The 461,373-nt window shown below is 49.7% G+C and carries 376 protein-coding genes, 2 other RNA genes and 2 riboswitches (2 of these 380 cut by a window edge); of the genes, 169 read left to right on the forward strand and 209 right to left on the reverse strand.

Going from position 1 to position 461,373, the window contains the following annotated elements:
• The 3 genes from AAHB90_RS02045 to argS all read right to left on the reverse strand — a co-directional run.
• On the reverse strand, positions 1-555 hold the 5' portion of the coding sequence (locus AAHB90_RS02045; protein ID WP_342083237.1) for a 1,4-dihydroxy-2-naphthoate polyprenyltransferase. 339 nt of this gene lie to the left of the window's left edge; 555 of the gene's 894 nt are visible here — the first part of the coding sequence; it begins with the start codon at positions 553-555; the stop codon falls past the left edge of the window.
• A gap of 71 nt (positions 556-626) precedes the next feature.
• A complete protein-coding gene (locus tag AAHB90_RS02050) occupies positions 627-1,184 on the reverse strand; it encodes a glutathione peroxidase (protein WP_342083238.1) in 558 nt (185 codons plus the stop codon).
• A gap of 138 nt (positions 1,185-1,322) precedes the next feature.
• On the reverse strand, positions 1,323-3,101 hold the full coding sequence (gene argS, locus AAHB90_RS02055; RefSeq protein ID WP_342083239.1) for an arginine--tRNA ligase: 1,779 nt from the start codon (positions 3,099-3,101) through the stop codon (positions 1,323-1,325).
• A gap of 203 nt (positions 3,102-3,304) precedes the next feature.
• Here argS and AAHB90_RS02060 point away from each other — a divergent pair, with 203 nt between their 5' ends.
• Positions 3,305-4,825 (forward strand): hypothetical protein, encoded by a 1,521-nt coding sequence (locus AAHB90_RS02060; RefSeq protein WP_342083240.1) that lies wholly within the window; start codon positions 3,305-3,307, stop codon positions 4,823-4,825.
• Between the two features lie 20 nt (positions 4,826-4,845).
• On the opposite strand, the gene pyrR is transcribed toward AAHB90_RS02060, so the two are convergent.
• On the reverse strand, positions 4,846-5,388 hold the full coding sequence (pyrR, locus tag AAHB90_RS02065; protein ID WP_342083241.1) for a bifunctional pyr operon transcriptional regulator/uracil phosphoribosyltransferase PyrR: 543 nt from the start codon (positions 5,386-5,388) through the stop codon (positions 4,846-4,848).
• Between the two features lie 63 nt (positions 5,389-5,451).
• Here pyrR and pth point away from each other — a divergent pair, with 63 nt between their 5' ends.
• A complete protein-coding gene (pth, locus tag AAHB90_RS02070; RefSeq protein ID WP_342083242.1) occupies positions 5,452-6,012 on the forward strand; it encodes an aminoacyl-tRNA hydrolase in 561 nt (186 codons plus the stop codon).
• Positions 6,013-6,602: 590 nt separating this feature from the next.
• Here pth and AAHB90_RS02075 read toward each other — a convergent pair.
• The gene (locus tag AAHB90_RS02075; RefSeq protein WP_342083243.1) at positions 6,603-8,000 is read right to left on the reverse strand and encodes an OmpA family protein; all 1,398 of its coding nucleotides are present in this window, start codon (positions 7,998-8,000) and stop codon (positions 6,603-6,605) included.
• Between the two features lie 73 nt (positions 8,001-8,073).
• Here AAHB90_RS02075 and AAHB90_RS02080 point away from each other — a divergent pair, with 73 nt between their 5' ends.
• Positions 8,074-8,958 carry a DMT family transporter gene (locus AAHB90_RS02080; protein WP_342083244.1) on the forward strand — a complete coding sequence of 295 codons (885 nt, stop codon included), beginning with the start codon at positions 8,074-8,076 and terminating at the stop codon, positions 8,956-8,958.
• 22 nt (positions 8,959-8,980) lie between these two features.
• Here the strand turns inward: AAHB90_RS02080 and AAHB90_RS02085 are convergent, their stop codons facing one another.
• The 3 genes from AAHB90_RS02085 to AAHB90_RS02095 form a co-directional block, all read right to left on the reverse strand.
• Complete coding sequence (locus AAHB90_RS02085) at positions 8,981-9,769, reverse strand: PhzF family phenazine biosynthesis protein (protein ID WP_342083245.1); 789 nt, start codon at positions 9,767-9,769, stop codon at positions 8,981-8,983.
• 128 nt (positions 9,770-9,897) lie between these two features.
• A complete protein-coding gene (gene treF, locus AAHB90_RS02090; protein ID WP_342083246.1) occupies positions 9,898-11,448 on the reverse strand; it encodes an alpha,alpha-trehalase TreF in 1,551 nt (516 codons plus the stop codon).
• Between the two features lie 39 nt (positions 11,449-11,487).
• Complete coding sequence (locus AAHB90_RS02095) at positions 11,488-12,429, reverse strand: M20/M25/M40 family metallo-hydrolase (RefSeq protein ID WP_342083247.1); 942 nt, start codon at positions 12,427-12,429, stop codon at positions 11,488-11,490.
• Positions 12,430-12,576: 147 nt separating this feature from the next.
• A riboswitch (SAM riboswitch) is annotated at positions 12,577-12,684 on the forward strand.
• A 131-nt stretch (positions 12,685-12,815) separates the two neighbouring features.
• Between AAHB90_RS02095 and AAHB90_RS02100 the strand changes: the two genes are divergently transcribed.
• Positions 12,816-13,868 (forward strand): homoserine O-acetyltransferase family protein, encoded by a 1,053-nt coding sequence (locus AAHB90_RS02100; protein ID WP_342083974.1) that lies wholly within the window; start codon positions 12,816-12,818, stop codon positions 13,866-13,868.
• A 92-nt stretch (positions 13,869-13,960) separates the two neighbouring features.
• On the opposite strand, the gene AAHB90_RS02105 is transcribed toward AAHB90_RS02100, so the two are convergent.
• The 5 genes from AAHB90_RS02105 to mobA form a co-directional block, all read right to left on the reverse strand.
• A complete protein-coding gene (locus AAHB90_RS02105) occupies positions 13,961-14,731 on the reverse strand; it encodes a glycerophosphodiester phosphodiesterase (protein ID WP_342083248.1) in 771 nt (256 codons plus the stop codon).
• A gap of 120 nt (positions 14,732-14,851) precedes the next feature.
• The gene (locus AAHB90_RS02110; RefSeq protein ID WP_342083249.1) at positions 14,852-17,164 is read right to left on the reverse strand and encodes an FdhF/YdeP family oxidoreductase; all 2,313 of its coding nucleotides are present in this window, start codon (positions 17,162-17,164) and stop codon (positions 14,852-14,854) included.
• Positions 17,165-17,167: 3 nt separating this feature from the next.
• Positions 17,168-17,530, reverse strand: coding sequence for a DUF7009 family protein (locus tag AAHB90_RS02115; RefSeq protein ID WP_342083250.1), 363 nt, complete (start codon positions 17,528-17,530; stop codon positions 17,168-17,170).
• A gap of 2 nt (positions 17,531-17,532) precedes the next feature.
• Positions 17,533-18,360, reverse strand: coding sequence for a formate dehydrogenase accessory sulfurtransferase FdhD (gene fdhD / locus AAHB90_RS02120; protein ID WP_342083251.1), 828 nt, complete (start codon positions 18,358-18,360; stop codon positions 17,533-17,535).
• On the reverse strand, positions 18,332-18,955 hold the full coding sequence (mobA, locus tag AAHB90_RS02125; protein WP_342083252.1) for a molybdenum cofactor guanylyltransferase: 624 nt from the start codon (positions 18,953-18,955) through the stop codon (positions 18,332-18,334). The genes fdhD and mobA overlap by 29 nt, the downstream gene beginning before the upstream one ends.
• Positions 18,956-19,004: 49 nt before the next feature.
• Here mobA and AAHB90_RS02130 point away from each other — a divergent pair, with 49 nt between their 5' ends.
• Positions 19,005-20,048 carry a hypothetical protein gene (locus AAHB90_RS02130; RefSeq protein ID WP_342083253.1) on the forward strand — a complete coding sequence of 348 codons (1,044 nt, stop codon included), beginning with the start codon at positions 19,005-19,007 and terminating at the stop codon, positions 20,046-20,048.
• A 187-nt stretch (positions 20,049-20,235) separates the two neighbouring features.
• Entirely contained in the window at positions 20,236-21,345 is a 1,110-nt protein-coding gene (gene mnmA, locus AAHB90_RS02135; protein ID WP_342083254.1) for a tRNA 2-thiouridine(34) synthase MnmA, read from the forward strand.
• Positions 21,346-21,445: 100 nt separating this feature from the next.
• Here mnmA and rlmB read toward each other — a convergent pair whose 3' ends face one another.
• The 3 genes from rlmB to AAHB90_RS02150 all read right to left on the reverse strand — a co-directional run bounded on the left by rlmB (position 21,446) and on the right by AAHB90_RS02150 (position 24,453).
• Positions 21,446-22,216, reverse strand: coding sequence for a 23S rRNA (guanosine(2251)-2'-O)-methyltransferase RlmB (gene rlmB, locus AAHB90_RS02140; protein WP_342083255.1), 771 nt, complete (start codon positions 22,214-22,216; stop codon positions 21,446-21,448).
• Positions 22,192-23,412, reverse strand: a complete 1,221-nt coding sequence (locus AAHB90_RS02145; RefSeq protein WP_342083256.1) for a GWxTD domain-containing protein — start codon at positions 23,410-23,412, stop codon at positions 22,192-22,194. Before AAHB90_RS02145 ends, rlmB begins: the two co-directional genes overlap by 25 nt.
• A 150-nt stretch (positions 23,413-23,562) precedes the next feature.
• Positions 23,563-24,453 carry an SDR family oxidoreductase gene (locus AAHB90_RS02150; RefSeq protein ID WP_342083257.1) on the reverse strand — a complete coding sequence of 297 codons (891 nt, stop codon included), beginning with the start codon at positions 24,451-24,453 and terminating at the stop codon, positions 23,563-23,565.
• 84 nt (positions 24,454-24,537) lie between these two features.
• Here AAHB90_RS02150 and AAHB90_RS02155 point away from each other — a divergent pair, with 84 nt between their 5' ends.
• On the forward strand, positions 24,538-25,248 hold the full coding sequence (locus tag AAHB90_RS02155) for a DNA alkylation repair protein (RefSeq protein ID WP_342083258.1): 711 nt from the start codon (positions 24,538-24,540) through the stop codon (positions 25,246-25,248).
• 8 nt (positions 25,249-25,256) lie between these two features.
• On the opposite strand, the gene AAHB90_RS02160 is transcribed toward AAHB90_RS02155, so the two are convergent.
• Positions 25,257-26,177, reverse strand: a complete 921-nt coding sequence (locus AAHB90_RS02160; RefSeq protein WP_019940609.1) for an aspartate carbamoyltransferase catalytic subunit — start codon at positions 26,175-26,177, stop codon at positions 25,257-25,259.
• A gap of 128 nt (positions 26,178-26,305) precedes the next feature.
• Positions 26,306-29,920, reverse strand: a complete 3,615-nt coding sequence (locus tag AAHB90_RS02165; RefSeq protein WP_342083259.1) for a CotH kinase family protein — start codon at positions 29,918-29,920, stop codon at positions 26,306-26,308.
• Positions 29,921-30,246: 326 nt separating this feature from the next.
• Between AAHB90_RS02165 and AAHB90_RS02170 the strand changes: the two genes are divergently transcribed.
• A complete protein-coding gene (locus AAHB90_RS02170; protein WP_342083260.1) occupies positions 30,247-30,708 on the forward strand; it encodes a transcription elongation factor in 462 nt (153 codons plus the stop codon).
• Here AAHB90_RS02170 and AAHB90_RS02175 read toward each other — a convergent pair.
• Positions 30,705-31,418 carry a YebC/PmpR family DNA-binding transcriptional regulator gene (locus tag AAHB90_RS02175; protein WP_342083261.1) on the reverse strand — a complete coding sequence of 238 codons (714 nt, stop codon included), beginning with the start codon at positions 31,416-31,418 and terminating at the stop codon, positions 30,705-30,707. The genes AAHB90_RS02170 and AAHB90_RS02175 overlap by 4 nt on opposite strands.
• Before the next feature lie 118 nt (positions 31,419-31,536).
• On the opposite strand from AAHB90_RS02175, the gene AAHB90_RS02180 reads away from it, so the two are divergent.
• Positions 31,537-31,995, forward strand: coding sequence for a GNAT family N-acetyltransferase (locus tag AAHB90_RS02180; protein ID WP_342083262.1), 459 nt, complete (start codon positions 31,537-31,539; stop codon positions 31,993-31,995).
• A gap of 388 nt (positions 31,996-32,383) precedes the next feature.
• A complete protein-coding gene (gene metF, locus AAHB90_RS02185) occupies positions 32,384-33,340 on the forward strand; it encodes a methylenetetrahydrofolate reductase [NAD(P)H] (protein ID WP_342083263.1) in 957 nt (318 codons plus the stop codon).
• A gap of 27 nt (positions 33,341-33,367) precedes the next feature.
• Here metF and AAHB90_RS02190 read toward each other — a convergent pair whose 3' ends face one another.
• Complete coding sequence (locus tag AAHB90_RS02190; RefSeq protein ID WP_090377922.1) at positions 33,368-33,688, reverse strand: heavy metal-binding domain-containing protein; 321 nt, start codon at positions 33,686-33,688, stop codon at positions 33,368-33,370.
• Positions 33,689-33,863: 175 nt separating this feature from the next.
• On the opposite strand from AAHB90_RS02190, the gene AAHB90_RS02195 reads away from it, so the two are divergent.
• Together AAHB90_RS02195 and AAHB90_RS02200 are read left to right on the forward strand one after the other, a co-directional pair.
• Positions 33,864-34,442 carry a nitroreductase family protein gene (locus AAHB90_RS02195; protein WP_342083264.1) on the forward strand — a complete coding sequence of 193 codons (579 nt, stop codon included), beginning with the start codon at positions 33,864-33,866 and terminating at the stop codon, positions 34,440-34,442.
• A 2-nt stretch (positions 34,443-34,444) separates the two neighbouring features.
• On the forward strand, positions 34,445-35,422 hold the full coding sequence (locus AAHB90_RS02200; RefSeq protein ID WP_342083265.1) for an ABC transporter ATP-binding protein: 978 nt from the start codon (positions 34,445-34,447) through the stop codon (positions 35,420-35,422).
• A 6-nt stretch (positions 35,423-35,428) separates the two neighbouring features.
• Here the strand turns inward: AAHB90_RS02200 and AAHB90_RS02205 are convergent, their stop codons facing one another.
• The 6 genes from AAHB90_RS02205 to AAHB90_RS02230 all read right to left on the reverse strand — a co-directional run bounded on the left by AAHB90_RS02205 (position 35,429) and on the right by AAHB90_RS02230 (position 44,372).
• Positions 35,429-37,948, reverse strand: a complete 2,520-nt coding sequence (locus AAHB90_RS02205) for a DUF5686 and carboxypeptidase-like regulatory domain-containing protein (protein WP_342083266.1) — start codon at positions 37,946-37,948, stop codon at positions 35,429-35,431.
• Complete coding sequence (locus tag AAHB90_RS02210) at positions 37,945-38,595, reverse strand: SanA/YdcF family protein (protein ID WP_342083975.1); 651 nt, start codon at positions 38,593-38,595, stop codon at positions 37,945-37,947. Before AAHB90_RS02210 ends, AAHB90_RS02205 begins: the two co-directional genes overlap by 4 nt.
• Positions 38,596-38,724: 129 nt before the next feature.
• The gene (locus AAHB90_RS02215; RefSeq protein ID WP_342083267.1) at positions 38,725-41,514 is read right to left on the reverse strand and encodes a DNA gyrase/topoisomerase IV subunit A; all 2,790 of its coding nucleotides are present in this window, start codon (positions 41,512-41,514) and stop codon (positions 38,725-38,727) included.
• A 165-nt stretch (positions 41,515-41,679) separates the two neighbouring features.
• The gene (locus AAHB90_RS02220; protein ID WP_342083268.1) at positions 41,680-42,333 is read right to left on the reverse strand and encodes an NUDIX hydrolase; all 654 of its coding nucleotides are present in this window, start codon (positions 42,331-42,333) and stop codon (positions 41,680-41,682) included.
• A 57-nt stretch (positions 42,334-42,390) separates the two neighbouring features.
• Complete coding sequence (locus AAHB90_RS02225) at positions 42,391-42,630, reverse strand: DUF2442 domain-containing protein (RefSeq protein WP_342083269.1); 240 nt, start codon at positions 42,628-42,630, stop codon at positions 42,391-42,393.
• Between the two features lie 158 nt (positions 42,631-42,788).
• Positions 42,789-44,372, reverse strand: coding sequence for an NAD(P)/FAD-dependent oxidoreductase (locus AAHB90_RS02230; RefSeq protein WP_342083270.1), 1,584 nt, complete (start codon positions 44,370-44,372; stop codon positions 42,789-42,791).
• A 291-nt stretch (positions 44,373-44,663) separates the two neighbouring features.
• On the opposite strand from AAHB90_RS02230, the gene AAHB90_RS02235 reads away from it, so the two are divergent.
• The 3 genes from AAHB90_RS02235 to AAHB90_RS02245 all read left to right on the forward strand — a co-directional run bounded on the left by AAHB90_RS02235 (position 44,664) and on the right by AAHB90_RS02245 (position 47,261).
• Positions 44,664-45,587, forward strand: coding sequence for a sugar phosphate isomerase/epimerase family protein (locus AAHB90_RS02235; RefSeq protein WP_342083271.1), 924 nt, complete (start codon positions 44,664-44,666; stop codon positions 45,585-45,587).
• A 287-nt stretch (positions 45,588-45,874) separates the two neighbouring features.
• Entirely contained in the window at positions 45,875-46,087 is a 213-nt protein-coding gene (locus AAHB90_RS02240; RefSeq protein WP_342083272.1) for a type II toxin-antitoxin system HicB family antitoxin, read from the forward strand.
• Between the two features lie 10 nt (positions 46,088-46,097).
• Positions 46,098-47,261 carry an acyl-CoA dehydrogenase family protein gene (locus AAHB90_RS02245; protein WP_342083273.1) on the forward strand — a complete coding sequence of 388 codons (1,164 nt, stop codon included), beginning with the start codon at positions 46,098-46,100 and terminating at the stop codon, positions 47,259-47,261.
• Here AAHB90_RS02245 and AAHB90_RS02250 read toward each other — a convergent pair.
• Positions 47,254-48,249 carry a sterol desaturase family protein gene (locus AAHB90_RS02250; protein WP_342083274.1) on the reverse strand — a complete coding sequence of 332 codons (996 nt, stop codon included), beginning with the start codon at positions 48,247-48,249 and terminating at the stop codon, positions 47,254-47,256. The genes AAHB90_RS02245 and AAHB90_RS02250 overlap by 8 nt on opposite strands.
• A gap of 192 nt (positions 48,250-48,441) precedes the next feature.
• A complete protein-coding gene (locus tag AAHB90_RS02255) occupies positions 48,442-49,932 on the reverse strand; it encodes a helix-turn-helix domain-containing protein (protein ID WP_342083275.1) in 1,491 nt (496 codons plus the stop codon).
• Between the two features lie 657 nt (positions 49,933-50,589).
• Between AAHB90_RS02255 and leuS the strand changes: the two genes are divergently transcribed.
• Complete coding sequence (gene leuS / locus AAHB90_RS02260) at positions 50,590-53,478, forward strand: leucine--tRNA ligase (RefSeq protein ID WP_342083276.1); 2,889 nt, start codon at positions 50,590-50,592, stop codon at positions 53,476-53,478.
• Between the two features lie 76 nt (positions 53,479-53,554).
• Here leuS and AAHB90_RS02265 read toward each other — a convergent pair whose 3' ends face one another.
• Positions 53,555-53,935 (reverse strand): hypothetical protein, encoded by a 381-nt coding sequence (locus AAHB90_RS02265; protein ID WP_342083277.1) that lies wholly within the window; start codon positions 53,933-53,935, stop codon positions 53,555-53,557.
• 156 nt (positions 53,936-54,091) lie between these two features.
• Between AAHB90_RS02265 and AAHB90_RS02270 the strand changes: the two genes are divergently transcribed.
• The 3 genes from AAHB90_RS02270 (at position 54,092) to AAHB90_RS02280 (ending at position 56,216) form a co-directional block, all read left to right on the forward strand.
• Entirely contained in the window at positions 54,092-54,898 is an 807-nt protein-coding gene (locus AAHB90_RS02270) for a glycoside hydrolase family 25 protein (RefSeq protein WP_342083278.1), read from the forward strand.
• Positions 54,899-54,952: 54 nt separating this feature from the next.
• On the forward strand, positions 54,953-55,372 hold the full coding sequence (locus AAHB90_RS02275) for a hypothetical protein (protein ID WP_342083279.1): 420 nt from the start codon (positions 54,953-54,955) through the stop codon (positions 55,370-55,372).
• A 127-nt stretch (positions 55,373-55,499) separates the two neighbouring features.
• Positions 55,500-56,216 carry a hypothetical protein gene (locus AAHB90_RS02280; protein ID WP_342083280.1) on the forward strand — a complete coding sequence of 239 codons (717 nt, stop codon included), beginning with the start codon at positions 55,500-55,502 and terminating at the stop codon, positions 56,214-56,216.
• Between the two features lie 64 nt (positions 56,217-56,280).
• Here the strand turns inward: AAHB90_RS02280 and AAHB90_RS02285 are convergent, their stop codons facing one another.
• From AAHB90_RS02285 to AAHB90_RS02330, 10 genes are all read right to left on the reverse strand, one after another.
• On the reverse strand, positions 56,281-57,342 hold the full coding sequence (locus AAHB90_RS02285) for an agmatine deiminase family protein (protein ID WP_342083281.1): 1,062 nt from the start codon (positions 57,340-57,342) through the stop codon (positions 56,281-56,283).
• A 125-nt stretch (positions 57,343-57,467) separates the two neighbouring features.
• Complete coding sequence (locus AAHB90_RS02290; RefSeq protein ID WP_342083282.1) at positions 57,468-58,055, reverse strand: Hint domain-containing protein; 588 nt, start codon at positions 58,053-58,055, stop codon at positions 57,468-57,470.
• Positions 58,056-58,066: 11 nt separating this feature from the next.
• A complete protein-coding gene (locus AAHB90_RS02295) occupies positions 58,067-59,167 on the reverse strand; it encodes a hypothetical protein (protein WP_342083283.1) in 1,101 nt (366 codons plus the stop codon).
• Between the two features lie 205 nt (positions 59,168-59,372).
• Entirely contained in the window at positions 59,373-60,560 is a 1,188-nt protein-coding gene (locus tag AAHB90_RS02300; protein ID WP_342083284.1) for a pyridoxal phosphate-dependent aminotransferase, read from the reverse strand.
• 106 nt (positions 60,561-60,666) lie between these two features.
• The gene (locus tag AAHB90_RS02305; RefSeq protein WP_342083285.1) at positions 60,667-61,149 is read right to left on the reverse strand and encodes a hypothetical protein; all 483 of its coding nucleotides are present in this window, start codon (positions 61,147-61,149) and stop codon (positions 60,667-60,669) included.
• Between the two features lie 33 nt (positions 61,150-61,182).
• Positions 61,183-62,661, reverse strand: coding sequence for a SusD/RagB family nutrient-binding outer membrane lipoprotein (locus tag AAHB90_RS02310; RefSeq protein ID WP_342083286.1), 1,479 nt, complete (start codon positions 62,659-62,661; stop codon positions 61,183-61,185).
• A 39-nt stretch (positions 62,662-62,700) separates the two neighbouring features.
• Complete coding sequence (locus AAHB90_RS02315; protein WP_342083287.1) at positions 62,701-65,856, reverse strand: SusC/RagA family TonB-linked outer membrane protein; 3,156 nt, start codon at positions 65,854-65,856, stop codon at positions 62,701-62,703.
• Between the two features lie 772 nt (positions 65,857-66,628).
• Positions 66,629-67,540, reverse strand: a complete 912-nt coding sequence (locus tag AAHB90_RS02320; RefSeq protein WP_342083288.1) for a carbon-nitrogen hydrolase — start codon at positions 67,538-67,540, stop codon at positions 66,629-66,631.
• Positions 67,541-67,582: 42 nt separating this feature from the next.
• A complete protein-coding gene (locus tag AAHB90_RS02325; RefSeq protein ID WP_342083289.1) occupies positions 67,583-68,569 on the reverse strand; it encodes a glycosyltransferase family 9 protein in 987 nt (328 codons plus the stop codon).
• Positions 68,562-69,476 carry a lysophospholipid acyltransferase family protein gene (locus AAHB90_RS02330; RefSeq protein WP_342083290.1) on the reverse strand — a complete coding sequence of 305 codons (915 nt, stop codon included), beginning with the start codon at positions 69,474-69,476 and terminating at the stop codon, positions 68,562-68,564. The genes AAHB90_RS02325 and AAHB90_RS02330 overlap by 8 nt, the downstream gene beginning before the upstream one ends.
• 103 nt (positions 69,477-69,579) lie before the next feature.
• Here AAHB90_RS02330 and AAHB90_RS02335 point away from each other — a divergent pair, with 103 nt between their 5' ends.
• Complete coding sequence (locus AAHB90_RS02335; protein WP_342083291.1) at positions 69,580-69,921, forward strand: hypothetical protein; 342 nt, start codon at positions 69,580-69,582, stop codon at positions 69,919-69,921.
• Here AAHB90_RS02335 and cobA read toward each other — a convergent pair.
• From cobA to AAHB90_RS02390, 11 genes are all read right to left on the reverse strand, one after another.
• Positions 69,918-70,691, reverse strand: a complete 774-nt coding sequence (gene cobA, locus AAHB90_RS02340; protein WP_342083292.1) for a uroporphyrinogen-III C-methyltransferase — start codon at positions 70,689-70,691, stop codon at positions 69,918-69,920. The two genes, AAHB90_RS02335 and cobA, sit on opposite strands and share 4 nt — an antisense overlap.
• 113 nt (positions 70,692-70,804) lie before the next feature.
• Positions 70,805-73,033: a nitrite/sulfite reductase gene (locus AAHB90_RS02345; protein WP_342083293.1), complete on the reverse strand. Its 2,229-nt coding sequence runs from the start codon at positions 73,031-73,033 to the stop codon at positions 70,805-70,807.
• 131 nt (positions 73,034-73,164) lie between these two features.
• A complete protein-coding gene (locus AAHB90_RS02350) occupies positions 73,165-74,409 on the reverse strand; it encodes a sulfate adenylyltransferase subunit 1 (RefSeq protein ID WP_342083294.1) in 1,245 nt (414 codons plus the stop codon).
• 95 nt (positions 74,410-74,504) lie between these two features.
• On the reverse strand, positions 74,505-75,458 hold the full coding sequence (gene cysD / locus AAHB90_RS02355; protein ID WP_342083295.1) for a sulfate adenylyltransferase subunit CysD: 954 nt from the start codon (positions 75,456-75,458) through the stop codon (positions 74,505-74,507).
• A gap of 108 nt (positions 75,459-75,566) precedes the next feature.
• A complete protein-coding gene (locus tag AAHB90_RS02360) occupies positions 75,567-76,268 on the reverse strand; it encodes a phosphoadenylyl-sulfate reductase (RefSeq protein WP_342083296.1) in 702 nt (233 codons plus the stop codon).
• A complete protein-coding gene (locus AAHB90_RS02365; RefSeq protein ID WP_342083297.1) occupies positions 76,265-76,528 on the reverse strand; it encodes a DUF3368 domain-containing protein in 264 nt (87 codons plus the stop codon). Before AAHB90_RS02365 ends, AAHB90_RS02360 begins: the two co-directional genes overlap by 4 nt.
• Before the next feature lie 192 nt (positions 76,529-76,720).
• Positions 76,721-76,948: a UPF0175 family protein gene (locus tag AAHB90_RS02370; protein WP_342083298.1), complete on the reverse strand. Its 228-nt coding sequence runs from the start codon at positions 76,946-76,948 to the stop codon at positions 76,721-76,723.
• Between the two features lie 26 nt (positions 76,949-76,974).
• Complete coding sequence (locus tag AAHB90_RS02375) at positions 76,975-78,162, reverse strand: trans-sulfuration enzyme family protein (protein ID WP_342083299.1); 1,188 nt, start codon at positions 78,160-78,162, stop codon at positions 76,975-76,977.
• 198 nt (positions 78,163-78,360) lie between these two features.
• Positions 78,361-79,539, reverse strand: coding sequence for a sulfite exporter TauE/SafE family protein (locus AAHB90_RS02380; protein WP_342083300.1), 1,179 nt, complete (start codon positions 79,537-79,539; stop codon positions 78,361-78,363).
• A gap of 127 nt (positions 79,540-79,666) precedes the next feature.
• Positions 79,667-81,940, reverse strand: coding sequence for an FAD-dependent oxidoreductase (locus AAHB90_RS02385; RefSeq protein WP_342083301.1), 2,274 nt, complete (start codon positions 81,938-81,940; stop codon positions 79,667-79,669).
• Between the two features lie 48 nt (positions 81,941-81,988).
• Positions 81,989-84,079 carry a glycoside hydrolase family 2 protein gene (locus AAHB90_RS02390; RefSeq protein WP_342083302.1) on the reverse strand — a complete coding sequence of 697 codons (2,091 nt, stop codon included), beginning with the start codon at positions 84,077-84,079 and terminating at the stop codon, positions 81,989-81,991.
• Between the two features lie 78 nt (positions 84,080-84,157).
• Between AAHB90_RS02390 and AAHB90_RS02395 the strand changes: the two genes are divergently transcribed.
• A complete protein-coding gene (locus AAHB90_RS02395) occupies positions 84,158-84,412 on the forward strand; it encodes a hypothetical protein (protein ID WP_342083303.1) in 255 nt (84 codons plus the stop codon).
• A gap of 217 nt (positions 84,413-84,629) precedes the next feature.
• Here the strand turns inward: AAHB90_RS02395 and AAHB90_RS02400 are convergent, their stop codons facing one another.
• The 7 genes from AAHB90_RS02400 to AAHB90_RS02430 form a co-directional block, all read right to left on the reverse strand.
• Entirely contained in the window at positions 84,630-86,345 is a 1,716-nt protein-coding gene (locus tag AAHB90_RS02400) for a sodium:solute symporter family protein (protein ID WP_342083304.1), read from the reverse strand.
• 95 nt (positions 86,346-86,440) lie between these two features.
• Positions 86,441-89,023, reverse strand: coding sequence for a glycerophosphoryl diester phosphodiesterase (locus tag AAHB90_RS02405; RefSeq protein ID WP_342083305.1), 2,583 nt, complete (start codon positions 89,021-89,023; stop codon positions 86,441-86,443).
• On the reverse strand, positions 89,020-90,003 hold the full coding sequence (locus AAHB90_RS02410) for an FAD:protein FMN transferase (protein WP_342083306.1): 984 nt from the start codon (positions 90,001-90,003) through the stop codon (positions 89,020-89,022). Before AAHB90_RS02410 ends, AAHB90_RS02405 begins: the two co-directional genes overlap by 4 nt.
• A gap of 39 nt (positions 90,004-90,042) precedes the next feature.
• On the reverse strand, positions 90,043-91,845 hold the full coding sequence (locus tag AAHB90_RS02415; protein ID WP_342083307.1) for an FAD-dependent oxidoreductase: 1,803 nt from the start codon (positions 91,843-91,845) through the stop codon (positions 90,043-90,045).
• A gap of 2 nt (positions 91,846-91,847) precedes the next feature.
• Complete coding sequence (locus AAHB90_RS02420) at positions 91,848-92,774, reverse strand: hypothetical protein (RefSeq protein WP_342083308.1); 927 nt, start codon at positions 92,772-92,774, stop codon at positions 91,848-91,850.
• Between the two features lie 318 nt (positions 92,775-93,092).
• Complete coding sequence (locus tag AAHB90_RS02425; protein WP_342083309.1) at positions 93,093-94,586, reverse strand: RagB/SusD family nutrient uptake outer membrane protein; 1,494 nt, start codon at positions 94,584-94,586, stop codon at positions 93,093-93,095.
• Positions 94,587-94,627: 41 nt separating this feature from the next.
• Entirely contained in the window at positions 94,628-97,654 is a 3,027-nt protein-coding gene (locus AAHB90_RS02430) for a SusC/RagA family TonB-linked outer membrane protein (RefSeq protein ID WP_342083310.1), read from the reverse strand.
• Positions 97,655-97,994: 340 nt separating this feature from the next.
• Here AAHB90_RS02430 and AAHB90_RS02435 point away from each other — a divergent pair, with 340 nt between their 5' ends.
• The 3 genes from AAHB90_RS02435 (at position 97,995) to AAHB90_RS02445 (ending at position 99,708) form a co-directional block, all read left to right on the forward strand.
• Entirely contained in the window at positions 97,995-99,161 is a 1,167-nt protein-coding gene (locus AAHB90_RS02435; RefSeq protein ID WP_342083311.1) for a substrate-binding domain-containing protein, read from the forward strand.
• A gap of 83 nt (positions 99,162-99,244) precedes the next feature.
• Complete coding sequence (locus tag AAHB90_RS02440; protein WP_342083312.1) at positions 99,245-99,457, forward strand: hypothetical protein; 213 nt, start codon at positions 99,245-99,247, stop codon at positions 99,455-99,457.
• Positions 99,457-99,708 carry a Txe/YoeB family addiction module toxin gene (locus AAHB90_RS02445; RefSeq protein ID WP_342083313.1) on the forward strand — a complete coding sequence of 84 codons (252 nt, stop codon included), beginning with the start codon at positions 99,457-99,459 and terminating at the stop codon, positions 99,706-99,708. Before AAHB90_RS02440 ends, AAHB90_RS02445 begins: the two co-directional genes overlap by 1 nt.
• A gap of 74 nt (positions 99,709-99,782) precedes the next feature.
• On the opposite strand, the gene AAHB90_RS02450 is transcribed toward AAHB90_RS02445, so the two are convergent.
• From AAHB90_RS02450 to AAHB90_RS02470, 5 genes are all read right to left on the reverse strand, one after another.
• On the reverse strand, positions 99,783-100,736 hold the full coding sequence (locus tag AAHB90_RS02450) for a sugar phosphate isomerase/epimerase family protein (RefSeq protein WP_342083314.1): 954 nt from the start codon (positions 100,734-100,736) through the stop codon (positions 99,783-99,785).
• A 41-nt stretch (positions 100,737-100,777) separates the two neighbouring features.
• Positions 100,778-102,442 (reverse strand): RagB/SusD family nutrient uptake outer membrane protein, encoded by a 1,665-nt coding sequence (locus AAHB90_RS02455; protein ID WP_342083315.1) that lies wholly within the window; start codon positions 102,440-102,442, stop codon positions 100,778-100,780.
• 44 nt (positions 102,443-102,486) lie between these two features.
• Positions 102,487-106,065, reverse strand: coding sequence for a TonB-dependent receptor (locus AAHB90_RS02460; protein ID WP_342083316.1), 3,579 nt, complete (start codon positions 106,063-106,065; stop codon positions 102,487-102,489).
• Positions 106,066-106,265: 200 nt separating this feature from the next.
• Complete coding sequence (locus AAHB90_RS02465; protein ID WP_342083317.1) at positions 106,266-107,348, reverse strand: FecR family protein; 1,083 nt, start codon at positions 107,346-107,348, stop codon at positions 106,266-106,268.
• A 78-nt stretch (positions 107,349-107,426) separates the two neighbouring features.
• Positions 107,427-108,038 (reverse strand): RNA polymerase sigma factor, encoded by a 612-nt coding sequence (locus tag AAHB90_RS02470; RefSeq protein WP_342083318.1) that lies wholly within the window; start codon positions 108,036-108,038, stop codon positions 107,427-107,429.
• A gap of 218 nt (positions 108,039-108,256) precedes the next feature.
• On the opposite strand from AAHB90_RS02470, the gene AAHB90_RS02475 reads away from it, so the two are divergent.
• The 3 genes from AAHB90_RS02475 to AAHB90_RS02485 all read left to right on the forward strand — a co-directional run bounded on the left by AAHB90_RS02475 (position 108,257) and on the right by AAHB90_RS02485 (position 110,027).
• Positions 108,257-109,333: a glycoside hydrolase family 76 protein gene (locus tag AAHB90_RS02475; RefSeq protein ID WP_342083319.1), complete on the forward strand. Its 1,077-nt coding sequence runs from the start codon at positions 108,257-108,259 to the stop codon at positions 109,331-109,333.
• Positions 109,334-109,406: 73 nt separating this feature from the next.
• Positions 109,407-109,619, forward strand: a complete 213-nt coding sequence (locus AAHB90_RS02480; RefSeq protein WP_342083320.1) for a hypothetical protein — start codon at positions 109,407-109,409, stop codon at positions 109,617-109,619.
• A 3-nt stretch (positions 109,620-109,622) separates the two neighbouring features.
• Entirely contained in the window at positions 109,623-110,027 is a 405-nt protein-coding gene (locus tag AAHB90_RS02485; protein ID WP_342083321.1) for a type II toxin-antitoxin system VapC family toxin, read from the forward strand.
• Between the two features lie 61 nt (positions 110,028-110,088).
• Here the strand turns inward: AAHB90_RS02485 and AAHB90_RS02490 are convergent, their stop codons facing one another.
• The 3 genes from AAHB90_RS02490 to AAHB90_RS02500 all read right to left on the reverse strand — a co-directional run bounded on the left by AAHB90_RS02490 (position 110,089) and on the right by AAHB90_RS02500 (position 114,179).
• Entirely contained in the window at positions 110,089-111,552 is a 1,464-nt protein-coding gene (locus AAHB90_RS02490; RefSeq protein ID WP_342083322.1) for an alpha-L-fucosidase, read from the reverse strand.
• Between the two features lie 106 nt (positions 111,553-111,658).
• Positions 111,659-113,080 (reverse strand): alpha-L-fucosidase, encoded by a 1,422-nt coding sequence (locus tag AAHB90_RS02495; RefSeq protein WP_342083323.1) that lies wholly within the window; start codon positions 113,078-113,080, stop codon positions 111,659-111,661.
• Between the two features lie 40 nt (positions 113,081-113,120).
• On the reverse strand, positions 113,121-114,179 hold the full coding sequence (locus tag AAHB90_RS02500) for an isoaspartyl peptidase/L-asparaginase family protein (protein ID WP_342083324.1): 1,059 nt from the start codon (positions 114,177-114,179) through the stop codon (positions 113,121-113,123).
• Between the two features lie 299 nt (positions 114,180-114,478).
• Between AAHB90_RS02500 and AAHB90_RS02505 the strand changes: the two genes are divergently transcribed.
• The 3 genes from AAHB90_RS02505 to AAHB90_RS02515 are packed head-to-tail and all read left to right on the forward strand — an operon-like array spanning position 114,479 to position 117,094.
• Complete coding sequence (locus AAHB90_RS02505) at positions 114,479-115,369, forward strand: hypothetical protein (RefSeq protein WP_342083325.1); 891 nt, start codon at positions 114,479-114,481, stop codon at positions 115,367-115,369.
• Between the two features lie 19 nt (positions 115,370-115,388).
• Positions 115,389-116,027, forward strand: a complete 639-nt coding sequence (locus AAHB90_RS02510) for an ABC transporter ATP-binding protein (RefSeq protein ID WP_342083326.1) — start codon at positions 115,389-115,391, stop codon at positions 116,025-116,027.
• Positions 116,024-117,094, forward strand: a complete 1,071-nt coding sequence (locus tag AAHB90_RS02515) for a hypothetical protein (RefSeq protein ID WP_342083327.1) — start codon at positions 116,024-116,026, stop codon at positions 117,092-117,094. The genes AAHB90_RS02510 and AAHB90_RS02515 overlap by 4 nt, the downstream gene beginning before the upstream one ends.
• Before the next feature lie 31 nt (positions 117,095-117,125).
• On the opposite strand, the gene AAHB90_RS02520 is transcribed toward AAHB90_RS02515, so the two are convergent.
• Both AAHB90_RS02520 and yiaA read right to left on the reverse strand, forming a co-directional pair.
• The gene (locus AAHB90_RS02520; RefSeq protein ID WP_342083328.1) at positions 117,126-117,836 is read right to left on the reverse strand and encodes an SDR family oxidoreductase; all 711 of its coding nucleotides are present in this window, start codon (positions 117,834-117,836) and stop codon (positions 117,126-117,128) included.
• 47 nt (positions 117,837-117,883) lie between these two features.
• Positions 117,884-118,318 carry an inner membrane protein YiaA gene (gene yiaA / locus AAHB90_RS02525; RefSeq protein WP_342083329.1) on the reverse strand — a complete coding sequence of 145 codons (435 nt, stop codon included), beginning with the start codon at positions 118,316-118,318 and terminating at the stop codon, positions 117,884-117,886.
• Positions 118,319-118,467: 149 nt separating this feature from the next.
• Here yiaA and fabG point away from each other — a divergent pair, with 149 nt between their 5' ends.
• The 10 genes from fabG to trmD all read left to right on the forward strand — a co-directional run bounded on the left by fabG (position 118,468) and on the right by trmD (position 128,947).
• Positions 118,468-119,214, forward strand: a complete 747-nt coding sequence (fabG, locus tag AAHB90_RS02530) for a 3-oxoacyl-[acyl-carrier-protein] reductase (protein WP_342083330.1) — start codon at positions 118,468-118,470, stop codon at positions 119,212-119,214.
• A 74-nt stretch (positions 119,215-119,288) separates the two neighbouring features.
• A complete protein-coding gene (locus AAHB90_RS02535; protein WP_342083331.1) occupies positions 119,289-121,361 on the forward strand; it encodes a VWA domain-containing protein in 2,073 nt (690 codons plus the stop codon).
• A 22-nt stretch (positions 121,362-121,383) separates the two neighbouring features.
• Entirely contained in the window at positions 121,384-122,328 is a 945-nt protein-coding gene (locus tag AAHB90_RS02540) for a DUF2279 domain-containing protein (RefSeq protein ID WP_342083332.1), read from the forward strand.
• A gap of 52 nt (positions 122,329-122,380) precedes the next feature.
• Positions 122,381-123,364 (forward strand): Smr/MutS family protein, encoded by a 984-nt coding sequence (locus tag AAHB90_RS02545; protein ID WP_342083333.1) that lies wholly within the window; start codon positions 122,381-122,383, stop codon positions 123,362-123,364.
• A 94-nt stretch (positions 123,365-123,458) separates the two neighbouring features.
• A complete protein-coding gene (locus AAHB90_RS02550) occupies positions 123,459-124,799 on the forward strand; it encodes a DUF4403 family protein (protein WP_342083334.1) in 1,341 nt (446 codons plus the stop codon).
• A 108-nt stretch (positions 124,800-124,907) separates the two neighbouring features.
• An RNA gene (gene rnpB, locus AAHB90_RS02555) (RNase P RNA component class A) lies at positions 124,908-125,315 on the forward strand.
• A gap of 158 nt (positions 125,316-125,473) precedes the next feature.
• Positions 125,474-126,886 (forward strand): OmpA family protein, encoded by a 1,413-nt coding sequence (locus AAHB90_RS02560; protein WP_342083335.1) that lies wholly within the window; start codon positions 125,474-125,476, stop codon positions 126,884-126,886.
• Between the two features lie 139 nt (positions 126,887-127,025).
• Entirely contained in the window at positions 127,026-127,631 is a 606-nt protein-coding gene (locus AAHB90_RS02565; RefSeq protein ID WP_342083336.1) for a 30S ribosomal protein S16, read from the forward strand.
• 91 nt (positions 127,632-127,722) lie between these two features.
• Positions 127,723-128,283 carry a ribosome maturation factor RimM gene (gene rimM, locus AAHB90_RS02570; protein WP_342083337.1) on the forward strand — a complete coding sequence of 187 codons (561 nt, stop codon included), beginning with the start codon at positions 127,723-127,725 and terminating at the stop codon, positions 128,281-128,283.
• On the forward strand, positions 128,273-128,947 hold the full coding sequence (gene trmD / locus AAHB90_RS02575) for a tRNA (guanosine(37)-N1)-methyltransferase TrmD (protein ID WP_342083976.1): 675 nt from the start codon (positions 128,273-128,275) through the stop codon (positions 128,945-128,947). The genes rimM and trmD overlap by 11 nt, the downstream gene beginning before the upstream one ends.
• A 34-nt stretch (positions 128,948-128,981) precedes the next feature.
• On the opposite strand, the gene AAHB90_RS02580 is transcribed toward trmD, so the two are convergent.
• A complete protein-coding gene (locus tag AAHB90_RS02580; RefSeq protein ID WP_342083338.1) occupies positions 128,982-129,425 on the reverse strand; it encodes a GNAT family N-acetyltransferase in 444 nt (147 codons plus the stop codon).
• 51 nt (positions 129,426-129,476) lie between these two features.
• Positions 129,477-130,508 (reverse strand): RluA family pseudouridine synthase, encoded by a 1,032-nt coding sequence (locus AAHB90_RS02585; RefSeq protein WP_342083339.1) that lies wholly within the window; start codon positions 130,506-130,508, stop codon positions 129,477-129,479.
• Positions 130,509-130,546: 38 nt separating this feature from the next.
• Here AAHB90_RS02585 and AAHB90_RS02590 point away from each other — a divergent pair, with 38 nt between their 5' ends.
• Positions 130,547-131,443 (forward strand): 1-aminocyclopropane-1-carboxylate deaminase/D-cysteine desulfhydrase, encoded by an 897-nt coding sequence (locus AAHB90_RS02590; RefSeq protein ID WP_342083340.1) that lies wholly within the window; start codon positions 130,547-130,549, stop codon positions 131,441-131,443.
• Here the strand turns inward: AAHB90_RS02590 and AAHB90_RS02595 are convergent.
• From AAHB90_RS02595 to rfaD, 3 genes are all read right to left on the reverse strand, one after another.
• On the reverse strand, positions 131,433-133,706 hold the full coding sequence (locus AAHB90_RS02595) for a cation:proton antiporter domain-containing protein (RefSeq protein ID WP_342083341.1): 2,274 nt from the start codon (positions 133,704-133,706) through the stop codon (positions 131,433-131,435). The genes AAHB90_RS02590 and AAHB90_RS02595 overlap by 11 nt on opposite strands.
• 99 nt (positions 133,707-133,805) lie before the next feature.
• On the reverse strand, positions 133,806-135,251 hold the full coding sequence (gene sufB / locus AAHB90_RS02600) for a Fe-S cluster assembly protein SufB (protein WP_342083342.1): 1,446 nt from the start codon (positions 135,249-135,251) through the stop codon (positions 133,806-133,808).
• A gap of 203 nt (positions 135,252-135,454) precedes the next feature.
• Positions 135,455-136,420 (reverse strand): ADP-glyceromanno-heptose 6-epimerase, encoded by a 966-nt coding sequence (gene rfaD / locus AAHB90_RS02605; protein ID WP_342083343.1) that lies wholly within the window; start codon positions 136,418-136,420, stop codon positions 135,455-135,457.
• A 177-nt stretch (positions 136,421-136,597) separates the two neighbouring features.
• Here rfaD and AAHB90_RS02610 point away from each other — a divergent pair, with 177 nt between their 5' ends.
• Together AAHB90_RS02610 and lpxB are read left to right on the forward strand one after the other, a co-directional pair.
• Complete coding sequence (locus tag AAHB90_RS02610) at positions 136,598-137,017, forward strand: 6-pyruvoyl trahydropterin synthase family protein (RefSeq protein WP_342083344.1); 420 nt, start codon at positions 136,598-136,600, stop codon at positions 137,015-137,017.
• A gap of 39 nt (positions 137,018-137,056) precedes the next feature.
• On the forward strand, positions 137,057-138,163 hold the full coding sequence (gene lpxB, locus AAHB90_RS02615; RefSeq protein ID WP_342083345.1) for a lipid-A-disaccharide synthase: 1,107 nt from the start codon (positions 137,057-137,059) through the stop codon (positions 138,161-138,163).
• A 1-nt stretch (position 138,164) separates the two neighbouring features.
• Here the strand turns inward: lpxB and AAHB90_RS02620 are convergent, their stop codons facing one another.
• Positions 138,165-138,560 carry a type II toxin-antitoxin system VapC family toxin gene (locus tag AAHB90_RS02620; RefSeq protein ID WP_342083346.1) on the reverse strand — a complete coding sequence of 132 codons (396 nt, stop codon included), beginning with the start codon at positions 138,558-138,560 and terminating at the stop codon, positions 138,165-138,167.
• Complete coding sequence (vapB, locus tag AAHB90_RS02625) at positions 138,561-138,776, reverse strand: type II toxin-antitoxin system VapB family antitoxin (protein ID WP_342083347.1); 216 nt, start codon at positions 138,774-138,776, stop codon at positions 138,561-138,563. It abuts the gene before it with no gap.
• A gap of 116 nt (positions 138,777-138,892) precedes the next feature.
• Here vapB and AAHB90_RS02630 point away from each other — a divergent pair, with 116 nt between their 5' ends.
• Positions 138,893-139,837 carry a bifunctional helix-turn-helix transcriptional regulator/GNAT family N-acetyltransferase gene (locus AAHB90_RS02630; protein WP_342083348.1) on the forward strand — a complete coding sequence of 315 codons (945 nt, stop codon included), beginning with the start codon at positions 138,893-138,895 and terminating at the stop codon, positions 139,835-139,837.
• Between the two features lies 1 nt (position 139,838).
• Here AAHB90_RS02630 and AAHB90_RS02635 read toward each other — a convergent pair whose 3' ends face one another.
• Both AAHB90_RS02635 and AAHB90_RS02640 read right to left on the reverse strand, forming a co-directional pair.
• Positions 139,839-140,432, reverse strand: a complete 594-nt coding sequence (locus AAHB90_RS02635; protein ID WP_342083349.1) for a Uma2 family endonuclease — start codon at positions 140,430-140,432, stop codon at positions 139,839-139,841.
• A 78-nt stretch (positions 140,433-140,510) separates the two neighbouring features.
• A complete protein-coding gene (locus tag AAHB90_RS02640; protein ID WP_342083350.1) occupies positions 140,511-141,764 on the reverse strand; it encodes an asparagine synthetase B in 1,254 nt (417 codons plus the stop codon).
• A 147-nt stretch (positions 141,765-141,911) separates the two neighbouring features.
• On the opposite strand from AAHB90_RS02640, the gene AAHB90_RS02645 reads away from it, so the two are divergent.
• Both AAHB90_RS02645 and AAHB90_RS02650 read left to right on the forward strand, forming a co-directional pair.
• The gene (locus tag AAHB90_RS02645; protein WP_342083351.1) at positions 141,912-142,499 is read left to right on the forward strand and encodes a Crp/Fnr family transcriptional regulator; all 588 of its coding nucleotides are present in this window, start codon (positions 141,912-141,914) and stop codon (positions 142,497-142,499) included.
• Between the two features lie 102 nt (positions 142,500-142,601).
• Positions 142,602-143,387, forward strand: coding sequence for an alpha/beta hydrolase (locus tag AAHB90_RS02650; protein ID WP_342083352.1), 786 nt, complete (start codon positions 142,602-142,604; stop codon positions 143,385-143,387).
• Here the strand turns inward: AAHB90_RS02650 and AAHB90_RS02655 are convergent.
• Positions 143,384-145,111, reverse strand: coding sequence for a hypothetical protein (locus tag AAHB90_RS02655; RefSeq protein ID WP_342083353.1), 1,728 nt, complete (start codon positions 145,109-145,111; stop codon positions 143,384-143,386). The two genes, AAHB90_RS02650 and AAHB90_RS02655, sit on opposite strands and share 4 nt — an antisense overlap.
• A 274-nt stretch (positions 145,112-145,385) precedes the next feature.
• On the opposite strand from AAHB90_RS02655, the gene AAHB90_RS02660 reads away from it, so the two are divergent.
• The gene (locus AAHB90_RS02660) at positions 145,386-146,843 is read left to right on the forward strand and encodes a hypothetical protein (protein WP_342083354.1); all 1,458 of its coding nucleotides are present in this window, start codon (positions 145,386-145,388) and stop codon (positions 146,841-146,843) included.
• Positions 146,844-146,849: 6 nt separating this feature from the next.
• Here AAHB90_RS02660 and AAHB90_RS02665 read toward each other — a convergent pair whose 3' ends face one another.
• On the reverse strand, positions 146,850-148,433 hold the full coding sequence (locus AAHB90_RS02665; RefSeq protein WP_342083355.1) for an amidase: 1,584 nt from the start codon (positions 148,431-148,433) through the stop codon (positions 146,850-146,852).
• Positions 148,434-149,192: 759 nt separating this feature from the next.
• On the opposite strand from AAHB90_RS02665, the gene AAHB90_RS02670 reads away from it, so the two are divergent.
• The 26 genes from AAHB90_RS02670 (at position 149,193) to AAHB90_RS02795 (ending at position 183,924) form a co-directional block, all read left to right on the forward strand.
• Complete coding sequence (locus AAHB90_RS02670; protein ID WP_342083356.1) at positions 149,193-150,182, forward strand: FAD:protein FMN transferase; 990 nt, start codon at positions 149,193-149,195, stop codon at positions 150,180-150,182.
• A 64-nt stretch (positions 150,183-150,246) separates the two neighbouring features.
• A complete protein-coding gene (locus AAHB90_RS02675) occupies positions 150,247-150,741 on the forward strand; it encodes a DUF421 domain-containing protein (protein ID WP_342083357.1) in 495 nt (164 codons plus the stop codon).
• Between the two features lie 157 nt (positions 150,742-150,898).
• Positions 150,899-151,510, forward strand: coding sequence for a TetR/AcrR family transcriptional regulator (locus tag AAHB90_RS02680; protein WP_342083358.1), 612 nt, complete (start codon positions 150,899-150,901; stop codon positions 151,508-151,510).
• Between the two features lie 56 nt (positions 151,511-151,566).
• Complete coding sequence (locus tag AAHB90_RS02685; RefSeq protein ID WP_342083359.1) at positions 151,567-152,883, forward strand: TolC family protein; 1,317 nt, start codon at positions 151,567-151,569, stop codon at positions 152,881-152,883.
• A gap of 197 nt (positions 152,884-153,080) precedes the next feature.
• A complete protein-coding gene (locus AAHB90_RS02690; RefSeq protein ID WP_342083360.1) occupies positions 153,081-154,130 on the forward strand; it encodes an efflux RND transporter periplasmic adaptor subunit in 1,050 nt (349 codons plus the stop codon).
• 21 nt (positions 154,131-154,151) lie between these two features.
• The gene (locus tag AAHB90_RS02695; RefSeq protein ID WP_342083361.1) at positions 154,152-157,298 is read left to right on the forward strand and encodes an efflux RND transporter permease subunit; all 3,147 of its coding nucleotides are present in this window, start codon (positions 154,152-154,154) and stop codon (positions 157,296-157,298) included.
• A 449-nt stretch (positions 157,299-157,747) separates the two neighbouring features.
• On the forward strand, positions 157,748-158,959 hold the full coding sequence (gene spt, locus AAHB90_RS02700) for a serine palmitoyltransferase (RefSeq protein WP_342083362.1): 1,212 nt from the start codon (positions 157,748-157,750) through the stop codon (positions 158,957-158,959).
• The gene (locus AAHB90_RS02705; protein ID WP_342083363.1) at positions 158,956-160,077 is read left to right on the forward strand and encodes a hypothetical protein; all 1,122 of its coding nucleotides are present in this window, start codon (positions 158,956-158,958) and stop codon (positions 160,075-160,077) included. The genes spt and AAHB90_RS02705 overlap by 4 nt, the downstream gene beginning before the upstream one ends.
• Positions 160,074-161,084, forward strand: coding sequence for an NAD-dependent epimerase/dehydratase family protein (locus tag AAHB90_RS02710; RefSeq protein WP_342083364.1), 1,011 nt, complete (start codon positions 160,074-160,076; stop codon positions 161,082-161,084). Before AAHB90_RS02705 ends, AAHB90_RS02710 begins: the two co-directional genes overlap by 4 nt.
• A 129-nt stretch (positions 161,085-161,213) precedes the next feature.
• On the forward strand, positions 161,214-163,784 hold the full coding sequence (locus tag AAHB90_RS02715) for a DUF5686 and carboxypeptidase-like regulatory domain-containing protein (protein ID WP_342083365.1): 2,571 nt from the start codon (positions 161,214-161,216) through the stop codon (positions 163,782-163,784).
• A 27-nt stretch (positions 163,785-163,811) separates the two neighbouring features.
• Positions 163,812-164,525 carry a nucleotidyltransferase family protein gene (locus tag AAHB90_RS02720; RefSeq protein ID WP_342083366.1) on the forward strand — a complete coding sequence of 238 codons (714 nt, stop codon included), beginning with the start codon at positions 163,812-163,814 and terminating at the stop codon, positions 164,523-164,525.
• Between the two features lie 50 nt (positions 164,526-164,575).
• Positions 164,576-165,445, forward strand: a complete 870-nt coding sequence (locus AAHB90_RS02725) for a hypothetical protein (protein ID WP_342083367.1) — start codon at positions 164,576-164,578, stop codon at positions 165,443-165,445.
• Positions 165,445-166,404 carry a CDP-alcohol phosphatidyltransferase family protein gene (locus AAHB90_RS02730; protein ID WP_342083368.1) on the forward strand — a complete coding sequence of 320 codons (960 nt, stop codon included), beginning with the start codon at positions 165,445-165,447 and terminating at the stop codon, positions 166,402-166,404. The genes AAHB90_RS02725 and AAHB90_RS02730 overlap by 1 nt, the downstream gene beginning before the upstream one ends.
• A complete protein-coding gene (locus AAHB90_RS02735; protein WP_342083369.1) occupies positions 166,397-167,467 on the forward strand; it encodes a lysylphosphatidylglycerol synthase transmembrane domain-containing protein in 1,071 nt (356 codons plus the stop codon). Before AAHB90_RS02730 ends, AAHB90_RS02735 begins: the two co-directional genes overlap by 8 nt.
• 120 nt (positions 167,468-167,587) lie before the next feature.
• Positions 167,588-168,295 carry an HAD family hydrolase gene (locus AAHB90_RS02740; RefSeq protein ID WP_342083370.1) on the forward strand — a complete coding sequence of 236 codons (708 nt, stop codon included), beginning with the start codon at positions 167,588-167,590 and terminating at the stop codon, positions 168,293-168,295.
• Between the two features lie 70 nt (positions 168,296-168,365).
• Positions 168,366-169,271: a PfkB family carbohydrate kinase gene (locus AAHB90_RS02745; protein WP_342083371.1), complete on the forward strand. Its 906-nt coding sequence runs from the start codon at positions 168,366-168,368 to the stop codon at positions 169,269-169,271.
• Between the two features lie 21 nt (positions 169,272-169,292).
• Complete coding sequence (locus tag AAHB90_RS02750) at positions 169,293-169,862, forward strand: DUF4833 domain-containing protein (RefSeq protein ID WP_342083372.1); 570 nt, start codon at positions 169,293-169,295, stop codon at positions 169,860-169,862.
• A gap of 1 nt (position 169,863) precedes the next feature.
• Positions 169,864-170,502 (forward strand): sterol desaturase family protein, encoded by a 639-nt coding sequence (locus tag AAHB90_RS02755; RefSeq protein ID WP_342083373.1) that lies wholly within the window; start codon positions 169,864-169,866, stop codon positions 170,500-170,502.
• 15 nt (positions 170,503-170,517) lie between these two features.
• Positions 170,518-171,267 (forward strand): carboxy-S-adenosyl-L-methionine synthase CmoA, encoded by a 750-nt coding sequence (gene cmoA, locus AAHB90_RS02760; RefSeq protein ID WP_342083374.1) that lies wholly within the window; start codon positions 170,518-170,520, stop codon positions 171,265-171,267.
• Positions 171,264-171,992 (forward strand): methyltransferase family protein, encoded by a 729-nt coding sequence (locus AAHB90_RS02765; protein ID WP_342083375.1) that lies wholly within the window; start codon positions 171,264-171,266, stop codon positions 171,990-171,992. The genes cmoA and AAHB90_RS02765 overlap by 4 nt, the downstream gene beginning before the upstream one ends.
• A gap of 118 nt (positions 171,993-172,110) precedes the next feature.
• Positions 172,111-173,388 carry an NAD(P)/FAD-dependent oxidoreductase gene (locus AAHB90_RS02770; RefSeq protein ID WP_342083376.1) on the forward strand — a complete coding sequence of 426 codons (1,278 nt, stop codon included), beginning with the start codon at positions 172,111-172,113 and terminating at the stop codon, positions 173,386-173,388.
• Between the two features lie 105 nt (positions 173,389-173,493).
• Positions 173,494-175,890, forward strand: coding sequence for a GAF domain-containing protein (locus tag AAHB90_RS02775; protein WP_342083377.1), 2,397 nt, complete (start codon positions 173,494-173,496; stop codon positions 175,888-175,890).
• Positions 175,891-175,920: 30 nt separating this feature from the next.
• Positions 175,921-177,201, forward strand: a complete 1,281-nt coding sequence (locus AAHB90_RS02780; RefSeq protein WP_342083378.1) for a Pycsar system effector family protein — start codon at positions 175,921-175,923, stop codon at positions 177,199-177,201.
• A 12-nt stretch (positions 177,202-177,213) separates the two neighbouring features.
• On the forward strand, positions 177,214-179,265 hold the full coding sequence (gene ppk1 / locus AAHB90_RS02785) for a polyphosphate kinase 1 (RefSeq protein ID WP_342083379.1): 2,052 nt from the start codon (positions 177,214-177,216) through the stop codon (positions 179,263-179,265).
• The gene (locus tag AAHB90_RS02790) at positions 179,249-180,115 is read left to right on the forward strand and encodes an SdiA-regulated domain-containing protein (protein ID WP_342083380.1); all 867 of its coding nucleotides are present in this window, start codon (positions 179,249-179,251) and stop codon (positions 180,113-180,115) included. Before ppk1 ends, AAHB90_RS02790 begins: the two co-directional genes overlap by 17 nt.
• 17 nt (positions 180,116-180,132) lie before the next feature.
• On the forward strand, positions 180,133-183,924 hold the full coding sequence (locus tag AAHB90_RS02795; protein WP_342083381.1) for a metallophosphoesterase: 3,792 nt from the start codon (positions 180,133-180,135) through the stop codon (positions 183,922-183,924).
• Here AAHB90_RS02795 and AAHB90_RS02800 read toward each other — a convergent pair.
• Positions 183,921-184,442: a DUF4142 domain-containing protein gene (locus AAHB90_RS02800; RefSeq protein ID WP_342083382.1), complete on the reverse strand. Its 522-nt coding sequence runs from the start codon at positions 184,440-184,442 to the stop codon at positions 183,921-183,923. The two genes, AAHB90_RS02795 and AAHB90_RS02800, sit on opposite strands and share 4 nt — an antisense overlap.
• A gap of 108 nt (positions 184,443-184,550) precedes the next feature.
• On the opposite strand from AAHB90_RS02800, the gene AAHB90_RS02805 reads away from it, so the two are divergent.
• The 9 genes from AAHB90_RS02805 to AAHB90_RS02845 all read left to right on the forward strand — a co-directional run bounded on the left by AAHB90_RS02805 (position 184,551) and on the right by AAHB90_RS02845 (position 197,712).
• Positions 184,551-185,579 carry a PAS domain-containing sensor histidine kinase gene (locus AAHB90_RS02805; protein WP_342083383.1) on the forward strand — a complete coding sequence of 343 codons (1,029 nt, stop codon included), beginning with the start codon at positions 184,551-184,553 and terminating at the stop codon, positions 185,577-185,579.
• On the forward strand, positions 185,569-185,994 hold the full coding sequence (locus tag AAHB90_RS02810; protein WP_342083385.1) for a response regulator: 426 nt from the start codon (positions 185,569-185,571) through the stop codon (positions 185,992-185,994). The genes AAHB90_RS02805 and AAHB90_RS02810 overlap by 11 nt, the downstream gene beginning before the upstream one ends.
• A gap of 109 nt (positions 185,995-186,103) precedes the next feature.
• Positions 186,104-187,861, forward strand: a complete 1,758-nt coding sequence (locus AAHB90_RS02815) for a response regulator (RefSeq protein ID WP_342083386.1) — start codon at positions 186,104-186,106, stop codon at positions 187,859-187,861.
• Positions 187,862-187,971: 110 nt separating this feature from the next.
• Positions 187,972-188,580, forward strand: a complete 609-nt coding sequence (locus AAHB90_RS02820) for an RNA polymerase sigma factor (protein ID WP_342083387.1) — start codon at positions 187,972-187,974, stop codon at positions 188,578-188,580.
• Positions 188,581-188,688: 108 nt separating this feature from the next.
• Positions 188,689-189,786, forward strand: coding sequence for a FecR family protein (locus AAHB90_RS02825; RefSeq protein ID WP_342083388.1), 1,098 nt, complete (start codon positions 188,689-188,691; stop codon positions 189,784-189,786).
• 140 nt (positions 189,787-189,926) lie between these two features.
• Complete coding sequence (locus tag AAHB90_RS02830) at positions 189,927-193,391, forward strand: TonB-dependent receptor (RefSeq protein WP_342083389.1); 3,465 nt, start codon at positions 189,927-189,929, stop codon at positions 193,389-193,391.
• Between the two features lie 12 nt (positions 193,392-193,403).
• Positions 193,404-195,086 (forward strand): RagB/SusD family nutrient uptake outer membrane protein, encoded by a 1,683-nt coding sequence (locus tag AAHB90_RS02835; protein WP_342083390.1) that lies wholly within the window; start codon positions 193,404-193,406, stop codon positions 195,084-195,086.
• A 15-nt stretch (positions 195,087-195,101) separates the two neighbouring features.
• The gene (locus tag AAHB90_RS02840) at positions 195,102-196,268 is read left to right on the forward strand and encodes a glycan-binding surface protein (protein ID WP_342083391.1); all 1,167 of its coding nucleotides are present in this window, start codon (positions 195,102-195,104) and stop codon (positions 196,266-196,268) included.
• A gap of 160 nt (positions 196,269-196,428) precedes the next feature.
• Entirely contained in the window at positions 196,429-197,712 is a 1,284-nt protein-coding gene (locus tag AAHB90_RS02845) for an aminotransferase class V-fold PLP-dependent enzyme (protein WP_342083392.1), read from the forward strand.
• 12 nt (positions 197,713-197,724) lie between these two features.
• Here the strand turns inward: AAHB90_RS02845 and AAHB90_RS02850 are convergent, their stop codons facing one another.
• Positions 197,725-198,357 (reverse strand): response regulator transcription factor, encoded by a 633-nt coding sequence (locus tag AAHB90_RS02850; protein ID WP_342083393.1) that lies wholly within the window; start codon positions 198,355-198,357, stop codon positions 197,725-197,727.
• 481 nt (positions 198,358-198,838) lie between these two features.
• Here AAHB90_RS02850 and AAHB90_RS02855 point away from each other — a divergent pair, with 481 nt between their 5' ends.
• A complete protein-coding gene (locus AAHB90_RS02855; RefSeq protein ID WP_342083394.1) occupies positions 198,839-201,880 on the forward strand; it encodes a sensor histidine kinase in 3,042 nt (1,013 codons plus the stop codon).
• Here the strand turns inward: AAHB90_RS02855 and AAHB90_RS02860 are convergent.
• The gene (locus AAHB90_RS02860) at positions 201,867-202,502 is read right to left on the reverse strand and encodes a response regulator transcription factor (protein ID WP_342083395.1); all 636 of its coding nucleotides are present in this window, start codon (positions 202,500-202,502) and stop codon (positions 201,867-201,869) included. The genes AAHB90_RS02855 and AAHB90_RS02860 overlap by 14 nt on opposite strands.
• A 217-nt stretch (positions 202,503-202,719) precedes the next feature.
• Here AAHB90_RS02860 and AAHB90_RS02865 point away from each other — a divergent pair, with 217 nt between their 5' ends.
• Positions 202,720-203,733 carry an AraC family transcriptional regulator gene (locus tag AAHB90_RS02865; RefSeq protein ID WP_342083396.1) on the forward strand — a complete coding sequence of 338 codons (1,014 nt, stop codon included), beginning with the start codon at positions 202,720-202,722 and terminating at the stop codon, positions 203,731-203,733.
• A 5-nt stretch (positions 203,734-203,738) separates the two neighbouring features.
• Here AAHB90_RS02865 and AAHB90_RS02870 read toward each other — a convergent pair whose 3' ends face one another.
• Positions 203,739-205,907 (reverse strand): GH92 family glycosyl hydrolase, encoded by a 2,169-nt coding sequence (locus tag AAHB90_RS02870; RefSeq protein WP_342083397.1) that lies wholly within the window; start codon positions 205,905-205,907, stop codon positions 203,739-203,741.
• Between the two features lie 351 nt (positions 205,908-206,258).
• On the opposite strand from AAHB90_RS02870, the gene AAHB90_RS02875 reads away from it, so the two are divergent.
• The 3 genes from AAHB90_RS02875 (at position 206,259) to AAHB90_RS02885 (ending at position 210,268) form a co-directional block, all read left to right on the forward strand.
• Entirely contained in the window at positions 206,259-208,832 is a 2,574-nt protein-coding gene (locus tag AAHB90_RS02875) for a galactose oxidase (RefSeq protein WP_342083398.1), read from the forward strand.
• Positions 208,833-208,939: 107 nt separating this feature from the next.
• Complete coding sequence (locus AAHB90_RS02880) at positions 208,940-209,524, forward strand: Crp/Fnr family transcriptional regulator (protein ID WP_342083399.1); 585 nt, start codon at positions 208,940-208,942, stop codon at positions 209,522-209,524.
• A gap of 102 nt (positions 209,525-209,626) precedes the next feature.
• Positions 209,627-210,268, forward strand: coding sequence for a hypothetical protein (locus AAHB90_RS02885; RefSeq protein WP_342083400.1), 642 nt, complete (start codon positions 209,627-209,629; stop codon positions 210,266-210,268).
• 67 nt (positions 210,269-210,335) lie between these two features.
• Here AAHB90_RS02885 and AAHB90_RS02890 read toward each other — a convergent pair whose 3' ends face one another.
• The 4 genes from AAHB90_RS02890 to AAHB90_RS02905 form a co-directional block, all read right to left on the reverse strand.
• On the reverse strand, positions 210,336-211,886 hold the full coding sequence (locus AAHB90_RS02890; RefSeq protein WP_342083401.1) for a tail fiber domain-containing protein: 1,551 nt from the start codon (positions 211,884-211,886) through the stop codon (positions 210,336-210,338).
• Positions 211,887-212,039: 153 nt separating this feature from the next.
• Positions 212,040-212,735, reverse strand: a complete 696-nt coding sequence (locus tag AAHB90_RS02895; RefSeq protein ID WP_342083402.1) for a T9SS type A sorting domain-containing protein — start codon at positions 212,733-212,735, stop codon at positions 212,040-212,042.
• Positions 212,732-214,363, reverse strand: a complete 1,632-nt coding sequence (locus AAHB90_RS02900) for a tail fiber domain-containing protein (protein WP_342083403.1) — start codon at positions 214,361-214,363, stop codon at positions 212,732-212,734. The genes AAHB90_RS02895 and AAHB90_RS02900 overlap by 4 nt, the downstream gene beginning before the upstream one ends.
• 497 nt (positions 214,364-214,860) lie before the next feature.
• Positions 214,861-217,218: a PAS domain-containing protein gene (locus AAHB90_RS02905; protein WP_342083404.1), complete on the reverse strand. Its 2,358-nt coding sequence runs from the start codon at positions 217,216-217,218 to the stop codon at positions 214,861-214,863.
• Positions 217,219-217,526: 308 nt separating this feature from the next.
• Here AAHB90_RS02905 and AAHB90_RS02910 point away from each other — a divergent pair, with 308 nt between their 5' ends.
• The 8 genes from AAHB90_RS02910 to AAHB90_RS02945 all read left to right on the forward strand — a co-directional run bounded on the left by AAHB90_RS02910 (position 217,527) and on the right by AAHB90_RS02945 (position 232,112).
• Positions 217,527-217,988, forward strand: coding sequence for a response regulator (locus tag AAHB90_RS02910; protein WP_342083405.1), 462 nt, complete (start codon positions 217,527-217,529; stop codon positions 217,986-217,988).
• 94 nt (positions 217,989-218,082) lie between these two features.
• Complete coding sequence (locus tag AAHB90_RS02915; protein ID WP_342083406.1) at positions 218,083-220,116, forward strand: PAS domain-containing sensor histidine kinase; 2,034 nt, start codon at positions 218,083-218,085, stop codon at positions 220,114-220,116.
• A gap of 500 nt (positions 220,117-220,616) precedes the next feature.
• Positions 220,617-223,676: a SusC/RagA family TonB-linked outer membrane protein gene (locus tag AAHB90_RS02920; RefSeq protein WP_342083407.1), complete on the forward strand. Its 3,060-nt coding sequence runs from the start codon at positions 220,617-220,619 to the stop codon at positions 223,674-223,676.
• 26 nt (positions 223,677-223,702) lie between these two features.
• Complete coding sequence (locus tag AAHB90_RS02925) at positions 223,703-225,268, forward strand: RagB/SusD family nutrient uptake outer membrane protein (protein WP_342083408.1); 1,566 nt, start codon at positions 223,703-223,705, stop codon at positions 225,266-225,268.
• 38 nt (positions 225,269-225,306) lie between these two features.
• Positions 225,307-226,896: an arylsulfatase gene (locus AAHB90_RS02930; RefSeq protein WP_342083409.1), complete on the forward strand. Its 1,590-nt coding sequence runs from the start codon at positions 225,307-225,309 to the stop codon at positions 226,894-226,896.
• A 42-nt stretch (positions 226,897-226,938) separates the two neighbouring features.
• The gene (locus tag AAHB90_RS02935) at positions 226,939-229,248 is read left to right on the forward strand and encodes an arylsulfatase (RefSeq protein WP_342083410.1); all 2,310 of its coding nucleotides are present in this window, start codon (positions 226,939-226,941) and stop codon (positions 229,246-229,248) included.
• 117 nt (positions 229,249-229,365) lie between these two features.
• Positions 229,366-231,312, forward strand: coding sequence for a sulfatase-like hydrolase/transferase (locus AAHB90_RS02940; protein WP_342083411.1), 1,947 nt, complete (start codon positions 229,366-229,368; stop codon positions 231,310-231,312).
• Positions 231,313-231,371: 59 nt separating this feature from the next.
• Positions 231,372-232,112 (forward strand): thioredoxin domain-containing protein, encoded by a 741-nt coding sequence (locus tag AAHB90_RS02945; RefSeq protein WP_342083412.1) that lies wholly within the window; start codon positions 231,372-231,374, stop codon positions 232,110-232,112.
• Between the two features lie 85 nt (positions 232,113-232,197).
• On the opposite strand, the gene AAHB90_RS02950 is transcribed toward AAHB90_RS02945, so the two are convergent.
• The 4 genes from AAHB90_RS02950 to AAHB90_RS02960 all read right to left on the reverse strand — a co-directional run bounded on the left by AAHB90_RS02950 (position 232,198) and on the right by AAHB90_RS02960 (position 236,120).
• Positions 232,198-232,383 carry a hypothetical protein gene (locus tag AAHB90_RS02950; RefSeq protein ID WP_342083413.1) on the reverse strand — a complete coding sequence of 62 codons (186 nt, stop codon included), beginning with the start codon at positions 232,381-232,383 and terminating at the stop codon, positions 232,198-232,200.
• Positions 232,384-232,416: 33 nt separating this feature from the next.
• Positions 232,417-232,917 carry a DUF6934 family protein gene (locus AAHB90_RS32725; RefSeq protein ID WP_446717868.1) on the reverse strand — a complete coding sequence of 167 codons (501 nt, stop codon included), beginning with the start codon at positions 232,915-232,917 and terminating at the stop codon, positions 232,417-232,419.
• A 138-nt stretch (positions 232,918-233,055) separates the two neighbouring features.
• Positions 233,056-234,681, reverse strand: a complete 1,626-nt coding sequence (locus tag AAHB90_RS02955; protein ID WP_342083414.1) for an NADP-dependent glyceraldehyde-3-phosphate dehydrogenase — start codon at positions 234,679-234,681, stop codon at positions 233,056-233,058.
• Between the two features lie 110 nt (positions 234,682-234,791).
• Positions 234,792-236,120, reverse strand: coding sequence for an MATE family efflux transporter (locus tag AAHB90_RS02960; RefSeq protein WP_342083415.1), 1,329 nt, complete (start codon positions 236,118-236,120; stop codon positions 234,792-234,794).
• Positions 236,121-236,364: 244 nt separating this feature from the next.
• Between AAHB90_RS02960 and AAHB90_RS02965 the strand changes: the two genes are divergently transcribed.
• From AAHB90_RS02965 to AAHB90_RS02975, 3 genes are all read left to right on the forward strand, one after another.
• On the forward strand, positions 236,365-238,749 hold the full coding sequence (locus AAHB90_RS02965; protein WP_446717877.1) for a TonB-dependent receptor domain-containing protein: 2,385 nt from the start codon (positions 236,365-236,367) through the stop codon (positions 238,747-238,749).
• Between the two features lie 138 nt (positions 238,750-238,887).
• A complete protein-coding gene (locus tag AAHB90_RS02970) occupies positions 238,888-239,337 on the forward strand; it encodes a response regulator (protein ID WP_342083417.1) in 450 nt (149 codons plus the stop codon).
• Positions 239,338-239,388: 51 nt separating this feature from the next.
• A complete protein-coding gene (locus AAHB90_RS02975; protein WP_342083977.1) occupies positions 239,389-241,857 on the forward strand; it encodes a PAS domain-containing sensor histidine kinase in 2,469 nt (822 codons plus the stop codon).
• Here AAHB90_RS02975 and AAHB90_RS02980 read toward each other — a convergent pair.
• Positions 241,854-242,726 (reverse strand): DMT family transporter, encoded by an 873-nt coding sequence (locus AAHB90_RS02980; protein WP_342083418.1) that lies wholly within the window; start codon positions 242,724-242,726, stop codon positions 241,854-241,856. The genes AAHB90_RS02975 and AAHB90_RS02980 overlap by 4 nt on opposite strands.
• Positions 242,727-242,802: 76 nt before the next feature.
• On the opposite strand from AAHB90_RS02980, the gene AAHB90_RS02985 reads away from it, so the two are divergent.
• Positions 242,803-243,129, forward strand: coding sequence for a DUF1801 domain-containing protein (locus AAHB90_RS02985; RefSeq protein WP_342083420.1), 327 nt, complete (start codon positions 242,803-242,805; stop codon positions 243,127-243,129).
• On the opposite strand, the gene AAHB90_RS02990 is transcribed toward AAHB90_RS02985, so the two are convergent.
• Entirely contained in the window at positions 243,110-243,319 is a 210-nt protein-coding gene (locus tag AAHB90_RS02990) for a YwbE family protein (protein ID WP_342083421.1), read from the reverse strand. The genes AAHB90_RS02985 and AAHB90_RS02990 overlap by 20 nt on opposite strands.
• 2 nt (positions 243,320-243,321) lie before the next feature.
• Positions 243,322-245,562, reverse strand: coding sequence for an FUSC family protein (locus AAHB90_RS02995; protein ID WP_342083422.1), 2,241 nt, complete (start codon positions 245,560-245,562; stop codon positions 243,322-243,324).
• A gap of 245 nt (positions 245,563-245,807) precedes the next feature.
• Between AAHB90_RS02995 and AAHB90_RS03000 the strand changes: the two genes are divergently transcribed.
• The gene (locus AAHB90_RS03000) at positions 245,808-246,401 is read left to right on the forward strand and encodes an HPP family protein (RefSeq protein WP_342083978.1); all 594 of its coding nucleotides are present in this window, start codon (positions 245,808-245,810) and stop codon (positions 246,399-246,401) included.
• A 55-nt stretch (positions 246,402-246,456) separates the two neighbouring features.
• Here AAHB90_RS03000 and AAHB90_RS03005 read toward each other — a convergent pair whose 3' ends face one another.
• The 3 genes from AAHB90_RS03005 to AAHB90_RS03015 form a co-directional block, all read right to left on the reverse strand.
• A complete protein-coding gene (locus AAHB90_RS03005) occupies positions 246,457-246,981 on the reverse strand; it encodes a ferritin (protein WP_342083423.1) in 525 nt (174 codons plus the stop codon).
• 111 nt (positions 246,982-247,092) lie between these two features.
• On the reverse strand, positions 247,093-247,440 hold the full coding sequence (locus AAHB90_RS03010; protein WP_342083424.1) for a hypothetical protein: 348 nt from the start codon (positions 247,438-247,440) through the stop codon (positions 247,093-247,095).
• 129 nt (positions 247,441-247,569) lie between these two features.
• On the reverse strand, positions 247,570-249,240 hold the full coding sequence (locus AAHB90_RS03015; RefSeq protein ID WP_342083425.1) for a glutamine--tRNA ligase/YqeY domain fusion protein: 1,671 nt from the start codon (positions 249,238-249,240) through the stop codon (positions 247,570-247,572).
• Between the two features lie 104 nt (positions 249,241-249,344).
• On the opposite strand from AAHB90_RS03015, the gene truA reads away from it, so the two are divergent.
• Positions 249,345-250,094 (forward strand): tRNA pseudouridine(38-40) synthase TruA, encoded by a 750-nt coding sequence (truA, locus tag AAHB90_RS03020; RefSeq protein WP_342083426.1) that lies wholly within the window; start codon positions 249,345-249,347, stop codon positions 250,092-250,094.
• Here truA and AAHB90_RS03025 read toward each other — a convergent pair.
• The 4 genes from AAHB90_RS03025 to AAHB90_RS03040 form a co-directional block, all read right to left on the reverse strand.
• Positions 250,084-251,679, reverse strand: a complete 1,596-nt coding sequence (locus AAHB90_RS03025; protein ID WP_342083427.1) for an aldehyde dehydrogenase (NADP(+)) — start codon at positions 251,677-251,679, stop codon at positions 250,084-250,086. The genes truA and AAHB90_RS03025 overlap by 11 nt on opposite strands.
• Positions 251,680-251,790: 111 nt before the next feature.
• Positions 251,791-252,753, reverse strand: a complete 963-nt coding sequence (locus tag AAHB90_RS03030; RefSeq protein WP_342083428.1) for an AAA family ATPase — start codon at positions 252,751-252,753, stop codon at positions 251,791-251,793.
• A 56-nt stretch (positions 252,754-252,809) separates the two neighbouring features.
• A complete protein-coding gene (locus AAHB90_RS03035) occupies positions 252,810-254,183 on the reverse strand; it encodes a peptidylprolyl isomerase (protein WP_342083429.1) in 1,374 nt (457 codons plus the stop codon).
• Between the two features lie 94 nt (positions 254,184-254,277).
• The gene (locus AAHB90_RS03040) at positions 254,278-256,569 is read right to left on the reverse strand and encodes a peptidylprolyl isomerase (RefSeq protein WP_342083430.1); all 2,292 of its coding nucleotides are present in this window, start codon (positions 256,567-256,569) and stop codon (positions 254,278-254,280) included.
• Between the two features lie 336 nt (positions 256,570-256,905).
• Between AAHB90_RS03040 and AAHB90_RS03045 the strand changes: the two genes are divergently transcribed.
• The gene (locus tag AAHB90_RS03045; protein WP_342083431.1) at positions 256,906-257,388 is read left to right on the forward strand and encodes a hypothetical protein; all 483 of its coding nucleotides are present in this window, start codon (positions 256,906-256,908) and stop codon (positions 257,386-257,388) included.
• Positions 257,389-257,403: 15 nt separating this feature from the next.
• Here AAHB90_RS03045 and gloA2 read toward each other — a convergent pair whose 3' ends face one another.
• The 5 genes from gloA2 to AAHB90_RS03070 form a co-directional block, all read right to left on the reverse strand.
• Positions 257,404-257,793 carry an SMU1112c/YaeR family gloxylase I-like metalloprotein gene (gloA2, locus tag AAHB90_RS03050; RefSeq protein WP_342083432.1) on the reverse strand — a complete coding sequence of 130 codons (390 nt, stop codon included), beginning with the start codon at positions 257,791-257,793 and terminating at the stop codon, positions 257,404-257,406.
• Between the two features lie 41 nt (positions 257,794-257,834).
• Positions 257,835-259,040 (reverse strand): acyltransferase family protein, encoded by a 1,206-nt coding sequence (locus AAHB90_RS03055; RefSeq protein WP_446717869.1) that lies wholly within the window; start codon positions 259,038-259,040, stop codon positions 257,835-257,837.
• A 124-nt stretch (positions 259,041-259,164) separates the two neighbouring features.
• On the reverse strand, positions 259,165-260,883 hold the full coding sequence (locus AAHB90_RS03060) for a GMC family oxidoreductase (protein ID WP_342083433.1): 1,719 nt from the start codon (positions 260,881-260,883) through the stop codon (positions 259,165-259,167).
• Between the two features lie 65 nt (positions 260,884-260,948).
• Complete coding sequence (locus AAHB90_RS03065; protein WP_342083434.1) at positions 260,949-261,548, reverse strand: gluconate 2-dehydrogenase subunit 3 family protein; 600 nt, start codon at positions 261,546-261,548, stop codon at positions 260,949-260,951.
• Positions 261,549-261,775: 227 nt separating this feature from the next.
• Positions 261,776-262,831: an acyl transferase gene (locus AAHB90_RS03070; protein ID WP_342083980.1), complete on the reverse strand. Its 1,056-nt coding sequence runs from the start codon at positions 262,829-262,831 to the stop codon at positions 261,776-261,778.
• Between the two features lie 51 nt (positions 262,832-262,882).
• On the opposite strand from AAHB90_RS03070, the gene AAHB90_RS03075 reads away from it, so the two are divergent.
• On the forward strand, positions 262,883-263,437 hold the full coding sequence (locus AAHB90_RS03075; RefSeq protein ID WP_342083435.1) for a hypothetical protein: 555 nt from the start codon (positions 262,883-262,885) through the stop codon (positions 263,435-263,437).
• 4 nt (positions 263,438-263,441) lie between these two features.
• Here the strand turns inward: AAHB90_RS03075 and AAHB90_RS03080 are convergent, their stop codons facing one another.
• A complete protein-coding gene (locus AAHB90_RS03080) occupies positions 263,442-264,725 on the reverse strand; it encodes a sensor histidine kinase (RefSeq protein ID WP_342083436.1) in 1,284 nt (427 codons plus the stop codon).
• Between the two features lie 274 nt (positions 264,726-264,999).
• Here AAHB90_RS03080 and hemA point away from each other — a divergent pair, with 274 nt between their 5' ends.
• Positions 265,000-266,259, forward strand: coding sequence for a glutamyl-tRNA reductase (gene hemA / locus AAHB90_RS03085; protein WP_342083437.1), 1,260 nt, complete (start codon positions 265,000-265,002; stop codon positions 266,257-266,259).
• Between the two features lie 248 nt (positions 266,260-266,507).
• Here hemA and AAHB90_RS03090 read toward each other — a convergent pair whose 3' ends face one another.
• The 9 genes from AAHB90_RS03090 to AAHB90_RS03130 all read right to left on the reverse strand — a co-directional run bounded on the left by AAHB90_RS03090 (position 266,508) and on the right by AAHB90_RS03130 (position 276,581).
• Positions 266,508-268,298: an ABC transporter ATP-binding protein gene (locus AAHB90_RS03090; RefSeq protein ID WP_342083438.1), complete on the reverse strand. Its 1,791-nt coding sequence runs from the start codon at positions 268,296-268,298 to the stop codon at positions 266,508-266,510.
• A gap of 53 nt (positions 268,299-268,351) precedes the next feature.
• Positions 268,352-269,686 carry a DEAD/DEAH box helicase gene (locus AAHB90_RS03095; RefSeq protein ID WP_342083439.1) on the reverse strand — a complete coding sequence of 445 codons (1,335 nt, stop codon included), beginning with the start codon at positions 269,684-269,686 and terminating at the stop codon, positions 268,352-268,354.
• 183 nt (positions 269,687-269,869) lie between these two features.
• On the reverse strand, positions 269,870-271,267 hold the full coding sequence (locus AAHB90_RS03100; protein ID WP_342083440.1) for an ArnT family glycosyltransferase: 1,398 nt from the start codon (positions 271,265-271,267) through the stop codon (positions 269,870-269,872).
• A gap of 87 nt (positions 271,268-271,354) precedes the next feature.
• Positions 271,355-271,996, reverse strand: coding sequence for a porin family protein (locus tag AAHB90_RS03105; RefSeq protein WP_342083441.1), 642 nt, complete (start codon positions 271,994-271,996; stop codon positions 271,355-271,357).
• A 203-nt stretch (positions 271,997-272,199) separates the two neighbouring features.
• Entirely contained in the window at positions 272,200-273,255 is a 1,056-nt protein-coding gene (locus tag AAHB90_RS03110) for a hypothetical protein (protein ID WP_342083442.1), read from the reverse strand.
• A gap of 24 nt (positions 273,256-273,279) precedes the next feature.
• Entirely contained in the window at positions 273,280-274,203 is a 924-nt protein-coding gene (locus AAHB90_RS03115) for a hypothetical protein (protein ID WP_342083443.1), read from the reverse strand.
• Between the two features lie 9 nt (positions 274,204-274,212).
• A complete protein-coding gene (gene purN / locus AAHB90_RS03120) occupies positions 274,213-274,782 on the reverse strand; it encodes a phosphoribosylglycinamide formyltransferase (RefSeq protein ID WP_342083444.1) in 570 nt (189 codons plus the stop codon).
• 131 nt (positions 274,783-274,913) lie between these two features.
• On the reverse strand, positions 274,914-275,609 hold the full coding sequence (locus AAHB90_RS03125) for a TapB family protein (protein WP_342083445.1): 696 nt from the start codon (positions 275,607-275,609) through the stop codon (positions 274,914-274,916).
• Between the two features lie 90 nt (positions 275,610-275,699).
• Positions 275,700-276,581: a geranylgeranylglycerol-phosphate geranylgeranyltransferase gene (locus tag AAHB90_RS03130; protein ID WP_342083446.1), complete on the reverse strand. Its 882-nt coding sequence runs from the start codon at positions 276,579-276,581 to the stop codon at positions 275,700-275,702.
• 181 nt (positions 276,582-276,762) lie between these two features.
• Between AAHB90_RS03130 and bshA the strand changes: the two genes are divergently transcribed.
• Positions 276,763-277,905: an N-acetyl-alpha-D-glucosaminyl L-malate synthase BshA gene (gene bshA / locus AAHB90_RS03135; RefSeq protein ID WP_090378394.1), complete on the forward strand. Its 1,143-nt coding sequence runs from the start codon at positions 276,763-276,765 to the stop codon at positions 277,903-277,905.
• 125 nt (positions 277,906-278,030) lie between these two features.
• Positions 278,031-278,288 (forward strand): DUF4834 family protein, encoded by a 258-nt coding sequence (locus AAHB90_RS03140; protein ID WP_342083447.1) that lies wholly within the window; start codon positions 278,031-278,033, stop codon positions 278,286-278,288.
• Positions 278,289-278,358: 70 nt separating this feature from the next.
• Here the strand turns inward: AAHB90_RS03140 and AAHB90_RS03145 are convergent, their stop codons facing one another.
• From AAHB90_RS03145 to nuoB, 6 genes are all read right to left on the reverse strand, one after another.
• A complete protein-coding gene (locus AAHB90_RS03145) occupies positions 278,359-282,609 on the reverse strand; it encodes a T9SS type A sorting domain-containing protein (RefSeq protein ID WP_342083448.1) in 4,251 nt (1,416 codons plus the stop codon).
• Between the two features lie 154 nt (positions 282,610-282,763).
• Entirely contained in the window at positions 282,764-285,607 is a 2,844-nt protein-coding gene (gene carB, locus AAHB90_RS03150; protein ID WP_342083449.1) for a carbamoyl-phosphate synthase large subunit, read from the reverse strand.
• 209 nt (positions 285,608-285,816) lie between these two features.
• Entirely contained in the window at positions 285,817-287,637 is a 1,821-nt protein-coding gene (locus AAHB90_RS03155; RefSeq protein ID WP_342083450.1) for a hypothetical protein, read from the reverse strand.
• 61 nt (positions 287,638-287,698) lie between these two features.
• Positions 287,699-289,378, reverse strand: coding sequence for a hypothetical protein (locus tag AAHB90_RS03160; RefSeq protein WP_342083451.1), 1,680 nt, complete (start codon positions 289,376-289,378; stop codon positions 287,699-287,701).
• 97 nt (positions 289,379-289,475) lie between these two features.
• Positions 289,476-290,018 (reverse strand): NADH-quinone oxidoreductase subunit C, encoded by a 543-nt coding sequence (locus AAHB90_RS03165; RefSeq protein WP_342083452.1) that lies wholly within the window; start codon positions 290,016-290,018, stop codon positions 289,476-289,478.
• Positions 290,019-290,026: 8 nt separating this feature from the next.
• The gene (nuoB, locus tag AAHB90_RS03170) at positions 290,027-290,557 is read right to left on the reverse strand and encodes an NADH-quinone oxidoreductase subunit NuoB (protein ID WP_342083453.1); all 531 of its coding nucleotides are present in this window, start codon (positions 290,555-290,557) and stop codon (positions 290,027-290,029) included.
• 131 nt (positions 290,558-290,688) lie between these two features.
• Here nuoB and AAHB90_RS03175 point away from each other — a divergent pair, with 131 nt between their 5' ends.
• Entirely contained in the window at positions 290,689-291,432 is a 744-nt protein-coding gene (locus AAHB90_RS03175) for a hypothetical protein (protein ID WP_342083454.1), read from the forward strand.
• 23 nt (positions 291,433-291,455) lie between these two features.
• Here AAHB90_RS03175 and AAHB90_RS03180 read toward each other — a convergent pair whose 3' ends face one another.
• The 11 genes from AAHB90_RS03180 to thiS all read right to left on the reverse strand — a co-directional run bounded on the left by AAHB90_RS03180 (position 291,456) and on the right by thiS (position 302,492).
• Complete coding sequence (locus AAHB90_RS03180) at positions 291,456-291,923, reverse strand: NADH-quinone oxidoreductase subunit A (protein ID WP_342083455.1); 468 nt, start codon at positions 291,921-291,923, stop codon at positions 291,456-291,458.
• Positions 291,924-291,986: 63 nt separating this feature from the next.
• Positions 291,987-292,868 (reverse strand): sulfite exporter TauE/SafE family protein, encoded by an 882-nt coding sequence (locus AAHB90_RS03185; protein WP_342083456.1) that lies wholly within the window; start codon positions 292,866-292,868, stop codon positions 291,987-291,989.
• Between the two features lie 115 nt (positions 292,869-292,983).
• On the reverse strand, positions 292,984-294,123 hold the full coding sequence (locus AAHB90_RS03190) for an ATP-binding protein (protein ID WP_342083457.1): 1,140 nt from the start codon (positions 294,121-294,123) through the stop codon (positions 292,984-292,986).
• Positions 294,124-294,227: 104 nt separating this feature from the next.
• Positions 294,228-295,169 (reverse strand): nitrilase family protein, encoded by a 942-nt coding sequence (locus AAHB90_RS03195; RefSeq protein WP_342083458.1) that lies wholly within the window; start codon positions 295,167-295,169, stop codon positions 294,228-294,230.
• A gap of 74 nt (positions 295,170-295,243) precedes the next feature.
• Positions 295,244-296,050 carry a helix-turn-helix transcriptional regulator gene (locus AAHB90_RS03200; protein WP_342083459.1) on the reverse strand — a complete coding sequence of 269 codons (807 nt, stop codon included), beginning with the start codon at positions 296,048-296,050 and terminating at the stop codon, positions 295,244-295,246.
• A gap of 8 nt (positions 296,051-296,058) precedes the next feature.
• Complete coding sequence (locus tag AAHB90_RS03205) at positions 296,059-297,108, reverse strand: HesA/MoeB/ThiF family protein (protein ID WP_342083460.1); 1,050 nt, start codon at positions 297,106-297,108, stop codon at positions 296,059-296,061.
• Positions 297,109-297,197: 89 nt separating this feature from the next.
• Positions 297,198-298,316, reverse strand: coding sequence for a 2-iminoacetate synthase ThiH (gene thiH / locus AAHB90_RS03210; protein WP_342083461.1), 1,119 nt, complete (start codon positions 298,314-298,316; stop codon positions 297,198-297,200).
• Positions 298,306-299,073, reverse strand: a complete 768-nt coding sequence (locus AAHB90_RS03215; RefSeq protein ID WP_342083462.1) for a thiazole synthase — start codon at positions 299,071-299,073, stop codon at positions 298,306-298,308. The genes thiH and AAHB90_RS03215 overlap by 11 nt, the downstream gene beginning before the upstream one ends.
• On the reverse strand, positions 299,067-300,356 hold the full coding sequence (locus AAHB90_RS03220; RefSeq protein WP_342083463.1) for a thiamine phosphate synthase: 1,290 nt from the start codon (positions 300,354-300,356) through the stop codon (positions 299,067-299,069). Before AAHB90_RS03220 ends, AAHB90_RS03215 begins: the two co-directional genes overlap by 7 nt.
• A complete protein-coding gene (gene thiC / locus AAHB90_RS03225; protein WP_342083464.1) occupies positions 300,356-302,248 on the reverse strand; it encodes a phosphomethylpyrimidine synthase ThiC in 1,893 nt (630 codons plus the stop codon). The genes AAHB90_RS03220 and thiC overlap by 1 nt, the downstream gene beginning before the upstream one ends.
• Positions 302,249-302,291: 43 nt before the next feature.
• Positions 302,292-302,492, reverse strand: a complete 201-nt coding sequence (gene thiS / locus AAHB90_RS03230) for a sulfur carrier protein ThiS (protein ID WP_342083465.1) — start codon at positions 302,490-302,492, stop codon at positions 302,292-302,294.
• 70 nt (positions 302,493-302,562) lie between these two features.
• A riboswitch (TPP riboswitch) is annotated at positions 302,563-302,658 on the reverse strand.
• 141 nt (positions 302,659-302,799) lie between these two features.
• Between thiS and AAHB90_RS03235 the strand changes: the two genes are divergently transcribed.
• Positions 302,800-303,303: a GNAT family N-acetyltransferase gene (locus tag AAHB90_RS03235; protein ID WP_342083466.1), complete on the forward strand. Its 504-nt coding sequence runs from the start codon at positions 302,800-302,802 to the stop codon at positions 303,301-303,303.
• Between the two features lie 176 nt (positions 303,304-303,479).
• Here AAHB90_RS03235 and AAHB90_RS03240 read toward each other — a convergent pair whose 3' ends face one another.
• The 6 genes from AAHB90_RS03240 to AAHB90_RS03265 all read right to left on the reverse strand — a co-directional run bounded on the left by AAHB90_RS03240 (position 303,480) and on the right by AAHB90_RS03265 (position 313,448).
• Positions 303,480-304,586 (reverse strand): bile acid:sodium symporter family protein, encoded by a 1,107-nt coding sequence (locus AAHB90_RS03240; protein WP_342083467.1) that lies wholly within the window; start codon positions 304,584-304,586, stop codon positions 303,480-303,482.
• Between the two features lie 96 nt (positions 304,587-304,682).
• Entirely contained in the window at positions 304,683-305,615 is a 933-nt protein-coding gene (locus AAHB90_RS03245; protein ID WP_342083468.1) for an RraA family protein, read from the reverse strand.
• A 53-nt stretch (positions 305,616-305,668) separates the two neighbouring features.
• Positions 305,669-306,940, reverse strand: coding sequence for an amidohydrolase/deacetylase family metallohydrolase (locus AAHB90_RS03250; protein ID WP_342083469.1), 1,272 nt, complete (start codon positions 306,938-306,940; stop codon positions 305,669-305,671).
• 168 nt (positions 306,941-307,108) lie between these two features.
• Positions 307,109-308,686: a SusD/RagB family nutrient-binding outer membrane lipoprotein gene (locus AAHB90_RS03255; protein WP_342083470.1), complete on the reverse strand. Its 1,578-nt coding sequence runs from the start codon at positions 308,684-308,686 to the stop codon at positions 307,109-307,111.
• A 21-nt stretch (positions 308,687-308,707) separates the two neighbouring features.
• Positions 308,708-312,100 carry a SusC/RagA family TonB-linked outer membrane protein gene (locus tag AAHB90_RS03260; protein ID WP_342083471.1) on the reverse strand — a complete coding sequence of 1,131 codons (3,393 nt, stop codon included), beginning with the start codon at positions 312,098-312,100 and terminating at the stop codon, positions 308,708-308,710.
• A gap of 250 nt (positions 312,101-312,350) precedes the next feature.
• Positions 312,351-313,448 (reverse strand): FecR family protein, encoded by a 1,098-nt coding sequence (locus AAHB90_RS03265; protein ID WP_342083472.1) that lies wholly within the window; start codon positions 313,446-313,448, stop codon positions 312,351-312,353.
• A gap of 407 nt (positions 313,449-313,855) precedes the next feature.
• Between AAHB90_RS03265 and AAHB90_RS03270 the strand changes: the two genes are divergently transcribed.
• Together AAHB90_RS03270 and AAHB90_RS03275 are read left to right on the forward strand one after the other, a co-directional pair.
• Positions 313,856-314,080, forward strand: coding sequence for a type II toxin-antitoxin system HicB family antitoxin (locus AAHB90_RS03270; protein WP_342083473.1), 225 nt, complete (start codon positions 313,856-313,858; stop codon positions 314,078-314,080).
• Positions 314,080-314,271 carry a type II toxin-antitoxin system HicA family toxin gene (locus AAHB90_RS03275; protein ID WP_342083474.1) on the forward strand — a complete coding sequence of 64 codons (192 nt, stop codon included), beginning with the start codon at positions 314,080-314,082 and terminating at the stop codon, positions 314,269-314,271. The genes AAHB90_RS03270 and AAHB90_RS03275 overlap by 1 nt, the downstream gene beginning before the upstream one ends.
• A 19-nt stretch (positions 314,272-314,290) precedes the next feature.
• Here AAHB90_RS03275 and AAHB90_RS03280 read toward each other — a convergent pair whose 3' ends face one another.
• The 14 genes from AAHB90_RS03280 to AAHB90_RS03345 form a co-directional block, all read right to left on the reverse strand.
• Complete coding sequence (locus AAHB90_RS03280) at positions 314,291-315,487, reverse strand: acyltransferase (protein ID WP_342083475.1); 1,197 nt, start codon at positions 315,485-315,487, stop codon at positions 314,291-314,293.
• A gap of 109 nt (positions 315,488-315,596) precedes the next feature.
• Complete coding sequence (locus AAHB90_RS03285) at positions 315,597-316,208, reverse strand: RNA polymerase sigma factor (protein ID WP_342083476.1); 612 nt, start codon at positions 316,206-316,208, stop codon at positions 315,597-315,599.
• A gap of 384 nt (positions 316,209-316,592) precedes the next feature.
• A complete protein-coding gene (locus tag AAHB90_RS03290; RefSeq protein ID WP_342083477.1) occupies positions 316,593-317,060 on the reverse strand; it encodes a RidA family protein in 468 nt (155 codons plus the stop codon).
• A 39-nt stretch (positions 317,061-317,099) separates the two neighbouring features.
• Positions 317,100-318,596 carry a PQQ-dependent sugar dehydrogenase gene (locus tag AAHB90_RS03295; protein ID WP_342083478.1) on the reverse strand — a complete coding sequence of 499 codons (1,497 nt, stop codon included), beginning with the start codon at positions 318,594-318,596 and terminating at the stop codon, positions 317,100-317,102.
• A 127-nt stretch (positions 318,597-318,723) separates the two neighbouring features.
• Positions 318,724-319,155, reverse strand: a complete 432-nt coding sequence (locus AAHB90_RS03300) for a c-type cytochrome (RefSeq protein ID WP_342083479.1) — start codon at positions 319,153-319,155, stop codon at positions 318,724-318,726.
• Positions 319,156-319,282: 127 nt separating this feature from the next.
• The gene (locus AAHB90_RS03305) at positions 319,283-321,016 is read right to left on the reverse strand and encodes a PQQ-dependent sugar dehydrogenase (protein WP_342083480.1); all 1,734 of its coding nucleotides are present in this window, start codon (positions 321,014-321,016) and stop codon (positions 319,283-319,285) included.
• A gap of 97 nt (positions 321,017-321,113) precedes the next feature.
• Positions 321,114-322,364, reverse strand: a complete 1,251-nt coding sequence (locus tag AAHB90_RS03310) for an amidohydrolase/deacetylase family metallohydrolase (RefSeq protein ID WP_342083481.1) — start codon at positions 322,362-322,364, stop codon at positions 321,114-321,116.
• A gap of 53 nt (positions 322,365-322,417) precedes the next feature.
• Positions 322,418-323,638 carry an aminotransferase class V-fold PLP-dependent enzyme gene (locus AAHB90_RS03315; RefSeq protein WP_342083482.1) on the reverse strand — a complete coding sequence of 407 codons (1,221 nt, stop codon included), beginning with the start codon at positions 323,636-323,638 and terminating at the stop codon, positions 322,418-322,420.
• A 245-nt stretch (positions 323,639-323,883) separates the two neighbouring features.
• A complete protein-coding gene (locus AAHB90_RS03320) occupies positions 323,884-325,458 on the reverse strand; it encodes a SusD/RagB family nutrient-binding outer membrane lipoprotein (protein WP_342083483.1) in 1,575 nt (524 codons plus the stop codon).
• Between the two features lie 12 nt (positions 325,459-325,470).
• The gene (locus AAHB90_RS03325; RefSeq protein ID WP_342083484.1) at positions 325,471-328,929 is read right to left on the reverse strand and encodes a SusC/RagA family TonB-linked outer membrane protein; all 3,459 of its coding nucleotides are present in this window, start codon (positions 328,927-328,929) and stop codon (positions 325,471-325,473) included.
• A gap of 131 nt (positions 328,930-329,060) precedes the next feature.
• Entirely contained in the window at positions 329,061-330,098 is a 1,038-nt protein-coding gene (locus tag AAHB90_RS03330; RefSeq protein WP_342083485.1) for a FecR family protein, read from the reverse strand.
• A 69-nt stretch (positions 330,099-330,167) separates the two neighbouring features.
• A complete protein-coding gene (locus tag AAHB90_RS03335) occupies positions 330,168-330,710 on the reverse strand; it encodes an RNA polymerase sigma factor (protein ID WP_342083486.1) in 543 nt (180 codons plus the stop codon).
• A 299-nt stretch (positions 330,711-331,009) separates the two neighbouring features.
• Complete coding sequence (locus AAHB90_RS03340; protein WP_342083487.1) at positions 331,010-332,113, reverse strand: lactonase family protein; 1,104 nt, start codon at positions 332,111-332,113, stop codon at positions 331,010-331,012.
• A gap of 212 nt (positions 332,114-332,325) precedes the next feature.
• The gene (locus AAHB90_RS03345; RefSeq protein ID WP_342083488.1) at positions 332,326-333,063 is read right to left on the reverse strand and encodes a carbohydrate-binding family 9-like protein; all 738 of its coding nucleotides are present in this window, start codon (positions 333,061-333,063) and stop codon (positions 332,326-332,328) included.
• A 289-nt stretch (positions 333,064-333,352) separates the two neighbouring features.
• Between AAHB90_RS03345 and AAHB90_RS03350 the strand changes: the two genes are divergently transcribed.
• The 4 genes from AAHB90_RS03350 to AAHB90_RS03365 all read left to right on the forward strand — a co-directional run bounded on the left by AAHB90_RS03350 (position 333,353) and on the right by AAHB90_RS03365 (position 336,875).
• The gene (locus AAHB90_RS03350; RefSeq protein ID WP_342083489.1) at positions 333,353-333,640 is read left to right on the forward strand and encodes a hypothetical protein; all 288 of its coding nucleotides are present in this window, start codon (positions 333,353-333,355) and stop codon (positions 333,638-333,640) included.
• Positions 333,641-333,770: 130 nt separating this feature from the next.
• Positions 333,771-335,306 carry an MFS transporter gene (locus AAHB90_RS03355; RefSeq protein WP_342083490.1) on the forward strand — a complete coding sequence of 512 codons (1,536 nt, stop codon included), beginning with the start codon at positions 333,771-333,773 and terminating at the stop codon, positions 335,304-335,306.
• A gap of 40 nt (positions 335,307-335,346) precedes the next feature.
• A complete protein-coding gene (locus tag AAHB90_RS03360; RefSeq protein ID WP_342083491.1) occupies positions 335,347-335,598 on the forward strand; it encodes a DUF6814 family protein in 252 nt (83 codons plus the stop codon).
• 95 nt (positions 335,599-335,693) lie between these two features.
• On the forward strand, positions 335,694-336,875 hold the full coding sequence (locus tag AAHB90_RS03365; protein ID WP_342083492.1) for an acetyl-CoA C-acyltransferase: 1,182 nt from the start codon (positions 335,694-335,696) through the stop codon (positions 336,873-336,875).
• A gap of 3 nt (positions 336,876-336,878) precedes the next feature.
• On the opposite strand, the gene AAHB90_RS03370 is transcribed toward AAHB90_RS03365, so the two are convergent.
• Positions 336,879-337,382 (reverse strand): GtrA family protein, encoded by a 504-nt coding sequence (locus AAHB90_RS03370; protein WP_342083493.1) that lies wholly within the window; start codon positions 337,380-337,382, stop codon positions 336,879-336,881.
• Positions 337,383-337,698: 316 nt separating this feature from the next.
• Between AAHB90_RS03370 and AAHB90_RS03375 the strand changes: the two genes are divergently transcribed.
• On the forward strand, positions 337,699-338,241 hold the full coding sequence (locus AAHB90_RS03375; RefSeq protein WP_342083494.1) for a hypothetical protein: 543 nt from the start codon (positions 337,699-337,701) through the stop codon (positions 338,239-338,241).
• On the opposite strand, the gene AAHB90_RS03380 is transcribed toward AAHB90_RS03375, so the two are convergent.
• From AAHB90_RS03380 to AAHB90_RS03390, 3 genes are read right to left on the reverse strand one after another with little or no spacing between them, the layout of a single operon-like run.
• The gene (locus AAHB90_RS03380; RefSeq protein WP_446717870.1) at positions 338,242-339,252 is read right to left on the reverse strand and encodes an SMP-30/gluconolactonase/LRE family protein; all 1,011 of its coding nucleotides are present in this window, start codon (positions 339,250-339,252) and stop codon (positions 338,242-338,244) included.
• Positions 339,253-339,312: 60 nt separating this feature from the next.
• A complete protein-coding gene (locus AAHB90_RS03385) occupies positions 339,313-340,842 on the reverse strand; it encodes an alpha-amylase family glycosyl hydrolase (protein WP_342083495.1) in 1,530 nt (509 codons plus the stop codon).
• 9 nt (positions 340,843-340,851) lie between these two features.
• The gene (locus tag AAHB90_RS03390; protein WP_342083496.1) at positions 340,852-341,427 is read right to left on the reverse strand and encodes a Maf family nucleotide pyrophosphatase; all 576 of its coding nucleotides are present in this window, start codon (positions 341,425-341,427) and stop codon (positions 340,852-340,854) included.
• 247 nt (positions 341,428-341,674) lie between these two features.
• On the opposite strand from AAHB90_RS03390, the gene AAHB90_RS03395 reads away from it, so the two are divergent.
• A complete protein-coding gene (locus AAHB90_RS03395; protein WP_342083497.1) occupies positions 341,675-342,139 on the forward strand; it encodes a MarR family winged helix-turn-helix transcriptional regulator in 465 nt (154 codons plus the stop codon).
• 52 nt (positions 342,140-342,191) lie between these two features.
• Positions 342,192-342,800, forward strand: a complete 609-nt coding sequence (locus tag AAHB90_RS03400) for a YceI family protein (RefSeq protein ID WP_342083498.1) — start codon at positions 342,192-342,194, stop codon at positions 342,798-342,800.
• Between the two features lie 91 nt (positions 342,801-342,891).
• Here AAHB90_RS03400 and AAHB90_RS03405 read toward each other — a convergent pair whose 3' ends face one another.
• A complete protein-coding gene (locus AAHB90_RS03405; protein WP_342083499.1) occupies positions 342,892-343,341 on the reverse strand; it encodes a type I restriction enzyme HsdR N-terminal domain-containing protein in 450 nt (149 codons plus the stop codon).
• Positions 343,342-343,391: 50 nt separating this feature from the next.
• Between AAHB90_RS03405 and AAHB90_RS03410 the strand changes: the two genes are divergently transcribed.
• Together AAHB90_RS03410 and AAHB90_RS03415 are read left to right on the forward strand one after the other, a co-directional pair.
• Positions 343,392-344,165 carry an AMP nucleosidase gene (locus AAHB90_RS03410; RefSeq protein ID WP_342083500.1) on the forward strand — a complete coding sequence of 258 codons (774 nt, stop codon included), beginning with the start codon at positions 343,392-343,394 and terminating at the stop codon, positions 344,163-344,165.
• A gap of 84 nt (positions 344,166-344,249) precedes the next feature.
• Positions 344,250-344,630 (forward strand): globin domain-containing protein, encoded by a 381-nt coding sequence (locus AAHB90_RS03415; protein ID WP_342083501.1) that lies wholly within the window; start codon positions 344,250-344,252, stop codon positions 344,628-344,630.
• Here AAHB90_RS03415 and AAHB90_RS03420 read toward each other — a convergent pair.
• The gene (locus AAHB90_RS03420) at positions 344,624-344,968 is read right to left on the reverse strand and encodes a toxin-antitoxin system TumE family protein (RefSeq protein WP_342083502.1); all 345 of its coding nucleotides are present in this window, start codon (positions 344,966-344,968) and stop codon (positions 344,624-344,626) included. The genes AAHB90_RS03415 and AAHB90_RS03420 overlap by 7 nt on opposite strands.
• Positions 344,943-345,203 (reverse strand): hypothetical protein, encoded by a 261-nt coding sequence (locus AAHB90_RS03425; protein ID WP_342083503.1) that lies wholly within the window; start codon positions 345,201-345,203, stop codon positions 344,943-344,945. The genes AAHB90_RS03420 and AAHB90_RS03425 overlap by 26 nt, the downstream gene beginning before the upstream one ends.
• Before the next feature lie 154 nt (positions 345,204-345,357).
• Here AAHB90_RS03425 and AAHB90_RS03430 point away from each other — a divergent pair, with 154 nt between their 5' ends.
• The 4 genes from AAHB90_RS03430 to AAHB90_RS03445 all read left to right on the forward strand — a co-directional run bounded on the left by AAHB90_RS03430 (position 345,358) and on the right by AAHB90_RS03445 (position 347,766).
• Complete coding sequence (locus tag AAHB90_RS03430) at positions 345,358-345,654, forward strand: type II toxin-antitoxin system HigB family toxin (protein ID WP_342083504.1); 297 nt, start codon at positions 345,358-345,360, stop codon at positions 345,652-345,654.
• A gap of 2 nt (positions 345,655-345,656) precedes the next feature.
• A complete protein-coding gene (locus AAHB90_RS03435; RefSeq protein WP_342083505.1) occupies positions 345,657-346,022 on the forward strand; it encodes a helix-turn-helix domain-containing protein in 366 nt (121 codons plus the stop codon).
• A gap of 45 nt (positions 346,023-346,067) precedes the next feature.
• Complete coding sequence (locus tag AAHB90_RS03440) at positions 346,068-347,483, forward strand: CCA tRNA nucleotidyltransferase (RefSeq protein ID WP_342083506.1); 1,416 nt, start codon at positions 346,068-346,070, stop codon at positions 347,481-347,483.
• Between the two features lie 85 nt (positions 347,484-347,568).
• Positions 347,569-347,766, forward strand: coding sequence for a hypothetical protein (locus tag AAHB90_RS03445; RefSeq protein WP_015811882.1), 198 nt, complete (start codon positions 347,569-347,571; stop codon positions 347,764-347,766).
• Positions 347,767-347,790: 24 nt separating this feature from the next.
• Here AAHB90_RS03445 and AAHB90_RS03450 read toward each other — a convergent pair whose 3' ends face one another.
• Positions 347,791-349,071: a DUF2851 family protein gene (locus AAHB90_RS03450; RefSeq protein WP_342083507.1), complete on the reverse strand. Its 1,281-nt coding sequence runs from the start codon at positions 349,069-349,071 to the stop codon at positions 347,791-347,793.
• Positions 349,072-349,194: 123 nt separating this feature from the next.
• Here AAHB90_RS03450 and mtgA point away from each other — a divergent pair, with 123 nt between their 5' ends.
• Complete coding sequence (gene mtgA / locus AAHB90_RS03455) at positions 349,195-349,881, forward strand: monofunctional biosynthetic peptidoglycan transglycosylase (protein ID WP_342083508.1); 687 nt, start codon at positions 349,195-349,197, stop codon at positions 349,879-349,881.
• 20 nt (positions 349,882-349,901) lie between these two features.
• On the opposite strand, the gene AAHB90_RS03460 is transcribed toward mtgA, so the two are convergent.
• From AAHB90_RS03460 to AAHB90_RS03470, 3 genes are read right to left on the reverse strand one after another with little or no spacing between them, the layout of a single operon-like run.
• Positions 349,902-351,356, reverse strand: coding sequence for a hypothetical protein (locus AAHB90_RS03460; RefSeq protein WP_342083509.1), 1,455 nt, complete (start codon positions 351,354-351,356; stop codon positions 349,902-349,904).
• Positions 351,357-351,392: 36 nt separating this feature from the next.
• The gene (locus AAHB90_RS03465; protein ID WP_342083510.1) at positions 351,393-352,709 is read right to left on the reverse strand and encodes an amidohydrolase family protein; all 1,317 of its coding nucleotides are present in this window, start codon (positions 352,707-352,709) and stop codon (positions 351,393-351,395) included.
• Positions 352,710-352,713: 4 nt separating this feature from the next.
• Complete coding sequence (locus AAHB90_RS03470) at positions 352,714-353,124, reverse strand: OsmC family protein (RefSeq protein ID WP_342083511.1); 411 nt, start codon at positions 353,122-353,124, stop codon at positions 352,714-352,716.
• Positions 353,125-353,209: 85 nt separating this feature from the next.
• On the opposite strand from AAHB90_RS03470, the gene AAHB90_RS03475 reads away from it, so the two are divergent.
• Positions 353,210-353,449, forward strand: coding sequence for a hypothetical protein (locus tag AAHB90_RS03475; RefSeq protein ID WP_342083512.1), 240 nt, complete (start codon positions 353,210-353,212; stop codon positions 353,447-353,449).
• 111 nt (positions 353,450-353,560) lie between these two features.
• Here the strand turns inward: AAHB90_RS03475 and AAHB90_RS03480 are convergent, their stop codons facing one another.
• A complete protein-coding gene (locus AAHB90_RS03480; RefSeq protein WP_342083513.1) occupies positions 353,561-354,259 on the reverse strand; it encodes a hypothetical protein in 699 nt (232 codons plus the stop codon).
• Positions 354,260-354,381: 122 nt separating this feature from the next.
• Between AAHB90_RS03480 and AAHB90_RS03485 the strand changes: the two genes are divergently transcribed.
• On the forward strand, positions 354,382-354,768 hold the full coding sequence (locus AAHB90_RS03485; RefSeq protein WP_446717878.1) for a DUF6934 family protein: 387 nt from the start codon (positions 354,382-354,384) through the stop codon (positions 354,766-354,768).
• Positions 354,765-354,923, forward strand: a complete 159-nt coding sequence (locus tag AAHB90_RS03490) for a hypothetical protein (protein ID WP_342083515.1) — start codon at positions 354,765-354,767, stop codon at positions 354,921-354,923. Before AAHB90_RS03485 ends, AAHB90_RS03490 begins: the two co-directional genes overlap by 4 nt.
• A gap of 70 nt (positions 354,924-354,993) precedes the next feature.
• On the opposite strand, the gene AAHB90_RS03495 is transcribed toward AAHB90_RS03490, so the two are convergent.
• From AAHB90_RS03495 to AAHB90_RS03545, 11 genes are all read right to left on the reverse strand, one after another.
• On the reverse strand, positions 354,994-355,836 hold the full coding sequence (locus AAHB90_RS03495; protein ID WP_342083516.1) for an endonuclease/exonuclease/phosphatase family protein: 843 nt from the start codon (positions 355,834-355,836) through the stop codon (positions 354,994-354,996).
• Between the two features lie 107 nt (positions 355,837-355,943).
• Positions 355,944-357,542: a RagB/SusD family nutrient uptake outer membrane protein gene (locus AAHB90_RS03500; RefSeq protein ID WP_342083517.1), complete on the reverse strand. Its 1,599-nt coding sequence runs from the start codon at positions 357,540-357,542 to the stop codon at positions 355,944-355,946.
• A gap of 33 nt (positions 357,543-357,575) precedes the next feature.
• On the reverse strand, positions 357,576-361,016 hold the full coding sequence (locus AAHB90_RS03505; RefSeq protein ID WP_342083518.1) for a TonB-dependent receptor: 3,441 nt from the start codon (positions 361,014-361,016) through the stop codon (positions 357,576-357,578).
• A gap of 192 nt (positions 361,017-361,208) precedes the next feature.
• A complete protein-coding gene (locus tag AAHB90_RS03510; RefSeq protein WP_342083519.1) occupies positions 361,209-362,288 on the reverse strand; it encodes a FecR family protein in 1,080 nt (359 codons plus the stop codon).
• Between the two features lie 89 nt (positions 362,289-362,377).
• The gene (locus AAHB90_RS03515) at positions 362,378-362,971 is read right to left on the reverse strand and encodes an RNA polymerase sigma factor (RefSeq protein ID WP_342083520.1); all 594 of its coding nucleotides are present in this window, start codon (positions 362,969-362,971) and stop codon (positions 362,378-362,380) included.
• A gap of 162 nt (positions 362,972-363,133) precedes the next feature.
• Entirely contained in the window at positions 363,134-364,045 is a 912-nt protein-coding gene (locus AAHB90_RS03520; RefSeq protein WP_342083521.1) for a metallophosphoesterase family protein, read from the reverse strand.
• A gap of 8 nt (positions 364,046-364,053) precedes the next feature.
• A complete protein-coding gene (locus AAHB90_RS03525) occupies positions 364,054-364,377 on the reverse strand; it encodes a hypothetical protein (RefSeq protein WP_342083522.1) in 324 nt (107 codons plus the stop codon).
• Between the two features lie 33 nt (positions 364,378-364,410).
• Entirely contained in the window at positions 364,411-366,141 is a 1,731-nt protein-coding gene (locus tag AAHB90_RS03530) for a RagB/SusD family nutrient uptake outer membrane protein (RefSeq protein ID WP_342083523.1), read from the reverse strand.
• A gap of 15 nt (positions 366,142-366,156) precedes the next feature.
• Positions 366,157-369,768, reverse strand: coding sequence for a TonB-dependent receptor (locus AAHB90_RS03535; RefSeq protein ID WP_342083524.1), 3,612 nt, complete (start codon positions 369,766-369,768; stop codon positions 366,157-366,159).
• A gap of 162 nt (positions 369,769-369,930) precedes the next feature.
• Complete coding sequence (locus AAHB90_RS03540) at positions 369,931-370,956, reverse strand: FecR family protein (protein ID WP_342083525.1); 1,026 nt, start codon at positions 370,954-370,956, stop codon at positions 369,931-369,933.
• Positions 370,957-371,027: 71 nt separating this feature from the next.
• A complete protein-coding gene (locus AAHB90_RS03545; RefSeq protein ID WP_342083526.1) occupies positions 371,028-371,615 on the reverse strand; it encodes an RNA polymerase sigma factor in 588 nt (195 codons plus the stop codon).
• Positions 371,616-371,835: 220 nt separating this feature from the next.
• On the opposite strand from AAHB90_RS03545, the gene AAHB90_RS03550 reads away from it, so the two are divergent.
• The 4 genes from AAHB90_RS03550 to AAHB90_RS03565 all read left to right on the forward strand — a co-directional run bounded on the left by AAHB90_RS03550 (position 371,836) and on the right by AAHB90_RS03565 (position 376,845).
• Positions 371,836-372,540 (forward strand): NUDIX hydrolase, encoded by a 705-nt coding sequence (locus AAHB90_RS03550; protein WP_342083527.1) that lies wholly within the window; start codon positions 371,836-371,838, stop codon positions 372,538-372,540.
• A gap of 439 nt (positions 372,541-372,979) precedes the next feature.
• Complete coding sequence (locus AAHB90_RS03555; protein WP_342083528.1) at positions 372,980-374,644, forward strand: ribulokinase; 1,665 nt, start codon at positions 372,980-372,982, stop codon at positions 374,642-374,644.
• Entirely contained in the window at positions 374,644-376,134 is a 1,491-nt protein-coding gene (araA, locus tag AAHB90_RS03560; protein WP_342083529.1) for an L-arabinose isomerase, read from the forward strand. Before AAHB90_RS03555 ends, araA begins: the two co-directional genes overlap by 1 nt.
• Positions 376,135-376,140: 6 nt before the next feature.
• Positions 376,141-376,845, forward strand: coding sequence for an L-ribulose-5-phosphate 4-epimerase (locus AAHB90_RS03565; RefSeq protein WP_342083530.1), 705 nt, complete (start codon positions 376,141-376,143; stop codon positions 376,843-376,845).
• A gap of 16 nt (positions 376,846-376,861) precedes the next feature.
• Here AAHB90_RS03565 and AAHB90_RS03570 read toward each other — a convergent pair whose 3' ends face one another.
• The 7 genes from AAHB90_RS03570 to AAHB90_RS03600 form a co-directional block, all read right to left on the reverse strand.
• Positions 376,862-377,023: a hypothetical protein gene (locus tag AAHB90_RS03570; RefSeq protein WP_342083531.1), complete on the reverse strand. Its 162-nt coding sequence runs from the start codon at positions 377,021-377,023 to the stop codon at positions 376,862-376,864.
• 143 nt (positions 377,024-377,166) lie between these two features.
• A complete protein-coding gene (locus AAHB90_RS03575) occupies positions 377,167-377,355 on the reverse strand; it encodes a hypothetical protein (RefSeq protein WP_342083532.1) in 189 nt (62 codons plus the stop codon).
• 391 nt (positions 377,356-377,746) lie between these two features.
• The gene (locus tag AAHB90_RS03580; protein WP_342083533.1) at positions 377,747-378,136 is read right to left on the reverse strand and encodes a response regulator; all 390 of its coding nucleotides are present in this window, start codon (positions 378,134-378,136) and stop codon (positions 377,747-377,749) included.
• Between the two features lie 6 nt (positions 378,137-378,142).
• Complete coding sequence (locus AAHB90_RS03585; RefSeq protein ID WP_342083534.1) at positions 378,143-379,234, reverse strand: sensor histidine kinase; 1,092 nt, start codon at positions 379,232-379,234, stop codon at positions 378,143-378,145.
• Positions 379,231-381,384: a sensor histidine kinase gene (locus AAHB90_RS03590; protein WP_342083535.1), complete on the reverse strand. Its 2,154-nt coding sequence runs from the start codon at positions 381,382-381,384 to the stop codon at positions 379,231-379,233. Before AAHB90_RS03590 ends, AAHB90_RS03585 begins: the two co-directional genes overlap by 4 nt.
• A gap of 14 nt (positions 381,385-381,398) precedes the next feature.
• Positions 381,399-382,091, reverse strand: a complete 693-nt coding sequence (locus AAHB90_RS03595) for a hypothetical protein (RefSeq protein WP_342083536.1) — start codon at positions 382,089-382,091, stop codon at positions 381,399-381,401.
• A 3-nt stretch (positions 382,092-382,094) separates the two neighbouring features.
• Positions 382,095-384,389, reverse strand: coding sequence for an Rv1355c family protein (locus AAHB90_RS03600; protein WP_342083537.1), 2,295 nt, complete (start codon positions 384,387-384,389; stop codon positions 382,095-382,097).
• A 390-nt stretch (positions 384,390-384,779) separates the two neighbouring features.
• On the opposite strand from AAHB90_RS03600, the gene AAHB90_RS03605 reads away from it, so the two are divergent.
• Entirely contained in the window at positions 384,780-385,244 is a 465-nt protein-coding gene (locus tag AAHB90_RS03605; protein WP_019940883.1) for a response regulator, read from the forward strand.
• Between the two features lie 2 nt (positions 385,245-385,246).
• Here the strand turns inward: AAHB90_RS03605 and AAHB90_RS03610 are convergent, their stop codons facing one another.
• Positions 385,247-385,420, reverse strand: coding sequence for a hypothetical protein (locus AAHB90_RS03610; RefSeq protein WP_342083538.1), 174 nt, complete (start codon positions 385,418-385,420; stop codon positions 385,247-385,249).
• 142 nt (positions 385,421-385,562) lie between these two features.
• Between AAHB90_RS03610 and AAHB90_RS03615 the strand changes: the two genes are divergently transcribed.
• Complete coding sequence (locus AAHB90_RS03615; protein ID WP_342083539.1) at positions 385,563-385,772, forward strand: hypothetical protein; 210 nt, start codon at positions 385,563-385,565, stop codon at positions 385,770-385,772.
• Between the two features lie 156 nt (positions 385,773-385,928).
• A complete protein-coding gene (locus AAHB90_RS03620; RefSeq protein ID WP_342083540.1) occupies positions 385,929-387,047 on the forward strand; it encodes an alpha/beta hydrolase in 1,119 nt (372 codons plus the stop codon).
• Here AAHB90_RS03620 and AAHB90_RS03625 read toward each other — a convergent pair.
• Positions 387,040-388,200 (reverse strand): acyltransferase family protein, encoded by a 1,161-nt coding sequence (locus AAHB90_RS03625; RefSeq protein WP_342083541.1) that lies wholly within the window; start codon positions 388,198-388,200, stop codon positions 387,040-387,042. The genes AAHB90_RS03620 and AAHB90_RS03625 overlap by 8 nt on opposite strands.
• Positions 388,201-388,375: 175 nt before the next feature.
• On the opposite strand from AAHB90_RS03625, the gene AAHB90_RS03630 reads away from it, so the two are divergent.
• Genes AAHB90_RS03630 through AAHB90_RS03640 form a run of 3 tightly spaced genes read left to right on the forward strand, consistent with a single transcriptional unit; the run spans position 388,376 to position 390,379 of the window.
• The gene (locus AAHB90_RS03630; protein ID WP_342083542.1) at positions 388,376-388,804 is read left to right on the forward strand and encodes an SRPBCC family protein; all 429 of its coding nucleotides are present in this window, start codon (positions 388,376-388,378) and stop codon (positions 388,802-388,804) included.
• A gap of 40 nt (positions 388,805-388,844) precedes the next feature.
• Positions 388,845-389,156, forward strand: a complete 312-nt coding sequence (locus tag AAHB90_RS03635) for a MerR family transcriptional regulator (protein ID WP_188935454.1) — start codon at positions 388,845-388,847, stop codon at positions 389,154-389,156.
• Positions 389,156-390,379 carry a M20/M25/M40 family metallo-hydrolase gene (locus AAHB90_RS03640; RefSeq protein ID WP_342083543.1) on the forward strand — a complete coding sequence of 408 codons (1,224 nt, stop codon included), beginning with the start codon at positions 389,156-389,158 and terminating at the stop codon, positions 390,377-390,379. The genes AAHB90_RS03635 and AAHB90_RS03640 overlap by 1 nt, the downstream gene beginning before the upstream one ends.
• A 168-nt stretch (positions 390,380-390,547) precedes the next feature.
• Here the strand turns inward: AAHB90_RS03640 and AAHB90_RS03645 are convergent, their stop codons facing one another.
• Entirely contained in the window at positions 390,548-391,063 is a 516-nt protein-coding gene (locus AAHB90_RS03645; RefSeq protein ID WP_342083544.1) for a metallophosphoesterase family protein, read from the reverse strand.
• A 282-nt stretch (positions 391,064-391,345) separates the two neighbouring features.
• Between AAHB90_RS03645 and AAHB90_RS03650 the strand changes: the two genes are divergently transcribed.
• From AAHB90_RS03650 to AAHB90_RS03670, 5 genes are all read left to right on the forward strand, one after another.
• On the forward strand, positions 391,346-394,150 hold the full coding sequence (locus tag AAHB90_RS03650) for an outer membrane beta-barrel family protein (RefSeq protein WP_342083545.1): 2,805 nt from the start codon (positions 391,346-391,348) through the stop codon (positions 394,148-394,150).
• An 18-nt stretch (positions 394,151-394,168) separates the two neighbouring features.
• Positions 394,169-394,918, forward strand: coding sequence for a GLPGLI family protein (locus AAHB90_RS03655; RefSeq protein WP_342083546.1), 750 nt, complete (start codon positions 394,169-394,171; stop codon positions 394,916-394,918).
• 196 nt (positions 394,919-395,114) lie between these two features.
• Entirely contained in the window at positions 395,115-396,002 is an 888-nt protein-coding gene (locus AAHB90_RS03660) for an OmpA family protein (RefSeq protein WP_342083547.1), read from the forward strand.
• Positions 396,003-396,097: 95 nt separating this feature from the next.
• Positions 396,098-397,051 carry a threonine ammonia-lyase gene (locus tag AAHB90_RS03665; protein ID WP_342083548.1) on the forward strand — a complete coding sequence of 318 codons (954 nt, stop codon included), beginning with the start codon at positions 396,098-396,100 and terminating at the stop codon, positions 397,049-397,051.
• A 119-nt stretch (positions 397,052-397,170) separates the two neighbouring features.
• On the forward strand, positions 397,171-397,650 hold the full coding sequence (locus AAHB90_RS03670; protein ID WP_342083549.1) for a hypothetical protein: 480 nt from the start codon (positions 397,171-397,173) through the stop codon (positions 397,648-397,650).
• A gap of 76 nt (positions 397,651-397,726) precedes the next feature.
• On the opposite strand, the gene AAHB90_RS03675 is transcribed toward AAHB90_RS03670, so the two are convergent.
• From AAHB90_RS03675 to lpxK, 5 genes are all read right to left on the reverse strand, one after another.
• Entirely contained in the window at positions 397,727-397,867 is a 141-nt protein-coding gene (locus tag AAHB90_RS03675) for a hypothetical protein (RefSeq protein WP_342083551.1), read from the reverse strand.
• A gap of 80 nt (positions 397,868-397,947) precedes the next feature.
• Positions 397,948-400,854 (reverse strand): PD-(D/E)XK nuclease family protein, encoded by a 2,907-nt coding sequence (locus AAHB90_RS03680; protein ID WP_342083552.1) that lies wholly within the window; start codon positions 400,852-400,854, stop codon positions 397,948-397,950.
• Between the two features lie 27 nt (positions 400,855-400,881).
• A complete protein-coding gene (gene miaE, locus AAHB90_RS03685; protein WP_342083553.1) occupies positions 400,882-401,478 on the reverse strand; it encodes a tRNA-(ms[2]io[6]A)-hydroxylase in 597 nt (198 codons plus the stop codon).
• A gap of 21 nt (positions 401,479-401,499) precedes the next feature.
• The gene (locus AAHB90_RS03690; protein WP_342083554.1) at positions 401,500-403,488 is read right to left on the reverse strand and encodes a putative porin; all 1,989 of its coding nucleotides are present in this window, start codon (positions 403,486-403,488) and stop codon (positions 401,500-401,502) included.
• Between the two features lie 23 nt (positions 403,489-403,511).
• A complete protein-coding gene (gene lpxK / locus AAHB90_RS03695) occupies positions 403,512-404,552 on the reverse strand; it encodes a tetraacyldisaccharide 4'-kinase (protein WP_342083555.1) in 1,041 nt (346 codons plus the stop codon).
• Between the two features lie 67 nt (positions 404,553-404,619).
• On the opposite strand from lpxK, the gene AAHB90_RS03700 reads away from it, so the two are divergent.
• Positions 404,620-405,720, forward strand: a complete 1,101-nt coding sequence (locus AAHB90_RS03700; protein ID WP_342083556.1) for an o-succinylbenzoate synthase — start codon at positions 404,620-404,622, stop codon at positions 405,718-405,720.
• Here the strand turns inward: AAHB90_RS03700 and hemF are convergent.
• Together hemF and AAHB90_RS03710 are read right to left on the reverse strand one after the other, a co-directional pair.
• A complete protein-coding gene (hemF, locus tag AAHB90_RS03705) occupies positions 405,688-406,599 on the reverse strand; it encodes an oxygen-dependent coproporphyrinogen oxidase (RefSeq protein WP_342083557.1) in 912 nt (303 codons plus the stop codon). The two genes, AAHB90_RS03700 and hemF, sit on opposite strands and share 33 nt — an antisense overlap.
• Before the next feature lie 106 nt (positions 406,600-406,705).
• On the reverse strand, positions 406,706-407,143 hold the full coding sequence (locus tag AAHB90_RS03710; RefSeq protein WP_342083558.1) for a PepSY-like domain-containing protein: 438 nt from the start codon (positions 407,141-407,143) through the stop codon (positions 406,706-406,708).
• Between the two features lie 334 nt (positions 407,144-407,477).
• On the opposite strand from AAHB90_RS03710, the gene AAHB90_RS03715 reads away from it, so the two are divergent.
• The 3 genes from AAHB90_RS03715 to AAHB90_RS03725 all read left to right on the forward strand — a co-directional run bounded on the left by AAHB90_RS03715 (position 407,478) and on the right by AAHB90_RS03725 (position 411,951).
• A complete protein-coding gene (locus AAHB90_RS03715; RefSeq protein WP_342083559.1) occupies positions 407,478-409,772 on the forward strand; it encodes a TonB-dependent receptor in 2,295 nt (764 codons plus the stop codon).
• A 321-nt stretch (positions 409,773-410,093) separates the two neighbouring features.
• Positions 410,094-410,465, forward strand: a transfer-messenger RNA (tmRNA) gene (ssrA, locus tag AAHB90_RS03720).
• A gap of 247 nt (positions 410,466-410,712) precedes the next feature.
• A complete protein-coding gene (locus AAHB90_RS03725) occupies positions 410,713-411,951 on the forward strand; it encodes a site-specific integrase (RefSeq protein WP_342083560.1) in 1,239 nt (412 codons plus the stop codon).
• 400 nt (positions 411,952-412,351) lie between these two features.
• On the opposite strand, the gene AAHB90_RS03730 is transcribed toward AAHB90_RS03725, so the two are convergent.
• Together AAHB90_RS03730 and AAHB90_RS03735 are read right to left on the reverse strand one after the other, a co-directional pair.
• Positions 412,352-414,346 (reverse strand): M1 family metallopeptidase, encoded by a 1,995-nt coding sequence (locus tag AAHB90_RS03730; protein ID WP_342083561.1) that lies wholly within the window; start codon positions 414,344-414,346, stop codon positions 412,352-412,354.
• A 509-nt stretch (positions 414,347-414,855) separates the two neighbouring features.
• Positions 414,856-415,413, reverse strand: coding sequence for an antirestriction protein ArdA (locus AAHB90_RS03735; protein ID WP_342083562.1), 558 nt, complete (start codon positions 415,411-415,413; stop codon positions 414,856-414,858).
• An 855-nt stretch (positions 415,414-416,268) separates the two neighbouring features.
• Here AAHB90_RS03735 and AAHB90_RS03740 point away from each other — a divergent pair.
• Positions 416,269-416,646, forward strand: a complete 378-nt coding sequence (locus AAHB90_RS03740; protein WP_342083563.1) for a hypothetical protein — start codon at positions 416,269-416,271, stop codon at positions 416,644-416,646.
• A 14-nt stretch (positions 416,647-416,660) separates the two neighbouring features.
• The gene (locus AAHB90_RS03745; RefSeq protein ID WP_342083564.1) at positions 416,661-419,159 is read left to right on the forward strand and encodes a M4 family metallopeptidase; all 2,499 of its coding nucleotides are present in this window, start codon (positions 416,661-416,663) and stop codon (positions 419,157-419,159) included.
• Between the two features lie 159 nt (positions 419,160-419,318).
• Here AAHB90_RS03745 and AAHB90_RS32730 read toward each other — a convergent pair whose 3' ends face one another.
• Positions 419,319-419,660, reverse strand: coding sequence for a helix-turn-helix domain-containing protein (locus AAHB90_RS32730; protein ID WP_446717871.1), 342 nt, complete (start codon positions 419,658-419,660; stop codon positions 419,319-419,321).
• 82 nt (positions 419,661-419,742) lie between these two features.
• Between AAHB90_RS32730 and AAHB90_RS03750 the strand changes: the two genes are divergently transcribed.
• On the forward strand, positions 419,743-420,534 hold the full coding sequence (locus AAHB90_RS03750) for an RNA polymerase sigma factor (protein WP_342083565.1): 792 nt from the start codon (positions 419,743-419,745) through the stop codon (positions 420,532-420,534).
• A 3-nt stretch (positions 420,535-420,537) separates the two neighbouring features.
• A complete protein-coding gene (locus tag AAHB90_RS03755) occupies positions 420,538-421,629 on the forward strand; it encodes a hypothetical protein (protein WP_342083566.1) in 1,092 nt (363 codons plus the stop codon).
• Between the two features lie 163 nt (positions 421,630-421,792).
• Here AAHB90_RS03755 and AAHB90_RS03760 read toward each other — a convergent pair whose 3' ends face one another.
• Both AAHB90_RS03760 and AAHB90_RS03765 read right to left on the reverse strand, forming a co-directional pair.
• Positions 421,793-422,263 (reverse strand): hypothetical protein, encoded by a 471-nt coding sequence (locus AAHB90_RS03760; RefSeq protein WP_342083567.1) that lies wholly within the window; start codon positions 422,261-422,263, stop codon positions 421,793-421,795.
• Between the two features lie 56 nt (positions 422,264-422,319).
• Complete coding sequence (locus AAHB90_RS03765) at positions 422,320-423,165, reverse strand: relaxase/mobilization nuclease domain-containing protein (protein ID WP_342083568.1); 846 nt, start codon at positions 423,163-423,165, stop codon at positions 422,320-422,322.
• Between the two features lie 168 nt (positions 423,166-423,333).
• Here AAHB90_RS03765 and AAHB90_RS03770 point away from each other — a divergent pair, with 168 nt between their 5' ends.
• Genes AAHB90_RS03770 through AAHB90_RS03780 form a run of 3 tightly spaced genes read left to right on the forward strand, consistent with a single transcriptional unit; the run spans position 423,334 to position 426,788 of the window.
• Positions 423,334-423,531, forward strand: coding sequence for a hypothetical protein (locus AAHB90_RS03770; RefSeq protein WP_342083569.1), 198 nt, complete (start codon positions 423,334-423,336; stop codon positions 423,529-423,531).
• Between the two features lie 22 nt (positions 423,532-423,553).
• Positions 423,554-425,032, forward strand: coding sequence for a hypothetical protein (locus AAHB90_RS03775; protein ID WP_342083570.1), 1,479 nt, complete (start codon positions 423,554-423,556; stop codon positions 425,030-425,032).
• Between the two features lie 25 nt (positions 425,033-425,057).
• Positions 425,058-426,788, forward strand: coding sequence for a tetratricopeptide repeat protein (locus AAHB90_RS03780; protein ID WP_342083571.1), 1,731 nt, complete (start codon positions 425,058-425,060; stop codon positions 426,786-426,788).
• Here the strand turns inward: AAHB90_RS03780 and AAHB90_RS03785 are convergent.
• Positions 426,776-427,186: a TonB-dependent receptor plug domain-containing protein gene (locus AAHB90_RS03785; protein WP_342083572.1), complete on the reverse strand. Its 411-nt coding sequence runs from the start codon at positions 427,184-427,186 to the stop codon at positions 426,776-426,778. The two genes, AAHB90_RS03780 and AAHB90_RS03785, sit on opposite strands and share 13 nt — an antisense overlap.
• Positions 427,187-427,305: 119 nt before the next feature.
• Positions 427,306-427,596 carry a carboxypeptidase-like regulatory domain-containing protein gene (locus tag AAHB90_RS03790; RefSeq protein ID WP_342083573.1) on the reverse strand — a complete coding sequence of 97 codons (291 nt, stop codon included), beginning with the start codon at positions 427,594-427,596 and terminating at the stop codon, positions 427,306-427,308.
• Between the two features lie 712 nt (positions 427,597-428,308).
• On the opposite strand from AAHB90_RS03790, the gene AAHB90_RS03795 reads away from it, so the two are divergent.
• The 6 genes from AAHB90_RS03795 (at position 428,309) to AAHB90_RS03820 (ending at position 437,914) form a co-directional block, all read left to right on the forward strand.
• Positions 428,309-428,890: an RNA polymerase sigma factor gene (locus AAHB90_RS03795; protein ID WP_342083574.1), complete on the forward strand. Its 582-nt coding sequence runs from the start codon at positions 428,309-428,311 to the stop codon at positions 428,888-428,890.
• 87 nt (positions 428,891-428,977) lie between these two features.
• A complete protein-coding gene (locus AAHB90_RS03800) occupies positions 428,978-429,931 on the forward strand; it encodes a FecR family protein (RefSeq protein WP_342083575.1) in 954 nt (317 codons plus the stop codon).
• 192 nt (positions 429,932-430,123) lie between these two features.
• Positions 430,124-433,519, forward strand: a complete 3,396-nt coding sequence (locus AAHB90_RS03805) for a TonB-dependent receptor (protein WP_342083576.1) — start codon at positions 430,124-430,126, stop codon at positions 433,517-433,519.
• 23 nt (positions 433,520-433,542) lie between these two features.
• Positions 433,543-435,021, forward strand: a complete 1,479-nt coding sequence (locus AAHB90_RS03810) for a RagB/SusD family nutrient uptake outer membrane protein (protein WP_342083577.1) — start codon at positions 433,543-433,545, stop codon at positions 435,019-435,021.
• Positions 435,022-435,033: 12 nt separating this feature from the next.
• A complete protein-coding gene (locus AAHB90_RS03815; RefSeq protein ID WP_342083578.1) occupies positions 435,034-436,500 on the forward strand; it encodes a sulfatase family protein in 1,467 nt (488 codons plus the stop codon).
• A gap of 1 nt (position 436,501) precedes the next feature.
• On the forward strand, positions 436,502-437,914 hold the full coding sequence (locus AAHB90_RS03820; protein ID WP_342083579.1) for a sulfatase family protein: 1,413 nt from the start codon (positions 436,502-436,504) through the stop codon (positions 437,912-437,914).
• A 780-nt stretch (positions 437,915-438,694) separates the two neighbouring features.
• On the opposite strand, the gene AAHB90_RS03825 is transcribed toward AAHB90_RS03820, so the two are convergent.
• Positions 438,695-439,099: a nuclear transport factor 2 family protein gene (locus AAHB90_RS03825; protein WP_342083580.1), complete on the reverse strand. Its 405-nt coding sequence runs from the start codon at positions 439,097-439,099 to the stop codon at positions 438,695-438,697.
• A gap of 501 nt (positions 439,100-439,600) precedes the next feature.
• On the opposite strand from AAHB90_RS03825, the gene AAHB90_RS03830 reads away from it, so the two are divergent.
• From AAHB90_RS03830 to AAHB90_RS03840, 3 genes are all read left to right on the forward strand, one after another.
• Positions 439,601-440,179: a Crp/Fnr family transcriptional regulator gene (locus AAHB90_RS03830; protein ID WP_342083581.1), complete on the forward strand. Its 579-nt coding sequence runs from the start codon at positions 439,601-439,603 to the stop codon at positions 440,177-440,179.
• A gap of 165 nt (positions 440,180-440,344) precedes the next feature.
• Positions 440,345-440,743 (forward strand): hypothetical protein, encoded by a 399-nt coding sequence (locus AAHB90_RS03835; RefSeq protein WP_342083582.1) that lies wholly within the window; start codon positions 440,345-440,347, stop codon positions 440,741-440,743.
• A 99-nt stretch (positions 440,744-440,842) separates the two neighbouring features.
• Positions 440,843-442,015 (forward strand): SphA family protein, encoded by a 1,173-nt coding sequence (locus AAHB90_RS03840; protein WP_342083583.1) that lies wholly within the window; start codon positions 440,843-440,845, stop codon positions 442,013-442,015.
• A 14-nt stretch (positions 442,016-442,029) separates the two neighbouring features.
• Here the strand turns inward: AAHB90_RS03840 and AAHB90_RS03845 are convergent, their stop codons facing one another.
• Positions 442,030-442,776: a helix-turn-helix domain-containing protein gene (locus AAHB90_RS03845; RefSeq protein ID WP_342083584.1), complete on the reverse strand. Its 747-nt coding sequence runs from the start codon at positions 442,774-442,776 to the stop codon at positions 442,030-442,032.
• 106 nt (positions 442,777-442,882) lie between these two features.
• Positions 442,883-443,965 (reverse strand): SDR family oxidoreductase, encoded by a 1,083-nt coding sequence (locus AAHB90_RS03850; RefSeq protein ID WP_342083585.1) that lies wholly within the window; start codon positions 443,963-443,965, stop codon positions 442,883-442,885.
• Between the two features lie 203 nt (positions 443,966-444,168).
• Here AAHB90_RS03850 and AAHB90_RS03855 point away from each other — a divergent pair, with 203 nt between their 5' ends.
• Positions 444,169-445,026 (forward strand): SDR family oxidoreductase, encoded by an 858-nt coding sequence (locus tag AAHB90_RS03855; protein ID WP_342083586.1) that lies wholly within the window; start codon positions 444,169-444,171, stop codon positions 445,024-445,026.
• Between the two features lie 67 nt (positions 445,027-445,093).
• Positions 445,094-446,353: an epoxide hydrolase family protein gene (locus AAHB90_RS03860; protein ID WP_342083587.1), complete on the forward strand. Its 1,260-nt coding sequence runs from the start codon at positions 445,094-445,096 to the stop codon at positions 446,351-446,353.
• Positions 446,354-446,393: 40 nt separating this feature from the next.
• Here AAHB90_RS03860 and AAHB90_RS03865 read toward each other — a convergent pair whose 3' ends face one another.
• Positions 446,394-446,849 carry a hypothetical protein gene (locus tag AAHB90_RS03865; RefSeq protein WP_342083588.1) on the reverse strand — a complete coding sequence of 152 codons (456 nt, stop codon included), beginning with the start codon at positions 446,847-446,849 and terminating at the stop codon, positions 446,394-446,396.
• Between the two features lie 1,329 nt (positions 446,850-448,178).
• Complete coding sequence (locus tag AAHB90_RS03870; protein ID WP_342083589.1) at positions 448,179-449,378, reverse strand: site-specific integrase; 1,200 nt, start codon at positions 449,376-449,378, stop codon at positions 448,179-448,181.
• Positions 449,379-449,878: 500 nt separating this feature from the next.
• Here AAHB90_RS03870 and AAHB90_RS03875 point away from each other — a divergent pair, with 500 nt between their 5' ends.
• From AAHB90_RS03875 to AAHB90_RS03890, 4 genes are all read left to right on the forward strand, one after another.
• Positions 449,879-450,979: an NAD(P)-binding domain-containing protein gene (locus AAHB90_RS03875; protein WP_342083590.1), complete on the forward strand. Its 1,101-nt coding sequence runs from the start codon at positions 449,879-449,881 to the stop codon at positions 450,977-450,979.
• Between the two features lie 98 nt (positions 450,980-451,077).
• Complete coding sequence (locus AAHB90_RS03880) at positions 451,078-451,626, forward strand: RNA polymerase sigma factor (RefSeq protein ID WP_342083591.1); 549 nt, start codon at positions 451,078-451,080, stop codon at positions 451,624-451,626.
• A 138-nt stretch (positions 451,627-451,764) separates the two neighbouring features.
• The gene (locus AAHB90_RS03885) at positions 451,765-452,757 is read left to right on the forward strand and encodes a FecR family protein (protein ID WP_342083592.1); all 993 of its coding nucleotides are present in this window, start codon (positions 451,765-451,767) and stop codon (positions 452,755-452,757) included.
• A gap of 63 nt (positions 452,758-452,820) precedes the next feature.
• A complete protein-coding gene (locus AAHB90_RS03890) occupies positions 452,821-455,442 on the forward strand; it encodes an outer membrane beta-barrel family protein (RefSeq protein ID WP_342083593.1) in 2,622 nt (873 codons plus the stop codon).
• Positions 455,443-456,144: 702 nt separating this feature from the next.
• Here the strand turns inward: AAHB90_RS03890 and AAHB90_RS03895 are convergent.
• The gene (locus AAHB90_RS03895) at positions 456,145-456,891 is read right to left on the reverse strand and encodes an SDR family NAD(P)-dependent oxidoreductase (RefSeq protein ID WP_342083594.1); all 747 of its coding nucleotides are present in this window, start codon (positions 456,889-456,891) and stop codon (positions 456,145-456,147) included.
• A 31-nt stretch (positions 456,892-456,922) separates the two neighbouring features.
• The gene (locus tag AAHB90_RS03900) at positions 456,923-457,906 is read right to left on the reverse strand and encodes a quinone oxidoreductase family protein (RefSeq protein WP_342083595.1); all 984 of its coding nucleotides are present in this window, start codon (positions 457,904-457,906) and stop codon (positions 456,923-456,925) included.
• 270 nt (positions 457,907-458,176) lie between these two features.
• Between AAHB90_RS03900 and AAHB90_RS03905 the strand changes: the two genes are divergently transcribed.
• Complete coding sequence (locus AAHB90_RS03905) at positions 458,177-458,764, forward strand: Crp/Fnr family transcriptional regulator (RefSeq protein WP_342083596.1); 588 nt, start codon at positions 458,177-458,179, stop codon at positions 458,762-458,764.
• A gap of 13 nt (positions 458,765-458,777) precedes the next feature.
• Here AAHB90_RS03905 and AAHB90_RS03910 read toward each other — a convergent pair whose 3' ends face one another.
• The 3 genes from AAHB90_RS03910 to AAHB90_RS03920 all read right to left on the reverse strand — a co-directional run.
• A complete protein-coding gene (locus tag AAHB90_RS03910; protein ID WP_342083597.1) occupies positions 458,778-459,149 on the reverse strand; it encodes a nuclear transport factor 2 family protein in 372 nt (123 codons plus the stop codon).
• Positions 459,150-459,463: 314 nt separating this feature from the next.
• Positions 459,464-460,000 carry a class I SAM-dependent methyltransferase gene (locus AAHB90_RS03915; RefSeq protein WP_342083598.1) on the reverse strand — a complete coding sequence of 179 codons (537 nt, stop codon included), beginning with the start codon at positions 459,998-460,000 and terminating at the stop codon, positions 459,464-459,466.
• A 1,048-nt stretch (positions 460,001-461,048) separates the two neighbouring features.
• Positions 461,049-461,373: the end of a RagB/SusD family nutrient uptake outer membrane protein gene (locus AAHB90_RS03920; protein ID WP_342083599.1), read on the reverse strand. It continues 1,670 nt past the right edge of the window; 325 of the gene's 1,995 nt are visible here — the last part of the coding sequence; its start codon lies beyond the right edge, outside the window; its stop codon occupies positions 461,049-461,051.

The raw sequence follows: 461,373 nt of genomic DNA on the forward strand, positions 1-461,373 counted from the left end.
TAGGCCACAGCTTGTTGCGGGAAGGAGCAAGCCCCAGTTCCAGACGTGGGTATGCAAAAAGTTACTCCCGAGTACGCCCACCCAACCGAAAAAGATCAGTACGGAGAGGTCGCCTAGACCTACATACCCATAAGGCCGTTTGCCGGCAGTATAGGTAATGGCGGCTATAATACACGCAATACCGATTCCGAGAAATACCCAGAAGGTATTGGCAGGTGCGCCTTTTAGTGCAATCGTCAGCAATGTGATGCCGGAGATTAATGCGAGTACCGAAAAAATAATGATCGCGCGAAGCATTTTCGCAGCAGTAATGTGCCCTGAATGCACGGCTCTGCGCGGCCCCTCGCGCAGCTCGGTGTCCTTACCATTCACCGCATCGCCATAATCGTTGGCAAAATTGGAAAGCACTTGCAGAAGAATGGTCGTCAATACGCTCAAACCTGCTACCGGCCAGCTGAATTGCCCCGAGGCAGCAGCCAGGAAACAACCCATTAAAATACATGAAAGTGCAAGAGGTAATGTGCGGGGACGTGCGGCTTCAATCCAGGGATTCATCGGACGTAATGATGTGTTGGTAGAAAAAGCCGGAGGCCGCATTCAGCATGCGGCCTCCGGCTGTGGTATGCTTAAATTCCTACTGCCTGTGTAAACTCAGCATCGGTAGGTAGTACTTTCGAGGCGAAGAAGTTGGTCAGTTCGCCTTTTTCGTTGATGACATATTTGCAAAAGTTCCAGGTAGGTACTTTGTCGTTCCAGCCATTCAGGTCTTTGTTGCTCAGCCATTTGTAGATGGGAGCCTGGTCATCGCCGAGTACCGATACTTTTTCAAACATCGGGAATGTCACCCCGTAAGTCGCAGAGCAGAAAGTAGCGATCTCATCGCTGGTACCCGGCTCCTGGCCGCCGAAGTTGTTGGCAGGGAAGCCCAGCACCACCACTTTGTCGCCGTGCTCTTTGTAGAATTTCTCCCAGTCGGCATACTGCTTCGTATACCCGCATTTGGAAGCCACATTCAGGATCACCACTTTTTTGCCTTTGTATTTGCTGAGACCAACGGTTTTGCCACCTACGAGCGATTTTACCTTGAAATCATAAAGCGTTTGTTTTGCAACAGGAGCATTCTCCGGACGGCTCGCTATTTCGGATTTGTCGACGAAAAGGCCGGTAATCAATGAAGTAATCATAATGAAAAGTGTCTTAATAAGGCTCATCGTAGTTTTGGTTATGGTTAGTACATATATGAATAAAACGGAAGGCACACGTTTGAGTTGTTGTTACCATATCCAAAACGCACCGATCAGCAGATTTTGGTAACTATTTTCCTACATTCTCTCGGGAACATCTATGCCCAATAACCCCAAAGCCTTGCGAATCGTTTCCGCAACAGCGCCTGATAATGCAACGCGCAATTTTACCGCTTCCGGATTCGGATCGGAGAAGATCGAAACCTCCGCGTAGAACTGATTATAAACCTTCGCAAGGTCGAATGCATATTGGGAAATGAGGGAGGGGGCAAACTCATTGGCGGCTGCCAGGACCTTCACAGGATATTGCGACAATGCGAATACCAGCTCGCGCTCTGCCTGGTGCATAATATAGCTATCGCCCGGAATTTCCGCAGGTATACCCGCCTGCTCGCCCTTGCGCATGATCGAGCGGATACGTGCGTAGGTGTACTGGATGAATGGGCCTGTATGTCCCTGGAAATCAATTGATTCTTCGGGATTGAACAGCATTCGTTTCTTCGGATCTACTTTCAAAAGGAAGTACTTTAATGCGCCCAATGCCAGCTGGTTGTAAAGCTGTTTGGCTTCTTCGCTGTTGAAATCGTCAATTTTGCCCAACTCCTGTGTGCGTGCGGCGGCAGTTTGCACCATCTGGCCCACGAGGTCGTCGGCATCGACAACGGTACCTTCGCGCGACTTCATTTTACCGGACGGCAAATCCACCATTCCGTAGCTGATGTGGTAGCAGCCGTCGGCATAAGTGCGGCCGAGGCGTTTCAGGATCGCGAAAAGGACTTTGAAATGGTAGTCCTGCTCATTACCCACTACCCACAGATAACGGTCGTTGCCGAAATCGCTGTTTTTCAGTTCGGTTGTACCGAGGTCCTGCGTGATGTAAACGGATGTGCCGTCGCCGCGGAGTACGAGCTTTTCGTCGAGGCCCTCTTCAGTGAGGTCGATCCAGACGGAGTTGTCCGCTTTCTTGAAGAATACGCCTTTCCGGAGTCCTTCTTCGATAATATCTTTACCCAGCAGGTAAGTATTTGATTCATAATAGGTTTTGTCGAAACTCACGCCGATTTTGTTGTAAGTTTGCGCAAAGCCTTCGTAAACCCAATTGTTCATTTTCTGCCAGAGCGCTACCGTTTCGGGGTCGTTATTTTCCCAAAGCAGCAGCAATCTCTGCGCTTCCAGTATCCACGGCGCCTTTTTAGCCGCTTCTTCCTCGCTCAATCCTTCGTCGACAAGCGCCTTGATCTGCTTTTTGTATTCTACATCAAACAAAACATAATACTTGCCTGCCAGGTGATCGCCTTTGATGCCGCTGGATTCGGGGGTTTCGCCATTGCCCAACTCACGGTAGGCCAGCATCGACTTACAAATGTGGATGCCGCGGTCGTTGACGAGGCATGTTTTCTCCACATCATAACCACTCGCTTTCAGGATTTTTGATAGCGAGTCGCCCAGGAAATTGTTACGTAAGTGGCCGAGGTGAAGGGGTTTGTTCGTGTTAGGGGAAGAAAATTCCACCATTACCGACTTCCCGTTCGAGGGGAATGTACCAAATTTTTCGTCGGTAAAAATCTTGTTGAACAGGTCGAGCCAGGTGCTGTCTTTGAGACTGATATTCAGGAAGCCCTGCACGACATTGAAGCCCGCAACGACCGATGATGAGGCAATGAGCTCGTCTCCGATGATCTGGCCGATTTCGGCTGGTGCCTTTCGAGCCGCTTTCGTCAAGGGAAAAGTGACAAATGTGTAAAATCCCTCAAATTCTTTCTTGGTAGGTTGCAGAAGGATTTCCTGGGTGTCCAGCTGGAAATGTTTTTGGACCGCTTTTTGAATATCTTCCTTGAGTATTGCTTCAATTGTCATGAAAAATAGGGTATTCCGGAAACGCTTTCTCGTTTTAAAAGATACATTCCCGCAAGTTTTTATTTAAGTGAAATTATTTCTAATATTAATAGCAATGTAAAGCCTGGCAGGATGCAAAATTAGGCTAATTATTGATCTGTGTCACACCCCAGAAGGAAGAAGTTATGCATAACCGTTCCATAAATTATTTCGGGTTGAAATTAATGCTCTTACTGCTCTTTGCGCCGATATGGGGTGCCTGGGCGCAGTTGCAGCAATCCGACCGCCTCGAAATCCCCACCAGCTCATCTTCTTCCGAGCAATTCGAGGTTTTCAGTCTGGGCGATCGGGGCATTTTATCGGTGATCAGGGGCAATGAGTTTTCTAACCGTAACGAGCAATGGGAGTTTGTAAAATATGATACGACGCTGAAAGCACTTTGGCGGACTTCCTACAAGCTCGACTTCCGCTACATTCCGGTAATGGCTTACAAGGGCGATGAAAGCGGTTACTGGTTGTTTGCCGAACCGGATACCGACAAGTTTCTGTTTCTGCAGCTGAATTTCAACGACGGCTCGATCGATACCTATAAAGGCAACCTGCTTTCAGGGGTCGATGTGCAGCATTTCAAGGTGATCGGCAGCAAAGCGCTGGTTTCCGGTTATTACCGCTCTCGGCCGATCGTGATCGTACACTCGTTTTTCGACCACACCACCCGCGTATTGCCAGGGCTATTTGAAAAGAATACCGAACTGAACAATGTCGATATTAATGAGATCGACGGATACATCAATGTGATTACTTATGCTTACCGTAAAAAAAATTGCGTTTTTGAAATAAAAACTTACAATTACGACGGTAAGCTCCTGAAAAAGACGACACTGAGCGACCCGCGTTACAGTTTCATCTCGGGGCAGATCGTCCCGCTCAATGCCGACGATTCTTACCTGATCGGCAACTATTCGGTGGGTTGCACGCAATACTCGCAGGGACTTTATGTTACCCACATTTCGGACGACACGCCCGAGGAGCCGCAGTTTATCGAGTTTTCCGAGTTGCAGAATTTCTTCAATTATATGAAACCCAAGCGACGTGCACGGGTGCTCGAAAAAATTGGGAAGCGGAAAAGCCTGGGTAAGGAAAACCGGTTCCGATACCGGTTACTGGTGCATCAGCTGATCCAGACGGAGAAAGAGATTGTGCTGGTCGCAGAGGTGTATTATCCCAATCAGCGATCCACCAGTCCGATCATTTCAGGCGGGATCTCCCGCCCGTATGTAGCGCGCGCACTCGAAGGCTACCGTTACACACATGCCATTGTATGCGGGTTCGACCGCAGCGGCAAACTTATGTGGGATAACACCATTACCATTAAAGATCTTACGAGCTTCGACTTGCAGGAAATGGTGCAGGTAACTCCTGTCGATGACTATTTTGTTCTGGCTTATCCTCAGGAAGGCGAGATCCACACCGAGGTGATCAGCCGCAATAAAGTCGTGGTTGAAACGGAGAAGTTTAAAATCAACCCGAAATCCGAGAAGGAAAAGGTGCTGAACAATGAAGATGGCTACTTGTCGCCCTGGTACGGCCAATATTTCCTTGCCTACGGCATGCAGCGGATCGGCACCTCGTCGATCGCGCAGGGGCGAGAGGTGTTCTATGTCAATAAGCTGACTTACAAAACGGACGAAATCGGGAAGATAGAGGCCAAAGAAGCAGCTTCCAGGCCCGGGCAGCAACCATAAACCTGGCTAGTCGCGGACGGCTAGTCGACGAGCCAGATATGGTCGGCGTCGAAACCCTGCTCTTTCCATTCCACCTGAACACGTTGTGTTTCCACCGTGCTGACCTGCATTCCCACGTAATCCGGGTCAATGGGCAGCTCGCGGTTATAGCGTCGGTCGATGAGTACAAGCAATTCCACTACTTTCGGGCGGCCGAATGCCGTCATAGCGTCGAGCGCGGCCCGCACCATGCGTCCGCTGGCCAGCACGTCGTCAATCAGGATCACCTTTTTGCCTTCGATCAGGAAAGGTACATTGGTTTTGTTCGGCACGAGCGGGGACTCGCGGCGACGGAAATCGTCACGATAGAACGTAGCATCCAGGTGCCCCAGCAGAATGTTCTGTCCGGTTTTTTCGCGGAGCTCCTTCACAATGCGTTCGGCAAAGTGGATCCCCCTGGGCTGCAAACCCATGACGACCGTGTTCGAAAAATCCTGGTGATTCTCAATCAGTTGCTGGCATAGCCGGCTGATCATTATTTCCAGAAGGGGGCTGCTAAGTACTAATCGTTTTTGGGGTATCATGAAATTTCCCTGAATTTTAGCCTAAATTAAAGTGCTCTTAGACGAAATTAAAACTTTTATTCAATGAAATATCTGATTGCCGGGCTGGGAAATATCGGTCCGGAGTATGCTTTTACCAGACACAACGCCGGTTTTATGGTGCTCGATCGCCTTGCTGCCCAGCACGGCTTCACGTTTTCTTTTGAAAAACTAGCCTTTGTGGCCGAGTGGAAGTATAAGGGCAGGCACATTTATTTTATAAAGCCTACCACCTATATGAACCTGAGCGGAAAGTCGATCCGGTATTACATGGACCAGTACAAAGTGGCGACCGAAAACACGTTAACCATTGTGGATGAGCTGCAATTGCCGTTCGGTACGTTGCGGATCAAGCCCAAAGGTAGTCATGGCGGGCACAATGGCCTGAAGAATATTGAGGAATTACTGGGCACCACGGAGTACCCCAAACTACGTTTCGGAATCGGAAATAATTTTCCGCGTGGCAGGCAAGTAGATTACGTACTTAAACCATTTTCCAATGAGGAAATGGCGGAGCTGCCCATCATTTTGGATAAAGCCGGCGATATGGTTACATCGTTTTGTACTTTGGGAATACAATCGACAATGAACAATTATAACCAATGATTGTACTTTTTAAAGAAAATATAAATATTTCAAGAATTGTATTTATTTGGTTTTTGGCTTAAATTTTGAAATTAAATAAAAGTCAATCGCTGATCGTTAGTATAAAATAAGTTTTAAAGTGTTGAAATTGCCATAAAATTCCAAATAAAATTTTGATAAGCGATTTTATGTCAATTTGTAATTTCAAAATTAATGTGGACATTTGTAGTGCAATAGGGCGCCAGTGAAATTGAATAAATCCATGACGCTGAATTGAAATACTGTTATCTTTGTATTATAATGGAATTTCAGGGTTGCAAGGCGGCAAATTAAGTGTGCCGGAAGCGTTTAAAAAAGACGAAACAGCAAGATTTCGTCAGATCTGGAGAATAATTGACAGCGTATATTGGTTAAGTTCTCCGAATTTTGTAAAGAAGAAAAATTGGAGTATTATTGGTACTATTCTTACTTTACAAATACAATGAAACGATCAGGCGTTCTGATGCGTTAAATGCATAGGAAAGACAGCTTTAAAGCTAGAAAATATATAAGATAAGAAAAGGTTAAGGGTTTAGGAATAGTCAGTATAAAGCCATCTCCATGAGATGGCTTTATCTTTTTATCTGCTCAGCCCATACTTCCACGCGCCTGTTCGATCTTTTCGTCGTCTCTGTCTGATTGACTATTTTCGGTTGTGCCGATCCATAGCCCGATCCCTCAATGCGATCCGCGATAATGCCTTTGCCGATCAGGTATGCCTTTACCGTCTCTACCCGTTTGTTGGAAAGTTCCAGGTTTTTCTCAAAGCTTCCGGTATTGTCGGTATGGCCTTTCAATACCAGCCGCAAATCCTGCCGTTTCTGAAAATAGGTCACGATCGAGTCCAGATCGGCGAGGGCGCTGTCTTCCAGCACCTCGGTACCCTGATTGAAATACAGCGTTGAAAGCGGCGTTGAATGCGTTTCAGGGACCATGTTCATCAATGCTTTGATTTCTTCGAAGCGATTATTGGTGCGGACCACCACGTTCTTCATCTGAAATCCATCTGCCTGAGCTGTAATGCGGTAAGTTTCGTGCGGCGGTAGTTCCACATTATAAACGCCGTCCACGGTTTTGGTATGGGCAACGAGGGAATCATTGGCCGTTTTGCGCACATGCACCTCCGCGTCATTTACCGGTTGCAGGTTGCGTCCGTCGTAAACCCTCCCTGTAACCAACGCGAGATTTTTATTCCGGGCCGGTTCGGGTTTGTGTTCTATCGGTTTCGGTTCTTCCCTGGGCTCCTCCTTTTTGGCGACGGGTTCTTTAAACGTCTTAGCGATCGTCTGATAGCTCCGGCGCACAAAAACTGGCGTCATCACGCGGTCGTAAATGCGTATCAAAGCGACGGTGCCCGAGCTCGATTCGTTGCCTGCAATGAGGTCGTCCTGGAACAAATTCAGCACCTGGTCGGCGTCGAGAACGCCTTCGGTGCCAGGGTCTTTAAACTCCACTTTGGAAAGCCCGTTGATGTACATTTTAATGGTTTTCGTCTCATGGTCGCGCGAATACACATAATGCACATACTGTTTTGCCCGTACGGGGGCTTTTTCACTCACGGCGAAATCATAGAAATTGAGCTTGCCATTGTAAATGTAGGTGCCGTAGTCGCTTTTGCGGTTCTTGAAATCGATCACACGCTTCCAGCTATCGAGCTCATCGAGTTTGAAATAGATCTCGACAGTAAATGACTTGTTCAGAAAACCCTTCGTTTCGGCGTTGTTGAATTGCAGTCCGCTGTTTTTCTCAAAAACATAGATCGAGCGGGAGAGGTAATCGGAACCGGGAATTTGTTCCTTGATGATCTGCCCGGATTGCCCGAGGGGTTTCAGTGCCGGCCCGCCGCTTTCAATAGGCAGGAAGCCGTTATTGAAATCATAAGTCCACTGGTTCTGGGCATGAACTCGCAGCGCCGCGGCACAAAGCAGGACAATCAGCACGGCCCGCAGCGCATTTATTTTATTAATCATACCCAAAAATATAAAAAGTGGGGGCGGAAGCAGTAGTACAACTTGTAATTTTGGGCTGTTATTATTTTTGCTTGTGAAAAACATCGGTATCGGTCTTCTCTTTTCCATTCTATGGTCGTCGGCATCCGTAGCAACGAAGTTCGGCGTGCAATCGACGGCCCCCTTGATACTGGCAAACGTTCGGTTCTTTATAGCTGGTATTTTGTTGCTGTCTTTTTCGTACGTATTCGTCAAAGATAAAGCCTATCGGCTACCAACGAAAAAGGAATGGCAGCAACTGGCGCTGTTCGGTTTCCTGAATACAACGCTCTACCTGGGCCTGTACGTGTACGCGATGAAGTATACCGCAGCCGGCATCGGGAGTCTGGCGGTGTCCACCAACCCGTTGATCATCGTACTGCTGTCGTCCTGGTGGTTGAAAAGAAAGCCCAAAGCGGAAGAATGGACTGGGATAATCCTCGGAATGGGGGGCGTGGCCGTCGCAACTTATCCGCTGCTCGCCGATAGTTACACAACAATCGGAGGTATTACACTGTTGATTGTCAGTATGGTAACCGTTTCCGCGGCCAGTGTCTATTATGCGACAGTCAAATGGGAGCTGCCGAATCTGCTTATCAATGGTTGGCAGGTTTGTCTGGGCGGTGTTTTCCTGCTGCCGGCAACATGGCTGTTTGCGGATTACAGCACGACCAAACTAGACCTTGTTTTCTGGGGTTCGGTGCTGTGGCTAAGCCTTGCCGTTTCGATTGTAGGATTGATCTGTTGGTTTTACCTGCTCCGGATTGATACCGTAAAGGCGTCATTGTGGCTCTTTCTCTGTCCGCTGTTCGGATTTTTCTTTGCCTGGTGGCTCATGGGTGAGCCCGTGACGATTTATACCGTTTTCGGGACGGTACTGGTGGTGGCAGGCCTCTATGCCGGGCAGCGTGCAAAATTAGCTGGCAAAAAGGGCACCTGACCGGGACCCGCCTCTACAATGCCTAGTCTACCAGGATTTCACCTTTGAGGTACAACTTCGCCTGCCCGCCGATGTAAACGCGGTCGCCATCCAGTTCGCATTTCAGGAATCCGCCACGCCGTGAGAGCTGGCGCGCATTCAATTGCGTCTTGGAGAGTTTCCCGGCCCAGTAGGGAATGAGTGTCGTGTGCGCGGAGCCCGTCACCGGATCTTCATCGATGCCGGATTGCGGCGCGAAAAAGCGGGAGACAAAATCCACATCGTTGCCCGCCGCTGTGACGATCACGCCACGGGCAGGTATGGTAGAGAGAATGATAATGTCAAGATCGAGATTTTGCACTTCCTCTTCCGATTCCAGTACAACCAGGTAGTCGGTCTTACCCTTGTAAACTTCCAGAAGCGTCGTGTTTTTCAGGCTTTCAACGAGTCCCGGAGGTGGTACGGCGATGTGGTATTGGTCGACGGGAAAGTTCAGCGTAAGCCAATCTTCCTTGCAGTCGACATTGAGTACACCGCTTCTGGATTCGAAGCTGATCGACTGCCCTTCATAATTCTGAATATTGAAGATCACATAAGCCGCTGCGAGCGTTGCGTGGCCGCAGAGATCCACTTCCACCATCGGTGTAAACCAGCGGATATGGAAACCATTTTCTGTCGGGACGTAGAAAGCGGTTTCAGCGAGGTTGTTTTCGGCGGCGATGGCGAGCATCGTTTCCTCGGGCAGCCATTGTTCCAAAGGAACTACCGCCGCAGGGTTTCCACCAAACAACTTGTCGGTAAAAGCATCGATTTGGTATATAGGAAGTTTCATGAAGTCAAATGGGCTTGGTAACGGCAAGGTATTAAAAATATCTGCTATGGGGTGCTTTTCTTATCAATTTTTAATATAATATATTGGAAACAGATAAAAAATCAAAACATATTGGATTCTTAGTTTTACTATCGTTTTCTGTTTTTCATGCGAAGATACACGCCGTTCGTCCATCCGAAGCCTTCCTGGATTTCGTATTCGCCTCCTCCGGCGATCAGGTTCGTATCGGACACGTTGTACTTTTCGAGCATCTTTCCCGAATGCCTGAACTCTTTCTCGATCAAGCCCAGCCATTCGTCGCTCAGCTCATTCGCGGTCCTGTGGAAATTGTAATTTCTTAACCCTTTGTAAACGATCCATTGCAGCGGGGCCCAGCCATTGGGTGCGTCCCATTGCTGACCGGTGCGTACCATAGTGGTTAGCAGCCCGCCTGATTTCAGAAAGTTCAGGCGGATGTACGCCCGCATATAATGCGAGTGGGGTTTGGGGGCGAGCCTGAAAAAGAGGGGAAATGCGCCCGCAATGGTGATGGCTTTCGTAAAATCCCTTTTCCTGAAATCATAATCCATATAATAATGTTTCGATTCGTCCCAGAAATAGGTTTGAATGGCGATATTCCGTTGCCTGGCCTTTTCCTCGTAAAGCAAATGCAACCGCCGGTTATCAGATAACAAATAGGCTTCCGCAATGGCTTTTTCCAGATGGTACAGCAGGCAATTCAGATCTACCGGCAAGATGTCGGTGGTGTGGATGGAGGTAAAATCGGTTTCGTCGGCAAACCAGCGGCTGCTGAAATCCCAGCCCGATTCGGCGGCGGCGCGGATGTGGCGGAAAAGTTCATCGGGTGCGGTGCCGTGTTTTTCGCTGGCCTCATGAGCCAACTCCATGTCTTCGCTGTACGATTCGGGGCGTGGCGTGGCCTTGTCGTCCCAGTAGCGATTCAACAGCGCGCCGCCGGGCAAATACACCAGGCGGCGGTGCGCTGTAAAAGGTTCGCAAGGCTCCTGGCAGCCATCCATCCAGTAATCATATTCCCTTTGCATTTGAGGCAGGTATTTTTTCAAAACCTTTTTGCCTTCCATTTCGCTGAACAGTCTCACCATCAATGAAAAAAACGGCGGCTGTGACCGGCTGAGATAGTAAGTCCTGTTGGCAGTAGGTATGAAACCCAGCGTATCGACCAGATAGGCGAAATTATTGAGCATGTTTTCTATCAGCTCCGCGCGCCCCGACTCTTTGAGTCCCAGCATCGTAAAATAGCTATCCCAGTAATAAATCTCCCGGAAACGCCCGCCGGGTACCACATAGGGATGGGGCAGAGGTATGAGCGATCCTCCCCGTTCCTGGTTCTCGGGCTGGCGCGTGAGCACCGACCATAGCCTGCCTATGTGCTCGGAAACAGCCTCATTTTTGTCGGAAATGAATTCTGAAGCAATATGCCCTGGCATTCTGAAATACTCCCGGATAAAAGTTTCTATGTTGAAGTCGGGGGCGTCTTTCTCCTGGTGGTACCGTTCGATGATCAGCACCGGATCTTCCAGTGGGATGGCGTCGGCGAATGTTTTGGAATCGGAGAAAATGCGGCTGCACTGCACATCACGGAATAGTGTTCCGTACAACTCTTCGGGAGAGATGTGAGGTTGGCCGTAAGTGAATGAAGGAGCAACAAAACCGTACAAAACGAACTGATTTAAAGGGTTTACTAACTGGAATGTGACTTATTTGACTTCCGTAAATTTAAGTTTTGGTAATAACATGGCATTTTCAATGAGCCTGATCTGAATGCCCAGAATACCTGCTTCCGCATTCGCATCAATTTTCTCCGTATCGTCGGTCGGCTTGTGATAGTCATCATGTCCGCCCGTATGGAAAAACAGCACAGGTATTTGCTTGGCGTAAAATGAACCATGGTCCGAACCGCCACTTCCTGCATTGTCTGTAAAAAACTTCGTATCGCTTTTCACGTCCTTGAAAATGATCGGCCATTCGGGGCTGGTGCCGTACCCGCCGATGCCCACGCCCCGGTTGGGGTCGTAGCGACCGATCATGTCCATGTTCGACATGAAGTTGATATCGGCCAACGGCAAAGTAGGATTGTTGACGAAATAGCGTGAGCCGACCAATCCCAATTCTTCCGCTCCGAATGCGATAAAAAGGAAGTTGTAAGGCTCCTTTTTATCATTTCCCGAAAAATACCGCGCCAGTTCGAGCAAACCGGCCACGCCTGAGGCATTGTCGTCGGCGCCGTTGTGTATCTGCCCCTCGGGCTTTTCGGCTTTGGAACTTCCCTGCCGGCCTATACCAAGGTGGTCAAAATGAGCGCCTATGACGATGGTATACTGCGCGCCGTTGTCGAGAAAGCCGATCACATTCCGCGTCTCGCGAATGCTGTCGGGGACAACTATCCGTCTGATCTTCGCGGTGAAAGGCTGATAGTAACCCTCGGTTCCTTTGGGTAGAAGATGGTACTTTTTGAATTGTTTCGCCACATACTTCGCCGCCTTTTCATTCTCTTTGCTTCCTGTGCCCCGACCTTTCATTTTGTCGGAAGCCAGGTAGGAAATGTGTTTGCGGATGTTTTCCGGGGAGGGTGAAACGGATTGCCCAAATGCCTGTATGGTGGCTAAAACGAGCAATAAACTGTGAAAAAAGATTCTCATTCGATATAAAATGGTTGACGGGCAAAGATAAGCTACCGCAGTGCGAGCGGACTCGGGCAACCGACAGAATTTTTGCATTTATTTGTATTTTCAGGCATCCGCACTTAATATTGCACCATCAATCAATTGCTTCCCTGTACGGCGGTTGATTTATAAAGAAGAGGCGAGAGAATGGGCTCTATGAACCTCTGGCAACCTGCTACCGCTACGGAGAAAGGTGCTAATTCCCACCTAAGTTATTAGGAGATATAAAATCAATTCGTGTGCTCTTACAGTTAGAAATTTCCGTAAGCCGATTGGCTTTAGTCTCGCAGCTGCAACCGAAAATCTGTATTTCGGCTGTCGATTTTAACATGTGTTGAATTTAACCACGTGCTGTGGCTCTTATGCAAGCGGAACAGAAGACATTTAAATACCCATATCCCTACGCACTCGAAATGGGTGGCGAATTGCCAGGGTTTGAGCTGGCATACACTACCTACGGAGAAAGGAACGCCAGTGACACCAATATCGTCTGGATCTGCCATGCACTCACCGGCAGCTCCAATGCAGCCGACTGGTGGGACGGCCTGGTAGGGGATGACAAATATTTCAACCCTGCGCAGCATTTCATCATTTGCGTGAACGTGCTTGGCTCCGCCTACGGGTCCACGGGGCCGCTATCGGTCAATCCGAGGACAAACCGGCCTTATTACCGCAACTTTCCGACGCTTACCGTTCGGGATGTCGTCGGGACGTTGGATCTTTTGCGGCAGGAACTGGCGATCAACAAGATCAAAATCTGCATTGGCGGGTCGCTGGGCGGGCAACAGGCGCTGGAATGGGCAGTGGAAAAGCCCGATTTGTTTGAAGAATTGATCCTGATTGCCTCCAATGCATTGCATTCACCCTGGGGGATTGCATTCAACGAGTCGCAGCGGATGGCGATAGAGGCGGATCCTACGTTTACCGAAGAGAGTCCTGATGCCGGCGCAATGGGTATGCGCGCGGCGCGGTCGATCGCTTTGCTGTCTTACCGTAACTACGATACCTACAACTTTACACAAGCGCGTGACAACCCTGATCAGATCGATGAATTCCGTGCATCGTCGTATCAGCAGTACCAGGGCGATAAGTTTGTGAAACGTTTCAACGCGTTCTCTTACTGGGCACTTTCCAAAATCATGGACTCGCATAATGTGGGCCGTAACCGCGGAGGTATTGTGCATGCGCTGGGACTTGTGAAGGCCAAAACGCTCGTGCTCGGTATCAAATCCGACCTGCTTTTCCCGCTATCCGAGCAGCAGTTCCTGGCCCGCCACATTCCGGATGCCGCATTCCAGGAGATCGATTCGCTATATGGTCACGACGGCTTCCTGATTGAGTACAAGCAGCTTACGCAGGTGATCAGAGCGTGGCAGGAAACGAACGGCCAGTTACAGATGGCGCGTATCCGGTGATGGACCAGAGTCTTAAAGCATTATTTGGTATAAAAAGTAAAACTCCCGACCGGCAACCGATCGGGAGTTCTTGCTTTGATGTATTTCAAAAATTACTTCGAAAGGCTCAGCAACAGCTCAGGCTCGTTGGTGGTAATGTAATCCACATCCTTTTCGAGGAAATATTTCAAATCTGATTCATCATTGACTGTCCACACGTTGGTAGTCAGTTTTTTCTGGCGCATGGCAGGAATGTAATCCTCATGTTTCTTCAAAACGCTCAAATGATAATCGATGCCGTCGAGACCGGCTGCCTGGATTTCGTCAGGCGTTTTATCGCCATTCAGGTATTCCACGTGTGCTTTCGGGGCTAGTTCTTTCACTTTCAAGCAAACATCCCAGCTAAATGCGATGTAGTCGGTGATTTTCTCCACCTTCATTTTCTTCACCAATTCCACACATTTGGTAGCCAATGCCAGCGAGCGCTCCTTGCCGATTTTAGAAGTTTTGATTTCCAAAATCAAACGGGTCTTTTTCTGCTTTGCACCCGCTTTCAGATAAGCTTCCAAAGTCGGCAGCGACTCGCCGTTGGCCAGTTTGATCTTTGAAAGTTCGGCTGAATTAGTCGTTTCGATATTCGTTCCCTGAATGGAATGGTCGTGCAAAACATACAAAACCGAGTCGGCCGACATATGCACGTCGAATTCGCTGCCATAGCAGCCGAGCTTGATCGCGTGTTCCAGGGCGCCGATCGAGTTTTCGGTTGCGCCGGTATTTTTCCAGGCACCGCGGTGTGCAATCACCTTGTTTTTCTTTTGAGACATACCATCCATCGACACCAGGCTCATCAGCCCGATTGCAAGCATTAGAAATCCTTTTTTCATTGTATTCAATTTAAACTTCCTTTTAAAAGACATTTTTCGGCGCATTTTACCCCATCAGGGCACCCGCGGCGAAATTACGGCAACTTGGGTGCGTGTCTGTTAGGCTAATATTAAGTTATCCTAAAATCCCTGATGCGGCGTAATGGTCAGGATGACCATTTTAGAAGTGGGTGTGTTACTCTTTTCGGCGACGCTCGTTATGGGCACCAGTACATTGGTTTCGGGGAAATAGGTGGCCGTGCATTGCTCCGGAATGGGATACTCCACCACCACGAATTTGTGAGCCACGCGTTCTATGCCGCCGTAATGGTTATGCAAATCCACGAGATCGCCGTTTTTCAGGTTGCGGTCGTTCATGTCTTTTGCATTCATTAAAATAACCCGTCGCTCGTTGTAAATACCGCGGTAACGATCATTCAGGCCATAAACGGTGGTATTAAACTGGTCGTGGCTGCGGATGGTCATCATCATCAGTTCGCCTTCTTTCAAATGCTGTATCTGCGGCGCCTCAATGTGGAAATGCGCCTTGCGTGTCGGGGTATCAAAGGTGCCTGCGCGGTTGCAGTTGGGCAGGTAGAACCCGCCGGGCTGCCTTACCCGTTCATTATAGTCCGCAAAACCGGGGATCGTACGTTCAATATCGGTGCGGATGAGGTCGTAATCTTCAATGTATTGGTCCCAATTCACCTTACTACGCGCACCCAATGTAGCTTTTGCAAGCCTGCATACAATTTCCGGTTCGCTCGAAAGCTGGTCCGAAATGGGTTCCAACACGCCGCGCGATAGTTGGACCACCCCCATTGAGTTTTCACACGACACAAACCGGTTTTCATTGTTGCGCATATCCTTGTCGCTGCGGCCCAGGCAAGGCAATATCAATGCCTCCTCGCCGTGCACGAGGTGGCTGCGGTTCAGTTTGGTGGAAACATGGACGGTGAGTTTGCATTTTTGCAGTGCTTCCGCCGTAAAACGGGTATCGGGCGTAGCGGAAAGGAAGTTGCCGCCCATAGCAAAAAATACCTTCGCTTTGCCTTCATGCATGGCTTTAATGCATTCCACCACATCATAACCATGCTCCCGGGGCGGAGCGAAATGGAAGTTTTTTTCGATGGAGTCGAGGAACCTTTCGGACGGGCGCTCGAATATGCCCATTGTGCGGTCGCCCTGGACGTTGCTGTGCCCGCGCACCGGACAAGTACCAGCGCCAGGCTTGCCGATACTCCCTTTAAGCAGTAGCAAATTCACGACTTCCTTAATGGTCGCCACGGCATTCCTATGCTGTGTGAGGCCCATTGCCCAGCAGGCAATGATTTTGCTTTTCCCCGCAAGCACATGTGCAACCTCCTGCACCTGCGCGTAAGGTACACCCGCCTGCGCAGCGAGTTGTTCGGCATTATATTGTTTCAGGTCTTGCAGGAATTCGCCGCATCCTTGTGTGTTTTGGTTGATAAAATGCTGGTCAAAAACGCTGCCGGGCCGTTTTTCCTCCTCTTCCAGCAAAAGCAGCTCGATGGCTTTGATCAATGCCATATCGCCATTGATCTTCACTTGAAGGAAAATGTCGGTCAACGACGGGTTAATGCCCAGCACGCCCGAGATAGTTTGCGGGTTGTTGAAGCCCATCAGACCCGTTTCCGGTAAGGGATTAATGGAAATGATGGTCGCGCCGTTGGCTTTCGCTTTCCGTAATGCGGTGAGCATGCGGGGGTGGTTGGTACCCGGGTTTTGTCCGAGGATCATGATTACCTCGGCCTGGTAAAAGTCGTTCAAAGTAACGGAGCCTTTTCCGATGCCGAGCGACTCGCCTAATGCCGTTCCGCTGCTTTCGTGACACATATTGCTGCAATCAGGCAGGTTATTTGTGCCAAATTCTCTCACAAAAAGCTGGTAGAGGAATGCCGCCTCATTGCTGGTCCGGCCGGAAGTGTAAAACACGGCTTCGTCAGGTGATGCAAGGCGGTTCAGTTCGTTCCCTATTTTTTCAAATGCCGCATCCCAGGTAATGGGCTGGTAATGCGTGCCGCCCGCGGGCAGGAACATCGGCTGGGCGATGCGGCCCTTGCTGCCGATCTCGTAGTCCGAAAGCTTCCCCAACTCCTGCACGGAATGCTCCGAGAAAAATTCGGTGGTCAGTTTCTTTGCCGTAGCTTCTTCCGCGACGGCTCTTGCGCCATTCTCGCAATATTCCGCGATGCCCGAGCGCTCGTCGTCCGGGTCGGGCCAGGCGCAGCTGGGGCAATCGAAGCCGCCTTTTTTGTTAAGGTTAAAAAGCGCTTTCATCCCACGCTGTAAACCTGCCTCACTGACGGTCATTTCTAATGCGGAAACGACGGCAGGGATGCCTGCCGCCACTTTTTTGATGGTGCCCTGTTTCAAACCGGTCAGTTTTTCCGGGTTTTCAGCGCCCGGGACGGGGAGTAGGTTTTCGGACATGGTTCAACAGCTTTTGGGATTGTCGTAATTGTCGGACTGGTCTTCGTTGACGTTATCCAGGCATTTGAAATCTTTTTCAATCAACATAAACAACGAACTGCCGTTACTCAGCGACATATTTCCCTCAAACCCGACGGTCGTGTTCGAGGCCCAACCGGCAAGAAGCTTTTCGGGGACTTCCAGGATGATTTTATTATGCTCAAAGCGCGCTTGTAGCTCATGAACCGCCGACTTTTGAACTGCATAATGTAACTGCGCCGGGCCAAAATCGGTTGTTTCTTCCAGGTACCCTTCATTTTCCAGCCTGCCGACTTCGGTTTTCGAAAGTCTGAAACGGACGGAATTCCGGTGAATGCGGATTTTCATAGTTATAAGATCCGGTGGTGGCCGGTGTAAATGTTGAATTTGTCTTTTTTCAAAAAACCTATCAGCGTAATACCGCTTTCGTCCGCCATCTGCACGGCCAGGCTCGATGGGGCTCCAATCGCCGCTACAATCCTGATCCCCGCCATCGCGGCCTTTTGAATGAGTTCGAAACTGGCGCGGCCGCTGAGGAGGAGCACGTGATTATCGAGTGGAAGTTGATCCGTCAGCAATGCGGCACCAATCAGCTTATCCAGTGCATTATGTCTCCCAACATCCTCCCGCAGCATGATGAACTGCCCGGAAATATTGAAAAGGGCCGAGGCGTGCAGCCCGCCCGTGGTTTCAAAAGTATGCTGGTGATCGGCGATCTGCCCGGTGAGTCGGTACAACAATTTTTTTTTCAAAACCAAACCTTCCTGTACATCGGCATAGACCGACCTGGTTTTGATCGCGTCGATACTGGCTTTCCCGCACACGCCGCAGCTGGACGTCGTGTAGAAGTTGCGTTCCAGGCTGCCCAATAGCGGCTCGAAGTCGCCTGAGAACGTCACTATCACGCGGTTTTCATCGAATGCGGCATGCGCAATGCCGTCGATCTGGCTTTTGGAATGGATAATACCCTCGGTGAACAGGAATCCTGCGGCGAGCTCGTAATCGTTACCCGGTGTCCGCATGGTTACCGAAATGCTTTTACGCTCCCTTTGGCCCGCAGATTGGTAAGCCACCTGAATTTCCAGCGGTTCCTCTACGGCCAGTAGATCGTCGAGTTCCTCGGTGTCGTATCCGCTGATGCGGGTGATTTTATGGTTGGTTATCGAACTGGTTTCCATTTTGAAAGTCATTATCGGCTTCAAGCGCCTGTTTTACAGCCCGGAAATCTTCCATGGTATCTACGCTCCGCATCGTTCGTTCCGACATGGGCCGGTATTTTCCTGCGTTCTCCGCCTGAAGAAAACGCTGCAATGAGCGTGTGCCGTTTTCAAAAGCATTAAATAATGCACTACTTGCCGACCGCGAATACCATCCGAGCAGCGGTTCGTAGAATGCATTCCGGTTATAAAAGGCGGCGGCCGGTAAATCCTTATCGGTATGATGCAGAAAATTAGCCAGCTCGTCGGTCGTCAGGAAGGGATAGTCGCATCCAGCCACCAGGAAATCGTTTCCCGGAAACGTTTCAAAAGCCGTGAGTAGTCCGCTCATGGGGCCCGCCCCGGCGAATTGAGGAAGGTCGGTCAGTTTCGGATAGCTGGTCCGGAACGTCTTGTATTGTTCCGCATTGCAGCTGAGGATCACGCGCTCGCACAGGGGCGCAAGGAGGTCGGCAATGTGTTCGTGCTGAGGTTTTTGGTAATACACCAGCAAACTTTTGTCGGTACCCATTCGCGTGCTTTCGCCGCCGCATATCACCAGTCCGTATAAGCTCATAGTGGCAGGTCGATGGTTTTAATCGGTCAAATATGCGTAACTTCCTTTTATGGAAATGGGTGATGTTAAAATATTAAGAAAAAAACCGATCTATCCGGTGAGCCCCGAGCTGCGCAAATACTTGCGTTTTTACCAGCGCGATGCCCGGCTGCCTGTTGCTTACCACGATTTGCTAAACTTTTACGAATCGTTCCCCGTGACTGACAAGAATGGCCGGGATACGTTATGGGAAAGTCCGCTTTACCCGCCGCATGAGCTGGAAAGATTGCATGCGGGACTGAAAAAGGTTTATGCCATGCTCAAAGCATCTGGAAACCTGCGCATTGTGGAACACAAATACATCGATCGGATCGACTATTGCAAGTTTGGGAATTCCAACCCGTTCCGCATCAAGATCGTGAACCGGCTGAATGATATTTACGATTATTTCTACGTCAAAAAGGCCGATTCTTCCCGCATTTACGGACTGGAACTCGAAGAGATCTTTTCGCCCAACCAGGTCAATTATCTGGTCGATGGCGAAACGCTGATCGAGGAGCACATTGCAGGAATTCCGGGCGACGAGTTTGCGCGTACACGTATGCGCGACCCCGATTATAACCCCATCCGTATCGCGAAAGAGTTTGTGAAGTTCAATGAGCGCTGCAAAATCACATTACTGGGCGACATGCGTTCCTATAACTTCGTCATGCAGATCACCCCCGATTTCGACGATTTTCAATTCCGCCTCCGCGCGATCGACTTCGACCAGCAGTTCTACGAAGGCAATCTTAAAGTATATATGCCGCAGTTTTTCAAGGAAAACCGGCCTTATGTGCAGCTGGCTATGGAGCATCTTACCGACAGGACGGTGGTGCAATACCAGCAGGAAGAGCAGTCGTCGATCATGTACCAGGCCAAGGCCGAGCGTTACCGCCTCCGCGACCTGCGTGATGTGTGCATCAAAGACAAAATATCTACTTCTGAAAACATTCACCAGCTACGCGAAGCTCTTGCTACGCATTATTCGGACGAGCATTATCATAAATGCGAGACGATGACCGAGATCATAGAATTGAATATCAAGAATGTGATACGGATGGTAATTGCGTGAAAATGGGTTGGAAAACGTGAAGACATTAGAGGCAATCGGCACGGGAGTCTTGGTGAATAACAATTAATGCCGGCCGGTAAAAGTTTAAAGCGTACCTTTGCAGCCGGGAACAACGCGACTCGTATTGCTGTTGTCCCTTTTCAAATCTAACCAAAATCGGAAGGCATTCAACCTTCGGCAGATTACAATGAGTAAACACGGACGTATTCTTGTCGCCATGAGCGGCGGCATCGACAGCTCGCTCGCAGCTGTCCTTCTCCACGAACAAGGGTATGAGGTCATCGGAATGACCATGAAAACCTGGGACTACGCCAGCAGCGGCGGTACCAAGAAAGAAACGGGCTGTTGCTCCCTGGATTCCATCAACGACGCACGTAATATCGCGGTCGAGCTGGGCTTCCCGCATTATATTCTCGATATCCGGGCCGAGTTCGGCGATTATGTGATCGACCATTTCACAGGTGAATACCTGGAAGGCCGCACGCCTAACCCTTGCGTACTTTGTAATACCCACATCAAATGGGATGCATTGCTCCGCCGTGCTGACCGCCTCGATTGCGAGTTCATCGCTACCGGGCATTATGCCAATATGCAGTTTAATAATGGCCGTCATTACGTTTCCAAAGGGATCGATGCCTGGAAAGACCAAAGTTATGTGCTTTGGGGGGTATCACAGGAAAGCCTGGCCCGTACCAAACTGCCGTTAGGCTTTTTACATAAAACCGAAATCCGCGAAATGGCGCGCGAGAGGGGTTTTATTGATTTGGTAAACAAGTCGGAGAGCTACGAAATCTGCTTCGTGCCCGATAACGACTATCGCGGCTTCCTGAAAAGGCGCATTCCCGGACTGGAAGCGGAAGTGGCAGGTGGTAATTTTGTTTACGCCGACGGGACGGTAGTAGGAAAACACGAGGGCTATCCATTCTACACTGTTGGCCAGCGCAAAGGGCTTGGCATTGCATTAGGCCGACCTGTTTTCGTGACCGAAATCCGGAAAGAAACCAATGAAGTGGTACTCGGCGATATGCCCGATCTTTTCCGCGATGGTATGAATGTGAGCAAATTGAATCTTCAAAAATACGAATCGCTCGAAAAGCCGCTTGAAACGGTTACCAAAGTACGCTACAAACACGACGGAACGCCGGCGATCATCGAACAAACCGGCCCGGATCAGATCGTAGCTCGTTTCCACGACGGCGTCAACGGCATCGCACCGGGTCAGGCCGCTGTTTTTTATGAAGGGGATGATGTTGTGGGTGGCGGCTGGATCATGAAGAGTTTCAGGCAGGAGGCATAAAAAAACACCTGACGTGCTTAGAGGAGATGCAATCCAATGCCGGTTCAGGTGTTCTGGAAGTAATAGGAGATTTTTCGAATCTCCTATTTTATTTTCCATATTATTTTATCCTCTGCCTCACGGCTTCATACAATACGATCGAACTTGCTACGGACACATTCAGAGATTCCACGTGGCCTGCGAGCGGGATACGTGCGCCACTGTCGGCGAGGTCGATGAATTCTTTGGAAATACCGTCTTCTTCCGATCCCATGATGATGACCGTTGGGATGGTGAAATCAATGTCGTAGAGCGATTTATCTGTTTTTTCTGTACAGGCAATGATTTGCAGTCCGCTGTTTCTGAGGTACATGAGTGTCTCCCAGAGATTAGGCTCGCGGCAAATAGGCAGGAAGTTCAATGCGCCGGATGAGGTTTTCATAGCATCGGCGTTGATCTGAGCGCCGCCCTTGGTAGGAACGATGATCGCTTGTACGCCTGCGCATTCGGCCGTACGTGCGATGGCGCCGAAGTTCCGTACATCGGTAACGCGGTCGAGCAGCAGGAGCAGCGGTGTTTTGCCATCTTCGTACACCTGCGTAAGCACATTGTGCAACGGCATGTACTGGATCGGCGAGACGAATGCAATGACGCCCTGGTGGTTTTTGCGGGTTACCCGGTTCAGTTTTTCGACCGGTACACGCTGATAGGGGACGCCAAGTTCTTTGGCGAGCTTTTCAATTTCCGCGAGCCCGAACTCGCGCTGAATAAATAACCGTTCGATTTCTTTGCCCGAACGAAGGGTTTCTAATACCGACTGCGTACCAAAAACCATGTCGGCCTGGGACTGTCTGGGGGCTGGTTTTCTTACCGTATACTTCCGTTTCTCCATGCTTCTACTACTGGATACCAAATCGGCTGGTATTCGGCATAGCGAACCAGTTCATAATGATCATCCACAAATTGATTGTTTCTTCTGTTAAATGTAAAATTGACGTTTTGGGCGTTGCCTCTGTGATCGTAGGTCCAAACCTCGCGGTCTTTGCTGCGCTGCACCTTATCAGGCGGGCCTAAAATAATGTAAATCATTCCTTTGTCGGTCTTCCAGCCTTCTTTATAGGTAGTGAAAAGCTGGTTGGCTTCTTCAACCCTTCCGTAGAACGACCGGATAGATTGCTGGGCCAGCGGCGCATTGCCGTTCATGAGCGTCAGCCAGTATTTATCCAATGCTTTTTTATAATCTTCTGCCTTCTTGATCTCGTTGATTTCGTTGTTGGTACTCATGTAAAGTAACGGGCCCAGCAACAATTGGGGACGCGTCACTTTCGGGAAGCGCTCGTTTACAACCAAGAGACCCAGTCCTTCCGATTGGGTGGTGTCTGCGAAAATATTGTAAAGACCTTCTTTTGAAAACTGCAAAGGCTGGTTGGCGCTGATCGTAAATGTGCTGTCCACTTCCAGTGATTTGTTCCCGGTCTTAGGCGCGATGTTCATAGGCGAGCCCGCCGGTTCGAAGTCGTGGTTGTAGTAATAAACGTGCAGTTGACCGGCATTTTCACCCGCTTTTTTGATGGTGAACTGCTCATTCGAACTGACATAATGCCGCTGCAATGGCTGAGTCGAATTGCCTACGTAAACGCCGTACATCTGGTTCACGGCCAGTTTTTTGAATCGTATCGTGAGGTCGTTCAGTACCTTTTTGAGTGTTCCGGTCTGGCTGATTTCACTTAGCAATACGCCGTAATCGCGGTTCGGACTTTTCAATTCGTAGGAAATCACGATTTTATCGCCCATGCGGGACACATTCGTCGAATCGAGCTTCACATTACCGTAACCGAGGCGTTCGCGTGTGCCGTAATCGGAGTAAATGACGTAGTTGAGATTGTAGAGCCTCACAAAATCGGACACGCTGATCGGATTTTTGCCTTTAAGGGCATCCACATACAGAAATACCGACGTTTGCGTCGTGTCTTTCAATAAATATTTGCTTTGAATTGCTACGAGCGAAAGCTCCTCATTGACTGGCGCCGATGCCTGCTGTTGCTGCTGTTCCGTCGAGCGCACCTGCGCCTCCGGGATCTGCTTCATAGGCTTATTCGATGATGCGCATCCGGCCATCACCAAAACAGACATTATATAGATACAAAAGCGAAAATTTGTTCTCATGTACGTGTATTCATCGTTTGTCAAATAACGAAGGAACCGGTAAAATTACCCAATAAAACGGTAATAAAATTTTTATTCCGGGCTCTTGCTCCCGCGGGTTGCCGATTTGATCTGATCTTCGATGGCATCCCATTGATCGTCAGTGATTTCTTTCAGGAAATTGAATTGTCCTCCACCCAATACTTCTCCTCCATCAAGCGTGATTACCTCACCCGTCATGTAGGCCGAAAAGTCGGAAATCAGATAAGCGGAAAGATTGGCCAATTCCTGGTGATCGCCCGTGCGTGCGAGGGGAATGCGGTTTTCGAATGCGAATTTGGTAGCGAGTTCCTCCGGAAACAACCGGTCCCAGGCACCCTTGGTCGGAAACGGGCCGGGAGCGATCGCATTAAGCCGGATACCATGCCGCGCCCATTCAAATGCGAGCGATTTGGTCATGGTGAGCACGCCTGCCTTGGCCATCGCAGACGGTACTACCCAGCCCGAGCCCGTAGTGGCATATGTAGTGACGATATTGAGTACAGTGCCCTTGATATGGTTTTCAATCCAGTATTTGCCCAAAGCCAGTGTGAAATAATAGGTTCCGCGCAGCACAATGTCGACCACCGTATCGACGGCCTTATAGGAAAGCCGCTCTGTGGGACTGATGAAGTTCCCGGCGGAGTTATTCACCAGTCCATCGACCTGACCGAATGCTTCAATGGCTTTTGCAATGACATTTTCGATCTGCTCGGTCTTTCTGACATCGCATTCTGCAAAAATGATATTGCCGCCCGTTTGCTCCCTCAGCTCGGACACGGTTTTTTCCAATACTTCCCCTTTTCTGCTGCATATGACCACATTCGCGCCAAGACGCAGAAAGTAGGTAGCCATCGACTTTCCAAGACCGGTACCACCTCCTGTGACGATAATCGTCCTGTTGTTGAGCGCGCCGTCGCGGAGCATTCCTTCGGTATATGCCATGATTAATGTATTTTTAGGATGGGATGAAAAGTAAATTTTTCTTTAAAAACATTATATTTTGAATGAAAACCAAATCGTCCGGAAATGGATCAGGTAAAGGAAATAGTGAATGAGCTCGCTCTGCTCGGAACTGAGCAGACGCTCAAAACCATGAGGAACCACGGGGCCGTAGAGCCCATCTATGGCGTGAAGATCGGGGATATGAAACCGATTCTTAAAAGATATAAAAACGATCATAAACTGGCGCTCGAATTATTCAAAACGGGAAATTCGGATGCGATGTACCTGGCCGGACTGATTTCAAAACCCGCATTGATGACGCCCGAAGTTTTGGACGAATGGATCGAAAGGGCTTCCTGGCATATGATCAGCGAGTACACCGTAGCCTGGAACGCCGCCGAAAGCCCCTACAAGTTTGAAATGGCCCGAAAATGGATCGAGTCCGACGACGAGTTGATAGCCGATGCAGGATGGGCGACCTGGGGATGCATTCTGGCATTGACACCGGACGACCAGCTTGACAAGCGGGAGATTGACCAGCTGCTCGATCGCGTAGAACGTGAAATCGATTCGGCACCGAACCGGGTCCGGTATGTGATGAATGGGTTCGTGATCGCGGTAGGCTCCTATTATCCTCCGCTGTCAGCGAAAGCGATGGAAGTGGGCAAGAGGATCGGGAAAGTGAAGGTTAATATGGGCAATACCGAATGTAAAGTACCATACCCGCCCGACTATATTCAGAAAGTGTGGGACAAGGGCCTTCTCGGAAGAAAAAGAAAGGAAGTAAGATGTTGATTAACCGATTATTGCTGCGCCAGCAGATACAATACGGCCATTCTCACAGCTACCCCGTTTTCTACCTGGTTCAGAATGATGGAATGCTGTGAATCCGCCGCATCCGACGAAAGTTCAACGCCGCGGTTGATAGGGCCAGGGTGCATCAGCACGATCTCCTTGTCCAGCTCATCGAGCATAGCTTTGTTGATACCATAATATAATGAATACTCACGCAGCGAAGGGAAGTACTTGATCTGTTGCCGTTCCAGCTGTATACGCAGCACGTTTGCCACGTCGCACCATTGCAATGCCTCTTTTACATTATGCCCGATCTTCACGCCAAGTTCTCCCAGGTGTTTGGGGATCAGGGTGGATGGGCCGCATACCATTACTTCCGCTCCAAGTTTTTGCAAACAGAATATATTTGATAATGCCACACGGGAATGGGTAATGTCGCCGATGATCGCGATTTTTTTCCCGGCGAGGTCGCCCAGCTTTTCACGCATCGAAAATGCGTCGAGCAGTGCCTGGGTAGGGTGCTCATGCGTGCCGTCGCCTGCATTCACGACGTTCGCCGGGATGCGTGTGGACAGGTAGTGGGGAGCACCCGGGCTGCTATGCCGCATCACGATCATATCCACCTTCATGGCGAGGATATTGTTGACCGTGTCGAGCAAGGTTTCTCCCTTCTTGACGGAACTGCCCGAGGCCGAAAAATTCACCACATCGGCAGAAAGCCGTTTTTCCGCAAGCTCAAAAGATAGCCTGGTGCGGGTAGAATTTTCGAAAAATACATTGGCAATGGTAATGTCGCGAAGGGAAGGGACTTTCTTGATGGGCCGGTTAATGACTTCTTTGAACTGAGTCGCTGTATCTAAGATAGTTTGAATGTCGTTCTCGTTCAGGTTTTTGATTCCAAGTAAGTGCCGGACCGAAAGTTGTGTCATTGTTTGTATTCAAGAAAGTTTGGCAAAGATAATAAGGAAGCGGTCAATGAGAAAATCCCGGGGGATTTTTCGGACAACAAAACTCCGGCCCCACCATCGGAAGGCGGGGCCGGAGTATGAGCGGGCATTTATTTCTTGATGAATTTCAGAGAAGTCGCCGTCCCGTCATTGTTCTGTATGCGTATCAGGTACAGCCCCGGGGAAAGACTTCCGACAGGTATGGACGACCGGCCCTGCGGGGCATAGCTACGCAATCGGACCTGCCCAGAGACGTCGGATATAATGTAGCTGAACCGGTCTTTCTGATTAGCCAGTTTGATATACAACATATGGTCCGCCGGATTGGGGAAAAGGCTCACTTCAAAACCGGGACGTTGCACCGATACCATATGCGAATAGGTATACGAATGGTCAGTATCTACCTGTTTGAGCCTGTAATAGCTGGTACCGGGTAGCGGCGAAGGATCTTCAAGGCGGTATTTATTGAGTGCCATAACAGTTCCTTTCCCGGTTATGCGGCCGATAGTAGCCCACGAGCGAGCGTCGGGGGAACGTTGAACATCGAAATAGTCACTGTTTTTCTCTTCGGTGGTAGTCCATGTCAGCAATACTTTCTCTTCCGCCACACTTGCATTGAAACTTACCAGCGTTACAGGCAGTGGGTTGGAGCAGGTTTGTACTGTGATGTCATCCAGGCGGAGTTCATCCCTGGCACCGGTGGCGGTAGCGTCAGTACAGTAATACCGCCAGAGCAACTGTACATATGGTTTGTCCAAGACATCCGCCGGAAGCGCCACCCAATTGACTACCTGCTCATGGCCCGCTGTCGCCGACCGCACATATTCCACCGGTTGGTTACTGGTATTCAGCACGTCGGTGAACGGCCCGCTCTCCGAAAGGCGGTATTGGAGCCGGATCGCGTACGGCCTGGTGTTGGGCGTTATGGTGCCTCCCGTCCATTTGACGCTGACCTGCGTTTTTCCCGTCGTGTTCAATGCAAGAATAGCCCCGCCGAGCTTCATACCCGGGTAGCCGGGGTTACCGGCTGCATTACCCGTGTTGATGAATGAAATACCGGCGGCGTCCAGCCCGTTGATCCGTGTCCGGCTGGTGAGATTGTAAACACCGCTGGTAAAGCCGACGATGTTCGAAGTAAGGCCCGGATCGTCGTTTTCCATGTATACGAAACGCATGTTGTCGGGAAATGTGCCTCCGGCAGTTGTGGCAGGCCAGGCGTTGAAGTTATACACGCATGCGCCCGCGTCCAGCGGCGCCGGTACCTGCACGGGCGCAACGTCCACGGCAAACACAGCACGGAATAAGGGCGTCGTGGAGGAAGGTGCAAACGTGATGACGGCAACGTTGGAAACAACCTGATTCGAAGCGTTTTCCCACTGAAGGAATTTGTAGCCTGGCTTGGGAAAGGCAGTCAATGTAATATTTACGTTTTTGAAATAGGTACCACTCCAGGGATAGGGGTTGGCCGCAACGCCCAGCGTGCTCGGCAGAATATCGATCGTGTTGACCCGCACATAACCGTGATCCGGGTTGGAGACGTTGACGGTTAACGACCGTGTACCGTCGACGAGGTTGAATTGGCTTTGAATATGGCTCCGCGCCACACCAGGCCGGTTTGTAGCGAAGTTCACCATCAGGTTCACATTCGACTCCCAGGTAGCATAGCTGGAAGGGCGGTTCCAGCGTTCGATATTCCTCGGTATTTCATTCGCTATGAGGTTTTTGCAAACATCAATCTGGGCAAGAAGCCGCGATGGCTGAAAATGGGAGTTGATCAGGTCGGCGTAGCGGTTGATAAACTTATTCCTGAAAGTAAGGTTCGGCAGGAGATATTGAAGTAAAAAATCGGGAGCGCTCAATGCTTTCGCAAACTGGTCGGCACTCAAATCTTCAAAACTCAGGTCCACGTCGAAGAGCGCCCAGCGCCAGCGCCCGTCCTTTCCCTTGCCGGCGGAAGGATTGTAGGACACCTTATGGCGCCAGTAGGTGACGTTGCCATACGGCCAGTCCCAGTTGGCACAATAAAGTTCAAGAATGCAGTAATCGATGAAGTTGTCCATATCCATCCGGGCCAAAGCGTAGTTGTAATTGTTGGCATCGGCCATATTGTTGGTTTTGATAAAATTGGACAGGTCGGCGTAGTGCCCTGAATTATTTTCAATGTCGGGATCTGCAAAAAACTCGATGTTTTCGGGTTCCAGTGCGTAATGGCTCGCGAAATAGTATTCATCCTGTCGCTCCCGGAGGTCGTGGATGCCCCAGTATTCACCGTTCAGGTAGGTGGTAACGGGCCGGTATTCCTGCAATTCCATATCCAGCCCCTTGGCGATCTGGTGAATGTAGGAGTCTTTCATGAGCGTTCTCTCATAGTCATTGCCCGAGTTCCGGAGAATGAGCCTTTTGAATGTGTGAAATGGCAATGCAGGAAAAAGGGGATAGTCGACATCGCTTTGTGAGGCATTAGGGCCGGTGGAATACAGCCGGAAACTTTTCTTATCGTGCGTTCTCGATCCCTGTCCGTGAATACGCAGGCCAAGGTCCTGGTTGACAACCACACTTCCGTTGACCAGCACCTCCACGTTCGACGGAATTTCTGAGCCGCGGTAGTAGTTGCCGACAGGCATGCCAAAAGACCCTGCGCCGGGGTTGTTATTACGCCAATCCACAAAATCCTTTCCCGCGACACCAATGCCATCCTCATAGTCGAACATGTCGTCCGGGTCGGTTTTGATGGAGAACACGGCTAATTGCGACTTCGGCTGGCCATCGGGCGTAAACAGGTAGGTCCGCGACTCCGTTTCGCTGGGCAGTTTTCCGGCTTCATAAGTCCTGGCGCGGATAACTGTGCCCTTGTATACCGGTTTTACGGGAACTGAATTGTAGGTAGGTGTGAAATCGTTCGTGGCGGAAATAGCCGCGTATACATCGGGTTGAGATGACTTGTCGGTAATCTGAATATTAACCGGCGAATTCTGTTTCAGTGTCAGGAAATTGGAGGTAAAGGTGGGGCCGGCGGATTGACCCGGGTCTTTCGGATACTGGTTTTTGAACTGATAGGCTTTACCCGGCGGTGTGATATTGTCCTTGTCGGGTTGAGAGCCATCGGTCGTGTAGTACACCTCCGCTCCCGGTACTGCCGTGGAAATAGTCAGATTAAAACTATTCTGAAAAAAGCCGCTTTCTACGCTCATAACCGGCGCGGAGGCGAACCCCGTGTAGGAATTGGCCGCTACGTTGCTTGCATTAGGCGAGGAAGGCGAAAAGTACACGATTTCGGCAGAGCCATTGGTTTTGCGGCCATAGGATACGTCCGTACGCTGCTTGGGGAAATCGATCTGATCGATGATTGTCTCATCGGGCGCCACGAGCAGAAACTGTTCTCCGTCGCCGCTCAGGCCAAACCCGAGATGTTTTGGCCCCCGCGACGGCAGGCCGCTTGCCCAGAGAATGAGGAATGAGCCCGGTTGGATGATCAGGTTTCCCGTACCGGTGGGTAACTGGAATTTTTTCAGCTCGCCCGCATCGTCGGTAACATAGTAGCCACCCAGGTCTACCGCCGCCGCGCCGGCATTGTAAAGCTCGATCCAGTCCTCGTCGGAGCCGGTTTCATCCAGGTAGGAAGCAGAGTTGGAAGCCATCAACTCATTGATTTTGACAGACTGACCCAGGCTGATAGTGCACGAGGCCCACATTGCCAGTGATAATGTGTAGTATAAATATTTCATGATGACAGAGGGGGGATTTTTCCGTTAGAAATTAAGCCTATTACAGCTTAAATACTAATAAACAGGCAGTTATTTTGATGTATAATGCTTGTTATTTATCTAATTTTCAATCGGTTGTATTCCTGTCGAATGTATCTCTCGGTACCCATGCAAATAATTTCAGATCCGTTGTACTATTTCGCATCCGGGCGTAGTTGTTTGGTGAAATACTTCGCAATCTAGTCGCGAGATTTTTTTTCAGACTTTATAGAAGGGCGGCTAGCATTTGACGCGGGCGGGATATTGGCGAGTACCTCATTATATTTGCGCAGAATACAATTTGGAAAATGGATAAAGTAACGGTGATCGCCCATTTGAAATCGCTCCTGGATGAGCGAATGCAGGTAGCCTGGAACGCTATGGAAGCGGCACAGGAATCGGCGAACGATCAGGGGAAAAGTTCGATGGGAGATAAGTATGAAACGTCGCGGTCGATGGGCCAGCTCGACCGCAATATGCATGCGCGCCAGTATGAGCAGGCGCGACAGGAACGGCTGATCCTCGAAAAGATCGGTGAAAGTGATGCTCCGGCCCGTAGTGCGACTGCACGCAGCTCGGTAGGCTCGCTGCTGGAAACGACGGCCGGCTGGTTCTTTATCGCCGTGAGCCTGGGGGCAGTTAAAATAGAAAATGAGACCGTTTTGGCAGTCTCATCTTCGTCGCCCGTGGGTGCTTCGCTGTTAGGAAAAGAACCCGGGACTTTTTTTGAGTTTATGAAAAAACAACACCGGGTAGTGGCGTTGCATTAAGCCATATTGTGGTAAACGCGCTGCACATCGTCGTCCTCTTCGATTTTCTCGATCAGTTTTTCGACTTCCGCAACCTGTTCTTCGCTCAATGTTTTGGTATCGTTCGGAATGCGGTCGAAATCCGCTTCAACGATTTCATAGCCATTCTCTTCAAAATAATGCTGTAATGCACCAAATGCAGAGAATTCGCCGTAAATGTTGATCAGGTTGGTCTCTTCATCGAGGAACACCTCTTCACCGCCCACGTCGATCAGTTCAAATTCCAGCTCTTCGATATCCTTGCCGGTGTTTTTGATCTTGAAAATGCATTTGCGGTCGAAGATGAAGTCGAGCATACCCATGGTACCGAGGCTTCCTCCCAGTTTGTTGAAGTAGCTTCTTACATTAGCTACCGTTCGGGTTGGGTTATCCGTCGTACTTTCTACGAGGATGGCAATGCCGTGAGGGCCGTAGCCTTCGTACACCATTTCCTTATAGTCGTCCTGATCCTTGGAAGTAGCGCGCTTGATCGCCCTTTCAACCGTTTCCTTGGGCATGTTCACTGCCTTTGCATTTTGCAGGAGAACCCGGAGTTTCGAGTTGGTGGCCGGGTCGGCGGTCCCGTTTTTCACTGCCAGAACGATGTCCTTACCAATCCTGGTAAAAGTTTTGGCCATCTTGTCCCACCGCTTGAACATCCGCGCCTTTCTGTATTCAAAAGCCCTTCCCATACTTAGAATGTATAATTAGTTATTTTTAATGTTGGTACCTTGGTATTGTCAATTGTGCCGCAAATTTATAAAAACGGTCAATATCAGGTAAAATAAAATTCTTTTGCTCAATACTTTCATGAATTATCGGCTCGACTGGCGTTTTCAAACTTTCGACGAACTTACTACAACAGAGCTTTACGGCATTCTACGCCTGCGGAGCGAAGTCTTCGTGCTCGAACAGCGGTGCTGTTTTCTCGATATGGATAATAAGGATCAATATAGCTATCATCTTTCCGGTTACCGAGATGGTGAGCTTATGGCATTTGCCCGCATTGTCCCGCCGGGTTTGTCCTACGAATTTCCGGCAATCGGGCGGATCGTCGTGTCGCCGCAGGGGCGCGGGGAAGGGTACGGGATCGAACTGCTCCATGAGTCGATCCGGAGATTGGAAGAATTGTACGGCAAAGTTCCCATCCGCATCGGTGCGCAACTGTATCTCAAAAGGTTCTATGAGTCGTTCGGTTTCAGGCAATCCGGCGAGGTTTACCTTGAAGACGACATCGAACATATCGAGATGACACGGCCAAATCAGTAGAAATTACAAAATGTGTTACGTTTTGGGGAATGGTTTCCCAAAAGTGTTGAAATAGTAAACACTGCATGTAACCGGAGAATGTGTTAAAACCGTGGAGAAACAGCATATTTTGGAAAAATTGTAGTAACTAATCTACATTTCGATAAAAAAAGTTTGATATAAATTGCTCATAAACGGTTTCTTTCCTAATTTGGCACAGAATTTTAGTTATTAGTATTCAGTCAAGCAAATTGTTGCTTTGGACCTGACGCCCTGTCAGGAACCCAATTAACATTTTTGACGAACACTGATAGAGGAGGGTTTACGTGGAATGGCCTACTGTAATGCGGTAGGCCATTTTTTTTGTGCTTTCTTTGTAGTCTTTTAGAACACACCACATCATTCCTAGATGACCAAAGTTACCGAGTACATTCGCCAGGCGGAAGGAAAGACCTTATTCTCCATCGAGATCATTCCCCCGCTGAAAGGGCAGAATATCAACGAACTGCTGAATTCCATTGAACCCCTGATGGAGTTCAATCCCCCTTTTGTAGATGTGACGTACCATCGCGAAGAGCTGATAGACAGGGTTGGCCCGGACGGGACCATCGAGCGTATCCCCATTCGCAAACGCCCCGGCACTGTCGGCATTTGCGCCCGCCTCATGGAACGCTTTAAAGTGGATGCGGTGCCGCATGTGATCTGCGGAGGCTTTACCAAAGACGAAACCGAAGATGTGCTGATCGACCTGCATTACTTGGGCATTGATAATGTGCTGGTGCTGCGCGGAGACCCTGAGAAATCGGCCGGTGTTTTCAGGCCGAAACCGGGCGGGCATACATACGCCTCGGAACTTGTGACGCAGGTAGATAATATGAACCGGGGGATCCTGCTCAATGCGGAAACCGAAATGTCTCCCACCAACTTCTGTATCGGCGTAGCCGGCTATCCTGAAAAGCATTTGGACGCGGCGTCATTTGATTCGGATTACGCGGCTTTAAAAAAGAAGATCGAGCTGGGGGCCAATTACATTGTGACCCAGATGTTTTTCGATAATCAGAAGTATTTCAGTTTCGTGGAACGCTGCCGTGCGGAGGGCATTACAGTGCCTATTATTCCCGGGTTAAAGCCATTATCAACGAGGAAGCAACTGACGGTGCTCGCCGACATATTCCACCTGGAATTCCCTCAGGACCTGGTAAAAGAAGTTGAAAAATGTGCTACTGATAAAGAAGTACGCCAGGTTGGCATCGAATGGGGCATTCAGCAATGCAAGGAGCTGATGGCTTATGGCGTACCCGTCCTGCATTTTTATACGATGGGTAAATCCGACAACGTTTCGCAGATCGCGCGCGGCGTATTTTAATGAAGGCTTAGCGTGCACTGCGGCGTGTCATTCGTAACATACCGCCGTGCCGTTGGCGCTCACCATCAGCATCGAGCTCCCGTTTCCGATCGTTTCGAGGTCGATATCCACGCCGATCACCGCATTGGCACCCAGGCGCTGTGCCTGCTCCATCATTTCGCGGATTGCAATGCTTTTGGCCTCGCGCAGCCCCTGCTCGTAGGAGCCCGAGCGCCCGCCCACGACGTCGCGTATGCCCGCGAGGAAGTCTTTGACAAAGTTGGCCCCGATAATGGCTTCACCATTCACCAGTCCGATATACTTAGTGATTCTTTTACCTTCGATATTCGGGGTAGTAGTAACAAGCATGCGATTTCAGGTTTTGATTGGTGTTGAGTTTTGACGGGCCAAATTACGGGTTTTGCCAAAGAAGAGGCTGAAAATAATGGTTTAGCGGCAAAGTAGAACGAGTTCGGGGTAAATTTTGAGTATAATCGTTAGTTTTGCCCCCTTGACCGAATTTTGAGTAGTAAAACAATTAATAATGGAACAGACAGTAGAAACCATAAACCATATCATCCGCACACGCCGGAGCATTTTCCCACCGAACTATATCCCGAAAGAGATCCCGCAGGAAGTCCTGGAAAATATCCTCGAAAACGCCAACTACGCGCCTACCCACAAGCGCACCGAGCCTTGGCGCTTCACCGTGTTCAGGGGCGAGGAAAAATTGCAGCACCTGGCCAGCTTTTTCATGGAACGCTACCGCAACAACACGCCGGCCGAGTCGTTTTCGCAGGCGCGCTATGAAGCTGCCGGAGAAAAGATCCTTAAATCGGCCTGTGTGATCGCTATCAACGCAGAGCTCCACCCGAACGACCTGCCCGAATGGGAAGAGACGGCCGCAGTGGCTTGCGCAGTTCAAAATATGTGGCTGACTGCCACCGCTTATGGCGTAGGCTCCTATTGGAGCAGCCCCGCAGTGTTGAAAGAGCTGGGCGAATTCCTTGGCCTGCCCGAAGGCCAGAAATGCCTGGGCCTCTACTACCTTGGCTACCACAATGCGCCTGAAACACCCGTACGCCGCAATAGCAGCATTGAGGAAAAAATCACCTGGGCCTGAGCATGAAACAGTCCCGCCCGACCCTGCGCGCGCAGCAGATCTCCAAGACGTTTGGTACAGATACCGTCCTTGCTGGCATCGACCTGGAACTCGCCCCTGGCGAGTGGCTGGGTATCCTGGGCGAAAGCGGGTCGGGGAAAAGCACCTTGCTACGCATTCTGGGCCGTTTCCTGGATGCGGAGCAGGGTGATGTTTTTTTCAAAGGACAATTACTGAAACCCGTGGCGAGCGAGCTCATGCCCGGGCACGAGGCCATCCGGCTCATTCACCAGGAGTTCGAATTGTTTCCTAATCAGACGGTCGAGGAGAATATCGCCTATTCGCTGCGCTTTTACGAACCGGATTACCGTCTCGAAAAAGTGGCGGAGCTATTGGAAACGACGGCATTGAAAAACGTCAAAGACCGCAAGGCCAAACTGCTTTCCGGTGGGGAGAAACAACGGACGGCCATTGCCAAAGCGATTGCCGAACTTCCGGATGTGCTGCTGCTCGATGAGCCTTTCGCGCATTTGGACAATCATAACCGCCGCGTACTTGCGGATGCGATCGAGCGCCTGCGCAAACAACAGAAAATGAGCTGCATTTTCGTGACACACGAAGCAGCCGATGCGCTCGCCTGGTCGGACAGGATCGCCGTGCTGCGCGATGGCAGGATCATTCAGATCGGGACGCCGCAGCAGGTTTACAACAACCCCGCAAACAGCTATGTAGCCGAACTGACGGGCGATATCAACTGGATCGCCGGCGATCAGGGCAAAAAGCAGTTTTACATTCGGCCCGAAAAAATCAAGCCGACGCGTAACCCGGAAAAAAGCCGATGGATAGGCAAGGTTGAAGCAATGCGCTTTCACGGCAACCATTGGGAAATCCGCTGTTCGAAAGGAAAAGAGCAGTTATCTTTTTACAGGAACAAGCCTGACCTCGAAATAGGGCAGGAAGTGCATTTGACATACGCCTCCAAAGACCTCAAAAGCATTTGAGCTTCCCTATAATTTAAACCAAAAGGAAATCTTCACGGCAAATGGTGTCACATTCGGGTTATCGAGATAGGTAAGCCGGTGGATAAAGTCGACGCGACCGGTCCGGAAAATATTATCGATCCCGTAGCCAAGTTCAATATAAGGTTTTGAATTTAACCTGTTGAATGCCATTATCTGCTTGCCCGATTCGTCGGTAGTGGTAGTAAGCGTCTCGTTGGCCTGGCTGATGCTTCCATAGAACAGCCTTCCGGTAGCCAGCATTCTCAGTTTTAGCCGCCTTATCGCCGGGATGCGGTTTAATATAAATCCTTCGAAATTATGCTCCATGCGCACAGCGAAGTAACGGTCGCTGATAAACTCGAAATAGCGCATCAGGTTATAGGCATTCTCGACATAAAAGAAGGACTCGTTGCCGAGCGGTGTATAAAGCAGCGGATAGGGCAGGGTGGACGGAATATAGCCGAACGTGACATTATAATAGGTCCGGCCGATCACCCCGGCGCGAAAGCTCTGCCGGATATTAAAGGAAAATTTGTTGTAATTGAAATCCCCACCCAGCAAATGCCTGAATCCGTGGGTGTAGCGTAAAGTAAAGGCGGGCGAATTGCCATTACCCATGCTAATGCGCTCGTTGTCGTTTAAAAGAAAGGTCTCTTTCTGCGCCAGTCTCGCTTCAAAATTAACTTCGGTAATGTCAAAAGCACTTTTGAGGGGTGAGTCGTCGCCCGCGGCCGGATCCGTACGGTAAGTGAAAGGAAAAAGCGGGTCGAAGGTGCGATGGCGAAGTTGAACGCTACCGGTAAGGCCTTTTACGACTTCCCTTTTGAAATAGGCTGAAATATCCTGCTGCCAGTAAGGCCTGCGGAATGCCCCGAACCGGGAGAATGCCCCGAAAATAGTGCTCGGCCCGATGGTTTCGGCTGAAAGTCCCAGCCTTTCGAGGTCTTTCGAATAAGAAATACCCGCCATTGTCCAGGGTTTGCGGCTCACAATGTAATCGAGCCCGCCGCCGTATTTGAAGTCGTGGTCGCGTGTGCCATATGCGCCATAGCCGCTGAAAATCCACTTTTTACTGAAACCAGGATCCGTTCGGAAACCGAGGCGAAAACGGTGACCTTCCACTTTATTGTTGGCATACAAATACAAATAGGGACCTACGTCGATGTTCCATTTGTCGATCCGCTTGTAGCCGTTTACAAAAATATTAAGAAGCTCGGTGTAGGTTTTAACCACCGGCAATGCTTTTAGCGAATCGACCAGTTCGAAGGTCAGTTTTTCGGTAGGGCTGAGGTCTTCCGGGCGGCTTTTAGCCCAGAATGTAGAATCATGCTCGCGGTAATCTTCTGCGAGTTCAATGGCCGTGTCATAAAAGCGGCTGTCTCTCGGTGCATTGATCTTGTATTGGGACTGAGCAGAGTAAAATTTTAAAAGCATGCCCGCGGCCTGCGGGGTAGGCTCGTCGACATCGATTAACACGCGTGTTTTGTGCGGCAGCCAGTTCTTTTCATCATCGGATAACTCGTACGATTGCTGGATCTTAATGCGGTCGATGTAGTTAAGGTTGGCCCGCTTGTCGACACTGACGTCTATCTGGGTCAGCGCGAATGTCTGCCCGTCAACCCATAGAGAACCTGTAAATGCGAGGTCCTGCTTCTGCCGGGGTTCGAACTCGATGTGGTAGTCGTAGCCGGAGCCATTATCGACGCTGTCGGCCAGGTAATATTCGTAATAGAGTTTCCAGTTGTCCGAAATCGGCGAAACAAAGTCTTTTTGAAGGATATTGAGCCAATTGTTGTAAAAGTTGTATTGCTGGAAGGTGGAACCGATTAGCTGCGAAACCACACTCCCGTCTGTGAGCCCCACGCCCGAAACCTTTGTTTTGTTAATGACCTCCTTCTTTTTCTGCGGATCACGACGGTAGAAAACCTCCGAAACCGATTCGGAAATAAAGATCGGGATAATCGTTTCCCCGTTTTCGCCCTTCACTTCGTCGAATTTTTCGAGGACATGGGTCATTTTTTTGACCGGCTTCCGGTTTCTGAAGCCTTTCGAAAGATTGTCAATATCGATCTGGATCTTATTGTAAGCCTGATACTCGTATGCCGTCAGCTCATCGGCATTGTTCGCTTTCTTACGTGCGACGATTTTACGCATTACCGCATAGGCCGGGTTTTCGCCCGCCAGAATTTTGACCTCGCGTAACTGCATGGTTCCGGGCGAAAGCTGAATATCGATCACCTGCTGGGACAGATTGGGTACAATAGCCTTACTCCGGCTCGTGTATCCGACGTTCGTAACCGTGATGGAATCGGCCGGAGGAGTGAATTTTAACTCATAAATACCGTCGAAATTGGTGATTGTGCCGCCTAGCTTCGCGCGGATGCCGATGTTGGCAAAGGGAATGGGATCACCCGTGGAGGCGTCGGTAACCCGGCCCTTGATGGTATAGGTAGCTTGTGAAAAGGCCTTCGTACAAAAAAGGCCAAGAAGAAGGATCAGAGCGGCTATGTTCCGGCGCGGCCTCATTCCTCATTTTCATTTTTGCCTATTTGGATATTGGAAGTAACGTCCGCTGCCGGGCGCAGAATATGAACGTCGAGGACCGCTTTCGGGCGTGCCAGGTACTCGCGTACGAGCGTACGGAAAGAATAGCCGTTGGGTACATCCTGCGCAGCAAAGGAAATGGCATTGATGCCTTCATTATGAGCAATATACAATGCCCTGGCGTTGTGGAAGTTCTGGGAAATGATGGTGAAATTGTCCTGGTTGAAAACCTTTTTGCAACGGACGATCGAATCGAAAGTCCGGAAGCCGGCGTAATCCAGCGTCATGACATTCTCGGGAATGCCCAGGTTCAGGAGCGCGCGCTGCATGTCCAGCGGCTCATTGTAGTATTGTGAATCGTTGTTTCCGCTAAGGATAATGTATTTGATTTTCCCCTCTTTAAATAGCCGTGCGGTAGCCTCCATGCGGTATTTGAAGAAAAGGTTTTCACCTCCTTTTTCCGACTTTTTGCTGGTTCCGAGCACCAATGCCACATCGTTCGGCGGCAAGTTTTCGAGCGAGAAATAGGAGTATTGCCGTGTACAATAGACTACCCAGAAATTACAAAGCAGGATGAAAACCATGCAGGCAAATAATAAGGCTAATATGATTTTGATCAATTTTTTCACCTGTGCACGCGTTGCCTTTTTTGAATTTTCAGTTCCTGGAAATTCGCCCGGATTGCGTACGTCGGCGTCCAGATATGACGTACGCAATCGGCGGGTATTTTTGTTGCCTGAAGCGCTCTGTTTCGTTCGCTATTCGAACAACCCAAGCTGACTTTTAGGATCGGAGCCTTTTTTGCCCTCTTTTTTGGGTTTTGACTCGCTTTGGGGGGCGTCGGAGCTGTTGTCCTCTTCTGCGCTGCCGGCGGCCTCTCCGTTGTCTTCGTCCTCTTGAGGATTAACAGTATTTTCCATTAAAGCATTCGCCGGATCGCCGGTCGCCGGATCGCCGGCCGCCGTGTCATCCGGAGTTTCGTCGCTGTCATCGTCGTCCATCGTCGGGCCGTCGGCTTCCGGGGCGCCGGCAGCTTCCTCTACCGGCACAGCCAGGGGTTCGAGCCAGCGGATTTCCTTGAACTTGTCGTTCGGTATGCGGTTCCCCTGCGCCCGCCAGCCGCGGATATCGACCATTTCCTCTACCAGGTATTCCTCGGCGCTCTGTTCTTTTTGGGCCGTTTTAGGATAAACGATTTCCAGGCGCGGGCGAACATCCGTGCTGGCGAGGATCAGCTTGCTGTTTTTGGCATCGCTGATAAAAAGAAATTTCTTGTCGAGCGAAGAGGTCTCGATATTGAACCTTTTGATAAAATGCTGTTTTTGTCCTCCATCAAAGTAAATGGCGGTAATCGGCAGCTTGGTATCGAATTTCTTGACCAGCAACACTTCGTGCGGCTCGTAGTGGTTTGTTAAATCGAAGTTGGTCAGCTCGTAGGAGCCGTCCTTGTAGATGACTACAATGTTGTCCGTCGGGCCGAAATTGCCGAGATATTCTCCACGCTCGTCGCGGTTCAGGCGGCCGATAATCGGGTCGAACCACATATCTACGCCACCCAATGTCGAGCGGCCGGCTTGTTTCAGGGTAATTTTCCGGACCGGATATTTCGTCAGAATGTTCCCCATCGCACTGCGGTTTTTGATCAGCAGTTCGGCAAAGTTGTAGTCAAACTGCTTGACTTTCGCTTTGCTTTGGGCCTGGAGATTAACCGTGACGATTTCGGCCTCGCCGTTATCGTTCGCTGTAAAATAAGTGATCTTCGACTTGGGCGTTCCCTGTGTGAGGTCGTACTCGCGGTCGCGCGTGACGGCGGTTACCTGGAAGCGTTTGGCATAGGACACGCCGGTTTTGCCATCGACATACACCAGATTGTACACCTTCCTTTCATCGTTTTTGAGGAAAACGGCGCAGTGGATAATGTCTTTGCCGACAAAAACCTTTTCCTGTACTTTTGTCACCACGCACCGGCCATCGGCCCGGAACACGATAACATCGTCGATGTCCGAGCAGTCCATCACATATTCGTCCTTTTTCAGGCCGTAACCGATAAAACCTTCCGCCCGGTTGACGTACAGTTTCTGGTTGTTAGCTGCTACGATATTGGCCGATATCTGGTTGAATGCACGAATTTCAGTCTTTCTGCCTCGTCCTTTGCCGTATTTCTTCAACAAATCCCTGAAATACTCGATCGCGAAACGGGTAATGTGTGCCAGGTTATCCTCGGTTTCGGCGAGGTCTTCCTGCCATTTGCGCATGAGCTCGTCGGCCTTGAAACCGTCGTATTTCGAGATCCGTTTAATGCGGATTTCGGTCAGCTCTACAATATCGTCGTCGGTGATTTCGCGGTAAAACTGTGGTTTGTAAGGTTCCAGGCCTTTGTCGATCGTCCGGATGACGGCCTCGAAAGTTTCGCATTCCTCGATATCACGGTAAATGCGGTTTTCGATGAAGATCTTTTCGAGCGAGCCATAAAGGATCTTTTCCAGCAATGCCAGCCGCTTGATTTCCAGCTCGCGCTGCAGCAGGTGGACGGTTTGCTGGGTATTGTATTTCAAAATGTCGGTAACACCGACGAAATGCGGCTTTTCTGCAATAATGATACACGCATTCGGCGAAATGGAGACCTCGCATTCCGTGAACGCGTACAAGGCGTCCATGGTAATGTCGGGCGAAACGCCTGGCGCCAGATGCACCTGGATTTCCACATCCGCCGCCGTATTATCCACTACCTTTTTGATCTTGATCTTACCCGCATCATTCGCTTTAATGATCGATTCGATAAGCGAAGTCGTGGTAACACCGAAAGGAATGTCGCGGATGACGAGCATCTTCTTATCCTCTTCCTCGATTTTGGCACGTACCCGCACTTTCCCCCCGCGCTGGCCGTCGTTGTAGTTGGAAACATCTACCAAACCGCCTGTAAGGAAGTCGGGAAAAATTGCTACTTCCTTGCCCTGGAGAATGCTGATGGACGCCTCGATGAGTTCGCAGAAGTTGTGCGGGAGTATTTTGGTGGATAATCCTACGGCGATACCTTCCACGCCCAGCGAAAGCAGCAACGGGAATTTTACCGGCAATGTGATCGGCTCACGCTTACGGCCGTCGTAGGAAAGCTGCCATTCGGTAGTGTCGTCGTTGAAAACGATCTCCTTCCCAAAGCGCGACAGCCGGACTTCGATATAACGTGCCGCCGCCGCGCCATCGCCGGTACGGATATCGCCCCAGTTACCCTGCGTATCGAACAGGAGCTCTTTTTGCCCGATATTGACGATCGCATCATAAATGGATGCGTCGCCATGCGGGTGGTACTGCATGGAAGAACCGACCACGTTGGCCACCTTGTTGAAGCGGCCGTCGTCCATCTCGTTCAGTGCGTGCATAATGCGGCGCTGAACGGGTTTCAGACCGTCTTCGATCGCCGGAACGGCACGCTCCAGAATTACATAAGAAGCATAATCAAGAAACCAGTTTTCGTATAAGCCCGAAATGGGCAGTTTATCATGCAATCCGCTATCTTCTGCGCCGGGCGCAGCTCCGTTTTCGTCCATAAATGTAGGAGGAACCAGGTTTTAAGTATTCAGAAAAAATTGGTCAGCCATGCGCTTCCCGGTCTTCATAGGGGGCTGGCTCATTCAAAAAGAAAGAAACAGGGTGAAGTTTACCGGAAGATCAGGTTGAATTAACTGCTAATATAGCAATTTAAGCGATAAAACTTAGCTTTCAGAAGCCGGGTCTGATGCATTAAGTACCGCTAGCAGCTCGCTGACCATCATCGCGGTAGCGCCCCATATTTTGTAACCCTGTACCATATAATGAGGTGCATATACCTGTTCCCCACGTACTTGAATGTCGCTCGAACCGATAATATTAACATCAGAAATTTCTTCGAGTTTGATCTCAAAAATATCTTCCACCTCGCGGGGGTCGGGATAGAAGCCGGGGCGGTAGGGCATCGCCGCCACTACCGGCAGCACGTAGAAGTTGCTTGCGGGAATAAACAGCTCAGTTAATGCCCCCAGAATTTTAACATCCGTGAGTCGCAGACCGATCTCTTCCTGCGCTTCACGCAATGCCGTGCGGATCAGGTTCTCATCGCTCAATTCATAGCGTCCGCCGGGAAATGCTACCTGGCCGCTGTGCACACCATCGTACGCGGGTCGCAGGATCAGCGGGAAATATATTTCGCCCTGGTGAGGATAAAAAAGAATGAGCACGGCACTTCTGCGGGTCCGGGCATTGGGCTTGAAAGTAAGGCGAAGTCGGGAAGAGGCCTGCATTACGCGGTGGGCCGTCTCACCGGGTAACGGAAATGTCAGTTTATGTGTCAGCTGTTCGGTAAAAGCGTAAAATGATTCCAATGCGGCCATGTCAGGCGGTTAATTTGATAGTCGTGTTGGCATCAGTTTAAATAGTGGCCTTGTATGCTAAATCTTTGCGTAGTTAAGTTCCCGTTTAAAATCAAAGAAACTTTCAAGGCTTAGGTCTTCGTCCAGTTCTTCCCAATGAACACTATCGCCTAATGGACCGATCTCAAAGCGTAACCGCTGATCAGCAGGGGCATTTTCCAATCTTTTGAACCAGGCAAGCGGATTCCCGATTGTGTGACCGCTGTCCAGAACCAGATATATATTGGTCTCGTCGAACCAAACCTTCGTGATTTTCATAGTTATACGTTTTTGATAACGACAATTCATTCTCCATGAAAGTCGTGCCACTTTTTAACAATCAACTCAGCATTCCTCGACTAGTGCAGATCCTTCGGTAATATTGTAAAAAAGCAATATAAGCAAATATAACAATTACCAGTCAGGATTGTGAAGGCTTACACGGGGAGGTGCGTGTACAACCGCGCCAGCTGCTCGGCGCATCTTTCTCCGTCCATAGCTGCCGACATAATGCCCCCGGCGTACCCGGCGCCTTCGCCGCAGGGGAACAAACCTTTGATTTCCGGATGTTCGCAGCTTTCGCGCTCACGGGGAATGCGGACGGGCGACGAAGTACGGCTTTCGACGCCGATCAACTGGGCGTCGCCGGAGAGGTAACCCCGCATTTTCCGGCCGAAATCCGATAATGCGTCGCGGAGCGGGAATGCAATGTGTCCCGGCAGAACGTCGTATAGGTCGACGGATTGCAGGCCCGGCTGGTAAGATGTATCGCGCAGGTGGGGGGAAGTTTTGCCTTTTACAAAATCCACGGCAAGCTGAGCCGGCGCTGTTTGAGTGGCTCCTGCAAGTTTACAAGCGGCTTGTTCCAGTTCGCGTTGCAGTTGCAGACCGGCCATTGGCCCGAATGCTTTATACGGGGCAAGGTCAGCTTCCTCGATCGTCACCACCATGCCCGAATTGGCATAGGGCGAGTCACGGCGGGAGGGCGACATGCCATTGACGACCACCTCGCCGGAAGCAGTAGCGGCCGGAACGATGAAGCCGCCCGGGCACATACAAAAAGAGAAAACACCCCGCTGGACGCCTTTGTAGCGGGTTTGCGTCACCAGACTGTAAGATGCCGCAGGCAAATACGGCCCGCGATCGACGTCGCAATGATATTGTATTTTATCGATCGTGTTCTGAGGATGTTCGATCCGCACGCCCATTGCGAAGGATTTGCTTTCGATCAGGATATTCTTGGTGTGAAGCAGCTCGTAAATGTCTCTGGCTGAATGGCCTGTGGCCAGTATAACGCCAATTCCCGTGTGCTCATCTTTGTCGTTCGTCACTACGCCCGTAATGCGGTTGTTGCGGACGATCAAATCTGTCACTTTGGTATCGAAATGAATTTCCCCGCCTGCTTTCAAAATGCTTTCGCGCATTTCGGCAACGACGACGGGCAATTTGTTGGTACCGATATGCGGATGCGTGTCGATCAATATCTGCTCGCTGGCGCTGTGCGCGACGAATATTTCCAGTACCCTGCGAATGTCGCCGCGTTTGTTGGACCGGGTATAGAGCTTACCGTCCGAGTAAGTCCCCGCGCCGCCTTCCCCGAAGCAGTAATTGGACTCGGGATTGACATAATGTTCCTTATTGATAGCCGCCAGATCGCGTCGTCGGGTGCGCACGTCCTTTCCTCTTTCAAATAAAACCGGCTTGATACCCAATTCGATCAATCGTAATGCGGCAAACATTCCGGCCGGCCCGCAACCGACGATCAACGCCTGCGGGCGCTTGCTCACATCCGGGTATACCATGCGTGTGCCTGCCAATACAGGTGGGGTCTCCCCGACGTAGACTTCGGCTTGTATATTAATTTTTACCTGTCTGCTGCGTGCGTCTATCGACTGGCGCGTTTTGCGAATGAAGGGATTGTCGCTTTCTCGCAGACGGAGTTTTTGAATTACAAATCGACGGAAATTGTCGTCATCCAGCGCGATTTCCGGCGCCAGGGTCAGTTGAAGCGTATGTTGCATTATCAGAAAGGGATTTATCCTTTAACAACACAAAGGTAACCAGACTTTCCCAGCCAACAAATCCCCATCCAGCCGACACCACCGTACCTGACCAATCCTGACCACTCTTGACGATACCTGACCATCCCTGACAATGCCTGACCACCTCACGACAATGCCTGACTACCTCTTGACAATCCCTGACCACCTCTTGACAATGCCTGACCATCCCAATGACCACCCGCGGGTAACAAACCGCCCCAATTTCCTTTTCCCATTACCGACGATCAAGCAAACTTTAAAACACTAAAAATGTCGCAAAACCGCCGCCAATTCCTGAACACGCTGGCTGTTTCCGCCGGGGCCGCAGTGCTTTCCAAGACGGCCCGCGCCGGGCACAATGCTGGTACATTGCCGCTTTCCTGCAATCAATATTCATGGATCACCTTTTATGCCCGTGATGGAAAGGATTGGGGGAAAGATCCGGATGCGTCGCTGGCTGAATTTGCCTCGACAGGCCTGAAAGCCTATGAGCCGGCGTTCAACAATGCCGACGAGGTGCCCAAGCTATTGCCTTTACTCAGAAAATACCAGCTATCGATGCCCTCGGTGTATGTGAATACGTCCTTACACGAGGCGGAAGAAGCGTCGAAATCCATCGGATCGGTACTGGCGATTGCGGATGCACTCAAACCGGCGGATACGAAGATCATTGTTACCAATCCCAATCCGATCCAATGGGGAAGCGATAAAAACAAATCGGACGGGCAACTGACCGAACAGGCCCGGAACCTTGACAAGCTGGGCGCGGAGTTGAAAAAACGTGGTATGACCCTCGCATATCATACGCACGACGTGGAGCTGCGCGCAGCAGCACGGGAGTTTCACCATATGCTGCTTGCTACCGATCCTAAAAACGTATCACTGTGCCTCGACGTGCATTGGGTTTACCGTGGGTCGGGCAATTCGCAGGTGGCGTTGTTCGACATCGTTAAATTGTATGGCAAGCGGATAGCCGAGCTGCATTTGCGGCAATCGAAAGGGGGTATCTGGCAGGAGACGTTCACGGAAGGGGATATTGATTATCCAAAACTGGTACAAATGCTCGACGGACTGGGCGTGAAGCCGCATCTGGTTTTGGAGCAATGTCTCGAAAAAACTTCGCCGAAAACGATGGACGGCGTGCAGGCGCACAAGGAGGATTTGGTTTATGTGAAGAAGGTTTTTGGAAATTGAAGTTATATTTATTCTCTAAGTCAACACACTATTTGTATGAGTAAATTTGAAAAGCTGATTTTGAAATTGCTGTCGGAGGAGTCTGATAACAATTTTAGTTTTGAAGAATTGAGGCTACTCCTGCTCAATCTTGGCTTCACAGGAAAAAATGGGCTCTGGCAGCCACAGAATTTTTTATAAGAGGAATATTTCGGAAATTGTAAACATTCAGCCTCGGGGCAATAAAGCAAAACCGTATCAGGTTAAGCAAGTCAGAACAATAGTTTTAAAATACAACCTTTTCAGCTATGAACAATAAATATGAATTGATCATGTATTGGAGCAAAGAGGATCAATGCTTTATTGTTGAAGTCCCCGAGCTTCCAGGATGTATGGCTGATGGTGCGACACAAAGCGAGGCATTGGCCAATGTGCAGCGCGTGGTCAAAGAATGGATCGAAACGGCGAAAGAACTCGGTCGCGAGATTCCAGAAGCGAAGGGCAAGCTTATTCATGCCTGATTCTTTCTAAATGGCCCAAACCGACTTTTTCAATATCTCCGACCTGCTTACCGAAGAGCAACGCCTCATCCGGCAGGCAGTCCGCGATTTTTCAGACCGAGAAATCAAACCTGTTATCGAGGATCTTGCCCAACGCGCGGAATTTCCACTGCATTTAATACCAAAATTTGGCGAGCTGGGCGTATTTGGCCCCACAATTCCGGCCGAATATGGCGGGGGCGGCTTGGATTATACGAGTTATGGTTTGATGTGCCAGGAGATTGAAAAGGGCGATTCGGGGATGCGATCGACCGTTTCCGTACAGAGTTCGCTGGTGATGTGGCCCATCTACGCTTTCGGCTCGGTGGAGCAAAAAAGGAAATATTTGCCGAAACTGGCGACCGGCGAGTGGCTAGGGTGTTTTGGGTTGACCGAGCCTGATCATGGCTCCAATCCGGGCGGTATGCAGACACATTTAACCAAAACCGAAGGCGGCTATGTGCTCAATGGCTCCAAAATGTGGATTTCCAATGCCCCTTTTGCACATATAGGCGTGGTATGGGCACGAAATGAAGAGGGCAGGGTGCAGGGTGTGATCGTTGAACGCGGGATGGAAGGTTTTTCAACTCCGGAAATCCATAACAAATGGTCGTTACGCGCAAGTGCGACGGGCGAACTGGTTTTTGACCACGTATTTATTCCCGAAGCAAACTTATTGCCCCGTGCCGTCGGTTTGAAAGCCGCATTGCAATGTCTCGACAAAGCGCGGTACGGTATCGCCTGGGGCGCTATCGGCGCGGCGATCGATTGTTATGAAACGGCTGTGAAGTATGCAGCGGAACGCATTCAGTTTGATAAACCCATTGCTGCATTCCAGCTGACACAGAAAAAACTGGCCGAAATGCTGACCGAAATTACCAAAGCACAACTGCTTGCATGGCGATTGGGCCAGCTCATGGACGCAGGTAATGCCACTACCGAACAAATTTCATTGGCCAAAAGAAATAACGTAGCCATGGCACTGGACCTCGCACGGGAAGCCCGCCAGATCCTTGGCGCCATGGGCATAACCGGCGAATATCCTATTATGCGCCACATGATGAACCTCGAATCGGTGATTACCTACGAGGGAACACACGATATCCATTTGCTGATTTTGGGCGCGGAGATTACGGGGATCGGGGCGTTTAAATAGTACTTTGGCTTTCGGCCGTCGGCTGTCGGCTGTTGAGTTTCATGTCGTTCGAGGGCTGATTGTTGACAGCCGAAGTCGAATTCATATCCGCTAGTTTTCGCTGCAAATCCTTACTAGTTTCCCTCGATCCGTCGGGCGACCATCCTGGCGCTTTTAAAAGATATTTCAGTTTCGTCTTAAAATCCACGGGCTGCATGAAATCTTCCCCGATGGCCTTCCATTCGTGGAAAACGGTCTGGGCCAGGCCGCGTTGCTCCATGGCTTTGGTAAGGCCGTACCGTGGCGGTTCGTTGGGGAGTTCTTCCTGAAAAGTACCAAAAATACGGTCCCAAATGATCAGGCACATGCCCATGTTTTTGTCGAGGTACTGAATGTTACTCGCGTGGTGTACGCGGTGGTGTGAGGGCGTTACCAAAATGTATTCCAGCCAGCCGAGTTTGCCCACGTATTCGGTGTGAACGATAATGCCGTAAATCTGCGTGATGGAATACATTACAATAATATCAGCGGGGTTGAAACCGACCAATGCCAGCGGAATGAAGTAAATGAAACGGTAAAGTGGCTGAAATACCGACGACCGGAAGCCCGTAGTAAGGTTGAAATGCTCCGACGAATGGTGCGTTACATGCACGGCCCAAAACAAACGGCAATGGTGGTCCACATAATGCAGGGTGTAAAAAGCAAGGTCCTCTGCCAGAAACAATGCCAGCCAGTACATAGCAGGATTTGCGATCGGTTCTACGAAAGAAAAATTGTAAAACCAGATCAGTACACCTACATAGGCGGCTCGGAAAAGCAAATCGATCCCGCCGTTCAGCAGCATGAGCGCTGCATTCATAAGTGTATCCCTGAACGAATAGGCGGGGCGTTCGGCCAGTTCGTCGTGTGGTGCTTTGTGTGTTAAAAAGATCTCAAGGCCGATCAGACATATATAAAACGGTGTCGACAGTTTTAATAAGAGATCCTCAAAATCATAAGTGCCGGGCATAGCAATTTCTTCAAATAGTAAACAAAGATAGTTGAGAAGGGAACCGTAAAATTGACCCCGTCGATTTCTAAGATTTTTTTAATAGAAACCGGCGGATTACTTAAACAGACATTCATTTGACAGGAAACCCCCATCGAAGGTTCAAATTTTCCCGGGTTTACGTTTTTAAATATGATAAATTGTTGAAAATGACTAATTAATCATTCGTTTCAGCGCTTTTCTGAGTTCTTCGTTCTTATGTCGTTTTTGAAGGATCACCGGCGCGGCAATGCGTTCCCGGCAATCGAATAGTGAACAGCGTTCGCAAGTCTGGTTTACCTCCCTGGATGTCAGGGCCGGATCGTCGAGAAATGCCAGCTTCTCCCGCGTCTGCTCATCGAGATAAATACCCATCGACACGCTCACGTTCAGGTTGGGGGCGGGCGACATCGGTTGGGCGAAACTCACTACGAGGTACTGGTCCTGCGTGTCGATGTAAGTCGATTTTTGCGCTTTGCACAAGATACGGGGCGGCTGTTTGGCCAAAATGATATCTCCCAGGTCGTTCAGGATTGTGAGCGCGACCCAGCGGCGGCAGTAATGCTCATCGCGAACGGTGTGGGGATAATGCTTTCTGGAGATGTGCATTTCCTTCGTCATATGGAAGATATTCTGCCCTACGAAGTTGTTGAAACGCGAAAAGAAGATCTGGTTAATGCCAAAATAGCGCGGCAGGATATTACTGAGCCGGTAGCAGAACGACTCCGGCGTGGTATTGAAATCGTGGATGAGCTGGATCAGTTGTTCGGGCTGCCAGGTTTTTTGTGCAAAAAAATCGGCGATGGCCGGTACCAGCAGGCTTCTTTTGATAATGATGGCACTACCGAAATAGGAAGCCTTGAAATTATTCAAAAGCTGCTCAAACGACTCCGCTTCCACGAGCGCCGTCGTATGCAGCCGGTTTTTCAGGTTGAGATACAGGTACCCGATTTCCCGTCCGTAGATAAACGCCCGCTGAACGGAGGATAGATGCGCATTGATCAAAAGGCGGGTGCCGTTTGCATTGGTAATCGTAAGTGATCGCACGGTGGCGAATTCGGGGTTCGCTCGCTCGTTGATCGGCTCGATCGTGTAATGGTACTGGTCCTTCAGGATGCTTTCAAGCTGTTGCTCGTCGAGCATCCGTGCCGCTTCTACATTGTGCTCCGTGAGAAAACGCTCTGCTTCCAGTTCGATGTCTTCGAAATAGTTGTCGTGCATTTCCTGATAGGTCCGCAAGGCCGAGAAATAAAACTTCTCGATCGACATATTGTAGTTCCGGGCGATCTCGATCAGTGTGCCGACGAATGCGCTGATCTTGGTGGGCGCGTCGGAAAGGATTTCGAGCAAATTGGCAGGATCTATACCGAAAAGTTCCAGTGGTAGTTCTGTGAGGACATTCGAGCTGAGCAGATCGGAAATCGGTTCCAGCCGTTTGCTCAGTTTTAAAGAAACAAGCGTGTCATAGTCTACGTCAATGGCGCTCGCTAATGCAAGGATCTTGTCGGATTTTGGATACTTCTTCCCTTTTTCAATTTCATTGATATAGGAAATCGACAACCCCGATTTCTGGGAAAGGTCGCTTAGCGACATCCCTTTGTCGAGCCGGAGCTGTTTGAGTTTGAGTCCGAAAACCAGTCTTACATTATCTTGATTGATAGCCACTGTGCTGATATATGAGCCTGATTTTGTGCGATTTTGCTTACAGGCAATTTAACGAATGAAACACAAAAGTAGAAATAGCCCAGCATTCGCCATTCATGCCGAACAAAAAAAGGGAGGCCGTTCACAAAGATTCCACAATGCGATAAGGAGGCACCTACGGAGCCGCGGCGAAACATGCGATATCCGATTGCTACAAACAGGAAGCTCCTCCGGAGCGACGTTTATGTTGTACGCGGAAGTCCGGTCTAAAAAGCTCCGGAGGGGCAACCAGTTTACCGGTCCTCCGGAGCAGCATTGAAGTTGTACGCGGAAGCCGGTCTAAAAAGCTCCGGAGGAGCAACCAGTTTACCGGTCCTCCGGAGCGGCATTGAAGTTGTACGCGGAAGCCGATATAAAATGCCCCGGAGGGGCAACCTGTTTGTAGCAAATGCAGGCAGGGAAAATTAGGGCTCGGGAGGGGCCTCCTATCTTCCCATACCGTCATCGGACCTGATGTGATCTATTAATGGGACAGACAATCCAAATCCGACCAAAAAACGCTATTTTTGCGGTTTATTTTGGAAAATAGAAAATAAACAAAGCTTTACCTTCTGATAATCAGGATACTGGGCGGATTTACACACGGTTGCCCGGTAGAAGCATAACAACCAACAGGATATGAGTGAGTACAGTCATCGGGAAATAGAAAAAAAATGGCAGGATTACTGGCAGCAGAACGGCACATTCAGCGTGTCAAACGAGTCGGAATTGCCTAAGTATTATGTGTTGGACATGTTTCCCTACCCCTCGGGCGCGGGCTTGCATGTGGGCCATCCGCTGGGGTATATTGCCTCGGACATCTATTCCCGCTACAAAAGGCTGAAAGGCTTCAACGTGCTGCATCCGATGGGCTTCGACAGCTTCGGCTTGCCTGCCGAGCAATATGCGATCCAAACGGGCCAGCACCCGGCCATCACCACGGAGCAGAATATTACCCGGTACATCGAGCAGTTGAAAAACCTGGGATTGAGCTACGACTGGAACCGCGAAGTGCGGACTTCCGACCCGAGCTATTATAAATGGACGCAATGGATATTCTCCGAACTGTTCAACAGCTGGTATAATAACGACACCGACAAGGCAGAGCCGATCGAAACGCTGACAGCCAGGTTCAGCCAGGAGGGTAATGCCAAAATCAATGCACCCACCGACGAGGATACTCCTGCATTTACGGCAGAAGAGTGGAATTCGTGGTCGGAGGAGGCGCAATATAAAATGACATTGAAATACCGGCTTACCTACGTCGCGGATGCAACCGTAAACTGGTGCCCGGGATTGGGTTCGGTATTGTCCAACGACGAGGTAAAAGACGGTGTTTCCGAACGCGGCGGTTTCCCCGTAATCCAGAAACTGATGCGCCAATGGATGATGCGCATTACCGCCTACGCGCAGCGCCTGATCGACGGCCTGGATACGGTAGACTGGACGGAATCATTGAAAGAACAGCAACGGAATTGGATCGGAAGGTCTGTTGGGGCACTGGTCAAATTTCCGGTGTGGGAAGAAAGGGAGGATGGAGGAAAGGGAGAAGGGAATATTCCTTCCTCCCCTTCATCCCTTTCCTCCCCTTCTTCCCTTTCCTCCCCTTCCTCCTACATTGAGGTATTCACAACCCGTGTTGACACGATTTACGGTGTGACGTTCATGGTGATCGCACCGGAGCATGAGCTGGTGGACGTGATCACGACGGCGGAGCAGCGGGAGGAGATCGATGCGTACATTGCCATGACGCAGAAGAAATCGGAGCGCGACCGGATGTCGGACGTGAAAACCGTTTCGGGTGCATTCACGGGTGCATACGTGCTCAATCCGTTCAGTGGCGAGAAGGTGCCGGTTTACATTGCTGATTATGTTTTGGCCGGTTACGGAACCGGTGCGGTAATGGCCGTACCATCCGGCGACCAGCGCGACTGGAACTTTGCGAAGCATTTCGACCTGCCCATTATCCCGATCCTGGACGCGCAAAAGGAAATTGAAACCCAGGCCGACGCGACCAAGGAGGGAAAATATATCAATTCAGGCATCATCAACGGTTTGACTTACAATGAGGCAACGCAAAAGTTGATCAACTGGCTGGAAGAAAAAGGAATAGGTAAAGGCAAGATCAACTATCGCCTGCGCGACGCGGTGTTCAGCCGCCAGCGCTACTGGGGCGAGCCCGTACCTGTTTATTACAAAAACGACAGCGAAGGCCAGCCGGTACCCTACTTGCTGGATTTGAATGAACTGCCGTTGAACCTGCCGGAAGTAGACAAATACCTGCCGACCGAAAACGGCGAGCCGCCGCTGGGCCGTGCGCAAGGTTGGGAACATGGGTCGGGCAATGGCTACGAACTGAGCACCATGCCGGGCTGGGCGGGCAGCAGCTGGTACTGGTACCGTTACATGGACCCGAAAAATAACGAGGAATTCGCGTCGAAAGAGGCGATTGCGTACTGGAAGGACGTGGATTTGTACATCGGCGGAACCGAGCATGCTACAGGTCACCTGTTGTACAGCCGTTTCTGGAATAAATTCATGAAGGACCGGGGCTTTGTGCAGGAGGAAGAACCTTTCAAAAAGCTGATCAACCAGGGAATGATCCAGGGACGCAGCAATTTTGTGTACCGGGTGAAGGGAGAGGATTACAGCAAGCCTGTATTTGTGAGTGCAGGTTTGAAATCGCAATATGAAGTTTCGGCATTGCATGTGGATGTGAATATCGTCGAAAATGATGTGCTGGACGTCGAGAAATTCAAAGCTACGCGTCCGGATATTGCAGGTGAGAATGCGGAATTCATTTTGGAAGACGGCAAATATATCTGCGGTGTGGAAGTGGAAAAAATGTCTAAATCAAAGTTCAACGTCGTGAATCCGGACGACATCGTGGAGCGATATGGAGCTGACACCCTGCGTTTGTACGAAATGTTCCTGGGCCCGTTGGATCAGGCGAAACCCTGGAATACCAATGGGATCGACGGCACTTACCGTTTCATTCGTAAGCTGTGGCGCCTGTTTTATACCGAAACCGGCCAGTGGCAGGTAAAAGATGTTCCCGCGAAACCGGAGGAATTGAAAACTTTGCACAAAACGATCAAAAAGATCGGCGAGGATATTGAAAACTTCTCGTTCAATACCGCCGTAAGTGCATTTATGGTGTGTGTAAATGAATTGGGAAGCCAGAAATGCCAGAGTAAAGAGGTTTTGCAACAACTGGTGATCTTGCTGTCGCCATACGCACCGCATATTTCAGAAGAATTGTGGGCCGCATTGGGTAACGAGGCTGGAATGGTGTCCAAAGCTGCATTTCCTGTATTTGAGGCAAAATATGTGCAGGAATCGGTATTCGAATATCCGGTGCAGATCAATGGAAAGGTTCGCGCTTCGCTGACGTTCCCGTTGGATACCCCGCCAGCAGAAATCGAAAAAGAAGTTTTGGCGGACGCCACTGTTCAGAAATGGATGGAAGGTAAGCCGGCCAAGAAGGTAGTGGTAGTTCCGAAACGGATCGTGAACGTGGTGATCTGATCCCGAGATTGAAATACCAAACAAAATGGCCAGCCCGGTTTCGGAGCTGGCCATTTTGCTTGCAGGTTAAGGCTGGCTACTTAATGGAAATCTGACGTTCGGTGCGGACTTCGGCTACCTCGAAGTTCTTTTCAGTTTTCTGACCATTCGCAGAAACTTCGATGGTGTAAGTGCCGGCAGGCAACTCTTTCACATTGAAAGTTTTTCTGAATTTGTCGGTATTGCGGTCGATAACTTCGCGGTAGAAGGTTGCGCCACTGCGGTTGGTGATCAGTACAACAGCCTTGTCGCTGGTGTATTTATCGATGGCGACCTGGATCTTACCACTGTTCGAGGCGAAAATGCCGGTTCCGAATGCGGCTGCTTTTTTGCTTTCCTTGTCGTCTGCGAAAGAGTTGAAAGCGAAGGTAGCAGCGATTACCATTGTCATTGCGATTGTTTTGATTGAAGATTTCATGGCTATGTTCATTTAAAGATGGCTAATAATTCCGTTTTGTTGATTCAAATATATGGGCAATACTAGGTACTATGTAATACAAAGTACATGAGTGGTAGCTATGGAAAATGAATGGCGGTATGCCGGGAATAACGATCTTTCGTAATTTTGCAGGGTATGACAAAAAAGAAAACCCGCTCCTCGGGAAGTAAAGTAAATTATTTGAAACCACTCCCAGCGAAAGGCTGGGCTATCATCGGGGCCATTGTGGTCGTGATCGGCGGGCTTATCTGGTGGAACGACAAGACAGACGAAAACCAGTGGGAGTTCATCAGTAAGTTCGGTATCAAGCTGCCATTACGCTATGCCGTGCATGGGATCGACGTTTCGCACCATAATGCGAAGATCAATTGGGATAAACTTAAAAACGCCCGGTCCGAAAACGTGGGCATCGATTTTGTCTACATTAAAGCTACCGAAGGCGCAACGCATCTCGACAGGCAGTTTAAGCGAAACTGGGCCGAAGCGAAAAGGGTAGGGATGAAACGCGGCGCTTACCATTTCTATAACCCACGCGTAATGTCCGACCGCCAGGTGGATAACTTTATAGGCCAGGTAAGAATGGAGGCCGGCGATCTGCCGCCTGTGCTTGATCTGGAAGTGAATGGCGGCAAGCCCGACGACATTATTATCAAGGGTGTTCGCAACTGGCTAACCCTTATCGAAGCGCATTATGGTGTCAAGCCTATTATTTATGTGAACGAGCATTACTATAACAAATACATTTCCGGGAATTTCGACGAATACCCGCTCTGGCTCGCGGGCTACTCGCGCACGCACCTGAACGACCTCGCGTCCGACGCGCACGTATTATTCTGGCAGCACAGCGAAAAAGGCTGGGTAGATGGCATCCGCGGTTTTGTGGATTATAATGTATACCTCCACGAGCGCACCGATTGGGAAAATTTGGCCAACGCTGAATAATTTAGTTTGAGTTACTTACGTATTAGTATCAGTTACATCTAAATGGCTGGTGCTATGAAAATCGTTATCCTCGTCCTGACTGTGTTGTTCTTCACCGGGTGTGCCCAACGCGATCCGGTCCGCGGAGATTCCACCGCCAACTTTACTGGAACCTTTAAATATGCCATCGCTTCACCTGGCGGCTTTGTTTCCAAATACACTTGGGTTGTAACCCCGCATTCACCGAATATGCTGAATTTCGATATGACGAAAGTGATCGTCCGGGGGGACGGACCAGAGATAGTCAGTCGCGATCAGGCGATGGAAGTGGAAATTACGGACGAAAAACGGCTCAAATTCTCTTACACTACTGCCCATGGTCAGCTGGTGCAGGTCACGGTGTTGGCGGCACCCAAAAAGCTTATCGTGAATGGCATGGCATTGCAGGGCGAAGATCTTACGAATGTGCCATGGTATGAGTTTGAGAAGCAATGAAGCGGGAGAAGGGGTTTTCCCATTCCTGACTGCGTAACAAAAACCGGATAATCAGGCAGGTATAATTACGCTGAAACGAAGGTAACCAGGGTGCTACTTTTGGTGAAACACCAAACTCGATGCACTTATGAAAACTTTTCGATTCTTTCTGTATTCCTTATTGTCTGTGACGTTGTTCACTTCCTGCAAGACAACTGCAATCCTTACGTCCAAATTTGAAAGCGAAACCGTAGGCTCGCTGCCTGCCAAAAACATTCCCGGAGACCCGGCGGGCGATGAAATCACGTACAGTACCGAACTACAACCGAGGATTAAGGTGACGGCGTCCGCGAATGCCGGCCAGAAAGCGGTTGCTTTCTCGGAAATCAACACGCCGGGGTTAACGGCCCATAATCAGTTCCTGGGCTTCAAAGGGATTTCGACGGATTTTACGCAGCCGTTGTGGTTCTTCTTCAATGCGACCCACTCGGGAAGCGGAGAGCGGCTTCTGATTGAGATTGCCGATGGTTCGGCAGGAATCATTACCCGGATGTATATCGATCAGAGCGGCCAGCTCAGTCTGGTGAATGCGCTGCCGGGCACAGAAGAGGTGGTAGGTAACATTCCTCCCGGCGTTTCGCACACGATTATAGTGAGCCTCAATTTGAGCACCAAAAAGTTTAACCTTACAGTCCTTAAAACGGGCGGGAATATTACATTGACGGACCGTCCGGTGTTGATAGGTGACATCCTGGCCTACGCCAATCCTGCGCGCCCGTCGATCTATTTCCGTTGGGAAAATGGTGCTTCGGAAAGCAGGAAATACGTCATCGAAGAGGTATTCATCAGCCGGAAAAAGCCCTGATATGTAAATCGTGCAGTGGGAGCCATCAATCGAATGGCTCCATTTTTTAGCCAATCGCATTATTTTAGCCAATGGCAGGCTCCTGCTGGCTCAGGCAATGGAAGCTGCCCTGTCCCCAGATGATCTCCGTGGCTTCCAGCGGAATGATTTTTCTTCCGCTAAATGCCTTTTCCAAAATATCGATGGCAACCTGGTCATGCGGGTTGTTGAATACCGGTACGATGACGCCCGCATTACAGATCAGAAAGTTGGCGTAGGAGCCCGGCGTACGGAAACCGTCGATAATGACCGCTTTCGGCATGGGTAGCTCGATGATATTCGGCTGCTTGCCATTCAGCAGCCGCATTTCTTTCAACATTTGCAGGTTGGTATTCAAAATGTCGAAGTTCGCATCGTTACGGTCAGTCTCGACGCAGGCAACGATCGTATCCTCATTCACAAAACGCGTTGTATCGTCGATATGACCGTCCGTATCATCGCCAACAATGCCGTCTTCCACCCACAAAACCTGCTCGATGCCGTAATAGTCACACAATATCTGCTCGATCTGGCCCTGGTTTAAATGGGGGTTACGGTTCGGGTTTAGCAAGCATGATTTACTCGTCAGAAGACTGCCCGCTCCATTAAACTCCACCGAGCCACCTTCCATAATGATTCCCGGATGGACAACCGGGAGCTTCAGATATTCGGCTACCGCGCCGGGCGTCCGGTTATCGTCGTCGTAAGGCGGGTATTTGCCGCCCCAGGCATTGTGGCCCCAGTCGACGATCATTTTTTCACCGGTTTTCGGATTTATGACAAATGAAGGACCGTGATCGCGGCACCAGGCGTCGTTGGTAGGTTTTACTATAAATTCGATTTTAGCAAGATCAACACCCGTTTTCACGAGTTCGCTGATGATAAATTGCTTCAATGCTTCGTCATTGGCTATGATCCCGACATTTTCTCCCTGACTGATCGCCTTGATGAACGCCAGGTATTGCGGCCGCATTCCGGCGAGCTTTTCGCCTTGCCATGAGGCGTCGTTATGCGGGAAAGTGAGCCAGGTAGCGCGGTGGGGAGCCCATTCGGCGGGGAAGGTAAAACCCAATTCGCGGGGTGTCGATGAAGCGGTATTTGCTGCCACTGGATATTTAAACTATTCGTTTTGCTCAAAAATGAAGTGCAAAGGTCGTAAAAGGTTTTGAAGCTGACCAAAAAAATAAAGCCCCGCGAACGAGGCTTTACCGGATTGCTGAGTAAATAAGAAAGTCAGTTGTTGGCGACCATCACATTGTCGACCAAATAAGTACCGTCCACTGTTTCAAGATTGTAAGCCTTGCTCACGCGTCTCGCATTTTCCTGCACCGCGCCCACTTTCCACGATGATACAATGCCGGTAGAAGGTTCATAATGATAAAGAATATCCTTCTTCGAGAGCTTTTTCATCCGTTTTCTTCCATGATTTGTCTGCACAAAGTGGTTTGGCGTGGCTTCGAGCAGCAATGCAGGGACGATCGGTGATCCGGAAGTAGCATTATCTTCCGCGGGCCGCAAATAGACCGCAGTTAAGGGCGAGGTAGGCTGATTGAAGACATCGATCTGCTTTACCTGAGTGGTCGTCGTTTTGCCGTCTTTGCAAGTCTTCACATGCTCGCCTACGCGTACGTCCGCGATGGATTTGAGGCTGCCGTCGGCCATTGTCACCGGCGCATTGGCCGAGAAATACTTGCACCGTTTGGTGCTTTTCGCCATCCGGATCGTCGCCTGCGACTGGATACTGCTGATGGCCGTAACTTCGGTTTGGGCAAAAACGGTAAGCGACAGGAGTGAAAAAATACTGGTGGTCAGAACCTTCATGTGGTGTTGGATTATGACGATGCCTTGGACATTTTCACGAATACCTTGCTGAGCACATTGGGTACCGCGCCGAGGGAAATCAGCACCAGGCCGGCGGTAATGAGCGTTGAGGTATGCGCGAAGAACGAACCCGAAGACAAAATTGCTAAAATTAATATCGTTGAGAATGGTAATGAGAATGCAAGTAACAACACGGCCAGTTCCAGATCAAATGTTCTTTTCTCCTTGGGCATCGCCTTGGCTTCTTCCCGCAGGTTGAATGCAGAAATATGCGCGAGGGGCCAGAAACTAGCAGCACTTAGGGGGATCACAATCGACAGCAGTACCATATTCTGATCGCTGATGTTCAGGACATAGATCATCCCCGCGCTGATGAGCATCGTGATGCCGGCGCGAAAGAACAGTATACTTGCAACGATACGCTTCTTGCCCTCTTTTAGTTGCACGGCCAAACCGATAAAGAGCAGGACAAGCGGCGTCATCATCGCGCTGGTTTTGTCAAAAATATCCACAATGACCGGCGGCAGCGTGCTATAATTGATTCCCAGGCTAAGCAAGATGATAGCGATGAAAATGAGCAGGTTAATAGGTTCCTGGAACATGCTTGCAAAGAGGCTTTTCAGCTTGCCGCCCATTTTGGTCTCCTTATCGTCGCTGTTTTTGAGAAACATATTCATTGCCAGAATGTACAGCGAAATGAGTACGAAAAACTTGTTGCCCACATCGGCTAATGCCGCGATAGCCAGACTTTTCTCTCCCAAAAACTCGGCGATGAACGGGAAACAGGACAAGCCCGGGGCCAATGAAGGGATAAGCATCATCAGGGTGCGGCCGGTAGGACTGTTTTTTTCAATACCAAACAATGCGAATGCGAGCGGCGCCGAAAAGAACATCAAAAAGTTGAAAACAAGCGTGACGAGCGGGATCACGAACATCGACGAGTCGATGTCGATTTTCATTAATGAGATAAATATCGTTGAGGGCAGCGCCACGGAGAGGATGATCTCCTTGATGCCGTTAGTCTGGTCCTTGTTTTTGAACTTGCTTTTGAGCAACAGTCCCAAGGCAATTAATAATAATAGCGTGATGGTTTTTTGTAAGGCGTCACTCATAGTCCGGAATATTTAATGGGTAATAGGAGTTTCAAGGATTAAAGAGGAGTGTTGCTTTCGCGGTGGTGTTGTAACGAGGTAATGGTAACGGGAGTGAAAATCGAGTATGATGTTTGTCACACTGAGCGAAGTCGAAGTGCGAGGCGATGACGCCACTATCCTTCGACTTCGCTCAGGATGACATGAACGTTATGCATTCAAAGGCTTAGCTCAAAGCGCTCAACGCGCCCACAAACGCCTTCATCTCGTCCATGGTACCGATACTAACGCGGCACCACGGTTTGTTCAGGACATCGAACGAGCGGACGGCGATGCCTTTGGCGGTCATTTTACCGAGCAGCTCCTTGCCGGGAATGCTGATCGGGAAGAGCACGAAGTTGGTGTATGACGGGATGTATTTGTAACCCATCTTGTCGAGATTTTCGTAGAGGTAAGTTTTTGCCTCGTGGTTCAGCTTGCGGGTATTGCCCTGGAAATCCTTGTCGTCGAGGCTGGCGGATGCCGCGAAGATGGACGTATAGGAAATGCCCATTCCGCCCCGGGTGATCTTGTTGATCCCTTCGAGGAACTCAGGCTGAGCGGCGATGTAACCTACGCGGATACCGGCCATTCCCATGATTTTGGAGAAAGTACGTGCGATGATCACGTTTTTCTTCTGTGCCAGAAGCGAAACCATGCTTTGGGTATCGGCGCCTACTGCAAGCTCGATGTAAGCCTCGTCCACAAATACCGGTACTTTTTCGGAAACGCGCGAGCAGAAGTCGAGCAGGTCCTGGCCCTTGGTGATAGCACCGGTCGGGTTGTTGGGGTTACAGATATAAACGAGTTTGGTATCCTTGTCAATGGCCGCTTCCATCGCTTTCAGGTCGTGCGACCAGTCTGCCGTACATGGAACTGGTTTCCAGGTTGCGCCCACCGATTTTGCCACGCTCACGAGCGACATATAGCAAGGGTCGGCTGACACAATGTTTCCGCCTTTCATGAAGGTTACCAATGCCACTTTCTCAAGCAGGTCGGAAGAGCCTGGGCCCATCATGATATGGTCGGCAGTTACGCCTTCTTTTTTGGCGATCTTGTCGATCAGGTCATACATTTCTTTCCATGCATAACGATTACCGTTTTTCACGGATTCTGCAACCGCTTTCTGTGCGGACATCGGTGGTCCGTATGGGTTTTCGTTGGCACTTAGTTTGGCAACGATTTTTGGCGCTTTGAAATCAGCCGGCAAGAAATGCTCTCTTACCATTGGGCTGCGGTAAATACGGCTTTCGGGATCCAGTGATAACGGGGTGTTTTCGAATGCGCCAGCAGTAAGGTGTGGGGCGACGGCGATGCCGCCTAGTGCCATTAAACCGGATTTTAACAGGTTCCGACGGTCGATTTTTTGATTCATTGGTCAAATGTTTAAGTACGTGACGATTAATATTCAGGAGTAAAAATCTTAATTCAATTTACAAATAAACAAGTCAATTTGGGCGTTTATGTTTCTTGTTTTTCAGTTAGTTAGCCTGTATTTGCGAGAATCGGGTAAATGCAATCCCCTTGTGGCTGCCCGACCAGGATATTTTAATAATGCTGCCAGCTTTTGGTGCTGTAACGCCCAGGTCCGCCCAGGTTTTGTCGAGTTTGACTACTCCCTGTGCATCGGAAGTAACCTCGCCGAGAACGGCGCCTGTGCGCAGGGTAACTTTGATGGCCAAATTGGGGACAGGGATGGAGTCGATGCCCTTGGTATGATCTAAAATATTGGTCTTGTCCAGTTCCAGTAACCTTGCCGAAAGCGTCAGTTTTTCGGCGGTAGCGGCGTAGGCAACGGTTGGCTCGCTGGCAAGGGGTGCCCCGAATGGTGCGCCGACGATATCTACCAGCACCGGAGCCACGTCGCGGTCAAGGAACGGATCTTCCTCCTTGCAGGAAACAAACCCGAGTGACAATGCGAGCAGCAGACAGGCGGAAGGGAAAAGCGATTTGATATTTTTCATAATCTTCAAAGTCTTTGAATTAGGAATAAACCATTATTTCTCGGCCCACCACAGTTTGGTCTTCATGTCGTCGGCACCTCCGTTGAGTTTGACACCGTCGCCCACCGAGGTAGCGTTCAGCGAATACTCGGAAGCAGGATAGTTGAACCGGGTAGGGAGGACGCCGCCATTGTTCAGCACCGCGCGGGGGTCGGGCGCTGGGAATACCGGGAAACCCGTTCTCCTCCATTCGATCCATGCTTCCACGCCTTGTCCAAAGAGCGAGATCCATTTCTGTTCAAGTACCTTTTCCTTGCTCACCGGACCTGCTTTCGCCATGTAGCCAGCTGGTGGTGTGAGGCCATATTGTGCAAATGAAGCCGTGATTCCTTCTTCAAAATACTTTTTGGCATCGCCGGTGATGTCGCCGTCGATGGCTGCTTCCGCGAGGATGAAATTCAGGTCCGCGTAGGTCATGATCACTTCCGGGGCAGCCGCATCGGTGAATGCTTTGCCGATGGTGGAGCTGGTAGAAAGGTAACCTGTTGCGATCGCGTCGGGGAGGCCATTGGCGTGGCCCTGGTACAACCCGTCCTTGTTCGGGTTGGCATAAATGGTAATGCGGGTGTCGCCCAATGCATTCATTTTGTCGGCCAGCGTTTTGCTTATATTCCAGTCGGTACGGCCGCCCTGGATCAGGATCTGGTTCCATTCGTTGTTGCTGGGCAGCACGGTGGTGCATTTCAGCGAAGCATTATCGGCATTGCTGGTGAAAATCGGGAATTTCGCTGCGTCACCAAGAATTTCGGTAAATATCGCTTTCGATTCAGCCGGTTTCTTAGCAGCCTGGCGGTTAGCGAGGCGCAGGCGAAGCGAGTTGGCGAATTTTTTCCATTTCAAAATGTCGCCCGCATACAAAATGTCACCCGAAATAGCGGGGCCGCTTACCGATAGCTTTTCGTTCGCGGTTTTCAAATCTTTCAGCAAGCCGGCATAAATGGTTTCCATCGAATCGTACTTCGGCGTGTAAAGCGGCTCGCTGGCTGTGCCCTGGATGGCGTCGGTGTACGGAATAGATCCATACATGTCTGTGAGCAGGGAGAATACCCAGGTGCGCATCACGAGCGCAACTCCCTCATAATTAGCGTTAGGTGAAGCAGATTCTGCGTTGGTTTGGTTAATGATCCGCTGAAAGTTGAGCAGGCCATCGTTGAAAAAACCTTTCCAGTTATTGGACAGAAGCGCGGGGGAGACGGTGTAATCGTCGCCTTCGTTGCTGTAAATGTTGCGGGTAAGATGTTGCACGTAGAGTTCGGCGGCGTCGATATTAATGCGCTCGAAGCGGTCGCGGTGGCCCCAGTAGCGGTCAATGGAAGATTCGATGCCGGTCGGCAGCAGGTATTGTGGGCCGATTGCCGTTGGGCTGTTCGGGTTCACGTTCATGCTGTCGAAATCCTTAGTGCAGCTGGTGATGCTCAATGCACCTGCCAGGGCTGTCATCCAGATGTTTTTATGGGTCAATATGCTTTTCATCTCAAAATGCTTTTAGGTCTTCAAATAATTTTGACAGGATCAGAATGACAGCGACAGGTTAGCGCCGATGCTGCGGGAGCTAGGAAGCTCGCCATAACCGAATCCTTGCTGGTTTCCACCTTTCGCATCGATCTCCGGATCAATATGCGGGGTGTTTTTGAAGATCATCCAGACGTTCCGGCCCACGAGCGAAATCTTGGCCGACTGGATTTTTACCCTTTTCAATAATGAAGGGCTGAAAGTATAGCCGAGCGACAGTTCGCGCAGTTTCACATAGCTGGCATCGAAAATCGCCGACTCGTGGTAGTTACGCGGGTTGGAATAGCCATAGAGCTGGTTGGCAGTCACGATAATGTCGTTTGGAACAAAGGATTTCGAACCATCCGCAGCCGTAACTTCACGTACACCCTGGCCAATTACACCTTCTTCGCGACCCAATGCAGTTTCAGCATATTGGCCTGTCCAGCGGGCGGTTCCGGTACCTTCGTCGTAAATGTCGCCGCCCATACGAACGTCCACCAATGCGCTCAGCGACCAGCCTTTATAGTTCAGGGTATTGAGCATACCTCCGATCCAGTCGGGTTGGATGTTACCCAGTTTTTGTCCGGCGGCTGTCAATGGCAGACCATTGGCCCCATAAATTACCTGTCCGTTATGTTTTTGAAAACCGACGCCGTAGAATGTGCCGTATGGCTGCCCCACGCGTGCTTCCGATGACATACCGCGTTGGGTCGCAAGCGTGTAGGTTGTGAGACCTTCCGCGAGTTCAACTACTTTGTTGCGGTTACGGGCCCAGTTGAGCGACACATCCCAGCTGAAACCGCCCGGCAGTTTCACAGGAGTTCCGCTGATCGCTATTTCGACCCCTTTGTTGGTGATCTTACCGGCATTCAGGATGCGGGTATTATAGCCGCTCGCTTTGGAAATTTCCACGCCGAGGATCTGGTCTTTGGTAGTCTGGCTGTAATAGGTTACATCCAAACCGATTTTGCCTTTCAAGAAACGCAGGTCGGCACCGAGCTCAAGGCCGGTTGTGATTTCAGGTTTCAGGCCGCTGTTAGCGATCTCGATGTTTTCAGAGAACTTCGGCACAGAGCCGTTCCACGAGCCTTTTGCGAGAAATGTTTGTGCCAATTGGTAAGGTGTAGCGTCGTTACCTACTTGCGCATAGCTCGCGCGAACTTTACCGAATGTGAACACATTGCTTTTGACATCAAACAACTCTGTCAGGACTGCGCTCAAAGATGCCGAAGGGTAGAAGTAGGAGCGCGCATTCGCAGGCAGCGTGCTCGACCAGTCGTTACGGGCTGTCAGGTCGAGGAACAATGCGTCTTTCCACGAAAGGTTAGCCGTTCCGAACAAGCTTTGCGTTTCCGATTTTCTGATCTCCGACTCGATCGTATTCTGGCTTGGTACTGAGTTTCCGGCATTATAGAGGCCATCCACTACCATTTCACCTACATAGAAATAGTTTCTTTTGTAGTAGTTGGTGCGCTTGATGCCGCCGACCTGCACATTCAATCCGAAATCCGCATTGATATTCTTATTGTAGGTCAGCATGAAATCCGAGTTCGTTTCCTGGCTGCGGAGGACTTCTTCCGAGTAGCGTCCGGGCGTGCGCACGCCGTTGCGGACACGCAGGAAGTTGGATACGTTAATCCGCGTATCCGACCAGTAATCGGTCCCGCTGCGGATCATCAGGCTTAGCGAAGGCAATATCTTGTAGTTCAATGCGATGTTACCCAGCAACCTGTCCTTCTCGTTACTTTGTGGGAGCCTCTTTTGTGAGAAATAGGGGTTAGTAAAGAACGTATGTTGCCAGTTAGGCGGGTCGGTGTCGTTGCCGCGCTGGTTGTGCACATCCATATAGCTCTCATAATCACGCAACTGCTCCCAGGAAACATGGCGGTGCGACCAGATGAACTCCTGTCCGCTGCCGTAGCTCTTATTGTCCGAACCCGATTTAATGTACTCGCCCGACAATGTAACGCTCAGGTTTTTAGTCAAGTTATAGCCCGAGTTGATACGGAAGTTGTTCCGGTGGAAATCATTGTAGTACATAATGCCCGTCTGGTCCACACGGCTCAGCCCGAGGCGGAAATAGCCTTTGTCGTTACCGCCATTCAATGCGATGCTGTTGGTGGTCGTGCGACCGGTATTCCAGTACTCTTCCCAGTTGTTGGGCTGGGGAGTCAGTGGTGCAACATCGTCACCAGTCCACCACTGTCTCACCAGACGCCCGTCCATCGGAGCTCCCCAGCTTTCATCGGTCCCCTCTGATCCTGCGAGAGGATATCTTGCGTCGTAAACGGCGCGGTATTGCGCAATTTCTGCCGGATCGGTGATGTTGCCGCTCCATCCGTCGGTATACCAGGTGCGATAGCCATTACCGCCACCATAAGTGTTCTGAAAGTTCGGTTTAATCCACGGACGTTCGAAAGTGATGTTGGAGTTGATGTCCACACCGAGTCCTTTCGTGCCCTGGCCGTTTTTAGTAGTAATCAAAATAACGCCGTTGGCAGCGCGCGAGCCGTACAATGCAGCCGCGTTCGGTCCTTTGAGGACGGACATTTCCTTGATATTGTCGGGGTTGATCTCCGAAATACCGCCGCCCCACGTTTTGCTCGCTGTCTGTTCCATAGGTACACCGTCGATAACGATCAGCGGCTGGTTGTTGCCCGATACGGACGACGCCCCGCGGATCTGAATGGTAGAACCACTGCCCGGGCCGCCATTGGATTGAACGCGTACCCCGGCTATTTTACCCGAAAGTGCATTGGCGACGTTCGTTGAACGCGATTCGGTCAATGCGCTTCCTTTTACTTCCTGTACTGTATATCCTAATGCCTTCTTTTCGCGCTCGATACCGAATGCGGTTACAACCACCTCGGCAAGCTGTCGCGTGTCGGCGTCCAGTTTGATGTCGAATTTAGTTTGGTTCCCGATCGGCATTTCTTTGATCAGGAAGCCCACGTATGAGATGACGAGCACGCCGTCACCCGGAACCGAAAAGCTGAAATTGCCGTCAGCATCAGCATTTGTACCTACATTGGTGCCTTTATAAATGATTGACGCGCCTGCAAGTCCGAGACCATCTTCGGCTGCTGTTACCTTACCGGACAGTTGCCGCACTTGTGCGAAAACGACCGGAGAACACAGACAAGCCCATATAAATAAGAGTAGAACTTTACGCATGGGGAATCAGAGTTAAATTGTTAGGTGGTAGTAGGAGGAGAAAAAGTTATGGCTGTGTGGCGTCCACACTTCCGTGCGCCGCACACACTTTCGCGTGGACAGAACAACACAGCCATAAGCTTGCAACACTGCTTTTCCGGAAAGCAATACCCTCTTTAATCGAGGACAAACAGTTCGAACAGTTTCGGTAAGGCCCATAGAAAAGCCAGACGTCGACAAGCGGTGTTTGTCCACGGTGTTAAGAAACATGTATTAAAAAAATTATATTGTGTTGGAGCGTAAGCTACCAGGTGGCCACGATTTGGCCTGCCTCGTTTTCAGTAAGCCCCTCTCAACACGGTAAGATATATTCATGTGCGGCTGGAATATATCCTCGGTTTAGAAGTTCTGTCATTCGTTTAATGACTTTTCAAATATACTGACAATGTCAAATAATGCAAGAGATTAGATTTAAAAATTGAAGTTTTTTGCAATAAAAATTGGTCATTTAAAATCAATACAGACTATTATTGTAATAATTCGATAAATAGTTTTACTAATCCGATTTTTATCGTTTCCTACTGAATTTGTAGATTAATGCCTTCATTTTGCCTCTCTAATTGTCTTAAATATAGGTGTTTATCGAATTGTGATTCTTATAAAATTGTAACATTCGGTGACCAGCCCACTTCTCCCATGCATGGATACGCAAACGTATGAATCAATAAAAAAGAGCGCCCGGTTGCCGGAGCGCTCTTTTGAGGAGTATTGAAATAATTATATTTCTATCGTACTACTGATCGATGAACCGCTTCAAAATCGGGCGGTAAGAATCTACACGGCGGTCGCGGAGGAACGGCCAGGTAGTGCGGTAAAAGTCCAGTTTTTCGAGATCCAACGTTTCAACGTGTGTCACTTCGCCTTCGTGGGGCGCGAGGTAAAGCAGCCTTCCCTGCGGATTGGCAACGAACGAACCTCCCCAGAACTGCTGGTCGGCTTCGCGGCCCACCCGGTTGACAGATACCACATACACGCCATTCGCAACGGCATGTCCGCGCTGTACGGTTTGCCAAGCGCCATATTGCTCTTCGTTGATAATCGGATCCTTCTCGTTTACATCCCAGCCGATGGCCGTAGGGTAGAAGAGAATTTCCGCGCCCATGAGGCTCGTAATGCGGGCCGCTTCCGGGTACCACTGGTCCCAGCAGATCAGAACGCCTATTTTGGCAAATTTTGTATTGAAAATCCGGTAGCCGTCGGTGTCGTGTCCGGTAACCGGCGCGTCGCCGGACGAAGCGTCGCCCGGAGTGAAATAGAACTTTTCGTAGTAACCAGGGTCGTCCGGGATGTGCATTTTGCGGTATTTGCCCAGGTAAGCACCGTCTGCATCGAGCACAGCGGTTGTGTTATGGTACAGTCCGTGCGCACGTTTTTCAAACAGCGAGGCGATGATTACCACGCCAAGTTCCTTCGCCAACGCCCCCAGCGACTCGGTAGACGGGCCGGGGATTGCCTCGGCGAGGCTGAAATTACTATGATCTTCAACATCGCAGAAATAGAGCGATTTGAACAGTTCTTGCAGGCAGATGATATTCGCGCCCTTTTGCGCAGCTTCGCGGATTTTTTCGGTAGCCTTCTGAAAGTTAGCATCAACGTCCGAAGTGCAGCTCATTTGCACCAGACCAATGTTTACTTTTTTTGCCATTTTGGATGTTTGTGTGGATGAACGGTGATCGAAAATGCAACACTAATTTGCCTTCGGTAGTTCTGGGATCGGGAAATCGAACGAAATATCGTTCATGCATTTGAAATGCTTTTTGGGGCATCCCTTGTAGCCGATCTTGGAGCATGGGCGGCAATCGAGGCCTTTGACTTCCAGTTTTTCAAATGCCGTGCGGTAGGGATACATCCCGAACTCCGGAATGGTATTTCCCCAGATCGAGTACACTTTCTTGCGGAATGCTGCCGCGACGTGCATCAGTCCGGTGTCGTGCGAAAAGACGATCAATGCCTTCTGTACCAATGAAGCGGACTGATTGAAGTTATATTTGCCACAGGCATTCAAAATCAATGCGTCGCCCAGCGCCATGCGGATCGCCTCGCCAGCCTCGAAATCCTCCGGTCCACCGAGCAAAATCACCGGGTGATTGATCTTGCGGCACAGCTCGATCATTCTCGGGACAGGCATCTTCTTTGTAAAATGCTGCCCGCCGATTGCGTAGGCTACGTAGCTGCCCCGGTGTGTTTCCGGCAGCCATTCGAGCTCTACCTGGTCTTTGTATGGAATGAAATAGTCGAGTCCTTCGCCGTCGTTGCCGATGTTAAATGTCTTCAAGGTATCCAGACACCTGTCCACAATATGCGTAGCGGGCAGGTAGTTGATCTTGAATTGCGTCATGAGCCATTTCTGGGCATTCAGCTTCTCGAAACTGAACGCCGGTACGCCGAGCGTCCACTTAATGCGGAGTGTGCGGATGTTCCGGTGGAGGTCGATGATGTAGTCGAATTTCTCCTTTTTAAGTTGAGATAAAATCCCGCCGGTGTCCTTATCGAGCAGCCATACCTTATCAATGTAAGGATTATCGCGGAGCAGGAATTCGAATTTGGCTTTGGTAAAATAATGGATTTCGGCCTCCGGCATCTGCTTTTTCAGGCAGCGCACGACGGGCGTCGTGAGCACGATGTCGCCAATGGAGGAAAAGCGCAGGACGAGGAATTTGACCGGTTTATTCACTTTGAATCTCCTGAAGTAACTGTGATTGCGGAAGGTTTTCCGGCTTTTTATGTTTCCAGCGCTTGTGCGACCAGAGCCAGTTTTCGGGTTGTTGAATGATGTCTTGTTCGAGAAAGCCGATTTGCGCCTGCAAAATGCTGTTGTTGGGTGCCTGCTTCGGTGATTCCGTGATCAGTTTGAAATAGCCTTTATAAAATCCCCTTTTGGCCTCATTCTTTAAAATAGCCATATACAGGACGGGAGAATTGAGTCGTCGTGCAATCAGTTCTACACCACGGAACACTCCGGTGTCCTGGTTCAGGAATCTCGTCCAGAACGCCTTCTCCGGCACGGGCGACTGGTCGTTGATCAGGATGAATATGAACGGCCTGTCCCGCGGTTGCATGGCTTTGGAAATAGCTTCCTTCATGGTCACCATTTCAGTCCCAAACCGCGTCCGCACATTTTTGAACCAATCTTCGAATGTATCATTTTGAAGTTCATGATACACCACAACCATCTGGTGTGACAGCCGTGCCGAACCAAAAAGATTCAGCATTTCCCAGTTTCCCAGGTGTCCCGCAACCACGACCAGATTTTGGTTCTGCTCATAATAATGGTCCAGGATAGACACATCGAGATCAATCCGGTCTAACAGATCCTCCCTGGAAATGGATTTGAGTTTGATCGTTTCGAAAATGATGTCAGTGAAATTGCGGTAGAATTTGGTTGCAATCGCCTGGATAGCCTGCTCGTCGTAGGTAGGGAAGCTATTCCGGAGGTTACTCAGTACGACTTTTTTCCTGTATTGACCGATATCGAAAATGAGGAACCGGAAGATGTCGGAGAGCCTGTAAAGGTTTACCCAGGATAGCCTTGAAATCGCATTGAGGATTTTCAGGAACAAGTGGGTAAAAAACGCTTTCATTTGAGATTACTTCTTTTGCAAACCAATAACCGGTTGGCAAAGGTAGCACATCCGATCAATTTTTTTTCTTATATTCACTGGTTCAAACAGTAGAATTAATGCTATGCTGGAAGGATTATTTGACATTAAGAATGATCGCAGACTAAGCGTTTATCTGTACCGTGCCGGTTTCGGCATGTGGCTGATGTACCTTGTCCTGGGCGCGCCTGCACTGCATTTGTACAAGCATTACCGGCAGGATTGCGGTATGCTCTGTTTTGTACTGATGATCTTCGGTTTCACCGCTTCGATGGTGTATGACTATTTCCACCATCGCGACCAATACGAGGTGAAGAAGAAATGGCTGTTTATCAGTTACGTAATTTTGGCGGGAATTATCTATTTCGTCGAATTCAGAGGTCACGAAAACAGCATCAATCTCGACTGGCTGCTAGGCCTGCTTTAATCCGCCAGGCCGGTCACCGATTGGGAACGCTGCATCATTTCCCGCACTTTTCCGTAACTAAGATCCGGTAATGCCGCCACTTTTCCGATGACGATAATCGCCGGAGAAGCCATTTCGCTCACACGCGACAGCGGTATGATGTTCCCGATCTTGCCCGTAACTACCTTCTGGTTTTCAAGCGTGCCATTCTGGATAATAGAGATGGATTCGTCGAATTTACCCAGTTCGGAATAAATGGAAACGATTTCCTGCAATTTGTGAAGACCCATTAAAATGACGACTGTCGCAGTCGACTGTGCGGCCAGCCGCACATCTTTGGAAAGCTCGTGCTGCCTGGTGGTACCGGTGATCACCCAGAAACTCTCACTCAAACCGCGGGAAGTCAGTGGGATACCTGCCAATGCAGGCGCTGCATAACTGCTTGAAATACCGGGAATGACCTCCGATTCAATGCCATGCCCGGCTGCGAAAAGGATTTCCTCGTAGCCGCGACCGAAGATGAACGAGTCGCCGCCTTTCAGCCGTACTACTTCGCCATACTGACGCGCCTTTTCAACGATCAGGTCATTAATCTCGTCCTGGCCGCAGCTGGTTTTGCCGAAGCGTTTGCCGACAAGGATTTTGACGCAATCTTCGGGACAGTAATCCAGTAAAGAGGGATGTGCAAGCGAATCGTACAGGACAACCCGCGCCTTTTGCAACGCCTTGATCCCTTTGAGGGTGATCAGGTCGGGGTCGCCCGGACCCGCACCGATAAGTGTCAGTTTCATGGTGTGAGTGACTTCGGACTTCGGCCGTCGGCAATCGGCTTGAATGCTATTGGTACTGAAAACATTAGCCAAAGCAAAAAGCCGACTGCCGATGGCCGAAAGCCGACAGCCATTTAACTATCCTTCCCGAAAGAAAGCTCTTGCAATGCAGGCTCTCCGGTTTCTATCAATTGGGATTCGCGGGTTTCGCGTACGAAATTCAGGAAGCTTTCGGCAGTATTGATGAAATAGCTTGCGAAAGCTTCGCTTGGTTCGAATTTATTAATGCTGAAAACCAATGCTTTGAATGGTGTCTCAGCTTGGTTTTCCACTGCGAACCCGGCTGGGACGTCGTATTTGAAATCTTGCCCGAAATGCGTTTCGAAATCGTTCACAATGCCGTATTGCGTGTTGGTAGTCACATCTTTTGACATTAACAAGCCTTTCGCTCCCGTGATGAATACATTGTAAGCATGGTAAATCGCATCCGCCCAGACACCCGATCCGAAAGATTCTTTCGCAAGGTTCAACTTTTCCTGGCCCTCAATGATGGTCGTAGCGACGAGGTCAACCAGTACGGAGGCACATTCGCCAACTCCGATTTCAGTTTTGAACAATTCATCGTGATCCCAGTCGCGGTAATCGTCGTCTTGTACAGTTGTAAGGTCGGCCAGCGGTTTCAGGAGCTGGAAGAAGTAATTTTTGGTCTGGCGCAGGTAATACTGGTTAAAATACTCGCCTTCCAGGGCATTTGTTTCGTAGTCGTTAAACAGCAGGCGCAATACTTCCGGCCCGCGTTTGGTAGGGACTTTAATGACTTTGTCACCTATTAGCCCGATACCATCTCTGGAGAAACCGCCGCCGAGCAATACCTGCAATGCAGGCAATACGAGTTTCCCATTCTTGATCGAGCTGCCGTGGAAACCGATATTGGCCGCATTGTGCTGGCCGCAACCGTTCATACAGCCGCTGATCTTTATTTTAATGTCCTGATTATAAATCATTTCAGGGAACTCGTCGCGCATTACATCTTCCAGCACGCGGGTAATGCCGTAGCTGCTGGAAATGGCCAGGTTACACGTATCGGTTCCCGGGCAGGTAGTAATGTCCATGGTGCTATCAAAACCTGGGGCGGCTAGTCCAAGTTTCGCGAGTTCGTGGTAAATGACTACGAGGTCTTCGCCTTTTACAAAACGAAGAATATAACCCTGATTTACCGTTACGCGGATGTCGTCGGCAGCATATTGGCGCACCACGTCAGCGAGGCTACGTGCGGTATCAGAGCTCATATCACCTAGCAACACACGCAGTTGCACAGCGTACCAACCTTTTTGTTTTTGTTCAAATGTATTGGTACGCAGCCATTTGGTGAAAATATCGAGCTTGTCGGCGTCGATGCTTTCCGCTGCGATTTTCAGTATATCCGCTTCGGACAAAGAGGGGCGTGGTGCGTGGTTGATCGCCTCGTATTCGTTGGTACCGAAAAGGTCTTCCGGAATCTGGAAAATCTTGTTTTTAACTGCTTTGCGTTCTTCTTCCACTTTCTCCATCATGGCTTCGAGGCCGAGGTCGTTCAAAAGGAACTTCATACGCGCCTTGTGCCGACGTACGCGCTCGCCATAGCGGTCGAACACGCGAAGCATTGCTTCGATGAATGGAATCACTTTATCCTCTTCCAGGAATTCGAATGCGGTCTGCGCCGAGAATGGCTGAGCGCCAAGACCACCGCCGATCAGCACTTTGAAGCCACGAACGGTTTCACCCGCTTCATTTTGGCCCATTTTTGCGATCAGGCCCACGTCGTGGATAAACGCCAGCGCGCTGTCTTTTTCAGAAGAGGAAACGGCAATTTTAAACTTCCGGCCCATATCCTGATTGATCGGGTTGCGGAGGAAATAAGAGAAAATCGAATGGGTGATCGGCGTCACGTCAAACGGCTCATCCGGATCGATACCCGCGACAGACGATGCCGTTACGTTACGGATCGTGTTACCACAAGCTTCTTTCAGCGTAATGCCCGCATCTTCCAGGTCGGCCCACAATTGCGGCGAATCTGAAAGTTTTACAAAGTGCAACTGGATATCCTGACGTGTCGTCGCATGCAGGTTACCGGTTGCATATTTGTCGGAAGTGTCTGCTATACGGACCAGCTGATCGGCTGTAATGCGGCCGTAAGGCAGCTTGATACGAATCATCTGCACGCCGGGCTGGCGCTGACCATACACACCGCGTGTCAGACGGAATTTACGGAACGCCTCTTCCGGGGTTTCACCGGAGTTGAATGCACCGATTTTTTGTTGCAGGTCAATGATATCGCGCTTCGCGACGGCGGATACTTTGTCAGAAATGATTAAATCGCTCATGATGATATTCTAATCGTCTATCGGGATAGTATATTTTTATTCAATAGTGCGGTAGTGTTAGCCCTTCGACTTCGCTCAGGGTGACGGTCGTTGTGTCAGGCTGAGCGGAGTCGAAGCCCTATGCGAGGACACTACTCGATCATACAAGCCCCAACCGTCACATTGGACGTTTCGTCGATCAGGATCGCTGCGCCGTTTGCGCGGTTTTTCTGATAGGGGTCGTATGCGATGGGCTGGGCTGTCCTGAGCACGATTCTTGCTACGTCGTTCAGTTTCAGGGCCTCTACCTCATCCAGTTTTTCGTAAGAGTTGATGTCTATCTGATATTCAATGCCACGGATCGAGCAGCGTGAACGTGCGGTACCGTGTTGCAGAACATATTTGTTACCTGGTTTCAATGTCTTCTTGTCATCCATCCAGCACACCAGCGCTTCGATATCCTGGCTCACGATCGGTGAATTGTTAACTGAGACTATGGTATCACCGCGACTGATATCGATATCGTCTTCCAGTAATATCGTTACAGACTCAAGAACAGACGCCTCGGGTATTTCGTTTCCGCCAAATTCGATTTTAGCGATTTTAGACTCTCTTTCAGAAGGTAGTACCTTGATCGCGTCCCCTTTTTTGAAGGTACCACTCTGGACGCGCCCTGCGTAGCCGCGATAGTCGTGCAGCTCGTCCGTCTGAGGGCGGATCACATATTGTACCGCGAAACGGCCGTCTTCCTGGTTCTGATCTTTCAGTACATTCACATTTTCGAGCACCGAAAGCAGTGTTTCGCCGGTATACCACGACATGCTTTCCGAACGATCTACGATGTTATCTCCGTTCAATGCGCTCACCGGAATGATCGTCAGGTCTTTAATGGAGAGTTTTTCCGCGAGTTCAGTGTAGGATTTCGCTATTTCAAGAAAAGCGTCTTCCGAGTTACCTACCAAATCCATTTTGTTCACCGCCACGATCACGTGCGGAATACCCAGCATGGAAGCGATCAGCGAATGGCGGCGGGTTTGTTCGACAACACCATGACGCGCATCCACCAAAATAATGGCGAGATCCGCATTGGAAGCGCCGGTCACCATGTTACGCGTGTACTGAATATGTCCGGGCGCATCGATGCTGATAAACTTGCGGTTAGGCGTCTGGAAATATTTGTAAGCCACGTCGATGGTGATGCCCTGCTCACGCTCCGAACGAAGGCCGTCGGTCAGCAATGCAAGGTCAATTTCCCCGGCATTACGGGTTTTGCTGGCGCGTTCGATGGCTTCCATCTGATCGGCCAGGATATTTTTTGTATCGTAAAGCAAGCGTCCGATCAATGTGCTTTTGCCATCGTCAACCGAGCCTGCTGTTATAAATCTTAGTAAATCCACTGGTAATAGTTTAAAGTCTATGAGTTAAGAGTTTATGAGTTGAGAGTTCATGAGACTTATACTTTGGACTCATAAACTCCTGAACTTTGAACTCCTTAAAAATAGCCGCCCTTCTTCCGATCTTCCATCGCTGCTTCCGTCTGCTGGTCGTCGATGCGGGTTTCGCCGCGTTCGCTGATGCGTGAAATCGCGATTTCGGCAATTACTTCGTCCAGGGTAGCTGCGGCAGATTCTACTGCTGCGGTACAGGTCATGTCGCCCACGGTACGGAAACGTACCTGGCGGGTTACGATCTGGTCTTCCGGATCCGGTTCGATGACCGGTGTATTGTTCAGCAGTTTGCCGTCGCGGAGAATCAACTCGCGTTCGTGTGCGAAATAGATCGAAGGCAATGCGATATTTTCTCTTTTCAGGTAAGCCCAGACATCCAGTTCTGTCCAGTTCGAGATGGGGAATACGCGTACGTTTTCACCTTTCTGAATGCGGCCGTTGAACAAGTTCCAAAGCTCGGGGCGCTGGCGTTTCGGGTCCCACTGACCAAACTCGTCGCGGAACGAAAAAATACGCTCTTTCGCGCGGGCTTTCTCTTCGTCGCGGCGTGCGCCGCCTATGCATGCGTCAAATTCAAATTCTTCGATGGTATCCAATAGCGTGAAAGTCTGCAACCAGTTACGGCTTGCATTCTTGCCGGTCTGCTCTTTCAGGCCTTTCGCTTTGATGGTATCCTCCACATAGCGAACGATCAGTTTCGCATTGATCTGCTCGGCCAGCTGGTCGCGGTACTCGATCGCCTCGATAAAGTTGTGGCCGGTATCGACGTGCACGAGCGGAAAAGGGATTTTGCCGGGGGCGAATGCTTTTCTCGCCAGATGAACCAATGTGATCGAATCCTTACCTCCTGAAAACAACAGGGCAGGGCGCTCAAACTGGCCGGCTACTTCACGCATAATGTAAATGGCCTCTGCTTCCAGCTGATCCAGGTAATCCGGAGCGCTGCGTTCACTAATCTCCCGTTGGATGTCGGAGGCCTCGTTCACTGAAATTGACATATTTTTGGTTATTGATTTAAATGTTAAAGGGCTTTATGCGATAGGCTATAAGCTTTAAGCTATGCGCCGTAAGCGTAAAGCCTATCGCCTAAAGCATATAGCTTACGGCTATTTCGCATGCAACCCGCATTCCTTCTTCGACTCGTCCTCCCACCACCAGCGGCCGGCGCGGAAATCTTCGCCTTCCTGGATCGCGCGGGTACAGGGTGCGCAACCTATGCTTACAAAACCTTTGTCGTGCAACGGGTTGTAGGGAATGCCGTTTGATTTCACATATTGCTTCACCTGATCGAAAGTCCAGTTCAGGATCGGGTGGAACTTGAAAAGCTGGTGCGCTTCGTCCCATTCCAGTCTCGGCATATCATGACGGTTCCCCGACTGTTCTGCCCGGATACCGGTCACCCAGATTTTCGCACCTTTCAACGCACGGTTCAGCGGCTCTACCTTACGGATAAAGCAGCATTCCTTGCGGTTTTCAATGGATTCGTAGAAACTTAGCGGTCCTTTCGTGCTGACCATGTTCTCTACTGCCTCCGTTTGCGGGTAATACACCTTTATTTTGGTGTCGTAGCGGTTATTGGTCTTTTGCAAAGTCATGTAAGTCTCCGCGAAAAGCCTTCCCGTATCGAGCGTGAAGATGCCGATATTGATGTTATTCTTTAAAATGAGGTCGGAAATTACCTGGTCTTCATAACCCAGACTGGTTGAAAAAACGACTTCACCGGGAAAAAGATCCGCCAGTATCGCCAGCGATTCAATTTCACTTTTGCCTTCAATGGCAGCGTTTAAAGATGCTAATGTTTCGTTCATGGTTGTTCTCCGGCTTCTTTAATAGCCTCTGTTAAAATCCGGTCGCTGATCCTGAAATCAGTCGCCAGTATCTTTTCAAATACCGACTTCGCCGATGGTATTTTATTTTCTTTTCTGGCCTTCACAATGACTCCGATCGTGCCAGTTACTTTAATATTCATTTTTGCCGCCGTCTTCCGCGCTTTCAGATCGTCGAGGATCACTGTACAGTCCTGCGTTTCAAACGCAAGTGTCAATGCCGAAGCTTCACCGAGATCCAATGTGTCTTCAAACAGCGCTTGCAGGTTTTGTTCTGGACGTCTTTGATTTCAATCCAGTCCGGTAGGTCGGTACCATACTCGCCTGCAATTTCTTTCGTAATAAAAATTCGCTTGTAAATGTTTTTGAGGATTTCTAATTCTTCGATTTTGGACAACAAAATCAGACAACTCGAATCCGCGATAACAAGCGCATCACGCATTGGCAATGTCATTTTTTAAATCTTCTACCGAATCGCCGAAAAGAGAAAAGCCGAATCTCCCCATGATCTCGATAAAAGCCCTCTTACTGATACCAACAATTCCCGCGGCCTGGCCAATACTCACCTTACCACGCTCATAAAGCTGACCAGCCAGAAGCATTTTTATTTCAAATTCTTCCGAATCCAGTGACTCCGGTAGGTTAATGGTCAATGCCTTCATATTGGTATCGATTTGAACTGAATATACTACTCCAATATATCACTTTTCACCGACACTTCCACGGCGTTGGTGAAGTCCCCGATAAGGTCTTCAATGTCCTCCAAACCAACCGAAATGCGGATCAAACCTTCGGTAATACCCAGCGCTGCTTTCTCTTCAGGCTTCAATTTCGCGTGGGTGGTCGTATTCGGGTTGGTAACGATCGTGCGCGTGTCGCCCAGGTTGGATGACAGCGATGCGATCTCCAATGCATCCATAAATGCGGCTACACGTTCGAAACCACCTTCGAGGTCGATCGTGACGATCGATCCGCCGGCGCTCATTTGCTGCTTCGCGAGCGCGTATTGCGGGTGCGATTCCAGGAATGGGTATTTCACCGATTTTACATCGGGGTGCTTTTCCAGAGCCGTGGCCAGTGCCAGCGCATTGGAAGCATGCTTCTCCATCCTCAGGTGCAGCGTTTCAAGGCTTTTACTCAGCACCCAGGCGTTGAATGGCGACATCGACGGCCCCGTCTGGCGACAGAAAAAGCGCAACTCCTTGATATATTCTTTTTTACCTACAACTACACCACCCAAAACGCGGCCTTGTCCGTCCATGAACTTCGTAGCGGAATGCAGCACGAGGTCGGCACCGAAATCGGCCGGGGTTTGCAATGCAGGCGAGGCAAAGCAGTTGTCTACGTTGAAAATGATATTGTGTTTCTTGGTAATGCGACCGATCATCGCGAGATCTACCAGGTCGAGCCCCGGGTTGGAGGGGGTTTCGAGGTAAATCATGCGGGTGTTGGGCTGTACCGCAGCTTCCCATTCCGCTTCGCTCGCGTCCGCGTCCAGATACGTATGGGTAATGCCCCATTTGGGCAGTATCTGCGTAATGATCTGATGTGCAGAGCCGAACAATGCCCGGCAAGCCACGATGTGGTCGCCGCTTTTCAGTAATGCAGCCATACTCGCGAACACGGCCGCCATACCGGTTGCCGTTGCCACACCGTCCTCAAGACCTTCCAGCATACAAACTTTATCCACAAACTCCTGAACACTCGGGTTCGAGAAGCGGCTGTAAATGTTGCCCTCTTCGGTTTCCTCAAAAAGTGCTTTCCCCTGCTCCGCGCTCTCGAATGTGAAGCTGCTGGTCAGGAAAAGGGGAGTCGAATGCTCGCGATACTTGGTTTTACTGGTCTGAGTGCGTATCGCTTTGGTTTGTTTTTTCATAAAAGAGCTCTAGGCTATATGCTTTAGGCTTTAAGCCTTATTTGTAATGTATTGAATTTCAAAGGTATAAAATCGAATTTTCATTAAGTTCGCCACAATCTCAAAGCTTACAGCCTACTGCTTATAGCCTACAGCCCATTCCTTATAGCTTACAGCCTACTGCTTATAGCCTACTGCCTATAGCTTACAGCCCATTGCTTACAGCTTACTCAAAACCATATAAATAATCCTCACGCTGACGATGATGACGATTGTTCCTACCATGATCATCATGGTCTTGATCGGCAGGCGGCGGGATAGTGTGGCGGCGATCGGTGCGGAAACCATACCACCAAGGATAAGCCCCAGTACCACTTGCCAGTGTGAAAATCCGATGATGCTGATGAAGGTGACCGAGCTTGCCAGCGACACGAAGAACTCTGCCAGGTTCACCGATCCGATGGTGTACTTGGGGTGCCTTCCACGCGCAATGAGCGTAGAAGTTACAATAGGCCCCCAGCCGCCACCGCCGATGGAATCGAGCGTTCCGCCTGCCATCGCCAGCCAGCCTATCTTTTTGATCGGCCGTTTTTCAACTCGTTTCTTTAACGCTTTCTGTATAATAAGGATTCCCAGGATCAGCGTATAAATTGCCACCAAAGGCTTAATAATGTAAATGTATTGTTCGAGGGACGACAGGGCGTATGCCCCTACAATCGCGCCGAGAACGCCAGGGAAGAGTATCTTTTTGAACAACTTGCTGTTCACATTCCCGAATTTCAGGTGCATATAACCTGACACGCCGCTCGTAAAGATCTCCGAGGTGTGCACGCTGGCGCTCACGGCCGACGGAGGAACGCCCAGTGTCAGCAGAAATGTGGATGCCGTCACGCCATAGGCCATGCCCAGTGCGCCGTCGATCATCTGGGCAACAAAACCGCCGAGGATATAGTAAAAAAAGCTTTCGCTCACTTCGAGCTCGTTCCACAGGAGCGTGAGCCGGTCGTAAGAGAAAAAGGTGAAAAGCAAATGTCCGACAATCATCAATGCGATCGCGGAGAAGATGTTAACTGCGATTTCGGTCCGGCTCCTTTTGCGGACAGTCGCTGCCCAAAGCTTTTGCTGGATGGTTTCCCAGGTAAGGGGGATTTTTGTATTATTTTTAGAAGCAGGAAAAGCCTGAGCAGCATTTACAGCGACACCGCTGGCTATTTGGAAGATTTCGTCCGATTCTTCGGGTAAATCGCGTAGAAAAACGACCTTTCCCTGCTCGCGCGCAAGCGCAGCCAAACGCCGATCTTCCTCAGGATCACCACTTGCGATATAGGCAACGTGTAACGAATCCCAGTTCTCTTCGTTGTTTTCAGTTGAGGGTGTAAAATCCGCCGCTTCCTTCAAAGTCTATGTAGTATACTATAATTGTAGAGTAAACTTTCAAGAAAATAGCAAACAAACGTTTGCTATTTCAGGACGGCAAATTTAAGATCAATTTATTAGTTTTCAAAGAATAAAAACGGAAGCCGCGCTAATAAACACGGACTTCCATGAGCGATACCGGCAGGTTTGTGTGGCTGTTTTGCAGCCTGATTTTCAGCGAACGCGTCGTTATGGGGTTGGTGAACGTCAGTGTTCTTTTGGTGAGGTGGTTGCCGTGTATTGTTCCAATGACGTTACCTGTATCATCCAGTACTTCAATATCCTGCGCGCAGAAGGGCATTACGGTTTCCGGATGCACGTAAATCACATTCTCCATGGGATGGTCGAAATCGGTGTCGAATACGAAGTCGATTTTCGAAATATGTTGAAGGTCATTCCACTGAACGGCAAGCTCGGGCTGACGGTCGTTCTGCGCGGCTACCCATGCATTCGGTCCGGCGATAGGGCGGTGCCAACCGTTCCGCAGGTTTTCGGTGCCGAAGAGCGAAATGGGTTTACTCAATTTAAATGCGATGTTCAGACCGGCCGGGCGACGCTGCGGGCACCAGAACTCGAACGTATCCACACCGAGGTCTTCGGTCGGCTCCTGTTTGCCGTAGTTGGATACCGCAGGGTTCGTTGCATTGAAAACCGTTACCAGCCCGGTTACACGCTGCTCGCTGTACTGGATTTTGATATGCTCATTTTTCAGGAAACATACGAACGCGTAGCATTCTTCGGGAAAATTGCTGGTCCAATCGAGAACCAGTTCATGCTTACCGGCGATCAAAGCGTAGCTTTTCGTCTCCAAGGTGACATCAGGCGTGTGGTTGAACGCTTTGCTGCTCTTGCGAAGGTCGACAGACAGTTCGGTATCCTGCGAAGCTTCTATCCATACGGTTACCGCGGGCATATCGCCTTTTACAGGCAGCATTTGTGCAACAGAATGCTCGATCGGTTTCCAGGTAGACGAACCGGTCAACTCCTTCAATTCCAATGTGGAAGAAGCTGTGATACGCGCGCTATTCAACAGGTTATCAGGATCTGAAATCGATGTTTGCGGCAAATACTGGCCGGAGCGCCAGAGTTCCAGTTGCAGTTCTTTCAAATGCCTTTCACCGACTTCCCGGGGAGAGCAACCGTATTTTTTAGCGACCGCCGCAGCGATGGCTACCGCCTGTCCGCCCGTCGCGCTCGTCGCCATCACCCGTGTGGACGCGAACGCGACGTGTGTGGCACTGATGATGCGGCCCGCGATGAAGAGGTTTTCAATGTTTTTGCTATAAAAACAACGGTAGGGAATGCTGTAAACGCCTTTGCTATGCCACTGGTTGCAACCCGCCTGATCGGAATAGACGCCGTCGGCAGGGTGGAGATCGAGGCTCCAACCGCCGAACGCCACGGTGTCGTGAAAGACTTTTTGTTCCACTATATCCTGCTGTTTCAGCAGGTAATCGCCCTCGAAACGACGGCTTTCGCGCTTGCCTGGAATGGCACCTACCCATTCGAGCGTCATATTCTCAGCTTCCGGAAACTCGCCCGAGTTTTTAATGTAATTCCAGGCACCATACACGACTTTCCAAAGCTCCCACTTGATCTTTTCGGTATCATGCACAGTATCCAGCCGACCGCCATATTCCAGCCACCACAACCGGCAGCCAAAATCCTTGGGATTGAAGGTTTTATAGCGTGGAATTTCGGTAATGTCCTGCAATGCGAAAGAAGGTGGCACAAACTTCACCGGGCGCCCTATATCTTTGGAATAGAAATACATAGAATGCCCTAAAAGCTCGCCATATGCCTTGTCCGGTGCGAATTTTTCACCAAATTCCTCCATCGATTCTGCGCCCATCCTGAATGCGGCCCCCGCCAGAAATCCGACGATGCCATCGCCCGAAGAATCGCAGAAGAGTGGTGCCGTCAGTAAATATTTGGTACTATTCTGGCTGCAAAATGCGTGTACGGCGGCTATTTTGTCTTCATTTTGTGTTTTATCGAGATCATAAACGGCCGTGTTTAGCAGCAGTATGATATTGGCTTCCTGGGTTACTTTTTCGAGCAAAACCGTATCGAATATCAATGGGTTGCCGTCGGGATTGCGATAGGCATTTTCCAGCATGATCTCGTCAATCACGCCACCCTCACGCGCCCAGCGGTTGTTATTGCCCATATGCGAAGTGGCCCCTAGGATCCATAATCTTACTTCACTCGAACAGTTGCCGCCGAGCACGGGCCGGTCTTGCACAAGCACTACTCTCAATCCGGCCCTTGCCGCGGTAATCGCCCCGCAGGTGCCCGTCAATCCGCCTCCTACTACCACCAGATCCGCGGTAAGCGCGACAGTTTTTGGTTCTCTTTTGTGTGTCGGTTCTGAAATTATCATCTTGTCAGGTCTTTTATGTCATAGTCTGCCAGCCGTTTGAGGCGGCATTTATTTAAGGTCGATGTCAGTTTGGGTGGTTATGAAACCGGTCGGTTTGATCACCGTAATGTGGATTTGCTTTTCAAAACCGCGGATCGGTATCGCGATCTCCCTGCTCTCGCCGGGGTTCAGGTCTGGTAACGCAATGCTCGCTTCACCTGCCTTTAAGATATAGCCGCGGAGCGTTTTGGAAGGGAAATCGCCCCGCGAAGTGATTTTTACAATCAATTGATGAACCCCCTGATCGCCGGTTTTAAAACTCACCTTGTCGATCAGAACGGGAGAGAATTCTTTCTGGTGAGCCGGATATGCCAGCCTCAGTGAGCGGTCGGGACCAACAATGCCCCACGGGCGGAAACCATTTACATTCGTGCCGAAAAGCTTGCTGCGGTAGTCGTTGTAAGTCCACCACGAAGCGCCGGCTATAAATGGGCGCTTGCGGATTTCTGCCATTACATCACTCAAATGCTGCGGCTGGCCGGCTTCACCGCCTTTACCGTCAGCGCGCGTACCCCATTCGCTGATGAAGACGGGTTTACCGGGGTACAGTTTGTGAATATGGTCCAGCGCCTTGGCGTGGCCGCCGTAAGTATTAGTGGAAACAAAATCGACGTACTGGCTGGCCTCGTCTTCCGGCTTCGCAGGCAGCGTGTTCAGGAGCATGCTCGCGAACGTGTACAGGCGCGTGGGATCGAGCTCGCGTGCGTAGGCGATCATATCCTTGGTCCAGCGCTGGCCGGCGGCTGTGGTAGACCCATATTCATTACCGACGCTATATGCGATCACGCTCGGGTGGTTCCAGTCGCGTTCGGCCATTTCGCGGAATTGCGACCGGAATTTCGTTCGCATCGAATCATTGTCCATTTGTTTCGGGGTAAGCTGCCAGTTACCGGCTTCGGTGATGATCAGCATTCCGTAGCGGTCGGCCATGTAGTAGAAATATTCCGAAGGTGTGTAGTGCGTCAGCCGCTGAAACTCCATACCGGCCTCTTTCATCAGACGGAAATCCTTTTCGACCAGCCAATCCGGTTCCAGCGAGCCCAGGCCCGGGTAATCGATCACGCGGTTGCCGCCACCGACTTTGACCGGCTTTCCATTCAGAAGAATCTGCGCATTACTCACCTCGATTTTCCTGATCCCGAAATTCGAAGCGAGCGTGTCGGTGCCGATCACGGTTTTCAGTTCGTACAGATTAGGCTGGTCGAGGTCCCAGAGCTTCACCTGCGCAGTCGCCAACGTTGCTTCTGCTTCCAGTAATGCCGTTTGTCCGGCCGGGATGCTTGTGGTTTTGGTTTTCCATTTTAAGGTCAATAGTTTGTTATCCTGCCAAACGGTCAAATCGATCTTGGGCGAGGAAGCACTGGAAGAAGCATTTCGCACCCTCACTTTGGCTTTCACGACAGCTGTACCTTTTATCAGATCGGGCATTGTTTCGATCTTCACATTCTCGGTATAAACTTCGGGCTCGATCGTCAGGTAAACGGGCCGGATAATGCCGCCATAGTTCACCCAGCCCACAAATCCGTCGTTGATATCGCCATTATCCTTAATGCCCGGAATCGTATTTGTTTTCCAGGTGTCATTATTCACCGCCACTACCAGCAGGTTGTCGCCATCTTTCAGCTGCTCCGTCACATCGAAGCTGAACGGCGTGTAGCCGCCCTCATGCTCGCCGATTTTCTGACCGTTCAGCCACACATTGGTTTTATAGTAGGCGCCGTCGAAATGCAGGATCACGCGCTTTCCGGCCGTTTGTTTCCAGGCAAAAGTCTTGCGGTACCAGGCCGTTCCCGTATAAAACTCATAGCGCGGGTCGGTCGAAAAGCAATGCGGCACCGTCACTTTATCCTGGCGGCTTTCCTGCGCAATGCCGTCGCGGTACCATTGGTTCGCAATACCCAGCCCAGCCGGGTCGAGCAGGAACCACCACTCACCATGCAGCGGAATCGCATCGGGCTGCCGGATATGGTATCGGGCCGCAGTCGGCTGGGCGGCACTCCGCTGGGCGGCATCCCGCTGGGCCGCACTCCGCTGGGCGGTGACCTGCGTGTAATGGAGTGTTAGTAATATTGAAAAAATAAAAAGGGCTAAGCGTTTCATTATGTGGATGTCGTTCGGTTATGGTTTTGTTTTATTAGCGGTTGAATTTTGTTTAATTTGTAAAAAGCGATTTTAGATATGGCCACTTCACACACCATCCCCACCCGTTTGAGCAACTTGCAAAGTGAATTGCTGAAACTATATTCCTACAATGTCTCCGATGAACAGTTAAGGGATATTCAGAAAATGTTGGCTGATTATTTTGCCCGGAAAATTGATTCAGAAATGGATCGCCTGTGGGAAGCGAATGATTGGAGCGAACAAACCGTTGAGTCCTGGAAATCGGAACATATGCGACATCGCCGCCGAGCGGCTTTGGAGCGATACTTTTAGTTTTTCGTTTGCTCGGTTGTTTCATGCCTGACGGCATTTCCACTTCGCAATCCGGCGCCATGGCTACCAAGGTTGTGTCCCTAGCGGGACTTACCACTGCTTTAATAGTGCTTTTGAGCTTCATGTTTTTATCGCCAAATCCCGTCAGGGATGTAATATTGGTAGAATCAAATAGGTGATATCTCTTTCGTAAATGCCGTCAGGCATGTAACAACCATTACTGCGCTGGAATACGCGTCCTTTCCCTTCCCGTTAACACCACCTTCCGGGCCGCCGAAAACGGTATCAACGCCGAAATCAGCACCACCACCGCCACACCCGCCGTCACCAACGTTCCTTCGGTAGTCAAAAAGCTCAGAATGAACAGCATTACCGCCGTGAACAGCAGCGCCGCGGCGATGACCTGCAAGCCGAAACGGTTTTGTTTTTTGATTTCCAATGCCTCTTCCGCGTCCATTTCCACGGCGTCCCGCTTACGCTGGTCACGGGATAGCGTGTAAATGGTGTATTCCTCGGCGATCATGTCTTTCGAGCGTGCCCATAGCTCGTAGGCCGCCAATAGCAGCAGCGGCAGGCCGACGCCCACGATCGTTTCCATTCCGCGCGAGAGTTTGAAATCCAGTAGAATCGGGGCGAGTGTTTTGAAAAACAAATTCACACATAATCCAATGCCCGTGACCCAGAGCGTGGCGCGGCCATTGAGCCTCCTGGAAAACAATGCCCAGAGCGGAGGAGCAAGCAACGGCCCGCCGGAAATCGCGGAAATGCTGAGTACCACTTCCACAATGCCGCCCGCAGATGGTACCAGCAATGCAATGCCGATCATACCCAGCCCGAAAAACCAGGAAGAGCCGCGTGCAACGCGGATCAGCTGCCGGTCGGAAGCGGCGGGGTTGATCATCCCTTTGTAAATATCATTGGTGAAAACCGCCGAAACCACGTTCAAAGCCGTATTGGCACTGGCAGAGGTGGAGAAGTACATGCCGGTGAGCATCAGGCCGAGCAAACCGGGGGGCAGCACGAGTTTGCAGATCATCAGATAGGCATTTTCGGTGTCCAGGCCCGTCAGTGAAGGATTAATGGCCTTGTAAATCATCGGCGGGAACATCCAGATCACGGGGCTGATCAGGTACAGTCCCGCGAACAGGAATGCTACTTTCTTCGCGGATTTTTCGCTGTCGACGCTCGTGTAGCGTTGCACCATAGTCCAGTTGCCGCCGATGTAGCAAATGTGGTAAATCACGAATGCGGCCACAAAGCCCAGCGTGTACTCGCCATTGAGCAGGTTGAAAAAGTCATCGGGTATATGGTTCGTGAACCCTTCCCAGCCGCCAACCTTGTCGAACGAAAGCGGCAGCAAAATGAACACCGCCGCGGACAGCACCACAAATTGCAGAATATCCGTCACCATCACCGCCCAAAGGCCACCCACGGCTGTGTAGGCAATCATAAAAAGTCCCAAACCGATCGTACACGGCACTAGCGGCAGGTCCAGCGAAGCACTCACGAGCTTCGCCACCGGGTACAGCACCGAGCCTTTGATAAACACCGAAACCAGCGTGAAAATGAAGATGTAAGTTTTTTGAACGGGCAATCCCAGCCGTTCCCGAATGAATTCGGCGGCGGTGAGCGCGCCGGTGCGTTTCCAGCGCGGGGCGAGGTAAATGGCAGTGATCAGTGCGCCGATGCACATCGTCCATTGAATGGTAATGGCCACCCAGCCGTGTTTGTAGGCAATGGAACCCCAGGCCACAAAGGTACCGGCTGAGAAAAAGCTCATAAACAGCGACAGTCCGCCGATAAACCACGGCACCGCCTCGCCGCCGGCGAAAAACGACTTTAAATTGCGCCCCGTCCGGGCAAAAAGCATCCCAATGCCCATCACGAATGCGGAGAATACGAGAATGACAATGGTATCGGTGGAGTTGTTCATAAAAATGGCTTTAGGCTGTAAGCTATATGCTATAAGCTGTAAGCAATAGGCTATAAGCTTGATGGTTGTTGTTTATGGTTCTCTAATGCGTAGACCTATGGCTTATAGCTTAAAGCCAACGTTCTGCTTCCGAATGCCGGGAGCTTGATGTTTGTGATTGCGGCTTTTTGGTTCGTTTCGGACCATTTTAGGGTTACTGGCGCATTGCTTTCCGACACTTTGCTGTTGTCGATTTTCAGATTGAAGCTAGTCGGTTGCGGGCTGTTGTTGAGCAGGGTGATGTAATAGGTGTTTTTAGTTTCGGATTTTGAAACAATGGGATCAATGGACGGGCTGTCGGCGGTGACGAAGCCTTCCCGGATGATCAGATTGGCCTTATCGCCGAAAACGGTGCCGGGTGCGAAGCCGTACGTCTGGTGCGGGCCGACCTTGGGCGTTATGAAACCACGGGGGAACAATACTTTGCCATTCGAGCGCAATGCGGCTTCCGAGAGCAGGTAATCGGTGATCCAGCCCACCTGCCACCACGCGTGGTGCGGGTAGGGGCCTGCGCCGCGGTTCATAGCGTTCCAGTAATAGGAGGCTACGCTGGTTTTACTATCCACAAATGCATCCCGGCCAATGGCCGACGCACGGGCCATATCCGCGAAAAGCTGCTCGCCCGTAAGCTGGTAAATGCGGATGAACAAGCCTGCGTGGCTCGCCAGTTGAATAGGTCCGTGGCGCGTTGCAGATCCGAAAATGCCGCCATGCTCAAAGCTGAGGCCGGTTTGGCTGATCTCCCAGTCTTCACGGGCCATGCCATTCACCATCTTGGGTTTGTGATCCGCGATGGGGTGCGTGTAAATGGAAGAAGTATAAATTTTCGCGCAGGTAATGGCAGCTTCCTGGTACTTTTTGTTTTGGGTTAAATCAAACAAATCCAGCAATGCCTGCGCCGACTGGCCGGTTGCAAAGTCGGGGGCGTAACGCGCGTCCCCGCACACACCCAGGAAGGCGCCTGTTTCGACGGCGTTTTTGAGGAACCAATCGGCTCCTTTTTCGGCCGCTTTCAGGTACTTTTCGTCTTTGAGCATGCGGTGCGCGACGATCAGGCCGTAAAAAGTCGGTCGTAGATCTTTAATATCCTTAAAAATCTCCTCCTCGGTCTTGCGGTCGTAGGCTACGGCAAAGCTGCCGTCTTCGCGCTGCCAGCTCAGCAGCTTTTCCGCACCAATGCGCAGCCGTTCCTTCAATTCTGTATTGCCAGGTTCGAAAAGCAGCATATTGCCCACGTCGAGCATTACATAGTAGGTCAATGCAATAGGCTCCACTACCTCGCCCCATTCTTCGACGAACTTTTTCTTTTTGGCTAAATAATACTGGCCCTCGACGGCGCCTTTGAAGAAACCTTCGTCGGTTTGCTGCTGCACGAGTTTGAAGTTTTCGGCAGGCGGAAGCACTTTTTGGGTCAGTTCTGGGTCTTTTGTCGCGTTGGCGAGCATCCACATCGCACCATAATCCGAGTTTTTCATCGCATCCTTATCCGAGCCCACCACGCCGCCCAGGTACGATTGCGCGCCGATCTGCTTGCCTTTGAACTCCTCGATATTCCAGAGCGATGTCTTGGGGTCGGTCAGGTAATGGTGCATTTTTTCAATGCGGTCGGTCAGCGCCTGCTTGCTTTGCCGGAGCGCCAGGGTCTCACGGAATTTGTAAATATCCACGGCCGCATGTTTGGTAGCCTCGAACCAGTCACCGGCGATGAGGCTGTAACGGAAAGTGTACGAAACCGATTGCCCGGCTTCCATTTCCGACTTTTCTTCTCCCAAAACAGGATAATATAAGGTAGGCGAAAGCTGCGCCTTCCGGTTCATATGCGAGAGGCCCAGATGCCAGTCGATCTGCGTGATCTGGTCCTTCGCCCACGGGTCGCGGGCGAGACCGGGCTCGGGAACCACCGACAGCGTAATGCCGTCCTTACTGCTCACGAGCGGGCTCAGCGTGGAGGCACAACGCTCGCGGTACACCACCGGGCGGTCGGGAATGCCGTGGCCGTAGGCATAGGCCAGCGCAAAGTTTTTTTGCATAAAATTCCCCTGAAAATACCCCGGTACCGACACCCAGCTCATCTGCTCCAGCGGCAAAGCGGCAAGGGTAGGGGAAGCGACGGAGAAAAAGCCCTTTTTCTTGGCATTTAGCGTCATTTTTACCTGAATATCATTCGGGAAACGCGGGTCGATCTGCCAATGCGCCGTGACGGTAGCGACATCTGTTTCGGATTGGAATTCCAGCCCATTATCTTTCGCAACACCCGTTTTCGGGAAAAAATGAATGGCCCGGCCGGCGGTGTTCAAGGCTACGCCGGTGGTGCTTTCTTTCCATTGGGTTTGCTGGTAATGGTAGGAATCTTCCGGAAATTTGCCCCCGGTAATCTTTTCGAAAGTCTCCGCGGACTCGGTGGACGGCTTGGTTTCGGAATACAACAAAGTATACTCACCGGATGGCGCCACTACCTTGGCCCACCGGCCTTTTTGGTTCACGGAAACTTCCTCGATTTTCAATGCACCATCGGTTTCCCGCCACTGGACGCGAATGGAGTTGTTGGTCAATGCTTTCACAGACGTTCGCTGAGCTACGGCCCGTGAGAAGATCAGAATGCTGAGTAAAATTGGCAGTAACAGGGTTATTCGTTTCATTTTTCCTGGATAAGGTCTTTGATACCGTCGGTTGCGAAGGACATTAACCGGCCTTCTTCATTGGTGAAAAGCAGGTACGCGTCGATATCTTTCCGGTTTTTTAAAAAGGTTTTGGCCGCTTCCAGCCCCATCACGAAGAATGCGGTATCGTAGCCGTCGGCGGTGATCGCGTCTTTGGCAAACACCGTTACGCTCAGCAGCGGCGTTTGTTCCATCCCGCCTGTGCGGGGGTCGATGATGTGGTTGTAGGTAATGCCGTTGCGGGTAATGTGGTTGTGGTAATTGCCCGCGGTGGTCATGGCGCGGTCGGTAAGCGCTACTGTGGCAGCCAATGCCGCGGGTTTAAGCGGGTTTTCAATGCCGGTTATCCATGGAGCATTGCCCGTTTTCCTGCCGGAGCAAAGCACTTCTCCACCGATTTCGACCATAAAGCGATCTACATTCCGGCTTTTCAAAAATCCTCCCACAATATCCACCGAGTAACCCTGCGCGATGCCGTTGAAATCCAGCTTCACGCCGGGACGTGTTTTAACTTCCTTGTCGTTAAATTCAATTTGTTTAAACCCAACCCATTGCAGCAGTGAATCCACATTCACACTTTCCGGATCGACATTCTTTTTATTACCAAAACCATAAGCCTCAGAAAGCGGCATGATCGTAGGGTCGAATGCACCGCCCGTCGCTTCATGGATTTCTTTTGATTTAACCAAAACCTCATAAAACCACGGCGAGCGGAAAGAATGCCGTTCATTTGCATTGAAAGCTGAAAGCTCCGAATCGGGCCGGTAGAGTGACAGGCATTGGTCGAAATCGGTCAGGATGGAGTCGATAGCATGCTTGAAATTGCGGTTTTGCGAGTCGAAATAGCGGATATGGTAGGTGGTACCCTGCGCCTCGCCTTCGATCGAAATCATATCCGGATCCCCCACGCGAGCTGCCATTGTCGCCAACGGCAGCATCATCGTAAGGAGGGTGGACATTACTCCGGCAATATGTATCGCAATGTTGTTCAATGCAGGTCAGGGTTGCGGCGCTAGTGTTTCGCCTTTCAAAATCCCCGTGAGTTCGGGCAAATAGTCTTTGTACACACCGCGTGGGGTGGTTTTGTACTTGTTGGCAATGTAGGAAGCGAATCCCACGACCTCGCCCATCATCCCGCAGGTACGCATGACGCGCGTGCTCCCGAACGCCACATGCGTGGTGCTGATGTTGCGACCGGCCATGAAGAGGTTCTGGATGTTTTTGGAATAAAGACAGCGGTAAGGAATCGTGTAGGGCGCCACTTTAATATGCTTCGTGCCTGCAAAAAACTCCTGACCTTCGAAATACTGGCTGTTTTTGGCATCCGGGAAATGCAGGTCGATCGTCCAGGTGGCGGTTACCGAGCCGTCGGGATAGAACTTGCCTTCCTGAATGTCCATCTGGTTCAGGATGTGGTCGCCGATAATCCTCCGCGACTCGCGTTTGCCGCCGATGTAGGCCACCCAGGCAAGTTCTTTTTTACCATATTTGGCAGGTTTATTCTTTTTTAAATACGACCAGTTCCCGTAAATGGCGCGTAGGTTATGGTCACGGATCTGCTCGGCCTGGGTAATGGTGTTGAAATTTCCAAAACCGGTTTCCCACTGCCAGTCCGACTTCGGTTCGTCGATGTGGTACTCGTCTGAAAACTGCATGGCCCAGGGCGTTTCCGGAAAGGACGACACGGTATCCCGGTCCACGGAAGCCCAGAGATTGGATGTACCCAATGTAAAATCATCCGCTTTTTCGGCAGCCAACGATTCGCCGGTTTCCGCCTTGCTTTCACGCCCCATTCTGAACTCCGCCCCGGCCAGAAAGCCTACGGTGCCGTCGCCCGTACAATCCGAGAAGAACGAACCGGTAAAGCGGCGCTCCTGGTTGGTAGCAATGTCCCGGCCGACCACCGCGGTAATAATGTCATTCTCTTTTTCAACCTTAAAAACATGGGTGTTGAGAAAGAGCGAAAGGTTTTTCTCTGCCTTTACAATAGAAATTTTGCGTGCGTCACCATATTCTTTGGCGTCGGGATTCCCATTGCCGGGGTCGCCGTTATCCATTTCACGTACAATGCGACCGAGTTTGGGATAGTGATTTTTATCCACGTCGCCCATCAAATGCACGCGCACTTCCGAGCTGTTGTTGCCTCCGAGTACCGGCCGGTCCTGGATCAATGCTACGGTAAGGCCCATCCGCGCCGCCGAAATGGCTGCGCAAGTTCCGGCAATGCCTCCGCCTACAACTACCAAATCGTAGCGGCCTGCCTCCTGCGGCTTGTCGGTCAGGTTCAAGAGCTTTCTGCGGAATGCAGTGAGCGCTTCCAGGTCGTTCGGCGGGGTGAATTTCAGGTCGTCCGTGAAAAGCAATGCATCGCAGCGGCCGTTTAAACCGGTGAGGTCTTTTAAGGCGAGTTTGATATCCGCGTTCTTAATATCGATGACGCCGCCGTCGTACCATTTCCAGGCGTCCGAGCCGCTTTCACCGAAAGTTTGTCCGGTTGATTTGCCATCCAGCAGCACCTGGAATTTGCCTGGTCCTTTCGGGAACGGCGCCCAGTCTTTGGTACGCACCCACAAATGGTATTTGCCGGTTTTAGGAAATTTCACGTTCGTAGACGCATCCTTCACCGGCCGGCCCATGCCGTGCGCCATGATGTAGGAAGAGTTCATGACCACAAACGATTGCTGGTCGATCACCCAGCCACCTTTGTCCTCAAAGGATTCTGTTTCCACAAAGACATGATTTTGGGCCATTGCGGGCAGCAGTGCCAAGGTCAGCAACAATGCCAGGAGTGATTTCTTCATTGTTATTTTTTCTTTAAAATGCTGTTAATCAATTTTGTCTGTTCGTCGTTTGCGGTGGAGAGGCTTTCTTTCAGCCGGGCGGCTACCGGCTCCTGTAATTTCAGGCCATCCATTTTTTTCAGGATAGCGATTTGCATGGCGTAACCAGTTTTCAGGTAAGTATCCCAAAGCCAGTTCTGCCGTTCTGTGGTTTGGAAAAAATCATTTCCCACATGCTGCAAGGCGTATTTGGCAATGAAACCGTTTTTTCCGGCGATGATCGCTTCGATGTCTTTCTGGAACGGTCGTTTTACTTCGCCGTTCGCATGCATCACTTTGGCCATTGCCCAGTACTGGTAATGGTGGTTTTTGCTTTCCAGAAACCGGTGCAGCAATGCGTCGTTGGAGTATTTTTCGGTGATCTTCTGCATTTCGGGCACTGCTTTTCCGTAGGCAATATGCCAAAGCGTGTAGCATGTATAGACCGCCCCGTCAATCACCTGGTTTTTAATGGTTTTTAACGTAGCGCCTGCTTTTGCATCGACGGAGTCTGTCAGGTTATCCGTGCCTTTGCTAATCAGATCTTCCATTTTAAGATCCGCGAAAATGGAATTGGTTTGCGTCAGGATGTCCTGCAACTTCTGGTAATCGGCTTCCTTGAACTCGTCGTGGTCGACCTTGGTAAGCACCTTGCCTTCGGGCAAATCGTAGCGCTCGTAATGGCCCAGCAGATCCCAATAGAAATTGATATACACCGGTTTGCATTCATTGGTATAGCAAACCGGTGTAAAAATGTTCCTGAAAAAGTATTGCGGCTCACCCTTTTCGTCGAGCGCGAGTTTCAGGGTGTAGGTCAATGTGTCGTTCTCTGTGATCCTGTACTCGCGCACGCGCACCTCCCGGTTAGGGCAAGTGCAGCATAGCGAGTACAAAAGCAGTAATTGAATCATCGTGTTACATTGTTGTTTTGGCATTTCAGGAAGCCCCTCCGGGGCTCACAATGGGTCCGTCGATCCGGTTTCTACAAACAGGGGGCTTCTCCGAAGCCTGCAATGGCTCCCTGGATCCGTTTCTACAAACAGGGAGCTTCTCCGAAGCCTGCAATGGTTGCCCAGGTCCCAATGATCCGTTTACCCAAACATGGCTTCAACAAGCCGAATGTCCTTTCGGAAGCATTGCAAAGCCTCGGAGAGGCTCCCTGTTTGTAAATGTATTGGGGCCAATGACGATCGGGCTCCGGTAGGAGCCTCCTAATATCCCCCGGTCCGTTATTTCCAGTCCGGATTCTGTTCCAGCTTGGTATTCGCGTTGATCTCGTCCAGCGGGATCGGGAAATATTTGTTTTTGGCTGTTACGTTGCGGACTGGATATACTTCGTTGACAGCTTTTGGGATCACAGTCAGGAACTTGCCGGTGCGGGTAAGGTCGTACCAGCGGTCGCCTTCTGCGAAAAACTCCCAGGCACGTTCCTGCAAAACGGCTTCGATGAATGCGTCTTTCGTCAGGCCTGTCTTCAAATCGGGCAGACCGGCACGTTTCCTGATGGGATTAATGAAATCGTAAGCAGCAGCCGTAGCGCCATTCAAACGTGCCTCGGCTTCGGCGGCGATCAGGTATACGTCGGGCAGGCGGAAAATCGGGATGTTCGGGATCATGCCCACGGTCGATACCGGATCCTGGTATTTTTTGATCAGCACGCCTTTGGTAGTAATGGGCGTAATGCTTTTTTGCGGTACCACCTTGCCATTTTTATCGATATAATTCGTGTCCAGCAATGTGCGGCGCTTGTCGGCGGGGCTGAAAGAATCGAAGAATGCCTGGTACGCAAACATTGATCCGTAGGAAGTACGGGCGTATTCCGGGCCGGCGCTTCCCGGAGGGCCGCAGAGGCCGGTCAACTGGTGACCCAGGCCGGGCGAGACCGGATCTACCTCAAACGCCCACATGTTTTCGACGCGGGCCGCATCTTCCTTGTCATATTTATACACATCCTGCACATCGGCCATCAGGGCGTATTTACCCGAATTGATCACGATTTTGGCCTGTTCCAAAGCCTTCGCCCAGTCTTCGTTGTACAATGCGGCTTTGGCATACAATGCATTCACCACTTCTTTCGCCACACGGCCCTTGTCGACCGCCGGGTAGGAAGCCAATCCTGCATTCAACGCCTGGTCGAGGTCGGCGTAAATCTGTTTGTAAACATCCGCTTTCGGGCTTTTCGCCGTCATCGCATCCGCTTCCGAATAGCTGGGCGAGATTTTTACAGGAATATCTCCGAAATTTTTACTCAAAAACCAATGGTAAAACGCCCGCAGGAAGTAAGCCTCGCCGATGATCTGCTTTTTACGCGTTTCATCCATCGTCGCTTCCGGCACTTTGACAATCACCCAGTTGGCCTTCTCAATGCCGTTGTAGCACGACGACCAGATCTGCTGCGGCGATTCGTTAATCCGCGAGTTGCTCTTCTGCGTGGTGTAGTTGACGTCGTAGGTAAATTGTGTGAGCGTGTTCCGGCCTACCACTCCCCGCGGATAAGTCTGGTCGTCGCTGAAATCTGCGATGAGTGTCATGGCAGGTCCGCCGGCCAGGCTACCCAAAGCACCATAAACCGAAATGAGCCCTTTTTCGGCATCCGCAGCGGTTTTGTAGAATGCTTCGGTGTAAATGGATGAGTAAATAGTCTCGTCGAGCTGGCAGGAGGGGGCAATGAGCGCCGTTGCGGCCATGCCGAGGTATGTGGTCAGTTTCAGTAGCTTTTTCATATCATTTTGAGCCCTGTTCAGGCAAGAGGATTCAGGAATAGTTAGAATGTAACCTGGATTCCGCCCAGGAACGATTTCGATTGCGGATACACGAAATTGTCGATACCGATCGCCGTGTTGGAGCCTGCATAGGTGTTCACCTCGGGATCAAATCCGCTGTAATTGGTGATCGTAAACAGATTGTTTGCGCTCACATACAGGCGGATACCCTGCACGCCCTTGAAGCGCGGGAGCGTATAGCCGAGCGTCACATTCTTGCAGCGCAGGTAGGAGCCATCTTCCACCACGTAGTTCGTAATAGGTAGCCGCCCTCCCTGGAATGCGCTCACATACTGGTTGTTAGGGTTGGTAGGCGACCACCGGTCCACAACGCCTGCCAGCAGGTTACGTTGCCCGAGCGGATTTTCGAAGGACAAACGGCTGGCATTGTAGATGTCGTTTCCTTGCGATCCCGAGAGGAATGCGGCCAGGTCGAAACCTTTGTACGATAGGTTGGTAGAGAAACCGTAAATGAATTTCGGATTCGGGTTGCCGGTGATCACCTGGTCGGCTGAGGTGATTTGCCCGTCGCCGTTGACGTCCTTCACCTTATGGCCGCCCAGGCGCCCGTCATATCCCGGCAGAATGGTCTCGCCGGTCTGATTGATGCCGTCGAAGACATAGGTTTTGAACACACCCAATGGCTCGCCCACTTTCAGGAGTGTATAGGTAGTGATAAAACGTTCGTTGGTCACACCACCGTCGAGGCCGAGCACTTTATTGCGGTTGATCGTCGTGTTGGCCGACACATCCCATTTCAATGCGCCATTGAGAATGCGGGCATTCACGGCGAGTTCCAGTCCCTTGTTCTGAAGCCCGGCGTAATTACCGGTAATGGTGCCGTAACCCGAGCTCAGGGGCAACGTTTTCACGTACAGCAGGTCGTCGGTTTTTTTGTGGTAAACATCGGCAATTATGCTGACGCGGTTATTGAGCAGGCTCAGGTCAATCCCGAAGTTGGTCTGCTGCGAACGTTCCCACCGCAGATCGGGGTTGGAAATGCGCGTCGGGTCGATGCCGGTCACATAGCCGTGGTTGATCATATAATTGCTCCCATTCGCAGCCACCGTCGCCAGCGACTGGTAAGGGTCAATACCGCCCGCATTACCCGTGATACCGAAACTACCACGGATTTTGAGGTCCGAAATCCAGGTAATATCTTTCATAAAAGGCTCCTCGATGAGGCGGTAGGCCGCCGACACTGCCGGGAACATCCCGTATTTGTGATTGGCGCCGAACTTGCTCGACCCGTCGACGCGGGCTGTTAGGTCGAGGAAGAATTTATCTTTGAAGCCGTAGTTAACGCGGGCCAGGTAAGAATCGAGGCGCTGGCTGCTCCGGAAACTGCTCACGTTGCGGGTGAGGGCAAGTTGCATGGCCTCGTTGCGGGTGGCGTCGTTCGGGAAGCCGGCGGCGCTCAGGACGTTTTCGTTGTATTGGTTCAACTGCGTCCCGAATACCGCCGTCGCTTTAAAAGTATGGTTTTTGCCAAAGTTGGTGCCGTATGTGAGGATGCTTTCGTGGAGCAATGCAAGACCGTTGATATTTTGCTTCGAGCCGTTTCCGGAGTTATCCGTCAAATCGCTTTTGTTGACAATCGAGCGGGGCGAATAGAAATCATATAACTCGCCGTTCATATCTATATTGAAAGACGCCCGATAAGTGAGTCCTTTGAACAAGCCGAAATCGCCGTAAATGTTAGCCAGCGTGCGTTTAATCGCTCTTTTATTGAGTATTTCGATGAAGTTGAGCGGGTTCACCACCTCTCGGTACTGGCCGCCTGCCTGCTCACCGAAGGGGAACAACGAGCCGTCGGCGCGATAGGGTTGCAGGGTAGGAGGGGCACCAATGGCCGCGCCGAGGACCGTGGCCGTCACCACACCCGCATTACCGATGTCGGTGCTGCCCGTCTGAATGCCGTCAGCAGCCGAATAACTGCTCAGAATGCTTGTTCCAATTTTGATTTTTTTGCTGATCTGGTGGTCGAGATTCAGCCGGAACGAATACCGCGTGAATGCCGAACCGCGCAAGGTACCATCCTGGTCGAAATAGTTGAGCGACAGCGCCAGCTGCGTTTTTTCATTACCACCATTGATTGACAACTGATGGTTTTGAATAGGCGCCTTGCGGAAGATCACCTTTTGCCAGTTCACACCCTCTCCAAGCGAAGCGGGATTAGGGTAATAGTTATTTTTAAAAACTTCATTTTCAAGTTGCGCAAATTCGGCGGCATTGAGCACATCGAGCGTTTTATTGACTTTCTGAGTTCCATAATAGCCGTCGTAAGTCACACGCGTCGCACCGCTTTTCCCGCGTTTGGTGGTGATGAGGATCACGCCGTTGGCTGCACGGGCACCATAAATGGCTGATGCCGAGGCGTCTTTCAGCACTTCTACGGATTCTATGTCATTCGGGTTGATAGTCGAAAGCGGGCTCACATCGTTAATGCCGCCGCCATTGGAAATCTGGATGCCGTCGACGACGTAAAGCGGCTCCGAGGAGCCGTTGATGGAGTTCGTACCGCGTATCCGCACGCTCACATTACCACCCGGCGAGCCGGTATTCTGGTTGATCTGCACCCCCGCAATCCGCGATTGAAGCCCTTGTGCAACGTTTGCAACGGGTGTCTGCACAAGGTCAGCTGCTTTTACGGAAGCAATGGAGCCGGTCGTTTCAATCTTGCGCTGCGTTCCATAACCTACTACCACTACTTCTTCCAGTGCTTTTGTATCGGTTTTCAGTGACACGTTGACCGTCGAACGGTTCGAAACGGCCACTTCTTCTTTCAGATATCCGAGGAATGAGAACACCAGCGTTGCGCTGCCGGGAACTTCAATGGAATACGCTCCTTCGGCATCGGTGAGCGTTCCTTGTTGCGTGCCCTGCACTGTCACGCTTACGCCCGGTATCATCTCGCCTTTATCGTCGGTCACCTTGCCTTTCACTGTTCCGCTTTGAGCGAGCAGCGACTGCGTAATGCCAAGGCAAAGGAGGCTGAGCAGGAACAAGTCACGTATTTTTTTCTTCATGTAGGTAAAAATTAGGGTTTGATCTAAAAAGATTTAAATTGAAATAGTACAATTTTATGGCATTGAATGGGAGCTACCCGTTGCTGCCGGAACAGTTGAGGAATCGGGCTAAATGACGGTTTTTACTTAAATATAAGGGCGTAGGGAAGTGCTGGCAATACCGTTTTTAGGCAGAAATTTCCGGGAATTGAACAAAAAGTATCGGTAACGTTTGCGGAGACGTTGCCGATATATGGTTTTGCTGATGTTTAATTGGAGATTTTTATATTTTTGTATGACAAAGGTAAATGTGGGCCGGTTTGCAGGGTTAACTACCTGTTTATTTAAAAAGTACAACATTATGATTCATTGTGTGAAATGCACGCAGGTGGATGGCATCATGAAAGCGGGCTACGTTCGGGGTAAGCAGCGGTACCTATGCAAATGGTGTAATTACTATTTCACACATACTGAGAAGGACGATTCGATTGAATCGCTCGTGAAGCGCAAACGACACCAGACCACCATTATCGACATTGCGAAATCACTCGGCGTGTCGAATTCCACCGTCTCGCGGGCATTGCACGGGCATGCCGACATCAGCCCGGAAACGCGCCAGGCCGTGCTGGACAAAGCCGCCCAGCTCGATTACCAGCCTAACCAGCTGGCTTACAGTTTGGTAAAAAGCAAAACGAATACAATTGGAATGATCGTTCCGGAATTCCAGAACCAGTTCTTTCCCAATGTGATCATCGGTGCGCATGAGGTACTCACGCAGGCCGGCTACAACCTCACGATCATGCAGAGTAACGAGTCCTACCAGGTCGAAATCTCGAATACGAAGGCGATGCTCGCCAACCGGATCGACGGGCTGCTCATATCCCTCACGCAGGAAACCAACAACTTCGACCACCTGAGTGTATTCGCGAAGCGCGGCATTCCGCTGATCCAGTTCAACCGGGTATGCGATCAGATCGACGTGCCGAAAGTAGTTGTGAACGACTTTGAAGCGTCATTTAAGGCTGTGGAGCACCTCATTTTGAATGGTTACGAACGCATTGCGCACCTCGGTGGGCCGCTCACACTGCAGGTAAGCCAGGAGCGGCTTCGGGGCTACCGGGCGGCAATGGAAAAATACGGCAAGCCGATCCAGGACCATATGATCATCCAGGGAATGCTCACCCAGCAAAAAGCCCGCATTTACGGCCAGTACCTCCTCGACCTTGCCGAGCGGCCCGATGCCATTTTCGCCGTAAACGACTCGTCGGCGATCGAGATCATGCTTATGGCGCAGGAAAAAGGTATTTCTATACCCAACGAACTCGGCGTCGTCGGTTTCAGCGACAATGCCGAATCGGCCTACATCGGCCCCGGCCTCACCACCGTCCGCCAGCCGACCCTGCAAATCGGGCACACCACCGCGGAATGGGTGCTCCAACTCGTAGACGCCGACGAAATCATCGTAAATGAGAAGCGCGTGCTAAGCACCGAACTCATTGTAAGGGGATCTTCCAGGCGGTGTAGTTAGTGACAAGAAAACAGTTTGCACAAGCACTTTTTTAAGTATAATTTTAAAGATAATTTTCATAACACACTTAAATCCGGATACACATGAAACTCGCTCTCCCATTGAAAAAGCGGCAGTCCATTCTCAGCATTTTCAGGTTCTTGAACCGTCACCACCACGCTTCGAAAGCGGATCATGACATGGACACTACTGCCTATCTCATGAAAAGTCCAGCAAACAAGGCCCGTTTGCTGGAAGCTATCAAAGACATCGAATCAGGTAACCGTATTTTCCCCCGCGATCTTACTGAGCTGTGATGCTTTCCTGGCATCTTAACGCGTGGGAGGATTACGTCGAATGGCAACGGGTCGACCGGAACATCGCAAAACGAATCAACGAATTGCTCAAAGAATGTTTACGAACCCCGTTCGAAGGAAAGGGTAAACCGGAAATGCTACGCTCGAATTATTCCGGTTATTGGTCCCGGAGGATTACTGATGAACACCGGCTGGTTTATAAAGTTGCGGACGGTTGCATAGTAATCGCTCAATGCAAGTATCACTACTAAAAAACAAAAAGTGCGGCCCCAGAGAGGACGCACTTTATTAACTACAGAATATAATTATGAAAATCTTCGGGGCGCTAGCTGAGCGCTTCCCTTAATACTTTCAGGCTTTTGGGTACCGCGGTGGCCGGATCTTCTTTCCCTTCCATTTCCAGCGATACGTAACCTTTGAAATTCGCTTTTCTCAAAATACCCGCGATCCGTTTGTAGTCCAGGTCGAGGTCGTAATAATGCCCGCCGCCGTAGTAAGTTTTGGCCTGAACGATCGTCGCGTAGGGCGCCAGACGTTCGAACTGCGGGTAGGGATCGCCTACGAAGTTGCCCGTGTCGACATTCATGCCCATCGCCGGAGAGGAAGCCAGCGGCTTGTAAATTTCAAGCAGGTAATCGATGTTCGACGACAGTCCCCAGTGGTTTTCGATCGCCAGAACAACCCCCGCTTTTTCAGCAGCTACCAGGCATTCCTGCATGGATTCGATACACCATTTAATGGCATCCTGATCCGTGAAACCCTGGATCGGCGGCTCTTTTCCATCCTTATAATAGTTAGCGTCGCGCTTCACGGTCCGCCAGCTTCCGGTGTTCATCCGGATCGCCGGAATGCCCATTTGGGTCGCAAGGTTAATACATTTCAGGGTATGTTCAATGTCCTTTTTGCGATCTTCCGGCTTGGGCTGCACAAAGCTCTGATGGATAGAAAGTAACGGAAGTGCCAGCCCATTGTCGAATGCAAGCCTTTTAAGCTTGTTCATATAAGGGATGGTTTCGTTGTCCATCTGCCGGTGCAGGATCTCCACGCCGTCGAAGCCCAGCCGCGCGGCGTCTTCGATCACTTTATCGATCGGGTATTTCTGTTCCTGGAAGTGCCAGTAGGAATAGGTTGAAACGGCAATGGGTATCCTGCGCGCCTGTGAGGCTTCGGAAGTCGTTTCTGCCTGTGCAACATGGCCGGTCATAGCTGCCGCGCCGCCTAATGCAATGGTTTTAAGCCAGTCGCGACGGGAGGTGGTGTCCTGGTCGTGGTGTTCCATTTGTGAGAATTTTGGATAATAATATTAAAAATTTGTCACATTTATGGATTTTGCTTCAAAACGTTTGCGCCCATGATATCTATCTGCGCCTGAGGGATGGGGAAATACTCGCTTTTACCCTTCACAAAAGAAGCACCGGAGAGGTAAGTACGTTTCTTGCTCTCCTTGGCAAGGTAAGCATTGAGCACTACGTCCGCATTGCCCCAGCGCACAAGGTCGAAGTGACGGTGGCCTTCCATCGCCAGTTCCAGTCGGCGTTCGAAGCGGACTGCCTTGCGGGCATATTCCTGGTTCGCGAATGCAGGATAGGGTTTCACCAGGTAGTTGGCTGCCGGCTTGTTCGCGGCGTCGAGTACCACTACATTGGCTGCCCGGGTGCGCACCTGGTTCACCAGTTTCAATGCGGTAGCAAGGTCGTTACCTTCCACGGCTACTTCCGCGCGCATGAGCAGGACGTCGGCCAGCCGGATCGCGCGATAGTTGTTCGCATTGGCGCGCGGGGATTCGGCGCCGGCATTTTCACCGCTGTAAGCAAAGAATTTCTTGAAAGTATAAGGCCCGCCGAAGCTCTGGTCGCGGATCCAGTTTTTGCCCGGGTGAACGCCCCAGTTCAGGAACGGCAGGCCACGGCGACCGACTGTCCAGTCGAGGCGCGGGTCCAATGTGCCTTCGTAAGGGGTAAATGCGTCGGTGGAAGAAAGCCCTTCATCATTTTTAACATCCGCATCATTGAAAGTATCGAGCAACGGAAGCCCGCTTGCATCGGTTTTGAATGCATTCACCAGGTTTTGGGAAGGCTGGAAGAAACCGCAGCAACCGCCCGGTGCAGAGCCGTAAGGGAAGTTGTAATTATCGCCCCAGCTACCATTCTGGCCGGCACCGCCGTCGGCCACCGACATTTGTACTTCAAAAATCGACTCCGAATTGTTTTCAGTCGTAATGCGGAAATTGTCGTGGAAGCTGTTCACGAGCGAAAAGGGCCCGTTACTGATCACATCGTCGAGCAGTGGCTTGGCGGCCAGGTAATCCTGCTGGTACATATGCACTTTGGCGAGAAATGCCTTGGCTGTCCATTTGCTCGCGCGGCCAACCTGCGCTTTTGTCGCCGAAATGTTGTCGATCGCGAACTGAATGTCGGCTTCGATGTTCGGCCAGATATCCTTGTCGTTGGGCAGATTGATGTAGTCGGTCACCGTTTCGTCTACATAAGGGACCATATTCCAGAGCTTTTTGGCTTCGAAATGGTACCAGGCGCGCAGGAAACGGGCTTCGCCGAGCGCCTGTGCTTTTTCGGCGTCGGTCATGTCGGTAGCCTTTCCGATGAGTTTGATCACGTCGTTGGAGCGCGAAACGCCGTCGTAAACCGCCACCCATTTATCATTGTAGGCACCAATATCGGCTTGCGGAATGTAGCGTTCGATCGTCGTGATCTGGGCCTGATCGCCCACGTCGCTGCCTTTGTAGGCGTCGTCGGAAGCGATGGAACCGTAAATCCAGTTACTGACCGACGATGTGTTCACCGGGCCTGCGCCGACGCCGTCGAGCAAGCTGTATGCGCCGATCAACACCGCATTGATCCCGGTTTTATTGGCAAGCATACCTTCATTACCAACACCCAGCGGCGTGGTTTCCAGAAAACTGTCCCCGCAGGAAGTGAGTACACCCACGCAGACCATTGCTGTTAATGCTAATATTTTCTTTTTCATATCGACTGATAATAGCTATTTGAAAAAACTGACTTAAACACCGATCAGAATCCGAAATTGATACCGATCTGGTACATTTTCGAATTGGGATAATTACCCTGATCCACACCCAGCACTGTGCTTCCCGGCGTAGAGCCGACAGACGTTACCTCCGGATCGATACCGCTGTATTTGGTGATCGTGAAAAGGTTTTGCGCCTGCAAATACACGCGTGCGCTCTCAAAACCGATTTTCGTCAATACACCCGCAGGCAATGTGTAGCCGAGCGTGAGGTTTTTCATCCGGAAATACGACCCGTCTTCGATGAAATAGCTCGATGGCTGCTGGCTGCGGCTGTCGTTGGCATCCAGGATCGGAAGGACCGCGTCGGGGTTTTGAGGTGTCCAGGAATCGTTGAGCATACGAAGGCTGCGGTTACCGGCCTGGTTGTTGAAGTCCACCCAGCGTTTTACCATGTTGATGATCTGGTTGCCTTTCACACCCTGAAAGAATGCCGAGAGGTCGAAATTCTTGTAACCAACATTCAGGTTGATGCCGTAGGTAAAGTCCGGGTGCGGGTTGCCCAGGAACTTGCGGTCGTTGTCGGAAATGGTGCCGTTGCCGTCAGTATCGTGGTATTTGTATTTACCAATAGCTGCGTAACCCGGGTATTTCGGCCCTGCATCCACGTCGCCCTGATCCTGGTAAATACCGTCGATCTGCAATCCGTAGAACGAGTAAAGCGGCATGCCTGCTACCGAGCGCGTCCAGGTATAACTGCGGATAGCCGGGCCGAGGAGTACGGCGGTTGGGCTGCTGTTCAGCTTCTTAACTTCGTTTTTGTAGGTAGAGAAATTGACGCCTACGGAATAAGTAAGATCGCCGTTCAATGCCTTGTTATTGAAGTCGATAGCAAGGTCGATACCCTTGTTGTTCATTTCACCAACATTCACGAACGGAATGGTGGCCACGCCTTGGGTAGCAGGCAATGCAACCTGGTACAGCATGTCGGAAGTGGTACGGTTATACAAATCGAGGTTCAACCCGAACATCCCTTTGAGGAAAGTTGCATCGATACCCACGTTCGTCTGCGTCGTAGTTTCCCATTTCGCATTCTGGTTCCCGAATGCCTCTGTGTCGAAGCCCGGCTGTACGGCATTGTTGGAGCCGTCGATCGGGTAGGACGATTGGCTCAGGCTCGAACGGTAGGTGCTGAAACCGTTGTAGTTACCGATTTCCTGGTTACCCGTCTGTCCCCAGCCCGCGCGCAGTTTCAGATCGTCCAGCCAGGGAATGCTTTTCATGAAACTTTCCTCCGACAACCGCCATCCCGCGCTGAATGCAGGGAACGTACCGTAGCGGTTGTTCTGTCCGAAGCGCGAAGAACCGTCGCGGCGCACCGTCGCTTCCAGCAGGTAGCGGTCTTTGAATGCGTAATTGATTTTGCCGAAAATCGAGAACAATGCCCATTCATAGCCGACACCGGTATTGGCGATACCCGATGTACCGGAGTTGAGGTACATATATAATGGGTCTTCCGAGAAGAAGGTCGTGCGCGTCGCGGAGAAGTCGCGGCCCGTGCCTTTGATCGCCTCGGTACCAGCCAGCACGCTCAGCTTATGGGAAGTGCCGAGGGTTTTGGTGTAATTCAATGTATTCGACCAAGTCCAGTTAATGTCGTAGGCATTTCCATTGGTCATCGCATTAGCTGCTTCGATCTCCGCTTCTTCGAGGTCAAGCAGGGTATAGCCTACGCGGTTGGCGTTGATAAAGTCGATACCGATGCTCGATTTGGCCGTCAGGTCTTTGAGGATATCCACTTCGAGGTAGGCATTACCGAATGCGCGCAATGTGTTGGTCTGGTTGTTACGCGTTCTCCACAGCTGCGCCACCGGGTTGGTAGCGGGGCCCAGGCCTGCCGCGCGGGTAGCCGCGAAGTTGCCCATGATATCGTACACGGGGATGATCGACGGAATGCGGTAGCCATTACCGATCGGGTTGCCATCCTGGTTGTTAGTAGTGCTGGCGGTACCGTTCGAATTGTAATAGCCTTTGTTTTCGGTGTAGCTCAATTCCAGGTTTTCACCCAGACGAATGCGTTTTTTGAATGAAAATTCGGTATTCGAGCGGATCGAGTAGCGGTCGAACGAGGTGTGGATCAGCACGCCATCCTGCTTGTAATAGTTGAGCGCGATCGCGTAGCGGCCGTTTTCGGTTCCGCCATTGGCACCAATGTTGTATTCCTGGATCGCCGCCGGACGAAGGATTTCCTTATGCCAGTCGGTACCCTCCTTGTTGGCTTTTACGATCTGGTAAAAGCCTGCTTTGTTATAGTTGTACAACGACGGATTGGTCTTTGGGTCACCTTCAAAAAGCCCGTAGCTTGATCCCGCCAGAATGTAGTCTGGTACCACAGCGGTAGGGCCATTGCCATATTGCTGGTGCGACGGGTTACCATTTGTGAGCACGCCCGCATTCTTGCGCTGCGTCCACAAAAGATCGCCGAATTGCTGCGGGTCTTTGATCAGGTCGAGGTCGACTTTGCCGGTCTGGAAGCCTGCGCGGGAGTTGAATGTGAATCGTGGAGCGCCTACTTTTCCTTTTTTGGTGGTAATGATAATCACCCCGTTCGCGGCGCGAGAGCCGTAAATGGAGGCTGAGGAAGCATCTTTCAATACCTGCATCGACTCGATATTATTCGGGTTAATGCTGTTCAGCCCGCCTTTTGTGGGCACACCGTCGATCACATACAATGGATCGTTGTTGTTGATCGTACCAAAACCGCGGATGCGCACTGTCGCTTCACCGCCGGGCGTGTTGTTGGAAGTAACGGTTACACCCGCCACGCGTCCCTGCAACTGCTGGGCCACGTTGGGAGCGGCCACTTTGGTGAGCTCGGTAGCGTCAACGGTCGAAACCGCGCCGGTAATGTCGCGCTTGGATTGGGACGAATAACCCGTTACTACCACTTCGCTCAGCGACTTGATATCGGATTGAAGCGTAACCTCCACCATGGTTTTGTTGGCAATGTCGATCTCCTGCGTGAGGAAACCGATGGAAGAAACGACGAGCGTGGTGCTGCCGTCGGGCACATTCAATGCAAATCCGCCGTCGGCATCAGTGGTAGTCCCTATGGACGAGCTGCCTTTGAGGACGATCGTCGCGCCGGGAATGGTGCCGCCTGTTGCATCTTTCACCTTTCCTTTGATCTGAAAATCAATGGACTGGATCGTTTTAATGGATGTGCCGGTCCCTTCCGGAAGGCCGGTAGCGGGCCTGGAAGTAGCTCTTTTCAGCAAAATCTGTTTGCCAGAAACTTCATAGGAAACCTGCAAGGGCGTCAGGAAGTTGTCCAGGATCGCTTCCAGCCTTTCCTCTCTCGCGCTGAAAGTGACCTTGCGCTGCGAGCGGATGAGCTCGGGGCTATACATAAAATGCACGCCGGAGATCTTGCCGATCTGTTCCAGTGCCGCACCGATCTTCTGCTCGCGAATATTGATCGTCAGGCGGCGGTTGAGCACCTCCTGTCCGAAACCGTCGAATGCCACGGCGAGGCCAGAGAACTGAATGATGATAAGCAATTGTATGAGGCTGATTCTCATAATTTTGAGCAGGTAACGCTGCCGGTAAAAGGTTTTTTTCATACTTTTGTCTGTTTTGTAGGTTCAAAAAAAATCGGCAAAATAATTCCCTTGTCCCATTCGGACTTCCCGTCCAGGACTTCCAGTCCGGGGATCTTCTTAGCGCCAGCACAGAAAGAGGGGGATTTCATACGGGTGAATGATGTTGGTAGCATCGTTCACCTTTTGTTTTTATTCAAATAATCGGGTTTTAAAGTGAATAATCAGTTGCATGGATTTCCGGCAATGGTTATGCTGTCTCCGGTAATGGTGTAATGAGCTTCAAGTATGGTGCAAAGCCATTTCAGCTTGTTTTCCAATGGCTCGTCGCCCAGCGTTGCCGTTATGCTGCAACGGGCCAGGCTGTTCCGGTCAAATGCGATGCTGACGCCGTAAGCCTTGCCAAGCGCGTCGAAAACTTGCGCGGCTGGTGTTTCTGAATAGGTAAATTCCTGGTTTTCAATGGGAATATTGAGCAAAACAGGGCTTTTGAGTGACGAGCGGACTAGCCTCGCGTGGGTACGCTCGAAAGTGGCTTGTTGGTTACGGGTAAGGACGAGGGAGGGAGAATCGCGCTCGGTGAAAACGGACACTTTCCCGGTTTTGACGGCAACGGTAATCTCCTTTTCGTCGGCAATGGCCTTGATACTGAAACTGGTACCATGCACTTTGGCGACCAGCTCACCGGCGTAGACGAAGAACGGCTGCGCCGGATTTTTGGTGACTTCAAAAAATGCCTCACCAGTAAGATAAACCTCCCGTTTAGCACTTTCGAATGTCTCAGGGTATTTCAATGTACTGTTGCGATGCAATACCACCGAGCTGCCGTCCGGAAGCTGCACATATTTGAACGGGCGTTCCATATTGGCAACTTCCCTCAAAGCGGAGGTTGGCAGCGAGCCCTCAGTGGCCTTTGCAACCGGCCGGGCATTGTGGTAAATACGGAATAACGCGAAGCAAAGTCCTGCGACGATCAGCAGGCTCGCCGCGACGTTCCACCCGGAAATAAACACCGGGAAGAACGGCTCTTTTTTTCCACCGGCCTCCTGCTGTTCCTGTCTTTTGGCAGCTTGCAGCGCTTCATTGACTTTATGATGGATGTATTCGTCTGTTAAATGCGCATCGCGCACCGGTACGGTACGTGCGATCTCTACCGCCTGCCGGAGTATTTCCTGCCCGTTCTCGTGTTCCGCTGCCCATTTGTTCCAAATTCCGTCATCTTCGGGACATTTTCCTTCCGCCCAGCTTCTGAATGCCGGGTTTCCGAGCAACGATTGCAATAAATGGCCGGATGGATCGAATGACATAGAATAATGCGCTTTTTATACATTATCCGTTTATTCTGCCGGAATACTCGGTTGGGTGTAAAAATTTTTCAGTTTGAGTTAAAACTGGGTGAAAATTTGGCAAAAGGAGCAAAGGATAACCGAGATGGAAGGAGGTGTATGCCAGAACCCACGCAGATTGGACAACGCCCGCTGGATGATATTGCTTACCGATTGTGAATTGATCGCAAGCAATCCCGCGATTTCCTCGGGCATCAGATTTTGAAAAAAACGGAGGTAAATCACTTCCTGCTGCCGGACCGGAAGTTGGTCGATCGCCGTCCGGACCTGTTTTTTCAAGGCCAGGTCATTTTCCCGCCCGATCCAGTTTTCTTCAGACGAAAAATCGGACATCAGATTCTCGCATTCGTCGGGCAGCCCGATCTCTTCGGAGAGTGGCCTGATCGTTTTCAGCATCCGGTGCCGGAATGCCTTGATAAGGTAAAACTTCACCGAAGGAGTCTCATTGATAGTCGCGCGATGGAGCCAGAGATGCACCAGCAGGTCCTGGATCACATCTTCTATCAGCTGCATATTATGCGTGAACCGCTGGCCGTATTGGAAAAGCGTCCGGTAATAGCGTCGGGCGAGTTCCGTATATGCGTGCTCGTCCCCACCACGGAACGAATTCCAAAGCACGGCATCGTCGGTATGTTTGCCAAATGCAGTCAAAAAGGTTGGTCGGGTTAATGGGGGATTTAATCAAAAATAGGTGATGAGATCTGGATATGAAATAGTGTTTTGTAGATTATTAGAATAACCAAATTTTATTGTTCTATTTTACCAGAAAGCCGTTTGTGGAAAATCAGGGAACGGCAATTTTGAAGAGGATCTTTCAAGTAGAGAACCTCGCAGGGGTTCCTTCTATTCAAAAAAACCGAAACAATTTTATGAAAAGTATGTACACAACGGCGCTGGTTTTGCTCGGAATGGCCCGCTTCGATCTCGCCGTATCGCAGAACGCACCCGACTACAAATCACGCCGGGGCCAGATCCTGCACAACATCGAAGGCGTATTCTATGAGTCGTCTACGGGCCTTTTCATAGAAACAAACGGCAAAAACGAAAAGCCGCATTCGTACCTGTGGCCGCTCTGCGCATTGCTTCAGGCCGCTACCGAATCGGAGGCGGTGAGCCCGGGGAAGCAATACATGAAGCCGGTACTCGGCGCGATCAGGCAGTATTACAGTACGAGCGCGCCCGCTCCGGGTTATCAGGCGTACGTAACGAGTGAACAAAAGGATTCGCGGTTTTACGACGACAACCAGTGGATCGCGATCGCGTGCCTGGATGCATACAATCGCACGGGCGAGAAGGATTACCTCGTTGTCGCGGAGGAAATCTACCGGTTTATGATGACGGGCTACGACGACCAGGCTGGTGGCGGACTGTATTGGAAAGAGGACGAAAAGAATACGAAAAACACCTGCTCGAACGGCCCCGGAATATTGGTAGCGCTACAACTTTACCAGATCAAAAAGGAGCCGGAATACCTGAAAACGGCGATCAGCCTTTACGACTGGACTAAAAAAAACCTGCGTGCCGATGATGGCACTTATTACGACGCGATTAAGGTGCCATCCCTGAAAATCGACTCGACCAAATACTCGTATAACACCGGTACCATGCTGCAATCGGCTGTGCTGCTGCATAATATCACTGGAAAAAAGGAATATCTCGACGAAGCAAGGGTATTGGCAGAAGGCTCGAAAAAGTATTTTTACAGGAACAACCGGCTGCCCGATAACTATTGGTTCAACGTGGTGCTGCTCCGCGGTTTTGAAGAACTCCACAAAGTCGACCCGCAGGCTGGCGACTACCAGATCTTCATCGCCGACGCCGAGCGGATCTGGAAAGACGAACGCGACGCCAAAGGCCTTTTAGGCCGCAAACCCATCAAAACGCTCATCGACCAGGGCGCTATGCTGGAAATGTACGCACGGTTGGAGCGGCTTACTGCGGAATAAGATATAATGTTATTTTTGTAGAGTAAAAATCCTGACAGGTTATGCAGACTACATTTGAAATACGGCCAGAGGAGTGGACGGAAGGATTCTGGAAGAGGATTATGCCCTTGTTTGGTCAAAAGAAGGTGCGGGTTACCGTGGAAGAGATAGAGGGTTTGTCCCGGAAAATCAATATGAGGTGTATCTCCGGATGAAAGGCCTGGAAGAAAAATATCCGCCCGTCAAAATTGACGACAGCATAGATTTATCAAGATTGGCCGACGATTCTAACAACGCAGCCATCTAAGATATGATCTATCTCGACACAGACGTGCTTGTCAACTTTCTCGTTGTACAAAACCCGGACAAGCATGATCTTGCGGATAGTATATATCAGAAAACAGCACAAGAACAGTCCCTTTTTATGTCGTTCCTTGTGTTACAGGAGATTTCATTTGTCCTGGGGAAGTTAAACTTGCCTGTGGTTAAGATCAAAGCAAAAGTGAATGCATTGGCATTGCTGCGTCCTTATGCATATCAATTAGACGAATACCGTCGCGCTGTCAATCTTGCGGAGCGGATTGGTTTTCAGCATTTCAATGACTGTCTTCACACTGCGATTGCGAAAAAGAATTGCACCGAGCTTTTCACGTTTAATAAGTCTGATTTCGCCAAAATAAGATCCTATACCGATCTGAAAATCATATTACTGTAAAATTGAAAGCGCCGGTTGAATTTTCAAACCGGCGCTTTCAATTTTATCCGTTAATACCCGTCTATTCCGAATCTTTATAAACCCCGAATTCACTGATCGCGATACTTACCGGCGATTTGGTGATGCGCAGGCGTACTTTATTGGAAGTGATCGGTACGTCGAGTTTTGCGAGACGTTTCGCGCCCACGCTTGTCCCTTTGTAAACTTCCTTCCATTCGTTTCCGATCCATGCATCCACGGCGAATTCCTCAATGCGCTGGCCGAGTTTGATGTATTCCTGCAAAGAGATGACGTCGAACACGACCGGCTGCGCCAATTCGATCACCACTTCCGGCGTCTTGAAATCGTCGTCAGTAGCCCAGTAGGTGTCCGTTTTGCCGTCGAGCAGGTTTTTGGCGCTGTAAACGGAGTTATAGCCGCGAACATTCACGGCTTTGGAAGACCCGCGCCCGATGAGGTTGGTTGCGAACGTGTTTTTAACGTGGTCACCGAATGTTTTAAGCGCCACGACGTCGTCGTTATGCAATTGGCCGCGCGTGTCGGGTGCCAGCCCCAAATCGAGCGCAGCGCCTCGTCCTACGCTTTTCAAATAGAGATCAAAAAGTTTTTCGGGTGTTTTGGGCTTTTCGTTGGCATGGTAGAACCAGCCTTTACGCAATGGAACATCGCATTCAGCAGGAATCCAGAATTTCCCGCCACGGGTTCCGCCGGGGTTTTCGGTCGCATTGGCCTGGCCTGGAACTGCTACATTCTGGCCTTCCGAAGGCTTCGGCGTCAATGTCGCCCAGGAGGTCGGGTTTACGCTGCCGTCTTCATTGCCAGCCCAGCGGACGTCCCAGCCGATGTCGCTGAAAATGTTGGCACCGGGTTGCAATTTACGGGTGTAATTGGTCCAGGTCGAATCCCACTGGTAGTAAGTTGTGTTATCAATAGAGCGTTTTTCGCGGGCGCCGCCGTAGTAACCGTCGCCGCCATTAGCGCCATCGTGCCACGACATAAACAGGTCGCCATAGTTGGTATACAGCTCGCGAAGCTGCTCGCGGTAAATGTTAATGTATTCCGGTGTTCCGTATTTCGCGTTGTTACGGTCCCAAGGCGAGCAATACACGCCGAATTTCAGGCCGTGCTTGCGTGCAGCGTCCGCTACCTCGCGCACGAGATCGCCTTTTCCTTCACGGAACGGACTTTTGCTGATGTTATAATCGGTTGTTTTGGTCGGCCAGAGGCAAAATCCGTCGTGGTGCTTCGCTACGAGTACTATGCCGCGTAACCCGCCTGCTTTGGCGGCCTGTACGATCTGGTCGGCATTAAAATCCGATGGATTGAAAGTCTTGGGATCTGCATCACCATAGCCCCATTCTTTGTTCTCGAATGTGGTAGGAGTAAAGTGCATGATGCCGTAAACTTCGGTTTCATGCCAGGCGACCTGGCGGGGTGCCGGTAATGCGCCGTAGGGCTTTGGAGGTGTTTGTGCAAAAGCGATCGACGCCGTCAGGCAGAGGAGACCGGTTATTTGTTTGATCATTTTGAAAAGTGTTTCTGATGATACAGATAGGGGTGATGCAAATCAGGAGTGAAGATCGTTTTTTTAAAAGAGTTCACCAATTCTATCACCGTTTTCCTATCGGATCTTAATTAATCACGAACAGATAGGCAGGCTGCGCACCTACTTCCGCGACGGTTTTCGCTGGCAATTCAATTGCGCCGTTCTTCACTTTCAATGCCTTTTTGTTACCCGCAAATGTGATTTTTGTTTTCGCAGGAATATCTAATCCTTCTGGTTTCAGGGTCGCCGGGAGCTTTTCGCCCGTTTCTGCAAGGTAGAATGCGTAGGTGGTGGCGCCTTTTTTAGTATAGGCCCATTTGCCGGCGCGGTAAGGGGCAAGCGGTTTGGTTTCGTAGATACCTATGCCGTTTACATTCATCCATTTACCTATTTCTTCCAGCCGGGTATATGCCTCTTCGTGCCATTCTCCGTCAGGGCCGGGGGCCACGTTCAGAAGCAGGTTACCGCCTTTGGCGACGATATCAACCAATGTATGAACCAGTTTTTGTGTCGATTTGAAATTCTCTTTTGGAATGTAAGACCATGAGTCGCCCATCGTCATGCAAGATTCCCAGGGTATAGACATATAATGGTCGGGGATCGATTGCTCGGGAGTCACGTAGTTTTCGAACTCTCCGGTTACAGTACGGTCCACCACGAGCAGGCCGGGCTGGTGTGAACGGGCCATTTTGGCGATGCGTGCCATGTCGATATCCTGGTCGTACGGAATGGTTTTCTGCCAGCTGATGGTCGTGTCGATGCTGCTGAATGGACGTACCCATCCGCCATCGAGCCAGAGAATATCAACAGAGCCGTAATCCGACATTAGCTCTTCAATCTGGTTGTAAGTAAAATCTTTGAATTTGTTCCAGATCTCAGGACGCTTTTTGGGATCGTAGGAAACATTGCGGTCCTTCGGCGGGAAATAAGGCCACCAGTAGGAGTCGGTATGCCAGTCGGGTTTGGAAAAATAGGTACCCGTCATGAAGCCCTCGTTCCGGAACGCGGCGAGTACTTCCTTGGTTACGTTGGCCTTCGGGTTGCTCTTGAATGGCGTGTTGGTGATCTTGTAGTCGGTGTATTTCGAATCGAACATCGAGAAACCGTCGTGGTGTTTCGTTGTGAAAACCACATATTTCATTCCCGCGCCTTTGGCAGCTTTCGCCCAGCGATCGGGGTTGAATTTGACAGGATTAAAGGTTTTGGCAATGTCTTCATAGGCCTTTTTGTATTCAAACCAGTCGTGCGAATGCGGCCCGCGGCGCTCGCACCAGCCTTCGTCCTCCGGGCATAGCGACCACGATTCAACGATGCCCCATTGGCTATACGTTCCCCAGTGCATCAGCAAGCCGAATTTCACGTCCTGCCATTTGGAGAGTTTCTGCTGCACAAGCGGGTCGGTAGGCGCAACATATTTGGAGTGATTTTGCTCCGAATGCTGCTGTGCGTACGATCCGGAAGCAAATAGCAGCCCTGCGAGGAGAACCGCGGTCGATTTAAGGTTCATTGGAATGGTTAGGTGTTTGGTAAATACTGCTGAATGGCTGTTACGCAAAATGACTTTTGGAAGAAACGACCTTGCCTTTGCCATCGCCGGTAGTAATGGTATAGGCAAATCCGGGCTGTACGGACCAGGCTCCCACTTCTCCCCGTTTGTTGACAGCCAGAAAGCCTACCTGGAAGGTTTTAGCACGCTCAGGATCACGGTTTACGATCCTTTCGACCGCTTTTTTGCAGGCCTCCTCGGGTGAAGAACCGTTGCGCATGAATTCGACAACTAAATGCGTCCCGGCCACACGGATCACTTCTTCGCCCTGTCCTGACGAGGTAGCTGCACCGATCTCATTGTCGACGAAAAGGCCAGCGCCGATGATAGGGGAGTCGCCCACACGGCCGCGCATCTTAAAGCCCATGCCGCTCGTAGTACACATGCCCGAAAGGTTGCCCTGCGCATCCAACGCGAGTGTACCCATCGTGTCATGGTTGAAATCGCCATTGTCGAGCCGGGCGGGTGCGAATGGACCGTGGCCTTTCGATTGTTTATGTTCTATATTGATAACCGGCTTGTATTCAGCTTTTTTGAGCCATTTTTTATATTCTTCGGCCGCATCCGGGGACAGTTTGCCCGATTCCAGTTTGAAGCCGTTGGCCAATGCGAACTGTTGTGCGCCTGCGCCTACGAGAAATACGTGCGGGGTTGTTTCCATCAGCTTGCGGGCTACCGAAACAGGGTGTTTGATCCTTTCCAGAAATGCTACCGCCCCGCAGTTCGATTTTTCATCCATAATACACGCGTCGAGTGTTACGTGACCGTCGCGATCGGGATTGCCTCCCAGGCCTACACAGCAGTTGATATCGTTTTCGATCGCGATAGCGGCTTGTTCCACGGCGTCGAGCGCGCGGCCTCCCTTTTCCAGCACCGGCCATGCGGCGGCGTTGGATATCTGCCCGCTGTCCCAGGTTGAGATTACTACCGGAGCGCCGGGCGCCGGTACGCCGGGCGCCGGAGCGCCGGCCAGCGGCGTTTTGGCAAACAACTGATTTACCCTTGTAAAAGGCAGTGCAAAGGCCGACAGGCGGAGGAAGGATCGACGGTTGGTGTTCATGGTGTCCGGATTATAGGGTTTAAGGTGAGTTTTGTAAAATTTTACAAATATATGCCAGGCATAATTAAAATTTTTTCAAATATACGCCTCACGAAATTTGTGATCAATTAAAATATGAAATTTCATATGATCTGTTGGCCGAAGTATCTTATTTTGAAATATTTGTAAGGGAACGGGTCCAAAGCAACATTTATTGAGGCTTTTGAACACTTACTAATTTTTTCAACCGAACAACAGATGGTTTCTGATTTAATGGCAACCTTTGGCTACTTGTTTCAGAAAAACGAACGGAACACACGATGACGAACACTCCGAAGGCATGCGTAGATGTGGCAATCAATGCGTACGGCAAGCCGTACCAGACGGCGATCACCCTGCTGACCCTCATGAAGCATTCGCACCAATGGATCAATAAAATCTATTTCGTAGAAGAAGCCAAACAGCCTGAGCCGCCGAATTTTAAATTTATCTTCGATCATTTCGGGGACAAAATAGTCTATTATAAGCCTAACGTCTGGCTTTGGACGAAAAATGTGAAATTTGATTTTCTGCTGAACTTCAAGCGGTACCGTCATGCGATCCGTTACCAGTATGCCTGGGAGCATTCGGACCAGAAATATCTACTGGTTATCCATAATGATGTGTATTTCAAAGGTGACCTGGTAGGGGAGTATGTCAATGGCATCGGTTCCGCGTCCGGTATCGGTAGTATCGGGCAGTGCTGGGTATGCCCGGCGAGGGAAGCGGGACTCTGCGATTCTGAAAAATATATGGAATACAAGCCAGGTTATGGGGAGCTGATGCAGCTGGCTGCCACCTACCCGCAAGCACGCACGCATGAGTACAAGCTGGTGGTCGACCGCGCGGCGCCGTGGCCGTTGCCCGAATGCCGGTTAAATGAATATGTGGCCATGATCGACCTGGAAAAGACCCGGAACGATACCATGCCTATTGGCAAAGGTGCTGCATTTGGTGCTTACGACCGCCTCGATGTGGGCGTCAAATGGTTTGCCGATATGAATAATATGGGGCACAGCTTCAAACATTTCGATTACGATCCTTACGCAACGCATAGCTGGATCAGCTTGCAGAATGCCGGCCACAATGCCCTTTTCAACAAGGACCTCTACCGTTACGAAGAGTCCGTGGCGTTGCAGGCACTGAAGGACGAGTTTAATATTCATCCATAAACAGCCGCTATACCTGGACATGGTACTGGAAATCAATCAACTGAGGCAGCGGTACGGTGAGCGGGAAATTCTATCGATTCCGTCTTTTGGAATTGAAAAAGGTATTTACTGGGTACAGGGAGAAAACGGCGCGGGTAAGTCGACGCTTTTCAGGACACTTGCCGGAATGCTGCCGTTTGAAGGAGTTGTGAAGCTCGATGGACGTTATGACCTCAAAAAAGATCCCGTCGAATATCGTTTGCGCCTGAATCTCGGCGAAGCCGAGCCGCTCTATCCATCTTTTCTAACCCCTGCCGACCTGATTGCTTTCGTAGCAGAAGCACAAAGAGCGCCCCGCGAGCAGAGCGAAAAGCTTATCGACGCATTCGGGGTTAACTACCTTTCCAACCCGTTCGGTACCTGTTCGAGCGGAATGGTGAAGAAAGTGTCGCTGCTGCTCGCATTTCTGGGTAACCCTTCGATCATTATTCTCGACGAGCCACTCATTACTATCGACCGCGAGGCGCGCGAAGTTCTTTTCGGATTGATCAAAGAATACCATCATAACGGTGTCACATTTCTGCTGTCGTCGCACCAGCTTTTCGAGCAGGAGGGGTTGCATGTTTCGCAAAGTTTCCGGTTGAAAAACAAAACGCTTATCGCAACCGATGCGCTATGAAAATGCTGCTGATCTCTACCGTTTCAGCTTTTTTCAAGCAGCGGACAGGTACCTTTCTCGTATTGCTCGGCATTCTTTTCGGATTTTTGAGCGCCAATGAGCACCATGCTTTCGCTGTATTTTTCCTGACCGGTGGTTATGGTATGATCGCACTCTTCGGTATCTGGCTGGTTTATACCTTATTCTGTGCCCAGTTTCTGGCAACAACGTGGAAGTTGCCCGAATACACCTTCGTCTTTCACGCCCGCACATGGCCCGCGTTCATACGTGCGCGACGGTTTTCCGTGCAGGCGCTGGGCTTTCTTCAGCCGATCCTCTACTACGGCGTTTACCTGCTCATCATCGGCATTCAGGACAAGCTGCTCGACAGGCTGTGGCCGATCATTCCATTTTACATGATACTCATCTTACTGCTCACCATAACGGCCGAATGTCGTATCAGGAACCCGGTTTTATATGTGCCTGTCAAGGGTAAGAGCATTATCAAATGGCCGGTACGCAGGCCGGCGTCGTGGCTTTACTGGTCGCTGGAATGGCTTGTGCGGGAGCGTGGGATTACTTTGCTGGTCGGAAAACTGGGAGCAATGCTGGTAGCGGCAGGCACCATGCTTTATTACAGCACAGGCGAATACGATATCAGAATGCCAGCTGTCGGTATGTCGCTGGCCTATCTGCTCAATCTGGGACTTTCGTTCGAATTGTATCGATGGGAAGGAGAAATATGGCTTTGGGGAAGGTCGTTACCGGTGCCGGTTTGGGTCCGTTGGGGAAGAATTGTGATGGTACATTTCCTGCTGATCCTGCCCGAGACACTTGTTATCCTGCGCAGTGGCGCCTTGCATTTTACAGAGGTGGCACAGCTGTTCTTTCTTGGTATAACCATCCTGATCATCTCGCATCTTTACCTCTATAAAAGATCGGGACTGCCGGAAAATGCCATACAGGTGTTTCTGTTTGGGTTTATAGGCCTTACTTTACTCATTTTATACAAAATTCCGCTGCTGCTGATAGCGGCCTTGGGAATGCTGTTTTCACTGTATGCATTCCCCAAATGGTGTAAAATATAAAAGCCGGAACTGGGTCCGGCTTTATGGTCATTTATTTCGGTGTCGTCGGGCGAACCTCGATTTTACTTGGTAGCGTCCGGGCCGGTATTTTGATCAGGTCCGAGACGATCTGGCCGATATCTTCCGGCTGGATTTTCCACGCATCTTTGTCCGACGGTTCGTGGTTGTTGAACTCCGTCGCCACCGAGCCTGGCATAATGGTCGTCACTTTCACGCCCGCATTGCGCACATCGAGCATCATCGCCTGCGAGAAACCGACGAGACCGAACTTGCTTGCATTGTAAGCCGTTCCGTTGGCAAAGAAATTGGTGCCGGCGAGGCTGGCAATGTTGATAAAATAGCCTTTCGACTCGGTTAGCGCCGCAATGGAAGCCTTCGCGCTGAAAAACACGCCGGTGAGGTTGATGTCGATGGTTTCCTGCCACAATTCCGCGCTAAGCTCCTGAATGGGCGCGAAGTGGCCGACGCCGGCATTAGCGACAAAGTAATCGAGCCGGCCCCATTGAGCGAGCACGGTTTGCACTGCATTTTCCTGTGAAGCCAGATTTCTCACATCCGACTCGATGGCCAACGCGTAACCTTCACGGATTTTGTTCAAAGCATTTGCGGCCTGGTCAGCATTTTGCTGCGACCGGCTGGTGATCGCCACGCGGATCCCGTCGCGGATAAGCGCTTCGGCAATACCATATCCTATTCCTTTGGAACCGCCTGTGATTAAGGCTGTTTTGATTGTTTCTGCCATTACCTGAGTTTTTATTTCAAAAATTTACACGTAACGGCTTAACAGTATCAATGATCAGAAGGTTTGGAAAATGAGCTGCCGGTTTCGAAAATTGCCATGTCGCGGGTGTTTTTCTGAACGGCAATTGCACCGAAAATGCCAAGCAGGTAGGCAAATGCGTAAAAACCTTTCTCACTAGGCAGCAGTGTCGCATTCCACAGGCCTACAACGAGGAGCACAATAGCGAGGATCGTCGAAAACCAGCTGATGCCGTAGTAAATGGCCGTCACGGGAATGCCTTCCAGCCGGTCGCGGACGCTCTTCTGGACTGATACCGCCGCGAAAAGCCCGTACATCAATACCGTAAAATAATATCCTTTTTCACTCAGCAGCATTTCCGACCGCCAGAGACCAATGATGAACCCGGCCATTCCTACGCCCAATGCGATCCATGACGCGGCAATGAAGGCTCCGGAGGTTTTCTGGGCATTTGTAGTGTTCATGTTAGTGTAAGTTAAATGTTGGAGAAGGTATTTTGCCTGAATATTACATCATTTTGTGATAAAGTACCATAGGCCGTTTATTTGCCGGTCTCTGGGCAATGTTCTATTTTTGCCGGCAGTATATAATTTGACAGATTCTAATCCTATTTATGAAGTTAGTAGCAAATAAAGTTGCATTGGTAACAGGTGCTTCGCGGGGTATCGGACGTTCGATCGCGTTGCGCCTGGCTCAGGAAGGTGCTGATGTCGCATTTACATATCTGTCCAGCGTCGAAAAAGGCGAGGCTTTGGCCAAGGAATTGGAATCTTACGGTGTGAAAGCAAAAGGCTACCGCTCCGATGCGTCCGATTTCCAGGCGGCAGATCAGCTAGTTACCGACGTCATTGCTGATTTCGGCAAGCTCGATGTGCTCATCAACAACGCCGGCGTCACCCGTGACGGGCTACTCATGCGCATGAGCGAAGAGCAGTGGGACACGGTGGTGAACATCAACCTGAAATCGGTTTTTAACCTAACCAAAGCTGCTACGAAATCCATGATCCGTGCGAAAAGCGGGTCGATCATCAATATCACGTCGGTAGTCGGTATACGTGGCAATGCGGGGCAGTCGAACTACGCTGCTTCGAAGGCCGGTATCATTGGTTTTACCAAATCGATCGCATTGGAATTGGGTTCAAGAAATATCCGCTCGAATGCCGTTGCCCCCGGCTTTATCGAAACTGAAATGACCGACGCGGTAGACGCCAAGGCAGTGGAAGACTGGAAGCAGTCGATCCCGATGAAGCGCGGAGGCCAGCCCGAAGAAGTGGCGGATGCCTGCGTGTTCCTTGCTTCGGACATGTCGCGCTACATCACCGGCCAGGTAATCCAGGTCGATGGTGGTATGTTAACATAGACTCTTTCTTCGTTAGTAAATAGCTGGCGGTTTCCTCGTATATTGTAACATCGCCAGCTATTGAATCCCAATCCATGCGGTCAGAGCTCATATTCCAAACCCCTTACTGGTTCATCATTTTCTGCGTGCTTGCTGGCCTGGCATATGCCTGGCTGCTGTATCAGCCGCAGCCGGCCTGGGGTAAGAGACTGAACTATGCGCTGGCGGCCGTGCGTGGATTGGTAGTGGCGCTGATTTGTTTCCTTTTGCTAAGCCCGCTGGTACGGCGTACACAAACGTCGGTAGATAAAGCCAAGATCGTTTTCGCAGTCGATAACTCCGAATCGGTTGGTAAATATGGTGAGGCTGCGATGGAGCAGGTCAGGGCGGCCGCGCGTGAGTTGAGCGAATCAGGCTTTGAAGTAAACGTTGAATCGCTGCGTGGCACGGAGAACAACGCGGATTCCATAACATTCAATCAGAATAGCACCAATCTGGCAGGACTGCTGCAAACGGTCCGTACCAACTTCGAAGGCAGAAACCTGACAGATGTCGTGTTGCTTTCGGACGGGATTGTGAACCAGGGCGTGTCGCCAGCCTATAACCGTTACCCGTTCAGGGTCAATGCACTGGCGGTCGGTGATTCGGTGCCAAAGCTGGATATCCGGGTGAAAGATGTGGTGAGCAACCGCATCGCATACCTGGGCAACGAGTTTCCGATCCGAGCGGAGGTTGCAGCGAACGGATTGCAGGGCAAAAGCACGACGGTCAGCTTGAAACAGAACGGCCGTGTGATCCAGAGCCAGCCCGTCGTGATCGATCGCGGGGAATATTTCAAAGCATTTGATTTCAAAACATCTTCTGCGCAGAAAGGTGTACAGCATTTCACGATAGAGCTGGGTGCCGTTTCCGGTGAAACTTCGGGCCGGAACAACCGGCAGGATGTTTATATCGACGTTATCGACGGTCGTCAGAAGATTCTGCTCATGGCCCTGGCGCCACATCCCGATATAAAAAGTATCCGGAGTGTGATCGAGGCAAACGATAATTATGAGCTCGATATTAATATTTTATCTATTGCCAATAACCCGCCCGCGAGTACAAAGCCTTACGACCTCGTGATACTGCACCAGATTCCGAACGTGCTTGGGCTGGGGAATGCACAGGTACGCAAGTTTCTGGACGCCAAAATGCCGCTGTTTTTTATCCTGGGAAATCAATCGGCAGTTCCGCTGGCGAGCTCGTTGAACCGGTCGCTGTTTATCAATGCGGCGGCGAACAATCAGGTGGATAAGGTGACGGCTCGCTTCAACCCTGCATTTTCGCAGTTGAACCTCGATGCCGAGAGCCTGAAATTGCTTGAACGGCTCCCCCCACTTTCCGTGCCTTTCGGAGAATACAACATTTCTTCGGGAACGGAAACAATCCTTTTTCAGAAGGTGGGGACGCTTAATACGAACAAGCCATTGCTGGTTTTGAATACCAATGGCGATCAGAAAACGGCGGTGCTGGCAGGAGAGGGGATCTGGCAATGGAGACAGGAAGAATTTGCCCAAACCAGCAAGCAGGAAGTCGTGGATAACCTGTTCCAGAAGCTGATCCAGGTGCTTTCGGTGAAGGAAGACCGCCGGAAGTTCCGGGTTTACCCGATCAGCAACGAATTTGAGGCCGGTGAGCAGGTTGCATTTCAGACCGAGGTTTATAACGATATTTATGAGCCGATTTTTGGTCAGGAAGTCAGATTGGAGCTGGTGGATGAAAAGGGTAAAAGCAAGCAATTTACCTACACACACACGAAAGAAACGCCTCGTTTTAACGTGAGCGGGCTAGCCGACGGGGTTTATCGCTACACAGCGTCCACGATCATGAAAGGCAAGGAGGAACGGGTTTCGGGACAGTTTGTGATCCGAAATGCCGATCTTGAACTGAGCAACACCACGGCGGATTTCGGAATGCTCCGCGATCTGGCCAGGCGGTCAGGTGGATCGTTTATGACGCCTGCGTCGCTTCAACAATTTATTCAAAAACTTAAAAATGACCGCCCGGCCGACAGGCTGGACAGTACCGAGGATATGGTCGAGCTGATCTATCTGAAATGGCTGTTCTTCCTGATCGTAGTATTGCTGGGAGCGGAATGGGGACTGAGAAAATACCATGGCGGTTATTAAGCTCCGGTCCCGGTATGATCGAATGCGTTTTACTCTTCATTGCTTACTGATTTGCCTCCTGGCGGGAACGATGTCTCCCGTGCGTGCGCAGGTGTCACCTGATACAGTCGTCCGGGACACACCTGTCCGGGACGCGTCCGTCCGCGATTCGGTGTTCGAGGTTAGGCCCAACTACAAATTGCTTCGCGGTATTTTTGCCGCTCAGTCGGCCATTTACCTGGGTACCATTTATGGATTGAGTAAATCGTGGTACAAAAATCCATTGACGAGGTTCACCATAGAAGACGACAGCCGCGAGTGGTTACAAATGGACAAAATGGGGCACCTTTACACATCCTACCAGATCGCCCGCCATACGGCCGCATTGTATAAAAAAACGGGCATTTCGAAGCGGCAGATGTTGGTTTATGGAGCCATTTCGGGCGTCATATTTCAAACGCCGATCGAAATACTCGACGGCTTCTCGCCCGACTACGGTTTTTCTCCCGGCGATATGATCGCGAACATTACGGGCTCGGTACTGTATCTTGGACAGGTGGCACTGTGGGATGAGGTTCGTATACAGCCCAAGTTTTCATTCCATTATACTTCACTGGCGCGCGTACGTCCGGAACTGCTCGGGAGCAGCTGGTCGGAGCGGTGGCTGAAAGATTACAACGGGCAGACGTACTGGTTATCAGCCAGTCCGAAGTCATTTTTCAAAGGTTCGGCCTGGCCGGCCTGGCTCTGCTTCTCGGTAGGTTACGGTATTCAAAATATGGTGTCTGCTGAGAGCAGCACGAGCATCGAAAAGGGTTATAAGCCGTACCGGCAATATTATTTGTCGCTGGATATAGACCTCACGAAGATCAAAACCCGGAGCAAGTTTGTTAAGACCCTGGGTTTTCTGGCCAATTCCCTGAAAATCCCTGCCCCTGCATTGCAGATCAGCAAAAAGGGAATTGATTTCAAGCCGTTTTATTTTTAAAAATATTGTTTGAACTGATGTTGGTTCAAATGAGCAGAAAGCAAAGTTTACTATGAATATTGGAGATAAAGTACGGCTGGTACATGGGAAGGAAGAGGGCGTTATTTACGCATTTTTGCCTGGTAACGTGGTCGAAGTCGAGATCGAGGACGGGTTTCGCATTCCTGTCCTGAGAAAAGAAATTGTGACGATTTCGCCTGTGGAATCACAAAGGATGGTCAAACCCGAAGAGGCGAAGACGGTGGCTGCCCGCGCGGATGTGATCGTTCCGCGCAATGCGCCATTTGCGGAAAAGGGCATTTACCTGGCATTTATTCCCGTGAACGACCGTGCGTTGACTGTTCATATGATTAATAATACCGATTGGATATTGCCTTTCACAACCGCAGCAGCTTTGGAATCGGTCAGTACCGGGCTGGTTGCCGGCGTGCTGCAACCGCGCACGACGCAAAAGCTGACCGAAGTGCAGATGAAGGATTTCGAGTCATGGCCCGTGTTCGATATTCATGTGCTGTATTTCCGCGAGGGTAATCACCAGTTGCCGACCGCATTGAACAAGCGAATTCGCTGTCGGGCCCAGTCGTTTTACAAAAACAAAGGCAAAGTGCCCGTGCTGGCGAAGGATGGCTTTGTGTATCAGCTGGATGAGGAAAGTCTGAAACGTGGGGCCCCCGGCATTTCGGATGACATGGCGGGCGAAATCAAAGCCAGTATGCTCGGACAGGCGGCAGCTCAGGAAAATAGTCTTCCCAGGCCGGAGCAGGTAGTCGATCTGCACATTGAAAAGCTGGTCGACAACCATAAGAGCCTATCGAATGACGCGATCCTGAAAACGCAGCTGGATGTTTTCGAGAGCAACCTGGAATCGGCTATTGCCAATGGAATGGACGAAATTACGTTTATACATGGCGCTGGCAGCGGTGTTTTGAAAAATGAGCTGCACCGCAGGCTGGGAAAGAACCAGCATGTACAATTTTTTAAAGATGCATTAAAAGAGAAATTCGGATACGGTGCAACCCTCGTCAAAATCAAGTAATGTATACGTCAGGCGCGGTTATTTTCTGATAATCGCTTTGGTAGCCGTTGTTCTTTGGAGTTGCGGTTCTAAAAAAACCTCCCCTAAGGCCCCTATGGAAGAATACAAATATTCGGATAAGGAGATCCAGAACGAGAAACATTTGTCGGTGCTGAATGTGCCGGTCGAGATTCCGGTTGCGGAAATCGAAAAGCAGATCAACAACCAGATCAAAGGGCTGATCTACGACGACAACAGTTATGAGGACGATAATAACGACAACCTGAAAGCGAAGGTCTGGAAGATCAGCCCGATTAAGGTGGTCGCGATCGATTCTTCGTTCCTTTTTGAGGTGCCGCTGAAAATCTGGGTTAGTGCGGGGTACAAGGTCAGTCCGTTGGGGATGACTATGTCGGGTTACAAAGACACCGAGTTTTCGATCCGGATCCGGCTGATCTCCAAAATAGGCATTACGCCGTCATGGCAGATTAAATCGGAAACCTACGTGGACAGCTATGACTGGCTCAGCGAGCCTAACATCCGCGTGGCGGGCATCAATATTCCGATCAAGGGAATGGTGAGCCGTATGCTGAACAAGAATTTCGATAAGATCACCGGGGCAATCGACGAGCAGGTGGCTTCAAACCTCGAACTTAAAAAGAATGCAGAGCTGGCCTGGAACATTGCGCGGCAGCCTGTTATGCTTGCGAAGGAATACGATACCTGGCTGGTGATCGTGCCTACGGGCGTGGAAATGACGCCGTTACTTGCGAAAAATAATATCCTCCGTTCGGTCATTGGTATCAAAGGCTACACGCAAACTGTTACGTCGGCAGTGAAACCAGCCGTGGCTCCGTTGCAGAAGCTGCCCGACTTGCGGATCGTTGACAAAGTGCAAGACGACTTCAAGATCGGCCTGATCAGCCTGGTGTCGTACGAGGACGCGGCGAAACTTGCTACCAAACAGTTTGCGGGAGAAAAATTCTCGTTTTTGAGCGGGAAATATAATGTAGAGGTTACTTCGGTTGAAATGTATGGACAGAACGATCGGCTGGTGATCAAGGCCGGGTTGAAAGGCAGCATTAGTGGTGATATTTATTTAAAGGGAATCCCTTACTATGATCCCGTTACACAGCAACTGTCGCTTAAAGGCCTTGATTACGACCTCGATACCAAAAATACGATCGTCCGTACGGCCGGCTGGCTCTTGCAGGGTCAGTTTAGCAGGATGATGGAAAAGCGGATGGTGTTTCCCGTTGGGGACCAGATTGCCGACGCAAAAAATACCATTCAGAAAGCGCTTGCTAACTATAAAGTCACCGAAGGTGTAGTTGTAAAGGGAATACTTTCCGATATTGTACCCGATAAGGTTTACCTCACTCCGAAACATCTTTATTCTGTTGTATTTGCGACTGGAAGAGTGAATTTGAAAGTCGACGGATTGAAAGGAATCTGATTAGAAATTTGTACAATTATCAGCGTAAGTGCCATAATTTTTTACTTTTTATGGTATATTGACTGCTGATCGAAAGAAAGTATTTCTTAGCTTTGTGGTCAGAGGAAAGGTCTAAGCTGTCCTGCCGCTGCGGTTTTTAGCCGGAGAGGAAAGTCCGGGCAGCACAGAGTGCCGTACTTCCTAACGGGAAGGCAACGTACTGGTGACGGTCCGTTGACAGCAAGTGCCACAGAGAAAATACCGCCCTGGCATATTTTTTGTATGCCTCGGTAAGGGTGAAAAGGTGGAGTAAGAGCCCACCGGTTGCCTGGTGACAGGGAATGCATGGTAAACCTTACGGGCTGAAAGATCAAATAGGTGTCGGTTAATGGGGCTACTCGTCCCTGTTCCTTCGGGACGTCGGCACGGGTAGATCGTTAGAGGTTCCGGGTGACCGGAATCCTGGATAAATGGCAGGAGCGGAGATCGGGCAACCGGTTGAAGTCACAGAACCCGGCTTACAGGCTTGGCTTTTTTTCTGATTTTTGAATTTATTTACAATGCTATATTTGAATTGAATCACATAACGCGTGTTTCCCATGAAGAAAAAGAATCTTTACGTTGCTTTACTTTGTTCTACCCTCCTGAGTTACAATACGCACGCTCAAAATCGTACGTATGAAGGACCAAACAAAATGAATACGTGGTCCATCACCGGTTACGGAGGTATTACAAAATTCTTCGGAGATTTGACCCAGTACAATGGCTTCAAGCGTGGAGACCGGGAAGAATTAACAGGTGCATGGGGGCTTTCATTGAACAAGCAGCTGACGCCGCTATTCGGTATCCAGCTGACAGGCTACAATGGCCGTCTTCAGGGAGCGAAAGACAATCACTACAGCTCGCTGACAGGTGATACTTACAGCGCCACTTTCAACAGCCCATCGTTTGTTCAGCTGACATTGGACGGAACACTTAACGTGAACCGTTTGCTGCTCGGTTACAACAAATTGCGCCGCTGGAAAGTAGATGCACATTTGGGAGGGGGTATTATCTACTATCATACCGATGTTGACTATACTAACATCACCAAAGGTATTACCGACAAATTCTCCACAAACACCGACGCCAGCTCGAAAACGGCTGGTAAATGGGAACGCAACGGGTCCACTTACACACGCGAATGGGTAGTTCCGGTAGGACTTTCAGTTCATTACGAGCTGAGCTCACGTTTCGACCTTGGCTTCGACTATACGCACAACTTTGTGAATACAGAAAAGCTGGATGCAACGGTTGGAGATATGAGCGACTATGTAACCCAGCAGGGAATCTGGACGTTTGCAAAAGGCGATTCTAGGAACGATGCTTACGGTATGCTCTCATTGGCGCTTACTTACAAACTTGGAAAGAATGCAGTAAGAGCAAAAGACGGTAAATACGATGCCGCTGCCGGTCGTTACCACCTGCGTTGGGCTAACCCACAACAGTTGATCCCGGTGCCTTACAACCCGACCATGAACGATGCGGATTCAATCGCGAAAGCTAATATGCCTAAGCCGGTTGACCCACGTCTTTACACTGACTCCGATGGTGACGGCGTAGCCGACCTTTTCGATAAAGAAGCGAACACTCCTGCGGGTAGCATTGTTTCAGGTGGTGGTGTAGCGTTGGATATCGACAAGATCATCCGCGACGCTATCAAAAACAACCTGCCGAAAGACGAATGCGAAGCCTTGTTCAGCAACATCGAGTTCGATACCGACAAGGCTATTATCCGCAATCCATCGAAAGAAACACTCAGCAAAGTGGTTGAGCTCCTGAACATGCGCACCAACTGCCGCATCGTACTCGTAGGTCACACGGATGCCCGTGCTTCCGACAGCTACAACGTGTCACTATCACGTCGCCGTGTGGATGCAGCGAAACGCTTCCTGGTTCGCGCCGGTCTTACAGATCCTAGCCGTATCATCACAGAATATTACGGTGAATATCGCCCGATCGCAGAAAACACAACTGTGGAAGGACTTCAATCCAACCGTCGCGTTGAGATCAAGATCCTGCCTAACAATACAATCCGCTCTACTTACCCGGCTGGTTTCCGCCGCTAGTAGTATTGAGATACAGTAAAAAGGGAGACGAGAAATTGTCTCCCTTTTTTGTTGCCCATATCTGAAAACAGGAAAGTTTTGCGTACCTTTGCACCCTGTTTAATTACGGGACGAGTTCCCAACCATAACAAATTCACAAATGGCAGTTAAAATCAGATTAGCGCGTCGGGGACGCAAAAAGAAAGCGATCTATGATATCGTAGTCGCAGATGCCAGAGCACCACGTGATGGTCGCTTCATCGAAAAATTGGGTATCTACAATCCAGGTACCAACCCTGCTTCCATCGTTTTGGAATCAGACAAAGCAGTTGACTGGCTTTTGAAAGGTGCTCAGCCAACTGACACAGCCCGTTCAATCCTGCAACATGAAGGTGTATTGCTTCGCAAGCACTTGCAAGTAGGTGTTTTGAAAGGCGCTATCACGCAAGAAGTTGCTGATTCACGTTTCGAAGAGTGGAAAGGTTCTAAAACTGACCGCAAAGCTACTGCTGCCGATACTTTGGCACAGCAGAAAGACGCTGACAAAAAAGCGAAACTGGACGCTGAACGTAAAGTTAACGACGCTCGTGCTGAGGCGATCGCGAAGAAAAATGCTCCTCCTGTGGAAGAAGCACCAGCTGCCGAAGAAGTGGTTGAAGAAACTGCTACCGACGAAACTGTTGCGGACGCTACGGATGCAGCAGCAGAAGCTCCGGAAGCCGCAGCTCCGGGAGCCGCAGCTCCTGCGGAAGAGTCGGCAGAATAATTTCAATGTTACATACATGCATTATGGGTCTGTCGGTATTCCGCACAGACTCATATTGTTTTATACAGAACCAAAATATTAATTCCCGCAAATGACACAGGACAACTGTTATTTATTGGGCTATATCGTGCGGACCCACGGCACCGCCGGCAATGTGGTGATTTACCTGGATGTGGATTACCCGGACGATTATGAAGACCTGGAAACGGTTTATGTCGAGATCAAAGGCGAGCTCGTACCTTATTTCATCGACGATATTAATTTGCAGAAGCAAAGCAACGCGATCGTCACTTTCGAGGATGTCGACACGATTGTAAAAGCGCAGGCGTTGGTAGGAAGCTCGCTTTATTTGCCTCTGGAGGAACTGAACGAACTTGGCGATGACGAGTTTTATTACCACGAGATCAAAGGTTTCAGGGTAGTGGACGAAACGAAAGGGGAGCTCGGTATTGTGCGCGAAGTGTATTCCTTGAATGGCCAGGACCTGATTGCGATGGATTACGAAGGCTCCGAAGTGTTGATCCCGACTGCCAACGACATTGTGATCAAAGCAGATAAGACAGCTAAAACGCTGCTGGTAAACCTGCCGGAAGGCCTATTGGAAGTTTATCTCGATAATTCATCAGAAAGCATTCCCGATGATGCGGATTGATATTTTGACCTGTGTCCCTAACCTGCTCGATAGCTTTTTTGCGCATTCGATACTGAAACGGGCGCAGCAGGCAAACCACGTAGAGGTCATTATCCATGACATTCGCGATTATTCGACCAATAAGCACCGAACGATCGACGATTACGCATTCGGTGGCGGGGCAGGGATGGTGTTGCAGATCGAGCCGATCGCGCGCTGTATCCGTGCGTTGCAAAGCGAGCGGGAATACGACGAAATCATTTACCTCACGCCGGATGGCGAGCAAATGCAGCAGCGAATGGTGAATCAGCTTTCGCTAAAGGGCAATCTCATGATGCTCTGCGGGCATTACAAGGGTGTGGATCAGCGCGTCCGCGATTTGTTTGTAACAAAAGAAATCAGCATTGGCGACTATGTGCTCTCGGGTGGAGAGTTGGCGGCTGCCGTGCTTTCGGACGCTATTATCCGCCTTATCCCAGGTGTGCTGAACGATGAAACTTCTGCATTAACGGACTCATTTCAGGACAATCTCCTGGCACCGCCGGTATATTCCCGCCCGGCCGATTTTGAAGGCCATAAAGTACCGGAAATCCTAATGTCGGGGCACGAAGCGAATATCGACGAATGGCGCTACGAGCAGTCGCTCAAAAGAACCAAAGAAAGAAGGCCGGACCTGTTGCAATGACAACGGGCCGGCCTTTATATCATACCTGAAATGCTTAAAAATCCAGGTTACAGTTGATCCATTCGTTATCGAAATTGGTACCATATTTGCGGTAAAAATTCACGGCTGACGTATTCCAGTCGAGCACCTGCCACATCATTCCCGTACAACCCACATTTTTCGCAGCGACGACCGTTGCGTCAAAAAGGATCTTGCCGATCCCGTTACCGCGCATCGATTCCGTCACGATAATATCCTCCATATAAAGCCGCTTTCCCTTCCAGGTAGAATAGCGGTAGTAGTATAAACAAAGCCCGATGATCTTCGAATCCACTTCGGCGACGAAAAAGTCATAAAGCTTGTCGTGGTAATCACGGGTCATTTTATCGACATTATTGGTCACCTGGTTCAATGCTCTTTCGTAGATCGCAAGCTCTTTCACCAATTCAAAAATTGCGGGTATATCCTCCGCTGTCCCCTGCCTGGTCGAGATATTCATGATAAGCGTTTTATTGATTACAAAGGTTAAGAATCGAGAATATACTATTTCCTACTGAGAGTTCACATAGTTTTCCCACTTTTCGAGGATAGCCTGGAAGTTTTCGGGCAGATCGGTGTCGAATTGGATCCATTGGCGGGTTGTGGGGTGGATAAAACCAAGGGATTTAGCATGCAACGCCTGGCCGGGAATGAGACCGAACCCGTTTTCGACCATTGCCTTGTAACTGCCGCTCGAACTGCCGCGGAGGATTTTGTCGCCTCCGTACATCGTGTCATTGAAAATCGGGTGGCCGATATGCTTCATGTGCGCCCGTATCTGGTGCGTGCGACCGGTTTCAAGGTTGCATTTGATGAGCGAAACATATCGAAACCGTTTGATCACTTCGTAATGCGTCACGGCGCGCTTGCCCTGGCTCCCGTCCACGAATACGTCCATCACACGCCTGTCGCGCACGCTACGTCCGACGTGGCCTGTAATGGTGCCTTTTTCGACTTTGGGTTCCCCCCAAATCAATGCATGATAAGTTCGTTCGATAGAGTGATCGGCGAATTGGCTTGCCAGGAAAGTCATTGCAAATTCAGTTTTCGCGATGACAAGCAGGCCCGAGGTGTCCTTATCGATCCGGTGAACGAGTCCCGGGCGGCCTTCACCGTTCCGGCCGGTGGGAAGCTGCTGGAAATGGTACACCAAGCCATTGATCAATGTTCCGGTCCAGTTGCCGTAGGCCGGATGTACTACCATCCCCGCCGGTTTATTGATGATCATCAGCACATCGTCCTCGTACACGATATTCAGCGGAATATTTTCAGGCACAATCTCGGTGTCGCGCGGTGGCTCCGGGAGCGAAAGCGTGATAACGTCAAATGGCTTGACCTTGTAACTGGCCTTCGTCGGCTGGCCGTTTACCTTTACCGCCTCAGCTTCAATGCCGTTTTGTATTTTTGTCCTGGAAGCGTTGGCTACGTGAAGATTCAGGAATTTATCGAGCCGCATCAGGCTTTGGCCTTTGTCGGCGACAATGCGGTAATGTTCAAATAAATCATCCTCTTCCGAGGCAATTTCAACGGTATCTTCGGACATTATTTTTAGAGTTACTATCAACAAAATTATCAAAATAAGTGGATTTACTAAGGCCGTCGATACCTACGCCCCTGCAACAGCTTTCAAATGCGGTCATTGAGCGCGCAGGTGTTCAGTTGTATATCAAACGCGATGACTTAATCCACCCGACCGTTTCTGGTAACAAATGGCGGAAACTGAAATACGATTTACTCGAAGCAAAGACCAACGGTGAAAAGGCGGTACTAACCTTTGGCGGGGCCTATTCCAACCATTTGTATGCAACAGCCGCAGCCGGAAAAGCCCTGGGCCTGAAAACGATAGGCATTGTCAGAGGCCTGGAACTGGAAACCAGGAAAAATGCGACCCTGCAATTCTGTCGTGAGCAGGAAATGACGCTTCATTTCGTAACCAGGGAAGAGTACCGGCTGCGTTATTCGGAAGATTATCTCAAACGGGTTTCTGAGCAATTTGGAAATCCGTATTTGATTCCCGAGGGAGGTACCACCAGGCTTGCACTGAAAGGCGTGGCCGAAATGGTGGATGAAGTTCGGAATCAGTTGGACATGACACCGGACTTCTTCGCCACCGCCGCTGGGACTGGCGGTACCGCGGCAGGGATTCTTTCCACCGGAGCGGATGTGTTGGCCTTTTCCGCATTAAAAGGCGGCGATTTCCTTGCTGGCGACATTCGTCAGCTTCTGAATGAGTGCCAACAGCCTGGAAGCCTGACCTTGCTAACAGACTACCATTTCGGCGGTTATGCCAAATGGAACAATGAGTTGCTGGCATTCATACAGAATTTTCAGGCCGAATTTGATATCCCGTTGGAGCAGGTGTACACCGCCAAGATGTTTTACGGCCTTTTTGACCTCATTAAAAAAGGCTATTTCAAAGCAGGAACAACGATAGTCGCCGTGCACACCGGTGGGTTACAGGGCTTGATCAAGATGTAGTGACCTCGATTTCTTCCTCGCTGTTAGCGGGTTTGTTCGCCATAAACTCCTTGATAAGCTCCCTGTCGCCGGCGATCCAGAGCACGTCCTGGTTTTCAATCACCATCGAAGAGTCCGGGTTCAGAATGCGCTCGCCGTTCCTTTCCAGGCCGACGATCATGCCGTGCGTCATTTCCCGGATCTGACTGTCCCGGATCGTTTTGCCACGGATATTGTGCTGCGTCCTCACCTCTACGCGTTCGAGTACGATGCTGTCCTCATGGGCCATATACACGTCGCCATTCGTACTCACTTCGATATGGCTTCTGAACACATCCAGCTGATCGTCCGTGCCGATTACCTCGATGCGGTCGCAGGGATACAGCACTTCTGTGGGACGTGGCAAATGGATCGTCTTACTACCGCGCTCGATGAGTACGACATTGATACCAAAAGCTTCCCGAATTTTGAGCTCCTGCAAGCTCTTTCCGATCATATTGGAATCGGCGCTCACTTCGAGGAATGCAAAATGCGCATCCCAGGGTAGTAAAATCTTTTTGGATTTACCACTTCCTTCCAGTTGGCGTGCATTGAGGTTTTGCAGGAACCGGTCTTCGATTTTGTGATAAAACTGTTGAAGCCTTTGGTAAAAAACCGCGAAGCCCAGTACCATAATGCCGCCCGCTACGATGAATGCGGTTTGGGTCGAGAAGAAAGAATTGAGCAGGAAGGCCATCAGCAGGATCGCGATGACGACCCGCGAAAGTTCAAGCAGCAGCAATGGCCCGCGGCTGTATTTGCGACTCAGCCAAAGGGCCGAATAGGCCTTCCGGTTGCCCCGTTTAAATACCAGCGCCCACAGGAACGGGGATATCAACAGGAAGGTAATCGCAAAAAGTGCCGAATTGGTGATAAATGTTTCGGGTACGCGTGTGTGAAGTTGCTCAGCCAGCTGGCGGGACGAGGCAAGTATAATCCCGACTACTACCACCGAGTTCAAAATCACCGTTTGAGCGTAGGATTTGAGGATTTGGTTCCATTGCGTGGTGTGCACGATGGTTTCAGTACTGGTGCTGTACCGGTTCAGGTATAGCCGCCATTTTTCAGGAAGACGCTTATCAAGCCATTCGTAAAGGGGCTCGGAAGCCTTCATCATGTAAGGTGTGGCAAATGTCGTGATAACTGAAACTCCGACTGCGACCGGGTATAGGAACCCGCTGGTAACTTTCAGGGAAAGGCCCAGGTTGGCAATAATGAAGGAGAATTCGCCGATTTGCGACAAACTCATGCCCGATTGCAGTGACTTTTTCAGCGGTTGGCCGGAAATAACCGCACCCAGCGTGACAAATGTGGTTTTGCCCACTATAACGACCAGCACCAGTATTGCCGTCGGAGCTGCATAGTCGAGCAGGAGCCCGGGGTTAATCAACATACCTACCGAGATGAAGAAGACCGCCCCGAAAAGGTCCTTGACCGGTTTGAGTAAATGCTCGATTTTCTCTGCGTGCGTGGTTTCGGCAAGAATGGAGCCCATGATAAATGCGCCCAATGCGGCGGAAAAACCTGCTTGTGTTACCAGAAATACCATTCCAAAGCATAATGCAACGGAGGTGATCAATACACTTTCGTCGTTCATCAGGTGCCGGTAACGCCGCAGCAGGGTAGGGAACACGAAAATGCCGCCGAGGAACCAGATTGTGAGGAAGAAGAAAAGCTTTAAGCTCGATTGTATCAATTCAAATCCCGCAAACTGCTGGCTGAGCGAGAGCGTCGAAAGCAAGACCATCAGCAAAACGGCGGTAAGGTCCTCGATGACCAGAATCCCCATTACGACACGGGTGAATTTTTGTGTTTTCAGGCCAAGCTCATCAAATGCACGGAAAATAATGGTTGTGGATGAAATAGCGATAATACCGCCTAAGAAGAGGCTGTCTGTCTTGCTCCAACCGAGTAGCTGGCCCGTCAGGAAACCGGTTCCTAACATCATAAAGACCTCAAACAGCCCGGTAATAGCAGCCGTGTTACCGACCTTGACCAGTTTTTTGAAACTAAATTCCAAACCCAGATTGAACAGCAGGAATATCACGCCGATTTCCGCCCAGATTTCAATGGTTTTGATGTCGGTAATGGTGGGAAACAAATGGAAATTAGGACCTACAAGCAATCCGGCCAAAATGTAACCCAACACAATGGGCTGCTTCAATTTCTTGAAGATGAGGGTAATGATACCCGCCATTGTGAGTATTAAAGAAAGGTCGATGATTAGCTGTGGAACGTGAGTCATGAAGGGTGGCGTTGATGGAACAAAATTTACCTGGATCAATAAAATACAAAAAGCCTTCGACGAATCAAAGGCTTTCTGCGTTTTATCTTATCGGAAATTCTAACCCACGCTTCCTTCCAGACTGATTTCCAGTAGCTTTTGCGCTTCAACGGCAAATTCCATCGGAAGTTGGTTTAATACTTCTTTAGCATAACCATTCACGATCAACGCTACTGCTTGTTCGGTAGGAATACCGCGCTGGTTGCAATAGAAAAGAATGTCCTCACCGATTTTTGAAGTAGTCGCTTCGTGCTCTACGGTCGCTGACGGGTTGTTCACTTCGATGTAAGGGAAAGTATGCGCGCCGCATTTGTCGCCCAGCAACAGAGAGTCGCATTGCGAGAAGTTACGGGCTTTTTCCGCCTTTTTGAATACCTGAACCAATCCGCGGTAGGAATTCTGACTTTTTCCGGCCGAGATGCCTTTCGACACGATCCGGCTTTTAGTGTTTTTGCCGATATGGATCATTTTCGTTCCGGTATCCGCCTGCTGCATGTTATTGGTAACAGCCACGGAATAGAACTCACCGATCGAGTTGTCGCCTTTCAGGATTACTGAAGGGTATTTCCAGGTAATCGCCGAACCGGTTTCAACCTGTGTCCAGGAGATTTTGGAATTGGGTCCGTCGCAAAGACCGCGTTTTGTTACAAAGTTATAAATACCTCCTTTTCCGTCCTTATCGCCTGGGTACCAATTCTGTACGGTGGAGTATTTTACATTCGCATTGTCGTGGGCGAAGATTTCAACTACCGCTGCGTGCAGCTGGTTTTCATCACGCATCGGGGCTGTACAGCCTTCGAGGTAGCTAACATGGCTGTCTACGTCACCGATGATCAGCGTTCTTTCGAACTGGCCTGTCCCCGCCGCATTGATACGGAAATATGTCGAAAGCTCCATCGGGCAACGAACGCCTTTCGGGATGTATACAAAAGATCCGTCTGAGAAAACCGCTGAGTTCAATGCAGCATAGTAGTTATCCTTCGGCGGAACTACCGATCCCAGGTATTTTTTAACGAGCTCGGGATGCTCACGAATCGCCTCGCTGATCGAGCAGAAAATGATGCCCTTTTCCCGAAGTGTATCCTTGAAAGTAGTGAAAACCGATTCAGAGTCCATTACCGCGTCGACCGCGATGCCGGAAATCCTTTTCTGCTCATTCAAAGAAATCCCCAGCCTTTCGAAAGTATTACGCAATTCGGGATCGATATCATCTATGCTTTCTATCGCCTTCTTCTTCTTTGGGGCGGAGTAATATTTGATAGACTGGAATTCGATGGGCGGATAATGCACGTTCGGCCATTTAGGCTCTTCCATGGTCAACCACAAGTGGTACGCTTTCAGGCGCCATTGCAGCATCCATTCCGGTTCATTCTTTTTGGCAGAGATAAACCTGACGATATCATCATTAAGGCCCGCGGGAGCTTCATCTGCTTCAATATCAGTCACAAAGCCGTATTTGTATTCCGAACTGGTGATTTCCTCCAACAATTCTTCTTCTTTGCTCATAGTCGTAATAATGTCACACTCTGGTTGGTATTATGCTAACACAGAGAAGTGGGATTGAGTTTAATCAGAGGGTCAAAAATACGGAAAATTGTGGAGATTAGGTAGCTGGCGGTGGAAATAGGTTTTCTACCGATCAAAACAAAAGAGACCCACCGGGAATGTGGCCTGGCAGGTCTCTCTGGTAATCTGAATGGCGAAAAGCCTTATAAATAGGCTTGGGACGACAGGTAATTCTTTACATAGTCGTCAATGCCCTCTTCCAGGCTGCTGAACGGACGGGTATATCCGATGGAGCGCAACTTGCTCATATTGGCCTGCGTGAAATATTGGTATTTGTCGCGAATGTCTGCCGGGGTATCTATAAACGAGATGTCCGGTGTTTTGCCCATCGCCAGGAAAGTATTCGTTACCAGGTCCTTGAATGTCCTTGCGCGACCGCTACCCAGGTTATAGATTCCCGAATTTTTTCGGTGGTGCATGAAGAATATGCAGACATCGATCAGGTCTTTTACATAAATGAAGTCGCGCATTTGTTCACCATCCTTGAAATCCGGGTTATGAGAGCGGAAAAGCTTCATTTTATCCGTTGCCTTGATCTGATTATAAGCATGGAAAATCACCGATGCCATTCGGCCTTTATGGTATTCGTTGGGTCCGTAAACATTGAAGAATTTGAGACCAGCCCAGAAAAACGGTTTTTTCTCCTGTACCAATGCCCATTTATCGAACTCGTTTTTGGAGTCGCCGTATGGATTTAGCGGTTTCAGTTGTCCGATCGTCGACTCATTATCGTCGTACCCGTGCTCACCCAATCCGTATGTGGCCGCAGACGACGCGTATACGAGCGGGATCTGATATGCTACGCATTTCTCCCAAATGCCTTTGGAATAATTTACATTCAGTTCATCAAAAATTTCCTTGTCGAATTCTGTGGTGTCGGTTCGTGCGCCGATGTGGAAAATAAATTCGACGTCGCGGTGGTTGGCATCCAGCCATTCGAAAAGTGCATTCCTTTCTACTTTTTCCTTGATAATCTTTCCTTCGAGGTTTTCAGCCTTCTCGATTTTGGAAAAATCATCCACTGCAATAATGTTTTTGAAGCCGTCTTGATTGAGGCGGCTGATAAGCCCGCTGCCAATAAAGCCGGCTGCTCCTGTTACGATAATCATCGAGATTATTTGTTTAACGGTAAAAAGAATGCCAGATAAGAGCAGCGGAGCGCGCCGATCTACTCTTAAATTTTAAGTGTGAAATAGGATTTTTTTTAGTTATCCTCTTGTTAACAAACAAAACTACGGATACAAGGTGTAATTTTGCACCAGAATTATCAAGTGGCAGGAAGTTTTATGATTTACGTAACAAGAAAAGAGCATTTCAATGCGGCACACCGACTCTACAATCCGGCGTGGACTGACGAGAAAAACCAGGAAGTGTTTGGCCCCTGTGCCAACAACAACTGGCATGGACATAATTTTGAGCTGATTGTTACAGTAAAAGGCAAGCCCGATCCGGATACGGGGTTCGTGATCGACCTGAAAGTGCTGGGTGACGTTATGAAAGAGCAGGTCGTCGACAAGGTGGATCATAAAAACCTGAACCTCGACGTCGACTTTATGCAGGGGAAAATGGCGTCCTGCGAAATATTCGTCATGGAAATCTGGAATATCCTCGAACCGGCTATCGCGCAGGCGGCGCCCGGTGCGAAACTGCACTATATCAAGCTGATTGAGACGCCTAAGAACTTTGTAGAGTATTATGGTGAGTAAACCAATCGCCGACCGTCGGCCCCCGTACGCTGATTGCCTATGAAGTATTATCTCATCGCGGGCGAACGTTCGGGAGACCTCCATGGCTCTAATCTGATCAAAGGCATTCGGGCGAATGATCCAGATGCGGCGTTCAGGGGTTGGGGCGGCGACATGATGGAGGCGGAGGGTATGCAGCTCGTTACGCATTACAAGGATACCGCGTTTATGGGTTTCCTGGAAGTAGTGATGAACCTGCGGACGATCACCGGTTTTCTCAAAAAGTGCAAGGCCGACGTTCTCGAATACCAGCCCGATGCGCTGATACTGATCGATTACCCCGGTTTTAACCTTCGCATTGCTTCGTTTGCGAAGTCGAAAGGGCTGAAAGTATTCTACTACATTTCACCTAAGGTGTGGGCGTGGAACCAGAAGAGAGCCTGGAAGATCAAGGCCAATGTAGACCACATGTTTGTGATCTTCCCTTTCGAAGTAGATTTTTACAAAAAATACGATTACAATGTCGACTACGTTGGCAACCCGCTCATGGATGCCATCGCGGCATTCCGGCCCGATCCGGATTTTCGCCGAAGGCATCACCTCGACGATCGTCCGATCATCGCATTACTTCCCGGCAGCCGGAAACAGGAAGTCATCGGCATGCTTGATACGATGCTCACCACGCAAAAGCATTTCCCCGGCTACCAATACGTGATCGCAGGCGTAAAGAATTTGCCTTCTACGTTGTATGATCAGTATTTATCCAGCGGCAAAGCTATCATCGTCTATGAAAGCACCTATGATTTACTTTCAATTGCCGACGCTGCGCTCGTGACTTCGGGCACCGCTACATTGGAAACGGCACTCTTCAAAGTGCCGGAAGTGGTATGTTACCGCACCAGTGCTATTTCCTACGCATTAGCCAAGCGCCTGATCCGAATTCCGTTTATTTCACTGGTAAATCTGATCCTGGAAAAAGAGGCAGTCAGGGAGTTGATCCAGGACGAATTGAATGAAGAAAATCTCGTCTCTGAACTGAAACGGATCATGTCCGGCGGCGGCAAGCACGCGCAGCAAATGAGGGATTACGAGCGTTTAGGGGAGTTAGTTGGCGGAGCAGGGGCTTCTGAACGGACGGGGGCCTTGATTGTGAAGTATTTAAATTAAGCTACCAAAGCCGTTTTTGATGGCTGTGGGAAAAATATTTATCTAGTTTATCGTCGCAACTAAGCAAATCAAGATTTTCGCAAACTGCTTGCGCTACGATCATCCGATCGAATGGGTCTCTATGGTAGAACGGAAGCCTGTTCACCAATGCGGTGTGCTCGAATTTAATGGGCAGCAATTCTATGCGAAGTCTCACTAGATCGTCGCATACAGACTCATAAGGCATTGACATCGAAAGCTTTCGCAGCGACGTCTTGATTGCGATCTCCCAAAGACTTGCCACACTGATATAAACGTGATTGTCACTATTTTCAATGAGGGACCGAATTTTACTACCCACCAAAGAATTACCTTCGGTGAACCAGATAAAAGTGTGCGTGTCTATTAAATAATTCATCTACATATAATCCTTGAAGTCTTCTAACGGTTCGTCGAAGTCGGGGGCCATGATGTACTTTCCCTTGTGAAGCCCGAATTGGCGTGGCGGTAGGTTTTCCGCAGGCTTCGGCTGCTCAGCATAAAGTTGTTTTAGCGAGGAAATGTAACGGGCAGCTTCTTGTTGCCATTTTTCTGGAAGCTGCTCGATGTTGGAGATAATTGCCTGTGTGTCCATAGCCTTTTGTTTTTGTCAAATTTACCAAAAACAAAAAATGGGACAAAACGGCTCTACCGTTTGCTAATTACGTAGTCATCTACGTATATTTAAACCTAAATTAGAACACGACCCAAATGAACATCTTCGATGAGGTAGGGGCCCTTGCCATTTCAACCCGTTTACAGCGCCTGAGCGATCAGTTTAGAAAGGATGGCGTGCTCATTTATCAGCATAATGGCATAACCTTCGAGCCGAAGTGGTTTCCGATTATTTATGCGCTGCACGTAAAGGGAGCGCTTGGGATCATGGAGCTTTCAGAGGAAATCGGTTATGCGCATCCTTCGACGATTAGTCTGTTGAAAGAACTCGAAAACGAGGGATTGATAGAGTCATCTAAAGATGAACGTGATACACGGAAGCGGACGGTGCGACTTTCTGAAAAGGCGAAAGTACTCGTAGAGCAAATGCAGCCCGTTTGGGAGAAGATCCGGAAAACCGCGGAAGACATCATCGATAATGCCAATAACCTTCTGCACGCCATGAACGAAGCCGAATATCAATTGAAAAAAGAAGGATTTTTTGAACGTTATAAACGAATGGAACAACAGGAAACCACTGCGGCAGTGCGCATTGTAGATTATCGACCGGAGTATGCGCAGGCTTTTTACGATCTGAACTACGCCTGGATATCTGATACTTACGAGGTAGAGCCGGAGGATGAGAAGACACTTTCCGATCCCGAAACTTACTACCTCAAAGATGGCGGCGCGATCCTCATCGCTTTATATGGCGATGAACCGGTCGGTACCTGTGCATTGAAGCGGAACGGTGACACGGTTGAAATGAGCAAAATGACCGTTTCAAAAAGCATGCGGGGCAAAAAGCTTGGAGAATTGCTCGGTAATGCGGTCTTGGGAAAGGCGAGGGAGTTGGGTGCGAAGAAAGTGATCCTCTATTCCAACCGAAAAGGTTCGGCGGCAGGCATTAACCTTTATAAAAAGCTGGGATTCGTCGAAGTGCCGCTTACAGGCCACAATTTCAAACGGGCCGATATTAAGATGGAGTTGGAACTGGTTTGAATCAACTGAATATCTGTTTCAGATCAATTTCCAGTTCAGGGAAAATGGTCGATTTCAACACGTTGACCGCAGGTGGGAGGCCAATGTATTTGCCATGGTCGGCCAGCACGTAAACTAAAACTGCATTCTGCGACGGTTCTACGAGCCAATATTCGCGGACGCCCGATTCCTGGTACAGCTCGAATTTATTAGACATTTCAACCTTAGAATTCCCTGGTGAGAGGATTTCCACAATCAAATCCGGCGCTCCCAGGCAGCCGCGATCGTCGAGCTTGGATTCGTCACAAATGATACATAAGTCTGGCTGAACGACCGTGTATATCTTCTGATCGGTTACACTTTGGCCCTTTTTAGGTAAACGAACGTCAAATGGAGCAAAGAAGACCTGACAATAGTGATTTTTGAAAAGCGCCCGTATTTCAACGTACAAGTTTCCCGAAATTTTTTGATGCCGCGTACTCGGCGCAGGCGACATTTCAAAAATTTTCCCTTTAATCAACTCCACACGCTCCTGGAATTGCCAAAGCAAGTAATCGGCATAAGTATAAGTGCCGTTCAGGTCGAGTTGGGTGATGTCGGTTACGATTCCGGTCATAGTATGTTGTTTTGAGTAAAAATACCCAAAATCTTTGCGGAAGTCAATGACAAATTACCCGGGGCCAATTATGGGTTATCAAGTCTTCCGTTTCTTCTTCCGTGCGGAAGGAAATAGTACATTATTCAGTATCAGCCGGTAACCGGGGGAATTGGGGTATAGATTGAGGTCGGTAGGCATACGGCGACCGCCGCCGCCGCGGCCTTCGGGGTCGTGACCACCGTAGAAGGTCCATTGGCCGCGTCCGAGCTCGCCGTAAATGTAACGATCGGATGTGCTGCTGGTGCCCATGACGAGCGAACTGGGTTTAACGGTGTATTTGGAGAATGCAGTAGTTTGCCCAAAAAACTCGCGGATCAAATGCTCATGGTTCTGTACGAGCATGGCAGGTATCACGTCCCATTTGGCCGAAAAATCGAAAAGGGAGAAATAAGCGTCGTTTTCACCCCAACCGCGGTAACGGCCTGCGGCGGAGTTGATATCCGAGAAATTCATCCCGTCGTATTCGTCGAGTTGCAGCTTGAAATTGTAAAAGGCAAATGTTTTGTCGAAATCCAGCTTGGATTGGGCATCGGGATCGATGCCGTCGCCGTCGAGGTTATCAACAATGTCGACGCCTTCCGCCGCCAGGGCAATATCGAACGTTTCTGCTCCGGAGCACATGGCAAACAGGAAACCACCACCCGCGCAGAACTCTTTAATGGCTTTGGCGACAGCCAGTTTCATTTTAGGTACTTTCGAAAAACCATATCGATTGGCAATTGCTTCCTGTGCTTTGATATCGGCCTCGCTGGTACGGCGCAGGTTTTTGCCAAACTGCCCGGTGAAATCTTCATGATGTAAATGCAGCCAGTCGTATTTCGGAAGGTCTCCGCGGAGGATTTCTTCGTCGTAAATGACTTCAAAAGGGATTTCGGCGTATTTCAGAACGAGCAATACCGCGTCGGTGTTTTCAAATTCGGCCGGGCTGATTTTAATAGGTGAATAAACCGCGATCTTCGCCGCTTTGAACAGTTTCACAACATCCATATTCACATTCGGATTGCTGATATCGTTCACGATCTGGGCACTCGCCGCTTCCGACAGTACTTCGTAGGAAACCGCCCTCAGTTTGCATTCATTTTCAATGGATTTACTGTATTGAACCTTAAAACTGCCACCGCGGTAATTGAGCAGCCAGTCCACTTCAATATCCCCTTTCAGCAGAATGTAGGCCAGTCCGTACGCCTTCAAATGATTGGTTTGCGTATTGTCCATCGGGATCAGTATCTGGTTTGCGAGGCAGACTTGCGACAGGAAAACCAGCATGAGCGGTAGAATCTTTCTAGGCATAGTAAGAAACGTTTGAAGTCCGAAGCTGCATCGTCAGGGGAGGTAAATCAAATTTAACGAATAATCGGTATTTTAGGTAGCTGGTAATGAGGTTTTTGTGGAGCCGCTGCCTATTTTTGGAATATACCTCTACTCACCAGCAAAATCATGACCGAAACACAAATCCTCAACTACGCACTTAATCAATTTGCGGGAATCGATGCCGAAGCGTTTGAACTGTCGGCCCCTTACTGGCAAAGAAAGACCTACGGCAAAGGAGAGTTTTATAATGAATACAAGAATGTCTGCAAATACCTGGGTTTCATCCTCGATGGCGTGTTCCGGACTTACTATATTGATGATGAATCCGCGGATGAAAAGAATGTCTTTTTTTTCTCAAAAAACCAGGTGGTGGTAGCGTACAAAAGTTTTGTAACCCAGACGCCATGTAGCTACTACACCGAATCGATGACGGAATCGACGATTTTATATATCCATATCAACCACCTAACCGAATTGTATGGTAAATCGCACCACTGGGAGCGTTTTGGGCGGCTGGTAGCGGAAACTGCATTTAACCTGGCCATGAACCGCGCCGAGGAGTTCATGTTCCGTACCCCCGAGCAGCGCTATCTCGAACTGATCCAGAACCATCCCGACATTTTTAACAATGTCCCCTTGTACCATATTGCCTCATATCTGGGCATTCAGGCGCCTTCGCTGAGCAGAATAAGAAAAAGAATGGTGGGTAAATGACGATCTTAACCTGGGTTAAGAATATAGTCGGCCAACGTGCTGAATTTTGTCATGTTCAAAGAGGAACACGAAAACAAAATCAACTTTTAACCGATAGAAATCATGAAAGCCAATAACACCAAAACCGTCGTATTTGTAACAGGTGCATTTGTAAGCCACAATGGCTGGGACCAATGGAAAACTTATTTTGAAAATCAGGGCTACACCACTTACGCACCAGCCTGGCCTTACAAAGATGCTCCCGCCGCTGAACTCAGGGACAGACAACCCAACGACACCGACCTGGCCGGTTTGACATTTAAAGAGCTGGTCGACCATTATGCCAATTTTGTAAAATCATTACCCGAAAAACCGATCATCATCGGTCACTCACTCGGTGGGTTGATTACACAAATTCTGATTAACCGCGACCTGGGTGTGGCCGGTATCGCCATTCACCCCGTACCACCACAAGGCGTTATCCCTTATGAATTTTCCTTCCTGAAAGCAGGTTACAAAGTATTCGGATTATTTACTTCCCTGAAAAAAACTTACCTGATGTCGCTCGCCGACTGGCAATACGCCTTCACCAATGGCATGACGCTCGAAGAACAGATGAAAACCTGGGAAGAAAACGTAATTCCCGAATCTAAAACCGTAGCGCGTGGCGGTATTACTTCCGCTGCAAGGGTGGATTTCAAAAAAGCACATGCTCCGTTGCTGATCACTTCCGGGGAGTTCGACAATATCATCCCTGCTTCGCTGAATCTTCGCAATTTCAAAGCCTACAAAAACAATGGCTCGGTAGTGGATTACAAAGAATTTCCTGGTCGTAACCACTACGTACTTGGCCAGCCTACCTGGAAAGAGGATGCCGATTACATCCTCGATTGGATCAGCAAACATTAAGAAAAGCGGATCACATGCCTGAAAGGCGTGAAACCCGTTAGAAAAACCGTAGGTGCTTCCATTGCCGGCAAGGCTCCCCGTAATGCAATGTTCTTATGCAGCGCAAGCCCCGGACCAAATGAAATGGTATCACCGTCGAGTTCATAGGAGCCGGTTGCCTCTTTCAGCAGCCACGCATCTTTGGTGTTTTCAATTTTGGAAACACCATTGAGCGTTCCGCCCGGTCTGAAAATCAGTTCCAATGCAGCCGGTACCCGCTCGGTACCATTCGTTATCACCTCGATTTCCATCCCACCAGAGGTTTCCCGGACAGTGATCTTCGTTTCCAGGATTTGCACCTCGCTTTGCGGACGGAAATTCCGGGGCATTTTCTCCCAATCGCCGTCCGGTGCAATGGATTCCTTCGGGTAAGGTTGAAAGTAAGGCCCGTCGAGCTTCTGCATAAGCACCCATTCCTTGCCGTTTTCAAGGATTTTCTCCGATTGAAACTGGCCCTTGCCGAAAAAAGAAGAAGCGAATCGCACACCTTGCAGCACTGCATTTCCTTTCATGAATGTAAACCAGACCGGATTATTGGCGATCAGCGTGCTGTCCCAACGGTCGCGACGTATGCGCACAAGGCCGGAATTCGGGAAGGTTTTTACATAATTGACCGGCACCGGTTTCTCGGCCGGTAATTCCACCCAAAGCGAAGGATCGGTCAGAAAGTAATCCAGGAAACCGACCGTTTTCGCACTGGCGGTCTTCTTAATTAGCCGGCACATCGCCGCGTACTGTCCGTTCCCGTCCTTGATCGCGAAGTAGCGATAGGGATAGTAGTAGTTTTCAAGCGTACCCACGATGGCTTTGTCCTGCCTTCCCGAGGCATCGGTGACGATCTCGGCATTAGGATGTACGTAATACATTGTCATGTCGAGGTTTTTGCGGACGGCATCAAAAAGCTCCGGTTTTTTAAGGCCTTTGCCGACAGTGATGAGCAGGCGGTCGGTGAGGGAGGAGTAAATAAATGTACTCTTCTCATTATACTGTCCGTCGCGGTCGATATCGATGTGCTCGGCCAGCCATTGTTCCGCTCTCGCAACATATTTGGGATTGGGCCAGAGCTCGTTGAGTTTGGTTAATGCAGCCGATACCACCCATCGGTGGTTAGGCGTGTGGATACCTCCCACGCTCAGCGCGTCGCCCCCGCGCAGGAGGAAGGTTTTGAGATTAGGCAGCATTCGATCGGCGCCGTCGGTGCCCGATTGTTCGATGAGTTTATAAGCCATCGCCAGTCGCTTCACGAGAAAACCGGTGTCGGGCGTCGAATGGAAATTGGTGGAAAGAAGATCGATCGTACCATCGCTATGCTGGATCTTGATCAGATACAAAGCAGCCAGGTTCATATCCGCGAGCAATTCTTTCGACCGGTAGAATTTGGAAGCAGGGGAGAATAAACCGTTGGCGCCATATTGGATCAACGCGGAGGTACTGTGCGGGTTAAGCAGGTCGAAACCATCGCGCAGGCCCCCGAGGTCCGGGCTTTGGGGATCTTTCACCTGGTAAGTAAGCAGGGATTCGATGCTTTTGTCGGCCTGTTTCACCAGCGCCCGGAGCCACTCGGGCATAGTATCCGCTTGAATGCGGGCTTCTGCGCGACGTGGCACGATGCCTCCCGCCGCGGGTATTACGGGCAATGCGCAAAATGCCAGCGCACTGTTTGTTACGAATTGTCTTCTGTCCATGAAAGTCGGGTTAGGGATTTCCGCAGAAAAGGCTTAAAACACGACAGGTTACTTGCGATTCATGTTCATGTGGAAGGATAAATGATGGTCCGTTTGCAAAGTAGATTGCTTTCCGGCTGCCGATTTTTGGTATATTTAATATAAAAATGAAATGGGCGTTGCAACGGTTACAATCGAAGGGTTGTCACTATTTGATGACAAGATATTCTATTAGCTTTGTCCGATTTCTTTGAAAAACGCTTTTTGGAACTACCTGTTGGATATAGGGTGCTGAATGAAAACAACTGTACTTCGCAATTTAAGTCTGGGTTATTTGCTGCTTCCGAACCTGATTTTTTCAATCAGCTGGTTCAGGATGCCTATTTCGATTTGTCTGGTGGTGGGGCTCGTATTCATGTACGTGATCAGCTATCAGCGCCAAAAGACATTGAAAACCGACCTGGCAACCCGTCATATGGTCGAGATCGGATTCGTTTCGCTCGCGATCATCGCTTTTTCGGGGATAGGGGGCTTCTGCTTCCAGGCGTTTGATTTCTGGGCCCATAATTCGAAATACTATACCCTTTATAATCAGTCGTGGCCCGTCACTTTCAAGGAGAATGGCCGCTATGCCTGCCATTACTTCGGCTTTTTCCTCGTTCCCGCTTTGATTTCGAAAGGTTTGGGAGAGCTTTCGGGCATTGCCTTATACCTGTGGGCGTCGGTCGGGCTTTTTATTGGTATTTGCTGGATCTTTATTTTTACGAGAAAAAGTTACCTTTCGCTGGTGTTTTTTCTATCTCTGGGCGGAATCGGGCATGTTACAAAAGTACTTTTCCTGCGCGCAATCGGTCTCAATTACCACGTTCCGCCATTTTTTACCGAGATATGGCCGGTTCTTTACCAGACTCAGTGGGCGCCCAATCAGCTCATTCCGATCATCATTGTCTCGTGCATTCTCTTCAATGATTATGTATATGTCAAAAAGCCTGAAAAGAGCTTTTTAGCCGTTATTTCGATATTTATCTGGGGGATCTTCCCTTCGATTGTATTCGTGATCATTTTCGGGATGCTGATCATCCTTCGCTACTACAAAGAGCCCCGGTATTTTCTCCAGCCCCGGACTATGCTTGATCTCTTCCTGCCTGGTTTGCTCTTTATACCTACCTTCTTTTTCTTTTTACAGGGAAAAAACTCCGTAGTCTCCGGCTTTATCTGGCAGTTTAATCCGCTGAATGAGATCGCATTCCATTACTTCTTCGGCGTCGTGATCGATCTCGCGGTACTTTATGGCATTGTGCTGATATTGAAGCTGCATAAAAGTGAATATGCCCATGTCATTCACAGCCTTTTCCTGCTACTGATCGCGATATCGCTCTTCCGGATGGGTAAATGGAACGACTGGTTCCTGCGCGGAAGCACGCCCGTACTCACGCTGCTGTCGCTATTCATATTGCACCGTTTTGCGGAATGGGTACAGGAGCACCCCGGCTGGTACAAAATGCGCGTCGCTTACCCGATTTTCATTTTCCTTGTTCTAGGCTTGGTGGTCCCATTATCCCATATCAAGCGTGCGCTTACGGAAAATGTTGTGATGCACTCGCTGTTTCCTGATAAGGTAAAATTCAAACCCTATCCGTATAACCAATACGAAGATTTCTACCAGCTGGGTAAAGCGGTTTATTCGGAACAGGAAGCCAATCAGTTTCTTGGCCAGAAAGGTTCTTTTTACGAGATGTATCTGGCACGTTAGGAGGCGTCAGGACCGCACGCTCTTCAAAAAACCTGGCGCCACGCGATGCCGTCCCACCTGCTCGTACGCATAGGCGATGCGAATGAGCTCGGGTTCCTGGTATGCCCTCGCTAGGAATGAAATGCCGACCGGCAGTCCGTTGAGCATACCCATTGGTAACGTAATGGACGGGAAGCCTGACAAAGCCGCCGGGCCGTAGGAGCCGTAGCCGGTCCAGAAATCACCATTGACAACGTCGATACACCATGCCGCACCTGTGGATGGACCACATAATGCATCGAGCCGGTGTTTGTCGAAGAGGCTGTTCAAAGCATCTGCCACGCCATTAATTTTTTCCAGGGCCTCTTTGTATTCTTTGGTGTTCAAATCGCCTTTCGCCTGCGACAGTTCAAAAAGCTCCTGCCCAAAATGCGGCATTACCTTCGCCTTGTTTGCATTGTTGAAAGCGATAAGGCTTTCCAGCGATTTGATCTTCGCATTAGAGGCGGATAAATAGCGGTTAATACCATCTTTGAACTCATATTGCAGCACCATCGACTCCGCTCCCGGTAGCTGCTGTACCTTCATATACTCCACTTCCACAATTTCGGCACCGGCCGCTTTCATTTGTTCGAGGGCCCTTGCGAGTAACGAATCTATTCCCTCGTGCTTTTTAAGCATCGTTTTTTCTACGCCAATGCGCTTTCCTTTTAGTCCCCCGGCATCCAGGAACGTGGTATAATCGGCGGGGAGTGGCTGCGGGGCCTTATGCTGGGTTGGATCAGCGGGATCCTGGCCGGCCATAGCGCTCAGCAATGCGGCCGCATCGGCCACGGTCCGTCCGAATGGGCCCGCTGTGTCCTGGGTTTTCGAAATGGGTATCACGCCGCTCCGGCTCACCAACCCGACGGTCGGTTTAATGCCGACGACTCCGTTCATCGATGCAGGGCAGGCGATCGAGCCGTTTGTCTCCGTGCCGACCGCGACGGCACAAAGATTGGCTGCGACCGCAACCGCCGAGCCGGAACTCGATCCGCACGGGGACCGGTCGAGCACGTAAGGATTTCTGGTCTGCCCGCCCCGGCTGCTCCATCCGCTCGACGACCGTGTCGATCTGAAATTGGCCCATTCGCTGAGATTGGTTTTGCCAAGAATCACCGCTCCGGCCTCCCTCAGTCGGGCTACGAGAAATGCGTCTTTCGAAGCCACATTGTCAAGCAGTGCCAACGAGCCGGCGGTTGTTTTCATGTGGTCGGCCGTATCGATGTTGTCCTTGATGAGGACCGGTATACCGTGCAGTGGGCCCCGGATTCTGCCCGATTTACGTTCCTTGTCAAGCAAAGCCGCAATGCGGAGTGCATCCGGATTGATTTCGATCACCGATGCCAGCTTTGGTCCGGCCTGATCGGTACGGGCAATTTCACCGAGGTAGTATCGTGTCAATGCCAAAGAGGTCAATCGGCCGGACTGCATGCGTTTTTGCATTTCGGCTACGGTCATTTCCGCATATTCTCCAGGAGCAGTAGCGCGGCCTGGCTGCCAGGCAAAAGCGGGCATCAAGGCAAATAGCCCCGCTGCCGGGCCGAGCCGGATAAAACTTCTTCTTTTCATGAGCGTAAATGGACAGGTTGTGTTCACCTGCAATATAGGAACTCCTGTTTTAACGACGTGGCGGTGTCCCCATGAGTATTTTCCAGATCCAGATGACCAGAAGGAAGGGCGATAAAATGATGCCGGTAAGCAGCGCGGCAGTGCCGAGGATAGCAGCAAAAAAAATTCTAAAAAAAGCCTCAAAAAAATTACTCATGAATCGGGAAGGGCAAGTCTTTGTAAAATTAATTTCACGGTTGGTTACATATAGTGGAAAATGATTCCTGGCTTTGTAGAACCCGTGCTACTAATCCTCTCCGGACTGTCATAAAAGCTCTATAAATCATTAAATTATATCCTAAAATAGCTATATTTTATTGAATTGGCACGGTTATTTTTTTAACTTTGACTATAATTTTTAGCACAAATAATTGCAATAGCATGAACTTCTTATCAAACGTAATTGGGTATTCCGGGAAGTTATTTTTTGCAACTATTATGTTTTTCGCGATGATTATTTCGACTGTTGTTTCCCTGCCATTCATCGGAGCGGGACTGATTAAAGATGCAATAAATGCACATCATCAACCTGAGGAAAGCAATTGGATTGACGAGTATAGCGAATACTGATATATAAGTACCGGAAGCGAAAGGGGGTATGGACGGGAGGTTCATACCCCCTTTCGTCGTTACAGGCCAACCGGAATTATCACCGGGATGCGGTCGTCTAATTGCACGAAATGAAGTAATTTGCCGAGCGATTACCTGTGACTATCTACAATGCATTCATTTTCAAAATTTTATAATTCTTTCTTTCTGGCGTGCCTGGCCACTTTTGCATTCCCGCTCCACGCACAGCAAATGCGTTACACTTTTGAAAAGGGCTTGATGGGATCGCCTTTCAAGCTTGTTTTTTATGCACCCAATGATTCGATCGCGAACGTCGCGGCCGGTAATGCATTTAAAAGAGTGGAAGAACTGAACGAGATCATGAGCGATTACCGCGATGGCAGTGAGATTAACAGGCTGTCGGCGTCGTCGGGAAGCGGAAAATGGGTGCCGGTAAGCAAAGACCTCTTCGATATACTGGCGGTTTCGCAGGGTATCAGCGCCAAAACAGGCGGCGTTTTCGACGCGACGCTCGGGCCCGTGGTGCAAATGTGGCGTCACGCGACGCGCAAGGGTATATTCCCGTCTGAGGAGGAAATACGTGATGCGCTGGGACGTACGGGGTACTTAAAACTGAAAATGGACGCGAACTCGCGGAGCATTATGCTGACGCAAAAGGGCATGAGACTCGATATCGGCGGCCTTGGAAAGGGCTACGCTGCCGAGGAAGCCATCAAGGAGCTCAAAAAGCTGGGCATAACTTCGGCCATGATGGACGCGGGCGGGAAAATTGTCCTGACCAATCCCCCTCCCGGTACCAAAGGTTGGAATATCAATGTTTCCAACGGCAGCGATTCGCTGAAAGCCATGCAACTGTCCAATGTGGCGCTCGCCACCTCCGGCCCTACGTACCGCTTTATGGAATACAAGGGAGTCCGCTACTCGCATATTGTCGATCCTAAAACGGGTATCGGCCTGTTATTCCATGTCCGCACGACGGTCATTTCCCCAGATGGCACCGTGGCCGACGCACTGGCAACGGCATTCAGTGTGGCCGGAATCAAAAAGAGCAAAAAATACCTCAAACATTTCAGGGGCAGTAGGGTATGGCTCGTCGAAAAGCAGGGCGACCGTATTGCCGAATGGAATATGCTCAACTAGGGCTACCCGCACGGGATAGCTGGTTTGTTTTTTGCAGATCATGCAGAAAACGAACTGACACCCTATGGAAACCATTACCCAACTGTTCGGAGAAGGTGAAAACCAGACCGTTCTCCAGATGTCCCTCCGGGCGGTGGTGATTTTTATCATCACGCTCATCCTTCTTCGCATCGCCGGAAGGCGCTCTTTCGGCATGAAATCCCCTTTCGACAACATCATTGTAATCCTGCTTGGCGCGATACTCAGCCGGGCATTGGTGGGCGCTTCTGAATTTTTGCCTACCGTCGCATCCGCTACGGTGATCGCCGTATTGCACCGTCTTGGGGCCTGGGTTGGGACTTTAAACTTTCGCTTCGGAGTTTTGATCAAAGGACAGAAGATCGTGCTTTTTGATCAGGGAAAGCTAGATTATGAGAATATGCGCCGTGCACTAATCAGTGAATCAGATCTTTATGCCAGCTTGCGTAATACGATGAATGTTGAAACCTTCGATAGCATTGAGCGTGCATACATGGAGAATAACGGGCAGATCAGTTTCGTACGGAAGGGAAAAGAATAGGACAAAATTGACAAATACTAGTTTCAAATATATATTTTAAATGATTGTTTAAATTTATCATTTAAAACATTTGGCGTTTTGATTTCTATTGCACAACTTTGAACCGTTGATTCAATAAGCAGCTGCGATCATTAACAAAACCTAATCGACAAGTATCGTGAAGTGCGTTACAGAAAAAAGTGAAGACAAGATAAGGGAGGCGGCAAAACGGGTTTTTCTGAAAAAAGGTTTTGACGGCACTACCTCGCGTGACATTGCGAAGGAGGCTGACATGAATATTGCGTTGACGAACTATTATTTCAGAAGCAAGGAAAAACTGTTTCTTGAAATTTTTAAAGACGTGCTGGAAGACTACTTTCAGAACATGCTCACGATCCTGAACAAGGACATTGATATAAAAGCCAAAATCTCGGAGATCATCGACAATGACTTCGAAATGATGAAAAAGGAACCTGATCTGATCATTTTCATCATGAACGAAATCCATAAAGCGCCGCAGAGGCTTTTTCCGGACATGTCGATTTTCAGGCAAGTGCGGGAGACATACCTAAAAAAGCAGTTGGAGGAAGGTGCGGCGAACGGGACATTGCGGCCCATGCAGCTCGAGAATATCCTTCCGCTGATCAAATGCGGCGTCGAATTCATTTTCATGGGAAAGGAAATCCATAAGGAGCTTTTTATGATGAACGATGAGGATTTCGCTAAATACGCGGAAGAACAAAAGGAGCACATTAAGGCAATGGTGTGCAACTATCTCGTGATCGGATAGCCATTTTTTTTGCCGCTTCATTAAACAAACATTTAAAATAAACATTTGTTCTAGCCATGAAACACCTGTTCCATGTCACGGGGATGCTGTGCCTGATGCTTTTTCAGCGGACGCAGGCGCAGCAGTACGACCTCAACCAATTATTGGACCTGGCCATGAAAAACGATTTCAGCGTTCAGGCCGCGCGGCTCGATGAAGCCAAAACGAGTGCGAAGATCGACGAGGTACGATCGGCGCTGTTACCCAGCCTGAACGTGTCCGGAGATTATAAGAGGTATTTCAAGATTCCGGGGCAAGTCGTGCCTGCAAGCGCCTTCGGTGGGCCGGAAGGGGAGTTTAGTACGCTCGCATTCGGGCTACCTTATAACCTTTCGACTACCGCACAAGTGACTCAGGCACTGTATAATCCGTCGGTGAAATATGCATTGAAAGCTGCCAACCTGAACCGTGAACTGACGTCTCTTAGTACCACGAAGACGAAAGAAGATGTGGCCTACAACGTGACGGACGCTTATTACAACCTGGTCACCGTGGCCCAGCAAATGGCCTTTCTGGACAGCAACCTTATATCGCTGGACAGACTTTACAGGGTTTCTGATTTGCTCTATCAAAACAAACTCGGCCAGCGTGTGGATGTGGACAGGATATTAATCAACAAAACGGCCACGGAAACCCAGCAGGCGACACTGAAAGACAATTACAATCAGCTGGTTAACCTTTTGAAATACTACACGGGAATTCCACAAAGCGATTCTATACGTATAATAGTTAACGTTCGGGATGTAGCCTTGCCGGTTTACGCAGATTGGGACAAAACGAGGCGCACCGACGTGGCCCTTCTTCAAAAGCAAAAGGACCTTAACGAGTTGCAGGACAAGAATATACGCTCCGGGCTGATTCCGACGGTGAATGCCTATGGTGTAGCGAACATGGCGTTCTATGCTCAGGGAGGCGAAAACTCGACTTTCCAGGACGTGCCTGGTTACTGGGCCGGTTTACAGCTCAACTGGAATGTATTCGACGGTCTGGCAAGACGGGCGAAACGCAGCCAGAACCAGATAGACAGGGAAAAGCTCGATGTTCAGCTGAGGCAAGTACGCGAGGCTATTCAAATGGAGGAAAACAACGCACGGAACAAGTTCGGTGTGGAGCAAAAGAATATCGATGCGAAGAAAGGGCAGGTGGCACTTGCGGAGAAGGTTTACAAACAGATCCAACTTCAGTTCAAGGAAGGAACCGTGTCGCTCACCGACGTGATTCAGGCCGAAAACAGCCTGCTCGATGCCCAGAGCAACTACCTGACCTCGCTCGTGCAAATCCTGAAAGCCGAGCTGGAATGGAAAAAAGCCACCGGCCAGCTGGTTCAGAAATAACATTATACTTCATCAACGACACGGTATTCATTAACAACTAAAGATTAATGATTGAATGATTGAATGAATTTGCTATTCTTCTTACTTGACTTGCCTGATCGAATTCTATTCAATCATCGCTCATTCAAAATTGATCATTCAATCATTCAGTCATTCAATCATTCAAAATTGAACATTCAATCATTCAACATTCTACAATGAAACGTCTATTCATCTTCCTGGGAATTATTGCCGTGCTGGGGCTTACGGCAGCTAAGTTGCTGAGCAACAAGGAAAAAACAGAGCAGAAAGTATATGTCCCCGATCCTGATCCAAAGGTGGGGGTGAAAGTAGCGGTTGCGGAGTTACGCGATCTTTCGCAGGAATCTGGTTTTCTGGGGTCGTTTAACCCAAATCGAAAAACTGAGATCCGTCCGCAGGCTGGCGGCGAAATTGTGAAACTGAATATCGAGGTTGGTCAGCACGTGGCAGCCGGGCAATTGATCGCGAAAATCGACGACGAGCAGCTGCATTACCAGGTCGAGGCTTTGCAGGTGACATTGGAAGGCTACCAAAATGACTTGAAGCGTTATGAGGCACTCGTAAAAGGAGATGCGACTCCGGCAGTGAATGTGGAAAGGACGCAGCTGAGCATCAGAAGCACCGAAGCGCAGATCAAACAGCTGAAAAAGCAGATTAAGAATACCAGCATTATCGCACCTTTCAGCGGTATTATCACTGCCAAAATGGTGGAAAAAGGTTCGGTAGTAAGTCAGGGAACACCTATTGCCGAGATTACGGATATTTCCTCGCTTAAACTGGTGGTAAATATTCCGGAAAAATCGGTGAATGAATTCAGGACCGGAAAAAGCATCCCCGTGCATACGGATGTGTACCCGCACGCGAACTTCAATGGCCGGGTGACGATGGTTGCCGCGCAAGGTGACGAAGCGCATAACTATCCGGTAGAGATCACCGTAGCGAATTCATCGGTAAATCCTTTGAAAGCGGGCATGTATGGCTCGATAGCAAGCGCGTCACGCGTGAAGGGCGAGGCGTTGGCCGTACCGCGGCAGGCCATTATGGGCTCCGCAAAGCAGCCGCAACTGTATGTGATCGAAAATGGCAAGGCTGCATTGCGCGATGTGTCCGTAGGCGCGACGACGAACGAGTACTATGAAATTACCAAAGGTCTGAAAGCTGGCGACCGTGTTGTGACCAGCGGGCAGATTAACCTGCAAAACGGAACATCGGTTGTCGCTCAATAGTAACACTTCATCAATAAGCTCATGAAATTCATTGAAACCATATTGAAGCGCCCGTCGATGATCATCGTGCTTTTCGCGATCCTGTTCATTGGCGGTCTGGCTTCCTACAATCAGCTTAGCTATGTGCTGCTGCCGGAATTTTCCGTTCCGACCATCACCATAACCACATTATATCCAGGCGCGGCGCCGACGGAGGTAGAGGCCGAGGTCAGCAAGAAGATAGAGGATGCGGTGTCCGGCCTGGATAATATTGAAGATGTTACTTCCAAATCGATGGAGAGTGCATCGCTTGTGATCGTGCAGTTTAAGGCTGGTACAGACATCGATAAGGCATTGGAAGACGCCCAACGCGATGTGAATAACATGCTCAGCGACTTGCCCGATGACGCAGAGACACCGTCATTATCCAAAATCTCGCCGAGCGACCAGCCTATCATGCAGCTGCTGGCGACATCGAGCTTGCCCAACGAAGTCTTTTATCAACAGGTAGAAGACAAATACCTGCCGATGTTGCAGCAGATCGAAGGGGTGGCCGAAATTACTATGACCGGGGGAGACCAGCGCGAGATCCGCATTAATGTGAATAACGATAAACTGCGTTTTTACGGATTGTCTCTTTTACAGGTAACGCAGGCCATTAACCAGGCGAACCTGGACTTCCCGACCGGAAAGGTGAAGAGCACGTCGGAGAATATGACATTGCGCCTGGCGGGTAAATTTGCCTCGCTCGATGATATTCGCAGCCTCGTAATCACTTCGCCTGTGAGCGGCAGCCCGATCCGCGTTGGTGATGTGGCCGAGATCACCGACGGCCTTACCGACGCAGAAAGCATCAGCCGCTACAACGGCGTGAATGGTATTGGTTTGTTTATCAAGAAGCAGTCCGATGCGAATGCGGTCGAGATCAGCAAGTCGGTGCAGGCGAAACTGGCATCCATTGAAAAAGCTAATGCGAAGGATAATATCAAATTTGCGATCGCTTACGACAGTTCGATATTTACGCTGGAGTCTGTCGAGGCCGTGACGCACGATTTGGTTATCGCCGTGATCCTGGTGGCAGTGGTAATGCTGCTGTTCCTGCACAGTTTCCGGAATGCATTCATTGTCATGGTTTCCGTGCCGGCGTCACTTATTTCCGCATTCCTTTTTATGTACGTCATGGGCTATTCGCTCAACCTGATGACGCTCCTGGCGCTCTCGCTGGTAATCGGTATCCTGGTCGACGACTCCATTGTGATCCTGGAAAACATCCAGCGCCACCTGGAAATGGGTAAAAACCGCTGGGACGCGACAGTGGAAGGTGTGACTGAAATCGGCTTTGCCGCATTGGCTATTACGCTCGTGATTGTGGTCGTTTTTGTGCCGATTACTTTCGTTAATTCGGTGATTGCAGACCTTTTGAGACAGTTTTCACTGACAGTTGCATTCGCGACAATGGTTAGTTTGCTGGTAAGTTTCACATTAACTCCGTGGATGACGTCCAAAATGGCGAAGGTCGAACGTCTTAACCCAAAAAATCCGGCGCAGGCATTTCTGATCTGGTTTGAAAAAGGTTTGACGGCGATAACAAAATGGTACCACGGTAGTCTGGAATGGGTACTGGGGCACAAACTGGCTTTCTCGGGCATATTGGTGGCGATCGTGGTCATGACGGGCTGGGTAATGGGCCTGGGCATTATCGGTTCGGAATTCGTGGCGGAAGGTGATCAGGGTAAATTCCTGCTCACGATGAAGCTCGATAAAAGTGCCTCATTGCAACAGAACAACCTGACGGCGCGCAGCATTGAAGACTATCTGCGCAAAAAGCCGGAAGTAAAAACGATTTTCGCGAATGTAGGTGGCGCTAGCACCGGCCTGAACAGCTCGGGCAGGGGCGAAACCAACCGCACAGAGCTCACAGTGGAGCTTATACCTGTGAAGGAACGCAAGAATGCCCAGCCGACAGAGGATTATATGCTGTCCGTTCGGAAAGAACTGGAACGGAAATTCGCAGGAGTCGAATTCAACTCGGCCGCCATTGGGATGGTGAATTCAGGGACGGCACCTATTGAAGTTTTCCTAAGCGGCGAAGACCTGGACAAAATCCTGACAGCCGCCAACGACCTGGCCAACCGCTTGCGGAAAACGCCTGGTGCTAACGATGTGAACGTGTCGGTAGAAGCGGGTAACCCGGAGGTACGCGTGGATATCGACCGCGAAAAGATGGCGAAACTGGGGCTGGACATCCAGACCGTGGGCGCTACGATGCAGAATGCATTCGCCGGTAATGACGATTCCAAATTCCGTGACGGAGGTGAGGATTACGATATCCGCATTATGCTCGACGCATTCGACCGCAAAAACCCGGAAGATGTGAAGGCGATCACATTTTATAGTCCGGTTGCTAAGCAATCCGTGCAACTTGCACAGTTTGCAGATGTGACGCTGAGTACTGGCCCAAGTATTGTTGAGCGAAAAAATCGTCGCTCATCCGTTACAGTAACCGCCAATACATTAGGGATTGGATCGGGAACGCTGGTGAGTAATATTCAGGCCGGTTTAAAGGAAAATCCGCTCCCGGACGACATTATACTTACCTGGGGCGGTGACGCGAAGAACCAGAGCGAAGGTTTCGGTTCACTTGGGCTGGCCATGCTGGCGGGGCTGTTGCTGGTGTATTTCATCATGGTGCTGCTCTACGACAGTTTTGTGTACCCGTTCGTCGTGTTGTTTTCGATCCCGGTAGCGGTGATCGGAGCGCTGCTGGCGCTGGCGTTGTCGTCATCCAACATTGGCATATTCGCCATGCTCGGTATGCTGATGCTGATCGGTCTTGTCGTGAAAAACGCGATCCTGATCGTCGATTTCGCCAACCAGCAAAAGGCATTGGGCATGCCCTTCCGGAAAGCGATCCTCATTGCCGGCGAAGAACGTCTCCGTCCGATCCTGATGACGACGATCGCGATGGTGATTGGAATGGTGCCGATAGCCACGGCCACAGGTGCCGGGGCAGAGTGGAAAAACTCGTTGGCTTGGGTGCTCATCGGCGGTTTGACGAGTTCGATGTTGCTCACGATCTACCTGGTGCCGATGGCATATTACTTAGTGGACCGGCTCGGAGAAAAGTGGAATGCTTGGCGTACGAGGTCGGGTAGGGTACAGGAAAGCGTTGTAGTGGAAGAAATTTAGAGAAACTGAGTCTGGTAACATGAAAAAATTAATGTTTTGTCCGGCCTCCTTTAAATCCTCCTGCAAACGCAAAGTCGGTCAGAGCTTGGCGGTTACAGGTCCGGGCACGGAAACGGGGCAAAACATTTTTTTTCTTTTTACCGGGAAAATACAAAATGAACGGGTATTTTAATGAACTAGTCCGCCCGGTATTGGGTTTATCACTTAACCCGAAAAGTTGCCGAATGAAAATATGAGTTAGCCAACGGCGAAAATTATGTTTTGAAAGGCAATCGATGACGGGTCAACAAGCGAAAAAATCAATAACCAGACTCACGATCTAATTGTACTTAACATGGGAAATAATTGCTACAATACCAACTGACTTGCCTGATGTCTTTATCAGGCCGCAGCCTGATGCCGGTAGGCACCCCACTAAAACAAGCTGTTGATTCTGACACAAATTTACTATGGGTAAAATCTTAAATAATCGCATTGCCGAATTCAAAGATCCGGCTATTGCAAGAGCAAAAGGTGTATATCCTTTTTTCAGACCGATCGAGTCCGGACAGGACACAGAGGTTATTATTAACGGGAAGCCGGTCCTGATGTTCGGGTCCAACTCCTACCTGGGATTAACATCCCACCCCTACATTATCGAAGCCTCGCAGAAAGCGGCCCAGAAGTACGGAACAGGTTGCGCAGGTTCGCGCTTCCTTAATGGAACCCTCGATATCCACGAGGAACTGGAGCGCCGCCTGGCCAAATATGTAGGAAAAGAAGGTGCAGTGCTTTTCAGTACAGGTTACCAGGCCAATTTGGGCGCATTGTCGTGCCTCACCGGCCGTAACGACTACCTGATCCTCGACGAAAGCGACCACGCATCCATTATCGATGGAAGCCGCCTCTCGTTTTCGAAAGTGATCAAGTATGCGCACAACGATATGAACGACCTGCGCAAAAAGCTGAGCCTGTTGCCAGAGGAAGCAGTAAAGCTGATCGCGACGGACGGTATTTTCAGTATGGAAGGCGATATCGTAAAACTGCCCGAACTGAATGCGATCGCCCAGGAATTCGATGCGACGGTGCTTGTCGACGATGCACACAGCCTTGGGGTGATTGGGGACAAAGGTGCAGGAACGGCTTCTTATTTCGGCCTTACCGAAACGACCGACCTCATTATGGGAACGTTCAGCAAGTCGCTGGCTTCTCTCGGTGGATTCATAGCTGGTGATGCCGCTACAATCGATTACCTGAAACACCGCGCACGCTCACTGATGTTCAGCGCGAGCATGACGCCCGCATCTGTGGGAAGCACATTGGCTGCGTTGGACATTATCGAAACAGAGCCGCACCACATGGAGCGCCTTTGGGCCAATACAAGATACGCGAAAGAGTTGCTGCTCGTGAATGGTTTCGACCTGGGCGCAACCGAAAGCCCGATCCTGCCGCTGTATATCCGCGACAACGAGAAGACTTTCATCATGACACGCAGATTGCAGGACGAGGGGGTTTTCGTGAACCCGGTGGTTTCACCAGGGGTACGCCCGGAACAGTCGCTGATCCGTTTCTCGCTGATGGCTACACATACATTCAGCCAGATCGAAGAGGCAGTTGACAAAATGTCCCGCATTTACCGTGAGGTTTGTCCTGACGCAATTATCGAAAGACAAAGACTATGACCCGCATAGCCCCCGTAAGCACTCCGAAGGAATTAGGCAAGTTCATTGATTTTCCCCATGATCTGTATCAGCATGATCCGAATTATGTACCGGAACTGTTCATTGCTCAAAAAGACATGCTCACACCGGGTAAGCACCCGTTCCATGAGCATTCGGAGGTGAAACTATTCCTCTCCTACGACGGAGACAAAGTGAACGGAAGGATAGCGGCGATTTATAATACGAACCACAATGAGTTTACGAATCGGAAGGACGGCTTTTTCGGCTTTTTCGATACGGTGAACGACCAGAAGGTGGTGGATGCGCTTTTGAAGGAAGCCACCGCCTGGGTTAAGCAAAAAGGGGCTGATACGCTCGTAGGACCGGTCAATTTGTCAACCAACGAAACCTGCGGTCTGCTGATCGAAGGGTATGACCGGCCGCCGATGGCGATGATGCCTTACAATGCGCCATATTATTTGCCATTGCTGGAAAATGCAGGTTTGACGAAGAAAACCGATTTGCTGGCCTACGAAATCAATGTGGCGGATTCCAATGACAGGTCGGTGAGGATGATCGACGCGTTGGAGGAAAGGCTCAAACGAAGCGGTATCACGATCCGGCAAGTGAATCTGAAAGACTTCAAAAACGAGGTCGTGAAGATCCGGGAAGTGTACAATAAGGCCTGGGACAAGAACCTGGGTTTCGTGCCGACGACCGAGGCGGAATTCGACTACCTGGCCAAGGACCTGAAAATGATCCTTGATCCGAGGTACTGCCTGGTGGCTGAAAAAGACAACGAACTGGTTGGATTTATACTCGGTATTCCGGATATCAACCAGATTCTGATCAAAATCAAGCGTGGACGTTTGTTGCCTACCGGAATTTTCAAATTACTGTTTGGCAAGAAAAACATCACACGTATCCGCGTACTCACGCTGGGGGTGATCGACGGCTACCGGAAAATGGGTATTGAAGCCTGTTTGTACGGCCGCATTATCAAAAACACCTACGGCACCAAAGTGACGGGCGGGGAATGCTCATGGATGCTGGAAGATAATTATCTGATGAACCACGCCATTGAGCAGATCAACGGAAAGCTGTACAAACGGTACAGATTGTTTGAGAAACCGATATGAAAGAAAAGCTATTCATAACAGGGGCCAGCGGATTTATAGGTTACCATCTGGTAGCGGCGGCACTCGAAGCAGGCATGGAAGTACATGCAGCAGTGAGGCCGAGCAGCGACCTGAGTTTCCTCAAAAAGCTGAATGCAGATCCGGCGGACCTCGTGTATGTGAATGCTGATTTCAGTTCCAAAGATAAATTGACAAAGCTGCTGGATGATGGGGGTTATACCTATATCATCCACGCGGCGGGAGTCACAAAAGCCAAAACCGCTGCTGCCTATAATAAGGTCAATGCGGAGTATTCGCTGAACCTGGCGCAGGCTGCCGTGTCTGCGGATATTCCATTGAAGCGGTTTGTGTTTTTGAGCAGCCTCGCGGCATTAGGCCCCGCGGCGTACAACGCAGCCCAGCCGATCACAGAAGAAACCTTGCCTGCTCCGGTGACGGATTACGGAAAAAGCAAGCTTTTGGCTGAGCAATACCTGAGAACAGTAAATGGCCTGCCGCTGAGCATTATCCGCCCGACAGCAGTGTATGGCCCCGGCGAAAAGGACCTGTTTGTCCTTTTTAAAACACTCAGCAAGGGTCTGGATGCCTACATCGGCAAAGGACCACAAAGGTTGAGTTTCGTGTATGTAACAGACCTCGTGACGGCTACCATGGCCGCATTGAGGGAAACGGAAAAGGAAATTACGGTTTACAATATCTCGGACGGACAGGCATATGACCGTTACGCATTGGCAGACCAGTTCAGGGCTATCAGCGGAAAGCAGATTTTTCGCACGCACCTGCCGCTGATGCTCGTCGAAACGATCGCCCGGTTCCTGGATCTTGTTTATGCAAATTCATCAACAACACCGGTTTTAAACCAAGAAAAACTAAAAGAACTCACAGCCCCTAACTGGATCTGTAGTATAGATGCGGCCCGAAATCATCTGCATTACCAACCGCAATACAATCTGCACAGAGGCCTGGCAGAGACATTGACCTGGTATAAGGAGAATAAGTGGCTTTAACCTATCGTACCCGCTTGATCATGAGCTGCGGCCGGTAAATCTACCGGCAGGTGTGCCGGGCAGGAAGCCTAGCGTACATGATTTTCAAACAAGCAGAGGGCAGCCAAAACACGTGACGAACGTTCCAACATGAAAGCAATCAGTAAGTCGATATGGCTATATATACTCGTGGTGATCAGCATTTTGCAGATCGGCGCGGGAGTGGCCGACGCACAATCGACAACAACTATAAAAGGTACCGTTACAGATGCGAAGACAGGTGAGACCCTGCCGTTCGTGTCGATCCTGATCCCGGGGACAACCATGGGAACCGCATCCGATGCCGACGGTCGTTACGCGCTCACATTGCGTGAAGACCATCCGACGATCAAATTCACCTATGTGGGTTATGTGGCCGTTGAAAAGCCGATCAAGCCTGGTGTGAGCCAGACGATCGACGTGAAAATGACTGTGGATGCCTCCATGCTGAAAGAAGTGACCGTTAAAACCAAGGCGCGTTACCGGAACAAAGACAATCCGGCCGTACAGCTCATCCGCGAGGTGATCGCACACAAGGATGAGAATAAACCGACTAGCAACAATTTCCTGGAATACGAACAGTACGAAAAGATTTCGCTGGCGTTGAGCAACCTTTCCGACGAATTCAAGGACAAACGTATATTTAGGAATTACCAGTTTTTGTTCAAAAGCCAGGATTCCACGGCTATGGGCGGCAAGAACATGCTGCCGGCCTACATTCAGGAAAAGCTTTCCAAAATCTATTTCCGCAAAAGTCCCTACAACAGGAAACAATACGTGCTGGCGAACCGCCGGGCCGAATTTGATGCGAAGTTTGTGGATAACGACGGTTTGAGCGCCTATTTCAACCGGTTGTATGAAGATATCAACATTTACGACAACGATGTTTCGATTGCCACCAATCTGCTGCTGAGCCCGATCGCCAACTCCGCACCGACATTCTATAAATTCTTTATCCGGGACACCATCAAAACCGCCGATCCGCAGCTGATCGAGCTGGGCTTTGTTCCGCGGAACAAGACGGATATGCTTTTTGAAGGTAAATTATTCATTACCCTCGATGGCAAATACGGAGTGCAGAATGCGTACCTGACCGTCAACAAGGACATTAACCTCAACTTCATGCGCGACCTCGAAGCGCGCCTGGAATTTGAGAAAGGAGACGACGGCCGTTACTTTATGAACAAATCGACGCTCGCGATGGAATTTGCATTGGGCGAGAAAAACGGTGGTTTGTACGGTCAGCGGACGGTGAACTTCAAGGATTACACCATCAATAAGCCACAGCCCGACAGCATTTACCGCGGGCCGGGTGAGGAAATCGTGTATGATCCCGAAGCGAAAACGAACGAATCGTTCTGGGCCAGCAAGCGGCATATTCCGCTGGAACGGACCGAGTTGGATATTTATAAGAATATAGATACCCTGCAAACGATCCCGTCCTTCAAGCGGACGATGGACATCGCGACGCTGTTCCTTTCGGGCTACAAATCTTTCGGTGCCGTGGAAATAGGGCCTGTGAACACATTTTACAGCTTTAACCCCGTGGAAGGTTTCCGCCTCCGTTTCGGTGGCCGCACTACCACCGACATGAGCAAGCGGGTCTATTTCGAAACTTACGCGGCGTATGGTTTCAAGGACCAGAAATGGAAGTACTTTTTGAGTGGTACTTATTCTTTCAACAACAAATCTGTTTATCACTTCCCGCTGCATTACCTGCGGGCGAGCTACCAGCGCGATACCAAGATCCCGGGCCAGGAATTGCAGTTTGTGCAGGAGGATAACTTCCTCTTGTCGTTCAAACGGGGTGATAATAACCGCTGGTTGTACAATGATATTTATAAACTGGAATACGTACGTGAGTTCGAAAGCCGCTTTTCTTACAAGATTGGATTCACCCAATGGAGACAGACGCCAGCAGGTATTTTACGCTATGAACGGCTGGATGAAGAAGGCCAGTTGAAAAATGCGGAAACGCTGAACAACACCGAGGCAAATATCGAATTCCGCTATGCGCCGCACGAGCAGTACTACCAGGGCAAATTGTACCGCACTCCGATCATCAACAAATACCCGATTTTCACACTGCGCTATAATGCGGGTTTGAAAGGCGTATTTGAAGGAGAAAATAACTACCATAACGTGGCTTTGAATATCCAGAAGCGGTTTTACCTCTCGCAGTTCGGTTTTGCGGATATCACGGCGGAAGGCGGTTATATTTTTGGCAAACAAATTCAATTCCCCTTGCTGACGATCCACCGCGCCAACCAGACTTACGCTTACCAGTTGAATTCATATAACCTGATGAACTTCCTGGAATTCGCGAGCGACCATTACGCGAGCCTGGACGTGCAATACTACCTGAATGGCTTTTTGTTCAACAAGATACCATTGCTGAAAAGGTTGAAACTGCGTGAAGTAGTGAGTTTCAAAGGATTGATGGGCGGCCTGCGGGACGAGAACAACCCGGCATTCAACCCGTCGCTTTACCGCTTCGCTACTGACCAGGACGGTAAACCCGTTACTTACACATTGTCGCGCGAGCCTTACATCGAGGGTAGCGTAGGTATTGCCAACATTTTCAAGCTCTTGCGCGTAGACCTGGTAAAACGTTTTACCTACCTCGACAACCCGAATGTATCGGAGTGGGGTATCCGGGCGAGGTTCAGGCTTGATTTTTAAGGCATTGATTAAAAAAGGGATATTAACATGAATTACGCAATCATAGCAGCAGGAGAAGGGTCACGCCTGGCGCAGGAAGGGTTTACACTTCCTAAACCGATGGTGAGCCTCCATGGCGAAATGCTGATCGACCGGCTAATCGGAATTTTCATGCGGAATAATGCGGAGAAGATTATGGTGATCATCAACGAAGAATCGCCGCTGCTGGAAATGCATCTGATGGGCCTGGCCGAAAACCTGCCTATTCAGCTGGTAAAGAAATCGACGCCAAGCTCGCTGCATAGTGTTTACGAGTTGTTCAAAAGCGACCCGGAACTGAGCGAAGTTTGCCTGACAACGACCGATACTGTTTTCAGAGAAGAAGAATTCAGTGCATTCATTTCAGAGTTTGCCGAACAGAAGGTGTTGGAAGGCCAAATGGCGGTGACTGCATTCATCGATGACGAAAGTCCTCTCTATGTGGCAGTTGACGACGACGATCGCATTACTGCGTTCACCGATGACAATAGTACCGATACCCCGTTTGTTTCAGGCGGGATTTATTGTCTCAGGAGGAAAGCGATCGGGACGGTGAATGTGGCCGTGGAAAACGGTGTGAGCCGGATGCGGAACTTTCAGCGGCAGCTCGTGGCTGATGGGCTGCATTTGAAGGCCTATCCATTTACCAAAATCGTCGACGTAGACCATGTGAGCGACATTCAGACTGCTGAGTTGTTCCTGAGCGGAGAGATGGCTTTTTAGATTGAATTTATTACTAACAGACCGGGGCGTTTTGCCGGTCAACACCATAGATGAACGAATTAGAAATTCTGGGCGTGCACCGAAACAAAAAGTTCTCGCCCAACCATATCGGGAACGACGATGCGATTTTCAGCCAGACGGCCAAGGAGCTTGAAAAACTGGGATGCCGCATTACCATCTGTTGCGAAGATGAGTTCCTGGCCATGGAAACAGTGAATTACAGTAAGATTTTCACCATGGCGCGCCAAAAGCAGGTTGTGGCGAAGTTACAGGAGCTGGAAAAAAACGGGACGCAGATTCTCAACTCGGCATTCGGCATTGAAAACTGCTTCCGCACCAACCTGACCAATGCATTGAATAATGCCAACATCCCGGTTGCGGATAGCTACATCGTACCGACCAGCTATCAGGGTGACGAAGTTTTTGATCAGATCAAAGGGAAAGGTTACTGGATCAAAAGGGGCGATTTCCACGCTATCCACAAGGAAGATGTGTCGTTTGCCGCATCGCGTGAGGAAGCCAAGGAGATATTGCGGGAATACGCATTGCGTGAAATTCCTGACGCGGTAATCTCCCAGCATTTGATTGGTGACCTGGTGAAGTTTTACGGGGTGAGGGGAACAGACTTTTTCTTCTGGTTCTATCCGTACGACAATAACCATCATAAGTATGCTGAATACCAGCAGATCAATGGCAATTCGGTGTATTATCCGTTCAGCGCCGAAGGGTTGCAGAACACAGCGAATGAAGCGGCAGAGGTAGTGGGGATCGATATTTACGGGGGCGATGCCATTATCGGGAAGGACGGCGATTACCGGATCATCGACCTGAACGACTGGCCCAGTTTTGCACCATGCCGCGATCAGGCCGCCGGGCATATTGCCGGCCGGCTTTACCAAAGATTTTTGAATAACAATTAATGGAGACAACTACCACACCCCGCCCGCTGGCAGAAGAACCTGAAAAGACCTCGGCATTTGAAAATTCGCTCAAATCGAACGATACCGAGGAGCAGATCGACATCTGGTTTTACCGGCCGATAGGTTACCAAATCGCATTGTTTTGTGCGAAAGTAGGCCTGCGCCCGAACCCGGTGACGATCATCAGCATTTTCTTCGGCGTGGCGGCAGGGATATTGTTCTATCCGCAGCAGTTGTGGATCAATGTGATCGGCATGCTTTCGCTTATGTTCGCCAACTCGCTCGACAGCGCCGACGGTCAGCTCGCGCGGATGACGAACGACAAAAGCCGGTTCGGCCGCATTCTCGATGGGGTAGCGGGTGATTTCTGGTTCATCGCCATTCACATCGCGATCTGCCTGAGGAGCATGGAAGAGGGATGGAGCGCCTGGATCTGGGTACCCGGTGTAGTGGCTGGCGCGTCGCATATGATCCAGTCGGCGATGGCGGATTACTACCGCAATGTGCATTTGTTCTTCATCAAAGGCACCAACGGCAGCGAGCTCGATAACAGCCGCGACCTGCAAAAAGAGTATGACGAAATGAGCTGGACGCGGCAATTCGGAATGAAAATAGTGGCCAGGTTGTATTTGAACTACACCAAAGAGCAGGAGTTTTTCTCGCCTAAGCTGCAAAAGCTGCTGGCGGTAGTGAAGCAAAAGTATCAGAATGGCCTGCCTGCGAAGCTCATTACCGATTTCCGCGCGCAGAACAAGCCGCTGATGAAGTATACCAATATCGTCCAGTTCAACACCCGGGTGATATTCCTGTTCATCTGGCTGTTTCTCGACCAATCGTGGATCTATTTCTTTTTTGACATATTCATTCTGAACCCCATTCTGATCTACATGATCGTAAAGCAGGAGCAGGTGAGCAATCATTTTTACAAGAAGATAACCGCTGGCGAATACAATGGGTAGCAAGGCGTACAAAGCCCTTTTCATGGCAATCGGCATTTTCTCACTGGGCTATATGATCTATGGAACAGGGTTGCTCGTGATTTGGGAAAATATCAACAGGACGGGCATCTGGTTTCTGCCGGTAATCGGTAGCTGGCTGGTGATCTACATCCTGAACGCCCTCGCATTCCGCGCCATCATCCGCGAGCCGCAACTGCCCGAAACGAATATGTCGTTCTGGTCGGTGCTGCGGCTGACGATCTCCGGGTATGCGATCAACTACATTACGCCGTTCGTCGCATTGGGCGGGGAGCCTTACCGGATTCTGGAACTGAAACCGACGCTGGGCATTCAGAAAGCCACTTCCTCGGTGCTGCTGTACAGCCTGATGCACATGTTTTCGCACGTGCTGTTTTGGCTGGCTTCCATTGTACTTATCGTGGCAGTGGTCCCGTTGAGCGATGTAATGCTGGCCGGTTGTGGCATTCTGCTGGTGGTAGGCCTGGTTTTAGGGTATTGGTTTATTAATGTATACAAAAAAGGTTTCACGGTAAGCACCTTCCGCCTGCTTGAAAAAGTGCCTTTTATCAAACATAAAGCACGTGAATTTGCATTGAAGAATGCAGAAAACCTGTACGAAGTCGATGAGCAGATCCGGGTACTTTATTCCGACCGACGGAACGCATTTTACACTTCATTGTTTTATGAGTTCGCAGGAAGGGTAATAGGCTGTCTGGAAATCTATTTCACAGCCCACGCGATCGGAATGGAAATGACATTAGCCCAATCTCTGATAGTGAGCTCAGGATCATCGCTTTTCGCGAATCTGATCTTCTTCTTCCCGATGCAGCTCGGTACCCGCGAAGGCGGCCTGGCGCTGGCATTGAGAAGTGTAGGATTGCCGGCGGCGCAAGGGATTTTTATTGGAGTTGTTTTGAGAATCAGAGAGATAGTCTGGATTATCATTGGCTTAGCTTTGATAGGCAAGAAAACAAAAAATAACGAAATGAACGATAGCGAAGAACATGGCAACGGCTTAAAACCGGTACCCGTCCATGTGAAGAGTTCTTATCGAAATAATTGATTGAAAAATAAATGAGGCTGCGTTACTGTCAGCCTGAGCGGAGTCGAAGGCGATTTGCATGCCGCAACGACATTTCGACTGCGCTCAATGTGACAAATTGATTCGGCACGCTTAATTATTATGATTAAAGGAATTTTATTTGATTATGGCGGTACAATTGACACGAATGGCTTGCATTGGGCCAATGTGTTATGGGATGCGTATCAACATAATCACGTAAAGGTTGACAAAGACGCATTTGCGAATGCATACAAGTTTGGCGAGAGGGCATTGGCAATCCATCCGATCATCCAGCCGCATCATGTGTTTTATGATGTGCTGTTTCTCAAAGTAGAGCAGCAGTTTGGCTATCTGAAAGAAAACGGATACGAATTGGAAAGCCAGGCCATCGAGGCCATCGCCCGCGAATGCGACCGCGTCGCACGCACTAGTGTTGAAAAAGCCGCGCCGGTCCTCGAACAGCTGGCCGGTGAATACCCCCTCGTGATGGTTTCCAACTTTTACGGAAACCTGAATAGCGTTTTAAAGGAATTTGGCATTGCGCATTATTTCCAGTCTGTCGTCGAATCGGCAGTGGTCGGCGTCCGGAAGCCCGACCCCACCATATGGCAGTTGGGCGTGGAGGCGCAGGGCTTTCTTCCGCATGAATGCGTGGCAGTAGGCGATTCGTATTCCAAAGACATTCTGCCTGCGAAGGCAACGGGCGCGAAGGCGATCTGGTTGAATGTAGCGGGATTCGAAGAAGCTGCTGAAACGCAGGTATCGGTTGCCGATGCCGAAATAACAGATTTTGCCCAGGTGGCTGACACCATTAAAAGCCTGGGCTAGTTATCACAACCACACCCATAACCCAGGCCTTCACGCTTGGGGTACCGGTGCCGGACCAAACAAGAGTACCATGTACGATATATGTACCATCGGGCATATCACTTTGGATAAAGTAGTTACTGCCCAGTCTGTCAAGTATATGCCCGGGGGCACTTCGTTCTATTTTTCGAAGGCGCTCCGGCAGTTCGACGTCCGTTATATGCTGGTAACCGCCCTGGCTGAGAAAGAAAGCCATATCGTTGCCGGCCTGCGGGAGGAGAATATCGAAGTTTTTTCCCAGAACAGTCCTTACACCGTTTATTTCGAAAACATTTACAGCGCCAACCAGGACCACCGCGAGCAGAATGTGCTGCACAAGGCAGCGCCGTTCACCGTGTCGCAAATGCCGGCCATCGAAGCCAAGTACTTCCATTTGGGACCCTTGCTTTCCGACGACATTACTGTGGACCTCATTAAAATGCTGGCCGCCAAAGGCAAGGTTTCGCTCGACATTCAGGGCTACCTGCGTTATGTGAAAGACCAGAAGGTTTTGTACAAAGATTGGGAAGATAAAAAAGAAGCATTGCCTTACATCCACGTGCTCAAAGCCAACGAGTTCGAAATGGAGGTGGTAGCAGGCACCAGCGATGTGATCGAAGGTGCGAAATATCTCGCCAATCTGGGGGTAAAAGAAGTGATCATTACGTTGGGCAGTAAAGGATCGCTGATTTACAAAGACAATCATTTTTTTCAGATCCCTGCCTACAAGCCGACTGACGTCGTAGATGCGACGGGCTGTGGCGACACCTACATGGCAGGCTACCTGAGCCAGCGCGTGAAGGGCGCAGGCGTGCAGGAAGCGGGTGAGTTCGGGGCGGCGATGGCGACGCTGAAAATCCAGTCGTCGGGACCGTTTTCGGGCGATGCGGAAATGGTACAGGAAGTATTGCAATACGGCGAATGCGACCGTGAGATGATCGCGCAAGCCATTTTTTGAAAGTAGTTTTTGAATAAAGTCATGAAATACGTACTCAACATTCTGATGGCGCTGAGCCTGACGCTTGTTTCGTATGCGGGAGGAGTACCAGAGAAAAAAGCCGGCACGACGGCCGCGGACCCGGACGAATTTCCGGTTCCGAACAACGTTCCCGGATTACTTTTTTACATTCAGCGCGATCCGAATACGAATACAATCTGTTACCAGCTTAACGTCGACAAACAGGGGAAAATCAGCGAAAAGAACCCAGTTAACACATTCTGGATCCGTTATCCGGAAGGCGGGATACGAAAGGAGCTCAATTATTTGCAACGTAAATTTGCATACGGTATCAATTCGAAAGCGATCGGTAATGCTACCTATGAACTTCGTTCGGTAGCTTATTCCAAATTACCGCTCTACCTTCGGAGGGATACCCGGAACGAATACCATGTTTATACCAGCATCGATAAGAAGGAATGCATTCTCAGCAGGGTATTCATCCGGATCGACGGCGGTACCTTCTGGTCGCCTAACGTGCTCTACATCGAGCTGAAAGGAACCGAGATCGCCACAGGTAAAACTATTGTTCAGCGAATAAAACCATCCTGACATGCCTAAGAACTATGTCTCCAATGCAACGGAATCTTCAAGGATGTTTAAAAGCAACTTTCTTGAGGCATTCTCCAAGGTACATTACTCAGTGCCCCTTTTCATTTTCGTACCGGTGATCACCTACTTCTCCTGGAAGGCATTGGGCCCGGGGGAAATGGCCTGGTACACTTTTGTAGGCGTAATATTCGGGGGACTGTTCTTCTGGACTTTCACCGAATACTTTATGCACCGGTTTGTGTTTCATTTTACACCCCGCGGCAAGTTTATGGAGCGTATCCATTTTATCTTCCACGGTGTGCATCATGACTACCCCAACGATGCCAAAAGACTGGTAATGCCGCCGTCGGTGAGCATTCCGCTGGCAACAGGTTTCTACTTTCTGTTCACCGTTTTTTTGAGTGAATATTATGTGGCAGCCTTCTATTCGGGGTTCATGGCAGGGTATCTTTTTTATGATATGAGCCATTATGCGTTGCATCATGCCAATTTCAAATCCGCGTTCTGGAAGAGATTAAAAAAGCATCATATGCAACATCATTATTCAGATGCAAGTAAAGGTTACGGTGTAAGTTCAGATATTTGGGACAAGGTTTTCGATTCGAACGAAAAGCGCTCCCCGAAATCTAACTCAATCTAACTGTAACTTTAACTTATGAAGAACCTTGGAAATGAGAATTTAGACCAGGTCTTCAAAGATGAAATCACGAAAGTATCGGACTTCAAGTTCGGAACGACGGTGGTCAATGTCTTTGACGACATGGTGAGCAGGTCAGTACCTTATTACAACGAGATGCAGCGGATGCTCGCCGAGATCGCTGCCGACCATGTGAAGGAAGGGACATTTGTGTACGATCTGGGCTGTTCTACCGGCACCACGCTGATAGGACTGGACCAACTCATTCCCTCGGACATCCGGTTCATCGGGATCGACGAGTCGCAGGAAATGCTGGACAAATGCGATGTGAAGCTGAAAGAAGCGGGTTTTGTAAGGCCTTACGACCTCGTTTCGGGCGATTTGCACCAGCACCTTCCCATTGCCAATGGCTCTGTCGTGATCCTTTGCCTTACGCTGCAATTCGTAAGGCCGTTGTACCGCGAAAGGCTTCTGAAAAACATTTACGACGGATTGAACCCCGGCGGCGTGCTGCTGCTGGTGGAAAAAGTGCTGGCGGAAAGCAGCATTTTCAATCGTGATTTTATCAAATACTATTACAACTATAAGCGACGGAACCATTACAGCGAGCTTGAAATTTCGCAGAAACGCGAAGCGCTCGAAAATGTGCTGATCCCGTACAAGTTGTCTGAAAACATGCTTCTGCTGAAAGAGGCCGGTTTCGCCGACTGCGAAATTTTCTTCAAGTGGTACAATTTTTCAGGAATGATAGCTCACAAAAAATCATGATCGCGATCGGTAGCTTCTTTTTCAAGTACAGAAATAACCTGTTTATCATCCTGTATTTGCTGCTGTTTGTGCCGTCGCCACCGATCTTTTCGCGTGAGCAATTCGGCCCGGACTATTATCTCTACCCCGTGATCCTTGGATTGCTGGTGACGTTTTCAGGGGAAATCATCCGGGGCATTACCATCGGCCTCGCGTACATTATCCGCGGGGGGCGCGACAAAAAGGTGTATGCGGAAACGCTGGTGACCGAAGGTATTTTCCGGCATTGCCGTAACCCGTTGTATGTGGGTAATATACTGATGTTGCTCGGCGTGGGTATTCTGGCGAATTCCTTGATCTACGTCGGAATCGTAATGCCGCTGTTTTTGTTCATATATCAGGCGATAGTGCTGGCCGAAGAGAACTTTCTGAGGAATAAATTCGGGGCGCAGTTCGATGCCTATTGCAGTCGGGTTAATCGCTGGCTGATCAATTTCAGTGGTATCGCGAATACATTTAAAGACATGCGGTTCAATTATAAACGCTGGCTTTTGAAGGAATACAATACATTGCTGGTATGGCTGATAGGCATCGTGGCCATACTGATTTTCAAATACCCGGAGATCGTGCCGGAAGCGGATAACCGGATTTTAATTTTTGGCGTGATCGTGTTGGTACTCGGCGCATTGTATGCCTACGTGAGGCATCTGAAGAAGTCAGGAAAGATGACCGACAGTATCGCATAAACCATAACGGGTGGCGCTTGAAAAACGCCACCCTGAAATACGCCTTCTGGCACACTATTGGTTGAGCCCTCCTAAGCCCGAATTACACTTATTGACAATCCCCTAATAAATAAGCACCATGAATATTGTAATCGTAGGAGGAGGATTTGCCGGAGTGAACCTGGCGCTGGACCTTGCAAAGAGCGGTAAATTTGACGTAACGCTGGTTGATAAGAACAATTACAACTTCTTTCCACCGCTGATATACCAGGTTGCTACGGCCTTCCTGGAACCGTCCAGCATCAGTTACCCGTTCAGAAAGCTTTTTTCGGGGAAGGAAAATCTCCATTTCAGGTTAGGGGAACTGCAAAGGGTGGTGCCGGGAGAGAACAAGATCATCCTGCATAACGGCGAGCTGTCATACGATTTCCTCGTGTTCGCTACGGGCGCCGAAACCAATTTCTTCGGTATGGAGAATGTGAAGCGCAATGCGACGCCGATGAAAACGCTCGAAGATGCGATCAGTATGCGGAACAAGCTGCTGATGCAGATGGAGCAGGCTACGCTCAGCGAGGACCCGGCGGAAGTCAAAAAGCTGCTTACGGTCGTGATCGCGGGCGGCGGGCCTACGGGCGTAGAAATCTCCGGGATGTTTGCCGAAATGCGCAACGGCATTCTCCGAAAGGAATATCCTGAACTCGCCGGAAAAGGCAGCGAAATATACCTGGTCGATGGGAGCGAGGCGTTGCTTTCGCCCATGAGCAAGGCGTCGCAGGAAGATACCTATAAAGACCTGAGCAAGCTCGGCGTGAAAATCCGCCTCAATACCCACGTATCCGACTTTGTCGACGACAAGGTTTACTTCTCCGAGGGCGATAGTATCGATGCTAAAACACTCATCTGGGCGGCGGGGGTTACAGGCAGGGTATTCGAAGGTATTCCGGCGGAAGCTTACGGACGCGGCCGCAGGTTGCTGGTGGACGCGTACAATAAAGTCAATAGCACCTACAATATATATGCGATCGGCGACTGCTGCCTGCAAACCACGGATGAAGGCTTCCCGAACGGCCACCCTCAGGTAGCACAGGTGGCGATCCAGCAGGGTAAAAACCTTGCGCGAAACTTCGGACTGATCGCCGAGCATCAGCCGCTGCATGCATTTAAATATAACGACAAAGGCTCAATGGCCATCATTGGCCGCGCCAAAGCCGTAGTAGACCTGCCGTCGCCGAAAGTGCATTTCAAGGGCGTCATCGCGTGGCTGGCGTGGCTTTTCATACACCTTATTTCGCTTATCAACCATCGTAACCGTATGAAAACGCTTTACAACTGGATGGTTGCTTATTTCACCAAAGATCAGTCCCTGCGAATGATCATTAAGCCTTCGGTAACGCAGGAAAAGGTCGAATCGGTTTAATGGAACCGTAATTCAACGTTTATCGTTGGCAGTTTGACAAAAAACACTGAATTTTAGTAACCGAAAGCCATCAGAGCATTCATTCAGTGTGCAAAAAACCAAATAATGGAACCGATCACTATTGATGTAACTCAAAACACACCATACGGTCTCCAAAAACTTGACTCATCTATTTCTTTCCGGAGCTTTATCAGCTTTCTGGAAAGCAAAATCGATCAGGAAGAAACGGTCAAAAAGACATTTTTCTCGATGGTTCTCGACAAGTTGAAAGCCGACCCGGCTTTCAGCCAGGATATTCCGCTGTCGGAAATCAACAATTACAAGGAAGAACTGAGTTTGATCTATGGCATGCTCATGCCACCTATCGCCAACGAAAAGGAAGTTTTCTGGGCGTTGAGTGTCCCCGTCAGTCCCGTGGTTTTCTACGGCACGTCGGGCTTTTACAGTCTGCTTTTCCAGCAGGATGGCAATATCAGGTGCGATCTCATCGAAGACAGGGGCGTTAATTACAAGCAAAAGTTGCAGATGCTTTATGCCTTCATTCTGGAAAAGCTCTACCATTTCCCCCCGATGCACCACCCGGATATGATCATTACGCTGAAGGACGATCGTTCGGGCCTGCAGAAGTATTACCGGGTGCATATCGACAACCGTTTTTGTGAGGTATATGCCAAAGGCAGTCTTCCCGAGCTTGACCTCGATACACTGCGCTCCGATTTACAGGATAATTTCGATATCAATGTGTTTGCCAGCCTGCTGCCGCACAGCCTCTTTCATTTTGAAGGCTTTTCGGTAATCACGCTGAACGACGTTACGGCCGAGCATGCTGTCGAAAATATCAAGAACACCATTCTCGATCGCGCCTCCTATGATCCCAAAACGTATTTCAACTATGTAGCGGGCGCATTGAAGATGCTGGTCGAAAACCCTGCTATCGACTTCGGACTGATGGCCGTTCTGCGGGTCAACAACAAACTGGTTTTTGACCGGAGTTCTGTCCTTTTCAGCAAGCTCATGAGCGCTGCTACCGAGAACGATATGGCCGAGCAGACCTACCTCGATATGGCCACACAGTATTTCGAGGCCCCAAAAACGCTGCTGCTGCGTAACCTGGGCTCGGAGGACCAGCAAAAGCAGGACTTCATCCGCATTCTCCGGAACGACGGCGTCGAAGCCTATGCGCTGCTGCCCGTTTACCATGACAACAGGGTGGTAGGCGTTCTGGAAGTGTATTCCAAAGAGCAGAAATCGATCGATGAACGCCTGCTCGCCAAGCTGGACATTGCCTTGCCGTGGATCGCGCAGATGATGACCAACTACATCGATGAGTTCAATCTGCAGATCGACAACGTAATCCGCGACAAGTTCACGTCCTTGCAGCCTGCCGTTCAATGGCGTTTTCGTGAAACTGCCTGGCATTACCTTCGTGATAAGGCAATTAACCCACAAAATGCGGAAATAGAAGAAATCCAGTTCAGGAATGTATTTCCGCTTTACGGCGCGATCGACATCCGGAACTCCACACTTGAAAGAAATGCAGCCCTCAGGGAAGACCTCCGTCTCCAATTCAATGTATTGATAGAAACCTTTACTGTTCTTAAACAAAAACTCGGGTTCGGACTGGCCGACGAGATGATCTTCAAATGCAAGAAATGGATTGCTGACATCACCGACGAAAGTACTGATAACGACGAAATGAAAATCCGCGATTTCCTCGAAAACGAGGCGCACCCGTTCTTGCAGCATTTCAAGGAAGAAAGCCTGAAAATGTTTGGTTCGGGCGTAATGGATCCCGGCGAACTGGTACTGCGTAACCGCATCGATCAATATTTTGAAATGATTGACGAGGACCACGGCTCGGCATTTGCCAACCGCCGTGAGCTGGAAGCATCAATGCAGGCGATCAACTCCTCGGTTAATCTTTACCTTGATCTTTTCAGGAACGAAATCCAGGAGTCGTACCCATGCTATTTCGAAAAATTCCGTACGGACGGCATTGAATACGATATTTACATCGGTCAGTCCATTGAACCGGAGAAACGTTTCAGCGAACTTTACCTGAAAAATATCCGTCTGTGGCAACTGACGACCATGGCGGCCATTGCCAGGATTACGCATTCACTGATCCCGCAGCTGGAAAAGCCGCTGGAAACGACGCAGCTGATCTTCATTAATTCCGGCAGCATCGATATCAGTTTCCGGGACGACGAGCGGCGTTTCGATGTGGAGGGGGCATATAACATCCGGTACCAGGTGATTAAGAAGCGGATCGACAAGGTGCATGTGAAAGGCACCGGCGAGCGCCTTACTCAGCCGGGTAAGATTGCACTGGTGTATTTCAACAGCAAATCCGCCGAAGAATATATTGGCTATGTCCGGTATTTACAGGAAAAAAATACTTTACTGGATGATCTTGAATTCTTCGATCTGGAAGATTTACAGGGCGTTACGGGCCTGAAAGCGCTCCGCGTGGGCGTCAACCTGGAATCGGAATGGAATTAACGAAGCGCTTTATTTTTAACAGAACGTTTTATGAACTATAACCACCGGCTCGACAAGATTAAGCATCATGTCCACCATTTTTTCGGCACGAAGGCACTGGCGCAGCTCAGTTACCATAACCTCATCCACACCGAGTCGGTAGTGGCCAATGCCGTCAAGATCGCCAACCATTACCGGTTGGAGGACAAGGAAACTTTCATCGTTGTTACGGCCGCGTGGTTTCACGATACGGGTTACAGCACCGGCGCGGCCGAAGGGCACGAAAAGCGGGGCGCGGAAATGGCCGCGGAATTCCTGCGTTCGGAAGAAGTGGATCAGGATGTGATTGCGGAAGTAGAAGGGTGCATTCTGGCGACGGTATGGCCACAAAACCCGACCAATTTCCTCCAACAGATCGTTTGCGACGCGGATTTGTTTCATTTGGGCACGCCGGAATTCAGTGATTGGAACAAGCTGGTCAGAAAAGAAGCCGAACAGCGTCTTGGCAGAAAAATAGACAAGACCGAATGGCGGAAAAGCACGATTAAACTGCTTGAAAATCACAAGTACCAGACCGACTACTGCCGTGACCTGCTGGATAAACAGAAGAAAAAGAACCTCGAAAAGTTGAAGCAAAAGTTGCTCGAAGAATCACTCGAAGCGTCCGGCGAGCCGGATTCGTCGGTCGCGGCAATTCCTGCGGAAACGGTTTCGCTGGAAACGGCGGAGGTTCCGGTGGTGAAGCATCATAAAGAAGCATTCATTCCCGAAATAGCCGAAGGCAAAAAGAAAAAGGACGACCGGCCGGACAAAGGCATCGAAACGATGTTCCGGATCAGCTCCAACAACCACCAGCGCCTGAGCGATATGGCCGACAACAAGGCCCATATCATGATCACAACCACCTCGATCATCATATCGGTGCTCCTGAGCGTGCTCGTGCGCAAGCTCGAAGACAATGCATACCTTATTTTGCCAACCATGATGTTGCTCACGGTATGCATGGTTACAATGGTATTTTCGATCCTTTCCACCCGTCCGACTATCCCCGCCGGCACATTTACACAGCACGATATCGATGCTAAAAGTGTGAACCTGCTCTTTTTTGGAAATTTCTACCGGATGTCGTTCAACGAATACTCCCAAGGCATGCAGACGATGATGAACGACCGCGACTTTCTGTACGGAAGTCTTACGAAGGACGTTTATTCCCAGGGAGTTGTGCTGGGTAGGAAGTACCGCTTGCTTCGCGTGGCTTATAATGTATTCATGTTTGGAATCGTCATTTCGGTGGTCGCGTTTGTGATCGCCTCTATTTTCTTCGAACACTGATCCGCCGTCTTTATGGGAGCGTTCCGCTATTTTAATCGGGATATCAGTTGGCTTTCTTTCAACGAAAGGGTATTGATGGAAGCCGCGAACGAAGCCGTCCCGCTCATGGAACGGATCCGGTTTTTGTCGATCTATTCATCCAACCTCGACGAATTTTACCGGGTACGGATGCCTTACCTTCAAAAAAATGCTGCGAAGGATGCCGAGAACAGTGCATTTCTGGAAGCGGAGGCCATTGTGAACAGGCAGCAGGACGAATTCGGTCGCATTCTCACAAAGTCGGTTATTCCGGCATTGGCGCGGCTGAACATTCATTTTTCCTACAAAGAAGATATTTCAGCGGAAATAGCGGCTTTCGCCAAAAACTATTTTTATACACAAATCGCCGGTTTTTTGCAGCCGGTATACCTGACCGACAAGACCTCCTTTTTTCCGGAAAACAACCAGATTTACATTGTCGTAGTGCTGGAACTGCCGGGCGACAAGGAGAAGATCGCACTCGTGAATATCCCTGTGCCGCAACTCGACCGGTTTGTGAAAATCAGGCAGCCAGATGCCGAATACATCATTTTTCTCGAAGATCTGATCCGCTGCAATCTCGCGGTGCTTTTTCCGGATGCCGTCGAAATCCGGGCATTCAACATCAAGGTAACCCGCGACGCCGAACTGGATTTGCTCGATGAAAACGGCGACGACATGGCCGAGCAGGTGGAAAAGCAGCTGGGTAAACGCGACCTGGGTTTCGCCAGCCGGCTGCTGTACGAGCCGGGCTTGTCATTGAGGCATTTGCAGTACATCGTCAATGTCTTTGATCTCAAAATGGCCTCGCTCGTCGAAGGTGGGCGGTACCATAATCTCAAAGACCTGTCGTCGCTGCCCGTCGCTTCGCCGGCAATTTCCTACCCGGCGTGGCCCGCTGCACAGCATCTGGACGGTTTCGAGAAGACCGAAACCTTGTTTGAAGCATTGACCCGCCGTGATCTGATGGTCCATGCGCCCTACCAGACCTACGATACGATTCTCCGCTTTTTCAACGAAGCGGCCATTGACCGTTCTGTGCAGGAAATTTACACGACGATGTACCGTGTCGCCCACGACTCCAAGATCGCGCACGCCCTCATCACGGCCGCGAAAAACGGGAAGAAAGTGACAGTACTGGTCGAGTTGAAAGCGCGGTTCGATGAAGCGAACAATATCCGCTGGGCGAAGAAGATGAAAGCGGCCGGGGTGAAGATCATCCACAGCGTCAATGCATTGAAAGTCCATGCGAAGCTCGCTTTGGTGAAGCGGAAACACGAAACGCATACCCATCTCGGCCTGCTCGCGACGGGTAACCTCAACGAAGGTACCGCCCGCTTTTACACAGACCACATTCTGCTCACCGCTCATCCGGCAATGCTGAGGGAAGCTGAGCAGCTGTTCGGTTTTTTGAGTAAAAAGAAAAAGCCGGAGAAGATCGACGTGATGCGTTTCGAGCATCTGCTGGTAGCGCAGTTTAATCTTCAAAACCGCTTTATTGAGCTGATAGACAGGGAAATTGATAATGCTAAAAACGGTTTACCGGCGGGTATTACCATTAAACTCAATAACCTGGAAGAGGAAGTCCTGATCAACAAACTGTATGAGGCTTCGAATGCCGGCATTACGGTGAACCTGATCGTGCGCAGCATATGCAGGCTGGTGCCCGGCGTTGCGGGACAGAGTGAAAACATTCGCATCAAGCGCATTGTAGACCGCTACCTGGAACATGGGCGTGTATTTATTTTCCATAATAGCGGCTGGCCCGAGGTGTTCATGGGTTCCGCCGACTGGATGAACCGCAACATTTACCGCCGGATCGAGGTCTGTTTCCCGATTTATCACGAAGATTTGAAAAAACAGCTCATCGACATCCTCGGACTGCAATGGGAGGACACCGTGCAGGCTGTATGGATCGACGACAAACTCCGTAATGCGCCCGTTACCACGCTCCCTGGGGGAGTGCGCTCGCAGGAAGCGATTTACCAATATCTGACGGGAACCGTCGAAAATTATAAAAAGACATCTGATGAAAAACCAATATAGCACAATGCTGGCGGCTGTTGCACTGCTGGGCTTGCTGATAGCCGGTTGCAACTCGACGCAGAAAGAGACGGAGATTTTCCGCGGATATGACTTCAACAAACCTGAGAAGTTCAACATGCCCGAAAGCCTTTTCGAGGTATCGGGCATTGCTTTCGACAAAGGGCAAAGCGATACGGTTTATGCTATCCAGGACGAAGACGGCAAGTTGTTCCGGCTTGCTTGGGATGTGCCGAAGCAGAAGCATTCAAAATTTGGCAAAAAAGGAGATTATGAAGATGTTTCGATCATCAACGACCGCGCCTACATTTTAAAAAGCAACGGTACAATATATACATTCCCAATGGCCGAAGCGGTTTACCAGGAGCCGGAAGGGGTTTCAGAAGTGAAAGGTACGCTACCCAAAGGCGAATATGAAGGAATGTACGGGGATGAAGGTACCGGCGAGCTCTTCGTCATTTGCAAGAACTGCGCAGGCGATGATTCCAAGAACAGCGTTTCGGGCTACATCCTGAGAACCGGACCAGATTCGGTCATCGCGGAATCGGGCAAGTTTGCAATCAATGTGGACGAGATCAAAGCAATTACCGGCAAAGTAGCACGCGGTTTCAGGCCGTCGGGCATCGCACGGAACCCGGTTACGAAGGAGTGGTACATTATTTCGGCCGTGAACCAGATGGTCGTGGTAGCTGACCGGCAATGGAAAGTGAAGGACGCCCACCACCTGAACAGCAACATGTTTATCCAGCCGGAAGGCATCGCATTCGACAATGCGGGTAACCTTTACATTTCCAATGAAGGCGACGACCTTTTCAGCGGAAATGTGCTCAAATTCAGAAAATCGGGCCAATAGGGCCATACTGACATCCTATGAACAGACATTTACTCCGTTTACTCGCTTTCGGGACGATTTTGGCAGGCATATCGTCCTGCGCCAGTTATAAAACACGTTTCTCCCGGGAAGGCGCTCAGTGGCAGTCGGCCTCGCCGGATCCGGCGCTGGAACTGAAACATACGATGTACCTGATCGGCGATGCAGGTAACGATTCGCCCGAAAACCGCGCGCCGGTTTTGGAATACCTCAAAACAAAGTTGGGTACAGAATCGAAAAATAGCTCCGTATTGTTTTTGGGAGATAATATCTATGAATCGGGCATGCCGCCGTCGGAGGACTCTGCGGCGCGTAAAGTGGCCGAGTTTCGCATTAACTCTCAGCTCGAAACACTGGAAAATTTCAAGGGCCATCCGATTTTCCTGCCCGGTAACCACGATTGGCGTGGCTGGGGCGTGAAAGGATTGAAGCGCCAGGAAAAATACATCCAGAAATACATCAATGAGCGCCGCGGGAAAAAGGATAAGGACGAGTATGAAGACTATTTTCTGCCATTGAACGGCTGCTCAGGCCCGGAAGTGGTGGAACTGAACGACAATGTGGTGATCATCATCGCCGATTCGCAATGGTGGCTTACGGACTGGGACCGCGACCAGAAGATCAACGACGGCTGTGAAATCAGGAACCGTGAGCAGTTCCGGTTTGTATGGGAGAACGTGGTGCGCAAATACCGCAGCAAGCACGTCGTGATTGCCATGCACCACCCGCCTTATACCTACGGCCCGCACGGGGGAAGGTTTACGATTAAGCAGCACATTTTCCCGCTTACGGAACTGAATCCGAAGCTTTACATTCCGTTACCTGTGCTCGGCAGCCTCAGCGCATTGTTCCGTGCAACGATCGGTTCGCGACAGGATGTGGCCAACAAGCATTATAAGGAGCTCCGCACGGCGGTGCTCGCGGGCGCGAAAAAGAACGGTAAATTCATATTCGCCAGCGGCCACGAACACACATTGCAGTTTATCGAAAATGACGGCCAGGAGTTTATCGTGAGCGGTAGCGGCTCTAAAAACAGTCCGGTTGGTCTCGGAAAAGGGTCCATGTTTTCTTCCTCCAAACTTGGTTTCTCGACATTGAGCTTCTACGCCGGCGGCGAAACCTGGACCAAATTCTGGGAAGTTACCCCGGACGGTAAGGAGGCCAAATTGGTCTTTCAGCACAAAGTGAAGGATAAGCAGCAGATCGAAATGCCGGATTCGACCATCGCATTTACAGAATATAACCAGCATGCCGATTCGACAACGAAATTCATCGTTAGCAACGAGGTCAAGCCGATCGGCAAAGTGCATAAGGCCATGCTCGGCGAGCATTACCGGCCATTGTACCTGCAACAATACCGCTTTCCCGTACTGGACCTTGCTACTTACAAAGGCGGCGTGACGCCCATCAAGCAGGGCGGGGGTAACCAAACCAACTCGCTGCGCCTCCGCGACGGCGAAGGCAAGGAATATGCAATGCGGGGGCTTACCAAGGACGTAAGCCGCTTTCTGCCGTTCCCGTTCAACCAGATGATTGCCGCCCAGTACCTTGTTGAAGATAACTTTTTGTCGACCAACCCGTTTGCACCGTTGAACCTTCCTGCGCTGGCCGGCGCGATAAATGTGTATCATACGAACCCGAAAATGTATTATGTGCCGGCCCAACCCGGTTTGGGTACGTTCAACAGCCTTTTTGGCGGCACGATGAACCTTGTCGAGGAACGCGCCGACGGAAAAAAATGGAAGGATGCCGATTTCTTCGGTAATCCCGACAAGATCGTGAGCACGCCTGAACTCGTGGAGGAGTTGCTGGAAAGCAGTAAAGCCAGAGTCGATGAGCAATGGGCTATTCGCACCCGTTTGCTGGACTTCATCATCGGCGACTGGGACCGCCACGACGACCAATGGGCATGGGCCTCCACAAAACAGAAGGACGGGACGACATTATATCGCCCTATTCCCCGCGACCGTGACCAGGCATTTTCGCGTTACGACGGCTTCCTGACCAATATCGCGCGGCAGACGCTGCCATTTCTGCGGCAATTGCAGACCTATGGCCCGAAGATCCAGAGCATGAAATGGACGACCTGGAGTGCCCGCCTTTTCGACCGGACCTTTTTGAATGAGTTGAGCTGGGAGCAATGGGAGGAGCAGGTAAAATACATTCAGAAAAACCTTACCGACGAGGCTATTGAAGCGTCTTTCAAAGACTGGCCGGCAAAAGCGCGCGAAATGGCTTCCGGCAAAATGATCGAAGGGCTGAAAGCACGTCGCGCACATCTGATGGAGATCGCACGCACGCATTATGAGTTTGTCAGCAAAGAAGTAAATGTAATCGGTACGGAAGAGGAAGAACGGTTTGTGATCGAGCGGGTGGATGATGCGCATACGCGTGTAACCGTGTATGAGACCGGTAAAGAAGGCCGTATCAAGCACCAGAACTACCAGCGTGTTTTCGAAAATGCCGTAACGCATGCCATTAATATCTATGGAAATGGCGACGACGACGAATTTATCGTTAAAGGTGATGTACACAAAGGCATAAAGCTGCGGCTGATCGGCGGGCTGGGTAAGGACGTTTTCGCGGACAGTGCGCGGGTGAGCGGTGGCGGGAAGAAGACGCTCGTTTATGACGATTTGAAAAACAATACCATTATTCCCGGCCCGGATACGAAGGACAAACGCACGAGCCTTTACCGCTTCAACGTGTACGACCGCCGTAGTGCAGATAGTAACTACGACATTACATTACCGCTCCCGCTGCTCGGCGCCAACCCCGACGATGGTTTTTTCCTCGGTGGGGCCGTGAATATCACCAAATACGGATTCAAGAAAGAACCCTATGCATCGGTGCAGAGCATCGGAGGAAGTTTTGCAGTCAGGACACAAGGTTTTAAGGTGAATTACACCGGCGATTTTATCAATGCGTTCAAAAAATTTGATTTCTACCTCGATAGTTACTACCGCGGACCCAGATATGCGTTCAATTACGCGGGCTTGGGCAACGAAACGGAGCGACCTGTGGACGACGCCAATTTTTATCGGGTACGCCAGAGTGCATTCTATGTCAATCCCGCGCTTAAAAAACGTTTCGCAGGACATAATGGCTTCGTTACATTAGGGCCTGTATTTGAGGTAAACGACATTCAGGCCACTGCGAACAGGTACATTACCAGCAGCGAGAATGGTCTGCCGGATGATATTTTCAAGACAAAATATTATAGCGGAGCTAAGTTTACCTTTAATTTCAGCAGTATCGACAACCTGTTTTCACCCCATACAGGCATCCGTTTCAATGCGGCGCTGAACTGGACGGCCGATCTGAAAAGCGACCGGAGCTTCACCGGCCTCCGCGCGCAATTTGCTTGGTATACCGCACTCGACCAGAAGGAAAACCTGATCCTGGCGACACAGGTGGGTACGGGTGTTAATTTCGGAAGCGGGTTCCAGTTTTTCCAAATGCCGAACATCGGCGGTAAACTCGGGCTCAGAGGATATCGTACGGAGCGCTTCTATGGAAAAAGCTCGTTCTGGCACGATACGGACCTGCGCCTGCGCCTCGGCAGTAGCTATAACCCGACGTTGCCGCTTACCTACGGTATTTTCGGAGGCTTCGACTATGGCCGCGTATGGCTCGACGGTGAATCCTCGGACAAATGGCACTACAATTATGGCGGAGGCGTCTGGCTTTCCCCTGTCGATGCACTGACGATAGCCGTCGGCGCATTTATACCGAAGGAGAAAAACGAAGAGAAGCCCCGGATCGCCTTGCAGCTCGGGTTTTGGTTCTAATTCAACGAATCGCGCATGGCTTTGGCGCGTTCTTCGAACTGGCGTACGGTCGGCAGCCGATCGGATGCCCATTGTTTCAGTTCAAAGTCATTTCCGGAGGTGCCTTCAATCTCCATCATATGCACCACGCGCTCCTGTATCTCTACCATCTGGTTGAGATACAGTGTGTCGAGACCAACACCCGTTTGCATGGCCAGGCTGTCTAGTTGCTGCTGCCGTTCGTCGGAAAGGGTGGTAGGGATCTGTACTTGCCTGGCCGCAGCGAACTTTTGCAATTCCTGCCCGACCTTCGTGTTGTCCGTCGTCATTTGTTCGCCGTAATCCCGGATACTCTTCTGGGTAGCGCCCGAAGCGGCAAGCTGGCCTGCATTTACCTGGAACAGGGCGTCGTCGGCCGCCTCCTGAATAAACTGCTTGTCGAGCTCGCCGATTAAAGACGGATCGGTTTTGTCGTCGTTTTCGCAAGCCGCTACGGCGAAGCAAAGGGGAATCAGTAATAGGAGTATGTAACTGCGCATAAACATCTGGATTGTTTCGGGACAACGGATAATTATTATGCCAGCGAAAAATATAAATTTGTAATATTAGATCTACACAGCACCTATTCCCGCGAGAGGCGGAATTGAATGAGCACAGAGAAGCAGGAAGGATTCGAAGACGGGAGGCCGCCGGCACCTGAGGTAATGTACCGCGCGATTTTTGACAATACCACGGATGCCATTGTGCTATGCGACGATGACGGCTGCTGCACGGACATTAACGATGCGACTTACCGGATGCTCGGATGTGAACTTGGCGATCTCAGAGGGGTTTGCATTGCCGACATTATTGTACTCCCGGAAAAAATACCTTTTAATGTGGTATGGAAGAACTTCCTCAATGGTGAAATTCTCAACGGTTTGATGAAAATCCGGAGGAAGGATGGCACCCTGATAACCGGTAGTTTCAATTCAAAAGCTCATATTCTGCCGGGCCTGCACATGTGCGTGATCACGGATGTGACCGAGCGGCTGGAAAAAAAGCAGGAGCTTATGGAAAGCGAGCGGCGGTTCAAAGCATTGGTCCAGGAGGGTGCAGACCTTATTGCGATCCTGGATGAACAGGGTAATTACAAATTTGTAAGCGAAAGCAGTTATCCTATTCTCGGTATCCATCCCCAGGATTTTATCGGCAAAAATGCATTCGACTGGATTCATCCCGACGACCGGGAGGCTGTTCTGGCACTGTTTTTAAAAATCGGGGAGTACAGGCAGATCAAAACGGAGCCTTTCCGCTTTATGGATAGCCTCGGAGCATACCGGTGGATTGTGACGACAGCCACCAACATGAGCGACGATCCGGCAGTCGGGGGTGTCGTGACAAACTCCCGGGACATTACCGAAGCGGTGGTTAAGGCCAAAGACCTCGAGATCAGCAACGAGCGGTACCGCCAGCAGAACGAACGGCTGCGGGAAATAGCCTGGACGCAGTCGCATGTGGTGCGGGCCCCGCTCACACGCCTGATGGGCCTGGTCGATCTGCTTCAAACGGGTGACGCCGGGAATATGCCGGTCGAAACCGTGCTGGACCTGATAAGGATGTCGGCCGTTGAACTGGACGAGGTGATCCGGGAAGTTGTACGCAAAGCAGATAAAGTTCAGAACGATGACGAATGACGGGCTTAAAATCCTTTTGGTAGACGACGACAAGATCATGTTGTTTCTTCATGACACCTTTCTCAAAAGAAGCGGGGTGTTGTGCGATACCGTGCTTTGCTACAACGGGCAGGAAGCATTGGAATACCTGGATACGAATCAGGCAATGGAAACTACTTTTCTCGTGTTGCTGGATATCAACATGCCCATCATGAATGGTTGGGAATTTTTACGGGCGATCCGCGACCGGCCGTATTTGCCGAAAGTGCTTATCGTGATGGTGAGCTCGGCTACCGAGGAAACGGAAAAAGCCCGCGCACTCAATTTTGGCCAGGTGATTGATTATCAGCAAAAACCACTCACCATTGAAACCTGTCGGCGGATCATCGGTTCTGACAAATTGCGGGGATTCTTTGATCACGTGATTCCGGAATAAAGTATCCCCATTTTCAACAGTAATAAAACCGGGTATTTGTGTCCAAAATGCACTGTCTTTACTATTTTTAAGGGTAATTTCAGATTTCAACGTTCTAAAAAGCTCCTATTTGAAAGACATTTACAATTCCGGATCTTTTGAGCAGCTTTGGCAAGAGGAGGCAGAAATAAAGACCCGGGTACAAAACCGGCTGTTCTGTATTACGTTCCTGGTTTGTAACCCGTTGTCATCGATCGCCTTTTTCCTCTCGGGCGATCCGTTTTTCTACACACTGCTGTCCACGCATCTTTTATCGGGCGCCATTATTCTGGGATATATGTTCCTGAATTACAGGAAAGTAATATCAGGTCAGCAGATGAGTTTCTATACCTTTTCGACGCTGATCTTATTTTACACATTTTTGTTGTCGAAGCCACACCTTTCGTATGTACAATCCTGCCTGAACCTCACGCTCGCGGTCATTTTCGCGGGTCTCGTATTGCGTTGGCCGTTGCGGTATGGGGTGATCGTTTCGGCTATGGGCCTGTTGCTCTACCCGGCATCGATCCATTTTTTGAGCGACACTTCTTTATCAGAATTTTTCGAACAAGGCGGGGTTTTTGTGATGGCGGCGCATGTCCTGTTCCCCTTTATCGTGAAAATGAATTACAACAAGGACAAACGAGAATTCTATTTCCGGTACACGCTGCAACAGCAGAACGACGCATTAGAAAGACAAAAAACCATTGCCGAGCAGGCAACAAAGGCTAAAACCGACTTCCTTTCGATGATGAGCCATGAGATCCGCACACCGCTGAACGGCATTGTGGGAATGGTGCATTTAATGATGCAGGAAGAAGAACACAGCGAAAAGCCCAACGACCTGCTCAAAACTTTGAAGTTTTCGGCCGATCATCTGATGGCGGTCGTCAACGACGTGCTGGATTTCAATAAGATCAACTCCAACCATGTAGTGCTCGACCCTCAGCCGTTCAATCCGTTCGAATTCTTTGATATACTCAAAAAAACGTTCGACCCGAAAGCCAACGAGAAGGGCATTGCGCTTGCATTTTCGATTGATACCGGCTTGCCGGCTCAACTGGTCGCCGACCGCCTCCGGCTGAGTCAGGTGCTCACCAATCTGATCCATAATGCGATCAAATTTACGGCGAATGGCTCCGTCACGCTGGATGTGAGAGAAGTTGCCCGTACCCCCGAGGCGACGGCGCTTGATTTTGTCGTTGCCGACACCGGTATAGGTATTCCGAAGTCGGAGCAGGCAGGTATTTTCGAGATTTTTACACAGGTAAGAACAAGGACCCATTCCGACAGCGTGAGTGGGACCGGGCTTGGTCTTGCCATATCCAGGGAACTGATGCGCCTGTTCGGCACCGAAATCCATTTGGAAAGCGAGGAAAATAAGGGATCGCGTTTCTCGTTCCGGCTATCGCTACCTTATTCGGAGCAACCACTGGCACCGCGCCGGCCGGTGACGCCCGTGGTTGCCGAGGAAATACCGGAGGTAAGGGTGCTCGTGGCCGACGATAATAAAACGAACCTGGTCCTGGCTACGCAGCTTCTGAAACGCCGGAACATCCTCCACGACACGGCTTCCAATGGCCGGGAAGCCTACGAAATGTTCAGCCGGAACCGGTACGACCTTGTGCTGATGGATCTCCGGATGCCGGTCATGGATGGTTTCGAAAGCACCGCGCTCATCCGTGAGCTGAATCCCCATGTACCCATTATCGCGCTTACAGCCTCCGCGTTCGAAAACGAGAAAGAGCGGGCCATGGCCAACGGTTTCTCCGGCTATTTTATCAAGCCTTTCATCCCTCAGGATTTCTACGATTATATCTTTCCTTTTCTGGGAATCGCTGTAAAATAATATTTATTAGGTTTATAGTGATATAGGCATATCTTTGAGGCCCGGCAGTTGTGGCTCCGGCCTGTGCGCCCAACCTGTGCGGTCCAACTAAGAAAAACTTCCGACTGTGCATGACTAGTGGTGGAAAGTCCTTTCAAAACAGGGATATCCGGCTCTGGAAGGAGCTGGTGCAAGGTAGTGATCAGGCTTTGGGGCAGCTTAGGCATTGCTATTTCAAAGCGCTGCTGAATTACGGGTTCAAATTTGTCAAAGACGATGCGCTTGTGAAAGATTGTATCCAGGAGGTATTTATCGATCTCTGGAACAGCCGCGAAAGGGTCGCCGAGCCGACGCACGTCAAAGCCTATCTGTTGGTGTCGCTTCGCCGTAAGATAATCCGTAACCGACGCACGGTACATCCCTGGGACGATCAGGCCCATGCGATCAGCGACGATTATGACTTTTCCATCGAATTTTCTCCCGAGTGGCGGATGATCCGGGAAGAAACGCTGGCCCATAAAGCGCAGAAGATTTCGGAGATGCTCGACGCGCTGCCTGCACGCCAGCGGGAGGTAATCTATCTCAAATATTACCAGGAACTAAGTCGCGAAGAGATTTCCGCCATGCTCAATATAACTCCTCAGACAGTTTCCAACCTTCTTCAAATGGCTTACGGCCAGCTTCGTAAGCGGTTCAGCCCTACGGCTATCAGTACACTTCTTTCGATATTATTTGTTTGATTTTTAATAGGTTAATAATATTTAACTAAAAATATTTTAAAAAAATCTGAAAATTATGGTATCCCGGGGCCGCCACTTGTATCTCCCTGTTATAAGCGTTCCCCGATCATGGATTATCGACATTACACGGCTACCGATTTCGTTACCGATCCCTTTTTCAGATCCTGGGTATTGGATGAGGATCCCGAAGCGGCGGCTTTTTGGGAAAAATGGATGCTTGAAAATGCCGGCCACCGGGAAGAGCTGGACGAGGCGCGGGCATGGTTGTATGTGTTGGCCGGCAGAGCGTTGCATGTTGGAGCGGAAGAGCTGGATGCGCGTGTGCAGGATATGCTGGCACAGGCGGGCGGGCAGGTAATGCGTAGGGAAGCGCGTACGAGACCTGTATTTTACCGGTATTTCAGTGTTGCCGCGTCGGTATGCCTTGTGGCCGGGTTGGGCTGGCTGGGTTATCGTTCAATGGAAGGAAAGGCGGACCACAATGGCGGAATCGCCGGGATCAATTACAACGCGAAAGGCAATATTGTACGTTTCAATGGGACTGCGAAGCCAGTTGCTATTTTACTTGAAGACAGTAGCATAGTAACCCTGGCGCCGGAGAGCGAGCTCACATTTCCGGAAAAGTTCGCGCCGGAAAAGCGGGAAGTACATTTGAAGGGAGAGGCCTTTTTTCAGATCAGCCACAACCCTGACCGTCCGTTTCTCGTGAAAACGAGGGAATTGGTCACTCGGGTGCTCGGGACCAGTTTTACAGTCAGGTCGTTTGAAAAGGATTCGCAGGCCTCCGTATCGGTCAAAACAGGCCGGGTATCGGTGTATTCCATGAAGGAAGAGCAAGGTGCCGTCGCGCCCGAGAAAGTAGTGGGCGTGGTGCTGAAACCCAATCAGCGGGTATTGTTTGATAAAGAGGAATCCAGGTTGGTAAAAGTGATTGTGGACACGCCCATGAAAATAAGCGAAATACCTCCGGTATCATTGGTTTTTGATGAAGCACCGGTTGGTAATGTATTTAAAACACTTGAAAGAACGTACGGGATCGAACTGTCTTTCGATGAAGAAGTGCTGTCCGACTGCCAGTTAACGGCGAACCTTTCGGGACTGCCGATGTACCAGCAGCTTGACCTGATTTGCCGGATCATCCATGCAACATATGAGGTAGCCGATGGGCGGGTGATTATACATGGCCAGGGCTGCAAGGCCGATTGAAGTGGCATTCCTATCGTTTGAACGCCCACCGCAGACGCGGATGGGAATGGAGAATATTGTCTTTGTTTTTTGAGAATCGAACCAAAGTGAAACTGAATATGCCCGGAAATCTACCTTTTAAGACCAACGTGTGGGATATCATGAAATTATCCTTCTTACAGTTATGCATAATCGTCGCATCTTCGGGTGTAACGTTTAGTCATTACCGTTTATCGGCCCAAGATTTACTGGAAAGAAAGATCACACTCAAAGTAGAGGAAAAAAGCCTAAAAAGCGTGCTTTTTTCCATTGAACGAAGCTCGGAGATCAAGTTTATTTACAATCCGACTGAGGTGAAATCTTCAACGCGGATCAGCTTTCAGGCATCGAATGAACCATTGGCAGACGTGCTGGTGAGGTTGTTGAAACCGCTTTCAATCCGGTATGAATTGGTTGGTAGGCAGGTTATGCTTTTCAGGACCGACAAAAGCTCTTCGGTATCGGACGAAACAATGCCCGAGTCAGGTGAGCTGGATGAAATTCGCGACATGCTGGCCTCCATTAAAGGAAGGGTAACCGATGAAAAAGGGGACGGCCTGCCGGGAGTAAGCGTCGTAGTAAAGGGTACTTCTCGCGGTACGACCACGAATTCGGCAGGACAATATGAGCTCGAATCAGGCGAGGGAGAAACTACCCTGATATTTTCTTTCGTGGGTTATCTCTCGCAGGAAATCCGCATCGGCACGCGTTCGGAGTTGAATGTAGCTATGAAGATAGATACGAAGGCATTGGACGAAGTGGTAGTGGTAGGTTACGGGGAAATGAAAAGGGCGGACCTTACGACGGCCCAGACTTCGGTTTCGGCCAAAGACATTGCGCGTACGACCAATACCACCCTGGAACAGGCGATCCAGGGGCGTGCCGCTGGCGTGTACATTACGCAGAACTCCGGCCAGCCGGGCGGCGGTATTTCGGTGAATATCCGCGGGATCAATTCGATCAGCGGCAGCAACGAGCCTTTGTATGTCGTGGACGGTGTGCAGATCCAGGGGCAATCGGTGTCTTTCGGCGCGCAAAGTTCCTCGAATCCCCTGGCGGGTCTCAACCCGGCCGATATCGAATCCGTAGAGGTGCTGCAAGGTCCGTCGGCGACAGCTATTTACGGCTCCCGCGCAACTAACGGCGTTCTCCTGATCACGACCAAGCGGGGAAAGTCAGGCGATACCAAGATTGCTTATGGTTATCAGTTCAGTCTGCAAGCACCTCCCAGGCCGCTGAAGGTGATGGATTTGCGTCAGTATGCACAAATGGTGGGAGAATATCACCAGCTGGCAGGAGGCGAAACACCCGAGGAGTTTCTCGATCCTTCATTGCTTGGGAAAGGCACCGATTGGCAGAAGGAGCTTTTTAAAAATGCGCCGATGCATAAGCACCAGCTTAGTCTCAGCGGCGGAAACGACAGAACGACTTATTATTTGTCGGGCGAATACCTGAAACAGGACGGCGTCGCGCTGGGGTCGGGGTTCAACCGGTATGCATTCCGGCTCAATATGGACAACAAACCGCGCGAGTGGGCGAGCATCGGGGCAAATCTCAGTTTTAACCAAACGAACGATAACCTCACAACCAGCCAGGAGAACATTATCTCGAATGCTTTGCAACTAACGCCACAGGTGCCTGTCCGCAATATAGACGGCAGCTGGGGCGGAGGCGACGAAAATAACGGCGCGAATATCTTCGCACCCGTAAATCCGATCGCGATCGCGAACCTGACGACCAACAAGCTGGTGAGGAGGCAATTACTCGGTGGGTTCAATGTCGGCGTGCGGATTGCCAAAGGGCTGCAATTCAGGACATCTTTCAATACAAACCTGGGCTTTTCAAATTCTTCCTATTATATCCCGACCTACAAAATCGGCTGGGCGCAGAATGTGACAGCGTCCTATACGAACGGCTCCGGCGTGAATACCTACTGGAACTGGAACCAGCTGTTGGAATACAACACGCAGCTGGGCAAACATAGTATCAATGCCATGCTCAGCCACGAGTCGCAGGAATCGACCTGGAAAAACCTGTCCGGAGGCCGGACCGGTTTCCTGACGAACGACATTCTCGATCTGGCAGCTGGGGATGCGCTCACGGCCAGTAACTCGGGCGGGTCGGGGGAATGGGCCATGGAATCGTACCTGGGAAGATTGAACTATAACTTTGCGGATCGTTATATTGTCATGGCTACCATCCGGCGCGATGGTTCGGCCAATTTCGGTGCCGATAACAAATGGGGTTTCTTTCCATCCGTGTCGGCTGCGTGGCGCGTCTCGCAGGAGCCATTCTTCCACGTGCCGGCTATCAGCGAGTTGAAATTGCGTTTCGAAACCGGTGTTACCGGGAATCAGGGCAGCGGTGGTATTTATTCGCCGATGGGCACCGGCGCGACACCTACCACCACGGGCTTTTTGCCTACCAAATACGCAAACGACGGGCTGAAATGGGAGGAAACAAAAACGAACAACTTCGGGATCAACCTCGCGGTGTTCCAAAACCGCATTCAGTTTGAATTTGATTTTTATATCAAGAATACCGACAACCTGTTGATGGAAAAGCCGTTGCCCTGGTATATGGGCACCAACGGAACGGGCGCGGTGGGCTCTCCGACGGTCAATATCGGCGCATTACAGAATAAGGGGTGGGGATTTACGCTTAATACGGTCAATGTCAACCGCGGCGGGTTTAAATGGGAGTCCAACCTGAATATTTCGAGCTTTAAAACGAAGATCAAGTCGTTCTATTCCGATGCGGCGTTTGTGGACCGTACATCGTGGTGGCTCGCCGACTGGACACAGCGTTCGGAGGTAGGAAAGGCGCCTTGGCTGTTCCGCGGATATATTGAGGAAGGGTTGTTCCAATCGGTGGAAGAAATCGAAAAGAGCCCGTTGCCTGTGGACAATAATGGCGTAAAACTGCCGATCAATGAGAATAACATCTGGGTGGGCGACGTGAAATTCAAGGATGTCAATGGCGACGGGATTATCAACGAAAAAGACCAGACGGTGATCGGCAACCCCTGGCCGAAGATGTTTGCGGGTTTTACCAACACATTTTCCTATAAAGGATTCGACCTGAGTATTTTGCTGACCAGTACTTATGGAAACGATGTGTATAATTTTCTGGGCAAGCTGAATACCAATGCGAGCAATATCAACCTGAGCCGTAACCTGCTCGTGCATGCGATGGATTATGCCAAACCGGTGAAAAACGATGACGGCACAGTTACCCTGGCGAATCCTGGCACGGACGTAGCGCGCATTTCGAATGGCCCGAACGGCAACTTCGCCCGCCACACCGACAAATGGGTGGAGGACGGTTCGTTTATCCGTCTGAAAAATATTTCACTGACTTACAATCTGCCGGTTTCGCTGGTCTCGCGCCAGAAAGTCATCAGAGGAGCGCGGCTGTCTGTGGGCGCTCAGAACGTAGCCACACTCACCGGCTACACAGGTTTTGATCCGGAAGTGGGGGCATATGTTTCGAGAGATGCCAGTCCGGCGAACCAGGCGATCGGCCTCGATTACGGGCGCTATCCGCTGACACCGGTTTACACATTCAGTTTAGGATTGGATTTCTAAAACAGCCGAAAAATGAAATATTTGGAAAACATTTACATCAAGCTGATTGCCATCCTTCCGCTCGCACTCCTTGGCGCCTGTTCGGAAGATTTTCTGGAACGGCCACCGAAAGACTCCATTGTAGATGCCGGTTTTTACCAGACCGACGACCAGGTACTGGCCAGCACGGCATTGCTGTACAGCAAGGTTTGGTTCGACTATAACGACAAAGCCTCTTATAATTTGGGTGATTTTCGTGCGGGAACTGCTTTTTCTGCCTGGAACGACAGGGGGAATGTGCTTTTCAATACAACCGGGAACACCCCTGAGAACGGTTCGGCATGGCGGTCGTTCTTTATCGTGGTAGGGCAATCGAACCTGGCCATCCAGAATATTCAGAAATATGCGGGGCCGTCGGTATCTCCGGCCATCAAAAGGCACGCTATGGCCGAAGCGCGGTTCATGCGGGCATTGGCCTACCGCTTCCTGGTCATGAACTGGGGTGCAGTGCCCGTGATCGAGAACAACCTGACCTTGCTTTCGGATACGACCGTGCAGCGCAACACGCCCAAAAGCGTATGGAAATTTATTACTGGCGAAATGCGCCAGATTGCCGAGGATTTGCCGGAGAAACCGGTACGGGTCGGAAGGCTTACCAGATGGTCGGCGGAGGGTATGCTGGCCCGTTTTTATCTCATACGTGCGGGCGTGGAAGCGGGCGCGTCAGGCCAGCGCAACCAGGTATTTCTGGACAGTGCGAAATACTATGCCGAACGCGTGATAACCCTCAGCGGAGCATCGCTGCTGAAAAATTATGCCAATCTTTTCCTGTATCCTTATGATAACAATGCGGAATCTTTGTTCTCGCTGCAATGGGTGTACTCGCCCGGCGCCTGGGGTACGCAAAATTCCACCCCGGCGTACCTGGCCTATGGTCCGGACATTGCCAATGGCGACGGCTGGGGCGGCGACAAGGGGGCAACCTGGTGGGTCATGCAGCAGTACGAGGGTATTAAAACCGTTTCGGAAACGGTACTGCAGGGCCGGACGGTCGATCAGCGATTGAAAGCGACATTTATGTTGCCCGGGGCAAGCTATCCCGAGATTACGCAGACAATCCCCGGCGGAAGCCAGAAACTGGTTTTTCCCTTTGTTGGAACCGACAACAATTTTATCGCCATCAAAAAATACATCACAGGTAAAGCCGCCGATGTGGGCGGGCAGGCTGCGCAGCAAAACTATGGCCACGACACTTATATGATGCGCCTTGCCGAAATGTACCTGACGTACGCAGAGGCAGTTTTGGGTAATAATGCTTCTACCAATGACACGAAGGCGCTGCAATATTTTAATCAGGTGCATACCCGGGCAGGCCTTTCGCCGGTTACCGGGCCGCTTACTTTCGATCAGATTTTTAAAGAGCGCATCGTAGAATTCGCCATGGAAGGAATGGCATGGTACGACCTTGTGAGCCTGCATTACTATAATCCAACCAAGGCTTACGCGATCCTCAATGCGCAGGACCGGGGATTCTTCTTTACAAAACCGGACCGCGTCCCTGATCCGACGTCATGGACGTTCACGAAAACAGCCTGGGCAACCGCCGAACGAAAAATAGACGCGAATAGTGGGAATTTCCTGTTGCCTATTCCATCGGCGGAGCTTAGCCAGGCGCCTAATCTTCAAAAACCGGCGGTCGATTATCAATCCAAATAGTTTTACTGGCATTTTATGAATAAGCTATTCATTTTCAGATATCTGGCGCTGATCACCGCATTGGGGCTGATCGCGGTAATCAATATTTCCTGCGAGAAGGACGATCTGCCGAGCAACGGAGAGCCTGTCATCAGTTTTATCCGTGTAACCGATCCGGAGGACGCCGATTCGCTGCTTACCGGAGCGGGACAGGGAAACCTGATCGCTATTGTCGGTCAAAACTTGCAGGACGCGAAGGAAATCTGGTTCAATGACCAGCGGGCAAGCCTGACGCCGACGTACATTACGAGCACGACGATCCTGGTAACAGTTCCGGCACAGATTCCCGACGAGATCAGCAACAAAATGCGGATCATCTTCACCAATGGCAAAATACTCGAACACGACTTTGAGGTCAAGATCAGCGAACCGTTCATATCGGCGATGCTGAGTGAATATGTGCCGACCGGAGGCGTGGCGACGATCCGCGGTGATTTCTTTTACCAACCGCTCACCGTGACATTTGCAGGTGGAAAGGAAGGGACGCTGGTCAATGTGAAGGACAAGGAAATACAGGTAACCGTACCGGAAGGTGCGCAACCGGGGCCTGTTACGATTAAAACCAAATTTGGTGAAATGAAGTCCGATCTCTGGTTTCGTGATAACCGAAACATTTTTCTGAGCAGCGATCCGTTTACAGGCTGGTGGAACGCGGCGTTTGTTGTATCGAAGCCCGGTGCCGGTGATCCGCCGGCCATCAATGGCAATTATATTCGGGTTAAAAAGGCTATCGGCGGCTGGCAATGGACAGAAGTGGCAGGTGGCCCACCCGATGCAATGGGTGCTATCAGCAAGAATATCCCCGATTCGGCGATCCTGAAACCTGCCGATTATTTCCTGAAATTTGAAGTCAATACGGTTAAACCCTACAACAATAATGTATTGAAGATTACTGCGGGGGTGGCGAGTGGCTTCAACGATAGCCAGTATACCTGGCTGCCGCCTTACGATACCAAAGGCCAATGGCAAACGGTGGTCATACCTTTCGACGAAATCGCGGCAAGCTATGAAAGTGCCGGTTCAAAACTCACTGTCAGCGAAAAGGGCTACTACACGCGCTTGCTGTTCCACGGCGGCGGGGATCTGGACTGCGATATGGCATTCGATAATTTCAGGATCGTGCGGAAGGGAGCAGATGATTGAATGATTGAATGATTGAATGATTGAATGAGCCGCCGTGGAACGGGGAATGATTGAATTGTTACGCCTGACTATTCATGACTACGCCTGACCTTTTCATTCGATCATTCACGTATTCAAAATTCAATCATTCGTATCTTGCGTTTCTACTAATCCTGAACCCATGAAACGCAGAAAAGTTATTCAAGGTCTTTCTACATTGCCATTACTCAGCTCGTTATCCGCCGCCGGAATGCGGAGCGAGCATGTTTCCCGGAAGAAAAGGCGGGACCTTATTGCAGAGCTGGGAATCCGCTCATTCATCAATGCAGCCGGAACGCTCACCTATATGTCCGGGTGCATTATGCACGAAGAGGTCGTGCAGACAATTGAAAATACATCCCGGCATTTTTGCATGATCGATGAAGTACAGGATAAGGTAGGGGAGAAGATTGCGAAACTTGTGCATTCGGAGGCGGCTATGGTTACCTGCGGCGCTTTCTCGGCCATGACGCTCGGCCTTGCGGGTGTGCTCACGGGCCTGGATGTACGTAAGGTGGAACAATTGCCGCATCTCGAAGGAACCGGCATGAAGTCGGAGGTGATTTGTCAGAAATCCCACAATGAGCGATACAACCATGCTTTTTTGAATACGGGTTGTACCGTGGTGGAAGTCGAAACCATTGCAGATGTCGAGAAAGCAATCAATGAAAAAACAGCGCTGCTACATTTCCTGAATATTACGGCCAATGCAGGGCAGATCAAGCAAGAGGAGTGGGTCGCATTAGGCAAAAAATACAATATCCCGACATCGATCGACATCGCGGCCGATGTGCCGCCGGTATCCAATCTCTGGAAATTCAACGATATGGGCTTCGACCTGGTTTTTATATCGGGCGGCAAAGCGATGCGTGGCCCGCAAAGCGCGGGGATATTAATGGGTCGCAAAGATATTGTCGCGGCCGCACGCCTGAACGCACCCCCACGCGGGTATACGGTCGCACGCGGGCACAAGGTTAATAAAGAAGAAATACTGGGCATGTATGTGGCGCTCGAAAAGTTTGTTTCCGGTGATCATGACCGGGAATGGAAGGAGTGGGAAGCCCAGATCGCGCGCATTGAAGGAGCCGTGAAGGATTTACCCGGTGTCACTACCAAAGTGACGGTTCCCGAATTGGGAAATATCACACCGACCCTGACAATCAGCTGGGACGACAGCATCGTAAAACTGAACGGCCGCGAGCTGCGCGACAAGCTACGGTTCGGTAACCCGTCGATAGAGGCAGGCTTTTCGGGATTGCCGTTGTACTACTACCAGGCCGGCTCCGATTCGGTGGATCCCGCCATGGAAGAAACGCTTAAAGGCGCCAATCTCATCCGCGTAACAGCCTGGATGTTGCAGCCAGGAGAAGATAAGGTCGTGGGACGTAGGATACGGGAAGAATTACTTGCAGGAATGCGCGTTTGATCTTCGAAAGCCTTAGTCCCTCAGCAAAGAAACCCTCTGATAAAGCTCGATAACTGTGGTAACACCGAATTTTTCGAAAATCCGGGCTTTATAGGTGCTCACAGAGCTGCCGGTTATATTCAGGAATGTGGCTATTTCTTTGGTCCATTTACCTTGCAGGAGCAGGTCCATTACTTCCAGTTCGCGCTGTGAGAGCGCGGCGAGCGGGTTGTCCTGGCGCAGTTTCGGCACGATATTGCCGCCCAGGAGCGAGTGTTGTACCAAGTCACTCACATACCGGCCATGCATTAGAACGGCCGTTATCGCTGTCCGGATTTCCCGCGTAGACGAACTTTTGGAAAGAAAACCGTTGGCGCCCGCTTTGAGATAATGCATCGCATATACTTCTTCGTCCATCCCCGAAAACATCATAATAGGCACATCCGGTTGAAGCCGCCGTAATTTTCCGATCATTTGAAAACCTTCGCCGTCGGGAATGTTAATGTCAAGAATGATGAGATCCAGTTTCTGGACTGACACAATATGAAGGGCGTCGGAAAAGTTGTCGGCTTCCCAGGGGGTAAACGCCGGCACCACATCGCGTATAATGAAGAGGGTTGCCAACCTTACGATGGAGTGATCTTCAACGAGTAGTATGTGTTTCATTAACGAAAAGGGTCAGAATGTGTTTCCCAAACGAGAACAGGAGATCGTTCCTGGCGGTAAATTTAAGTTACCGACTCATGTATTTTTGTAGCGCTGGAACAAAAAGTGACTAGAATCATTTCTATCGCTATTTAAGAAAATCTACATATAATAGGCTGTTAATCAAGTAATTGTATACAAAAATAGAACTAATTTCAATTCAAATAAAAACTCCTTAATTACTTGGAGGTGACTTGTGTAGTAGTTTTAACGCCACGTTTGTTTACAAAATTTCTACTTCTATATTTGTTCAATATATTTTTGCGAAATAGTTCGGGAGTTAAATTCCTAAGAGCCGCCGGCTATCCAGGCAAGGTTCCTTTTTTCTTTTTTTGTGAATAGGCTAGTTGTTTCTCTGACGTTCATCTGCATATGTCTCCTTTGGGGAAAGACCTTTTCCCAGAAAGGATATACCGTAAAGCACTTTACGGATGATAATGGTATGCCTCAAAACAGCGTCAAAAGTCTCGCCGCAGACGCCGAGGGTTTTATCTGGATCGCTACTGAAAACGGCCTGGCCCGTTTCGACGGTCATCGGTTCAATGTTTTTGATAAATCGTTCGTAGGTACAACGAGTAATCGTTTTTATATGCTATCGCCCTCGATGAACCAGACGGGCGCCGGCCGGCCAGGACAGGAGAAGTCTGGACGGGAGATTTATGCGGCTGCCGACTATAACCAGTTTGTGAAGATCGAGAATGGCGGCGCGAAGGTCGATTCGCTTTACTATCGAAGCAAAATCATGACGCTTCCGCATTTCGATAACGGAAACCCACAAACGCTTATCTCGGTCGGTATTCCCACCTACCTGAGAGATGTTGCGGCCCCGGCCCACTATATCATTCCCGACAGCTACGGAGAAGGGAAATTCTATTTGATTGACAGCGGCTCGGTGCAACTGTACCATGGAAATCGGAAACTGTCACACACGCCGTTTGCGCCCGACAAGTTGTTGTTGTGGTGGAATTACTTCATGCTGGGCGACAAACTGTATTATGGCAAGGAAAATGGGCAGGTCCTTGGTATTTCCGCCACGGGTGTAAGTCAGGTCGGTATTTATGGCGATATGCTTCGCGATAACGGTTATGACGGACGGTTTGAAGGCATGAAGGTATTCTGGAACATCACATCCGACCAGCTGTTTTTCTACCATCGCAAGAAATTGTATATGGTAACCGAGCTACCTCGCCGCGGGCTGACTACCCAGCTGGTGGCCGACGGATACGACCTCGACGAGCAGGTGATCCAGTCGGTGTACCGCGATCCTGTTACGGAAACGCTATTCCTCGGAAGCCCGTCGAAAGGCCTGTTTGTGCTCACGCCGCAGACTTTTGAGGCATTGACTTCGCCGGAAGCCGATATCGCGAACGTCTATTACGCTACCGTCCCCAAAGGCGATAGCAGCGTATTGACACCGACCGGCGTTGTGTTCAGTAAGGACCCTGTCACCGGCGAAGTTGTGACCCAAAAGGTACCGATTCTCGAAGAACTGAACACTGGCGACAAGCGCAGTCTTTTTTATGATAAGGATGGATTGTTATGGTTCAAAACGGGGGACTTCCTGTATCAGGTGGATATACAGGCCAACAGGATGTTGCGCAAACTGGCCTTCTATACCGAAATCAAGCACATTTATGCGGACAAGGATGGAAAGGTTTGGATCGCAACGGGTACGAAAGGAATTTACTGTTTAGATCCCTCGGAAAAAGAAGCGCGGCCGAAATTGATCAGGGGTGCCATTAAGGGCACCTATTTCCAAATGTTCGGCGATCAGATGCTTGTGGCCTCGACTGCCGGGCTGTATGCGTTCGACCGGCATTCGAGAGAAGCGAACCTGGTTAAAGGTACGGACGGGATTTACATCAAAAGTTTGTATGTCGACAAGGCCAAACGAATCTGGATGACTGCAAACGGCGAAGGTTTGTTAATGTACGAAAAGAACAAACTGACCCGTTTCCCGCTCGACCGGGCGGGATATCTGGGTAGTCCGCATTGTATCGTAGATGATGGCCGGGGATATTTCTGGATCCCTACGGATAAGGGGCTGTTCCAGATGGCCGTCAAAGATCTGCTCGACTATGCAGAGACACCATTTGATATTTTTTACCTCTATCATGCCAAGGAAGAAGGTTTTCTGACGAACGAATTCAATGGCGGATGCCAACCCTGCGCCTCAACCTTGAAAAACGGTACCATTTCGCTGCCCTCGCTCAACGGGCTGATCTGGTTCCGGCCCGAGAGGGTGATCAAAAAAGTGCCGTCGGCGCGCATTATTCTTGACAGGATCCTAGTGAACAGGCAATGGCTGACGGGACTGGGCGACACGCTGGTCTTGCCGGCAAACCCGGTGCAGTCGAGATTCTTCTTTTCGACACCTTATTATGGTGATGCCTACAATCTGAACCTTTCCTATGCGCTGGTTGATGCCGGTGAGCGCGTACAGGCTTCGGACTGGATACCGATCCAGAGTAACGATTTCAGCATTGTATTTTCCAACCTTAGCCATGGCATGCATACGCTCCTGGTACGAAAAGTGAATGGTTTTGGCAAGGGAAACCACACGATCCGGAAGATCTGCGTAATCGTGCCGCCACTTTGGTATCAGACCTGGTGGGCGAAAATATTGCTTGTTCTGGCAATCATAGGAGGCTTTTTTCTCTACAACGGCTTCCGATTGCGCAACATATCACGAGAGAAGGAGCGGCTGGAAGAGATTGTGGCCAAACGTACGGAAAGCCTCAACCTCGCGCTGCGGGATGTAGAGGAATCGAAAAACGAGATGGAGCGGCAGCTGCACATGTTGTCGAGATTGCTGGCCTCGATGACCCATGATATACAGTCTCCGCTGAACTACATTATGCTCACGTCCGGTGCGATCCCGGCAATGATCGATAAGGGTGAACTGGCTGTGGTTTCGGAGATAGGGCAGGTGATTTCTAATTCGTCGCGCCGGATGAGCGACCTGTTGCGCGGACTGCTCGATTACATCAAAGTACATGTGTACGGTAATAGCATTCAGTTCGAGAATGTCGCGCTGAGCCAGCTTGTTGAGAGCAAATACGAGCTATTTAAAACGGCCAGCGAAGAAAAGGGCAACATTTTCAAAAACGAAGTGCCCGATAACCTGACGGCTCCTTCCGACGCCCAGATGCTCGCGATCATGGTCCATAACCTGCTCGATAACGCGGTCAAATTTACGCATAACGGCACTATCAGCGTCACCGCCTCCGAAGATACAGGCTCCGGCGTGGTGATGCGCATTTCCAACTCAGGGGCAGGCATTCCGCTCCATGTCATCGAAATCATCAACACTCCGGATCAGGAAGGAGCCGATGATGTGGTGACGCCATTCGGCCGTAAAACAGGCCTGGGGCTGTTGATCGTCAAAGAGGTAGCCGTGCTGATCGACGTCCGGTTGCATGTCAGTAGTGAAGCAGAGCAAACGTGTTTTACCCTGCAATTCAATCCGGCTAAAACTGTTTAAGGAGCGAAACCTTTTTGGAAAGTTCGATAGAATCCACAACATCGAGCTTGTTGAAAATCCGGCGTTTATAGGTACTGACCGTATTTTCTTTCACATTCATAATCGCGGCGATCTCTTTGGTCCATTTACCCTCCGTCAGCAGCTGCATTACGCGCATTTCGTTGGGGGAAAGGCTGGTAATGGGGTTCATTGCCTTACCAAAATTATTGTCCTTGATTGTATTGAGCAGGATTTGCTGAACCTGGTAACTTACATATTTACCTTTGCTCATAACCGCTTTCAAGGCGGTTTTGAACTCATCGTGCGAAGCCTGTTTGGAAAGAAAGCCGTTTGCACCTGCCTTGATGTAGGGCAATGCGTACACTTGCTCGTCGTACCCGGAATGAATAAGAATGATGATATCGGGCTGTTTGCTCCGGATCATATTCATCATTTTGATGTTCTCTCCACCGGGAATGTCTATGTCGAGGATCAGGAGATCGAACCTTTCCTGGTCGAGCAAAATCAGGCCCTCCGGAAATGTATCGCATTGGGTAACAGTAGCCCTGGACTCGGATTCGGAAATCAGGAGTTTCAGTCCCATCCGTATAAGCGGGTGATCTTCGACGATCAATATTTTCATAAACTGTCGATCAAGAGGTGTCTGTGGGTAACACACAAATCTAAAAATTTCTTAAAGCCTCTACTTGTAGAAATGTATCTACGATCGAAACGTTTTAACTCTATAAATGCACGCTTGCATAGTTGTTAAATTTGTGCATTAATTAACGTTGAGTATCATAAATATCCTTCCGGCGCCTGTTGGAGGGATATTTTTTTTAAATTACTAAATTTACGCTGTGAACGATCAGCAAAAACAATTCATTCTTGCTTTCATGGCATATGCGGCCCAGCGTGACATTTCGCTGGAAAAGCTTTGTCGTCTTTCGGGTATCAACCTGCAAGCGCTGACTTCCGGCGGGCCGGTCGACATCAGTCGGAAGCAGTTCAACGACCTCTGGCTGAATGCCTGCCACCTGAGCGGTGACCCGCTGTTTGGGTTGCACCTGGGAGAGTCGTTACAACTGGCTGCGTTGGGGATTGTCGGAGAGATCGTCAAGAGCAGTACGACGGTTGGTCAGGGAATAGAACATGCAGTTGCGCTCACGCCGCTGATCACCGACCTGTTTGGCATGACCATCGAGCGAGATGCAGGTACATTTACGCTCCGCCTGATTCCCGACGAAGTGAATCAGGCCGCCTCGCCTTTCGCATTCAGCCAAATGGCCGATTTCTTCCTCGTTTTCGCCGTTCACGAGCTCGACGGCCTCATTCTTGCCCGCATAAGGCCCGAGCGTGTAACCATGCCCTTCGCCGACAAGGCCGCCGTAGAACTGGAACGCGTCCTGCGTTGTACCCCGACCCGCTCCGGGGGCGATTATTCGATTACGTTCGATCTCAAATATTGGGATATGCCTATCCTTACAGCCGACTATGCGTTGCAGGAAAGCCTTTTGCAAAAAATCAATGCGGTAGCACCCGGCAGGTTGACGAGTGATTCGTGGCAGGATAAAGTGCAGCAATATTTACTGAAAAACGCATATCTCGGCATTGTCCCGCTTGAAGAAATAGCAGCCAATTTCAATGTAAGCCCTCGTAGTCTGCAACGAAAGTTGAAGGACGAGCAGGTCACCTATCAGGAACTGGCCGATGACGTACGTAAATCGCTCGCCCTTCATTACCTCGAAACCGGCGGATATTATGCCAAAGAGATTTCTTATATGTTGGGATACAATGAATTGAGCGCATTCTCGCGCGCATTCAAACGCTGGACGGGAAAGGCTCCGGGAGGTTATCGGAGGAATTTTGAGTGAATGGGTCATTCATTTCCCGTTCCCCATCTCTTGTTCGGCATCGGGCCCATTTCGAGTTCCAGTGTTCCGCCATTTACCAGTTCTTCATGCGAGAATGTCGGTACATTCAATGCTTTGCCATTCATTTTGGCGCTTTGAATGTATTTGTTTACCACCGAGCAATTTTTTGCAACAACCCTAAACTCCTTACCTCCGGGCAGGTCGATCGTCACTTTCTCGAAAACAGGGCTACCGATGGTGTAAACCGGCAGACCCGGCGTGATAGGGTAAAAGCCCATGGACGAGAATACGACAAATGCCGTCATACCGCCGCCGTCCTCGTCACCCGGTATCCCGAAAATGTTGTCCTTGAACCATACATCAAGCAGAAAGCGCACGCGTTTTTGTGTTTTCCAGGGCGCATCTGTGAAGTTGTAGAGGTATGGAATATGAAAACTCGGCTCGTTACCCATCGAATATTGTCCTACCAGGCCCGTCGCATCCGGGAATTTACCCCAGAATTCGTATTTGCTGTGGCCTAGCCCTTCCCGGTAAAGCTGATCGAGGCCGTTTTCGAAATTCTTTTTGCCGCCCATCAGGCCTACGAGTCCGTTTATGTCGTGCTGTACCTGCCACTTATAGGTCCAGCCATTGTTTTCGTCATAAAAATCGCGGCCGCCCATTCCACCATCGAACTTCGGGTCGATGGCAATCCATTTTCCCTGGCTGTCTTTGGGAATGAACATCTGCTTTTCGTCGTTCCAGAGGTTTTGGTAATTCTTCGCCCGGATATTGAATTTTTGGTAATCAGCGTTTTTGCCGAGGTCTTTGGCAAGTTGGCCCACTGCCCAATCGTCATAGGCACCGCCTAAGGTAACCGCAACCGCCTGACGTTTTTCAAAGCCGTCTACCAGTTTCACTGTCTCCTTTTCACCAGGGCGTAGGGCGGGGAAAAAGCCTTTGGAATGATAGATGTCATCGAGCTCGCATTTCGCGCCGTTCCGCCAGGGGAGCATGGTGGCCTGTTCGGCGTTCTTTTTCATGGCTTCGTATGCCTTCGCAATATCAAAGTTTTTGAGGCCTTTGCGATAGCCGTCGAGGAGGGTTATCGACGAATGGAAGCCGTTCATACACGCGTGGTCGCCGAAAAGTACCGGAAAAGTGGGCAACCAGCCGCTCTGCTCATACATATTCACAAACGATTGCAACATGTCCTCTTCCTGCGCCGGATTGAGAATTACGCGCAGCGGATGGTGGGCCAGGTAAGTGTCCCAGGTCCAGTCGTCTACATAAAATGGCCGGTTGCTGGTGTGGACCTTTTTGTCATAACCACTGTAATATTGGTTGTCTTCCGAAATATCCACCATCCGCTCATAAGTGCGGTAGAGCGATGAATAAAAGCTGCGTTTTTGCGCTTCGGTACCTCCTTCGACATGGATCTGGCCTATTGTTTTCGACCAGGTCTGTTCACCAGCCTTTTTGAGATCATCAAATCCCGTGTTTTTTACTTCATTCTCAAAATTCTTTTTCGCTTGTCCGGCGCTTACAAACGAAATGGCATAACGAAATTCGATGGAAGAAGCACTGTCAGGAAAAGTAATGTAGGCTTTGGCTACATTATCTTCACCATTCAGCGAACCGGTTTTACCCGCCTGACTGAATGTTCCATAGAGGTAAACAGGTATGTCGTCGTGGTAAATTTCACGTGCAATGATTTCTTTCCCTCCCTCGAATTTCCAGCTGGCTTCGCCGCTATTATACTGGTCGAAAAGAATGCTTTTATGACCGTTTTTACGAAATTCGAAACGGTAAATGCCCGCTTTTTTACCCGGAACAAACTCGACTTTTACTTCATCTTCAATCAGATAAGTAGCATAATAATAGGGCCGAAGTACTTCCAGGTCGTGGTCGTAGGTCATTTTGTGTTTCCACGAGGCGGCACTGACGGGCAGGATACTCGGGTGCAATGCGAACGCCTGACCGAGCCTGTGGGATACGATAATGGCGGGGAAACTGGAAATCTGGTCGTCGAGATAGTCCTGGCGGACGGGGAACATCCGCATCATCTGATTGGGCAGCTGCACGGTGGGTCGGGTTGGTTCCAGGAGTTGGCCGACGTTCCCAACGCGGAGATCTACATATTGGAGGTTATCTTTTTCAGGATTTTTTTGTGCTGGGCTGGTTAGTGAATGCAAACAAAAAGCAAGTATGAACGAGGAGGTTGTTAGGTTTTTAAAAGGTAGGATCATGCTAAATCAAATTTTAATTACGGTTTCGGCGCTTATATTTTCAATGATTGATGTTTTACAAAGTATAGATAATGGTTTGTTCCGGGCTTTCCTGAAAAAATAGGCAGGTGTTAGCCGGGTTATTAAAAACCCTGGTTATTGTTTAACTTTAAATTGATATCGTGCAAGTGTAGCTTTGGGAAGCGAAAAGCGAATTAAATACGCCTTACTTAAGAAAAGCTTAACAATCGATTAACAGGACCCTTAAATGCATTGCCAGGAGGAAACTTTTCGCGGTTTTCTTGCCAACCCGCTCTTATGAAATTCAGGTTTATTCTTTTTTGTATTTGGTCAATGCTGTTGTCGTGCATCATTTCTGAGGTGTGGGGCCAGTCCTACGGGCTTGGTTTCGAGAGCTTCGAAGCGGTGCAGGACAAACGGACGGGCCTTGACCTGAGCCCGGAAGGCCCGATTTGTCTGGATGGTGATTTCGAACTATCATTCGAACTGTCCTTTCTTAGGAATAAGAAGACCTATTTCGGCTATATCGTCCGTGTTATCGGTGGCGACGAACAAAATATTGACCTGATTTACGACAACAGCTCCACCCATCACGACCATTTTAAGCTGATCATCGGTGAACAGTTTTCGCCGGTTGCCTTCGATTTTCAGGGAGACGATCTTTTTGCCAAATGGAACCGCATCACCCTGCGCTTTCAGAAGCAAAAACAGCAGATCACCGTCGTTTACGGTAACCTCAGTTTCTCACATCCGGTCAAATATGATACGAAAGGGTGCTACAAGATTCTTTTTGGCGCCAACCAGTACAAGGAGTTCCGTACCACAGACCTGCCGCCCATGAAGATCCGGCACGTGGAACTACGTTCGGGTGGACGCGTCGCCTACAAATGGCCATTGAATGAAACCGATGGTTTGAAGGCCAACGAGGAAATCGGGCAAAAGTCGGCGGTAACGGCCAATCCGATCTGGATTAAAAAGTTGCATTATGAATGGAAGCTGCTGCAAACTGTGACGCTGAAAGGCTATGTAAGGGTAGGATTTGACGAGAAAAGCAGCAATGTATTTGTGGTAGGGCAGGATTCGCTGGTGCGGTTCAGTCTGGCTGGCAATCGGGTAGTAACAATGCCTTACCGAAGCGGCAAACAGCCCGTGTATGTCGATAACCAGGTCTTGTTTGATGCTGAAAGGAACCGTTTGTACAACATTTTCCTGAACGAGAAGCTGATAACGGCATTTGACACGCTCAGCCGGAACTGGGATAAGAGCGATATATCTCCCCAAGCCAAGACCTATTACCTGCATGCGAACAAATTCCTTTCCCCGGCCGATTCTTCCATTTATATGTTGGGCGGCTACGGGCATCTGGCTTATAAAAAGGAAGTTCAGCGCTACCATCTGCCGTCGGGAATATGGCAGCAAATCCCATTGAACGACTCGGTTTTCACGCCCCGGTACCTGGCTGCGGTGGGTGCCACGCAAGGGGGCGCGTACGTAATGGGCGGGTATGGAAGCTCAACCGGCCAGCAAATGCTCAATCCGCGTAACTGGTACGACCTGCTGTATTTCGACCGGGCGCAACGCAAATTCAGGAAGATCTATGAACTGAAAGTGCCGAAGGAAGATTTTGTTTTCGGTAACTCGATGATTATCAATGAGCAGGATAGCTCGTACTATGCATTGATATTTCCTAAACATCAATTCAGCTCCGAACTGCAACTGATCAAAGGGTCGCTCACCCGGCCGGAATTCAAACCCGTTGGCTCGAAAGTGCCTTACCAGTTTATTGATATCGAATCTTTTGCCGACCTGTTTTATGATAAGGCAAACGGCCGTTTTGTTGCTGTGACCCTTTACCGGGACGCCAATTTGCGGACGAAAGTGGCTATCTATTCGCTTTACGCCCCGCCGCTTGAAACCTTGGCACCGCAAACGGCTTCAACCGGTCCGGCAGGACGTAGTTTGTGGATAGTGGGCGCACTGTTGGTTGCCGCGTCGCTGGTGTACTGGTTGTACCGTTATATGCCCGGGCAATTGGGACGGCAGAAGGCCACCAAAGCACCGGAGATCGGGCCGGTTCAGGGACTGAAAGAAGTGCATGATACTGGGCAACCGGTGGCCGATGATAATGTCGTGGAGAAGGCGGCACCTTACAAAAGCTGTATTTTGTTATTTGGGAATTTGCAGTTGTATGATGAGGATGGCAACGATATTACGAAGCAATTCAGTCCGCTGGTGAAGGAGCTGTTCCTGGTGATATTGCTCTATTCCATCCGCTGGGACGGGATCAGTTCCGAGAAACTGAAAGAGCTATTGTGGTTCGACAAACCCTCGGAAAGTGCGCGAAACAACCGGTCGGTGAATATCGCAAAGCTGAAAGCGATCCTCGATAGAATGAAGTATTGCCAGGTATCGAAAGAGACCGGTTACTGGAAGATCAAAATCGATTTTGAGAAGATCGAGGTCGATTATATGCATTACCTCACATTGGTCGGGAACCGTAAGTTACTTACCAAGGAAAGTATTGTTGAACTTGCCAGTATTACAAAGCGGGGTAATTTTCTGTCGAATGTCGAATACGAATGGCTGGATAATTTCAAGTCGGAAATCTCGAATGAGATCGTCGATGCCTACCTGCGCTATGCTGCTTCGGTTAAAATCACGAATGACGCCGAATTCGTCGTGAAGCTTGCCAACTATGTGTTCTATTTCGATCCGGTGAACGAAGAAGCGATGATCCTGAAATGCAAGGCATTGGCGCATTTGGGCAAGCATTCCCTGGCGAAAACCACTTTCGAAAACTTCGCGAGGGAGTACAACCGCATTTACGGGGAGGATTTCAGGAAGGACATGCCGGAGGTACTGCATTCATAAAAAGCGAAGTTAGTGAACGGCATTACCGAGTAGCCGGTTTTGGGGTATTTTTGCATTGAAGTTATTGTGTTGATTATTAGTATGATAACTCTTTCTCGAATATCCTTATGACAGAACCACTGATAAAGCTATGCCGCGAAATGGCCGGAATCTCGGACAGCGAGCTAGCCTTGATCGAACGTTATTTTAAACCGGTCAGATTGAAGCGGAAGCAATTCCTGATCACGGAGGGCAAGCAATATGATTTCATTGGTTTTGTGAGCAAGGGAGCCATCCGTCATTTTACATTCCGAGACGGTGTGGAGAAGACTTGCAACGTCAATTTTGAAAACCAGTTCTTTACCGACTTCGAAAGCTTCTATCACAGCACTCCCACAACGAATAATTCCGTGGCATTGGAAGACTCTGTCGTATTGGTCCTTTCCAAAACAAACCGTGACTTGCTATTGGCCGAGTGTCCGGCTTTTGAGCGCTTTGCCAGGATCATGAGCGAGTGGGCAGCGCAGCAGGCAGCGGAGCGTGCAGCAAGACTTACCTGGGATCGTCCGGAGGATCGTTATTTACATTTACTGGAACACGAGCCGGATTTTGTAAGGCGTGTCCCATTGAAATACCTGGCCAACATCCTCGGTATTAGTGCTGAAAGTTTGAGCCGTATACGAAAACGGCTTGCAAGCCCCGTGTTTTCTTGACGATCGTCAAGCATTTGTCGGTAACACCAGGAATACCTTTGTGCCATCGCACGTGAGGCCTGCGATGTTTACAACTATTCAGCCATTCAAATGAAAAATGAAATGATTCTTCCCGCAGAGGGCCAGGTTATTCCCGGCCGTCAAACTTCGTTGTTGTTGAAAACGTGGGTTCGCAACCACATTTGGGCCAATGTTCTGGGGCTGGCCATTTTGCACCCGTTTCTGGCGCACTACTTTACGGGTCCGCACGAGCAGGCACTGACGATTCCGCAACTCGTAATGCATAACGTCTCCCTTGCGGCATTTATGGTAATACTGGTCATGTTACAAAACCAGGCGCTTCGCTCACACTTTACCCTCGGCATATTTAAGGGATTAGGTTACTTTTTGCTGTTGGTGCCTGTCGCTTTCTGGCTTGGATATTACACATTGTATATTCCGTTCGACATCATTTTTATGTACCTGGCAATCGGCATAATCAATGCTTTTCTGATAGGTTCATTGCTACCCAGGCCGCGACCATGGATCTGGAAATGTATACTATCCTTCTTGTTGGCAGGAATAGCCGGCGCTGCCTGTGGTATCGCGGCATACTTTGCAGGTCTGAAAGATGCGGGCGGAATGGTGCGGGACTATGGCATGTGGTCGTTGATCAGCGTTACCGCGGCCCTCACTTACACTTCCTTGACCAGGCGGATTTTACAGCAGCAGTTGTGCGAAACACGCGGGAGCAACTTTGCATGAAAAACAAAACAGAGACCGCCGAGTCGGCGGCCTCTGTTTGAATCACCCTTAACCCTCATAAAAAATGTTACTTTGCTTTTGAACTGTTCTGCGGAGCGACATTTTTGTAGATGCTGTTGCCGGTCAGCATTTTGAGTTCATTTATTTCCCTTCTCAATTCGGCAATCTCTGCCGTTTGATTTTTCAGTTCACGCGCCGACTCGATCAGGTGTGGTATAAGGCCCGTGTAATTGACCGTTTTTAATCCTTTTTCGTTTTGCTGGACGAGTTCGGGGAAATACTCCTCTATTTCCTGAGCAATTACGCCGGTTTGTAGTTCCGTTCCTCTTCCTGCATCGATCCAGTGATAATGGTAGCCGCGTATCCGGCTGATGGCATTGAGACTGCCTTTTAGTGGTGTAATGTCCTGCTTTAATCGCTTGTCGGAAGCCTGTGCTTGAAGCGCACCACCGGGTATCCATGCTACTCCCATGTCATCCACCCAAAATCGCCATGCACCATTTAGATAAAATCCCACCTGTTTATCAGTTTTCATTCCAATAAAGCCCTCTGGTTTATTTTGTGAATTATTCAGGTAGAGCCCGGCAGTGTTGCCGTCGTTCCGGATCCTCATTCTCGATGCTACGTCCAGGACAAATTCTGGAAGAACCGCTTTCCCTCCGATGCCGATATTCCCATTCCGTAAGACGGTCATAGCATTGTTCCGGTTGTTGATACCAACTCCGTTGCCAATTTGAAATATTCTGTCCGCAGGTCCTCCGTTTGGTTGGTCGAATGAGTTGTTGTAGAGCCCGACCGCCAGGCTGTGAGGTGCCTTGGCGACCGTATGGTAACCTAGCGAAACGCTGTAATCACCCATCGCCGCTGACCAGTTGCCGATGGCAAATGAATGGTGGTTATAAGCAAAGCTGCCATTTCCGATGGCGAATGAATATTCCTGTTGAGCATTTGAAGAGTATCCTATTGACACAGCGCTATGTTCCGATGCGGTGGGGCCATTCCCAATTGCGACTGAACCATAGCCATTTGCTACTGCGTCTAGTCCTACCGCAAACGACCCCTGACCGATGTTGTTATCTTCCCAACCGCCATTGGTCAAACCTGCCCGGAAGGCGGCTTTTTTCGGGTGCCAGATGAGTCTTGCGCCGTTTCCGATAGTCGGAATATCCGCACTTGCTTGCATTTGATCTTTCTGGACAATCGGGAAATTAGTCCGTAATTTTCCGGCCTCATTGGCATACAGCGAATAAGGAACGCTCAAAAGCTGGGTCATTCCAATAAAATGAAACCTGTCGTCATTTTGATCGTCGACTTCTGCTTTGAGGAAGAAAACATCGTTTGGCCAATCGATCTTGGACAAGTCACCGCCTGCGGAACCCACGATGACGGTAAACAGGCCATTGAAATCGGTCTGAGTGAAGTGAATTTCTTGAAATACCACCGGTCCGAGTATTTGGGTTTGAATAAGCGAGATCCTGACGGTAACGGTTGCGTTTTGTAACGGTTGGAAATTGTTATCGATTGCGATACCCTGAAAACTGAAACGGTAGGGTGCCTGTGCGTAGGTGGGGGCCAGGCCGAAACAAAATAGCAGCAGGAGGAGAATTCTGTTTCGCATTGTAAGGCAGATTAATAGTTAGCAATTCTCAAAAATTGCAGCATACGGATTATGGAGAGAATGCGATGAGCTATCGGCTAGGTTTATATTTTTAGCGGAAAACAAAACAGAGACCACCAAAACGGCGGCCTCTGTAAAAACCCAAGTTAACCCTCAGTGAAAAATCAGCTTTGTTGTTCTGCTTCCGACGGGCGTATCGATTTGTAACAGGTACGAACCGGTATGCGGCAATGTGATCGTACGTTCGGTGCCCGGAGTCTCGAATTGACCAAGCTTGTTACCAAGCTGATCGAACAGGAACAAGCTTTGCGTCTGCTCGGGCATTTGCACCCGCACTTTGTGCTCGCGTGACGGATTAGGATACACGTAGAACCTGTCGAGGCTTTCTTTTTCGGGGATGATGCAGATGATCTTGCTGTATGTATAAGAATCGTCGGTGTCTACCTGCCTTAGTCGATAATAGCTTGTCGTCACAAATTCCTGATCTACGTAATGGTAATCGTGCACCGTTTTGGAGTCGCCCGCGCCGTCGACCCATCCGAGGAGCTCCCATTGTTTGCCGTCTGGCGATTTTTGTATTTCAAATCCCAGGTTGTGAACCTCTTCGGCAGTTTTCCAATGCAGCTCGGCAAGGCCGGCAGCGTTGAGCCGTCCCTCGAAACTGATCAGCTTCACCGGCAGTACGGATAAATCTGAAAACGTATTGAGGCTGCCCAACACCCAGTTCACGCTCACGCCATTGGTGGAACCAGAAGCGCTGGCGGCGTAAATGGCGCCCGGGGAAATACTTTGGGCGAATAAAGGGCATGATATAGCGCCGGTTAGAATGGTTAACAACAGCTTTTTCATTTGGCTTGCAATTTACCGGTGGCCGATTTATTCTCCGTCAAAAGGCTTTTCAACCCCGCCTCCAATGCCATTACACGGTGATTGATCTCCTTCACCTCTGCCAGTTCTTTTTTTAAGGCTGCGACTTCTTCGGTTCTTTTATCAAGTTCTTTGACGGCTTCGATGAGATGTGGGATGAGGCCGATGTAGTTGACGGCTTTGTAGCCGTCTTTGTTTGTTGTGACTAATTCCGGAAATCGTTTTTCAACTTCTTGAGCGATTAGCCCAGTTTGCAGATCCCTACCTTGCTTAATGTCGTTCCAGTAATAGTTGTACCCTTGGAGTGAGTGCAGTGAAGAGAGGCTGCGAGAAACCGGAGTTATCTGTTTCTTTAAACGCCGGTCCGATGTATTCACGATATTGCCGTTGACGTAAGCGTTGGAACTAGTTACCCAGAAGCGCCAGCCGTTGTTAATATATAGTCCAATTTCATCATCTGTCTTCATACCAACAAACCCATCTTCGTTATTGGCGGAATTGTTAAAATGTATACCGGCGGTTTGGCCATTGTGCCGGATGCGCATTCTACCACCTAGGTCTAGCAGATATTGTGGAGAAAGGACGTTATTGCCGATGCCAAAATTTCCATTTCTTAAAACAGTTATCGCGTTCGATCTAACGGCATCGGAGCTACCATTTCCCAACTGAAAAATGCGATCTGTCGCAAGTGGTGCACCCTCGATATCGGAAATGTTATTGAATGTACCCAGGGAAACCGATCCGAATGATTTTGCATAAACATCTAGCCCCAATACGGTCGAGCTTTCACCTTCGGCGTGTGAGGCCTTGCCGGCGGCAAAGGAATAATCTCCACCTGCAACTACCGCTGTTCCTATTGCTGCCGATCCTAAGTTACTTGCGTTGGAAGTATTGCCAAGGGCCACAGCGTTTTCTCCTTTGGCAGCTGAGTTTTTGCCTGCGGCAAATGAATTGTTGCCAATTTCCGTACTCTCCCAAAATCCAGGAACTTCTAGATTGCCCACTCGGAAAGCCGCCTTTCGAGGGTACCAAATTAGATTGGCGCCAATAGTTGGTATTGGAAGTGTAGGGCCTGATCCAAACACACCTGTTTGAATAATAGGAACATTATTTACCCATTGCCTTGAAACAAGTGAATAAGGTACGCTCTTGATCTGGGTAGTTCCGAGATTTACGAAGTTAGCTCCACCCGCAATATCAATTTCTGTCTGAATGAAACAGTTGTCAGAAGCCCAATTTACATCATCTAAGCCCCCGGATAGACCACCTATTATGAGATTGAAAATCCCGGACGGGTTCGTGTCAACAATCTGTGTTTCCGAGAATACGATCGGTCCATTTGGTCCATCTTTATGAATTTTGATCCTAACAGATATTTGCGTGTTAGCAACAATCTTCCCATCCGCCCCCCGCGCTACCCCTTGAAAACTAAACTGCTGCGGCGCCTGTGCCGTAGAGAACTGGGAGAGAAGCAACAGGCTAACCGACAGCAGAGTGACTAGGATGCGGTTGGGTTTACGGGAAAATACTTTCCTGTTTTCGGAGTTCGATGTCACCGGAGCTGTGGCAGGCCTGATATGTCCGGATGCATGAGTGCACAAGTTTTTCATGTGTGTGAATGTTTTTGAGTTTTGACTTCGCTAATTCCAGCGGGAATATCGCCGGGTTTTAGCCAAAATGCGGACTACAATGAATTATCGGCATTCGCTTAAATAGCCTGCGGTGAAAATCCGGTTTTAGGAAAGTGGTCAGTCCTAAGGAGGCTGTGGAGGGCCGAGTCGGTGGGTAAGAATTTCCTGCCGTGGGATAAATATATTCTCGTGTGTCGTAGAGGGCGTCTAAAATTTGAGGATCGGGCCTGCCATTCCATCAACCCTAAACCCGCTTTTATGACACCACGTGTGAAATCTCCCGTCTGGGCTATTGTACTATTAATAATTTGTTTGATTTTACGTTTTTGTGACTCCTGGCTGTTCGGCGAGGAAAGCAGGCGAAAAAACTTCCCGCGCGAGCGAAGTTCGCGGCAGGATAATGCGGGAAAGGGGACGATGAGTGGAAAGAAGCCCGGTGCAAAAGCCCAGGTAACCGATTCATTGTACCGCGAATCTCACTTTTTCCGGTAGGAGGCAATCTTCGCGTACAATTCCGCGGGCGAGAACGGCTTGCTGATATAATCGTTCATGCCAACGGTGAACGCAATATCCTTAATGTCCAGCATCGCAGAAGCGGTAAGCGCGATAATGGGCAACCGTTGATACTTCTCGTCCGGCAGTTGGCGGATGTGCCGTGTGGCCTCATAGCCGTCCATTTCGGGCATCTGAAGGTCCATTAGCACAAGGTCATAGTCATTGGTTCGCACTTTTTCGAGTGCCACAAGACCGTTTTCGGCGAGGTCGTATTGTACGTCCCATTGTTTCATGAAATTCTTCATTAGCAGGACATTGATATTATTATCCTCCACAATCAGCAGCTTTATCCCCTTCAGACTAAACTGATTCGCCGGCGCCCCGTTGGTTTGTTCGGCAAGGTGTTTTTTGCTGACAGGGAACGACAGGCTGAAATAGAATGCCGACCCTTTGCCGGGTTCGCTGTCTACATGAATCGGGCTGTTTTGCAGTTGCAGGAGCCTTTTCGTGATGGTCAAGCCGAGGCCCGAGCCACCGTATTTGCGGGTTGTATCGGAGGTGGCCTGGGTGAAGCTGTCGAAGATATTCTCGAGTTTGTCGGGCGGGATACCGATACCCGTATCCTCAATCCGGAAATCGATCGTGACACGGTCATCCACCCGCTTTGAAATAGTGGCCGAAATGGTGACTTTCCCTTTTTCAGTGAATTTTACGGCATTGCTGACGAGGTTCGTGAGAATCTGGCCCAGTCGGGTAGGGTCTCCGACGACCGTGATATTGAGATCGCTGCCCACGTTCAGTTTCAGCATAATCCCCTTTTCATTAGCCTTTTGCAGGATCCCTGACCGGATATTTTCAAGCAGCGAGAGGACATTGAAATCAACTTCCTCGAATTCAATCTTTCCGGCTTCTATTTTACTGAAATCAAGGATGTCGTTGATCAGGGCCAGCAGGTTTTCGGCGGAAAATTTAAGAATATTAAGGTACTCCATCTGCTCCGGCTTCGGGTCCTGTTGCAGCAGCAAATGGGTAAAACCGATTACCGCGTTCATAGGTGTCCGTATTTCGTGGCTCATCGTCGAAAGGAACTGCGACTTGGCAAGGCCCGCCATTTCTGCCTGCTCTTTGGCCTTGATAAGTTCCTGTTCCGTTCTCTTCTGCTCGTCGATGTCCATGATTGCCCCATAGAGCTTCGTTACCCTGCCGTTTGCATCTGTGAACGGTTTCCCAATGGCGTGAATGAATTTCACCTGGCCATTGGGGAGGATAATGCGGAGGTCGAAACTTGCCGGTTCCAGGTGGTTGATCGCATCCCGGATGTGCGATTTGTACAGCGGCAGATCTTCGGGGTGTATCATGCTCGAAAAGAGCTCGGTCTGCGGCCCGGGACTACCGGGTTCAAGGCCGAAAATGCGAAATGCTTCGTCGGACCAATAGTTCTGGCCCGTAACGAGGTCGGCCTCCCAGCTTCCGCTATGCGTGAGTTGCTGCGATTCGGCCAGCATGGCTTCGTTTCGGCGGATCAGCTCTTCGGCGCGTTTTCTGTGCGTGATATCATGCCACACCACCAGCAACACCTTTTTGTTACTGATCAACACGGGATTAAGCGTCACTTCCACGGGGAATTCTTCGCCGTCGATCCGCTTATGGATCCATTCGAAGCGGTTATAGCCGTTTTCATACGCGAGCCGGTCCATTTCCACGGATTTTTCGGAAGAGAGGCGACCGTCGGGTTGAAATTCGGGGGAGAATTTCGCAGGGTGGATCGAGAGGAGTTCGCTTTTGTTTTTGCAGCGCAGCATTTTGACGGCCGCTTCGTTGCAATCCATGATCCCATGTTCATCCAGAAGCAAATGCGCATCGGTTGAATACTGAAAGATCACGCTCAGTTTCTCTTCCACGATCTTTCGTTGGGTGAGGTCCTGCAACACCCCATCCAGCTTGCCGGGTTGTTCCCGTTGCATAACATCATCGTGAATGTCGCTTACAGATCCAACCATCCTTTCGGGCCTGCCGTTTTCGAAGCGCACAGTACCTCGGCATTCGAAATAGCGGTAGCCATTATTTTTGGTTTTCAGTCTTACATGAACGAGATAGGGGACATTGTTCTCAAACTGCTCGCGGATGGCGTCGGCGACGATTTGCTTGTCTTCCGGATGGACCAATATTTCGGTAAACGGCTCGTAGCCGCTGGGTATTTCATCCGGCTGATAGCCCAAAAGCTCGAAAAAGCGGTCCGACCAGACTTGTTTATCCGTTTTGAAGTCCCAGTCCCATATCCCGGCATTGATACCGGCGATGACCATATCGAGCGATTCGGCAGAGAACTTGGATTGCATATTGGACATATAGAATTAATTCGTATAAAATTAAAACAATTTCCGAATCTCAAAACCCTTAAAGGAACTTTGCCTACTCTTTTCGGAAATCCTTTACGCCGAAAACTTTTTAAGCGGTATGCTTAGCTGTGTCAGGTCCGTTACTAAGACGTTTATGAGCCTTTTATTTGATAAAAATACCTTTTGATTTTTTGTTGTATCCCGTTGATAAGCTGTTCACGGATTATCATTTCGAAAGCGTAATCTTTATTCATATCTGACAACAAACCTTACATAAGACAGGACCTAATCTCTATGGAAAACCAGTGATGGAGACTTCGAAAACGATAACTGTTGTCTACGTAGACGATGAAGTTCATAACCTGAACTCGTTCAAGGCGACTTTCCGGAAGGAATTCAATGTACTTACCGCTGGTTCCGCTGCCGAGGCACTGGAAATCATGAAGGAGAACCCTGTACATATTATCATTACCGACCAGCGCATGCCGGAAATCACAGGTGTCGATCTTCTGACTATCGTCTTGGAGAAATACCCCGATGTGTTAAGGGTTCTGCTGACGGGTTTTACAGAGCTCACAGCCGTCGCTGAGGCTTTAAGTAAAGGCCAGGTCCACTATCGTATGGAAAAGCCCTGGGATGAGGAGCAAATCAGGGTAGTAATCAATGCGGCATATCAAATCTCGTTGCTTCGGGTGAATAGCGGGCAGGATCGGGAAATTGATGTAGCCAGTGAACTGGAATTCATTTTAAGACAAAACCTCTTGTCCTAGCGTTTCAAATTTTAACCCCAAAAATCCGGTCAGCGTTGGTATTTTGCCGCCACGCATGTAAATTGGTAGGGATTGAAATGGCGAAAACCTCAATATGAACGCAGAAACGGATGCGTTGCGAAAACGCATTGAAGAACTGGAAGCGGAATTGGAAAAGGCCCGGCTGGGGCAGACCGGTGGGGGCGACACACTCGCATACATCCAGGAGATGGAAGGGCGTTTCCGCGCCATTGCCGACACGGCCCCGGTGCTGATCTGGCTTTCCAGTCCCGATAAACTTTGCTATTTCTTCAACAAAGGCTGGCTCGATTTTACCGGCCGTACCATGGAGCAGGAACTCGGAAATGGCTGGGCCGAGGGCGTCCATCCCGACGATTTGAAAAGGTGCCTCGACATTTACATTTCACATTTCGATGCGCGGAAAGAGTTCAGTATGGATTACCGCCTTCGCAGGCATGACGGCCAATACCGGTGGATTTCAGACAAAGGCGTGCCGCGTTACACGCCTGCGGGGACTTTTATCGGCTATGTAGGCGGCTGCATGGATATCCACGACCAGATTACTTTTTCCGAGCAAATGGAAATGCAGGTCGAGGAGCGGACGCGGCAGTTGAAGCATTCGGAGCAGTTTCTGCAATCGATCCTCAACACCGCGGGAAACAGTATTGCTTCCTACGAGCCCATAAGGAACCCGGCCGGTAAAATTATGGACTTTCGCATTGTGTATTCCAACGAAGACAGCATGGGGCGGCGCACGACCGACGGCCCGAGCATCGCCGGAAAAACCTGCCGCGAGGTGTACCCGGGTATTTTCAGAAATGGTGTGTTCGAAAAGCTCGTAAAATGCATTGAAACAGGGCATCCGGACCACTATCAGGTGGATGTCCGGCGGGATGGAGATATTTACTGGTTCGACGCTTCCATTGAAAAACTGGAAGATAGCGTGACGGTCACGACCAGGAATATTTCCGAGGAGCTCAAATCAGATCTCCGGCTCAAAGACCTGAACCGGAAGCTGAAAATTCAGAATTCCATTTTCAAACATTCAGAAGAAAATGCCAATATCGGCAGCTACGCGTGGAATGTAGCAACGAATGAGCTCGAATGCTCCGACAATCTTTACAGACTGATCGGCTACCAGCCCCAGGAATTCACCCCGTCTTTTGAACAGTTTCTGTCATTTCTTCATCCCGAGGACCGGCATCAGGCGATCCGCGACGGTATCCGGGCATATGAAACGAAGGTAATCGTTCAAAACACCTACCGGGTTATTGCCAAAAACGGTGATATAAAGTATTTCAGGCTCAGCGGAAACTTCATTCGGGAAGGGGAGAATCACCTGATGATCGGCGCATTGCAGGACGTGACCAAGGACAACGAACTCAATGACGCCCTGCATAAAAAAAACATGGAACTGCGCCGGAACAACGAGGAACTGGCATCGTTCAGCTACGTGGCCTCGCACGACTTGCAGGAGCCGCTGCGGAAAATCCGCGCATTCAGCAGCAGGATCATGGAAAAGGAAGCACAGCATTTCTCCGAAAGCACCAAGGATTACTTCGCACGCATCATCGCGGCATCTGCAAGAATGCAAAAGCTGATAGAGGCCTTGCTGAGCTACTCGGGGACGAGCGGGGTTAATTTTCAATTTGTTGAGGTTGACCTGACCAGTATCGTGGAAGAAGTAAAAAGCGATCTGGAAGAACTGATCACTGAAAAGGATGCGACGGTGGAGGTGGATCAGCTGCCGGTTTTGCCGGTAATCCCTGTGCAGTTTCACCAGCTTTTGCAGAACCTCATTGGCAATGGTATTAAGTATAGCAGTCCGGATCGAAAGCCTGTTGTTCGAATTGGATATGATATGGTGGACGACAACGATGGTCAGGGGACTTTCTGCCGCATTAGCGTTACCGACAACGGCATCGGGTTCGATCAGCGATATGAAAACCGCATATTCGATCTTTTTCAAAGGCTCCACGGCAAAAACGAATACGAAGGTACTGGCATCGGGCTCGCTATCTGCAAAAAAATAGCCCAGAACCATCACGGGTACATTACTGCCGAAGGTATGCCGGGAGTAGGATCCGTTTTCCATGTTTACATCCCGGCAACCCTTGCCCAGCATTAAAATACCCGTAAAATTGGATATGTCGGTGTCTGAATTGTAAAAATCTGATAATCTGGGGTTAAATAGCGTTTGGTCAAAAGTTTCTCTTTCAAAAACCTTGCGTTTTAATTTTCAATAAGTTTACTTTGTCTATCATATTTATAGACTATATAAAATGACTTTGCCTGATTAACCACCAGTCCGGCAAACATTTGTCCAAAATTCGAATCGTACCTATGAAAGCGAAAGATGTACTTCTTATCCGATTTTCGCGGCTCCATGCCCACGGAAAGATGGTGGTTTCTAATTGTCCCCGCCTCGCAGCTCCGTGCTGTTCCTGTTGTTGACCCTGACGATCTTCTGAATAATCAGTAACCCTGCTGATCGGCATGTAAGGCATATGCGGATCAGGAACTTCCCGCATATCTATACCACTCGGGCAAAGCCTGTCCCGTGTGACGTATATGCATGAAGGTAAGCCCTCTTGTGCCTTGAGTATCCATTTTATTTCACCACAAATAATGATCAGACATCTATTCCGCCTGTTCTTACTGACAGGCTTCGTATTCACAGGTTTTTATCGTGCCGCGGCGCAAGACGCCATTACAGGCGTGGTAAAAGACGAATCGGGGCAGGGATTGCCCGGCGCGACGGTAGTCGAGAAAGGCTCCGCCAAATATGCTCTGACGGACATCGACGGGAAGTTCAGTATCCCGCCTGCCAAAGAGTTTCCATTTACATTGCAAATCAGCATTACCGGTTTCCAGCAGCAGGAAATCGAGATCTATGAGCAGCCCGGCGAGCCGGTTGAAATTGTCCTGAAAACCGCCAACCTGCTCGACGAGGTCGTGGTGGTAGGTTATGGCGAACAAAAAAGAAAAGACATCACAGGTTCCGTCGCTTCGGTTCCCATTGAAATCAAAAGCCAGCCGGTAGCGTCTGTGGAGCGCCTTTTGCAGGGCTCCGTCGCGGGAGCGGTGGTTACGCAGACCTCCGGGCAGCCGGGTGGGGGCGTGAGCGTGCAGATACGCGGGAACAATTCCATTACAGCCGGTAGCGATCCGTTATATGTTATCGATGGTTTCCCTGTCAACAATGATTACGGCCTGACGGACGCCGGTGTGACCGACGGCTCGAAAATCAACCCGCTTTCTTCAATCAATACGGCAGATATCGAGAACATCGACGTGTTGAAAGACGCCTCGGCCACAGCAATTTACGGTTCACGCGGTGCGAACGGCGTGGTGATTATCACGACCAAAAGCGGTTCGAAAAACAAGTCGTCCATTAACTATGACGCTTACTACGGCTCGCAAAAGGTACTTCGCACGATACCTTTGCTGAATGCGGGACAATGGTGGCAACTCCGGAAAGATGCCGCTGCCAATTCCGGTAAAACAGCTTCTGTTCCAACCATTGCAGGTTACTCGCTTGATACAACCGGCGCGGGTACCGACTGGCAGGACGCCGCATTTCGCAGCGCTTCCATTCAGAGCCACAATCTTTCCATTCTTTCGGGATCGGACAAAACGAAACTTGCGATTTCAGGTAACTATTTCAAACAGAACGGTATCCTGCAAAATACAGACTTCCGTCGTTTTTCCGCACGCATTAACCTGGACCATCAGTACAACGACCGTTTCCGCATCTTTACCAGCCTGAACGCCAGTAACACCAAGGCCAACGTAGCGCCGACGGCGATTGTAGGTAACCTTTTGCTGACGCCCCCCGCATTGCCCATTTACCAGGATGACGGCACTTTTGTTGTAAACAGCCCGTTTGAATCGGCATTGCAGAATCCGATCAACTCATTATACAACCAGCTGAACGAGACCATTACCAACCGTTTCCTCGGTAATGTTTCCGGTGAGTATACGATCGCGGATGGTTTGAAAGCCAAAATCCTGATCGGTGCCGATATTGTGGGCAACAAGCAGAACCGGTATCTGCCGAGTACAACCGCGGAAGGCCAGGCATTGAGCGGTGACGCCATCGTAGGTTCCGTATTTACGACCAACTGGCTGAACGAGAATACCATCAGTTACGACAAAGAATTCAATGAAAAGAACAAAATCAGTGCGGTAGCAGGTTTTACAGCCCAGGTTTCAGAAAGCAAAGGTGCGATCGCCGAAGCGGCGGGTTTTGCCACGGATGCTTTTGAATACAATAACCTTGCAACTGGTATCACCAGTATTGCGCCGCGGTCGCTGGCCAACAAATGGTCGCTGGCCTCTTACCTGGGTCGTGTTAACTACATTTTCGACGAGCGTTATCTGTTTACACTTACGCTGCGTGCCGATGGTTCATCCAAATTCGGTAGCGGCAACAAATGGGGTTACTTCCCTTCGGCAGCCATTGGCTGGAATGTGAATGAAGAAAAATTCTTCCAGCGCTTCAAAAAGATCAGTCTCCTTAAACTGAGATTAAGCGCCGGACAGACTGGTAACCAGAATATTCCTGCCTACCAATCGCTGTCGCAGCTGAGCTATTTCCGCTACAATTTCTCTAATACCACCGTTTCCGGTTTTGCCCCGAATACCGTTCCCAATCCGAATCTTGGCTGGGAGAAAACATTCCAGACAGATTTCGGGGTAGATCTCGGCTTGTTCAAAAATCGCATCAACATTATTGCCGACTACTATTACAAGAAAACAACCGACCTGCTCCTGACACGTACAGTACCGGGAACTTCCGGTCTGTCGGATTTCTACAACGGACAAGCCTCGGTAGTATACCAGAACATCGGTTCTGTTTCTAACCAGGGTATTGAGTTGTATGTCAATTCAAGGAACCTGGAAGGTGCTTTCAAATGGAACACGATCTTCATCGTTTCCAAAAATACGAACAAGATCCTGAGCCTCGGCGATGGTGTTGATCAGATCATTCCGGTGATTTCCAACCCGTCTATTGCCAAAGTAGGTTATCCGCTCGGCTCGTTCATCGTTTACAAAACCGACGGTATTATCCAGGAAGGCGACGCGCCACTGACCCCGCAGCAAAACAAAAGCCCGGGAGGTCAGAAGTATAAGGATATCAATGGCGACGGGGTGATCACACAGGCAGGCGACCGCATTGTAGTGAAGAACCAGCCTGCATTGACGGGCGGTATTACCAACACATTTAACTACAAGGGCTTTGACCTGACTATTTTCTTCCAGGCTTCGCTGGGCGGCAAATTGTATAATGCCAACCGCGCTAACCTTGAACTGGGGACGGGATATACCAATGGATCCGAGCTACTACTTAACCGCTGGACGCCGACCAATACCAACACCGATGTGAAAGCCGCGTACCAGGACCCTGCCATCACGATTTCTGACCGATTTATAGAGGACGCGACCTACTACCGTTTGAAAAACCTTTCGTTGGGCTACACATTCCCGAAAGAGCTGCTTTCTAAACTGCGTATCGAAAACCTCCGCGTGTATGTATCGGCGCAAAACCCGAAAACGTGGACGAAATACACCGGCTTCGATCCCGAAGTGAGCCTGAACGGCCAGTCGCTGATTAACAAGGGCGTCGACCAGGGCGTGTATCCGAACAACAAATCTTACCAGGTGGGTCTGTCCCTCACATTCTGATAACCACCATTTTAAAATTAATTGAAATGAAAACATTTAAATATATCCTGTTGGGTTTCACGGCATTTGCATCGCTGTCGTGCGAGGAATTCCTGAAAGAAGAGCCCGAGGCATTTTTGTCGGAAGACCAGTATTACAAAACGCAGGCCGACGCTGTTAATGCGGTCAATGCCGTGTATTTCTTCCTGAATTCGGGCGGGTCGTCGATCCAGACGCCTTATAACACGCTGTTCAACACCGGTATGAACATGGCCGGCGATGATGAGGATCCGGGACCGGGGGCGACTAACCCTGATGTACGCTCGCTGTCGGTACTGGCGCATTCGTCGACCAACCTGCGTATTTATGAGCTCTGGCAGCAGCATTACGCGGCAATCAAAAAGGCCAATGTGGTGTTGGAAAAAGTACCCGCCATTCAGTTTGACGAGGCATTGAAAACACGTTTGCTCGGCGAAACTAAGTTCCTGCGTGCATTGTATTATTTTAACCTCGTACGCCTCTACGGCGACATCCCGCTGATCCTTGAATATCAGAAGTATGTCAATGCCGCCGACTATGCCATTGCCAAGTCTCCCTCGGCGGATATTTACGCGCAGATCGAGAAAGACCTCACCGAAGCAGCAGCAGTGCTTCCTGCCACGTATGCGTCGCCCAACGTAGGGCGCGCGACAGCGGGAGCGGCCAAGGCGTTGCTCGCAAAAGTGTACCTGACCCAGGCGTCGATCCCCCTAAAAGTGAGTGCGAAATACCAAAGTGCGGTAACGAAAGCGGAAGAAGTACTTTCATCGGCCGACGGCGGTACCGGTACTTACGGCTACGACCTCGTGAGCAACTACGCGGAAGTGTTCCTGCCTGCTTTTAAAAACAACAAGGAGCACATTTTCTCGGCGCAATTTAAGTCCAACTCGCTGGCACAGGGTAACAATGAATGGCCCCGCTCGATCCTCTCGGGCGTTCCTGGTTTGAATGGAAACTACGCGCACATGGTTCGTTATTACACGCAGGGTACTGATAAGTTTTTCAGCATTTACAAACTGTTCAAACCGGGAGACAAGCGTCGTGATGTGACGTTCGTCAGGAGCTTCACCAGCCCCACAAACGGACGCAAATACGCATTGCCTATCGCGAATGCCGCCGTTGCTAATGATTCGACGCCATTTTGGAATAAATGGGCCGATCCTGCATCGACAGCGGTGACCAACCAATCGGCGGCGAATGTACCTATTATCCGCTATGCCGAGCTGCTGCTGATCCACGCAGAAGCCGAAAACGAAGCGAATGGGCCGACACAAAAAGCGTACAAATCGTTGAACAAAGTTCGCAAACGTGCAGGACTGCCGGATTTGACGGCTGGCCTGACCAAAGACCAGTTCCGCGACTCGGTATACCTCGACCGCCGATTGGAGCTGACGTACGAATACCAGCGCTGGTTTGATCTGATCCGTCAGCGCGACGCGGCTTATAACAGCACCTTTGTGGCAAACCAGCAGAAAGTAGGCAAGACCAATGCGGCCCCCAAGCACATTTATTACCCGATCCCACAATCGGAAATCGACAACAATTCATTGCTGAAACAAAACCCGCTTTGGTAGTAGTGCGGCATTTGTAATCTGTTGGAAATGAGAATTGAATGAATATAAGAGCTTCCATTTGGATAGGCATTACCTGGGCGCTGTCGGTTACCGCGGCAGCGCCTGTGCTTGCGCAACAGGCGGCCGAAAGGCCCAACATCGTGCTGATACTGGCCGACGACCTGGGTTTTTCGGACCTGGGAAGCTTCGGCTCCGAAATACGCACACCAAACCTGGACCGACTGACCAAGGAAGGGTTGCGCATTACCCAGTTTTACAACAGTGGCCGCTGCTGCCCCTCGCGTGCGGCCCTACTCACGGGCCTGTACCCGCATCAGGCAGGCGTGGGCGACATGGTGCAGGACAAGGGTACACCCGCGTACCAGGGGTATTTGAGTAAAAACAGTGCTACGATTGCCCAACTGCTCAAAACGGCGGGCTATAACACCATCGTTTCAGGCAAATGGCACGTCGGGCTGGTACCCTCCGCCTGGGCTGTAAATCGTGGTTTTGACCAGTCGTTCACGATGCAGAACAATGGCAGCAGCTACTTCAACTCCGAGCCGATTTACAACGACGGAAGGAAGGTTACCTTTCAGCTGAATGGCCGCGAAATACAGCGCTACGACACTTCACGCTATCTCACACAAGCCATTACAGATTTTGCAATCCAGTCGATCGACCGCATCAAGGACCAGCACAATCCATTCTTTTTATACCTCGCTTATAATGCCCCGCACTGGCCGATCCAGGCGTTGCCGGAAGATATTGCGCGCTATAAAGGCAAGTACCTGCAAGGCTGGGACGCATTGCGCGAGGCCCGCTACCGGAAGCTCGTTTCTTTGGGTATTATCTCAAAAAAGTGGAAACTCTCGCCGCGTTATGAAAAGGCGCCTGAATGGAATGCATTATCAGCATCGGAAAAGGACCAATGGGATACCCGCATGGCCATTTATGCCGCCATGATCGACCGGATGGACCAATGCATCGGGCAGGTCCTCGATAAGTTGAAAGCGACGGGCCGTGACCGGAATACGCTGGTCATTTTCGTGTCGGACAATGGTGGAAGCGGCGATACGGTCCGGGAGTGGGATTATGTGACGCAAAAAACGGGCGAGCCGGGCTCCGTTCATTCCATCGACAGCTACGATCCGCCCTGGGGCAATGCGAGCAACACACCATTTAAGCTCTTCAAGAAAAATACCCATGAAGGTGGCATCGCTTCGCCTTTTATCGCCTGGTATCCGGGGAAAATAGCGGCTAATGCAATCAGTCAGCAGGTTAGCCACATTACCGACATTATGCCGACGCTGCTCAGTGCGGCAGGTGTTGTTTATCCTGAAAATTTTGGAAATGAAGTCCTTACCCCTCTTGCAGGCACCTCGCTGACCGGACTTTTTAAGAACCCGAAAAACATCCAAAACCGGACGATTTTCTGGGAGCACGAAGGCAGTCGCGCTATGCGAAAGGCCGACTGGAAGCTCGTCGCAGAGATCGGGCAGCCGTGGGAGTTATACGATCTCAAAACCGATCGCAGCGAAAATAATAACCTCGCAGGTCGCTATCCCGCGAAAGTGAAGGAGCTGGAAAAGGAGTACCTCAAATGGGCCGCGAAAGTAGGCGTGGTGGATTGGAATACGATCAAATAGGAATTGGATATTGATTTAAAATACATTCAAAAACAGTTTGTTATGAGAAAAAACTATCATCCATGGAATAAATTGACACTCGGAGCGCTGGCCATGCTGACCGCTGGTGTTGTAAATGCGCAATATGCGCCGACGCCTGCCTATCAGGGAAAAATCGGTAAAACCGTCGCTGAAACGCAGCAATCCTGGCCGGAAAAGAAGAAGGCAGCGAAAGGCTCGCCGAATGTGGTCTGGATCTTGCTGGACGACATCGGTTATGGCGCGATCAGCACGTTTGGAGGGCTTATCAACACACCTACACTCGATAGCCTGGCCAACAATGGATTGCGTTATACCAATTTCCACACCACCGCCATTTGCGCGCCTACGCGGGCATCGCTGCTCACGGGCCGCAATTCACATTCGGCACACATGGGACTTTTTCCCGAAACCGCCATTGGTACACCGGGCTACGATGCACTCATTCCGTTTGAAAAAGGAACGATTGCCGAAATCCTGAAAGACAATGGATATAACACATTTGCATTGGGTAAATGGCACATTACACCCCTGGCCGATCTCACGCCCGCCGGGCCGTTCAACCGCTGGCCGACTGGTCGCGGTTTTGAACAATTCTACGGTTTCCCGTCCAGAGGAAGTATCGACCAATGGCATCCGGAACTTTGGGAAGGCACGCACCGCGAACCCGACCGCCAGGATGGGAAGCATTTTAACGAATTGATCGCCGACCGCGCCATCAGCTATCTGGCGAGCCAGAAATCGGGTAATCCCGACAAGCCGTTCTTCCTTTATGTGGCAACCGGTGCAGGCCACGCGCCGCATCAGGTGGCTAAGCAATGGTCGGACAAATACAAAGGCAAGTTCGACGCGGGCTGGGATGCGTACCGCGAGCAGGTTCTGGCCAATCAGATCAGGTTGGGCGTCGTTCCCAAGACGGCCAAAGTCCCGCCGCGAAACCCGGGTGTGAAGGAATGGAACGCGTTGGGTGCCGAGGAGAAAAAGCTGTATGCGCGGTTTATGGAAACCTACGCGGGTTTTCTGGAATATACCGACTACGAAATAGGGCGGGTGATCAACCACATCCGCGAGTCGGGTGAGCTCGATAATACGATTGTGATCGTGTCGGTGGGCGACAATGGCGCGAGTAAGGAAGGGACGTTCGTAGGGACCGTCAATAACTTCGGTACCGGCATTTCTGAGGAAGAGCGTTTGAAAAAGAACATTGAGCAGATCGACCTGATCGGCACCGAGTTTTCGAAAGTGAATTACCCATTGGGCTGGGCCGCGGCTACCAATGTGCCGTTCCGCCATTGGAAGCAGGACGCCAACGCGGAAGGCGGCACGCACAACCCGCTCATTGTTTTCTATCCTAAAGGAATCAAGGACAAAGGCGGCATCCGTACCCAGTATGGCCATGTTTCCGACATTTTGCCCACTACACTTGAATTGCTGAATATCAAAGCGCCGGTCGTTTTGAACGGTATCAAACAGGATCCCATAGAAGGCACAAGCCTTGCGTACAGCCTGAACGACGCTGGCGCCAAAAACCGCCACACCGTTCAGTATTACGAAATCCGCGGCTCCCGCTCGATTTACAAGGATGGCTGGAAGGCCGGTTCCCTGCATGTGAAAGGGCAGGATTTTGAGAAAGATCAATGGGAGCTTTATAATTTGAATGAGGATTTCAACGAAACAAAAGATCTCGCAGCGTCGAACCCGGCCAAGTTGAAGGAGCTGAAAGCATTGTTCGACAGTGAGGCTCTGAAATACAATGTGTATCCGTTGAAGGATGGTACAGAGCCATTTACCTTGCCTACGGCTTATAATAATGTGGATAAGATAGTGCTTTATCCCGGCCAATCGACGATCATCGATGTGGCGAGCCCGTTTGCATTGAAACGTTCGTTCTCGATTGTGGCGGAGGCCGATTTGTCGGGTGTCGGAACGGAAGGTGTGCTGCTGTCGAGAGGCGGAGCGGCTGGCGGGTTGAGCTTTTTTATCCAAAACCAGAAGTTGCAGTTTGCGTACGCCGTGGGTGATGGTAATAAATATGTGGTGAGCTCTTCGAATGCCACATTGCCAGCCGGAAAAGTTGAGCTCAAAGCCAGTGTTCAGTATGATCAGAATGGCGGCGGTGCGGTGGCTTTGTATGTCAATAATGCGAAAGTAGGAGAGGGTACGCTGGCCAAAACTGCGGATGCATTGTACCTGCACGAGGGTGTAAATGTCGGTTTCGACGACCTGACGCCGGTAGGAGATACTTATAAAGTGCCTTTTGCATTCACAGGCAAAATCCACAAGGTAACGATCGATCTCGCGCCGACGCAGCAGGCAGTTTTGGGGACGAAGTAATGGTTTTTGATTTGTTGTTACATGCCTGACGGCATTTATCGAAAGGTGTGTAACAACGTGTTGCTACCAATATTACATGCCTGACGGCATTTGAAAAACAAGATTTTAACCGGTGAAATGCAATTGATAGAACATGGTCAGCGATACCGGATTAGCAAGTCGCGTAGCGACGTAATATTGGTAGAAAACGACAACATTAATGAACGGCGAAAATCGCGTAGCGATGTAACAACCACGCAAATGAACAAACTGATCCGTAACATTCTTTGGGCGATATGGGCCATCGCATTACATCCGGCCATCGCGCAGGACCGCCCGAACATCCTCTGGATCGTGAGCGAGGACAATACGACCCTGCTCGGCAGTTACGGCGATAAATTCGCGACGACGCCTAACTTGGACAAGTTCGCGACGGAGAGTATCCAGTACAAAAATGCTTTTTCGACGGCTCCCGTGTGTGCGCCCTCGCGGAACACGCTCATCACGGGCATGTACCCGCCATCGCTCGGGACCGAGCATATGCGCAGCACCTACCCGTCGCCTGCATTCGTGAAGTTTTTCCCAAAATACCTGCGGGAGGCTGGTTACTACACGACCAATAATGCCAAAAAGGACTATAACACGACGGATCAGCTTGATGCGTGGGACGAATCGAGCAACAAGGCCACTTATAAAAACCGGAAGCCGGGCCAGCCGTTTTTTGCAGTATTTAATTTAAATGTATCGCATGAAAGCTCGCTTCATGAGCCGTTGCCTGCATTAAAACATGATCCTGAAAAAGTGCCGCTGCCGCCTTACCACCCGGCGACGCCTGAACTGAAACACGATTGGGCACAGTATTACGACAAGCTGGAAGAAATGGACCGGCAGTTTGCGAAGCTGCTCAAAGAATTGCAGGATGAGGGTTTGGCCGAAAATACCATTGTCTTTTATTATGCGGATAATGGAGGTGTGCTCGCCCGAAGCAAGCGGTTTATGTACGAATCTGGCCTGCATGTGCCTTTGATCGTCCATTTGCCGCCGAAATATGCACATCTGGCGAGGGAAAAGCAGGGTAGTGTATCCGACAGGCTCGTTACATTCCTCGATTTTGCGCCTACTGTTTTGAGTCTGGTGGATATCAAAGTACCCGATTATATGCAGGGCGGTGCATTCCTGGGCAAGCAACAGAAGCCCGAGCCGCAATATGCATTCGGTTTCCGGGGTAGGATGGACGAGCGGATCGATATGTCGCGATCGGTGCGGGACAAGAAGTTTCGCTATATCCGGAATTATTTGCCTAACAAAATTTATGGTCAGTACCTGGAATACCTCTGGCGGGCGCCGTCGGTGAAGTCGTGGGAAGACCTGTACAAGGCCGGCAAACTGAATGCGGTACAGTCCAGATTCTGGGAGCCCAAGCCGGCTGAGGAGCTTTTCGATGTGGATGCCGATCCGCATAATATCAAAAATCTTGCGGCTGATCCTAAATACAAAAAGGAGCTGGAAAGGCTGCGGAAGGCCAACGGACAATGGGTGAGGAGTTATAAAGACGTCGGTTTTATTCCGGAGGCCATTATTTATGAAATTGCTAAAACGACGCCTTTGTATGATTATGCTCGCAGCGGCAGGTATGATCTGGAAAAAATCGTTTCGACAGCCGAAATAGCATCCTCTCGAAATCCTGCGAACACGCAGGTGCTGATCAAGGCATTGAGCGACAGCGACCCGGTAGTTCGCTACTGGGCAGCTACGGGCCTTACCGTTTTGAAAGCTGCAATCGGCAAAGCTGCATTGCAAAAAGCATTGCAGGACCCGGAAATAGCCGTTCGCATTGCCGCGGCAGAGGCATTGTACATAACCGGTGCCGACAAACCCGGCGCTATTTCAACACTAACCGCCGCATTGAAAAGCGACAATCCTTACGCACGCCTGCAAGCGCTCAATATCCTCGATCTGACCGGCAAAGACGCCGCGCCGGCCATTACCGATACCGAGAAGATCGCAGGGCAAAAGGCGGGAATGTTTGATTATGATATCCGTGCAGCCAAAGTGTTGCTGGAAAATTTCAAAAGTTCGAAGTAGAAAAAGTCGATAGCAGAGGCCAACCACCGAAAGCAGTAATCACTTTAAACACATTTTAGATGAAAACTTTTAAACCATTGTTCGTATTGGTGTGGTTGCTTCTTGCCCACACCGCCCTGAATGCCCAGACCACGGCAAACGCGCAAACAGCTCCCAAGCGCGACCTGGTGTCATTTGAAGAATTTGAGTCACGGCTGAGCAAGGCCGGAAAGAATGCACAGATCCTCGATGCCCGTCTGCCCGAGGAATATGCGCAGAACCACCTCGAAGGTGCCACGAGTTTCAGCGTAGCCAACGAAGCCGATTTCTCGAAGGCCATCGCGAAGCTGGACAAGAGTAAGCCGACCTTCATTTATTCCATTGCTAACGGCCGCAGCGGCAAACTCGCCAAAGACCTGCGCGACCAGGGCTTCAAAGACGTTACCGAACTGCCGGGCGGGCTTAGCAAATGGATCGGACTCGGCAAGCCGGTAGTGTCCACCGTCGGCCCCGGCCTCTCGCTGAGCGATTACCAGGCCTCTCTGAAATCGGACAAGCTCGTCCTCGTCGATTTCGGCTCGCGGTACTGCGGTTCCTGCAAGCGGCTGGCGCCTGTCGTGGATTCTATCAAACACGAGCAGGCTAATGCAGTGAAAGTGATCAATATCGAAGCCTATGAAAACAAGGCGCTTACCAAAGAATTGGGCGTTACCGCATTGCCTACGTTGATTCTTTACAGAGGTAACCAGGTGGTTTGGAAGAAAACCGGTGTAACGCCGAAAGGGGAGATTGAAAGGGTACTGGCGGAGGCGAATTTGTGATGGAACGCTGGGGAAACCCGGGATAAGAAACGCCCATCTAGTAACGGATGGGCGTATTGCTTAAAGGTACTAACCTCGCCTGGTATCAGAAAGACTTATTGTTCTGGTAGAGTCTTTCAAGTGTTTCTATAGCTTTTTGTCGTTTCTCTCTAAAAAAGGGGGCATTTGCCAACCTTATAAGAGTCTCATCGTCGATTATATCGATGTCTTTTTTGATAGCTGCATCGTCTTTTTCAAGTTTTTTCTTTTCGACCATACTTGCGGTTTTCATAATGTGAGCTTTTGGGTTATAGAAATTTACAAATTATTTACGCCTGATCAAAATCTCCTCATATTCGATTCCCCTGACATAGTCGACAATCTTTCCGGATTGAATTCCTTGTATCAGAAATTCACTGGAAAGGCAATCCCAATTCGATTCAATAGCTCTTTGATATAACAGATTTCTCTGATTTCGACCTGCTCGGATTGATTTCGAATCCAGGTACCCCTGAAAAAACAATACTGCTTTTTTATTCTCGCGAAGGAATCGCACAGCAACTTGCGCAACGGTTGCAATCACTTTCGGCATATCTCCATTATTAGTTCTGACACTGTCGTCGATTGTCCATTCATCACTTTTGATTCTGATATCGCCGAAAGCGAGGTTGTAGTGTTTCCCATGAGGCACATCTATCAATGGCCTTCTTATCGGATCAATGATTATCATTTTTCTGATTCTCCCATAAAAACCTTCGCTTACGAAAGTGAAAATGTGAGTTCCAGGTACGGAATGGACAGCGTAAACTTCTTTGTTCGACATCATAGTGTGCTTAAACAAACCCAAAGCGCACTACTACATCCCCCTTCATCTCATTTACATCACCAATGATCATCCGGCACAAAAAACCGCCCATCCGGTTTAGCGAATGGGCGGTTGGTAAAATGTCCTGAAAAGCTAAACTCAGAATATAAACTTCGTACTCAAAAAGTTCGAAGTATCCTCATGCACGATCTCGTTGATCAACTGCTTGTTGGCCGCGTTCATTTTGAAAGCGACCAGCGAACGGATCGAGAAGGCGCGTATGGCGTCGGGGACGGAGAGCGTGCCTTCTGCGCTGTCTTTGCGGCCGGTGAACGGGAACACGTCCGGGCCGCGTTGGCATTGGGTATTAATGTTCACACGGCTCACCTGGTTTACCAGCGGGTCGATCAGGGCGGCAACCTCGTCGGCATTGTTACTGAAAATGCTGACCTGCTGGCCGTGGGTCGATTCGATGAGGAATTCAATGGTTTCTTCCAGGTCGTCGAATGGTACCACCGGCACTATCGGGCCGAATTGCTCTTCGTGGTACAGCTTCATTTTGTCGTTCACCGGGTACACGACAGCCGGATAGAAAAACGATCCTTCCGATTTGCCGCCGTTTTCGTTGACCACTTTTGCCCCGTGCGCTTCCGCGTCGGCAATGCAGTCGTTGAGGTACTCGATCTTGTTGGTTTCAGGCAGCGGAGTGAGCGCAACGCCTTTTTCCCACGGCATTCCGAATTTCAGTTCGGCAACGGCCGCGCTGAATTTTTGGAGGAATGCGTCGGCTACGCTGCGGTGTACCCATATGATTTTCAAAGCGGTACAGCGCTGGCCATTAAACGATAACGATCCGGTAATAATCTCCTTTACAGCCAGTTCAAGATCGGCATCTGGCGTGACGATGGCGGCATTTTTGGCGTCCAGGCCCAATACAGCACGCAAACGGTTCACTTTTGGGTGGGATTTCTTCAATTCGTTGGCAACCTTGCTCGAACCGATCAACGTCAGGACGTTAATTTTACCGGATTGCATCAGCCCCGGAATGATGGTATTACCGCGACCGTAGATCACATTCACAACCCCTTTCGGGAAACAGTCGCGGAACGCTTCCTGCAATGGATAATGCAGCAACGTACCGAATTTCGGAGGTTTGAACAGCAATGTGTTACCCATGATCAGTGCTGGGATCAGGGTCGTGAAAGTTTCGTTGAGGGGATAGTTGAATGGTCCCATACACAATACCACACCCAGCGGGGAGCGCCTTACCTGCGCCGCAATGCCGTCGACGATGTCGAAACCGGATGAATCGCGGTCGAGGTTTTTGAGCGAGTCGATGGTGGCGTAGATGTATTCAACTGTACGATCGAATTCTTTAACGGAGTCGGCAAATGATTTACCGATTTCCCACATGATGAGCTTGACGATGATGTCCTTTTTCTCGATCATCCGGCCAGTAAATTGCTCGACGCAGTGGATGCGCTCGGCAACACCCATCGTGGGCCATTCGCCGCGCCCACTGTTATAGGCGGCAACGGCAGCGTCCAGCGCTTCCGATGCTTCAGTGGCGGTGCATAGGGGGTAACTTCCGATCAGCTTGCGTTCGAGGCCATTGGCCGTTGGCACGCAAACAGGGGAGTAAACTTCATGGAACGGCCCGTCCCAGCTCTTCATTTCGCCATTGCAGAGGTACTCGCGCTGGTGGACCAGGGATGGCAGGCTGAACTCCGCAGGAATGTCTTTTTCTTCAACAAAGATGCCCCTTAACGTGGAATTGAAATCCATTGAATCAGATTTTTGTGGATAAGAATTGATTAAAAAAAAGCGCATTTGGATAATGACGAAGTTTCGCAATTATATCCTTATCAACAAGTCGGATTTTGACGAAGTTTTATCTAAACCTGATTTCTTCTTGCCATTTTGAAGAAACGTGTCATCAGGAAGACCGATGCCATCGTCAATCCCAGGATTAGACCCAGCCACATCCCCGACGAACCCATTTCGAAATGGAATGCGAGGGTATAGCCGACGGGAATGCCGATTACCCAATAGGCTATACCAATCAGGATGGTGGGTGTCTTTACATCCTTAATCCCTCTCAGTAAACCAGCGCCAATAGCCTGGGTGCTGTCGGAAATCTGAAAAACAGCTGCAAAAAGGAGGAGTAATGCCGCCAATGTAACCACCTCGGTGTTGTCATTGAATGCTATCGGCAAGTGGTTACGCAAGAGGCCGAACGTAATTGCGCAGAATGTGCCGTAGATTAATGCAGTGACGAGCGTACTTTTGCCGATTACGAAAATTTTCTGCCAGTCATTGCGCCCCAGCGCGTTGCTCACGCGTATGGAGCCCGCCTGCGCGAGGCCCATCGATACCATAAATGTGAAAGAGGCACAGCTCAGCGCGATCTGGTGCGCCGCTTGCGACACCGCCCCCAAAGTACCGATGATGATGCCCGAAACCGCGAATGCCCCGGCTTCCATACCGATCTGCAAGCTGCTCGGCACGCCTATGTGCAGCAGCTCACGCCAGGTCTGCCATTTGAAATACCATTGGTTGCGGCTTACTGCTATGTATTTTTCAAAAGTTTTATGTCTTAAAATCACGAAAAGCAACGCCAGGAACATCATGCCGCGGGTAATGAGTGTCGCCCAGCCTGCGCCTTCGAGTTCGAGGCGGGGGAAACCCCAGTTGCCGTAAATGAGCAGCCAGTTGAGCATAATGTTAACGGGCATACCGGCCAGGGAGAAGATCATCGCGGTGCGTGTATGTTCGAGCCCGTCGGCGAACTGCTTTAAGGTCATAAACAGCAGCATTGGAATAATGGAAAGCCCCATGAGCCGCATAAACGGAATCGCGAGCTCGACCACCTCCGGGTCCTGGCCGAGGTTACGCAGGTAATCTTTTCCAAAAAGCAATGTGATGGAAATGGCTAGTGCGGTAAGCGTGCAGAGGCAAAAACCATTGAACAAATAATGCGAAACCTGTTGCGCGTCGCGGCGGCCGTTGGCGAGGGACACCATCTGCGAAACGGAGATCGTCATGCCGATACCGATCACGAACGGGATATTCATCGCATTGATCACCAGCGCGGCTGCGGCAAGTTGCTTGTAGCTGATAGCGCCGACCATGGCACTGTCGATAAGGTGGAGGGCCATTTGGGCCAACTCTCCGATGATAATGGGGAATGCTAATCTTAAAGTTTGTGATGCTTCGTTTTTCATGGCTGGCGTGAATCTGCAAAAAGACTGCAAAGGTACAAAAATCCCCCGGAGGGTCGGAAAGTTCATTTTAATATATCATTATGGTAGAGTAAAATAGCAGGTTAAAGCGGTTTGTATGGGTAGCAACTTTTAAAGTGATTTGAGAAAATATTACAACAGGATAATGGCTATCAGAAGCAGTTTGAAGCAGGGCTTTCGTGTAGGGAAGTCGCGTGGTTTTGTGGGGTTTGCATGGGTTCTCGGGATGTTGGCAATGGCGCCCGCCCTGGCGCAGAATAGTGGGAAATTGAAGGTTACAGGCAAGATTATCGATGGCGCGAGCAATGCGCCGCTGGGGTACGCGAGCATCCGCCTCTTCAAAACGGCCGACAGCTCGTTCGTTTCAGGCGCGATCACGGACGAGACGGGTGGTTTCATAGTGGATATCCCGGCCGGTACCTATTATGCATTGTCCGAATTCATAGGTTATAAACCCCAATACACTACTAATATTAAAGTGAGTCCCGCCAATTCTCCGTTGGATTTGGGCGCTATAAAAGTAGCAGCTTCCGCCAGGACGCTCGACGAGGTGACCGTTCAGGCGGAGAAAAGCTCGATGGAGCTGACACTCGATAAAAAGATATTCAATGTAGGTAAGGACCTGGCGAATGCCGGGGGAAGCGCGGTCGATATCCTGACCAATGTGCCCTCGGTAGCGGTGGACGTGGAGGGGAATGTCAGTTTGAGAGGTAGCGGCAATGTACGCATTCTCATCGACGGCAAACCATCGGGGCTGGTCAGCATCAAAGGTGCCAGCGGACTGGCGCAGTTGCAGGGCAGCATGATCGAACGGGTGGAAATCATTACCAATCCATCGGCACGGTATGAGGCCGAGGGGATGGGCGGCGTGATCAATATTGTGTTGAAAAAGGAGCGTAAAGAAGGCATTAGCGGCTCATTCGATATCATTACCGGGCATCCTACCAACTTTGGCGGAGCGGCGAATGTCAATTACCGTAAGAAGAACCTCAATTTCTTCATTAATTACACTATGTCGTACCGGAACACACCGGGTAGGAATTACGTGTACCAGGAGCTTTACCGTAACGATTCCACTTTCATCATGGAGCGTGACATGAAAAGCAACCTGAAAGGAATGGCGAACAGTGCGCGGGGCGGTATCGATTATTATTTTAATGCCAAAAACGTCCTCACAGGCGCGTATACCTGGCGCACGAGCAAAGGCAAACGTTTTTCGACACTCAATTACCGTGATTACCTGTCGACCCTCAACAATATGACAAGCTACACGCGCCGGACCCAGGATGAAACGGAAACGGAACCGAATTCGGAGTATGCGTTGACCTACAAACGAACATTCAACCGGAAAGGGCAGGAGTTTACAGCCGATGTGCGCTATCTCGATAACTGGGAGGATTCGGACCAGTACTACCACGAGAATGTGTACAAGCCTGATGGCAGCCCGTCGGGCATTCCGCCGTTATTGCAGCGTGCGGTAAACTATGAAACGGAGAAACAGTTGCTTTTCCAGGCCGATTACGTGCATCCGTTTGGGAAAGATGGCAAGATCGAGGCAGGTGGACGAAGCAGCTCGCGGGATATGACCAACGATTATACCGTGACCCAGCAAAACAGCGACGGCGGTTGGACTACATTGCCCGGGCTTACCAACGATTTTCTTTACGAGGAGAATATCAATGCCTTATATGGAATGATCGGTAACAAAACCGGCAAGCTTTCCTACCAGGGTGGCGTGCGGGCGGAATGGACGGGTGTTACCACCACGCTACGGACCACGAACGAGGTCAACGACCGCAAATACGCCAACCTGTTTCCGAGCGTGCACATTACCTATGATTTTGCCAAACAGAACGCACTTCAGTTAAGTTACAGCCGCCGCGTCCGCAGGCCACAGTACAACGACCTTACGCCATTTGCCACTTATAGCGATAACCGCAATTATTGGAGTGGAAACCCCGACCTGAACCCGGAATTTACCAATGCATTTGAACTCGGGCATATCAAGTACCTGAATAAAGGTTCGCTGACATCTTCCATTTACTATCGTCATACCAACGGCAAGATCATCAGCATCCGCACCGTGCAGGACGATGGCAGCTCCTACACCCGTCCCGAAAACCTTGGAACGGAAGACGCTTACGGGGCCGAATTTGCCGGTTCTTTCAACCCGTACCCATGGTGGAAGCTCGACGGTAGCGCCAATTTCTTCCGCGCGATCACGGATGGAACGGGCGTGGACGAGGAGTTTCAGAGCGATACTTACAGCTGGTTTGTACGCGCCATGTCGCGGTTTACCCTTTGGAAAAATACTGATGTGCAGTTGAGAGGCAATTACGAAGCGCCTCAGCAGACCCCGCAAGGCCGCAGAAAAGCATTAGCCACGCTCGATCTGGCCGCAACAAGGGACATTTTGAAGGGTAACGGCACGCTCACACTCACCGTAGTGGACGTATTCAATTCGAGAAAATTCAGGTCGATCACCGAAGGGGCGAATTTCTACGCCCGCAATAGCTCTCAGGGCCGTTTAAGGCAGATTAATCTTACTTTAAATTATCGCTTGCATCAGGCGAAAAAGAAACCGAAAGAGAGTCTGGAAGGGGAATTTTAATGGGAATTAAATTTAGTTTACGGTTTTTATTGCCTACCTTGTATATTCCTATCAGGGGATTGACTGCTACCGTACCTCGAAAAGGTTGAATGTATTGAGCGACCTTTATGTTATTCCAAGACTACTTAAATTCGGGCTATGAGCACAAAACCAAATAAATCTATTTTCCTGGCCGACGACGATGAGGATGATTGCCTCTTGTTCGAGGACGCGCTCAGGGAAGTGAGCACTTCTGCCGAGCTATTGACGGCAAGTGATGGGGTCGAGCTGATTGACCTGATGGAGAAGACTGTACCGCCTCCGCCGGACGTCATTTTTCTGGATTTGAACATGCCCCGCAAAAATGGTTTCGAATGCCTGGACTATATCCGCAAAACCAAAGCATGGGAGCATATACCGATAGTGATTTTTTCCACTACCGGGCAGGAAGAGATGGTTAGGAAAGTGCATGAAAAAGGGGCTAACTTCTTCATCCGTAAGCCGGGGTCGTTTCCTAAGCTGAAACAGGCTATCAAGCAAGTCCTTGATATCGACTGGACCAAGCATAGCTGGACGCCAGCCCCGGAAAACTTTTATTATCAATATTGACTTCTCACGGCTTGTCCACTTATTTTTGAAAGTATCTTCTTCTTGAAACAAGTGGACAAGTCGAAACAAGTTTTTCAGCAGACTTCCGAAAATGACGTAAGTCGTTTCCAACAGCCGCAGGTGAATCCGCCGGTAGAAGGTTCTACGCTCGCAAAGACGGTGCTCGATAGTGCGGCACTCGACAGCGCGGCGCTCGATAGCGAAAGTAAATTCAGGAATGCCGTAAAGCAGGCACCGGTGGGTATGGTAATCCTGCGCGGTGAAGATTTTGTTGTGGATATGGTCAACGACACCTATCTGCACATTGTCGATCGCAATGAAGAACAATTGGCGGGAAAGTCGCTTTTTGCGGGACTTCCCGAGGTGCGGGAATATGTAGAGCCGATACTCCGCAATGTGTTGCGCACAGGTATGGCTTATCACGGCAATGAGTTCGAAGTGACGCTCCGGCGCTTCGGACAGCCCCAACTCTGCTACTTCAACTTTGTTTATCAACCGCTCTTTGAAGAAAACCCCGGGAATGCTTCTGGCATCTTCGTCGTGGCTACCGAGGTTACCCAGCAGGTTTTGTCCAAGCAGGCGCTTCAACGAAGCGAAAATCAATTTCGAAATCTTGTCACGCAATCGCAGTTCGCAAAGGCTATTCTCAAAGGGCCGGGGCTGGTAATCAGCATTGCGAATGAGAGTATGCTCAATATCTGGCGGCGCAGCCTCGACGAGGTGGTTGGGAGAAGGCTTATCGACGTCTTTCCCGAGCTGGAAGAGCAGAAGTTCATCGAGTTGCTGAACGACGTCTATAATAACGCCAAAATTCATCGCGAAAGTGAGGCGGTGGCTTATGTCGACGGACCTGGTGGCTTGAAAAAGCATTATCTCGACTTTCAGTATGCCCCTATTTTCGAGGTGGATGGCAGTGTGTCCGGAATTATGGTGTCGGTGAGCGATGTTACCGACAAGGTGACGTTACGGCAGCAGTTCGCTGAAACCGCTGATCGCCTTTCATTAGCGACGGAAGGTACGCGCCTTGCAACCTGGGATTTGAATATTCAAACGGGGGAAATCATTCATTCGGGCAGATTGGCGGTGATTTTCGGCTACGACGAAACCACTGTGCTGAGCCATCGCGAAATGCGGGACCAGGTACACCCTGAAGACCGCCGTAATATTGTAGAAAAGGCGTTTCAGGCCGCGCTCGAAACAGGTACTTATTACTATGAGGCTCGGATTATCCATCGCGATCAGTCGGTTCACTGGATACGGACACAGGGAAAGGTGCTTTTCGACGAGGCACATGTACCTCAGCGGATGCTCGGAACTATGATGGACATTACCGATCGCATGGAGTCCGAAATCGCCCTGAAAACCATCGAGGACAAGTTCCGGACACTGGCCGATTCGCTTCCCCAGTTTGTATGGACGGCCGATGCGAATGGGACCCTCAATTACTTCAACCGCTCGATGACCAGTTACTCCGGCCATACGGGCGAGGAATTGGAACGGGACGGATGGCTACAACTGGTCCACCCCGACGAGCGCGAGGAAAGCCTGCGGCTTTGGAACGCAGCGATCAAGGAGGGGACCGATTTTGTGTTCGAACACCGTCTGATGCGTTTCGATGGCGAATACAGGTGGTATCAATGCCGGGCGATTCCGCAATACAATAGCAATGGCATGATCGAAATGTGGGTTGGGACGAGCCTGGATATCCACGATAACCGGTTGTTTATCGATCAGTTGGAAACGAAAGTGCAGGAAAGGACCCAGCAGCTGATTGTCGCGAACAATGAGCTCATTCGTACGAATATGGAGCTTGCGCAGTTTGCCTACGTGGCCAGTCATGATTTGCAGGAGCCCTTACGAAAGATACAGACCTTCGCTACGCGCATTTTGGAAACAGAAAGTGCCAATCTTTCGGAACGGGGAAAGGATTATTTCAACCGTATGCAGTCGTCGTCCACGCGTATGCAACAGCTGATCGTGGACCTGCTGGCTTTTTCACGTGCTAATGTTGTCGAAAAACACCTCGAACGTGCCGATCTGAACCAGGTGCTGCAAAATGTGAAGGAGCAGCTCAGCGATGTGATCCAGGCTGAAAATGCCATCATTACAAGCGACGAACTGCCGGTACGGGACGTGATTGTATACCAGTTCGAACAGCTGTTTATGAACCTGATTGCCAATGCGCTGAAATTCATAGGCCGGGACAGGTCGCCGGTCATCGAGATCCGCTCAGGCGAAGTGCCTGGTGCAGCCATTCCGCTGGCCGGGGCCGACGCAACGCGGCGTTATCAGTACATTTCCTTCGCCGATAATGGGATTGGCTTTGATCCGCAATACAAGGACCGTATTTTTCAGGTATTCCAAAGGCTGCACAACCGCTCGGCTTATGAAGGCACCGGAATCGGGTTAGCGATATGCAAGAAGATCGTGGAGAATCATAAAGGACTGATCGACGCTGTCGGAAAGCCGGGCATCGGGTCGACATTCATTATCTACCTGCCCTTCGGAGTGGAGAACTAGCTCCTACCGTCAGAAACTTTACTCCGCCCTGTATAGGTAATGGCAATGCCGATGAGGATAACGACGCCCCCGCCGATCATTTGCGCCGTAATTTTTTCCCCGATAAACATCCAGGCGAAAAGCCCCGTTACCACCGCCTGACTCAAAAGGCTGAGGGAAACGCTTTTGGCATCCATTTGCTTCACCGCCGCACTGATCGTCAGCCAACCGATCAGCTGGCAAACCAATCCCTGTATGACAAAAACACCCCAGATTACCGGTTCAAAGTGCCAGAGGGGCTGGTCAAAAACGAGGCATATTACAAACAGGTAAATGCTCGATACCGCCATACTGACCGTCATGAAGCTGACGATGTCAATCTTGTCCAAAACCGTTTTGCTGATCAGCATGTAGGAGGCGTAAAGAACGCCGGAAAGCATAGCCAATGCGAAACCGAGATCGAGCGTCATGGATGTAAATGTGTCCAGGCCTATCAGGATCACCATCCCGATAAGAGCGACTAAGGTGCCAATCCAAAAGCGAGGCCCCGGTTTGTCCGGCAGAAAGAGAAAGGTACCCACGCCCACCCACACCGGCGAGAGGTTTGTCACCAACGTGGCCTGTGTTGCGTTGGAATAATGGATGGAAAGGTTCCAGACCGCGATATCTGAAGCAAAAATGATTCCGCAGAGTACGACGGGTAGCCAGAGTGCACCGGTAGGTAATGTGAATTTCCTGCGAAAAAATAAATAAGGCAACAAAAACAGCAATCCCAGGAGCATCCGGTAAAACGCGGAAGTAACGCCCGACACAGGCGCCCATTTCACAAGTACCGGGAAAATGCTGATACTGATGATCCCGATCATCAGGTTAATGCGGGGATTTGACATAAATCGGATAAATTGACGGCAAAGATAAGGAATCACTTAAACCGGACCGACGTTGCGCGAGATCGACCGTTATTTCATGGAAAAACCCGAGCCAACCGGGAGTTGCCTGCTGGCATTACGGCAGCTCGTGTTGTCTTTTGACCCACAAATCCAGGAAGTCTGGCAATACAAAATGCCATTCTACAAACTGGGACCCAAACGGCTTTGCTATTTGTGGGAAGAAAAGAAAACGGGCAGGCCATACCTGGGCATCGTGGATGGTTACCTGATGGACCACCCGTTGCTGATCGCGGAAAAACGGTCAAGGATGAAAATACTGCTGATCGATCCGACGGAAGACCTCCCGTGGGAAACGATACGGGAAATACTGGAAAGAGCGAGCGCTAATCTTCGCTTTCAATAACTTTTACGCGGCCGATATCGCCGGATTCCAGCCGTACCTTAATGCCGTGGGTATGCACGGGCGCCTTCGTTAAAATGTCTTTCACAATTCCCTGCGTCAGTTTGCCGCTTCTCTGGTCTTTTTTGAGCACGATGGAAACGGCAAGTCCGGGTGCGATATTCTTTCTTTCGGTTCCTGATAATGAAGACATGTCTAAGCTGCTTTCGCGGTTTTTATTTTTTGCAGGATTTTGATTTCATCGATCGAAATGGTGCTGATCAGCTCGAAAAGCCCGTTAATCGTTTTCAGATCGGATAGCATTTTGCGCACTGGCGATTGGTCGGCCTTTTCGATACCCAGTTCCTTGATCTCTTTCTTACGATTTGCAAGCAATTCCACAAGTCGCTGGTTCTGGGGCAGCGATTCCCGGACTATTTCCAGACCGTTGCCCGCTTTCCCGTCAATAATGTCCGTAGCAGCCTGTAATTGCCGGTCGATCTGCCGGATCATCATTTCAAATTCCACTGAGAATTCGGAGTATTCCAGCGTCTGAGCGTACGTCGACAGCGAGGCAATGTAGGAGGTAAGCATATGGCTCGTCGCAACGAACTGGTGATATTCCTCCATATTCATTTGTTGCCGCTTGGGCTCGGAAAGCATCTTTTGAAAGTTGTCCGAAAGGTTGGCCATTGCAATGATCGCATCCTTTCTTAATAATTTCAATTCGTTGATATCGAGTTGCTTGCCCGTGAATTTTGCCGCTACAATATCAAAATATTTCCTGTTTGCGACCAGCGCCTCTTTCATATATTGTTTGATCTGCGAATGCTCCCACACCGGCAACACATAAGACGAAATAATGTAAGCGATGAGCGATCCGATCACCGTATCCACCACTCGGTCCTGCAAAACAGCCGTGACATGCTGTGGATTAAGAAAATGGAACGATAAGATCACATACAGCGTGATGCTCGTGGATGCCACGAAATAATTGATTTTCAGGAAGCTGTATGCCAGGATCATCGAAACCATCATCAGGATAAACAAAGGTGTGCTGTCCTCGATCAGGTATAGGAACAGAAACCCTACCGCCACACCCAGGATAGTCCCGCCAATCCGGTGAATATTCCGTTGTTTGGTAATACTGAATGCCGGTTTCAGGATCACGGCGATCGTCAGCAATATCCAGTAACCATGCCCCACGGCGAAAAACAGTGAAGCAATATACCCGGCCAGCAGGCCTAGCGTGACCCGTACTGCATGCCGGAAATGGCTCGATTTCAACGAGAGGTTGTCGAGGAGAATGCGCGGATGGTAATCCTGTTTGGGCGTGAAATCTTCAGCGTCGACGGTCAGTTTATAATTATTACTGATGTCTGCCTCGTATTTCGTAGCCCGGTGCAGTTTCTTCACGCGCTCTGTAACGTCCTGCAAGCTGTTGAGGATCTGCCGGAGCATGATGAAATCCTCCATATTGTCGTGGTTCATCTTGTGCTCGCGCATGCGCTCGAACGCGCGCTGACATTTGTTGAAGGCTTCGTCAAGGTCGTGGCGCGGGTGCGAGGCATAACCGCTCTGTACGGCCAGCCCGATCTGCTGTATTTCAGCAGCAAGCCAGGTAATGTAGGTGCCAAAAAGCCGCAGCACTTTGGTATGGTCGAATGCCCGGTGCAGGTTGGCGTAGTTCTGCTGTGAATTGAGTATCCGTTCGAAAAGGTCAATGCTGTCGAGGAACATCAGCATCAGTATCCGGCTTTTCGTAGTCGATTCGGTGACTATTTCCCGCGTTTTGAAAAGAATTTCACGCAGGTTCTCATGATTTTCGCGAAGGATTACCTGCTGGTGAACCATCCGGTTGAAAAGCTCGTCGTAGTCGGGCTTGGCGAAATAGTAGTCGGCCTTGATGGAAAGCAACTTTCCCAACTCTACAAAATTCTCGCCCAAAAGCTGCTGAATGAGCTTGTAGGGAAGAAGTTTTTGCAAAACCATAAACAATATGAAGTACCAGATCCCGCCCGCAGAGAATATCGCCGCAGTACGAAAGACCATGTCGCCGCTAAGGTGGTCATCAATATTAAATACAAAAACGAGTAGCGAAATAAGCCCGATGCTGTTCACGCGGTTACCATATACGCCGACCAGCGAGAAAAACATCCCGAATACAATGATTTCAAGAAAAATAATAAAATGGAAATGCCGGAGATAGCCAGTAATGCAGGCAACGAGAAAGCAGGTCACGATAGCCACCAGCAATGCATTCCGCCGCCGGTGGTAAGGCCCGGGATTATCGGTGCCACCGATCAGCAGCGTACCGAGCGGGAAGGCGATCATGTCGCTCAGAATGCCGTAATGTTGAAAAATCAGGCTAGGGATGATCGTCCCGAGGGTTAGACGTACACCGGTCGACAGGTAATGGCTGGAAATGAACTTTTTGAACTCGTCGAGGTAATTCATGGAATCAAATCACGGTGTGCTATTGCAATACTACTATTTTAATTTTCGCAACCCAACAAAAGGCGTACCAAATTTTAATGCCTGCGAGAGGGCATATTTCTCTCCGCTCCGGACTGTTTTTTATATATTTGGAAGGGATTAGGAGAAGTAAACCGGAGAAAATTTGGAATGTTCCTCCAATCTACGAACCATCGCTATCCCGTTATAGTTCTATTTCCAGTTCGACTTCAACCAAAAGTTTCCACATTTTGAGAAAAAGGATCCGACGTAACGCAAGATTGGTCCGTTACGTAGTTTACAAAGAGACACTGATAGACTTCAAAGACCACTTCTGGACTTTTCTGGGCTCATTCCTCGGTATCGGTCTCATTGGTCTGCTCAACGAGAAACAGTTTACTGATTCCGATTCATTATTCCTGATAGGCTCCTTCGGGGCGTCGTCTGTGCTGATTTACGGCATTGTGAACAGCCCGCTCGCACAGCCGCGCAACCTCATAGGCGGGCACGTGTTATGCGCGCTCGTGGGTGTGACAGTGCATAAAATCATCCCTGATCAGATCTGGCTGTCGTCTGCATTTGCAGTTTCGGTATCTATTGTATTGATGCAGGTAACCAAAACATTACATCCTCCCGGTGGCGCTACGGCGCTGATCGCCAACATCGGATCCGAAAAAATCAAGGCGTTGGGTTATATGTATGTGATTAGCCCGGTACTCAGCGGCGTGCTGATCCTCCTTTTTGTGGCCGTTATGGTAAACCGTTTCGCTGCGCACCGAAAGTACCCGGCTAATAAAAACTGGTACAAAGTGTGGGAGCGGAAATATTTTACAAGGGTTTAAAAACAAAAATAGCTGCTCTTTCGGGCAGCTATTTTCATAGGATAAGAAACTTATATTATTCGTCGGAACCGATTTTGCCGATCGCTTTATCGATCACGTATAAACCTGTTCCGTCTTCGCCGATTACGTCGAAAAGCTCGATTGCGCGGCGTGCATTGTCTTCTTCTTCGATTTGTTCGCTAACGAACCATTGCAGGAAGTTCTCGGTTGCGTAATCTTCTTCCTTGCGGGCTGCCGTAACGATACGGTTAATCGACTGGGTTACCGCGATTTCGCTTTGAAGCGCCGTTTCAAAAACGCTTTTGAAAGTAGGATATTCCTGTTTTACGCCTGAAACCTCGGGAGAGATCGCTGTGCCGCCTACCGTCATCAGGTAATTGAAGATTTTCAGCATATGGCCGCGTTCTTCGTCGGATTGGTGGAGGAAATACTTGGCGCTGTGTTTGAAACCGTTGCGGTCACACCACGAAGCCATTGCAAGATATTTGGCAGAAGCCTCGGCTTCCATCTTCACCTGGTTATTCAAAAGTATCTCTATCTCCTCTTTGAGGGAAGTACGTGCTCTTAGTAAGTCTTTCATGATTTTGCTTGTTTATTCGTGTATTAACAAGTGCAAATATCATGCGAAAGTTCATGATTCCAAATCGTTTTAGAAATTTGGAAACGGTCTAATATAGTCTGAATGAGTAATTTAGACTAATTCTTGTTCCGAATAGAGCAATTGGTGCAGCATGGAGTTGAGCTCGATCGCGAAGTGCGTACCGTTCACCAGTTCACGCAACTGGATCACTTCGCAGAGCGTCATTTTGTGACCGATATTGAGTTGGGGAGCTTCAACGAACTCATAGTCAGACTCGTCCGACAGGTCGAAAATTTTGCTGTGGATATCGATGCTATTGATAAACCGGCGGAAATTCAAAAAATCCGTGATTTTAAAAGGAGCTTTGATTTCGCCAAAGTGAAGGATAATACGGGAAGTTAAATCACACTGTACGCTGTAACCTTTCGCGGTACTGAACAATTCATTCTGGGTATTCACTGACAGCAAGGAATTTGAATCGTGGAAATTGTTACACAAAGATAGATTCAAACTTTTTGTCAAGCAAGTTTATTTGTAAGCAATCTAATTAAAATGCCGCCGGTTAAAACCGACGGCAACATAGATATTTCAATTAGCCGCTTTCGCCCAGTTATCGCGCAATGTCGATGTCCGGTTGAATACCAGTTTCTCGGCCGTACTATCCGGGTCCTTGGCGAAGTAGCCTTTGCGGAGGAACTGAAATGATTCACCTTCCTGCGCTTCGAGCAATGCCGGTTCTGCGTAGCCGGTGATGACGTGCAATGAATCCGCATTGAGGTAGTCTTTAAAATCACCTTCTTCCGACGAAGGATCTTCGACCGAAAAGAGGCGGTCGTAAAGCCGCACTTCGATTTGAGCCGCGTGGACGGCGGAAACCCAATGCAGCGTTCCCTTCACATTAATGCCGGTCGTATCTTGCCCACTTTTGCTGTTTTCAACGTAAGTGCAGCGAACTTCCGTGATTTCTCCGTTTTCATCCTTCACAAAATCGTCGCACTGGATAATGTATGCTCCTTTCAGGCGAACCATTTTGCCAGGCGCGAGACGGAAGTATTTTTTCGACGGTATTTCCATGAAATCTTCCTTTTCAATGAAGATTTCGCGGGTGAAGGGAATTTCGCGGTTGCCGGTCGAAATGTCTTCCGGGTTGTTTTCGCTGTGGCACATTTCTGTAACGCCATCCGGGAAATTGGTGATGACCACTTTCAGCGGATCGAGCACGACCATCCGGCGTAATGCTTTTTTATTGAGGTCTTCGCGGACGCAGAATTCAAGCAGCCCTACATCCACCATATTTTCACGTTTGGCAATGCCGATCCGGTCGCAGAAGTCGCGGATACTGAATGCCGTATAGCCTCTCCGGCGCATTCCACTGATCGTCGGCATACGGGGATCATCCCAGCCGCTTACGTGGCCTTCCTGTACCAGTTGGAGCAGTTTACGCTTGCTGGTAACGGTGTAATTCAGGTTCCGACGCGCAAATTCGTATTGATGCGATGTATAAATCCCGAGTTTTTCGATCAGCCAGTCGTAAAGCTCGCGGTGCGGGGCAAATTCCAGCGTACAGATCGAGTGCGTGACGGTTTCGATGGCGTCGCTTTGCCCGTGCGCGAAATCGTACATCGGGTAAATGCACCATTTATCGCCCGTACGGTGGTGATGCGCATGTTTGATCCGATACAAAATAGGGTCGCGCATGAGCATGTTGATGTGCGCCATGTCAATTTTGGCACGCAGCGTCCGGCTACCATCCGGAAATTCGCCGTTTTTCATTTGTTCGAAAAGTGCAAGATTCTCTTCCACGCTACGGTTGCGGTAAGGGCTGTCTTTCCCCGGCTCGGTAGGCGTGCCTTTCAGCGTCGCTATCTCCTCGGAAGTCGAGTCGTCCACATAAGCGAGCCCTTCTTTGATCAGCTTGATGGCGTAGCCGTAAAGGGTGTCGAAATAGTCGGACGCATAGTTCTCGTTTTCCCATTCGAAACCCAGCCAGCGGATGTCATTCTTGATATTTTCAACGTATTCGGTGTCCTCGGTCACCGGATTGGTATCGTCAAATCGCAGATTGGTATATCCCGGAAATTTCTTGGTCAGCCCGAAATTCAGGCAAATGCTGGTAGCATGCCCAATGTGCAGGTAGCCATTAGGTTCGGGTGGAAAGCGTGTAATAATCTGGGTATATTTTCCTGATTGCAGGTCAGTCTCAATAATCTCCTCGATAAAATTCAGGCTTTTCTCTTCTTTTTTCTCTTCCGTAATCATACTAAAATGAAATTTTCCAATTTTCAAAGTTAACCTTCTTCCTGCAAATTCCGCAATCGGGTCGTTGAAATCGTAAATCCCGAGGTTTGGCTTAATTTTGCAAAATGCGCTATTTCCTAGAATTCAGTTATCGCGGTACCGCCTATAACGGCTGGCAGAAGCAGAACAACGCATTGGGCATTCAGCAGGTGCTGGAAGATGCCCTTGCTAAAATCCTGAGAATGCACGTTGAACTTACCGGTAGCAGCCGTACAGACGCGGGTGTTCATGCAGAACAACAGTTTGCTCATTTTGATTTACCCGAAGCAGTTGCGGATGCCGATTTGCTGGTTTATAAGCTGAATGCGCTGATACCTAAAGACGTGGCGGTGCAGCGTATAATCCGGGTTGGGGACGAGGTGCATTCAAGGTTCGCAGCGACACACCGCAAATATGAATACCGCATTACCTATCAAAAAAATCCTTTTCTGATTGATTTAGCTACTCAAATGCGACGAAGTCTCGACGTGCCTCTCATGAACGAAGCGGCGGCGTTATTGTTGGTACACAATGATTTTGAAAGTTTCAGTAAAATTCACACCAACGTCAACAATTTCCGCTGTGCGATAACAGAATCTCACTGGGTAGAGTCGGGTGAAATGCTGGTGTTTCATGTCAAAGCAAACCGCTTTTTGAGAGGTATGGTCCGTGCGCTGGTGGGCACGATGCTGGAAGTAGGGCGTCATAAGATCACAGTCGGCGATTTTGAGCAGATAATTCTTTCCCGAAACAGAAAAAATGCCGGAGCACAGGCCCCGGCAGAAGGTTTATTTCTCGTGGAAGTAGGCTATCCCGGATCGCTTTTTAATGAATAGCGCTCTTGGTCAGCACATTGTCTACCAGTCTGAAAATACCCAGCGGGTTACTGTTTTTCAGCTCGTCGGGCAAAAGTGAGTCTGGCCAGTTTTGGAAAGATTGCGGCCGTACAAACCGCAGGATCGAATGTCTTCCCACCGAGGTGAACTTGGCGTCGGCCGTAGCCGGGAACGGTCCGCCGTGATGAATGGATGGACACACTTCCACGCCGGTAGGCACGCCATTCATGATAAAGCGGCCGGATATCCTGGCGAGCTGCCGCACGATTTTAGGATGATTTGCTACTTCTGCCTCTTCTGCAATCAATGTCGCAGTCAGCTGGCCTTTCAAACGTGAGACGGCTTCGTACAGCTCGTCGGTATCTTCACAAACGATCAGCAGCGAAAATGGTCCAAAAACCTCTTCATGCAATTTGGGATTACCAATAAAATTTTTACCTGAAACCAGTGCAATCGACGCTTCGGCCTGGTTGTCGCCCTGGGCATGGACATCTGAAATAGCCAGTGCCGAAACCTCGGGTTGTTCCAATGCTTCTCCACGGAGCTTATAGTAAGTTTTGCAAATGCCCGCCGTCAGCATCGTGGCCGATGGTGTATGCAGGATTTCCTTTCTGTAACCTTCCTGAAATGCTTCCAGCCCTTCCGTTTTAGTGACAAATACCAATCCGGGATTGGTACAAAACTGGCCCACGCCAAGTGTAACGGAGCCGGCAAGCGTTTTTCCGAGTTGGGAAGCATGGTTTTTCAAATATTCAGGCAAAACAACAATCGGGTTGACGCTGCCCATTTCGGCGAACACGGGAATGGGTTCTTCACGCTCCTGTGCAAGGCGGTAAAGCGCCATACCACCCTTGTAAGAGCCTGTAAACCCGACGGCCTTGCTGGCCGGATGCTTCACCAATGCCGCCCCGACTTCAAAACCATCGTCATACAGCATCGAAAATGTCCCTTCAGGCATACCTGTGCGCTCTGCGGCGCGTACGATAGCCTGCGCGGTGAGATCGCTTACGCCCGGGTGTGCGGGGTGTGCTTTCACGATCACCGGGTTACCCGCTGCCAATGCAGGCCCCGAATCCACACCAGCCACAGAATAGGCAAATGGAAAGTTGCTGGAACCAAATACGATGACGGGGCCGATCGGCACGAGCATTTTCCGGATATCCGGCTTGGGAACCGGTGAGCGGTCGGGCAGGGCAGTATCGATAGAAGCATCTACCCAGGAACCTTCGCGCAGGAGTTCCGCAAACTGTGTCAATTGATTAATGGTACGGGCCCGCTCACCTTGGAGGCGGGCGATGGGTAATCCTGTTTCCAGGCTTGCTCTTTCGAGCAATTCATCTCCTGAGGCAAGTATCTCTTCGGTGATAGCAATGAGAAAAGCGGCGCGTTGGGCGGCAGGGACTTGCGAATACGCATCGAATGCCTGTTCTGCCAGGGCCATTGTTTTATTCACCTCCCCAATGGTAGCGCATTGGAAAGTTTCTGGGAGATAACTGTCGGTTGCCGGGGCGTAAGCTTTAAACTGCCTTTCTCCTTCCGACGCGAGTGCATACCCTATGAAATTTTTGCCTTGAATGCTGGTCATTGCGATGATGTGGAATAGTGGTTTGCTTAAAAAACAAAAGTTTGTGCCATTCGCGAACGACACAAACCTATCCTATTGAAATAATAAATTCTTATTGGCCCGAAAACAGTTTCAAAGCAGCCTTCCGATGATATCGTCCACTGAAATACCTTCGGCCTCAGCCTTGAAATTGCGGATAATGCGGTGGCGTAAAACCGGCAATGCAACCGCCTTCACATCTTCAATATCGGGTGAATATTTGCCCGATAGCAATGCATTACATTTAGCGGAGAGGATTAATGCCTGCGAAGCCCGCGGGCCGGCACCCCATTCAAGGTATTCGTCGGTATCCTTGATTGCGAGGCTGCCTTTCGGACGCGTTTTATGTACCAGTTTTACGGCGTATTCAATCACATGGTCGGTTACCGGCACACGGCGAACGAGGTGCTGAAAATCGGTGATCTCTTCGGCGCTGATTACTTTTTTTACCTCGTGGCGAACATCAGTGGTAGTGCTTTTCACGATATTGACCTCCTCCGCGTACGACGGATAGTCGAGCTGGATCATGAACATGAAACGGTCGAGCTGTGCTTCGGGCAGGGGATAAGTACCTTCCTGCTCGATCGGGTTTTGCGTAGCCAGTACGAAAAATGGCCTGTCAAGCGAATGTTTCGCGCCCGCGATGGTCACCGAATATTCCTGCATCGCTTCCAGCAACGCCGATTGCGTTTTGGGCGGCGTGCGGTTAATTTCATCCGCGAGGATAATGTTAGCGAAGATCGGGCCTTTGATAAATTTGAAATTCCGGTTCTGATCGAGCGTTTCGGAACCAAGAATATCGGAAGGCATCAAATCGGGCGTAAACTGGATCCGGTTGAAGTTCAGGTCGAGCGAGGAAGCGATAGTTTGGATCAGGAGTGTTTTCGCGAGCCCCGGAACGCCCACCAGCAGGCAGTGCCCCTGGCAAAAAATGGCGGTGAGCAGTCTTTTAACAACTTCATCCTGTCCGATAATCACTTTTCCGATCTCACTCCGGATTTTATCATAAGCTACTTTCATAGCTTCGGCAGCTTCTACGTCCGATGAATACTTCACGTTATGTTTGGTTAGATTCCTACTCGTTAAAAGCAATAATTACCGCCGTTTTACCGCTATAAGTCGTCGGCGTTGGCGGCCAGCCCAAGTACTTTACAATTTCTGTACTCTGGTTCGATGCTGATATAAACGTCACCCTGCGCCTTTTTGAACCACTCTTCCAAGGCATTGTTCCGTTTGTTGCTCAGTACGATCTGTGACAATTTTTCATAGTCATCATGCAGGTTAGCGGTGTGTGGCTCCGATTTGCTTTTGTACCAAAGAATGCGCATCGCGCTGCTGCCGTCTTCGAGGCGGTAGGAAACAGGCATGCTCAGGTCGCCCACTTTCATGGTATCGATTGCGAAATACAGCGCCGGGTCCATGGAGGCGTCGAGCGTTAGCTTCGAGAGTCCTGTGCTTCTGTCCTGGATAAGGCCGCCGGATTCGGCAGTTTCTTTGTCGTCGGAATTATCCAGAGCGGCTTTCGCAAATTTCAATGTGTCACTTTTAATGAGCGTACGGAGACTGTCGAGCGCGCGGGTTGCCTGGGTCATGTCCGTGCCCTTGTTGTAGTCGGGGCGAAGGAGGATATGTCGTGCGTGGTATTCAGCACCTCTTGTTTCGAGGAGCTTGATCAGGTGGAATCCGAATTGAGATTCCACAATTCCCGACATTTCTCCCGGTTTCAATGCTAGCGAGGCGCCTTCGAACTCAGGTACCATCGCGCCGCGTTTCTGAAAGCCCAGGTCGCCGCCCACTTTGGCCGATCCCAAGTCTTCCGAATAGATCTGAGCGAGCATGGCAAAGTCTTCGCCTTTTTCAGCGCGTGCTTTCAGGTCCAGCAATTGCTGCTTTAACTTGTCTTTCTGCTCGCGTGTGACCGTCCCTTTTTTAACAATGTGTCCGACTTCCACTTCCGAAGGGATGTAAGGCAAGCTGTCTTTGGGAATAGAGTTGAAGAATTTGCGGACCTCCGCCGGTGTAATTTTCACATTTCCGGAAATCGTCTGCTGCATTTTTTCAACGATCTTCTGATCTTTTACCTGCTGACGAAGCTCGTTTTTGAGGTTTTCAATGCTTTTACCATAAGCTTCCACAATGTTCTTTTCTGAGCCGAAGCGCTGGATCATGTAGTTCATTTTCGCATTCAGCTCACCGTCGACCTGTTTGTCATCCACAGTCACGGAATCGATCTCCGCTTTTGCAAGAAGCATCTTGTTGATGATCAGGGATTCGAGCAACTGGCATTTCTCCGGTGCGCTCCGTCCTTCGGCTTTATACTGGTTATACATGTCTTCCAGCTCCGAATTCAGGATGTAGTGGTTATCGACCCTGGCGATGATTTTATCCAGGCTCACTCCCTGCTGACCTTGTCCGTAGCTTATCACGCTGATCAGCAGCATGAAAGCGGCTATCAAATGAGCCCCGATCCATTTATTTACTTTCATATTTTTCCTTGTATGCTGATTGGATTATTGCGGGTTTTATTGAATTAAACTCCTAAAAATGAAACAGATTCGATTTATAACTGCTAAAATACGGCTAACGCTTAATTTTTTCTAATTCCTGCGCATTGACTTTAACCGGGAATTTGCCCTGTACCCTGGCCAGCCATTGCTTTTCCAGCTCTTTCTGATAATCGTTGATCACCGTTCCCCGCGCTTCCGGAAAAGTTTTCGGGCGTGGTGGGTCTATTTTCGCCACATTTGCCCACAAAAAGCTCCCGTTGCTGCTCACCGTTTGCTCGCCAGCCTGCCATTTAATGCCTGAGACCAATGGGTCGGTTTTAGGGAAATAGCCTTCCCGGATAGTTACCGATCCCGGGGCATCAGTGTTGTAAACCTTTTCCACATCGCTTTTAGACTGGCTGTAAAACTGGAATGCCACCCTGCGGTTACGCTCCGGCTCGGCTGCTTGTCTGAAAGAACCGTAGTCTTTTTCTATGATACGCAGAATCGGGATGTTTCGTGCATTTAAATATTTCACAACATTGCGGGCGCGGGTCGAAGAAATGGCTTCCGGCTCATCGGTGGAGCGGTAGCCGGCTATTTCCACTACATAATCCGCATTTTTCTCCATAATAATGTAAAGGTCGTTCAGCGCTTCCAGTTGCTGGTTGCCTATTTCTGCCGAGTTTACGGGAAACAGCAGTTCTTTCGACTTTCTTTCCAGTTTATAGGGACTTGTCGCCAAAGTTTTTTTCACGCTGTTCAAAGTTTGTGTGTCCTTGGCCGCTACGATGGTGGCAAATGCGCGTTCCGGATAGTTGTAGCGCTCCTTGTTCCTTTCGTAAAAACTGCGCTGTCCGGTAGAATCGGAAAGCGAACGTTGCCAAACCTGCTCTTCCATAATTTGCGAGAGAAGCACGCCTTCGCGGATTTCGTTCATCAGGTTGCGGAACTCTGGATTGGTCTCTTCCAAATGCTCTTTTTCGTATTCTGCGAGGGCCTCGGTGAGGTAATCGTTATAGAAACGTCTGAAAACGACGGCAGGCGATGCGTCTTTCGGGCGCGGCTGCTGTTTGCGTTTGACATAGTTCAGGAATGTCAATGCATCGTAAGGTCGCTGCTCGATGCGGAACAGGGTAACTGTCGACCAATCGGCTGAAACTGCACGTTGGTAATCCCATTTGCCGGTACGTAATGTGCTGTCGGCCAATGTAGCTACCTGCTGCCACTGATCGGCGGCCTCCTGTACAGCGTATTTCTCGCGCAGCCGTTTCGCGTTGGCTTGTTCGATGACTTTGCCGCGTGAGTCAGTCACTACTTTTTTGCGGAGCGCCGGCGCCATATTCGTTAAGGTTTCGATCGGACGTTTCTCGACAAGGCGGACAATGTGCCAGCCATATATGGTTAGCACTGGTTTGGAATAGGATTGTACCCGTGACAATGCAAATGCAGCCTCTTCAATCTCGGGCACCATCTGGCCCGTACCGAACATTGGCAGCAATCCGCCATTTTTTCTGGATTCGCGGTCGTCGGAATACTTGTCGGTAACCAGGTTCCAGTCATCGCCATTCTGCAACTGTGCATATGCCGCCTCGATCCGCGCTTTGGCCGATTCCTTTTGCGCCGCAGTAGCCGAGGTATCGACCTTCACCATAATGTGGGCAACGCGAACCATGCCTCTGTTGGCGCGGCGGTCGCTGACCTTAATGAGATGGTAACCTGCTTTTGTTCTGACGGGCTGTGATATTTTGCCCACGGGCAATGCATATGCAGCTGTTTCAATGGGATATAGTGTCTGAAATGCCGTAAAATAGCCCAGATCGCCACGAGTAGTCTTTGCGGCGGGATCTTTGGAGAAGCGTGCTGCCATGTCCGCGAAATCCGTCCCTTCTTCGAGGCGCCCCCGAAGTGCGATGGCCGCCCGGTAAGCTTCGAGCGTATCCGCAGGGGAAGCATCTTCTGATACGCCGATCAGTATATGCGATGCCCTGACCTCCTGTTTCAGGCGGTTGTAGGCCTCGTTGGTTAGTTTTTCGATCAGTTCCTTGTCCACCAGATGGTTTTTAGCCAGCTGATCGCGGTAGGAAGCAATTTCTTCCCGGTAATCGAGCGTAGTATCTTTTCCTTCCGATTTCGCCTGAAGTACTTTGATTTTCAGGTCCGTATAAAGCGGAAGGTATTCTTCCGGGGTTAATGCTCTGGTCGAGTCGGATGCGAACTTGTTTTTATTGTAAGAATCCTGGTAATCATCGATGGAAAATTGCTCTTTTCCGATTTCGAGAAGCGGCTGTGCTTCGGCTGCCGTTTGCTTCGGCGGGGCCGCGGTTTTACACGCGCTGACAAGTGAAATCGTAATGAGACCTATATGGAACTTGATTTTGGACATATTCAGAATTTGTATTAGGCATTCGCTGCTGCTAAGTAAAAACCGCGATAGCGCTCAAATATTGTAAAGCCAGCAAAGTTAGCCGCTTTCTTGTCAGGACAAAAAAATGTGGTTTGTTCAGTCCACATTTCCCCATTCGGACGTGCACAGCTATGGCAAAATTTGCCCATAAAATGCGCGGAAAATTGTGTCCGCAATTTTGAAAAAAGTTTATTAAAAGGTTTTTGTGACTTAAAGAGGAATTAGTATTTAAATACCATTAAAAGGAGATTTCTCTGCCAACTCGGGTATAATTTTTTAAGAACTTATTCTACAAGGCTTTAACATTTACAGCATATGGAAGAGAGCAAAGGGAATGAGTTCATTCAGATGATCAGAGCGTTATGGAATGAACAGAAGAAACGGGAGGTGCTGTATCTGGAGGCATTGAAGAAGGATGGTATGGGTCCTTTCAGGCGTATGCTGAGCCAGGGACACGTGAGCGCTGTACTCTTCCAGAAGGAGATCCGTGCGGTATATGATTATTTCAAATGTTTTCTCAACGACAAGGAACTTGCCGATCAAAATCAGATCACTTCGCATGCTTCCCTTCAAGTACTGGAAAATGCCAATGGCAAGGAAGAGGTGGCTTCCTGCCTCAAAAAAATTGAAGCCGCTACCTTACAGCTCTATAAATCACTTCGCCATTATCTCGACAGGGAGCCGGAGGCGCAACGCCTCATAGATGAGCACCTTACCCGGACATCGGAGTTTTACGAAATGCTTTGCAAGCTCGAAGCGGGCACTCACCGCAGCTATGGCCTCACCGCCGCAGCCTGATCGTTTGCAGGTTACCTAAATTTCATATAGTTCAATCGGCAAATCGTCAGGATCAGCGAAGAAGGTGAATTTCTTTCCTGTGAATTCGTCGATCCTTACCGGTTCGGGAAAAATGCCTTTTGCATTTAAATCCGCAATCGCTTCTTCCACATTCTCAACTTTGAATGCAATATGCCTTAGCCCGCAAGCTTCCGGGCGTGATACGCGTGCGGGCGGGGCTGGGAATGAAAACAGTTCGATGACGTATTGGCCGTTCAGCGAAAGATCGAGCTTGTACGAATTCCTCGCTTCCCGGAAAACTTCCCTGTCGATATTAAATCCAAGAATCTCCGTGTAAAATTGTTTCGATTTCGGATAGTCGGAGCAAATGATAGCTATGTGGTGTACGGCTTGAAGTTTCAGCATCTGAAAATTGTTGAGAATAATCCCAAAGATAGGGGCGCAGCTCAAATCTTGATAAAAATCTTCTTTTTGTACATCCACCGCAGGATCAGCCATTCTACCAGCAGGATCAACGCACCACTCACCAGCGACGCATAACCATCACCGAAAACCGAGTCGTAATGTTGTCCCAGATGGATTTTAAACGATCCACGGAGGAAACTGCCGAATCCGTCGGCGATAACATAAGCTGCGATGGAATTGGTCCCGATTACGATCAGGGGGAAAAACCAGGGTTTCAGGTTTTTTACATCAACCACAAAATAGAACGCGGAGAGTAGTAAAAAGGCGCAGCCGCCACTGAAAAGTGTCCATGCAGGCGTCCATATGCGCTTAACGATGGGGTTAAGACCGGTGAAATGAAGCAGTAGCGCAAGGACAAGCAGTATGGCAGCGGTTATGATAAAACGTTTTAGCAACCATGAATAAGACGTCGCGGTTTTCAGCCATTTTCCTGCAATCAAGCCTAATATCATCGTTCCGAGCGTAGGTATGAAGCTTAACGTGCTGTAACCGCCACCATTGAACGCAAACGGTTTTTCGCGGGGGAAGAGGTTCAGGAACCAGCGGTCGAATGCCCAGGCTGCATTGGTGTTTTTGTTCCAATGGGCTGCGAAGCCTTTGAGGTTATGTTCCCAGTCAGCAGTAGTACCGGTTTGCGACCAGTCGAAATCAGGCCCAGGGAGCGGGTAGAGGGCAAAAGCGGTTGCGTATCCTATCAGAATGACACCCAGCGCACCCCAGACGAACGCGTCCCGCTGGATCTTCTCGGAAGTAAATCCTAATGCGAATAGGATGGGATAACCGAGACCTATCTGTGTCAAGGTGTCCTCAAATGTAAAATTGGTTTGCTCCGAATGCATCGAACGCAGAAAAATACCCAGGAATATCAGGATCAGCGACCGCCGGATCGTGTGTACCCACATCATCGAAACGGATTCGCTCCTGCTCGCACGGCTGGCCATCGAATAGGGGAGCGCCACGCCGACCAGAAAGGAAAACGAGGGCTGGATCAGATCGTGTAATGAGCATCCTACCCAGGGAACGTGGCTTTGGTGAAAATCCAGAAATGCCCAGAAAGCACTGTCAGGATACGCTTCGGCTACGCTGCCGAACCGTAGCACTTCGGCCATCATCAGGAACATTACAAATCCACGGTATGCGTCGACAGACGAAACACGTTGAGGTGGCAGGGCGGGGGCTTCTTTCAAAATAAGACGGTTTAGGGATTTATAATGGAATACTGACGATTGTCGGAAATGGGTTACCACCGAAAAGAAAAAACCTCGCAGGATTTACCTGCGAGGTTTTTATGGCAATACAGACCGGGATCTGTTAAACATTCATTTTTTTGAGTTCCCGCACGGCGTGGTCCGCTGCGCGTGCCGTCATCGCCATGTAAGTGAGCGACGGGTTCACGCAGGAAGCCGAGGTCATGAACGATCCGTCGGTTACATATACGTTTTCGGCGCCCCAAATCTGGTTGTGCTTGTTGAGAACGGATGTTTTCGGGTCGTTACCCATACGTGCCGTACCCATTTCGTGGATACCGATGCCCGGGTGTTTCGACTCGTCATTGTAAGGCGTCACGTTTTTCAAACCGGCTGCTTCGAGCATTTCGGCAGCGTCATTCATCATATCCTGACGCATCTTCTTCTCGTTTTCGCCATAGGCCGCATCGAAAACGACGATCGGCAATCCCCACTTGTCTTTTTTGGTAGGGTGCAGAGTGAACCGGTTTTTTTCGTCGGGGATCATTTCTCCGAATCCTCCGATATTCATGCTCCATCCGCCTGGTTCCGACAATTGCTTCTTAAAATCCGCACCGAAACCGTCCATTCCTACGCCGCGGCCCCAGCTGTCGCGGCTGGCTCCGCCCTGATAACCAAATCCACGAACATAGTCACGCTTATCGTTGCCCCAGTTGCGGTAACGCGGGATATAAATACCGTTCGCACGGCGTCCGAAATAGTATTTGTCTTCGAAACCTTCGACATCGCCTCTTGCACCTACCGCCAGGTGGTGGTCCATGATGTTACGTCCCAGCTGGTCGCTGTCATTGCCAAGCCCGTTAGGGAAGCGCTTCGATTTCGAGTTCATCAGGATCGATGAAGAAGCGATTGCCGATGCGTTCAGGAAGATGATTTTGGCAAAATATTCCTTTGTTTCAAGGGTATTCTGGTTGATCACCCGCACGCCGGTTACCTTGTTCAGCTTATCGTCGAAAATTACTTCCGAAACAATTGTGTCGGGGAGCAATGTGAGGTTCCCTGTTTTCTGCGCTGCGGGTAAAGTAGCGGCTTGTGTGCTGAAATAGCCTCCGTACGGACATCCGCGCATACACATGTTGCGGAACTGGCATGCCGCGCGTCCCAGTTCGGTATGGAATGCCTGTGGCTGGGTAAGGTGCGCAGCGCGGCCCATGATGATGTGGCGGCCTGCGAATTTCTTCTCAACTTCTCCTTTTACGTGCTTTTCTACGCAGTTCATTTGCATAGGAGGCAGATAATTGCCGTCAGGAAGCACGTCCAGACCATCTTTAGCACCACTGATACCGGCGAATTTCTCTACGTAGTCGTACCACGGAGCGATGTCGGCATAGCGGATCGGCCAGTCCACGCCGATACCTTCTTTCGCATTCGCTTCAAAATCAGCTGCATTCAGGCGGTAGCTCTGGCGGCCCCAAAGCAGGGAGCGGCCCCCAACGTGGTATGCACGGATCCAGTCGAATTTCCGTGTTTCCTCGTATGGGTTTTCCTTGTCATTTTCGAAGAGGTAGCGGTGCTCTTCGTTGGCGGTATAACCTGTGCGCATACCCGCCCAGTATTCTTCTTTGGCCACGGTGGTAACCCGGCCGCGGTGTTCGAGCTCCCAGGGTGCGAGGGTGGCAGTTTTATAATCGACAATGTGCTTGATATCCCTGCCTCTTTCCAGCATGAGTACTTTCAAACCTTTCTCTGTCAGTTCTTTTGCGGCCCATCCGCCGCTTATGCCCGAACCAACCACTATGGCGTCATAAGTGGCTTGTTTTGTTGCTTTTATGTTCAGATTCATGATGAATATGCTTCAAGAATTTTTTTAAAATATGACCCGGAGGGCCTTTTATATGATGTCATGGATTACATTGCCCAGCTTTTCTGGCCTGGTTTCAGGTCAATGCAGCCATCGTAGCGACCGGGAACGGCAACGTATTCCAGTGCCTGGGTAGCTCCGGGTTCGGATGTGAAGTAGCCCAGCAGCGTCAATTCCTTCATCAGACGGAAAAACGGCACACCGGCGTCAGTATATTCTTTGCCTGCTTCGGTATATTTCTTCTTCTCTTCACCTGCTTTGGCGAGCTCGTCCTTCGCGTCGGCCTCCATTTCTTTGAGGATCTTGGTCTGCTCTTCGGGTTTTGCTTTCAGAAAATCCTTCTTCTCCAGCTCAGCCAAACCTTTGTTAAAGCTTTCCTGATCCTTAGCCGCGTAACAATCTTTCAGCATCATTTCGACAAACTCACCCACTTTGGCGTCTTTCGCGCCTGGGGTGTCGGTTTTGGGAATGATAATTTCAGCCACTTCCGAAACCAGTGCCTTGCGGTCCGCGGAGAACGGGAACGTCATCGCTGAGGAACTTTCGGTAGAAGGCTTGCAGCCTTCCAGAAAAGCCAGCATGGTGGGCGCGGAGAGTGTGCCACCCATTAATAGTGCCACACGACCAAGGGCATCACGTCTTTTCATCTGATATACTTAATATAGGTTAACAATCCAAAGTGTAATTCTACATTTGATAAATGCAATTTTGAATAGCCTGCTAATTTAGGAAATATTCTGACTCGTTAGTTGGTTAGAATGATTCTATATAGCTCCTGAGGCCTTAGAAGGCTATTTCAGAGGGTACTTTGAGGGATTAAATTTATATTAAAAAGTAACCGGCCGGATATGTTCAGCCGGTCTTTTTCAACGATTCAGAGAACCATTAAATTGCAGCCACGGATATCCGAATTATCGAAGCGCCCCATCACATAGAATGTGCCTGGCTTCTCCCCGAAACGTCCCAGATCCTGGGTTTCGATAAACGAGCACGTGTCAAGATTGGCCAGGTCGATGACGTTGATCCCGCCGGTTTTGGACGATCCCAGGTTGTGATCGCTTACGGCAAAGGGGTCGTTGACGTCCCGAAGGAGAATGCGCATCGAATATCCATGGGTGAAGAGCCCGCCCCCGTGTGAATATCCTTGCGAGAGCAGCTCCGTCATTCCGTATTCGGAGTGGATGGCAGGTACGCCAAAGCTCGCGGTGAGAATGTCGTGGACCTCTTCCCGTAGCAATTCCGTGCGGCGCCCTTTCATTCCACCCGTGTCCATGACGGTCAGGTGTTCGATCTTTTTCAGGAAAGAAAAGTCGTAATTGCTCTCCGCCAGGTCCAGCAGCGCGAACGTGACGCCAAGCAATAATACACTCTTACCGTCGGGATTTTCCGCGATGTGGCGCAGGCGGTGCAGCATTTCACTGGTGTTGTGAAGGTAGAATCCCGAATATTCCGATTCACTCTCCTCAATAAAATGTTGCATCATATACACCAGCGAAGAGTTGTTTCGTTCAAGGTATGACGGTAACAGGGCGAGAATATGAAAGCGGTTCAGGTCGCCATAGTTATGCTGGAAAATACGATAGGAAACAGCTTTGTACAGCGGTTCGTCGTATAGATGGTGATGACTGGTGGTTTGGCCGGTAGTTCCGCTGCTCTGAAACACCACAGGCGCGTCCGAAGAATGCCCCGTAGCGACGCGATGATTTTTGAAAAACTGAATAGGCAGGAAAGGAATTTGAGTCAAAGTGGTAATCCGCCCGGGATCGATACCCAGGTGCCGGATATATTCCCTGTAAATTGGATTGTATTCGGCCTGAAAACGGAAAACCCTGAGCGAAAGCGACTCAAAATCGACCGGTTCGACCGTTACGATCTGTTCCCTCAGGCCCGCCCGTATTTCGGCAATGGTTTTATTGTTTTGAAGTTCCAATCCGCTTACTTTCGTAGATACTAAAAAAGCAAAGTTAAAAATAGAACGCATATGAAGCTGCAAGTTTCCTTGTTCATCCTGTTGGCAGTCGTATCAACAAGCTGTGTCGACATTCCGGATTTCAGTGATACCCCAAAGATTTACTATAACGGCATTTCGCAGGAGGTCAGGACCGACACTGTTCTTGGTGTTCCGCAGGAAACCGAAGTTGTGACCCTAACGATCGATTTCGAAGACGGCGACGGTGATCTTGGCGCGTCTAATGCAGAAGTGCAGGATACACTTAATTTTACCCAACAATATAAGAATGTACCGGGCTGGAACCTGGCAGCGAACTACGAGCTTGTAACAATGACCCAGAATAAGGACAGCACATGGTCCGAATCCATTTTGCCCGGCGATAGATTTAAGTTTTTCCCGTTGCTTAAAACGGATGGGAAATCAGGGCCAATTAAAGGAAAACTGGATTTGAATGCGCGTTTCCGGAGGCTGGGAAGCGCTGTGCCGACTAAAATGAAATTCAAAGTCCGGATCATAGACCGTGCATTCCATATTAGCAACCAAACTCCCGAGTCGGATGTTGTAAGCGTACCTATCTGGAAATAAGTTTTTAAGCTTCTTCGATAATATCGGCATTCAGGATTATCCTGAATGTCGTTCCTTTTCCGACCTCCGAGGTTTTTACGAACAGTTTGCCGGCGTGGTAATTTTCGATAATCCTCTTCGCGAGTGTTAACCCAAGTCCCCAGCCACGCTTCTTGGTGCTGAAACCGGGATTGAAGATCTTACTGATCTGCGCTTTGGTCATGCCTTTCCCTGTGTCTGCAATGTCGATCCAGATCTCTTTCGCTCTCGGGGGGGCTTGTAGCGTGACGTGGATTTCACCGATGCCGCCCATAGCATCCACCGCATTTTTACAGATATTTTCAATCACCCATTCAAACAGGTTCTTGTTCAGCAGCGCGGTTTGCTCCTCGGCGAGCTGGTTGTGGACTTCAAATTTTACCTTGGAAGAAACACGTCTTTCGAGATAACTGATAAAATTGGCTACAATAACCGCAATAGGTTCCTGTCGCAGCGCGGGGATGGACCCGATGTTGGAAAACCGCGTTGTGATCATTTCCAGCCGGATCACGTCCTTCTCAATTTCCTCCGCGATAGACGGGTCAATGGTCGGGTCGCTGCGAAAATACTCGACCCATGCCATTAACGACGATAGCGGCGTACCTAGTTGGTGGGCTGTTTCTTTGGCCAAGCCCACCCAAACGCGGTTCTGTTCCGCCTTTCTGGCCGAGCTGAATGCGAGATAGGCGAGGTAGCCGATCAGGAGCATCACCGAAAGCTGCAAAAAGGGGTAGTAGCGAAGCTGCGTCAGCAGAAAGGAGTTGCTGTAATAGATCTTCCCCGCGCGGCCCTTGCCCAGTTCCACCGGGATAGGCGGATGTTCGAGTTTCATTTCTTCCAGCCTCTCCTGGATAATGCGTTCACGCTCCTGCCGGCTTATTTTGACCGGAAATTTAATGTTCTTATTCGGGTTGGGAATATTGTTTTCGTCGACATAAATGGCCGGTATCTGATAGAAATTAACGGCATCCTCGATGACCTGATAGATCACATTGAAATTTTCGTCCAGCGGACTGTTCACGACGTAGCGTAAACCCTCCGCATAAAGCTGAACCTCCCTTTCTTCCCGCTCTTCCAGCTCTTCCACCAGTTTATCGGTATAAAAGAGCGAGCCGATACTCAGAATGAGCAGGATGATCCCGATCACGTATTTGTAAAAGCTTTTCTGGTCATAGGTGTCCATCAGTGACCGACGCAGGCGTTGGCTGTTCAGGATGGCTACGGGGTGCAGCTTGAAACGTGGTTTTTCCTTTGGGGTTTCGCTGATCATTCGGGGTCGGGCACAATATGCCCGATGTTAATGTTATAGTCTACAAATAACGTAAATAATTTAACCTTAGTGGCTTCATGACCGTTTTTCATCACCTTCCAGGATCAGTTCAGGATATGACGAAAATCATGTTTTGAGCGCCTTCGTGGCGAGAAATTTGTATGACTTATGACAGTTTTATTTAAATGCTTTCTAAATAAGTGAACGGTCGTAGTTCCACATTCATATTTATGATTTTTGTACAGTATTTTTGTGAATCGAATTAGACCAAGTGATGTATAACCAGTTCAAATCAGTCAGTTTATCACATCGGAATGCCCCTCTCGCTATCAGGGAACAGCTTGCATTGAATGAGGCGGAAGCAAAGGGCATTATGCTTCGTCTGAAAGATTTTTTCGATATTTCCGACGTCCTCGCCGTCTCGACCTGCAACCGCACTGAAATATATTACTCTTCCGCCAACGATCTTAACGAAGACATTATCAAGCTTTTGCTGATAGAAAAAGGGGTTGAGGACATAGAAGGTTTCAAACCATATTTCGAACAATTTGCCGAAGGCAACGCTGCTGTTCATCATCTTTTCCACGTAGCCACAGGTTTACAGTCGCAGGTGGTAGGGGATATGCAGATTCCTAATCAGATCAAACACGCATATCAGTGGTCAGCCGATCTGAATATGGCCGGGCCGTTTTTACACCGCCTGCTTCACACGATATTTTTTGCAAACAAACGTGTAGCGCAGGAGACTTTCTTCCGCGACGGCGCTGCTTCCGTTTCCTATGCGGCTGTTGAGCTCCTGGAAGGGCTGATGCCTAACCCCAAAATCCTCGTTGTAGGCCTGGGTGAGATCGGAACGGATGTATGCCGCAATCTTTCCCAGAACACCAATGCGGAAGTAACGCTGGTGAACAGGACCCGCAGCAAAGCCGAAGCTCTCGGTGCAGAGCTGGGATTCAGGGTAGCAGATTTTGCCGATATTGAATCCGAAATTTCAGGTGCCGACGTGATCGTATCTTCCATCCAGCGCGAGGAACCTTTCTTCACCAAGGAAATGATGGTGCGCCTCCGCGGCATGTCATTCAAATATTTCATCGACCTCTCGGTACCACGCAGCGTATCGCCGGAGGTGGAAGAAGTTCCCGGTGTAATGCTTTATACGATCGATTCGATTCGTTCCAAGGCGGATGAAGCGTTGCAGCGCAGGCTGGATGCCGTTCCGCATGTGGAAGAGATTATCAATGAAGCAGTGGTTGAATTCAACGACTGGTCACGCGAGATGATCGTTTCGCCGACGATCCAGAAACTGAAAGGCGCGCTGGAACAGATCCGCAAGGAAGAACTGACCCGTTTTACTAAAAACCTGACCGAGTCGGAGCTGGAAAAAGTGGAACGCATTACAACCAGTATGATGCAGAAAATCCTCAAACTGCCAGTGCTTCAACTAAAAGCGGCATGTAAAAGGGGAGAAGCCGAAACGCTGATCGACGTATTGAACGACCTGTTCAATCTGGAAAAAGAGACAGAAAGTCATTAATATCACATAGACCTCTTCCAATATCTAGCTCCCTGGCCTTGCCCGGGAGTTTTTTATTTGCAAAGAAAGAGCGGGAGGCATTTGCCACCCGCTCTATGTATTACCTTACCCTCCACAATAATTAAATTGTATCTTCAAATCCGGCCGCCTCGCGGTAGCGGTTTGGATTGGTCGTTCGTCATCCTGCAACCACATACGTTCAGGGAGCAACTTTAGATCACCGGATCGAAAAAAAACTGAAATTTTTTTCAGTCCTGCTCCCGACTCATGGTTTCAAGCATCTTACCAAGGTTCAGGCTACGGGCCGAAGCGTTGAAAATCTGCCTGTAAACGCCATTCTGCTCATACAAATCCTCATGTTTGCCGGATTCGACGATCTGCCCTTTTTTCATGACATAAATCTGATCGGAATCGAGAATTTGCGCCAGGCTGTGCGAGATGATCACGACCGTCCGGTTCTTTTTGATCGCGTCGAGGCTGTTCTTGATCTGCTCGGTGGCAATAGCGTCGAGGCTGGCTGTGGGCTCGTCGAGGAAAATAATAGGTGGATTTTTGAGGAAAAGGCGCGCAATGGCAATACGCTGTTGCTGGCCTCCGGAGAGCAGCTGGGCATCCGTCTCGTACCCGCCCGGGAGTTCCATGATCTGTTCGTGCAGGTAGGCGCTTCGTGACGCCTCCACGAGCTCTTCCCAGGTGGCTTCCGGTCTTCCATAGCGGATATTCTCGGCAATGGAGCCTTTAAAAATGTGGTTCTTTTGGAGTACCATCCCAATTGCATTCCTCAGCGATGGGAGATCATAGGATTTCAGCGGTTGCCCGTCGAGCATAATATCCCCCGCATCCTGCGCGTAGAAGCCTACAAGCAGATTGATGAGCGTACTTTTGCCGGCCCCCGATAGCCCGACCAACGCCGTCGTTTGTCCGGATTTGATCTCCATATCGATCCCGGAGAGTGCTTTGGTGCCATTGGGATAGGCGAACGACAAATTCCTGAGAACATAGTCGCCGCGAAACTGCTCTGTCACCGTTTCTCCGCTGCTTTCAACAGATTCATTCGCATCCAGAATATCGAAGAAGCCTTCCGAGTAGGTAAGGGCGTCGTTCATCTCGTCGTAGATGCGGTGCAGCTGGCGAATGGGTGCAGAGACATTGTTAAACAGCAGAATGTGGAACATAATGGCACCGATCGACATTTGCTGGTCGAGCACGAGGTAGGCCGTTAGAATAATGATCAGAACTACGCCGATTTGTTCGATAAAGCTCTTGATCCCATCGTAAGTGAAGTTGGTCTTCCGTGTTTTGAGCTGCGAATCCATCAGATCCATTTGCAGACGGTACTGCTTCTCACCTTCCAGTTTCTCCCGCACAAAGGATTTGATCACGATCACCGACTCGATCAGGTTGATCAGCCCGCTGCTTTTGTTCTCCCGCTGGCGTTTCAGCTTGCGTCGGACGCCTTGCAACTCGCCGGCTTGCTTGAAACTGATCCAAAAATAAACCGGCAGAATGGCCAGCGCAATGCAGCCGACGTAGAAATTGGCCGAGAACATAATTCCCAATGCGACCACGGCATTAGCGAACAGCGGCAGAATGTCTATGAAAAAGTTCTGTATGAGCTTCGTTAGGCTTTCCACGCCGCGGTCGATGCGGGTCTGGAGCTTGCCCTTTTGATTCTCATTGTCACTGAAAAACGCCAGGTTGTAAGTCAGGATGCGGTTAACGGCATTTTGCGCGAGGTCACTGGATACTTTGATCCGGATTTTCTCACCAAAATACCGCTGCCCGAAAACGATGAATGTGTTGACGATCTCTTTAAGGAAAAGTATCGCGGTAATCTGAAGCAGCAGTTCTTTGCCTTGCAGGATGCCCTTATGCTGATCGAGCAGCGATTGTACTGTGTCGACCGTATAACGAAGCACCCAGGGGTTCACCTGTGCCGTTACGGCACCCAGTAACGTAAGAAATAATGCAAATGCGATTTGCCGGTGATACGGCTTGACGAAAGGACGTAGTCTTTGAAAGATTTGCCAGATATTCATGCAGGATCAACAAGAAATCCTGCAAAATGATTTGAATATCTGGCATTTAACAATTACTTGCTCTTCTTTCCCGAGCGCTTGATCGGTCGGCCGTATTTGGCCATTTTTTCTTTGGCGTGATCGCGGCGGATATTAACCTTCTGATTTTTAGCCTTCTTTTCATGAAATGCCGGGCCTACGTCCTCGCGTTTGGGACGTTTCAGTTCGATGTTTTTCATGAAAACCTTTGGCTCTTCGTCGGGCATCAGCACTTCGGATATTTTCAAATCCTCAGGCAATGGAAGAATAGGTATTTCAAAATCCATCAGCTCTTCGATCTCCTGCTGAAATGGTTTCTCGCGTTCTGTAATGAAAGAAATGGCAATACCTTTCTGGTCGGCCCTTCCCGTCCGGCCGATCCTGTGAATGTAGTTTTCGGGGACTTCGGGAATGTCGAAATTGAATACGTGCGAAACTTCCGCCACATCCAGTCCCCGTGCAATGATGTCGGTGGCGATCAGGATGCGGTAATTACCCGCATGAAATTGCCGGATGGTATTGAAACGATGGTTCTGGTCCTTATTGGAGTGGATCACACCGATTTTGTTCAGGTAGCCGAGTTCCAGTTGGCCGTAAAGCTGGTCGGCCAGCTTTTTGGTAGCCACAAATATTAAAACCTTGCTCATTTCCTCGTGGCGGTCGAGCAGGAGATCAAGCAGGTTTACTTTTGTATAAAAATTAGGAACGTAATATGCCTGCTGCTCGATGTTTTCAAGGGGCGTTCCGACGGGAGCGGCTTCAATGCGCACCGGATCATTGAAATACGTCTTCATTAAGGCTTCTACCTCCGGGGTTATGGTAGCCGAGAAAAGCAGGTTTTGCCGCCGCTGCGGAAGCAAATCGAGGATATTCTTCAATTGCGGGCGAAAACCGAGATTCAGCATTTCGTCCACTTCATCGATCACCAGCTTTTTCACGGATTTGGTTTTCAATGAGCCGTTCATCGCCAGGTCGTACAACCGGCCGGGTGTCGCTACCACGACGTCGGCCCCTTCATGGAGCTCCGCCATTTGTACCTTGATATTCCCGCCGCCGTATACGCCTACCACTTCAAGCGTCGTGTAAGCAGCGAGTTTCCGCACTTCTTCGACCACCTGCACCACGAGCTCGCGCGTGGGTACGAGTACCAGTAGTTGTGGGAGGCGATCCTTGGCGTACTCGATTTGCCGTAGTGTTGGCAGTAAATAGGCGAAAGTCTTTCCGGTGCCGGTCTGTGCGATGCCACAAACATCTTTGCCGGACATCATGACCGAAAAAACCTTGTGCTGGATGGTCGTCGGTGTTGTATATCCCGCTTCCGAAAGTGCCCTGAGAAGCGGTTTGGTGAGATTTAAATCTTCAAATGTCATAATGCATTTTGTAAAAGACTACAAAGGTACGGCTAATCCCTCTGAACGCATTATGCCAGCCGTTTTATTATGCCTGTGCACGGGCCTGACGGAACAACAATGCTGATTCCGTAAATAAACAGGCACAGAGCGAATGAAGACCAAACACGGCCTTTGTGGTGTAACAGTTTCCCTAAAAGCTGTTTATAGTTTGATCAGAACTTTGGATTGTACATATGAGGCCCGGGTATTCGGGTCCAGAAAACGAAAGTCCAGGATCCTGCGGGGGTATTCTTCACAACTTCCCAGGATTTTCAGATCGGGCCGGATGGCCTTGAACTCCCCCAGGAGATCTTGGTGGGTATAAACCAGGCAGTTTTTCATGCCTACGAGTTTTCCGAAATCGTCGACTTCGGTTACCCGAACGCCGGAATAGAAACGCAGGCTATACGGAGTTCCCGCCTGGTAGCTGAAAAGCTTGTCGCGGCCGGCTCCATTTGCCCTCGCAATAATACCAAGCTTGGCCGCCGCCTGATATTCGTAGATGTTGGGATAAAAGTAGGTGGTGAGGACCAGATTGGCCCCTATCGCAAAAACGACACAGCCTACTATGAGCTTGTTACGGACAGGTGCAAAGAAAATGAGCCAGGTAAGGACGCTGAGGAGCGCCATGAAGTGAACCAAACCATAATAATTGTCAGCGGGAAAAGTGAACCATACGAGGCAGAACAGCAACGCAAGCGCCGCGTATGCCGCCACGGCGTGCACGTAGGCGAGTAGCCCGGAGAAGGTTCCGGGGTCGCTTTCCAGGCGACGGATGATGTACGCCGCCGTGACGACCGAGGCCACAGGATAAGCCATATAAACGTCAAAAGTCGCCCTGAGTGGGTTTAGATAGCTGAAAATGAACGGGGCGACGATTGCGGTCAGACAAATCAGTTCATGCTTGCCGACGCGGCTTTCATCCGGAAACGTGAGCCGCTGAACGAGGTCGATGAGCGCGAGGATCATAAAAATCGTCCATGGAGAGAAGGTGACCAGCAAAGTCAACAGGGGATCCGTCGGCCATTGGCTTGCATTCTCAGGGAAAGTGTTTTTAACCAATACGAGCCCGACCGTGCCGAGAAGGGATAACAACAGATTGGTGATTTTTTTATTTTCGACGTAGCAGCTGATCTGCCACAGCATAAAAATGTAGCACGCTGCCAGGTAGCTCGCATCCCCTAGCTCGTTGTTGACAAGGAAAGTAGCCTGGGCTGTAGCGAGAATTAATACCGAAAGAACGGCCGACTCGGCACCGGCAACAGCTTTGGTAAAACGATAAACACAGAAAAGGCTGAAAACAATTGCCAGAAAGCCCGGAACGTGCAGTGATAGCTGGTTGATCCCGAAAAGCCGCATGGCTCCTACGGAAAACGAAATAATCGGTGTTGATATGCCGGTTTGCTCGGTTAAACGACCGTTTTTCACCGTTTCGGCAGAGATAGCAGCTATTTGGGCGGATAAATCTTCGGGAATCAGCATCAACCAGCCAATCATCCAGATCAGCACGGCTGTCGCGAGGCCCCATTTGGTAATTTTCGACAAATCCTTTTGAAGCATAGGCAGCGTGCGTTAAAACCTACCGGTAACAAAAGTAAAGAAGGGCACTCAAATTTGGATGCCCTTCTGTTCATTGATTATAGTGTGTCAGCGCGTACGTAGTCTTCCGGTATTTTTATTGTAAGTGCCCAACGGGAAGCTCAGCCCCACATTGATACCCCAATTGTTATTTTTGACATTGGAATTGTCGAGCCTGGTGACATCGAGCAAACCAACACCATAACGTGCATCGAAATTCAGCCAGATTTTTTCCTGCAACCGGTAATTCAGACCGGCGCCGAATGTGAGTCCGAGGTCGAACGGGTTATAAATGCGGTTATTGGAATCACCATTAATGTTATTGCCGCTTTTGTCTCTCGCGCCAACCAGGAAGTTGAGGTTAGGGCCGAGGAAGATTTTGGGGCGTACGCGGTCGCCGTAGCGACCGAAAAAGAATGTCGCCAGCAATGGAGCCTGAATGTAGTTCAGGTTAATTTCATTGGTTTTGTTGTTGATTTGTGCGCCAAGCTGGGTGAAAAGCAACTGTCCGCTAAAACCGAAGCCTGATTCGGAGCTGTAATTATAGAAGCCGCCGATCGTTAGTCCTGGTTTCCAGTCCGTGTTTGATACATCGCCGCGCAAATTGGCAATCGACAATCCTACCAGCGGACCTATGGAAACGTTTTCCTGAGCTTGTGCCCGCGAGCCACAAAATGCGACTACGAGCAGCAAAAAAATACAATTTTTCATTTAAATATGAGTTTGGGTGCGTCAAGCCTATGAAGCATAAAATATATGCCAATCGTGCCTATTGTGCGCCATTCGGCTTAATCTGCTCAACACTAGCGTCGTCAGTCACCGTATTTATATAATCATATTTAAATTCATGATGAATATCGTGGAAAAACCTCTACGCATTGTATACGTTTCCCGCAAAAAACGGCCGGTTTCGCCTATTCATCGGAATCATCTTCCTGCTGATCGGGGATCTGGTAGGGTTTGAGGTAGGCTTTGAGCTGTGACGGGACGAGCCAGTGTTTGTATAGTTTCTTAATGTTTTTGATCTCCGCTTTCAAATCATTGATGTTGGTATTGAATTTCGCTATGACGGTTACCTGGGAATTGGCGTGCTGATAGGGCAGCCCGCAAACAGCCGATATCTTCTGTTGTATCGAGACCTTTTGCTGGCCCAGTTCTTCCACCTGCTGGCGCAGGATCTTATTGTAATAGCTGAGCTGGTTCTTATTGAGATTTTCAAGGCCGCTGCGATCGATCTGTTCGAGCTGCATTTGCAGTTTCAATAATCCAAGCAGGTTATTGTCCTGATAGGCCTTGGTAATGCGCTGCATGGTCTCCGTTTTGCTTTGTTTTTCGGCCTCGTCGGTTTCCCGGTCGGGATGGAAGGTCTTCACGAGCTCCATATACACGCTACGAACCGACTTGGTGGTTTTCGCCTGTTGGGCTTCGCGCGTGCGCTGCTCCATCCGCTGCTCCCTTCTTTCAGCCTTTATACGCTGCTGCTCTTCTTCCGAAAGTTCGTGAAACGACACCTCAGGCTCCGCGTCATAGATACTTTCCAGCAAAAATGCCGGGTCCTTGATCCGGGTCGTTTCGCGCAGGCGCTCTTCTTCCAGGAGCATATCGATGTCTGTCGGGCTGTATTTGTTAAAGACGGTTTTCAGCTCCGAGCGGCCATGATTTTTAATCAAATCAAAAGCATTTTCTATGATCAGATAGTCGAGTTTGGTCTGATAGGCCTTCCGGAAATGCTCCGCTTCATAGGCGCGGTCCCAAAGGTTGACAATATCTGCCCGGTAACTCTGGTATTCCCGTACGAGCGGGTCAAGGTCGGACGGTATCCGCCGCAGCATTTCGTCGTATGCCTGTTGAAGGTCGGAGATCTGGCGGTCGAGTGCTTCGATGGTATCCGAAAGCACATTGAATTCTTTTTGTTTCTTGTTGAGCGGTTTGTCTTGCTCGGGAATATGCAGGATGGCGGTGTCGGTCATGGTCGTTAAACAGTGCTCGCGGGATCACAGGTTCAGTTCCTGGTAGGAAATCAGTACAATGGCGACTACGGCGAGCAGAAGTCCCCATTTATTTAATGTGTTGAGGCGTTCCTTGTACAAGGCCCAGGCTGCAAGGGCCGAAACGAGCATTGTCAGGATATTATAGATCGGAAAAACATATGCCGCACTGTTCCCGAACGCTGCCAGGGCCAGCAGGAGGAAGTAGAGCGATAAAAAATTAGGTACTCCTAATATCAACCCTCCAACGACGCTGCGGAGTTTCAGCCTGTGGCCGTGCGCGATGATCCGGTAAACAAGGATGGAAGTTCCAATCACGACAGCACCAAAGCAAGCGATGATCATAAAAACGGTGATCTGTCCGGCAGGATAATATTTGGAAGAAAGAAAATTGATCAGCGTATTATTCGTGCCGGTAGCAAAGAACGTGAGGACAGGCAAAAACCACAAAGCCTGCCTGGATGCCTGTGCGGTACCGGCGGCATTTGCTGTATCAGATGCTTTCGGCGAATGCTGGATGGCGCCCAATGCCAGGGCAATCAATGCAAGTGCGAGTCCGAGGTAATTGAGCGCGGTAAAGTCCTTATTGTTGTTCCTAAAAACAAAAAGCCCGAAAAGCACGGGGATGACCAATGACATATTACCTGCCAGCGACGTCGCCGTCACACTCACTTTTTGCGCAGTAAGCCCGATCAGCATGAACGCCGTGACGAACATCGCCCCGAGTGCCATCGTAAGGACCGTTCCTTCGGACGTCCATGCTGTTTGCTTGAATACAGCCAGGTCGGGTGTGAGCACGAGGCCGGTCAGCACACAGGAGTAATAGTTGAAAACCACCGCATGGAACGAATCCACCTGGTAGCGCGGATAAGCGCGCATGATCAGGTAGAGCATGACCGTGAAAACAACCGCGAGCAGGAAGAAAAGCATGACGTGATCTTACTGTCCGGTGAGTATTTCGTCGATCACGCGCGGGTAGTGGGCATATTCGAGCTCATGCACCTTACGCGCGACGTCGTCGGCCGTATCCGCGGGTGCTACGTCGCATTTCGCCTGGAAAATGATGTCGCCCTCGTCGTAATGCTCGTTCACATAATGGATCGTAATGCCCGATTCGGTTTCCCCTGCGTTGACTACGGCTTCATGTACAAAATGACCGTACATACCTTTGCCGCCATATTTCGGTAGCAGGGCCGGGTGGATATTGACCATTTTATTCGGGAACGAACTGACCAATACCGGTGGCACGAGCATCATAAAACCCGCCAGTACCACGAGATCGATGCCTTCGTTTTGCAGTATCTGGGGAATTTTGCCGGTATGGTAAAAGGTTTTCCGGTCAAAGAATACAACCGGTATCTGTAATTTGAGCGCCCTTTTGATCACGCCGGCCATCGGATTGTTGGTGAAAATCAGCGATACATCCACGTCGTCGCGGTCTGCGAAATGCTCGCAGATCTTTTCGGCATTGGACCCCGAACCGGAGGCAAAAATGGCAATTCTCTTCATTATTAGCGTAGTTGATTTATGATAGATAAGGGGCATTGTCTGGAAATACCCGGACAAAGCTATAAAAAGACGGCTTGCCGACGAACTGCAAGCCGCTCTTTAGGGAAATGTTAGTTTGAACTTGTTTGAAATCAATAGATTTTCGCCAGCTCGCTATACCCCATTAATTTTCCTTTGCGATAAGTCTCGGTTTTCAAGTCCCAGACAATGCCGGGCGCACGGTAGGAAACACTTTGCATCTCCATTTTGACGGGAAAACCCATTACCATTTCCATATTCATATCCGAATTGATTTTGTAGACATCATAGCTGCCAGCGGGAATCGTAAGTTTTTCCTGCCCGGCCACCGTGCGGTTTTTGATAAACATATTGAAAATCACCGTCATTGGCCCCGATTTGCCTTCGCCTCTTACAGCGGCATCCTTCAATTTATCACCCACCGCGAGTTTTGAAGGAATTTCAATATTGTCATAGGTGAATTTCATCTCCATGTTCTGAAACGATTTCAGCTGCTCCTGGCTCACGAGCGAAGCGGCGTCGAGCGTCAGTACATTTCCATCGCATTTCATCTGGTAAGTGTTTTTCAACTCGGATTTGCCTTTGGTGTTAAAGGATTCCATGTCGATGGTCACCACCGTATTGCTGCCTTCCCGGGCTACCTTGGCGATCTTGTAGGTAAGCTTTCCGAGCGGTTTGCCTTTGCCGTCAAAATTGTTCATTTCAAATCCGCCTCCTTCTTTGAAGGTAAAGCCGGCACATTCCTGGGCATAGGCCCTCAGGCTGAGCATCAGCACGCATGCGATGCTCCACAGAATAAACTTTTTCATATCCGTAACAGCGATTTAGTTTTGGGGTAATCAAATATAACTTTTCACCCGGTTAATTAAGCGGCGCGAAGTGTTAAATTAATCAGTGCCTCACGCCCAGATCATCGTGATCAGTCCGAGCAGCATGATGATCTTGCAAAGGCTGCTTATTTCCTTGAAATCGCGGCGTGTATCGGCCTGGTAGAGGCGCATGACCAGCAACGCGATCGGGATGAGAAGGAGAAGAAACAGGAGCGTGAGGAGGTTGTTCTGCAAGGCACGGGCCATCACAAACAGGGTGAGGACGAAAATGACAATCACCGAGTAGAGGAATGTTTTCGTGCGCCGGATACCCCATATGATCGGTAGCGTGCGGCATCCGTGTGCCTCGTCGCCACGGATATCCTCCATATCCTTCACCACTTCCCGGATAAGCGAAATGAAGAAAGAAAAGACTGCGTAAATGAATACCAGATGCCTGTTGGCGGGATAATGCACGGTGAGTATGAGCAAGGTAAGTCCGGTTAGGAGCGATACGATAAAGTTGCCGATGAACGGTAGTCGCTTGTAGCGCTCCGAGTAGAACCATAGCAGTGTGATCGAAAATACATTGATAACGAAGATGTACGGACTGACGACGAGACCGAGCACAGCTCCGACTACATTCAGAACCTGGTGCGCACCCATGGCCCAGCGACGTTTCAGATAACGGCCTACCACGACGCGTTCCGGTTTGTTAACGATGTCGATCTTGACGTCGAAATAGTCGTTTATAATGTAACCGGCAGCGGCAATACAAACGGTGGAAAGCGCAAGTACGAACATGTCGATGTCGGTGACAATCGACTTCCAGTCATGTCGCGGGCCGATAAGCAGAATGCGGGTCAGGTATTGTGTGAGGGCCACAATGACGAGATTGGTCATGCGCACAAGCCGCGCACTCCCGGTGACATAATCCCACGTTGTGATCTTGGGTCTGGCCGACACATTCATGAAGTTTGACGCTGGAAAAAGAAGGTTTAGGCAATAAAATTATTCATTTTATCCCACTAACGACAATTCTTCACTTCTTTATCCATTTGTGGGATAAAAAACCTGCATTTGTTGTTAGTTACTTTAAACCGTTATCCGGAGGGTTGTTCATCCCGGAGATTCAACTTTTTGCTGACCTATTATGAAAATTGGTATCGTATGCTATCCTACCTTCGGAGGAAGCGGTGTGGTAGCTACCGAGCTTGGAAAAGCGCTTGCGAAAGCCGGCCACCAGGTTCATTTCATTACCTACTCCCAGCCCCAGCGGCTGGATTTTTTTAATGAGAACCTCTATTATCACGAAGTAAATATACCTGCTTACCCTTTGTTCCAGTACCCGCCCTACGAGTCGGCGCTGTCGAGCGAAATGGTGCATGTAGTGGCTAATGCCGGGCTTGATTTACTTCACGTACATTACGCGATCCCGCACGCATCGTCGGCATACCTCGCCAAGCAGATTTTGGCTGCGCAAGGCATTCACATTCCGGTGATTACGACATTGCACGGTACGGACATTACGCTGGTTGGAAAAGACCCGTCTTACGAGCCGGTGGTAACATTCAGCATCAACCAATCGGATGGTATTACCGCAGTTTCCGATTCGCTTAAAAAGGATACCTACGATCATTTCAAGATTACCAAGGATATTGAGGTGATCCCTAATTTTATCGACCTCGACCGTTTTAACAGGCAAAAAAAGGACCATTTCAAATTGGCCATTTGCCCCAACAACGAAAAACTGATCGTTCATACTTCCAATTTCAGGAAAGTAAAAAGGATCGACGACGTGATCATGATCTTTGAAAAGCTTCGTAAACTGTTGCCGAGCAAATTGCTCCTCGTAGGCGACGGTCCCGACCGGATGCGGATCGAACGCCTTTGTAAAGACCTGGACATGCTTTCGGATGTCCGGTTCCTGGGTAAACTCGATGCGATCGAGGAAGTACTTTCGGTAGCCGACCTCTTCCTGATGCCTTCCGAATCCGAAAGTTTCGGACTTGCGGCCCTGGAAGCATTGGCCTGTGAAGTGCCCATTATCACGTCCAATGCCGGCGGTCTGCCCGAATTGAATGTGCACGGCGTAACCGGCTTCCTGAGCGACGTAGGCGACGTGGAAGATATGGTAAAGCACGCAGCCTACATTCTGGACGACGCCAACCTGCCTACTTTCAAGGCTAACGCGCTAGCCCGCGCTCGTGAATTCGATGTGGCGAAGATCCTACCGCATTATGAAGCGTATTACGAACGGGTGGTGGAAAATAGCAAAGCGGTTGATCTGGCTTAAAAGCCGCCCGTAATGCGAACGCGCCGCTCAATGCCCGGTTTCGTCTTTCATGAGGTTTTACTTATATTCGTGTGCTATTTATGGTAGGTTTACGTTATTGATAGAGGTAAAAAATTGTTGAAAAGATGAAATGGGTATTTAATATATTGTTCATATTAGTGCTTCTGATCGCATTCGTGCCGCTTTTCCGGCGCTTCCTTTTCCACTTGCTGGTGGGCAGGCAGCTGATCAAACAACAGGAGAAGGCATACCGTGCACAGCAGCAGGCCGAACGCGCCCGTACCAAGCCGGGAGGCATCCGGGTTGACAGTAACCCGCAGAACAACGGCGAGTCGTCAAGGTTCAAAGGCGGCGAGTATGTGGATTATGAAGAAGTGAAGTAGATTTCAAAATTGATAAAATGCAAGAAGCCCGGAGCGATCCGGGCTTCTTTGTTTTGCTATGGGAGAGCAATTACTGTTTGATCACCTTAAATGTGGCATTTCGGCCTTTGGAATTGATATGCAAAAGGTAAATGCCCGGTGAAAGATGACGAATGTCGAGACTTTCTTCACGCTGGCGGGTCTTTATGGAACGGACAGCGGTGCCGCTTTGCGAGATAATCTGAATGGTTTTTTCGTCGCTACTTTCGGATTTGACCGTGAGGATATCTTGCACGGGGTTAGGTGCGACGATTACCTGAAACGCGGGAGCATTCGGCTCTGTTGCTGTAACCACTTCCACTTTTACCGTAGACGGAGACTCGATGATCCCGATACCGCAGCCATTGGAAACCCGGAACAGCCGATAATACTGGCTGGGGGATGCCTGGAATAATTCAATGACGTCGGTAGAGGTGTAGGCCTGCCGGTTCATCACCGCGCCATCGGTACCGAACTGGTAGTACCATGGACCACCGCCGCCAAGCAGAACGGTTACCTTCGGATTGTTGACGCCATCGAAGATCACTGTTTCGGATGCGAAACGAGCCCGCGCTTTTTGCATTGCAGCAAGCGGTGTGCCGTATGCGCCGCTGCCCGTGTTCGGGTCGGATGCAATTACCCGGATGCGGTATTGCGCTGTGGGTGATAGGTCTCCCGGCACGACAGCCTGGATGGGTTTGGCATTTCCGATGGTAGTTACATTCCGGAAGTTCCTTCCGGTGCTGTCCGAAATCTGTACGGTGAAGGTATTGCCGGCTGAGAAAGACCCGGCTGTCTTGTAATCAACACTGATCGTATCACCCGTACATGCGTTAAAACCCGATTTGGTGATGATCGCTGTAACCGTTACAGTACGTTCCGAAGGCGGGTTGACTTCCACGGTAGCCGAGCCACTAACCACGCCATTGCCACAGCCATTGACAATGGATGTGATGGTATAGGTTGTCGTTTTGGTCGGAGTTACGGTCACGTAGATTCCCGATCCGGCGGAGCCATAAATGCTTCCGGAAGTACCATCGGAAAGGGTGTATTTCACCATATCCGAGGTATACTTATTTGTTTTGATAATCAGCTGCGTCGACTCACCGCTGTTGATTGTCGTGTTGCCCGAGAGGGTCACGCTTGGTTTGGTAGTGACACCTACACCCAGCGTCGTGGAAAGGCTATATTTCGCAACGGAGCAAACGATCGAATAATAGCTGCCTGTTAATGCGTCAGGCAGTTTGAGCGTGACGCTGCCTTTAACGGCCCGTGTAGAGTCCAGCATGATGGTTTTTCCGTCACTACTCTGTTCTTTGATGGAGAAGCGCACATAGCTATCGGACAGATCTGCGTCGCCGATGAGCTCATAATTCACCGTAATTGAACCGCCCTCGCATACGGCCGTGCTTTGCGAATAGGCGTTCAGGCGCGGGTTCACGGTCACATCGACCTTACCGCTCGCACTACCATAGCCGCATGCATTACTTACCGAAACAATGCTGTACTGCTGGCTTCTGGTGGGCGTAACATACCAGCTCTGGTCGCCGCTGTAAAACTCCTGGCGGGAATTGTCGCTGAAAATGGCAGTGATAGGCGATGCTCCTTCCGTGCGGATACGGAGTGTCAGGTTTTGGCCTGCTTCTATTTTGACAGGGCTACTCTGCCCGTTGTCAGGTGAGAGCGTTGCGGTGGGTGGCCCCGAGATTTGAGTGCCCTGGGGTTCGGATATCGAGCCGTCGGACGATACGATACGTAGCAGGTAAGATCCCGTGGCCAAATCTTGAGGGATATTGGTATTGAACTGCTTACCCTTCTCGCCGGTCACAAGCGGCGTGAAATCGGATGTGTTGCCTGGAGCGATTTCCAGCGAGTAACTTGCGCCGGTGTCCAGTCCTTCCGTAATACTAAACGGAAGCGCAAGAGGCGATCCTGCGCAGTAAACCGGCGCCAGCCCGGAGATAAACTGGATGCGGTTAGGCATGGACCGGATGTAAGTCTTTTTATTCACTGGGAACGTCCCGCATTCATTCGTCACCGACTTGATTTCATAGGTCGTCGTTGCGCCTGGTTTCGGTTTAACCATGACACCATTAGAGTAGGGGCCGAAAGTATAACTCTTCTCCAAATCGTTTTCCGTATAAATCATACTTAGCAAAGAAGTATTTACACTCACTGACAGCGAAACACCGGCATCGCTCGCCACGTATTTGTAAGGCTCCTCGGGTTTTGTGTCGGGGTATATGTAAAAGTCCTTCGCTGGAATCTGGATCCGCGTGCGCTCGACATTGCTGAAAAGCACCGGATTGGAGGAAGCAATGCGAATTTCCCCTTCATAGTTGTAGGACGCTTCTGCGGGAATCTTCACCTTGTATTTGCCGCCCTGTTCCACGACCCGCAGAGGCTTAAAATCACAGCAGGGTTGGTTTGTCTGAATGGTGAACTTATTACCGGCACCGAATTGCCCCACCGTGCCGAACACCACTTCAACACTGTCGCCGTTGCAAATGGTGGCTTTGATGGGTTCAATGTAAATGCCCGGCTCCGTCGCATTTTTTACAGTGAAGGTTACCGAGCCCGGATTTTCGTTTTTAAAGCAATCATTAGCAATCGACTTGATCTTATACTGCGTAGGTTGTTTGACAAAAAGCTCGGGACCGTTGGTGTACCAGGTGTCAATTGTCTTAACTGTTCCGTCCATCTCCTCAATCCTGTACGGAGCTCCGCCATCCATGTTATAGGATACAGACAAACGGCCCGGAATATCCAGGACCGTGCCAGACATCGAGTTGGCGTAGTATTTGATTTTGGGAGGGGTTTGAATGATGAGATTATAGGTATAGTTGGATTCCAGGCTGGGGTTGGTGGTGACAATTTGAAAGCTAGTGTTGGCATAGCTTACGGAGGTGGAAAGGGGAAATTCCAGATATTCGCCTGAACGCTTCGCGTTTACGTAGTAATTGTTGCCGTTGCTCGGACTCACCTTAATTTTATATGTCGTCGCATCCGTAAGCTGAGCGCTGGAAGCGAATTTCACCCGAGTATTTGGGCCCGCGCATGCAATCAGGCCGGTATTAGGGTCCGTGGCGAAGCGGATGCCTGGCCTCACCTTGATTTGCAGCACTTCCTGATCGGTGATGTTTACGGTTCCGCAGCCGGAGGTAACGCTTTTTATGCTATAATTCTGGTTGGATGAAGGCGATACGGGGAAACCGAGGTCCGTGTAGTTGCCGGTGACCTTACTGCCGTCGGTGAGCTCCACCAAAAAGGGCGGAAGCCCGTATGCCTTTACATTCAGATAAACTGAGTTGCCGATGTCGGTCGTCTGGCTTGATGTAGCGAAAGTGGCACTGGTTTTGGGCCAAACGGTAATAGTGTTTTGTGAAGGCGTGGAAACAGTTGCAGGACTGTCAGTAATCACCTGTACACTAAACTGCTGACCGCTCTGCAATTTCAGTTTATCGGGGAAAGTTGCTACTAGGTAATTGCCTTGCAGTGTTGCAGGTGCTTCCACCGATCTCCGCGAACTCTGCCAGTAAGTCTCTGAAAAGCGGATGCGGTACCTGGTTTGTGCATTGAATGATGTACCGGCAGTCGAGAAGGTCACCTTTACTTCGCTATTTTCACAGACCGTATTCGGCGCAACGCTGACCGTTTTTACAGAAATAGCATTAATTACCGGCTGGTAGCGCCCGGTGACTTCCATGGCACCACAGGTGTTTTCGGCATGTGCAATTGTGTACACGGCATTCGTACTACGCACCGTGAGTGGTTGGGTAACCGAAAAGCCGCCGGGATTGGCATAGAAACTAAACCGGGTACTATCATTGAGGGTCACCCGGATATCCCCGACACTCGTTCCTGAAAAAGGAACCGACACATTGTCGAATGTATTGATAGTATCCTTCTGATTGGTCGGGTTGAGGATAATCCGGCCTCTGCTGTACACAAATGTACCGTAGGTCCATCCAGTCTGCGTCTTAGGTGACGAAGCGACCGCTCTGAATTGAACCTGACGGTTGGCATAAGTAACCGAATCTTTGAGGGTAAATTCCAATCTTCCATTGCTCAGTACGGCAGGAAATTCGGCCAGGGTGGCCTGATTTTCGGCTGCGCGCATTTGGACTGAAAATTTGTTGTCCGCATTGAAGGATCCCGTGGTGGTCACACTGAGACGAAAAGGCACATTCGCGCAGATTGAAGCGTAATAATCACCATTCAGGACAATTGTAGGCGACTGCGCATTCGCAGCCAAAGACATACAAAGCCACATTGAAAGAATGCAGGCGTAAAACTTAAACATGTAGGGGAGTGGTTACAATTAATTCCCGAAAATAGCACATAATACAGAATATGTTGGGAGAATGTGACCACTATTTTATTCTCGTTTACAAAAGTATTTTATGCAAAAAGCCCCGGATCACTCCGGGGCTTGATGTTCCTGCAAATTATGATTCTTACCGGCTCAGGTAAAGATTTCTTTCGCCGTAAATTTTCTGAAAGAACTCATCTTCCAAATCCTTGATGAAGTAGATCGCTTCACCCGTCGATTTCATTTCAGGGCCGAGTTCCTTGTTCACGTTCGGGAATTTGTTGAACGAGAATACCGGGATTTTGATCGCCCAGCCATTTTTCACAGGCTTGAAATCGAAATCTTTCACTTTCTTGTCGCCGAGCATCAGCTTGGTCGCGTAATTTACGTAAGGCTCCTGGTAGGCTTTACAAATGAATGGAACGGTACGTGATGCACGCGGGTTGGCCTCGATCACATACACGACGCCATTTTTTATCGCGAATTGCACGTTGATAAGCCCCTTCACATTCATCGCCAGCGCGATTTTGCGGGTGTGCTCTTCGATCTGACGGATTTCGTCGGCTGTGAGGTCGAATGGAGGCAATGCAGCGTGTGAGTCGCCGGAGTGGATACCAGCGGGCTCGATGTGTTCCATGACACCGATAATGTACGCATCTTCACCGTCGCAGATCGCATCGGCTTCCGCTTCCAGCGCACCTTCGAGGAAGTGGTCGAGGAGGATGTTGTTGTCGGGAATGTCGTGCAGGATTTTTACCACGTGCTGTTCCAGTTCCTTCTCGTTGATCACGATCTTCATGCTTTGTCCACCCAATACGTAGCTCGGACGAACCAGTAGCGGGAAGCCTAGCGTGCGTGAAAGTTCAACGGCAGCGTCGGACGTTCTTACGGTTCCGAATTTTGGGAATGGGATGCCAAGCTCTTCGAGCAGTGATGAGAATCGTCCGCGGTCCTCAGCCCAGTCGAGTGAGTGGTAGCTGGTACCGATGATTTTTACACCATATTTTTCCAGTTTTTCAGCCATTTTCAAAGCTGTCTGGCCACCCAGCTGTACGATTACACCCTCAGGCTTTTCGTGCTGGATAATGTCGAAAACGTGCTCCCAGAAAACAGGTTCAAAGTATAGTTTGTCGGAAATATCCGGGTCGGTCGAAACAGTTTCAGGATTACAGTTAATCATGATCGTTTCATAACCCGCTTCTTTTGCCGCTAACACACCATGTACACAAGAATAGTCGAATTCGATACCCTGACCGATCCGGTTTGGACCTGAGCCGAGCACTACAACCTTTTTGCGGTCGCTTACGATCGATTCGTTGTCGGGAAATTCCTGTGAGGTATTGAAAGTAGAGTAGTAGTAAGGTGTTTTTGCTTCAAATTCGGCGGCGCAGGTATCAACGCATTTGTATACACGATTGATCCCCAGCGACTTCCTGTGGTCGTACACTTTGCTTTCTTTTGTCCCCAGCAAATGCGCAATCTGACGGTCGGCGTAGCCTTTTTGTTTCGCTGTCAAAAGCAATTCCTTTGGCAGGTCTTCCAGGTCGAATTTCTCGATTTCGTGTTCCAGTTCGATTAGTTCTTCGATCTGGCGTAGGAACCAGGCGTCTATTTTAGTCAGGTTCTGGATCGTTTTGAACGACAGACCTATTTTGAATGCATCATAAATATGGAACAGGCGGTCCCAGCTCGGGTGTGCGAGGCTGTGCTTGATCGCCTCCTGGTCGCGGAGCTCGCGGCCGTCGGCACCAAGGCCGTTGCGGCGAATTTCCAGTGACTGACATGCTTTTTGCAATGCTTCCTGGAAGTTACGCCCGATACCCATCGCTTCACCTACCGACTTCATTTGAAGCCCCAGTGAGCGGTCGGCACCTTTGAATTTATCGAAGTTCCAACGCGGAACTTTCACGATCACGTAGTCGATAGAAGGTTCGAAGAATGCGGAAGTGCTGCCGGTGATCGGGTTGATCAATTCATCGAGGTCGTAACCGATCGCCATTTTCGCAGCGATTTTCGCGATAGGGTAACCGGTTGCTTTCGAAGCCAGCGCCGATGAGCGCGATACACGCGGGTTGATCTCGATGGCGATGATCTTGTCGTCGGCAGGGTTCACGGAGAATTGCACGTTACATCCACCCGCAAACTTGCCGATGCCATTCATCATTTTGATGGAAAGGTCGCGCATTTGTTGGTACAACGTGTCGGGAAGCGTCATCGCCGGTGCCACCGTGATACTGTCACCGGTATGCACACCCATCGGATCGAAGTTTTCGATCGAACAGATAATGATGAAGTTACCCTTGCTGTCACGGAGCAATTCGAGCTCGTATTCTTTCCAGCCCATTACACTTTGCTCAACCAGTACCTCGTGTACAGGTGACGCGTGCAAGCCGTAGTTAAGTGCTTTGTCGAAATCTTCTTCTTTTTCCACGAATCCACCTCCCGTACCGCCAAGGGTAAAGGAAGGACGGATTACCAGCGGGAAGCCGATTTCCTGTGCGATCTCTTTTCCTTCGAGGAAAGAGCGGGCTGTGCGGCCCTTACACACATTCACGCCCAGTTCGAGCATTTTCAGACGGAATTTCTCCCGGTCTTCGGTCGTTTCGATCGCTTTGATGTCCACCCCGATGATATCTACCTCATACTTTTTCCAGATACCTGCTTTATCGCAGTCAATGGCCAGGTTCAGCGCCGTTTGGCCTCCCATGGTTGGAAGTACCGCGTCGATGGGCCTGCCCATCGCCTTGTGCTTTTCCAGGATTTCAACGATGTACTTCTTTTCCAGCGGCAACAGGTACACATGATCTGCACTGATAGGGTCAGTCATGATTGTTGCAGGATTGGAATTGATCAGAACTACCTCGATCCCCTCTTCGCGTAGTGAACGGGCGGCCTGAGAGCCGGAATAGTCAAACTCGCACGCCTGACCGATAACGATGGGACCTGAACCGATAATCAGAACGGATTTGATACTCGTATTTTTGGGCACAGTAAATGGTAATTTGTAGAAATGAAGGAAATACTTGAACAACTTTTGGCAGTTGCCTGACGATTTTGAGCAGGGGTACGTCCAAAAATTCCACAAAGTTAATCCTCATATCCGAAAATGGAGGGGTTGTGAGTTGAAATAACTGTAAAATTTTAGAATTGTGTCATTAATAACCAGTTATTCAGGTAGTTGTGAAATTTATTTGCGCGCTATTGGAATGGCGCAATGGCAGGAGCGGAGATGTCAAAGTCGCGTAGACGCAGTGGAACGTTGCCCGAAGCCGCGAAACGGGTGGGGGATGAAAGTTCGGGAATATTGACGTAATACCCGAAGCGTACCTGCAGGGTGTTGAAAGCCAGATTTTCGTTCCGGAGACGCAAGCCGAGCCCGTAACCCTGGTAGAGCGGGCTTTTCCAAAGGTGCGGTACACCATTGACAAGCCCAATGTCCGCGAATACGAAATAGGCGATCCGGAAGCCCAGCAAACTTTTGTCGGAGAAAAATACGGTTTCGGTACCGATGGTCAGTTTTTTTGTCCCGATGAGCCGGTCGTTATTGATGCCGCGTATGCCCTGGTCCCCACTGATATTGAGGTAATCGAGCGGGTCGCGGTTGATGCCTTTGGCAAACCTTACATTAACAAACTGGCGGAAGAAACTGTGTCGGAACGGGATCAGATTGCTGATATAGTTGATTTCCGCACTGATCACCCCTTGCTGTGCTCTCCCGTTTTTGGAATAGGACCCCAGGTTGGCCAGCGTGTACATATATCCGAGATTATGCGGGAGGTACTTACCGGTTGCGAACTGGATACCGCCGTAGCCACGCGCTCCGAACTCTGTATTTTCGCGTCCGATCGTCAATGCGAAAAGGCTACCCACAGGTACGTCCTCCGTCCGTCCGAAGCCGTAGATCAAGACATCCCGCTTGTAGTTCCTGTTCGAAAATCCCAGACTGACGAGCGTTGCCGTGCGGTTCCAGTAATTCTTGTTGAGGTTGGGTGCTACCTCGGGGCGTTCGTCATAGTTGTATTTATTGTGTCTGAAAGCGGTCACAATCCGCGAGTTCTGGGCGAGTTTGCTGTTTGGGAACGGGAATTTGAACGACCGCCCGATCCAGAAGTCGTAATATTTATAGTCGGTGCGCAAAAGTCGCAGCGAATCGGTGGTTTCGACCTCGCGTTTATATTGTCGTGTATTATAATGCCCTAATTCCAGCGCACCTGCATATTTTGTTTCCGTCGTAATGAAGCGACGGTACATCCTCACCGATTGTTCTTTCAAATCACGCTCGAAAATAAAGCTCGCCTGGGCTGTAATGAAGGTTTTTCCAATATAGGGGACGGTGTAAATGGCCCGGAACTGGAAGGTGGAGTCCCATTTAATAGCCGTTCGCTGCGAGTGGGTAGTCCCCCGGACGTTGATGTTTTCGAGCCCGACCCTGAATTTCTTGAACGAACTGAAACTACCTGAAAAATTGAGCGACCAGGCGTCTTGAATGAGCACCATAATATCGGCCATCCAGGTTACATCCTTTCGCGGAATGACAATAATACGTGCATCGACAAACATCCGGTTCGAGCGCAGCAGACGTTCCGTATCTTTCAATACGTGTGCCTGAATGTCGTCACCCTCCGAAAATAGCAGGAAAGATTTGCGAATAATCCCTTCTCTGGTGTTGGTATGGACACTTTTACTCAAGAATCTTTCGAGCTGGTTCCCTTTCCGCGTGGTATCGTAGACCGATTCGCCGAGAATGTTAAGCTGCCGGACGTAAATCTTCCGGATCACCATTCCTTCGTAGGGTGTAAACGGGTTCGTTTCGATTTCTTTAACCTCGGTAACCTTTCCCTGGTTGTATACGTCCCTGAACAACAGCCGGTAAACCGCCCGCGAGAACTTGGTTTTCGACATCCGGGCCTTGAGATTGGTGTAGCGGATGCTGTCGCGGCTGTGTATTTCCAGGCTGTCGGGGTTTTGGGCCGACGCAGCGAAGGAAAGCATCAGAAACAACAGCAAATATCTACACATGGGCTATCCGGATTCCAAATCAACTGTTTCTTAACGCAAATGCACCAATGCGAGGTATAACTTACTGCCGGTCGACCTCAATCAGTGCCTTGGCCGCCTTTTCCGTTTCACTTGGCGCCGGGGCATTTTTGGTGGCGAACTTGCCGTTCGGCCTCACAATAGAAAACGTCGCGAAATCAAGTGGATTGAGCCTGAACAGGAGGTCCATCGCCTGGCTGTCGTTGATCGACATATGAATGCCCTTTAACCTGTGACGAACAATGTATTGTCTCAGGATTGCGTCCGAAACCGTGTAATTTTCCGTAGAAAAATGCACGAACAAAAAGACGATATCTTCGGGAACCCTGGCTTGCAATGCAGGTATGAAATCCAGTTCCTCACGGCTTTTGGTATCCTCGATATTCCATTTGACAATGTAAACAGTTTTCCCTTTCAGACCATCGATAATGCCGTTGAACCAGGAGGTTCCCCGGTCGTTCGATGCAGTAAGATAATAGCCTGGCAATACCTCCGTCGGTGCAGTACGTGCATTCTTGAAGTCTACCAGTTGCCGGATATTCGCGCTGTCCTTCACTTCGAGCTGGATCAGTTCGTCGAGCGATTGCCTGAACTGTGGAATGCCGGTCCTGGATTTGATGTGGTTATTGAGCAGCAACTGTTGCGGATAGGTGTACTTGTAAAGGTTTTTGGCGAGGTAGCGCACTTTCAGGAACTCGGTGGCCGTGCTGTCGAACAAATCTCCGTAAATGCGGCTCTCGCGTTCGTAATTGAACAACAGGTTTAGCACGAGCTCATTACGTGCGAAAAGCTTGTTCATAAAGTCTAGCTCGCCTTTTTCAGCAAGGCCGTTTGCCGTGATCTGGTTCAGGTGCTGGCGGTCATCTGCCGAAAGGTTTTTCGAATTATCACGGATAAGTGCTGCCATCAGCTTCACCGGCAGAGAGTTGGTCCGGCTTGGATTATCAAATTTTTTGCCTTCCACCAGTTGGTCCGCATAGTTACCGAACCGGCTCGCCCATATCACCCGCTGTCCGGTTAGCGGAGCCTTGTCGAGCCGTTTCAGGCTGTCTAGCAATGCCCTGCTGATTTGGTATTGATTTCCCAATGCGTGTTCGTACAGAATCTGCAACTGCTCCTCGTCGGTAACCGATTTGACCCAGCTATATAAAACCGGTGATGCCACCGTATGCTGCGTAGCGGCTTTTACCGATCCAAGCCGCAATTCACCCCGGCTCTCCGCAATAAAGCGCGCATCGGAAGGGCTTTTTTCCCAGAACGACTTGAAAAATTCTGTACCTAATGTGCGGCTGCTATTCAATCGCTGGTTTTCGGCAGCCAGGTATAAAGGATATTGATTGTTGGCATCTGCGTTGGCACCGGCAAAAAAGAAAAGCTTTTTGGCCTTGCCGATAGAATCGCCGTCGAAGGTGATTTCTACGGTCCCCGGTGAGCCGAGAAAGGTCGTAAATGCTTTTCCGGCATAGTCCACATAGATTTCCTCCTGCGGGAAGAGCATGGGAAGCGACACGCGAAAAGTGCCATCGGCTTGCAGATCGGCCTGCTTGCTCAGCTCCGACTGCGGTTGAAGGATGTTGTTGCGCGAAAAAGTAATGAAAGGGGCTTGCCGGTACAGCCTCCCGTTGAGATTGTTAATCCGGCCCTTTATAATGAGGGAATCGGTGACTGCAAATGCTGAATGCAAAAAGCCGAGGAAGAGGGCTGTCAGTAAGATGAAGCGCATGCGGGTGGTCATTAAAATTTGATAACGAAAAATAACGAGGCTTTTTCATGCTACCAAATATGTGCCATTATTTGCCCGAATGCACCGATACTACGAGCTATGCCCTGTCGGGATCCGAGGATGGTTCCAAGAGCTTGCCGTCTTCATAGCGGACGTAAATGCCGTGGTATCGTTCCTGCGCATTGTAGTCTTTGCGGAGCGGATGACCTTCCCAGTCTTCCGGGAGTAGAATCCGCCGCAGATCGGGATGTCCTTCGAATGTTATGCCCATCAGGTCGAAAGCTTCACGCTCGTGCCAATCGGCTGTGCGCCAGATGTGGCTCACCGTCGGGACAGAAGGCAAAGTACCTTCGGCTGTATTTCTTGGAAAAACGATTTTCAGGGTGAGATCCAGGCCGTAGGGGATGGAGGTGAGGTTGTAAACCAGTTCCATGGTGTCGGCCACTGCGCCATTATCGATGGCCGTGATGCAGGCCAGGTAGTCGAAATAGAGCCGGGCGTCTTCGTGTAAAAACCGGCAAATACCCGCAATGCCCTGCACAGGCACGACCAATGCGGGTTGCAGATTTTTAGTGTCCGGCGAAATAATGTATTCCGGAAACTGACTGGTAACGATATCGGTGATTTCCTGAAAAGTCATGGTAAGGATTAGGATAAAACGGCTTGCTGGCCTGCGGCTTCCATTTCAAGGAATAGTTCGGGAGCAGCTTCCTGCTTGCCGCGGATTTTTTCCTGCAACTTCATAAAACCGCCGATCAGCGCTTCGGGGCGGGGCGGACACCCGGGTACATATACATCCACGGGAATAATGCGGTCGACGCCCTTCACCACATGATAGCCGTGCTCCCAGTAAGGACCGCCGCAGTTGGAGCAACTTCCCATCGAGATCACATAACGAGGCTCGGGCATTTGCTCGTACAACCGCCGGATACGGTCGGCCATTTTGAAAGTAACGGTCCCGGCCACAATCATCACGTCCGACTGCCGGGGTGAAGGCCGCGGCATAATCCCGAAACGTTCGAGATCGTAGTTGGCTGCGTAGGTCGCCATCATTTCAATCGCACAACATGCCAAACCGAAGCCCATCGGCCATAACGACGACAAACGAGCCCAGTTCATCAGGTCTTCCGCATTGGTCAGGATGATGCCGCCGTCGCCGGTTTTGATTCGATCGTTCATGAATATTTTAAGGATACCGTATTTTGGTATGGATATTGCTCTAACATGTATTGTCCACCTGCAAAACTAACCATATTTGGCAAGAAACGGTTTCAGGCGACGTTACAAAACAAACGCAACGCTTCAACACTATGAAACACAAGTTACTCATCAGTTTCCTTCTTTCGGCCTTTTGCATCGGAACGGCGTCGGCCCAATCCGATTCCACCGTCAGGATCTTCAAAACCGGAATGGCGGTTTATGCGGAATTGGGTATGCTTCCCAACAACAAAGCCCTGCGCGACCAGCTTTCGCGCCTGCAAGTGAAGCCTTTCACTTCTTTTATGGGCAATCTGGTGCTCGCGCGGCGTACAGAATCGCAAAGATGGTTCTCGGAGGCCAGGATCATCATCATGAACAGTACCAACTATACCTCCGACCGCGACACGCGCAAGGCATACCTGAACGGATTGGGCATTGGTACGGACGGCGGGCCGAAACTCGTGAACAATGCCCGCTGGAATGTTATGATACCACTCGGTGCCGATTTCATGCTATACCGGCTGAATATCAGAAGCAACGCTTCGGTGTCGGCCCAACAGTTGCTCAACAATCCGTCGGCCTACCAGGCGGTTAAGCTTTATACCGCTAATATCAACCTGCACGGAGGCATCGGGGTCGATTACAAAATGGATTTCCTGCCCAAAATCAATGAAAAAGTCTACCTGAGCGGCAAGCTTACCTACCATCAGCCCATTCTTGGGAGACGCAAATGGAAGGGGGATAATGTAACGGTCGACGACTTGTCGCGTTTGAAAGTTAACCAGCTGTACGTCCAACTTGGTTTTGTGTTCTTCCCACGACCGCACATGAAAAAATGGAGCGGAATGCATTAAGTAAAACTGGATCGGCTAGTTGCCTACTTCTTATACCTTTCATTCACCTTCGCGTACAAATCAGCCGGGACGGGGGATTTGACTTCCGGAATTTGGGGTTTGGGTAGCACCCAATCGAGGTAGCCCTTCGCCCAGGCGTAGGCGAGGCCGAAGATGAGGATGCCAATGAAAACGGTCATTTCAGCCATCGCAAACCAGCCCCATTGACCGTTGGTTTGCTCGATAAGCTCTTCATTTCCGAAGACCACCGACCAAGGGAAAAGAAATAGTAATTCGACTTCAAACAGCACAAAAATCAGTGCGACGACGTAAAACCGCACATTGAACTGGATATTCGCATTGCCAAGTGGCTCCTCGCCGGATTCGTAAGTGGTCAGCTTCTCTTCGTTGGGCTTATGCGGGCGCAGGAGTTTTGCAATGGTCAGCATCACACCGAGCAATATCAGCGCGGCGATGATGAAGAGCAGGATGTAACCGAAATCGGTGAGCATGGTAATGTGCCTGTTTTGTGCAAAACTAGGCAAAATGCGCCGGATATGGTGAAAGCGGCATTATTAAATGCTCAGGAGGATGGTCCGGATGCTAAGCCCGATTACCAGTATGCCAACGAGCAGCATCAGTGGCTTGCGTTTGATTTTACCCACGAGCATGGCGCCGAACGGAGCTGCCATTACGCCGCCGACGATGAGGCCTAAAACCACTTTCCAGCTGTCAACACCCGTAAAAAGCATAAAAGTAATACCGCTGGCGAAGGCCACAGCGAATTCGGCGGCATTCACCGAGCCGATGGTGTAACGCGGATCACGGCCTTGTCCAAGCAGGGTAGAGGTAACGATCGGCCCCCAGCCGCCGCCTCCAATCGAATCCAGGAAGCCTCCCGTTGCTGCGAGAATGCTGATGCGTTTGGTTTTGTTTTTAACAAATGTCTTTTGCAATGCCTTGCGAATGATGATCACGCCAAGCATCAGCATATAAAAAGCGATGAACGGCTTGATAGAATTTCCGTCGATCACGTCGGAAAGCAGGTATGCGCCTGTTATCGAGCCGAGTACACCCGGAATCAGCAGGCTTTTGAAGAGCTTTTTGTTGATATTCTTGAAACGGAAATGCGATATTGCCGAAGCGCCTGTAGTGAACATTTCCGCAAAATGCACGCTGGCGCTGCTCACTGCGGGGGTAACACCCAGACTGAGCAAAAACGAGTTCGAAGTAACTCCATATGCCATTCCCAATGCTCCGTCCACGAGCTGGGCGGCCAAACCTACCAGCACATACAAGGCGAACTCGCCTGTCAGAAAGCCGGTAACCTCTTCGGTGCTGATGTTGATGACCCCGTTTGTCAGGAGCAGCCCGAACAACAGAAGAATGGCCGCGATAGGAACGATATACCAGGTCGGCGACGAGGGCAGTTTAAGCGAGAGCACTTTGGCAAGCATTACCGTGAATTTTAGAATTTTGGAATATAGCGTTTACAAAAATAGTAAAACTATTTAATCTACGTAATTGATAGATTATTAAATTTTACTTAAAGTGCCTTTTAGTAACGCTCGTCTATATTTCGCCCGTAACAAAATCGATGAAATTTTCCTGGTTGATCCAGTGTTTGGCAGCGTCAGGATACGCTTCTACAAATGCTTTGGGAAACTTCACTTTGGTGTCTTTCCATTTGAACTCATAAGCGCTCAACTGGTCGTCAGCGACTTCGAGCCAATCGAGCTCCTGCTGGTCGTATGTACGCCAGAAGTAGGTAAGGGGTGTTTTGCGGGCGTAGGAGTTGTATTTTATCCGTTCCGCAACGAGGTAATTCTCCCACAATGCACCGATATCCGCCCGTTGGTAGAGGGGTTGGAAATTGTTGATCAGCGCATTTCGTATCCCATTGTCCAGAAAATACCATTTGGAAGATTTGGTCACTTCTTTTCGTAAATTTTTGCTGTACCCACCGATGCGGGTGATAATGAAGACTTTCGAAAACAAGTCGAGGTACCGTTCCACTGTATTCCGGTCGATCTGCAGGGTTTTGGAAAGTTCGTCATAAGAAACCTCCTGTCCTGTTTGGTAAGCAACCAATTGCAGCAATTGCAGCATTTTATGCGAGTAACGGATCTGTTCGAACATCAGAATGTCTTTCAGCAAATAGGCGCTTACTAGTTCTTTGAGGTAGTCGGTTTTGGCTTCGGCAGTTTCATTTTTCAAGACCTCAGGATAGCTGCCGTAAATAAGCCTTGTTTCTAATTGCTGCTTTGTTACGAGATAATTTTCATGTTTCGACAGTTCCATTTGTGCGATCGGGAAGAGCTGGAAGCGTATCTGGCGCCCGACGAGGGGCTCTCCGGTTTTATTTGACAATTCAAATGCCGATGAACCACTCGCCAGGATGGTTAATTTGGGAAATGAATCAATAAGCAGTTTTAACGACTTACCGATTTCGGGTACAACCTGCGCTTCATCGATGATAAGCAGGTCGACATCGTCCACCCAGCGGCGGTATGCAGCGACGCGTCTGTCCGATAGCAAGCTGATCGTATCAAGGTCTTCTGCATTGAGGAACAATGATTTGCCGGTAAACTGCTCTTCCACAGTTTTCATTAAATGCGTCTTTCCGACGCGACGGGCGCCATACACGATGAGAACCTTATTGGACGACGTCTTATCGATCAGCTGTGAAAGAATATGTCTTGAGAAGTCCATTTTTCCTAAATTAGTTGAATTGACTCAACGAATTTAAGGAAATTTGTTGGATCAATTCAATGAATTTAGCTAAATTCATTGAATTAACTCAACGAATTTAGGTTTTACAACCAAATTACCCGTTGTTCAGAAACATGGCCTTGCCCGATAATATCCCGGTAAAGTTCAGGTCTGCGGGCCTGGATGTAGCGGTGTCCCCCGGCTTGTTGCAGTTTTTCGGGTGTCAGTGTGGCGATGGTAAAGTCGTTGTCGAGTTTCCGGCATTCGGCGATGATGTCGCCGAATGGGTCCAGGATCATGGAACAGCCGTTTTTGAGCTGGTCGTCATCCATGCCGATCGGATTGGAAAAAACAGCGTAAACTGCGTTGTCGTAAGCACGGGCCGGGAGCCATTTCATAAGCCAGGCCCTGCCTTTGAGGCCGTCGAATTCCTGCCGAAGCGACGTCGGATCGGCTTCGCGATTGTGCCAAAGTGCAGGGTCGACAAATCCCGCACCCGGGCGTGTAGAGGGCGTACACATGGTCACGTGAGGCATGAAAATAATGTCGGCGCCCAGCAGCTTCGTTGCCCTGACGTTCTCGATGATGTTATTGTCATAGCAAATGAGAATGCCGCATTTCCATCCGAGCAAATCAAAAATTACATATTCACTGCCCGGAGTGAGGTGCGGGTTGATAAACGGATGCAGTTTGCGGTATTTGGCAACAAGGCCGCGGCGGTCCACACAGACGTAGGCCTTGTACATATTACCACCGGCATCTTTTTCGAACAAACCTGCGAGAACGACAATATTATGCTCCGCTGCAATGTCCTGCAACGTGCGGATGCTGGGACCGTTGGGAATAAACTCGGCGACTTCGAGCAGTTGCTCGCGCGATAGTTGTCGTGCAAAGGTGTAGCCCGTAACCGAGCATTCATGAAAGGCAATAACGTCTGCACCCGCTTTTGACGCATCTCCTGCGAGTTGGCGGATCACGCCGAGGTTGTAGGCTTTGTCGCCGCTTTTGTTTTCAAACTGGGCTGTCGCGATTCGGATCGGTTTCATAGCTTGGTTTTTTTATCTCAAAAGTAAATGCATGGATCGCACGTGTATTGTACAAACCCGACAAGCAGCAAATACTAATGACCGAGCCGGACGAAATTGGCAGCGAGGACATTCGTGGGGCTAAGGTATTGGCCGGGTGTCAGTCCCGACAGGTTCTTCATTTCGCGGATCAGGTGTGCCTGATCGAAGAAGCCGGATTCGCAGGCTATACCAGCCAATGAAAGATCAGTGGATTTTTTTCGAAGCATTCTCAGCGCGTACTGCATGCGGGTGACGCCCGCGTAACGTTTCGGAGAAATACCGATTTGTTCCTCAAATTTGCGTTGAAGCTGGCGCTCTGTCACGCCGGTCAATGCGGCAAGCTGGGTAACGGGAACAAGGCCGTTTTGTGAATGTATTACGTTGATAGCATGGGTTACCAGTGCATTGCCACTGCCCGAACCATGCAATTGGGACAATAAAAAATGCTCCGCCGCCCTTATTTTATCATGAATGGCAGGTAAAGAGGCAATTTCATCATTCACCAACTCGACATCGGTTTTGAAACAATCATCGCATCCGACGATCTGGTTTCTCAATTCTGAGGCAGGAATTTTAAACAAAGCAGCCGCTCCAAACGGATAAAGTACGGCAATAAGCAGGCGGATGCTCCCATGCGCCCAGACGTTCCGGTACGCGTCGAGTTGGCCATATAAAAAGCTGACAGGCAAGCTTGCCGGCCCGGGCTGCATTTCATTTTGATAGAACAGTGTGTCGCCGTAGTTGAACACTATCCCCGTATTTCCATCCGAAAATATCCGCATGGTCGACTGCGTATCGCTTTCCACGACCAGGAAATGCCGGACAATTCCGGAAAGGAGGGCTGTCGGTTTGATCTGCATTGCTTTGATTACCAGCGTTGGGCCCAGAAGCTTTGGCCTTGGTAACCGCTTTGTATTAGTAATTTGGCTGCCTGTAAACTTCGCTTGCCGCTATTACAGTAGAAAACGATTTTTTTCCCGGCGGGGAAGTGGGCGATATTTTCAGGAATTTCAGACAGCGGGATATTCTCGCCCCCGAAATTGTCTGCCTCAAATTCGTAATATTCACGGACATCCACAAGTAAAACCTGGTCGGGACCGGCTACTTGCAGCGCCTCGAATTCGTCGAAAGATATCTCGTGCGCGTCGTCTTTGCCGGACGGTCCCGACACCCTGGTTTCCGGAGATTTAGAAGGTACTGCGCTTTCGGATTTCGAAAAATGGAAGATTGTGTGACTGTTTGAAAGGGTATTGATCACCAGTAGTTTACCCGACAGCGGTTCGCCGATTCCCGCAAGAATTTTGATCGCTTCATTTGCCATGTAGGTACCGATAATGCCTGGCAAAACGCCCATTACCCCTGCTTCTGCACAATTATCACCCTCTTCCGCATCCGGGAAAAGACATCGGTAGGTAGGGCCACCCCGATAGTTGAATACCGAGACCTGGCCTTCGAAACGCAGGATAGAGCCGAACACGAAGGGCTTATTCAATTCCACACAAAAATCATTGACCAGATAACGCGTTTCAAAATTGTCGGAACCATCGATAATCAGGTCGTAACCGTTGAGCAGGTCTGCCGCATTTTCGGCATTGAGCCGGTCGGGATAGGCGGTGAGGCGAACGAATGGATTCAGCACCGAGAGTTTTTCAACGGCAGTAATGGCCTTGTTTTTACCGACATCATCGGCAGCGTACAGTATTTGCCGGTGCAGATTGGTGAGATCCACGGTATCATCGTCAATGATTGCGATCTCGCCCACGCCCGCCGCTACCAGGTATTGCAAGACCGGGCAGCCAAGCCCCCCCGCACCCACGACGGCAACTTTGCCTGTACGGAGCTTTTCCTGCCCGATCAGGCCCATTTCCGGCATGATGATCTGCCTGGCGTATCGTTTGCGTTCGATGGGTGTGAACATGGTAATGATTGAATGATTGAATGACTGAATGATTGAATGAATGATCCGGCGTGGAACGGTGAATGAGTGACTATGCCTTATTCGGTCATTCAATCATTCAAAATTAAACTTACATCCCAGTCCTTCCAAACCGGTTCGTAGCCGGCATTGCGGATCATTCGGGCGATCTCTGCGGGCGACCTTTCGTCCGAGATCTCGAATTGTTCGAGGGATTCCGGCTCGACGGCATATCCGCCCGGATTAGTTTTGGAACCGGCGCTGATGGATGTTACACCGAGTTGAATGCAATGGTTCCTGAACTTCTCGGATTCGCGTGTGGAAAGTGACAGTTCGACTTCCTCGTTAAAGATCCGGTAGGCGCAAATGAGTTGCACCAACTCACGGTCGCTCATTTCGACTTTTGGTTCGAGTCCGCCGGAAAACGGCCTGAGCCGTGGGAACGAAAGGCTGTAACGCGTTTGCCAGTAGGTTTTTTCGAGGTAGCTCAAATGCAAGGCAGTGAAAAAGCTGTCGGTACGCCAATCTTCCAGGCCTATCAAGACACCCAGGCCCATTTTGTGGATACCGGCCTGTCCAAGCCGGTCGGGTGTTTCGAGGCGATAGTTGAAATTTGCTTTTTTCCCTTTCGGATGATGTTTCCGGTAATCATCCTGGTGATAGGTTTCCTGATAAACCAGCACCGAATGCAGGCCGAGCGGAATCAGTTCTTCATATTCGTCGCGGTCGAGCGGCTGGACTTCCATCGATACCTGGGCGAAATGCGGGCGGATCAGGTTCAGCACCTTTTTGAAATACTCAACGTGTACGGTTTGGTTCGCCTCGCCCGTAACCAGCAGCACATGTTCGTAACCCATGCTTTTGATCACCTCCACTTCCCGGAGTATCTCGTCGTTGGTCAGCGTGCGGCGACGTACCTTGTTATCGAGGCTGAACCCGCAGTATGTGCATATATTGGTGCACTCATTGGACAGATACAGCGGCACGTACATTTGAATGGTATTTCCAAAGCGTTTACGGGTCAATTGCCGGCTTAACTTCGCCATCGGTTCCAGATATGCGGCAGCGGCAGGCGAGATAAGCGCCTTGAAATCTTCCAAACTTCTTTTCGTCGCGGAGAGTGCCTTTTCCACGTCTGAGGCTGTTTTGGAATAGATAGCTTCCTTCACGGTATCCCAGGAGTGCCGCGCAAATTCATCTTTAAAACTCATCCAGAAATGCAGTTAAAGGGCTGCTAGCCTCAGCCAGGTCACTTTTCAGACCCAATTTTGCTTCATAGGCCATTCTTCCTGCCCGGACAGCCAGTTTGAATGCCTCGGCCATTGCCACCGGGTCGCCGGCAACGGCAATGGCGGTATTCACCAACACAGCGTCCGCCCCGATTTCCATCGCTTTGGCGGCATCCGAAGGTGCTCCGATGCCCGCGTCGATGACCACCGGAACTTTACTTTGTTCGATGATAATTTCAAGAAAGTCGATGGTTTTTAATCCTTTGTTACTGCCAATCGGTGAGCCCAGCGGCATTACCGCCGATGCGCCGGCTGCTTCCAACCGTTTACAGAGAACGGGATCGGCGTGGACGTAAGGCAGTATCACAAAGCCAAGTTTAGCAAGCTCCTCGGTAGCTTTCAGGGTCTCGATCGGGTCGGGCAGGAGGTACTTCGGATCAGGATGGATTTCCAGTTTCAGCCAGTTGGTTTCCAATGCTTCCCGCGCCAGCTGGGCAGCGAAAACCGCCTCTTTCGCGGTGCGCACGCCGGAGGTGTTGGGCAGCAAATGGATGTGGTTATGGGTCAAATGGTTCAGCATGTCGTCGCCCGCGTCGTGCACATTTACGCGGCGCAGGGCAACGGTTACCAGCTCGGAACCGGAGGCGAGCAGCGCTTCTTCCATCACCTTTGCCGAACTGAATTTGCCCGTACCGGTGAAGAGCCTGGATTGAAATGTTTTATCTGCGATGGTCAGCATAATGCTTCTTGGATTTGGTGGTAAGTTTTTTGCGGATCAGCGGAGCCGATCAATGCGGCTGACATGGCTACACCGTGAACGCCTGCCGCGCGGAGCTTGCCGATGTCTTCAGGTATGATGCCGCCGATGGCGATAACAGGCGTAGTATGACCTGCTTCCCGCATTTGGGTCATCAATGGCAGATAGCCTTCGAGTCCGAGAATGGGGCTCAGATTTTGCTTGGTATTGGTAAACCGAAATGGACCCAGGCCCACATAGTCGGCCCCTTCGTCGACCCGCCGCGCAATATCTTCCCAGGTATTGGCCGTGCCGCCGATGATCATTTCGGCGCCCACAAGCGCACGTGCCTCAGGTACAGGCATGTCCGTGAGGCCAAGATGCAGTCCGTAAGCATCAATGGCCAGTGCAATCCGCGGGAAGTCGTTGATAATCAGTTTGGCACCATAGCTGTCGCACAGGCGCGTAGCTTCCCATGCAATGGGCAGTACTTCTTCTTCCGGCCGGTTTTTAATCCGCAACTGAATCCACCGGCAACCCGCTTCCAGCGCAAGGCGAATGCTGTCGATATGCGACATCGTACCAGTCTCATTGGAGATAAAATGCAGCCTATCTATCTCACCCCCAGGTTTTAACCTGGGGGTGGCACCGATCCCCTCGTCGCCGGGTTTTAACCCAGAGCTTGCGACCAGGGCGGAGGCAAGTACCCGGAACTCCGCAACTGCATTCGCCGTCTCCCTCCATATTGCACCCAGTACCGCCACACCATCGAACCCGAGGGAAGCGGCAAGATCAAGTTTGGTGCGATCTATTCCTCCCAATGCGATCAGCTTTCCGGGGAAGTTGAACCGTTCCAATTGGAAGCCATCCGTTAATACCCCCTTATAATTTTTCTTTGAAATACTATCAAAAACCGGCCCAAGAAACATATAATCAAAGCAATGGGAGAGTTTTTCGACATCAACAGGCTTATGAATGGAAGTGCTGATGATGAACCCATTGTTTTTCAATTCTTCCAATGTTTCCTCGCGCTGCGCCAGCCTGCCGGTTTCTGTAAAATGCAGCCCCGTAATGCCAAATTCACTTGCCAGGGTATGATGCTGATGCAATGCAATGCGCCCGCGGTATTGTGGATCGATTTGTTCGAGTAGTGAACGCAGCTCTTCCTCCGTCGACTGAGGCTTGCGCACATGCAGGCGCGCAAGCCCCTGTGCGAGGAGCTGGTTAATAATTCCAGCTTCCCCCGCCAGCATTTCCGGACGTGTTATGACAATCAATTCCTTCATTACAAATAAATTTCACTGCCCTTTTCCGCAAACTCCCGTGCCTTTTGCTGCATTCCTTCCATAACAGCCTCTTCTGTATCCAAGCCATTCTCTTCCGCGTAGTCGCGCACGTCCTGGGTGATTTTCATCGAGCAGAAATTGGGGCCGCACATCGAGCAGAAATGCGCAATTTTGGCTCCTTCGGCCGGCAAGGTCTCATCGTGGAATTCACGGGCCGTGTCCGGATCGAGGGCGAGGTTGAACTGGTCTTCCCAACGGAATTCGAAGCGGGCTTTGCTCAGTGCATTGTCGCGGTACTGCGCGCCAGGGTGCCCTTTGGCGAGGTCAGCGGCGTGGGCGGCGATTTTGTAGGTGATTACCCCGTCCTTTACATCCTTTTTATTGGGTAGTCCTAAATGCTCCTTGGGAGTAACGTAGCAGAGCATCGCCGTACCGAACCAGCCGATCATGGCCGCGCCGATGGCCGACGTAATATGGTCGTAGCCAGGAGCAATGTCGGTCGTAAGCGGCCCCAATGTGTAAAATGGCGCTTCGTGGCAGTGTTTCAACTGCTTCTCCATATTTTCCTTGATCAAATGCATCGGCACATGGCCGGGACCTTCGATGATCGTCTGGACATCGTGTTTCCAGGCGATTTTGGTCAATTCGCCCAGCGTTTCGAGTTCGGAGAATTGCGCGGCATCGTTGGCATCGGCAATACTTCCCGGGCGCAGGCCGTCGCCCAGCGAGAATGCGACATCATATGCCTTCATGATCTCGCATATTTCCTCAAAATGCGTGTAAAGGAAGTTTTCTTTGTGGTGCGCCAGGCACCATTTAGCCATGATGGACCCGCCGCGGGATACGATTCCGGTAATGCGTTTGGCAGTCAGCGGAATGTAGCGCAGCAGCACACCCGCGTGGATTGTAAAGTAGTCCACTCCCTGTTCGGCCTGCTCTATCAATGTGTCGCGGAAAAGCTCCCAGGTAAGGTCCTCAGCCTTGCCATTCACTTTTTCCAATGCCTGATAAATAGGCACGGTACCGATCGGGACGGGCGTGTTGCGGATGATCCATTCGCGGGTTTCGTGGATATTTTTGCCGGTCGATAAGTCCATGATCGTGTCCGCACCCCACCGACAGGCCCACACAGCCTTTTCCACTTCTTCCTCGATGCTCGACGACACTGCCGAGTTACCGATATTCGCATTAATCTTTACGAGGAAATTCCGGCCAATGATCATCGGTTCGCTTTCCGGGTGGTTGATGTTGGATGGGATGACAGCTCTGCCCGCGGCTACTTCCTGCCTCACAAATTCAGCGGTAATGTGGCTTTTCGGCGTGTTGGCGCCAAAACTGTGGCCCGCGTGCTGATGGGCTAATGCACCCGCCTTTCCGTTCAGCGACTGCAAATGCGCGTCGATGCGTTGGTTTTCGCGGATCGCGATGTATTCCATTTCCGGCGTGATAATGCCCTTTTTGGCGTAATGCAGCTGGGAAACATTCTGCCCGGCCTTGGCACGTAACGGCTTGGCATTATGTGCAAACCGCAAATGGTCGAGTTTGGAGTCGGCAAGCCGCATTCGGCCGTACTCGGAACTAATCGTTTCCAGTTCCTCCACATCCCCGCGCTCGCGTACCCACGCCGCACGCAATGCGGGAAGCCCTTTTTTTACGTCAATTTCAATGTTGGGGTCCGTGTAAGGGCCGCTGGTATCGTAAACGGTCACAGGTTCGTTCGGTTCGCTTGCACCGGCCCGGCCAGGACGCGCGCCGCCATGAATGCGGGTGTCGTTGAGGTGGATCTCGCGCATCGCCACCGAAATGTCGTGGATTTGCCCTTTTACATATATTTTCTGCGAATTGGGGAACGGATCGCGGGTAATGGTTTCCGGCGTTCTTTCTGTTTTCATGATGATGTTTTCTGGTTAAATGGTGGGATTGGACAATAGGTAACTAGCCGCCCTGTGTGGCGGTAATGAGCGTGATCTGGTCGTTGGGGGAAAGCTGGCGAATGGGCCAGTCTGACTTCGGGACTACCGATTGATTGATGGCCACGGCGATGCCCTTGCCGGACGGAAACAGCCCGGAAACGAGTTGTCCTACCGTACAATTGGCGGCGATTTGCTTTGCCTGACCGTTTAAGATGATTTCCATTCCTGATTCAGTTTTAAATACAAAACCTTAGGAATGGACCAATAGCGAAAGAATAGACGGAGCTACATGAGTGGTAACTCCTGCTTTTCCCTTCGGCAGTACTAACTGCATCAGGTTCAAAGGGTATGATCTCAGTCCGCATGTCGGGACACCCCTAAAGTTGAAGCAAAGCTATTCGAAATTCACGATTTTCAAAAGAATTAGTAAAAAACGTAAGCCGGATAGGGATTCAGGCGTGAAATTTTTTAAAATAATAAGGTATTTTTGACCCTAATATTAAACCTGTATAACGACCTGCTTTATTTTGATGGATTTGATCATCAGAAGTGCTGCTCCTAAGGATCTGCCTTCGCTGTTGGAAATTATCAACCACGCTATTCTGAACACCACGGCTATTTATGATTACGAACCCCGGACCTTGGATCAGCAAAAGGCCTGGCTTGAGCAGATGTTCAATGATGGTATGCCGGTGATTGTGGCGGAATTGGAAGGCGAAGTGATCGGTTATGGGTCCTATAATATTTTCCGCCCGAAAATCGGGTACAAGTTCAGCGTGGAGCATTCGATTTATCTCGACGAAAAGTCCCGCGGGATGGGCGTCGGAGGAAAATTGCTGGGTAGCCTTATCCAGCGCGCAAAGGAGTCGGGCCTGCATACGATGATCGGCTGTATCGACGCTTCGAACCGCGCGAGTATTGAATTTCACAAGAAATACGGGTTTGTAGAGAAGGGGTATCTCAAAGAGGTAGCCTACAAATTCGACCAGTGGCTGGATCTGGTTTATATGCAGCTTTTGTTGGAGGAGGATTGATTTTATGGAGGAAAGGGAGGAGGGACGAAAGGGAGGAAGGAGCCAGGAGGAAGTCAGAAATGGTCAGGAGGTTGTCCCAAACAAATAGACAATATTTGACAATACTTGCCAACCCATTCAACACCTGACAATATAAAAACGAGGCGCAGCTGGTAATGCACTGCGCCTTGTTCATTTTAATGGGCTCTGCCCGTTTCTACATAAGTTTCTTCGTCGCCGGTGGGCTTGCCTTGCCACCACGAAGCGAGTATGGAGCCGGTAATGTTCATGAGCGGGCCGAAAATGGCGGGGGCCAGTCCGACGGTCGCCATTTTGCCCATTTCTTTGGCGATACCGGATGCGAGGCCTCCGTTTTGCATACCTACTTCAATGGCTATCGTGCGGCAGTCGCGCTCGCTCATTTTGAACAGGCGTCCCGACCAGTAACCGAGCGTGTACCCCGAAAGGTTATGGATCAATACGAGCAAGAGCAATGCGGGCCCGATGGTAAGCAAACTATCGCGGCCGGCGGCGGTGATAATTACGATAATGAAGGCGATCCCACCCATGGAAATGAGCGGCATGGCGGCGTCCAGCCATTTCACTTTTCCACTGAACAGCTTGTTGAAAATCAGCCCGGCGCCGATCGGAATGATCACCATTTTAATAATATCCCACATCATATGCAGCGTGTCGATTTTTACGAACGCGCCCGCGAGCATGCTCATCAGGACCGGCGTTACGATAGGCGCCAGCATCGTGGAAATGGCTGTGATGGTAATGGACAAGGCCAGGTTAGCCTTTGCCAGATATGAGATCACATTGGAAGCCATCCCGTTGGGCGAGCAGCCGATGAGGATGATACCCGCCGCGATTTCAGGCGGGAAGCCGCTGATGTTGGCGAGGGTATAACCGATGGTTGGCATAATAATAAAGTGGCTCACAACGCCGATCAGCACGCCCTTGGGCATTTTAACTACACCCACAAAATCTCCGAAACTCATGGAAGTCCCCATGCCGAACATGATGATCTGGATAAGTGGCGTGATGAGGGTTGAAAGTTTAAAGTCACCCACTGTCAGGAAATGTTGTGGGTAGTACAATGCTGTCGTTACAGCCGAAAAAATGACGGTGGTGTAGGTAAAACCTTTCAATTTTTCATAACCCCGGAAACTGACCGCCAACGACAGAAAGAACGCAATAAAGAAGGGGCCGGCGGCGGGGAGGCTTCCGGTGAAAGCGAGGTAGAGCGCAATCAGCAGACAAACCGCGGCGATGCCGGACATGAGCTTGTAAATATTCATATTAATGTATTTAAAATGCAATTTGAAAAATGCGAAAGAAAAATCCTGTCTGTTTCACCAAACAGGAAGTGCTGAAAACCAGGCTGGATTACTAGCTTACCAGGTTCTTTTTTTCATGTATTCGTCGAGTTCCGAGCGCTTCATGGGGATTTCGTTCGGATTATTATCCAGCCATTTCAGGAAGTCATTTTTCAAAGTGTCGGTCCATTGGCTGTCGATCTGGCCTGGGGTGTACTTGCCTGCTTTCAACATTTGAATGCCGAATTTGTCGCGTAAGGCAATGAACTCGGCAGTTTGCACCACCTTCTCGACCATGTGTGCGGGAATGAAAATCACACCTTCTTTTTTAGCCAGTACCAGGTCGCCGGGAAGTACCACGGCGCGGCCAATGCGGATAGGGGTATTGATGCCGGTTACTACGGCGTCTTTCAGGTAAGAAGGATCAAAATCGCGGACAAATGCATTGAAACCCGGGATTTTGGAAAGGCCGTCGAGGTCACGCACGGACGCGTCGAATACGACACCATTGCCGGTTTTGGCAAAAATGGAGTTAGCAAGGTTATCGCCAATCAGCGTTCCTTCGACGATCTTGCCCATGCCGTCGGCCACATATACATCGCCTTTGCCAAGCATGTCGATCGGCCAGGAGTTGGTATTGCCTATACGCCCCTGCTTGGCACCGCGGTCTTTAATATTCTTTTCAATATCCGGGCGTGAGGGAGTGAATTGCGCCGTCAATGCACGCCCGGCGATCACCACATCGGGATGCACGATCTTCCAATTACCTTCGAACTGGCAGTTATAGCCTTCGTTTTTGAGTACAACCCAGGCTTCTTCGATATTGATTTCCTTTGCGCGGCGGACAAGATCGTCGGATACTTTCGGGCGACCGTCCGGGAAGCGTTCGCCTTTCCATTCGGAGGTCAGGAAAATTAGCTCTTCCTTCGGGATCGTCTGCGATTTTGCGGTTTGCGGGCTTCCGAGGGTAAGGGTCAGGATCGTCGTTAAAGAGAGAATCGGTAATTTCATGAGATGGGAAAAAGAGTTCAGCTGAAATTGAGTGGATAAAATTAGGTAAAATATCATCTTCTCGAAACGACGATCGGGTTGGTCAAGCCATTGAGGTCATATACCACTTTACCTGCGCGGATCGTCACTTCTGCTTCCAGTTTCTGCTTGCCCTGTACTTTGGTACCGGTGTAATCGAAAAATCCGAATGTGCCCGTGTCGTTCATCTGGAACTTGCCGTCGAGCACGCGCAGTACGGATACGTCCGCACGGGAGCCTACCGAGAGGTTACCCAGCTCTTCGCGGTGAATGGCTTGCGCGGGTGCCCAGGTGCTGGCTTTGATCACCGCCGGCAGGTCCATGCCCATGGCAAGGAATTTGGACATGACATTGAGCATATCTTTCATCGCATTGTTCATACTGCCGGTATGGATGTCGGTGCTGATGGTGTTGGGGTAAAAGCCGGTTTTCACAGCTGGTACCGCCTGCGAGAATGCGAAGCTGATACCGCCATACCCTACGTCGAAAATGATGCCTTTTTTGCGCGCTTCATACACGAACGGTTTCACCTTGCCTGCCTTCACATCCACGATCGGTTCGCGGCTGCTCAACTGGCCGAAGCAGTGGGTGAAGATGTCGCCAGGTCGGAGATGTTTCATGAAAAGCTCTTCAATAGGCAGCACCGGCTGGCTACCGCCAAAATCGATCATGACCGGGATGTTGGCCAGCTTGCCGGCTTCTACTGCACGGTCGGTAGGAGTCCAGTTGTAGCCGTTGAAGTGTGCCAGTTTAATACCTACGATATATTCAGGATATTCCTTCGCCACTTTGGCCGTAGCGGCGGCGTCCATGTCTTCCACGTTTTGCTCGTAGGTACCACCGCGCATGCCTTCTCCCACGATGTTCAGAAAGGAAAGTACCCGTGTTTTGGAAATATCAATGGTTTGTTTCTTGAAGTCGGGGAACGATTTCCAGCCCGCGCAACCCGCGTCGACAACGGTGGTAACACCGGTGCGGAATGTGAAACCGTCGGGTGGGAGGGCATTGGGACCGTTGCTGTAAGTCTGGTCCATTTTAGTACCGTAGAAGTTGTGGGAGTGGATGTCGATCAGGCCGGGCGTCACGAAGAGGCCTTTGGCATTCACGACCTGTACGCCTTCTTTGACGTCAATGTTTTTAGCGACGAGCATGATGGTGTCGCCTTTCAACGCGACGTCCATGATACTGTTGATGTTATTTTTCGGGTCAATCACGTGACCGCCTTTGATGACGATCGAGTACTTCTGGGCGTGCGCCATGCCCGCGCAACAGAAAAGGGCGGCGGCAATGAATACTTTTTTGATCATGGGTTTTGGTTTAGGAAAAGCTGTTATAGATAGGACAAAAAATCAGTTGAAATTCCTCATTCACAGGTCGAAAATTTTTAAGCCGTAAAAAGCGATACGGACTGCCGATTTTGGTCAGCAATCCGTATCGGTCATTTACTTCATAAACAGGCAGTGCATAAAGACCGCTTATTTATCCCACCAAACCACACTCGAAAGCGTGTTGGTGCCGCCCTGGCGGGTACGCGCTTCGTAGAAATTCACTTTGTTGTACAACTCCTCGGAATCGGGGATCACAAAACGGGTTGGAATTTTGCCACCTGTAAGGTTACCCGGGTAATTGGTCGGCGTCAGCTTCGGATAGCCCGTGCGGCGCCAGTTCGAGAATATCTCGTATTCGTCTTCCAGAAATAGCGCTAACCATTTCTGCGTACCGATCTGCTCCATTTTCTGCGCCATTGTTCCGGCTGCGTTGAACGGGTTTGCTTTCAGGTAAGCTGCGATTTTGGCATCCGAAATCACTGCTGATGTTCCAAACAATGCCCATTGTTTCAACCCGGCGGTAACTGCTGCATTGTAAGACGCTTCGGCAGTTGCTCCGCTGTACCAGCCTCTCAGGTTCGCTTCCGCGAGCAACAGGTGCATTTCGGCAGGAGTCAATACCAGCAATGGCGCGCTGTATTTCAGGATCGTGGCCGGGTTCGGCTCTGAAAAGGTATTGAAATCCGCAGGACGGCTATTGAAGGCAGCATTCGGCATACCTTTCTGCAACGCGGTCGTGGTGTCTGCGGTGAAGCTTTTGCCATCGGCCGAAGGAATCCAGACGATCGAGATCACATTCAGGCGCGGATCATTGGTAGTTTTCAGGTGGTCGATCAACGTCTTTGCAAACTTACCGCCTTCTACGTTGTCGCCACCGGGATTCACATAGTCGGTGCTCATCATGCCGGCCGCGATGAAGTTGCGGCTGGCTGTGATGGAGCCATCTACGTAATCAATCTTGGCGAGTTCCGAATCGACAGTAATCACACCGCCTGCAATTGCTTTCTTTACCCACGTTTCAGCCATCGCGGGATCAACTTCTGTGAGACGCATTCCGAGACGGAGCATCAGCGAATAACCGAATTTTTTCCACATGGTAATTTGCTCGGCCGCTGATCGGGACCCGTATACCAGGTCGGCCGTGCCGAAAGTGGGTTTCGAAGCATCGAATGCAGCAATAGATTCGTCGAGCTCCTTCAATAGATCCGCGTAAATTGACGCCTGCGTGTCATACTTCGGTGTGAAGTTCTTGTCGGTTAGTGCCTTGCCTGCTTCCGTATAAGGGATATCGCCGTAAAGATCCGTGAGGCGGTGGTACAGGTAAGCCTTCCATATCCGCGAAACCGACATTTTGTTCACATTGTCCGGCGACGTTTTCAGCGCATCGATTACCTGTGCAATGTCAATGACCGCACCTGCCGTAGCCGGGTCGCCTCCAAACAATGCCCAGTTGCCGTTGGAATACGTGTAATTGAAATACTTATCACCCGCCGCAGGCACTTCTTTGTAGGTTGCGAAATGCTGCATCGACTGTCCGATCGTCAGGTAAGCGCCACCGGTGAAGTTATTGCTCACGGTGGTCAACTGAGCCCGGGTAAAGAGGAAGCCGGGCACGACATCCCTCGACGCGTTTGGGTTCACATTCATTTCCTCGAAATTATTGTCGCAGGAGGAGACGAAGGCGGCCATCAAGGCCATATATGATAATTTTAAGAATTTATTCATCGTGACAAAAATTTTGAATGATTAAAACTTCACTGTCAGGTTCACGCCGATGTTTCTGGTACGAGGCACACCAAATGCTTCCAGGCCCTGCGCGTTACCGTTGGTATAGCTCGATTCGGGATCGAAGTATTTGTTGCGCTTGTCTTTGTAGAGCAAGGCAAGGTTACGTCCAACGATCGAGATTGAAGCCGATTGCAGCTTGGCACCCAATACGGAGAATGCGGGCAGGTTGTAGCTCAGAATCACCTGGCGCAGTTTCACGAAATCGTTGTTGAATGTGAAAATGCCCGTGTAGTTCTTATCATTGTCATAATAGGTATCAATGTCCTTCTTCTCCCACGTTTTGCTGAATGGAGCGCCTTCGGGCGTCACACCGGTCACGGTCAGGCCGGTTTCACGACCAGGAAGCGTTTCTTTCGGCAAACCGAAACGGTACGCATACTGGTACATGTTGGAGTAAACCACGCTTCCAAACTTGCCGTCGATGAGGATGTTGAGCGAGAAGTTTTTGTATTTGAAATTGTTGGTAATACCCATTGTCCAGGGAGGGGTACCGTTGCCGAGTTTTTCGAGATTCCCCCGTACTGCATAGCCACTGGCGGTGTTGAATACCGTGTTTCCATTGGCATCTTTCAGTTTGTTATAACCCCAAACCTCGCCGTACGTGCCGCCAACCACATTATTGATCAAGCCACCACCCACACCGGTTCCGATGCTCAAAGAAGGCAGGTTATCGGCCAGTTTGATGATCTCGCTTTTGTTGTAAGCCACATTGTAGCTGATATCCCACAGGAAATTGGTGTGCTTCATCGCAGTTCCTGTCAGCAAGAGTTCGATACCCTTGTTGCTCAGCTCACCCACGTTCAGCAAAGCGGAAGTATAACCCGACGTTGCTGCGATGTTACTTTGCACAATGTCGTTTGTGGTCTTGCGGTTGTACAGTGTAAGATCGATTCCCAGACGGTTTTGCAGGAATTTGGCCTCGATACCCGCTTCGTAAGTGGTTGAAGTAAGCGGTTTCAAATCGGGGTTTGGTACAACTGCGGAGGACAACTGTTGAACAGGCCTTCCATTGTGACCACCAACTGCCATTGCATAGCTTTGGTAGATCTGATAAGGAAGCACGTTTGCGCCACCCACCTGTGCCCATGAACCGCGCAGTTTCGCGAAGCTAACGGCAGCAGGCAATGTGAATGCTTCCGAAAGGATCAATGAGCCGCCGATTGCCGGGTAGAAGATACTATTGCTTTTGCTGTTCAGAACGGAGAACCAGTCCTGGCGGCCCGATACGGTCAGGTAAGCAAAGCCTTTGTAACCCAAGTCAGCAGAACCGAAAATGGAGTTGATCGCGCTCTTATTATAAGTTGGAACAACCGTAGAAGTGGCCAGGTTGGTAAAGCTGTAAAAACCTGGAATTGTAAACTCCGTACCGTTGAATGCAGTCTGGTCGGTAATGCTTCTTTGCATGTTGCCACCCAACAATGCCGAGAAGTTGAGGTCTTCAGAGAAATCCTTCTGGTAGTTCAGCGTCAGCATTCCATTGGTTTCCGACGAAGTCACTTTTTTCGATTCGTAAGTTCCCAGCGGTTGGTAGGCGTTGTTGGTCGGCACCACAAACTCGTAGCTGAAATCATAGTAATCGCGACTCACGCTACCCTTGATGAACAAGTTGTCGAGAATGTCGTACTTAATGTTTGCCTGGCCCAGGAAACGGTTTTTCTGATCTTCGTTCTTGAATTTGTTGATCACGAAATAAGGGTTCGGAGCAGCTGGTACCGGGTTCCATTCCACTTCCTTGCCGGTCGTTGCGTCGTAGCCAGGGGAAAGGCTTCTGATATCCACGGTGTTGGCTACCAGATAGGTTGCCCAGTGCGGGTTATAATCCGCGTAACCTACTTTCGGACGGTTGTGGCCGTTTTCGATGTTATACTGAACAACCGTTTCAATGCTCAGTTTTTTGCCTAGAAATGCATTCAGGTTAAGGTTAGCAATTCTTCTGGTAAAAGAAGAGTTCGGTACGATGCTGTTCGAGCTGGTGTTGTTCAGACCGAAACGGAAGTTAACATGTTCGTTGCCTCCTGTAAATGACAAGGAGTTGATATAGTTGGTACCAGTGCGGTAAAAGTTTTTCAGGTTATCTTTCTGAGGGGAATAGGGGCGAGCGACGCCGTCGAACTGGACAACGGGTGTGCCGTCCATTCTCGCACCATAAGACAAACGGCCTGAGCTTTTCGCCTGGTCCTGCGTAGTCGGTTTTACACCATCCACACCTTGTCCGTACTCATATTGCCAGTCGGGGATAATCGAAAGGTTATCCACCGAGAAATTGCCATTGTATTCCACACCAATGCCTTTTTGTGCACGGCCTTTTTTGGTGGTAATCAAAATCACACCATTGGAAGCACGGGCACCATAAAGCGCCGCCGCCGGGCCGCCTTTCAAAACGCTGATCGATTCGATGTCGTCGGGGTTGATACCGCCGATACCGTCGCCGCGGTCGGTGTTGTTACCGTTACCGTCCGATGCATTGCCGCCACCCGGTACGCTGTTGTCCATCGGCATACCGTTGATCACGTACAAAGGCTGGTTGTTTCCGCTCAATGAGCCGTTACCTCGGATGATAATGCGGCTGGAACCACCCGGGCCAGTCGACATACCGGTTGCGTTAACGCCCGCAATTTTGCCTGTCAATGCATTCGCGACGTTGTTTTCGCGGGCTTGTGTAAACTCGCTGCCTTTCACTTCTGTCACGGCATAAGCCAGTGCCTTTTTCTCTTTGGAAATACCCAAAGCCGTTACAACTACCTCGTTCAAAGCCTTGGCCTCAGGTACCAGCTGTACGTCCACGCTGGTTTGGCTGCCAACCGTCACTTCCTGGGTAGTATATCCTACAAAACTGAAAACCAGGACGGCAGTTGCCACCTCGCCGTCGGGAATATCGAGAAAAAATTTGCCTTCCGCATCACTGGAAGTACCACGTTGCGTACCCTTCACCAGTACGCTCACGCCCGGCAGGCCGGCGCCTGTTTCATCCTTTACGTTTCCCGTAACATTGCGTTTGGGGGCCGTTTTGGATGCATTCTCTTCAACTGGTGCCTGTTCGCGGCGCAGGATAATGCGGTCCTGTACCACTTCGTAAGTAACTTTATGCGGGGTCAGAATTTTACTGAGAACTTCGGATAACGATTCGTCCTGAAATTTATAGGATGCTTTCTGATTGTTAAAGATCTGGGGGTTGTACATGAACTTAACCTTCGTCACGTGCTCGATCTTTTCCAATGCCTTGTCAATCTCGGAATTGGCTAAACGCAAAGTCACTTTTTGTTCTAGCACGCGTTGTCCGCGCACGTCGTTCGCATGAACGAAAGTGCTGAACGCAACGGAGAGCAGGGCTTGATACAGAGTAATGCGCATGATTTTCTGTAAAGCATGGTGAAATTGTACTCTTTTTGACATAATTTTGATTTTTGTCGGGTTAAAATTCGGCATAATGGTTCCCACAGCAGCCTCGTTCAGATGCTGTTAAGCGTACACAAGCATGGGGATTTTGATCGGGTCGGTGATGTTGCAGCATCATCGACCTTTTTGGAACTGAAATTAGTAGTGGTTTCTGGTCATAGGCACGGGTGAATTTGTCATAAAGTATTGAGAGAAAGGTATTTCATTAACATCCTTTGCTATTGATGATGATGCTGGCATCGAGCTGTTCATACTGTGCGCCGATCGTCTTGCAAATCAGATTGATCTTTTCAAACAGCGGTTCGTCGGAGAGCGAGGCCGTGAGGTAGCAGTTCTGCATTACTTCGGCATCGAATACGATCTTTACGCCATACGATTTTTCCAATGCCGCAAACACTTCCGTGATAGGCGTTCCCTTGAATTCAAATGACTGTCTTTGTATGGGCAGTTCCAGTAATTTTGGGTCCGGAATAAGGCTTCTGGTGAGCCGTAACTCGTTGGGAGCGAAGGTGATTTGCTGATTTGGCGTCAACACCATTCCCCCGAGTTTATCATCCGCGTGTTGATTGGCAATGGCTTCCTTCGTCATCGGGAAGACAGACACCCTGCCCGTTTTTACAACCACTTTCACCTCCTGACCGTCGAACGCGCTCACTTTGAAGCTCGTACCCAACACTTTTGTAGCGAGCGTATGTGCATACACGTAAAAGGGTTTACCGGGATTTTTGGCCACTTCGAAGAAAGCCTCCCCTTTCAGAAACACCTCACGCTTGCGACCTTCGAACCGGCGTGGATAAGTAATGCGGCTGTTGGGTTGCAGTAGCACCGAACTACCGTCTTCCAGGGTCACCAGTTTTGCTTCATTACCTGTGTTTACCGCTTCGATCAGCGGTTCCTTGATCTGGCTCAGGATTACTTTGTACTGGTCCGACTGCTTTTGCGAAAGCGTCTGCTTGTTATACCACCATCCGGCGAACATCAGGATCAGCACGGAGGCTGCCATATGATACCAATTCGGTCTGAAACGCAACCAAATCGACGATTTTTTGGCATTGTTTTCACCGATCGCATGCGAGAGCCTGTAAATTTCATTAGCCACCTCTTCATCCGAAATCTGATCGAATACCGCTTCTGTCGCCGTCAGAAAATTCCGGGCGCGCTCAACGAGATGCTGTTTGTCCGGATTATGTTCGAGCCATTCGGTCCATACGGCCTCATCGGCGGCGTTGTTAAACAACACCCAGCGTCTGAAAGATGGATCGGCGGCCAGTTCCTCCGGAAGAAAATTGCGGTAATCGAGCATATCGGGCAAATAATAATTTGGCTAATTTTAATAAGGATGCGGGAACGTTGGGTTGATACTCTTTTTGGGGAATTTTTTTTGGAAAGTTTCGCAGGGCAGATGAAAAAGCTGGAAAATAGCGTGGAAAGGGTTGCCAAGAGACCGATAATATGGTGAAGCGAACCGATGGTTCATTGTTTGATTTTTAAAGTATCATGTATTTGATGCTTTGAGTATCTTTTTGTAATTTTAGGGTAAATCGAGGGAAGGTTGCCTACTTGGCTTCGACGCAAAAGGAGATATTGCAGGTAAAGACAGCATAGATACCATATTCATACAGATGGGCTCAATCAGCGATAAAAGATAGTAATGGCGGCTCGCATTTATTATATTTGTTAATACATGATCACGCATTAAGACGATAGGACATGAAACTGACGGTGGTTATTACAAAAGGAGAAGAAATGCTGATCGGACAGGTTCGAGAAGCGCCCGGTGTAGTGACACAGGGCAAAAATGTCGATGAAATAATCCATAACATTCAGGATGCCCTGCAACTGTACTTTCAGGATTCAGATGGAATTCTCGAAGCCAATAATTCGCAACCCGACTTTCAGAACGTAATACTGACCCAGGAACTCGAATTTGCCTGATGTCAGTTAAGCGAAGCGAATTCTTAAAACACCTTGAAAAGCAAGGATGTTATCTGCATAGGCATGGTGGGAAGCACGATCTTTATTCCAACCAAATTAATGGTCGTCGAACTACCGTTCCCAGGCATCCTAAGTTGGATAAATCCTTGTGTGAGGTTATTTGTAAGCAACTGGGAATTGAGAAGTTTTGATTTATCCGGAGCACGCCGATTAGAGGTACTGCTTAAACAGTTCAATTTTTCGTAATTGCAAAGCCAGTGTCCAACTGGCGCTGAGTGACACCAAGAACGTGACCACAAACTTAACAAAAGCGGGAATGGGCGCTTCCAGCATCAAAAATTGTGTCCATATCACGAAAGGATAATGCAGAAGATAAATCAGGTAAGCGTGCTCAGATAGTGAATTCCAGGCAGGCCTGGCCGTTACGGTCAATGCGCGGAAGGTTACCATGAATGCAAGACAGCTAATTGTGCAGGACGCGGTGTAAATTATGAAGTAGATCAGGTAGGCAGGGAATTCAGCCAGTTTGCCGTCTTTGACGAGGCGGGTGAGAAACGGGGCTGAGATCGTGAGTAACGTATAGAGAGCAACGGACAGGAATAACCAAAAGCGCCAGCGACGGACAAGTGGGGAAGAAAATCCGAAAAGGCCGTCGTTAAAATCGCGGGTTCCCAGCCATGTTCCGAGTAGGAAGTAGCCAAAATACAATGCAACGCGGCTGACCTGGAAATCGAATGGTCCGAAGCCGGTCCATTTGCCCGGGCCGAGCCAGAATGCGAAAGGAACGTACAACAGAAAGGTGTACAGGAACCATCGTAACGGTACCAATCGCGGATTGATCGCGTGGCTGGCCGCCGCGGATGGTGATGTGTGTGGATGCGCACCGGCAGGCGAGAAGGAATGATTGAAAAAGTAAATCAGCGCGAATAAAACGTTGAATACAAACAGCACCCAAATGAACCACGGCGGGCCGACGGGCCATTGCTCGATGACGAAGAAGTCGACCACGTAAGCGCGGATATTACCATTACCGTGGGCGATGAGGTAGGCGGGGTAATGGGCGAGGAGGTTGATCAATGTTCCAATTAGTAGAAAGGGCACAAATAACCGGAAGAACCTGTCGCGGATAAATTCGGTCACGCCTTTTCGTTGAATGCTTTTGACGACAAACAATCCGGCGATCAGAAACATAAGCGACATGAAGAAAACGTCATTGAAATTTTCGAAAATGTCCATCCCTACCCAGCGATGCGCGTCGACGATCGGGTGGGTGGAGCGAATGTAGGCGACCTTGTCAAAGCTTGCGAAAGTGGTATAGGCGAGTGATGAGTGGTGTGCAACTACCAGCACAGTGAGAAATGAACGGAGGTAATCGATCCAGAGGGTTCTGCTGGCGGTTTGTTGCATGAGCTTTAATATGTAACTGAAAGAATGCGTAAAGTTAATCGCCGGTTGCAAGCATCCTTGCTTTTTTGGAGGATGGGCATAGGTATCCTGGTATTCGGGGGGCGGGAGCCTAGAATTGTAGTGCTAAGCAAAGGAACAGCAGGTTGCTGATCGGATGAATGTGCTGTTTAAGCGTAGTGATGGCTTTGAAAAGCAGATTAGCCACCGACTGGCGGTTCACCTGCATCAGGTCGGCGATCTGCTCGTTGTCCATGCCTTCGAAATATTTAAGGAAGACCGCCTCTCTCTGGCGGCGTGGCAGTTCTTCGATCGCACAACGAACCTTGACCTGATTTTCGCTCAGCAACTCTTTGCGTTCGATTTCGGTTTCAACTGTCTGATAGTCGGAAAGTTGGTAAGCCTCGTCGATGTCCAGCAAAGGGTGAGAGCCGTTGCTGCGACGGAATTCCTGCATGAGCTGGTTACGCAGGGCGCGCAGGAAGTAAATGGTGACGAACTGGATCTGAATGTTCTGGCGCCTTTCCCAAATGTGGATCATCAGGTCCTGGATAGCATCCTTGATGAACTCGCGGTCGGAGGTGAAATTACAGGCGTAGTTGAAAAGAGTACGGTATTGCTTATCGGCGAGCTGGCAAAATGCCAGACTGTCCCCGGCCTGGCTCTGGTGCCAGAGATTTAAGAGAACTTCATTCTCCTCAGCGATACGTTGTTTCTTGTTCAAATCTTGTCGGGTAGGTTAAACAAATTAACTGGTTAATCAGGATAATCTAAAATATAAGTCCGACTTTATTTTTAGTGAGCGAATTTAATCTTGGATAATTGTATTATTCCAAAATAAAAGTTTGTCAAAATAGACGTAAGTAGCTGTGGGTGGAGGATTGGTTACTTTGGAAGTAGGAGGAAAGGGAGGATGGAGGAAGGGGAGGATGGAGGAAGGGGAGGATGGAGAAAAGGGAGGATGGAGAAAAGGGAGGATGGAGAAAAGGGAGGATGGAGGAAAGGGAGGATGGAGGAAAGGGAGGATGGAGGAAAGGGAGGATGGAGGAAAGGGAGGATGGAGGAAAGAGGGAGTCCTTCTTCCCTTTCCTCCCCTTCCTCCTTCTAACTAGATATAAGCAATACAGTCGATCTCAACCAGTGAGTCGCCTGGTACGCCTCCGTAAACCGCTACTGTGGTACGGCATGGTGGCTTGCTGCCAAAGCGGCCTTTATAGGCTTCATTCATCGCTTTGTAGTCGTTCAGGTCGTGAAGGAATACAGAGCATTTCAGGACTTTTTCCATGGAAGATCCTGCTTTGATGAGTTCTTTTTCCAACTCGTCGAGTACGTGTTTGGTGTGAGCCGTAATGTCACCTTCGAAGTGGGCACCTTTTCCTGCTACAAATACGAGGTTATTGAATTTGGTATGGCCCGAGAAAAGGGGGACGTCCTGGTACATTTCCACGTCACCCACTTCTTTTTGAGGGGCAGGTGCGGCTATTTCCGCCTGTACCTTGGATACAGCACCAATGCCGGCGATGCCGGCAACGGAAGCAAAAAGTTTTTTGATAAGAGATCTTCTTTCAGATTTCATAATGGATTGATTAAAGTTTATATGTAGAACGAGATGTATTTACGAGGTTTTCTTTTTGCCTTTTTTCGCCAGCTTTTCATTGGCGGGCAGGGTGATTTTCCAGAGGCTGCCACCCGCTTTGTTTCCTCCTTGCTTGCCACCATACTCAATGACATAAAGCGTATTACCAACGAGCAATGCGTCTGTGGGAGCAGTGAAGTTGTTGATAATACTGGTCGTCTTGGTTTTGTAATTGTCGGTCTTTTTGTCGTACGTCATTTCGAGGTGAAGGAGGTCTTTTCCATATCTGCGCAACGGGTTCGGATTCACGACGCCGTTACGCGGACCGCCGGTGTAGCGGATCACAAAGCCGTCGCCCGTGAATTCCTTGCCTAATGCATTATGCGTATCGAAGAAAATGCCCAGAGGCGACGAGTGCGCATTGAAAGTGCCCACGGTGACACCGGTAGTGTCGCCGTCCATTACCACGCCGGTTTTGCGATCACGATACTCATTGGCGTCGGGTCCCAGATTTTGAACCGAAGGTGTGAATTTCACGCCGGCTGGTCGTTTCGGAAAATCCGGATCGTTGTGAAAGTACTTCATGAGGAATGCGAATGCGAATTTGCTCAGGAAAGGGTCTTTCTCGGGATCGGCCTGGAAATCGGGGAACTGCTGTGGGTTATCGATGCCGCCCATTACCCACGGGAAACCGTAGTGGTGGCCCTTGCGAACCCAGAACATGTCCTCGGGATGGTCGTAATCGCCGGAATTGGAAACTGCGAAGAGGTTGCCCTTAGCATCGAAGGCCATGTCATAGGCATTGCGGATACCTTCGGCAAAAATGTAGCCGTCGGCTTTCAGCTGGGCAAGATCTGTTGAAAGCAACAGGTCTTTGGAATTGATCGGAAAGCGGAAAATATTCGCTGTGAGCGCATTGTCGCGTGCATTGGGATATTCGCCCCCATTGTCCTGCACCTCGCCGTGGTCGGTACGTGCACCGGTGTTGACGTAAATGTATTTGCCATCCGGACTGATTTCCAACGCGTTCCAGCCGTGGTCGAATGTCGTTTTGTTCGCGCCATATTCAACGGTATTGAAAACGACCGTCATTTCCGGTTTGGCGGTGCCCGGTGCTCCCACGCCCTGCGTCATCTCGTAGCGGACCATGCGGCCTTTGTTGCCTTTGTTGTTATTGACGCTCACATTGCCTGCCAGGAAAAGGGTATTGCCATGAAACGCGGCTCCCTGTAAGCGCGGAATGCCGTGATCTTCCACAGAGAGTAGCTTTTTGCTCACGGGCTTCCCGTCTTCCACAACGATTTTGACCACATCACCGAAAAACGTGGTGTAGTACATTTCGCCGGTAATGGGATGCTGGATGAGCCGGACCGCTTCCGGTTCCACTTTCATGTACTCTTCAATGGTAATGTCGTCGCGAAGTGCCTTGGGTACGGAAGTCGACACTTCCCGTTGTTGTCCGAAAATAGGAAACGTCATGCCCAGGGCGAGCACCGACGTGAGTCCGGACTTAATAATGCGGCGGTAATGTAACATGTTGTTTTTTAAGGGGTTTAGGTGACTTCGGCTATCGGCTTAACTTTTAGCCTTAGACTTTCGACTAAACTTTCAACTTTTTTGATAGCCGACAGCCGATAGCCGAAGTAATTATTTCAAAAGCGTTCTATTCGTTTTTGCCCAAATGCCGGACGTAAGCCACTAGCTGCCAGCGTTGTTCGGCGGTAAATACATCCTGGAACGGCGGCATATTCCCACGGCCATTCGACATTTTCCAGAACAACGAGCCGTCGCTTTGGGCTTTGACGAGCGTATCGTGGAAATTGGCTGGTTTCTGACCCAACGCGCCACCTGCGGCACCGTCGCCGTACCCGCCTTCGCCATGGCAGGAAGAACAGTATAATGTAAACAATTCTTCACCCTGAGCGAGTGTGAGCGGCTCCTCGTGGAAAGGACTTTTCAAAGTATCGGCCCAGGCCGGCGCCTTCCAGGGTTCCTGCCTGTTGTGTGTGAAAGTGTGCTTCCCGGAAGAAAACCCGACGAGGCCGATCCCGGAAAGAACGATAAAGCTTGCGGCTATGATTTTATTTTTCAGCATGAATATACAGAAATGGTGAGTTAGTTACGCTTGCCATTCTTCCTCCAACCCCTTCAAAGGAACACTCAATTGCCGGAGAGTAATATCCGCTTAAACGAGGTTGGAAGATGAATGGCGTAATATCTTGCTATTTAAGCGATGCCCGCACTTTGGCTACTTCTTCCGTGGTGACTGGCCCTTCATTGTTTCCGAAATTACTCCGGATGTGCGTCAATACCTCTGAAATTTCTTCGTCTTTCAAAAAGCTGTGCTGTGGCATTACGTTATTGTAAGCTTGTCCTTTTACTTCAATAGGTCCTTCCAAGCCATTCAGCAACACCTTGATCAGCCGCTCTTTATCGCCGGTGACCCATTCTGCCCCTCCGAGCGGCGGGAAACGCTGCGAGTCGCCCATTCCATTGCGCTGGTGGCAGGCGGTGCAATACACGCTATATACCTTTCCGCCGGCAATGGGTTTGTCCTTATCCAGGTTATCGTTGACAAAATCGGGCGTGCGAACGTGCGTCATCGTCTTCCGCTGCTCCATTTTTGCTAATGCGGCTTTGGCAAACTTCTTCTTGTTGCCCTTATAGGTCACTTTCCAAATTTTGCCCTTCTCGGTTTCGGCGATATAAATAGCGCCGTCCGGGCCCATAGCGATGCCCATCGGGCGGTATACTGCGTCGCTTACGTTCACGATCGGATCGAGGCCTGCGAAACCGTCGGCAAAAATCTCGTACTCACCGGCGACCTGGCCGTTTTTAAAAGGTACAAACCCAATGAAATAGCTCGACTGGGGGTAAGGAGCACGGTTCGTTGATCCGTGAAAGGCGATGAAAGAGCCGTTTTTGTAATGCTCCGGAAATTGATTGCCCTGATAAAACAGAATGTCGTTAGGCGCCCAGTGGCCTGGAAAACCGATCAGTGGCTTTTCGTATTGATCGCATTGGCCTACAATTTTACCATCACCACCATACTCGGGGTTCAGTACCTTTTTGGCCTGCATTTGGTCCCAATAACAATAGGGCCAGCCGGCGTGAGTCCCTTCTTTAATCCTCAGAAATTCTTCCGAAGGCAGCAACGCACTTTGCCAGCCGTTGTAAAGCTGCGGCCAGAGGCGCAGAAGATCGTCGCGGCCGTGTTGCACGGCATACAGGTTGTTATCCTGAAAATTCCAGTCTAATGCGACTACGCTTCTCAAACCGGTCGCGAATTTGGTGCCGTCTTTCTGCAACTGGCCGGTCTTGTTCGCATCGAATTTCCAGATTCCGCCGTGGTCTTCCAGAATAGGGCATGGATCCATTCCTTTGGAGCCAGGCGTGCGGTTTTGCTCCTGGCAGGCATTGGAATTGGCTCCAAAAGGCACATACATAAAACCCTTATCATCGAATGTGATCGGCTTGGCAATGTGCTCGTGCATGCCGTGCGGGTGGTCGTCGGTGAGGATCACTTCTTCCGGACTTTCCGGAACGAGCTTACCGGGTGTCAGTTTGTAACGGTACACGACCAACTCGGAGCTGAAATACAGGTAACCCTTGTAAATCCGCATGGCCGTACCATAAGCGCGTTCTCTGGCAGCGCCGCCGAAGCGCTTGATAATGTCGGCCCTTCCATCCTTGTTGGTGTCGCGCAAGGCGATTACAGACTCACCTTTGTCGGCGAATCGCGCCTTTACATAAATATCACCGTTATCATTCACCGCGATATGCCGCGCACGGCCCGGAAGGCTGTCGACTACCACAGTAGCCTCAAACCCTTCAGGCAGAAACAAACCACCATTTTTAGTATTCACAACCGGTAACTCCCGGTCGGAGTGCTGCGTAAACCCCAAAGCCAGCAATGCTAGCAGGGAAGCAGACAGTTTCAGGCGTTTTTTAAACATAGGTTGATTAAGAGGGGTTTAGGGAATTTTGATGCTGTAAGCTATAAGCAATAGGCTTCAATTTACAGCTTACGGCCTAAAGCTTATAGCCTATAGCCTACTTCAAATATATCGGCGCAGTAATGCCATTCAAATCGTAAACAATTTTTCCGCCCATGACGGTGAGTTCGCATTCCAGTTTCTCCTTGCCTTCGACTTTGTAGCCGGTTTTGTCGTAAAATCCGAAATTGCCTTTCCGCATCGAGAATACGGCTACGTCCGCGATGGCCCCTTCGGAAATGTGGCCGAGCTGCTCGCGGTGGATTACTTTGGCCGGCTCCCAGGTGCTGGCTTTGATGATCGATGGCAGGTCCATACCCATATTATAGAACTTTGACATAATGCTCAGCATATCCTTCATCGAGCCGTTCATACTGCCCGTGTGGAGGTCGGTGCTGATCGTATTAGGGTAAAAACCAGCTTTCATAGCCGGAATCGCCTGGGAATAGTTGAAGCTCGCGCCCCCGTAGCCGACGTCGAAAATAATGCCTTTTCTGCGGGCTTCCAGCGCGAATGGTTTCACTTTTTGGGTGGCTTCGTCCACAATCGTTTCCCTGATATTGCCTTCGAGCAATGTGTAGGCGTGCGTGTAAATGTCGCCCGGGCGAAGGTGTTTCATAAACAGTTCTTCCAGCGGAAGGGGAGGCGTGCTGCCGCCGAAATCGACCATCACCGGCATGTTTGCCAGTTTTCCGGCTTTTACGGCATTATCCACTGGCTTCCAGTCCTTACCCATAAAATGTGCTACTTTGAAACCGACGACATCATTACGGTTCTTAATAGCGACACCCGCGGCCAGGTTCGGGTCCATATCTGCCGTATCCTGCTCCCAGTTTCCGCCCCGCATGCCTTGCCCAACAATGTTCAGGAAAGAGAGTACACGGGTTTTGGAGTTGAAAATAATATTCTTTTTAAACTCCGAAAACGAATCCCAGCCGGCGCCGCCCGCGTCGACGATCGTCGTCACGCCTACGCGGAAGGTGAAACCATCGGGCGGTAACGCCACCAAACCATTACTGAGGTAATGGTTTGGCTCGGTACCGAAAAACACGTGTCCATGAATATCGATCAATCCGGGTGTGACATACATCCCTTTGGCATCCACCACCTGGCGGGCCTCCTTCGGATCGATATCCTTCGCCAATTTTTTGATCTTCCCTTCGAAAATACCGACATCCATTACCTGGTTGATATTGTTCTTCGGGTCAATCACCGTGCCGCCCTTGATCAGTATGCTGTATGTCTGGGCACGGGAAACCAGGCCGAGCAGACACGCCAGAAGAGTGAAAAGGATAGACCTGTGTTGCATTTTACTTCTTGAAAAGGGTTGGGTTTAGGAATATTAAATGGTACTGTACATATTTAAACAACTGCTTTAGACAGTTCCTCTTTCAATCTGGATGCTACGATTTTCTCCTCGCCCGGTTTGAGCATCCAGGTAGTAATGGTCAGCGAATTGTTTTCTGCCGGCATTACTTCGATCGACGGGTTGCCTTTCCGCAGGCTTTCCTGTAAACTCTTCACAGGCAGGCTTATTTTGGCGGCATCCCATGATACTTTTAATGTGGGGGTATGGTTACCCAGTTCAGGGACAGTTACTTCGGTAACGACACCTTTCACGCTTTTTACAGCATTCTCGATGGTCGCCACGCGATCTTCCCATATTTTCCACTCTTTCTTATGATCCATCTTTACGAAATTGTCAAGTGCGACGTACATGCCGAGGATCTCTTCTTTATTCACCTTCATACCGCGGCCGATGGTCGAGCCACGAGGCGGCATACTGAGGCGGGCAGCATCGATGTATTGTTTTTTGCCCATGAGGATACCCGCGCTTTGCGGCCCGCGCATGGCTTTCCCGCCTGACACGCACACGAGGTCGAAGCCCAGGTCGTTGAAACGCCAGAGGTTTTCGACGGGCGGTACGTCGGCAGCCATATCGATCATGGTAGGAATGCCGTTCTTTTTGGCGATTTCAATCCATTGTTCGTGTTTGATCTGGCCTTTATCCGACTGGATATGCAGGAACCACATCAATGCGGTCTTCTCATTGATCGCTTTCTGCAAGTCTTCCACCGTTTCAACCTGAACGATTTTACAGCCTGTATTGGTCAATGCATGCGAATAGCCGATGTTGTGGCCTTTCTGGATAATCACTTCCGATTTCATACCGGTACCTTCCAGATGCGGCAATGCTTCCACTTTCTTTTGGTCCATACCCGTAAGCACGCCCGCGAGCCCTAGCGTGAGCGCCGAAAAGCAGCCGGCAGTCACAACGGCCGACTCGGCATGGGTAATAGCGGCGATTTTCTCTCCGACTTTGGTCTGGACTTCATCGAGCATCATAAATTCTTTGGCGGCTCCCTGGATCGTGGCCACCACGTCGTCCTGCATGAGCGAGCCGGTCATCATCGTATAGGTTCCGGCTGCATTAATAAAGGTACGGATGCCGAGTTCTTTGGCGAGGTTGCGGACCGGCGCCTTGGCCAGGAGGCCGGCAGCCTCGGCGGTACCATTGCCCAAAAATCCGCCCAGGAGGGGAACTGTGGACAGATGCTTGATTAAATCTCTGCGGTTTATCATGATGGTTAAGGACTGAATAGATTGGTTAAAGGCTTGACAGAACGGTTTAGACATATCCAGAGGAAGGATGCATTTTATGGGCCTCAATACTCTGTTTTGTGGGATTATTTTTTCAATAATTTAAAAAATAAAAAATAAACTTTGGTCAATACCCGTTTCGGTGCCTTTTTATTCCGGAGGAGTGGGCTTTAAAAGTGCCATCCGGTGAAATTGTTCCGGAGGGCACTTCGTACTACTCGTCTACTTTAATCTACATCCCACCAGATTGGGGTCGCTGCACTGTCTTTTCCACCTAAATGCGCCGCTACCGCCGCCTTGACGGCGTCACCGCTGGAATTGGTCACAGCCGTAGGGTAGGTCAGTCTTTTTATGAACGTGCCTGCAGGGAGGTCGGGGTTTTTTGTAACGGCAACCGGGTAAAGTTTGGGATAACCCGTTCTCCTGAATTCGGACCAGGCTTCGGTACCTTCCGGATACAGCGCGATCCATTTCTGGGTGATGATCTTTTCCAGTTTGGTTTCGAAATTGTCGGCGTCGCTCCATTTTACCGTCACTTTAGTTTGAGCGGGCAGGTTGTTGGCCGTGTTTTTCGGGTCGACGTAGGCGATCTGCGTTCCGGTACTCAAAAGGTATTCATCCGCACCGCTCGCACCATTGGCTTTGAAGGATGCCTTGATACCGTCCTCGTAAAACTTCTGCGCTGTACCACCCATATTCCAGCCGCGCAATGCGCCTTCCGCTTTCAGGAAATAGCTTTCAGCAACATCCACTTGCTTCACCGGTGACGTGGTAGACACGTTTGGAAGCGAATAGAACTGGTACCGGCTCTTCTCAGGCCTGTCCGAACCAGCCCGAATACCTTTGATCTTTCCTCCTGCGGCCGGATCGGTAGCTGGTACGGCATAGAACGGAAGCCTCGGGTCATTGAAACCGGTCAGGAATGTTTCGATCGTGGCCGACAAACGGGTATCAGACCACGCATTGGCCATTGTGTAATACGGGTTGGTAGTGGTAGGCGTAACCGAAAATCCGACATCCGTAAGGAGCCCGCCGCTTTCTGCCGCCACCGCTTTTTCCCCTTCCGTTTTGGCCACGTCAGGCTTTACTTTGGAGATGCGGATTGCAAGGCGCAAACGCAATGTGTTAGCCAGCTTGATCCAGTTGGTATATTCTCCCAGGAGCGAAGACTTGTCCCATTTGGCAAAACGGGTTTTGTCGGCATTGGGGTTGGCGGTTTCGGCTGCTTTGAGCGCCGTTACGGCCTTATCCAGCTCGGCGAAGAATGCCGTGTAAGCCTGTTCCTCGGAATCGAAATCAACCTGGGCAGCCGTACCGTATTTCGTATAAGGGTAGGGGCCGAAGGTATCTACCAGGCGGTGCGCGGCGGCAACTTTGATGATCAGGGAAATGGCGTACAAATCCGGGTATTTGGTTTCATAGCCCTTCTTCCACATTTGCAGCCACTGGTCCATCACGTTTTGAGTCGAGGTGTTCCATGCGTTGTTGTTCCAGCCGTCGACCATGAAATACGTGGTGGTATTTTCATTGTTGAGGAACGGCGTAGGCGTTTCCAGGTAACCAGCATATGATTCCGCTTGAAGATTTTGCTGGGTTTGAACGGCGGTAGTAGTCGCAACGATGCGGTTCATCATCAGTGGCAGCAGAATTCCGCCCTCATTGGCATCCTGAACCAGCTGCTCGTCGGTAATGAGCTTTTCGTCCTGGTTCAGGGTTTGCATATAATCTGTGCAGGACGAAACGGATAGCAGGCATCCGAGGAACAATACGCTGTATTTATGTTTTTCAAGAAAGAATTTCATAAGAGGTAGTTATTAGAAGGTTGCACGAACGGTTACACCATAAGAACGGGTTGCAGGAATGCTGAATCCTTCGATTCCCTGCATGGCGTTTGCGGTGGTAATGCTGACTTCGGGATCGAACGGCGCGTCTTTATAGAAGAAGAAAAGGTTTCTGCTGATAAATGAAACGCTGATGTCTTTGATCGCCTTAGACACTTTGGGGAAAGTATAGCCAAGCGCCAATTCACGCATACGGACATTGGTTGCACTAAACATATACTCTTCTGCGGCAGCAGCAACATCGCCCTTGCCCGATATGAAGTTGTAGTACGTCTCGGCCGGTATCACATTGCCGTTCACTTTTACGCCGCCTGCATCACGGGCATCACCCGATCTCTTGGAAAGACCTTTGAAATCAAGCCATTGCTCGGTCATGGAAGCGATTTTGCCGCCGAAACGTCCGTCTACCAGGAATGAAAGCGTTGCGTTTTTGTATTTAAACTGGTTGTTGAAACCCAGCAGGAACTTGGGGTTCGCATTGCCAAGGTACTGGTCAGTACCCGGCGAGAGAAGCGGAAGGCCGGTTGTCTCATTGTATTTAATATTGCCGTTAGCGTCTCTTTGATAGGTTTTGCCAAACAAATCGCCGTAAGAACCGTACTCACGACCGCCGAGGTTGGGAATGCCGGGGCGCGTCAGGAACAGTTGCAGCATCCTCGTACTTCCGCCTGCCTGCAACACAAACCAGTCTGATTTGAGCAAGCTGCTGAGCTCGCGTATCTGGTTCACGTTTCTTGAAAAGTTCAGGGTAGGTGTCCAGGTGATGCCTCCGCCCAGATCGGCTTTGTAGCTCAGCGTCGATTCAAAGCCTTTGTTGCGGATCGTACCGCCGTTAATCCAGAAATTGGCAGCTCCTGCGCCTGCCGGTGCCTGGATCTGGAATACCTGATCGTAGGTGGTCGCATTGTAATAGGTAAGGTTAAAGCTCAGCTTGTCCTTGAAGAAACGGAGCTCGGTTCCGATCTCGTAAGAACGTGTACGTTCCGGTTTCAGGCTGGTGGTGTCGCTTCCGCTGAAAAACGGCAATGTACCGCGGCCATTCACGTTTTCGTCGTTCGACAGCGAATACGGCGGTGTCCAGTTGGCCACACCGAATGGCAGCGCATTACCTACTTCGGCATAGGACGCACGCACTTTCGCAAACGAGAGTATGTTGCTCGGCTTCAAATGCTCCGTCAGTACATACGACAGACCCACAGAAGGATAGAAGAATGACTGGTTCACCGTCGATGACCATTCTTTCCGTGCAGTCACATCTACAAAGAATGTTTCCTTATAGCCCACGGTAGCAGTTCCGAACAAAGCTTGTGAAAGTCTTTTCTGCAAACTTTCGGTGGCATTGAAGAAACCTTGTCCTGTCAAGCTTTGCAATGCATATACCGAGAAATAATTAGGGTAAGATAATGTATTCGTCGCGCCATTGTTACCCACGTTCATGTCATAAAACGTATTCTGCGTGTTGCTGAAACCCAAAGTAGCTGAAAGGAACAGGTCTTTACCAAATGTCTTAGTACCGCTCAGCAAAACATCGGAATAGAGTTGGTCGGTGTTGGTAAGGTTCTTACGGTAGCCACCATTGTTCCCAACAAGCGTCGGATCGGACGATGCATACTGGCGCAGTTCGTAAGTGTCCTGCACTTTATCGTAAGTCGCGCGTCCCTGGAGGTTCAGCCAGTCGGTGATCGCCCATTTGGCGGAGAATGCGTAAATGGTGCGGTTGCGAAACTGGTCGGTCTGGTTGCGTTTGGAAAGCCAGTAAGGATTCTGGTTAGAGCTCGCCTCATTTTTAATGTACGGCCAGTTTTGCACGTTCATCAGGCGGGATGGGTCCCATTTTTCGAAGTTGTTTCCGCTGTACTTAGAGAAATTATCACCTGTCGGAAACAGGTAAAGGCTGAAAATAGGGCTGTAATAGAAGCCCGATTGCGGACGGTTGTAGACTTTTTGCTCGATATAGTTGACGGACGCGTCGAGGGAAAGCTTATTGTTGAAAAGCTGCGTGGTACCGCGAAGGTTTACATTGTGACGGTTGTAGTCGTTTTCTGGAACAATACCGTTGGCTTTGGTATTCGCGTACGACACATAGAACTGGCCGATATCATTGCCATTTGTAATAGAAAGGCTGTTTACAAAAGTCTTACCGGTATTGAAAAAATCTTTTAGGTGCTTGTCGCTTCCATTTGTGATTTTCGGTCCCCAGCTATCATTAACAGCGGTATTGGCCACGCCGCCGTAGCCTTGTCCGTAGGAAGTTTGTACCTGCGGCAGGGCAATAGGGTTTTCGAAATTCGCGGTAGACGAGAAGTTGATCGATGCATGACCCTTCCGGCCTCTTTTTGTGGTAACCAAAATAACCCCGTTCGCTGCCTGACTGCCGTACAATGCTGCGGCAGACGCCCCTTTCAGAATCGAGATGTTTTCAATGTCTTCCGGGTTGAGGTTGGAGATCGCATCGCCTGCATCCCGCGTATCGAATAATGTGCTTCCCTGGCTGCCATTGGCATTGTTCATAGGAATACCGTCGATCACATATAGTGGCTGGTTGTTGCCTGTAATCGATTTATTGCCCCGAAGGAGCACTTTCGAGGACGAACCCGGACCGCCTGTTCCTTTTGTGATAACCACACCGGCAGCCTTACCAGCGAGCGAGTTCACCATGTTAGGGTCTTTCACTCGCGTCAGTTCTTCTCCGCCGACATTCTGCTGTGCATAGGTCATGCTTTTAGCATCCTTTTCGATACCCAGCGCGGTTACGACCACTTCGCCCAGTTGCTTCACATCGTCCAATAAAACGACCTCGATCACCGAGCGGCTGCCGACGGTGATTTCCTGGCTGGTGTAGCCGATTGAAGAGACGGTGAGGACCGAATTGTCGTCCGGCACATTGATCGAAAACTTGCCGTCCATATCGGTGGTTGTTCCGGTCGTAGTGCCCTTTACCAATATGTTGGTTCCAGGAATGCCTGCGCCCTTGGCATCTTTTACCGTTCCGGTTACTTCTTTGGCGAGCGTCGTGGCTACCTGTGAAGAGAGAGGCGCCTGGGGGTGAGTGGCATGCGAAACCGGTTTATCATTGATTACTATGTTGTTGTTGATCTGAGTATAACCCAGTCCTGTGCCCGCGAGTATGGTTTCCAGCACTTCTTTTACCGTTTTACTTTCCAGTGAAACCGAAATGCGTTTCTTTTTATCGATTCGCTCGATGCTTGTCACGAACTTGAAATCACTTTTTTTCTCAATGGCCAGAAATGCTTTTTGTAAAGTGACTTCTTTCAGGTAAAGCGAAATCTTTACTTCCTCGATGCTCTGCACGGAGCCTGGATTTATCGCGAAGGCCGGTCTGAGGCTCGCCAAGACCATGACCATCAGCACGAATAGCTTCCAGTGCCGACTCGCGGCATGGCGTTGTTGTACTGGTAATAATTTGCTCATACGATTGGGTAGAAAAGGTTAAATTAGGAATTGAGGGATTATATAAAACTGCACATAGTAATACTGATCGGTAAATGCAATGTTTACACGCTAAGGCCGTGAGCCTTGTTTGTTATCTGTCTGATTGTGAATTATCTGCAAGCCCCGCCCTGAACGGTAACCTGGGTGCCTTCTACCTTGTAGCGGAACGAGTTAGAAATACTTAATAGTTTGAGTACATCCTTTAATGTGGCGCCCTGGTTGAAGTTGGCCATCACACGACAATCTTTCAGGTTCTTGTCTGTCAGAGTGATCGTTACTCCATAGTGCTCTTCCAACCGGGCGATTACTTCACTATATGTATTGTTTCGGAAAACGAGTTGGTCCTTACGCCATGCGCCAATGTCAAATATGCTGACGATATCTATATACGTTTCGTCTTTTTTGGTATTGATCACGAGTTCCTGTTGCGGCGTGAGTTGCGTTATCCGGACCGGCTCGCCCTCCTCGATCTCCTTACTTACCTCCACTTTCCCGGTCGCAACCGACACCGATGCAGTCTCGTCGCCCTTATATGCGCGCACGTCGAATGAAGTCCCCAAAACCCGCGTCGACACCTTGTCGCTTTTCACGATAAACGGCTTGTCGGGGTTTGGTACCACCTCGAAAAATGCTTCTCCTTCCAGGAAAACCTGTCTTTCATCACCGTCAAACGTTTTGGGGTACTCGATTTTACTGTTTTTATTGAGCCATACCTGCGTCCCGTCGGGCAGTTCTACGCTCACGATATCTTTGGCGCCGCTGGTCCGGGTTTCCATTGCCGTGCGGGCGGTATGCTGTGTGTCCTGTTGCCTGCTTACAAGCAGGTAGCCCAATCCTGTTGCCAGCAAAATGCCTGCTGCGGCCATCCAGGGGCTGATTTTAAAGAAACGGGGCCGTGCTGGGGCTTCTTCGCCTGCTGCATCTTCCTGCTCCTCCATCTTCGCGTGAAGTAGGGCGAGCCCGCTTTCCATATTGAATGCCGAATTGTTTTCTGGTGCCTTTTCCTGCTTCCACGCCGCTTCTATCTGCCGGAACAACAGCAGGTTATCATATTCTTCAAGCCACCATTCCATAGCCAGTTTTTCTTCCGGGCTGCATTCGCCAGCTAAATACTTGGCGATAAGGGGCCATGGTGTGTGATCGGACATCAAATTCAGAGCTTTCTAATGTTAGGACAAATAAAAAATAGGCATACCCCCATCCTTTCAGAATTTTTTTTAAATCTGATAAGTTTTTTGCAGAAGTTTCAGCTGTTTAATGGCCTTACCCATTTGGTTTTCTACTGTTTTGGCGGAAAGGGAGAGGATTTCGGCGATTTCGTTGTAGGTAAATCCCTCGAATCGGTTGAGTTGGAAGATCGCCTTTCTTTTTTGGGGGAGATAATTAATGAGGTCGGTAATGCGGGTTTCGAGCTCTTGGTACATCAGTTCGTCGTCAGGGCCGGGCGTTTCTTCGATCATATCATCACTGAGCTCTTCCATGACGTATTTTTCCTGCTTCATGTAGTTAATGCAGGTGTGCCGCGTGGCCGTGAAGAGGTAGGAGCGGACATTCTTTTCGACCGTCAGGCTATCGCGCTTTTCCCAGATCCTGAAAAAAACATCGGCTACGATCTCCTCGGCGAGGTCTTTACGGTTATTGAGGTAGGTGGCAAAACGGCATAGCGAGTAATAGTATTTCCGGAAGAGGCAATCCAGCGCCCGGTTATCTCCTTGCTTGATCAGGGAAATAAGAAGCAAATCATCCTGGCCGTTCATCATAAACTGTCGCTAAATTGGGTATCAGGTAATTCCAAAACTTTATTCAATGATCTTATCGAGCGCCCGGAGTGATCGGCCCATATCAACTATTTAGGGTCTGTACAAGTCAATTTTTGTGCCAGAAATTAAAATAGTAATATTTTGTTTGGTGTATTTTAAATTATAACGAAGAATAGCATTCAGATTTCTAAAATTATAAAAGTTGATGGAAATAAGCGAAAGTCGCTGGAAATATTCTTCAATATTGTTTTTTCAGCGACTGGCGCCCATTTCCATCAGGGGCATTGTTTCGGCAAGAACTAGTTCAGAAACAGTTGTTTCACGCACACCGGCGTAGGGGCGCTGATCTCTTTCCCGGTATAAGTCAATTGGCCGGTAGTTGCGTCGCGTTTGAAGAACACCGCATTGTCGTTATCCCGGTTGGTAACAATGGCAAATTCGCCCTTCGCGTCGATCAGGAAGTTACGCGGGTGCTTGCCATGCGTATCGGCATGTCCGGCAACAGTGAGTTTCCCGGTTTTGGCGTCTACCGCGTAAATGGCAAGGCTTTCATGACCGCGGTTGGAAGCATAGAGAAACTTGCCGTCTGGTGAGAAGTGAATGTCTGCTGCGTAGCTTTTACCGGTAAAATCCGAAGGTAGCATCGTGACGCGCTCGAACGGCACCAATGCGCCGCTGCCCTTCACGATTTTGAATGAATTGACCACCGAAGCCAGCTCGCAAGCGGAATAGCCAAAGTTGCCGTTGGGATGGATCGCGAAGTGTCGTGGACCGTCGCCGGCTTTTACCTCCGCATAAGGAACCGAACCGGGCGCCAGCTTACCGGTCTGTGGATCAACCGAGTATACCATGATTTTGTCAATGCCCAGATCCGAAGCGTAAATGTACTTGCCGTCCGCGGAGGGGATAATGGAGTGCATATGGGGCTTCTGGTCCGGCCGCCCTTTGTCCTGAATGGTATCGGCCAATGCGCCGATGCTGCCGTCCAGGTTTAGTTTATACACGGCCAGATCGCCACTGCCGTAATTCGATAAATAAATGAAACGTCCCTTTGGATCAACGCTAACATGGCACGGGCCGCGGCCTTGTGACGGCTGGGAATTCAACGCCGTGAGTTTGCCGGAAGTCTGATCGATCGCGTAGGCAGAGACCGTGCTATTGCCTTCATTGGCCGCGTACAAGTACTTTTTATTGGGGTGAAATTCGAGAAATGACGGGCTGGTCTTGCTCGTCAGCACCTGTAACTCCTTGAAAGAGTAGTCGCTGCGGTCGAATTCGTAGACATAAATACCCTCGCCCTTTTGGGTGTAGGTGCCCAGATACAGTATTTCCTTTTTGGATTTCTGCGCGAAAGCTGTCATAGCCGTCAATAAGAGGATGAATGAAAGAATGGTTCGTTTCATGATAAGTCTTTGGGAATTATGTTGGTAATATGGTCATGTATATTTTCCAGGTAACTCCTGACGGAGTTCGGCATCGGGTTTGCTTAGGTTTCCATAAACAGAGTGGCCCGCGGGGCCTGGCGTTTTGCCCCGGAGGGGCGTACTGTTTATAGAAGCAGATCGCAACCTACGATTTTTGGCTCCGTAGGTGCCTCCTTAATCTTCCGTGCCCGCTATTCAAACACTAACGTGCCGAATTTGTTGAATTCGTGGAAGCTGCCGCCGGTTTTTTGCCAGGAATAATAGGCAGTTTCGCTGTCGTAATCGATGCGGTAAAAATTGCCGCGCCATTTGTCTCCGGCTTTGGGAGCTGCATTGGCAATAGGGTTCATCAATGCGAATGGAATGAAGAACTCCGCTTTCCAGCCTTCTACGGCCGCCATGCTTTTCTTCTGTCCTCCTTGCGCGCTGGTTTCGTGCTGTACGCGGTTACGCTCGTTGTAATGCCAGGGTTTCCAGCCTTGTGCGCGGCCTTTGATATTCGGGACGAGGATCGCCAGTTCGTAGTTCAGCGGGGAAACTTCGTATTCAAGGTAAATGGGTACAGAAGTGTCCGGCCAAAGAAATACTTCTACCACATCCTCCTTGAACAACGCGCCGAAGTCTTCCATGATGGTCGAGGTCAGTTTCTGGTCGGTGCAGTCGAAGAGGAAATACATGCCCTTGTCAGAGTAAAGGATTTTGACGCGGGTAGGGAACTGCTTTCCGGGTGCCGGCTGGTTGGGCCCTTTCTGAACGGTGATGTTGAACCATTGCGCAGCCGACCAGTTGGAGGCGGTACCTTCGCCGTTCACTTTAAAGTCCGTAGTTTTCTTAACGGTCAGGGAAGAGTCGGGAATGGCGTCGGCGGCGTGTCCCCTATACATGAGGCCGCAAGCAAGCAGTCCCATGAGAACAAATTTTTTCAACATTCAATAAAAAGGGTTAGGATTAGGAAAATAGGTTCAGGTATTGCCAAGTGTGTTCATTTGCAGTCAGATGTGCTGATAGCTATCCGGCGATGCATGCATTCCGGGGCAAGAGGCGATGATTTTTTTTCTCTCTGGCAATTTCAAGAGGTTTTTACATTTTACCAAATCATTATTTTTGTAGTGTCAATTATTGATGAAATCTTTCGACAGGAAAGAAGATATGGTAGCGGAATATTTTAATAATTTGGTCGTACGTTTAAAAATTGAAAACATTTAACAAAACACTGTCATGATACGCGAAAGTGGAGAACTGGCCTTTGCTGACATCAGCGAGGCGATTTTAGAACCAGCTGTTTTCCCTGACTACCAAGGGAGCACAAAAAAGACCCGTCCGGTAGCGCAAGATCCTTACGGAGATGATGACGACGAAGAGGAGGACTTGGATGAAGATATCGACGATGAAAAGGTCATCGACGAGTTTGATGAAGATATAGACGATCGCGAAGTAGTTATCGAAGATGGTGACGAACTACTTCGTAGACTCGACGATTTTGACGATGATGACGACGATTTTTGATAATCGTTTAAAAAATAAGACTGGCCTCTGGATCATTTCCAGGGGCTTTTTTATGCGCGTGTTATGAGTAATGAAATGCGGGTTGTGACTTATTCACCTAAATTGTTCAATTCCTCACCTTTCCTAATCCATGCGTTCCACCGAATCCAATGTTACACAAAGCATTACGCAGGTAATCGCTGCTTCATCCTTAGGTACATTAATTGAATGGTATGATTTCTACATTTTCGGCAGCCTGGCCGTCATTATCGGCCAGCAGCTCTTCCCGAGCGACGCCGGTGCCTCGGCGCTGATCAATACGCTGGCGATCTTCGCCGCCGGCTTTATCGTACGCCCCTTTGGCGCATTGGTATTTGGCCGGCTGGGGGACCTTATCGGACGGAAATATACATTTTTGCTGACCCTCGTGCTGATGGGTGGCTCTACATTCCTCATCGGCCTCATTCCTTCCTATTCCAGTATCGGCTACGCGGCACCTATTCTGGTGCTTATCCTTCGGCTCGTACAGGGGCTCGCGCTCGGGGGTGAGTACGGCGGTGCGGCCACCTATGTAGCAGAGCATGCGCCCGTGGGGAAGCGTGGCTTTTTTACGAGCTGGATCCAAACGACCGCCACATTGGGCCTGTTCCTTTCGCTGGGGGTAATCGTGCTGACCAAAAACGTTCTGGGCGCCAAAAATTTTGCCGACTGGGGCTGGCGCATTCCGTTTCTGGTGTCGATACTGCTCGTGGTGGTGTCGATTTACATACGTATGAAGATGCACGAGTCGCCGGTTTTCTCCAAACTGAAAGCCGAAGGGAAAGTATCCACTAACCCTTTGAAAGAAAGTTTTCAGAAGAAAGCGAATTTCAAGATGGTTCTTGTCGCATTATTTGGTGCCACCATGGGGCAGGGGGTAGTATGGTATACAGGCCAGTTTTATGCGCAGTCTTTTCTCGAAAATACCTGTAAACTGGATTTCAACGAATCGCGGTACATTCTGCTGTGGGCAATTGTTTTTGCGACGCCGTTTTTTGTGATTTTTGGGTCGTGGAGCGATAAAGTGGGCCGCAAATGGATTATGCTGACCGGGATGCTGCTCGGTGTGGTCTGCTACCGGCCGATCTACCAGTATTTCCTGGATGCCACGAACGTGAAGGAAATGCAGAAAACCATGCTCCTGAGCGAATCAGAACCGGTAGTCGAGCGCGGGCTGGTTCCCGACACGGCAGATTCGTTGATCACGACGACCGTCACGAAAACACTGACAAACGGCATGACTTTCAAAGAATCGAAGGTGGAGGTTATTACCGAAGATGTACTGGCCGAAGTGCCCGCCGTACAGACGGTGATCAAGGACGTGACACTCTCTACCGGATCTTATATCATGGTAATCGCATTGGTATTCTTCCAGGTGTTGCTCGTTACGATGGTCTACGGCCCTATTGCTGCGTTTCTTGTCGAGCTCTTCCCAACAAAAATCCGATATACCTCCATGTCGCTGCCTTATCACATCGGGAACGGTGTTTTCGGGGGACTGGTGCCGTTTATTGCCACATTGATCGCTTCATTCCAGGGCTCTACACCACTTTCAGGACTTTGGTACCCGATCGGAATTGCCGCATTGTCGTTCGTCATCGGGGCGGTTTATATCGATAACCGCCGTGATGAAAATGTGATGGACTAACCATTTTAAAGGCATTTGACATTTAAACAACCAATAAAAAATGAGCGGTTTAAAGAAAATACTAGGGCTTCTCTGGATCGTGCTCGGTCCGGTTATCATTCTGTTTCTCTTCATGCAGGCGGCCGACAAGATCGCCGCCGCGGCGGAAGGCATCGCCCGCACGAACACGACCCTGCAATGGGCGATCATCATCCTTATTTTCATTCCCATTTGCACCGGACTGGTGATTTTCGGCTACTACGCCTGGAAGGGAGAGTATGATCACCTGCCGGAGAGCTCGGAGGAGGTTTGAGAAGGTCATGAGGTAATAAGTTTAAAGTTTATGAGTTAAATTGGGTGTTTCAAAGGGTGCTTTACACTCATCAACTCATAAACTTTAAACTCAAAATGCAAACTGACGTTTTTATTCTTTCTGCTTCACGTACACCCATTGGCAGTTTTGGAGGTGCGCTCTCTTCGGTACATGCGGCAAAACTGGGTGCGACGGCCATTCAGGGCGCATTGGCAAAGTCGGGCGTTGATCCGGCGTCGGTGGACGAGGTGCTGATGGGTAATGTGGTTTCCGCGAATCTGGGACAGGCACCGGCGCGGCAGGCAGCTATTTATGCGGGGTTGCCGGTTTCGGTGATTTGTACTACGGTGAACAAAGTTTGCGCTTCGGGAATGAAAGCAACGGCTTTGGGCGCTCAGGCGATTCAGTTGGGCGATGCCGGTATTGTAGTGGCCGGCGGAATGGAGAATATGTCGCAAATCCCTTATTATTTACCTAAAGGCAGGAATGGCTATGGATACGGTCACGGCGAAATTATCGACGGGCTGCTCAAAGACGGACTCACAGATGTTTACGACCAGATTGGTATGGGCGTCTGCGGTGATAAAACCGCTTTGAAATACAACATCTCCCGCGAGGCGCAGGATGAATTCGCTATACGTTCCTACCGGCGTTCTGCGGAGGCTACGGCTAATGGTTCTTTTGCAGATGAAATCGTGCCCGTTGAAATCGTATCCGCAAAAGGAGAAACGACTATCGTACGCGAGGACGAGGAATATAAACGCGTCAAATTCGATAAAATCCCCACACTAAAACCCGTCTTTTCCAAAGATGGTACCGTAACCGCGGCCAATGCTTCCACCATCAATGACGGCGGTGCTGCATTGGTATTGGCGGGTAGTAATGCTGTTAATGCAAACAGTCTCAAACCCATTGCCCGCATTGTGGCCTATGCCGACGCGGAGCAGGAACCTGCCTGGTTTACCACTACGCCTGTTCTGGCCACGGAAAAGGTTTTGAAAAAAGCCGGATTGAAAATTTCCGATATCGACTATTTCGAAGTAAATGAGGCATTTGCCGTCGTTGCGTTAGCCTACATTCAGGCTTTGGACCTCGATGTCGAAAAGGTCAACGTCTTCGGCGGCGCGGTATCGCTCGGGCATCCTCTGGGTGCTTCCGGTGCGCGCATTATCGCGACATTATTATCTGTTTTGGAGAAAAATAATGGCAAATACGGGCTCGCAGCCATTTGTAACGGCGGCGGAGGAGCTTCTGCTATGATCGTGGAAAGGTTGTAAGGATCAGCGGATCAGTACTTTCAGGCGATTGTAAAAACCGGTGCTTTTGAAAGTGAAGGTTTTGTGCAGAATGTAATTGCTGATAAAGCTGAACCCCATCCCGATCACATAACAAACCATTTCCGTCACATTCACTTCTTTTTTGGCGAAGGAGAACTTCACTTTGTAAACCTGCATGCCCAGGTAATCGACGAGAAATGCCGACGATCCGATAGTGAATGCCCAGGTAATGAAGAGCGAAACCATTGAAACCATCAGGAATTTAACCATTTCACGACGTGTCTGATTACTGCGGCGCGCGTCGAATGCAAAAAGCTTGGTGAGGGTAAAACCCCAGAAAAAACCGATGATGTAGGAAGGGACGATCGAATTTTTCCAGGAAATATTAAACCAATCCTGAATAAGACTGCTGGAAACTAACTGGATCAAAGCACCGGTACCCGCGACAAGAAAATAGGCTATGATATCTTTGGGATTGAAGATCTTGTTCTGCTTGATTTGGGTCACTGGTGTGTTAGTTTGTTTGGAACGGCGAACCTGATTGAGGCCCCAATATTAGAAAGAAAATGATCTGGAAACAAAACAGCGCCCCCGATTTTGAGTAAGTGGGTGAGGAAAGGCGTGGCTCCGCGATGGAGATCCGTTTACACCACCAACATATCTACGGGGCCGTCAGGCACTGCCGGTCTGGAATTCTTTTTCGCCCAAAAGCCAACCTCATTTTTTGTCGAAGGCGGAGGTTATCTTGAATTTATTCCCAAATTCTTTTACTTTAATCCCAATCTCAGCATTGGCCTGAGGCATAACTTCTAACGGATTATCAGTGAAAAAGCTTTACATAATGGTGGCGATGACGGCTGTTGGCCTCGCAACCTTCTCTTGCTCCGCGGCATTGCAGCGGCGCTATGACCGTATGCACGGCACTTCATCAACTTCCTCCACTGATCGCTCGTCCCGCGCTCCTCAGGACGAAAGGGATTCTCAGGCAAATGATGGTAATTATCGAAAGGATTACGATAAGGTTGTTGACAGCAATGCAGCAGGAAGCATTTCCACGCCTGCAAGCGGTGATGCCGGTTATAGCCAGCAATTGCTCAACCAGTATACGGAAATGGATAAACTGGCGGAAGTGGTTCTGTATGAGTTGGATAATCTTGAAAACAGGTATAACAACCTGCTCAACGAATACAAAAACGCAAAGTCTTCGTCGCGGCAGGTGATGGCTATGGAGCTCGACAAGATCAGCGACGACAGGTTGATGCTGTACAAAGCCTATACCCACATTTACCGTAATGGCAAATCCGATTGGAGCAACGTGAAACGCGACGTGGATAATACGCTCCGTGAGTACCGGAAGAAAAACTGATTACCAGCCTGCGCCTTTTGTATTGGTTTTGATGCGACAGACGTAACCGTCTACCGTCATATAAAGTGTGGAGCCATCGTTGCCCCAGGCGCAATTGGAAGTCAGTTCTCCCATTTCAATTCGGCCGAGCAGCCTCCCGGCAGGACTGATAATGAGCATTCCTCCCGGCCCGGAAGACCACAGGTTACCATCTTTATCAATTTTAAGTCCGTCGGGTAGCCCCGGTACGCCCCGTTTACCCATCGGCGTGGCGTCGTAAACCAGCTTCCCCTTTCCTGCATTGCCGTCCGTATCGAGCGGATATGCCATCCAGATAGATTTTTCGGGATCGGATTGGGCTACATACAATGTCTTACCGTCGGGCGAGAACGCAAGACCGTTCGGGCGGCTGAGGTCGCTCACCTGCACGCTTACTTTACCGTCTTTGTGAATGCGGTACACCCCAAATTGCGGGATTTCGCGGGTCGGGTCTTCGTGTTTCTTGGCGAGGCCGTACGGTGGATCGGTGAAATAGTAGTCGCCGTTGCTGTGTTGTACCACATCGTTCGGGCTGTTGAAACGCTTGCCTTCGAAGCGGTCGGCGAGCGTAACTTTCCCGCCTACGTTCAGGGGCATAGCGGAAATGCGGCGGTCGCCGTGCTCGCAGGACACGAGGCGCCCTTTTTGATCGATGATCAGACCGTTGCTGCCGGGTTCATCACTGTACACCCCCCGGCCGGTATAACCCGATGGTTCCAGGAATACGGAAAGCCCTTCTTGCTCGCCCCATTTGTAAACCTTATTCTTCGGAACGTCCGAAAACAGCAGGTAACCGCCATCCTTTACCCACACAGGCCCTTCCGACCATTCAAATCCCGACGCCAGCACCTCAATTTTAGCGTCTTTGGACAACAGCTTTTCAAACGAAGGATCTTCATATACAATCTTGCCCATGGTAGGGTAGGACTTTTGCGCCATAGCAGTACAGGTCAGAAGGACGATCAGACAGGTGGAAATAATACCGGATTTCATAGGGAATGCATTAGCGGTACCGACAACGGTTTAGCAATAAAGAACGGGAGCCGTACTTCCCTACTGCTTTTCGACAGCACGGGCATTCCCCGCCGGCGCCAGAATGACGCTTGAATGCGGCGATAACCGGTTCGTCGTCAGCGTTGTTTCGTGCAATGGGTCGGTAGAGAACAGCACTTCGGTAAAAAGCGATTTATCGTCGGGCAATGTCATTGCTCTTTCGGTATCACCGAGATTATGAATGATTATGAGCGAGCGGTCGACGTGCGGACGAAAATAGGCAAGGAGCTGATCGTCTCCCAGACGCACCGGTTGCAGGTTGGGGGCCAGGATCTGGTTCAACGCGGGCTCGGTATTGCGCAGGTGTATAAGGGTTCTGTAATGGTTGAAAACAGAAGTTGCATCGCTGGTTTGTGCCGAAAGAGGCGCCACTGTTTTCAAGGTCGTAAACTCGGGCTTGATCCATCCGGTAAGCTGCGGGTCGCCAGGGTCGGGGGTCCAGAGGAAAGGCTCACGGATATATGGATCTGGCTTCATACCCAGCATGCCTATTTCTTCACCATAATATAAATAGGGTTGGCCCGGAAGTGTGAGCAGGATGCTGGCAGCAAGCTTGATCTTCCTGATATTGCCGCCCACAACGCTCCCGATACGCTCCTGGTCATGGTTGGTAAGCATGATCGCATTGACGAACAGCGGGTTGTATTTTTGGAACAGGTTGAAGCTCGCCTGCAATTTATCGACGATTTGCTCGTCTCGTCCCGCCAGTAACATGCGCTGCAAGGCAAAACTGAGGTCGAAATGGAAAGTAGCATTCAGGTTGCGGAGATAGGGAGCTACTTCTTCGGTTTCGGCCCATACTTCGCCCACGGTGAATGCGCCCGGTTTGGCTTCCTCAACGACCTTTGAAAAGAAGTCCCAAAAAGTAATGCTCTGTTCCTTGTCCCACTCCGGGTAAATGTGCCGGGCGGCGTCGAGGCGAAAGCCGTCCACACCCACGTCGTTCAGCCAGAAGCGGATAATTCGGGCGATTTCTTCCCGTAATGCGTCAGAGTGATAATTGAGATCCGGCATGCCTTTGAAAAAAAGGCCATAGTATTTCTCATCGTCTCCGGGATTTTCGTGCCACGGGTATACGACCTGCGAATCGTCGGAGGTCTCCCGTTCCGAAATACCCAGGTGGTCGATCTGATCCTGGGTCATCCACCAGTAAAAATGCCGGTAAGGGTTGTCCTTGCTTTTGCGCGCTTCCGTAAACCACGGGTGCAGCGTGCTGGTGTGGTTCACGATCAGGTCGAGGTAGACAGCAATCCCGCGCGTGTGCGCACCGGCGAGCAGGCGTCTGAAATCGTCCATTGTCCCATACTCGGGTTCAATGGCGTAGTAGTCGGTGACGTCGTATTTGTGATAGCTCGGTGAGGGGTGTATCGGTGTCAGCCAGATAGCCCCGATGCCCAGATCGGCCAGGTAATCCAGTTTGGAAGTAACGCCATTCAGATCGCCGATGCCGTCGCCATTCGAATCGCAGAAAGAACGGACGAATATCTCGTAACAAACCTTGGGGATACGGGCTGACCTGTCTGCAAGCATAGCGGGGCATTAACGAAAATGCGGTTTCAATAACTGGTAAACGACCTGGACCGGCAAGCCCATGATCGTGTAGAACGACCCCTCGATTTTCTCTATCCCGACCATCCCGATCCATTCCTGAATGCCATAGGAGCCGGCCTTATCGAAGGGCTTGTAATGCTCAATATAGCGGTTGATTTCCCAATCTTCCAAGTTCCGGAAGTAAACTTCTGCCACGTCGGATATTGTTTCGATGCGATCATCGGATAACAAACTCACTGCTGTCACGACCTTGTGGCTTCTCCCCGAGAGCATACTGATCATCCGGAACGCATCGGCCTGGTCGGTTGGCTTGCCGAGAATGTGGTGATCGGCGATCACAACCGTGTCGGCGGTCAACACGAGTGAATCGGGGCGGATACCCCGGAACTGCTCGGCCTTTTGCCCGGAAATGTAGCCTGCTACTGCCTCTGCGGGTAGTTCGTCGGGATAACTTTCGTCGGTTGGGAGCACTTCCACAGTAAATGCGAAGCCTGCATCGTGGAGTAATTGTTTTCTTCTGGGGGAATTGGAGGCGAGGATCAGCGGTTTTTTAAGTTCGATCATGTCAGGTCGTTGTCGCGGGAGTCCGGTGTTGTGTGGCGTAGACAGGTGTGGTCAGTTTGGTCAGAGGTAGTCAGGTGTTGTTGAGTGTAGTCGGGTTTTGTTTTGATAATCAAAGAGTTATTGGGGGCGCTCTATGCGTTGAAAAAATTTTTGAAAATACTTTTCACCTGGTTGAACTATTTTCCCATCAATAGATGTTTCTACATTAAATGTATATACATCATTATTGCATTTAACCCGATTGGCTATGTCTATTGAAACTGATATAAAGCAAAAAAAATTTCGGAGCCCCTTCCAAAAGTTGGCATTGAACCTGGTGTATACCACCAAGTGGCTCGAATACAAGCAGCTTGAATCTTTCAAGGAGCACGACATTACGCCACAGCAATACAATGTGCTGAGGATTCTGAGGGGACAGCAGGGCAACCCGATCAAGGTGAGCGACATTACCGAGCGCATGCTCGACAAGAGTTCCAATACATCCCGGCTTGTTGATAAGCTGCTGGCAAAGAATCTGGCGAAGCGGACTTCCTGCGAAAGCGACCGTCGCGCTGTGGACGTTGTAATTACCGAGGAGGGACTCGAACTGCTTAAAGTGCTCGATCCGTTTATCGAGGATTGGGAAAACCGGTTCAATATCATTTCCGAAGAAGAAGCCGAGCAAATCAGTGCATTGCTCGACAAGCTGCGGGAAAACGAAAATCAAGCTTAGAACACAATTAACACAAATCCATAATTCACTTTAATTTTTAATCAAAACTACAATGAAATCAATTAAATTTTTTGTCGCATCTCTTGCAGTAGCATTGTTTGTATCTTCTTCTGTTTCAGCAGACAACGGTAAAAAAGCTACCAGTTTGAAAGTGAATCCTGCTAAAAGCGAACTGACGTGGCTGGGTAAAAAAGTTACCGGCGAGCACACAGGTAAAATCACTTTGAAAGAAGGAACAATTGTTCTTGACGGCGCTAAATTGACCGGCGGTAAATTCGTAGCCGACCTGAACAGCATCACTTGTACCGACCTTACCGACAAAGAATACAACGGCAAACTGATCGGCCACTTGAAATCCGATGATTTCTTTGGTGTTGAAAAACACCCGACCGCGACTTTCGTAGTTACAAAAGCTACTCCAAAAGCAACGGGCGTTTACGATGTGACTGGCGACCTGACTATCAAAGGCATTACGAAACCTGTTACTTTCCCTGTAACTGTTAAAACTACTGCTGCCGGTGCAGAAGCTACTGGTAAACTCGTTGTTGACCGTTCTAAATACGATATCAAATACAACTCGAAGTCATTCTTCGATAACCTGGGCGACAAAATGATCCATGACGATTTCTCTATCGACGTGAAATTGGTTGCTGCAAAATAATTACCCGCAGGCGGTTGTCTGGTATCAGCCGTCTGTTTGTATGACCTGAATGTTTGAAGAACCTGTCCGTATCGGGCAGGTTTTTTTGTGGTTACTGATTGAAATCGCGGTATTTGGGGAAATCGTCCATGAAATGAATCTGCCCGTTCACAGCCTGGAAACAGTAGTGCGCCATTCCGTTGGTAACTGCCAGATATTGAGGTTGTAGTGTAAAATTATAGCGACTGATCTGGGCGAATGTAGCGTCCGTAACACCTACAAACGGAGCTTTGCATTCGACGAGCAGAAACGGCAGTGCATTGTTGGACAGCACCATGATGTCGGTCCGTTTGGCGAGCGTATTGTATTGTAAACCAGTCTCCACCGCGAAGAGTGATTTGGGATATCCGTAATGCGTGATCAGCAAATGAATGAAGTGCTGGCGCACCCATTCTTCGGGCGTGAGCGTCACGAATTTCCTGCGGATGATGTCGAAAATATGCGGTTTCCCGTTTACCTGCTTAACTTTGTAGGCGAATCCGGGAAGGTTCAATGATTCCATGAACGAAGATAATCAACCCCGGATGTCCCGCCAACAAACCTGCTGATTTCATGACCACCAAAGAACAGATCGTCGAAAACTGGCTCCCGCGCTATACGGGTACGCCTGTGGAAGAGTTTGGTAGCTACATCCTGCTGACCAACTTCGGAAATTATGTAACCATGTTTGCCGAAAAATTCGGGGTGGAAGTGCGCGGGCAGGGGCGCGCCATGCAGACCGCGACAGCGAAGGACATTACCATTATCAATTTCGGAATGGGCAGCCCCATGGCTGCTACCGTCATGGACCTGTTATCAGCCATTAATCCAAAGGCCGTTCTTTTTTTGGGGAAATGCGGTGGTTTGAAAAAAACGCAGGTAGGTGACCTGATCCTTCCTATCGCCGCTATCCGTGGCGAAGGAACGAGTGATGACTACATGCCGTCCGAAATACCTGCGTTGCCTTCCTTCCGTTTGCAAAGCACCGTCTCGGCCGCCATTAAAAAGCAGAAACTCGATTACTGGACCGGCACGGTTTACACGACCAACCGTCGCATCTGGGAGCACGATGACAGCTTCAAGGAGTACCTGCGGGAAATACGGGCGATGGCCATCGACATGGAAACGGCTACCATATTCATTGTGGGTTTCGCAAACTCCATTCCGCACGGTGCATTGCTGCTCGTTTCGGACAATCCGATGGTGCCCGAAGGCGTAAAAACCGAGGAAAGCGACAAGAAAGTGACATCGAGCTATGTGAAGCAGCATCTCGAAATCGGGATCGAAGCATTGACCGAACTCGCCCGCTCGGGGGAATCGGTGAAGCATATGCGTTTCGAGAACTGATAACCGTCATATTAGCGGCGGGAACCCGTGGCGGTAGCTTCGGAGTTGTAAAGTTGGCCGACGATGCACCCGGCCTATTATTTTATGGAACAACAGTCATTATACGAGCGCATTGGCGGCGACGCGGCGCTTCGGGAACTCACCGATAAATTTTACGACCTCGTTTTCAACCACGAGCTCATATCCAGGCTTTTCAAGACCGATAAAGACCTCATCAAAGAAAAGCAGCGTCTTTTCCTGACCCAATTCCTCGGCGGCCCGCAACTTTACTCCGAAGTTTACGGGCACCCTATGATGCGCGCCCGCCACATGCCCCACACCATCACGGAAGACGACGCTGTCGCCTGGCTGCAATGCATGGCAAGTGCCGTGGGCGAACTGCCGCTTAGCAAGGAGTTGAAGGATGAACTATTCGATCGGTTTCCACGGACGGCGTTTTTTATGGTGAATACGGACAATCAGTAAATGCGATCGGCAATATATTTAAGTATGTCTTCCAGCGGGATATCGTAACCATCTTCAACCGATTGGTCTGAAAGGTGTTTGTGGTGAGGAAAATTTGGGAGTTTCGGAAAATGTGGAGCATTATCCCATCTCATAATTATTGCGCCAGAACTCGTCTGCCAGTGGAAGGCGTATTTCCGGCGCCCAGGTTCTTGAAATTCTTTGATGAATAGTTGCGAGGAATCTCTGAGATGCACTTCAATATTCATGTAATGCATTTCCCCCGATTCCCGTAAGTCGTGGATAGTGTAGCTGTTTATCAGTTTATCATAATCATTCAGCCATTTGAAAATCGCCATTCCTGATGTCGGTAATTTTGGTTTCTAGTTCCAATAGAAACTGGTGATAGGCTTTCCATTGGATGAGATCATCCCAGGCCTCAAAATTTTCAACAGAGGAATTTTCAAGTTGAGTTTCAAATGTTTGCAGATCGGTTTGGTACTTGTGTTTGAGGAGGACGATCTTCTCTTCCAACTCCTGTTTCTCAGACAAATAGTCCGTCAGTACCGAATCTCCCACCTGTTTTTTTGTCAAGATAACCACAGCATTAGTCGATTTGCTTCATTACAAATTTATGAAATTGGTGAATACTTAAAAACCTTATTCTACGTCTCGTTACCTTTTTGATATTCTGACGTATAAATGATGTTCCATATTTGGGAACATTGTATATTCGTAAACGGAGTAAATGAAAAGGATCTTAGCGAAAGGAACGCTCCGTGAGTTTTGGGAACGGCATCCCGATGTTGAGCAGCATTTGAAAGTTTGGTATGAAGATGTGCTTGCCGCAAACTGGAAATCACCGGCGGACGTCAAAAGGACCTATGCGACTGCAAGTATTTTGAAGAGTGGCCGGATCGTGTTTAATATCCGGGGTAATTCTTTCAGGCTGGTGGCGCATTTCGATTTCGAGAAACAGATGGTCTATATCCGCTTCATTGGCTCGCACAAGGAATATGATAAAATAGATGCTAATTCAATTTGACTATGCTAAAACTAATCAAGACAGAAGAAGAATATAGAGTTGCATTGAAGAGGCTGGGGGAAGTCTTCGGCGCGCCTATAGGTACACCTGAAGGTGATGAATGCGATGTGCTTACATTATTAGTAGGCGCATATGAAGATGAACATTACACAATCGAACCACCAGATCCTATCGACGCGATCAAGATCAGAATGGAGCAAATGCAGCTCAGGCAGGTGGATTTGGTGGATGTAATCGGTAGCAAAAGCAGGGTTTCCGAAGTGCTTGGCAGAAAGAGAAAGCTTAGTCTTGAAATGATTAGAAACCTTTCACAACGCCTTAATTTGTCCATTAATACGCTTATCCGCGATTATCAATTAGTACAGTAATCCCGGCGCGCTTCATGTCGAGCAAGAATTCTTTACCTTTGCGGCATGAATTTCAAAGAGCAATTGACACCATACCCCGTTCTGGAAAAAGTTGCCGCGGCTGCGAAGGAGCTGGGTGTCGAAGCATATATAATCGGTGGGTTCGTCAGGGACCTGATACTCAAAAGGAATAGCAAGGATATCGACATTGTTTCCATCGGCAGCGGCATCGAGCTGGCCGAGATGGTGGCTAACAGGCTCGGGCCGGATGTTTTTGTGAGTGTTTTTAAAAATTTCGGCACTGCCCAAATTCGCCAGGGTGATCTTGAAATAGAGTTTGTAGGTGCCCGGAAAGAGTCCTACCGTTCCGAATCCCGTAAGCCGGCCGTGGAAGACGGTACACTCGCCGACGATCAGAACCGCCGCGATTTTACCATCAATGCAATGGGTATCAGTCTTAATGCTGGTGCTTTTGGAGAGCTGGTCGATCCGTTCGAGGGAATGAGTGACCTTCGCAAAAGAATCATCCGTACCCCGCTCGACCCCGAAATTACTTTCTCGGACGATCCTTTGCGCATGATGCGTGCGATCCGGTTTGCGAGCCAGCTCAACTTCGATATCGAGCCCGATACATTCGATGCGATCGTCAAAATGAAAGAGCGTATCAGCATTGTCTCGATGGAACGGATTTCCGACGAGTTGAATAAGATCATTCTTTCCAAAACACCTTCATACGGTTTCAAACTGCTTTATCACGCCGGACTGCTAGCCATTATTTTCCCGGAAATGGTGGAGCTGCAAGGCGTGGAGCACATCGAGGGCAAGGGACATAAAGATAATTTCTATCACACGTTGCAGGTGCTCGATAATGTCTGCCAGGTCTCCAACGACCTCTGGCTACGCTGGGCTGCTATCCTGCACGACATTGCCAAGCCGGCTACCAAAAAGTTCGACAAACGTAATGGCTGGTCGTTTCATAACCACGAGGAGGTTGGCGCGCGGATGGTACCGGTGATTTTTCGCCGGATGAAATTGCCGCTGAACGAGAAAATGCGGTTCGTGAAAAAACTGGTCAGGCTGCACTTACGTCCCATTGTGCTTTCCAAAGAGGAGATTACCGATTCGGCCATGCGCCGCCTGCTCGTAGAAGCAGGAGAGGATATTGAGGCGCTGATGAACTTGTGCCGGGCTGATATTACCTCTAAAAATCCCGAGAAAGTGAGGCGTTTCATCGGTAATTTTAATCTGGTAGAACAGAAGCTTAAAGACCTCGAAGAACGCGATAAACTTCGCAATTTCCAGCCGGTCATCACCGGGGAGATGATTATGGAAGCGTTCGGTTTGAAGCCTGCACGCGAAGTGGGGATAATCAAGGAGGCCGTACGCGAAGCGATCCTGGAAGGTATTATTCCCAACGAATACGGACCGGCCTTTGAATTCATGATAGGAGAGGGCGAAAAAATGGGGCTTAAACGTGTCTGAGGCATATTTTTTGCAGTAACCACGCGATTGCCGGCGCATATTTGATATTTTTGCGAACTTTTTAATCTCCTCATAGACACTTTTCATGGAAAACGCTCAGTTCAAACGTTTTTTCGGCTCATTGCTCACGATTTTAGGTATTGCAGTATTGCTTTTCGCATGCGTTGCCTTTTTGTCCGACAAACCCGTTCTGGGCCTGACGGTTTCAAAATGGGAATCGATCGTACCATTCCTCGTGGGAACGGTGTTTTTGTTGACGGGCGTCAACCTTGTCAAAGGCTAGGCGCCCCCGGCTAGGCGCCCCCGGCTAGGTGCCCCGGACGAGCGCCGCACCTACCATGCATTCGAGGCACCGCCTTGGCGTGCAATAGTTGTTGAACCATTCGATTAATGCCTGTGAATCGGCCGCGGTTTTCACGCGCATACCCAGCGACGCCCACTCGCGGGTAATGCGGTTGTCTTCGGCAGGTATTTCCGAAAGCCAGTAAATGGCCTTGTCGAGCAGTTCGGGCTGCTGCCTTTGTTTTGAATAGGCCACAAGCAATGGCACCGTGGCATTGACGATCAGCAAATGGGCGGCGTCCGTACCCAATACCGGCACTTGCGCTCTTGCTTTCTTCTCAAATAAATAATGTTCGCGCCAATAGGCCGATTGCTCGATCCGAAACAGGTTACGCACTTCGTCGAAATGGTCGGAAAGGACAAACCTGTTCAGAAAACCGCCGGTATTGTATAGCAACCGGGCAAATTGTGCCAGTCTGACGGTGGGAAAGCCCGCCGGACGCAGCCGGGCATATTTCCATTCGTGTAGCTGCATTACGTTGTCTCCCAGCTTGTATTTGGCGCTCAAAAAGCGGAATTCCTGTTGAAGCTGGCGTACATAGACGTCTTCCGATTCCCCGGGAACAAACCCGGAGCAGCCAAATAGCAACGCTTCTACCTGAATGAGGCGGTCGGTATGTTTGCGGATAATTTTCCAGGGAACAATGCCCGTGAGCCGCTGGAATGGCGCATCATTAAGTTTGAACCCGAAATGCCGGCCAAGCCATTGGTAAGCCGTCTGCTCCCAATCCTGCTGGTTCGTTTCGTGCAAGCGATGGATTTCCAGGGCTTTGCGTTCAAGCCTTTCAAGCAATACCCTGTCCAACATAGCATATTTGCGGATTTGGTCTACGCCACCAAACTGGCGGTTGCAGGGAACAGTATCGTTTTCGTCGAGCAGGCAGCGGTACCTTTCCAGGACGGCGGCTTTTACCAGCCCGTTCAGTGATAATGTAGGGACAAATGTGCCATCCCTTCGCATTGCCGGGGAGTCGTTTTCCCAAACGACGTGCAGGATCACGCAGTCATACGCGCCGTTTTGCTGGTGTTCGTGGAGCCGCCAGTCGGATGCTTTCACGTGGATCTCGATGCTACCCACCCATAATACGCCGGCGATGGAAACACGGGCTTCGGAAAAGTCCGGACCGGCGTCGGTATTCCGGTGGCCCGGGCGGATGATGGACAGCGGCATCTTTTCGTCGGTTTCCAGCCCATTCTTTTCAAAATACTGGAAGCGCCAGATAAAACTGAGCAAATCTTCATTCATATACAGCGTAATTAAAATTTTGGCGATTAAGGCGCTTATTTCTTTGCCTAAACCTGATTAGTTTCTGTTCTTTGTACGCTGTTTTTGTTACTTGGTTTCTGTTTGTAGAAGTAAAAAAGTTTTATGTTCCGCCGTCTGCAATTTATTGCGCTCAAAATCTTCCTTGCTTTTTTCGTGATTTCAGTGGTTTGGGTGATTGTTTTGCGGTTTTTGCCCGTTTGGGTAACCCCTTATATGATTTCCCGGAAGATCGATGCCTTCGTTGAAGATGAGGATACGGAGATTTTCCACGACTGGGAGCCGTACGAGAATATTTCCAAAGAAGCAGCTCTGGCCGTGGTGGCGTCCGAAGACCAGAATTTCCCTAATCACTGGGGGTTCGACTTTGACCAGATTTATGATGCCATGACCGAGGACCGGAAGCGGGCACGCGGCGCCAGTACCATTTCACAGCAGGTTGCCAAAAATGTATTTCTTTGGCACGGGCGCAGTTACATCCGCAAAGGCCTGGAAGCCTATTTCACCGTGCTGATCGAAGTGCTGTGGAGTAAGGAGCGTATCCTGGAAGTGTATTTAAATGTAGCTGAAATGGGGAAAATGACTTTTGGTGTTGAGGCGGCTTCGCTTCGCTACTACAATAAGTCGGCGAAACGTCTTACACGTTACGAAGCCGCCCGCATTGCCGCAGTTCTGCCCAACCCCATCCGCTTTTCGATCAAAAATCCTTCTGCGTATGTGAACAAGCGTACCAATCAGATCGTCCGCCAGATGCGATATCTGGGCGGGCAGAAGTATCTGGCAGACTTGTAAATCAATCCCATTACCCTCGGCTAAGGCCGCTCCGCCTCTCTTGACGACCTTGGCGAACTCTGCTGCCGGCTCGGTGGCGGGGTGGATGGTCGCGACGTTTCCGGCCGACTTGGCGCTGGCGCGGGCCGGGTAGCCGGTTCCTGGCGCGCAGGGCGTTCGATATTGGGGCGTTGTATGTCAGGGCGCGGCGATGGTGTAGGGCGTGTTACTTCCGGACGTGGAGAAGGTGCAGGCCGTGTTACTTCCGGGCGCGGCGACGATGCGGGGCGCGTTACTTCCGGACGGGGCGTCGGTGCGGGGCGCGTTACTTCCGGGCGGGGTGTTGGCGTCGGCGTTGGCCTGGAAACATCCGGTCGTTCCGGACGGGTAGGGCGTTCGATGTCAGGGGCTGTTACACCGCCTGGATTCGTTGGCCGGACAACCGCCGGACGTCCGTTGTCCGGCCGTTCAGTGCCTGGGCGACCGGTGTTGCCGTTTCCTGGTCTCTCGACAGACGGTCGGGTAGTACCGCCGCCAGCGCCTGGTCTGGCAACGCCCGGCCTGCCGGTAGATGGTCTGGTAATGACTGGTCGGCCCGTCTTATCGAAGTTCGGAAGCCGTTCGCGTGTTGTCGGGGCTTGAGGGTTTCTTCTTACAAATAATGCAGAACCTTGTCGCGCCGACGAAGGTCGTGAATAGGTAGCACGGTAATCGCCGCGTGTGTAGCGTGTATGTACGACGGTCGAGCGGGAACGGAAATTACCTCCATAATAATGTGTATGCCAAACCGGGTTCCGGTAGCTGGGCCAGCGACGGAAATGCCCGTTGTAATAGTAATGCCAGTGGTAATGATAGCCATAGTAATAATGCCAGTAGCGTGGCCGCCACGGGCGCCAGTAGGACGGATAGTAGTGCCACCGCCACGGCGACCGCCAGACGACATATCTTGGTACAAAAATGAATTGTACTACGGGCCAGTTTGATACATAGGTGACATTCTGCTGCACATCGGCGGGCTGAACCTCCCTGTTTCCTGAGTAGCCCGGGTTCGGCGTTTCGGCGACCGTTCCTGATTGTGAATTGGGTTCGATGATGTAATCCTTACCATACAGGTCTTCATCTCCAACAAGCTGTATCCAAATTTCACCGTCGTCCTTCTTTTCAACATAAAATGCCGCTACATCCTGGTCCTCCGTTTCACTTACCGCGACTTTCAGGCTGATCGTGTGAAGATTGCCTTCTACATTATCTTCCACGCGGATGTAGTCGATCTGATTATCTCCGTTCAAGTCAAGGTTATTGATCTCCGAATCTTCCTCATTCAGTTTTCGCTCAAAGCCTTCAAGCGTTTCCGACTCCTGGAAAAGCTTCAAAACTGCGTACAGGTTGAGGTTATCGCCCGGGAGATCGAGTTTTTCTTCTTCGGCCTGAGCGAAGGCCTGGTTGCCCGTCCAAAGCATCAATGCGCTCAGGAGCATCAGAAGGAGATTTTTCATAGTCGTGTTGTTTAAAAGCAATGTAGCGATTCCTGCCTATTTAACCCAGACGCCATTCAACATAACCTTTCTAACGTTCCGGGTAGCTGATATGTTCTTCAAAGGATCGCCTTTTATCAGGATCAAATCGGCCTGTTTGCCTTTTTCAATGCTGCCCAACCGGCCCTCGATGCGAAAAAAAAGTGCATTTTGGATCGTGGCGGCGGTAATTACCTCCGCAGGGCTCATCCCGCTGTCGACCAGCAGTTCCATTTCGCGCTGGAATGCCCAGCCTGTTTCTGCATAGGGGATCATCGAATGCGACCCGACCACTATCCTGGCACCGCCGCGGTGTAGCTTGCCGGTAATCTTTTTCATTTTGCCAAACCCTTCCAAACGGGTGGTATCCAAAGGCTGCCCAACCGTAGCCTGATATTCGAATGCGCCGAGCGTAGGACTGATGAATGTCCCTTTGTTTCGGAGAAACACCGCCAGCGAATCGGTGACCGGGCTGTCCGGATTAATATTTTTCCAAACCTCGTACCTGCCCTGTTTGCGCGCGTTGTTATCAGCTAGTACCATCTGCCGGTATTTCTCGCCTGCTCTTTGCGGAACGAGCGACAGGCCGAATGAGGTAATATGTTCGATCCCGTCCAGGCCGGCCTCTATTGCTTCCCGGGCCTCTGTGGTTTCAAGATGTCCGGTGACGGGAATACCCCGTGCGTGAGCGGCCTTGCATACCTCGCGGATGATGCCGGGAGGCAGGCGGAAATAGACTTTGATGACCGACGCTCCCTGATCGGCCAGGTGGTTCACCTCGCGCACGGCCTCGTCCGCATCCCTGACCACGTACGCGTCGCGTGGGTAGGCGGGAGGGTACATGTCGATATGCGGGCCTGCGAGGAAAAGTCGCGGAATCGGTTTACCGCTCTTTCTTTCCCCGTCATATGCCTCCATCCACGCCCCGGGATCGCGAAGTGACGTTACGCCATTTTGAAGGAATTGCGCAGGGAGGCCCTGGACACCATCCAAATGGAAATGAGAATCGATAAAGCCAGGCAACAATGCGAGCCCGCGGGCATCGACAACCTGCGCATTTCCGGGTATTTCAGTATCCGCTTTTTTGCCAACGGCACTGATAATCCCATCCGTTACGATCACGCAACCGTCTTCGATCGGTTTTCCGCCAGTTCCGTCGATAATGGTCGCCCCTGTGATCGCGACTATGACTTTTTTTAATGTAATTTCTTTTTGATTGATTTCTGTGATTTGAACCTGCTTTTCGGAGGTACTATCGGGGTTTTTGCTGCAACCACAAAAAACTGCAATGAATGCGAGCTGGCAGGCAACGGGCCAGAAAAGGGATGTCAGCATTGTTTTATGGGTTCTGGGAATAAATCAAATCGACTTTAACACCCTTGCGGAGCGTATTGTGGATCTCGGCTATCTGGTCGGTATGCCGGATCAGTTCATCAATTTCGGCTTTCGAGGCATTTGATGTCACTTGGACCTCGTAGCGGAAATTACTTCCCGACTCGCCCGGACCTCCAAAATCGGCAAAGCAGGCCACTTCAACGCTTTCCACCGTCATATTGCGTTTTGCGGCTTCACGATAGATGTCATTGCAATAGCACGTAGCAAGGGCGACCAGCAACATTTCTCCTCCATTGATGGACGAGCCATAACCCGTTTCCCTGGGCGTTATCTGCAAATGCTTTTCAGCGCCGTTGGTGGCCACCGTCACGACGTTCCTGTTCAAACTATTTATAATGCTGGCGGAGATGTGCATTTGTCCTGAATATGGTTTGACCGCAAACTATTAACTAAATTGAAAGCTAATCCATTGATATAAAGAGAATAGTAACCCGTTTTTAATGTACGGTATGTGGTCGACTGATACGCTTTGGTTCGAGGTTGCGGTTGTCAGCATAATTTATGCTGCCGGCAACATATTTTTCGGGCATTTTGAAGAGCAGACTCCCAAATGGCGCCGCCTTGGAAAGTATGTCCTGACATTGGTAATTGTATTGGCTTTGTCTGTTTTTGTGGGGAGATGGGCTAGTATGTCGTTACTGGTAGCCATGCTCGTGCCCTTGCTTTATGTGCATGGGTAATATTTGCCCAAAAAGAAGGGTATTAATGGCTGGACGGGCGAACCGAAGCGGAAATATTATGCGTTTCGGGGCTGGGATACCCATATTTTTAATGAAGAACAATAGCGCCGGTCATTTTCGCTGGCCGGACGATGCGCTTCTGGCCATCCCTTTATGCTTTTCGTTCAGAAGGCGATAGTTCCGGTGATGTGCCAGCGAGCGGTCCAGCTTTGCAAAAAGCCCCATGTCCTTCAATGCGAACCAGTTGACTTTCAACAAATACAAGCTAACATAAGATCTCGGATGACCTGCGATGAACCCGGCCGTGGCATCCCACAGCTTTTCGCGCTCCGCCGCCTGCTGGCGTACCCAATACTGGGCGCTATCCGAAAGGTTCCGCTTTTTGGCATGCCCCTCGGCCAGTACATATACATTCAGGCGCTGATCGAAAGGATTTTGTATTTGTGTTTGGTACTCCCTCCATTCTTCGTTGCTTTTGGAATGACTAACCGTCGATTTGGCCAGATTGGATGTATCCACCCGTATTTCCGTGCCCGGATCGAAGAAAAAAGTCAATGCACCTTTCTTTTGAGAAACCTGAAACTGGTACAGATCCGGTAGCATGTCGGAGTCCATATTCAGATGCGTGGTATCAAATCCAAGCCGGATCGAATGCACCACCGCCGCAAATCCCTTCTCCCGCGTCAGCAAAAGTGCCTTCCTGTCGTTCCACGCTTTCGGCGCCACGATTTTGATTTTGACGCTTTGCGTCGACACGAATGCAAAGCTCGCTAGTATGCAGATGATCAGGCGGTTGGTACGACTTACCACAGGTGAGATGATTGGGAATGATGCTTACAATTTAGTATTTATATTTGCTTTACATGCACTATGATCAATATGAAATAACACGTGGCGATAATGCTCTGACGTTCGAGTTTGTTAGTTAGGGTATAAAAGGTGATATTGAAAAGCTTGTAGTCTATTCCAAAATTGACATGTCAGGTATGTTTAATCTTGGGTTCGGCGATAAAATTGGCTTGAAAGGAGACTTCGACGACCAAGCGGTAACGAATAACGGAGATAGTTTGAAAGTTATGGCTACGGTGGCGGCGACTCTTTATCCCTTCACGGAAAGCTTTCCCGACGCAAGCGTATTTGTAAAAGGAAGTACTGTGTCCAGAACGAGACTTTATAGAATGGCAATTACCAACAACCTGGACCTGATAGGCACTGATTTCGAGATTTATGGGTTAAAGAATTACGTCTGGGAAGAGCTTACAATTGGAATTGATTATGAGGCGTTTCTTGTTGTAAGAAAAAAACCTGAGGAAAAATGAAAAAAGAACTCGAGAGAAGCTTTAGACGTAAAAACGTGAAGGTCGACAAATCCCTGGATAAATATTCAGAAATGAATCTGTTCAAGAACAAAGTGGACGAGGCCAACAGGATTTTAGCGATCGCAGGCCTTCCAGATTTCGACAAAAAAAAATAGCAGCAGCCAGCTCCGGCGACTGGATAACTTCCAAATCTCCAAAAGCCAACTGCCGAAAGCCGAAGTTATTTTACTTTATCTTCACCTTCACCAACACCGGCTGGTGATCCGACGGATAGCGCTGCTCTTTTGAGTCAGTCAGTACGCCGTATTTCAAAACATCCACATTTTTGCTTACAAAAATATAATCGATGCGGGTCTTCATAGCTGCATCGAATTTGAAACTGTTAAATGTGCCTTCCGGGCCGTAGGGGGCTTGTTTAGTAACATCATGGGTGTCGTTGAGTAGACCTGCGATCGTTTTCATCTGCTCGGTGTCCGGTGTTGAATTGAAATCACCCGTTAAGATAGTGGTCGCGTTTCCGGCGATTTCCTTCATCTTTTTCACCATCAAATGCCCCGACTGCCGGCGGGCTTCCACGCCCTGGTGGTCGAAGTGCACGTTGAAGAAGTAAAATTTCTTTTTGGTATTCAAATCTTCAAATTGCGCCCAGGAGCAAATGCGGTTGCAGCATTTGGCATCCCAGCCCAGGCCAGGTTTGTCGGGCGTTTCGCTGAGCCAGAAGTCGCCCGATTTGAGCAGTTTGAAACGGTCCTTCTTGTAAAAGATCGCCGAATGCTCACCGCCCTCCTTACCATCGTCGCGGCCTTTGCCGTAATAGGTAAATTCCGGCAGTTCGGCTACGTCTTTCAGCTGACCTACCAATGCTTCCTGCACGCCGAAAATGTCGAACTCGTGGAAACGGATCAGGCCTTTCACATTCTCTTTGCGGTTGGGCCAGGCATTTATGCCGTCATTAGGGGTGTTGTAGCGCAGGTTGTACGAACCTACATTCATAGTTGAGGTTTTCTGAGCATACGCTGCCGTTGTGAGGGAAACGAATGCCAAAAGGTAAAGGGCAATTTTTTTCATAGGGTATAGAGATGATTAATTACTATAAAACAAAAGACCCCGAAGGGTCTCCTGTTGCAATGCCAAAAATATGCGATTAATGTTAACTCATGATGAAATTGACATCATTACCATCCCGGCGTCTGCTTGTAGGCGCCATTGCTGCGCGAAATCTCATCGGGATTCATAGGCCATGCCATGTGTTTGGCTGGGTCGAAGCTGCGCGCCGGCCAGATCACCTGAATTTTGTAAGCCGAGTTCGGGTCGGTTTTGTTCTCGTGAATGCGGCCGTGAAGCGGCATGTTGATCTTGTCGTAATCGCCCCAGCGTTTCAGGTCGGCGAGGCGGTCGGTCCATTCGCAGGCGAGTTCAACGCGGCGCTCGTGTTTGAGATCGGCCAATGTAGGTGATGCGATCGGTGCCAGTCCCACGCGAGCGCGGATTTCGTTCAAAGGAGCAGCTGCTTCCGCGTTTTTATTTTGTTTGATCAATGCCTCCGCTTTGAAGAGCAAAATCTCCGCATAGCGCATCAACGGCAGGTTCAGCCGCGTCGACGGGCCATCTCCGCTCTGGTTGATCATCGTGTTGCTGCCTGCATTCTCGTTGGTACCGTAGCTGTAAGGCTCCATGTATTTGCGGATCTGGAAACCCGAGAGGCTGTTGGTCGAGAAGTAAGAACGCTCCTTTCCGAAGTACGTGAATTTATCCCCGAATTTCAGGATCGTTATTTCACGGCGCGGATCTTTGGCTTCATATTCCTCGTAGAGTTCTTCCGTCGGCTGGAAATAACCCCAGCCATTGAAAATACCCCAGCCTTTGTTTTCCAATGCCACGCCCGGGAAGATCGAGCCACCCTGGATACCGGAGTTCACCGACCAGATGTACTCGCTCGTCCAGTTGTTGTCGATTGTGAACACCGCCTGGTAGTTCGCAGCCGGAGTTCCTTTGCCTGTAATGAGCGCGCGCGCGCCCTCGTTTTTGATCTTGTCTGCCAGTTCGGGGATCAATGCCCACTTGGAAGCATCGTATTGCGCCCAGTAAGCATAGGCTTTCACCATGTAACCCCACGCGGCAGCCTTGTGGGCACGCCCCTGATCGGCCGCGCCGTAAGTCTGGAACAATGGAAGCAGGTCGGCGGCTTTTTGCAAATCGCTGATGATCTGCGCGTAGTTATCGGTTACTGAAGCGAGCTGCGGAGGAATGCGCTTGCCGAACTCCGCATTCTCGGGGCCGTCGAACGGAACGCCGAGGTTCTTATGCCCCCAGGAATAAGCGATCCAGAAATGGGCAAATCCACGGATGAAGTACGCCTCGCCCAAAGCCCGGTTTTTCACCGCGTCGGACACGCCGGTGGCTGTCGGAACGCCCTGGAGTACCTGGTTGGCCTTGTTCAACATCCAATACACATCGTTCCAGCAGTTGGCAATAGAACCTTCGCGGCCGGTGATATTGAAGTTCTTGATATTGTCGCTTTCCGCACGCACGCGGCCCGTTACGATGTCGTCGCTGGCGTTCTGCATCCAGAAAAGATTGCGGCCCCAGGTATTTTCATAACCCATAGGCGCATACATGGCAGCCACGGCTTTGTTCACATCTTCATCGCTTTTCCAGAAGAATGCGGTGGTGGGAGAGCCGTTGGGTTTGGTATCCACCCAGCTTTCGGTACATGCGGATGCACCAATGGCCATTACAATGGCAAGACCCGCATTTTTAATGATATGTTTCATGAGTCAAAGTCTTTGTTTGGTCTGATCTGGATATTAGAATTTGAGCTTCACACCGGCTGAGTACACACGTGCCACCGGATACTGGCCGCCGTCGAGGCCTGGGGCGGTGTAGCGGCCGTCGATATACTGGCTGCCGATCTCGGGGTCCATACCGGAGTATTTCGTGAATGTCAGCAGGTTATCACCGCTCACGTACACACGCAGGCTGGGCTTGCCAGGCTTACTTTTGAACGTGTAGCCGATGATCAGGTTCTTCAGACGCAGGTAATTGCCATTTTCAAGGTACCAGTCGGAGTTGGTCGAGAAGTTCTTGTTCGGATCGTTCGCCCTGATCTTTGGAATATCGGAGCCGGTATTGGTTTCCGACCAGGCGTCGAGAATCTTGTCCCAACGATTGTATCCCTGCTCAGCACCGTTCAATGTCGATTGCTTGAATGCATTGAACAACTTTACACCCCCAACTCCCTGGAAGAAGATACTGAAATCGAAGTTTTTCCAGTTGGCGTTAGCCGTAATACCATAAGTAATCTTCGGGAATGCATTGCCCATGTACACGCGGTCGGAGTCGTCGATTTTACCGTCGCCATTCTCATCTACAAATTTCAGGTCGCCAGCCTTTGCATTGGGCTGGATGCGGTCACCGGTAGGACCCACATAAGCGGCGGCGGCTTCATCGGTTTGGAAAATGCCCGCGTTTTTGATCAGCCAGTAGGAAAAATAAGGTTGGCCGACGGTAGAACGGAAAGGTACCAGAATGCTTCTCCAAGCATCGCCGTGGGTCCATACCGAGTTAGGGTTTTCATCGATGTAATCGACGCGGTTTTTGAGGGTAGCAAAGTTACCACCGATCTCATAGCCAAACTCGCCGATCTGGTCACGCCAGCTGGCAGCGAATTCAAAACCGGTATTTCTGATCTTGCCCTGATTGATGAAAGGCGCACCGTAACCGTTCGTATTTGTCCATTCGGTGTCCTGCTGTTTGATCAGGTCGTAGGTTAGTTTATTAAAGTAATCGGCAGTAATGGTCAGTTTTTCCTTTAACAGGCTTACATCCAAACCGAAGTCGGTCTGTTGCGAAGTTTCCCAGGATAGCTCGGGATTGAATCTTGCATTCACATATAAACCATTGCTGATGGGCGCTCCGTTGCCGATCTGGTAAGTGTTGTTGGGCGTAAGGTTCGGATAACCGTAATATCTGCCGATAGAACCGATGTTGCCGATGCGGCCCCAGCTTGCGCGTAGTTTCAGTAGATCGAGGCCTTTAACATTGAAAAATGGCTCCGAGCTAAGTTTCCAGGCTCCTGTGAAACCCGGGTAACCCTTGGCACGGAAACCTTCGGCGAGACGTCCGGCAATATCGTAACGATAGCTGGCAGTTACGAAATAGCGGTCGGCCCAGCTGTACGACAGACGGCCAACATACGAGGCATTACGGTCTTTCCATTCGTCGTCTCCCGGCCGGTTTTGGTCAAAAATCGAGGCATTGACAAAGAATTGTGCCCAATCGGCTTCATTCTCAAAGCCTTTTGCCGCAATGCTGAAACTGCGGTTGCCGTTTTCCTGGGCGGTCATGGAGGCCATCGCGCCTACGTTGTGGCGGCCGAACACGCGGGAGTAGTTGACCGTATTTTCCCAGATCCAGTGATAGCCACGGTTGGTAGAATACGAGAGCGTATTCTGATTATTGGGCTTGCCCGGCTCCGTTCTTTTAGGTTCGAAATTCTTCCAGAGCGAGCTATTCTGGCGGTAGCTGAAACGGCTGACAAAGCTCAGGCCCGGGATGATCTCCGACACACCCAGTTCTGTAACAGACTGCATATCATTGCTTTTGTTGTAGGGCCGGTAGCGCATTAACGTACCCACCGGACTGATCGCGTCACCGTGAATCCCCAGATATTTCGAATCGCGCGGACCTACCCCTCCGAAAGTACCATCCTCATAGTAAGGCACGGCCGAACGCGGCATGTAAATGGCAGAGAGGATCGTGCCGCTGTAACCGCTGGTTGTTTCGGTCCCGCGGTTATCGTTGTTATTGTAAAAAAGCTCCTGGCGGAGTTTGATCTTATCGGTGAATTTGTACATCGCATTGAAACGAACGGACAGATTCTGGGCGTAGGTGTTGATGAGCGTGCCCTCGTCGCGTTCGTAGCGACCTTGCAAAAGGGTGGAAAACTTGTCGGTACCCGCGTTGAAGCTCAGGTTATGGCGCTGTATCAGGCCGGTGCGGAAGATTTCGTCGATCCAGTCGGTGCGGGTAACCTGGGCATACGGGTTTTTAGTAGCATCCCAGCCGTCGAGCGGGGCAAGGCCCGCATTGGTATAGGCCAGATTGGAAACCTTGGCTTCGTCCGCCGCATTAAGCGATTGCGGTAGTTTCCAGGCTTGTTTCATTCCCATAAAACCACTGTATTCGATGCTTGGCTTGCCTTGTGATGCCTGGCGTGTGGTGATAAGGATAACACCGGCCGAACCGGAGAATGCACCGTAAATTGCCGCCGAAGCCGCATCTTTCAAAACGGTAATCGATTCGATATCAGCCGGGTTGTAAGGAGCATTGGGTACGCCGTCGACCACGTAAAGTACGCTCTCGCCCCCACGGGAGCCTGTTCCGCGAATGGTAATATTGGGCGTCTGGTTGGGGTGGCCGCCATTGCTGATGGCCGTCACACCGGCTACTTTGCCCTGGATCATGCTGCCGACGTTCAGTACGGGCCGGTTTTTGATCTGGTCCATATCCGGAACGGTTGAAACCGAAGCGGACAAATCAGCTTTCTTCACAGTTCCGTAGCCTATTACCACGACTTCCTGCAAAGATTTGGTATCCGAAAGAAGCGTTACGTCCAGTTCCGACTGGTTGCCGACGTTCACTTCCTGGGCGAGGTAGCCGACAAAGCTGAAAACAAGCTGTGCATCGCCATTTGGGACTTCTATTTCAAAAGTTCCGTTGGCTTCGGTGGAGGTGCCGTGCTGGGTACCCTTTACCACCACACTTACACCCGGTAGTGCTTCTTTTGTGTCGGCGGCGGTGACTTTTCCGCGGATTATCCGGTCGATCGGGCTCTCGTCGCCGGATACATCGAGCACGCTCGTGTCGTTCCCGCCCGCAGCCTTGCTTGGTTTCCGGTTGAGGATAATGTAATCCCTGGATACCGAATACCGGATATTCAATGGCGCCAGCAACTGGTCGAGGACGGTGGAGAGACGCTGATTTTCAGCCGTAACAGTCACCTTCTGATTGCGCACGAGCGAGGGCACGTACGAGAACCGGACGCCGGTGGATTTTTCCAGGCTTGTGAGCACCTGGCGCAGGTCCTGGCGCTCGGCTTTCAGGGTTACGTTGCGTTGCAGCAGTTCCTGCGCGAGCCCATTACTGGCAAGCGACAAGCTGCTGAACAGCAGGGTCAGTATGAATGGTATGCATGCAATTTTCATCACAGTCACCAGGTACGTTAGTGGTCGACTACTTTTTTTCATAAATTCGAATGGTTTTGATGAATTCTGGACAAAGCCCTCCCGTGCTCCGATTTTGGCGGAACTGTCCTTCTGTTGAAATGAACCGGGAGAATCAGGCCGGTAATGCTGCAATCATTGCCGGCTTTTTTAATGAATCTGGGTCAAGATTTTGCCATAGGGTAGAAGGGTGGTTTGGGTTGAAAGGAAACTTGGTTATTCGCAGCCCTGCCCCGTGATAACGACCTGTCCGTCGGTTACCTGGTAGCTCGCTTCGATGGTAGAGCAGATTATTCCTAACTTATCAAAGAATGGCTCGTCGCGCAACGCTACGCGCAGAGAGCAGTTTCCGAGCCGAACGGAGTCGTACAAAATGGGGATTCCGTAGGTTTCCTGCATTAACCGGAATACTTCCCCAACAGGCTGATTGTCAAATGTGAAATCCGGTTTTGCAACAGGGTGCGAGATGGCCACCGGGTTTTCGGCTATGCTTCGTTCGAGCACGGGCTGCCCGGTAGTGAATATCACTTGCTGATTGGGTGTTAACAGCATTTCAGAGCCCGCCTCGTTTCCGGCGAGATCTTTCGCCTGCATTACGGCCACTTTCCCCGTACGAACGATCACTTCTACGCGTTCCGAAGAGGATTTAATGGTAAAACTCGTTCCTACTACCCGGGTAACGAGATTATTGGCATACACAAAAAAAGGATTTGCTCTGTCTTTCCGGACTTCGAAAAATGCCTCTCCCGAAAGAAATACCTCTCTTTTATGATTTTGAACAAAAACCGGCGCATAGCTGATCACGGCGTCGGGCATCAGCTGTATTTCACTGCCGTCGGGAAGACTTACCTTCATCGGCTTTTTGCCTTTGTTCGATAGCTCTTTCAGCGGGACTGGTGAAGCGGAAACGTAGCGCTTATACGTGTATTCGTTTTTTTGAAATACATTATTCCCCGAAATCAACCATCCAAAACCTACCATCAAGAACACCGCCGCCGCAGCATACCACCAGCGGAGTTGAACGATGCCGGTTTTTCGGGTAGGTAATGTCCGGACGGATTCATTGAGTATCCGGTTCACCTCGTGGTCGAGCTCTTCGTGCGTGAGGTCGCTGGGTTGTTTTTCCCAGGTAAGGATCAGCTCGGCCGCCTGGTCCATCAGCAGCGCCTTTTCGGAATATTCCGAGCGGAGTTTGGCCCAGAAAAAATCATTTCGGGGCTGGCCGTTTTTTACCCACACCCTGAAATCGTCGTCGGTCAGAAAATCTTCCAGGTTATAGTGGTAAAATGGATGCATTGGTCTGAGGTGAATGTGTTCTAATAGTATAATCCGCCGCGACCGTCAGGATCATGGAAGAACAGGAAAAAATTTTCAAAAATTTTGGATCAATGCCCTCCCGCGAGGAAAAGAAGGAGGAGCCCCGCTACCAGAAGCCATTTTTCGCGGAACATTTTCAGGCTCTCGTACAGGAGGTTAGCCGTTGCCGGACGTGAAATGTTAAGGATTTCCGCAATGCGCTCATTGGAAAGGTCCTGATAAAATTTCAAATGAATGATTTCCTGTTGCCGCGGCGTGAGCGACTGGATAATATGCTGAATGCGGGAAAGCTTTTCCGCGGCGAACTCGGTAAGGATCAGCTCGCTCTCGATGGAGTTGGCCGTTTCGTGAAAATCTTCGGGCGTATGTTCGAGCGCCAGGAAAATGTCCGGCCGGGCTTCGAACCGGTTGCTGTTCTTGAAAATGCGGTTGCGGAGGCTGGTAAGCAAATAGGGTTTGATGTGGTCAGTTTTGCCGAGTGATTCCCTGCGTTCCCACAAATGAAGGAAAAGATCGTGGACGAGGTCTTTAAGGACATCACGGTCGCTTACGAACCGCCTTCCGTAATCGAACAATGGCCGGTAGTAGCTGCGCAACAGTTGCTCGAAGGCAAGCGGGTCGCCTTCCCTGAACTTTTGCCAAAGTACCGAATCCTGTTCCACGAAAAATGGGTTACGTCAAGGGCAAATGTACCATTTTTCTTTGTTGGCAAAAATCCGGTGCGACCGGCGGCGATTATTTAATGTTGGGTTAATATTTTAAGTAACCGAACACCCGAAAAACATACGGCAGCAAGTCAACAGATTTGCTGCCGTATGAGATTGTCATTTGTTCTTTTTAGTGATCAGGAACTTGCCCACTAGCTCACCATCGTCGCGGATCATTTTCAAATCCAGCTGTTTACGGGTGGCATGGAGCTTGATGAGCGTCCGTTTGCCTTCGAGCGGGCCGCCGCCAATGACGATCGGCCAGTTATGATCTGCATCCGCCTCGTGTGTCATGTACCGGTGCGTGTGCCCGGAGATTTGCAGGTCGATTCTGGCCTTGTTCAAAACAGGTCCGAATAGCTCCCGGCAGTGCATGGTACCATGCCAGTCGCCCGAATGGTAGGGGGAAATGTGGATTAAAAGCACCCGGAAATCTGCCTTTTTAAACTCCGGCGATTCTATTTCTTTTTCCAGCCATTTTTTCTGCACCTCGCGGTAGCGGTCAAATGCCGACAAGCCGCCGTATTCGACGCTGTCGTCGGTTTTGTCCTCCCCCGAATCGAGCACGAGAAACCGCACCGGTCCGCGGGTGAATGCGAAGTAATACTTGTTATCGGGATAGGCATAATACTCCGGAATGTGCCGCGAAAAGCTGCCCCGGCATTCGTGGTTACCCTGTGTGAGCAGGAACGGGAACTCCGTCGCGAAAATATCGACCGACGGCTTGATCAAATGGTCGACCATCTGCTGCTCTTCGGTTACCCAGTCGAAGCAATCGCCGTTGAAAACCACGAAATCATAATCTTTGGTATTGCCCGTATAGCCGTGGCGGTACAAAAGCTGCGGGATGATTTGCGGACGGTCGTGGATATCATTGAACACCACCATCTTGAACTCGTCCTCATTCTGGCCCCAGGTTTTGAAACCGTATAATGGGCTGGATATCGTTTCGCCGAATTCCACCTTTGAGCCTTTGTACCCGAGCACTTCGGTGGACACGATCTTATACTTGTGCTCGGTACCGGGCACAAGGTTGGTTAATGTAATTTTATTAATGCGGTTGTTCGCCTCGATAAGCCCATTGTTGTAGCCGAATTCGCGCTTGCTCGTATAAGTACCCGCGCCGTACTCGACCCAGCTGAAACAGTTTTATGGGTAATCCACATAATCGTGACCTCGTCGGAGCCCATGTTCTGTAAGTACGGACCGGCCACAAAATGGTTTTTGTCGTTGGCAACGGGTGGAACCCCGGCTGCGTGAGCAGCCTGCGAACCGGCAGCCGGCGCTGCGGCCAGGGGCAACAGGCTCAGTGCCCCGATCTGAGACATTTTTTCAAGAAACGACCTTCTGTCTGAAAGCATAAAATTAAGGGTTAGGAACAGTCGGATAATGCATTATTCCCAGTTCGGGTTTTGCGTCAGGTTGGTGTTCAACAGGCGCTCCTGCTTGGGAATCGGGTAAAGGTAATCTCTGTTTTCGATGAATTTCTTGGTAATATGGCCGTTCACGATGATGTTACCGCCTTTCGCGCCATTTTCGAGTGACACATCGCTGCCTAATTTCAGGAGCTGCGCACCCTTAATATCGGGTTTGGTACCTTCATATATAACCACGTCAATGCTCCCGCTCTTATCGAGATCGTACTGGCCGGGGCCGGGGAAGTACATGCCTTTGTATTGTTTGGTAAGGGCCTGGCCTTCTTTCCAACGAATAAGGTCGTCCCAGCGGAAGAAATTCTCCATGACCAGCTCGATACGGCGTTCACGGCGGATTTCCAGGATCACACCCAGGTTTTTGCTGCTGATCTGCGTGTACTGAGCGGCCTGGTAAGGGTCCGGTTTGGCATTGGCCTGCGCCATGTCGATGTTTGGCATGCCTACGCGGTCGCGGGTGAGTTTGGTTGAAATGTCGAGGTCGGCCTGGGTCAATGTACCTTTTTCGGCTTTGGCTTCGGCGTAGTTCAGCAGCACTTCGGCGTAGCGGAACACGGGCATGTCGGTAATGTCTTTCGAGAAAGTATCCCACTTGGGTGCCGATACAAACTTGATCAGCTGGTAACCCGTCACAGTGGCGCCAAACTCCGGCACCAGCTGAGCAGCTTCGCCGATCCGCGTATATCCAGGTGTGCGGATGGTCTGTGCCAGGCGCGGGTCGCGGTTTTGAACCTCATCATAAAACTGCATGGTTTCGTAACCTTTCACATCGGTAAACCGCGAGCCGTCGGCCATCAGGTAGCTGTTCACCAGCTTCTTTTCCAGGCCAGGACGGCCATAGGAAGCCGTCATCGTGTAGTAGTTCAGGTTATGGTAAACCTGCAATTCATCGCTGAAATCACGTGCAAGGATCACTTCGTCCGGAATCGCATTGTCGGATGAGAACAACTTCATGTACGCGGTCGCAGGTGTAGCCTTGTAAATAGAATAACCACTATTTTTCATCAGATCTTCCGAAGCGGAGATACAGGCATCGAGGAACTTGTCGGCATTGGGCAGGTTGTATTCCGGGTGGTATTTTCGGAATGTACCTTCAAACAGGGCGATACGCGATTTCAATGCCAGCGCGGTAAATTTAGTAATGGTAGTCACCTGGCGGCTAGCATCGAGGTTGGCGATAGCGTAGTCGATATCGGCCATTACCGAGTCCATCACGAGTGTGCGCGGGTCGCGGGCTTTGGTGAGCAACGCCTGGTCTTCGAGCTCGATGGTGGTGGAGTACCAGGGCACATCGCCGAAGCGTTTAACCATTCCAAAATAGAAATACGCGCGGAAGAAACGGGCGAGGCCATTGTATTTGGCTACGGCCTTTTTGTCGGGACATTTGCCTGAGTTGGCGAGGAAATAGTTGATATTCCGCAAATTTCCCCAGCTCCATCCGCCGCCGCTCGTGGGAACTACCCGCGTTCCCTGCAATTCGTCGCGCAAGCTGGTTTTGACAATATTGTCGACGTCCTCATTGTATACATCCTCCGCGCTGGGCAGTGCATTGTAAAATGAGTTGGTGTAAAGCAGCAAGTCGTTTTCGGTATTGAAAAATGTCTCCGGAGAGATCGCGTCCTGCGGAAGCTGGTCCAGGTCACAAGCCACCAGACCCAGTGAAATGGCTATAATGCTAAGTATTTTTTTCATCGGTATGAATGCCTTTTAGAATGTGAGGTTGAGACCGGCTGAAATGGTTTTCGACAATGGATAAGTACGTCCATTAGTCCCGTCGCCGTCGAACTGCTCAGGATCGATGTATTTCGAACGGAGAGGCGTGTAGGTCAGCAGGTTTTCGCCGCTGATGTAGATCCTCGCCCTGGGAATGCGGACCAGCTTACTGATACGCTCCGGCACGGTGTAGCCGATCACTACGTTTTTCAGGCGCAGGTAACCTACGTTCTGGATGTAGCGGTCGTTGGTGGAACGGAGGTCGCCACCGTCATTAAGTGCCGTGTAACCACGCAGCACCGGAAAATAAGCATTCGGGTTTTCTGGCGTCCAGATGTCGTTTCCAAAATCTTTTGGTATAAACGAGTAGTAAGGTCGTGAATAAGGTCCCCAGAATTTGTCTGCATTGTTGCCGGGATACCAGTTTCTACGAAGAATCCCCTGAGCCAATGCCGATAGGTCGAAGCCATTCCAGGAGGCTCCCAGGTTGACACCATAGCGGAAACGCACACGGTTGTTACCGACAATCTTCATATCGCCGGGATCGGCAAGGGTGTTTGAGCCGTTGTTGATCTTGCCGTCGCCGTTTAGGTCCACGAAACGCAGGTCGCCGGCTTGCAGCTTGCTCCATTCGCCCGGTGCGCTCAGGCGTTGCTTGTTGACGAACGACTGATCGATCTTGAAAGCCTGGGCTTCTTCATTGCTCTGGAACATTCCATCGATGGAATAGCCCCACATTTCACCGATCGTCTGGCCTACATAAGGGCTTGAAAGCACCTTGTTCGGGTTGTCGTATTTGGTGATTTTGGATTTGGAATCTGAAACAATGAAGGACACATTATAAGTAAGCGCCTTGCCGGCCACTTTAAACAGATCCGCCCAGGCGATGGACAGTTCGAAACCTTTGGTTTGCAAATCACCCGCATTCTGGGTCGGCACGGTAGCCCCGTAAACGGAAGGAAGGACCTGTCCCGGAATAAGCATGTCGGTCGTATTCCGGATGTAGCCGTCGAACGAAAGGTTAAGCCGGTTTTTCAGCAACGTGGCATCGATACCGATGTTGGAAGTCGTCGCCGATTCCCAGGTGAGCCCGGAAGAAATAGGGGATGGGCTGCTCACGTATTGCAATTTCTGGCCGTTGGTGATCCAGGTCGATTGCGCCGTCGGCATCATTGGCACGTAAGGATAAAAGCTGGCAGAGCTGGGATTGTCGTTGAAACGCGGAGGCAGCTGGTTTCCCAACGTTCCGTAAGAAGCACGGATTTTCAGGTTGTTCACCACATTACGGACCGGTTCGAAGAAGTCCTCTTCGCTCAGACGCCATCCTGCCGATACCGACGGGAAGAACCCGTAACGCTTGCCTTCGCCGAAACGTGAGGTACCATCGTAGCGGCCATTCACTTCGAGCAGGTATTTGCCCTGGTAGTCATAGTTTGCGCGGAAGAATGCGCCGAAAAGCTCATACTGGTAAGCACCGCCACCCGATAGCTGTTCGCCTGTACCGAGGTTCAGGTCGTTGATGCTCTCCGAAAGCAAGTTCTTACGTGAACCGGCGAGCACCTGATGCTTCCGTGTTTCGTAGTTGATACCCGCCGTAGCACTCACATAATGTTTGCCGAAAGTATGATTGTAGGACGAGAACACGTTCACGACGTTCTGAGGATCGAACCAGAATGTTTTCTTCAATTGGTCGGTATTGTAGTTGGGGACCGTCGTGAGAATGCCTGGCTGGATGGAGTAGGTTGCTACGGCCGAACGGTACCAGTCGTCGGTAATGTAAAACGAATAGGAATGATTGGCGGTGAGGTTCCAGTTCTTGGCCAGATTCATTTCAACCGTGTTAATGGTCGTTAACTCGTGCACTTTCTGTTCACCACCCGCAACGCCTTTCAGGAGGTTAGCGAATAAGCCATCGCCGATCGAGTAGTTGTTTTTTAATGTGTTGTAGGTAGGCGTTCCATCCGGGTTACGCGGCGCGTAAATAGGTAATGCGTGCACGGTAATGGCTACGAAGTTGGCATTGGCACCGCCTTCCAGACCTGGATATTTGTATTTGGAATCGAAATACTGCGTGTTGTTGCTGACCTTCAACCAGGGCGTCAGCTGCGCGTTGATCTTGCTCCGCAGTGTATAGGAAGTGAATTTGTCGGTATTGATCCGCATGATCCCATCTTTTTCATATACTGAACCGGAGAGGAAATAGTTGATCTTGTCCGTGCCCCCGGAAAGGTTCAGGTTATGCTGGCGCGATGGCTGGCTCATGTTGAAGATCGTATTCCACCAGTCGTAGTTGCCGTAATAGTTGTAAATGTCTTTGCCATTGACATTCTTGACCACTACCCACGGGCGGGCCGGATTTTCGGTTTTGTCGTAACGGCGTGCTTCGATTTCCTTGTAATCTTCTTCCGAATAGCGGGTATAGCTGTTCCCCGTTGCGCGAATGAAGGCTTCATCATTAATTTTTACGTAATCATAGCCATTGGTCATGAAATCGGTGTTGATCGTAGGTTTCGACCAGCCGAAGTTGTTGCTGTAAGAAATGGTGGTTTTACCGTTTTTCGCAGTCTTGGTGGTCACCAAAATCACCCCGAAAGCACCGCGGGCACCATAAATGGCCGAGGCGGCCGCATCTTTCAATACCGAAACAGATTCGACGTCACCGGGGTTAATGCGGTTGATGTCGCCGGGAATACCATCGATCAGCACAAGCGGCGAGCCGCCATTGACCGAAGTTTCCCCACGCACGTTTAAAGCGCCTCCCTTACCAGGCTGACCGGTACTGAAAGTAATATTCAGGTTGGGTACCATCCCTTGCAGGATTTGTGACATGTTGTTCAAAGGCCTGTTTTCCAAGTCTTTGGACTGCACTTGCGACACGGCGCCGGTGAGGTTCACACGCTTTTGCGTTCCATAACCTACGACTACAAGCTCTGATAATGCCTTATTGTCCGCCTGTAAAGTCACATTGAGCTCGGTGCGGTTACCTACCACGATTTCCTGCGAAACATAACCGACAAAGCTGAAAACCAGCGCCGATTCCACATTCGGTACGGTGATCTCGAACTTGCCGTCGCCGTCGGTGGTGGTGCCCTGGGAGGTACCTTTCACGACGATACTTACACCCGGTAGCGTACCCTGCCCGTCCGATGAGCTGACTGTACCGCGCACCTGGATTTCGGTTGGTAATATATATTGATGCAGTTTTTCTTCCAGTTCGGGAATCACCGATTCCTCCCGGCTGACGCGCGTCTTCGCGAGCACGATCTGGTTATTGATCACTTTATAATTAATGCCACGAGGTGCCAGCAGCTGGTCCAGCACTTTGGACAACTTCTGGTTCTTTACATCAATGGTTACGTTTTCCTTCACGGAAACCCGGCTGCTGTACACAAAGCGGGTATTGGCACGGGCCTGGATCTCATTCAGGGCCTGTTTGAGCGAAACATTGCGGAGTGTGAGCGTGACGTCTTTACTCAGCACAGACTGGGCCGCAGTTTCCTTCGCATAACTGCCGGCTGCGAGCGAGACGGCAAGAATCCATTGAAGCAGTCCAATGCGCATAATTTTTCGCCAGTCGACCGGCTTGTTACGTACTGTTTTTTGCATAATTTTGATTGTCTGATGGTTAGGCACTATTGGATAAAACATCCTTTTGAAACGGTGGTACGAAGAAAAAGGATGGCATTGGGGCCGGGTAGTGGTGGTACACTTCCGGCCTTTTTTACGGTGGTACGGACGGGTTCATAAGTTCATGGGTGGTATTAAGGATTATTCACATGGTTCTCCGCTGATCGTAATGTTATTATCTGAAATGGTGTAGGTTACATCGAGCGAGGTGCACAGAATTTCGAGAATGTTGGGGAAAGTCTGTGACTCGAAATTAGCCGTCAGGCCGCATTTTGCGAGGCCTGGGTTTGTGAGTGAAATCGACACATTGAAGCGCTTTTCAAGCTGTTCGATCACTTTTTTCAGCGGTGTTTCTTCAAATGCAATAGAAACCGGCTCGTATATCTCCTTTTTGGCTTGCAGCGGGGATGTTTTTGAAATAAGGCGTTTTGAATCCAGTTCAAACAGCGCCTGTTGTTGCGGTTTCAGCACTACTTCCTGCTTGTCGAACGACTCGCCCTGTGCGGTTACCTGGACGCTGCCGGTGACGACGTCGACCTGGAATTTTTTCTGGCTTTCGATCGCCTTCACGTTAAAGCTGGTTCCCAGTACGCGAATAACCATGTCCCCGCTTTTGATATTGAATGGGCGCGTTTTGTCTTTTTTTACATCAAAAAAACCTTCCCCTGAAAACTCCACGAACCGCTTGTTGGTGGCAAATGCGGTTTGGTACATTATGGTGGATTTCGGATGCATGGTCACGACGCTACCATCGGGAAGCTGGTGCCGGACAATCTGCCTGCCGGTATTTTCGAACCTGGTCACTGGTAATGCTTTGGATGAATCGGATTTGAGGTCTTTGACAATAACCTCGGGCGATTGCGCTGTTTTCAGGTTTCCGGCAAGGAAAATACCCAGCGCGACGAGTACGGAGGCCGCTATTCCCGCCAGCCAATGCCATGGTAACCGGCGAACCGGCCGTTCTTCCGCCATATTCAGTTCCTGCCGGATATTCCCGAATGCCTCCTGCCGTATTTCGTCCTGTTCCGCATCGGGCAGATGGTCGAGATAGCGTGGCTCGCCTTGCAGCGAAACATACCACGCTTCGACGGTTTCTTTTTCTGCATCGGTGCATTCACCGGACAGGTATTTTTCGAGTAATGCGGGCAGAATACCGTTTGGCTTCATGAGATCGGGAATGTTATCAACCCAGAAGTCGCGCGCCGGAAGGGTAACCCTTACTCGTTTTTGGAATTTTTTTAAAAAGAAGAAAAAATAAGAAGAGCGCAGATCATATGCTCTTTCAAATGCTCTTTCAGAATGCGTAATGCCTTGGTAATGTGCTGCTCGACGGTTTTTTCTGAAATATTGAGCGCTTCACCGATCTGTTTGTTGGAAAGGCCCCGGCGGCTCATCGTGAAAACTTCATGGCACTTGGGTGAAAGCAAATGAAGGCCTTGCTCGTAGCGGTTTTGCAGATCGGAAGCCAGGGTCGGCTGATCGGCGAAATCGGAAGTTTCGCTATGGTGGATTTCCCACTGGCCATAGTGGTGCTGGCGGGTGTATTCTTTCCGATAGAAAGATATGATGAGGCGTTTGGCAATCGTAAACAGGAACGACCGGCCGCATTGGACCTGGTTTTGACGGCGTTGCTGCCAGATATTTACAAAAAGCTCCTGAACAATCTCCTGCGCGGCAAACCGGTCGTTAACCTTCGAGTAAGCATAATTGAACAGGGTTTTGAAGTAGCGGTTGTACAGTTCCGCAAAGGCCAGCTCATCGTCCTGCTCACCGATCAGCGCAAGGATATTTTCATCGGAACAGGTAGCGTAGAAGTTGTTCATCATGAAGATAGCCTTTTAATAATCTGATTGTTCTCGCTGAGAAGCGGAACAAAATTCGTACTTAAATTTGTGAGTTAACTCTTTAAACAGATTAAGTATTCTCGTTCTTTTTTTTACTTTCTTAACATAAATTTAACATTTTCCGGGACTCGCGCGGGAAATGTTTTGTAGCCATCAGTTGAACCAGCGCATGGAACGACAATACCTCTACGACGCCACCTAAATGAATAACTATCCCCAGGCCTCACGGATCCTAGTGGCCATCGACTGCATTATTTTCGGATTTGATGGCAAGGATATCAAGCTGCTATTGATTAAGAGGAATTTCGAGCCCGAAAAGGATAAATGGTCGCTGATGGGCGGCTTTTTGAATGCCGATGAAGATCTGGCAGATGGCGCCGTGCGGATTCTTTACAATCTGACAGGCCTTAAAGACATTTACGTAGAGCAGCTCGAAACCTTCGGCAAGGCAAACCGCGATCCCGGCGAGCGAACGGTTTCGGTTGTATTTTTTGCCCTGATCAAGATCGACGACCATGACTCGGAGGCTGTTAAAAACCATAATGCTTCCTGGATTTCCCTCGATGCCCGTCCGAAACTCATTTTCGACCACGAAGAAATGGTGTCACGTGCCATCGAACACCTCAAATACAATGCGGCCCTGCACCCGATCGGCTTTGAGCTCCTGCCAGAGCGCTTCACGATCCCGCAGTTGCAAAAGCTTTACGAAGCCATTTACAACATACCGATCGACCGCCGGAATTTCAGCCGGAAGCTTCTCTCAACCGGCCTGCTCATCGATACCGGCCAGAAAAACAACAACAGCGCCACCAAGAAAGCAACGCTCTACAAGCTCGACACCGAGCGATACAAAACCAAATTTCATTCGTTCTGGAATTTTATGCCTGATTCGATGAAGAGTAGGTAGGGGGAGGAAAGGGAGGAAGGGGAGGATGGAGGAATGGGAGGAAAAGGGGGAAGATTGGGGGCAAATCGCGTAGCGGTGTAATATTGGTAGCAATCCATGCGGAAGGAATGGCGAAATCCCGTCAGGGATGCGACAACAAAAATGGCGGCGGTGATGTTGTCATGCATGTTAGTTACATGCCCAGGGGCATTTGGCAGGCATGTGCAATGCGCAGCTACTACCGATATTATATGCCTAGCGGCATTTTATGTCTTTCTGCTCCAACAATCTGTATTTTTTGTTCGACCCCATCCTCCCCTTCCTCCATCCTCCCTTTCCTCCTTTCCCCAAAATTTAAATTGTGTCATTAATACACTAAAAACAATTTTATTTATATTTGTTAGGTGATAAGTTAAATAAATGCGTCAAATTGGTTCGAGAACATCCTAAACCGACATTTATGGAAGAGAATTATGTCATTGGTATCGACTTCGGTACCGACTCTGTGAGGGCATTAGTGGTGAATGCGAACACGGGCGAGCAGGTGGGGACGGCCGTGCGGGAATATCCACGCTGGAAGCAGGGCAAATATTGCGATGCGAGCGTTTCGCAGTTCCGGCAGCATCCGCTCGACTATCTCGAAAGTCTGGAAAGCGCCGTTACCGGTGCGCTGGCCCAGGCTTCGCCATCCGTGCGTGGTAATGTACGGGGTATTTCGGTGGATACGACCGGTTCCACGCCCGTGGCGGTCGACAGGAATGGCACGCCGCTGGCATTGCTTCCGGAGTTTGCCGAGAATCCCAATGGGATGTTTATCCTTTGGAAAGACCATACCGCCAATGCGGAAGCCGAGGAGATCAACCGGCTGGCGCATAGCTACAATATCGATTTTACAAAATATGTTGGCGGAATCTATTCTTCGGAATGGTTTTGGGCCAAAATCCTGCGCACGTTACGGGTTGACGAGTTTGTGCGCGAAAAGGCATTTTCCTGGGTTGAGCATTGCGATTGGGTTTCTGCCGAGCTCACGGGCATTACCGATCCGCTGCTTCTGAAACGTTCCCGCTGTGCTGCCGGCCACAAGGCCCTCTGGCACCAGGATTTCGACGGGCTTCCATCCAATGCGTTTTTCAAGGAACTCGACCCGTTGCTCGACGGCCTGCGTGGCCGGCTTTTCGCCGAAACAGAAACTTCCGACCAACCGATGGGCACGATTTCGAAAGAATGGGCCGCGAAGCTGGGTATCCCTGAGGATGTAGTGATTGGCGTAGGCGCTTTCGACGCTCATATGGGTGCGGTAGGCGCGCTCATTGAGCCATATTCATTATGCAAGGTTATCGGTACTTCCACCTGCGACATGCTGGTGGCGCCTAATGAGGAGGTCGGGCATTTGCTGATCAAAGGAATTTGCGGGCAGGTGGATGGGTCCATTGTACCCGGAATGCTGGGTATGGAGGCAGGGCAATCGGCGTTCGGGGATATTTATGCATGGTTTTCCAAACTGATCATCGAACCTGTCAGGACTTTGCTCGGTGAAGAAGAGGCCGCCAGCCTTTCGAAGAAACTGATCCCGCATTTGTCGGAACAAGCAGCCAGACTACCGGTGACAGAAAAAGACATTATCGCCATCGACTGGCTGAATGGTCGCCGTACGCCCGATGCGAAACATACTCTTAAGGGAGGGGTGTTAGGTTTAAACCTGGCAAGCGACAGCCCCCGCATCTTCAAGGCGCTTGTGGAGGCTACGGCCTACGGTTCCAAGGCGATCGTTGAACGTTTCAGGAATGAGGGAGTGCCTATCCATCAGGTAATTGCGATCGGTGGAGTGGCGAAGAAATCCGCGTTTGTCATGCAAACCCTGGCCGATGTCTTGAATATGCCTATCAAAGTTGCGGCCTCCGAGCAGGCTTGCGCATTGGGCGCGGCAATGTTCGCTTCGGTAGCGGCCGGCGTGCATTCCAACTTACAGGACGCGCAGGAGGCTATGAGCTCAGGTTTCGATGCGGTATATGAGCCGCGTGAGGCGCAGGCGGCTGTTTATCAGCAGCTTTATCAGAAATACCTGGAAGCAGGGGCCTATATCGAAAATGAATTTCTACAAAAAGCACATTTACAACTTACCTGATGCTCGATTTAAAACAGTTTGAAGTCTGGTTTATCACCGGAAGTCAGCATTTGTATGGCGAGGAGACACTCCGGCAGGTCGATGAACACTCGCAGATCATCGCCCGCTACCTCGACCAGGCCCCGCAGGTACCTGTGCGGGTAGTTTTCAAGCCGGTTGTCAAATCGCCGGATGAAATTTACAACATCATACAGGAGGCCAACAGCGTGCCCGGCTGCATTGGAATCGTGGCCTGGATGCACACTTTTTCCCCCGCCAAAATGTGGATCCGTGGCTTGCAGATCCTGCAAAAGCCATTGCTGCATTTGCACACACAATACAACCGCGACATTCCGTGGGCTGAGATCGATATGGATTTCATGAACCTGAACCAGTCGGCACATGGCGACCGCGAGTTCGGATTTATGATGACGCGTATGCGCCTGAACCGGAAGGTGATCGTAGGGCATTGGCAACAGGAACACGTGATTGAAGGCCTGGGCCAGTGGGCGAGGGTAGCGGCAGCCCGCCACGACCTGAAAGGGGCCAGATTTGTCCGGTTTGGTGACAATATGCGCGAAGTAGCGGTTACCGACGGCGATAAGGTGGCCGCGGAAATGACTTTCGGTTTCTCGGTGAATACGTACGCGGTAGGAGATCTGGTAGCGGTAATCAATCAGGTTTCGGATGCTGATATCGCTGCGCTGATCGGCGAATATTCCGATGCTTACCAGCTTGCTTCCGGCCTGGAAAACGGCGGCCAGCGTCACCAGGCCTTGCGTGACGCCGCGAAAATCGAGCTGGGTTTGAAATACTTTCTCAAAGACGGCAATTTCAAGGGTTATACCAATACGTTCGAAGACCTGCACGGAATGAAACAGTTGCCGGGCATCGGTTCACAGCGGATGATGGCGGCCGGCTATGGCTATGCAGGCGAAGGCGACTGGAAAACGTCGGCAATGGTGCGTGCATTGAAAGTAATGGCCAGTGGCCTGCCCGGTGGCAACTCGTTTATGGAAGATTATACCTACCATTTTAACCCTTCCAATAATCTGGTACTCGGCTCGCATATGTTGGAAATATGTCCCAGCATTGCGAAAGGAAAGCCGTCGGTTGAGGTCCATGCCCTGGGAATAGGAGGGAAGGACGATCCTGTGCGGCTCGTGTTCAATGCACCCGGTGGTCCGGCACTGAATGTCTCGCTGGTGGATATGGGTAACCGTTTCCGCTTGTTGGTGAATGAAGTGGAAGCCGTCGAAGCAACCGAGCAATTGCCTAAACTGCCCGTTGCACGCGTGCTGTGGAAGCCGCTGCCGGACATGCAAACCGGGTGTGCTGCCTGGATTTATGCCGGCGGTGCGCACCATACTGCTTTTAGTCAAAATCTTACGACCGAGCATATCGAAACCTTCGCTGAAATGGTGGGGGTAGAATTGGTTGTGATTGATAAAAACACTACCCTGCGGCAGCTGAAAAATGAGTTGCGGTGGAGCGAAGCTTATTACAGATAATCCGAAATGTCGAAATATCAATATCTCAAAGAGCAGGTTTACGAAGCCAACATGGAAATTCCGAGAGAGGAACTGGCGATCGTAACCTTTGGTAATGTCAGCGGCATCGACCGTGCTGAGGGTGTAGTGGCCATCAAGCCGAGCGGCGTTCCCTACCACCGTTTGAAGGTCGAAGACATCGTCATTGTGGACTTGGATAACGCATTGGTGGAAGGGAATATGCGGCCATCTTCGGATACCAAAACACATACATTACTTTACAAAAGCTTCCCGGCCATCGGAGGCGTATGCCACACGCATTCTACGTACGCGGTGGCCTGGGCCCAGGCGATCCGGCCGATCCCGAACCTGGGAACCACGCATGCGGACCATCTTACGGCCTCTATCCCTGTGACGGAGGTAATGTCGGACGAAAGGATCCGGCGGGATTACGAGCTTGAAACAGGAAATCAGATACTCGATCTGTTTGGTGATGGAAAGCTAAGCTATGAAGAGGTAGAAATGGTGCTGGTGGCTTGCCACGGCCCGTTTACCTGGGGGAAAGACCCCGCGAAGGCCATTTACAATTCTATTGTACTTGAAGAGATCGCGAAAATGGCCTATCTGACCTTGCAGATCAATCCTTCGGCAACAACCATCAAGCAAAGCCTGATCGACAAGCATTATTTCAGGAAACACGGGAAGGACGCCTATTACGGGCAGGGTTGTTAGCAGGAAACGATCTCACTCAGTTCTTTTTGGAGCTTCCGCTCCCGGAGCGGCGGCTGGCGATATTGCGCATCTGCTGCAGTGCTTCCTGGCGGGTCATTGCTTTCTCGTTGGACTTGGCCTCTTCGATGGCGTCTTTGGAAAAACGGCCTTTCAGGAGGTTAAAAATCGTGAAAATCATATCGGTTGTGCTAGTCGGGATACGTAACCCATTATCTACCCAAACTTAACAAAGAACGCGCTATAAAAAAAGAACTGCCGGTGTTCCCATTCACCGGCAGCCTGTGTTATTAAACGTTGAGTATAATGAGTGCTTTTTGCTAATCAGGACAATGCCTCTTTGCGTAACTTCTTTCCGGGGTGGAACTCGTCCTGGATCCAGCGTACAAAATTATGGGAATTGGTTTTGTAAATTTCCATAGACAGGGGCTTAATGCCACTGAATTCAACCTCTCTAACGTACTGTGCGTGCAATTTCAAAATCTCGGCCAGGGTCTTGCTGTCAGTTTTCATTAAACATTGTGTTAAGGTTTACACTGGTTGTTGGAGACTGTTCAATAAAGACGTACCCAGGCGTTCGTAAAATCTTTTAATATTTAAAAAATTATATTATTGGTTTGAAACATTATAGTGCGCTTCGGAAAATACCTATCCTTCACCGCATTGCCTGGAACAATGGGCGTTCAAATTGTTACATAATAGGACAATTTGTGGAGGTGTAGCTGATTTTGTCAACGAGCTTATCGGCTTGACAATCAACGAATAGGGGTATAGGTTAATTCCCGGGTCCTTAGAAATGTGCACAAAAGGCCTTTTCAGGTCACACGTGATAAAAGCAAAGAACAGATCCGCTTTCTGACTGTCCAGTTACTTTAATACACTAAAAAAATTATACTACAAATGTTCAAATCGCCAATTTCTTTTTCAGGAAAGGAATCTCGAGGGGTTTCGGGAGCAGATCGATAATGTGTTGGCTGGCTTTGGCTTTCTCGATGTCCCGCGTGTCGATGGTGGAGGAAAGCATGAAAATTCTGACCTTCTGACGGAGCGTTTCGGGTAGCTGCCCAAACTCCTCGATGAATTCGAAGCCATTCATGTCGGGCATCTGCAGGTCGAGCAGGATGATGATATCGGGGAGGTTTTCGGCCTGGCCGATCAGGTGTTTGAGGGCGTCGCGCGCCGAATTGAAGGTCTTGACTGAACTCGTAATCCCGCTTTTGATCAATAACTTTTCGTAGATAAACAGATCGAACGAGCTGTCATCTATCAAAAAGAAGTTAAGCAGTGGTTCCATGTCAGGTTATTTGTTAATAGAAGGAATGTTGATTTCAAAAATACTACCGTGGCCGATTTTTGATGTTACGCTGATTTCCCCTCCCAATTTCGCGATCGCTTCGTGTACGATGTAAAGTCCTATTCCTGAGCCGCTGTTGGTAGCGCCGGCCCGGTAAAACATTTTGAAAATTTTGTCCTGATCCGATTCCTTGATGCCCGTGCCGTTGTCTTCGATGATGATCTTAGCGTCGGAAGACGTCGATTTGACGGTCAGATGGACAAACGGGTTTGGTTTGGCTTTGTCCTGGAACTTGATCGCGTTGTTGATCAGATTATTGAAAATGATGCGCAGCTTCATTACATCGGAGTTGAATACGCCCTCCTGCTGGATATCCGTGGTCATTTTCAGATTGCCGTATTCCGGCAGATATTGAATCGTCGCCTGCACTTCTGTTACCAGTTCCTCGAAGCTGATGTCAGTAACTACGGGCACGCCGCGCGCGTTTTTATAATAATCGATAATGTTGATAATGAAGGTATCCAGCTTTTTCACCGATTGACGGATCAGCTCCAGATATTCATTCTGCGATTTAACATCCTCTTCCAGCAAAGCGAGGTTCACAATGCCGAGTACCGACATCAGTGGTGCGCGTAAGTCGTGGGAAGCGCTGTATACAAACTTGTCGAGCTCCTCGTTTGCTTTCTGCAGTTCGATATTGCGCTGTTTCAGGTCCTCTCGGGTTTTGTAAATATCGTATGCGTTAGAGATCGCATTTTCGACATATTTATAGTCCCAGGGTTTGTCGATGAACCTGAAAACCTCTCCTTTGTTAATCGCGTCGATCGCCGCTCCGATGTCTGTATGCCCGGTGATAAGAATACGTATCGGTTTCGGGAAATTGGTCCTGATTTTCTCAAAGAATTGCACGCCGGTCATGACCGGCATCCGCTGATCGGCCAGGATAATGCAGAAGTCCTTTTCGTCCAGCAGTTGTTCCGCTTCTACCACAGAGGAAGTAATCGTGATATCATACTGTTTGCGGAACGAAGCCTTGAACGAATGCAGATTGTGCTCCTCGTCGTCAATGTACAGAATGGAAATAGCTTTTTCGCTCATTGAAAATCAGGGATTGGGCGTGCTTTTCTTTTAACAGGAAGTGTGATCAAAAACTCTGTTCCTTCTCCTACTTCCGTGTTTACTTGAATGTTACCGCTGTGAACTTCGATAATTTTAAATACAATTGAAAGACCCAGACCGGTACCGTCCCCGACCTGTTTGGTGGTGAAGAATGGTTCGAAAATCTTGGCGCGAACCTCCGGCGTCATGCCCGGGCCGTTGTCGCGGATGGAGATTGCCACTGTTTCAGGGTCTTTCAGCCAGGATTTTACCCAGATAGTCGGGTTCTTGCCTTCCTGTTTCTCCTTTTGCAATGCGTAGATCGAGTTGGTCAGGATGTTCATAAACACCTGATTGAGCTTGCCCGCATAGCATTCGATGCTCGGGATATTGCCCAGGTCCTTTATGAGTGTGATCGCATTCCCCATCTGATAATTGAGGATAATGAGTGTGGATTCAATTCCCTCATTGATATTGACCAGGTTCAGGTCGGTTTCGTCCACGCGTGAGAATATTTTCAACCCCTTCACGATCTCGACGGTCCGGTGGGCGCCGTCTTCCATGCCTTTGAGCAATGTGCCCAGCTCGGTTTTAAGGTAATCCAGGTCGAGATCTTCTTTTAGTTTTTCGATCTCTTGTACCTTACCCTGAAGCCCTTCCATCGAATCGATTTCTCTGATTCCGTCGTAGGAGTCAAGGATTTCCAGCACGTCGTCGATGTCCCTTCTCAGTGGTCTGATGTTGGAGCTTACGAAGTTGATCGGGTTGTTGATCTCGTGTGCGATACCCGCCGTAAGCTGACCGAGCGACGCCATTTTCTCGGAGTCAATGAGCTGCGTCTGAGCGTCTTTCAGCTTGGTGAGCGTGAGGTTGAGCTCCGTGTTGGCAAACTGCAATTCAGCAGTTCTTTCATTCACGCTCTTTTCAAGGAAAGCATTTTGTTCCAAAATGATCTTTTCGTTTTCCATTGAAATACGCAGCGCTTGAGCCTGGGAAGCTTCTTTTTCTTTTTTCAGAATGTTGATTTTGTCTGCAAGCGCAAAAGATAGCAAAATGACTTCGATCGTTGCCCCCACCTGCTGCGTGTAATTGGTGAATGTATTGTAAGGCAGGATATTGAGATTTCGGAGGGTGTACAACACGATGCCGATCAGGAACATGATCCAAGCAGCAAGGTAGAATTTAGCCGGACGGTAACCCCTGATCGAAAGCTGGATCGCCACAGCCAGAACAAGCAGGCAGGCAGCTACGCCGGTTACGTCAATGACCCGGTAGCTGAGCCTTTGCATTCCCAACAGGTTAAACAGTATTGCAAATCCGTAGGAGATAAATATCAGGATCAGTACCTTATGAATCGCGGGCGAATTTTCCCGGCTATGCAGGAAATTTTGCATAAATAGCACAGCAAAGCTCCCTGCCAGGGAAGGGAAAATGCGAATGGCGTAGACATTGAACATCGGGAAGTCGGGCCAGATGTATTTGAATGTGTAGCCGGTTATGGTCGTCTGTGTCAATCCGATGAAGAGGATATACAGAACATAGTACAAATAGCTTTTTTCCCTGATTGAAAAGTACAGAAAGAAGTTATACAGCATCATCACCGTAAGGATACCCATCTGTATACCTGCGATGACCTCATTTTTCAATGCAAACCGGAAAAAGTCCATCTCACTTCGCACAATCAGCGGCAGTACCATCTGTTCACTTCCGAGGATTTTGAGGTAGTATGTTTTCGATTTGCCCGGGGGGATATTCAGTTTGAACACCGTATTCTGGTGCTGTACTTCCCTGGCGGAGAAAGGTTCGTTCAACGAAATTCTCTCCTGCCAGATCTGACCGTTTTCTTCATTGTAAATCGTGCAGAAATCAATACGTGCGTTGGCCAGCTCGAAAAAGATATTGGGGTCTTCAGTGTCGTTTCTGAGTGTGAACCTGATCCAGAAAGCGGAATTACTGAGGCCGAAATTGGGTGTCTGCTCATTATTGGGAACAAAGTGGCCGGAAGATTTGACCTGCTGGAAAGTCATGGTCCCCAGTGAATCTTCAAGAATATCAACGCTCTGACCAATGGAGATATCGCTACCCGAGAAGACAACTTCACCGGCATAGGATACTCTGCCGAAAACCAGCAAGGCAAATAGCAGAAACAATATTCTGTAAAATTTTATAACCATGTGGCGATGTCATAAATGATTGTCAATTCTCCCCTGCGCCCATTTTCAGTCACCGTTTGCTTTGGATTTTCTCTCAGGCTAAAAATTTTTTCCCTTTCCTCATCCGTTGCGACAGGCAAATTCACCAGGTCCCTGGCGATGAGTGAAGTAGCGATAAGTCCTTCTTTTGGATAGTAGAAGGTTCCGTTGTTTCCCAGATCTGTGAGGATCTCGAAACCGATTCGCTCACTCATCAACAATGTAATCGGTGAGCATAGGGCAAGAAGGTTTTTAATCCCCACGAGGCCGGAAACGGCCATTGCGATTCTGCACAGGTATAAACTGCCTATTCCATATCCGGCTACTTCCCTTGAATTAAAAAGGCCACAGAATTCGGCTACATTGTAATCGCCGATGGCGTCGACGTAGCTGTAAATCCTTTTATCGATTTTTGCGATAGCATCTTCCATCGGCATTTTCAGATTCGGGGAGCGGACCTGTACGCGGGTGCCACCGTAAATCTTGCTGCCATCTTCCGATTCAACGATCAGTACATATGTGTTAGGGTCTTCAAGCCAGTTATGTACGGCCGAAGTAACCTGCTTTATCCCATAAGCCTCTAACACTTTTCGATGACCTTCTGCGTATCTAAGACTGGTCTCGATGTCGTCTGACGCGCGGTATCCTTTAATACGAGCTACCATTTATTATTGAAGGTTTACGATAAAAAGTGTTTCTTCCAGTGGCAATCTGTAACTTTTTATCTCCGGTCTTGGCGCACTGGCAAGTTTGAACAGGAACACTTCTGCAATATTATCTTCAAAGGGAACGAGTCTCATGAATTTTTCCCGCAAATCCCGCAATTTTAAGCTTTCTGTCTCATCAAGGCCGGCCCCATGGCCCTTGGTTACCCTGGGGAATAAATAAAACGGGGAAATTAACGGATGGATCGCAAATTGCAATTCTTCTGCTTTGAGCCAAAGCCGTTGCATGGATACTCCTCCCCAGAAAAAATCTTTATAATCATATCTAGGCATGGTGATCATACCCAGGGCCGATGCCGTTTTTACCGAATTTCGGGCAACGTCGACCAGCGCCCCACCTCCCTGGATGCCCTTTAATGCTTTCACAATTTCTTCGTCCCGGATAATCGAAAGCGCTGTCATTTGCCCCTTGGTCATGCCCAGCGTCCGGATATCGATCCCGTCCCTCGATTTTTCTGCGTCGGCAGGAGACCATTTCATCTCTCTTTGGACAAAATCCCGGTGGCCACTGGGATTTAAAAGTCTTATCCTGTCGCATTCTCCGATAATTTCCGCGAGTTCCATCATTCGTTCCCTGTTGTCAAAATAATGGAACCGGGCACCTTCCACACTTTCAGCGGCCGTACGCAATGCTTCCAGTTCTTTCGCAGATACCGGGATGGGCGTAGAAGGGTTCCTGTTGGTGCTACGCTCGAATATCACCGCTACGGATTGTGGTGAAAAAACCGGCTGGATATTCTCGGCTGCACCATTGCCTGCAAAAATGATGACGGCGATCAGCGTAGATTCTTGTCCGAGAGGGAACAATTCAGCACGGATATGCAAGCCTACTTCATTGCTTTTCAGGACCAGGTTTTCGTAGGCGGCCCCAAACGAGATGTTCGATGCAATCTGATCGAAATCACCGAAGGAATAGGAGCGGTGGCGATCATGAAACAAGTGCAGCCTGCCGTTCCGGTAAAGCCATTTCCACGGCTGGTCGTTTCCGGTTGAGGGCGCGTAACATGCCGCGTTTACAATCTCCTTTAAAATAGTTTCATTAATTGCCTCGGAAGGATTCCCGGCAGGTAACGAATCAGCTATACGAATAGCCTCTTCCACATCGAACGGTTCAAAAGGATTGCCGGGAACCGTTGTTTCCGCCTTTTTTGATTTATTGCCGATAAGCTCTTCAAGATCGACATAATACCTGCCCGACTCGCTAAATTGATTGAGCAGGATGCGGCGGCACACGTCTGTTACAACGCCACCACCCAGGGTGACAGCACTTGCAAGTTGCGGCCATGTACTGATACTCTGTCCGACTTCCACCAGTGAAGCCTTGCCTCTTTTCGAAGCATTGATCACATTCACGATCCGGAGAACAAGCGGGAGCCGGTCTTCTTCTGAGGCCTGTTCGAATCTTTCCAATGGGATGTCTTGCAGGAGCCCATGGAAAATGGGCCGCTCCGGTTCATTATCGAACCGTTCGACGTCGAGCATTCCCCGGTCACTCGTTTCCATTACAACTGGAATCGCCAACTGGGCGGCGCGGGTGCGGCAGTTGATTTTCAGTGCGATATCGTCGCATTCGTCGACGAGGATATCCAGTTTGCCGCCGTCGAGCAGAAACCCGTCCAGGTTTTCTTTATTAATGCCCTCTGGGAAGCATTCGATCGTCAGAAAAGGATCGATCTCGGCAATTTCGCGGGCGGTAACAATGCATTTGTTGATGCCAATGTTATGAAGCCCCGTGCGTATACGATTAAGGTTACTCAGTTCAATGGTATCAAAGTCGGCCAGTTTGAGCCTTCCGCATGTTCGCTCAGTGGCAATGCTCAAAGCGACCGAGTGCCCGACTGATAAACCGATGATACCAATGGAACGTTTCGAGAGTTCTTTCTGCTCGTCCGGGGTGATTTTATATTGGTTCCGGCTGGTCCTGAGTTCAATGAATTCGTCTTGCGCCACGACATGCAAAAGGCGTTGGGACCAGGGGTAGTAAATCCAGTGGCCTTCCGTGTCGGTATCCCTGCCTACTGCCCATTCGGTGTAGCGCTGTTCTACCTCGACGGTGGTGAGCCGTTTTCTGGGATTTCGGATACGTATGAGTTCTTTTTTCTGGGAAGCAAATAAATCCAGGATGGTTTTGCCGCGATGGTCTTCGATGAACGAAAGAAATTTTTCTTTATTTGCGTAGCGCTCTTTGGAGATGAAAACCGGTTTGTAGATAGAGTCAATCTCTGTGTCGTGGTACATTTTAGAATAATTGTGAAGGCTATCTTTCAACGGGACTTGCCCTGTTTTAACAAATCACAAAATTGTTGTCGATCTTCGTATAAAATTCAACGGACGAGCTAGCGCGTCCGTTGAATCTCGTATATTCACGCTTTTTACTCGCTTCAATAATTACACAAATTGCTGAATTTATTTTTGTAAAACTAACCTCTGGTTCAATGGAGGATAAAATATTTGGACGTTTATCTGCAAAATTCCCTTATTAGCAGAAGCTTGCGCCGCTGCATCATGTAAAAAAAATTGTCGAAAGTGCTGTGGCTGTTGATGCGAATATAGAATTAATATTATAATATTATCAATTAGTTCGGGGTGGTAGAGCCGCTAGTCCCCGTCAAGCACCAGGTATTCAGAATGGAAAAAGGAAAAATAAGCGTACTGTATGTGGACGATGAAATCAACAATCTCAACTCGTTCAAGGCCGCTTTCAGAAGAGATTTTAATATTTTAATTGCGACGTCGGGACGGGAAGGACTCGAACTTTTGAAACACAACGTCGTGCACGTAATCATTACCGACCAGCGCATGCCCGAAATGACTGGTGTGGATTTTTTGATCGAAGTTTTAAAGGACTACTCCGACCCGGTGCGTATCCTGCTCACGGGTTATACGGACATTACCGCGGTGATCGACGCGGTGAACAAGGGGCATATCTATTATTATCTCAACAAACCCTGGGATGAGCAGCAGCTCCGGATCATTATCAAAAATGCCTACGAAATTTTCCACCTTCGGGAAGAAAACAAGGAGCTGATCGAAAAGCTGATCGATGTGAATGGGCAGCTGGAATTCCTCCTGAGGCAAAATCTGCTCTCGTAGATTTAGCGAGACGTGTATTTCTTCCTGACAAGGCCCTTGATACCTGCTACCGAAGGCCGGGAGCCACGGAACATGTAGGTCAAAACGGAGAACGCCGACGAGAATGCAACCGCCAGCAAGAGTATTGCCGCGAAAAGAAGGTTGCCGATTGCTTTGAGAAAGATGATGATATCCATGACTTTGTATAGTGGGTGACTGCAAACCCATTTGTAAAAACCGTACCAGAAGTCTCGCGGTCCCATAAGCGACGGTTTCCGCTGGTATCTTTTTTGTGAAAGACCCGTTTTCAAAAATCAACAAACTAAACGGGTAGCAATCATGAAAAAGAGCATAGCCATTGGCGTTATCACAGGGGTCGCCCTGTTCCTGTTCGTGATTTCGTGCGGCAAACGCATGCAGACGGCCAACACCGAAAAGGAGAAAGCCGACATGACCAAAAAGAACAAAACCGAGGGATATTTCTACCATCAGCCCGAGCAGGGTACGGGCACGGATTCGACCAGTATCCGAAAAAATGTAAATAATTGATTAATCGGACCAGGGTTAACTGCATATAATGCGAAAACAGCTTAATTTTGCATGCAAATAGCCCCGTACAGAACCAGGAAAGCCGGGGCCTCAACACCCGGCTTTCTTTTGTTATCATGATCTGAAAAGTCAATCCAAGTATTATAAATCCTCAGAATGTTGAAGCAACTTTACCGGGCATATGGTCTGGTTATACTGATCGGGATGTTTGTCAGCTGTCGTTATCCGTCTCCGGTTCCCGAACCGATCGGCGGTGGCGGTACCGATACGACGGTGCCTAACAAGCCCGACACGGTGATCATCGACACGATCCCGGCCAAAAACCCCGACTCATCTCTGGCCAACACTGCCCGGTTCGGCAACGACAAGATTTTTGACGACGCCAGTCTGAAAATCAGCAAAGGTATTTTCGCGAACACGGCCGATTACCGCGGCCGCGCCACAGATCTGAACTACGAGTTTGTCGCTCCCGGCGACGATACACTGAAATTCCGTCCTTTTGTGCTGATGGTCCATGAAGGCGCATTCCTTTTCGGGGATTTGGGCAACGAAATGGGGAAGGCCCGCGGGCTTGCACAACGTGGCTATGCAGCAGCTTCGATCAACTATCGGCTCGGGTTCAATGGTGGCAGTGAGCAATATGCCTGCGGAGGCAATACCCAGGAAGCCGTACGGGCCGTGTACCGGGCCGTGCAGGATACTTATGCGGCTATACACTACTTTGTCGACCGTGCGGAAGAATTTGGTATCGATACCCGGCAAATTATGCTGGCGGGGAGCAGCGCCGGCGCTATTACCGTTACAGCATTGGTATATATGAACGAAGCCGATTTCGAGGCTCTTGCCCCCGGTATTACCAAAGCATTAGGGCGTCTCGATCCCAAAGCGGAGGATAGTCCATTCCGGGTTCGTGCGCTGCTCACGCAAATGGGTTACGGGATATTCAAAAAGGAATACATCAACGCGTCGAATGCCATGCCGACGGTTTTTTTTCAGCGGGTAGGGGATAACGTGCTACCCTACTATTATGGCAGTTTTCTTTCCTGTCCTACCTACCTGCCAATGGAAGGTGCGAAGATCGCCTCCGACCAGTTGAAGAAATTCAAAACACCTTTTGAGCTTAACTACGAAAACCAGGAAGGCCATCACCTGAGCTATCCTGAGGAATATGTGATTTCCCGTTATGCCGGTTTCATGAAACGGCTTTGGTCGCAGAACCCTCGGCAGATCACAAACGATGCCTACAAAACCGTGGAAGACGTCGAACTCAGGTAGTCTGGCCCCTGACAGGTTCTTCTAATGTGACTTTTTTGCGCGTGTGAAGGAAATGGCTAAGGTAGGATGTCAGCCGCACTTCGAGGTACTCATAGGAAAGCCGGGATGCGATGAGCGTCATGGCAACCGATAAGAAAAACATCGCCGTGCCTTCGCTATAAACCGGGAAGCCCAGCCTGCGGAATAGAAAGCCCAGTCCGACCACAATGGGAACGTGCAACAAATAGATCGAAAATGACATATCCCCCAGACCGACCAGCCAGGACGGAAATCGCTGAATGCGTTCCTGGTAGTGAAAGACGAAAACGGTAAAAACAGCCACAGAACCCAATCCCCATTCAAAGGGCCCGAAGCCTCCCAGGAATCCCGATAGAAATTGCCATAGTGCCAGGCAAAGGAGCGCAGGTGCCATCATGTTCAGGGAAAGAAATGCGCGGATCCGTCCGTGAAGCGCACGATGATAGTAGGCCAGGCCAAGAAATACTCCGCAAACAAAATTCCAGATGATAGGATTTGTAACCATGTTGAGGTACGGAGCACCGAGATCCTTCATTTTATCGGCTTTCAGAGTAAATGCACCATAATAAGCCGGGATACCTACCAGTGTAACGACGATCATCAGGAAGAATGCATACCAGCGCAGGCGAGAGAACAGCATGGAAATTGCTATCAGAAAGTAGAAATAGATCTCGTAGTTGAGGCTCCATCCTACATTGAGCACCGCGTAGCCGTAAAATGGCGGTGGCGTATTGGATAAAGGTACAAACAGCAGACTTCGCAAAACCTCGGAAGGCCACTCGGGATTGGGTGCGAGCCGACTGTGCAACAGGCAATAGCCTAACGTAATGACCGCGTAAGCTGGCCAGATGCGGATCAGGCGTTTGGCTATGAAGCGCAGGATGTTCCGTCCTGTAAGCACGGTGTTGCGGGTAATGAATACCATAATGAAGCCGCTGATCACGAAAAAGAGGCTTACACCGGCCGGGCCCGATCCGAATAGAAATTCGAACTCCTTCCGGAATGGAGCGCCTTCGGGCATGACGTCTTTTAAATGAAAGATCGTGACGTACAATGCCGCAATGCCCCGCAATACCTGAATGCTGTTTAATTTCGATTCACGAGTGAGGCGGCCCGGGCCTTGCTCTTGTCCCATACCGATGAGAAGTTAATTTTCTGTTATTTTATGTTTGACACAGAAACAGGTAAAACCGTGTCAGAGGGGGGAAAGATAGCAAAAAGTGCATTTCCTTCACAATAAGTAAATACCGGGCTACCTGATGCGGCACAGTTTTTTGCCGGACTCAGAATAGAAACCTAAACATCGTTTTATGGAACAGGAGCTTACAGTCAGTAGAAAAATTAGGATAGAAGCACCTGTGTCGAAGGTGTGGGAAGTATTGATTGCACCCAAATATATCAGGCAGTGGGACGATCTTCCGCACGATTTCGAGGATTACTATCTCGAGCAGGGGAAGGTGATCGACTGGTCGGGCATGACGCGGCTTACTGTTACCGGGTACGAGCCCAATAAGTTGCTTGTTTTCTCGCTTTACGTCTCGAAATGGGAGCAGCCGCCTTCCCAGTACGATATTAATTACATTTACAGACTGACGGAGGAAGAGAACGGAACGCTGCTGGAACTGGAAATAGGCGACTTTTCGGCGTTGCCCGACGGGCGGGATTATTACGCATCTTCGGAAGAATTTGCCGGTGCCGCGCTCGAAAAAATCAAAAATCTCTCGGAAAACAGACTTTGAAAGCAGGGGCGATTATCTTTGTAATAACCGCTTCAAAGATATGGAACCCAATACCAAATTATATTACGATACCAACGAGGTTGCTGAAATGGTGGGCTGCGAGCCTTCCGCACTACGATTCTGGGAGAAAAAATTTCCGCAGCTGAACCCCAAACGCGACTCGCGCAACCGTCGGCGTTACACCGAGCGCGACATCGAGATCATCCGCAAGATCATGCACCAGCGCGATAAGCAGGGGCGTACCATCAAGGGTACCCGCGAGCAACTGCGCCGCAAGGAGGAAGCCCAGTTGCTGATTCAGCGTCTCATGCGGGTGAGGAAGTTTTTGACAGATATTCAGGAAGTACTATAATGAAATATATTGTTCCCGCCCTGCTGGCATTCGCGTGCGCTGCACAGGCTCTTGGGCAGCGGTTTCAGACTGCGCCGATCCGTAAACATATCGAGTTTCTTGCTTCCGACGACCTGGAAGGGCGGGGAACTGCCAGCCTGGGAGAGGTGCGGGCGGCCAATTACATTGCTTCGGCTTTTAAAGAAATCGGGTTGAAACCGGCGGGAACAAAAGGGTATTTCCAGCCGTTCGAAGTGTCTTTTGGCATAGACGGTGAAGCACATGACCTGACTGGCCGGAACGTCGTGGGGTTTCTGGATAATGGCGCTTCCAAAACCATTGTGATAGGTGCACATTACGACCATTTGGGCAAGGGTTTCCAGGGAAGCTCACTTTCACCCGACAGCAAGAACAAAATCCATAACGGGGCAGACGATAATGCTTCCGGGACAGCGGGCGTACTGGAGTTGGCCCGTTATTTTGCGGGGAATAATGTGAAAGAAAAGCATAACTATTTGTTCATCGCATTTTCGGGGGAAGAGCTCGGACTCCTTGGATCCAAACATTATGTCGAGAAACCGACGCTTCCGCTGAACACGTTTTCGGCGATGATCAATATGGACATGATCGGCCGGCTTGACGCGCAGAAGGGGATAATCGTGTCGGGCTGGGGAACCAGCAAGGTTTGGGGCAAACTGATCCCGGACCTGGCCAAGCACCAAAAACTGAAATATACCGTCGACTCCTCAGGGGTAGGAGCTTCCGACCATACCTCATTCTACCTGAAAAATATCCCGGTGGTGCAGTTCTTCACCGGCGGTCATGGCGATTACCACAAAATATCCGACGATCCCGACAAGATCAACTACGAAGGCGAGGCGAGTATCCTCGCATTAATTTCGGAATTGTTGGAAGGGCTGGACAAAGAAACCGCAGAGCCGGAATTTCTGACGGCCGGTAACCCGCATACCGGAACCACTACCAGCAACTTCAAGGTAACGCTCGGCGTCATGCCCGATTACAGCTACACGGGCAAAGGTCTAAAGATCGATGGCGTGTCAAAAGCGCGGCCGGCTGAAAAAGCGGGCATTGTGGCCGGAGACATCATTACGAAGCTGGGCGGGGAACCGATCGGAACGATTTACGACTATATGGAAATCCTCGGGAAGCACGAAAAAGGACAAACCGTAGAAGCGGAATTGATGCGCGGCGCGGAAAGGAGGACGGTTAAGGTCACTTTTTGAGTTTATGAGTTTAAGGTTTATGAGTTTAAGGTTATAAGTCTATGAGTTCAAAGTCCATGAACTGTTGCTCAAACATTCCTAGACTTTAAACTTTAATCATTAAACTCTTAACTCCAATCTTTAAACTCTAATCTTTAAACTCTGAACCTTACACTCTGAACTTTAAACTCATCGACTCTCAAGCATGCCCCGCTTGCCCAATTCGATCGCTTCCATCTGGCTGATAAGCCCTTCATGGAGGTTGAAGCGGAGTAATGTGCGGAACTTATGAAACCCTTCACGGCCCGCAGCTCCGGGATTGATATACAGCATATTGTTCAATGCCTTATCACGGATCACCCGAAGGATGTGGGAATGGCCGCAGACGAAAATATCGGGTGTATTCGACTTTAATGTAGGCATAACCTGCGGGTTGTAACGTGGCGGGGCACCGCCGATGTGCGTGATCCACACCCGAAAACCTTCCACTTCAAAATGCAGATTCTCGTACGTGAGCGCGCGCACCTGAGGGGTATCAATATTTCCAAAAACAATACGAGTTGGCTTAAACGCCTGTAACTGGCTCACGATCTCCGTCGAGCCGATGTCGCCTGCATGCCATATTTCGTCGCAGTTGGCAAAATGATCGAAAACGCGTTCATCCAGGTAGCCGTGTGTGTCTGATATTACTCCGATACTTTTCATTTCAACACTAAAACAATAACAACTAAAGGGCAAATATGGTCAATGAAATCCAGCCGGGAATAATTTAACAAAAAAATTATCGAATTAAAGTAACTTATATATACCAAAACGAGTATTTTAACGGTTGGTATTCTTAATAAAAGTTAAATGTTTCTCTTTTCGATATAAAATCGCGTTTTAACTATATTTTTAGTTGTAAACTTGATTTCCATTCCATATAATTGCAAAAATGTAATATATCAGTTACAAACCTCTACTCACAAAACCACCGAACAATTAGCCTTGAAAAAAATCCTACTTCTGTTATGGTTATGCCTTCCCATGCTCGCTGCGCACGCGCAGACCGGAGGGCGATTTACATTGAAGGGAACCGTCACCGATACTTCCGGTGCCATATTGCCCGAAGCGACGATCATGTTGCTCTTACCCAAAGACTCTTCCCTGGTTAATTTTGGACGTACCAGCAAAGACGGCTCGTTCGAAATGAAGAACCTCAAACGTATGACCTACATTTTCAAGGTCTCCTACGTCGGTTATGTGCCCTATCAGGAAATTATAGAACCTAAAAATCAGGACGTTGTGGATATTGGGAAGGCAAAGATGAAGGTCCTGCAAAAGGAATTGTATGAGGTTGTGATTAAAACGGCCCGAGCACCGCTGAGTATCCGTGGCGATACGGTCGAGTTTGACGCTAAGGCGTTTAAAGTGCCACCAGGCTCATCGGTAGAAGACCTTCTACGCAAGCTTCCGGGCGTGCAGGTGGATGGTGATGGTAACATCCGGGCGCAGGGCGAGGAGATCAAACGTGTAACGGTAGACGGTAAGCGCTTTTTTGGCGACGATCCGAAGATGGCCACCAAGAACCTGCCTGCCGAGGCGATCAATAAAGTGCAGGTTTTTAATGGAAAAACAGAGCAGGCCAAGGCTACCGGTGTCGACGACGGTAAGCGCGAGAAAACCATGAACCTCGAATTAAAGGACAGCCACAAGAAGGGCGGTTTTGGTAAGGCAGTTGCGGGTGTCGGAACGGATTCGAGGCTTGAAGGGAAAGTGAGCTACAACCGTTTCGATGACAAGCAGCAGTTTGCAGTACTGGGCTTCGCGAATAATACCAACCAATCAGGCATCGCGCGGAACGATTACCAGGACTTCAAAGGCAGTCAGTCGTTCAACTGGGGCGATGACGGTGACTTCGGTTTCAGCAGCGGACGTTACTATGGCGGTGACGACATTACGATCCAGCCCAATTGGGGCGGCCAGGGTTCCGAGGGTTTTACCAAAAACTGGGCGGGAGGTGCGAACTACAATTTCGACACCAAAAAAACGAAGTTGAGTACCAGCTATTTTTACAATTCGACGCGCTCGGTGACGGATGTGCGGACCAGCTCCGAGAACTTCCTGACAGACAACGACTCGTATTTAACTGACGGGAAAAACAAAACGTTCGGATTTACAGGCAACCACCGTCCTGCATTCCGTTTCGAGCACAATATCGACTCGCTGAATACATTGATCCTGATCAGCAACTCGCGGATCAACAATGGTGATCAGGAGTATTCGAGCGAAACGAGGTCGTACCGCAATGTGAATATGCTCACTAACCGGTCGGACGTGAAAAACCTGAGCGATTACAACTCGTTTGCCATGGCTAACTTGCTGCTGTACCGCCACAAATTCAAGAAAAAGGGACGGAACTTTGCGGCCAGCATTGGTTATAACATCAATAACTCCGACGAGGACCGGCGACAGAATTCGGTGAACCTGTTCTTGCAGGATTCTACCAAGAACAGCGTGATTAACCAGTTGCAGCAAACGGAGAGCACCCGCGGGAATTTCAAAGGCAGCTTGTCGTATGTAGAGCCATTTGCCAAGAAATTTTTCTGGGAAACATTCTATAATTACAGCGTACGGAAGGACAAGGTCGACAGGGACGTGTTCGATGTTGAGGGGAGTGTGGATAAGGTTAACCCGTTCCTGACCCGGTATTATACCAATGACTTTACCTTTAACCGCATCGGAACGAGCATCCGTTACTCGCACAAAGGATTAAACTTGTCGGCGGGGCTTGCAGGCGTGCAGTTCGATCTGAAAGGCAAGTTTGCACTCGACGAATCGCAGCAGAACATGACGCGTGTGGATCGGAGGTTCAAGAAACTGGTACCGAACGTCTCATTGAATTACAGTCTCAAAAACAATAAATACCTCTACGCGGAATACGGCCTGAATGTGCATGAGCCATCGATTACCGACTTGCAACCGATTGTGGACAACAGCAACCCGCTTTACATTGTGGAGGGTAACCCCGACCTGATCCCTCAAACGACGCACAATGTGTATGGAGGCTTCCAGATGTTCAATCCGGCGAGCTTCACGAACTTGTATATCAATGCCTTCTACAACTATAACGAGGATCAGATCGTGTACAACCGGACCATCAGCCAGGATCTGGTGACGACTACCAAGCCCATGAACATTAGCGGTGGTAATAATTACGGGAGTTATATTGGTTTCGGGTTCCCGTTGAAGAAAACCAAGGCGACATTTGGTGTAAACACAGGAATTAATTTTAGTAATAACCTGACTTATATTAATAATGTCAAAAACGAAACGAAAACAGACGGGTACAACTTCGGTGTACGGCTGGATCTGACGCCGAGCGATGTGTTTACACTTTATACCAATGCCAACTGGAATATCAGCGACACAAAGTATTCGATCAATACCAATCAGAACCAAAAGATCCTGAATGCGAACTATAATGCCGACATGAATATCAAGATGCCGAAAGAAATCTATTTCAGCGGTCGCCTTAATTACCGGACTTATAAAAACGACCAATTCGGTTTTAACCAGCAGGTGCCTATACTGACCCTTTCGGTCTATAAATTAATTCTGAAAAACAAAAAAGGAGAAATCCGTCTCACAGCCAACGATGTATTCAAGAGAAACCTGGGGATCACGCAGAATGCCAACCAGAATTACTATTCGGAACGCCGTGTGGCTACATTGTCGCGGTATTTCATGCTGAGCTTCACCTACAATATGAGAGGTATGACAGCTTCGGTAAAACGCAGTGGATTCTTTTAATTAGTTATAAACCAGGTCATGAGAACAATCAGATTATGGATATTCATGGTGGCGATCTCCTCCGCGCCATTATTCGCACAACAACTGGAAGGGGAGATCACCTACGAAAGGGTGTATCACTGGACGAAAATCTATTCGCGGCTGAGCTACCTGAGCAATGAAGAGAAAGACAGGATCAAACAAACCTGGGGTAACGACGATGAATACAAGCAGAAAATGACGCTCTTTTTTAACGAAAAGCAGAGTTATTACAGCTATCCGAAGGTGGAGGAGAATGAAAGCGGTTGGTCATGGACAAAATCTGACTATAAGATCTACCGCAATTTCGAAAAGGAAAAGCGGACGGACATCATCGATATGCTTGGCAAGACCTACATCGTGGAAGATTCTCTGAAGGCACCTTCCTGGAAAGTGATGAACAAAATCAAGGAAGTGGCTGGCCGGATGTGTATGATGGCCGTGACGGAAGACACGGTCAAAGGTCAGAAGATCACGGCCTGGTTTGCCAACGACCTTGCGGTTTCGGGCGGGCCGGAGCTTTATTCCGGCTTGCCAGGTATGATCCTCGAACTCGAAATTAACGACGGGGAGATCGTGGTGTCGGCAACGGAGATTAAAATGAAGCCGGTGGCGGAAGAGGATATCAGCCTGCCCAAAAAGATGAAAGGGCGCAAGATCGATAACAAGCAATACCAGGAGCTTATCGCAGGCCACATCCGCGACAGTATTAAGGCACACCGGAATCCATTCTGGGCAATGCCATATTAGTTAATATCCTATATTACATTGTGAAAAAGGGAAAATGTCTCTGTGACATTCTTCCCTTTTTTTGTACTTTCGCGTTTTGAAAGCACCCCGAGAGACGACTTTTAAGTTCGTTGGCTCGATTATTGATAGCGATCAGTGGAGTACCAAATGTTTTACTTAACAGTGTTTATCTATTTTTAACAACCCTAAGACGATTATGAAACAAACGCTTTTAGCCGTTGCCATGCTCTTTGTACTTGGCTCATGTGCCAGCAAGAAAAAATTGCTTTCCGCACAGAAGCAAGCCAATGAGATCCAAATTCAACTGGACAAAGCAAGAGCCGACCTGAATGATTGTGACAGCAGAACTGCTAGCTTGAATAATGATTTGAAGGCAAAGAATGACGAACTGACCAGCAAAAATGCCAAAATGAAAGAGCTGGAAGATCAGGTTGAATTCCTTAAAAAGAACAACAATAACCTTCTGGACCGTATGTCGGACCTGTCAGTGATCTCGAAAGAAGGTTCGGAAAGCATTAAGAAATCGCTCGCGATGATGGACCAGCAAGGTGCCCAGATCCGCGACCTGAACAAAAGCATCCAGCATAAAGATTCTTTGAATATGGCGCTGGTACTGAACCTGAAACGTTCATTGGCTGACGTAAGCGACGAAGATGTTCAGATCGAAGTGAAGAAAGGAGTAGTTTATGTATCCCTTTCCGACAAAATGCTTTTCCGTTCGGGAAGCTCCGTTATCAACTCGGCAGCAGAAACCGTACTTTCCAAAGTGGCGAAGATCCTGAACGACTACAAAGAAATCGAAATCCTGATCGAAGGTCACACGGATAATGTACCTATCGCGACAGACAAAATAGCTGACAACTGGGATCTTTCGGTATTGCGCGCAACGGCGGTTGCACGTACGCTGCAAAAGAAATACGGTGTTGAGCCCGTTCGTATGATCGCTGGTGGCCGTGGAGAATATCTCCCCAAAGTGGCTAACGATTCAGCGCCCAACCGCAGCCTGAACCGTCGTACCGAAATCATCATTACGCCGAAACTCGACCAGTTCTTCAACCTTTACACACCAAATGCTGGTAAATAAGGTTAACTGAGAAAAATTTCAGAGGAGGGTCCGTCGGTAACAAGGCGGGCCCTTTTTCTTTTTATAGCAGGAACAATTTTCATTGCAATACCGACATGACAGGAACAGTACCCACCAGAGCAACCATCGAAGCGGCTCACGCGCTTGTAAAGCCATACATTCACCATACGCCTGTTTTTACCTCACAATTTCTGAATGACCTTTCCGACTCGGAATTGTATTTCAAATGTGAAAACCTGCAAAAGATCGGCGCATTCAAAGCCAGGGGCGGGCTGAATGCCGTGCTTTCGCTGTCGGCGGAACAACTTGCGAACGGCGTTATCACGCATTCGTCGGGCAACCACGCCCAGGCAATCGCGTTCTCGGCGCAGAAAGTAGGTGCCAACTGTTTCATCGTAATGCCCGAAAACTCCCCGAAAGTAAAGGTAGCGGCGGTGGAAGGCTATGGCGCAACCATTACTTTTTGCAAAAATACTCCTGAGGACCGCCAGCGTACGGTCGACGAGATCGTCGCTCGTACAGGCGCGACTTTTTTACATCCATTCAATAATTACGAGGTGATTGCAGGGCAGGCTACCGCTGCCAAGGAACTGATCGAGGATGCTGGCGTGACGTTTGACGCGATTATTGCGCCGGTGGGAGGGGGCGGCTTGCTGAGCGGAACGGCGTTGTCGGCCAAATATTTTTCCCCGGGTACGCAGGTGTACGCAGGAGAGCCAGAGGGCGCGGCGGATGCCATATTGTCTTTCAGAAGTGGCAAGATTGAAAAGGCGCCTTACATTAATACCATAGCCGACGGCTTGCTGACCTATTTAGGCGATAAGACGTTCCCGATCATCCAGTCGGAGGTGACCGACATCTTTACGGTTTCCGATGAGGAGATTATACAAGCCATGCGCTATTTGTGGGAACGCATGAAAATCGTCGTGGAACCTTCCGGGGCGGTATCAACTGCGGCCGTTTTGAGAAACAGGGCTGTTTTTGAGGGTAAAAAGGTGGGTATCATCATTTCGGGAGGCAATGTCGATCTCGGTCGATTGCCGTTTTGAAACCGTTTGAAATGAATAAATTACCGCCCCGATATGCGTATCCCGGGGCAGTGCCGTTATAGTAGGAAATTTAGGATGCGTGTTTATATTTGAAAATTGTTTACTCTTAAAATTGAAGTATGAAAAAGCTGATTTTTTGCTGTCTGGTACTACTTATGGGCGCTTGTAAAGACGATAAGAAAGACCCTGAACCGGAAACGGATTATGCAACGAGCTTTGTAGGAGTTTATGAAACAACGACAGTGGAAGGCGGGATCACGACCAACTATAAATGGGATATTTCCACCGAAGCGAAGAACCAGCTGAGCATTAAATATACCAAGCAAACCAAAGTCACTGTTTCGGGAACGATCATAACTTTGACCCAGGACTATCCGCTGGTAGCAGTGAAAACAACCGCACAGGATAGCTTCGAGGTAAATGAAAAGGTAAATGTGACGCAAAGCACCGGAGAGGCATTGAATGTCAGGCTCAGCGGCATTGGCGCCAGGATCGTAAACGCCGGCGGTGTACCTCAGATCAACATTACGCTGAAAACATCCGAGGCAAGCACCGGGTTACCGAACGAGGAAGTGTACCTCGAATTCAAAAAGAAATAACGGCATTTGAATGCAGCAAAAAGGCGGATGAGATCACTCACCCGCCTTTATTTTTAGAGAGGCATTTTGTTTGATATTATAGGGATACTTCTTTGAAAAGCATTTGAAACTTGTCGAACAAGACAATAACCGGGAATGCAATGCCCAGCACGAGGCAGGTTACAAGAAAGGCCATCAGCCAGATAATAAAGAGGGTCAACTTTGCTACAACGATCATACCGTAAACGATTTTTTAGAAAAGATGGCTTTGTTTACGCAATGGTTGTAAGATGGCGCGGGTATTTTTCTGAGGGCAGATTATCGCCCGCAGATCCCGGTAAAATCACAAAATTTGCATGTAGTGAGGTCGTCTGTTTTGCGGAACGGTACGTCCGGATCAAGCATTACATTGAGCATGTCCGTCAGGATCACTTCTGATTTTTCGATAAACTCTTCCGGGGCTAGTTGCTCGGTCAGTTCCAGCGGGTTAGCGATGAGGTTCTTCGGGTCGCGGAAGGAGTAAAAGCCGGATTTGACGGCGTAATCGCCGAAATTATAGGTAGTGCCCCGCAGTGTCAGCCCGTTTTCTTCTTTCATCAGGCGGTACATCAGGTACTCGTAAATCCATAGCTGCCGAACGTAGCCCATTTTCCGGTCAGGGTCGAATCGGATCACTTCTTCGCGGGCCACGGGATCGGCCAGCTTTTGCTTTCCGGTGAGTTCAACACTACCGGTTTTGTAGTCCATCACATATAAGGTACCATCCTCCCCAAGCTCGATGCGGTCGATCTTCCCGCCCAGGCGCACGGGCGTGTACGCGCCCTGCAGCACGAGCTGGATGCGCGTATGCAGCGGCTGTTCGGCCGCGAGGATCTTTCTGCGCGGCTGCTGCGCGATGTGGTGCCGGAGGAAGGTTAGTATCTGCTGCTCGCCGATCTGGTAGTAAATACGGTTAAGCCCCAGGTCGGTCACATAACCTTTGAAAAGCCGGTCGAACTCCTCACGGAGCACGCCCTTGATCTGCTCTTCCGACGGGTCGTTATCGAGAAGGAAAAATTCGAGGTCCAGGCGTTCCAGGGAGGCGTGCAGCCAGGTACCGATCTTGTCCATGCCAAGCTCTTCTTCCACTTCCTCCTTCTCTTTTACCCCGGCAATGTGTTTGAGATAAAACTGCATGGAGCAGCGGATAAACTCGTTGAGGTGCGTCGGGTAAATGCCCTTTCCGTCGAGGTAGGCGCGGATCGCGGCTACGAGCGCGTCGTCTTTGTGCACTACTTCTTCCAGCTCCTGTTGTTGGTGTGGTTCAAAAACAACGGTCTTGTTCTCGATCCGGATCAGCGGATTGTACTGGGCGAGTTCATATTCGATTTGCCTTACAAAACGGCTTTTCTCGCCTCCGCCGGGTGCGTCGTTGGTGCTGGTGTAAAGGATATGGATTTCGGAAGCGCGTTGCAGCAGGCGATAAAAGTGGTACGACATGACGGCCTCCTGGTGTTGATGGGTAGGCAGTCCCACAGCCTGTGCCGCGTCGAAGGGTATCAGCGAGTTCTGCCGTTTGGCTTGCGGTATAATGCCTTCGTTAACAGACAATATAATGATCCGCTCGAAATCCAGCGCGCGGGTTTCAAGCATCCCCATGATTTGCAGGTTGCTGACCGGCTCGCCGCTGAACGGAATGCGCGTCTGGCGGATGAGTTCGAACATGAACGATTTGAGCGTGCGCAATGTGATCAGCTCCGCCCGTTCTTCGATCGTCTGTTCGAATTGTTTGAGTAGTGTGTAAAAAAGATAGAGGTATTCGGTTTCCAGCGCATTCTTGTAATCCTTATAAACTTCCCGCAACAGCTCGATCAGCTGGTAGAACGAGCGTATCACCTGCTGCGCATTGTTTTTCTGCCAATGCGTGAAAAGGATCTGAAACAAGGGATGCTGGTCGCCCAATGCGATCAGTTCCTCCGAGCTGAGGAAGACTTGGTTGCCTTCCGTGATCTCGCGTAGCGTTCGCTGGATGATCGTCTGCCCGTCTTCGAGCGGTGTAAGCGCCACATGCTCGTAATGCCGGATAAACGGGTGATTAAGGATTTTATCGATGGATTTGTGCCCGAATTTTGGAATACGGATCATTTTACCGCTCTTACTCCGAAACTCGACCACATTTTGCTGCAACTCAAAAATGCCGTCCACCAATGTATAAAGCAGCGAATTCCGCATGGAAAGGCCCATTGTGACGTTCAGGTCGCGTACTTCCTCATCCAGCGAGTAGAGCATGGGGAGCAGCAGATTCTCGTCGGCAAGTACGATGGCGGTAGGGATGGGGGCATCGTCGGAATCGAAGCGCTTCATGCGGTGATAAAGTTCGCCGGCAACTTTGGTTTGCAGGGTCGCATTCGGGACACCGTAAATGGTAATGTGTTTTTCGGTTGAAAGCAGGTCGTCGCCCGTCCAGTTCCATTCGCCGAATTCTCTGCTGCGCTGATATTCTCGCAGACTTTTGCCGGCCTCCACGACGGTATTTTCCGACATATAATAGCTATCCGAATCCCAGAGCACCTCGGCCTTTTTTGCTTTAACTAAGGCGGTGACGATCGTCCGCTCCGAAGTCGTGAATGCATTGAAGCCGACAAAATAGATCCGCTCGTCTTCTGCCCGTGCTATCGTCCGGTCGGCAATATCCTCAGCCAGCTCGCGGTAGGCCATTCCGCGGTAGGCTTTCCCTTTTGCGATCAGTTTTTGCCTGAAAGATTGGTATACCTTATTAATATTTTCAAAAAGAGAGAAATACTGCTTCGAACCGCCTTCCCCTTGGAGCGACTTGCCCTCGGGCAGGCTTTCCTGCCAGCGCGAAAGCGCATGTGCCTCCGAGAGGTATTCAAAAAGGAAATCGGTTTTAACCAGGTACTGATCAATTTTGTCGAGATCGCTCAGCAGTACCGATGCCCAGCCCATAAAGCGGTCGAACTGCACGTCCGGGTCAATTTCCTGGAACGTTTCGTACAAATCAAAAAGCAGGTGTACGGGATCTTCTATTTCAAGGCTGCAAAGGCTTTCCACGAAGTCGTCGATCGCCATAATACCCGGGCTCATCAGCGCCTCGGTGGTTTCGCCGGCCAGTTCCCGCATCAGAAAAAACGCAGCCCGGCGCGTCGGCACCACAATTTGTACGTGGTAGAGCGAGGTATGATTGGCCAAAATGCGTTTGGCGACGAGGTTCAGGAATGATGGCATCGGAATGCGGATGTTATGCAGGGTATACTAATGAATGCGGTCTCCGCGTGGCGAAAGCGATTGCATGATCAGAGCCTCAGCATGCAGGAGCTCTTTCCAGCGCGCTCTTACTTTCTCCGCAGGGACGTAAGTTTCGGCCAGTTCGAGAAATGTGCGGTAATGCCCGGCTTCCGAAATCATCAGTTCACGGTAGAACTTTTGCAGCGATTCGTCTTCCAGGTTTTCCGAAAGTAACTTAAAACGCTCGCAACTCCGGGCTTCGATCAACCCGCAGATCAGCAGCCTGTCGAGAAACATTTTGTCGGTATCGCCTTTGGTAATGAGCTGCATGAGCTGGTTGACGTATTCGTCTTTGCGCTGCCTGCCCAAGGGGATATTTCTCTTCTTCAACTCCTTCAAAACCCTTTGGAAATGCCCCCATTCTTCGGCTACGATGGGTGTCAGGGTTTCAACTAGCAACGTTTTTTCGGGATAATGGACGATCAGCGAAATGCAGCTTGACGCGGCCTTCTGCTCGCAATAGGCGTGGTCTATCAATACATCGCCGATCTGCATGGCAGCAATGTCGGTCCAGCGGGGATCTGTCGGGAGTTCCAGCCCGAGTGTAGTGAGTGATGTCGCCATATTGGTCAAAATTTTGGTCAGCTAGTCGAACAGCGGCCAATTGATCCCGAATGAAAATGATCTTGCAAGACCCAGATAATCGGGTGTTACATAATAGCCTTTCGGGAAAAGGCCGAAGCTGCCGCCCTGGTTAAGATAAGACATTTTAAAGAATAACCTTACCCGTTTGATCCGCACATTGGCAAAGCCGTCGACCACCACATTCTCATTCAGTCGCGTATTGTTTTGTAAATGGAACTGTTGAGTAATGGGCATATATGCATCGGCCAGGTACGAGGAGCGGTAACGTGCCGCTAGTCCGAGCTGGATGAAAAGCACTTTGGCATACACAAAATCAAAAGTAACCTCGCCGCTAGCGAACACCGTCGGAATCCGCATTACGTCCTTATTGTCGTTCAGGGTGAGGTAACCCATTGTCGTGAAATTCCACCGATTCAGGTGAATCCCGGAATTGAAACCTATCCTCAGCAACCTGAAACCGGCGTTGAGCTGGCGCGGTACTGCGGCCGTGTCATAATAAATGTAGTCGTTGATCTGATGTATCTGGGCTTCGGGCACAAATTCGATCTTTTTCGTTTTCAGGACCAGCGAGGCAAAGATCGTCTGGACCTTGGTGGGGTCGAAATTGGTCCGCCAGTCGAAATGGTTGTTCAGGTAACGCTGTACCAGCAGGTCAGGGGCTGTCTGAATACTCTGAAAACCGGCTTTCCCCCAGCGTGTGTTCAACTCGGCTTTCAACCGGTACTCGACATTTTTACCCAGATTCAAATCGGCCTCCGCGGTCAGGTATTGCACCGAATCTTTGAGATAGTAACCGAGCCAGGCTCCGATGATATTATCGAATTTCAGTCCCGTACGATAAGTCAGGTAAGGATCGCCCGTCTCGTTGGCCGACTGAGCCCCGCCCCGCATGCCATAAAAGCGCTGCCGGATATAGGCACGGTAGTTGAATCCTTCGTAAAATCCCTTGATCCCGACCTTGTTGTCGAGAAGCTTGTAATAAATGTCCTGGCGGGTCTGGGTGGTATCGAATTTGGCTGCTGGATAAATGCCTTTTTCGAGCCCCCGCGCCAGTTGCAAATCGGTGTAATGGTCGATCGTACTTTGGAAATCGGCTTGTTGGAAGACCTGGAAGCCGTTGACCAGGCGGTACTGCTGGTAAACATGGAAAACATGCCGTCGCTCCCAGGAGTTGGCATTGTCGCTGATTTTGGCAGCCCCGTCGTAGGAATATTTGTCGACGACGCCAGCCTCGTCGACGTTGGGAATCACTCCACCTTGCTCCTTTACCTTCATATTCATATGCCGGTAATGGGCGAGGATCAGGTACTTCTTGTTTTTTGAAAAGAAACTGGTGTGGGCCAGGAAGGTCCAGTTCTGGCCCAGTAAAGCCGCCGAATTGACGGAATTGGCAAAGCCATAGATCTTGTTCGACGTCAGACGGGTTCCGCGGATACCGAAGTTGAACCGCGAATGCACGTTTTGGGTGTAGGCGAACGTTCCGAGCGAGGTCTTTTTCGGCCCCGACATAAAATCAATCTCCGTGTGCTGCGATTTGGTATCGACATAAGCGACCTCGTTCTGTTTGATCGCGTACGCGTCGTATGCGCGCAGGCCGAGCTGCGTCCCGATGTCCTCGCGCGGTTCGAAAAGCAGGTTGCGCGATGCCGTAACGTGGTTGCCCAGGTCTGCAAGCTTGCCCCAGGCCTTGTCCATGGGCATCCAGCGGTGGAAGTTCGTCAAACCGGTGTCTACCCGGTAGCGCACCGAATCGCGGTTATAAAGGATATCGTGCTCGTAAAAATGCAGGGTGGTCTGCGGACCGTAGACATTCTTGGTGCTATCGTCGAGAATAGCCTGCCCTCCGCCTCCCCGCGAGCCACCCCCTCCACTTCCGCCGCCGCTGGGCATCCGTATGTTGCCTGGAAGCTTCACCTGGCCGCTGGCTGTCGGTATCGTGAGGATGAAACTGCATAAAACACACAGGAAGCTATATAAAACAATTCTCATAGAGGGAAACTCGTTCTGCCGTTTTAGAACCGGTCGTCGGCCTTTAATGTGACCCATTGCGTGAAAGCTTGTCCATCGTCCCCGAAATCAACGGAAACCGGAACGTACGCAAAGCGTGCTGCGCAGCCTTTCGAGACAACCAACGGTTTTAATTTGACCATATCCTTTTCAGTCGTGACCACAAAAGTATCGTTTTTTAGGTTCTTAATCAGGTCTTCGACGTCACTTGGCGTGTAATTGTGATGATCCGGAAAAACCTTCTGGTCTGTAACGCTGAACCGGGTGGTCAAATATGCGGCGAATGGCAATGGATTTGCGATTCCTGCCGCCATTTTAACATTCTTTAACTCAACAGGCCCGCCCTCGTACGAGCACGGGCTGCCGTAACGGGTCGTCGCGAAGAAAACCGGAACGTCCGCCCGGGTATAGCGACGGATATTTTTACGGATATCATCCTTTTCCAGTGCATGGAGCTCCGCCGGGCATTTGGTTACGATTACGGCATCGGCCCGCCCCGCTCCGTGGCGCCGCTCGCGGAGGCGGCCGGCAGGGAAGGGGTGGTCTTCGTAAAACGGCCTGTTGTAATCGTTGAGCAGGATATTGACATCGCGACGGATAGCCCGGTGCTGAAATGCGTCGTCGAGCAATAGCAGCCTTATTTCGGGATGTTTTTCATGGATTTTAAAAGCACCCTCCACGCGCTTTTCACACACGGCAACAACTGCTTCGGTGCCGAATTTGGCATAAAACTGAAATGGCTCATCGCCGATTGTCGCGGCTGTGGCAGTGCTGCCGGCTTCTATAAAACCTTGGGTAGCCCGTCCGTAGCCGCGGCTGAGGATTGCCGTCGGTATTTGTGTTGAAAATAAGCGGGTAAGATATTCTATAACGGGCGTTTTGCCTGTTCCGCCGACGGTGAGGTTGCCAACGACGATTACTTTTTGCGGTACTTTTTCGGAATGGAGGATGCCTTTGTCGAAAAGAAAATTGCGCACGTCGGTAATGGCACCGTAAATCCACGAGAGGGGCAGCAATGCATTTTTTATCCAGGGCAGCTCTTTCATCCTGGTGCATAATTACGTAAATTTTGTCTAATATTGTGCCCCTTTTAAATTCTGACACCGCAAAATCATGCCGTTAAAAATTGTGTATAAGCCGCATACGCTTCATTTTCGCAAGGAAGCGGGCACCTCTCGCGGGGTACTTACACAAAAAACATCCTGGATCGTCATCATCACCGACACGGAAAAGCCCGGTGTTGCCGGCTACGGCGAATGCGGGCCGCTGCCTGGGCTGAGCATCGACGATATTCCGGATTTCGAGGCACAACTGGCGGATATCTGCGGCATTTTCAACGAGCTTGACCTGGATGTATTTCCATTCAACCTGGGCATTATCCTCGAACAACTGATCCCTGAAAATCTGCCTTCCGTTCGCGCCGGCATTGAGATGGCCTTGCTCGATATCATGAATGGCGGCCAGCGGGTCCTTTTTAAGAATGGTTTTTCCGGTAATGGCGAGGGCATTCTGATGAACGGGCTGATCTGGATGGGCTCCTATGAAAACATGCTGGCGCAGGTGGAGGAAAAACTCGCTCAGGGTTTTACGACCCTCAAAATGAAAGTAGGGGCGATCGATTTCGAGCAGGAGTGTAGAATCCTGGAAGCGGTGCGGAAACGGTATGATCAAAGCGCGATTACCTTGCGCGTCGATGCGAATGGTGCATTTACAACAGAAAATGCAAAGGAGAAACTTGCCCGCCTGTCCGCTTTCGACCTGCATTCCATTGAGCAACCGATAAAAGCGGGGCAGCACGCATTCATGGCAGATCTTTGCGGATCCTCGCCCGTGCCTGTGGCGTTGGACGAAGAATTGATCGGAGTCAATAGCTATCGTGAGAAATTTGCGTTGCTCAAAAAGCTCATGCCGCCTTTCATCATTCTCAAACCTACATTGCTCGGAGGCTTCACGGCCACCAGCGAGTGGATTGAGATCGCCAACAGGCTGCATATTGGCTGGTGGATCACCTCCGCATTGGAATCCAACATCGGATTGAATGCCATTGCGCAGTTCACAGCCAAATTCAACAATCCGTTGCCGCAGGGATTGGGTACCGGCCAGCTTTACACCAACAACTTCGAATCGCCGTTAGCAGTTGAAAACGGGCATTTGTATTACAAAAAAGAGCTAGCCTGGGAATTACCAGGCCACGCCCTTGCGGAGCCAGCCTAAGGTTTCCGCTTCCGCCGAACCGGGCTCCGGTATAAAATTGTATTCCCAGTTGGCCTGGGGGGGCAAGCTCATCAAAATAGATTCTGTGCGGCCATTCGTTTCCAGCCCGAACTTCGTACCGCGGTCCCAGACCAGATTGAATTCCACGTAGCGTCCCCGGCGCAGGTACTGCCATTGTTTCTGATCTTCCGTAAAGGGCTTACCGGCATATTTCTGCATCAATGCCGTGTAAACAGGTGCGAAGTTTTCGCCTACTTCTTTGACAAAGTCGAAAAGCTGTGTTTTCGAAAGCCCTTGCCCGTTTCCTGGTTCGTCGGGTTTGAGGTAGTCGAAGAAAATACCTCCCACACCCCGGGTTTCGTTGCGGTGCCGGATGAAGAAGTAATCGTCGGCCCAGGTTTTGAATTTGGGGTAAAAATCGGGATGGTGTTTGTCGCACGCGGCCTTCAATGTCTGGTGAAATGCGCGTGCGTCTTCTTCCACGACATAATGCGGCGTGAGGTCGATGCCTCCCCCAAACCAGCAAGTGCCATTGTCGAGCTCGAAATAGCGCACGTTCATGTGTATAATGGGTACGTGCGGGTTGCGCGGGTGCATCACGATGGACACGCCCGTAGCTGTAAACTGCGGGCTCGAGTCTTCGGCCAGGTTCATCTGCGCGCGCAGCCGGGGGTGTACTTCCCCTTTTACACTCGAAAAATTCACACCGCCCTTTTCAATCACGGCGCCGTTCTGGATCAGGCGGGTACGTCCGCCGCCGCCGGAGTGGTGTTGCCAGAGATCTTCGTGAAACTTTGCCCCACCGTCGGTGCTCTCGATGGCTGTGCAAATGCGGTCTTGTAAATCCTTGAAAAACGATTCTATATCTTCAACCTTCATAGTCAGGAGTCATGCTACAAGCCGCAAAAGTACGACAAATAGCACTGCCGGGGCATAAAAAAAGCAGGGCAACTTTCCCTGCTTTTTGAATTCAATATACATCTATCTAGTCATCAACGCGAAGGAAAGTGCCTGCGAGGTTGAATAACAGTTCCTTGTTGTTAGAGAGCCGGATTTCCTGATCGGTTTTGTCTTTTTCCCAGTCTGTGATAAATGCATCGGGATAGTGCTCCTGCACATATTCCAATACTTTCAGAGGGATCACCGTGTCGGGGAGCTTCTCGGTGTGGCGGCTTTCAATGCTGTAACAGTCGCCTTTTTTGTCAAACTCGAGTTTTACCTGGTTATCAAGAATCACTTCGTAGCTGGTTTCGAGGTCGTCGCGGTCGCGAACTACCTGCGATATGCGCGCATCCGGGAAATGGGCTTCGATAAAATCCTGTGCATTAACCGGAAGTTTGGTTTCGTCCACTACTTTTTCGTCGTCGCAGGCCGTCGCTACAAATAGCAAAATGGCCAGAATGGAAGCCAGTTTTTTCATCATCGTTGTCAGTTAAATTGAGTGTTCGTTTCGGTTCTGACAACCGAGCATGGGATTCCCCCTATGAGGGCTTTTATTTTTTGTTCGGGTTTTGGGGCCGGACCAGTATAGTCTCAGAAGCATGGTAAGGTTGCTTGCGCTATCCGGGAGCCATTCTTTTGCTATTTCCTAGGGCATTTCAATGGTAACCAGCGGCACAAGCAGCGAGAAAGCCAACGTTCCTCAATTCTTCAAGCTCAGCCGTGCTCATACTCGTATTGAAAAATAAAAATATCCGATGCAACGATTGGACTTATTTTTGTAACTGATAGTTTTTAAATGTTCCCTGGCCAATCCTATGATCCGCACATTTTTACTTTTGCTTCTTTCGGTCCAACTGCTTTATGCACAGGAATTCACGTCAGTCGTCCGCGGTAGTGTGAAGGACGCCGATTCCGGCTTGCCGCTTGCCCGGGCTACCGTTCAGCTGGATGACCTGGGTAGTGTTACCGACGAGACGGGGCAATTCCGGTTTGAAGGGGTGGGGGTAGGCAGGCATGTTTTGAAGGTCTCATTTATAGGCTACCAGACCCTTGTGATCTCGGAAATTTTGCTTGAATCGGGGAAGGAAAATGTGCAGGAAGTGCGGCTCAATGCCGCCGGAAGGCAATTGCAGGAAACCACGGTATCGGGCAGCCGACCGCCGGCATTCAACAGTGTTCAGGCCATTACACCCGAGCAAACCCTTCGTTACGCGGCTACCTACCTGGACCCGGCCCGCGTTGCGACCTCTTTCGCGGGCGTCGCGGCGGCCAATGATCAGGCGAACGGATTGGTCGTACGCGGAAACTCGCCGAATAGCATGCAATGGCGGCTGGAAGGGGTGGAGATCGTCAACCCGAACCATTTGTCGAACGCGGGTACATTCAGCGACAGACCTACTTCGACGGGCGGTGGCGTGAACATTCTGAGCACGCAGCTGATGGGAACGTCCTATTTTATGAGCGGACCGTTTCCGGCGCAGTATGGGAATGCCACATCGGCCATTCTGGACATGACGCTTCGGAAAGGAAATAACGAAAAGCATGAATTCACGGCCCAGGCGGGACTTATTGGCTTGGATATTGCGGCAGAAGGTCCATTGTCGAAGAACTACCAAGGCTCTTACCTGGTCAATTACCGCTATTCATTCACAGGGCTACTCGGGGCGATGGGCGTGAATTTCGGGGGCGAGGACATCCGGTTTCAGGATTTATCGTTTAACCTGAATTTCCCCTTGAAAAAGGGCGGCAATTTTACTGTTTTTGGCTTGGGGGGCATTAGCAGCAATACTTTCAAGGCAGAACCGGATTCAACGAAGTGGGAGTTTTACAAAGATTCGCATAACATCATTTACAAAAACAAAATGGGAGCGGCGGGTGTCACGCACGCGCTTCCAGTGGGGAGCCGGGGGGTGTTGAAAACTGTATTTGTGATGTCGGGACTTGAAACTTCGCGTGCATTTTATAAAGGTGAAACCAATACTTCGGAGTTCTCATATCCAATTGAAGACGATTCGCTTACCAAGCGCAAGATCACCGGTAACACGACCTTTAAGTACCGGTTTGCCGGTGGGGGCAGTCTCAAAGTAGGCGGTTATATCACATTCCAGTACGACCGCCTTGCACCGTTATACACCTGTCAGGAGATCAAATCGAGGCTTTTCCAGCCCTTTGCCGAATGGACCGTGCCCATTGCCTCCGGTGTTATGGCCGAAATCGGGTTGAATGCGACCATCAGCAAGGTCGACCTCTGGCGTGCCTATACGCACCACACGCTCGAACCGAGGGCTGCATTGCGCTGGCAAGTTACCGACCACCAAAAGCTCAGTTTTTCCTACGGCCTTCATAGCCAGATGCCGCTTGCGCAGCTGTACGCAGCAAGTTACTCCACGACGGGATTCTCTGGTAATCCCAATCTGGGATCGTCCAAGGTACATCACTTTGTCGCCAGCTATCAGCGCGATTTCCGCAAAAATAATAGTCTGAAAGTAGAGGCTTATTGGCAGGAACATTTCGATGTGCCTGCGGGCGGCATGGACTTTTCGGCATTGAATGCGATTGAAACGAGGGTAGGTGAGGGATTGGCCAACAAGGGAAAAGGACGCAATTATGGCTTGGAAGCCACTTATCAGAAACTGTTGAGCGACGATTTTTACATGATGGTATCCGGCTCTCTTTACAGCGCGACCTATATGAACGAGAATGGACTGAGGAAAAAAGGACGCTTCGATGGCCGGCATACATTTAGTTTTACGGGAGGAAAGGAGTTCAAATCCGGCTCGCGGCTTTGGGGCGTTAATACGAAAATCCTCTGGCTCGGCGGCTTCCGCGAAACGCCGATCGACCTGGAAGCTTCCAGAACGGCGCAGCAAACTATTTACAAGAATAGTGAGCCATTCGCATTAAAATTGAAGGATTATTTTCGCCCGGATCTGCGCATTTACCTCAAAAAAAGCAGGGCGTCGTACAGCACGACATTCGCGCTCGATTTGCAGAATGTGTCCGGCACGAAGAATGCGGCATTCAGCTACTATGATGCATTTCAACAAAAGATCGTCAGGCAAAAGCAGCTGGGGCTGATTCCGGTGTTGAGTTACCGGTGGGAGTTTTAGAATTTTGAATGATTGAATGATTGACCGGGTCGCCGGTGCGATGATGAATGAGCCGCCGTGGAATGGGGAATGATTGAGCCGCGGTCGTAATGGAGAAAGTTAAATATTTTTGTGCGATGTTTGTTGATAGTCAGTTGTTTGGGATAAACTTGGATTGTTGGGCGAACTTTCATCGGGTAAATTGTGTAAATAGCAGTGCGGTTGAACTTTTAGCGTGGCAGTTTACTTTCACCTAAAAGCCGAAAGCCGAAAGCCGAAAGCCGAAGGCCGAAAGCCGAAAGCCGAAAGCCGAAAGCCGAAAGCCGAAAGCCGAAAAAACTTGGGGGTGACTGGAATTGACAGCGGGCTGAGGGCTTGTGTGTAAGCATGTCGGGAGTTGAGAGTACCTCCCGTAAATAATATTCTCAAACAATAACTGGCGAATCTACTTACGCCATGGCTGCTTAATCCGGAGGATTAACCAAATGCCATCATCTCTCCACCTCACGTGCTGCCGGGTGGGTTCAGAGGTGTCGAACCGCAGCGCTGGTTGGTATATTGATGCGTAAAACCAACGAGACCCTAGTATCTAAGGCTTAGACGCGGGTCCGCCGTGCACCTTGTCTGGCTCGAAAATCTAATCACGGATAAGCATGTAGAAGGCGCAGGTTTTCCCTGTTCTGGACCGGGGTTCGACTCCCCGCATCTCCACGGATTGAAAAATCAAATTTAGCTAAAAGCCCCTAAATCAATTGATTAGGGGCTTTTCTTTTGCTTCCAACTAGCTAATTCATTCATTAATTGACAAATTCTAGGTGTAATATTCGGTGCACTGACATTTAGCGGATTCAGGTGCACCGAATTTGTCTCTATCATTCTGATGCTTAGTAAGTTGTGCTACAATTGAACATCTTGTCTGGCGCGCAATGGGGTTTTACTTTTAATGTTTAAATACACGACGATGGAAGCAAAAATGAGTGCAATTTTCTACGCAAGGAGGTCAAAGGCTACCAAGGAGAAACTGTGGCCGATCTACCTCCGGATTACAATTTCCGGAAAAAGATTTGATACCAGTGCGAATCGACAGATTGAACCGTCGAAATGGTCTGTTGAGGCTGGCAGGATGAAAGGGAGCTCGATTGAAAGTAAAACAGTCAATACTTTTCTTGATACGCTTCTTGTTCGGGCTTATGGGATACAACGGGAAATCTTGGAGGAAGGCAAAAAAATGTCCATTGACGTTTTTAGAACAAAATGGCTGGGAGCTGGGAAGAATGCAAGGACTCTTATTGGAGTCTTTAAAGATCACAACAAGAAGATGGAGCAGTTGATAGGAATAGATTATGCTTATGCAACTTTTCAGCGATACCAGACCTCACTTCAGCATACGGAGAACTTCTTGAAGTGGAAGTTTAAAGTGCCGGACGTGCATCTTACTGATTTGAATTATCAGTTTATTTCTGATTTTGAATTCTACCTCAAGACAGTCTGTGGCTGCGGTCACAATTCAACAATGAAATATTTATCAAATTTCAAAAAAATTGTGTTGACCTGCGTCAAGAACGATTGGTTACATAAAGACCCGTTCTTCGCCTACAGAATGCCCAAAACAGAGGTAGATAGAGTAGCTTTATCCGCGGAGGAATTGTTGACAGTCATCAAAAAAAAGTTTGTCACTGAGCGCTTACGGCTCGTACGCGACATTTTTGTTTTTTCATGCTACACTGGGTTGGCTTATGTAGATGTGCAAAAACTCAGACGTTCCGAAATTACCATAGGCATTGATGGAGGTCAATGGCTACAAATCAAACGACAAAAAACTGAATCCCGGTCAAGCATTCCCTTACTGCCTGAAGCAATCAACATATTGAATAAATATGAGAATCATCCGCAATGTGCGAGCACTAGCCGCTTACTGCCAGTTTTATCGAATCAAAAGATGAATGCCTATTTGAAGGAAATAGCAGATGTTTGTGGTATTGAGAAAAATATCACGTTTCATTTGGCTAGACATACATTCGCAACCACAGTTACATTGGCCAATGGAGTTCCGACTGAAAGCGTGTCGAAGATGCTTGGACATCGAGATCTTAGGACTACTCAATTGTATGCCAAGGTGATTGATTCCAAGATCAGTGAGGACATGAGGCGTTTGAAAGAAAGTTTGATAGACAAACTCGGCAAAAGCACAGGTATTTAAGTGTCGCTATTCCGTTAGAATTTTCAAAGGTCGCCAAAAGCTTACAGCATAATGGCGGCCTTTTCCTATTTGGCAAGGCGAAAGATGAAGGCGTTCACCCTTAGGATTTATTCCGTTTCTTTTTGGCTAAGTAAGGGCCTCTGTTAGGAGGGCTTTGGTTTTTCTCGTTTTGCCTTAGTCAATATTTATTTCAAAGGGCAGCGAGGGATTTGAACGGCAGATTTAACATTTTGAAAATCAATAAGTTGTTTACTTTTCAAAAATCCCTTCCATGGGTGAGAAATTGAGCGGAATCCTTGCAACGCGAGCGGCTCACCATGCAACAGGCTGAGGAACGATCCCATTTAATCGAATTTTTATGACGATTAGGGGAATGGAGTTATTGCCTCTTGATAAGGAACTAATGGGCAGGCATTGGTCTGACGAACGGGTCAAGGTTATTTATTGTCCAAATATTATTCGCAAGGTTTATATCAGGAAACACACCATTAGGATTTATGACAACCCTACTGATGGTACCGTCGAAATCCGGAACAAACTCATAAATCGGACCCTGTTCCCAGATTTCTACCGGAAAGTCGTGGAATTCTTTCGCTCCGTTTTCAAAGGTAATTTCAACCTGCAAAGGCATCGCGGCTCTTTCCATATTTTCAACGATAATCGTTGCTTTTCCGGATTGTGGATTGGTGACACGGGTTACTTTCTGGTCCAGTTTGTAATTTTCGAGAAACATCGATTTCCAGAACCAGTTAAGGTCTTCGCCTGTGGTGTTATTGATGCTGCTGAAAAAGTCCCAGGGCGTGGGGTGCCTGTAGGCCCAGTCTCGAATATACTTGCGAAAAGCGAGATCAAACTGCCCCTTATCCAGGATATGTTCGCTGAGCAGGGTAAGCAAATACGCGACTTTTTGGTATTGGAGCTTGTATACCTCATTCCCTGGGATTACATCTGGCCTGGTCATGATCGGCATGAGCGAATCGACAAAAAGTCCGGCGACTGGTATGTCAATTTCGGGATAGCCAATAAATTCGCCGTTATTAAAATCCTTCGTGGCCATGTTATCCATGAAGGCATTCAATCCTTCGTCCATCCAGGCGTATCTCCTTTCGTTACTTCCCACAATCATTGGAAACCAGGTGTGCCCAAGCTCGTGGTTAACAACTGCCCAATACATATTCCCTTTATCCTTCGCGGCGCAAAAAACGAGCCCCGGGTATTCCATTCCGTCTAGGTTCGAGGCGACGTTCACTGCCTTATTGTAGGGATACTCATACCATTTTTTGGAAAAATATTGTAAGGTAAATTTGATGTACTCTCCGGAGCGTTCCCAGCTTTCAGTCAGCTTGGATTCGGCCGGATACAGCGAACTTCCCAACACTTTTTTTCCGCTGAGCAACGTAATTCCTACTCCTTCCCAAACGAACGACTTCGAAGCGGTCCATGCGAAATCCCTTGCCGAGGTTAATTTAAATTTCCAGGTGCACAGTGGTTTTGATGGTCTCGAAGAAGAAGCCGTAACTTCTTCTATCGTCCGGATAAATACTTTTTGATCGGAAGATTTGGCCCTGTTCCACCGTTCGGTCTGGGTGGCCGTCAGTACTTCTTCCGGATTAAGGAGATCACCGGACGCTTCCACGATGTATGCGGAGGGAAGCGTAATATTCACATCAAAATTTCCATACTCCAGATAAAATTCTCCATTGCCCAGATAGGGTAGGGTATTCCAGCCATTTACGTCATCAAGTACGCAAAGCCGCGGATACCATTGCGCGACGGAATAGATGTCACCATTTTTCGTAGCCAGAATGTCTGTACGGTTTACATTAAAATCGGCGTTCCTGAAATTCCTTGGAAATTTATAACTATACTTTATCTGAAACGAAAGCTGTTGCCCGGAACGTAGAGGTTCATGGAGTTCAATCCTCATTCTCGTATCATTGATTGTGAACACGGCTTCTTTGAACGTTCCTTTTGCACTTTTCAAATTCACTGACGCAATGGTGAAACCACCTTCAAATTTAGCGTCCGTCGCATTATTGGTCAGAAATAACTTACTGTCAAGTCCCTTCGAGCGCTTTTTATAAACGTTTTGGTCCATCTGCAACCATAAAAATGAAAGTTCATTGGGGCTGTTATTCAAATATGTGATGGTCTCGATCCCCGTAATGATTTCGGCTTTGTCGTCTAGGTTCACATCAATTTTATAATCTGCCCGATTTTGCCAGTAAGCGGGTCCGGGTTCGCCGGTTGCTGAACGATATGAGTTCCCGGCGGGCAAAATGGACGAGGCTGGAAACAAGTCTCTGGCTACATATTTTGAATGATCCTGAGATTGCGTCGGCACGGCATGAAAAAGAAAAACGGGAAGGCAAAAAGCGATGACAATTTGATTCATGGTTAATTTCTGGCGAGTTGAGGAAAACGTTGTCAAGATAACGATTTAACGAAAAATCCCTTCTGTTGTAGGGAATGGTTGTAATTTGGTACATTATTAGTTTGACGAAAATAGCCCTTCTGCCATCTTTTGATCGTGGCCGTAAACCCTCTTTTTCTACTAGAGTATGGAATTGTTTGGCAACATTCCCTTTCGGATGTTGCGGACGCAATAGACATTCTTCAAACGCAAAGTCCGAATCAGAGGGCTTTGGTTTTAAACTGAAACCGTCACACTTTTTGGTTGTGCTCGATCAAGTCTTGTTAGCGAGGGTTTCGAATGAACGATTTAAACTGGACTTTATAGTAGCAAACCCAGGGAAGTACTCGAACGCAGGATATGTCAAGTTTTTTGATCAAAAAACTTGACATATTTGTTCGCGATTTGCAAACAGAAAACCATCATTTACTTGTCTGTCGTAAAAATCGATGGGGTAACTGCAACTGACAGTTACCCCATCGAAGAAATTATTAGTAGTCTACGAAAACATGGCCTTCATATTCGCTGTATCCTTCTAAAAACAAGTCTCTGGCGAAGGCTTCATAGTCGAAGTATTTTTCGTGCGTGGATGGCATGCCTGAAAGCAGTCCTGTCTCTTCGATGTATTGGTAAGCGTATTCAAGTGTTGCATCCTTCATTGAGCCACCGAAGAATCCCCGGTAGCATTCCCGGAAACTCTCAAGTTGGTCTTCCAGCTCGTATCTGTTGGATGGCCAATAGTTGATCTGCTTACAATAGATCTCAAATGCTTCGGCAGTCTCTTCGTCCATTTCACCTATGGCTTCGAAATATGTAAATGCGTCTTTATGTAGGCTGCATTCGGATATCAAAAAATCTGGGATGCTTTCCCAATCTTGGAACATCAGTTCCGGATCTAGCTCGTTCCGATGGAACTCGTAGCAGTCTTGCAGGAATTCTTTAAGGTCTGCGTAGTCCGTCAGCTCAAACCACTTACCAAACAGCGACCCATTGTTGTACTGGCCGTAGGTTCCCACATAGATTTTAGGAGTACTTTCAAGATTTCTCATGATTGAAAGGCATTTAAGTTGGTTTGGCCCCGGCCTTGTGCTCAGGGCAATCGCTGCCTATCGATCAAAGAAAAAATGACTGGGCTCGTCCCCCTGGGTTGCAAGCTCATCTGGCGGTTTAAGGTGCGGCTTGATTCCGAGCGGTCGGCTAAAAAGCCGGATGACGAAGTGTAGGCTTGCAACCGTCATTTTTTGCTTTGTAACTTTCGTTTGCACTGACCACGATCTACCCAATTTCCATCGGGAGGCCAGCGGTTCTAGCCATCCAACAGAACTTCAAGGAGGACATTACCCTGAAACAGGCTGCGTCTGTAGCAGGGTTGCAGACCCTTCATTTTGCCGCTTTTTTAAAACACTCGCCAACCGTACGTTCTCCGATTTTCTCAATGAAGTACGCATCGGGTTCGCCTACAAGCTGTTGCAGCAGTCGGCCTGCCAGTGACGCAAATCGCGCTGGCAGGCGGCTATAACATTTCGTATTTCAACTACTCAGGATGTTCTGCGCGCTGGTGTAGAAGGGTGCTCTGGCGATCTTGGGCACAACGGAATTCAACTCTTAGCCTCAGATGAGTTATTGAATTAGTTTTAACTAATGAGTAGTATTTATTTAAAAAAAAATGTAATTTCTCTTGGGAATTTGGTGGCTACCTGTTAACATTACGCTCGCACCCATCAAATTAAGGGTCGGTATTTTCTTGTCCGACTCGCTCATTAATCTGAATAGAATCAAGCGGTAAGCACCTGTAAGGAACATTCGTAGCCGTTCCACTCCAAAGCGCCATTTCACTCTGCTAAGTTCAACCGATCTTAATGGACATGTTTGGTGCATCCAATTCTTTTAAAATTTCAAAATCAGTGAAGGCATTTGTCACATTTGTAGTGGTTTTGCTGGCCATTGGCTGCAAAAAGGACCAGGTGAACCCTGGAAAAATATTGGGTAAATGGGAGGAGTTTTATGTGGGCAACGGCGAATACCGGCCACCAATTGATCCCCCGATAGCCTACCGGGAGTTTCGAGCCGATTCGGTGCTGATCGACCACAACTATACGGACAATTCTAGCATCCAAAAAAAGTACTGGATCGATTCACAACTGCACATTGCCGTCCGGCGGGCAGATGGGTTCCTTTTGCAATTTGATTACGAATACAGCTTTGACGCGGATACGCTCAAATTAGTCTGGGTAAATGCCAACCCGGTTTCGGCCGTCTCGAAGTACAGGCGCATCAACTAAACCAAAATATATTTATGAAGAAAACATCTATGATTTTTCTGCTGCTGGGCATGCCCGCGCTTGTATTTGCGCAACAGCCAGAAACCTTGCCGACCGTTTTGCGCGACAAAAAAGGCGTTGTCCAGGCAATGGAGTTTTCAGAGTCCGATGGTTCGAAGGGAATTACTGAAAAGGAATTTATGCGCGACTATCTGAAAGTCTCTGCTGATGACGCTTTTGTAAAAGCAAATGATAAACAACGAAGCACTGAATTTACCGATGACCATTTCGATCAGTTTTACAAAAGTGTAAAAGTAGAAGGAGCCGGTTATAATTTCCATTACAAAAACGGAAAGCTGTTCTATGCGCACGGTCACTATGTAAAAATTGATAACCTCGACGCGGTACCATCGCTAACGCCGGAAAAAGCGAAAAGCCAGTTTGCAGCTTATAAGAATATACCCGAAAATGATATTTCGAAATTTACTGCTGAGTTACTATTCAGGCAAATAGCGTCTCGCGATAGCGCTAGTTGCCTGATCTACAAAGTTCTGCTATATGCTAACAATGCAGCCAACAACGAGGTCGGCATTGTTGATGCCAAGACAGGTGCAATATTGGACACAGAGCCATTGTTTTTGCATGCCGCTTCGCACTCCGCTCGTGTCACTAATGGATCGGCAATTAAACCGGCCGCGAGCTCCGGCAAAAGCTTTTTACCTCCCGCTACAGGTACCTTTGCGACAAGATACAGTGGTAGCCGTACAGCTGCGACCTTCAATGACCAGCCCAATTTCCGGCTGCTAGATCAGACACGAGCTTCGGTAATTCACACATGGAACATGCAAGGAGGCTACGACTTTTCCTTCCGCGCAGAATTGATCGATAACGATAATACCTGGACGGCAGCGGAACACAGCCCAACTGAAAACGACATGGCCCTCGATGTCCACTGGGTATTGCAGCAGATTTTCGACAGGATGAATAACTTTCATAGTGTGAATAGTTTCAATGATCCCGCCGTTGGGGCCGGTTTTCCAATCGATGCTCATATCCGTTATGGTAATACGGTCAATGACCAGGATAATGCTGGTTGGTCGCCAACGGCAAACTTGCTCGTTTTTGGTGATGGCGCGGTAATTTTCCGGCCGGTGGCATCGGTAGATGCGGTAGCTCATGAGTACGGGCACGGCATGACCGATTTTCAGATCGGCTGGTCTGGTACCGGAGACCAAGGGGCTTTCAATGAAGGGCTAAGCGATATATGGGGTGCTATCATGCAGCACCGGATCACCGGGGGCAATGTATGGCAGATCGGCGAGCAGATCATGGTTAATAATCCATGTCTGAGAGATCTGCAAAACACCAATTCCCTGAATGTGCATCAGCCCATGGCCGATACGTACGGGACCGCGCAATACAACTCCGCGAGTAATATCTATGTGCGTAGCGGCGTGTTTTCTCATTGGGCTTACCTGTTGGCCAACGGTGGGTCAGGCACCAATGGGATGGGGGGAACGTATAATGTATACGGAATTGGAATGGATCAGCTGGAGAATCTTATCGTCAGGGCTGTGTTTGGAAACTTCCTTGATAATACGACAACCTATGCTCAGGTAAGAACCGGGATGATCAACGCAGCCCGTGCGCAATGCGGCAATCAAAATGGAGTTTTGGTACGGCAGGTTATCAACGCCTGGGCGGCAGTTAATGTTGGAACGGTTGGAACCGATTGGCAGCCTATCATCGCTGGCCCGGATATTATTTGTCCAAATGCGACTTACACGGTGACCAATTTACCAGAGGGCGCAAGTATAACGTGGTCAACCAGCAGCGCTTCCGCTGCAACTATTACCGGTGGCGGTGTGGCTACCAGAAACGGTAGCTACAATGGTCCCGTTACAATAAGGGCTGTGATAGCGGATGAATGTGGCACTATCATGATTACAAAGGCAGTCAACGTCGGAAAACCGGTCATTAGTTTCAAAGTTGACGGCCAGCCATTTACAAACGGACAAATCTGCGCAGGTCATCTGGCGTTCATCGACGTGGTTGGCCACGATCCAGCCAATTCCTACAGCTGGTCGCTACAATCGGGATCATCGGGTTCTTTATCAGGTTCTGGGCCGTCTGCAAGCTTTCAGAATTACTCAATGGCATGTTCCGCTATCAGTGTGGCCGCAAGCAATTTCTGTGGAACCACCAACACTGGCCTGACTATCTGCACCAGGGAATGTTCTGGAATGGCATTCAAGGTTTTTCCCAATCCTGCCAGTGACTTTGTAACGGTTCAGTTTGAGCATCCCGAAAGCCTGGACGCAATGCCGGAGGAGCTTGTACTATATTCAGAGAAATCCGGCAATGCAGTGCGGTCTGTTTCTGTAAGAGAAGTATTTGAGAGAAAAGCCTTTAAAGACGGGAATAAGATGGAGATCAATGTCAAAGATCTGCCACGTGGCACCTATTATCTGCACGTAATACCAGGTAAAGCCTCTTCGCAAAAAACTGAAAGGATCAGAATATTGCTGGAATAATCCGAAAAAGATTTTGTTGTATGCAGCAACAGATTAATATTTAATAGCAAGTGCTTTTAAAAAACCAAAAAGGTCGGAAGCAAGATTCCGACCTTTTTGATTTTGACATCAGTTACAGGCTTTTTGGTTCAAAGTACCTTACGATAGAGTACAATCCGGCTATTGTAACGTCTTTTCAGGTAAGAAGTCCCTGGGAGACAGATTGAAATAATGGGCTAACTTATCAATATGTTTGAGATTGTATTTGGCTCGATGATTGGTGCTTTCTGCATTACTTATGAATGCCTTAGTAGTTCCAAGAATGCTGGCAATATCCTCTTGAAGCAAATTATTATTCACACGTAGTTCCCTAACGTAATCGATTACGTATTGTTCGATTCTGCCGATGTTGTCTTGGTCCTTCATGCTTGGGACGAAGTACGGGAAGCATAAAAATTTCCAGTATACACATGTGTGTCTTTTGGTAACTTTCGATATATTTGTTTTAACAATCGTTCTCATAGCGATTTGCAGGTGAATGATTGTGGCACTCGTAGAGTGTACGCACTATTTTGTATTGCTGGCCCAAGTTATTGTCTATGCTATGGCACTTCATGAACTGTCTAGAACATCCGAACTCAACGAGCCTTACCTTCTGCTTTTTCGCAGCGGTGACGAGCGGGCACTTAATTATTTTTACAGGCGGACTTATGATAGCCTGCTTTACGTTGGTAGAAGGCTGGTCAATGACGAGTTCCTGGTAAGCTGCATCCTGCACGAATGTTACCTTAAAGTCTGGGCACACCGCGATAAGATTGAAAGCCTGCCTCATGCGTACCGGTTTATTCGCCTTAACCTCCGTTGGCAAGTGTTAAAGCAAGTGCAAAAACCGGCATATCAGATATACCGGAAAATGACAGAAATAGACCACTTGGAACCTTTCCTGGGTGAAAAGCCAGATTTGGAGGGCTATTTCAAAGATGGCACAGAGCAAAAACGATGGAGTGAAATCTCGAAAGCAATCTCATTTCTGCCCAAACAGCGCCAGCTGATCGCAAGCCTTCATTTTCAGGATGGACACAGCGCGCGCGAGGTAGCCAAAAGAATAGGAGCCAGTACGTTGCATGTGACCAGCGAAATCCAAAAAGCAGTAGAGGAGCTTAAAAGGATGGTAGCGCCCCGCACGACCGAGCCTATAAGGCAAGCAAGGCAACCCTATCCTTACGAGCATATTCTGAGTAGCGAGCAGGCGGCGGTGTTCGAGCTCAGGCAAGATCAGAAGAAGTCTTTTGCCGACATCGCATCGATATTAGGCTGCCCGCAGACCCAGGTACAGCAACATTACATCAAAGCATATCAGCTTGTCAAAAATCACTGGAAACAAAATGTCCGCTAGATCATGGAAAAGCTGTTCACTACCCGGAAGATCCGCCTTCTGATCGATTCGGACGACATCGATCAAAAGAACAAGATTATCGATACACTCTACCAGTGGCGGTACACCTGTTTTAAAGCCGCCAACCAAATCTTTACTCACCATTACGTCCAGCAGCAGCTCAGGGAAATGCTCTATTTGACCGAAGGCGTACGGGCAAGACTCGCCAATATCAAAAAGGACGAGTATGGGATGCTGTCGACATCAAGGATGAACACCAGCTACCAGGTGCTCGCTCAAAACTACAAAGGCAGTATCCCGATGCACATCATGAGCGCGTTGAATGGCAACCTGGTCGCCAGCTTTAACAAGATGAGCAAGTCGCTGGCCAGCGGCGAAAGCGCAATGCCCAGTTTCCGAAGGGAAATCCCGATCCCATTTAAAGGGACTGATGTCAAGAAACTAAGAAGCACTAGGGAAGGAGCGGTATTCCATTTCTTATTATTTGACATTCCCTTCAAAACATACCTGGGCAAGGCAGGCTATGACAAGCGGGAAATACTCCAGCGCTTGGCTACTGGTCAGGTCAAGCTTTGCACAAGCTCGCTGGCGTTAGACAAAGGAAAGATTTTCATGCTCGCCGTTTTTCAGACGGAACGCGGCGAGCATGAGCTTGACCAGGATATCATCGCCGAGGCGAGCTTGTCGCTGGACTATCCGATCATGGTCTCGGTCGGCACCAAGCGTTACACGATCGGCACCAAGGACGAGTATCTCTACAAGCGGCTTGCGATCCAGGCTGCCATCCGGCGGAAGAAAAAAGCAATGGCCTTTATGAACCAAAATAGCCGGAGGCAGCTCCGCAAATCAACGATAGAGAATCTAGTGCAATCAGAGAAACGGTATGTCACCCACAAGCAGCACGTATATAGTAAGAGGTTAATCGATGTATGCCTGAAAAATAAAGCAGCGACTTTGCTTTTGGTAGATCAGACAGAGAAGGAGCAGCAGGCCAAAGAGGACCCGTTCCTTCTTCGCAACTGGGGATATTACGGCCTTAAACAAAAAATTGAACGCAAGGCCGAAAAAGCAGGCATCGCCGTGCTGGTCGAATGAATTTTCACAGAGGCTGCTTGTACAGCCGCAGGATGAAACCACCAGCGGTTTCATTAAGTGCCGAAGGGCGCATACAACTGGGTTAGCTTAATTTAATCAGTAAGCAAATGTGACCCGAATCAAGCAGGTAACCAGTCGCGGTTACCTGCATTTTTTATCTGTTCTATTTTGGATCAACCGCTTTCCGGGGCTTTCTGCCACGCGGCTTTCCGGTGTATTCCGGTTTGGGCGTTTCGGTTTCAATCGTCAGCTCATAGACTTGGGTAGCCTGATCAAAGTCAAAAGTGGAAATCTTGAAGATCAGCTTTTCGCTCTCGAAATTGACGTTCCCTTTTTTCAGGATAATAGCTAGCGGAATTACATGGCCGCGGCCACTTTTTTCGAAGGAAAAAGTTTGATCAGAACCCACTGCCGGGACAAGATACATGGATTTAATTTTTCGCTTTCCATCCTGTGTACCGATTTTGAAATGGGTAGACGCTGGATCGATTCCCAGACCTGCGAGCACGGCAGCCGGAAAAACAAGCTTGCCGGAACTGGAAATGTAGCCAGCCGGCAGCGGCGCTGCCTTGGCCTGTTTGGTTTTAGGTAGGTTTTCCTCTGGGGAAAAGAATTTAATTGCTCTTGGCTTCATGGTGTTATGGGTTATTTTGGGCTAAAATAAGGCATGGGTTTGGTTTAGCCTATCAGTTACAAATGAAGCCCTAATGCTTTCCGCTTTCTTTTCCTCTTTTTAAGCTTCGGATTTAGGGTTGTCGTCGCATGAAAGCCAATCCGGTTTTCGAGCAAACCCAGCGAGTAATCCCTGCCGATATCAGAACCTTTTATCTTCATCTTAGTCTGCATATGGAAAAATGCGATGCCCCGCCCCACATAGGTCTTGTATCCGTGCCCCAGTAAATGCCCTTTTAACTCCTGGATTGAAGAGACCTGGGGCATCAAATGATCAATCAGGGATCTGAGCTTTAAATGCGCCTTGTCTGCTAAATGAATCTGCTGGCCCAGGGTGCGGTTGATCCGCATATCATGCGTCGGCACAAGACTGAGCTCATGTTCCATCCTGCGGCAGAACTTGCCGGTCCGCGCATAGTTTTTAAAATGATCGGCCGTATTCTTTCCGTTATAATTGATGCGGTTGGCAATAATATGAAAGTGCTCGTTGGCTGAATCCTGGTGCTTAAAAACAACCATCTGGTTCTGCTCAAAGCCAAACTCTTTGGCAAATTCTCTGCAGATCCGCATGATCTTGTCAATGCCGGGCTTTTCGCCGGGCGAAAAGCTGAACGTCTGATGCCATACGTATTTGGTAAGCTTCTTGTTCTTGGAGTGGTTGTCTGTGTACTGTCGGGCAAGGTAGTCCAGATCCAGCGTCCCATCGGGCCCTGTTTTGAGGGCAAGGTTCTGAATGTAGACCAGCTCCCCCCTGACGCTTTGCTGCTCACTCTGCTGGTCTGCCATGGTTTGCTGCCCCTTCTGATAATAGCGGTACTCCAAAATCCCTTTGGCGTAGCTGCCCAGTCCTGCTTTTCCGATCATCTGCTGGTTTGCCGGATGAATTCTTTGACCGCATTTACAATCTAGTAGTGGACCGAGGCGAAATCTGCCGCCTCGGTTTTCCAGGCTGGCGCAATATCCTGCAAGGGCGCAGTATAGTAGCTTGCAGGCAATGCATCGAGGCACTTTTACAGCTACGAGCTCGATACCTTGTTCCACGAACTGACGCTCCACGCCCGCAAAAGCGCTTCGCCGGATCTGCATTTTCGCTACACCCGCCCGGATTCGGCTACGATCGTGCTGTCGGGACGAAATGAAAGCCAGGATTCGGTGCGGATTGTGCTCTCGAAAACAGACCGTAAATACCTACTCCACGAAGGGCGGCGGCGACCTATCAGAATCAATTGAGACACCATTAAACAGCAACACAATGGCTGACATACAACTCGATAAGCCCAGGCCGGAACGGGCGGCGGCAACAGCGAAGAATACTTTTCCGGAATGGGCCGCCTGGGAACGCATCCTTTTCCGCGTAGCGGTGGTTTTTTTCGGGCTGCTAATCATTCCGCTGAGTGTGGAATGGTACACGAAGTTTTTCACCGCTAAAACACTGTTCGAATTTTTCTCGGCATTAAATGGTTACCGGGTCGATTTTGTGAAGATACCGGGCGAAAGCGGCCGCTGGGGCCTGGCGAGCTACGCGGACTGGGGCGTGGCGCTGCTGATCGCCCTCGTTACGGGAGCTGTTTGGACGCTGGCCGTCCGCAAGCGCGAACGGAAGGGGTACAACGAACTTTACTACTGGATCAGGACTTTTGCCCGTTACCGCATTGGTATCGGCATCATTGCATTCGGTTTTTTGAAATTGTATCCGATGCAGATGCCGTTTCCTTCGATATCCAACCTGGAAGCGACCATCGGGGAGTACACCGCCTACAAAATCTACTGGCAGTCGGTGGGCGTGGTGATCTGGTACGAGGTATTTTTGGGTTTCATCGAGGTGTTTGCGGGTGCATTGATGTTTTTCAGGGCGACTTCTGTGCTGGGAGCGGTGATTAACCTGGGCGTTTTGTACAATATTGCCCATGCCAACCATGCCTATGACGGCGGCGTGCATGTGTACAGCGCTTATTTCTCGCTGCTTTCGGCATTTGTTCTCGCGCATGAGGTGCCCTATGTGTGGAAGCTGCTGATCCGTGAAGAAAATGTCAATCCAGTTGAATATGTGCCGGCATACAATGCCAAATGGCTTACCCACGGCCTGTTCGGGCTGAAATATGCGATCGTGATCGGCTTTATATTCGTTTACGGCTGGCTCCGTTACGATATGCATTACAACCAGCTACGTCTCAAAGAACCCAAAACGCCCGGTCTGGCTAACGCGGCCGGCTTTTACCACGTCACTGAATTCAAAATCAACAACCGCACATTGCCCTATTCCCCGCTCGACACGGTGCGCTGGCAGAATGTGGTTTTTGAAAAGTTCTCAACATTGATTTACCAGGTGAACCGGCCGGTGAGCATTTCGCTTGCAAATGGCACGCCGCAGACGAAGGACGTCGATCGCAGCTACGAGCTGGCGGGCATAGGCGGGGGGAGAAGGTTCTTTTACTACGACGCCGATTTGAAAACACAAACCTTGCTGCTGCAAGATAAAAACCGGGCGAAAAGCGAAGAAGACGGCGGTGGCAGGGCCCGCAAACCTGCCGCGAAGACCGACAGCATTCCGCCGCTGGCCTGGCATTTCCAGCGCCCTTCGAAGGACCGCATCATTCTTTCAGGCCTGGACGACCATCGCGATTCCATTTACGTGGTGCGCGACCGGGTCCGCAAAGATTACGCATTGACCAAATCCAGAACCCAGGCCCAGCCCGTCGACCGGGCGGCGATCTCGGCCACTTCCTATTGATTTTTAGAATTTATTCCTGTCAACAATGAGAATTTCTTTTGTATTGTGTTGCCTGATTTCCTTTTCCGCCTTCGCCCAGCGCGACCGGCAGGGACAGGCGCAACCAAGTGCACACGATCACGCGCACCATGTGGACGAAAACGAGTTTACCCACAACCACCTGGAGCACATTCAGGCCTACCGCAAGGAGACCGCTTACGTCCACAACCTGCCGCCCGCGCAATTCCTCGAAGGCATCGGCACTTCCAACTTAAAAATTACGACCCAATCCGAGCAGGCGCAGAAGTATTTTGCACAGGGCGTGGCGCTCCTGCACGATTTCTGGGATTTCGAGGCCTATCGTTCGTTTAAGGAAGCTATCCGGCTCGATTCTTCGGCCGTAATGCCCTACTGGGGCCTGTACAGCGCCATCGGAGCCACCGAAGGGGCTGATTTTGACAATGACAAAAAACTGGCAGTCAGGAAACTGAAAGCGCTGAAAGACAAGGCTAACGAGCACGAAAAGCTTTACGCCGAAGCCATTCTGCTCCGCGACGCCCCCGGCGAGAACAGCCGCAAGCAATACCAGCAAAGGCTCGAAATCATTGTGCACAAATACCCTGATGACGTGGATGCCAAACTTTTTCTCGCATTGAGCAAAATGAGCGGCTACGACGTGGAGCTGAACCCGCGCGAAGGCCAGATTTACAGCGAATACCTGCTTCGGGACGTGCTCAAATCAGACCCGGACAATGCGGGCGCGCATCATTACTGGATCCATTTGATGGAAAACTGCTGTCCCGACGAAGCGCTTAAAAGCTCCGAGCGCATCCGCTTGCTCACACCCGGCGCGGCTCACATGGTACATATGCCGGGGCATGTGTACTACAAATTGGGCCAGTATCAGAAAGCCCACGAGGCGTTTCTGGAAGCGGTTGCGGTGGATTCCATTTATATGAAGAAACAACATATCCCCGAAGTCGACACCTGGAACTACATCCATAATCTCAATTACCTTCTGTCGAACAGCGCCGAGAACGGGCATTACAAAACGGCCCTCTATTACGCCGAGAAGCTGCAAAATATGCCGGTAACCAAAGAGCGCAAGGCCAAATACGAAGGCCGGTTCTTTTACCAGGGCGTTATCGCTCCTGCCAAAATGGAGCTCTGCTTCGGATTTTATAAAAAAGCCGCCGACCGGCTGAAACTGATCAATGACAAGGACAGCATCTTTACAGGCAAGGCAATCGGCTACAAGGACGGTCTGTACTATTTTGCTTTGGGCATGGACGCCGTCAAACGCGGCAAAGTCGAAGAAGCAAAGAAATACTCCGACGCGCTCGACGCGCATTCATTCCGCAACAGCACCCAATCATCCTCCGACGAGGTGATTGCCGCCAGAAGGCTCGGGGATCTCAATGTAGCATCGCTGGAATTGCAGGGCTTGATCAAAAGCCTCGAAAACAATGACGATGACGCAATCCGGATCCTAAAAATAGCTCAAAAGAAAGAACACGAACTGGGTTACAGCGAGCCGCCTTCCTATGCAAGACCGGTGCTGATCAGCCTCGGAGAGGTGTATTTGAAAGCAGGGAAATACGATCTGGCGATTAAAGCTTACGAAGACCTGGCCCGGAAGCGCCCCAACAGCGCCAATGCATTGTGGGGGCTTTACAAAGTTTACAAAGAGAAAGGTGACGCCGGGAAAGCGAAAGAGCTGGCTGCGGAGCTGAACGAAGTGGTAAAACAGGGGGATAAAGCGCTTTATCCGCTTTGACGAATCATTGACGAGTGCTCGAAAAAGCGGCTGTCTTTTATGCCGAAAAACGAGTTTTGCATTAATTTAGTATAGGGAAAATTATCGGGGTCGGCTTGCGAGCGGAGTTTGGCAATGTCCTCGGCTGAATAGGCCGTGGTGCAGGAAGCGATATTGAATATTTCCGAATACTCCCAGGAGTTGACTAAATCGGGCAGCTGGGTCGGTTCGTTGAAACCCACGTAGTCGTTGTAGCTCACCGTTGCTTTGCCGGAACCGCCGTTTTTGGTGGTAACTAGGGTTACTCCGTTTGCCGCCCGTGCGCCGTAAATAGCTGCGGATGAGGTATCTTTCAATACAGAGATGGATTGGATATCATCCGGGCTGATGTCGTTGAGCGTGCTTGGGATACCATCCACGAGGATCAGCGCGTCCGGCCAAACGAGCCTACGCCCCGGACGCGGATCGTGCCTCCGTTCGCGCCTGGCCGGCCGGAGCCGGTCGTGACGGTTACGCCGGGCATTTGTCCGGTGATGGCCTAGCTTATCTGCATGACGGGCCGGTTTTCCAGCGCGTCCGAGTCGATCTGCGACACGGAGCCGATCACATTCACCTTTTTCTGTTCGCCGTAGCCGACCACGACGAGCTCATTCAGCAATTTCTGGTCGGAAACGAGCGTGGCGTCGAGCGTGGTCCGGTTGCCCACTGTCACCTCCTGGGTAACGTACCCGACGAAGGAAATAGTTAAAACGGAACCTTCATCCACACCGTCCGATGTGAATGTGCCATCTGCCAGCGTGCAAGTGCCTTTTCCGGAACCTTTCAGCAAAATGCTGACGCCAGGAATGCCTTCTCCTTTCTCGTCGGAAATTTTCCGGTTAATGCGCCAAGGGCGTAGGCGAAAGCGGATTGGAAAAATAGGAGTACGGCGAATGCCGCGGCGCAGAGCATGCTTGCAGTCGACTTTTTTAATCAGGATGGGTTTTTGTAAATGGTTGTTATATAATGGATTAGATGATTGATGGGGATTTGCAAGAGTGTGTAGCTAGGGGAAATGACCCGCCTTGAATCAGAGCGGCTTTCAACCGAAGTGGAAAAATATATACGAAATATTGGTTTTATAGAGTAAGTAGCTTAATAATTTTGTTGATCAGGCATTAGCAAGTATCGGAGGCGAAATCAGGCTGGGGTTCCACTGCGGTCACCTTGCCGCTGGTTATTGAAAGGAAAGGAACTTTTGATGGGATCATGTTTGATGATTTATCGCAACCACAATATCTGGACGCTCAACAATCAAGTTTGAGATAACTTGTTTGCTGGTGTTCTTTCACCCAGGTAGATGTTATACACAATACCAGCCGCGTAGCTGCTATCAACGCTATTACTACAAATACATTTCTGTTTCTGCATTTAAAGCTAGGAAACATAAAGTTTAGTTAGCCTATTAAGTAAATAGATTATATTTTAGCGCAACATTCCATTTTCCACTAGAAGTATTTTGTGAAATAATTAAACTTTGCTTATAAAAGTCTGGCGCTCTCATGTATCTATCCGGGTTCTTTGCTGATGCTGATCCTGACAGGTTATCTGATCAAAACTTGCTGCTGGCGTTGCGCCGTGGTGAGCAGTCGGCTTTTGATGTGATTTACGGCAGGTATTGGCAGCGCCTTTTTGAAAGCGCCATGCGCAGGGTTGCGGACGAAGATCAGGCGAAGGATATTGTTCAGGATGTGTTTGTGAGTCTGTGGGGCAACCGCCAGAAAATGGAAGTGGTGGATTTGAAAGCCTATCTAATGGCTGCCGTCCGGAATCAGGTATTTTCACTGATCGCGCGGAACAAAGTGAGCGACAGATATTTCAAACAACTGGAAACCAGCGAACCACCTGCACCCGCCACTGATTTCGACTTGCATTACAATGAACTCCTGGGCCAATACGACCATCTCATTGCCCGCATGCCGGACAAACAAAAGCAAATTTTCCAGCTCCGCTTTGATGAAGGACTCCCTACCGCGCTGATCGCCGATCAACTAAACATCACCCAGAAAACCGTCCAGAACCAGTTATTGAAGGCGGTGCATTTCATTAAATCGGCGCTGCTCAGCCTGATGCTCTTCCTGTAAGTCCCCGGCAATCACGTGTAAAAATTTTCTTGTGTACGGCGTGGGAGATTTCCGGTTTTGCCCTACTACCTATTACAAGCAGGAAATATGGACAAAGCAAATTTCAGAAATCTGGTAAAACGCTACCTCGACGGCACGGCCACCGAGGCGGAGCGCCGCTGGCTCGAAGCTTACGACGAGTCGGTCGGGCAGGATTCCTGGTACGAGCTTAATGCAACGGAAGCCGAACGCATCCAGCATGACATTGCGGCGGGTATTAACAATCACATTGCTGCCCGACCGGCCGGATTCCCGGCATGGCGGGCATACAGCGCGGCGGCGATGCTGATACTTGCAATCAGCGCCGGCCTGTTTTTTGTCTTGAACAAGGATTTGCTCAGCACTGCCCGGCCAACCTACACAGCAATAAAGGTCCCGTTCGGAAAAATTAAAAAGATAAGGCTGGAAGACGGCACGCAGGTCACCCTCAACGCCGGCAGCGCTTTAACATACCCTTCGGTTTTTGAAAAAGACAGCCGGCAGGTTTCGCTCACCGGCGAGGCGTTTTTTGATGTAGCCCGTCAAAACGGTAAACCATTCATCGTCAACATGCAAAAGCTGCAAATCAGGGTGCTTGGTACCCGTTTTAATGTAGACAGCTACCCCGGCGAGGAAATTGCCCGGGTGGCGGTGGTATCGGGCAAGGTTTCCGTCCAAAACCGGGCAAAATCCAACGATCAAATGATCCTGACTGCCGGCGAGCTTGCAGTGGGCACAGCGGCCGGGCTACAAAAAGCAAGCATCGACTCAGCCGCAATACTGGCCTGGCAAAACGGGCAGCTGAATTTCAAAGACGAAACCTTCAAAACCGTGGCGGCTGCATTGGAACGCCGCTATAATGTGCGGATACGGGTGGCCGAGGCGATTGCGCAATGCCGGGTGTATGCCAATATCGGCAATGAACCGGTGCAGGAAGCGTTGGGCGCATTGGCTGTGATGATGCAGGCGCAGCTCAGCGGCTCGGGGAAGGATTTTCAATTTTCAGGAACGGAATGTCATTAAAGCCTTTCGATATGCAACCCAATAAATCACCCTGAACAAAAAACTCCCTGCGCGAACAGGGAGGCGAACCAGTGCTGAACAAAGGTGAAATGCAGGCCTAGGAAACCAATTGCACCTCACCGGTTACAAACATTAATTCTTTATAAAAGTATGAAATCGATATCGTTTACCAAACGATTATATGGCTGTGCCATGAAAGTATCTGCCCTTTTGCTGGTATTGGGAATACTTACCACCGTGGTGGCCGCACCCGAAAAGGCGCTGGGCCAGAAGCTCCTCGACCAGTTCGTGACGCTCCGCGTACAGAATGCGCCGCTCACTTCGGCACTGGACCAGCTGACTGCCAAAACAGGCGTAAAGTTCCTCTACTCAGCCGAGGCAATCCGCTCCGCCCGGCCGGTGAATGCGGATTTCGAGAACAAAAAATTAAAGTCGGTGCTGGATAACCTGTTGGTTCCGGCCAACCTTACCTACGATTTGCAGGGCAATTACATTATCATCAAACCAGCCGAAAAAACGAATAAGGCGGCCAGGGACAGCCAAGCCGAAGTAGGCGTTTCGGGAACGGTATTGGATGAAAAAGGGCTGGGACTGCCGGGAGTGAATATCGCCATCAAAGGCACCACCAAGGGCACCACCACGGATGCAGAGGGCAAGTTCAGCCTCACCGCGGACTACAGGACGAGCGTGCTCGTGTTCTCGTTTGTAGGCTACCAGGCGCAGGAAATTACGGTCGGCGAACAGTCGTGGCTGGACGTGCGGATGGTTCCGGACAACAGCCAGCTCAATGAAGTGGTAGTAATCGGATACGGGACCCAAAAGGTAGCCGACCTGACGGGCTCCGTGGCCCAGTTGAACCCCGCCACGACGCGCTCGCTGCCGGTGGCGACTATCGATCAGAAGATGATGGGACAGGTCGCCGGCGTGCAAATCCAGCAGGTGTCCGGCGCGCCGGGCGCGGGTACTTCGGTCAAAATCCGGGGCAGCGGCTCGCTGGGCGCGGGTAACGAGCCGCTTTACGTGGTGGACGGAATGCCCTATTCCTCGGGCCTGAATGCGAATACCAATCCGCTGCTTTTTATTAATCCCAATGATATTGAATCGGTTACGGTTTTAAAAGACGCTTCTTCGACGGCGATCTACGGGTCGCGCGGGGCGAATGGCGTGATTATGATCACGACCAAAAAAGGCGGCTACGACCGCACGGAAGTGAATGTATCGTCCATGCGCGGCGTGCAAACCGTGCCGCAACGCGGCCGCCCGCAGTTGATGAACCAGCGCGAGTTTGCCGAATTTCAGCGCGACCGCATTGACATTGCGGTGAGAAGGCTGGAAAACCGGCCGGGCACGATTGACGATTATCCCGAGGCCTACCGGAACCTGGACGCGCTCAAAGGACCCGGCACCGATTGGTACAACCTGGTTTTACAATCCGCCGCGATCCAGGACCACAATTTCAGCTTGCAAAAAGGCTCCAAAGAATCACTGCTTTCATTCAGTCTGGGGTATTTCGACCAGGAAGGTACTGTAAAATACACGGGCGTCGAGCGTTTCAGTGCCCGCATTGGTTTCGATTCCAAAGTGGGAAAAGTCATCAAAGTAGGCGCATCGCTGCAACCGACTTACATTAATCAGAAACGTACTGCTACCAACCAAAGCCGCGGGGATATTCTCGGCGTGGCGAACTGGGCCAATCCGGTAATGTCGCCTTACGATGCGAATGGGAACCTGATCCCCTACATTACCTCGCCGCAAAGCAAGTACCACTCGGCGTGGAGCTTTGCCAATCCGCTTTTTGTGCTGCGCGAAACGGTGCAGTCCGAGCGCGATTTTCAGAACCTCGGCATTGCGTTCGCCGAGTGGGATATCACGCCGGAGCTGCGGTTGAAAAGTTCGATCAACACGATTTGGTACACATCCAAATACAATCAATATGTACCCAGCACGGTAGGAGCGCCCAATACGCCGCCGGTGCCGGGAACCGGCGCTGCGTACAAAGCCAATGGAGAGAGTTTCAACTGGCTGGTAGAGAATACATTGAACTATGAAAAAGAATTCGGCAATCACCGGATCAATGCGCTTTTGGGATACACCACCCAGAAATTCCGCGGCACGGGCATTTCCCTCACCGCGCGCCCTTATGCGAACGATCTGATCGAGACCATTAACGGCGCGCAGGGCATTAGTGTGTGGGGTGAGGATGTGAATGAATGGAGTATGATTTCGTATTTGGGAAGATTGAATTATGCTTTCAAAAACCGATATCTGCTCACGGCTACATTCCGCTCCGACGGTTCTTCCCGGTTTGGAGAAAACAACAGATTTGCATTTTTCCCATCGGTAGCAGCGGCCTGGCGTGTTTCTGAGGAAGCGTTTTTGCAGGATGTCAAATCCATCAATAACCTGAAACTGCGGGCAAGTTTTGGCAAAAGCGGTAACAATAACATCGGTAACTACTCGCATCTGGCGGCGATCAGCACGGGGGCTTATGTGTTTGGAAATAAACAGGTTACTGCGGCTACCGTGGGCCTTTCCAATCCTTATTTAGGTTGGGAAGAATCCAATCAGATCGATGTGGGCGCTGATCTTGAAATGTTCAACAGCCGCCTCTCGCTGGCGGTGGACTATTATTATCGTAAAAGCATGAACATGCTGCTGCCGGACGTGATCCCGGCCATTACCGGCTTCACTTCGCAAACCGTCAACAAAGGGAACATCCGCAACACCGGCGTCGAAATCGCACTTGGCGGTACGCCTGTGCAGGGTGCGCTCACGTGGGATGTGAACCTGAATATGGCCATCAACCGAAACAAAGTGCTCTCGCTCAATGACAACGGCGACCGCATCCTGGCCGGAAATAATGACAATAACGCCACCCACGTGTCGGTAGTAGGCAAACCGATCGGACAGTTTTTTGGGTATGTTTTTGAAGGGTTGTACACCGCCGAAGACATTGCCAATCCGAACATCATCAAAACGCCGCAGGTGTATGAAGGAAATATCAAATACCGCGACGTGAACGGAGACGGCGTGATTACGGACATGCTCGATTATACGATTATCGGAAACCCGCAGCCGAAGTTCATTTACGGGGTAACCAACAGCTTGGCCTACAAAAGTTTCAGTTTGAATGTAATCGTCAACGGACAATACGGCGGGCAGGTCATGAACGGCCTGCGGCAAACGGTAGACAACTTGCAAGGGTTTTTCAATGTAAGCCAGGAATGGACCAACCGCTGGCGCAATGCGGACAATCCGGGCGACGGACGGCATTACGGAATCCCCAAACTGACCCCAAGCCTGGGCCACCGGGTTTCCAACCTTTGGGTAGAGGACGCGAGCTATCTGCGCATTTCCAACATCACATTGGGCTACAACCTGCCCGGTCGGCTGATGAAAGCGACTAGCTTTATCAAAGGCTGCCGCGTTTATGCCACCGTCCAAAACCTGGCCACATTTACCAGGTACGGCGGGGCCAATCCCGAGGGACAAAGTGCGAATGTGAGCAACACGCTGGCGCCTGGCATTGACATGTCGTCGTACCCGCTGGCGCGCACCGTTTCCGGCGGTATTAATCTGAGCTTCTAATCATTAATTGAAATTTGACTGAAATGAAAAAGCTATTTATTCTGCTGATAGCAGGCATATTGAGCAGTTGCGATAATGAATTTCTGCGGCTCTACCCGGAAACGACCCTGAACGAAAGCAACTTCTATAAATCCGAAACCGAGTTTATCCTCCTCGCAAACGGCTGCTACGTGCCGTTGCGCAACCTGGAAAAAGTAGATCACTGGGTGATGGCCGAGCTGCCTTCGGACAATGCGAGTTTCCAGTACAGCAATGTAACCGGCGAGGCTTCCAAAGGCGTGATCGACCAGTTTATCATGTCCACCAGCAATGTGGCTTACGCCAGCTTTTGGAACACTTCCTATAATGGGATCACCCGCGCCAACAAGTTACTCAACGAGATCGACCGGCCGGAAGTGACCTGGTCCAAAATGTCGTTCAAAGAGCGCACAGCCGGGGAGGCGAAGTTCCTCCGTGCATTGTATTATTTCAACCTCGTGCGGCAATATGGCGGTGTGCCTTTGGCTCTAAAACCGATTGGTTCGCAGGAAGCGGTGGGGATCAAGAGGGCAGGCGAGCAGGAAGTTTATGCGGCCATTACCGAAGATCTGAAAGCCGCTGCTGCACATTTTGCCGCCGCGCGTGATGTGGAGGAAAACGGTCGCGCCGGCGAAGGCGCCGCGCTGGGATTGTTGGGTAAAGTGTATCTCACCACCAAACAATATGCGTTGGCCGAGACGGTACTGAAACAGGTGATGAATTTAGGCAAATACAGCCTGCTGCCGGTTTACGACGATCTTTTCAATCCCGCGAACAAGGATTACAAAGAGACCATTTTCTCCGTGCAATATTCGGAAAACAATGTGGAGCTTGCCAACCGGTTTCTGTTCTGGTTTGCACCGTGGTCGTCGGCCGGAGAAATTACCAAGCGGCCGAATATCAACCTCGTGGGCGGCGGCTGGAACCAGCCTACGGACGATCTGATCAATGCATTCGAAGCAGGCGACAAGCGCAAAGCCGCTTCGATCGCGATCTGGCGGGGCAAGGATTGGGACGCGGTGGTGAAGGATATCCCCTATTGCAACAAGTTCAAAGCACCGCTTTCCGCGCCCGACGATCGCACCGGCGACAATATGCCCATCCTGCGCTATTCCGACGTTTTATTAATGTATGCCGAAGCGCTCAACGAACAAGGCAGAACAGGCGAAGCGGTCCCATTCATACAGCAGGTAAGAACCCGCGCCGGACTCACCAAAGCCATCGCCGCAGGCAGCCAAACCCAACTCGCTACATTGATCGCCAAGGAGCGCCAAGTGGAATTTTGTTTTGAAAACCAGCGCTGGTACGACCTCAAACGCACTGGGAAAGCATTGGAAGTAATGAGTGCGCACGGCGCGAGGGAGAAGGCTAAAAAGTCGTTTTTATATGCCGCCGCCTATGAAATGGACGCATTCAAATTACTCGCGCCCGTGCCGGAAGAGCAGGTGCTGGTCAACAAACTCGAACAAAATCCAGGCTATTAATTATTGATTTCTATGAAAAAGATATTGCAAACCGCATCTATTCTGGCAGTTGCATTCGCTTCCGTTTTCGCGGTGCGGGTGAAGCAGCCGAAGGCGGCCAAACCGAACGTAATCATTATCCTGGCCGATCAATGGCGGGCCGAAGCCATGGGTTACGCGGGGAACAAGGATGTGAAAACGCCGCATATCGACAAGCTGGCGGGCCAGAGTGTGAATTTCAAAACAGCCGTGTCCACCATGCCCGTTTGTACGCCCTACCGCGCCTCGCTGCTTACGGGGCAATATCCGTTAAAGCACGGGTTGTTTTATAATGATAAACCGCTGGCTTCCAATGCGGTGACGATGGCCAAAATCTTCAAGGAAAACGGCTATCGCACAGGCTACATCGGCAAATGGCACGTGAACGGTCACAAAAATGGCGAAGGCCCGTTCAGCGCGCGCGACAAGCCAGTACCGCGCGAGCGCCGGCAAGGGTTCGACTACTGGAAAGCCCGCGAAGTGACGCACGATTACAACAATTCGTTCTATTTTGATGAAAATGATAAAAAGGTCCATTGGGAAGGCTACGACGCATTTCCGCAGACCGACAGCGCCATTGGTTTTATTAAAAGATCGGACAAAAATCCTTTCCTGCTGGTGCTATCGTGGGGCCCGCCGCACAATCCTTACGAAACGGCGCCTGAGAAATACCAGAAAATGTACGATCCCGCCAAAATCAAGGTACGCCCGAATGTGCCCACTGAAATGCAGGACAGTGCCAGAAAAGTGCTTGCCCAATACTACGCGCATTGCACGGCGCTGGACGATATGACGGGAAAGCTCATGGAGGCGCTTGAAAAACAAGGCATTGCAGATAACACAATTGTCGTGTTCACCTCCGACCACGGCGATATGCTCCTCACCCGCGGCGTGTTCCGCAAGCAGCGGCCCTGGGACGAATCGGCGCTGGTGCCGATGCTCATCCGCTACCCCGAAAAGCTGGGCAAAAAAGGCATTACCATTTCAAAGCCACTCGGTACGCCCGATATCCTGCCGACTTTGCTCAGTTTGAGTGGCATTAAAATCCCCGGCAGCGTGCAGGGCACCGACGTTTCAGCAGGTATTTTAAAACCCGAAAAATATCCGCTCGATGCGGCATTGATTACATTGCCAGTGCCTTTTCACGAATACAATTTCAGCAACGGCGGAAGGGAATACCGCGGTGTGCGCACGGAGCGGTACACCTACACGCGCCGTCTGAACGGGCCGTGGCTGCTGTACGATAACCAAGCCGATCCTTATCAGCAAAACAACCTGATCGACAAGCCGGAGTACAAAAAGATACAGTCGGAGCTAGAAGCGAAACTGACCACCATGCTGAAAGACATCGACGACGATTTCCAGCCCGCGGATGTGTATATGAAACGCTGGAATTATTACTATGATCACAAAGACAGCCTCCGTCCGGCCTCTTATTACGAAGAACTGAAAACCAGATAATATGAAAAGAGCAACACTCACGAATATGCATCGGCTGGCAATGCTTGTCATGCTGGGCATTGTCCCGGCCATTTCCGCCTGGATGGTTGGAAAAAAGCAAGCTGCCGATCCCAAAAAGCCCAATATTATTTTCCTCCTCACCGACGATCACCGGTGGGATGCATTGGGTGTGATGGGCAACAAAATCATCCAAACCCCCAACCTCGACGCGCTCGCAAACAATGGCATACTGTTCCGGAAAGCCTATGTAACGACGGCGATCTGCTGCGTGAGCCGGGCGAGCATCATGAGCGGGCAATACGAATCGAGGCATAAAATCAATGATTTTACGACCGATTTCAGCCCCGAGGCGCTCGCACAAACCTATCCCGCATTGCTGAAAAAGCAGGGATATAAGCTCGGCTTTGTCGGAAAACTGGGCATTGACGTCAAAAACCAGCCCGACTCGCTGTTCGACTACTGGTCGAGCCCGAAGGAAAGGCAGCCGGTATATGAGCTGATCAACAAGAGCGGCAAAATGGTGCACCACACGGATAGCGTAAACACGGACATTGCACGGTTTATCGATCAGTTTGCAGACAAGGGCCCGTTCAATCTTTCGGTGAGCTTCAAAGCGCCGCACGAGCTCGACGGCACCCCGCCGACCTATCCGGTGCAGGCGCGTTTTAAGGATTTGTACAAAAATGCCGCCATTCCCAAACCCGAAACAGCGGACCCGAAATACTGGGACAAGCACCCCGACTTTTTCAGAACCGATAAAAACATCGGCCGGGATCGCTGGAAGCCGCTTTTTGCAACCGAGGAACTCCGCCAGGAAACCACCCGCGACTACTACCGGCTGATTTCCGGCGTAGACGAAGTAGTGGGTAACCTGGTAGCGCAGCTGAAACAAAAGGGCATTTACGACAACACTGTCATCATTTTCATGGGCGACAATGGCTTTTCGCTTGGCGAGCATGGTTTGGAAGGGAAATGGTTTGGCTTTGAAGAATCGATCCGCGTGCCGATGATCGTTTCGGGCGCGTCTTTACCCAAAAACCTCATTGGCAAAAAGTCGGACGTGGTTGCGCTCAACATTGACGTGGCGCCTACAATGCTTGCATTGGCCGGAGCGGAAGTACCGGCCGGAATGCAGGGTAAAAACCTGCTGCAATTCGTCAGCGGCAAAGTGGCGCCGCGAAAGGATTTCTTTTACGAACACACCTATCTCGGAAGCCCGCGTCTGCCGAAAGTGGAGGGTGTGGTCGGGCAGGATTTCAAATACATGAAATACATCGAGCACGACTACGAAGAGCTTTACAATACCGGCAAAGACCCCCATGAAACCGCGAATCTTGCCCACAACGAAGCACACAAGCAAAAGCTTTCGCAAATGCGCACACGCTATGAAGTGCTCAAAAAAGAGGTGCGATAATCTATACAGCAGGTCAAAGACTAAATGATCTTCGAATTCCACTGGGGTTCGAATCCAAGAGCCATACATATGGAATCAGTTGGATCGACAATTTATTTTATCGTAAAGGGATCGGAAGATTGCTCAATTCTCTAACTTAATGTCTTTTATAAGAGTTAGGAATCTTGTTAGCTGTTCGATTTGCATCCCCATCTCCACGGATATCTATTCAAATCACTCAAAACCCCTGTTTAAGCTAATTAAACAGGGGTTTTTGTTTGGGCTTACCACCAAAACTTTCAAAAACACCCAAAACTTATGAGCGTTAACCGTGTAGTACTTTTAAAACGCTAAAAAGACTGCACGGTTGGCTTGTAACAGCTTACGCATTTTTTCAGTCTCATTTTTCATGAAACAAGATTACAAACTATACTAATATGCTAAAAGATGGTTCTATCGGACGGATACTTTTGTCCTACATTTTGCCGACTGCAAGATGTAGCGGAACTATAGAGCTACTACACTTTCTGCTTCTAGTCAAGTCAACATCCCGTAACCTACCTAGTTTACCAAATTAAGTTTAGCCCTGACATCGAGCGACGGCAATCTTATTCTGTCCTTGTCCCATCTTGACTGGAAATAGACAGTTAACCCTCTCCACGTGGATTATTAGCATATTTGAGACTTTTAGCGAACGGTAGCTCCACGGAAGATTGGTATAACATCAGGATTTCTTCATAAGGATGGCCCAAATCGGAAAACCCCACCGTTGACAACTCATCTGAGCAGGCCAATTGATCGTTAGCTAATAACGATACCTTTAATGTCTCTGATAACCGGCACCATATTCAAAGCTTCGCGAATCAATTTAATTTTACCATTTTCCGCTACGACCCGGCCCATATAGTGTTGAGCGTAATCTTTGCCATTTGACGCAATAATGCCCGTTGCCTCATACTCACCAAAAGCTTGATCAGGTGTGTCAATATGGATCTGAATGTTTTTAAATTTGAATCCGGGAAATGTCTTGGGCAGGTTACTCAAGAAGTTGAACAGCACTTCACGGCCTTCCCAACGGGCCGGTATACCAAGGCTGGCCAGGTAGGGCAACTCAAATACAGCGTCATCGGCGAATAGTTCGATCTGAAAATCAGGGTTTCCCACGTTTTCCAAATAGTCTAGCAATAATTCTTTTGCAGTTTTCATGTCTCTGAATTTTTTATGTTTTAGATTGTTTTAATACTGTAAAAATGGCTTGTTTAATGGCCACGCCCATTGACCTATCGTAAGAAATAAGGTTGATTTATATCAATCCCGCTTTGATGCCAGCCATGGATATGTTTGATTCTAATCATAATGTGGTGTTCCAGTTTATCAATTACAGAAACAGCAGTAGGTATCATCACGCTGGTTGTGCAATGTCATTCTCCATGCGTTATAGACGCTTACTGTAAAACACGTGATTAGGATTGCTTGTAACCTGATCCAGTTCTGGACCAGGAATTACCATGGAAATGAGATAGGCAAAAGTTTGATTGTTAACTTGTTGATTTTTATGAGAATCGACAAAGATCAACTTCAGACAGATTGATAAAGATTAAAAAATGATATTGATATAAGTCAATTAAACTGTTGCGTTATAAATTCCTTTTACAATATTTCTTCAATATATTTGGTTCTTTTACCTAACGCCACAATAGACAAGCAGTGATCGAGGTTTTTAAAACATACTTACAAGCAAAAGGCAGCTACACAGCCGAGGAACTGGAAAAAGTTACCGCAGCTGCGGTTATAAAAAAAGTGAGAAAAAGACAGTATCTCAGTCAGGAAGGCGATGTCACCAGGAACCACGCATTTGTCACCAAGGGATGTTTACGTACCTATACGGTCGACGAAAAAGGGATCGAACATATCTTAAATTTCGCCATAGAAAACTGGTGGATTGGCGACCGGGAAAGCATTCAAACTGGTCAGCCGTCAATCTACAATATCGATGCAATCGAAGATTCAGAAGTGGCCCTGATCAGCAAGGAGAAATTTGACCAGTTATGTTTTGAGGTACCTGCGTTCAACAACATGATCAACGCCATATTACAAAAAAGTTTCCTCGTTGCCCAAAACAGGATCCATACCTTCCTCAGCCTGACCGCCGAGGAAAAATACTTAAGCCTCCTGGAAAAATTCCCTCATCTGAACATGCGTGTTCCGCAAAGCATGATCGCATCTTATTTAGGCATTACCGCAGAAACATTAAGCCGGGTCAGAAAACAGATCGCTCAACGCTAAACTCACTCTGCCTCTGTTGATAGCACTTGATATAAATCAAGTGCTATTTTATTTTATGTCAATTTTCAAGTGGTTTTAATCTTTCAATTTTGTTTGCCGGTAGAAACCGACCTAGCCGTATCGTTGAAATGGCCTGCCAGTCGCTGCTCAAAATAATTGAATGACATGAAAAAGACTAGAAAGATAAGTCGGATCTCCGTAAAAACGGATACTGCCGATGGTGAGCTGTTTAAAACATTATTGTCCGATGGGCTTAAATTAAAGAGAATACCGATTGAAGCAGGCCTTGCAGTATATCGAATGGAGGATGGAACAATCATGGAGTTTTACGGACCGGGATCGTGGTATCCTGAATATTTGTTTAAAAACACAAATGTAGTTATAGGCTATAAAGTCGAAAATCTTGACGAGATGATATTACTGATGCAAAATTCAGGGGCTAAACTACTGGGCAACATCGAAATGGTTTGTAATGCATTTATCTATTGTCACTTGCTTTTAGGTAATGAAACAGTAATTGGTCTGTACCAGGATCTGGCCGCGGGAAAGCAAAACGCTGAATAACCTGGTCACTGGCAGTTAATAGCACGAATTGATATTTGTCAATCTAATTTCTTGCCTTACATCATTCGACACCTTCTGTGCCCATTGTAGGTTTGTCTTATGAAAACACGATCACTAAACCATAACAGTGCAGAAGATCTCAAGGAGATTTTTTGGCATTTTCCCGCAGTCAATAATCCGGAATCGACAATCGGACCGTTTAATCCCTCCGCTTCACCATCTGATGGATTTGCTTACCGGGTATTTTTTGCAGCCGTACTAATTGGCCTTTTTGTCAATATAGGTTACGGATCTGCCCAGGACCCGGTTTTACCGCCAACAAATCTTGGATTGGCCAATATTTATGACGGCTTTGCCGGAAAACCCGACTGGGTTTATCAGGGCTATGTACAGGCATTTGACACAAAACATTTTGCAGACGGTTCAGCCAACAGGGCTCCATCTACATTAAAGATCAATTCTGTAGTCTCTCTCAACCAGTTGATCTATCTCACACCTGTAAAAATAGTGGGCGGTAACCTGGGGTTCACCGTAATTGTTCCTGTCGTGCAGATCAACGCATCTAATCTGAATGGTCCCGCGCCAACTGTCAATCCGGGATTCCTTGGAGATATTGTACAGGGGACAGCAGTTCAATGGTCGGATAAAAAATTATTTGGAAAAGCCTTTTTCCACCGTATTGAGATTGATTTGACGCTTCCAACCGGGTCATATGATAGCAGATATAAGATAAATGCATCTTCACATCGTTACGCCTTCGGTGCTTATCATGCTTTTACGATTTTCCTAAACAAAGAGATCAGCCTGAGCGCAAGAAACCAGTTTAATTACAATGCTCATATGATCGGCCAGCAGGCCAAGGCAGGCGCATATTATAACGGCAACTATTCGATTGATTACTCTTTATTTAAAAGCTTTAAAATTGAAGCGGCTGCGTATTTTCTAGATCAGCTAAATCAGAACAGTTATGCCGGGAACCATTATTATTACGCGGACCAATTTGATATCGCAAGCACTAAGGAACGCGTTCTGGGCGTTGGGCCCGGCCTGGCTATTTTGCACCGAACGGTGTATTGGTTGAAGCTAAAATATTTTTTGAAACTGGTGCCAGAAACCGCTTTGAGGGAAACAGGGCAACACTGCGTATTGCAATCCCACTATCGAAATAATAATTCCCTTTCACCTAAAATAAAGCCTCCTGTGATGGAGGCTTTTGCCATAGTGAATTTTTTAAGTCTAATGATTAAAAAACTTATTTCAATCCGACTTTAAATGAGAAGATTTAATCATCGGCAGATACTGGAAGGGTTAACCCCGAAATGCTTTTTGAACACAAAAGAAAAATGGGACAGGTCTTCAAACCCTACTTCTGTGTATACATCGGTGGTTTTAAAGTTCTCTTCTTTCAGCAGATAATAAGCTTCATCTAATCTTTTCTGTTGCAGCCATTTTGCAGGTGGCATCGAAAACTCCTCTAAAAAATCGCGTTTGAAGGTCGATATACTTCTGCCGGTAAGATAAGCAAACCGTGCCAGGCTTAAATTAAAGCGAAAATTCCGCTCCATGAAAGCCTTAAGGTTGATCTTGCCGGGAGTTTGAAAATTGAAAAGTATATTTTTCAATTCTGGCTGCACTTTGAGGAGAACGATCAAAGCTTCCTTCAATTTTATTTTTATCAACTCGCTGTTTCCGTAGCCGAAGTATGGAAGTGATTGCTGCAGTGAATCTACAAAATTCTGAAGAAGCGGATGTTTTTGGAGTTGGAACGAGGGCGGAACATAAGATGTCGCTTCTGCGATCAGATGGTGCTCATCGGCGAACTCCCGTAACGTTTCTTCATCAAACTGCAGGGAAAGCGAGCTGAAGGGCTCACTTTCACCAGGTTGCTTAACAAATTTGGCTAACCTGTTACGAACATTGAAGCGAAAGTCCCCTGGCTGAAAGGTCACTTTCTCTCGTCCATCCTGAACAGTCAGGCTTCCGGTGATCTGATAAGCAAAAGCATGCCGGTTAACTATATCCTCTCCGGTCATTGATTTCTTGTAGTAACAGGAAATCAGTATCTGAGGCTGTTCATGAGCAGATATCATAGTGACAAATTTCGCAAATCAATCGATAAAAGCCTATAATAACAGGTACTCATACTATCTTAAATTTAACAAGACTTTCCGCCGTCTCCAAAATCGTGGCTTCTTTGGAACGCGGAGTCCAGCTCAGAACAGATTTCGCCTTTGCATTTGACAATGTTTTTACCACACCCAACTGCGGGACAATAGGTTTCAATTCCGGCTTGAACCATGCGCTTACTTTTACCAGCCAGTTCGGTAAAACTTTGGATGGTACTTTGTCAATAGGTAAATTCCTGTCGGCTTTTAATAGTTTGGCAATTCCGGGAAATGACATAAATCCATCTGATGTTGCCAGAAATCGCTGGCCGCTAGTCGCAGGATTTTTCATTGCTTTGATGTGGATATCGGCTACGTCACGGACATCCACAATGCCGAACGATAGTTGTGGTGTCCCTGGCATCTTTCCTGAAAGCAACTGTACGATCATGCCGATAGAGCTGCTAAAAGTTTTGCCCAAAACAGGTCCAAATATTCCTACCGGGTTAATAACGGCCAATTCCATAGAACCTGCATTTTTTTCCATAAAATCCCAGGCAGCGCGTTCTGCGATCGTCTTGGATTTGATATAGGCTGGCAATTTTACATTAGGGTCGGTCCAGTCGGCCTCTGTAAAGACATGGTTCTTAGGGTCAATTGTATAGCCAATTGCGGCAAATGATGAGGTTAATACCACCCGTTTGACCCTTGCGGCCTGTGCTGCGCGCAGAACCCTTAAAGCACCATCCCGTGCAGGTATGATGATCTCATTCTCGTCTTTAGGCTCTCCCGCCGGAAACGGGGAAGCCACGTGCAGAACGTAATCACATCCATCCACAGCCAGACCCCATCCTTCATCGCCGGTGAGGTCAGCTGCATAAAAAGTAAGATTTTGCATATTTTCAGCTTTGCCGGCCAACAGCGTTTCCTTTAATGCTTCTACTTTATCTAATGACCGGATTGTAGTTCTGACCGTATACCCTTCTTTGAGTAACTGTATAATGCAGTAACTGCCTACGAAGCCGGATCCCCCTGTAACCAATACTGTTTCATTTTTTATTGTTTCCATTGCTTTTCTATTTATAAAGCAAATCTCCGCCTTATTCAGCTGTTTCATTTTGTTGTGGTGTCCATTTTTGTTTGTTGTGGCGTCCAGGTTACTATTAAGCAAAATCACTGGATCTTTAAATCGGTCCACATTTCAGGTTCTTACCCGGCGATACCTATTGACCTATATCAATGCTGCTTTTTATCATAGGTCAATGTTGGTCTGCGTGCATGTACCCAATTTTGAGTATTCAAAAACAAAAAAATGATAACATGGAAAAGATAATTTTCATCACAGGAACAAGTACAGGATTTGGTAAATTAACCACCATCACTTTGTCAAATGCGGGTTATACCGTCATTGCGGGCATGCGTGATATCGCCGGAAAAAATGCAGGAGCTGCACAGGATCTTTCAGCATTGCCCCACGTTGATGTTGTAGAAATTGATGTAACAAAGGATGAGTCGGTTAAAAAAGCCATCTCTGGCGTGCTCGCTAAATATGGTCGTATCGACGTATTGATCAACAACGCAGGAGTAACAGGGTTTGGCCTTTTGGAAGCTTACAGCATTGATCAGATCAAAGAAATGTTTGAGGTTAATTTTTATGGCGTGATCAGGACTTACCAAGAGGTGCTGCCCGCCATGCGCCAGGTTCGGAAAGGCCTGATCATCAACATCACTTCCGGCGCAAGCGGCCATACCCTGCCATTCATGGTGCCATATCTGGCCTCTAAATTCGGTGTTGAAACCATATCGGAAGGGTTACAGGATGAACTGGCAGAATATAATATAGAGAATGTGGCCATCCAGCCGGGTGTTTACCCTACTGAAATGACCAACGGATCAAAGGCCGGCGTGCATTCGGATAAGCCACAAATCACCGCTGCCTACGGTGAGGCGGCGATAGAGAAATTCAACGCTATCGGTACGGCGCTATTCGGAAAGATGGCACAGTACAATATGGACCCGCAAACTATTGCAGACGGTATCCTGAAACTGGTGAGCATGCAGGACGGGACCCGTCCCTTACGTTTCCCGCTGGACCCTATCGCAGAAGGGACTGACCAGGAATTCATCGACGCAAGGGCCGCTACTAAGGCCAAATGGCTGGCAAAGTACACTGCCTGATCAAACCCAGCGGTCCGGAGGCAATGCGCTCCAGGGCCGCTTATTTATCTTCTAAAAAATGATCATAATGAAAAAGCTCCTTTTTATAACCATGATACTAAATTCTTCAGCGGCTGTTTTATCAGCCCAAAATGTAGTCAGCAAGGCTGATTTTGCTCAGCCAGAATTAGTTAAACCTTTTGAAATAAAAGTTTCAAAGGCCCGCCTGGATTCCGTTATGGAGCGGGTTAAAAGCGCACGGATACCTAAACAAATGCCTGCGGCGGAAGATGCCGAATCCAACTGGGAAACCGGTATGGACATGAAATGGCTTGCCGGTCTCCAGGACTACTGGATCAAGAAGTATGACTGGCGCAAGCAGGAACAATTGCTGAACAGCTATCCGCTATACAAAGCGCGTGTTGAAGACATGGATATTCAGTTCTATTATATCAAAGGGGAAGGCAAGAATCCTTTGCCCTTGGTCATCACCCACGGCTGGCCGAGTTCCACCTTTGAATTTTTTGATGTCATCGGCCCGCTTACCCATCCGTCCAAATATGGCGGCAAGGCGGAAGATGCTTTTACACTGATTATCCCTGCATTGCCTGGCTTCGGATTTTCCTCAATGCCCAATAAACCGGTCAACGGTATTACGACCGCCCGTTTGTGGAATAAGCTGGTGACCGAGGTGATCGGCTATAAAAACTATTATGCCCAGGGCGGTGACTGGGGAGCAGGCGCTACCATTTTGTTAGGGTACAATTACCCGGAAAATGTAAAAGGGATTCATCTTAACTTCTTCCCCGGCGTTCCTGTTCCGGAAAAAGAACAAACAGCAGAGGAAAAAGCTTATTTCAAGGCAAGTGACGATTTCAGAACAGCCAGCATGGATTATTGGCGGATGCAAGCTCAAAAACCGATGATGCCGGCAGTAGCGCTTAACGATAGTCCGCTAGGAACAGCCGCATGGATCGCTGAAAAATTCTGGTCCTGGTCGGATAACAAAGGTGATCTGGATGCGGTGATATCAAAAGACCGCCTGTTAACTGATATCATGCTTTATATCATTAATGATAATGGCATCGACGGCAGTTTCTGGTACTACCGTGGAGCTATGACAGAAATGAAATCCTCCTGGCCGGGCTATGTCAAAGTTCCTACAATGATTTCTAAATATCCTTACGATTTCGCCTTTACACGGGCACCCTTGTCAGTAGCTAAACGTGGATATAATGTAGTCCGTTTTAAGGAAATACCAAAAGGTGGACATTTCGCAGCAATGGAACAACCGGAACTATATACTGATGACCTCAGAGATGCATTCAGGTCTTTTCGCGGGGACTGAAAGCGAAAAACAACTGGATGAGAACCTTAATAGATGAATTTCATGTCTGCAACTTCTGGTGAAAGGGGTAGACCGGTAACGTAAACGACATATCGTTGACGTAATCAGCAGTGCCGGTACTTCCCATGCGCTGCGCAAAAACAAAATTCCCGTTCGTATCCAGCTTCAAAAAGTACACGTCGCTGGAACCTTGGGCAGTCAAATTGAAGGTCCCCGCGCCAGGGTCCATATCTGTCGTTCCACCAAATACGCCCGACGCGTAAACATTTCCCGCTGGATCTACCTCTAAATACGTGGATCCACGAGTATTAATGATCGTACTGGTGATGATCGAGCGCGCCAACAAGAAATTGCCGAAAGGGTCCAGTTTGACAAAAAAGCCTGTCCCGGTTCCGGCTGGTCCACTCATATTGAACACGCCCGGTCCCGGATCAAAATCTATTGTCCCGTCAAACTTACCGCCAAGGTATATGTTGCCACTGGCGTCTTTTTTCACGCTTGAGAGATCATAAGAAGGATTGGCGGTCCCCAGAAAACCTTTGGCCATTCCAGGCCCAGATCCTGGCCGCTCGCCCTCAAACAAGCACATAGCAAGATCAGAAACGTAAACGACTGGAAGATTTTACGCCAGCAGGCAAGCCGGTTATTGGCATTATTCCACCTGACCCAGGGCGGCGAGTCTTCTTTAAAGGATTGTACTGGTTTTTGCATAACAGTGTATTTTTTGAATAAGAAATTGATGTTTGAGAACCTATTATCCAAGGTTTTATCATAGGCAGCAAAGGTTAATGAGGTGCAGATTTTGTTTAAAAATTGGGCATGGCAATAGCTTGCCTAAGAGATCAAATGACCTTAGGATAATGGATTTGATTTTATATTGCCTACTTAGAATCGGATGATGCTCAAAGCTATATGGCCCCCAAGCTCACGCCTGGACCTATTCGTCAGCCAGGTTTTCCGCGATACGAATTAATAACCTCGAAGGGAGTACCTGTACGACAGTTATCGTACAGGTATTTTGACAAGGACAAAGCTATTCAAAGTCAAACTTTCCGCCTGTAAACGGCGCGTCGATTCATCCTTACGTTATTGTAGAGTTTACTAGGAATCAATGCCGGAAAGCGGCCGGCAGCGCTCGGGTCGGAAAATAGGCGGACGGATTGATGGAATTCGGTGGGCTGGCGGATTTGGATCGATAAAGGTCCTACAAGGCTAGGCGTTCCCGTTTCCTGTATGTAATGTTAAGCAGAGATTGGTATAAACTACACAAATTGATCACTCATCTGGATAATTCAGAAGTTTCATTCTCTGAAAACTGCTGTATTTGAGATAGTTAGTGAACAAAAAATGATTGTTGATACCGCTGAATGAAGTGCTAAACCTGAGTCAACCAGTCGTCTACCTGTGGCAATTTCGCAGTTTAATCGCTAAACTCGCCCTAGGTAATTCCTGCACGGTCTGAACCTCATAATCGCTTCAATAGCCACTTTGGCCTTAAAGCTCGCACTGAATTTTCTGCGTTCCTTTTTCATAGTCAGCAAATCCCCAAAACTGTTGAAACAAGGCTGGACGCTTGAGGTCCTCCACCCAAGTGCTAAAAACCTCGAAGACTGCGCCTATACTATGCCCGCAAGGCCGTGTTAGCGGCGGTATATTATCATTGCAAGAAGTTCTGGTTTAAAGTGGCTGACCCACTATCTAAACTATTATGGTAGATTAACAGCGTAGTAACCAAAAGGCCACTTTTTATGTGGCCTTTTTTAGGGATCAAATCCAAAACTTGTGGAGCGGGTAAGATTTTTAGATCCGAATATTCAGTTTTCGATTACGCCGTTTTGGCCAGCAGTTTGATTTTCCCGCGCAACTGCTTCATATCCTTGCTGACCTTTGTATCCATAATTTTGGCATAAATCTGTGTTGTCCTGATGCTCTTATGGCCCAGGATTTTCGATACTGTTTCAATAGGTACACCGTTTTGTAAAGCGACAGTGGTCGCAAAAGTATGCCGGGCAATGTGGGGGGGCATCGGTTTGTCGATGCCACATAAGGTGGCAATCTCTTTGAGATATTCGTTCAGCTTTTGATTGCTGGGGACAGGAAGCAGTACACCTTTGCTGACACAGACCGGATGATTCGCATATTTTTCCATAATTTTCTTTGCTTGTGGTAGTAGCGGGATATTGGAAGTAGTCTCCGTTTTTGTGCGCTGGGTAAAAATCCAGGGCAGGCCATCTATGCCTGTATTGATCTGGGCCAAGGACAGTTTTTGTACATCTGAATAAGCCAATCCGGTAAAGCAGCAGAACAGAAAAGTATCTCTTACCTGATTTAGCCTGTCGGAGACAAACTCTTTCCGGGCTAGCGCTTCAATATCCGCTTCTGTAAGAACGGTGCGGTCTACATTTCTGTACCGGCCTTTATAGTTGGCAAAAGGGTCAGAGCTCATCCACCCGTTATTGATGCAGATGTTGATGATTTTTCGGAACATCTTCAAATGCTTTACAGCCGTATTGTTACCCATTTTGCGCACCCTGCGCAGATGGAATTCGTAATCGGCAACAAATGCGAAGTCTATTCGCCGGATGTCAAAATCGGTTGCATTAAACCTGGCCTTCAAAAACTCGAGGGTATGGATATGAACAACCTTGAAGCGTTTGTAGGTTCCTGGCGCATATTCGCTGCCAATCAACTCTTTCATGCGATGGTTGTGGTCGTTGATGATTCCCATTAACAAACGGGGTTTTTCCTCCCGCCCATGAAATTTGTTTTTGAGCGCCTCAGCCGTTATCACTTCGCCTGTTTTGATAAGCTGGCAATGCGCGCTCAATACCAAGGCTTGCAGATTATCCAGATAGATGTTCAATGTTTTGGCATCTTCTTTGGTACCATTCATCCTGCCAGCCGATGCGTTCCAGCGGGTGGGATCACACTGCCTGCCTGTGGCAGTCTCCGCTCTTTTACCATCGACAGTAATACGCATGTAAACAGGGACAGCACCATTCTTGTAGCCCTTTGGCTTCTTCAAATAGAAGAGCTAGCTGTAATTCGTTTTCATCTTTTTGACGCTTTAAAGGTTAAACAAAGTTAGCCTTGCAGGTCAGGCAGCACAAGATGTTTACTAGCTGAACATCTTGTGCAACAATGGGTTAGATGAAGGTCGGTGAGTAAGAAAGTAGCAGGGATTTACTCACCGAATTACTCACCACTTTTTTGGGAATAATTGCATATTTTGGTAAACCCACTGCAACAAAAAAGCCTGCAAATGATTTGATTTGCAGGCTTTTACCGTTTTTTGTGATTGAATCTTGTGATCCCGCTGGGAACAATTTAATTGTTGAAAACGCTTGTATATCAGTTATTTGTAATTCCCTTCAAAATAGGTAACCGATTTTTTTAGCTAGTATTGATACATTTTGACGCATCGATTTGTAGTTTCGAAGATACAAAAATTTAAGCATCTTCACCGGTTTTTGGTGGAAAGAAGCGATTATCCGTTATAGGGGGGCGCTTGCCCCATCAGTATAAATGCCAGATAGAATTCGATACAAGACAAAGATCATAGTCATCGGTGCTGGGCAGGCCGGCCTGTCCGCAGCTTATCATTTAAAGCGATTGGGTTTGGAGATCGGACCTGATTTCATAATACTCGACGCGGCTTCGGCAGCGGGTGGTGCGTGGCAATATCGTTGGCCGTCGCTAACGCTCAGTACTGTGAACAAGATCCATGATCTACCGGGAATGGCTTTCGAAGAGACGTTCGAAAAAGCCAGCGCGACCGTGCAAGCCAGCATTGCTGTGCCTCATTACTTTGACCTTTACGAGCAAAAATTTGGGATCCGGGTATTTCGCCCGGTGAAAGTAGAAAATGTGTACCTCCACAATGACAGGTTCTACATAGACTCGTCGAAAACACTGTTTTCGGCAATGGGGATCATTAACGCCACCGGTACATGGGAGAACCCTTACATTCCTGCCTATCCGGGCGCTGACCTGTTCATGGGTGAACAGCTGCATACAAAGGATTTTAAAACTGCCGACTATTTCAAGGGTAAGCGCGTTGTTGTGGTTGGAGGTGGTATATCTGCCATCCAATTACTCGACCAGATTTCAAAAGTGACCGCTACCATCTGGGTCACCCGCCGTTCGCCTGTTTTCAGAGAAGGCCCTTTTGACGATGTGGCCGGCCACAAAGCCGTGGCGATGGTGGACGAAAGGGTGAGAAACGGTCTGATACCTTCGTCAGTCGTTTCCGTTACCGGGCTGCCTCTTTCGCCGGAAGTCGTAGACATGAAACAGAGGGGCGTACTGAACCGCTTCCCAATGTTCAGCGAGATCACCAGCGAGGGCGTTAAATGGGAAGACGGCAGGGAGGAAAAGGCCGATGTCATTCTCTGGAACACCGGCTTCCGAGGGGCATTGGACCATTTGGAATCGGTTTTACCCAGGGAAGAAACCGGTGGCATTATCATGTCTGGCCGGTTGGCAACTATGGTAGCAAAAGAACCCCGCATCCATTTACCGGGGTACGGTCCGTCTGCATCCACTATTGGAGCCAATCGTGCCGGGTTGGTGGCGGCCCGGGAGTTAATGGCGACTTTGGGTTTGGCAGAATTGATATCTAACTAATTTATACAGGCTACTTATAGAAAGTACAGGGTGCGACCCGCTAAGCTGGCGACAACGAACAATAGATGGGGATATATTCAAGCTTAACCGACTTGCAATTGATCGATCTTTTAAAAAAAGACGATAGCAATGCCTTTTCTGAAATTTACAGTCGATATGCAGCTGTGTTGGTGGGTTTTGCAAGCTCCAAATTATTTGATTTGGAGGATAGCAGGGATATCATTCACGACATTTTCGTAAAGCTCTGGCAGGAAAGAATGGAATTGACAGTCGACCGCGATTTAAAAGCATACCTGTTTAAACTCACCCGCTATCGCATCGTTGATAAAATTCGGAAAAACATTACACGCGAGGAGTACGCAGCAATGGTAAACTCGCTGGCCGTCGATTATGGAATTACGATTGAGCAGGAAATAGCAGCAAAAGAAATTGCCCACATTATCGAAACATCGCTGAATAAGTTATCTCCGCGGGTGAAAGAAGTTTATTTGTTGAGCCGGGAAGAAAATTTAAGCATTACAGAAATTGCCCACAAATTGCAGATTTCCGAACAGACGGTGAAAAACCAGCTTTCTACTGCATTAAAACATCTACGAGCTTCATTAACAGGAGCATCTGCCGTCGCATTCATGGTCTGGCTTTCGTGAATCCGGCATCGCATGTTTCCGATTCAAACGGGCCTTACTAATCCTGGGAGATTGCCATTACTATGCTTGCCTAAAAAAAAACATTTTCCCAATAGTACTAAATGGCACTTCATACGGCTACTGTGAAATGGATAGCAAATGAGTCGTCAACAAATAGTCGCCTTACTGGATCGTTACTTAAAGGGCGAGACCACAAAGAAAGAAAACGAGCTGGTGGAACGCTGGCTGGAAGAGCACGGTAACCCCAATCAGGAATGGGATAGCCTTGATCAATCGGGTAAAGATCAGTGGCTTTCCAGCGTGTTCAGCGACATTACCAATACCATTCGCCAGCCGGAGGTTAAAGTTGTGCCGCTGCCGCAAAGAAAGCATTGGTGGTGGCAAAGCGTTGCAGCCGCCGCAGCGGTATTGCTGATCGCTTCTACTTTGTACCTGGAATGGCCGTTACTGCAAAGCCTCCTAAATCCTATACAGCTCACAGCACTCCAAGCCCCCGTTAACCAAAAAAAGGCAATCACGCTCGCTGACGGTAGCCGGGTATGGATCAATGCCGGGTCTGAGTTAAAGTATCCTGAAACATTCAACGGCCAGACAAGGGAAGTTTACCTCTCCGGGGAAGCGTATTTTGATATTCATCACGACACTGCCAAACCCTTTATTATTCATACCGGTAAACTGTTAACAAAGGTGTTGGGTACCGCTTTTAATATTAAGGAGGACAAAAGCAGACATACCATCCAGGTTACGGTCACCCGTGGTAAGGTGAGCGTCGCCAACGGTGGTGAATTATTGGGCGTACTTAATCCCAATCAGCAGATTAGTTTCAACACCTTGAAAGAGGAAGCTTTACAAGCAACTGTCAATGCCGCGCAAGTGATTGCCTGGCAGCAAAGTGACCTGCACTTTGAAGATGTGAGTTTTGGTGAGGCAATTGCGCAATTGCGACGACACTTCGATGTAAAGATCAGTTTCAGCAATGCAAAATTGAAGGACTGCCGTTTTACCGGCACTTCCATCCATGGTGAAGAATTGGAAAAAGTACTAAAAGTAATGTGCGCTTTTAACGACGCCACTTATCGGGTCGAGCCGGACGGCAGCATCGTCATAGACGGACCAGGCTGTAACAACTAAAAAACTTACATACCCGCGTCGGCGATGCGATAGAATCAAAACAGCCATCTATTTTTTTACCTAATGCGTATAAGCGTTATCGTTACCTTCATTGTATTAACCACCTTCCAGTGGCTATTTGTAAGCATCACCGTGGGCCAAAATATGCACTCGGCCATGGTTACCATCGGCTTGCAGGACGAAAGCCTCGCCAGTGGCCTCAAAAAAATCGAGCAACAAACCTCGCTTCGCTTTTATTACCGCAAAGCGGAAATAAAAACAGTTACCGGACTTACCGTGCCGGTGGCGACAAGAACGATAGAACAAACTTTGCAGGAGCTGTTGCAAGGCACTTTTCTTTCATTCCGGCAAATCGAAGGTAATATACTGATCGAACGCAAAATGGCGCAAACCGACTATGAGATCAAAGGCCGTGTCGTGGATATCCATCATCAATCCATAGCGTTTGCGAACGTAATGATAAAGCAACTTGCTACTAATCAATTGATCCAGGTTGCACAAACCGATACCGGGGGATATTTCAGGCTCACGGCAACAGTGCAGGGTGATTATTTGATCAGGATTTCGGAAGTCAGCAAAGCTAGTTTGTCACTTGCCCTTACATTAGGAGACATAAGGACAGTTCAATTACCGGATATTATACTCATCGAATCAGCTAGGCAACTTAAACAAATAACTATAACCAGTGCGCGTCCTGTTCTTGAACGAAAGGCTGATCGATGGATATTCAACCTGAATAACACCATCATGGCAAACGGTTCTTCCCTTTTTGAGGTTTTGCAGGTGGCGCCGTTTTTAAAAGTGTCCGACAATGGCGTTTCAATGGTGGGCAAGGGAGGAATGGGGGTTATGGTCAATGAGAAAATAATTTATTTAAGCGGAAATGATCTGATTAATTATCTGAAAACACTCAGATCTGAAAGTGTAGAAAAAATTGAGATCATCACCAATCCACCGGCAAAATATGAGGCCCAGGGAAATGCCGGCCTGATTAACATTGTTTTGAAGAAAAACGAATCTCTGGGCTGGCGCGGGTCAATAAGCTCCTCGTTGATGCAGCGAACATACAGCTCCTATAATAACAATCTGGCACTTTTCTACCGATCAGAAAGAGTTAGCAGTTCTTTTACATTTAACCAATCAAATTATCGCAGTATTATCAAGGAATCGAACGATATAGTCGAGCGACCAAACCCGATCCTTGGCCGCGGCCAGCGTGTAACGACTTCGCCAGGTGTACAAGCTGGTTTAAGTGTTGACTACAAACTGAATAATCATAATAATATCGGGCTTATTTACAATGTATCAGACAGCAAGTCGCTCACTGCATTAAATAATCAGAGCAGTTATCATACAGGCAATAATCTTGACTCGATTTTGAATACAACAGCCAGCATTTCAAGGCCATTATTCACACAGACCTTGAATACATACCACGATCTAAAGATTGACACGGCCGGAAGAAAACTAAGTAGTTCCATCAGTTATTTTACAAACAAGCCCAGAATACGGAATAATTTCGTTTCTGAATCTGAAAATACCTATGCGTCAGTTCGAAATAATAGCTTTTCAAAATACAGTATCTGGTCAGTTCAATCAGACCTGACATTGCCTTATAAATGGACAACAATAGAGACAGGCGTTAAATTTGCCAATTTTAATAACGGTGCTGACGTAGCATATTATAATTACTTCCGTGAGGAATTCTTGCTGGATAAGACGCGCAGTAATGAATTCAACTATACCGAAAACAACCTGGCCTCTTATGTCAGCATGGAGTCGGAACTGTCCAAAAAGTGGACTGCCAAAGCGGGATTGCGCTATGAGTATACGACCACGGATGGCTACTCACCGACTTTGCAACAGCGTAGTAAGCGTAGTTATGGCGCGTTGTTTCCCACAGCTTATCTCCTTTACAAAGCTTCCGGGAACGATGTTATTTCTTTGAATTATTCGAGAAGGATCAATCGCCCCGGTCTGAATTTCCTAAACCCTTTTGCATTCTATTCGAATATTTACAGCTATTCCGTAGGGAACCCACTTCTTCTTCCGTCATATAGTAACAATTTGGAAATCAGTTATCTATATAAAGGCATGTTTTCTTTTACCGCATTCACGCAGCATAGCAGTGATATATTTTCATCCATTACGACGGTTGATGGTCCGTCAGTAATTTCGCGGATAGAGAATTATTTATCTCAGGATAATCTGGGGGCGTATGTATCGTTTAACCGAGCCCTAGTTAAATGGTGGGACAATAGCACCGCCGCCTCTTTTTTCTTCACATCCTCAAAGTCTAAAATACGGGACGTTCCTACTCAAAATGGAACTGCGGCATCGTTTAGTATTAACAACAGTTTCAAGGCGACACCCAGGTGGAGTTTTTATCTCAATTATAGTCAGACTCTCCCTTCAACCGGCGGGAATATTTACACATACAGTCAACGTAATCTGACAACGGGAGCGAGATTGAAATTGCTTAATGATAATTTGATACTCAGCTCGTCAGTTTTTATAGGGTCTGTTAGTAAATATGATATATTCTTCAATGATTTTATCCAGAGCGTGAGAACGGACTATGATTATAAAACCTTCAACCTTGGCCTTACTTATTTGTTCGGAAGATCTAAGGTTTCAGCAAATAATAGGAACGTACTCTTTGATGAGAAAAGAAGAGCTCAGTAGAAGTTTGGAGTCACGATGTCGTTGAGTTAGTATCATAGGGAAATTGGATGCTTATAATCCGCCTTGATGGATATTGTATGTGGATCACAGTATTCCAGAATATCCCCTGGTTGACAATCCGGGGCATTGCAGAGCGCTTAGAGCGTTGAAAAGCGTACGACTTTGGCTTTTCCGGTTTTTAGAATGTTGCCTTCGCTTGGGTAGCGTCGAATGCACGGAAAAATGAAATGTAGAATCTGAGAGAGTCTTGTTGTAGGGACATCTTTGACTAGATAAGTTAATCCAACCAAACTGGTTTACGCAAGGCAGGTTACCGAAAAGGTTACTAGATGTTTAGACCTGAATTGAAGCGAATTGAGATGCTTATCTTTTAACAGCAAACAATAGCGACTTTTTTGAACGAAAAAAGCGCCCTTTGAGGCGCTCTTGGTTGTTCTGCTGGGAACAATTTGAATCTTGAAAAACGCGTTTCTTTCGGAACATTATTCCTGGCCAATCCCGACTTACCGGCATGATTTGAATTGGGGGCAGGGCTGAACGAGCCGGATCGGGGTACCATTTTTGGCGACGGGACGCAGGGGTATACTGATTATCCTTTTCTTGCAGATATTGAAGCGCTCCGCCGCAACTATTAGGTCGCTCTTACGCCATCTCATTCGCCCCGATGGCGTTTGCAAGTACAGCTCAATGACCAGCGGTTGTCTAGGCACTTTGCCCGCCATCCACATTCAACGTGACACCGGTAATGTAGCGAGCATCATCGCTGCTGAGAAACGCAACTGCCGCGCCAATATCATGCGGTTCCCCATAATGACCGAGCGCTACGGCTTTCAGCATTTCAGTACTGAAAGCGCCATCCGCCGGGTTCATGTCGGTGTCGATGAGTCCGGGCTGGATGATGTTGACAGTAATTTTTCGACCTCCTAAATCCCTGGCCCAGCTTCTGGTATAGGCTGCCAAAGCGGCTTTCGTGGCAGCGTACTCGCCGATGCCCGGATAAGGTGAGCGACTGCCGCCCGTCGAGCCAATGTTGATGATCCGGCCTCCATCTTTCATAAATGGTAATACCGTCCGGACCGTGTGAGCGACGCCAAGGACATTAACGTCCCATTGACGGGCAAATGCATCCAGGTCCGTATCTGTCGAATCCACCGCGCCGGCAACAAAAAGGCCTGCACTGTTGACGAGTATGTCAATACGCCCGAATGCATCCGCGGCGGCTGAAACCACCGCATTGATATCGCTTTGAATGCCCGTGTCGGCCCTGATGGCCAGCACCTGGATGCCGAGCGCTTGAATTTCCTGCGCCAGCTCTTCGGCTTTCCCGGCTGAATTGACGTAGGTAAACACCACATTTGCGCCTTCCGCAGCCAGGCTTCTGACGATGCCCGCACCGATGCCCCGGCTCCCACCTGTAACCAGAGCTGTTTTATTTTCTAATCTAGACATTGAAATAATAAATTGTGTTGAAGCTAAATGTTTAAGGACGGAAAATGACTGAGCCCGTAGTTCGGCTCGCTTCCAGGTCGAGATGCGCCTGGCTGACTTCGGATAATGGATATATCGTTGGTGTGACCTTTCCTAACTTGCCGCTTCGGAAGGCATCAAATAGCTCAGCTGTTGCAAAGTTTACGGTTGCGGGGTCGGGTAAATACTGCCCTAGTGACGGCTGTAAGAATTTAATTTGCCTTGCATTCAGAAGGGTGTTATCGATTTCGGGGGCACCGGAGGCAGACCCGTAAAGCACAATGGTACCGCCCGATTTGGTAAGGGCTGCAGACTTGCCGAAAGTTGCCTTGCCAACCCCGTCAAACACCGCATCGACGTCCCGGCCATCTGTGAAAGCCTGAATTTTTTCAGCCAAATCCTCTTTATCCAGCGCCACCACCAGGTCCAGTCCGTATGGCTCGACGATTGCTTTTTTAGCTTCGCTGCCCACCGTGCCGATGACCGTTGCGCCCAACGATTTCGCCCATCTGCTTATCAGCGATCCGACGCCTCCTGCAGCAGCATGTACGAGTACAATATCACCAGCTTGGACGGGGTATGCCTGTTTAACCAGCATTCGGGCTGTGAGCCCTTTTGCAAGCAAGGAAGCCGCCTGATCGAAGGTGATATCATCCGGCAACTTCACCAACTGTCGTGGATCGATCAGACGCTGCTGGGCATATGCTCCAATGGAAAAGTAGTATCCGACCCGGTCGCCGACTGCCCAGCCGGTCACTTGGCTGCCCACCGATTCGATTACGCCTGCGGCTTCCACGCCGATGGTCGCCGGCAGCTGGCGCAACGGGAAGCTGCCATTTCTGAACAATACGTCGACGAAATTCAATGCGATCGCCTCATGCCGGATCAGGACTTCGTGCGGTTTGGGCAGGCCGATCTGCTCAGTGGTATATTCCAATACTGATGGCGGCCCCTGACGCGTCAGCCGGACAATGCTGTTTACTTGTGTTGTGTTCATGATCTGTCTATTGTTTGATATCACAAAGTTGGCACGGCATCTCCGGCTATGCATTGACAAACGCAGTAGATTCTTCCAATACTGATGGCGGCCCTGACGCGTCAGCCGGACAATGCTGTTTACTTGTGTTGTGTTCATTATCTGTCTGTTGTTTGATATCACAAAATTGGCACGGCATCTCCGGCTATGCATTGACAAACGCAGTAGATACATCTTGACATTTGTCAATGCAACCCGAGAGATTTACTTTTAGTGGAAAGAACTGGCAGCATGACCCACGAACCGCTTTTTTTATACATCGAATCCAAATCTTCGCACACGCTCACAGCTGATGAGAAGGTGCAAATAACAGCAGCATTTAAATCCAGACACCTCCGGAAACGTCAGTACTTGTTACAGGAAGGCGATGTTTGTAAAAACATGGCATTCATCGTGAAAGGTGCCGGGCGGATGTATACGATGAAAGAGAATAGCCAGGAGACGATTATCAGGCTCGCTGTCGAATCGTGGTGGCTTGGCGATTACGAGAGCTACAATCTTCACACGCCATCCATTTACTACATCGAAATGACCGAGGATTCCGATGTGCTGCTGGTCACGCATGAAGACATGAAGAACCTCGGCGCGGCCATTCCGGCCATCGATGAAATGGTGCGGGAAATTGACCGGAAAGGGACCATCGCTACACAAAAGCGCATCCACGCTGCAATCAGTATGGATGCGGAAGAAAGATATGAGTTGCTAGCCAAGACGTATCCAGAATTCGTCAGGCGATTTCCCCAAAGCATGATTGCGTCATACCTGGGCATTTCCCCCGAAACGCTCAGCCGGGTGCGAAAGAAAACGATCTTTAAATAGCTGCTTCTTTGTTTCAGGGCTTGGGAGCATCCAGGAAAAGATGCAGGGACTGAATTTTCCCGTTCTCAATAATGGCCACATCCATGCCCGTTGCGGCGGGCGGTTGTCCCGGAACACCCAGGTTCCACGCTATGTGCTGCACCTGATGGTTTGCGCTTGCGGGCCGGGTGATTTCAAATTGGAATTCTATTGGCCATTGCGCCTGTAAATTGGAGATGACATCGTTAATCTGGTGGTAACCGACAATAGCCAGGCCGTGATCAGATTCGTAAAAGTGGATATCCGTGGCGTAAACGTTTTGCATGGCTTGCAACCTACGTTCCGCGTTTCTATCATTCCAAATAACTAAGAGGCTGTCTTCCAAAAGTTGTGCTGCATTTTTCATGTTGCTCATGTTTTGTACGATGCAAAACTAGCGGTATCTGTGGCAGTTGCCTTTGATCTAAATCATGGAATTGTGTTGATAAAAGTCAATCGACAGATTTGGTATTCATAGTTCGACACCCCTAATGCCTGGTAAAAATTCGTCGGTCGTAATTCTGAAAAAGGCCTTACATAGCCAAAACTAGGGCAATGTTGTAACTTCCTGAAAGTTTAATAGGACAATGCGGAATGCGCCCTCAATTTGGCTACAACATTTCCTGTTTCGGCTGAATTAGACCGTGACGCCTGGATCTATTTGCGGGACGTGGTTTGAGATCAGCTTATTGACTGGACCGGGGACGTAACTAGCGCACCATAGAGCATCGCGGAACCATACAACGACCTGCGCTCCCCAAGTTTTGATATCGAATAAGTCCCGACACGGTCGAAAATGCTTTTTAAACCTTTGAAGTCAATGGGATATGGCACCCAGGGATTGGATGCTGTCGTGTCATATTCAACAATCAAAAACCTTCTACCTTTACTAAAATGTTGTTCCAGGCGCCGGATTAAGGATTCTTTATCCCTGATGAAATGAAGGGAGTTGGCCATCAGTATCCCGTCTAATCCCGGCACTTCCAACGCCTTTGTTTCAAAGTCGGCCTCGATAAATTTGATCGAAACCTGGTTGCCCATTTGCGGCGGAAGATGTTGGTTGCTTTTGTCGACGCCGGTAATTTTGCTGTGCGCTGGCAGGATCGTCGCCAAGGCTTCGGTGAAAGTCCCCGTCCCACAACCCAAATCTAACCAGTACTGCGCATGCTCGCCATTGGCTCCGCCATCGATTAGTTCTATGGCCTCTTGATTTATCATGGTTTCTAGATAATTATTGCTGTGGTTGAGAATCAAGCCGTGATCAGGCTATGCTGCCTGAGCCGGCCGTAACAAATATAAGAGACAATGACCCGGGGGAGCATGACCAGCCGCGCGATTAAGTTAAATGCAGGGGTGCCCACCATATGGTGCGCAATGAACGCCAGAAAGAAATGTTGATCTATACCGCTCAGAAACAGTATTGGGTTCCCTTTTCGAAACGCTAACCAAACTAGTTCATGTAAGGCAGGTTACCGAAAAGGTTACCAGATATTTTGACCTGAATTGAATCGAAATTACACGTAAATCTTTTTAAGAAATCACAATAGCGACTGTTATGAATGAAAAAAGCGCTCTCTGAAGCGCTATCAGTTGTCCCGCTGGGACTCGAACTTATGATCCAACATTTGAAACAGCCGTGTTTTCCCGAGACATTTTATAGAACACAATTGCATTTTAAAAGTTAGCCTAATCTTCCAGTTTAATCGTCTGTATCAGCGTTAAAAGTCTGGTTAAGTGTTCGATTGACATCCCGCATCTCCACAGGACTTAAATGTCTGTAAATCATAAAGTTGCAGACATTTTTTGTTGCCCGAAAACGACTCAATGCCAATTAGGAGCTAGTTAATCGTGCAATCACGGTGTTTAAGGGCTACACTAGACGTATCGAGCAACAGACCACCCCATTCCGCAGATTGACTACCGGTCCGATCTTGATCCATATTTGCGTAACTTGTTGATGAAAAAGGGGAATAGGCTGGTCATCTAGATCGAAATGACCTGGCCAACCCAAATTGAAATTAGGTGGTCACTTTCACCGTAATTTCCACAATGGCTGTACTTCCTTGATCGTAAACCCAATTGGTACGCAATCTACGGCATTTCATAACGGCAGCGCTTCGGTTATTTTCAATGTCAATGGAACCACATCGCCGGGCCCGTTATTTGGGTTAATTTTAAAAAACACACAAGCGTTAATCTGGGCGATGAAACAAAAAAATCCCCACACTGCAAAGCAGGCGGGGATGGGTCAAGGGATGGGATAGTGTTAATAACCTGTCGGCGGCGAACCTGCTGAAAGAGGCCAGCCAGGATTCTGGTAAATCGGCGAGGTAGTGGCATCCGCTGCGGTACCAGTCACAATGAAGTGCTGCGCGGCAATCGGGCTGAGGTAATGCGCCATGGCCCAACGGGTACCTTTGTACGAGTCGGCATTGCTTCTGATCTCGTGCGGACGAAGGTAGTTGCTCAACGCCGGGTCCGAAACAACGGCACTGTTGTTGGTAGCCCCGTAAGTAAGCTGCGCAGCCGTGAACCAATCTTTCATGGGGCCCCAGAGTTTGAAACCTTCCACATGGTAAGGTGTGTTGACC

It is taken from the genome of Dyadobacter sp. OTU695 (genome assembly GCF_038440355.1).
Lineage (GTDB): Bacteria > Bacteroidota > Bacteroidia > Cytophagales > Spirosomataceae > Dyadobacter.

Excerpts from the sequence above, each read along its gene's own strand:
- AAHB90_RS03215 (WP_342083462.1), bottom strand. The coding sequence starts at position 299,073 with ATGCTGACCATCGCAGATAAAACATTTCAATCCAGGCTCTTCACCGGT.
- rfaD (WP_342083343.1), bottom strand. The coding sequence starts at position 136,420 with ATGATTATCGTAACAGGAGCAGCCGGCTTTATTGGCAGCGGGCTTATC.
- AAHB90_RS03680 (WP_342083552.1), bottom strand. The coding sequence starts at position 400,854 with ATGCCATCATTCCTGAACCTCGTCGCCAAACGCATTTTGGCCAATCAT.
- AAHB90_RS03155 (WP_342083450.1), bottom strand. The coding sequence starts at position 287,637 with ATGTGTAGATATTTGCTGTTGTTTCTGATGCTTTCCTTCGCTGCGTCG.
- AAHB90_RS02275 (WP_342083279.1), top strand. The coding sequence starts at position 54,953 with ATGAAAATCGTTATCCTCGTCCTGACTGTGTTGTTCTTCACCGGGTGT.
- cobA (WP_342083292.1), bottom strand. The coding sequence starts at position 70,691 with ATGAAACTGACACTTATCGGTGCGGGTCCGGGCGACCCCGACCTGATC.
- AAHB90_RS03725 (WP_342083560.1), top strand. The coding sequence starts at position 410,713 with ATGGAAGCAAAAATGAGTGCAATTTTCTACGCAAGGAGGTCAAAGGCT.
- AAHB90_RS03065 (WP_342083434.1), bottom strand. The coding sequence starts at position 261,548 with ATGAAAAGACGTGATGCCCTTGGTCGTGTGGCACTATTAATGGGTGGC.
- AAHB90_RS02335 (WP_342083291.1), top strand. The coding sequence starts at position 69,580 with ATGCTGGAAGGATTATTTGACATTAAGAATGATCGCAGACTAAGCGTT.
- AAHB90_RS02770 (WP_342083376.1), top strand. The coding sequence starts at position 172,111 with ATGAATATTGTAATCGTAGGAGGAGGATTTGCCGGAGTGAACCTGGCG.
- AAHB90_RS02840 (WP_342083391.1), top strand. The coding sequence starts at position 195,102 with ATGAATAAGCTATTCATTTTCAGATATCTGGCGCTGATCACCGCATTG.
- AAHB90_RS02075 (WP_342083243.1), bottom strand. The coding sequence starts at position 8,000 with ATGATTAATAAAATAAATGCGCTGCGGGCCGTGCTGATTGTCCTGCTT.
- AAHB90_RS02775 (WP_342083377.1), top strand. The coding sequence starts at position 173,494 with ATGGAACCGATCACTATTGATGTAACTCAAAACACACCATACGGTCTC.
- AAHB90_RS02565 (WP_342083336.1), top strand. The coding sequence starts at position 127,026 with ATGGCAGTTAAAATCAGATTAGCGCGTCGGGGACGCAAAAAGAAAGCG.
- AAHB90_RS02725 (WP_342083367.1), top strand. The coding sequence starts at position 164,576 with ATGAACGAATTAGAAATTCTGGGCGTGCACCGAAACAAAAAGTTCTCG.
- AAHB90_RS02550 (WP_342083334.1), top strand. The coding sequence starts at position 123,459 with ATGGAAGAATACAAATATTCGGATAAGGAGATCCAGAACGAGAAACAT.
- AAHB90_RS02765 (WP_342083375.1), top strand. The coding sequence starts at position 171,264 with ATGATCGCGATCGGTAGCTTCTTTTTCAAGTACAGAAATAACCTGTTT.
- AAHB90_RS02170 (WP_342083260.1), top strand. The coding sequence starts at position 30,247 with ATGGATAAAGTAACGGTGATCGCCCATTTGAAATCGCTCCTGGATGAG.
- AAHB90_RS02800 (WP_342083382.1), bottom strand. The coding sequence starts at position 184,442 with ATGCGCAGTTACATACTCCTATTACTGATTCCCCTTTGCTTCGCCGTA.
- AAHB90_RS03495 (WP_342083516.1), bottom strand. The coding sequence starts at position 355,836 with ATGAAAAAAATTGCCCTTTACCTTTTGGCATTCGTTTCCCTCACAACG.
- AAHB90_RS03235 (WP_342083466.1), top strand. The coding sequence starts at position 302,800 with ATGGATTTGATCATCAGAAGTGCTGCTCCTAAGGATCTGCCTTCGCTG.
- AAHB90_RS02735 (WP_342083369.1), top strand. The coding sequence starts at position 166,397 with ATGGGTAGCAAGGCGTACAAAGCCCTTTTCATGGCAATCGGCATTTTC.
- AAHB90_RS02110 (WP_342083249.1), bottom strand. The coding sequence starts at position 17,164 with ATGTCCGAAAACCTACTCCCCGTCCCGGGCGCTGAAAACCCGGAAAAA.
- AAHB90_RS02105 (WP_342083248.1), bottom strand. The coding sequence starts at position 14,731 with ATGAAAAAAGGATTTCTAATGCTTGCAATCGGGCTGATGAGCCTGGTG.
- AAHB90_RS02050 (WP_342083238.1), bottom strand. The coding sequence starts at position 1,184 with ATGATTACTTCATTGATTACCGGCCTTTTCGTCGACAAATCCGAAATA.
- AAHB90_RS02425 (WP_342083309.1), bottom strand. The coding sequence starts at position 94,586 with ATGAAAAAGCTACTGAAACTGACCACATACCTCGGCATGGCCGCAACG.
- AAHB90_RS02465 (WP_342083317.1), bottom strand. The coding sequence starts at position 107,348 with ATGTCATTCGATCCATCCGGCCATTTATTGCAATCGTTGCTCGGAAAC.
- AAHB90_RS03660 (WP_342083547.1), top strand. The coding sequence starts at position 395,115 with ATGAAACAAACGCTTTTAGCCGTTGCCATGCTCTTTGTACTTGGCTCA.
- AAHB90_RS02535 (WP_342083331.1), top strand. The coding sequence starts at position 119,289 with ATGCGGTCAGAGCTCATATTCCAAACCCCTTACTGGTTCATCATTTTC.
- AAHB90_RS02720 (WP_342083366.1), top strand. The coding sequence starts at position 163,812 with ATGAATTACGCAATCATAGCAGCAGGAGAAGGGTCACGCCTGGCGCAG.
- AAHB90_RS03750 (WP_342083565.1), top strand. The coding sequence starts at position 419,743 with ATGGCACTTCATGAACTGTCTAGAACATCCGAACTCAACGAGCCTTAC.
- AAHB90_RS02955 (WP_342083414.1), bottom strand. The coding sequence starts at position 234,681 with ATGGATTTCAATTCCACGTTAAGGGGCATCTTTGTTGAAGAAAAAGAC.
- cysD (WP_342083295.1), bottom strand. The coding sequence starts at position 75,458 with ATGTCAATTTCAGTGAACGAGGCCTCCGACATCCAACGGGAGATTAGT.
- AAHB90_RS02935 (WP_342083410.1), top strand. The coding sequence starts at position 226,939 with ATGAGAAAAAACTATCATCCATGGAATAAATTGACACTCGGAGCGCTG.
- AAHB90_RS03545 (WP_342083526.1), bottom strand. The coding sequence starts at position 371,615 with ATGATGAACAACTTCTACGCTACCTGTTCCGATGAAAATATCCTTGCG.
- thiC (WP_342083464.1), bottom strand. The coding sequence starts at position 302,248 with ATGAAAACAGAAAGAACGCCGGAAACCATTACCCGCGATCCGTTCCCC.
- AAHB90_RS02440 (WP_342083312.1), top strand. The coding sequence starts at position 99,245 with ATGAAACTCGCTCTCCCATTGAAAAAGCGGCAGTCCATTCTCAGCATT.
- AAHB90_RS02650 (WP_342083352.1), top strand. The coding sequence starts at position 142,602 with ATGAAAGCCAATAACACCAAAACCGTCGTATTTGTAACAGGTGCATTT.
- AAHB90_RS02150 (WP_342083257.1), bottom strand. The coding sequence starts at position 24,453 with ATGGCATATACCGAAGGAATGCTCCGCGACGGCGCGCTCAACAACAGG.
- AAHB90_RS02670 (WP_342083356.1), top strand. The coding sequence starts at position 149,193 with ATGCATTCATTTTCAAAATTTTATAATTCTTTCTTTCTGGCGTGCCTG.
- AAHB90_RS03005 (WP_342083423.1), bottom strand. The coding sequence starts at position 246,981 with ATGAAAGACTTACTAAGAGCACGTACTTCCCTCAAAGAGGAGATAGAG.
- AAHB90_RS03410 (WP_342083500.1), top strand. The coding sequence starts at position 343,392 with ATGACCACCAAAGAACAGATCGTCGAAAACTGGCTCCCGCGCTATACG.
- AAHB90_RS02095 (WP_342083247.1), bottom strand. The coding sequence starts at position 12,429 with ATGAGAATCTTTTTTCACAGTTTATTGCTCGTTTTAGCCACCATACAG.
- AAHB90_RS03165 (WP_342083452.1), bottom strand. The coding sequence starts at position 290,018 with ATGACTTTTCAGGAAATCACCGATATCGTTACCAGTCAGTTTCCGGAA.
- AAHB90_RS03640 (WP_342083543.1), top strand. The coding sequence starts at position 389,156 with ATGAAATATATTGTTCCCGCCCTGCTGGCATTCGCGTGCGCTGCACAG.
- AAHB90_RS02235 (WP_342083271.1), top strand. The coding sequence starts at position 44,664 with ATGTCGCAAAACCGCCGCCAATTCCTGAACACGCTGGCTGTTTCCGCC.
- AAHB90_RS03145 (WP_342083448.1), bottom strand. The coding sequence starts at position 282,609 with ATGTTTAAGTTTTACGCCTGCATTCTTTCAATGTGGCTTTGTATGTCT.
- AAHB90_RS02745 (WP_342083371.1), top strand. The coding sequence starts at position 168,366 with ATGTACGATATATGTACCATCGGGCATATCACTTTGGATAAAGTAGTT.
- AAHB90_RS03690 (WP_342083554.1), bottom strand. The coding sequence starts at position 403,488 with ATGAGAATTGTTTTATATAGCTTCCTGTGTGTTTTATGCAGTTTCATC.
- AAHB90_RS02305 (WP_342083285.1), bottom strand. The coding sequence starts at position 61,149 with ATGAAAAATATCAAATCGCTTTTCCCTTCCGCCTGTCTGCTGCTCGCA.
- AAHB90_RS02490 (WP_342083322.1), bottom strand. The coding sequence starts at position 111,552 with ATGATCAAACAAATAACCGGTCTCCTCTGCCTGACGGCGTCGATCGCT.
- AAHB90_RS03195 (WP_342083458.1), bottom strand. The coding sequence starts at position 295,169 with ATGAAACCGATCCGAATCGCGACAGCCCAGTTTGAAAACAAAAGCGGC.
- AAHB90_RS02240 (WP_342083272.1), top strand. The coding sequence starts at position 45,875 with ATGAACAATAAATATGAATTGATCATGTATTGGAGCAAAGAGGATCAA.
- AAHB90_RS02690 (WP_342083360.1), top strand. The coding sequence starts at position 153,081 with ATGAAACGTCTATTCATCTTCCTGGGAATTATTGCCGTGCTGGGGCTT.
- sufB (WP_342083342.1), bottom strand. The coding sequence starts at position 135,251 with ATGAGCAAAGAAGAAGAATTGTTGGAGGAAATCACCAGTTCGGAATAC.
- AAHB90_RS03345 (WP_342083488.1), bottom strand. The coding sequence starts at position 333,063 with ATGTTGAAAAAATTTGTTCTCATGGGACTGCTTGCTTGCGGCCTCATG.
- AAHB90_RS02415 (WP_342083307.1), bottom strand. The coding sequence starts at position 91,845 with ATGAAGAAATCACTCCTGGCATTGTTGCTGACCTTGGCACTGCTGCCC.
- AAHB90_RS03805 (WP_342083576.1), top strand. The coding sequence starts at position 430,124 with ATGAAAGTATCTGCCCTTTTGCTGGTATTGGGAATACTTACCACCGTG.
- AAHB90_RS02220 (WP_342083268.1), bottom strand. The coding sequence starts at position 42,333 with ATGGCCGCATTGGAATCATTTTACGCTTTTACCGAACAGCTGACACAT.
- AAHB90_RS03535 (WP_342083524.1), bottom strand. The coding sequence starts at position 369,768 with ATGCAAAAAACAGTACGTAACAAGCCGGTCGACTGGCGAAAAATTATG.
- AAHB90_RS03585 (WP_342083534.1), bottom strand. The coding sequence starts at position 379,234 with ATGAGCGAAAAAGCTATTTCCATTCTGTACATTGACGACGAGGAGCAC.
- AAHB90_RS03625 (WP_342083541.1), bottom strand. The coding sequence starts at position 388,200 with ATGGGACAAGAGCAAGGCCCGGGCCGCCTCACTCGTGAATCGAAATTA.
- AAHB90_RS02830 (WP_342083389.1), top strand. The coding sequence starts at position 189,927 with ATGAAATTATCCTTCTTACAGTTATGCATAATCGTCGCATCTTCGGGT.
- AAHB90_RS02890 (WP_342083401.1), bottom strand. The coding sequence starts at position 211,886 with ATGCGAAACAGAATTCTCCTCCTGCTGCTATTTTGTTTCGGCCTGGCC.
- AAHB90_RS02485 (WP_342083321.1), top strand. The coding sequence starts at position 109,623 with ATGATCTATCTCGACACAGACGTGCTTGTCAACTTTCTCGTTGTACAA.
- AAHB90_RS02965 (WP_446717877.1), top strand. The coding sequence starts at position 236,365 with ATGTTGGCAATGGCGCCCGCCCTGGCGCAGAATAGTGGGAAATTGAAG.
- AAHB90_RS03240 (WP_342083467.1), bottom strand. The coding sequence starts at position 304,586 with ATGAATATTTACAAGCTCATGTCCGGCATCGCCGCGGTTTGTCTGCTG.
- mobA (WP_342083252.1), bottom strand. The coding sequence starts at position 18,955 with ATGAGCTTATACGGACTGGTGATATGCGGCGGCGAAAGCACGCGAATG.
- AAHB90_RS02645 (WP_342083351.1), top strand. The coding sequence starts at position 141,912 with ATGACCGAAACACAAATCCTCAACTACGCACTTAATCAATTTGCGGGA.
- AAHB90_RS03510 (WP_342083519.1), bottom strand. The coding sequence starts at position 362,288 with ATGCATCCATTTTACCACTATAACCTGGAAGATTTTCTGACCGACGAC.
- AAHB90_RS02195 (WP_342083264.1), top strand. The coding sequence starts at position 33,864 with ATGGAACAGACAGTAGAAACCATAAACCATATCATCCGCACACGCCGG.
- AAHB90_RS03620 (WP_342083540.1), top strand. The coding sequence starts at position 385,929 with ATGTTGAAGCAACTTTACCGGGCATATGGTCTGGTTATACTGATCGGG.
- AAHB90_RS03250 (WP_342083469.1), bottom strand. The coding sequence starts at position 306,940 with ATGATCAAAAAAGTATTCATTGCCGCCGCCCTTTTCTGTTGCGCGGGC.
- AAHB90_RS02460 (WP_342083316.1), bottom strand. The coding sequence starts at position 106,065 with ATGAAAAAAACCTTTTACCGGCAGCGTTACCTGCTCAAAATTATGAGA.
- nuoB (WP_342083453.1), bottom strand. The coding sequence starts at position 290,557 with ATGAACGATCGAATCAAAACCGGCGACGGCGGCATCATCCTGACCAAT.
- AAHB90_RS03045 (WP_342083431.1), top strand. The coding sequence starts at position 256,906 with ATGGAAGAGAGCAAAGGGAATGAGTTCATTCAGATGATCAGAGCGTTA.
- AAHB90_RS03745 (WP_342083564.1), top strand. The coding sequence starts at position 416,661 with ATGAAGAAAACATCTATGATTTTTCTGCTGCTGGGCATGCCCGCGCTT.
- metF (WP_342083263.1), top strand. The coding sequence starts at position 32,384 with ATGACCAAAGTTACCGAGTACATTCGCCAGGCGGAAGGAAAGACCTTA.
- ppk1 (WP_342083379.1), top strand. The coding sequence starts at position 177,214 with ATGGGAGCGTTCCGCTATTTTAATCGGGATATCAGTTGGCTTTCTTTC.
- AAHB90_RS03550 (WP_342083527.1), top strand. The coding sequence starts at position 371,836 with ATGAATAACTATCCCCAGGCCTCACGGATCCTAGTGGCCATCGACTGC.
- AAHB90_RS02715 (WP_342083365.1), top strand. The coding sequence starts at position 161,214 with ATGAAAGCAATCAGTAAGTCGATATGGCTATATATACTCGTGGTGATC.
- AAHB90_RS03245 (WP_342083468.1), bottom strand. The coding sequence starts at position 305,615 with ATGAAATTACCGATTCTCTCTTTAACGACGATCCTGACCCTTACCCTC.
- AAHB90_RS02665 (WP_342083355.1), bottom strand. The coding sequence starts at position 148,433 with ATGAAAAGAAGAAGTTTTATCCGGCTCGGCCCGGCAGCGGGGCTATTT.
- AAHB90_RS02385 (WP_342083301.1), bottom strand. The coding sequence starts at position 81,940 with ATGATAATTTCAGAACCGACACACAAAAGAGAACCAAAAACTGTCGCG.
- AAHB90_RS03675 (WP_342083551.1), bottom strand. The coding sequence starts at position 397,867 with ATGATCGTTGTAGCAAAGTTGACCCTCTTTATTATCTGGCTGATGGCC.
- AAHB90_RS02805 (WP_342083383.1), top strand. The coding sequence starts at position 184,551 with ATGAGCACAGAGAAGCAGGAAGGATTCGAAGACGGGAGGCCGCCGGCA.
- AAHB90_RS03760 (WP_342083567.1), bottom strand. The coding sequence starts at position 422,263 with ATGAAGCCAAGAGCAATTAAATTCTTTTCCCCAGAGGAAAACCTACCT.
- AAHB90_RS03765 (WP_342083568.1), bottom strand. The coding sequence starts at position 423,165 with ATGATCGGAAAAGCAGGACTGGGCAGCTACGCCAAAGGGATTTTGGAG.
- AAHB90_RS03910 (WP_342083597.1), bottom strand. The coding sequence starts at position 459,149 with ATGAAAAATGCAGCACAACTTTTGGAAGACAGCCTCTTAGTTATTTGG.
- AAHB90_RS03330 (WP_342083485.1), bottom strand. The coding sequence starts at position 330,098 with ATGTCCGATCACACACCATGGCCCCTTATCGCCAAGTATTTAGCTGGC.
- AAHB90_RS02280 (WP_342083280.1), top strand. The coding sequence starts at position 55,500 with ATGAAAACTTTTCGATTCTTTCTGTATTCCTTATTGTCTGTGACGTTG.
- AAHB90_RS02630 (WP_342083348.1), top strand. The coding sequence starts at position 138,893 with ATGAACATCTTCGATGAGGTAGGGGCCCTTGCCATTTCAACCCGTTTA.
- AAHB90_RS03270 (WP_342083473.1), top strand. The coding sequence starts at position 313,856 with ATGAAACTGACGGTGGTTATTACAAAAGGAGAAGAAATGCTGATCGGA.
- AAHB90_RS02595 (WP_342083341.1), bottom strand. The coding sequence starts at position 133,706 with ATGACTCACGTTCCACAGCTAATCATCGACCTTTCTTTAATACTCACA.
- AAHB90_RS02920 (WP_342083407.1), top strand. The coding sequence starts at position 220,617 with ATGATCAGACATCTATTCCGCCTGTTCTTACTGACAGGCTTCGTATTC.
- AAHB90_RS03645 (WP_342083544.1), bottom strand. The coding sequence starts at position 391,063 with ATGAAAAGTATCGGAGTAATATCAGACACACACGGCTACCTGGATGAA.
- AAHB90_RS02450 (WP_342083314.1), bottom strand. The coding sequence starts at position 100,736 with ATGGAACACCACGACCAGGACACCACCTCCCGTCGCGACTGGCTTAAA.
- AAHB90_RS03105 (WP_342083441.1), bottom strand. The coding sequence starts at position 271,996 with ATGAAAAATTGTATTTTTTTGCTGCTCGTAGTCGCATTTTGTGGCTCG.
- AAHB90_RS02620 (WP_342083346.1), bottom strand. The coding sequence starts at position 138,560 with ATGAATTATTTAATAGACACGCACACTTTTATCTGGTTCACCGAAGGT.
- AAHB90_RS03180 (WP_342083455.1), bottom strand. The coding sequence starts at position 291,923 with ATGCTCACCGATTTCGGTTACATCCTGCTCTTCATCATCGCCGCGCTG.
- hemA (WP_342083437.1), top strand. The coding sequence starts at position 265,000 with ATGTATAACCAGTTCAAATCAGTCAGTTTATCACATCGGAATGCCCCT.
- AAHB90_RS03400 (WP_342083498.1), top strand. The coding sequence starts at position 342,192 with ATGAAATCAATTAAATTTTTTGTCGCATCTCTTGCAGTAGCATTGTTT.
- AAHB90_RS02430 (WP_342083310.1), bottom strand. The coding sequence starts at position 97,654 with ATGAAGAAAAAAATACGTGACTTGTTCCTGCTCAGCCTCCTTTGCCTT.
- AAHB90_RS02655 (WP_342083353.1), bottom strand. The coding sequence starts at position 145,111 with ATGGACAGAAGACAATTCGTAACAAACAGTGCGCTGGCATTTTGCGCA.
- AAHB90_RS03080 (WP_342083436.1), bottom strand. The coding sequence starts at position 264,725 with ATGATCAGCGAAACCCCAAAGGAAAAACCACGTTTCAAGCTGCACCCC.
- AAHB90_RS02475 (WP_342083319.1), top strand. The coding sequence starts at position 108,257 with ATGAAAAGTATGTACACAACGGCGCTGGTTTTGCTCGGAATGGCCCGC.
- yiaA (WP_342083329.1), bottom strand. The coding sequence starts at position 118,318 with ATGAACACTACAAATGCCCAGAAAACCTCCGGAGCCTTCATTGCCGCG.
- AAHB90_RS03390 (WP_342083496.1), bottom strand. The coding sequence starts at position 341,427 with ATGATCGAACTTAAAAAACCGCTGATCCTCGCCTCCAATTCCCCCAGA.
- AAHB90_RS02085 (WP_342083245.1), bottom strand. The coding sequence starts at position 9,769 with ATGAAACTTCCTATATACCAAATCGATGCTTTTACCGACAAGTTGTTT.
- AAHB90_RS03360 (WP_342083491.1), top strand. The coding sequence starts at position 335,347 with ATGAGCGGTTTAAAGAAAATACTAGGGCTTCTCTGGATCGTGCTCGGT.
- AAHB90_RS03075 (WP_342083435.1), top strand. The coding sequence starts at position 262,883 with ATGAAGCTGCAAGTTTCCTTGTTCATCCTGTTGGCAGTCGTATCAACA.
- AAHB90_RS03570 (WP_342083531.1), bottom strand. The coding sequence starts at position 377,023 with ATGATTTTCACGATTTTTAACCTCCTGAAAGGCCGTTTTTCCAAAGAC.
- AAHB90_RS02640 (WP_342083350.1), bottom strand. The coding sequence starts at position 141,764 with ATGCCTAGAAAGATTCTACCGCTCATGCTGGTTTTCCTGTCGCAAGTC.
- fdhD (WP_342083251.1), bottom strand. The coding sequence starts at position 18,360 with ATGGAAACCAGTTCGATAACCAACCATAAAATCACCCGCATCAGCGGA.
- AAHB90_RS02635 (WP_342083349.1), bottom strand. The coding sequence starts at position 140,432 with ATGACCGGAATCGTAACCGACATCACCCAACTCGACCTGAACGGCACT.
- AAHB90_RS03600 (WP_342083537.1), bottom strand. The coding sequence starts at position 384,389 with ATGTACCACGACACAGAGATTGACTCTATCTACAAACCGGTTTTCATC.
- AAHB90_RS02455 (WP_342083315.1), bottom strand. The coding sequence starts at position 102,442 with ATGAAAAAGAAAATATTAGCATTAACAGCAATGGTCTGCGTGGGTGTA.
- AAHB90_RS02970 (WP_342083417.1), top strand. The coding sequence starts at position 238,888 with ATGAGCACAAAACCAAATAAATCTATTTTCCTGGCCGACGACGATGAG.
- AAHB90_RS02290 (WP_342083282.1), bottom strand. The coding sequence starts at position 58,055 with ATGAAGGTTCTGACCACCAGTATTTTTTCACTCCTGTCGCTTACCGTT.
- AAHB90_RS03325 (WP_342083484.1), bottom strand. The coding sequence starts at position 328,929 with ATGAGCAAATTATTACCAGTACAACAACGCCATGCCGCGAGTCGGCAC.
- miaE (WP_342083553.1), bottom strand. The coding sequence starts at position 401,478 with ATGGCGACATCACTCACTACACTCGGGCTGGAACTCCCGACAGATCCC.
- AAHB90_RS02115 (WP_342083250.1), bottom strand. The coding sequence starts at position 17,530 with ATGAAAATCCGCATTCACCGGAATTCCGTCCGTTTCAGACTTTCGAAA.
- AAHB90_RS02905 (WP_342083404.1), bottom strand. The coding sequence starts at position 217,218 with ATGCAATCCAAGTTCTCTGCCGAATCGCTCGATATGGTCATCGCCGGT.
- AAHB90_RS02180 (WP_342083262.1), top strand. The coding sequence starts at position 31,537 with ATGAATTATCGGCTCGACTGGCGTTTTCAAACTTTCGACGAACTTACT.
- AAHB90_RS02915 (WP_342083406.1), top strand. The coding sequence starts at position 218,083 with ATGAACGCAGAAACGGATGCGTTGCGAAAACGCATTGAAGAACTGGAA.
- AAHB90_RS03795 (WP_342083574.1), top strand. The coding sequence starts at position 428,309 with ATGTATCTATCCGGGTTCTTTGCTGATGCTGATCCTGACAGGTTATCT.
- AAHB90_RS02445 (WP_342083313.1), top strand. The coding sequence starts at position 99,457 with ATGCTTTCCTGGCATCTTAACGCGTGGGAGGATTACGTCGAATGGCAA.
- AAHB90_RS02850 (WP_342083393.1), bottom strand. The coding sequence starts at position 198,357 with ATGAAACACATACTACTCGTTGAAGATCACTCCATCGTAAGGTTGGCA.
- AAHB90_RS03160 (WP_342083451.1), bottom strand. The coding sequence starts at position 289,378 with ATGCGCTTCATCTTACTGACAGCCCTCTTCCTCGGCTTTTTGCATTCA.
- AAHB90_RS02410 (WP_342083306.1), bottom strand. The coding sequence starts at position 90,003 with ATGTCCACCCTCCTTACGATGATGCTGCCGTTGGCGACAATGGCAGCT.
- AAHB90_RS02730 (WP_342083368.1), top strand. The coding sequence starts at position 165,445 with ATGGAGACAACTACCACACCCCGCCCGCTGGCAGAAGAACCTGAAAAG.
- AAHB90_RS02540 (WP_342083332.1), top strand. The coding sequence starts at position 121,384 with ATGCGTTTTACTCTTCATTGCTTACTGATTTGCCTCCTGGCGGGAACG.
- AAHB90_RS02300 (WP_342083284.1), bottom strand. The coding sequence starts at position 60,560 with ATGAATCAAAAAATCGACCGTCGGAACCTGTTAAAATCCGGTTTAATG.
- AAHB90_RS03130 (WP_342083446.1), bottom strand. The coding sequence starts at position 276,581 with ATGAATGTGTCGGCCAGACCCAAGATCACAACGTGGGATTATGTCACC.
- hemF (WP_342083557.1), bottom strand. The coding sequence starts at position 406,599 with ATGAAGGTTGAAGATATAGAATCGTTTTTCAAGGATTTACAAGACCGC.
- AAHB90_RS03265 (WP_342083472.1), bottom strand. The coding sequence starts at position 313,448 with ATGCTCGATTACCGCAATTTTCTTCCGGAGGAACTGGCCGCCGATCCA.
- rimM (WP_342083337.1), top strand. The coding sequence starts at position 127,723 with ATGACACAGGACAACTGTTATTTATTGGGCTATATCGTGCGGACCCAC.
- AAHB90_RS03630 (WP_342083542.1), top strand. The coding sequence starts at position 388,376 with ATGGAACAGGAGCTTACAGTCAGTAGAAAAATTAGGATAGAAGCACCT.
- AAHB90_RS03615 (WP_342083539.1), top strand. The coding sequence starts at position 385,563 with ATGAAAAAGAGCATAGCCATTGGCGTTATCACAGGGGTCGCCCTGTTC.
- AAHB90_RS02545 (WP_342083333.1), top strand. The coding sequence starts at position 122,381 with ATGAATATTGGAGATAAAGTACGGCTGGTACATGGGAAGGAAGAGGGC.
- AAHB90_RS02560 (WP_342083335.1), top strand. The coding sequence starts at position 125,474 with ATGAATACGTGGTCCATCACCGGTTACGGAGGTATTACAAAATTCTTC.
- fabG (WP_342083330.1), top strand. The coding sequence starts at position 118,468 with ATGAAGTTAGTAGCAAATAAAGTTGCATTGGTAACAGGTGCTTCGCGG.
- AAHB90_RS02165 (WP_342083259.1), bottom strand. The coding sequence starts at position 29,920 with ATGAAATATTTATACTACACATTATCACTGGCAATGTGGGCCTCGTGC.
- AAHB90_RS03015 (WP_342083425.1), bottom strand. The coding sequence starts at position 249,240 with ATGATTACGGAAGAGAAAAAAGAAGAGAAAAGCCTGAATTTTATCGAG.
- AAHB90_RS02880 (WP_342083399.1), top strand. The coding sequence starts at position 208,940 with ATGACAGAACCACTGATAAAGCTATGCCGCGAAATGGCCGGAATCTCG.
- AAHB90_RS02960 (WP_342083415.1), bottom strand. The coding sequence starts at position 236,120 with ATGAAAAACGAAGCATCACAAACTTTAAGATTAGCATTCCCCATTATC.
- lpxB (WP_342083345.1), top strand. The coding sequence starts at position 137,057 with ATGAAGTATTATCTCATCGCGGGCGAACGTTCGGGAGACCTCCATGGC.
- spt (WP_342083362.1), top strand. The coding sequence starts at position 157,748 with ATGGGTAAAATCTTAAATAATCGCATTGCCGAATTCAAAGATCCGGCT.
- AAHB90_RS03670 (WP_342083549.1), top strand. The coding sequence starts at position 397,171 with ATGAAAAAGCTGATTTTTTGCTGTCTGGTACTACTTATGGGCGCTTGT.
- AAHB90_RS03440 (WP_342083506.1), top strand. The coding sequence starts at position 346,068 with ATGAATTTCAAAGAGCAATTGACACCATACCCCGTTCTGGAAAAAGTT.
- AAHB90_RS03300 (WP_342083479.1), bottom strand. The coding sequence starts at position 319,155 with ATGCTGAAAAATAAAATCATAGCCGCAAGCTTTATCGTTCTTTCCGGG.
- AAHB90_RS02225 (WP_342083269.1), bottom strand. The coding sequence starts at position 42,630 with ATGAAAATCACGAAGGTTTGGTTCGACGAGACCAATATATATCTGGTT.
- AAHB90_RS03305 (WP_342083480.1), bottom strand. The coding sequence starts at position 321,016 with ATGTTTAAAAAACGCCTGAAACTGTCTGCTTCCCTGCTAGCATTGCTG.
- leuS (WP_342083276.1), top strand. The coding sequence starts at position 50,590 with ATGAGTGAGTACAGTCATCGGGAAATAGAAAAAAAATGGCAGGATTAC.
- AAHB90_RS02910 (WP_342083405.1), top strand. The coding sequence starts at position 217,527 with ATGGAGACTTCGAAAACGATAACTGTTGTCTACGTAGACGATGAAGTT.
- AAHB90_RS03885 (WP_342083592.1), top strand. The coding sequence starts at position 451,765 with ATGAGTCGTCAACAAATAGTCGCCTTACTGGATCGTTACTTAAAGGGC.
- AAHB90_RS02875 (WP_342083398.1), top strand. The coding sequence starts at position 206,259 with ATGAAATTCAGGTTTATTCTTTTTTGTATTTGGTCAATGCTGTTGTCG.
- AAHB90_RS02990 (WP_342083421.1), bottom strand. The coding sequence starts at position 243,319 with ATGTCTTCATTATCAGGAACCGAAAGAAAGAATATCGCACCCGGACTT.
- AAHB90_RS03260 (WP_342083471.1), bottom strand. The coding sequence starts at position 312,100 with ATGCGCATTACTCTGTATCAAGCCCTGCTCTCCGTTGCGTTCAGCACT.
- AAHB90_RS02860 (WP_342083395.1), bottom strand. The coding sequence starts at position 202,502 with ATGAAAATATTGATCGTCGAAGATCACCCGCTTATACGGATGGGACTG.
- AAHB90_RS03860 (WP_342083587.1), top strand. The coding sequence starts at position 445,094 with ATGAAAAAGCTCCTTTTTATAACCATGATACTAAATTCTTCAGCGGCT.
- AAHB90_RS02420 (WP_342083308.1), bottom strand. The coding sequence starts at position 92,774 with ATGATTCAATTACTGCTTTTGTACTCGCTATGCTGCACTTGCCCTAAC.
- vapB (WP_342083347.1), bottom strand. The coding sequence starts at position 138,776 with ATGGACACACAGGCAATTATCTCCAACATCGAGCAGCTTCCAGAAAAA.
- AAHB90_RS02755 (WP_342083373.1), top strand. The coding sequence starts at position 169,864 with ATGCCTAAGAACTATGTCTCCAATGCAACGGAATCTTCAAGGATGTTT.
- AAHB90_RS32730 (WP_446717871.1), bottom strand. The coding sequence starts at position 419,660 with ATGAGAACGATTGTTAAAACAAATATATCGAAAGTTACCAAAAGACAC.
- AAHB90_RS02705 (WP_342083363.1), top strand. The coding sequence starts at position 158,956 with ATGACCCGCATAGCCCCCGTAAGCACTCCGAAGGAATTAGGCAAGTTC.
- AAHB90_RS02930 (WP_342083409.1), top strand. The coding sequence starts at position 225,307 with ATGAATATAAGAGCTTCCATTTGGATAGGCATTACCTGGGCGCTGTCG.
- mnmA (WP_342083254.1), top strand. The coding sequence starts at position 20,236 with ATGAGTAAACACGGACGTATTCTTGTCGCCATGAGCGGCGGCATCGAC.
- AAHB90_RS02295 (WP_342083283.1), bottom strand. The coding sequence starts at position 59,167 with ATGAGTGACGCCTTACAAAAAACCATCACGCTATTATTATTAATTGCC.
- AAHB90_RS03365 (WP_342083492.1), top strand. The coding sequence starts at position 335,694 with ATGCAAACTGACGTTTTTATTCTTTCTGCTTCACGTACACCCATTGGC.
- AAHB90_RS02510 (WP_342083326.1), top strand. The coding sequence starts at position 115,389 with ATGGTACTGGAAATCAATCAACTGAGGCAGCGGTACGGTGAGCGGGAA.
- AAHB90_RS03505 (WP_342083518.1), bottom strand. The coding sequence starts at position 361,016 with ATGAAAAAAAGTAGTCGACCACTAACGTACCTGGTGACTGTGATGAAA.
- AAHB90_RS02810 (WP_342083385.1), top strand. The coding sequence starts at position 185,569 with ATGACGAATGACGGGCTTAAAATCCTTTTGGTAGACGACGACAAGATC.
- AAHB90_RS03060 (WP_342083433.1), bottom strand. The coding sequence starts at position 260,883 with ATGAATCTGAACATAAAAGCAACAAAACAAGCCACTTATGACGCCATA.
- AAHB90_RS03340 (WP_342083487.1), bottom strand. The coding sequence starts at position 332,113 with ATGAAACGAACCATTCTTTCATTCATCCTCTTATTGACGGCTATGACA.
- thiH (WP_342083461.1), bottom strand. The coding sequence starts at position 298,316 with ATGAGTTTTAAAGATGAATTTGCGCGGCACTCCTGGGATACCGTGAAG.
- AAHB90_RS02795 (WP_342083381.1), top strand. The coding sequence starts at position 180,133 with ATGAACAGACATTTACTCCGTTTACTCGCTTTCGGGACGATTTTGGCA.
- AAHB90_RS02395 (WP_342083303.1), top strand. The coding sequence starts at position 84,158 with ATGGCCACTTCACACACCATCCCCACCCGTTTGAGCAACTTGCAAAGT.
- AAHB90_RS03850 (WP_342083585.1), bottom strand. The coding sequence starts at position 443,965 with ATGAAACAGCTGAATAAGGCGGAGATTTGCTTTATAAATAGAAAAGCA.
- rlmB (WP_342083255.1), bottom strand. The coding sequence starts at position 22,216 with ATGGAGAAACGGAAGTATACGGTAAGAAAACCAGCCCCCAGACAGTCC.
- AAHB90_RS02310 (WP_342083286.1), bottom strand. The coding sequence starts at position 62,661 with ATGAAAAGCATATTGACCCATAAAAACATCTGGATGACAGCCCTGGCA.
- AAHB90_RS02940 (WP_342083411.1), top strand. The coding sequence starts at position 229,366 with ATGCAATTGATAGAACATGGTCAGCGATACCGGATTAGCAAGTCGCGT.
- AAHB90_RS02505 (WP_342083325.1), top strand. The coding sequence starts at position 114,479 with ATGACGAACACTCCGAAGGCATGCGTAGATGTGGCAATCAATGCGTAC.
- AAHB90_RS03700 (WP_342083556.1), top strand. The coding sequence starts at position 404,620 with ATGCCGTTAAAAATTGTGTATAAGCCGCATACGCTTCATTTTCGCAAG.
- AAHB90_RS02980 (WP_342083418.1), bottom strand. The coding sequence starts at position 242,726 with ATGTCAAATCCCCGCATTAACCTGATGATCGGGATCATCAGTATCAGC.
- AAHB90_RS03815 (WP_342083578.1), top strand. The coding sequence starts at position 435,034 with ATGAAAAAGATATTGCAAACCGCATCTATTCTGGCAGTTGCATTCGCT.
- AAHB90_RS02660 (WP_342083354.1), top strand. The coding sequence starts at position 145,386 with ATGAAAACAACTGTACTTCGCAATTTAAGTCTGGGTTATTTGCTGCTT.
- AAHB90_RS03415 (WP_342083501.1), top strand. The coding sequence starts at position 344,250 with ATGGAACAACAGTCATTATACGAGCGCATTGGCGGCGACGCGGCGCTT.
- AAHB90_RS03845 (WP_342083584.1), bottom strand. The coding sequence starts at position 442,776 with ATGACCGGAGAGGATATAGTTAACCGGCATGCTTTTGCTTATCAGATC.
- AAHB90_RS03190 (WP_342083457.1), bottom strand. The coding sequence starts at position 294,123 with ATGGACTTCTCAAGACATATTCTTTCACAGCTGATCGATAAGACGTCG.
- AAHB90_RS02175 (WP_342083261.1), bottom strand. The coding sequence starts at position 31,418 with ATGGGAAGGGCTTTTGAATACAGAAAGGCGCGGATGTTCAAGCGGTGG.
- AAHB90_RS03595 (WP_342083536.1), bottom strand. The coding sequence starts at position 382,091 with ATGGTAGCTCGTATTAAAGGATACCGCGCGTCAGACGACATCGAGACC.
- mtgA (WP_342083508.1), top strand. The coding sequence starts at position 349,195 with ATGTTCCGCCGTCTGCAATTTATTGCGCTCAAAATCTTCCTTGCTTTT.
- lpxK (WP_342083555.1), bottom strand. The coding sequence starts at position 404,552 with ATGAAAGAGCTGCCCTGGATAAAAAATGCATTGCTGCCCCTCTCGTGG.
- AAHB90_RS03205 (WP_342083460.1), bottom strand. The coding sequence starts at position 297,108 with ATGTTCACACCCATCGAACGCAAACGATACGCCAGGCAGATCATCATG.
- AAHB90_RS03710 (WP_342083558.1), bottom strand. The coding sequence starts at position 407,143 with ATGATGAAAAAACTGGCTTCCATTCTGGCCATTTTGCTATTTGTAGCG.
- AAHB90_RS03800 (WP_342083575.1), top strand. The coding sequence starts at position 428,978 with ATGGACAAAGCAAATTTCAGAAATCTGGTAAAACGCTACCTCGACGGC.
- AAHB90_RS02710 (WP_342083364.1), top strand. The coding sequence starts at position 160,074 with ATGAAAGAAAAGCTATTCATAACAGGGGCCAGCGGATTTATAGGTTAC.
- AAHB90_RS03350 (WP_342083489.1), top strand. The coding sequence starts at position 333,353 with ATGATACGCGAAAGTGGAGAACTGGCCTTTGCTGACATCAGCGAGGCG.
- AAHB90_RS03275 (WP_342083474.1), top strand. The coding sequence starts at position 314,080 with ATGTCAGTTAAGCGAAGCGAATTCTTAAAACACCTTGAAAAGCAAGGA.
- AAHB90_RS03915 (WP_342083598.1), bottom strand. The coding sequence starts at position 460,000 with ATGATAAATCAAGAGGCCATAGAACTAATCGATGGCGGAGCCAATGGC.
- pyrR (WP_342083241.1), bottom strand. The coding sequence starts at position 5,388 with ATGATACCCCAAAAACGATTAGTACTTAGCAGCCCCCTTCTGGAAATA.
- AAHB90_RS03555 (WP_342083528.1), top strand. The coding sequence starts at position 372,980 with ATGGAAGAGAATTATGTCATTGGTATCGACTTCGGTACCGACTCTGTG.
- AAHB90_RS02900 (WP_342083403.1), bottom strand. The coding sequence starts at position 214,363 with ATGAAAAACTTGTGCACTCATGCATCCGGACATATCAGGCCTGCCACA.
- AAHB90_RS02610 (WP_342083344.1), top strand. The coding sequence starts at position 136,598 with ATGATTTACGTAACAAGAAAAGAGCATTTCAATGCGGCACACCGACTC.
- AAHB90_RS03810 (WP_342083577.1), top strand. The coding sequence starts at position 433,543 with ATGAAAAAGCTATTTATTCTGCTGATAGCAGGCATATTGAGCAGTTGC.
- AAHB90_RS02835 (WP_342083390.1), top strand. The coding sequence starts at position 193,404 with ATGAAATATTTGGAAAACATTTACATCAAGCTGATTGCCATCCTTCCG.
- AAHB90_RS03575 (WP_342083532.1), bottom strand. The coding sequence starts at position 377,355 with ATGAAAACTGACAGCAAGACCCTGGCCGAGATTTTGAAATTGCACGCA.
- AAHB90_RS03715 (WP_342083559.1), top strand. The coding sequence starts at position 407,478 with ATGATCCGCACATTTTTACTTTTGCTTCTTTCGGTCCAACTGCTTTAT.
- pth (WP_342083242.1), top strand. The coding sequence starts at position 5,452 with ATGAAATATCTGATTGCCGGGCTGGGAAATATCGGTCCGGAGTATGCT.
- trmD (WP_342083976.1), top strand. The coding sequence starts at position 128,273 with ATGCGGATTGATATTTTGACCTGTGTCCCTAACCTGCTCGATAGCTTT.
- AAHB90_RS03310 (WP_342083481.1), bottom strand. The coding sequence starts at position 322,364 with ATGCAACACAGGTCTATCCTTTTCACTCTTCTGGCGTGTCTGCTCGGC.
- truA (WP_342083426.1), top strand. The coding sequence starts at position 249,345 with ATGCGCTATTTCCTAGAATTCAGTTATCGCGGTACCGCCTATAACGGC.
- AAHB90_RS02060 (WP_342083240.1), top strand. The coding sequence starts at position 3,305 with ATGCTCTTACTGCTCTTTGCGCCGATATGGGGTGCCTGGGCGCAGTTG.
- AAHB90_RS03255 (WP_342083470.1), bottom strand. The coding sequence starts at position 308,686 with ATGAATAAATTCTTAAAATTATCATATATGGCCTTGATGGCCGCCTTC.
- AAHB90_RS03175 (WP_342083454.1), top strand. The coding sequence starts at position 290,689 with ATGAAACACAAGTTACTCATCAGTTTCCTTCTTTCGGCCTTTTGCATC.
- AAHB90_RS02580 (WP_342083338.1), bottom strand. The coding sequence starts at position 129,425 with ATGAATATCTCGACCAGGCAGGGGACAGCGGAGGATATACCCGCAATT.
- AAHB90_RS02390 (WP_342083302.1), bottom strand. The coding sequence starts at position 84,079 with ATGAAACGCTTAGCCCTTTTTATTTTTTCAATATTACTAACACTCCAT.
- AAHB90_RS02855 (WP_342083394.1), top strand. The coding sequence starts at position 198,839 with ATGCCTCAAAACAGCGTCAAAAGTCTCGCCGCAGACGCCGAGGGTTTT.
- AAHB90_RS03025 (WP_342083427.1), bottom strand. The coding sequence starts at position 251,679 with ATGACCAGCATTCAAGGCAAAAATTTCATAGGGTATGCACTCGCGTCG.
- AAHB90_RS02400 (WP_342083304.1), bottom strand. The coding sequence starts at position 86,345 with ATGAACAACTCCACCGATACCATTGTCATTCTCGTATTCTCCGCATTC.
- AAHB90_RS02790 (WP_342083380.1), top strand. The coding sequence starts at position 179,249 with ATGAAAAACCAATATAGCACAATGCTGGCGGCTGTTGCACTGCTGGGC.
- AAHB90_RS02820 (WP_342083387.1), top strand. The coding sequence starts at position 187,972 with ATGACTAGTGGTGGAAAGTCCTTTCAAAACAGGGATATCCGGCTCTGG.
- AAHB90_RS02995 (WP_342083422.1), bottom strand. The coding sequence starts at position 245,562 with ATGAATTACCTCGACGAGTTCAAAAAGTTCATTTCCAGCCATTACCTG.
- thiS (WP_342083465.1), bottom strand. The coding sequence starts at position 302,492 with ATGGAAATCATCTTAAACGGTCAGGCAAAGCAAATCGCCGCCAATTGT.
- AAHB90_RS02520 (WP_342083328.1), bottom strand. The coding sequence starts at position 117,836 with ATGGCAGAAACAATCAAAACAGCCTTAATCACAGGCGGTTCCAAAGGA.
- AAHB90_RS02685 (WP_342083359.1), top strand. The coding sequence starts at position 151,567 with ATGAAACACCTGTTCCATGTCACGGGGATGCTGTGCCTGATGCTTTTT.
- AAHB90_RS02160 (WP_019940609.1), bottom strand. The coding sequence starts at position 26,177 with ATGACACAACTTTCGGTCCGGCACTTACTTGGAATCAAAAACCTGAAC.
- AAHB90_RS03185 (WP_342083456.1), bottom strand. The coding sequence starts at position 292,868 with ATGCTTGCCAAAGTGCTCTCGCTTAAACTGCCCTCGTCGCCGACCTGG.
- AAHB90_RS03565 (WP_342083530.1), top strand. The coding sequence starts at position 376,141 with ATGTCGAAATATCAATATCTCAAAGAGCAGGTTTACGAAGCCAACATG.
- AAHB90_RS02435 (WP_342083311.1), top strand. The coding sequence starts at position 97,995 with ATGATTCATTGTGTGAAATGCACGCAGGTGGATGGCATCATGAAAGCG.
- AAHB90_RS02370 (WP_342083298.1), bottom strand. The coding sequence starts at position 76,948 with ATGAAGGCATTGACCATTAACCTACCGGAGTCACTGGATTCGGAAGAA.
- AAHB90_RS02345 (WP_342083293.1), bottom strand. The coding sequence starts at position 73,033 with ATGAGCGATTTAATCATTTCTGACAAAGTATCCGCCGTCGCGAAGCGC.
- AAHB90_RS03035 (WP_342083429.1), bottom strand. The coding sequence starts at position 254,183 with ATGAAAGTAAATAAATGGATCGGGGCTCATTTGATAGCCGCTTTCATG.
- AAHB90_RS03385 (WP_342083495.1), bottom strand. The coding sequence starts at position 340,842 with ATGCTTGCAGACAGGTCAGCCCGTATCCCCAAGGTTTGTTACGAGATA.
- AAHB90_RS02230 (WP_342083270.1), bottom strand. The coding sequence starts at position 44,372 with ATGCAACATACGCTTCAACTGACCCTGGCGCCGGAAATCGCGCTGGAT.
- gloA2 (WP_342083432.1), bottom strand. The coding sequence starts at position 257,793 with ATGCTGAAACTTCAAGCCGTACACCACATAGCTATCATTTGCTCCGAC.
- AAHB90_RS02270 (WP_342083278.1), top strand. The coding sequence starts at position 54,092 with ATGACAAAAAAGAAAACCCGCTCCTCGGGAAGTAAAGTAAATTATTTG.
- AAHB90_RS03605 (WP_019940883.1), top strand. The coding sequence starts at position 384,780 with ATGGAAAAAGGAAAAATAAGCGTACTGTATGTGGACGATGAAATCAAC.
- AAHB90_RS03295 (WP_342083478.1), bottom strand. The coding sequence starts at position 318,596 with ATGTTACATTACCGCCGCATTATTAAGTCCGGACTCACGTCGGTGCTC.
- AAHB90_RS02950 (WP_342083413.1), bottom strand. The coding sequence starts at position 232,383 with ATGAAAACCGCAAGTATGGTCGAAAAGAAAAAACTTGAAAAAGACGAT.
- AAHB90_RS03280 (WP_342083475.1), bottom strand. The coding sequence starts at position 315,487 with ATGCAACAAACCGCCAGCAGAACCCTCTGGATCGATTACCTCCGTTCA.
- AAHB90_RS02675 (WP_342083357.1), top strand. The coding sequence starts at position 150,247 with ATGGAAACCATTACCCAACTGTTCGGAGAAGGTGAAAACCAGACCGTT.
- argS (WP_342083239.1), bottom strand. The coding sequence starts at position 3,101 with ATGACAATTGAAGCAATACTCAAGGAAGATATTCAAAAAGCGGTCCAA.
- AAHB90_RS03115 (WP_342083443.1), bottom strand. The coding sequence starts at position 274,203 with ATGCTTTTCTTCCTGCTCGCGGTTGTTTTCACGGTCATGCTCTACCTG.
- AAHB90_RS03905 (WP_342083596.1), top strand. The coding sequence starts at position 458,177 with ATGACCCACGAACCGCTTTTTTTATACATCGAATCCAAATCTTCGCAC.
- AAHB90_RS02945 (WP_342083412.1), top strand. The coding sequence starts at position 231,372 with ATGAAAACTTTTAAACCATTGTTCGTATTGGTGTGGTTGCTTCTTGCC.
- AAHB90_RS03855 (WP_342083586.1), top strand. The coding sequence starts at position 444,169 with ATGGAAAAGATAATTTTCATCACAGGAACAAGTACAGGATTTGGTAAA.
- AAHB90_RS03525 (WP_342083522.1), bottom strand. The coding sequence starts at position 364,377 with ATGCTTTCAGACAGAAGGTCGTTTCTTGAAAAAATGTCTCAGATCGGG.
- AAHB90_RS03095 (WP_342083439.1), bottom strand. The coding sequence starts at position 269,686 with ATGACATTTGAAGATTTAAATCTCACCAAACCGCTTCTCAGGGCACTT.
- AAHB90_RS02495 (WP_342083323.1), bottom strand. The coding sequence starts at position 113,080 with ATGAACCTTAAATCGACCGCGGTTCTCCTCGCAGGGCTGCTATTTGCT.
- AAHB90_RS03040 (WP_342083430.1), bottom strand. The coding sequence starts at position 256,569 with ATGTCCAAAATCAAGTTCCATATAGGTCTCATTACGATTTCACTTGTC.
- AAHB90_RS02215 (WP_342083267.1), bottom strand. The coding sequence starts at position 41,514 with ATGGACGAAAACGGAGCTGCGCCCGGCGCAGAAGATAGCGGATTGCAT.
- AAHB90_RS02845 (WP_342083392.1), top strand. The coding sequence starts at position 196,429 with ATGAAACGCAGAAAAGTTATTCAAGGTCTTTCTACATTGCCATTACTC.
- AAHB90_RS03100 (WP_342083440.1), bottom strand. The coding sequence starts at position 271,267 with ATGCTTCAAAAGGATTTGTCGAAAATTACCAAATGGGGCCTCGCGACA.
- AAHB90_RS03460 (WP_342083509.1), bottom strand. The coding sequence starts at position 351,356 with ATGAAAAATCTCCTTCTGATGCTCCTGAGCGCATTGATGCTTTGGACG.
- AAHB90_RS03445 (WP_015811882.1), top strand. The coding sequence starts at position 347,569 with ATGGAAAACGCTCAGTTCAAACGTTTTTTCGGCTCATTGCTCACGATT.
- AAHB90_RS03635 (WP_188935454.1), top strand. The coding sequence starts at position 388,845 with ATGGAACCCAATACCAAATTATATTACGATACCAACGAGGTTGCTGAA.
- AAHB90_RS03335 (WP_342083486.1), bottom strand. The coding sequence starts at position 330,710 with ATGATGAACGGCCAGGATGATTTGCTTCTTATTTCCCTGATCAAGCAA.
- AAHB90_RS03125 (WP_342083445.1), bottom strand. The coding sequence starts at position 275,609 with ATGAAAAAGTTTATTCTGTGGAGCATCGCATGCGTGCTGATGCTCAGC.
- AAHB90_RS03655 (WP_342083546.1), top strand. The coding sequence starts at position 394,169 with ATGAGAACAATCAGATTATGGATATTCATGGTGGCGATCTCCTCCGCG.
- AAHB90_RS03355 (WP_342083490.1), top strand. The coding sequence starts at position 333,771 with ATGCGTTCCACCGAATCCAATGTTACACAAAGCATTACGCAGGTAATC.
- AAHB90_RS03320 (WP_342083483.1), bottom strand. The coding sequence starts at position 325,458 with ATGAAATTCTTTCTTGAAAAACATAAATACAGCGTATTGTTCCTCGGA.
- AAHB90_RS02330 (WP_342083290.1), bottom strand. The coding sequence starts at position 69,476 with ATGAAAGCGTTTTTTACCCACTTGTTCCTGAAAATCCTCAATGCGATT.
- purN (WP_342083444.1), bottom strand. The coding sequence starts at position 274,782 with ATGAAGAGAATTGCCATTTTTGCCTCCGGTTCGGGGTCCAATGCCGAA.
- AAHB90_RS03110 (WP_342083442.1), bottom strand. The coding sequence starts at position 273,255 with ATGACCGACACCGCCATCCTGCATATTCCCGAGCAAGACAAACCGCTC.
- AAHB90_RS03380 (WP_446717870.1), bottom strand. The coding sequence starts at position 339,252 with ATGAAATCCGGTATTATTTCCACCTGTCTGATCGTCCTTCTGACCTGT.
- bshA (WP_090378394.1), top strand. The coding sequence starts at position 276,763 with ATGAAAATTGGTATCGTATGCTATCCTACCTTCGGAGGAAGCGGTGTG.
- AAHB90_RS32725 (WP_446717868.1), bottom strand. The coding sequence starts at position 232,917 with ATGATGTCGAACAAAGAAGTTTACGCTGTCCATTCCGTACCTGGAACT.
- AAHB90_RS03490 (WP_342083515.1), top strand. The coding sequence starts at position 354,765 with ATGAAAAAAGAACTCGAGAGAAGCTTTAGACGTAAAAACGTGAAGGTC.
- AAHB90_RS02155 (WP_342083258.1), top strand. The coding sequence starts at position 24,538 with ATGGATCAGGTAAAGGAAATAGTGAATGAGCTCGCTCTGCTCGGAACT.
- AAHB90_RS02200 (WP_342083265.1), top strand. The coding sequence starts at position 34,445 with ATGAAACAGTCCCGCCCGACCCTGCGCGCGCAGCAGATCTCCAAGACG.
- AAHB90_RS03875 (WP_342083590.1), top strand. The coding sequence starts at position 449,879 with ATGCCAGATAGAATTCGATACAAGACAAAGATCATAGTCATCGGTGCT.
- AAHB90_RS03140 (WP_342083447.1), top strand. The coding sequence starts at position 278,031 with ATGAAATGGGTATTTAATATATTGTTCATATTAGTGCTTCTGATCGCA.
- AAHB90_RS03405 (WP_342083499.1), bottom strand. The coding sequence starts at position 343,341 with ATGGAATCATTGAACCTTCCCGGATTCGCCTACAAAGTTAAGCAGGTA.
- AAHB90_RS02925 (WP_342083408.1), top strand. The coding sequence starts at position 223,703 with ATGAAAACATTTAAATATATCCTGTTGGGTTTCACGGCATTTGCATCG.
- AAHB90_RS02825 (WP_342083388.1), top strand. The coding sequence starts at position 188,689 with ATGGATTATCGACATTACACGGCTACCGATTTCGTTACCGATCCCTTT.
- AAHB90_RS03435 (WP_342083505.1), top strand. The coding sequence starts at position 345,657 with ATGCTAAAACTAATCAAGACAGAAGAAGAATATAGAGTTGCATTGAAG.
- AAHB90_RS02500 (WP_342083324.1), bottom strand. The coding sequence starts at position 114,179 with ATGAACACCAACCGTCGATCCTTCCTCCGCCTGTCGGCCTTTGCACTG.
- AAHB90_RS03430 (WP_342083504.1), top strand. The coding sequence starts at position 345,358 with ATGAAAAGGATCTTAGCGAAAGGAACGCTCCGTGAGTTTTGGGAACGG.
- AAHB90_RS03530 (WP_342083523.1), bottom strand. The coding sequence starts at position 366,141 with ATGAAAAAAATACTTAGCATTATAGCCATTTCACTGGGTCTGGTGGCT.
- AAHB90_RS03475 (WP_342083512.1), top strand. The coding sequence starts at position 353,210 with ATGTACGGTATGTGGTCGACTGATACGCTTTGGTTCGAGGTTGCGGTT.
- AAHB90_RS03420 (WP_342083502.1), bottom strand. The coding sequence starts at position 344,968 with ATGGCGATTTTCAAATGGCTGAATGATTATGATAAACTGATAAACAGC.
- AAHB90_RS03820 (WP_342083579.1), top strand. The coding sequence starts at position 436,502 with ATGAAAAGAGCAACACTCACGAATATGCATCGGCTGGCAATGCTTGTC.
- AAHB90_RS03200 (WP_342083459.1), bottom strand. The coding sequence starts at position 296,050 with ATGCAGATCAAACCGACAGCCCTCCTTTCCGGAATTGTCCGGCATTTC.
- AAHB90_RS02585 (WP_342083339.1), bottom strand. The coding sequence starts at position 130,508 with ATGTCCGAAGATACCGTTGAAATTGCCTCGGAAGAGGATGATTTATTT.
- AAHB90_RS03540 (WP_342083525.1), bottom strand. The coding sequence starts at position 370,956 with ATGAAGCCAAACGGTATTCTGCCCGCATTACTCGAAAAATACCTGTCC.
- AAHB90_RS03500 (WP_342083517.1), bottom strand. The coding sequence starts at position 357,542 with ATGAAACATATCATTAAAAATGCGGGTCTTGCCATTGTAATGGCCATT.
- AAHB90_RS02100 (WP_342083974.1), top strand. The coding sequence starts at position 12,816 with ATGCAAGCGGAACAGAAGACATTTAAATACCCATATCCCTACGCACTC.
- AAHB90_RS03395 (WP_342083497.1), top strand. The coding sequence starts at position 341,675 with ATGTCTATTGAAACTGATATAAAGCAAAAAAAATTTCGGAGCCCCTTC.
- AAHB90_RS03470 (WP_342083511.1), bottom strand. The coding sequence starts at position 353,124 with ATGCACATCTCCGCCAGCATTATAAATAGTTTGAACAGGAACGTCGTG.
- AAHB90_RS03450 (WP_342083507.1), bottom strand. The coding sequence starts at position 349,071 with ATGAATGAAGATTTGCTCAGTTTTATCTGGCGCTTCCAGTATTTTGAA.
- AAHB90_RS03220 (WP_342083463.1), bottom strand. The coding sequence starts at position 300,356 with ATGAAGGAATTGATTGTCATAACACGTCCGGAAATGCTGGCGGGGGAA.
- AAHB90_RS02315 (WP_342083287.1), bottom strand. The coding sequence starts at position 65,856 with ATGCGTAAAGTTCTACTCTTATTTATATGGGCTTGTCTGTGTTCTCCG.
- AAHB90_RS03735 (WP_342083562.1), bottom strand. The coding sequence starts at position 415,413 with ATGAGAAATCTTGAAAGTACTCCTAAAATCTATGTGGGAACCTACGGC.
- AAHB90_RS03895 (WP_342083594.1), bottom strand. The coding sequence starts at position 456,891 with ATGTCTAGATTAGAAAATAAAACAGCTCTGGTTACAGGTGGGAGCCGG.
- AAHB90_RS02265 (WP_342083277.1), bottom strand. The coding sequence starts at position 53,935 with ATGAAATCTTCAATCAAAACAATCGCAATGACAATGGTAATCGCTGCT.
- AAHB90_RS03835 (WP_342083582.1), top strand. The coding sequence starts at position 440,345 with ATGAAAAAGACTAGAAAGATAAGTCGGATCTCCGTAAAAACGGATACT.
- AAHB90_RS03825 (WP_342083580.1), bottom strand. The coding sequence starts at position 439,099 with ATGAAAACTGCAAAAGAATTATTGCTAGACTATTTGGAAAACGTGGGA.
- AAHB90_RS02750 (WP_342083372.1), top strand. The coding sequence starts at position 169,293 with ATGAAATACGTACTCAACATTCTGATGGCGCTGAGCCTGACGCTTGTT.
- cmoA (WP_342083374.1), top strand. The coding sequence starts at position 170,518 with ATGAAGAACCTTGGAAATGAGAATTTAGACCAGGTCTTCAAAGATGAA.
- AAHB90_RS02780 (WP_342083378.1), top strand. The coding sequence starts at position 175,921 with ATGAACTATAACCACCGGCTCGACAAGATTAAGCATCATGTCCACCAT.
- AAHB90_RS03780 (WP_342083571.1), top strand. The coding sequence starts at position 425,058 with ATGAGAATTTCTTTTGTATTGTGTTGCCTGATTTCCTTTTCCGCCTTC.
- AAHB90_RS02885 (WP_342083400.1), top strand. The coding sequence starts at position 209,627 with ATGATTCTTCCCGCAGAGGGCCAGGTTATTCCCGGCCGTCAAACTTCG.
- AAHB90_RS02130 (WP_342083253.1), top strand. The coding sequence starts at position 19,005 with ATGGAAATGGGTGATGTTAAAATATTAAGAAAAAAACCGATCTATCCG.
- AAHB90_RS02985 (WP_342083420.1), top strand. The coding sequence starts at position 242,803 with ATGGAAAAACCCGAGCCAACCGGGAGTTGCCTGCTGGCATTACGGCAG.
- AAHB90_RS03090 (WP_342083438.1), bottom strand. The coding sequence starts at position 268,298 with ATGAATATCTGGCAAATCTTTCAAAGACTACGTCCTTTCGTCAAGCCG.
- AAHB90_RS03465 (WP_342083510.1), bottom strand. The coding sequence starts at position 352,709 with ATGCTGACATCCCTTTTCTGGCCCGTTGCCTGCCAGCTCGCATTCATT.
- AAHB90_RS03580 (WP_342083533.1), bottom strand. The coding sequence starts at position 378,136 with ATGGAACCACTGCTTAACTTCTTTTTGATAGATGACAGCTCGTTCGAT.
- araA (WP_342083529.1), top strand. The coding sequence starts at position 374,644 with ATGCTCGATTTAAAACAGTTTGAAGTCTGGTTTATCACCGGAAGTCAG.
- AAHB90_RS02320 (WP_342083288.1), bottom strand. The coding sequence starts at position 67,540 with ATGGCAAAAAAAGTAAACATTGGTCTGGTGCAAATGAGCTGCACTTCG.
- AAHB90_RS03840 (WP_342083583.1), top strand. The coding sequence starts at position 440,843 with ATGAAAACACGATCACTAAACCATAACAGTGCAGAAGATCTCAAGGAG.
- AAHB90_RS02740 (WP_342083370.1), top strand. The coding sequence starts at position 167,588 with ATGATTAAAGGAATTTTATTTGATTATGGCGGTACAATTGACACGAAT.
- AAHB90_RS03900 (WP_342083595.1), bottom strand. The coding sequence starts at position 457,906 with ATGAACACAACACAAGTAAACAGCATTGTCCGGCTGACGCGTCAGGGG.
- AAHB90_RS03775 (WP_342083570.1), top strand. The coding sequence starts at position 423,554 with ATGGCTGACATACAACTCGATAAGCCCAGGCCGGAACGGGCGGCGGCA.
- AAHB90_RS03730 (WP_342083561.1), bottom strand. The coding sequence starts at position 414,346 with ATGAATCAAATTGTCATCGCTTTTTGCCTTCCCGTTTTTCTTTTTCAT.
- AAHB90_RS02405 (WP_342083305.1), bottom strand. The coding sequence starts at position 89,023 with ATGAAACGAATAACCCTGTTACTGCCAATTTTACTCAGCATTCTGATC.
- AAHB90_RS02190 (WP_090377922.1), bottom strand. The coding sequence starts at position 33,688 with ATGCTTGTTACTACTACCCCGAATATCGAAGGTAAAAGAATCACTAAG.
- AAHB90_RS02695 (WP_342083361.1), top strand. The coding sequence starts at position 154,152 with ATGAAATTCATTGAAACCATATTGAAGCGCCCGTCGATGATCATCGTG.
- AAHB90_RS02205 (WP_342083266.1), bottom strand. The coding sequence starts at position 37,948 with ATGAGGCCGCGCCGGAACATAGCCGCTCTGATCCTTCTTCTTGGCCTT.
- AAHB90_RS03890 (WP_342083593.1), top strand. The coding sequence starts at position 452,821 with ATGCGTATAAGCGTTATCGTTACCTTCATTGTATTAACCACCTTCCAG.
- AAHB90_RS02515 (WP_342083327.1), top strand. The coding sequence starts at position 116,024 with ATGAAAATGCTGCTGATCTCTACCGTTTCAGCTTTTTTCAAGCAGCGG.
- AAHB90_RS02250 (WP_342083274.1), bottom strand. The coding sequence starts at position 48,249 with ATGCCCGGCACTTATGATTTTGAGGATCTCTTATTAAAACTGTCGACA.
- AAHB90_RS02145 (WP_342083256.1), bottom strand. The coding sequence starts at position 23,412 with ATGAAGCAGATCCCGGAGGCGCAGGTGCGCTCGACGGAACAGCAGCAA.
- AAHB90_RS03610 (WP_342083538.1), bottom strand. The coding sequence starts at position 385,420 with ATGGATATCATCATCTTTCTCAAAGCAATCGGCAACCTTCTTTTCGCG.
- AAHB90_RS02895 (WP_342083402.1), bottom strand. The coding sequence starts at position 212,735 with ATGAAAAAGCTGTTGTTAACCATTCTAACCGGCGCTATATCATGCCCT.
- AAHB90_RS02375 (WP_342083299.1), bottom strand. The coding sequence starts at position 78,162 with ATGAAAAAACAAACCAAAGCGATACGCACTCAGACCAGTAAAACCAAG.
- AAHB90_RS02245 (WP_342083273.1), top strand. The coding sequence starts at position 46,098 with ATGGCCCAAACCGACTTTTTCAATATCTCCGACCTGCTTACCGAAGAG.
- AAHB90_RS03665 (WP_342083548.1), top strand. The coding sequence starts at position 396,098 with ATGACAGGAACAGTACCCACCAGAGCAACCATCGAAGCGGCTCACGCG.
- AAHB90_RS02360 (WP_342083296.1), bottom strand. The coding sequence starts at position 76,268 with ATGAACGAAACATTAGCATCTTTAAACGCTGCCATTGAAGGCAAAAGT.
- AAHB90_RS03315 (WP_342083482.1), bottom strand. The coding sequence starts at position 323,638 with ATGATAAACCGCAGAGATTTAATCAAGCATCTGTCCACAGTTCCCCTC.
- AAHB90_RS03290 (WP_342083477.1), bottom strand. The coding sequence starts at position 317,060 with ATGAAATCTGAAAGAAGATCTCTTATCAAAAAACTTTTTGCTTCCGTT.
- AAHB90_RS03755 (WP_342083566.1), top strand. The coding sequence starts at position 420,538 with ATGGAAAAGCTGTTCACTACCCGGAAGATCCGCCTTCTGATCGATTCG.